Origin of the sequence: Nocardia sp. NPDC051052 (assembly GCF_044456045.1) — a bacterium.
Lineage (GTDB): Bacteria > Actinomycetota > Actinomycetes > Mycobacteriales > Mycobacteriaceae > Nocardia.
In genome coordinates, this window is sequence record NZ_JBITFL010000002.1 from 1 (window position 1) to 459,105 (window position 459,105).

Sequence of the window (459,105 nt, forward strand, 5' to 3'; positions counted from 1 at the left end):
TGGGCCGCCAACGACCCCTACCTGCACGCCGACCAACTCCACAACACCACCCTCTACATCTCCACCGGCACCGGACAACCAGGACCACTCGACACACCGGCCGCCCTGCACGGGGACCTCCTCCAGTCGACGTGGCAGCTCCTGTTCGGCGCGCCGCTCGAGGCCGTGATGAACCTGTGCACCCGGCAACTGCGAGACCGCTTCCAGCAGTTGGGGATTCCCGCGACCTTCGACTTCCATCCGGTCGGCACCCACTCCTGGGGTTACTGGGAACAGGACCTGCACAACTCCTGGCCGCTGTTCGAGGCCGCCCTCACCAAGCCCGCCCCCGGCTGAACCACAGATCGGCCTATCAGCGACGATCAGATCACTATGTGTCGACTCTTCGGGATGACAGCGGCCCCGCGACGGGTGAAGGCGACGTTCTGGCTGCTCGACGCCGCCGACAGTCTCGAACGGCAGAGCGTGACGAATCCTGACGGCACCGGGCTGGGCACCTTCACTCGCGACGGGTCGCCACGGGTGGAGAAGCAGCCGCTGGCCGCATTCGAGGATCGCCCGTTCGCCGCGGAAGCCAAGCACCGCGAATCGACGACGTTTCTCGCTCATGTGCGCCACGCGTCCACCGGCGCGCGGACCGTGCCGAACACCCACCCGTTCACGCAGTACGGGCGTATTTTCGCGCACAACGGTGTGATCGAGAACCTGCCGCGACTCGACGAACAATTGGGCTCGTACCGGGATTTGGTCTCCGGCGACACGGACTCCGAGCGCTTCTTCGCTTTGATCACCCAACAGATCGTCGCGCACGACGGCGATGTCACGGCCGGACTCACCAGCGCGGTGCGCTGGGTCGCCGACCAGTTGCCGATTTTCGCGATCAACCTGATCCTGACCACCGCCACCGAACTGTGGGCCCTGCGCTACCCGGGCGCACACGACCTGTTCGTGCTCGAACGTCCCGCGGGCCATCATCTCGAGCATGCGGGATCCGGCGGAACGGTACGGGTGCGGTCCGCCGATCTCACCGACGCCCCGACGGTGATCGTGGCCAGCGAACGGATGGACGACGACCCGCGCTGGCACAATCTCGCCCCCGGCGAACTGCTGCATGTCGATGCCGGTTTACGCACCGAGCGCACCGTAATCTTGACCCGGCCGCCGACCCATCCCCTCTCGCTGTCCGACCTCGACGCGGGCGCCGCCGCCTCGCAACAAAGTCACTAGGTCGCCTGGTAACCGGTTCGTGGACAACGCCTTTCGCCGCAGCAGTCCGACCACGGCGGCCGGTTCAGGCCTCCTGTGCGACGACGTCGAGGTAGCGCTGCAAGTAGTGCGGCCAACCGCCTTCGTTGCCGACGCCCGCCTTGACCGCTTCCCAACCGTCACCATGCCGGTCGAGGTGGCGATGTTCGAGTTCGACGCGGGTGCGATCCGGACCGTCCGCGGTGAAGCGGACCTCGACTTCGCTGGTCTTGTCGGGGTCGGTCTCGATCTCCCAGCGCCCGTTGATATCCCAGCTGAACACCACCCGGTTCGGCGGCTCGTAGGCCAGCACCCTGGCCCACTGGCAGACGCTGCCGTCCTCGCCCCGGTCGTAGATGTGTCCGCCGACTCTCGGTTCGAACACCGTCTCGGCGATCGGGACGGACAGCAGATTGTGTTCACGCGGTTTGATCGCATCGAAGCGCTCGGTGAACAGCGCGAAGGCGCGCTCCAGTGGCGCGTTGACGACGATCTGCTGCCGCACCGGTTCGGTTTGGGTGTTGGTCATGACTTCTCCTGAGTGTTGTTCGACTACTTGCTGATACGTGACGAGGGCGCGTCCCCAGAACCGATCGAGTTGGGCACGCAGCGCGCCCATCCCGTCCGGGTTCAACTGGTAGATCCGGCGTGTTCCGACGGCTCGATCCAGCACCAGCCCCGCGTCCTTGAGCACCTTCAGATGCTGCGAAACCGCGGGTCTGCTGATCGGCAACGCGCTCGCGAGTTCACCGACCGCCTGCGGCCGCTCGGCCAGGCGCTCCAGGATGGTGCGCCGCATCCGGTCCGCGAGCGCACCCCATTCGTCTCCTGCTTGGTAAGTGACTACGAACCGTAAGTGAACACTTACCGACCGGGGTTGTCAACCCGTCGTCATCGGGCATCTCGGATCAGGCAAGACGCCAAAAAATAGGTGGCGGTGCGGAAGTATGGAAGTGCGGCGGGTCTACGCCGCGATGTTTGTGAGTATGGTCCGCGATCTACTTCCGCTATGCAGGAGGACAAAGATCCATGGTGACTATTCGGAACTACCGACACTCCGCCCTTGTACTGGCTCTCCTCGGTGCGATGGGCCTGGCCATTACGTCGGCTGCCACGCCGACACTCGCCGACAATGCCATCGACATCCGCGATGTCAGTTCGGCCAATGTGGGGGTTGATTACAGCTGTGAGGCCTCGGCCGGGGTGGTCGGCATCAAAGCGATGGTGGGCGATCCCTATGCCGACCGTCCGTCGGCTACCGGTTCACAAAATGCCGTCATCTGCGACGGGACCGGCCAATCCACTGTGGTCAACCTGGACGCGCCGTTGTCGGCGGGCCAGGCGGTGCAGATTCGAGTCGCGCTGGTCGACCGCGACGACAACGTCGTTTCCGGGCAGGCCAAGGCGACACAGCTGGGTTAGCACGGGCGCGGGTGGGTTGCCGCGCAGTACGGCGCCGTAACCCACTGCGTTCCAACAGTTTTCAACTTATAACCAGCCGACCGGTACTGATTTGTCCGTCGAACGATGGATGGCAGCACCGGCGAGTCGAGCCGTAAACTTTCGACTCGTAAATCCTTCCCTACCATTCCATAAGGTTAGTCGAAATCCGCATCTCGGCGGCGCCGAGGCGAATTCGCGGTCCGGCATCAGCCGACCGCAATGCTCGAAGGAATACCTCCATGAATCTTTGTCGCATAGCCATATCTTTTGCCGCCTGTTCCGGAATTGCCGCGGCGGTCACCGTTACCGGACTCGCGCACGCTCCGGCCGCGCAGGCGGCCGTCCAGGGGATCAGCGTCGCGGACGCGTGTGTCGAGCAGGCGCCGAGCCCAGGGATTGTCAATATCCGCGCCTACGTCGACGGCAATCGCACCAAGGACGCTTCCGCATGGCGGTGCCAGGGCGAGCGCTTGAACGTGACCAACACGCAATTGGGAATTCACGACTGGGTCAACCCGTGGGGAGTCAATCTCGAGCGCTACTGCGGACGGCATTTCGCCGGAACGCACGCACATACGATCGCACCGCACGACGCCTTCTCCTGGCGTTGCGTGTAATCGACTGACGGCCGTGGCCCGCCCAGCCGGGCGGGCCACAGGGGCTTTACGTCACCGGCGCGGCGTGAGAGTCATCCAGATGTCGTCGGCGGCCCACAGCACGAAGCGCTCGATGGGCACCACCGCATGATCGGCAGTCAGCTCGAACCGGAATCGTCGCAGCAAAACCGCGAGGATGAGTTCGGCCTCGACCATGGCGAGTGACGCGCCTTCGCAGCTGCGCGGGCCCACCCCGAAGGGGATGTAGGCCAGTCGGGGACGGCCGGCGGATTCCGCCGCGGTGAACCGTTCCGGGCGGAAAACCTCTGGGCTCGGCCAGTATTCGGGGTTCAGGTGCACCGCCCAGATCGGGTAGAAGAGGGTGGTGCCCGCCGGGACTGCGTATTCGCCGATGCGAAGGTCTTCGGTGGCTTCGCGGGCGCCGTAGGGTCCCGGCGGGTACAGCCGCATCGATTCCTTCAGCACCATGGTCAGGTACGTCAGCTTCTTCAGATCCGCGTAGCCGGGAGCGGCACGGTCGCCGAGCACCCTGGTGAGTTCGTCCGCTACGCGTTCGGCTGTATCGGGGTGCTGCGCAAGTAGATACAAAGTCCAGGAGACGGCGACGCCGGTGGTGTGGTGCGCGGCCATCATCGTCATCAGCACGGTGTCCCGGATCCGCGCCGGGGACTGGCCCGCGACGGCCAGGGCGGCGATCAGGTCGCTCGCATTGTGCTGTGCGCCGTCAGCCCGGTGCGCCGCGAGCACGTCGTCCACGACAGACCGCAGATACGCCAGGGCCTGCCGCGCGCGGGCGCCGCGCTCCTCGTCGGTGCCCGGCATATCCACCTGATACAGCCGAGCCAGCTGCTCGGTGAGCACATCCTCGAACGCCGACACGACCCGATCGGCCTGTTCCGGGGCGGCCAGGCCGCTGCCGAGCGCGTACTCGCACATCATGCGCAGCGACAGCGCACTGAGGTCCTGCTGCACGGCAATTGGGCCGTGCGATGCCGCGTCGGCCCAGCGATCGGCGAGCCCGCGGGCCAATGTCACGAACTGCCCGAAATGTGCCTCGTGCGAACGGCGTCCGCCGAGCACCGACAGCAGTACCCGCCGCCACGGCGTGTGCTCGTGGGCCGGAATGGTTTGGAGGTTGCCCGACTCCTGCAGCGGCGCAAGGAATTCGAACAACTTGTCCGGCCGCTCATCGATCTTCGCGGTGGCCTCGAGCAGCACCGGGTCCGCGACCGACACCGCCGTCTCCGCGCCGGGCAGCGGAAACTGGACGACGGGGCCGTATTCGACGTGCAGTCGCAGCTGATAGTTGTGTAGCCCGCCGGCGGCGACGATGTCGGCGAGGCCGTCTCCGCCGCGACGAGGTCCGGGGATCGAGGTAGAACCGTCTGGTGTCATGACATCCCTCCGAGGCCATGCTCCACCGTCGTGGGGACGTCTCGCAACGTGTCGCGATAAGGACGGCGTAATCAGCGTTCGACTGCCTCCGCGGGCTCCGTCCGCTCAGGGAGAACTCCCGGCTCCTCGGTAAAAGGCTCGCGGACAACGACTTTCCGGTGCACGCGCAGCATCCAGCCGGGTGCCCACCAGCACAGGTCGCCGAGCAGTTTCATGGTGGCGGGGACCAGGAGTAGCCGCAGTACCGTCGCGTCGATGAACAGTGCGGTGACCATGCCGAGGGCGATGTATTGCATCATCACCAGATCGGAGAGGGCGAACACGCCGGTCACCACGATCAGGATCGCGGCCGCGGCGGTGATGATGCGACCGGTGCGGGCGACACCGGTGCGGACCGCCGCGGTGGTGGACGCGCCGGCCCGGCGCGCCTCGACGATGCGGGCGAGCAGGAACACCTCATAGTCGGTGGACAGGCCGTAGATCACCGAGACGATGAGCATCAGGATCAACGGCATGATCGGCTGGGGCGTGCACCCGAGCAGGGACGCCCCGTGCCCTTCGACGAATATCCAGGTCAGTACGCCGACGGTGGCGCCGAGTCCGAGCAAGTTCAATGCCGCCGCTTTGAGCGGCAAGATCAGCGAGCCGAAGGTGAGGAAGAGCAGCGCGGTCGTAGCGAGGAACACCACCGTGAGCATCAGCGGCAGCCGGTCGAGTAGCGCGTCGATGCTGTCGCGCTGCGCGGCGAGTTCACCGCCGACCAGCAGTGTCGTCCCGTTGGGCAGCGGCATGGATCGCAAGTAGTCGATGGCCGCGTCGGCCTGGCCCGAGCCGGTGAGCACGGTGTCGGTGGTGTAGACGAAGGGTTCGGCGGGGCCTTGGATCGGTGCGGGGAACGGCGTCGCCAGGCCGGGAGCCTGATTCGCGCGGGCCACCACCGTATCGATGTCCGAGCTGCGGTAGGTGGTCAGCACCAGCTGGATCGGGTCGATGCGACGCAGCGGGAAAATGTCGTCGAAGTGCTGCTGGGCCAATCGAGTCGGGTCGTCCGGCGGTAGGAAGCGCTCGGTGATGCCGCCGAATACCACGTTCTGTATCGGCGCGATGAGTAGCAGCAATATGGCACACACCGGGATCGCGACGGCCAGTGGCCTTTTCATCACCGCATCGGCGATACGTCCCCAAATATTATGCCGCACATCGTCGGCGGATCGGGTCTTGCGAAACCAGTCGAAGCCCAGCGCGTCCACCCGGTGGCCGAGCACCGCGAGCAGCGCGGGCAGCAGCGTGATCGAGGTCAGTGCGGCCAGCGCGACGGTAATCATCGCGCCGTAAGCGAACGACTTCAGGAAGCCTTGCGGGAACAGCAGAATGGCGCCCGCGGCGACGACCACGATGGTCGCCGAGAACACCACCGTCCGGCCGGCGGTCGTCACCGCTCGCCGCACCGCCATCGGCACCTCGTGGCCGTCGGCCAGTTCGTCGCGGAATCGGCTCACGATGAACAGCCCGTAGTCGATGGCCAACCCCAGGCCGATCATCGAAACCACCGGGGAAACAAACGAATTCACCTCGGTGACGAGGGTGATGGCCCGGATGGCTCCCCACGCGGCGAGCACGGTCAAGCCGCCGACGATCAGCGGGAGCGCCGCGGCGACAACGCCACCGAAGAGAAAGAACAGCAGTACCGCGACGACCGGGATGGCGATCAGCTCCAGCCGCCGCTGATCGCGCACCATGGTGTCGTTGAGTGCGCCCGCGACCGCCTGCCCGCCGGCGACCTGCATGTCGATGCCCGGAATGTCGATGCGGCCCGCGACTTTGCTGAAGTTACGCATCAGCTCGGTCTCGTTGCCACCCCGCACGGCGACGGACGCGAACGCGTGCCGGTGGTCCGCGGAGCCGAAAATATCCGGCAGCGTCAGCCCGGTCTCGGTGTCCCAGTAGGTCCCGTTGATCTTCGCGATCTCGTTCGGAAAGCGCCTCGGCAGGGTGTTCAGGCTGTCGACGATCGCACCGGCGAACGCCGGATCATCGATCGTTTTTCCCGGCGGCGCGGTGAACAGCAGGATCACGTCACCGCTGTGGTCGAACCCGAATACCTCGTCGCGTAATCGGGCCGCCTGTGCCGAATCCGAAGTCGGATCGTCCCACCCTCGCGAACTCAATTCGTCGCCGAGCCCGAGTCCATAGGCGCCGAGCGCGAGCATGGCGAACACGATCACACCGATCACCGCGAATCGCCGCCGGACGACGATATCTGCCCACTGCGTGAAATCGGCGAACAATCGTCGCCTCCCTTATACGTGCGTGAATTGCGCGAACGGCGCCGGGCCGGGAACTTACCAATCGATACCATGGTGTGAACGGCGGCGTTCGCCGATTCCGACAACGCACAAGTCGAGCGGCAGCCGGGCTGTGAGCTGTACCAATCCCCTTGCGGCGACCGCCGTATGACGGCTGAGTGCGATGTAAAGAACCCTGAATTAGGCTATCTCACAGTCGATCCGGCTCCGCGCTACGGCGATCTCCAAAATATCCTTGGCCGCATGCCCGCGTCGATATGATCAAGCCCGGTTTCTATTGTGTTGGGCTTTGTCATACTTATCGCCGATTCGCGCGGTGAAGGCGAACAGCCGCGTTCTGGAGGACCTACATGTCGGATATCGCTATCGTTGGTATCGGTTGTCGATATGCGGGCGGCATCGATTCGCCCGATACCTTCTGGGAATTCATCCTCGACAAGCGGGACGGCGTCGTCGAGATTCCGCCGGATCGGTGGGACTACCGCCGCTACTACGATCCGGAGCCGCGCACCCCGGGCCGCAGCTACACCAAGCACGGCGCGTTCATGACGATCGATCCGTGGGAGTTCGATCCGGACTTCTTCGGCATCTCCGCGCGCGAGGCGACCGTGCTCGATCCGCAGCAGCGCCTGCTGCTCGAGGTGACCTGGGAGGCGCTCGACGACGCGGGCATCGCGGGCCGCGCCTCCGGTGCGCCGGTCGGCGTGTACGTCGGCGGATTCGTGGTGGACCAGTCGGTGATCGGCGTGGTCGGCCCCGCGCTGTTCCACACCGACATGCATACGCCCGCCAGCGCGTCGTACACCATGCTGTCCAACCGAATCGCCTACGCGCTCAACCTGACCGGACCGGCGCTCACCGTGGACACGGCGTGCTCGTCGTCACTGGTCGCGTTCCATCTGGCCTGCCAGGCACTCGACAACGACGACTGCCGAGTCGCGGTGGCGGGCGGGGTGAACGTGATGCTGCAGCCGGAGACCTTCGTGCTGATGTGCAAGGGCAGCTTCCTGGCCGCCGATGGCCGGTGCAAATCCTTCGATGCCGCCGCCGACGGGTACGGCCGTGGCGAAGGCGCGGGCATGGTGGTGCTGAAGAAGCTCGACGACGCGGTGCGCGATGGCGATCGCATCTATGCCGTGGTCAAGGCGACGGGCGCCAATCAGGACGGGCGCACCACGGCGATCACCGTGCCGAGCGCGGAATCGCAAGAGGCACTGGCCCGCACGGTGTGCACCCGGGCCGGTTTGACACCGGACGAGATCACCTATGTGGAGGCGCACGGCACCGGGACCCTGGTCGGCGATCCGGTCGAATTGCGTGCGCTCGGACGGGCTTTCGGCGCGCCCGCCGGACGGACGCGTCCGCTCGGCGTCGGCTCGGTCAAGGCGACGATCGGCCATACCGAGGCCGCGGCCGGAATCGCGAGCGTGATCAAGGCGGCGATGGCGATTCGGCATCGCGTGATCCCGCCGCAGGGGTGGCTCGACAAGCCCAATCCCGATATCCCCCTTGATGAGCTGGGCCTGCGGATCCAGGTGGATGCCGAACCGCTGCCTCCGCACGCGGGCCCGATGACGATCGCGGTCAACGGTTTCGGCTACGGCGGCACCAACGCTCACGCGATCCTGCAGGAGTACCTCGCCCACCCGGCGGCGACCAGCGAACCGGCGCGGCACCTCGGCATCCTGCCCATCTCGGCGCGCAGCACCGGCGCCGCCCGTGCCATGGCCGGTCGCTTCGCCGACCTGATCGACGCGGGGGCCAGTCCGGACCGGCTGGCCGAGGCCGCGTGGACGCGGTTGGCCCATCATCAATTCCGCACCGGTGTCCTGCTGGGCGAAACCGACGACGTGTGCCACGAGCTGCGTCAGTTCGCGACGGGTGCGGGGCGCGACGCGGTGCGCACGGTCGCGTCCCGCTACGACGAGCCGGTCTTCGTCTTCTCCGGCATGGGGCCGCAGTGGTGGGGCATGGCCCGCGAATTGCTTTGCGCCGGTGGCGTCTTCGCCGAGACCGCGGCGACGATCGATGCCGAGTTCAGCAAGCTCGCGGAGTGGTCGATCATCGACGCGTTGCTGCGACCCGAGGCAGAGTCTCGGGTGACGAGCACCGAGGTCGCGCAGCCTGCCAACTTCCTCGTCCAGGTGGCGTTGGTGAGTGAGCTTGCCCAGCACGGGATTTCGCCTGCCGCAGTAGTTGGCCACAGTGTGGGCGAGGTCTCGGCGGCGTACGTCAGCGGGATGTTGTCGCTTCGGGAAGCGGTCCGCGTCGCCTACCACCGAGCCCGGCTGCAGGCGACCACCGCCGGATCGGGCGGCATGCTCGCCGTCGGACTACCCGTCGACCGGGCTCGCGAACTCGTCGCGGACGATCCGCGCGTCGACATCGCGGCGATCAACAGCGCCAGCTCCCTCACGTTGTCGGGCGATCCGGACCGACTGGACGAGATCGCCGAAACGCTCACCGAGGAGGGCGCTTTCGCCCGCCGACTGCGGGTAGAGGTGCCGTATCACAGTCGGCTGATGGATCCGATCCTCGACGAGCTGCGCAGCGAACTGAGCGAGTTGGCCCCGCAATCCCCGACGGTGCCGCTGTATTCGACCGTGACCGGCGAGCTCGTCACCGAGGGCGGCTGGGACGCCGAGTACTGGTGCGCGAATGTCCGTCAGCCGGTGCGCTTCTTCGACGCCGTGACCAGGGCGATCGGCGCGGGCAGCCGGGTCTTCCTGGAGATCGGCCCGCATCCGGTGTTGTCGGGCAACATTCGCGAGGCGCTGGTGGAGGCCGACGTGCACGGCACCACCGTGCCGACCCTCGACCGCAAGGAACCCGACTCCGCGAGCGTCCGGCGCACGCTCATCGGCCTCTACGGCGCGGGCGTACTCGATCCGGAACAGCTGTTCCCGGGCGGTGGCCCGGCGACCGCGCACGTGCCGCTGCCCCGCTACCCGTGGCAGCGGACACGTTTGCATTCCACCCTGCCGCTGTTCGAACAGGCCAGGCTCGGCACCCCGGATACCTACGCCATGCTCGGTGATCCGGATGTCGAGGGCAGAGCGGACTGGCTGCTGCAGGTCGGCACCGAACTGCTACCCTGGCTGGCCGATCACGTGGTCAACGGGGTCCGGATCATGCCGGGTGCCGCCTACCTGGACGCGGCGCTCAGCGCGACGGCGACCCGGCTCGGCGTCAAACGTGTGGCGCTGGAACAGATTCGCTTCGTCGCGCCGCTCATCATGGCCGCGCCGGATGTGCCACTCATGGCGTTGAGCATCGAGGAGTCCAGTGGCCGCTTCCTGATCAGATCCCGCAACGCGACCGGAACGGCGTGGACCGTGCACGCGTTCGGCCGCACCCTGACCGGCGGCTACCTGCCGTCGAAGGCGACTGTTCCCACCATCGATGTCGGTGTCGATATCGACCCGGAAATGTTCTACGCCGGGCTGGCCGCGGCAGGGCTGCGGTACGGTCCGGCCTTCCGGCGGGTGACCTCGGTGCGGGTCGGCCGGGATACCGCGGTGGCGACGGTGGACGGCACGATCGCCACGGGCTCCGGCCATCTCGCGCATCCGGCGGTGGTGGACGCGGCAATGCAGACCGCGGCAATGCTTTTCGCCGACGAACGAATCAACGAGGGTGTCATGGTGCCCGTCGGCGTCGCGGCGGTCCGGCTGCTCGCCCCGATTCCGGAACAGGCCACGGTGGTCGCGCGCCGCGATCCGAAGGCGCGGCTGCGCGCCGATGTCGAGGTGCTCGACGCCGAGCAGAACCTCGTGCTGCGGTTGACCGGGCTGCAGATCGGCGCGCTGAAACCCGGTGACGATCCACTGCATCGGATGGCCGAGTTCTACTACCGCGAGCAGCTGGAACAGCGCGACCCCATCGATCCGACCGCACTGCCGGACGCGGGGTCGGCCGCCACGGTCGTCGTGGCTCTCGGAAAAAGCAGTCGCGCCGCACAATTGGCGGACGCGATCCCGGGTGCGCGGCAGTACGTCGTCGACTCGCCTGGATCAGAACTGGAAGCGGAACTGGTCGAGCAGCTACGGCAGGCACAGACATCGGAGGCCGCCCGGCTCCATGTGTGCGTGGTGGCCGGAGCCGGTGCCGACGATCTGGCGGATCTCTGGGCACTGAAGCGGATCGCCGTCGCGGTACACGAATTCGCCAACCCGAGCACGGAGGAACAGACCCCGCAGACGGTCTTCGGTGACGGTTCCGTCCATGCCACCCTGATCACCGAGCAGGCGTTCACGCTGCCGGACAGCACATCTGCGCCGGACTCCCGGCAGTCCGCACTGGCCGGGGCCCGGCGCGTGCTGCTGAACGAGCAGACACCCTTGCGGTGGCGCCTGATCGATGTGGCAGCCGGCACCGACATCGCCGATCTGGTCACGGAATTGGCGGTGCCGGGCGCGTTCTCCTACGACAACACCGACGAGGTGCTCCTGCGCGACGGCAACCGCTGGGCGCCGGTGGTGACCAAGCCCCTCCCCGAGCGCTTGGCGGTGCACGACACCGCGGCGCCGTTGACCGACCCGGAGGCCAATTTCGAGCTCGAACTCCCCCGCACCCGTCTGCTCTCGGCGCTGGCTTGGCGCGAATGCCCGCGCCGGGAGCCCGGCCCGGGCCAGGTCGAGGTCCGCATGCAGGTGATCGGGCTGAACTACAAGGATCCGCTGAAGGTCATCGGCCTGCTCGGCGAACGAGAGCTGGCACCAACATATTTCGGCACCGTGCCGGGCATGGAGGGGGTCGGCACGGTGATGCGGGTCGGTGCGGGGATCGACGGTATCGCGGTCGGCGATCTGGTGGCGGTGGCGGCCAAGGGCATGATGCGGCGCTACGCCATCATCGATCGGCAGCTGGTGATTCCGCTGCCCGCCGACACCGATCCCGGATACTGCACCAGTGCCATCGCTTTCGCGACGGCCGAGTACGCGCTCCTCGAGCTGGCGCGGCTGGAGCCGGGCGAAACGGTGCTGATCCACGGTGCGGCAGGCGGTGTCGGCACGGCCGCCATCCAGGTCGCCAAGGCGCGCGGGGCGCGGATCATCGGCACGGCCAGTTCCGACGAGCGACGGCAACACATCCTGGCGCTCGGCGCGGACCACGCGGTGAACTCGCGTTCGCTCGACTTCGTCGACGACGTGCTCGCGCTCACCGATGGCCGCGGTGCCGAGGTCGTGCTCAGCAGCGCGCCCGGGGAGATCCTGCGCCAGAACTTCAACGCCGTCGCCGAATTCGGCCGCATCGTCGAGGTCGGCAAGGCCGACATCTACACCGGCGGGCTGCTGGAGCTGGCCAACTTCGACAAGAACGTGGCCTACTTCTCGATGGATCTGGACCGCCTGGTCGCGGTCCGCCCGGAGCGCCTGGCCAACCTGCTGCACCGAGTCTACGAACAGGTCGTGGCGGGCGTCTACCGACCGCTGCCGTACAAGATGTTCGAAACCCGGGACGTGGGAACCGCTTTCGAGGAGGTCATCCGGTCCTCCGGGCTGGCCAGAATAGCGCTGCGCATCGACGCACCGGAGCCACCGGTCCGGCCCTATCTGCCCGATATCGAGATCCACGGCGACGCAAGCTATCTCATCACCGGCGGGTTCGGCGGCTTCGGCATGGCCACCGGCCGCTGGCTGGTCCTGCGCGGCGCGCGCCGACTGGTACTGCTCGGCCGCGGCGGTGCGACCACCGAGGCGGCGAGGCGCCAGCTCGAGGCGTGGCGCACAGTCGGTGTCGAGGTGATCGAGGAGTTGGTCGACGTGACCGACATCGACGCCGTCGCCGCGGTGGTCAGCAGAGCGCACACCGCCGAACACCCACTGCGCGGCGTGTTCCACGCGGCGGGCTCGGTGTCCGACAACCGCGTCGAGCTCATGGCGCACGAGCAGCTGGCGAAGGTCTATCGGCCGAAGGTGCACGGCGCGCGGGCATTACACCGCGCGGTGACCGAGGCGGGCATCCGGCTGGACATGTTCGTGCTGTACTCCTCCGGCGGCTCGATGTACGGCATCTATGGCCAATACAACTACTGCGCGGCCAATGTCGCGGTCGAGGCGCTGGCCGAGGAGTGGGCCAGGGCGGGCGAGCGGGCGCTGTGCATCGGCTGGGGTCATCTCTCCGGCGCGACCGGCGGCATGGCCGCCGACGCGACGGCCACCAAATACCTCGACCTGGTCGGCTTCGGGCCGATCGACATGGCCGACGCCACCGCCTATTTGGAGCAGACGCTGCGCTTGGCCGACACCAGGGCCGCGATCATCCCCACCGACTGGGCCAAACTCGCAGGCACCTTTCCGCAGCTGGCGCGCACCGGCCGGACGATCGAGCTGGCCAAGGCCGCCGCGAAGGACACCTCCGAGCTGGCCCAGCTGCGCGCCGAACTGGTCGAACTGGACGACGGCAAGCGCGGGCCGTTCATCGCCCGCAAGATGGCCGCGGAACTGGCGGTCGTGATGGGTGTGCCGGTCGATTCGATCGATATGACGGTGCCGGTGCCCGAACTCGGACTGGATTCGCTGATGGCCGTGGAACTCGGGGCTCGGGTCACCAAGTCCCTCGGCATCGACCTGATGTCATTACAGATGGGCCGATCGTTCAGCCTGGAGCAGGCCGGTCCCAAGGTCGCCGAACTAGTACTCGCCGCCGAACCCGGTCGGCCGCAGCCCATTTCGGAGCCGGTGGCGGCGCTGTGATCGACCAGGGGCTGATCGATGAATGGCACCCGGCGCCGGGGCGGATGGTGACCTGGGTCGCCACTGCGGAATCGGTGGCGCGAGCCGCCGAGGCACCCACCCATCCCGCGCCGCCGTCGCATCAACAGGAGGAGTATCTACGGCTGGCAGATCGGCACGCGGCGGCCGACTTCCGCTACTCTGGCCTCTGCTTGGTCACCGTCGAGATACCGATCGGCGACCTCGATCGGGACGCGATGACCCGCAGCATCAACGCATTCCTGGTGCGGCACGACACGTTCCGGACCTGGTTCGCCATCGACGGCGGCGCGATCCGGCGGCACCTGGTGGACGCGGAGGTGGTCGATTTCGCGCCGATCGACTACGGCGAGCTCGACGACGCGGAAGCCATCCGGGCGCACGTGCAGAAGACGACTCCCGGTCCGTTCCAATGGGATTGCTTCTCCTTCGGCGCGATCGAACACGGCGACTCGACCACGGTCTACCTCGCGGTGGACCATCTGCACACCGACGGGCTCGGGCAATACCTGTCCTGCTCGGACCTGGCGTACCTGTACGCGCGCGAGGCCTGGCAAGTCCCCGACACGCTGACACCGGCCGCCAGCTACCTCGAATACTGCACCGCGGAACGCGAACACTCCGCCCGGTTCACCCTCGGATCGCCGGGTGTCCGGAAATGGCTGGAGTTGATCCGTGGCAACGACGGCGAATTGCCTTGCTTTCCTTTAGATCTCGGGAAACGCCGGGATGGCTACAACCGCAGCGCGCATCTGAGCATCACACTGCTCAGCGAGGCCGACGCGCGCCGATTCGAACGGGTCTGCCGCGCCAACGACGCCGAGTTCGTCGGCGGCATTTTCGCCGCCGCCGCGCTGGCCGAGGCCGAACTCACCGGCGGCGACTACTACTTCGGCATGACACCGATCAGCACCCGCACCACCGCGGCCGAACGCGCCTCGGTGGGCTGGTATGTCGCCCTCGTCCCGGTGGCCTTCCCGATCGCGGACGCGTCCTTCGCCCGCGCCGTGACCGTCGCTCAGCGGGCCTACGAGAACGGTATCCGCCTCGCGCCCACCTCCTTTCATCGCGTGCTCGAACTGTTGCCCGCCGACACCGACATCAAAGTCCGCCCCGGCTGGGCGACACCGATGATTTCCTACGTGGACGCCCGCGACTTCGACGGCCACGAGTTCTTCGACCTGGTACACGGCGGCATCTACGCCAACCGCGCCGCCTCCGAGGAGGCCCTCGTCTGGATCAACCGCATGCCCTCGGAAACGACCCTCAGCGTCATCTTCCCCGACACCCCGATAGCGCACGAATCCGTGCGCCGCTACATCCACGCGATACAGGCGGTGTTCCGGGCGGTCGCGGCAGACCGCGGCTAGGCGACCAACTCCATCAGCCCGCGCGGGGCGGCGGCGGGCTCGATCGGGAAACTGAAGCGCACCAGTCGATGTGGCGGGTCTGTCTCGAAGTGAGCGATGGCGGACGGAATGAAACCGCCGATCATCTTGTCCAGCATCGTGTTCACATGCGCGAAGCCGGGGCGCAGGTGTACCGGCCAAGTGGTGAGGAGTCCGGCGGGGACCTCTATGGTCGCCTGCTTGTGTACCCGGGCCGTCACCGGCCAATGCACCGAAAAGGCCAGCCACAGGTCCAGGGACGTCGCGGCGCCCTCGATGAAGTCCAGCCCGCGCAGCAATGTCAGACCGCCGATGAGTGGCATGACGTTCGACGGGAAAGGCGCTACGCCGCTGCCGAATTGGAGGTGGGTGGTGTCGAGGAAATGCGCTTCCTCGCGCGACACCACCACGTTCTGCGATCGGGTTTCGGCCCGGTAGTCCGCGGCCCGTAACCACCCGCCGGTCCGGCTGAATCGCTGCTCGATTGCGATCGTCGTATTCCCCTCGCTCGCACGAAGTTCCACCGTCGAGTGGTAGTCGTGTGCCGCGCGGCCTACCACGCTGGTCACCTCGAACGCCTGCGGCTGATCGGCGACACCCACGGTGTACACGGATTTCTCGCCATCGGGGATCACGGGATCGCGGAACGCACTGCGCACATTTCCTCCAGCTGACCGGATTCCTGGTTCGGGTTCGACGCTAGCGGTCACGTGGTGCGGTCAACGCGTCTTCGGCGTGGAACTGGATACCTCACAGCTATCGGGCCGGTCGCCTTGGCACAGTTGCCTATGCCGAATTCCGCACGCCACCCATCCGTGCGATCAATGCCGAACGCAGGTACCACAATCCATTGGCTCTGGCCGGATCGAAGCCGGTGAGCTCACCGATCCGGCGCAGCCGGTAGTCGACCGTATTCGGATGCACGCCAAGGTGTTCGGCCGAGCGCAGCCTGCTCAGGTCGGTGTCGATGTAGATCCGCAGGGTCTCGCACAGCTCGGGGTGCGCGTCCAGCGGCGTGAGATGGTTGCCGAGTAGCTCACGAGCGATCCCGGGGCGGCTCAGCTGGTGTACCAGCGCGAGTTCGGCGAACCGGTGCACACCGGGCTCGAGTCCCATCCGTTGTGCGGTATCGAGGAGTTCGTGGGCCTGCCGGGCCGCACCCGGCACCTCGTCCGGCCGTGCGGTGACCACCGTGGCCGTGATCGGTACGCGCGCCGCGTCCGCCAACGCCCGCACCAGCCCGTCGAGTTCGGCATCGGTCCGCGCGGTGCTCGGCACGAGCACCGTGCCCCCGTCGACGGAGAGCAGCGACAGCGCCTCGCCGCCGAGCTGCGTCGCGAGCGCGGATTGCAGGCGGCGCAGTTTGCGCCGGGCGACGACCTGCCGATCGAGCCCGGGGCGGCGTTCGTCGGGATGCTCGGGCAGCGCGATGGCAAGGACGAAATACTCTGCGGCGAACAGCAATTCCCGCGCGGCGGGCTGACCGCCGAGCAAGGCCGAGGTCAAGTTGTGTGTCGCGGTCTGATGTTCGGCGACGTCGGCCTTGTACTCCCGGACGTAAGCCTTGCTTACCGCGGCGGTGACCAGCTTGGACAGCTCGACCACCCGGCCGATGCCCGTGACGACGCCGAGCGTGTCCGCGGGCCGGGGATGTGCCATCAGGTCGAGGCCGACCTTGAACCCCTCGTTGACAGCGTGCAGCACCGTATCGATCGGGATTCCGGCACCGGCGCAGCCTGCCGCGGCGGCCTCGAGGCCCGCGGTGGCCGCATCGACCGGCTCGCCGTTCAACCGCTGGATCAGCCAGTCGAGGCAGATGCGCACCACGATGCGCACCTCGCCGTGCAGCGCGCCCCCGGACAACGGCCTGGCCGCCGCGACGTGGTCGATGGCGGTGCGCGCCAGCGCGTCGATCTCGCGCGCCGACAAGGCGATCTGTCGCCCGAGTACACCGAGCTCGGGTCGGTCGAGACTTTCGATCGTCACCGGTGGCCTCCTTATCTCCGTACACCGCAGCGACTGCGGCGTCGGCGGCAAGTAGCTGAGCCGCGGCCACGCCGAGAACATCGCTGTTACCGGTTTATTGCTCTTGGCAATAACGGTAAACCGAGTGGGAGCTCACCTTCTACTCCTCTTTGCCCGACCGATGGCGGCCGCGCTCGCGGCCGGTTACCAGGCAAATCAGCGGATCAGCGGCAGGGTCAAGTTGTGGCCCGCGCGGTAGTACATAGCGAGGTGCTCACTTTTTGACGGCCGCGAGTTCGGCGTCGACCCAGGCCGCCATCATCCGCGCCGTCATCCGGATGGACTCCGCGCGCTCCTTGCTGTCCACCTCCAGCGCCGAAGCACGGAGCACCGCCGCGAAACCGGTATTGATCAGCACGAACGTCATCACGTCGTACTCGTGATCGTCGCCGGGACCGAGCAATTGGATCACCAGCACCTTCACCAGCAGCCGCAGCCGCGGTTCGAACTCGGGGATACCGCTGTTGTAGAACTGCACCCCGGCGACCAGCGCACGCACCAGCAGCGCGTTTTCCACCAGTTCGTCGGCGATGACCTCCAGGATCCCGGTGATCACATCCTCACTCGGCTTCTCCCCGAGGCCGAATACCCGCTGGGAGAACCGGCGCTCGACGTTCTCGAGCAAGCGCCGGAGCAGTTCTTCGACCATGACCGAGCGGTCGGTGAAATATCGGTAGACGGTGCCGATGCTCACCCCGGCCGCCGTCGCGATCCGGTTCGTCGAGGTGTCGGCGATGCCGCGTTCACCGAACAGTTTCGCGGCGGTGTCCAGGATGTGTTCGCGGGTCGCCTTGGCCCGTTCCTGGGTCGGACGACGGCGCTCCCCCGCGGCTTTCGGCGGCATCGGCTACTCCTGCCTGCTCGTGCTCGAAAATGAGCTTTGCTCAGTTTAGTCCGGGTGTCGAGTATGCAAGAGTGGATGCCACCGCGTCATGCGGGCACGTTGGCCAATGGAGGTGCGACAGTGGGCGATCGAGTACCGAGGGGTCGCCTCGCGCGCGGCAGCAAGATCGGCCGCCTGGCCGCGGGGCAGGCGGTGCGCGGGGTCGGCACCCGGCTGTCGATGATCGGGCGCACCGAGCAGGCCAGGCAGCGACTGTCCGAACGGTCGACTTTGCAAGCGGCACAACAACTTGTCACCGTGCTCGGCGGACTCAAGGGCGCGGCGATGAAGCTGGGCCAGATGCTGTCGGTGCTCGACGTCGACCTGCTGCCCGAGGCACACCGGGAGATGTTCCGGGTCAAGCTCGCCGAGCTGCGCGATCAGGCGCCGGTCGTGGCGTTCCCGGCCATGCGAGCGGTGCTGGAGGACGACCTCGGGCCGATGGCACGCGTCTTCGCCGACTTCGACGAGACCGCGATCGCCGCGGCCTCGATCGGTCAGGTCTATCGGGCCAGGCTGCACGACGGGCGTGCGGTCGCGGTCAAGGTGAAGTACCCGGGCGTGGACGACGCCGTCGAAGCGGATATGCGGAACCTGGCGATGTTCAGCAGGCTGTGGAAGTCCATGCTGCCGAGCGCGGCCGACGCGGATGTGCTCGACGAGATCGCGCGCAATATCGGCAGCGAACTCGACTACGTGCGCGAAGCGCGCACCCAGCATCGGGTCGCCGCGCGCTATCGCGGTCATCCGTTCGTCACGGTGCCGGACAGCGTCGAAGAGCTGTGCGGGCCACACGTTCTGGTGACCGAGTTCCTCGAAGGTCAACCGTATCAACAGATCCGGGGGTTGCCGAGCGCGGATCGCAATCGGATCGGCGAGCTGATCTATCGCTTCTACATCAGTTCCCTGTTCACCGACTTCGAATTCTGCGGTGACCCGCACCCCGGCAACATCATCCTCGCCGGCGACGGCAGGCTCGGTTTCGTGGATTTCGGGCTTTACCACAGCATGGACCCGGTGCATGTCGAACTCGAGCGGGCCTGCCTGCAAGCCGCGAGCGAGTACCGCGCCGACGATCTGTACGAGATGTGGGTCCGGCACGAGATCATGGATCCCGATTCCGGCGTCGACGCGGCGGAATGCCTGGAATACGTCTGGGCCGCCGCGGGCTGGCACCTCGGCGACGAAGAGATCACCATCACCCCCGAATTGGCCACCGGCGCACTGATTCTCGCCATCGACCCGCGCACCGCCGAATTCCGTGGCATGCGCAAGCAGCGACTGCCCGCCGAGCACGTGTTCTCCCGCCGGGCCGACCTGTTCACCTTCGCCGCACTCGGCCAGCTGGACACCACCAACAACTGGCACCGGATCGCCAGGGAGTGGCTCTACCGTGAACCCCCGGCCACCGAGGTCGGGCAGGTGGTCGCGCGCTGGCGCGCCGGTGCTTGAGCCGTAATCCGTTGCGCCTCAGTCACCGAGCGCGGTACGGAACAGCGGCCAAGAGTTGTGCAGGTCCTGCTGCCAGTATCCCCAGGAATGGGTGCCGGCGATCCGTGGGCTGAAGGTCGCGGGAATGTTCAACTCCCGCAGCCGTTCTCGTAACTGCGCGGTGCAGGCCGCGGTGATGGCGTCCAACGCTCCCCCGACGGTCAGCTGATCGAGGAGTTTCAGCGGATTCGCGTTGATGCCGGGACCGTCCAGGGTGTCGAGCGGCCCGGCCTGCCCGGTGCCGGTGGAGACGTAGATGGTGGTGCCGCGCAACCGGTCGGCGTGCAGATAGGGGTCGTTGGCGGCCCAGGCCGGGTCGGTGGGCGGGCCCCACAGGTTCAGCGGATTGCCGCGCCGGCCGAGCACCATGGCGTCGACCATCGCCTGCCCGGCCGGGTCGCTGGTGCGCACGCAGCCGCTGTAGGAGCCGATCGCGCGATACCGCCGCGGTGCGGCGAGGGCTAGGCGGAACACCGCGGAGCTCGCCATCGACGGTCCCGCAATGGCATTCACGCCGGTGCCGCGAAAGGCAGCGTCGATGATCGCGGGGAGTTCGGCGGTGAGAAAGGTGGACCACCGTTGCCTGCCGAGCACCGGATCGTCGGCTCGCCAGTCGGCGAAGAGGGTGCCGCCACCACCTACCGGCATGACCACGGTGACCTGCTGATCGGCGAAGAAGCGCGCGGCGTCGGTCTTGGTGAACCAGTTGTCACCGGTGCGCCAGTCACCGGTGTCGGTACCGCCGTTGATCCCGTTGAGTAGGTACAGGGTCGGTGCTGGTCGCGAATCATCCGCCGCCGGCAGCACTTCGACCGATATCGTCCGCCCCATGGCCGCCGAGTACACCGCCAGATCGAGGACCCGTCCTGGTCCTTGCTCCGTGCTGACCAGCCGCGAACCATCCGGCGACGCAAGCGTTGCGGCGTCCGGGTCGGCGAAGGCGACCCCGCCGGAGCACACCAGTACCGCCGCACCGATCACCGCGGCCACCCGGGCACTCGTCCGTCTATCCCCGACGCTCACCCACACCTCCGAGCACGACCAGGGGTTTCGGCCGACCGTATGCCGCGAAGATCACAAAAGCTCGGCTCCGTGGCGAATTGGTCAGACTCACATCCAGGTCAGCCCGTCATTGGACAGCACACAATGTCGAGGTAAATGGTCAGCATCTCCGCCATCGCGCCCCATACTGGGGTCGATAGCAGGTTGCCGGTCCGCTGACGCATCGGCCACACGGGTGACCCGCGGATCAAGGGGCACCCGCCGGCCCCGAGCTGTTCGAACCGGCCGACGAGAAGTGCGTGAGTTGGTTACCGATGTCATCGATGTGAGTGCGGACTTCCCGGTCGCCCGTAAAGCGCTGTGGGATCTGCTCCTCGAACCGCAGACCTATCCGCGGTTGTTCGCCGGAATCGGCGGCTGCGAGCTCGTGGAGGCCGGGCCGGACAGCCGCATCGCGCATGTGCGCATCGGCACCGCCGAGTCCGGCATTCGCACCCACCAGCTTCGGCTCACCGTGCAGCGCTGGTACGAGAGCGTGGAGTTACAGTGCCCGGGGACCGGCAGTTTCGTGTTGGTGCGGCTGCGGGGTGACGAGGAGCGCACGAAGGTCGTGGTCACCGTGTTCGCGCCCGGCCGGTTGCATCCGGCGATCGCCGAGCAGTCCAACTCGGCCGTGGTGTCGTGGGTGAACCGAGGACTGCGGCGGGCGGTCGACGTTATCCGTGGCGCGCGAACCTCGACGGTGGTCAATGCCGAGAATTCGCCGCTGCGTCGGCAGGTCAGCGTGGCCAAACAGATGGTCACCGTCGGTGTCGGGCGGACCGCGAGCGTCGCGACCGGCGTCAAACAGGCTCGCTCCCTTGCTAAATGGGGATTCAGCCTGGCCGGCGGCTATGCGGCGGCGGCCGCGTACGCACCGGATCGGATCGCCGTCGTCGACGACTGCGGCACCCGGACCTTCGCCGAGATGCACGCTCGGACAAGCGCGCTGGCGGGCGCGCTGGCCGGGCTCGATCTCGGCTTCGGCGACACGGTGGGATTACTCTCCCGCAATCACGCAGGGATGGTCGAATGCATGGTCGCCGCAGGGAAACTCGGCGTCGATGTGGCACTGTTGAACGTGGGGCTGTCCGGACGGCAGATCGAGGACATCGTGCAGCGGCACCGGCTTGCCGCGCTGTTCGTCGACGGCGACCTCGAGCAGCTGGTCCACTACCTGCACGCCGATCTGCCGCGCTTCACCACCGACGGCCGCCCGCCGGTGCCGCACCGGCTCACCATCGATGATCTGATCGCGCAGGGCGAGCGCCACTTTCGGCGCCCGAACCGACCGGGCAGGCTGATCGTGTTGACCTCCGGCACCAGCGGCACACCGAAGGGCGCGCGCCGGCCGCAACCCAAGGGCTTCGGGACCATCGCGGCCCTGCTCTCCCGGATTCCGCTGCCGATGGAGCAAGCGATGCTCATCCCGGCCCCGCTGTTCCACACCTGGGGGCTGGCCGGTCTGCAGATCAGCACGCCGCTGCGCGCGACCGTGGTGCTGCCTGAGCGTTTCGACGCCGAGGAGTGCCTGCGGCTCGTCGCCGAGCATCGGGTGGCCAGCATGATCGTCGTGCCGACGATGGTGAACCGCATCCTCGATCTGCCCACCGCGGTGCGGGCTCGCTACGACACGTCGAGCCTGCGCGCGGTGGTCAGCTGCGGTGCGCCGCTGGCGGGGGCGACGGTGCTGCGTTTCCTGGATACCTATGGCGACATCCTTTACAACGTCTACGGTTCCACCGAGGTCTCCTGGGCCACCATCGCCACGCCCGACGATCTGCGGACCGCGCCGACCACCGCGGGCAGGCCGCCGCTCGGCACCAGAATCGCCGTGCTGGGCCCGGACCAGCGCCCGGTGCCGGTCGGCGTCACCGGGCACATTTTCGTCGGCAACCACATGCTGTTCGACGGGTATGTGAGCTCGGCACCGCCCGCGGAGTCCGACGGGATGCTCGACACCGGCGACCTCGGCTATCTCGACGTCGCGGGGCGGCTGTTCATCGCGGGACGGGACGACGAGATGATCATTTCCGGGGGTGAGAACGTCTTTCCGCGGCCGGTGGAGGAGGCGCTCGCGCACCTGCCGCAGGTCAGCGAGGTCGCCGTGGTCGGTGTGCCGGATCAGGAATTCGGCCAGCGGCTTGCCGCGTTCGTGGTGAAACGCGAAGGGGCGGGCCTGGATTCGGACATGATCCGGTCTTACATCCGTCATCGGTTGAGTCGCTTCTCGGTGCCGCGCGACGTCACCTTCCTGCCTTCGCTGCCGCGTGGGGAAACCGGCAAGATCATCAAGCAGCTGCTCATCGGACCGACCGCGGGCGAAACGATGCCGTCCGCGCTCGGTGGTGCGCATTTGATCACCTGAGCTGCTTCGCCGGGTCGGGCAGTGCGAGAGTCGGGACCGCCATGGCGATGGCGCAGATCGCGATGGCGAGGAACATGACGATGCTGCCGCCCAGGGTGTGCGCGCGGAAGAACACCACGCTCAACAGGGCCAGGCCGACCGCATTGCCGATCTGCTCGATGGTGGGCAATTGGCCCGAGGCCTCGGCCATCTGCCGCTCCCGCAGGCCCGCCAGCATCAGCGGTTGCAGTTGCACGCCGAACAGGCCGACCCCGAGGCCGGCGAAAAACACCGGCCCAAGGGCGAGTGCGAGATTCACCTGCCCGTTCGTCAGGTGCAGATACACCGCACCCACCGCCACCAATCCCCCATACAGTGCGATGCCGAACGCGAGTACCTTTACCCCCCAACGCTTTACCAGGAACAACGAGGCGATCGCGCCCGCACCCGCGCCGAGTGCGAACGGTGTCATAGCCACGCCGGTGCGCAGCGGAGAGAAATGCAGCTCGTCCTGCAGCGTGATCGATACGGTGAAGACGAATGCGGTGAATAGGCCGAAGAAGCTCGCCACCAGTCCGGCGCCCAGGGCGAATCCACGATTGGCGAACAGGTCCAGGCGCACCAGCGGGCTGCCACCGCGCCGGCCCAGCCTGCGCTCGTAACCGATGAACACCGCCCCCACCGCGAGCGCCGCGGCGATCACCCCGAAAGGCGCTGGCCGCCAGCCGTTCTGCTGGATGTCCGCGAGCGCGGCGAGCAGCGCGAACAAGCTCACGGTGGACAGCGCTACGCCGCCGAGATCAAGGCCGTCGCGTTGGGGCGGCTTGCCGAGGCGCAGGTATCGGACACCGAGGACGAACGCGAGGATGCCGACCGGCAGGTTCATCAGGAACACCGAATGCCAACCGAGACCGGCGATATCGGCCGTGACCAGTCCCCCGCCGACGATCGGGCCCAGCATGCCCGCGAAGCCCGCGGTCGCTCCGTACAGCGCGAACATCAGCTGATGGCGACTCGGCGGGAAACTCGCGATGAGGATGGCGATGGTCTGCGCGGCCATTCCCGCGCCTGCGGCTCCCTGAAAGATCCGGGCGATCACCAGTTCCGTTGCACTGGTCGATATTCCGCACCACACCGACATCGCGGTGAACGCGACCACCGAGACCAGGAACACGACGCGGCGGCCGAAGATCGCGCCGATTCTCGCCGCGGTGAGCAGCGTGCACGCGAACGCCAGCGAGTAACCGGACACCACCAGCAGCTGCTGCGATGGCGAAGCCGCCAGGTCCGCAGTGAGATTCGGCAATGCGGTGTTCACGATGGTCACATCGATCATCTGCATGAATACCGCGATGAGACATCCGGTGAACGCGAGCCACGCACCGAACCCGCCCTGCATCGATGCACCGGGCAGGCGGGTACCGATCTCCGTCATCTGGACTCTCCCAACTCATGTACCCGGTCAACCACATTCACCGATTCAGGGCCTCGCTGAAGATCGGCCAGGAGTTGTGCAGGTCCTGCTGCCAATACCCCCACGAATGGGTGCCGGTGTCGCGCAGGTCGACTGTCGCGGGAATGTTCAAGTCCCGTAACCGATCCCGCAGCTGCCGGGTGCAGACGCTCGCGATGGCCTCCAGCGGTGCGCCGAACAGCAGCTGATAGGCCAGCTGCGGTAGATCGCCGTGGACCCCGTCGACGGTGTCGAACGGTCCGGGCCGACCATTGCCGCTGGCAACGTATATCGCGGTGCCGCGCAGCTTTTCGGCGTGCAGATAGGGATCGTTGGCGGCCCACGCCGGGTCGCTCGGCGGGCCCCACATGTTCACCGGGTTGCCCTGCTGACTGACGACCACGGCGTTGACGACCGCCTGGCCGCGCGCGTCACTGGTGCGCACGCAGCCGCTGTACGAACCGATCGCGCGGTACACCCCGGGCGCGGACAACGCCAGTTGGAAGACCGCGGTTCCCGCCATCGAGATCCCCGCGATCGCATTGGCGCCGGTCGTTTTCAGCGTGGCGTCGATGATCGGGGGCAATTCGCGGGTGAGGAAGGTTGCCCAGCGTTGCTTGCCGAGGGCGGGATCGTCGGCGTGCCAATCGGTGAAGTAGCTGCCCTCACCGCCGAACGGGATGACGATGTTGACCTGCTTGTCGGCGAAGAACTCGGCGACATCGGTGGCGTCGGCCCAGTTGCGGTCGACGCCGCCGTCCGCGCCGTTGAGTAGATACAACGTGGGCGCGGGTTTCGAATCATTTAGTGCGCGAATCACTTTCACCACCACGGGTCTGCCCATCAGCGCGGAATAGACGGTCATGTCGATACCCGCCCTGCCTTCGGCGAAGGTGAGCACGTGTGAGCCGTCCGGGGCGGGTGCCGGCTCCGCTCGCGCGGTGCCCGTCAGCATCGTGCCGACCACAACCGCGATCGTGAATCGCGCGGCCGTCGCCACACCACGGGTAATGCGATCGCCCACGCGGCACCTCCGGCCCCTTCGTGACTCCTGCGATGTGGGCAGACGCTAACCCTCGGCCAGCACCCCGAACCACCCATCCGGCATTCCTTGGGACAGCTGACCGCTCGAACGTGTCGCGCCTGGTGCGTGTCACAACGTGGACGGGCTGCGCTGCGTCGGCGATAGAATTCGGGCTCGAACGAACCGAAAGGGCGACCCGTGGCAACGAATGAACCACAGCCGAATTCGTCTACGGACGACGCTTGGCGGGACAACGGGGTGCGCGTCATCAAGTCGGACCAGCTCGACTCGAACACCGCCCAGACGCCAGGGATGAGCCGCGCGGCCGCGATCAACGCGGCGCGCGTCGGCGCGCAGAAGATCTGGGCGGGAACCGTCACGATCCACCCGAACGCCAAAACCGGCGCGCACCATCACGGCGAGCTGGAAAGCGTGATCTACGTCCTGCGCGGCCGCGCGCGCATGCGCTGGGGCGAGCGACTCGAGTTCGTCGCCGAGGCGGAACCGGGCGATTTCATCTTCGTACCGCCCTACGTCCCGCACCAGGAAATCAACGCCAGCACCGACGAACCCCTCGAATGCGTGCTGGTACGCAGCGACAGCGAAGCCGTCGTCGTCAACCTCGATATCGAACCGGTGGAGAAACCCGACACCGTGCACTGGATCGACCCGATCCATCGGGCGCCAGAAACTCCCTGATCACCAGGACACGGGTTCACTCCGCGAGCAAACCCCTCCGCGCCGTCGACATGGCCGACCGCTTCCGCAAAGGCATGCTCACCCTTGCCGCAGCAACCAGCCGCGCGGACCGCGCCTGGCTGGCGGCCACGATCGCCGACCTCGAGCAGGAGCAGTAAGCGGCGCTGGGGTGGCGCGCTCGAGCACAGAGCGAGATCGACGGCGACGGAGGCGGCAAAACGGGTGGTGGGGGCTGGGATTCAGCCACCACCACCCGTTTGCGGGGATCAGTTGGTTGGGGTGTTCGGGGACTGTTTGTAGGGGGCGCCGGCGGCTTGGGCGGCGGCGGTGAAGGACTTCTTCATTTGGGGCCAGAGGGTGCTGTCTACGCAGGAGTAGCGGGGCATGAAGCCGCCGCAGGTGCCGCTGTTCGGGCCGATTTCGATGGTGAAGCTGGCCAGGCCGAGGGCGCCGTGGGCCTGGTCGTCGGTGGTGCCCCAGGTGGAGTAGCCGACGGTTTCCTCATCGGTGCCGACGGTGAATCCCCTCGGTACGACGTTGGTGATCAAGGTGCGCAACTGTTCCCGGTTCTTCGGTGTCGCGGCGGTCGGAATGATGCCGTAATTGCCGTAGGAATGCAGGTCGATCACTACGCCTTTCGCGGTATCGGGGACATCGGTGCTGCCCGCGGGGCGCTGGTTGGTGAACAGGCTCGAGTACAGCTTCTGGATGTTCTGGGTTTCCGGCTCGGAGGCGGCGCGCGGCCCCTGGAAGGTCTGCGAGCACTGGTTTCTGGAGTCGCCGCCCCAGCGGACGGTGAAGTTGCGGTTCAGGTCGATGCCGGGACCGTTGCCGGAGCCGTCGACGACGGAGCAGGACGAGGGGGTTCCGCTGTTGTCGACGTTCTTGCGCTGCATCTTGGGGCGGTTCCCGCCGCTGGCCACCACGTCGACGCCGTCGGGGTTGGTCACCGGGACGACCCAGACCTCGGTGGTGTCCAGGATCGAGGTCGCGGTGGCGTCGGTGCCGTAACCGTTGGCGAGGTAATCGATCCATTTCCAGGCTATTTCGCCGGTGGCCAGTTCGCGGGCGTGGATCTGCGCGGTCAACAGGAAGCGCGGCTTGGTCGAGGTGGGCGACAGCGCGCAGCCGCTCGGCGCGAGTGTTGTTTTCGCCGCGACCTTCTCCTGATCGGTCGCCTTCTTCGCGATTCCGGTCAGGCAGATGGCGTCCATGGTGTGGCCGCCGCTGCCCCTTCCGGCGAGCCAGGTCTTGCCGATATCGTGCGCCTGGGCGATGCCGGGATACTTGGTCGCGACGTCCTTGGCATGGGTGAGCATGTCCGCCGAGGTGTGGTAGCCGCCGTAGTACGTCGGGCCGAGGGATCGCTGCTCCGAGGGTAACGACTTGTAGACCGGTTCCCCCTTCTGCAGATTCAGTCCCTTATCCCGCAGTGCCTGGGCACCCGACTCGTCGACCGCGATTGTCACCTTGCCGGGACCGGCGGGCACCATTTCGATCCCGGCGCCGGCGATGATGTCGCGCTGCGCCTGCGACGGCACCGGAACGTCCCAGTAGTAGGGCGTGTCATCGGCGGCGTTCGCCATCATCGGACAGAAAACAAGCGTCGAAAAACCGCCGACAGCCACTGCGGAAATGGTTGCAAGAATATTGCGGAAACTGCTCATGGGCTTACCTGTCTCTCGCGCCACTTTCAGAGACCGCATTTGACGGCGTGGCGCCGTTGTTCGCGGATGAATTTCCGATGGTCGGAGATTAAGCCGCCGTGTCGGCTCAGTGAAACCCCAGTCGGCGAGTGGGGAAAAGGTGAGCCGGTCGGAAAGGGCGTTCGGCGCGTGCGCGGGCACGCCGCGGCCCTCCGCGGGCGATCACGAACCCACCGCGCTCGGGTCGAGCCGCGCGGTGACGTCGTCACGGAGCCGCGTCGATCGCCTGTCCGAGCACCCCAACGACGGGGTGCGCCACCAGCACTCACCTGGACGATGACCCGCTCCGCAAAGACAACTAACAAATATTGCAAACCAGACTTAAAAGTTCTGGAATTGCGCCGGATTAACGCCTGCCTGAAGGTTTGTTTTCAACAGTTAAGGCCGGACTTACACATTGTGCCGATTAACCGTTTCCGACGTACAGTCGACCCTGCCGAACCGCAAGCGCGAACCTCGCGCTTCATGAAAATCGACTGATAGCCCGCCGGCATCAGCCGCTATTCAGGCTCGGCATAAATCTCATCTATAGTCCCCACGGAGGTCTCCGCGCAATGCCGCCCGCTGCCAACAGTCGCAACTATCGCGGAAAACATCGAATCCAGAAGTCGCCAGCAAATGGCTCTCCCCGACTATTCGCCGCACTGGTCGCCGGCTCCCTGCTCGGGCCCGCCGCGCTCACCCTGACGTCCACCGCCACCGCGGCGGCACAGGCACCGAGCTTCGGCTTCCGCGCGAAGATCCAGGGCTACGACTCGGACGGCCGGGCGATCATTCATTACAACAATACGGTCAAAGACGCGGGCATCGAGAACGCGGTCAAACACCTGAACTCGACACCTGGCCTGAATGTCGTCTTCAAACCCGGAACGGGCAATGGCGCAATCAAAATCACCAACGAACAGTTCCCGGGTGATGTCGCGGGCATGGGTGGGTGGGACAACGGCCCGTTCGTCAAACTCGATCCCAAGACGCGCGGGTACGACAAGGACGACCGCACCGAGGTCGCCGGACACGAACTCCTGCACTCGATCGGCCTCGATCACAACGACAGCGGCTGCAGCATCATGGCCAGCTCGGTCAACCGGTGCAACGGCGGCCCGACTCCGCTGAGCAAAAATGAGGTCGGGCAGCTCAACGGCATGTACAAGAAAGGAAAGCCGGGTAATTCGGCCGACCCGAGCAAGCCGACGAAGCCGGGCGGCCAGACCAAACCGTCCGATAGCACCACGCAGCAGGGCGATCCGAAAGATCGCCCCGGGCAACCGAATAAACCGCAGGGTCAGCCGGACCAGGACTCCGGGGATGATCAGCAAAGCCAGCCCGGCGACGGCACCGACTCGTCCGGCGACGGCGAGGGCGATACCACCGACGGCACCGACATGTCCGGTGGCGACGACGACGGCGGCGATAGCAGCGACCCGTCCGGCGATGGCAACGGATTCGACTGGCCCGGCGACAGCGGCGGCGACGACTCTTCCGGCGACGGCGACATGTCCGGCGGCGACAGCAGTGACGGCGGCGACGGATTCGACTGGCTCGGCGACAACGGCGGCGATAGCGCCTCCGACTCCGGCGATCTGTTCGGCGGCGACAACGGTGACCTGTTCGGCGGCGACGACGGCGGCAACGGATTCGACTGGCCCGGCGACAGCGGCGGCAATAGCGCCTCCGACACCGGCGACCTCTTCGGCGGCGACAACGGCGACCTGTTCGGCGGCGGCGGCGACCTATTCGGCGGCGACAGCGGCGGCGACGGATTCGATTGGTTCGGCAAGGGCGGGGGCGACCAGTTCGGCGGCGGAGACCTGTTCGGCGGTGGCGGCGGATTCGGCGACCTCGCCGATATCGGCGGCGGCTTCAACACCGGCGGCCTCTTCTAACCCGGAATTCCAACCAGGAACGCCGAACTCCCTTGCAATACAAGAGAGTTCGGCGTTTTAGCATCTTCGACTAGGTCGCGTCCGTCAGGTGGGCCAGCGTCGTGATCATGCGATCGGCGATACCCGGCGGCCACCGGAAGGCGACCGTCGACGCGCGCTGGTGAGCAAGCCCGTGCAGCCCGAGCCACAGCGCCACGGCATCGACGGACAGATCGGTGCTGGTGGACTCGCCCGCACGGACGCACTCTTGCATGATCTCCGTGAGCATGCCCATGGTCGCGTCGCCGAGGGTGGCGACATCGGCCTCGGTCAGCGTGGTCTCGCCCAGCGCAGGCATCCAGAGCCCGCCGAACATGGTGCGATAGCGCTCGGGATGGAGTTCGGCGAAGTCCAGATACGCGCGGCAGAAGACGAACAGCCTGTCACGCGGCTCGTCGCCCGCCCCGGCCAATGCGGCACTCAAATGCTCCTCGAGCTCGGCGAATGCCCGCTGCACGACGGCAAGCATGATGGTCGGCTGGTCCGGGAAGTGCCGGTAGATCGAGGGCGCGGCGATGCCGACGCGGCGCGCGACGGACCGCAGGGTGACGGCCTTTTCGTCGCCGGTCTCGTCGAGCAGCTCGACGGCCGCGGCCACGATGTCGTCGCGCAGCCGGGCGCCTTCTCCTCGACGGTTGCGCACGCGAGCAGGAGACGAGGTGATGTTGTCTGCCATACCGTCAACTTACACCTGAAAACTTATCGGTGTAACCCCTTGAATCTTCGAAGCTAACGTGCGTATGGTTACAGGTGTAATCATCCACTGAGCGCGGAGAACGTCATGAACACCACCACTGTCACCACCGAAGTCGTGCTACCGGGCAAGGTCGAAGCGAACGGCCTGCTGATCCGCACCCGCGACCTCGCCGCGCCCAGCACGGGCCAGGCCGCCCTGCGGATGGACGCGACCGGCGTCTCCTTCGCCGAGCAGCAGATGCGCCGCGGCAAGTACTACGACCAGCCGCCCTTCCCGTTCGTCCCCGGCTACGACGTGGTCGGCACGGTGACCGCCGTCGGCCCCGGGGTGGATCCCGCGATGATCGGACGCCGGTACGCCGCGGTCGTCAAGGTCGGCGGCTGGGCCAGCCACCTGCTGATCGACGCCGCCGACCTGGTGCCCATCCCGGACAGCGTCAGCGCGGCCGCCGCGGAAACGGTGGTGGTCAACGGAATCACCGCATGGCAGATGCTGCACCGGATGGCCAAGGTGCCAAGCGGCGCCACGATCGCGGTGTTCGGCGCCAACGGCGGCGTCGGTTCCACCCTCGTGCAGCTGGCCAGGCACGCGGGCATCACGGTGATCGGCACGGCCTCGCCCCGCCATCACGAGTTGGTCCGCGAGCTCGGCGCGATCCCGGTCGACTACCGCGACCCGGACATGTATCAGCGCATCCGGGAGCTCGCCCCCGGCGGTGTCGACGCGGTGTTCGACCATGTCGGCGGCGCCGGCTTGGCGCAGTCCTGGGCGCTGCTGCGCAAGGGCGGGACGCTGGTCTCCTACGGCACCGCGGCGACGAAGGACGAGGACGGCAATTCCCAACTGCCGGTGCTGAAGTCGTTCGCGCGGTTGGCGCTGTGGAACTACCTGCCCAATGGCAAGAGCGCCCACTTCTACAACTTCTGGGCGGGCAAGCGCAGGCTGAACACCTTCCGGGGCCGTCTGCACGACGACCTGATCCAGGTGCTGCGGCTGCTGGCCGACGGCGTGCTCGCGCCGCAGATCGCCGCGCAGTTCCCGCTGGCCGATGCCGCGCAGGCGCTCGCGCTCGCCGAGTCCCGCACGGTGGCAGGCAAGGTCGTCATCACCGCGTAGCCGACCGGCACCGCCGCATCGTCAGTTCAGTTCTGTTCGCACCCCGAGGAATTCAGCCATGGCCACCATCGCCCTCTCCGCCCCGCCCCACTCCACCCGCCGCGCAGGCGACGTCGACAACCGCGCCACCTACCTCAGCTTCGCGCTCGCGTACGTGTTCGGACACGGCGCCGCCGCCCTGTCCAAAGGCCCCGATCCGCTGGTCAGCCTGCCCGGCTGGTTGCCGATGACGCTGCTCGGTATCGGCCTCGCGGTCGGCACCGTCTACGCGACGGTGGCCGCGCTGCGCGCGCAACGCGGCGCCGAAAGCTCGGACATCCTGTCCGGCAAGTTGCTCGGCATCTCCTGGGCCAGCGCCTTCGCCGCCCTCTTCCTCGCCATCACCGGAATCACCTCGCTGCTGGACAGATCCGACCTGCAGACCGTGCTCTGGCCCACCGGCGCCGGCCTCATCGTCGGCCTGCTCTACCTCGGCGAAGGCGCCGCGCGCCGCAACGTCCTGCACTACTGCCTCGGCACCTGGCTCGCCCTGGTCTCCACCGGCGCGCTGCTGCTCGGCAACCCCGGCCTCTTCTGGGTGCTCACCCTCGGTGGCGGTGGCGGCTATGCCGTCGCCACCGTCCTCGAGCGCCGCCGCCTCGCGACCCACCACTGAAAACCGTTCCACCACTGAAGGAGAAATCGATGATCTATCACGGCAACCGGATAAAGCTCCGCGCGGGCGTCACCGAGCAACAGGCCGAGGCAGCCTTGGTGAGCATGCACGAACAGGGCAGCATCCCCGAGGTGAAGTCGTTCATCGTCGGCCGCGAGTACGGCACCGGTTTCGACTGGGGCGCCACCTTCGTCCTCGAGGACCTCGACGCCTACTGGGCCTACCTGAGTCACCCCGCGCACACCGCGTCGGTACGACTCGGACTCCCCCTCGCCGAGAACTTCGAGTCCTACGATCTCACCGACGACCTCGACCCCGACTTCGAGTCGAAGGTCGCGCGGTTGCAGCAGCGCCACATCGACTCCGTCCCCGAGCTCGCGGAACTGCTGGCCGCCCTGTCGTCGCACACCGGAACCAGCGCCCTCCCGCACCCCGAATAGCCCACACCGACCCTTGTCCGGAGCCCGAAGTACCACGGGTTCCGGACATTTCGGTGTCACCGGCAGCGGCCGCTCTCGGGTGGCTTGTACCACAGCGGACCCCACGCATGGCGGTGCAAGCCGGACGCAAGCCCGGTGCAATGACCGGCCAGCAACCTCGTCAGCATGACCCCTTCAGTAACGATCATCGGCGCCGGACTCGGCGGACTCACCCTGGCTCGCGTTCTGCACGTGCACGGCATTCCTGCCGCGGTCTACGAGGCGGAACCGTCCCCGACGGCGCGTGCGCAGGGCGGGATGCTCGACATCCACGACTACAACGGACAACTCGCCGTCGAGGCGGCCGACCTGATGGACGAGTTCCGTGACCTCATCCTGGACGGCCGCCAGGCGATCCGGGTGCTCGACCCCGACGGCACCGTGCTGCTCGACAAGGCCGACGACGGCACCGGCGGACGCCCCGAGGTGCTGCGCGCCGAGCTGCGACAGCTACTGCTCGCCGCCCTCCCGGCCGGCACCGTCCGGTGGGGCTACAAGGCCACCGGTGTTCGCGCCCTCGACGACGGCCGCTACGAGGTGAGCTTCGCCGACGGCAGCACCGTCGTGACGAACCTGCTGGTCGGCGCCGACGGCGCGTGGTCGCGGGTCCGGCCGCTGCTGTCCACCGCCACACCCGAATACGCCGGCCAGTCGTTTGTCGAGACCTACCTGTACGACGCCGACACCCGCCACCCGGTCGCCGCGAGAACGGTCGGCGGCGGGTCGCTGATGACGCCGACCAAAGGCGCGCAGATCCACGCGCACCGGGAAAAGGGCGACACCCTGCACACCTATGTGGTGCTGCCCAAGCCGGTGGCGTGGTTCGAGGCCATCGATTTCACCGATGCCGCCGCGACCAAGGCGCGAGTCGCCGAGGTATTCGACGGCTGGGCTCCGGAACTCACCATGCTGATCACCGACGCCGACACCGCGCCGGTCTGGCGGCCACACTACGCGCTGCCGATCGGACAGCAATGGGACCGGGTGCCCGGGGTGACCTTGGTCGGCGACGCCGCCCACCTCACGGTGCCGAACGGGGAAGGCGCCAACCTGGCCATGCTCGACGGCGCCGAACTCGGCAAAGCCCTTGCCGCGCACCCCGATGACGTCGAGACGGCGATCACCGAATACGAGCTGGCCATGTTCGCGCGCAGCACCGAGATGGCCGTCGAAGCGGCCGAGTTCTTCGAAAACCTCGTCCTCGACGACGACCCGGCGCAAACCCTGCTCGCCACGCTCACCGCACCGGAGTAGATCGAACTACTAATTTACCCACCGGCTCGTCCCGGTCGAGCTGCCCGCCAACGGGATTGGCGCCCGGCGTCGCGGCCGCGGTCGTCGCTGACCGCAACGTCATACACGTATCGCGGCCCGCGGTGGGTCCGTTCGTGCGCGGACAGCGTGACCGTCCGCGGCTCGGTCGAGACCGGAAACGACCGCACCCGTTCGATTTTCGAGGGCAGCAGCGTCGCGTCGGGGACGCATACCTGGATGGTGCATGCAGGCGTCGCGCACCGCCAAGTCGGCCGGGACGAGCGGATTCGGCGGCAGCGGGGAGAACCAGCGCGCACCGCCGATCCGCAGCTGGGGCCGATATCTTCGGTCCGGATCCTGGCGCAGCTGTCCCTCGATCTCGCCGCGTCCGCAACGCACCGGGAGTACTATTCGCGCCATGCCAACCCCCTGGATCTTCCGGATCGTCATCCCGGTCGACGATATCGAGGCGGCGACCAAGTTCTACTCGGCAATTCTGAAAACTCCCGGCGAGCGGGTGTGGGTGAACCGGCATTACTTCCGGTGCGGCGAGGTCATCCTCGCCTGCGTCGAGCCCGGCCCGGAGTCTGGCGATTTTCATATCGACGACGACCCGCGCGTCATCTATCTCGGGGTGGACGACTTGGAAGAGACGATGGAGCTGGTTCGTCGCGCCGAACCAGCACACATCGACGCGTCCATCGAGGCACAGGCCTGGGGCGAGCGTTCGTTCTACGCCCAGGATCCGTTCGGTACCCGGCTCTGCTTTGTCCATGGCTCCACCATCTACGCGGGTGGCGATTTCGAGGAGTAGCGGCAAAAGGCAATTTCCGAGAAGTCGATGGCAATTTCCGAGAAGTCGGCAGGTCCTCGGCGCCGACTTACCCGCAGGAGCCGGGGTAAGGCTGCGGCGACGGGCAGAACGAGCCGGTGCCGGACGAACCGCTTGCCACCGGGCCGCCGACAGCGGGCTGAGAAGCGACCGGATCCGGCCCGGATACATACGGCTCCAACGGGATAGCGGCGGCCGATCCGGCACCGAGCCCGCAAGCCATCATCCCGGCGGCGCAGGCGGCGACAGTAAACATTCTAAACGACAAGGCATTTCCTTTCAGCGGCATCGAATACTGCTCTCCCACAATGGAAGACCGGGTTTGCCGATCGACCCGGCGCATTAATATTCGACGAGGTGGGCCGGGCAGAAAAGCCCTCACTTACTCTGCCCGAATATTATGGGCAAAGTTTCGGTGATTCAGCGGCCACCCTGGACCCGGGACTGCACGATCTGCAGCACCTGGATCAGGCTGCCCGCAAAGTCCTGAAGATCCCGCAGGTCCAGCAATCCGCCGTGCTGCGGGTCGGTCAGCGCGCTGAGGTCGAGAGCGGACGCGGTGAAGAAAATGGCATAGCCGCTACCGCGGAAGGTCGCGTCGAACTTGGGCCGGAAGATCCGGAACCGATCGAGCAGGATGCCGAGGTTGTCACCGGTCGCGGACAGCGCGTCCATCAACTTGTGGGTGTTGTCGAGCAAGCTGCCCAGTTGCTGGCCGGAGGTGTCGGCGTAGTCACCGAGCGCGGCGCTGGTGGTGGACACCTTGGTCAGCAGATCGGCGATGGCCCGGTTGTTTTCGGCGATGGTGCCGATCATCCGCGGCAGCGTGTCGGCCATCTGGCCGAGCTCGCCGCGCCGGGCCTCGATGGTGTTGGCCAGCGTGCTGAACTCGTTGAGCACGCCGTCGACCTTCGCGCTGTTGTCGTTCAAACTGCCTACTACGCCGGTCATTTCGGTGATCAAATGCGCGAGCGCACCGTCGCGACCACCGACGATGGCGTCCAGCTCCGAGGTCAGCTTGCTCAGACTGGCGACACCACCGCCGTTGAACAACAGGGAAACCGAGATCAGCAGCTGCTCGACCGTCGCGCCCGCCGACGTCTTGTCCAAACCCAGGGTGTCGCCGTCACGCAGCATGCTCGCGCCGGGTTCGGCCTGCGGTTTGGTCACCGCGACGAAGAGGTCACCGAGTGGCGTCGCCTGCCGCAATTGGGCCGTGCTGCCCGCGGGCAACTCGACGTCCTTGCTGATGGTCAGGTCGACGATCGCCTGAAAATTCTTGGTCTCGATGTTGGAGACCACGCCGACATCGGACCCGCCGATCTTCACCTTCGCCTGGTCCGGCAGGTTCACCACATTCTCGAAAATGGCGTGCACCGTGTAGGTTTCGCCGGAAACGCCGGGCTTGGGCAGTGGCAGTCGCTCGATGGTGAGACCGCACCCGGAGGTCATCGCGGCCACCATCGCGACAGCTACCACCGCCCGTCGCACCTTGCTGCCCGAGGCATTGATGATTCGCCGCGCCTCGATTTCGAGGTGTGCGTGCACGTCGACTCCCCCCGCCGTGGCCCGGACACTACCGGCGAGCCGAGAGCCGATAGGACGAAATCGACGGCCCCCACCCAGTTATCCGGCCGATCCCCTGATAGCTGTTCTAAGCAAACAGCATTCAGCGGCGTTGACGCCATGGGCGAGCGTGAGAAATCATCTGTGCACTATGTCGACCCGTGCGCGATCGACAGCGGTCGCTACCGGCGGCCGGGGTCGTACTCGTACGCGTTCGGCGGCAGGCTGGGCCGAGTCGGGGCCTGGGTGATCCGCACATCTGTCGCGATCCCGACCTGGCCGAGCGTGAGCGGCATCATGCAGTCCCGCGCAGGGCGGGAGACGCCATCGGCGTATCCCGTGACCGACTTGAAGTAGGGCCCGAATACCGGGCTGCCGCCTGCCAGATTCAGCCCGAAGCAATCCACTTCGAGGATGTAGGTGCCGTCGCCGCCGCAGTGTGCCGACGCGCTGGTGGGTCCTCGATCCAGGGCGCAGTCGCGCGGTTCGGCGGCCGCCGAACCGGACGCGACCGACACCATCGCGGCGGCACCAGCCACCAGGACCGTGGTACCGATAATGCTTCTGGTCATGCTCATAGTCAGGTTCTCCGCATCTGGTCGAACGTACGAATGGGCCGATCACCGCAATGCGACACCCCAGAGGTGACCACGCAAGACTTCCGCACATCTCCGGATCTGGGGAGACGTCAGAATTCGGGGGCGTGTCGCTTCTCGACCTTGCTGAACAGCCCGGAAACGAGTACCGTTCGGTATCGGATGCTGATCGGTATCCGATACCGATGTCCAGGAGGCCCGGTGCCCAAGTCGCCGACGAAGCGTCGGCCGTTGACGGTCGCGGCCTTGCTGGACGCCGCGCAGGAAGTGTTCGCGGAGAAGGGGTTCGGGGCTTCTTCCGTTCCTGATATCTGCGCACGCGCTGGGCTGACCAAGGGGGCGTTCTACTCGAACTTTCCCGATAAGGAGACGCTGTTCCTCGCGTTGTTCGATCGGCACAACGCGGCCACGCTCGAACGGCTGCGGGCAGTGTTGGCGGAGTCGGCGGGACAGTTGGTCGATTCGGATCCGCCTCGGCTGCCGGAACCGCATGGCGAGCAGCGGCGATGGTTCTTGATCTCGATGGAATTCACGTTGCACGCGATTCGGCATCCCCAGGTGGCTGCCGCGCTCGCCCAACACGAGACACGCAGTCGCGCGGCACTCGCCGACCTGCTGGCTGACGCGTTGGCGGCCATCGATCGGGTGCCCACGATCGAGGTCAGCGACCTGGTGCGGTTGGTGGTGGCGGCCTGCGAGGGTGGCGACGCACAGACACTGACCGAAATCGCGGCGACCGGATCGGCGCGCGAGAGCGTGCGCGCTCGCCTGGTTCCGCTGCTACTCCGGGAATATACGCGTCCCGGCACCAGGTCCGACCCCGTTTCCACTGGCTCCCAAGGAGATTCGTTGTGACCGCGGGCAACGCCGAACCGTTCGATCCGCTCGATCACCTCGACCGGCTGCTGGCCGACGTCGGTTTGTCGCACGCCGCGGCGGGCGGCCTGGTGAGTTTCGCGGGCAGCGATCCGATCGTCGCGTCTCGCCACCGGCTTGGCGCCTGCATCGGCATCCCGGTGATGGCCGGAGCCGTCGGCGCGGCGGCACTGTGGCGGCATCGCACCGGGCAGGCGCAGGATCTGCACCTGGATCTGCGTCAAGCCGTGCACGGCATCACGCCGAACGCGTTCTGGAACCCGACCCTGGCCGGTGAGATGGCACCCCACCCGCTGGTGGCCGACAACCCGTTCCTGCTCGATTCCTACCGCACCCGCGACGGACGGACGGTCATGGCATCGGGCGTCTACCCACACTTGGCCGCCCGCTGGTGCCGATTCCTGGACGTGCCACCGGATCCCGGCAAAGTCGCCGCGGCCATCGGGCAGTGGAACGCCTTCGAGCTCGAGGAAGCCGCGAACGTCGCCGGGCTCCCGTTGTGTGTGGCACGCACGCCGCGGGAATGGCTCGCCCACCCGCAAGGCGCGTTGCTGGCCGATCAGCCGGTGATCGGCTTGACCAGGATCGGCGGCGGCCCGCCGCGCCGATTCGACCCGTCAGATCGACCGCTGGGTGGGGTGCGAGTGCTGTCGTTCACCCATGCCATCGCCGGCCCGGTCGTCGGCAGGACGCTCGCTGAGCAAGGCGCGGACGTCTTGTGCGCGACCCGCCCCAACGACTACGAGCACGACTTCATCTACGACGAAGCCAACATCGGCTCGCGCAGCGCATACCTCGACATGAGCACCGAACGGGGCAGGGGGCGCGCGGCGGCGTTGCTCGCCGACGCCGACATCGTGGTCAACAACCATCGCGGCGGCACACTCGACAAGCTCGGCTTAGACCCACACGAGCTCGCCGAAAAATACCCGGGCATCATCCTCGTGTCGGTGACCTGCTACGGATCGACCGGCCCATGGGCCGACCGCGGCGGATTCGACATGAACGGTTCCGCCGCTTCAGGTTTGATGGCCCTGGAAGGCACACCCGGGCGGCCGAAGTTGCCGCCCACCGGCATGATCAACGACTTCATCACCGGCTATCTGGGTGCCGCCGGGGCCACCGCCGCGCTGCTGCGCCGTGCCACCGAGGGTGGTAGCTGGCACGTCACGGTCAACCTCACCCGCACCGCCATGTGGTACCAGACACTGGGCCTCGTCGACCCCGGCGACGCCAACAGCGATGAGCAGCACCAACTTCGAGAGCCGACCGCATACGACGCCGCCACCCCACTCGGCGCACTACACACCCTCGCCCCACCGGTCACCTTCAGCAAGACCCCACCGCGATGGACCGACCCCATCCTGGTCCCCCGAGGATCCAGCGACCCGCGCTGGACCTGACGCCGACCACGTGACCACTAGGCCGTCACGAAATCGACGAGGGCGCGGGCGATCTGGTCAGGCGCGTTCTCGGTGGGGATGTGCGCCGCCCGCGGGATGCGGCGCAAAGCGGTATGCGGGATCTCGGTGGCGAATTTCTCGGCGTATTCCACCTTCTCGAAGGGGTCGTCCTCGCCCCAGATCAACAACTTGGGCACGGTGGAAACGCGCAGTGCGGGAACAAGATCGAGGGTGTATCGGCTGTCGGCCGCCCGCACCATCGCGAGCCAGGAACGGCGAACTCTCGGGTCGGTCCACGGATCCAGATAGTCCGCGATTCGCTGCTCGGTGGCGGCCTCGGCCAAATCCCTTGTCACAGCCTGTCGTCGGGCGGCGAGTAGGTCGTCAGGGGTGGTGTCCGGGTGCTGGAACAGGGCTACGTGTGGCGCAGGCCAGGAGTCGTAGGCGACGGAGTTGACCAAGACCAGTCGCGACATTTCCAGGCGATCGTGCGCGAGGAGGTGCTGGGCGACGGCACCGCCGATGTCATGACCCGCCACGACGACCGGGCTGGAGATGTCCAGTGCCGAAAGGAATCGCACGACCCATGCCGCGAGGGCCGGGACGGTAGCCGTTTTCGGCGTGAGCTCGCCTCCCGAGTGGCCGAGCCCGGGAAAGTCGACCGCGACGGGTCGCAGTCCCGCCGTCGCGAGCTGGCCGAGCACGGGAAGCCACACGCGGCTCCAATATGTTCCGTGCAGCAGTAGAACTAACGGCCCGTCCTCCCGCACGGTCAGGTAGCTCGCCGTTTCACCGTCGACCTGAACCGCCGTCCGCAGCACACCAGTGGTTTCACTCGGTACAGGCTCCAGACCTCCCACGCTCGTCCGATTCAGCCGAGTGGCGGGCGTATCCCAGCTGGATGGGGGCTTCGCGCACGGTCCGGCGCGGCTACCGTCGAAGGCGGTGATCGTCTGACCCACCAGCCGCCGGACCGACGGGTTCGTCGGGCTCTCCCGGTCCCGCCGCGCTGGTCGATCGCCCGGTCTGCCGGTCTCGCTCCGCACCGCCAGGGGCCTTCACCCCTGCTCCCTGGTTTGCGAGACCGGCAGGCCATTCCCGTGATCAGTTGCGGGGCAATTGGATTCGTACCGTCCAGCCGCCGTCCGGTAGTGCCTGCGCGGTCACGGTTCCGCCCAGCAGCTGTGCGCGTTGCCGGAGGCCGCGGAGGCCGGATCCCGCACTGGGCAGCACTATTGGCGGTTGCGCCGAGGCGACGTTGGTAATCGACACTGCCACAGTGCGATCCGTGCATGCGGAGGCGATCGTCACGGCCGCGCCCGGCGCGTGCTTGCGGACATTGGTCAGCGCCTCCTGCACCGTCCGGTAGACCGCGCGCTCACCGGCCGGTGTCAGGTTCGCGGGCAGCGGGCCGACCAGTTCGACGGGTAAAGCGCTGGCCGACAGCAAGGCAGGCAGATGCTCGATGGTCGGTTGCGGACTGATCTCGGGAGTCGCCGCCGGGGCGCGCAGGACCTTCACCATGTGCCGCAGTTCATCGAGGGTATTGACACTGAGTTTGCGAATGACCGCCGCGGCCTCGCGGGCGTCCTGGTCGGCACTCACCATCTGTAAAGCCCCGGCCTGCACGGCGATCAGGCTCACCTGATGCGAAACCACGTCGTGCATTTCGCTGGCGAGTTCCGCGCGTTCGCGCTCGCGCGCGGCGGCGACCTGTAGTTCGCGTTCGTGGGCGTAGACGCGGTCGATCTCGGACATCTGCCCCGCCAGCCGCTGCCTGGTGGCCACCAGCCATCCCAAGGCCGCAGGCCCCGCCCCGGCCAGAATGGCGAAAATTATTTGGTGGAGCAAGAATTCGAGGTCGTCCAACCCGAAATCGTCATCGGGGGAAGTGAACAGGCAGGACAACCCGAGCACGATCGCGAACGCCACGACGACCCACCGCTTCGCCGAACTACGAGCCACCGAGTACAGCGCGGCCATCGGCGCCAACAGTGCCCCGATCACCATCACCGCGGGCAAGGTGAGCAGGAAGGTGACGATCGGTGCGTGCCTGCGGGCGAGCAATACCGCGCCGGTGACCACCGCGACGCCGATCTCCCACGGCGCGAACGGCAGATCGCGGCTGAACCACACATCGAACGCGCCGATCGCGGCGACCAGCAGGTCGACAGCGAGAGCCCGTCGAAAGTCGCGGTCGCTCACGGCAGATCGGCGGTGAGGATGCCGGCGCGCTCCGCGATCAAGGCGGCCTGCACGCGGGTGCCGATACGCAATTTGGTGAAGATGCTGCTGACCGAGTCTTTTACCGTTCCCATGCTCAGGTGCAGGCGCACGCCGATGTCCGCGTTGGACAGGCCCTCGGCGATGAGAACGACGATATCCCGTTCTCGATCCGTGAGTAGCCGCACCAGCTCGGGCGCCTCGGTGTCGACCGTGTCCAGATAGCCCTCGACCACCGCCTTCGTCACCTTGGGTGACAGCACCACCGCGCCGCCCGCGAGGGCCCGCACGATGGCGCTGAGGTGCTGCGGCTCGGTGTCCTTGAGAATGAAACCGGAAGCGCCCCTGCGCAAGGCGTCGGCTATGTACTCGTCGGCGGCAAACGTCGTCAGCATCGCCACGGTCGGCGGCTGCGGTGCTTCCAGCAACTTCGACAGAATCTGCAGGCCGTCGACATTCGGCATCCGAATATCGAGCAGCACGACTTCGGGATCCGCCGCGCGGATCGCCGCCAAGGCGCCCATGCCGTCGCTGGTGACGACGACTTCGATGTCCTCGGCGGCGCCGAGGATCAGTGTGAAACCCGATCGCACGAGCGCCTCATCGTCCACTATGGCCACGCGAATCATGAGCACACTTTCATCAAGGTTGCGCCGCGCGGGTAGCGGGGACCAGCGATACCGGCCGCCCGGCGCGGAAGGTCCAGCCGGTCGGCGGGGATCGTCATCCGATCGACTGGTGCACACCTGAGCGTGGCGGCTCGGTCGGCGCCGCACGCCACTGCTCGATCCTTGCTTCCCATGCCTCCAGCCTCGCGGTCGCACGGATCCGTCGCATCGGTAGTTTTCGCCTATTCGGTATCGGCGATCAGGGAACGATCGGGAGGTTGCCCGTCTGTCGCAGCACGTTGGTGCCGCAATGTATCTCGCCACCCGCCACGTGCAGGGTTTCCCACTCGTCCACGTAGTGCACCGAAACTCCGGCAGACCGATACGCCTCGGTCACCGCGGCCTCGAAGACGTCACGCCCATCGACCATCGGGCCCCACTGCCGCGGTGCGATGTAGTTCGACGCGTTGATCAGGACGCCGTTGATCGCCCCGGGGTAGAAGCTGACCAGCGCGTCCGGTTCGTCGTCTATGCCGGCGGACAGCTCGTAGAGGCCCGGGATGCGCACGAACTCTTCGGGTTTCGTCCCGGTCTCCTGGAACATCCGCTCGACGTTCTCGTCGATCTTCCGTGCCGCGAGTTCGTTGTCGGCGATGAAGTTCTGGTCTGCCAGGACGGCGTCGATGGTCCGGTCGGGTGCGTCGGGTCGGGAAAACGCGCGTTCGCTGCCATGACCGGATCGTTGTTGCTCGCGCAGGATCTCCAGACCTCGCCGGGGATCGGTCACGGCAGGCCGCCACCCGCGCCCGGCGGGTGTCGGGAGAAACTGGATGAATTCATCGACGTGGCCGACCACCAGCCAGGTGGTGTCCAGGATCAGCGGCGGCTGAACCCGTTGAGCGGCAAAGAATTTCTGTAGTTCGACGCTCGACACGGTGGCGTCGTTCCGATTGCCGGTGCCGATGACTACCCGGCCTGCCGGAAACTCCTTACCGTTATGGGTATACGGCGGTATCGTCTCGACATTTCCGAACGAATCCACGTGACGATCACCGGCCCCGCCGAGTTGAATCGCTCCCATACCGGGGCCTCTGAGATCGAAAACGGCTCGGCCGCCTTCGCGTTCGGGTTGCGGTGAACGGATCGCGATGCGCAGCGAGACATTTCGGCCGCCAGGGCCCGGCATCGATACATAGCCGAACTCTACGAAGTCCTGTGCCCAGGTGTCGGTGGTGTTCACCGTGATCAGCGGAGCGGTCAATCCGCTGGCCTGGGCGGCCGAGGTCAGGTCGCCGACGAAGCGCTCATACTCCGGGTCGCCGCCGCTCTCGGGAACCACCAACGCCTCCGCGCTCTGGTTGTGGCTGTGCAGCAGAACGGGAGCCACTCGGAGGGCGATATCGTCGGACACCGTTCGATCGCCGTCGTGGACGGTGAAGCGGACGGTCACGGAGCCATCCCAGATAGCCTTGTCGCGCACGACATCTCGCGAGTCGATGCCCAGTGTGGCACCGTTGCGGAGCTCGGTTTCGGTCAGCGACGCCTCGGGCCGCAGCCGTACCCACACATCTTGACGTTTGACGAATATCCGGATCTTGTCGGCACCCGGCCCCACCGGCTGCACTCGGCCGGTCGCTCCGTCGCCGACCCGCCCGGCCGGCATGGTCAGCAGTGGTGCCAGGTATTCGGGTGCGCGCGCCACGTCGTCGGCGGCATCGTGGCAGGCCGCGAGCTCGGCGTCGGACACCTGGCTTCGACTCGACGGGCAGCGCCGCGCCACATCCCCGATATTCGGTAGCACAATCGCGCCGTATCGGGCTGTCCAGCTACCTTTTTCGATGCCTGATCCGACATCATTTCCGTCGACGACACCATCCCGATTACTATCGGCACGAATATCCGCGACGATTCCGTCCTCGGCCTGTGCCGAACAACCGGCCAGGACCAAAGAAGCAATACCGACGAACAACCAAATCTTACGATATGGATTCACGGTGTCGACGCTACGCACGACCGAGGCACGCCACGACCTCCACAAGTCCGGTGTGCGGGGGCCGACCAGCTTCTCAATAGCAGCCGATCGGCTATTACCGCCGTAGCCGACCAGTCGCCGCGTCGGCCGGCCATCAGGCGGAAATATTCATCCGAGAGGCCGGTTCCCTTGGTGGGAAAGACATTCTATGTTCGAGGGGGAATCGGGCTAGGGGTCATCGATAGCGGGGAGTGTCCTTATGAATCGTTCCAAAATCGTCGTCATCACCGGTGCCAGCGATGGGATAGGCGCGGCGGCGGCCCGCAGGCTGCACCGCAAAGGACACCGCGTCGTCATCGTCGGCCGCTCCCCGCAAAAGACCGGGGCGGTCGCCCGGGAGATCGGCGCGGACCACTACCACGCCGACTTCGCCCGCCTCGACGATGTTCGCAAGCTCGCGGCCGAATTGAACACCGGTTACCCGCGCATCGACGTACTCGCCAACAATGCCGGCGGTGTCTTCGGTGATCCCGCCAAGACGGTCGACGGGTTCGAAAAGACCTTCCAGGTCAATCATTTAGCGCCGTTCCTGCTCACCCGGCTGCTGATCGACAAGCTGACCACCTCCAGGGCATCGGTGATCCAGACCTCGAGCATGGGCGCCCGCCTGGCCGGCCAACTGGACCTCGGCGACCTCGACCACGACCGCAATTTCGGTCCGATGCGGACCTACAACGCGTCCAAACTCGAAAACATCCTGTTCACCAGGGAATTGCACGCGCGATACCACGCGCAGGGCATCGCCGCGGCCGCGTTCCATCCCGGCAACGTCGCGACCAGCTTCGCCGCACATTCCGCCAGCCCAGTGCATAAATTCCTCACCACCAACCGCGTCACCCGTGCCATGCTGAGCACCCCGGAGAAAGGGGCCGACCAACTGGTCTGGCTCGCAGAGGGGCAACCCGGCGTCGACTGGCAATCCGGCAACTATTACGAGGCGCGCAGGCCCGCCAGACGCATGAACCGACAGGCCCAAGACACCGACCTGGCCCGTAAACTATGGGACCGAACCGAACAGCTGCTGAAAAAGGAGCCGTCATGAATTGGCAAACCTAGCCGCCCATCCCGGAGAGCCCGGGCACCGGCGGCAGGTTCCCAAGGAACGAAATGTCCCGTACCGACAAGACCAAACCACTGTGGGTCCGCTGCGCCGAACACCACCCCCGCCCCCTCCATGACCACCGTCACGCCCCCTGCGATCTCCCCGCCCACCTCACCCGCGACACCCCGAACTCCCACTGCCAGTGGGGATTCCCCCATTTCGGCACCACCTGCTGCTCCGGCCCCAACGGCCGCGCCGCCAAAAGGGAACGCGGAGACCTGAAAAAGGCCTGCAATCGCCGAGGCCGCTACGCCGCCCGCCGCTTCACCTGTGCACCGAACCCCGACTGATGCCCACTGACCTCGCGGATCACCGAGCGGACGCCGTTCGTGTTCGGGCGGGCGACAGAGCGCACCTCCCGCCCGTCATCGCGTTCGCTCGCGCGGGCTGAACTCGCCGCCCCCGAGCGGTGATCATTGCTGGTCGTGGCGAAGCTGGGGTTACGCGAGGACACTGAAGGGGTAGCCGAACTCGTCCCCCAGGAGCAGTGTGATGGCAGCCGATAGACCGTTTGGGATCGATCCGGAAGACTTCGAACGCGCGTTGCGGGATGCGGGGATCGATTTGCGTGACCTCATCGGGAAGGCCAGCGGGTACATCGACCGCACCGGCGCGAATACGCTGGCGTCGCTGCTCGGTCAGTTCGTTCAGCAGCCGGAGCGCACGCGTCCGCCGAAACCTGAGGCCGAGACCACCGGCGAGACCGGCAGCGGGGTGTGGGTCATCTACAGCATCGACGACGCGGGCGAGGCCAGGATCGAGCAGGTCTTCCCGAGCGAGCTGGAGGCCCTGCGCGCGCATCGCGACAATACCGACGAACGGCGCCGCGTCCGCTTCCTGCCCTATGGTGTCCCCGCCACCGCATTGGATACGCCCTGACGGCCGACTGCGCGGGCACGTTTCGCAATCCGTTGAATTCGGGGCCCGATCCGTTCCTGACCTACTACGCGGGGAACTATTACCTTTCCACCAGTCAGAATGACAGCTTGCGGATCTGGCAAGCGTCGTCGCTGGCCGATTTGGCTGCCGCGCAACCGAATACGGTGTGGGTCGATCAGGACCCCACGCGCAATCAGGATATGTGGGCGCCGTCTTTCCACCTGATCGACGGACAGTGGTACTTCTATTACACCGCCGGCGACGGTAGCAACGACGGGCATCGGCTTTATGTTTTGCAGTCGGTGGACTCGGATCCGCTGGGCCCGTACACCTTCGCGGGCCAGCTCGGCGCGCCGGACGCGTGGGCGATCGATCCGGAACTACTGCGGCTCGCCGATCAGTACTACCTGCTCTGGAGCGGTCCGAACAACCTGCTGTATATCGCGCCGATGAGTGACCCGGTCACGGTATCGGGACGCGCGGTGTTCCTGCCGTCGGCCGGCGGATGTACCGAGGTCCGCGAGGCGCCCGCGATAATCCAGCGCGACGGCACCACCTACCTGGTCTACTCCACCTGCGACACCGGCAAACCGGACTATCAGCTGTGGATGCATTCGCTCCCGCCGGGCGCGGACCCCCTGGTGCCTGCCAACTGGTACCAGCACCCGGCCGCGGTGTTCACCCGCAACGACCCGGCCAACGTCTTCGGGCCGGGTTCCAACGGGTTCTTCCAGAGTCCGGATGGCAGCGAGGACTGGCTCGTCTATCACGCCAAAGACACCAGCGTGTACACCTACGACGGGCGGACGACGCGGGCGCAGAAGTTCACCTGGAATGCCGACGGCACACCGGCTTTCGGTCAGCCGCTAGCGCTGGACACCGATATCGCGCTACCGTCCGGCGATCCCCAGGCGTTGGGCGCCATCGACTCGGATCGGGTGTGAACCGCGCCGGTCCGCTGGCCGACACGACCTATGTCGCCTGGTTCGGCACGGACGGGGAGAACAAACTCAATTTCGCCGACCTCGGGTCCATGCCGACCATCTACCGGGGCGGCAGCGGATAGCTACCCGTTGCCGTAAATGCGTTCCGGGACAACGAGAACGACCGCACGCCGATCGGCGGCCATCACCCGGTCGTACTCGTCCCAGTCGTCGTGCGTGCCACCGGCCGCGGTGAACACCTCTCGCAGCAACACCCGCAGCCGTTCGCCGTCGATGCCGGGCACCTGGTCGTCGGGACCCACGATCCACACCGAGCCCTCGACGGCCGCCCATGCCCACCCAGCGCGCGCGACCACCGTCATGCGGCCCCGAACCCGCAGGTTGTCCAACTTCCGCGTCCCACCACGAATCACCATGCCCACCACGTCCTCGCCCGTCTCCGGGTGCGCCAGCACACCCGCGTTGACGAGCGAGGACTGCACGGTGCCGTCGGCCCGGGAGGTCGAGACAACACAGAGCCCATGATCACCGGCACACAGCCGAGCAAAGTCCGCGATATCACTCACAGCCGAATGCTACCGATGCGCAAGTCGAATCCGCCGGTCATTCGGTCATGCCGGTGTTGCGGCCGGGACGGTCAGGACATCGGAAAGCCGGTGTAGTGCAGCGGGAATCGCCCAGTAGTAGACCCAGGTGCCGCGGCGCTCGCAGTCGATCAGACCGGCTTCGCGGAGCACTTTGAGGTGATGCGAGATGGTGGGCTGGGACAGCTCGAATTGCGGGGTCAGTTCGCAGACGCAGATCTGCTCGCCGGAGCGGGAGACGATCAACGACAGCAACCGCAGCCGGACGGGATCGGCCAACGCCTTGAACGCGCCCGCCAACTGCACGGCCGCCTCGACACCGAGCGGTGCGGCCAGGGTGGTGTCGCAGCAGTCGGTCGAGGCGAGTAGCGGCAGATCCTGTTTAGGCACACATCTATATTGACAGACTTCGATTCAATGGCGCAAGCTGTATCGACATTCATCGATACAAGCAGGTCGTATCCGTGGATGCCCGATATTCCAGCCAGTCAGGGACGTGATGTCATGACAGACCAGCAGCAGATCGAACTCCGCGAAACCGTCCGCACCCGATACGCGCAGGCAGCGCGGACGGTGACCGCGGGCGGGGTCGCCGAGGATTGTTGCGGGACCGACCCCATTGCCGTGGATCAAACCTTCGGCGCCAGCCTGTACGGAGCCGAGGACCGCGACCAACTCCCGATCCAAGCCGCCGCGGCATCATTGGGCTGCGGCAACCCGACCGCGGTCGCCGAACTGCGTGCGGGCGAACGGGTGCTGGACCTCGGCTCCGGCGGCGGGATCGACGTGCTGCTGTCCGCGCGCCGCGTCGGACCCACCGGCAAGGCGTACGGCCTCGATATGACCGAGGAAATGCTGGCGCTGGCATTGGCGAACAGCGCCGAGGCCGGCGTGCGTAACGTCGAGTTCCTCAAAGGAAACATCGAGGCGATCCCGTTGCCCGCCAACACTATCGACGTCGTGATCTCCAACTGTGTGATCAACCTGTCGGTCGACAAACCGGCCGTCTTCGCGGAAATGGCCCGAGTCCTCACCCCTGGCGGTCGCATCGGCATCGCCGATGTCGTCGCCGAGGACGACCTGACCCCGGATCAGCGCGCAGAACGCGGCGACTACGTCGGCTGCATCGCCGGTGCGTTGTCGTTCACCGAATACCGAGACCACCTCAGCGCCGCCGGATTCACCGACATCGACATCAGTTCCACTCACCCCGTCGCGGAAGGGATGCACTCCGCGATCATCAAGGCCACCAAGCCCGTTCCCGACTCGACCGGGTCCGCAGAACCAGCGGGTGCGTGCTGCGCACCGGGATGCTGCCCGCCCGAGTCGTCCACCGCCGGAACCACTTCGGACAGCCATTGATTCAGCAGCACTCCCCCGGCGTCAGGGCGCACACCACGACCCGGTCTGCTTGCGCCGCGGTGTTGACCGTCCGAGCTCAGTCGCGTCGTCTGTCCGTGCGCCGGTAGACCTCGGCGGCGATCCGCACGAACGAGCGGACCAGCGGAGCCAGGTGCAGGGCCGGCCACGCGAGCACCAAGGTGCTCGGTGGCCGGTCCAGCACGGGAACGGTGACCAGCCCGGCGGGTATCACCTGATCCAGTGGGGCGAGGGCGGACATGCCGTTCCACAGCACTGCCTGCAGGCACTCCTGAATGGTGCGCATCGGGGTGCCGGAGTCGGCGGCGGCCGGTGCGCCGGTCCAGTACGCGCGCCATGCCTGATCGGTATCGGGCGGCAGTTGCACCCATCGCCGGTCGGGCAGGTCGGCCAGGCGCACCGAGGGATGTCCGGCGAGCGGGTCGTCGGCGCGGACGACGATGCCGATCGGTTCCGCGTGCAGGGCGTGACTGCGTAAGCCGTTGTCCTCGAACGGCAATCGGGTCAGCGCGACATCGACCAGCCCGGCCCGCAAGCCCGCGCTGGGATCGCCGAGGTCGGCCTCGTGGATGCGCACCGACACGGTCGGGTGAAGTTCCCGGAACGCCGAGGCGATCCGTCCGCCCACGAGCTCCGCGGTGTCGGCCAAGGATCCGACGGTCAGGGTGGCGCGACCCGCGGTGGCGCGCACGCGTGCCGCCATGCGCTCGGCCTGCTGCAACAGCGGCCGAGCGTCCGCGTAGAGGAGATGGCCCGCTTCGGTCAGCTCAACCCCGGTCGCGGTGCGGGCGAACAGGGCAACGCCGAGGTCTGCCTCTAGGTGGTGCATGGCCCGGCTCAGTGGTGGCTGGGTCATCTGGAGCCGGGCTGCGGCCCTGCCGATGTGTCGTTCCTCGGCGACGGCGACGAAGTACCGGAGGCCACGCAAGTCCACGGCCTCACCATACCGATCCGGTATCGAGCGGACCACAACGGTGTTGGCCGCGCGCTCGCGTCGTGACGAGGATCGAAAGGGCAAGCCAGCCAAGGTAAGGAGCAGCACATGAAGGATCTGGACCTGACTATCGGGGGCTTCCGATACGACACGACCGCGGCCCTGTTCGACGGATCGGTCACGGTGCGGGGCGCCCGCAGCACCTCGATGTCGACCGCGGCGACCCTGCCCGAGATATTCCAGCGGGTGGTGGACGACGAGGTGGACGTGTCGGAATTCGGCCTGACGTTCCTGCTGCGGGCACTCGACCAGGGTGTGCCGCTGGTGGCCATTCCGGCCTTTCCCGTGCGGGTGTTCCGGCACTCGGCGGTCTTCGTCAATGTCGGCAGCGGTATCACCGGGCCCGCCGACCTCGTCGGCAAGACGATCGGCGAATTCGGTGTCTACGGCCAAGATCCCGGCGTGTGGATCAAGGGCATTCTCGCCGACGAGTACGGTTTTCGGCCCGAACGCAACCGCTGGGTGATCGGCGGGCTGGAGCATCCCGCGCCGCCGTTCACCTTCACCAGCCACCCGCACCCCGACGACCTCGACATCACCGCGACACCGGTGGGCAAGACACTGTCGGGCATGCTCGATTCCGGCGAGATCGACGCGCTGTTCACCGCCAATGTGCCGCAACCGTTCCTGGACGGCTCACCGCACATCGTCCGGCTGTTTCCCGACTACGAGCCGATCGAACGCGACTACTACCGGCGGACGGGGAACTTCCCGATCATGCACACGGTCGTGGCGCGACGGGAACTGCTCGAGCGGCACCCGGGCCTGGCGCGCGCCGTCTACACCGCCTTCCTCGACGCGAAACAGGCTGGCGCCGAGCACTACCGACGGTTCCGTCGGCTCTACCAAGCGCCGCTGATGGTGCCGTGGATCAACGCGCTGCTCGAAGAGAACGACCGACTGTTCGACGCGGACTGGTGGCCCTACGGCGTGTCCGCGAACTGGAAGACCCTCGACACCTTCCTGGGCTATCACTACGAGCAGGGGTTGTCGGCGCGCCGCTGGACGGTCGAGGAGATCATCGTCCCAGACCTGCTGGATACCTGAGCGTCCGGCCGAAACTGCTTACGGCCGCCCGCGGGGCCCTGATCAGGCCCGTAGCTCGTCCGCGAGATCCGGAGGGGTGCGCGGACACGGCCAATGCCTCGCCGGAATCGCAGCCGGTCACGAGTGCGCGTTATCGTCGATCTCGCAGTGGAAGGAGGACCGATGATGTCCATCGAGGTACTACCCGTGGCGGCGGCGGACGATGCCGCGCTCGTGGCGGAGCTGACGGAACTGATCAACCGCGTATACACGGTGGCCGAGGAGGGCATCTGGCGCGACAGTTACTGTCGCACAACCACTTCCGAGCTGGCGGCGTTGATCACAGCGGGCGAGATCGTCGCGGCTCGCGATATCGAGGGCCGGATCGCCGGGGCCGTGCGAGTGCAGCAACTCGACGGTGGCGTAGGCGAATTCGGCATGCTGGCGTGCGCACCCGAACGGCGAGGTAGCGGACTCGGCCGGGCGCTGGTGGATTACGCCGAACACCGGTGCGCCGCACAGGGTGCCGAGACCGTTCAGCTGGAACTGCTCGTTCCACGCGGGTGGGCGCACCCAGTCAAAGAGTTTCTGCGCACCTGGTACCTACGCCTCGGCTACGTGCTCGAGCGCAAAGGCGAACTGGAGCAGGACTATCCGCACCTGGTGCCACTCCTCGCCACCCCGTGCGACTTCCTCATCTTCCACAAGCCGCTCCGCTGAATCCCTCCGCTGCGGCCGCGGTGAGCCGCACGAACATCCAGGTGCACAACTCATTTCGAGGCGGGCGCGCGCTGACGCACGCCCCCGCCGACCGAAACCCGTTACGGCAGTACGACGCACGCGGGGCCGACGTTGATGCCGGTACCGACCGTGATGGGATCATCGTGGGAGTAGGCGTCGTAATCGTCGTCCGACCGGTACTCGACCACCCAGATGTTGTGCTGCCCCTTCTGCGAGGGGATCCACGTGCTGCGTGCCACGCCCGCGGCATCCGCGGTCACGACGGCCGGCCGGAAGACCCCGTGGGATACCTGCGCGTTGACCTCGTCGAGGAAGACCACCTCCTGGCCCGGATCCGTCTTCGCGGCGACCGCGTACGAGCAGCTGGTGCCCGTGGGCCCCGCCGAGCTACCGAAGCTCTGCCCGGTGTCGACCCCCAGGCTCGTGACGGTGGCCCCGGCCTGCGGCGCGGCGAACGCGACGACCGCGGCCAGTGCACCGAGCGCCGCGACAGTGGCGACCGGTCTGTTCGAATAATGCACGATAAACCCCTTCTGCAACAACGAATTTCCCCGAATTCGAGGGAACTCAGCGAACTGTTGCACAGCAATTTCACACCCTCAATACCCCTGTTTCATGGGCCTGCCGGATCACCGCGAAATGCACACCAGCGCTGCTCGAAATCTCCACAAATTCGCCACAAAAATACCGCCGCCACCCGCTATCGTCGACCCGGTGTTCGTTTCCGGTGAAACCCCTTGTTGTGCAAGCCCATAAAACGAGGATTTCACCAACCGTTGTGGCGAATCCACACTGCGTCAATTGCGGGAGCGGTGGATGTACTCGTCGCGCTGTCGATCATGTGATAGAGGTGGTGCTGGGCAGCGGTGGCGCAGGCATGGTTGGGCAGGATGCGCAGGCGAGTGCCGATGGGGAGGTCCGGGAGGTCGCCGGGGCTGCCTGGGCGGCGGGACAAGATGCCGTGTTCCTGGCTGGCCCCGGTCATGAGCAGGTCCGGGATCTGTTGGCCCGCAAGGTCGGTGACGAGACCATAGCCCTGGTCGATAGGCTGGCGCTGGGTGCCGCGGTCGCGCGAGGTGGCCATCCAGCCGCCGTCGGTGATGATCCAGTCTTTGCCGGGTTGATGGCCGATCACGGTGACGACCACCGACAGCGCGAGATCCTCGGGGGTGCAGACGCCGATGCCCGCCATGACGAGGTCGAAGAAGACGTAATTTCCGGCTCGGACCTCCGTTATCCCGGCGAGGCCGGTGGCGCCGTGCGCGGTGGGAGTCGATCCGACGCTGACAATCGGACAGGAAAGTCCGGCGGCGCGGAGAGCGCCCGCCGCGGCGACCGTGGCATCGCGTTCGTTGTCGGCGGATTTCGCCAAAGCGTCAGGCGTATAAGCGAAGTAGGACTCGCCCGCGTGACCGAGTACTCCGGCGAGATTGCCGACGAGGATCCGGCCGATCTCGACCAAGGCGGGGTCGGTGGGCAAGACACCGCCACGGTGACCGTCGCAGTCGATCTCGATCAAGGTCGGAATCCGAATACCGTGTTCGTCGGCGAACTCCGTGACGGCCCGCGCTTGGGCCGGACTGTCGAGCAGGGCGGTGAGGGCGACGCCGCGGCGAATGAGTGCGGCGACGCGCGGCAGTTTGTGCGGGTCGATACCCACGGCATAAAGGATGTCGTCGTAACCCCCATCGGCGAAATACTCGGCCTCGCTCAGGGTAGAAACGGTGATCGGCCCTGGTCCGGCGCCATGCACGCGCCGGGCCACGTCGATGGACTTGCTGGTTTTCACATGGAGGCGCAGCGGTACGCCGAGTGTGTCCAGGTGTTTATGCAGCCGTTGGATATTGCGGTCGAGTCGGTGGGTGTCGACGACGGCGAAGGGCGTGTCGGGAGTATTCAGAGTGATCACAAGAATTCCTGCGTGTTGTGCCTGCGCAGCAATGCGGCGGCGAGGGTGAGGTCTTGCAGAGCGAATCCGGAGCTGTCGAACACCGTGATGTCGTCGGGTAAACACCGGCCCTCGGCGGCACCGGTGAGCACGGCGCCCAGCGGGGTGGGCACGGCCGGGCCCGCGTGCTGGAACTCGCCGATGGCGCGGGACTGATCCGGCAGATCGCAGAACAAACGCGCACGGTCGTACAGCTCCGGCGGCAGTTCCTGCTTGCCGGGGCCGTCTGCACCCATCGCGGAAATGTGGGTGCCCGGTGCGACCCAGGCGGCCTCGAACAGCGGACCGCGGGCGGTGGTCGCGGTGACGACGATGTCGGCGGCGGCGACCGCAGTGCGTGTCTCGGCAGGTTCGGCGGGTAAACCCGTGTAGGCGTTGACATCTCGGGCGAAGTCGCGGGCGGCGTCGGCGCGGCGGCCGACCACGAAGACCTGCTCGATCGGTCGCACCCTGGTGACGGCACGCACCTCATACAGCGCCTGGTTGCCCGTGCCGATGACGGTCAAGGTACGTGCGTCGCGTCGAGCCAGCGTGTCGACGGCGAGCGCGTCCGCGGCAGCGGTGCGATAAGCGTTGGCGGTCCCCGCCTCGACCACGGCGGCAAGGCGGCCGGTCGCGGGGTCGAGCAGCACGATGGTCGAGTTGTGGCGCGGTGCCCCGACCTTGTCGTTGTCAGGCCAGAAGCTACCGACTTTGACGCCGACCAGCTCGCCCGCCGCGCCGGATTTCAGAGTGAACCGGTTGGCCGAAATCTGCCCGATCACCACGGGAAACGCCGTCCCCGTCGCGCTGGCCAGGAACGCCTCGCGCGCAGCCAGCAAGGCGAGTTCCTCGTCGATCAAGGACGCCGACTCGGACTCGGTGATCAACACCGGAGCGGCGGCGGGTGGGCGGTTTGCCCGAAAGACGGTGTCGGTCATGGCTGTTCGCTGTCCTTCTTCACGGTGGCCAGGTCGTTGTAGAGGCCGGTGCGGGAGATACCGAGGCGCTTGGCCACCCGCGCGGGCGCACCGCGCAGCGCGAACACGCCCGCGTCGTTCAGCGAACGGACGAGTTCCAGCCGTTGGTGGCGCCCCAGCGCCGAGGCGGGCACCGCGTTGGTCCGTTCGGCTCGCTCGATCAGCGACTCCAGCACTTGGTCGAGCTCACCGGAGAAATCCGTTGTCGGCACGGGCGTTTCGGCGACCACGGACAACCCGAGCAGATCCGACAGGACGCCCGTCGCCCGGTTGATCGCCGAGACGTCGATGTTGATGCACAAGGCGCCGATCAGCGTCCCGTCGACGTCGTGCAGCGGCAGCGTGGTGCATTTCAGCAGCCGCCCGTCCTGCGCGCGGGTGAGGTAGCCGACGTCGTTGCGCGCTTCCGCGCCCGCGGCCAGCACCCGCAACCCGATCTCGCTCATGGCATCGCCGACCTCGCGGCCGGTGACCGAACCGGCGACCGCGGCCACCGACCGTTCCGGGTCGCGATAGTCGTGCAGCACCACCTCGCAACTGCGCCCGAAGGTGGCGGCGATGCCATCGACCAAGGGCCGCAGCGCGCCGAACACCGCGTCCGCGGTGCTCATTTCGCACCCGCCACGACGATGCTCAGCCGTGCCGCCACCAGCAAGAGCGCCACAATCATCTCGATGACTCCTTAACAAAGTGTCCAGTTCTGAACAAAGTGTCACACACTAGGTACGACAAAGCCACCCGGCCGTTCGGCAAGGCAGGTGAGCAGCAACAGAACCGACCCGAGGGCAGCCACTCCCTTATTTCGCGCGGCTGCCCATGGTCACACTTACCGCGAACCCTTCGTCAAGTCAGCCTCCGCGGCGGCGAGCACCTTCCCGAAGATGTAGGCCACCCCCGGCTTCACCAGAACACGGCTCAGCGTCGCCGCGAATGGCAGCCGCACCTCCGCGCTCGTCGTCCACACCACCCGCGTCCCCCCGGGCACCTCGGTGAACGTCAGCTTCCCGCCTTCGTGACGAGACGGTGGAAAGCTGCGTTCGACCAGGTAGCCGAACTCACGCGGCGGGTCATAGGAGGTGATTCGCTCCCGAAACCAGCCCACCACCCAGAGCAGCCGACGCACCGCGTTGCGGCCGTAAGGCGCGCCTTCCCCCGGCACGGCAAGTTGTTGACGCAAGACGACCCACGTCGCACGTGGATAGTTGCTCGCGTCGGCCAGCCACTCGAAGACGTCCTCGGCCGGCGCCGCGATGATGCGTTCGACGGTGATGGTTTCCATGGCGACCCTCTCCCCAGTAGGTCCCCCGATACTACGCTCCGTAGTACTTCTGCCACAATCACCTTCGCCCACAACCGAACCCCCCGCCGGATGAGCAGCACGGCCGCCGCCCGGGTTCCGGCCCGGCACGCGTCAGCGAATCCCCATCGATCTGGGCGCGCACTCGACTCGAGGCTGCGGCGGGCGGGACACAGGTACCACGAGAAGCCCTAGACCTGCCAGGGCGAGGAGCAACGCCAACGGTTGCATGCCGATCAGTAGAGCGAGCGCCGCCAGGAACAGCGCTCGGCGGCCGAAGATCCGCAGTAGCCGCGTGAAATCGGCAGCGGGTTCATCGATGGCACCGGCTTTCCCGATCGGCAGCAGTTCATCAGAGTTCGTGGCAGGACGCGTCATCACCGCACCTCCCTCTCAGTGTTCACGGGGCCGCTGCATTCGAAATCAGCACGCCAGAAACAAGAGTCGCTGAACGGGCGACCTCCGCACAATGCGCAATCCGTGCACACAGCCTTAGGCACCAACATAGGCTGACGAGGTGCACTACGACCTGGTCGACCTGCGACTGTTTCTCGCCATCGTCACAGAGGGATCCATCACGGCGGGCGCGCGGCGGATGCATCTGAGCTTGCCTTCGGCCAGTGCCAGGGTGCGCGCGTTGGAGCATCAGGCGGGCCTGCCCCTGCTGATCCGCGGTCGGCGGGGCGTGCGCGCGACCCCGGCAGGCACCACCTTGGCTCGGCACGCGCGAGAAGTGTTGCGGCACACGGCCCGATTGGACAGCGCGCTCGCCGGATACACCCGTTCGCCCGAGGCCTCGCTGACCCTGCTCGGCGGCGGTGGTGCGATGCACCGGATCATCCCGCAAGCCTTGATCACCTTCCTACGCGCAGAGCCCGGCATCGATGTCGTTGTCGCCGAGCGCCGTACGCCCGAGATGGTGCGAATCCTCACCGACGGCGCCGCCGACCTCGGCGTCGTGATCGACAACGAGGCAGGCGACTGCGGCCTGGAGGTCGAGCCGCTATGCGACGGTTCGCTCGTGGTGATCGGCCAGGCGGGCGGGATCCTCACCGGGCGAACCACATTGACCTATCGGGAGGTCGCCGAACACCCGCTGGCCGGCCTGGACACCGGTTCCTCACTACAGCAGTGGATCGAGCAGAACGCCGGTGTGCACGGCGGCCCGCTCCCCCGCTATCGCACCCGCGTCGCGAACCTGACCACCGTGATCACCCTCGTATCCGCGGGCGTCGGCCTGGCCATCGTGCCGCGCAACGCGGTGGTCGCCGACCGATCCGTCGAGGTATGCGAGCTTTCCGACGCATGGTCGCGCCGCCATCACCTGCTGGCCTGGGGTGCCAAGGCGAGAACCTCGTCGACCGCGCTCGCCGCCCTCGCCGACCACATCCGCCGCGCCGCCGCCCACGCTCACTGAGCTGCCGAGAATCGAGTACCCGCCTACGCTGTTTCCGGCTCTTCGTACTACCTACGGTCGTGAAGGAGAACTCGGCTTGCCGAGGCGTGATCGCACGCTTCTCGATATCGCAAGGCCAGATAGGTGGATCGAAATGTCCGACGAATACGCACCGGGAAAGGTGGTCGTAGAGCTCAGCGCGGATGCGAATGCTCTTGTCTCAGAGTTCATCACCGACACCGTCGAGGGGGGCGCCTATATCGGTTTCGGGATCGAAACCGTCGACAACGTCCTGGCCTCGTTGCCCGTGGAATCGATCACCCGGCTCTATGCCGAGGTGGAGCCCTACGAGGTGGATCCCGACCTGCTGAGCAGCATGCTGGCCACCTATGTGATCCGGCTGTCCGAGGACACCGACATCGACGCCACCATCGACACGCTCATCGAGCTGGACGAGATCTCCTACGCCGAGCCCGCCGGCCTCTGCGACCTCGCGGCCATTCCCAACGACCCGAGCTACGGTGACCAGTGGGGCTTGGACATGATCAACGCACCACTTGCCTGGGATCGCCAAAAGGGTTCTGACACAGTAAAAATCACGATCGTCGACTCCGGTTGCGACAGCAATCACCCGGATCTCGCACCGCGACTCGGCACGTCGACGCGAGGCAAGGGCTGGGACTTCTGCGAGAACCCCGCCGTCGGCCCCGGCCAGCAGCGGGTCGGCGACTTCACCTCGCCGGACGGCGACCCCCAGGACGAGATCGGGCACGGCACAGCCATGGCGGGCATCATCGGCGCCGCCACCGATAACGGCATCGGCATCGCCGGGGTGACGTGGGGCTGCCGGCTTTTCGCGGCCAGGGCCGTCTGCCGAACCACCACCCCCGCCGGCGGCGTCGGCAGCGGTTGCAATACCGACGAGCTGGCGAAGGCGATCCAATGGGCAGGCGAGTACTCGCAGGTGGCCAATGTCAGCCTGGTCAGCCTGATCGGCGACACGAAGCACCTCAGGGACGCGGTCAACTATGCGCTGCAAGCGAATACGACCGTGGTCGCCGGCATGGGCAACGACAACTCCAATATCCTGCGCTATCCCGCCGCCTACGACGGCGTCATCGCCGTCGGCGCGGTCAACAAACTCCGATACCAGTGGATCGCTGGTCCGGGTAGCGGGTCGAACACCGGAAATCATATGAGTGTCAGCGCGCCAGGCTCGAAGATCAAGACCCTCGACCTGTATTCCACCTGGGGCTCGCCACAGTACGCGGAAGTCACCGGCACTTCCCCGGCCGCCGCCTTCGTGTCCGGCATCGCGGGCCTGCTCTACTCCTGCAATATCAACATCACGCCGCGTCAGGTCAAGCAGATCATCGAGCAAACGGCTAGTCACACCGTCGCCGACCCCGGCTGGAGCTGGCCGAACGCCGTATACGGCAACGGCATCGTCGACGCCAAAGCCGCGGTCGACCGGGCCATCGACGGCCCACTGCCCTGAGCAGGTGGACGAGTAGCCGGCTACGCGTGTGCCGGCCGCGACTCGGGCCTAGCGTCCGGGAAACAACCCAGTTCAATCAAGGAATCGCTATGACAATCAACGCCACTTACACCCTGACCGGAACCGATCTGCACCTGACCTACGCTGCCGAATCCGGCAGCCTGGACATCACGCTCGGCGACTCGTTTTCGCCGTTCAACGCCACCCACCAGCTGCAAAGCACACCGGCCGACCATGAGCCGGGCACCGGCATCGTGCTCACCGGCACCATCGAGCACCGCAGCGTCGGGCGCGGCGGGCCGATCGTGCGGACCGCACGGCTCACCGTTTTCCTACCGGATGCTCCCGAACCCGGCTCCGCGGCAGTGGAATTGGCCGCGACCGGCGCCGTGGTGACCAGCAACCCGGAGGCGGGCGGTGACGCGGCCCCGCAGTATCAGGCGGCGGGACTGACCGGCACCGTGACCGTTCCCGCGGCGGCGCCCGCCGGACGGTTCTGACCGCGGCCATGACGGCGGATCGACAGTCGTCGATCTCGGCGCTGTTTCGGGAAGCGATACTGCGCGAAGGCTTTCCGTGCGTCGGCGCGAGGTCCTCGGTTCGCCGTGAGCTCTGCCGGATCCGGGTCTACGACGAACTGGGCGCGGCGGACAGCGCTCGCGCGGGCTGCGGCGACCTGGCCGATTTCGCCCGCGATCTGCCCGAGGCCGGGTTCGCCGCGTTCGTCGCGGCGTTCACCGGTCCGCCGGTGACCTCCGAGGCGCATTTCGAAGACCTACTGTGGCGGCATCTGCAGCACCTGCACGACTTCGATATCCGTTCTTTCCCTTGGGATTCGGAAACCAGCCCCGATCCGATGGATCCGTGGTTCTCGTTCAGTATCGGCGGGCATGCCTACTATGTGGTCGGCTTGCATCCGCTCGCTTCCCGGATGGCCCGCCAATTCTTTTGGCCCACTCTTGTTTTCAATCCGCACACACAATTCACGCGGCTGCGCGAGCAGGGCCTGCTCGATTCGTTCAAACGCCGCATCCGGTCCCGTGACATCGCTGTACAAGGCTCGGTGAACCCCATGTTGCTCGATGCCGCGTCGGGATCCCAGGCCAGGCAGTATTCCGGTCGCGCGGTGGCCCCGGATTGGCAATGCCCGTTTCGCCCGAAAAGCGAGTAGTCGCTACTCGCGATAGTCCACCCGATCAGGATCACGCTGATTCGACAATCTCGCACCGGACATCGGGGCCGTGCGGAACCACTCGCAATACCACGGCAGGAATTTCGACATGGCAGACTTCGTCTCCGGAGTCGGACCGCTCTTCGGTCCGGACTTCGTCGTTGTGACGGTGAACGACGAGACCGGGAAAAGATACGATGTGCAGGTCTACCCCGACGCACACAATCCCGAATTACGACAGGCCGGACAGCCGACCCAATACTACTTCCAGCCTTCCCGAGTTTACTTGGCGCGCAAGCACGATACGCCCGACGAGTACGACTTCCAGATGACGTTGTTCAAGGGTCTGCTCGACGAGGAATCGAGTGTCACCCCGGAGGAACTGCGCGATGCGGTGACCGAGATCGGCGGCGGATTCTGCACGTTCTCCACCACATTCGCGATTCCGGACAGCGTGATCGAGGGCGTGCTGCAGAAGCTGAAGCAGCACGAGCACGGTATGCCCGGCCCGCGCCTCGCGCAGTACTTCAACTTTCAGGCCAACGACCCCGCCCCCGTTCTCGGTATCGTCCCGATCACCGACAGCGCCGTGGTGTGCGCGGTGCCCGACCCCGCCGCGGTCGGCCATCTGCTGAATATGACGGCCCAGTACAGCGGTAAGGGCAGCATCGAACAGCACGGCATCTCCACCTTCCTGATCAGCTGCAATCTGGTCGCGGCGGGTGCGATCGCCAGCGCGCTCAAAGCAGGTACCTCACCGCCGTTCACCGTCGCCAACACCTTGCAGGAAGCGTTCTACATCAACGGCGTAACGGTCGTGGTGAATATCGACGTGGACAAGGTGTACGACTCGTTCTCCGCCGCGGTGTCCTCGGGTTCATTTTTCGGGATCACCGACCTCGAGGCGGAATACGCCTACAGTTCCTGTGTCACCTCGGGCGGAGTCACGACCCATATCACCCAGAACGGCGCGATTCTCGACGAGCAGACCAAGAAATGGGTCACCGAGAACGTCGACATGATGAAGAAGACCGCGATGGATCTGGTCAAGCAGGAGATCTTCGACTGGGATCCGAGCAAGACCGACAGCAAGGCGGCGGCGAATCGCGGCTGGTTCAGCCAGGTCTTCGGCGGCACCTCGGTGTCGCTGAAGTCGACGCACGAGCGACGAGCCATCCATTTCAACCAGACGCTCATCCTGGACGAGACCATCGCGGTGAGCCAGACCGTCAGCGGCGATCTGAACGATCTGCTGCCCGCGGTGCGCGCCGACCTCAACAAGTACCTGTTCATCATCGATATCGGTGAGTTCTTCAAGAAGATTCAGGTGGCCGCCGCCTGCCAGGTCGATTTCAACGCGCCATCCGAGTTGCGTGATCCGCTGCGGGCCGTGCAGCTCGAGGTCGGCTACCCCGACTACTCTCGCCCGGTCGAAGACGGTCAACCCAATCTCCGGATGCTCGGCCAGGGCCAGCACTATATTCCGGGCCAGCTCGCGCCGAGCGGGCCGGTGCGGCCGGCGATCTGGACCGACGCCAACGAGGCCGACTACGTCAACGTTTCCTTTCTGCGCCTGGACAATCCGGTGCCGGGCTGGCCGACGGACCAGGTCAAGCTGCGTCGCAAGCTGGTTTTCGACGGTCGCGACCCCCGGGTGAGTCTCTCGTCCGCGATGGCACCGCACGATCCCGCGATCGCGGAGATCGAGGAGCTGACCACCAGCCACAGCCAGATTCTCACGGCCGCCGCCGTCGGCTATATCTTCGTGCGTTTCTACCTGCATCCGGCGAAACTGCCGCCGAACATCACAGTGTCGATCACGCCGACGATCGGCGCGGATACCTACCCGCCGATCTCGGTGCACCAGGGGAATCAGACCGACGCGCTGTGGGAGGTGTTCACCGACAAGTACGACGCCGAGAGCGAATTCAGCTACACCATGAAGGTGGTCGTCGACGGTGTGGACTTCCTCGACGAGACCATCATCTACTCCACCGCGACACCGGTGAAAGTTCCACTGCCGCTGGGTCGCATCAAGTATGTGCCGCTGTTGGACGCGCCGCTGCCCGCGGCACCACCCGACAAGGTCGCCACCATCAGGGACTACGTCAACAGGGCTGTCGCCAGCGCCTGATCGCTTGCGACACAACGGAACTACGGAGCAAACAATGCCCGACGCCATAATCGAGCCTGTCGGAGGCGGTCTGGGTGAGGGTGACCGTGACCTTTTGATAGACAATGCCTTCGACGATTTCGTCGCGAGCGGGGCGACGCCATGGCTGCTGGCCCGGATCGGTCCCGGCATCTACGACAACAGCATTTACCCGATGCCGTACCCGCAGGACGGTTGGGATATCCCGTGTTTGCGCTACGAGAGCGCCACTCCCGGCCTGCTGGACAGCGTCTCGGGTCCTAGTTGGTACCTGCCCGGGTTCGCGCTGGTCGCCGACGATCCGGCGTTCAGCTTCGCCGCGGTCCAGTCCGGTGTCGATCCGCACGGTGATCCGTTCAACCGCGCACGACTGACGTTCTCGGTGAGCATGCGGATGCCGGACAACATCGCCGCGCTCTACCGCGAATCCCCGGACCTGCCCCCGCGACTGGTCGCCGATCTGGAGGTGCGGCAGTTCACCCTGTCGCTACCGGTGACCGACTCCGACGGGAACCCGCAGATGCTCACCGCGACGAGCGGCGCGAGCTACACCGATGCCGGAACCATCAGCGCGACTTTCGATCTCATCGGCGATGCGGTCGAGGCCGCCTATGTGCACCTGACCCGGAGTGGCAACGCGGTATTGGGGATCGCTGTCAGCTACAGCGTCTACAAGATGGTCCTGGTCACCGCCCCCGACGTGGGCTTCCCGATACACAGGCCGATCTTCCACGGCTACCAGTTCCACGTCTTCGGCGACGGTGAACACGGCGAGTACGAACCCGCTGAGCCGGTCCTGGGATCGTACCGATTCATGCCGGTGACCGCGCGCGTCCAACGCTCGACCGCGCTGCGGCTGACGTTCGCGACGGATACCTACCGGAGCCGGTTCACGATCACCGCCGACGGCACCACCCGGCCCATCATCGACAGCGCCGATCTCAGCGAATTCGCGGGCGTCCGTTCGGAATACCGCGAGCTGACCACGCTCGGCAATGTGTCCGACCGCTACCCGACGCTGCGCAGACTCTACTTCGGTCAGGTCAGCGGGACGGTGGTCGCGGTGCCCGCGGCCTACGGCATTGTCCGGGGCGCCAAAGGCCTTGCCGCGGTCTGCGATTCCATCGTCGACGACTCTCCCGGCAGCCTCACCGGCTGCCGCTTCCACTTCACCTTCCTGCTCGCGCCGCTGGCCGATCCGATCGATCTCGCGCAGTTGGCCGCCGACCTGCCCGGTATTCCCGAGGCTGCCGGCCGGCGGCTGCGGCTCACCCTGCCAGTCGGGCTCGATCCACACCATCCCGGCACTCTGGACGGCTTCCCCGCCGCGACAGCGGTTTTCGCCGATGGTGTGGCGGCGCATACGGTGCAGGCCGGTGTCGACATCACCGATGACCGGTCCACTCCGGCCACCACCACGGTCAACCTGTTCCTCCAGCAGCTCGCCACCAGGGGGCCCGCGCCGTTGTTTGCCGCGCTCGCGCTCCGGCTCGACGATGCGTTCCCCGGGCTGGTGCGGACACAGGCCACGTTCAATCTGCACCAAACGGCGGACTCCGATGACCTGACCGCCGCGATTGTCTCGTCGGTAGTCCAGGTCGCCAACCGCGGGCCGCTCGACCTCGTGCTGCACCGATTGGGCCTGCTCGGTCCGGCCCAGCCGACCGTCATCGGGTTGGCCGACCGGGCGCTGCCCGCCGGACAATCGAGCGCGCTGCCCGGTGATGCCTCGCACGCGACCGGCGCGGTCGTGTCACGGACGCTCGATATCCCAGTGCCACTGCCGAAGTCGGGCCTGCGCAACTACGTCACCTTCAATACGACCGTCATCCAGCAGGTGCAGCATCCGCTCACCATCAATGCGGCGGGACTGAACTTCGACGCCACCGGCATCACCCGCATGGACGTCCAGATCTCGGTCGACGACGATCCCCGGATCGCGATACCCGCACTCAGCTTGAGCCCGGCGCATCCGATCGATTTCGTCCATGTCTTGATCCCGCTCGGCTCCGCCGTCACCGGCCTGGACTGCACCGTCGTGTTCACCCTCAGCACCACCGCCGGGACGCGCGCGGTGCGCCGCGGCCACGATTTCGTCGACGAACCGATCTTCGTCGTCACCGGCAACACGCTCGTTTGACCAAGGACGCCGCCATGCCAGCACCCGCCGGGCCCCTCTTCGGACCGGATGCCCTCGTACTCCCCTCCGGTGCGCCTACTTTCGATATCCGCGTCTTTCCCGACGCGCGCAATGCCGAACTCGCGGCCGCCGAGCAACCGACCCGGTACTACTTCCAGCCCGGCACGGTCCTCCTCGCCCATCGCGACGGCGCACCCGAGCTCGACTTCTCGATGAACGCACTCGCCAAGCGACCTCGCCCCGGCTCCCCCGCGGTCGAATACCTCGGCGGCACCTGCACCTTCGCTACCACGCTCGCCCTGCCCGTGTCCGTGCCGACCGACGTCCTCGACACGATCATGCGCCACCACCACCCCGACCCACCCGCGCGCATCGCGCATCTGTTCAACTACCGGCCCACCGCGCCGACCCCGCAACTGGTGCCGGTACCGATCACTCGCAATACCGTGTCGTGCGCGGCCGCGCACACCCGCGACATAGCACTCACCGCCCAATACAGTGCGGAGGGAAGTATCGAAATCCACGGCCACAACACGTTTCTCGTCTCGTGCGACGCGGCGGCGACCGAGGAGATCGTGCAGAGCATGCGTAACGCGACGCCGCCGCCGCTCGCGGTGACCAACACCCTCACCGAGCAATTCGACACCGGCGCAGCATCATTGACCATCGATTTGCAGATAGATCTCGACCGCCTGTACGCCGCATGCGTGGCGGACAGCAGCGTCACGGCGGCGGCCGTGTACCGGGCCGGACAGGCCGCTGACGCAATACGGCACCAGATCACCGACGCCGTCGGCCATCCCATCGATGCCACCCTGCGCGAATGGCTGGACCGCAGCGACGCCCTTCCGGCAACAGTTTTCGACATGGTCGCCGGCGAACTGTTCGACAGCGGACCGAACGGACCGGCCCTGAAGACCGACCGTGCCCCCTCGGGATCCGTGCTGCGACAGTCATCCACACTGTGCGGACAGATTTCGGCGCAGCACACCGTCACAGCCGAATTCGACGATCTGTGCGCCGCGGTGAAGCACGATATCGATCGCTACCTGACCGTTCTCGACATCGGGATTTAATTCGGCATCCTCGCCGACGGCACCGAAACCGAGTTGCGCGGCCCGGCGCCGGTGGGGTTGGCTGGCAGTCCCATGGCGCACATAGATATCGCGGATCTCGACTACTTTCTCCCCGATGGGCGACAGTTGCTCGACGGGGTCGGCTTCCGGATCGGCGAGGGCGTCAAGGCCGCGCTGATCGGGCCGAACGGCACCGGGAAGACGACGTTGCTCGGGCTCATCGCCGGCGATCTCACTCCCGACGGTGGCGCGGTGACCCGGTCCGGGAATCTCGGCGTCATGCGGCAGTTCGTCGGCCAGGTCGACGACGAGTCCACCGTACGTGACCTGCTCGTCGCGATCGCGCCACACCCGATCCGGGCCGCCGCGACAGCGCTCGACGCCGCCGAGAACACGTTGATCGAACGGGACGAGCAGTCGACCCAGCTCGCCTATGCGCACGCGCTCACGGACTGGGTCGATGTCGGCGGATACGAGACCGAGACGTTCTGGGACCGGGTGACCATCGCCGCCCTCGGCGTCCCGTTCGATCGGGCCAAGTGGCGGGCCGTGCGCACCCTCAGCGGCGGCGAGCAGAAACGTGTTGTGCTGGAGGCGTTGTTCGCGGGACCGGACGAGTTGCTGCTGCTCGACGAGCCGGACAATTACCTGGATGTGCCCGGCAAGCAGTGGCTGGAACGGACGATCGCCGAATCGGATAAGTCGGTGCTGTTCGTCAGCCACGACCGCGAGCTGATCGCGAATGCCGCCACCAGGATCGTCACCCTCGAACCCGGCGTCAGCGGCGCGACCGCGTGGATTCACGGCGGCGGCTTCGCCGGGTATCAGCAGGCGCGCGAGGACCGCAATTCCCGCCTGGCCGAACTGCGCAGGCGCTGGGACGAGGACCATGCCAAGTTGCGTGCGCTTGTCCTGCGGCTGCGGGAGAAGGCCAAGTTCAACGACGGTGTCGCGGCCCGCTATCACGCCGCGCAGACCAGGTTGGCCAAGTTCGAGGACGCGGGGCCGCCCGAGTCGGTTCCGTTGCGGCAGAACGTTTCCGTGCGGTTGCGTGGCGGCCGGACCGGACGGCGATCGCTGGTGTGCACCCAACTCGAGCTCACCGGATTGATGCGGCCGTTCGACGCCGAGATCTGGTACGGCGATCGCGTTGCGGTGTTGGGCGCCAACGGATCCGGCAAGTCCCACTTCCTGCGGTTGCTTGCGGCAGGCGGCTCCGATCCCGAGAGAGAGCACCGGCCCGTCCAGGACATCGATCTGGTGCCCGTGCCGCATACCGGCACCGCCGCGCTCGGCGCCCGGGTCCGTCCCGGCTATTTCGCGCAGACCCATTCCCGGCCTGATCTGTCCGGCCGAACGCTGGTGGAGATCCTGCATCTCGGCAACGAACACCGGGACGGGATGGGTCGGGAGGCCGCGAGCCGGGTGCTGGACCGCTACGGGCTGGCCCGCGCCGCCGAACAGCGCTACGACGACCTTTCCGGTGGGCAGCAGGCCAGGCTGCAGATCCTGCTGCTCGAACTGTCCGGGGTCACCATGCTGCTGCTCGATGAGCCGACCGACAACCTGGACCTGCACTCGGCCGACGCACTCGAGCAGGGCATCGCCGAGTTCGCGGGCACGGTCATCGCCGTCACCCACGACCGCTGGTTCGCCCGCGAGTTCGACCGCTTCCTGGTATTCGGTTCCGACGGGGCAGTCTACGAACGCGCCACACCGGTCTGGGACGAGACGCGGGTGCACCGATCGCGCTGAATCACGCGGTAACGCGTTGTGCCAGTGACGAACTCATGCGACGTTCGGCGTATCACCCGAGGTCAGCGCGTCGCGTATGTTGTCGAAGACCTCGAGCACCGCGTCGAGCCCGGTGACCTCGATCGGACGTCGAACCTGTGCCGAGGCGACCACCCGGAATCCACCCTTCGCGGACGCCTCTGCCGCCAACAGCAGCACGCTGAGCCCCGCGGATCCGAAGAACCGCACGCTGGACAGGTCGACCACGAGCAGCGCGGGTTTGTTGCCGAGCGCGTCCTCGATCCCCGACCGCAGCTGTGGCGCCGACGCCGCGTCGACCTCGCCATCGACGGTCAGCACCGCGGCCGAGCCGACCTGGTCCAGGTGGACATGCAACGCGCGAGACTCGGCGCTCATCGTCTTACCGCCGTAGCGGTCTTACTGCCTGTTGCGTGGAGTTCTGCAGGCCAAGCATCCATCGGCATCACCATCTCCGTTGTCAGATCAGATAACCTATGCCATCTGGAACAGATTTGTTCTAGCATTCTAGACATGTGAGCGCAAGTGCCTAGAATAGAAAACCTGCTGTGCCCCACAGATGAGGAGAGCGATGCCACCGGAGACCCAGCACGGATCACATCTACCCGACCCAGGCCAAGCGGTCTACGGGATCTCGGTGGCCGCCGACCTAGCCGGGATCGGCGTGCAAACGCTGCGACTCTACGAACGCCACGGCTTGCTCACCCCCGCGCGCAGCGACGGAGGCACCCGCCGATACAGCGGCGACGACATCGCCCGCCTGCGACGCATCGCCACCCTGGCCGCCACCGGCGTCAACCTCGCGGGCATCGCCCGCATCCTCGACCTCGAAGACGCCAACGCCACCCTGCACACCGACAACGACCGGCTGCGCGGCGACAACACCGCTTTACGCGAGACGCGCAGCGAGACAGCCGGATAACGAACACATCTGCGGCGTCCCGAGGTTCAGGGTTTGCGCAGAATTCCGCCGTATTCGTAGACGTTGCTGCGACGTTCGGTGGCCCCGACGTATCTGAGCAGCGGCTCGGGCACCGCTTCCAGCGGCGGCTGGGCCGGGTCGGGACGCCAGTCGACGAGATTGACCAGACCGGGGTCGACCGGTTCGAGGCCGTCGAACAGCGCGTCCACCTGCGCGGGCGTCCGGCTCTGCCACGGTATTCCGGAGCCGTCGATCTTCGAGGCGAACGACGCCCCCAGCGCGGCGTCGTCGCTGACGACCTGAGAGAAGACGAGGTGGCTGCCCGGCACCGCGACGGTATCGATGATGTGCCGCAACACCTGCCGCGCGCCCCGACCGACCTTGTCGACGTCTTTGAGGTGATGGCCGACCGACAGGTACAGCACGGCGACCGGCTGAGTGAAGTCGATCAGGCCCTCGACATCGGGATCGGCGAGAATCAGTTCCGGCAGGCGCATGTCGGCGGTGACGACAGTGGTGCTCGCTTTGGCGTCGGCCAGCAGTGCGCGGCCGTGCGCCAGCACGATGGGGTCGGCATCGACATAAACAACCCGCGCGTCCGGGTTGAATCGCTGGGCGACCTGATGGACGTTGTTGTCGGTCGGCAGCCCGCATCCCATGTCGAGAAACTGGCTGATGCCCGCTTCTTGCACCAGATATCGGACTGCGCGATAAAGGAATTGGCGATTCTGCCGGGCGATGTCGACGCACTCCGGAAATCGGCCCAACATATAGAGCAGGATGTCCTGGTCGGCCGGATAGATATCCTTCCCACCGAGCATCCACCCATACACCCGCGCCGAAGACGGCCGGCTGAACGAAACCGCCGGACCGCTCCTGTTTCCCGAGCCCATCAGACGTCCTCTCACCGTGCGCCATGCAGCTGAACGGCGGCTCTACCGTGGTGGCCTATGCCACATCGAGCACGACAACCGGATTCGAGTCATCAGCCGCTGCACGCGTTCAACGAATATATCCGCACGCCGCCGATTTGGACGCAGAGTGCGAACTTTGGGACGAATTGCGATAAACCGACGGGCGGGTGCCGGTGTGCCGTAAGAATGCGGTCGAGAGGGCGCCCGCGCTGGCGAAACCGCAGCGGCTCGCGACCTGGCCGACAGTCAGGCCGGTACGGCGCAGCAACTGTTTCGCCTCCTCGATCCGCAGGCGGGTGAGGTGCTGATAGGGCGTCTCTCCGGTCTCCTTTTTGAACACCCGGACGAGGTGGTAGACGCTCAGGTGCACCTCGGCGGCGATGTCGGCCAGGGTGATCGGATCGGCGAGCCGCTCGCGCATCATCGCGGCGGCCGATTGAACGCGCGCGTCCTCCTGTGGGGGCGTGCGATCGGCCACCCGACTCATCTGCGGGGTGAGGACAGAGAGATAGACCAGCCCGCCGATGAGTTCCGCCGCGAGTTCGGCCAGCTCGGTTGCGATTATCCAGCCCGCGCTGTGCCCGGCCGCTCGGGCGAGCGGACCGGGCGTGAGCGTGCTCAGCTGTTCAGTCATGAGGTATACCGAACCAGTGGCCGAGCGCTGATGCCAAGCCGTCGATGCTGTGGTCGGCGCCGGCGGCCCAGCACACGTAGCCGTCGGGTCGGATGAGCATCGGCTCGGTCTGGGCACCCTGGCCCGTGCGATCCACCCGATCCGACCACGGGTCGGCGATCTCGGCGAGGGTCCCGGACGGGTCGAGCAGAATGCCACGGCCGGAACGCAACAACTCGTGCAGCCGGGCCGAGCCGAGCTTCAGGTCCGGTGCGGGCAGGCCGACGAGCGTCTGGTCATCGGCGCCGGGCATCGGGTAGCGGATGCCCATCCCGGACAGCATGTCGTCGAGGTGGTACTGGACCTCGCGCAGTTGCGCCAGGGACGCGAACAACTCCTTGGCGGCGGCCACGTCCGGGTCGCGGGTGCCTTCCCGGTCCATCAGCAGGCTTTGCGCCTGGACGTTGCGCAACACGGCGGCCGCGACCGGATGCCGTTCGGTGTGGTAGGTGTCCAGCAGGCGGTCGAGGTCCGAATCACGCACCGCGGCACCGAGTTTCCAGCCGAGATTGAGCGCGTCCTGGATCCCGGTGTTCATCCCTTGCGCGCCGATCGGCAGATGGACGTGCGCGGCGTCGCCGGCCAAGAACACGCGCCCGTGCCGATATCGGGCGGCCTGCCGGGCCGCGTTGCTGATGCGGCGGGCGTAGCGCAGTTCGAGCAGCCGCACCTGCGCGCCGAATACGCTGCGCAGGCCGTCCCGGATCTCGGCCTCGGTGACCGGGACATCCCTGGCCAGGGACCGGTTGGGCCCGCTGAGGGCAAGACGGTGCAGCGGCCTGCCCTGCGGGTCGGTGCCCAGCGGAAACACCTGCGCCGAGTGGCCGTCCTCGCTCCACATCTGGGTCAGCATGGGAACGTCGCCGTCCAGCCGCACGTCCGCGGCGACCGCGGTCACAGTGCCTGCGCGGCCGGGGAATTCGGCGCGTAGCAGCGACCGCACCGTGCTGCGCCCACCGTCGGCGGCCACGACGTATCGGGCATTGATGGTGAGGTCACCGGCGAAGGTCGCCCTCGCCCCGTTGTCGTCCTGAACGAGGTCGATCAGTTCGTGACCGCGCCGGACGTGGATGCCGTGCGCGGCCAGGTGCGCTTCGAGCACACCCTCGATCACCACCTGCGGGATGGACCGCCACGGCAGCTGTCGCCTGCCCGTCGTGAGCGAGAGCGGGATACCGGCGAAGTGCGCGGTGCTGATCTGGTGATTTCCGGTGGCCAGCAACGGTTCCAGCAGACCTCGCTGATCGAAAGCCTCCTGGGTCCGCGACTGCACGCCGCCCGCCTTGGACAACCGGCTGCGCTCGGCGAGCTTGTCGACCAGCACGACCGGCACTCCCGCGATGCGCACTTCGTTGGCCAGCGTCATGCCGGTCGGCCCGGCGCCGACGACGAGAACTTCGGTATCCATTGGATCTCCCTCTGTGGCAATGCGTTTCGGTCTCTCCGACCGGACACGGGTAACGATGCGCCGGTCTGGACGGCCGAGCCAGCAACCGGCCGCATTGTGCGGACATCTGACCGTGGCTACCGTCTGTGTGGTGGAATCCGACATCGACGAGCTGGACCGACGCCTCGTGCACGCGTTGCATATCGACGGCAGAGCCGCTTTCAGCGCTATCGCCGAGGTGCTTTGCGTGTCGGATCGCACCATCGCCCGCCGCTACGCCCGGTTGCGATCGATGGGAGCGGTCCGGGTGATCGCCGCGGTGGACCCGGCGGCGCTGGGTGCGACGATGTGGTTTCTGCGGGTCCGCTGTGCACCGGGCGGGGCCGTCCCGATCGCCGAGGCGCTGGCCCGGCGACCGGATACCACCTGGGTGAGTCTGTACTCCGGCGGCACCGAAATCACCTGCGCGGTCCGCACCGAGAACGAGGCCGACAGCGAGACGCTGCTACTCGCCAAACTCCCGCACACCTCGCGGGTGGAGGGGGTGACCGCGCACGCGGTGCTGCACGCCTTCTATGGCGGCTCGGACAACCTGATCGACAAGCTCGGGGTGTTGAGCGAGGCGGACGTCGAGCGGCTGCGCCCGGCTGCGGTGGCGTATCGACCGGGACCGGTGCGGCTCGACGACGGCGACCGGAAACTGCTCGCCACCCTGGCCGACGACGGGCGGGCCAAAGTCGAGCGGTTGGCCGCGGTGACCGGCTGGTCAGCGACGACGGTACGGCGGCGGATGGCCGAGCTGCGCGAACGTGGAGTCCTGTACCCGGACATCGATGTCGATTGGCGGCTGTTCGGACTCGGCGTCCGCACGCTGCTGTGGCTCTCGGTCGCGCCCGCGCAGCTGGCGGAGGTGGGCGCGGCCATGGCGCGACATCCCGAAATCGCTTTCGCCGCAGCCACAACCGGGCCGACGAACCTGTACGCCACCGCGATCTGTGCCGATCAGCGGGAGCTGTATCGCTATCTGACCACGCGGGTCGCGTCGCTGCCCGGCATTCACCATATGGAGACCGCGCCGGTGGTCCGGACCGTCAAACAGGCCGCGAACCAGGCTTAGCCGCCGTCGGATCCACTGTTCGTCGCCCGATTCGCCGGAATTCTCCTGGGTACTCACCCCGTTGATCACTGAGGTACGGCTTGACCGAAAACCGCACGCACTGAACGGAGCATCCACGATGGACGTTTTCATCATCGGCATCACCGGCGGCATCGGTGGTCTGCTCGCTGGGAAACTGCACCAGCGCGCAGACACCGTCCGCGGGCTCGTGCGCCGAGATGAGCAACGGGCCGAGCTCGCGACGCGCGGCGTGGACGCACACGTCGGCGATCTCGCGAGCATGACCGAGGAAGAGCTGGCGGCCGCCTTCGGCACCGCCGACGTGATCGTCGTCAGCGCCGGATCCAATGGCGGCACAAAGGAAGTCACGAAGGCTATCGACGGCGACGGCGTGACGAAGGCGATCAACGCGGCCCGCCGCGCCGGTGTCGAGCGCTTCGCCCTGGTGTCGGTGCTCCCCGAATCATGGCGGGAGCGGGACAACGGCGAGGAGGTCGAGTACTACTTCACCGTCAAGAAGGCGGCCGACATCGCGCTCAGCCGCAGCGAGCTGAACTGGCTGATCCTGCGTCCCGCACTGCTTCTCGACGGCGAAGGAACAGGCGCCGTCTCCCTCGGCCCCGCGGAGTTCCACGGCGAGATCACTCGCGATGACGTCGCCGCCACCCTCGCCGAACTACTCCACGAACCCCGCATCGGCCGGCAGATCCTCGAACTCAACACTGGCACAACGCCGATCGACAAAGCGGTCCGCACGAATGTCCGCTGACGGTGTCGGCTAGTGGGCGATCACCCGATCCAATATTCGTTCCGCGATCCCGGCGATAGTCAGTGAGGGGTTGGCGGCCGCGCAGTTTCCCGGGATCAGTGAACCGTCGACGACATACATATTCGGGTAGCCGATTACGCGGCCATCGAGGTCGGCAGCGAGACCGATCGGGACGCCGCCGAGCGGGTGGGCGGTGAAGGACATGCCCGGGGCGAAGGGAAATCCGCGTGCCGGTGTGTTCGCCCATCCACCCGCCCGTTCGTGTACGCGGAGCGCGGCCGACAGCGAATCCTGCCAACCGGCCGGCGCGAACGACAGCCGCGGCTCGGTGCCATCAACCGTCCAAGAAGTGCGATTCTCCCAGTCCGCGGTGGTCGACAATTGGGCAAGAATCGGCGGCTCGCCGGGTGGCCCGGGCAGGCTCACGGCTTCGACACGGATCGGCGGATAGTCGGGTTCGTCGTCGACAACGGACGAGCTGACGATCGCGCTTGCCTGCGGGCCAGGGATATCCAGGGTGTCGGCGAATCGCCAGGTCATCTGATCGCCGTTGTCGCCGACATTTGTGCCGACGTGCTCGTTGAGGTCGGGCAGGCCGCCGCAGGCCCGCGATCGCAGGAGGAGCCGAGTGGTCCCGATAGCTCCGGCCGCGAGGAACAGTTGGTCGCAGGTGTAGGTTTCGGTGCCGCCTGCTTCGTTCATCACCTCGACATCGATGACGAATTTGCCGTTTTCGTAGGCGATATTCCGGACGTCGCGCAACGGCGACAGTCCCCAGTTGGGGAATTCCGCCGCCCAGCGGAGATAGCTTCGAGTGACGGATTTCTTGGCGGTATCCCGGTTCCAGGCCATCGCCGAGTCGACGGCGGCCGATGCTTTACCCGTGCGGTCGAATACCTTTCGCACGATGTCCCAGTCGAAAGTGGACAGCACCGGCGCGGTCGCCATCCCGGCGCGAGCCAGCTGGGCGCCAGACGACCGCAGGTGCGCGAAAGGTGCGCGGGCGAGGAGGTCGTCCGGGACCTGTGTCGCAGCCAATCGCGCGATGACACGCGGCCAATACACCGATTCCAGCTCGTCGTAGCTCAGTGCCGCCGGAAATATCTTCTCGAAATACCGGCGAACCGGCGCCACGGTGGCGCCCGCGTACACAATGGACCCGCCGCCGACACACGCCGCGGTCGCGACACCGACCGTGCCCGCGATATACGGCTGCACCAAGCCCGGTGTCCGGGTCACCGTCGGCTCCCAAAGCCATTGGGGGTCGCGATAATCCAGCGCGGAGTCGAACACAATCGCGTCGTCGGTTTGACTCCAGCCACGACCACGCTCGAGGGTGCGGACGTCGACTCCCGCCGCGGCCAACCGGTATGCGGCGATCGCCCCGCCGAACCCGCTGCCGATCACGATCGCCTGATGGTGCGTCCGGGTCTCCGCCCGCGCCCGCGCCGGGAGCAACAGCGGCGCATTCCACGCCGCGGCGGCCAGCGCCGCTCCGCGCACCAGCACCGTGCGACGGTTCACTGACGATCGGTGCATCGGGCGTTAATTCATGCCCGGCTTGTCGAAGCCGAGATTGTTGAAGGTGATGTATCCGCCAGGGAATATGCCACTGGGTAGCATTGCGCGCAGCTCATCACTACCTTCTGTTTTGACCGTGATGAGGGCGAGTTTCACCGTCGCCGATGTGCCACCGAGACGTAAACTGCGCATTTTCTTCGTGCCACACTCGGGAGAGGGTTGTTCAAAGGACAGTTGCTCGGGCATCTGCACATATCCGAGGAAATTGGGCAGGCTCATCGGAACGTCGAAAAGCAATGGGCGCGACGACACCGTGACCGACCAACCCGGGCCAGTGGCGGTGAGAGTTTCACCGATGCGCGGGGTGCCCGTGAAGTCGGCGAGCGATTTGGGAAAGCCCCAATTGTTCCGCCCGTTCTTCGCGGTCTCCGGGCTGTCCACCACCATGAACGGTGAATGCGCGAACATGCCCGGATTCTGCGCGCGGGCGTAGGTCAGCAGGCCGGAAATCTCGTTGTACGGACCGACCGGAGTCTGCGAATACCTGGTGGCGAAGCCATAACTCGCCAGCGGCAGGGCGCCCCCGGAGATCTCCTTCGGCAGCAGCGCGGGACCGCCGATTCTGGGTGCCATTGCCCAGATGAGCAGGCCGTCGGTCGAGGTCAGATCCCATGGCGAGGGAACGTCCGGACCCTTGCGGATCTTCTCTCGCATCTGATCGGTCAGCCTGGCCTCCGGGATGGTCGAGTTTATCGACTCCCAGGCGTTCGTATCACAATGATTCGGCGCGGCGACCGCGGCCGGACTCGTCATGATAAATCCGGCGACCAGCACCGCGGCCAGAATGCTGCCTGCCCCGCGATTTCGCTGCGACAGACCCCGACTACCGCTCGGCCGCATAATCGAATAAAGGGTCACCGAATCTCCTTTCCTTGGCAAACGAACCGTATCAGCCCCAATACAGACGTGCCGGACAGAAGTCCGATTCTGGAAACAGCCATTAGTTTTACTTAAGTCCAGTTAAATATAAGCCGAGAATCAGCCCGCGGGCAGGCCGACCTGGTCACGCTCGAGCGCACCACGCAGTTGCGAAAGGGCCTGCGCGACAACAGGCAACGAAGACCGAGTGAGCGTGGCACCGAGCAATTGGGTCAACTGCTCGTCGAAGGTTTCCTCCGCCGCCTCGACCAGGCGCACACCGTCATCGGTCAATGCCAACAGCGACGACCGGCGGTCCGACGGATTCGGTTGCCGCACAATCCATCCCTGCTTCTCCAGCCGATCGACCCCCTTGCTCATCGCGCCGACGCCCGCGGCGAACTCGGTCGCGAGGTCCGCCACCCGAGCCCCCGGATGAGCGCGCAGGAAGCGCAGCGACTCGAACTGCGAGGTGACGATCCCGTGCCGCTCTCGAAGACGATCGTTCAGCGCGTTGTAGAGCCGCGTCTCACACCGGACCAGATCGGCGAACAAGCCGGGCAGGTCGACAGCATCGCCCATCGATGTATATTCCATGGCATATACTGTACTGGAAGATACTGTCAGGGAAGGTGCATATGAGCATGCAACAACGCGCGACGATCGACGCGCTGCTACGGCAGCCGCGACCCGCGGGGAACGGCTCGGTCGCGGAGATCCGCGCGGGATTCCGAGCGCTGATGGCCCAGATGAACGTGCCGACCGAGATACGCACCCGGACCACGACGCTCGGCGACCGGCCTGCCGTACTGGTAGAACCGGTGGACGCCGCCCGCGCCGGCACGATCCTGTATTTCCACGGCGGCGGTTTCGTCTTCGGTTCACCCGAGACGGCCATGCCGCTCACCGCGAACCTGGTGACCCGCACCGGATTTCGCGCCTATTCCGTCGACTACCGGCTCGCGCCCGAATACCCGTTCCCGGCCGCGATCAACGACGCACTCAGCGCTTACCGAGCACTACTCGACCGTGGCGAACACCCCTCGACCATCGCGTTCGCGGGCGACTCCGCGGGCGGCGGCCTGACCGTCACCACCTGCCTCACCGCCCGCGACGCCGGCCTGCCCATGCCCGCCGCGATCGTGGCGTTCTCCCCCGGCCTGGATATGACCCGCACGGGCGAAAGCATGGACACCAAAGCGGGCATCGACCCGCTGTTCACCCGCGCGAGCCTGGAGCACACCGGTGCCATGTACCTCGACGGACAGGACCCGCACCAGCCGCTGCTCAGCCCGGCGACCCTCGCCGACCTGAACGGCTTCCCGCCGATGCTGCTGCAGGCGGGCGCCAACGACCTGATCCTCGACGACGCCACCCGCTTGGCTACCCGCGCGCGAGCAGCAGGGGTGGACGTCATCCTGGACATCGCCGCCGATCTGCCCCACGTGTACCAATCCTTCACCGGCGTCCTCGACGAAGCCGACGAGGCGCTGGACCGCGCGGCGCATTTCCTCGGCCAGCGCGTCCGTAGTGGAGACCTCGGACGCTGACCAGGCGTTGGCGCGGCGGATCAGGCGTGTCCGCCCAACCCCGGCTTGTGCAGCTGCGGCTGGGTGCCGAAGGTGGGCCGGGCGGTGGTGTCCACCGGTTCCGCCACTACCGCGTCCCGCTTGTCCGTCCGAATAGCCCTGGCATCGACCTCGCGTCGCGCGAAGGCGATATCGCGGGCGGTACGCACCGACAGTCGGCCGAGCGAGGTCGCGGCGAAGAACAGGATCAGCGCGCCGAGACCGTAGAAGAAGGTCAGTTGCAGGAGAGCGCGTTTCAGGTCGGAGCCCGCGACCGGCTCGCCGGCGGCGCCGATGTTCAGCAGATCCGCCAGGAACGGTCCGATGATGAACCACAGGCCCGCCGCCGCTGCCAGCCAACCACCGAAGCCGGCCACCAGGCGGTTGCGGCTGGTCAACATCAGCCACCCGCCGACGACCGCGACGGCGCCGGGCAGCACCTCGAGCCAGCCGCGCGCCGAGGTCCACACCCACGAGTCATCCGGCGTGAACGCGAAGTGGAAGTACGGCCCAACGAACGGGATCAATGCGCCCCAGATCCCCAGCAGGAACACCGCGAGCCCGCCGAGGGCTCCCCGACTGCGCGGAATTCTGAGCGCCGGGCCGCGGTCCGCGGAAACGTTGTCATCGACGGTCATCAGAGCCTCCATTTGTCGAAGTAGCTGCTCCTACCGCCTACCCTCGCCGCACAAACTTATGCACGAGCTGCATAAATGGGTCGATATGGGCCGCAGTGCCTCGACCTGCCAACCGGATCAGCGCGGCTGCCATTCGATGCGGCCGCCCTGGAAGTCCTGGGCGCGGCCGCCGTTGTAGTCGTATTCGTCGCTGATCGGGTAGCCGTAGCGGCCGTTCTCCCAGTTCTGACTCGCCCAGGTCTCTCTGATCGCCCCCGACACCACGCGCGCCCCGGTATCGGCCGACCAGTAGATCGAACCACCCTGGAAATGCTGTCCGGCCCCGTTGTTCTTGGCGTGGAACTCGTCGACGGCCGGGAAGCCGAGTGGTCCGTCCTCCCAGGAGAGGGTGGCCCACTTGTCGCGGATCGCGCCCCAGGTGTTGTGTGCGCCGGTCGCGGCCGACCAGTGGATCGTGCCGCCCTCGAACTGGTTGAAACGACCCGGCTTTCGGGTCGGCATCTCCCTGCTGGTCGGGTAGCGCAGCGCGCCGTTCTCCCAGCCGAGTTCGCCCCATTTGGCGCGGATCGCACCGCCGATCTCATTGGCGTGACCGTCGGATACCAGTGGGTGCCAATAGATCGAGCTGTTCTTCTCGAACTCTTGCCAGCGACCGCCGCGGGCGGCATCGGTCTCCGCGTTCAGCGCGTTGCCGAAGAAGGCGACCCCACCGGCCTCGTCGTATTCGACCCGGATCGCGCCGTAGATCGGATACGGCTGCGCGGACGCCTGGGTGGGAGTCAAGGTGAGCGTGCTGAGCACCGCGAGAACAGTGGCGGCTCGGACTGCCCGGGCGGCTCGACGCCGGCCGTGCTTCGAAAATCGCGGATCGGGTGACATTGCCCCTCCTTGCGCCCCCGTGGATTGCCTCCATTTTACTTGTGCCCGAGCACTTTCGACAGTGCCGCGGCGACGCCACGACGGCCGCGTCGAATAAAAGCCGCCGTGTCGATCACCCCGCGAAATATCGGCAACCCTACGATTCAACTACGCGGAGCAGAGAGTGGGCATGCATGGAGATCGAGGAAGGTCGCACGAGCACACCCGCACTCGTGGCGGTGGCACTGTGGGGACTGATCGTCGCCGTACTGGCCGCGCCGGTCGCGGCGGCCTTGATCGGGATCGTCTACCGGTTTCCGATCCCGTTCGGTGACGACGCACGCGGCGTCGACGAGGTCGGCAATGCGGCCATGGCCTCGGTGTTCTACCTGATCAAAGGCGAAGGATTCGTCCTGGCCGCACTCGGTGCCGTCGTCGGCTACCTCCTCGCGCGAGCCCTCGCACCGAGCCTGATTCGCGCACTGATACTTACCGTCCTGTCCGCTTTCGGCCTGGCCGTGCTCGGCGCCATCAGCCTGGCCTCGATGTAAGAAGCCCGGTATACCGCACCGAATTCAGTGCGCTGGAAACGTCCAGCACACCGAATGATCAGGATGCGCCGGTCAGTTCGTACGTCGCGAGGATGCCTTTGTGGTCGCTACACCACCGAGGCGGTGTGGCCGCGAAATTGTCCTCGGTGGTTTCCTGCTGACGAGTGCCGCGCACGATGGATCCGCGGGGACCGACGATGCCGACCGCGGACAGCGTCAGCCCCTGGGCGAAGATGTAGTCGACGCGGTCGCGTTCGTCGGCCTCCGGAGCCCAGGCGAGTTCGGCGACATCCACTTCGACGTTGTCCGAGGGCCAAGTGAGTCCGGGGTGGGTGGCCGGATCGGGGTACATCGTTCGGTAGGCATCGAGGAATCCGGCTTGGTGCAGGCGCCGAGTGGACTCCCACGGCACCGTGACACCGTGGTGGTCGAACATATTCGAGGTGGCGGAGGTCCAATCCAGCACGGACGGCTCGTTCAGATCGCCACCCATGATGACCGAAGATCCCTGGGCGATCTCGGTTTTCGCGTCGGCGAGGAAGGCGCTGATCACCTCGGGGCGCCCCGACGCCGCGTTGACGCGCTGGATCGCGGCGGGGTCCGTCACCGGGCCGCCCGGCAACTTCTCGAAGTTGTCCTCGGCGAACTCACCCGGCGCGGGGACGCCGGGCCCGTAGCCGCGGGGCAGGTTCGAGGCGTACCAGCGGAACTCCAGATGCGCGGAGTAGGCGGTAACCAGCTCGCCGTCAATGTTCAACCGCGCCTTGACCATCCACTGCAGATCCGCATGGTCCTCGATCGAAAACACCGTCAGAATTCCCGTGTCGTGCGAGGCGACGGAGTTGAATTCGTGACCCCGCCTGGCCAATTCGGTCGCGACGGCGGCAGTCGCGGTGGTCGCTTCCGACAGCAGCACGATCGCAGCCCGGGTCGAGACTATGAGATCGGCGATCAGCTGCGTCCCGTCCGAGACCTTGCTGCCGCTGTGCCACGTGTTCAACGCGAGCACCCGGATCCCCCGCGCCGCGGCGGGGACCTCTGGCGAACCCAACTCGTCATCGTTTCGCGTCATCACCCCATCATGGCCTCATAAGAACTTTCCAGGGTTCGCGGCCACCGCCCGTCGCAGTGTGGGTCGATCGGCCCGGTAGGCGGCCACCACCGAAGCCAGTTCGGGTGGGCTCGCGCCGTGCATGATCACCGAGTGACAGCCGAGGTCGTACTCGCGCGAGATCTTCCGCACGCACTGCTCCGGCGTACCGTACGCGGCCGAGGCGAGCCATTCGTCGGGGATCATGGCGTCGAACTGCTCGAGCACGTCGACGGAGGCGGACGCATCGATGGGTCCGGCCGCCGCGGCATCGAGGAACAGCTGGGTGCCGCGGATCCGCTCCCAGACCTGCGGGTCCCATCCGTTGGCGGCGATGAGGATGTCGGCGTACGCCTGCAGGTAGGTCACCAGGCGGCCGGTCCGCCTGCGCAGCTGATCCTCTGCGGAGAGCGCGTCGCTCGCGGTGGCCAGGCACGACCAGATTCGCACGCTGTCCGGGTCCTTGCCTGCCCGTTCGGCACCACGGCGCACCGCCGCAACGGATTTCGCGGTGGCCTCGTCGGAGAAGAAAGTGTGCAGCACCACGAAGTCGCCGATCTCACCGGCGAGCTCGAGGGTCTTCGGGCCGACGGCGACGAAGCCGATCGGCGGCGCATCATCGAGGCCATTCTGGTGATACAGCACGGGCCACGAACCGGCGGGTCCGTCGTGACCGACGATGGTCTCGCCGGCCCAGAGGCGGCGCAGGATGCCGACGAAGTCGCGGAGCTGGGCCTCGGTGACCGCGGGCAGGCCGATCGCCTTCCAGTTCGCCGCCATGCCGCGGCCGAATGCCATGGCGTATCGGCCCTCGGTGAGCGCCTGCATCGTCGACCCCATCGTCGCGGTGACCATCGGGTGGCGGGTGTGGTGGTTGGTGGCGGCCGCCGCGATCCCCAGTGCGGTCGTGCACACGGCGAGGCCACCGGACAGTACGGCGGAGTCCTTGACGGTCATGCGTTCACCGATCATGCACGAGCCGAGGCCGATCTCCTCCGCGGTGCGCGCCTCCGGGAGCAGGACACGAGCATCGGCGGGGTGGCGGGTGATGCAGTAGTAAGCCAGTTCGTTCAGTTGTTCGATCACGAGAGTTGTTTTCCCCAAGCACTTTTCGATTCGATGGACGGGTACTAGGCGCCGATCTCGGCGAGGAGTTCTTCGACGAGCGACTTGTGGTGGAAGAGCACCTCGATGTCATCGGGACGTGCCATCTCACCGAAGTGGACCTGACGGCCACCGGCGCGCATGAAGACGACGCAGTAGTTGAGGGCGGCGTACAGCGTGTACCAGGTGAGATCGCCGATCTGCACACCGGCGCACTCGGCGTAGGTCGCCTTCACGTCCGCCATGCGCAAGAAGTCCGGCATGCCGGGGCGGCCGAAGGTGTTGGCGATCGTCTGGAAGACGCGGTGCGCGAACACAAGCCAGGCCACGTCGAGTTCACGGGGGCCGATCGTCGCCAGTTCCCAATCGAGTACCGCGACCGGGATGAAGTCCCGATACATGCAGTTCCCGATGCGCGCGTCGCCCCACGACAGGACGGTCTCGCCGGCCGACGTCTCGGGCAGGTTCGCGGTGAGCCACACCAGGATTCGCTCCACCAGCGGCGACGGACCGCTGTCCCGGGCCGCGAATTCGTACCATGCCCTGGCCCGGTTCAGTGTTCGCTCGAGCGGGCTCGAACCCGGCTGCCGCGGCTCGAGGAAGGCGAACGTGGTCGGCGCGTCCGGGATGGCGTGCAGTGCGGCGAGTGCCTCGATAGTGCTGTGCTGCAACCGGTTTTGCTCCTCGGGGCTGGCGTCGAAGAGCCAGTTGTCACCGAAGGTGTAGGGCATGACATCGGGCGGGACCAAGCCGTCGACGCGGTCCATCAGGAGGAAGGGCGTGCCGAGCACCTCCCCGGTCGGCTCGATGAACCGGGCCCGTGGGACGGGGACGCTGCTCGATTCCGCGACGATGCGCATGGCGTCGAACTGATCCGGCAGGTTGTAGTCCGCCAGGATGGGGAAATCGCCTGGGGCGGGCACCATCCGGGCGATCAAGTCGGCGACCTGAGGCGCTCCCGCTTCGGTCCAGGTCGCGCTCAGCACCAGGGTCTCCGCCGACATGCCGTTGCTGTCGATGCCGGCCCGCAGGGCGACGCTCGGTTCCGCGTCCACCGGCAGTTGCGTGGCCAGCCATGCGGTGAGGCGCGGGATCAACGTGCTGGTATCGCGGCTGCTGCGCTGCAGCCGCATGCCGTTTTCAGCCCGGGGTTGAGACATGGTCACTCCTGACACGATGGCGAAAGCTGCGGGTAACCATCGACCCACCGCGCCGCAATTGTCAACGAGGGTTCTCAATGAATGGGAGTTACGGCAGATAGGCCGTGATCGCGTCGACCAAACCCAGGCGCGCGCTGGCGATCTCGGCGGCGGGAGTGAGGCGGCGCTCGCTGTTGATGCCGCGGATCGCGGGCGGAATCAGGCAGCGAATCCGGTGCACCTTGTCCGGATCGAGCGGCAGATCGGCCAGGGAGTACTCGAAGGCCCGGAGCCAGGCGTCCTCGTACCCGGCCATGGCCGCAGTGGTTTGCGGGAAGACCGAAAGACGTTCCGCCTGATCGTTCGGCAGTCCGGCGCGGAGTGTCTCGACCGCACGGCCCTCCGGCGTGCCGAGGATGGTCCAGATGGCGTCGATCATTTCACGCACCCGCTCGCGGATCGAACCGCTGAACTCGGGCCATCTCTCGGGACTGTTCGCGCCGCTGCGATCGGTCAACTCGGCCAGGACCGCCGCCCACAGGCCGTCGATGTCGCCGAACTGATGCTTCAAGGTGCCCCAGCTGACCCCGGCCGCGCGGGCCACCCGATTCGCCGACAGTGGCTCGCCGGATCCCTCCGCGAGACAGGTGATGGCGATGTCGAGCAGTCGCTGCCGGGTCTGCAGGCCCCGTCGATTGAGGCGAGTTCCGGCCGCGGATTGCGTCGTCGGGCCCACTGCGGCCATCAGTACTTCCCTGCCGATACTTGTCGCATCTCTCGACCGTAGCGGCTTCCGATCCGGGTACCTCGCGAGGCTGCGGCCGGGGTCGAGTACGTGGATCGCCGCCGTGCGCACCATGATTCGTTCGTTGACACATTGAACACTTCGACATACTTTGTTCAACATGACTACCGTCATGACATTCGGGGCCGCACGTCCTGTCGGAATCGTTGCCGCGCAGGGTAATTCCTGGCTGCCCAGCGGTTCGCCGGACACTCGCGGTGGTCGGCGATGACGCGCACCACCGCGCTCGAGGTCGTCGACGGTATCGACCTGCACGGCAAAACGTGCGTGATCACCGGCGCGTCGTCCGGATTGGGCCGAGAATCGGCGCTGGCGCTGGCCGCCGCGGGTGCCCGTGTCGTGCTCGCGGCCCGCGATGCCAAAGCCCTGGCCGCGACACAGCAGTGGATCGGCGCGGAGGTGCCCGGCGCGCGGACCACCGCCGTCGTGCTCGATCTGGCGTCGCTGGCCGATGTCCGGCTGGCCGCGGCCGCGATCGCCGACATCGCGCCGCGGATCCACGTGCTGATGAACAACGCCGGGGTGATGTTCACCCCGTTCAGCAAGACCGCCGACGACTTCGAGATCCAGTTCGGCACAAACCATCTCGGCCACTTCGAACTCACCCGCCTGCTCATCCCCCAGCTTTCCGCCGCAGCCGGTGCGCGAGTCGTGATTCTGTCGTCCGATGGGCACTACATGAGTGACGTCGATCTGAGCGACATCCATTGGCACGAGCGCGAATACGACAAGTTCCACGCCTACGGTGCCTCGAAGACCGCCAATATTCTGCACATGGTCGAGCTCGATCGGCGGCTACGCGACCGCGGCGTGCGGACGTACGCGGTGCATCCCGGCATGGTCGCGACGTCGCTCGGTCGGCATATGACCCCCGAGGACATCACCACGCTGCGCGGTTACCTGCCGCGGCGGGCCAAGCGCATCGACCAACCCGCGGGCCCGAAGGTCGCGACTCCCGATCAGGGGGCTGCGACCCAGGTGTGGGCGGCGGTTAGTCCTGAGCTCGCCGATGTGGGTTCGGTGTATCTCTCGAACTGCGGAATCCGCAGGGACACTGCGCCTTACGCCGTCGATGAGGAGCATGCGGCAGCGTTGTGGGGAGTCTCCGAGAAGCTCTGCGGCGGGGAAAGCTGACCTGTGCTTCGCCGATGTGCGGAGGGGATACATCGGCGCGGTACCCATTACCGCGCGAGGCCAGCGACGATGTGCTCCGCGACGAATCGACGGACCGCGCGGGGGTTGTCCAGATTCACCCGCATGGGCGGCACCAGTTCGAAGCTGAGCAGCATCCGCACGATCCACTCGCCGGCACCGGCCGCGGCCACGCCCTCGCGGACCTCGCCGCGCTGTTCGGCCGCGCGCACCAGTGGTTCCCACAGCTCGAGCGATCGCGTCATCAGGGCATCACCGCTATTACGCAGCAGCAACAGCAGTACCGATTCGTTGATCGAGGCAGCGGCGATCGCATCGGAGCGCTGCCGGTGCGCACAGATCAGCACCGCGGCGGCAGCCACCTGATCGGCGAGCATCTCGTGCCGGCTGACCTCGGTGGCCAGCGCTTCGATGAACACCGACGCCGCGTAGTCCAACGCCGCTTTGATCGCGGCATCCCGGTTACCCAGTGCGTTGTACACGGTGCCGCGGGACACACCGGCCGCCTCGGCAACCGCGGTAAGGCTGAACTGTCTCGGCCCCAACCGCTGCAGCGTCGCCGTAGTAGCGCGCATCAGCGCAGGTGACACCACTCGCCCCGATTGGTCTACCGCCTCACGCATTTCACCAACTCTAGGGGGTGTCCTCGTCCCACTCACCCGGGCCATAGACCAACCGTTGCAGGCCTCGCGGGAAATGCAGGATGGCTCGATTCCTTTGTGCGGTGACTCCGGTCTACATGGTGAAGAGGCGGCCAGCGGAAGGCGGCCTCGATTGTCTGAGCCGAGAAGAGAGTTGATTGCCTTGAGTCTCCCCGTCACAATGCGTGCCCTGCGGCAGATGTCCCTGGATGGTCCGCAGGACATGCGGTTGATTACCGATGCGCCGGTGCCGACGCCCGGCACGGACGAGATCCTGATCCGGGTTGCCGCTGCTGGTGTGAACTTTCGTGATATTTCGCTGAGTCGCGGTTTATCGTCGGGCGGTCCGCAGGCTCCGTATCTGGCTGGGTTCGAGGCGGCCGGTGAGATCGTCGCGGTGGGCGCGGCGGTGACCGGGTTGGCGGTCGGCGCCCGCGTAATCGGTGTCGGCTACGGCGCTTTCGCCGAGTACATGGTGTTGTCTGCGGTCGCGGCGGTGCCAGTGCCTGACGGTTGGACGGCGGAGCAGGCGCTGGGCCTGGTCGTCAACTGGCCGACCGCGCTGGCCGCGCTCAGGCCACTCGGGCAGATAGCCGCCGGGGAGACCGTGCTGATCCATGCGGCGGCGGGCGGGACGGGCCAAGCCGCCGTGCAGATGGCCAAGCACTACGGCGCGACGGTCATCGCTACTGCCTCGCCGGATAAGCATGAGACCGTGCGGTCCCTGGGGGCCGATCATGTTGTGGACTCTCGCAGTGCCGATCTCGCCGCCGAGGTGCTGCGGCTGACCGCCGGTGCTGGTGCCGATGTGGTGCTGGAGTCGGTGGGCGGGGCCACCTTCGGTGCGAGCTTGGCGGCGGCCAAGCGGGTCAGCGGTCGGGTCGTCGTCTTCGGCCTGGCGGGTGGCGAGGCCTCGATTACCAACTGGGAGTTGGTGTATGAGCACCAAGTCCATCTCATCGGCCTCAACATCGGGGTGCTGATTCAGGCGGCACCGCGGATCTTCGGCGAGCTCATGGGCGAGCTGTTCGCGCTCATCGCCGCCGGTGTGCTCTCGCCCGGGCAGCCGACCACCTACGAATTGGCCGACGGCGCAAAGGCACTCGCGGAACTGGAGAGCAGGGCGACCGTCGGCAAACTTGCCCTGCTGCCGTGAGTGTGCGGGCCGGGACGTCGGTGACCCTCTCGCGGGCGACCAACCCCGCGATCAGTCCGCGAGCCAGTCCGGGAAGCCGAAAGTGGTGGTGACCAACGCCGAATGATGGAACGCGATCACCCGGGACACGCCGGTGACGGTGGGCTCCAGCACCACCGCGCCGTACGCCCCGAGCTTGCCGTCCGCGCCCCGGCGATAGACGACCGCGGCGGGATGACCGTTGGCGGTGGTCGCGAGCATTCGCCAGTCACCGGGCGCGCCGAGCACGTACTCGTCGAGCATGCGAATGCACGTCGTCCGGCCGGACTGCCAGTCGCGGAACGGTGTCGCCTCCAACGTGGCGTCCGTGCGCAGCACCTGTTCCAGCAGGCCGGCATCGGACCGTTCGAACGCCGCGATGTACCCGTCCAACAGCGCACGCGCCCGATCGTCGGTCGGTTCGAGCAGTTCCGCGGCCTTCGGTTCGAGTTCGTCCAGCCGGGCGCGGGCCCGCTGCAGGCCGCTTTTGACCGCCGCGGTGGTGGTGCCGAGGATCGCCGCGGTTTCGGCCGCGGTGAATGCCAGCACCTCGCGCAGGATGAGGATCGCGCGCTGCCGGGCGGGCAGGTGCTGCAGGCTAGCGATGAGCGCCAGCCGCAGCGACTCGCGGGCGACCACCACCGCCGCCGGATCGTCGTCGGCCGGGGCGATCAGCGCGTCCGGCAACGGTTCCAGCCACGAAACACCGCCCTGCGCAACAAGACTCGGCGGCCGATCGGGGCCGTCGTACGGCCCCGCCAACCCCGAGGGCAGCACCCGAATCCGCCGCGGCCGCAACGCTGTCAGACAGACGTTGGTGGCGATCCGGTAGAGCCAGGACCGAATCGACGCCCGGCCCTCGAAGCCGGAGTAGGACCGCCACGCTCGCAGGTATGTCTCCTGCACCAGATCCTCGGCGTCGTGCGCCGAGCCCACCATCCGATAGCAGTGCGCGAACAACTCTCGCCGGAACCGCTCGGTCTCCGCGACGAACCCCTCATGGCTCGGTGCCGACGGCTTGTTCGCCATGCGCTCGCTCCTTGTCAGGATCGGTCCCGCTGATCGGAACCGTCGCCCATTACGACCGTTACACCGCGCGGAAGGAATCGAACCCCAGGTCAAGGTAATCGCTGCGGCGATCCGAACGGCTGCGTTCGGACGCGGTCAGCGCTCGCACCGAGCTACGACGCGCTAGGTGAAACGAACGTTCTTGTTTAAACTGCGACCATGCCGCGGATCAGCGAGGAGCTACGGGCGCAGCGGCGCCGCCACGTGCTGACCAGTGCATGGACTTGTTTCGCGCACAACGGTTTTCACGCGACCTCGATGGACCAGATCGTCGCGGCGACCGGACTGTCCACCAGCGCCGTCTACCGGTATTTCGCCAGCAAAGACGAGCTGATCGACGCCACCGCGGACGAGGCACTCGCCCTCATCAGCGGCCTGTTCGCCGAGTTGCTAGCCGCCGAGCCGACACCGACTCCCGACCAGACCGTCACCGCGCTGGTCGCCGTCCTGCACCGGCGGGGCGCGCAGGAAGACTACGACCTGTCCCAGCTCGCCATGCAGGCTTGGACCGAAGCCCTGCGCCGCCCGCACCTACGCGACCTGGTCCGCAACTATTACCGTGCGACCCAGGCGAATTTCGCCGAACTCGCCCAGCGGTGGCGGGCCGACGGCCATATCGCCGCCACCGCCGACACCGACGCGGTCGCCACCCTGTTGACCACCTTGCTGCCCGGACTCATCGTGGTCGAACATCTAGGCGACGGCACCTCCGCGGCCCAAATCATCGCAGGCATCAACGGGCTGACCGGCACCCGCTGAGCCCAATCCGGCTGCGCGACTACGGCTCCGGCTGCCGCGCGCAGTATGCGGCGGCCAGTCGGCCAAGCCGACGGCACGCTCCGCTGCCGGCCGGGCGAACCGGCGAACAGTAGTCCGATCACGAAAAGCTAACGCAAACGATCGTTGTCGTTTAATCTGGCATCGCGGATCGTTGAACCAGCAAGTTCGGCTGTGGCGGCATGACGTGCGGAAGGACAGGGGGACTTCAGTGGCTGATTTCGCGGAGCGCTTGAACAAACTGTTCGCCACCGTGCATCCACCTGGACGGCCCCCGCACACGAATGCCGAGGTCGCCGAGGCGCTGACGACTGCCGGTCATCCGCTCTCCAAACCCTATCTGTCTCAACTGCGCTCGGGGCGCCGCAGCAGACCCTCCGCCGAGACCGCCGCCGCGCTGGCCAAGTTCTTCAAGGTGAAACCCGACTACTTCACCGATGACGCCTACGCCGCCAAGATCGACCACGACCTGGCCCTGCTGTCCCAGGTCCAGGGCTACAAACTGCGCCGCCTGTCCAGCCGCGCCTTCGACCTGTCCGAAGAGTCACAAAACCTGCTCACCGCCATGGCCGAGAAGCTCCGCGCCAGCGAGGGTCTCCCCCAGGTCCCACCCGACCCCGCGGACTGACCTGCCGTCGCGCGACGGGCGCCGGATACTCCTGCGAGACAGCACTTCTGGGACACGTGCATGGTTCAGCCGATCAGACGGCAAGATCAGCCGGTTGGGGGCTGGGCCGAAATCTGCGCGGCCGATAGCGTTCGGTTTTCGTTTCGGTGTTCTAGGAGGTTTGGTGCTCACGATTCAGGAGATTTCGGATCGGTTGGAGATTCAGGATTTGCTGGTGGCGTACGCGACGGCGATCGACAGCCTGGATTTCGACGCCCTGGACGAGGTGTTCGTCGAGGATGCCGCAATCGACTTGAGCGCGTTCGGCGGCATCGCGGGCAAGCTCGGCGAAATGAAGGAGTGGCTCGCCCAGAGTCTGCCGCAGTTCCCCGCGTTCCAGCATCTGATGGCCAACTCGGACATCCGCATCGACGGTGACCGGGCAACGGGCCGGATCATGTGCCTGAACTCGATTGCGATGCCGGCCCAGAACGGCGAGCCACCGATCGCGCAGCTCGGCATGTGGTACCTCGACGAGTACATCCGGACAGCGCAGGGCTGGCGGATCTCCCGCCGCGGCCAGCAGCGCAGCTGGACCCAGGGACTCGGCGCCGCGCCCGCACAGTGACCACGCGCCGCGTTCTCAGTTCGACGGCGCGTACCTGAGGGGGTGAGTTCGGGTCATCGAGCCGCTCGAGGTCATCACTCATGACCACCACCGGCCGGTGACCAGCCCGCAACCACCTGATAAGACAGCAGCTTGAACCCGCCCTCTGGGGCAGTCCCGCGCGGCTTGATCAAGGTCGTCACCGTGGCCACCGCGTTGCCGTGACTGTCGTTGGTACGGAACAACACCTGCCACGCGTCGATGTTGAACGGCGTCACCGACAGCAGCGCGGGCGTGATCTGGCGAGCCTTGATGATGCCGCCCGGCTCGGTCGACGCGATCACATGCGCGGGCGCCTTGTAGAACGGATCCAACCGCGGCGGCAGCACCAGCACCGGCAGCGGCTGGATCGCGACGCCATTGTCCGGCGGCTAGAAATGGCCGCTTCCTAGACCTGAGCGCAAAAAGGTCCGTTCACCGGGGCTCTTCGCGCATCAGGCGGGCGAAAGCGCGCAGGCCTGCGAGGATCTCCTGCTGATCGGTGATGCCGTCGAGGGCGGCATCGAAGCGCGCCGCGATCGCGGTGACGCGTTGATCGACCGTGCCGACCCGCTCGACCACCTCGGCGTGGTCGCGGGCGACGACGTCGCGCGTGCCGCGCTGTTCCTCACGGACGCGCTGATCGAGGCGCCGCACGTCATCGCGTAGCTCATCGATCTGACGGGCGTCGGAGTCGGCCTGCGCGAGAGCGGTCGATCGACTGGCGTCGAGCCGCTCGGTCAGGAATCGCACCTGTTCGCGCAGGGTGCGCACGTCGTCCGGCGGATAGGCCGCCTCCTCGGAGATGGCCGCGATACGCGCCCGCAGGTACGCGAAATACGCTGCCGCAGGCCGAATCAGCACGGTCGCGACGAAGAATCCGGCTACGTAATAGCCGATCTGGTAGCCGGTGAACAAGGCGACCGCCGCGGCGATGATCGCCGACACCACATGCGTCCCGATTGCCACCAGCAGCAGCCGCTCGGCCAAGGTGCCGACTTCCCGGGCCCGCCCCTCCGGCACCGCGATCTCGCGCTCGCGCGCCGTCTCGAACCGGTGCGCCACCTGCCGCGCACCGAAATACAGATTCCACGGCACGGTCAACACCGCCACGAACCAGAAGAACGCAACAAATCCCAGCCCGGCACCGATCACCGTCGACGCCGCCAGATCGGCCCACATCGCCAGTGCGGCAACCACGATCACCAGTGCCGTCGCAGCCCAGAACAATCCCCAATATTTCTGCACCGATCCAGCGTCGGTGACCCACCGCGATGGCGACACCGTAGGACTACTCGAGCTCGCCCGGCTGTATCGATCTTCTCGCGTGCCGTCGCGCAGTGCGGTCGGCGCAGCTTGGAGGCGACATCGCTGGTAGCGATAGGTCGGCAACCAGTCGACCTATCGCCACCAGCAAGTCACGGTTCTACGTGTTGTCAGCGGTGGCAAAAGAAATCACAGTTCCGGAAATTCGGCATCCCCGCACGAATTTCCGATCACTCCAATTTCAGTTAAGCGAAATCTCAACGACGCGCGCGCCCAGCGGAGAGATTCGAGCTCTGCCCATTGGACGTACCGAAGTCCTGTGTCCAAAAAGGAGTGCCATTTCGACCTGTGGCAAATCCGACGCCGATATCACGAAGGCCGCAATTGAGAATGTTGGCACGGTGGCCAGCGCTGCGCATCCACGCCCCGACCACGGCGGAGGCCCTCGATTGCCCCGATGCGATATTTTCGGCCCAGCTGCTTGCGCGGTAGCCCGCCGCCTTGATCCGATCACCCGGGCTGCCCTTGGCCGAGTCGTGCGCCAGGACGCCGCGGGCGGCCATGTCTTCGGTATGCGCCTGCGCGGCCCGGGTTAGGTGACTTTCGGCTGCCAGGGCGGGGCATCCGGCCTTCGCGCGTTCCGCGTTGGTGAGACCGACCACCTCGGCGGCGACGGACTGGGCCTGGGGTGCCGCCGGGGCCGCGGGAGCCGAGGCGATTAGGCAGGCGGAAAAAGTTGATATGACGAGACAAGTAAGTGAGGAGCGGATCAGAGCGGGAGAAAGACGCATAATTCAGACTCCACGGTTCGTATTACGTTTAAATAACGGTAACATCTCGTTCGGTGCCCCGGCAAGATCCCAGCAGCATCTTGGTTAGCCTCTAGCGGCCCGGTGGCAATCGTGCCGGATTCGACTTCATAACGTAGCGGGGATGACGAACCGTCCGATACGATGCGTGGCATCCAAAATGGCCGCGCCTCAGGACACCGGACGCGTTCGATCTTCGCCTCACCCCATGCTCTGCCATGGGCGGACGTGCGCAAATATCGCAGCGCCACGTCCGTCGCCCCCGGTGACACCGACGTGCGGGCACAACTGAATCGGTCGATTCGTTACTAAGGACAACAACTGATGGGCAAACACAACGCAAGGCGAAACCCTCTCGGTTCGATGCGGTTGGCCATGCTCTCGATGACCGCACTGATCGCCACCGGAATCGCCACCGAGCACGGGCCCTCGCCCGCGAATCAAGCCGCGATCCTGACGGCCACCATGACCGAACTACCGCCGCAAGCGCCGGTCGCCGATCCCGCGGGCACGGCAACCGACACGCAACAGCCGGTCAGCCGAGCGGGGTGGCCGATACGACCATCCATCGACGCGGACACACTCGATCAGCCGTCCAGCGACAAGGTGGGTCCGACCGGACTCGGCCTGCCGCTCACGCCGTTCGAGCCGAAGACGCCGGTGCCCGGCCGGACGAACACGCCACGACCGCACCATCAGAGCGAGCCGGCAGGCGCCCGTCCCGGTGCCCAAATCGCCCTTCCGCCAGTCGATCTCACCGCACTCCTGACCAACATCAGCACGGCCCTCAATGCGGGCGCGGCATTCGCCCGAAGCCTGGAGACCGGCAGCGCCGCCCGCAACACCGAAACGAGCAAACCCGCCGCGACGAGCAGCACCGAAGACGACACTGCCGCCGCGACGAGTCCCGCGAGCACACCTGCCAAAAATACCCAAATAACCCCTCCGGCAACGGATCTCACTACAGTGCTGACCACCATCAGCAACGCACTCGAAGTAGGCGCGGCATTGGCACAGGGATTGGAGTCCGACAGTTCGGTCCTCAGCCCCGGCAGTTCGGTCCTCAGCCCCGGCAGCGCGGCCCTCGGCTCGGGCAGCGCAGGCCTCGATGGCGGTAGCTCGATCGCCGGAACCGGGAGCGCGGCACTCGGCCCCCTCGCCGCAGTGCTCGCTCCCCTGAGCGCCGCGGCCTTGGCCTCCGCTTGACGCCCACGCATCGCGGGTCACCTCGCCCGCCACCCGCCTGACGCCGCCACCATCGAACCCGACACCACGGCCGGACTGGAGCAGGTCACCGAGCAACCCGAGCAAGGTGCGCTCAACCTGCCCCGGTCCGGCCGGCAGATCGGCCCGATCCGGCCCGTCCAATACCGGCGAATGGCCGAATATCCCGGTGCGACACCTATATAGGACGAAAGAGCGAGGCCTCATCGAAAACCGCCAACCAGTCCGCGCCGACCGCCCGATAGCCGAATTGGGCACTCAACGCCTCGATCACCGCGGGCATATGCGCCGCGCCGTAGACGATCCCCACCACCTCGCGACGGTCCTGACGCTCCTGATGGATCTCCGCCAACGCCGACACCAGAGCCTTATCCCGGTCCCGAAGGAGGGTTTTGTTCATGAACCGAAGCCGCACCTCGGAGTTGTCGTACACCTCGAATCGCGTGCGCAACAACCAGTTACGACCACCCAAAGCCATCACCACCACATAGAACGGGGTGAGCAACAGTAGGTCGAGCAGCGACAGCACCGCCGTCCGTCTTCTGCGATTGTGACGCGAGAGCGCGTCCGGCCACACGATCGGTACACCGAGCGCCGCGTGGTCGATGTCCTGATGCACCAGGTCTCGTGCCGCACGTTGAAAGGTCAGTCGCATCGCGAGGACGATGGCGAGGCCGGTCGAGCTGGGGGTGTCGGTACCTTCGGAGACGACCAGGTCGCATGCACGCAGGCGGTCGGCCACCTCCAGGTAGTACCGGCGCTGACCGATGTGCACCATCGGAAAGAGCCGAAAGGTCAACGGGTTTCCGCGTACTCGGAGATCGATGACCGACGACCGCAGCCCGAAGACGCTGAACTCGGTGATCTGCACGGCCCACCTCCCCGATGGCCGGTCGCAGGAGTCACGTACTCGCTCCCGGTATAGCTACAGAATACGGTTGTACTGCCTGCGTAACACCGCCGCGCGTGCCCTCAATTCCTCCGGCACCCGACCGAATATGCCTGCCACCGGGCGCGGTGGCAGGACGAGACTCACCGCTCGACCGGGCCGTCGCGGAGTACGCCCCGTACCTGGTCCAGCGAGACTGTTTCCGGTGCGAACTCCACCAGCCACCAGGTGGCGCCCGCCTTGACATAGGGCACCGGGTCGGTGCCGGACGCGCCGGTGGCGGCGATGTCGTACGGAGCCATCTGCCCCTGGCGCAGACCGGTAATGGTGGTGACGATTTCCGCGAGCTGATCCGGGTGATCGAGATTGACCGGAACGAAGCCGTCATGGCGCGCGGCACGGCGCACCGGCTTGATATTGCCGGGAAACCCCGCGACCCACACCGGCACGCCAGGACGCTGAATCGGCTTGGGCAGGAAGGTGATTCCGTCGACGGTGTAGTGCTCACCGTGGTGATGCACCGGCTCACCGGACCACGCGGCGGTCAGAATCTCCAGCGACTCGTCGAGCATCTGCCCGCGCCGCCGATCGTCGAGTTCCTCACCGGTCGCACGCAACTCGCCGGCGAAACGATCGCTGCCGAGACCGACACCGAGCGTGAGCCGGCCGCCGCCGAGCCGGTCCAGCGTCGCGGTTTCCTTGGCCACCTTGGCAGGTCGGCGCCGGGGCAGCGGTGTGACCATGGGCCCGAATCGGAGGCGTTCGGTGGCGGTGGCGATCGCGGCGAGGGTGATCCACGGGTCGGCCGCCTGCCTGACCGGCGCCCGCCAGCGCAGGTGGTCCCAGACGAAAACGCCGTGCCAGCCTGCCTCTTCGGCTTCGGCGGCCAGGCGTGCGACCAGCACGGGGTCAGCGAGCTCGTCGAAGATCGGCAACCAGAGCGCCGACTGCAGCCGGGTCATGATCGACCGTCCGCGGTGTGCTGGAGCAGCGCCGGGACGAACACGTCCCACAGCGGCTTCGGCAGGTCGTGCCCGGCGCCCTCCAGGATCAACAGCGTCGCGCCGGGAATCGCGGCACGCACCGAATGTCCGTGCGGGAGTGGCAAAAGCGGGTCATGGTCGCCGTGCACAACCAGTGTCGGCGCCTTGACGGCGGCGAAGTCGCGGGACGCTCCGTCGAAGCTCACCGCGTAGTGGTTGCCGAGGGTGGCCGCGATGTCACGTGCGCGGGCCACGTCCCGCTCGACCAGCGTGCGCGTGGCGGCCTCGTCGAAATAGGGCGAGCCGCCCGAACACGCCTTTACCGACGCGACAATGTATTCCACCACCGCGCCGGAGTCGGCGAGGTCCGGTTCGGCGGGGATACTGCTGGCGAGCTCGCTGGATGACGACGGCAGTCCCTCCGCACCCGTGGAGGTGGAGACGAATGTCAGTGATGCCACCCGGTCTGGGTGGTCCACCCCGAGGAGAAGCCCGATGCCACCGGCCATGGACCGGCAAACAATATGTGCGCGTTCGGCATTCAAGGCATCCAGGATGCCGAGCGCGTCCCCGGCCAAGTCGGTCAACGCATAGCCCGGCTGCCCGGGCGGGTAGCTGGTGGATCTGCCGGTGTCCCGGTTGTCGTAGCGGATCACGTACCGGTCGCCGCGCGCGATCTGTTCACACAGCTCTGTTTCCCACCACAGCATCGAGGCAGTGGCGCCATCGATGAACAGGATCGCCGGGTTCGCGGGATTGCCGAAGGTCTCGACGCAAAGCTCGACATCGTTGAGGTGGACGAGCTTCTCGCCGTTGGAAAGGTTCATGAATGCCACGCTAGGCCAACGACTTCATCGTAAAAAGCGATAATTTGCGATCAACTCAATCGCGATCAACGATGTCAATCGCCCGCAGACAAGATCGCCGAGCGACCCGAACGAGTGCGCTCGACGACCTTGCTCGCGATGGCCTACTGAGCGAGCCGGGCCAAGGCGTGGAGATGCTCGGCGAGGAGCCGACTCTCTTCGGACGGCTGCGCCGTCGTGTCGATGGTGAGCTGGCCGGCGTAGGTCGTAATGACATGGGGCACAATGGATGCGATGGGGCTGCTCGGCACAATGGGGTAGAAGTCTTCGATGACGAGGTCGGCGGGAGCCGACAAGGGCGGGATGACTCCCCAGTTCGTCGACATCACGACCGTCGACAGCAGCGCTTCGAGGGTGGCGGCATCCGGCTGGCCGACGGTGGCGGCATCCGGTTGGTCGAGGGTCGGCATGAACGCGGAACTTCCGGCGAAGATCGCACCGGTGGCGATTTCTTCTCGAAGTCGGCCGGTGATCGCACGGGCCAGTGCGAGGAGGTCGTCTCCGGCACGCGGATCGGCCACGAAATGAGCCATGCTCAGCACATTGGTTCCCTCCGGGTACCCGACGCGCGGAGTGAGTCTAGCGCGCAGGTCGACGACGTACGTGTAGTTGAGGGTCTCGATGTCGACGCCGCGGCTTTGTGCAATGCCGGCCAGCAACGCGGCGGAGACCAGCCCATTGATCGTGGTCCCCGCGCCACGTCCGGTAGCGCGGAGTGCGGCGGTCTCGTTGGCGGACAAGCGAATACGACTACCCTCGGACGAGCCCGGAGAGGTTTTGACGTCGGCCAAGGCGCCGAACATCTCGTCGCCTGGCAGCGCGAGCGAACCCATGCCGATGCCACGCTCATCGAGTAGGTACTCGAGTGAATGCGGGTAGTCGTGGCGCTGCGGCGCGATCCGCACGTCGCCGACGCAGGCGGTGTAGAGGCTCCACAGCTCGGCGAGCAGGTACAGCGAGTGGTGACCATCCGCGATGGCGTGATGGGTCAGCAAAGTGACCGTGGCCGTGTCATCGCTCCCGCGCACCGTATGAATTGCCGCAGCATGATCATCCAGGTCTGGCAGTCCGAACAAGGGGTCGTCGATGCAACCGGCCACCTCATCGATCATCGCGGGGAGTTCCGGCGCGGCCTCGATAGACGGCTGGCTCGTGTCGTCGAGCACCAGCCGGGCGGACAGGATCGGGTAAACCTGGCGCAGAATGGCGAACGCCTGCACCAGCGCGGCCGAGTCGAGCGTGCCGCGAACCCGCGTGGCATACCCCACGTAGAGCCCGAACCGGAAATGCAGCACCTCGCTCGGCGCGAGCGGGCGAACCAACAGTTGTGACGCGGTCATGACTTGACTCCTTCGACTTCACCGGGATAGAGAAGCCTGAGACCGGCCCGTAACAGCGCTGGTAAGGGGAGGTCGGCTACCCCCAGGCTAAGCACAAATGGCAGACTCTGCCATAGTGGCAATGTCCGCCATGATGGTAATTTCTGCCACTTTGTTAGGCTGGAGTGATGCAGCACACAGACGCCTCCGAGCAGCGCCGCGGGCCGGATCTGCGGGCACGCCGACGACGGCAGACCAAGCTGGAGATCCATCTGGCCGCGGTGACGCTGGCCGCCGAGCGCGGCGCGGACCAGGTCACCGTCGACGACATCGCCGCGGGTGCCGGCGTCTCGGCGCGCACGTTCTTCCGATACTTCGCCACCAGGGACAGTGCGCTCGTCTACGACCGGTGGGGATTCAGCAACGCCCTCGAGGAGGTGTTCGCGCGAATGGATCCGCACAAGGTGCGCATGCGCGATGTAGAGCAGGCTTTCGGCAGCGTGCTGGCAACACTCGACGAGGACCCGAACGTCGGCACGTCCGTGCGCATGTACGAGACCATCACGTCATCGCCGCAGCTGATGGCGGTGGCAACCGCCGCGACAAACGCACAGACCGACGGATTGCTCGCGACGATTCCCGCCACGGAACGCTCACGGATACGGCTCCTGCTCGCCGTCGCCAGCGCGGTCCTGTTCACCACCTTCACCGAGTGGATCGAATCCGGTTCGCCCACCGGCGTTTCCAACGCTCCGTCGGCACTCTCCTGTTATCGGCGCCTCTGCGCCGAGCTCAAGACGCTCTGAGCGGACGGGCCCGCCGCAGAGTGTCTGCGACGGCCCCCCGATCACTCAGCCATGCACCGGGAAATTGGCACGGATGACACCGTGCGGATCCCGGTCCTGCTTGATACTCCGTAGCCGCGCAAGGGTTTCCGAGTCGAAGGCCGCGGCGGCCGACTCGCCGGGTGCGAGGAAGGTGTAGGGCTTGGCTCCGGTGATGTGCGGGCCGAGCGCGTCGAGGATCTCGCCGAATCGGGCCCGGACCGCATTGCCCGGGTCCGGCAGGCCGAGCAGGTAGAGCGCGTACGGTTCGCTGACCGAGCCGCGGGCGCCATCGCCGGGTCGGTCCTCGGCGAGGGCACCACCGAGACCGCGGAGCTGGATGTTCAGCAGCGGTGCGGTCGGCGCGTCGATGACCGTCTTCACCACCGCGTCACCGAGATCGGTGAGCAGCTCGCCACGCGAGAGCGACGGGCTCGGGTCGGTGGGCTCGGCGGTGATCTTGCCGATCTCCGCCGGGGTCAGCGCGCCTCTGGTATCGGCGAGGACACCGTCGATGGTGTCGAGCCGACGGGTCAGCTCGCGGCCTTCGCTCGGATCACCGAGGTAGGCGAAGTCGAGGGCGACGGTCGGCGCGAGGCCGGGAATCTGGTAGCGCTGCAACCAAACCGACAGCTCGGCGGGAGCATCGGCGGTGAGTTCGGTGAACAGGTCGAACGCCTCGCGAGTGCGTTCGGCGGACCACATCACCCGACCGCCGTACAGCTGCGGCAGCGGGAACAGGTCGAACTCGATGTCGGTGACGATCGCGAAATCGCCGCCGCCACCCCGCAGCGCCCAGAACAGCTCCGGATCGGTATCGGCGGTGACCCGGGCCCGCTGTCCGGCGGCGTCGACGATCTCGAAGGCGCGGACCGCGTTGGCGGCCCAGCCGTACTTGCGGGCGAACCAGCCGACGCCGCCGCCGAGGGTGTAGCCGGTCACGCCGACCACCGGATTGCTACCGGCTAGTCCAGTCAACCCATGCACGGCCGCCGCGGTCTGCACCGCGCCCCACTGCACACCGGTGCCGACCCGCGCCACCCGTCGCTCGGCATCGATCTCGAGGCGGTTCAGTGCGCCGGTACGAACCAGAATCGCGTTGTCGATATCGCCCGTCGCGCCATGCCCGGTCGGCTGCGTTACGACCTGACGGCCCGCTCGGCCCGCATACTGCAACACATCCGCGACGTCCTGCGCATCAGCGACCTCGACGACCGCCGCGACCGTTTGCGCCACAGCAACATTCCACGGCCGCGCCGCCTGCTCGAACCCGGCGTCGCCCGGCAGCAGCACGCTCGCGCGGATCGCGCTGCGTAGTTCCTCGATACCCATGTGCTTCTGTCCTCACTCAATGTTGCCCAAGTCGTTGCTGCATGTATGACGAAAGGCAGCAAGCAAGTGTGACATCGGGTCGGAAAGAGGCGGTCGCGATGATGCCCTCGGCCATGATCTGTACGGGCGGGCGTCCTCGATCAATTCCGGGTTGCCGAGCGGACGAGATTGCCCGCCGAATCCGTGCCTCCGTGGGCTGACCGCGCCGATCACGTCCACTCGGTGAGACGGACAATAAGCCCGTTCGGATCCCTCATCTGAAAGTACCGCTCGCCCGACGTCCCGCCCCATTTCGAGAATTCGAGTGGCGTCGCGATCTCGATGCCCGCTTGTTGTATTCGCGCATATTCGGTCTCGACGTCGTCGACGACCAGCACGATGATCATCCCTTTCCTCAGCGCACCCGCCACCGATTCCGGTCGGAAGTCCGGCAGACCGACGCGCAGAAACGCTATGTGCAAACCTGATTCGGCCGAGAAGACGACGGCAAGGCCATCATCGGAAATCGCGTCCGTGAAACCGAGATGGTGCACCAAGAAATCCGCCGAAGCGTCCGGATCAGGGACGTTGACCATTATCGCGCCGCCGAGGACGTTCAACCTATCGCCTTCCCTTCGGGTCAGCCCCCGCCTCTACCCATCGGCCGAAGCCCGTTCTAGCCTGTCGAGGTTGGAGCTGAAACTTTCCGGGCCGATGGGCCGTACATGCCGTTTCGAACGCAGTCTGTTTCTCGTTATACAGCATGCACCCGAAATTCAATGGACCAGCAGGGCCTTCAATTGGTCGTGTGGCAGGGCAGGCGAGTAGTGGCCGTCCCGGCCGGTCATCGAGGTATTGACGATAAGAGCATTCAACACGGCCTCTTCGACCGCTTCGACGACCGCGGCATACATCGAATCCATCCGGTTCCACGGCACGCGGGCGGCGGTCACCAGGTCGGCGGCGGTCGGCTCGCCGATCGGGAAACCGGTGTCGGAGGGCCGATCTGCCGCGGTGCTGAAGGTCAGGAACAGGTCGCCGGAGAAGAGGCTGCCGGTGGTGCCGGTGCGGGCCAGTCCGAAGGGGACGCGGCGGGCCATGGCGGTGCATTGCAACGGGTCCAGCGGGGCGTCGGTCGCGACGACGACGATGACCGAACCGGCGCCGCCGGGCGCGGCAGGCGTGCGGTCGGGTGCGGTGCCCCAGTCGGTGGATTCCATCGGGTTGCCCACCTCGAGCTGAGCGCCGACGCGCTGTCCGCGGATCGTCAGTTCGTGCCGGGAGCCGAAATTCGCCTGTAGGAACACTCCGACGGTGTAGGTGCGCGACCCGAACTCGACCAGTCGTGACGCGGTGCCGCTGCCACCCTTGAAGGCGTAGCAGTTCATCCCGGTGCCGCCACCGGCCGAGCCCTCGGCGAGAGGTCCGCTACCGGCCGAATCCAGTGCGGCGACAACGAGTTCCGGCGTGACATGGCCGCCGTTGATGTCGTTGAGGTACCCGTCCCAGGTTTCGGCACAGACCGGGAGCAGCCACTCCCTGGCGAGCACCGGATCGGTCTTGTTGATCCACTGGATGGCGCCGGTATGGCAGGCGCCGATGGCATGGGTGTTGGAGATCGTGACGGGCATCGACAGCTGACCGACCTCGTCGATCCATGCGGTGCCGGTCATTTCGCCGTTTCCGTTGAGCGAATAACGCCCCGCGGCGCACGGCCGCCCGACCCCGGATCGCCCGCGCGGCAGAATCGCCGTCACGCCGGTGCGCACCGGACCCGCGCCCACCCGCAACGGGCCATCCCCTGCGATCAGCGTCTGATATCCCACCTCGATGCCGGCCACATCGGTGATGGCGTTCCAAGGACCAGGCGTGCCGCCGGGCGCGATGCCGAGGGCTCGTGCCCGCGGACGTCCATCAGGGGAAAACGATCGGTGCTCCGGCATCGGGCTCATCCTTCGGGTGTCGTGATGTCGAGGCAGTGCGTGGCGGTCCGCGCATAGGCGCAGATCAATTCGGCGGCACGGGCTTTCGTGATCGACCGGTTCCGGCTGACGATGTGCAGGCCGTAGGCATCCTCCAGCGCAACGAGATTCGCGGCGACATCCAGGATCGGCGCGTCGACGGTGAAGTGTCCCTGGGCGATTCCCACTTCCAGTGCGCTCATATACACCGCGACCTGTTGCTCGAACAGCGCGGTGATCAGGTCACCGTGCTCGGCGCCGACGCTGCGATAGGCGGCCAGCCGATACAGCGCGACGACCAGTTCGTCGGCCGCCGAGGCGGGCAGTCCCGCCCAGATCAACGCGCCGATCTTCGCGCGGGCGTCGGTGATCGTGGCGACCATGGCCAGCCGGCCGCCGAAGAACCGGTCGCTGGCCTCGCGATGGACCTCGCGCATCAGGTTGTCGAGATCGTCGAAGTAGTAGTGCACCGTCGCGGGCGACACCCCCGCGAACTCGGCGACCTCACGGATCTTGAGCTTGCCGACGCCACGGTCGGACACCGCGCTCAGCGCCGCGTCGAGTATCACCCGGCGGGCCCGCTCCTGATCCTTCCGGCGTGCCATCCGCCCCTCCTGTTGCCTCATGTTGATGATGAATTAATCGACCGTAACGTGGAAAACCGAACCTTCACAGCAACTTTAGGCCATTCTTTGACTGTACATCAAAGAAAGGACCGGCCATGGCGACCCAGACCACCGGCCAGACTGCCGACGACGACCATCAACAACCCCGCTACCGCCAACAGCTCTCGCGAGCGCTCGGCATGGGGGAAAACATCCTCATCACGCTGTCGTCGGTGACGCCGGCCTCGAGCGTGTTCATCATCATTCCGTCGATTCTGTTGGCGGCGGGCGGCGCGTCGGTGCTCACGCTGGCCATCGCGGCGGTGGCATCGGTATTCATCGGACTCTGCTACGCCGAGCTCTCGGCGACCTTCCCGATCACCGGCGGCGAATACACCTGGGCCGCACGACTACTCGGCCGCCCGATCGGGTTCGCCCTCTTCGCACTGACGCTGGTGAACGGCGTGCTGATCATCTCGGTCATCGCCCTCGGCACCGGCGACTATCTCGGCGTGGCAATACCCCAGCTCGGCGGCAAATGGGTCGGCATCGCCGTCATCGTGGTGACGACCGGCATCGCGGTGCTCAACATCAAGGCCAACGCCTGGGTCACCGGGGTTTTCCTGTGTATCGAGATCGCGGCGATCGCGGTCTTGGTGTTCCTCGGATTCGCCAATGTCCAACGCGGACCGTCGGAATGGTTCCACGCGATCACGATGTCCGACAGCGGCTCGACCTCGGTCGGCGCCGGCGCGCTGGCCGCCCTCATCCCGGTGGCACTGTTCGGCTACAACGGCTACGGCGCCGCGGTCTACTACGCCGAGGAAACCAAGAACGCGACGCGCACCATCGGCCGCGTGATCATGGTCTGCCTGGCCGCCACCGTCGCCATCGAGATCCTGCCGCTGGCCGCCGTCGTCCTCGGCGCACCGTCGATGACCGACCTACTGACCAGCCCGGCACCGATGAACTACTTCCTGACCGCGCGCGGCGGATCCGCGGTGAACACCCTGGTCAGCGTCGGCATCGCGATCGCCATCGTCAACGCGGTGATCGCGATCATCCTGCAGATATCCCGGCTGCTGTTCGCCTCGGCCCGCGATCGCAGCTGGCCCGACCCGATCGATCGCGCGCTGGCCGGTGTGCACCCGCGCTGGCACACACCGGTGGTCGCCACCCTCGTGGTCGGCGCGCTGGCCGCCGTCGCGGCGACAGTATTGCCCCTGTCCTGGTTGATCACCGCGACCGGCGCGGGACTGGTCATGGTGTATCTGTTCGTCGCGCTGGCCGCGTTCCGGGTGCGGAGCCGTCCCTCCTCGGGCGGCTACCGAATGCCGCTGTGGCCGCTGCCGCCGATCATCGTCGTCGCCGCCATGGGCTACGCGGGGTACAGCGTTGTCGACGCCTCCTGGCAGCAGATGGTGGTCGCGATCGCCGCGATGCTCGTCGGCAGCGCCTACTACTTGATCTACCTCCGTCCACGCCCGGACCGCTGGAAGCTGCCCGATCCCATTCAGGAGTCGTGAGGCGAAGCCGAGACCGGTTGCGCGCGTTGCGCGCACCGGTACTCGTGCGGGCTGAGCCCGTAGGCGGCGCGGAAGGTCCGGCTGAAGTGCGCGGGATCGGGGAACCCCCAGCGCGCGGCAATGGCGGCGATGGACCGGTCGCGGCGCAGCGGGTCGCGCAGGTCGCGGCGGCAACGTTCCAGGCGTCGCTCCCGAATCCAGCCCGCGACGGTGATCGACTGCTCGTGAAAGAGCTTGTGCAAGTACCGAGTTGAGATGTAGTGCACGGTGGCGATGCGCTGCGGCGAAAGATCGCCGTCGCCGAGGTGTCCTTCGATGTACGACATAACCTGTGCGGTCAGCGGACGCCGCACCGCGGTCCGGGTCGAGGCGGGCAGGTCCAGACGTCCGGCCAGCACGGTGACGAGCAGATCAACGATGTTGTCGGCCAAGCGCGTTTCGGCCGGACCGGCCACCTCGTCGAGATGGCAGGCCAGTTCGCGCAACAGCATCGACAACAGCGCGCCCGCACCGTGATCGCCGGGCACCCGGCGCGCGGTGACAGCCGCGATCCGATCCTCGGGTAAGCACAGCAGCCGTCGCGGCAGCATCAGCACCAGCTGCCGGTAGGGTCCGTCGAACGCCATGGAGTAGGGGCGACTAGTGTCGTAGATCGCGAAATCTCCCTCAGCCAAACGAGTTTCGCGATCATCCTGGGTAAGCAGACAATGCCCGTGCAACTGCACGCCCAGCTTGTAACACTCCGGATCCGAACGCGCGATCAACGCGGGCGTCCGGTGCACCAGGTGCGGCGTAGCCCCCACCTCGGTCACCTGCAACGCCCCCAGTGCAACGCTACGCAACCGGCCGTCAAAGGGTTCGCCACCAACACGTTCCACCTGCAGCGGCACAAAGGTATGCGAGACCGCATCACGAAAGCTGTCGAACCGGTCCACCCGCGAGACCCGCGGCGGAATCGCCACCGCCATGTGCCCTCCTCGATGATGTGGCACCGTCAGTCAACGATCATATACGATTTCGTACCTGAGATTCTATAAACCCGCCCCCGGCAGACGAACCCGAACCCGCGAGCCGGTACCTACCAAAATCCGCACTCAGTCTCGGGATCCGCACTGAGAATCTGGCCTGAGAATCTGATCCTAAAGCCAGTGCGGGTCCCGAGAGAGAGTGCGGATTCTGCTGTCGCCGTGGCTGACTGCGCGCGTGGCGCGGTCAGGTGGTACCGGTGTTCATGGCGTGCAGCATCGTGTGGGGATCGAGGCACTCCCCTGCTAGGGTCGCGCACAACCGGCCTCGGTACATCACCAGCACCCGGTCGCAGAGTGCCGCGAGCTCCTCGAGGTCGGTCGAACACAACAGCACCACCGTGTTCGCGGCCGCGGCGCGCAACAGGGCGTGGATCTCGGCCTTGCCGCCGACATCCACGCCTCGGGTGGGGTCATCGAGGAGCAGCACGGTCGGCTCGGCGGCGAGCCATTTGGCGAGTACGACTTTCTGCTGGTTGCCGCCCGACAGGAGTCCGCAGGGTAGGTCTACGTCGGCGGTGCGGATGCGTAACCGAGACACCAGTTCGCGTGCGCGGGTTCGCAATCGGCCGGGTGTCAGTAGCGCACCGTCGCGAGCCAGTGCCACCGACCGGATTTGGGCCATGTTCTCCCACACCGGCTTGTCGAGCATCAGCCCGATGCGCCGGCGATCACCGGATACCAGTGCGACTCCGGCGGCGATCGCCGCTCGGAGACCGGATGGGCCGGATCGGCCGTCCGGCAGAATGATTCGGCCAGCGCTGGGTGAGCATAGACCGGCAATGACTTCGAGGATCGCGCTGTGTCCTGAGCCGACCAGTCCGGCGACGCCGACGATTTCCCCTGGCTCGGCGGTGAATTGGAGCCCGTGTAATCGGCCGGGCACCTCGATGTCCTGTACTCGCAGCCCGCCGGCGAGCCGATCGGATGGCCGCGCCACCGCGACGTCGGCTGTGGTGGTGGACCGCTCGCCGAGCATGGCGGTCACCACTCGATCCATGTCCAGCTCGGCGCGCGGCATCGCCGAGAGGACCGTGCGCCCGTCGCGCAGTACGGTGATCTCGTCACACAGCGCCATGGCCTCCTCCAGGATGTGCGAGACGAACACCACCGCGACGCGCCGTTCCCGCAGTACCCGAACGATATTCAGCAAGCGGCGGGTGCCGATCTCGTCCAGTGCCGAGGTCGGCTCGTCCAGGATCAGTACCCGCGGCTCGGTGATCAGTGCCTTGGCGATCTCCACCAGCTGACGTTGCGCCAGCGACAAGGTGCCGAGCTCACGGCGCACGTCGACGTCGAGACCCAATCGGGCCAGCACCGGCTCGGCGCGCGCGACCATGGCGGCCCGGTGCCGGAACGGCCCGCGGGTGGGTTCGCGCATCGGATACAGGTTGGCCAGCACATCGAGGTCGGGGAACAGGTTCAATTCCTGCGACACCACCGCCACACCATGCCGGGCGGCGTGGGCGGTCGAGCTGAACGACACCGGGTGACCGCCGAGCCGCAGGCTGCCGCGATCGGGGGCCACCGCGCCGGACACCACCTTGATCAAAGTGGACTTGCCGGCGCCGTTCTCGCCGAGCAGCGCGTGCACCGAGCCCTCGCGTACGGTCAGTTCGGCGTCGCGCAGGGCGGTCACGCCGCCGTAGGCTTTGCCGACGCCGCTGACCTCGAGCATTGGCGCACCGGTCATTTCGCGTCTGCCAATGGCCGCAGGTAACTCCCGGGGTCGGCGAGTTGCCGGGTGGCCGCGGCGGCGAACCACTGACGTCTGCTCTGGTCGTTCTGCTGGCGGGCGACGATGTCAGCGATATTGGCGGCGTTGATGATCAACCCGCCGGGGTTCCACCAGCCCTGGGTCAACGGTTTGCCGGTGCGGGCGTGCTCGGCGAGCAACCGAATCGCGATGTAGCCCTTGAGCCAATGCTCCGGCGAGGCGAGCGCGGCGACGTAACCGTCCTTTACCCCGAGCAACGCCTGCGCGTCGGGATCGCAGGACCCGACCAGCATCCGGCGGCCGGTGTTCTTCTGAATCAGGGCCAGCGACACCGCATCTGATGCGCCCGCACCGAGGTAGGCGACCGCGTCCGGATGCGCCTTCACCGTGTTGTTCCATTTGTTGTAGTTGTCGGTGGGTTCGGAGCCGGTGTCGAACGGCCCGATCACGGTCAATTGCGGACGTTGCTCTTGCAGAACGGCTTTCATGCCGTCCAAGCGCTGACTCAGCAGAGCCAGCCCGGGGATGTCGTTGCCGAGCACTACCTCTCCGGCGGTGCCGACCGGAATCTGTTTGATGATTTCGGTGGCGAGGCCGCGACCGAGTTCGGTGTTGTCGTTGCCGACATACAGTTCCACTTTCGCGCCCGCAGGCGGCACGGTGTCGACGGTGGCGAGCGGAACCCCGGCGGCGGCGGCCTGCTGGAGCGGGCGCACGAACAGATCCGGGGTCAGCGTCTCCATCGCGACCCCGTCACGCGCGGTGCGCACCGCGGCCTGGAACTGCGAAACCTCTTGCGGGCCATTGATCGACGGCGGCGCGGTTTCGTTCAGATCCACATCCCCGGCGTCGGCGGCACCGGCCGCGGCACCTAACGCCATCTCCTGGAAGGGATTCTGCGACGTGGTGGCGTAGACGAACGCCAGACGCAGCGTGCCGCTCTTCGGGCCACCACTACTGCCGGTGCCACCGCTGCCGCACGCGACCAGTACCAGCGCACAGCACGCGACCGCGCCACGCATCCACTTGTTCTGTCGATTCATCACGATGTCCTTCGAAAGATGTTCGCTAGAGCCCGAATTCGGAGCGTTTAGCGCGGCGGCGGCTACGGAGCAGACTGTCGATGGCCACCGCGATCAGTACGACGACACCACTCGCGAACGCGCTCCAGTTCACCGGAATGTCGAAATACACCAGCCCGCTGGACACCACGCTCAGCAGCACCGCGCCCGCGACCGCACCGACGACCGTCGCGCTGCCACCGCGCAGCGGCGTGCCGCCGATCACCGCGGCCGCGATGGCCTGCAACTCGAACCCGGTGCCGACATTGGGATCACCCGAGGTGAAGAACGCCAGCCCGAGCACCCCGGCCAGCCCGCACAGCGCACCGACACCCATCAGCACCAGCAGCCGCGTCCGGCCCGTCGAGATGCCCGAGAACCGGGCCGCTTCCGGGTTGGACCCGATGGATCGGACCCGATAGCCGAACGGTGTCAGGCGAAGCACGACGGTGAGCACCGCGGTGACCACGAGCAACACCCACACGCTCACCGGCAGTCCGAGCCGATCACCGCCGGTCACCGTGAAAAACGAACTCTCCAAAGGTAATCCGTTGACCTGCTGACCGTTGCTCCACGCCGCCGCAAGACCGCGATAGACCTGCATGGTCGCCAACGTCGCGACAATCGCCGGTATCGCGATCACCTGCACGACCAGCGCGTTGACCAGTCCGAGCAAGGCGCCGAACACGATCGCCGCACCCGCCGCCAGCCACGGGTTGAGCCCCGATCGCATCAGCACCGCCGCGGTGATCAGCGACAACGCGAACCCGGCCCCCACAGACAGGTCGATCTCCCGCATGGCCAGCAGAAACGCCATCCCGGCGGCGAGCAGCGCAACGTACACCGAACTCTGCAGGACGTCCCGAATCTGCCCGGCGCTCACGAAGTCTGGATGCAGCACCCCGATCAGCACCACCAGGGCAACCGTCGCCAGCAGGACACTGTTGGACTCGGCGTGCAACATCCGCCGCGCCAAAGGTGCCAAACCGGCGGGGGCGGTAGCGGGCCGGGCTGCCGGTTCACGCTGTTCGGTGTCATTGGCCGTCACGATCGCGTTCCTGTCGTCGAATGTGCGAACCAGCTTCCGGCACCGCGGCCCCAGATCCCTTGTCCCTGCGTGCACAGTCCTTGTCCGCCAGAACACCCGGCTGAGGCAGCGCTCGAATTCGCCGGTTCGCGCCGGATACCGTCGGCGCCACCACAGCGATGCGGAGATCCGGCATGGATATGACGAAACGATTGGCGGGCCAGGTCGCCCTGATCACCGGCGGCGGCACCGGTATCGGCGCGGCCGCCGCCCGGCGACTGGTCGCGGAGGGTGCGGCGGTGGTGCTGAGTGGCCGGCGGCGTGCACCGTTGGACGCGGTGGCCGCCGAGCTGGGCGACGCGGCCCTCGTCGCGGCGGGCGACGCCGCGAACACCGCCGATGTCGAGCGGATGGTGGCCGCCGCGATCGATCGCTACGACCGACTCGACATGGTGGTCGCCAACGCGGGCGGACACGGGCTCGGCACGGTAGGCGACACCGCCGACGATGACTGGCAGCTCGCCATGCAGACCAACGTGACCACCGCGTTCGTGACCGTGCGCACCGCGTTACCGCACCTGCGTGAGCGGGGTGGCTCGGTCGTCGTGGTGTCGTCGCTGGCCGGGTTGTTCGCCGGGCCGGCGGTGGCCGGTTACGTCACCGCCAAGCACGCGTTGATCGGACTGACCAAGTCACTGGCCCGCGACTACGGCCGCGACGGCATCCGAGTGAACGCGCTGTGCCCGGGCTGGGTGCGTACCGCCATGGCCGACGAGCAGATGGATGTCCTTGCCGCCCAACGCGGTATCGATCGCGACGCCGCCTACCGGTTGGTCACCCGCGACACGCCGTTGGGCAGGCCGGTGGAGCCGGCGGAGATCGCCACCATCATCGCCTTCCTGCTGTCCGCGGATTCCGCGGCGATGACGGGATCCGTGGTGACCGCCGATGCCGGCGCTTCCGCGGTCGACCTGCCCACGATCGCGTTCGCGCCCAACGATTGAGGAGACACCGATGGCCGAAGACCCCACCGCAGTACAGGATTGGGCCTCCCCCGCCGATTGGAAGGAGATGGACGACTTCGCCGCCGGCATCGACGGCAACCGGATACCGCCCACCGATCGGCTGAAAGACCAACGGTGGCTGCTGCGCCGGTCCGACGAGGTGGTGGCCGAATTGCGGTTCCAGTCCGCCGAGCAGGTGCACTGGACGCGCGGCGCGAGTTCCGGCACCGACTGGTATCAGGCGATCGAGGTCTCCCCCGACGTATTCTTTCTCGACCAGACCTTCGCCGACCGGCCGCGCGTCAGCGAGGTCACGGTGCTGCACCTGCCGACGGCGCGCACCGTGACGATCGAATCGACGATCGCCGAGCAACCGACCCCCGGTGTCCCCCAGGTGTCGCAGCGGTTCTTCGCCGGCGTCATCGACACCGGTCGCGCCCCGAGCGGCGAAATCCCCGGACCCACCCGCGACCTCATCGGCTGGCGCGCCCTCTACCGATACAGCCCGAATCATCTCTACGAGCACCTCTACCTGAGCTCCGAACGCTACTGCTGGCAATGCCTGGTCGGTGAGCAGCGCGGCCACGGCGACGTGGACCTGACCACCACCTGGAAACTCGCGGACGACTTCTACGTCTTCACCTTCCGCGAGTTCCTGATCCCGGTCGCCGCGACCTGGCTCTACGACCTCGGCGCATTGCGTTCCACCGGAAAGTTTTTCGGCATCGGCAAGGGCGGCGCGGTGCGCAACGCACCGGGCGGCGCCCACATCACCAGCCTCGGCCGCGTGCAGTATCCCCAAGACGGACAACCGATTTGAAGGAGACCAACGCCATGAACCGCGACCTCGAGGTGATCACGGCCCACTACGCGGCGTCCGACCGCGGCGATCTGCCCGGCATGCTCGCCCCGCTGGCCGCGGACGTGGCCTGGACCGAGATGGCCGGGTTCCCCTACGCGGGCACCTACATCGGTCCGGACGCGGTGCGCGACAACGTCTTCGCCCGCATCGCCGCCGAATGGGACGGCTACACCGCCGCGGTCGATGAGATCGCAGGCAGCGGGGCGGGCATCGTCATCGGTATCGGCAGCTATTCGGGCACCTTTCGAGCGACCGGCCACTGGATGACGGCCCGGTTCGTGCACGTGTGGCGGTTGTCGAACGGAACCGTCGTTCGCTTCGAACAATTCACCGATACCGCCGCGGTCCAGGCGGCCATGCGGCCCTAATGCCGGACGCGGACAACGAGTTTGCCGGTGGCACGGTTGTGCTCCATGTCGTCGTGGGCCTGCGGCACCTGCGCCAAACCGTCATAAACGCGATCCAGGGGAAAGACCAGCTCACCGCGCGCGACGGCGTCGAGGATCTCTTGGAAGGCTTCCTGCGGCAGGTCGGTGGCGTCGCCGAAATAACCCGCCAGACGCACACCCCTGGGCAGGTACTCGTTGGGTGCGAAGTCGCGCACTGTCCACTGATTGGACAGGCTGCCACTGAAGCAGGCCGTGCCGTGCACGCGCACCGCGCGCAAGGTGTCGGGCAGGGTCGGCGTGCCGACGAGATCGAGGGCGGCGTCGACGCCGTCGGGGTACAGCGCACGCACCGCGGGCGCGACCTCGCCGGTGTCGAGCAACGGATGGTCGATGCCGTGCTCCTTCAGCGAGGCGAGACGAGCGGCCTGCCGGGTGGTGGACAGCACCGTGGCGCCGCGCCAGTTGGCCAGCGCGGCGGCGGCCAGGCCCACCGAGGAGGTGCCGCCGCGGATCAGCACGGACTGTCCGGGCCGCAGGTCCAGGCCGACGGTGAGCGAGCCGTAGGCGGTCTGCACCATCTCCGGCAGTGCGCCGAGCACCTCCCACGGCAGATCGGTGTCGACGGGGATCACCTGGGACAGCGGCACCGAGGTGTATTCGGCATAGCCGCCGTCGAACGTGCGCCCCATGTCCCCCATCATGGTGACGACCTTCTGCCCCACGCTGAGGCCGCTGTCGGCCGGAGCCGCGTCGACAGTACCGGCCGCCTCGATACCCGGCACCCGGGGAAAACTCACGCCGACACTCACACCAAGCCGAAGCTTCAGCTCCGAGCGGTTGAGGCCGAACGCCTCGACGCGGATGCGCACCCAACCGTCGCGCTCGGGCGGCAGCGGCAGCGTGGTCAGCCGCAAATTCTCGATGGGGCCGGGGCCGGAGAGCTGGACGGCGCGCATAGTGGTCGGCGAGGGCGTCATGGTCTTCTTCCCGGAGAGCAGTGTCTGTCAGCGGTGGTCAACCTATGGCCGCCACTGCTTCATTCCCGCGTTGAGGATTCGGTATTCGCGGGGCGGCACGCCGTAGGTCAGTTTGAACAACCGGCTGAAGTGGGCCGCGTCGACGAATCCCCGCCGCGCCGCCACCGCGGCGACGGTGAGCCGATACAACCCGGGATCGGTCAGATCGGCGCGACAGCATTCCAGCCGTCGCTGCCTGATCCATCCGCACACCGTCGCGCCCTCGGCGCGAAACAGCTTGTGCAGGTAGCCGAGCGACAGATGTGCGGCCGCGGCCGCCATCGCCGGGGAGAGTTCCGGATCGTCTAGATGGTCCTCGAGGAATGTCTTGACCCGAGGCAGTACACCGTGGTCAATCGCCGCTCGATCCGCGCCCACGTGCGCGGTCAGCACGGTCGTCACCAGATCGACGAGGGTGTCGGCCAACCGTAACAACTCGACGGTGCCGAATTCGCCTGTCCTGGTAATCATTTCCGCCAGCATTACAGAAAGCAACGCCGCCGCGGGATGCCGCCGCGACAGCCTGGTGGCGGTGATCGCGCCGACTCCGGCCACCGGCAGTCGCAGCACCCGGCGCGGCAACACGATCACCCACAACCGGCAGGCAGTCTCGAACAGCACCGAGTAGGGCTGCGACAGGTCCAGCACCGCAACATCATTCGGCCCGAGCGGCACCTGACGCTCGGCCTGGCTCAACAGGCAGTGCCCCTGAACCGGCACCAGCACTTTGTAATAGGCCTCGGCGCCATTCCGCACCGTACCGGCGCCACGGTGCGGGACCACGAACATCTCCGCGAACACCAACTCCCCCGCAGCATGCCCACGGACGCGACCACGAAAGGTCGCCGGGTCGTCGACGACCATGTCCAGCGGGGCGCGCGTATGGTCACCGGATACGCCGTCGATGCGGGTCAGGATCGTCATCGCCCTATCGTGCGCGGCAGGCACCCGCACGACCTGCGGAATCGACAGGCCGTGCGGTACCGGACAACCCGCTGTGCCCTGCGGAACAAGCGGATTCTCGCTAACGCGGCACCATCAGGTCTGCGGCTCGTTCGGCAATGACCATGGTGGGCGCGTTGGTATTGCCGGTCGTGATCGTCGGCATCACCGAGGCATCGGCCACCCGAAGCCCGGTAACCGCACGCACCCGCAGCGCGGGGTCCACCACCGCCGCCGGCCCGGTGCCGAGCGCGCACGTCCCGCTCACATGGTGGTAGCTGATCACGGTGTGCCGGATGTAGTCCCGCAGATCTGTACCGGACCGCACCCCAGGCCCGGGATACTGCTCGACCGCGCCCCAGTCCCGCAGCGCGGGTGCGGCACCGATTCGTCTGCACAGCGTGACCGCATCCGCCAGCCGGTACAGATCCGCGGGTGCGGCAAGGACTTTCGGGTCGATCAGGGTCGGGCCATCGGCACCGGCCAGGGTGAGCCGTCCGACGCTGTCGGGGCGGATCAGTCCCGCCATGAGGGAGAATCCGTTGCCGGGTCCCGACATCCACGGCTCGTACAGCGGGACGCTGAAATGCAGTGGCTGCACGTCGGGCACGGCCAGCCCGGGCTCGCTCCGCCAGAACAGTTGCGTCTGCGCGTGCGGCAGCCCGGGTGTGTGCACGATGTCGCGCTCCGCGCTGAAGATCACCGGCACCAGCCAGTGGTCGCGCAGGTTCCGGCCGACGCCGGGCAGGTCGGCGATCGGCTCGATCCCCACGGCCCGTAGCTCCTCGGCCGGCCCGATGCCCGAGCGAAGCAGCAATGCGGCCGAATCGATCGCGCCTGCGGTCAGCACCACCTCGGCCTGCGCCGACGCCCGGAACGCGCGGCCGTCGATGCTACCGGCCACGCCGACGACCCGGCCCTGCCGCACCAGGACCTGATGCACGCGTGCGCCGGTCCGCACGCTCAACCGCGAATTACCCAGCGCCGGTTTCAGATAGGCATCGGCGGTGGTCCTGCGCAACCCGTCCCGGAGGGTGAAGTGGGCCCGTCCCGCACCGTCCTGCACCCCGCTGTTGTAGTCGGGATTGGCAGGCACCCCGGCCTGCTCGGCCGCCGCCAGAATGGCCTCCTGGATCGGATCGATCGCGTAATCACTGAGCACATCGAGCATTCCGGCGGTGCCTTTGACTCCCGAGTCGTCGCGGTCGTAGCGCTCGATCCGCCGGAACAGCGGTTCGATCTCCCGCCATGACCAGCCGGGATCGCCGCACTCGGCCCAGGAGTCGTAGTCCGCCGGATTGCCCCGCACGTAAATGGTCGCGTTGAGCGCGTGCGAACCACCGAGCACCCGCCCGCGCGGCAGGTGCAGGCGACGACCGACGGCGTGTGGCTGGGCGACGCTGAAATAGTCGTAATCCACTGCCGTATGCCATAGTTCGTGCATCCGTAGCGGATCGCGAATGGCCGGATGGGTATCGGCCTGGCCCGCTTCGAGGACCAGCACGGTGGCCTCGGTGCGGTCGAGCAGCCGCCGGGCCAGCACCGAACCGGCGGTGCCCGCGCCGACGACGATGTAGTCGGCGTGCAAGTCGTAGTGCGTCATCTGATGGATCGTCGCCGCCTGACCGCCCAGGCGCAGGCACGGCCGCGACAGTGTGCGCGTGAAGTCAACGGATGGACACCGGGGGCGCCATGCGGTGCGGCACAACGGCCGCAGAATCATGGGCATGGAAGGCACTGTGCCGCAACGCTCCCCCTCGACCGGGCCGGACGGTACCGGATCCAAACACGAGGCCGCGTACGAGCTCATCCGGTCCCGCATCGTCGCGGGTGAGTACGGACCGGGGTACCGTCTCGTACTCGAGCAGCTCGCCCGGGAATTCGGCGTCAGCGCGGTGCCGGTACGCGAGGCCGTGCGCCGGTTGGAGGCTGAAGGGTACGTCGAATTCATCCGGAATGTCGGTGCCCGCGTGGCACATCTGGAAACCGGCGAGTATCAGCAGGCCATGCAGACCTTGGCGGTGCTGGAGGGGTATGCGACCGCCGCCGCGGCCCCTCGGATGCGCAAGACCGACATCACCCGCGCGCGAGCCCTCAACCAGCAGATGTCGCAGGCACTGACCGCCTTCGATCCGGCCGCCTTCACCGAGCTCAACCACCGCTTCCACGACGTGATCCTGTTGCGCTGCCCGAACTCCCACATCCGAACGCTGGCCGGAGTCGAGTGGGCCCGGCTCGACCTCGTGCGCCGGACCTCGTTCGCGTTCGTGCCCGGCCGCGCGCACGGATCCATCGCCGAACACGAGCACCTCATCGACCTCATCGAGACCGGCGCCGACGTGCGCGAGATCGAATTCGCCGCCAGGGACCACAAACTCGGCACGCTGCGCGCTATCGCCGAACGCGCCCGTCGCGCGAAGCCCTGACCTCACCTCGGGTGCGCGGACAGCGCGAAACCGGGATCCCAGAGCTCATTCCGGGCTCCGGTGAGCAGATCGGCGGCGATCTCGCCGAAGACCGGCGCGAACTTGAAGCCGCGCCCAGAGAAGGCGGTGAGCAGCAGCATTCCGGTGTCCTCGTCCAGATCGACGAGGGGCAGATCACCCGGCGCAAAGAGGTCGTGATGCATCGAATAGCGGACCGGCTCCGGGTTGAGATCGGGGATGAAGTCCGTTGCCCACCTGCTGATTCGGCGCAGGTCGGCGCGGCTGAAAGCCGGAATGTCGTCGGGCGAGGGGATCGCGCCCCACAGCGGCTCCGTCGCCACCTTCACGCTGTAGGTGTCGTGGCTTGGCGTCCCGTACGCGTGCACTCCGTCCTCGTCGCGGATGAACACCGGAAAGCGGTCCGAGGTGAACCACTCGGGGTGGTGCGGCATGAACCAGGTGAGCGACAGCGGCAGGATCTGCAGAAATCCTTTGAGGTCGGGCCGGAGCCGGAGGGTCCACGATCCGGTGGCCACCACCACCTTGGCGCAGGTGACCCGGATGTCGGGCGTCACGATCTCCAGTCGGCCGCCGCGTTCGTCGAAGTCGGTGACCTCGGCGTTCGAAATGACCCGCGCGCCATGGGATCTGGCCGCCTCGACGGCCGCCAGCACGCTCGCCTCGGGATACAGGCTGCCCGCGCGCTGATCGAACACGGCGACGGTGTCGTCCTCGACGCGGTGCTGCGGATAACGCGCACGCAGGGCCGCCGCATCGAGCACCTCGTGGGGTAGCTCGAACTCCTCGGCCGACGCGATGGACTTGGCGATGCCACCCGAGCCCGCCGCACCGATCTGCAAGGCGCCACACTCGTCGTAGAGGCGCCTGCCGGTCTCCCGTTCCAACTCCAGCCACAACTCGCGCGCCCGTCGCAACCGTGGCACGTACCGAGGCCCCTCGTGCACGGCGGACCGGAACAGGCGGGAGTCGCCCGCGTACGAGCCGCGGGCGTGGGCGATGCCGAACTGTTCGATACCGATTGCGTCGAGTCCGCGTTTTGCCAACTGCCACAACGCCATCGAACCGGCGCTGCCCAAGCCGATGACGACTACATCCGCATCCATTGTTCGAGCCCTTTCCGCCGTCATGCCAGTGCGGGCGATTGCCACAGGTTCAAGGTGGTGCCGATCCCCCGCCGTACCGCGTTTCGATACACCACGGTCCCCCAGGCGACATCCTCGACGGGCATGCCGCCGACCGAGAAGAGCACGATCTCGTCATCGGTCCGGCGACCCGTCTGGGCACCGGCGGCGATAGCGCCGAGATCGACCAGGTCTTCCTTGCACATCACGCCGTTGTGGATCATGTCCATGAACTTGCACCCGATGATCGGGATCGAGCGGTGCGTCGGATAACCGGTTTCCTCGGCCCAGGCTTCGTAGAGGCGGACATTGTCGACGACCTTGCGGACATCCGGCGCCTGCATGGATGCGTCGATATCGCACATGGCAGGCATGCTCAGAAACGCGCCCGGCCGCACCCAATCACCCACGACCATCGGATAATTCGCCGGATCACCGACCACACCCGTGGTGCAGAACGTGACGATATCGCTGTCGCGCACCGCGGCCTCCATCGTGTCAACAACGACCGCTTCGAGCTGGGGATACTCCTCGGCAACCCACTTGATGAAACTGTCGATGCTGCCCTGGCCGCGGCCCTTGATCTTGACGGTGTCGATCTCCGGACATGCCGCGACGAAGGCCGCGAGCGAGGTCCGTGCCATCACACCGGGCCCGACGATGCCGACCACGCGCGAGTCCGGGCGAGCCAACAGCCGAGCACCGACTCCTGGTACCGCCCCGGTTCGGTAGGCGGACAACAGGTTCGCCGACATGAGCGCGAGCGGCGCACCGGTGTCGGTATCGCTGAGCAGGAACATCAGGATCGACCGCGGTAGTCCCTTGTCGCGGTTGGCGATATTCGATCCGTACCACTTCATCCCGCTGGTACCGAAGCGTCCGCCGAGGTAGGCGGGCATCGCCATGAACCGGCGTTCCGCGGTATTCGCGGGCATATTCGGGAACGGCGAGTCATCCGGAAAGGTGATCATCGCCCCGTGCGAGTCGCTGTTCGGGCCCGCCATGCGGTAGTCACCGTGATGCAGGAGCACGAAGGTTTCCTGCATGGCGTCCACGCAGGCGGGCATATCGGTGACCCCGGCCGCGATCATGTCGGGTTCGGACAGGTAGAGAAAGTCGATCGAGGGCGTATCCATGCTTCTTCCTTGCTGATACCGAATTCGAGGGGCGGACAGTGCCTTCGGCGGTCACGGTTCCTCGCCGTGCACCGGCCGTCCGGCGAACCAGGTCGCTACCGACTTGGCGTCGACCAGTTCGGTCGGATCGATCGCGAACGGATCTCGGTCCAAGACAGTGAAGTCGGCGGACTTACCCGGCGCGAGCGACCCCGCGACAGCGCCGAGGCCGCTCGCCCGCGCGACGCCGATGGTGTACGCGCGCAACGCCTCGGTCACCGTCAGCGCCTGCTCGGGCCCCAGGGTCCCGGCGAACACCCCCGTGGGGTCGGCCCGAGTCACCAAGCCCTGGATACCGATCCACGGATTCGGGCTCGGCGTCACCGGCCAGTCCGATCCACCTGCCAGCAGCACTCCCGAATCCAGGAGAGTTCTGTTGGGACACATCCGAATCGCTCGATCGCGCGGCAGGCAGTGGCAGTGCGCCTCGAAGATGACGCCCGGAAACCACAGCGGCGGCGACAGATCCGCGACAACGTTCAACTCGGCGACCCGGGGCAGATCCGCCGCCGCGATGTACTCGCCGTGCGCGAGCTGCACGATCGTGCCCGAGTAACCGGCGTCTCGAACCTCGGCCACCGCGTCGAGCAGCATCCGGACCGCACCGTCGCCGGTGCAATGCACCTTGGCACCCAGCCCCCGCCTGGCCACCTCGAGCAGCCAGCCCGTGAGTTCGGTGGCGGTCATCGCGCTCTCCCCGACCCACGTGTCCCCGTGCTCGGTGTCGGGCAGGTATGGCTCGAGGAACAAGGCGGTGCGTGAGGTGGGGACGCCGTCCAGGAAAATCTTGACGAAGTCAGGCCGGTGATGAGTCGTCCGAAACTGTCCGGCCGCGTCCAGCAGTTCGGCACCGACCGGCTCGGTGCCGAAGATTCTGTCGTTGATCTGCGCCGACGTCACGACCCAGGCATTCAGTTCGCCCCGCCGGTCGAGTTCGGCGAGCGCGCGCAGCATCGGCAACGACGCCGCGGCATCCTGAAAGTGCGTGATGCCGAAGCCGTGCAGCATCTCGATGGCTCTGCGACACCCAGCGGCATCGAGCGCGGTGCTGTCGCCCAGCGACGACGCGTACGCCCGCTCCACCGGAATGAGCGCCGATTCGATGAGCAGACCGACCGGCTCGCCGGTCACCCGGTCACGCACGATCTCGCCGCCCACGGGATCCGGACCACCGATACCCGCGAGTTCCATGGCGCGCGAGCTGACCCACCGGTTGTGGCAGCTGTCGTCGCGCAGCAACACCGGCCGTCCACCGGCGGCATGGTCGAGCAGGCGCAGCACGTCACGGCTCGAAATAGTCTGCGTGAGAGTGCTTCCCCACCCGCCGCCGACGATCCACGCGTCCTCCGCAAGGCCCGTCGCCCACTCCGCGACGGACGCGAGCACCGCGTCGAGCGAGGCGGTCGCGTCCAACGCCAACTCGAAGAGGTCGGCGCGGCCCGCCACCAGATGGTGCGTGTGAACATCACCCAGACCAGGCATTATGAACGCCCCGCCGTGATCAACCACGGTCTCGTGCCCGGTCACCTCGCTGGGATCCAGCGCGACAACGACGCCATCCCGGACCAGAAACGACGAGGCATGCGGTACCGACTCCTCGGCCGTCCACACCGCCGCGTTGGTGTGCAATGTGTCAGACATACTGACGTCCCATCTCCGCATACCGCTGCGGCGATCGTGCGCGAAGTAGCAGTGCGGCAACAACTCCGGCGGCGGCAGCGACCAGAAGCAGGCTCGGCAGCAGCCAGACGAGGACGCCACCGGCACTGATGAGCAGATCGAAGTTCCCGATCGCGTAGCCGAGGATGGCGACCAGGGCAGCGCCGGCCACCATCGGCGCGATGAGCGTTCGAACGAGGTTCTGATCCAGGTCACGATGCCGGTGAAAGAACGTGACGACGGCGAACGAGCACGCGGCCATCAGCGCGATGACCCCCAGCGTGCCGAGGTTGGTCAGCCAGGTGAAGAGCGCGCGCACGGGATCCTGCCCGGTCACCGCGAACACCCCGACCACCACCGACGCCAGCACCGACTGCGCGACCGAGCCGACGTGCGGGCTCCGGTGCACGACGTGCGTCCGGCCCGCGCGGCCGGGCAGCAGGCCCTCCCGCCCGAGTGCGTAGGTGTAGCGGGCCACCGCGTTGTGGAACGCGAGGACGGCCGCGAAGACGCTGGTACAGCACAGCAGCGCGATCGGCAGCGATCCGCTGGTCAGCGCGCTCGGCGTCAGCGGGGTGGCGCTCAGCGAGGTGGTCCCGAAATCGCCGCCCCGCACCGCGATCACCACGGCGAGCACGAGAACAACGAGAAACTCGGCGGCCACCAGGACCGAGAGCATCTTGACCGACAGATCGATGTGGCGGTAGCCGAGCACCGCGACGAGGGCGATACCGATCAAAACGTACACCCACCAGTCGACGGTGATGCCGAACTCGTCGGCAAAGAACCCACCGGTCGCCGCGCCGAAGAGGCCCCACAGCCCGATCTGCATGGCGTTGTAGCTCAACAGCGCGAGATATGCTGCGGCGCCGCCCAATTGCTGGCGCAGGCCACGAGCGACGTAAGAGTAGAACGCGCCGGTGCTGGTGTGATGACGGGCCATCGCGGTATAGCCGACGGAGAACAGGAGCAGGGTACCGACGGTCACGAGGTAGGCGCCCGGCACGCCTGGCCCGTTGCCGAGCAACATGGCAACTGGTGCGCCACCCGCCATGGCGGTCAGCGGTGCGGCCGCGGAGATGACGGAGAATGTCACGCCGAACACGCCGAGCGAACCTCGGCGCAACTGATGATCGTGGGCTACCGGTTCGTTCGTGGTCACGCCTTGTCCTTCGCGAGTTCCGCGGTGTGCGGTGAGAGCAGGATCTTGTCGAAGAACTCGGCTAGTTCGGCGGTCGCGGTGAGCGGAAGGACCGCTGCCACATACTGATCGGGTCGTACGACGACCACGGCCCCGCGACGGTCGATGCCGCGTTCGGCGAAAATGTCTATCAGGGGGTCGGTTGCGTACACCTTTTCGTAGTCGACGAGGCGGAACGGCCCGACTGTCGGCAGGAAAGTCGTTGGCACAGTGGCGAGATCGACACCGGTGTGGCCTTGTCGGTAGATCACTTTCACGTCGAAGACGCTGTCGACGTCGTCGTCCTTCGGCGTATACGCGACCAGCGGCGATTCGGGCGACGTGCCGAGCCACTCCGCCCACCGGTCGAGCACCGCGACATCCGCCCCGATCGCGGTCGGATCGGCGGCGAAAGCGTATATCCGCCAACGCCCGTCGGCCCGGTGGTGATGCCCGAGGTGGACCGGATTGGCGTCGGCGACCCGGACCACGGGCGCTGATTTGAAGCGCTTCCCGATCGGAAAGCCACTCGCGAGACTCTGCTGGGTAGGCGCACCGATGATCATCGACGGCTGGTACCTGGTCATGAACCCGGCCGGGAACTCCGCGGTCTTGACGTAGAAGTCCTCGAGATCCGAGGGCGAGTCGAACTCTTCCGGCCGCTTGGCCATCATGCTCGACCATTCCTTGTCGAAATCGATGAGATGCTGCGCGATAACTTGTCGCTCAGCCGAATACGTCGCCAGTAAGGACTCCGGGCTGCGACCGGCCAGCACGTGGCCGAGTTTCCAGCCGAGGTTGAATCCGTCCTGCATCGAGACATTCATGCCCTGCCCGGCCTTCGCGCTGTGCGTGTGGCACGCGTCGCCGGCGATGAACACCCGCGGTGTCCGGCTGCCCGCCGCCTCGACCGGTACGTCGTCGAAACGGTCGGTGACGCGGTGGCCGACTTCGTAGACGCTGTGCCAGGCGACATTACGAACGTCGAGGGTGTACGGATGCAGGATCTCGTTGGCCTGCTCGATGATCGCTTCGATGCCGGTGTCGCGCACCTTGCCGTTGTCGTCCTCGGCCACCTCGCCCAGATCGACATACATGCGGAACAGGTAACCGCCCTCCCGCGGAATGTGCAGAATGCTTCCGCCGGAACCGGACTGGATGGCGCACTTGGTGCGAATATCGGGGAAGTCCGTGACGGCCAGCGCGTCCATCACGCCCCATGCGTGGAAGGCTTTGTCACCCCGTGGAATACAGCCGATGGCGTCGCGTACGCGACTGTGCGCCCCGTCCGCGCCGACCACATACCTCGCACGCACCGTGCGCGACTGCCCTGCTCGTTCGCCGGCAGTGTGCACCAAGGTCACGGTCACCGGATAGTCGCCGTCGACGATCTCGAGGTCGCGGAACTCGAGTCCGTAGTCGGGCCGCATGCGGGTGGGGGCGTTGGCCATCACCTCGGCGAAGTAGTCGAGGACCCGAGCCTGGTTGACCAGGAGATGCGGGAACTCGCTGATTCCGGTCGGGTCATCCTTGGTCCGTGCCGCCCGGACAATTTTCGACGGGTCGTTGGGATCCGGCTTCCAGAACGCCATTTCGGTGATCTGGTATGCCTCGGCGATGATCCGTTCCGCGAACCCGAACGCCTGGAATGTCTCGACACTGCGTGCCTGGATGCCGTCGGCCTGTCCGATGGCCAGACGGCCGCGGCGGCGTTCGACGATGCGGGTGACGACGGTGGGGAACTGTGCCAGTTGGGCGGCGGTGATCATGCCCGCGGGGCCGGTGCCGACGATGAGAACGTCGACCTCGTCGGGGAGTTCGTCCGGTCGATCGATGCCGGCACCGGCGGGCGGTTGGACGCGCGGGTCCGTGGACACATAACCGTGGTGATGGAACTGCACTGTTCAGACCCTCGTCATTCCTCTGATCGGGCTTATCGCCTGTGCCGCTTCGTGATCGGGACCGAGCGGGATGCCGCGCCGGTCGCGCAGGGCCAGGGTTGCCACGAGGCTGACCAGGACGACTCCGCCGAGATAGCCCACGACCGATGCGGTTGTCCCACTGGCGCGGACGAGCGTCGCGGCGATGGTCGGGGCGAACGCACCGCCGAGAATCGCCCCGAGCGCGTACGAGACCGCGACGCCCGAGAATCGGACGGAGGCAGGGAAGAGTTCGGCGTAGAGCGCGGCTTGTGGGCCATAGGTGAACCCGAGGCCGACGGTCAGCAGCGCGAGTCCACACCACAACAGCACCGGATTCCCGGTGTTCACCAGTGGAAAGAGCGGGATCAACGCGGCGAGCAGGAGTACCCAGCCGATGAGATAGGTGGTGCGCCTGCCGATCCGGTCGCTGACCGCGCCGGCGATCCAGGTGAAGAGCAACCAGGTGACCGCGGAACCGGCGACCGCCCACAGCACCGGGCCGCGGTCGAGGCCGACCGGCCCGTTGGCATCGGTGGCGTAGTTCTGGATATAGCCACCGGTGGTCAGATAGCCAACGGCATTGTTGCCCGCGAAGACGAGCGCCGCGACCAGGACGAGCAGGCCGTGCCTGCGGAACAGCTCGAGGATCGGGGTCGTGGCCTGTTCACTCCGTTCGGCGATCTGCTGAAAGACCGGACTCTCCTCGACGCGCCTGCGGATGTAGTAGCCGATGAGGATGAGCACGATCGACAGCAAAAACGGGACGCGCCAACCCCATTCGAGAAAAGCGTCGCCGGGTGCGATCAGCGTCATCGAGGCCAGCACACCTGAGGCTGCCAGCAAACCGAGTGGCACACCCAGCTGTGGCGCCGCACCGAATGTCCCCCGTTTGCCGGGTGGTGCGTGTTCGACCGCCATCAGCACAGCGCCGCCCCATTCACCGCCTGCCGAGATCCCTTGCAGCACACGCAGCAGGATCAGCAGGATCGGCGCGGCGATGCCGACGGCGGAGTAGGTGGGGAGCAGGCCGATCAGCGTCGTCGCGGCACCCATGCCGATCAGCGTCACCATCAGGATGACTCGTCGTCCGTACCTGTCGCCGAAATGGCCTGCGAGGAACGCGCCCAGTGGGCGGAACAGGAAACTGATGCCCACCGTAAGGAAGGACAGGATGGTGGCGATCCCCTCCCCTGACGGCTGGAAGAAGAGCTTGCCGAAGACCAGTCCGGCGGCGCCCGCGTAGACGAAGAAGTCGTACCACTCGACGGTCGTCCCGACCACGGTGGCGAAAACGACACGGCGGCGGTCGGTTTCGCTGACGATCGGCGGCCCAGACCAGGGTGGCGCGCTCATCTGGGACTCCTTCGGGTTGATGCTCGTCGTCGGATGTGCCGGTACGAGATGCCGGAGGTCACGACGGCTTCTAAATGCGATCTGCGTCACTTGCGATGCGCGTGACTAATAATATACGATTTGAGATACGATGCAATAGCGGTTGAGGAGGTTCATGAAGATCGACAACGACGCTGGTGATCGTCGGTTTGCCGCCTTGCCGACCCGGCCGGGCAAGATCATCGCGGTCCATCTCAGCTACGCCTCCCGGGCGGCTCAGCGGGGCCGTCGGCCCGCGCACCCGTCCTACTTTTTGAAGCCGAGCAGTTCGGTCGCGGCCACCAGTGGCGTCATCGAACGGCCCGACGGCACAGAGCTTTTAGCGTTCGAAGGGGAGATCGCGCTGATCGTCGGGAGTCCCGCCCGCCGGGTGCCGATCGAATCCGCGTGGCAGCACGTCGTCGCGGTCACCGCGGGCAACGACTTCGGCCTATACGACCTGAGGGCTAATGACAAGGGATCCAACGCTCGCTCCAAAGGCGGCGACGGTTTCACGCCGTTGGGGCCCAACCTAATCGATGCGCGGGCCGTCGACCCCGCGGCGCTGCGAGTGCGCACCTGGGTCAACGGGGTTGTCGCCCAGGAAGATTCCTCGTCGGAGATGATCTTCTCTCTCCCCCAAATAATTTCGGACCTCTCGCAGCACTTCACGCTCGAACCGGGCGATGTGATCCTCACCGGAACTCCGGCTGGGTCGTCGGTAGTCGTGCCGGGCGACGTGGTCGAAGTAGAAGTCGACGCACCGCAGGCGGCAGGAGCACCCAGCTCCGGGCGGCTGGTCACCACGGTCGCTCGAGGCACGCACGAGTTCGACGCCACCCTCGGCTCGCTCCCGTCGGTCGATGACACGCAGCGGGCTGAAGCGTGGGGATCCCGTTCCGCCGCAGGCCTTCCCGCGGCGACGAAGTCCGGGCTCTCCGATGAGCTGCGCGACAAGCTCAGCCGGATACCGGTCGCGGCGTTGTCGCAGCAATTGCGCAAGCGCGGCCTCGACAACGTGTCCATCGGCGGCGTGCGGCCGGTGCGTCCCGGAATCAAGCTCATCGGCACCGCCAGGACACTGCGATTCGTGCCGAATCGGGAAGACCTGTTCAGCGCGCACGGCGGCGGCTACAACGCGCAGAAGCGGGTGTTCGACACCGTGGCACCGGGCGAGGTCATCGTCATCGAGGCACGCGGCGAGACCGAATCGGGCACGTTGGGCGACATTCTGGCTCTCCGGGCACAGGTGCGCGGGGCCGCGGGTGTGGTGACCGACGGCGGCATTCGTGACTACGACGCGGTTGCCGAGATCGGTATCGCCGTCTTCACCGCCGGTCCGCATCCGGCGGTACTCGGCCGCAGGCACGTGCCGTGGGACGCCGACCTCACCATTTCCTGCGGTGGCGCCACCGTCCAGCCCGGCGACATCATCGTCGGCGACGGCGATGGTGTGCTTGTCCTACCCCCGAGCATCGCCGAAGAAGTAGTCGACGATGCTCTCGAGCAGGAGGTCCAAGACGGTTGGATCGCCGAGCAGGTCGCCGCCGGTCACCCGGTGGACGGGCTGTTTCCCCCCGATGCGGAATGGAAGGCGAGGTACCGAAAGTGGCGCAAGAATCAGTGAATTCCATTGGAACGCAGAGCAAGTCGCAGATCGCCTATCACTGGATCAAGGAGCGGATCGCACGTCAGGAGTACACACCGGGGTACCGGCTGGTGCTCAGCACCATCGCCAAAGATCTCGACATGAGCGTGGTTCCGGTGCGTGAAGCCATCCGGCAGCTCGAGGCCGAGGGCCTGGTCACCTTCGAACGCAATGTCGGCGCGCAGGTTTCGATGGTGGACGATTCGCAGTATCGCCACAGCATGCAGGCGCTCAGCGTGCTCGAGGGCGCTGCGACGGCCCTCGCCGCGGGCCGGCTGACCGAGGACGACCTGCGCCGGGCGCGGGCGGTCAACGATCGAATGATCGAGTCCCTGGACGATTTCGACCCGAGCGCGTTCACCGCGCTCAACCACGAGTTCCATTCGATCCTGTTCACCAAGTGTGCGAATCCGCGCATCGTCGCACTGGTCGACGCGGAGTGGGCTCGTCTGGGGCACCTGCGTTCGTCGACGTTCTCCTTCGTGCCGGGGCGGGCGCACGAATCCGTGCGCGAACACGAGAACATCGTGCGCCTCATCGAGATCGGTGCACCGCTCGGCGAGATCGAGAAGGTCGCGCGCAGGCATCGCGCGGCCACCCTCGACGCCTACCTGGTCCACGAGCACCCCGACGAAACCTTCGGCCTGCCGGCCGTCTGACATCTGGAGTCGCATATGACGAACGCGGTGCGCACACCCGCCACCCCGCACAAGCCCTCGGACCTGCCGACGCGTATTCAGCACTACATCGACGGCGCGTTCGTCGACTCGGTCGACGGCGCCACCTTCGACGTTCTCGACCCCGTCACCAACGAGGTCTACGTGCAGGCCGCAGCGGGCAAGAAGGCGGACATCGACCTCGCGGTGGCCGCCGCGACCAAGGCGTTCACCGCGGGACCGTGGCCGCACCTGCGCGCCCGCGAGCGGTCTCGCATCCTGCACCGGATCGCGGACATCGTCGAATCCCGGGACGCGCGGCTGGCCGAACTCGAATCGTTCGACTCGGGGTTGCCCATCACTCAGGCGCTCGGCCAGGCGCGACGCGCCGCCGAGAACTTCCGGTTCTTCGCCGATCTCGTCGTCGCCCAGGTGGATGACGCATACAAGGTTCCGGGACAGCAGCTCAATTACGTCAACCGCAAGCCGATCGGCGTCGCCGGGTTGATCACCCCGTGGAACACCCCGTTCATGCTGGAGTCCTGGAAGCTGGCGCCCGCGCTGGCCACCGGAAACACCGTGGTGCTCAAGCCCGCCGAGTTCACGCCGCTGTCGGCGTCGCTGTGGGCCGGGATCTTCGAGGAAGCAGGACTGCCGCACGGTGTGTTCAACCTCGTCAACGGGCTCGGCGCGGAAGCCGGGGACGCGCTGGTGAAACATCCTGGCGTGCCGCTGATCTCGTTCACCGGCGAGAGCAGCACCGGCCGGCTCATCTTCGGGAACGCCGCCGCGGCGCTGAAGGGCTTGTCGATGGAGCTCGGCGGCAAGAGCCCCGCCGTCGTCTTCGCCGACGCCGACCTCGACGCCGCCATCGACGCGACCATCTTCGGGGTGTTCTCCCTCAACGGCGAGCGCTGCACGGCCGGTAGCCGGATCCTCGTCGAACGTTCGATCTACGACGAGTTCGTCGAACGCTATGCCGCACAGGCGAAGCGGGTTGTCGTCGGTTACCCGCACGACCCGGACACCGAGGTGGGTGCCCTGGTACATCCGGAGCACTACGACAAGGTGATGAGCTATGTCGAGATCGGAAAGTCCGAGGGCCGCCTGGTCGCAGGCGGTGGTCGCCCCGCAGGCTTCGAGACCGGAAACTTCGTGGCGCCCACGGTTTTCGCCGATGTGCGGCCGGAAGCCCGGATCTTTCAGGAGGAGATCTTCGGTCCGGTCGTCGCGATCACGCCGTTCGATACCGACGAGGAGGCCCTCGCCCTCGCCAACGGTGTCCGGTATGGCCTGGCTGCCTACGTCTGGACCACCGATCTGCGGCGCGCGCACACCTTCGCGCAGGCGATCGAGGCGGGCATGGTGTGGCTCAACTCCAACAATGTCCGTGACCTGCGGACCCCGTTCGGCGGCGTGAAAGCCTCCGGGCTCGGCCACGAGGGCGGCTACCGCTCCATCGACTTCTACACCGATCAGCAGGCCGTGCACATCACCCTCGGCACCGCGCACAACCCGACCTTCGGCAAGCAGGAACCATCGTGACCGTCTCCCCCGAACCCGTTGTCACTGTTACGGATCCGATCCACGCGACGAACCCCATCCGCACGCCGAAGGCCACTCCGCCGGATGTACTCCGGTGCGCGTACATGGAACTCGTCGTCACGGACCTGGCACGCGCCCGCCACTTCTACGTCGACATCCTCGGCCTCGTGGTGACCGAGGAAGACGAGAACGCGGTCTATCTACGGTCATTCGAGGAGTTCATCCACCACAATCTCGTGCTCCGGCAGGGCCCGATCGCCGCCGTAGCGGCGTTCGCCTACCGGGTGCGCGGCCCCGCCGAACTCGACCGGGCCGTCGAGTTCTTCACCGAGCTCGGCTGCCGCGTCGAGCGGCGCGCGACGGGCTTCACCAAGGGCATCGGGGACTCGGTGCGGATCGAGGACCCGCTCGGATTTCCGTACGAATTCTTCTACGACGTCGAACATGTCGAGCGTCTCGCCTGGCACTACGAGCTGTACACCCCGGGGGCGCTGGTCCGGCTCGATCACTTCAACCAGGTCACCCCCGACGTGCCGCGCGCGGTGAAGTACATGGAGGACTTGGGATTCCGGGTCACCGAGGACATCCAGGACGCCCACGGCACGGTGTACGCGGCGTGGCTGCGGCGCAAGTCCACGGTGCACGACACCGCGATGACCGGCGGCGACGGCCCGCGAATGCACCACGTGGCCTTCGCGACTCACGAGAAGCACAACATCATCGCCATCTGCGACAAGCTCGGCGCGCTGCGGATGTCCGACCTCATCGAACGCGGCCCAGGCCGCCACGGTGTCTCCAACGCCTTCTACCTGTACCTGCGCGATCCCGACGGGCACCGCGTCGAGATCTACACCCAGGACTACTACACCGGCGATCCCGACAACCCGGTGGTCACCTGGGATGTGCACGACAATCAGCGCCGCGACTGGTGGGGCAACGCGGTGGTGCCGAGCTGGTACACCGACGCCTCGCCGGTACTGGACCTGGACGGTAACCCGCAGCCGCTGAGCATGCGGACCGACGAGTCGGAGATGGCCGTGACGATCGGCGCCGACGGGTTCTCCTTCACCCGCAAGTCCGAACCCGGCCGGGCACCCGACGAGTACAAGCTCGGCGCGCAACTCTGAGAGGAGAACCGATGCTGCCCCCCGAGGCCATCGCGGCCATCGCCGACGAGTTGGCCGCCGCCGAGCGGGACCGTCGCACCATTCCGCTGCTGACGACTCGCTATCCCGAGATGACCGTGGCGGATTCGTATGCGGTACAGAACGAATGGCGGCGCCGCGGTATCGCGAGCGGACGCAAACCCGTCGGCCGGAAGATCGGGCTCACCAGCAAGGTGATGCAGGCGGCCACCGGCATCACCGAGCCGGACTACGGGGCCATCTTCGCCGACATGGTCTTCGAGAACGGGTCGGTCATCGAGCACGACCGCTTCGCCAACGTGCGGACCGAGGTCGAACTCGCCTTCGTGCTCGCCGCGCCGGTCGACGGTCCCGGCGCCACGATCTTCGATGTGCTGCGGGCCACCGAGTACGTGGTCCCGGCGTTGGAGATCCTGAGCTCGCGGATCGAGCTGCCCGGCCGGACCATCGTCGACACCATCAGCGACAACGCGGCGATGGGCGGTCTGGTCTATGGGGGAAACCCGGTGCGGCCCAACGACATCGATCTCCGCTGGGTTTCCGCGTTGCTGTACCGCAACGAGACGATCGAGGAATCGGGGGTCGCCGCCGCGGTACTCAACCATCCCGCGACCGGGGTCGCGTGGCTGGCGAACAAACTCGGCGAGCACGGCGACCGGCTCGACGCGGGCGAGATCGTGCTCGCCGGTTCGTTCACCCGCCCGCTGTGGGTCGAGAAGGGCGACACGATCCTCGCCGACTACGGGCCGATGGGAACGATCTCATGCCGCTTCGCCTGAACCGGACCCTGCGCGACGCGCTGGCCGACGCCGACCGACCGCTGTACGGCGGGTGGATCACCACCGGATCGCCGGTGGTCGCGGAGATCATGGCCGGGTCCGGACTCGACTGGGTGCTGATCGATATGGAGCACGCGCCGAACGGACTGGAATCCGTGCTGGCGCAACTCTATGCGGTGTCCGGCTATGCCGTGACGCCGGTCGTGCGGGTACCCGTCGGCGACACCGTCGTCATCAAGCAGGTCCTGGATCTGGGTGCCCAGAACATCCTGGTGCCGATGATCTGCACCGTCGGACAAGCGCGCGATGTCGCTGCGGCAGTGCGGTATCCGCCGCTCGGGCGGCGCGGAGTGGGCAGCGCATTGGCGCGATCGGCCCGCTGGAATCGGATCGACGACTACCTTCCCCATGCCGCCGACCATGTCTCGGTGTTCGTACAGGTAGAGAGCCCCGAGGGCGTCGCCAACGCCCGCGCTATCGCCGAAACGCCCGGCATCGACGGGGTTTTCGTCGGACCGAGCGACCTCGCGGCCGCCATGGGGTTGCTCGGCCAGCAAACTCATCCGGACGTCACGGCGCAGGTGCGAGAAGCGTTCGCAGGCGTCACTGCCGCCGGAAAACCGGTGGGCGTCAACGCTTTCGATCCGGAGCAAGCAGCGGTCTACGCACACCACGGGGCGGCGTTCCTGCTCGTCGGTGCGGACGCCGCCCTGCTCGCCCGTGGATCCGAAGCCCTCGTCCACCGCTTCATCGGCACGCAGCACGACGAAACACCGTACGGCAGCTACTGATCGCCCACACAGAAGGACCGGCAATGACGTCAATGGCAGTCAGCTACGACACCCTCCTCGCGACCATCACCGACCCCGACGGCCGGGCGATCCCGGACCCCGCGACCGGAGAGGTGGTCGGACGGGTCCGTTTCCAGCCCGTCGAGGAACTCGACGCGGCGATCGCCCGCGCCCGCGCCGCGCAACCCGCCTGGGCCGCACGCGGTGACGAGGAACGGGTCGAGTTCCTGCTGCGCGCGGCAGACGCCGTCGAGGCCGCGACCGAGCCGCTCGCCGAACTCCTGTCCCGAGAGCAGGGCAAGCCGCTCAACGGCCCCAATGCCCGTTTCGAGGTGGGCGCCTGCGTTGCGTGGTTACGGGCCACCGCGGCGACGACATTGCCGGGCGAGACGCTGATCGACGACGACACCGCCCACGCGGAACTGCGCTACCGGCCACTCGGCGTGGTCGGCGCCATCGGACCGTGGAACTGGCCGATGATGATCACCATCTGGCAGATCGCCCCCGCGCTGCGGATGGGCAACACCACCGTGGTCAAGCCCTCCGAGTACACACCGCTGAGTGTGCTCGCACTTGTCGAAGTGCTCAACAGCGTGCTGCCCCAAGACATCCTGCAAGCTATCGCCGGTGCGGGCGAGCTGGGTGCCCGCCTGGCCGGCCACCCCGATATCGACAAGCTGATGTTCACCGGATCCACCCGAACCGGGCAGGCGGTCATCAAGGGCTCGGCCGACACCGTGAAACGACTGACCCTCGAACTCGGCGGCAACGACGCGGGCATCGTCCTTCCCGACGTCGATCCGAAGACGATCGCCGAGGACCTGTTCTGGGGTGCGTTCATCAACACCGGCCAGACCTGTGCGGCCATGAAACGCCTCTACGTCCACACCGACGTCTACGACGCCGTCTGCGCGGCTCTCGTCGAGGTGGCCGCGAACACGCCGATGGGCCGCGGGCTGCACGAGTCCAATGTCCTTGGGCCACTGCAGAACCGCCAGCAGTTCGACATCGTCTCCCGCTTGGTCGAGGCGGCCCGTGCGTCGGGGGCCACTCTCCTCACCGGTGGTGATCCCGATCTCACCGCCCCCGGCAATTTCTATCCGCTCACCTTGGTCGCCGATATCGGCAACGACAACCCCCTCGTTGCGGAGGAACAGTTCGGCCCGGCCCTCCCGATCATCCGCTACCACGACGTCGAGGAGGCGGTCGCGATGGCCAACGCCCTCGACGTCGGCCTCGGCGCATCGGTCTGGAGCGCCGACAAAGCCACCGCCCGCGCGGTGGCCGTCCGCATCGAGGCGGGCACGGTTTGGATCAATTCACACGGCGGCGTCCATCCGATGATCCCGTTCGGCGGCGTCAAGCAATCGGGCTACGGACTCGAATTCGGCGTCGAAGGCCTCAAATCCGTGGCCGCGCCCCAGGTCATCAACGGCTGACATGCCACGAGTCGGATAGCGGTGGATTAGCCAACGAGACCGGCGGCGAAGTACCCTTTCTACGGTGTCCAACCCCCGCCCAGCACGGACGCTTCCGGCCGATGCGCGCGGCAAGCCGTCGGACCGGTCCGAGTCCATCGCCTATCGCGCTGACCTGGACGGACTCCGTGGGCTGGCGATCGCGTTGGTCGTGGTATTCCACGTGTGGTTCGGCCGGGTGTCCGGTGGCGTGGACGTTTTCCTCGTCCTGTCCGGCTTCTTCTTCACCGGATTGCTGGTGCGCCGCGCCGAGTCGACCGGATCGGTGGGCGTAGTTCCGACGCTGCGCCGCACGGCACGCAGACTGTTTCCGGCCATGGTGGTCGTGCTGGCCGCGATCGTGGCCGCGACGGTGATCCTGCGTCCCTATACCCAATGGTCGGATGTCGCCGCCCAGACATTGGCTTCGCTGTTCTACTACCAGAACTGGCAACTCGCGCTGACCTGGTCGGACTACCTGGCCGCGGACCCGTCGGTGAGCCCCTTGCAGCACCTGTGGTCGATGTCAGTACAGGGCCAGTTCTATCTCGTCGCGATCGCCGTGGTCGCCATTACCGCCTGGGCGTGCCGGCGCAGCGGCCGAACAACACAGCTGCGGCCCGTGCTCGGCGCGCTGATAGTGGTGGCGGCCGTCATGTCATTCGGTATCGCCACAAACGGAACGGCTACCCATCAGGGCTGGAACTACTACGACAGCTTTGCCAGAGCATGGGAGCTGCTCGTCGGCGCGGGCCTGGCCATCGCGTCTCCCTATCTGCGACTGCCGCACAAGCTTCGGGTTGCCTTGGCGGGGCTCGGTCTCGCCGGAGTCGTGCTGTGCGGGTGGTTGATCCTCGACGGAGCCAACCGATTCCCCGGCCCTTACGCCTTGCTTCCGGTCGGTGCCGCGGCGGCGCTGATCGTCTCGGGCAATAACCTCGCCGCCGATCAGCGGCCGCTGTTCAATCGGCTCTTGTCGACCCGAAGGGTGCGCTGGCTCGGCGACATCGCCTATCCCCTGTACCTGTGGCATTGGCCGATCCTCATCTTCTACCTCGCCGAACGCGGCCACCCCAGTGCTGGGCTGCTCGATGGTCTCGCCATCATCGCCGTCTCGGTGGTGCTGGCCTGGGTTACCCATCGAGTGGTCGAAGAGCCGTTGCGGATGCGCTCGCAGCGCGGTGACATCGCGGACGGTTCGGTACCGGGTAAGCGCTTCGCCACCGTGGCCGTGGCGGTGGCGGCCGTCCCGATGCTCGCCGCGACCACCTTGTGGCAGACCGCAGTGGGTGTCAGCCCGCCGCAGCCGGTCGGCGCGTTGAATCCGGTGCTGTATCCCGGGGCGGAAGCCCTGATATCCGGCGTGCCGACCCCGCACGCGCGCATGCGCCCCACGGTTTTCGAAGCGCCCGCCGACGCGCCGCCGCCCACCGGCGACGGATGCATCGCCGATTGGGACAACGCCGAGCTCATCACCTGCACCTACGGCGACCCGAACGCCGCGCGCACCCTCGCCGTGGTCGGCAGCTCGCACGCCGAGCACTGGATCCCGGCGCTGCAGGTGCTGGCGCAGCGACATCCCTTCCGCATCCAGGTCTATCTGAAGATGGGCTGTCCACTCACCCTGGCCGAGGACGCGACGTACAAGGGCGAGTTGATCCCCGATTGCCGCGAGTGGTCGCAGCAGGTGATCGAGCGGCTCGGCACCGACCGACCGGATTGGGTGTTCACCACCGGCACCCGGCCGCGCGACGACACCGGCGACGAAACACCACCCGAATACCTCGACGTCTGGTCGGCACTCGGCGACCGCGGCCTCAAGGTCATCGCGATCCGAGATACCCCGTGGCTACGCGGCAATGGGGTTCGCTACAAGGCCATCGACTGCTTGGCGAAGGGCGGCGATCGCGTCAGCTGCGGGATGAAACGTACCGACGCGCTCGACCCGATCAACCCGGAGCTGGCACCGACCTGGTCCTTCCCCAACGTATATCCGATCGACCTCACCGACGCGGTCTGCGATGATGCGGTGTGCCCGGTCGCCAATGGCAATATTCTCGTCTACCACGACGAACATCATCTGACGGCAAGTTACTCGCGCTCACTGGCCGACGAGCTGGGCCGTCAACTGCAGCCCTTGCTCGGCTGGTGGTAGGCCCCGGATCGTTGCTGTGAAATTTCAAGGCGCCCTTCGTCGAACCCAGATGCTCGCTGTGGCAACGGCACTCGCGATCGTCGCCGTCGTCGTCGGAAACACCACGGCCGAACGGGCTTTCACCGCCGCGATCACCGTCGATGCCGCACCGGCCGTGCCGGGCATTCCGCTGCGAATCAACTACGGCACGTCCCCCGACACCTTCGGCGACCTCTATCTCCCCACCACCGGAGCCGGGCCGTACCCCGTGGTCGTGCTGATCCACGGCGGTGGATGGTCCCAGAATCGCACGCTCGACCACTTCGGGCCGCTGGCATCATCGCTGGCCCAAGCGGGCGTCGCCGTGTGGAATATCGAGTACCGACGAGTCAACGGCGCCGGTGGCTGGCCGGTCACGCTCACCGACGTCGACGACGCCGTGCGGGCTCTCGCCACCGTCGTGAGCCTGCGATCCGGCAACCAACTCGATCTGCAACGGGTGCATCTCGTGGGGCACTCGGCGGGTGGGCAGCTCGCGGCGTGGGTGGCCGGGCGGCAGACCTGGCCCGCCGATGCGAAGCGAACGGTGACCGCGGTGCGCATCCGGAGTGTCACGCTGATGGCCGGGGTGCTGGATCTGGTGTTCGCGGTGAACAACGGACGAGATGGGTTCGTGCGCAACCTACTCGGCGGACGGCCTGCCGACGTCCCCGACCGCTATCAGATGGCGTCTCCGATCGCCCACCTGCCCACCGGGATCCGGATCAGCGCCCTGCACGGCAGCAGGGACCATGTCGTCTCCCCCGAGCAAAGCCGCCGCTACATAGCCGCGGCTCAACGGGCAGGTGAGGCTGCGGATTTGCAGATCCTCGACGGCGTCGGGCACGGCGAGTTCTCCGACGCGACCTCACCAGCATGGGACGCGGCCCGCACAACCATCCTCGACCACGTCGCCGCCCTCCGATAAACCGAGAGATAGCCGACCTGGGCTACGATCGGCGACGTCACAAACTTGGTAGATGTTTTTGCCTGGCTATATAGAGGTGATCTATGGGCGCGGAGTTCGATCTCAACCTGATCCGGACCTTCGTCCTGCTCTACGAGACCAGGAGCGTGACGGCGACGGCCGACGTCCTCGCGGTCACCCAGCCCACCGTCAGCTACGGATTGGGCAAGCTGCGCAGGCGGTTCGGCGACGACCTCTTCGTGCGCGGCCCAGGTGGCCTGAACCCCAGTTCCGAAGCCGAACGGCTGTACCCCGCCCTGCGCACCGCTATCGAGCAACTCGACGTAACCATCGGCGCGGCAACCCAATTCGACCCAGCCGGGCCGGTCAGCTTCTCGATCGGGCTGACCGACCTCGGCGAGGTCAACTCGCTGCCGCTGGTGATCGCGGAACTCTGCGCCCGCGCGCCCACCGCGACGCTGCAGGTGCACGCCTTCGACATCGACACCGCCGAGGATCAGCTCACCCGCGGCCGGGTCGACGCGATCGTGGCCAGCCCGGTGCTGGATTCGGTGCGGCTCAGCCGAGTTCCGCTGTTCACCGAGGGCTACTCCGGCATGGTCGCGACCGACCACCCTCGGCTGCGCGGCGCGTTCGTCACCGACGCCGAACTCCGCGCTGAACAGCACATCGTCGTCGAGGGCACCACCGGCCACCCCGCACCGCGGCACGCCTTACGCACCCACGGGCTGGAAGCGAAAATCGCGGTCCGCGTCACCCGCTTCGCCACCCTGCCCTACGTCGTGCAGCACACCCAGCACGTCGCCATCGTGCCGAATCGCATCGCGCACGCCATGGCCGAGACGCATCGGGTCCGCACCTTCGCGCTGCCATGGACCATCGAGCCCGCCGAGATCGCCGTCTACACTCGCCGCACCCCTGGCCGCAGCGCCGCGCAGACATGGTTTCTCGACGTCATTCGCACCGCATTGCAGGACTTGCCGTAATCGGCGCGCTACCGGTAGTAGACCTCGAGTTCCGCGATCGACGTGAAATATGAACTGCCGCCTGGCTTTCCGACAATGCGCAGCCCATCGCCGGATAAGGTGGCGAAGTTGAAGGTGTAGGTCTTGAACGCTCCGGCGGCGGAGGTATACGGATACCGGGGCTCGACTTTCGCGTTCTGCGCATCGACCCACCGGAAATTCTGCCGCACCTGCACACGCAACCCGGCCGCGAACCAGCCTCCGTCATCGAACATTTCGCCGGTCGTGTAGACGACCTGGTTCATCAGATACGGCTTCGCCCAGGTGAAGCCCCAGTAGTCCAGATCCTTGTTCTCCTGGTCGAAGCTGTTCTCGCTCTTGGTGAAATCGCCGTCGTTGTAGTACTCGGTGTGGCCGTAGTGCGCGGACTTCTCGATGGGCGTGACCGAAGCCCCGCTGTAGGCGAGGTTGTCCGTCGGGTCCGGCTGTTTCGCCGGCGACTGCGCGCCGAACGGTTGCAGCGCCAGTTTCCGCAGGTTGAAGCTGTACGCGGTGTCGCCGCCCGCACTACCCACCCACCAGTTCGACTGCACCCACATCGACGTGCCGTCCGGCGAGATGAACTTGGACGGAATCGTGGTGGCATAGCCGCCGTTCTTCGGACCCGGACAGCCGGACCCGCGACCGAACCACGGATAGCCGCCGAAATCCTTGGTAAGAAACAGTTTCCATGGCCCCCACGGCGTGGGCGCCTCATAGAACTCGAACGTGTACTCCGTCCACGACGTGTACAGGTACCGCTTCAGCGCTTTGACGTAGACCACGCCGCCCTGCGAGATCACCGAAAGGTTGTGCGGGCATTCACGATAGTTGCGCAGCGTCGCGTATTGCCGCCGGGTGTCGCGCAGCACCGTCCGCCGTTCCTCCAGGTGTTTACTCCAGCGCGGCTGCTCACCGTCGAGTCCGGCGAAGAACTCCCAGCGGTTCCGGTGCTCGACAGCGTCTTTCGGTGCCCGGGCCAGGTACAGGTCGAACGGGTCGGCCACCGTCGCGGTGAAGGATCCGCGCCAATTGCCGTCCAGGCCATAGGCATAGACGTAGCGCGCGACATCCGCCCCCAACGCCGCCGCGGTATCGCCAGAGTCCCGGCCGAAGTCGAGGAAGAAGACGGTGGTGAAGACTCCCCCGGTGAACATCGGCTGCTGCGTCTTGTGCCAGGTCCGCCCGTGATCGTCCGACCACGAAACACTGGCATTGGGCGCATCATTGAACGCGATGTCCCCTGGACCGGCCCGCAAGTCCTGAATCGCGAGATAGAGCCGCCCGTCCACGCAGACGATCCCGGTCGGCTTCCGGTTGTACCGCTCGGGATCGCCCCACACCGCCCCGACCTCGTCGGAGACGGCCAGCACCTCGCCGGTGAACCCGCTTTTCGGATCCCCGCTGATCCGATTCACCGCGATGTCGTGCCGCGGCCCGTCCCCGAACCCGCTGCCGTCCCCGTTGACCGAATACAGGTTGTCGTCATCGGCCCAGCAGGTCACCCACAGGTCCCCGTCGCTCTCGCTGTCGACCTCGAGCGCGTTACCCACCGACGTGGTGGCGAAGAACGTACTCAACTCGGACGCGGGAGTATCAGGCGCGCGGGGTGTTTCAGCGTTTCCGTGCTCGGGCTCCGCCGCGGGCGACCGCGACCCGGCCGACCCGGCTCCCCCGAGCCCGACGGCCAGCACACCCGCGGCCCCAGATACCCCGAACATGAACCGCCGCCGACCCAAACCACTCATCGACTCCCCGAACCCATAACGCTGTTCACGCACACCATCTTTCGAGCAACACCAGTTCCGGCCCCGACAGTAGCCGTTACCGCCGCCTCAGGAGATCTTGCGGCGGTACGTCATCATGGCGAAGAAGTACGCGACGACCAGAATGGCAACGCACCAGCCGAGGGCGATCCAGATGTCGGTGCCGACCGGTTGCCCGGTGAACAGGTCGCGGATGGCGTTCACGATGTAGGTCACCGGCTGGTTTTCGGCAAAGGCGCGCACCGGGGCAGGCATCGGATCGGTGGGCACGAAGGCCGAGCTGATGAACGGCAGGAAGATCAGCGGATAGGAGAAGGCGCTCGCGCCATCGATGGTCTTCGCCGAAAGACCGGGGATCACCGCGATCCAGGTCAACGCGAGGGTGAACAGAATCAGGATGCCCGCGATCGCGAGCCACGCCAGCACGCCCGCGCCCGAGCGGAAGCCCATCAGCAGGGCGACGAGCACGACGACCACGATCGAGATCAGATTGGCGACCAGCGACGTGAGCACGTGCGCCCACAGCACCGACGAGCGAGCGATCGGCATGGACTGGAATCGCTCGAAGATGCCGCTTTTCATATCCAGGAACAGCCGGAATGCGGTGTAGGAGATGCCCGAGGCGATGGTGATGACCAGAATGCCGGGCAGCAGGTAGTTCACGTAGGACCGCGATCCCGTGTTGATCGCGCCGCCGAGCACATAGACGAACAGCAGCATGAAAGCGATCGGCATGATCGTCGTGGTGATGATGGTGTCCATGCTGCGCGCGATATGGCGCAGCGATCGGCCGAGCAAGGTGGCGGTGTCGCCGAAAAAGTGCGTGGTCATTGTCATTCCTTACTTGTCGACTCGTCCGCACCGACGAGGGCGAGGAAGACGTCCTCGAGGGTCGGTTGCTTCTCGACGTATTCGACCTTCGCGGGCGGTAGCAGTTTCTTGAGCTCGGCGAGGGTGCCGTTCACGATGATTCGGCCCTGGTGCAGGATCGCGATCCGGTCGGCGAGTTGTTCTGCCTCGTCCAGATACTGCGTCGTGAGCAGCACCGTGGTGCCGTGCCCGGCGAGTTCCTTCACCGCACGCCACACCTCGAGGCGCGCCTGCGGATCGAGTCCGGTGGTCGGTTCGTCCAGGAAGATGATCGGCGGATTCCCGATGAGGCTCATGGCGATATCGAGGCGACGGCGCATGCCGCCCGAATACGTCGATACCTTCCGGGTGGCCGCGTCGGTCAGCGAGAACCGGGCGAGCAGGTCGTCCGCGATCGCGCGCGGGTTGTCCAGGTGCCGCAACTTGGCGACGAGCACGAGATTCTCACGGCCGCTGAGGATTTCATCGACGGCGGCGAATTGCCCGGTGAGGCTGAAGGATTCGCGCACGTCCGCCGGTTGCTTCGCGACGTCGAACCCGTTGACGATCGCCGTCCCCGCGTCGGCCTTCAGCAGTGTGCACAGAATGCGTATGACGGTGGTCTTGCCCGCCCCGTTCGAGCCGAGCAAGGCGAAAATGCTCCCCCGCTCCACCTCGAAGTCCACGCCACGCAGCACGTGCAGGTCTTTGTACGACTTCTCCAATCCCTGCACCTGGATCGGAGACGGTTGCCGTGCCGTCATCGAACGGCCCTCCCTTTGGATCTGGATGCATAAGTAGATGTATACGTAGAGACTATAGGTATAGATATACGTACACGCAAGAGGAACCGCGTGGCTACCAGCGGGTGTGCGGCAAACTCACCGAGCCGATGCCCAGTCGCGTCGCGGATCTACCGCTCGCTGGCCGCGCGGTCGATGTCGGCGATCAGCCCGTCGATGTTCGCGGCGATCCGCGAATCATGGTGATACCTCGGCACCTGCCGCGGCGGAGGATTTTCAGCAGGTCGCCAGTGAACAGACCTGGGCCGCGCACGCCAGAATGGGGCAGCCGTAGATTTCTTTCCCCCTTCTATTTTATACACGATCCCAGGTCCTCATGACGCTCCGATTTATGGTCCATAATCGCTCCCGAAATACGGAAGCACCAGGTGAGGAGTAGCGGGATGGCTTATGTGCTCGGCTTCGGGGAGATCGACCGGACGCAGGTCGCGATCGTCGGCGGCAAGGGTGCGAACCTCGGTGAGCTGTCGCGCGTCGATGGCGTCGAGGTGCCGGCGGGTTTCTGTGTGACGACCGATGCCTTCGCCCGGATCGTGGCGGGCGTGTCGTCGATCGAGGGTCGGCTCGACGAGCTGTCGCGCCTCGAGCCGGACGATCGGGCGGCGATCCGCGTGTTGAGCGCGCAGATCCGCAGCGCGGTCGAAGAATTCGTTATTCCCGAAGAGGTCGCGGCCGAGATCATCGGCGCGCACGCTCAGCTCGGCGTGGCGGGCGCCTACGCGGTGCGATCCAGTGCGACCGCCGAGGATCTGCCGACCGCGTCCTTCGCGGGCCAGCAGGACACCTATTTGAACGTCGTGGGATCCGCGGCGATCCTCGAGCACGTCCGCCGCTGCTGGGGCTCGCTGTTCACCGAGCGGGCCGTCACCTATCGGCAGCGAAACGGATTCGGCCACAAGGCCGTTCAGATGGCGGTGGTCGTGCAGCGGATGGTGTTCCCGCGCGCCTCCGGTATCCTGGTCACCGCCGACCCCCTCACCTCCGACCGGACGGTGGTGTCCATCGACGCGGGCTTCGGCCTCGGCGAGGCCCTCGTTTCCGGCCTCGTGAACGCCGACGTCTACCAGGTTCGCGACGGCAGCATCACCAGCAGGACGATCGCCACCAAGAAACTCGCCGTCGAGCCGATCCCGGCAGGCGGAACAGAGGTGCGGGAGATCGCCCAGGAGCGGCGCAACGAGCCAGTGCTCGCCGATGCCGAGGTGCTCCGGCTCGCCGAGCTCGGCCGCCACATCGAAGCGCATTTCGGCAGCCCGCAGGACATCGAATGGTGCCTCGACGGCGATCAGCCGCACATCGTGCAGAGCAGGCCGATCACCACGCTGTTCCCGATTCCCGTTGCGGCCGACGAGGAAAACCACGTCTACGTGTCGGTCGGCCATCAGCAGATGATGACCGACGCGATGAAGCCACTCGGCATCTCGATGTGGCAGCTCACCAGCCGCGCGCCCATGCGCGACGCGGGCGGCCGCTTGTTCGTCGATGTCACCAAGGCGCTGTCGTCGCCGAAAACCAGCGCCGGCCTGGTCGAGGCGCTAGGCAAGTCCGATCCCCTGATCGGGGACGCGCTGCGGGCCGTGCTCGACCGCGGCTTCGTTCGTCAAGTGCCGGAAGCGGATTCGGTCGGCGCACCGCCCGCCGCGCCCGAGCCGATCGAGACCGATCCCGCTATCGTCACCGAGCTGATCGCGGCGAGCGAGGCCTCCTTCGCCGCCTTGGCACGCGATATCCGGACCAAGTCCGGATCGGACCTGCTCGACTTCATCCAGGCCGACATCGAGGAGTTGCGGCGAGTCCTGTTCACGCCGAAGGGTTTACAGGTGATCAACGCCGGCATGGACGCCTCTTTCTGGCTCAACGATCGACTGTGCGAATGGCTGGGCGAAAAGAACGCCGCCGATGCGCTCACCCAGTCCGTCCCCGGGAACGTGACCTCGGAGATGGGCCTGGCACTGCTGGATGTCGCCGATGCGATCCGCCCCTACCCGGCGGTCGTGGGTTACCTGCAGCAGGTCGAGCAGACGGCGGACGACGACTTCCTGGATGACCTGGCCGAATACCCCGGCGGCCGCGAGGCACGGGCCGCGCTCGCGGACTTCCTCGACAAGTACGGCATGCGCTGCGCGGGCGAAATCGACATCACCAGACCACGCTGGAGCGACCGCCCCACCACGCTGGTGCCGACAATCCTCGGCAATATCAAGAACTTCGGGCCCGGCGCGGGCAAGCAGCGCTTCGAGGACGGCCTGCGCACCGCCGAACAGACGAAAGCGCAACTCCTGCAACGCTTGCGCGCTCTGCCGGACGGTGCGCGCAAGGCCGAGGAGACCGCGCGGATGATCGACCGCGTCCGCACCTTCTCCGGCTATCGGGAGTATCCGAAGTACCGCATGGTCAGCCGCTACTTCGTCTACAAGCAGGCGCTGCTGCGTGAGGCCGAAGCTCTGGTGGTGGCCGGCGTCCTTCGCGAGCCCGAAGACATCTTCTACCTGAGGTTCGATGAGCTGAGCGAGGTGGTCCGAACGCGCAGTGCGCGTGCGGAACTCATCGACGAACGCACGGACGCGTTCCGCACGTATCAGGCACTCACCGCGCCGCGGGTGCTCACCTCCGACGGCGAGGCGCTCACCGGCGCGTATCGACGCGAGGACCTGCCTGCGAGCGCGTTGCCCGGCATGGCGGTGTCGGGCGGGACGATCGAGGGGCGGGCCCGCGTCGTGTCCGACATCGCGCTGGCCGATCTCGAGGCGGGCGACATCCTGGTCACCGCCTACACCGATCCGAGCTGGACCCCGCTGTTCGTCGCGATCACCGGTTTGGTGACCGAAGTCGGCGGCCTGATGACGCACGGCGCGGTGATCGCCCGCGAGTACGGCCTGCCCGCCGTCGTCGGCGTGGAGCATGCCACTGAGCTGATCCGGGATGGGCAGCGCATTCGGGTGCACGGCACGGACGGCTACGTCGAGCTCCTGCCGGAGTGAAAGATCATGACAGCTCGGCGAATTCGTCGGCGTCGAAGCCGAGCCGGATGTCGTGGTCGACCTGGCTGCCGGTGATGGTCACCTGGCCGGTCACCAGCGGATAGCCGCGAGCGACGACGGTGTACTCCCCCTCCGGCAAATCGGTCACCAGGTAGCGTCCGTTCTCGTCGGTGCGGGCGGTGCCGACCGCCGCACCGGACCAGTCGAGCACGGTGACCAGGGCGTCGTGCACCGCGTGGCCGTCGGCGCGCACGGTGCCCCACAGCATTGCCATCGGCGCCAGCTCGATGTCGAAACGGAACCGGCCGCTGTCCGGCACGGTCAATGTCGTTGCGGCCGGCCGCATCCGGGCGGCCACCGTCACCAGCGTGTAGGTTCCCGCCAGCACACCCTTGCAGGCGTAAACGCCGTCCGCCGCCGTCACCGCGGCACCGACCACCTCGCCACGCAGGTCGGTCACGGTGACGGTGGCACCGGCCACCGGCTCGCGGGCGGCGGAGCGCACCACACCCGACAACTCGCCGGAGCCTTGCAGCGTGACGTCGACATGCTGCGCGCCGGCCGCGGCGGTGACGTTCACCGCTTCCGGTTGATGCCCGTTCGCCGAGACGATCAGGACATAGTTTCCCGGCGCGGGCGGCTCGATGGTGTAGGCGCCGTCGCCGCCGCCGGTCGCACGCGAAACCTGATGTCCGCGTTGGTCGATCAGTGTCAACACCGCGTCCAGCACCGGGCGCCCGTCGTCACGGCGAATCCAGCCACCGATCGTCCGGGTACCAGTCAAGGCGACGACCTGTCCGGTCGATTCTCCTGAAATAGGTTGCACCCCAATATTATTCGCGTCTGAGTGATCATCCGCGAACATCGGCTCCGGCTCGGAGAGTACGGGTTCGAGCTCAGACTGCCGAAGCCGTCGCAACTTCGAGCCTTCGACATCGATGTCCGGCAGGATGCGGTCGAGCCATTTCGGCATCCACCACGCCCCCTTACCCATGATCGCCAGCAGCGCCGGGACCAGCACCATGCGCACCACGAAGGCGTCGATGGCGACACCGCAGGCCAGCGCGAAGCCCATGGACTTGGCGGTGGCGTCGGATTCCAGCAGGAACGAGCCGAACACCGAGATCATGATGATCGCCGCCGAGGTGACCACCCTGGCACCGTGGTGGTAGCCGGAGATAATCGCGTCCTTCGGCGACTTGCCGTGCACGTATTCCTCGCGCATGCGGGTCACCAGGAACACCTGATAGTCCATCGCGAGACCGAATACCAAGCCGATCAACATGATCGGCAGGAAGCTGATGATCGGATGCGGGTCGGCGATGAGGCCGAAGGTGCCTTCCTGAAAGATCAGCACGGTGGCGCCGAAGGTGGCCGCCATCGAGAGCAGGAAGCCGAGCGCGGCGGTGAACGGGACCAGGATGGACCGGAACACCAAGATCAACAGCACGAAGGCCGCACCGGCCACGATCGCGAGGTATGGGACGATCTTGCCGAGCAGGACGTGGTCCATATCGGCGTAGATGGCGGTGGTGCCGGTGATGCCGTACTCGATGCCGAACCGCTGGGTCAGTTCGCCTTCGGCGGCGCGGGCGTCGCGCACCAGGTCCTTGGTGGCCTGATTGTTCGGTCCCGATCGCGGGACACCGTTGAGCATCGCGCCGAGCCCGTTCGCACTGAGCTGCGGCTTGGTGACGTAATCCATCTCCGGGAACGCGGCCAGCCGATCGCGCAGCGCGGTGACCGCGGCGGCGCGCTCGCCTTCCGGCACGTTCGCGAGGTCGGCGGCCACCGTCAGGACGCCGTTGCTGCCCTCACCGAAGCCCGCCGTCCGGATGTCGTAGGCCTGCCGTACCGTCGAGTCGGTCGGAAAGCTGTCCTGCCCAGGCAGACCCAACTGCAGGTTGAGCGCCGGAGTAGCCAGAACGCCCAGTGCGGCAACGGCGAGCACCAACGCGAACCATGGCCGCTTACCGATCAGACGACCCATCCGCATGCCGTTGGTGACGGAGGTGTCGTCCTCCGGGTCGTGCCGGGCGACCAGCGGCAGTTTCGGCTTGAACAGGAAGCGACCGAACGCGCCGAGCAGGGCAGGCATCAGCGTGATCGCGGTGAGTACCGCGAAGAAGGCCGCGACCGCGCCACCCAGGCCCATGAAGGTCAGGAAGTTCACCCCGACGATGCTCAGCGCGCTCAGGGCGACGATGACGGTGAGCCCGGCGAACACCACGGCGGATCCGGCGGTGCCGACCGAAATGCCCGCGGCCTCTTCGGGACTCGCCGCGACATGGAGTTCGTGCTTGTAGCGGGAGACGATGAACAGCGCGTAGTCGATGGACAGCGCGATGCCGATCATCGACGCCAGGAACGTCGTGAAGCTCGGTATCTCGATGATCGAGGTGCTCAGCGAAATCATCATCATCGCGGCACCGAGGCCGACGATGGCGGTGATGATCGGCACGAAAGCCGCCACGATGGCGCCGAAGGCGACCACCATGACGACCAATGCCACGCTCATGCCGATCATCTCGGCATGACCGCTCGGCTGCTCCTGCTTCTGCTCGATGGCCCCGCCGAGCTCGACGGTCAGTCCCTGCGCACGCGCGGGGGTGGCCACGTCGTAGGCGGCGCGGCGCTGCTCGTCGGTGATGTCCATCGACGAGGCGATATCGAACGGCACCGAGAGCACCGCGACGGTGGCCGAGGCGTCCTTGCTCAGCACATTGAGCGGCGCGCCGGCGCACACGGCCGGGTCGGTGGCGGCCAGGCAGCCCATCGCCTTGGTCACCTCGACCGGGTTCTTCAGTGTGGCAGCGGCCTTTTCGGTGATGAGCTTGCGCTTGCCGTCCTCGACCGATAGCGCCTTCAGGTCGGCGATCAGCGCGTCGATGGCGGCGCTGTTGCTCTTGTCGGTCAGCTTCGTGCCTTCGGGCGCCTTGATCACATAGGCACCGCTGACGGCATCGATACTGAACTGACCGGACATGCCGGGGAACTGCCGGTCCAGGATTTCGGTGGCGCGCTCCGACGGCAGCGACGGCATGCTGAACTCGGTGCTCATCGGTTTACTCAGCAAACTGCCTGCGGTGCCGAGCATTCCGAGGAAGACGAGCCACAGCGGCAGCACGATCCACTTGCGGCGGAAGGCGAATTTGCCCCACCGATACAGGTATACGGACACGAATAGGTTCTCCTGGAGGTAACCGGATAGTGCTGGTTCAGGGCCCGTATACAGCACCTTCGCGGCCCGCTACGCATGCGAACAGCTCCACCGGACGTCCTCTATCTACCTACCGCACGATAGGGCTGAGAGATCGATAGCAGGCCGTAAACGGAGGAGCAACCTCTAGTTGCGGGAGCATACCCGGAGCATCAATCGATAGCGGGCCTGACCCCATCGGTGGCAGCATAAGATCGCCGAGGGACACGGCTGGTGCAAATCAACATCAAGGCCCGGGACGACTCGGCGCTCGGCCAGTTCTGGGCGGACGCGCCCGGCTGGGGCGTTTCCAGCGAGGGGCCAGGCGTGACCAACGTTGAGCCCGTTGGCCTTACGTGGCCGGACCCCGCCGCGCTCTACATCGACGTCGTCACCGTCCCGGACCCCGAAACCGTGCGGTACCGGGTACACGTCGACCTCGCCACCACCTCGGCGGCCCACCAAGCGGAGTTGGTCACGCACCTCCAGGATCTCGGCGCGACCCCGCCGACGTCGGTCAGGGCGACGTCCCATGGACGGTCCTCGCCGACCCCGAGGGCAACGACTTCTGCGTCCTCGGCCCTGGGCGCGACTGAGCGCGACCTGTGACGAATGCCGCGCGAACGCACCGACAGATCACCGCTCGTCGTCGTCTAGTTCTCGGCAGTTGTTGTCATGCAGCACCTTTCGTGGCAACTGTATACCGATCGACGCCCCTTTCCACCTACCACGACAACTGCCGGACGATGGCGAGGGACTGTGGGTTCAACGGTGGTCCCGGCCCGACACGCTGAACGATGCTCAGCGCCGCTCCCGCGAAGGTCGGCCTGGTCAACCCGCCAACAAGTGCTCGCCGATGTAGCCACCGGGTTGGGTGCCGGGTGGGATGGCGAATACGGCGCTGGATTCGTGGCGGATGAATGGTGTCAGGGCGTCGAGCTCGGCGAGTCTGCGTTGGGCGGGGACGAAGGCGGTGTGCGGGTTGGCTTGGAAGGCTTGAAAGAATAGGCCGACGTCCTGCTGACCGGTGGGGTCGTAGCCGTCGTCGTAGGAGTAGCCGCGGCGGAGCATGCGGACTCCGCCGGTGAGGTCGGGGTGGGTGAGGCGGATGTGGGCGTTGGCGGGGATCAGGGCGTTGCCGGTGTTGTCGCGCCGAGTGAAGTCGGGTGGGGTGTGTTCGGTGCCGCCGGATAGGGGTGCGCCGGTGTCTTTGGTGCGTCCGATGATTCGTTCCTGGGTGTGAATGGATTGTTGTTCCCATCGGTCGAGCAGCATGCGGATGCGTCGGCAGACCAGGTAGGTGCCGCCGCACATCCAAGCCGGATCGCTTGCCCAGACGGCTTGTTCGAAGGCGCCGTCACCTGGGATCGGGTTGTCGGTGCCGTCGATCTGGCCCATCAGGTTGCGTGGTGTGGCATCGGGTTGGTCGGCCGCGGCGGCGGTGCGCAAGAACCCGCGCTGGGACCAGCGCGGCCGGGCTCCGAAAGTGCTTGCGGCCGTTGCGGTCATGGCGTGGGTGGCGGCGAAGGCGATGACCGGGTCTTCCGCGCAGACTTGCAGGCCCAGATCGCCTGCGCCGTGGGCGGGGTCGAGTGCGTCGCCGGGAAAGGCGGGTAACGGTTCGAGCGCCTGCGGGATATCGGTGTCGAGTCCGGCCTTGGCGAGGGCGGAGGCGCCGAGGCCGATGGTGATGACCAATCCGGCTGGGCCGAGGCCCGCCGCGAGATGGTGGTTGTCGGCGGAGTTTCCGGTCATCAGTGTGGTAGCGGTATCGCTCCAGGCACGTAACAGGCTGCGCAGTCCGTCGTGCGTGGCGACGGGGGTGTCGACAGGCAAGTCGAAGGCGGTGAACAGCAGGTGGGCCGGCGCACGGTCAGCGATGCCGGGCTGGTGCGCCCCGGCGAAGCCGCGCGCGGCCAGGGCGGCAGAGTGCTGTCGATCGATAGCACTCGGGGTGTGCGTCAGGGTCGCGGCCACTGCTCCGGCGGCGACGCCGAAGCCGAGTAAGCCTGCGCCGCCGAGTATTTGACGTCGGCCAACCCGGCTGGTCTGGTCGGCGGACTTTTCCGGTGCGGCACCGGTGTCGGGTTGATCAGGTCGCTGGTTCATGTGACGATCACAGCTCCGCGCATGCCGTTGTGGATATCGCAGTGGTATCGGTAGCTGCCGGGAGAGTTGAACCGCACCGTGTAGCTTTGCCCGGTATGCAGGAAGTAGGAGCCGAAGCTGTCGTCGTCGGCGGTCACGGTCTGCAGATGGTCGGGGTCGTGCTGCACCCAGGTCACCACGGTTCCGGCCGGGACGGTCACGGTCGCGGGATCGAAAACCCCGCCATTGCTGAGGGCGGCATCGATGCTGATCGTTACCGGCGCGGGGGTGCGGGCGCAACTGATGCCACCCGCACCGACAAGCGCGACGATGAGCACGGCCATCGAGTGGGTCAGCCGCTGCATGCCTGCGGCCAACTATGGGTAGCGCACGGGTCGGTGTCACGGATGACTGGATAGCCTGCTGTCTGCCAGCCGCCGATACCCTCCTGCAGCACCCGCATGTCGCCGTCGGTGAACCCGTGCTCTTTGAGGACTACCGATTCGTTGGCGGCCTCCTGCCAGGGGCAGTTGCAGTACAACACCAGCACGACGGTGCCCCGATACTGCTGCAACGTTTGCCAACCCGTCGTCGGCGCGTCGGCCAGCGGCACCCAGATATCGTCGGGGATGTGGCTTTGGGCTCGTGCTGCGGCTTCGCGCACATCGACAAGGACGTAATGGGGATCGTGGCGGTCGTAGGACGGTTTGTAGTCGGTCAGCGAGATGAACGGGGCATGCTGACCGCCTTGGAACTGGTGCAGCTGATCACCCGACGGCCCGCCCTGCACTGACACCGCAGGCTGGGCCGAGCGGTTGGCGACGAGGACACCGACGACGACGACAACCGCGATGACGACCAGCCCACCGGCGAGCAACCAGATTCGGCGGACCCGTTTCAGTGCCGAGAATCCGCGAGACAGCTTGTTTCCGAGTTTCGTGTTCATTACTTTTCCAATTTCAGGGGAGAGCGGACATCAGTCGTGGGCCTGCGGATACCTTGCCGAATCGCCGAATTCGCCGCGGTGACAACAGTTGCCGCGGCCAGTAGCCCGGCGAGCAGCAATGCGGTTGGCGCAGCTGCGAATTCGGCGAGCAGCAAGCCGATTATCAGCGGAGTAAACGTGATCGGGACGGCTGATACCAGGTCGATGGTGGCGCTGACTCGCCCGCGCATACCGTCTTCGACGAGGTCGAGCCAGCGGGTGCTGACCAGTATCGGCCAGGCTGGACGTACCAAAAGCACTGCTGCATAGGCAATTCCGGCGACCACCGGTTTCCCGGAGGCGATGGCCCCCACGGCCGGTGCACCGATGGCGGGCGAAAGGACCAGCAGGGCATGGGGGGAAATATGGCGCCGGGCGGATTTGAGTATCGCGGTTCCGGTCAGACCTGCGGCGTAGGCCGCGGCCAGGGTCACGCCCACCAGGTAAGCCGGTACACCGGCGCGGACCAGGACCACGACCACCACGAGACCGGAGCCGTTGACCACGAATTCGGTGAGCGCCGACAACAAGGCGGTGATACGAATGAACCGGTGGTGCCAGAAGAACCGCAGCCCCTCCCGGATCGCGGCCAGGGGAGGTTCGGCGAGCGGTGACTGGCCGCGTTCCGCGGCCGTTGCGCGCAGCGGCCGGCGCACCAACGCCGCGCAGAAGCCGGCTACAGCATAGGAGACGGCGTCGGTGAGGAACGGCAGCCATGCTCCGAAGCCGAAGGTGGCGGCAGCGACCGGTGGTCCGAGCACGCCGGTGGCATAACCCCGCGCCTCGCCGAGCGCGACGGCCGAGGGGAGTTCCTCGGTCGAAACCACGTGGGGCAGCGCGGTGTGCTCGGCGGTACCCCGGACCGCCCACCCGGCGCCGAGTACGGCCACTGCGGTCAGTACATGTGCCAACTGGAACAATCCGGTTGCCGCCGCGACGGCCAATGAGCCGGTCGCCAGTGCAGAGGCAGCGTCGGCGGTGCACATGATCAGTCGGCGATCCAACCGGTCGGCGAGCCACCCGCCGGGCAGGATGGCGACGGTGAAAGTCGCCAGTGTCACCGACGACACCAGGCCGAGCGTGCTGGGTGAATGACCGGAGCCGAGTACCCAGAGCATGATTGCTACGCCGTACCCTCGGCTACCGAACTGGGACACCGCCTGCCCGCACCACAGCAAGCGGAAGTCTTTGCGGCGCCGCAGGATTGGTTCTTGCTTCACCGTGATCATCGGTTCGCCGCCGGATCACGGGGAACGGCGACGGCGGTCACCGCCAATATCGGTTCGGTGACGGGATCACAGCCGAGTAGTCGCTCGAGCAGTTCGTCGCGTACCGCGGTGGCCGTGACCGCGCCGAGGCCCATCGCGGTCGCGGTCAGCAGGACCGTCTGGCTGGCATGGCCCAATTCGATGAGGATGTCTCGGTAGGCGCGGCGGCTCTGGTAGCGCCATCGGGTTCGGGCGGGCACGGCCGTATAGATCAGTAGGAACGCACAGTCGGCCAGCCACCGCTGCCCACCCACCGCGTCGAGCAGCTCCTGCGCCGATGCCGTGCGGCAGAGGTTTTCGAGACCGCCGGACAGGGGTGCGAAATGGTAGAGCCCCGGCGCGAGGCCCTGCACCCGATTCGCGTACACATACAGCTCGAGCGGCGTCCTGGCGCCAGCCGACGGACTGGTTTTGAACAGCACCTTGCCGATATCGGGGTGGTCCATTTCCTCGACCGCCCCGCCGCCGACCTGGACGACCGCACCCAATGCCGCCAGCGATACCGGGTCATCGGTGAACTGGCGCGTCGATCGGCGAGCGTAGAGCACGTCGAGCAGGTCGCGCCGTGGCCACCCGGCATCGTCTGGTCGGCCCTTGGGCAACAAGATAAGTGGTTGTCCCGGATAGGATTTGGCGGCCGGCGGCGGGGGCTCCTGTTTGGCCTTCTCCGCGAAATGTGCCTCGTCCTCCCACACCTCCAAGTATCGGGTGTCGGCCACGGTCCGTCCGGCGAAGTGGTGGTAGCGCGTGGCAGGTCCCCACGCCCGCCATTCCGTCAGCAGACGGTGCTCGGCCACGTGCTCGGCACTGTTCTCCTGGATCAGAACGCCGGTCTGCAGCAGACGATCAGCGATTGCACGATGGCGCGGACCCGACTGTTCGGCGGTGTCGAGTTCACGCCACTGCGCGAACCAACGCAGCACCGCCTCGCTGTTCTCGGTCAGCGCAAGCTGGCGTTGGTGCAGGTAGTCGTCCCACACCAGGGTGCCCTCATCCCAGAACAGCACTCCGCACGCCGCGACCCTGACTCTAGCCATCACGTGCTCCGTACAGCCCGGCGATGAATTCGCGCACCGCGGTCGAAGTGGTTATATCGCCTGCTGCCCGTTCGGCCCACGACCAGTCGCACTCCGGATTGACCTCGAGGAATACCGGTCCATCCGCTGTGTCGAGCAGGTCGTATGCGGCGACATCGAGGCCGAATAGCGCGGTCAGCTTGGCGAGCGCGGCCTCGAGTTCGGGTGGGAGCGCCGCCGGTTCGACTCGTATCGAGGTCGGGTCGGTCCACACGGCGTCCGGGCTGGGCCGGGCGACCCGGTAAGCGATGAGGCGTTGCGCCACGGCGTAGACCCGCAGCTCGCTCGCCGCGGGCACGAACTCCTGGACGAGCACGGGGGCCGGCTCGACACCGGATTCCGCCGCCATCCGCGCCCGGCTCACCCGCTGCGGGAACACTCCGCGCAGACTGCCCGGCCGGGTCTCGACCGCATGTCGCCCAAGGCTTTTCACCAGCAGATCCCCGTTGCCGGGGATGGCGTCCACGGTGTCGGCCAGCCTCGTGGCGACCACTGTCGCGGGAGTCAGCAGCCCGGCCGCCCGCGCGGCGGCGAGCTGACGGACACGATCGGGGTTGCCGGGCCGAATCGCGGCGTTGACGGCTCGAGTCGCGCCGCCGCAGAGCACCGAGGCCAGCACCGGCCACTGCTCGCGGCCGTAATGGGCGAGCAGCGCGTCATCGGGAAGCGGTATCGCCTCGGTGGCGAAGTAGCGTTGCCAGCACACTCTGGGGCGGAATCCATGCGATTCCCAGTGCAGCATCTCGACCGCCGGATCCCACACTATGCTCGACCCGACACAGTGGTCACTGTCGATGCGCAGCAACGGAATTCCCTGGGCGGCCAACCATAGCGACAGGTGGTCGGCCTCCCGGTCCGCCGCGCGGGTGAGCACCACGACACAGGGTGTTGCCCCATCAGGATCGGTTACCGACGGACGGCCGACCCGGCTTTGAAAGTCCTTGCACGAGTTGGGGGCCACCGCGGTGAACGGCCGTGCACGCAGCAAAATCGGCGTGCTGGCCTGATCCGAATTCATTGCGTTCCTTCGTCTTCGAGGTGGGAACGCGATGGCCTGCGCCCCCACCGATCCGCTAGGTCACAGCATTAGCTGGTGTGACATCCCTTGCATGGCGGCACGATCTCACCGAGGTACGCGCTTGCGTACGCGGTGAAGGTGGCGTCTTCGATCTCCGACCAGGTACGCAACGATTTCTCGTCTGCCTCGGTCAGGTCGATCAGCGCCTGTGCCATTTGTTCAATACTCATTTCCAATTCACCTCCTAACACTGGGTCTTGCCCAGCGTGGCCGACTTTCTGCCGGGAGGTGATAGTTCGGTCCATTCAGTGAACCGCCAAACCCATATCCTGCGTCACCACAACATCATTCACACCCGGCATAGTCTCGAGATCCCGACCCAAACTCGAGCCCCCACGCCGAACAACCCACAAAACCCCAGATCAAGCCCTAGTCAGGTGGATTCGGCTAGCGGAAGTATGGGTAGTTTTGGACCCAGTGGAATCCGCGGTTGCGCAAGGTGAAGGTGTTCAGGTTTACGCGATCCAGGGTGATGGTGACGGGGTGGTCATGTAGTTTTCCGCGTAGTAGCAGCTGGTTTTGGGTGGGGCGCTCGATGGACAGCGTTGCGAATGATGTTTGGGCGCTGGTCCTTTCGCTGGCGGTGTCCGTTGTGGTGAGTTCCAGCTGTCCGGTGGGGAGGAAGTCGGCGCGGACCGGTATCAGTTCGCCGTTCATTCGTTGGTAGGTTGCGACCCCTGGGTCGTCGAAAACGAGTCGTTGCCAACGGTTTTGGTCGGTGGTCAGCGGTGGTATCGGCTGTCCGTCGAGGGTGAAATCTCGCACGTCCCAGATGCCGTATAGCTCGGATTTGGGGCTACCGGCGCCGTACTGGCCTTGCCAGACCACCCAGCGGTCATAGCCGCAACCCAGTGCGACCCACAGGCCGAAGGCCACCTGAATCCACAGGGCGATGCGGTTCTTTCGGGCGTCCGTAAACAGAGAGGGTTGGGTCAGGGGCTCGCACGCGCGTTGTCGCACAAACACATTCACCAAGCGCTGGAGGTGGGGAGCGAGCAGGACCAGGCTCATCAGCAGCAGGTGCAGGGAGAGCAGCTTCTCCGGAATGTCGAACGTCATGTTCGTCAGGAGGACTTGAGCCATGCTCAGCAGACTCACCGCGGCGCCGAGCACCACGGTTCGTGGCACGAACAGCAGCAGGCCTGCCATGACTTCCACTGCGCCGAGCGCCATCTCGTACGGATAAGAGCTGCCGATCTGCAGCCACAGCACCGAGGCGGGGCTGAAATCGCCGTACGGCTGCAACAGCTGTGCCAGTGTGGGGCCGGGCATTTGGGTGGGGAACAGTTTGGCGAACCCGAACGACAGCATCATCCCGCCCAGGCACAGTCGCAGGAACAGCGTGAACCAGGCCAGCAGCCGGGGATAGGAGGTACGCCGGTCGAAGGCCGTCCACACCGCGGTGGCCACCACCGCGACGACCAGGAGGCAGAGAACGAGCACCCAGACGGCCGCCTGGTCGCCCGCTCCGGAGTCGTCGTGCAGCACCGCGTCGACCCCGAAGAACGTGCGGCCCACCCAACCGGTGACCGGGTCCGTCAGGGACATATCCCACGGTCCGACGTATTTGCGGACCCAGCGGCCGAGGATGCCGAGCAGCGCGAACGGGATGTAGGTGAGGAGCAGGCAGAACAGACCGAGATAGACGACGCAGAATCGGAACGCTATCTGCGCCAACGCGTTCCGGTCGACCGATCTGGTCTCGACAGTGCCGATCACTGCTGCATCCTCGGATCCTGGGTGGGGTCGGCATACCGAGCCGGGCAGCCGTGATCGATGGCTTCAGGGCGAAGTTCGTAATGCCAGGCTTCATTGGCGTAGATCTGGCACAGCCCGTACTCGGCGCCGTGCGTGGACAGCCACCTCGCGGCCTCGACGGGCCCGATATCGACCGCCTCCCCCGACACGTGCGCAGACGTATTGGGAGCGGCCACCCAACGGGCCGCTTCCTTCGCCGACCCGTACTTCGAGACCGCCTCGCGCAGTAGCTGTTTCTGGTACTCCGGGGAACGCCAGCCACTGTTGACGACGAACTCGAGCCCGTCATCCGAAGCATCCGTGGCGGCTCGGCGCAGGGCATCGAGCAAATCGGGGTCGAGGTTGGCCACGGACGGAACTCCGTCATCGAACACCGTCACGCCGGCCGGGACGGCGCCATCTTCGACCACTGGGCCGAACTTGTCGCCTGATCGCGCGGTCGAGGACAGGGACGGGAGCGCCTCGAAGACAACGACACCGGCCACCGCCGCGCTGACGACTACCACGGCGGCAAAGACGGTCGATCGGCGACGACGACGACGCGCTGGTTCACTGCGATTCATGCCTTCAGTCAAGGCAGTGCGATGTTGCCGGCGCGTATGCGATTTTCGATACGCCGACGATATGCCTGGGCTGCGAGAATCGAGGGTCTATGCGCGTGTTGATCGTCGAGGACGAACCCTATCTGGCCGAGGCCATCCGCGATGGCCTGCGCCTGGACGCGATCGCCGCCGACATCGCCGGTGACGGCGGCACCGCACTGGAACTGTTGAGCGTCAACGCCTACGACATCGCCGTCCTGGACCGCGATATCCCCGGCCCCTCCGGCGACGAGATCGCCGAACACATCGTCGCTACCGGCAGCGGCATGCCGATTCTGATGCTCACCGCCGCCGACCGCCTCGACGACAAGGCGTCCGGGTTCGGGCTCGGCGCCGACGACTACCTCACCAAGCCGTTCGACCTCCGAGAACTAGTGCTCAGGCTCAGAGCACTCGACCGAAGGCGGGCCAACACCAGACCACCGGTGCGGGAGATCGCCGGGCTGCGGCTGGATCCGTTCCGCCGCGAGGTCTACCGCGACGGCCGCTACGTCGCGCTCACCCGGAAACAGTTCGCCGTGCTCGAAGTCCTGGTCGGTGCGGAAGGCGGTGTGGTCAGCGCCGAAGAACTCCTGGAACGGGCGTGGGATGAGAACGCGGACCCGTTCACCAACGCCGTGCGCATCACCGTCTCGGCACTGCGCAAACGGCTCGGCGAACCCTGGGTCATCGCCACCGTGGCCGGGGCCGGGTACCGGATCGACACCGGACGTGCGGGCGCGGACCGTGCCTAGGCAGCCCGGGTTGAGTGTTCGCCTCAAACTCACCCTCAGCTACGCCGGTTTCATCATGGTCGTCGGTGCCTTGCTGTGCGGCGCCGTGTGCGTCTTCTACCTGTGGTTTCTGCCCGACGGTTTGATCAGCACCAGCGGCAACTTCTGGATCGACCGCGCGGCCCTGTTGCGTGCCTTCGTTCCGTTCGTGGCCGTCGTGATGGCTTTTCTGCTGACGGTCGGCCTGGTGGGCGGGTGGCTGCTCGCCGGCTGGATGCTCGCCCCGCTGACCCGCATCACGGCCGCCACCCGGATGGCCGCGAACGGGTCACTCGCGCACCGCATCCGGCTACCGGGCCGGGCCGACGAGTTCCGCGAGCTCGCCGACGCCTTCGACACGATGCTCACCCGGCTCGCGGCACACGTCGCCGAACAGCAGCGGTTCGCCGCCAACGCCTCACACGAACTGCGCACTCCGCTGGCGATCACGCAGGCACTTCTCGACGTGGCCCGCAACGATCCCACCCAGGACGCCGGCGACCTCGCCGACCGTCTGCACGCCGTCAACGCGCGAGCGATCGACCTCACCGAAGCATTGCTCGTGCTCAGCCGCGCAGACCAACGGTCCTTCACCCGCGAACCCGTCGACCTGTCCCTGCTCGTCGAAGAAGCCGCCGAAACCCTTCTCCCCCTGGCCGAAAGGCTCGGCGTCACCCTCTACATCTCCGGCGACGTCACCCCAACCATCGGCTCTCCCGCCCTGCTGCTGCACCTGACGATGAACCTCGTGCACAACGCGATCGTCCACAATGTGCCGGAGCACGGCACCGTGGCGGTCACGACCAGCTTTGTGCCGAACGGTGTGCTGCTCACGGTCGAGAACACCGGCGAAACGCTCACTCCCCCCTCGGTTTCCACCCTGGTCGAGCCGTTCCGGCGCGGCACGGAACGGATCCGCACGCACCACGCGGGCGTCGGCCTCGGCCTGGCCATCGTCAACAGCATCACCCGGGCTCACGCCGGAACCCTCACCCTCGTCCCCCGCCCCACCGGGGGACTGCGCGTTACGGTCCAACTGCCCGCGCGGTCCTGAGCGCTGACGGGCATCAACGGCAAGTAAGTGAATGCACATTCCGCTGCCGCAGGGCTGCTACCTGGATCTTGACGCCAATCGGCGGCGGACGTGATTAACTCGACCAACATGGGCGAAGGGGAGTTTCAGATGGAGCTGACGGTCGAGCAGCGGGCAGCGCTGAGCATGATCTGCGATACGTTCGTTCCCGGGGACGGGTTGACCTTGCCGCCGGCGAGCGAGCTCGGCGCGGTCGACACCGTGCTGCGGCTGTTGAGCCGCAGCCCGCGCGAGGCCGACCGCAAGCAGCTGGCAATGCTGTTGGGGTGGTGGGATTCCCGGCCGACCGGCGTCCTGCTCGGTGCGGGACCGCGTCGGTTCTCCACGCTGTCGCAGCAGGAGCGCGAGCAGGCGCTGCTCCGGCTCGGCGATTCGCGACTGGGGCCGGTGCGCGCGATCTTCCAGGCGCTCAAACAAGCAGCACTGCTGGCCTACAACGTGACTCCGGGACCAACGGGCACCAACCCGTTGTGGAAGGAGATCGGCTACCCCGGGCCGACCGGACCGCTCAGTTCCGCCCCGCAACCCGCGCTGACGCCGCTGCGGTGCACCGAGAACACCTCGCTCACGTGCGATGTGGTGATCGTCGGATCCGGTGCGGGCGGCGGTACCGCGGCGGCCGTACTGGCCGGCGCGGGCCTCGACGTGATCGTGCTGGAGCGCGGAAATTATTACGACGACCGGGATTTCGGCGCGGGCGAACTCGCCGCGCTGGAACAGCTCTACGCGCCAGGCGCCAGTTCCGCCGAGGGGCAGATCACCCTGGTCGCGGGTACCTGCCTCGGCGGCGGGACCGTCGTCAACTGGACCACCTCACTGCCCACCCCTGACTCCGTTCGCGCGGAATGGGCCGAACTGGGTGCGGCGCAGTTCGCCGAGGCCGAGTTCGACGAGGCCATCGCGGCGGTGCGAAGCCGACTCGCCGTCACCGACACCCGCTCCGCCCTCTCGGCTCGTGATGGTGTGCTGGAACGCGGCGCGCAGGCACTCGGCTGGGACGTGAGCGCGTTGCCGCGCAACGTCACCGACGCGTGCGACGCCGGAATCGAATGCGGCTCTTGCGGTTACGGCTGCCGCGTCGGCGCCAAACAGTCCGTGGCCAAGACGTGGCTCGCTGACGCCGCCGCGGCCGGTGCCCGGGTGGTCATCGACGCGAACGTCCGTCGCATCCACGTCACAAATGGCCGTGCCGAAGGCATTTCAGCAATAACCGCATCCGGCGCACAGATCGAGGTGCGGGCCCGCGCCGTCGTCGTCGCGGCGGGCGCGGTGCAGACGCCCGCATTGCTGCGCCGTTCCGGTTTGCGCAACGAGAACATCGGACGCCACTTGCGCCTGCATCCAGCCGCCGCGGTGTTCGGCGTCTTCGACGAGGAACTGCGAGGCTGGGAGGGCGCGCTGCAAGGGCGTATCTGCCGTGAGCACGCGGATCTCGATGGCAACGGCTACGGCGTCGTCTACGAGACGGGCCCGCTCCATCCAGGCCTGGCCCTCGGTTTCATGGGCTGGCGCGGTGCGGACGCGCACCGCCGGACCATGCTCGACTTCGCCCGCACCACTGCGATCGGCATCATCACCCGCGACCGCGACTCGGGCACGGTCACCGTCGACAAATCCGGCGAGCCGATCGTCAACTACCGCCTGTCCGGCTACGACGCGGCCCACCTGCACACCGGAATCGAAGGCGCCGCAAGCATTCTCGAGGCCGCCGGAGCACAACGCATCTTCTCCGGCCATCAAGCAGGCGTGGACTACGAACCCGGCCGCCGCGGCTCGCACGCCGAGTTCGCCGCCTCCTGCCGCGCTGCGGGCTACGGTCCGGGACACTGTGCGATGGGCGCCCTGCACATCATGGGCTCGGCCCGAATGGGCGGCTCCCCGCAGCTCTCGGCCACCAACCCCGACGGCGCCACCTGGGACGTCGCCAATATCGTTGTCGCCGACGGCTCCTGCTTTCCCACCGCATCGGGCGTCAACCCGATGATCTCCATCGAGGCGATCGCCTACATGAACGCGAAGCGGCTGGCAGCCCAGCTGACCTGAACGGATCACGTTGGTGTACTTAAACATTCCACCGGCCAGGCCCCGAGCGCGGGCCGACATCGCGGCGTGGATGACAGGCATAATCGTGAAATGACAGCCTCGGCGCGACTACACATCAGCGACGAATTCCCCGCGCTGCTCGAAAGAATCGACGCCCTCGGTGAGTCCGTCGAAGCAAACGCGGCGGCGGCCGACACACTCGGCAGGCTCACCGAGGACACCGCGCAGGCCTTGCTCGCCGCAGGGGTGGTCCGGGCAGGCCTGCCGGCGAACCTCGGTGGTTACGAATTCTGCCCGCGGCAGTTGATCCAGACGATCGAGCGGCTCAGCTATCACGACGCCGCGGCGGGCTGGACAATGATGGTGTTGCAGATGGTGACCGGCACCTCGGCGGCCTATCTCGGTGCGGTGGCGGCGGAGCTGTTCCCCGATGTCGCGGCGGGCGCGCACGCCTTGTTCGCCGGACAGGGCACCCGGCTCGGCCGCGCGGTCCCGGTCGACGGCGGCTACCTGGTGAGTGGCGAATGGCAGTTCGCCTCCGGTATGGCACTGGCCACCCACATCCACAGCGCGATCAGGGTCGAGGGAACCGACGAGGTGCGGATGCTGGCCATGCCCAAGTCGCAGGTGACACTCGTCGACAACTGGGACGTGCTCGGCCTCCGCGCGACAAGCAGTATCGACTATCACTGCACCGATGTGTATGTCCCGCATGCGAATACCTATCCCGCGACAACGAAAGTCCCGACCAATGGCGGCGCGATCTATCGCATCGGCGTCGCGAACATGTCCGCCATCGTGCACACCGGCTGGGCCCTCGGTGTCGGCCGGCGACTACTCGACGAATTGAAGCTCTACGCCGCGAACAAGTCCGGCACTCCCCACGCCGCCGTCGACACCGCACAGTTCCACGCCGACTACGCGACCGCCGAAGCCAAGCTGCGCGCGGCCCGCGCATGGGTGTTGCAAGCCTGGCAGGGTCATGAAGAAACGCTGGACGCCGGTGAGCCGCTGAGCACCGAACAGGAAACACTGATCCGCCTAGTGCTCAACCACACGACATGGACCGTGCACGACATCGGCCGGACGGTGCACCGATGGGCAGCGACAACGGCAATCCGGCGCGGCCCGATCGAACGATTCCTCCGCGATCTCACCACCGGCACCCAGCACATCACCTCGGGCCCGATAGTCCTGCAGAACTGCGGAAAGTGGCTCAGCGGCGCACAACCCAACGCGCACTGGCAATTCCTCGACCTGGTCGAATGATCGCCCGGTAGACCCGGCAAGCTTGCCCGCTGTGAGCTACGGACGATCGCGGCAGGTTGATTCCGGTCAAGCCCGGACAAGGTGTTCGACCGCGGCGACCACGCGCGCGGCGCCATTTTCCTCGGCGATTCGGGCGGCCAATTCTTCCGCCGCTTTTCGGTGGGCGGGTTCGGTGAGTGCGACGTCGACGGCGTCGGCGAGCCGTGCCGCGGTGAGCTTGGGCCGTGGCACGGTCGCTGAACTGACGCCGAGTTCGCGAAGACGTCGCGCCCAGAACGGTTGGTCACCGCCCGGTGAGGGCACCGCAACGGCGGGAAGGCCGGCGCGCAGACCGGCCGCCATGGTGCCCGCGCCGCACGAATGCGCCACCGCCGCAACCCTTCCGAACAGCCAGTCGTGCGGGACGGTGCCAACGGTCACCATGCTGTCGCCGACGACAGCGAGATCGGCCCCGCCCGACTGGATCACGCCGCGCATGCCGACTTTGTGCAGCGCGGCGGCGACCAGCTCCGAGACCCGGGACGCCTCGCTCCTACCGAGCATGAGGCTGCCCAGTCCGAAAAATACTGGTGCCGAGCCTGATTCGAGAAACGAGACGAGCTCGCTCGGTGGCGTCCAGTCGACCGGGCGCTGCGGCCACCAGTAGCCGACCACGTCGAGACCAGTACGCCAATCCGCCGGACGCGGCAGCACACTGGGCGAAAAGCCGTGCAGGATCGGCCATTCGGCGTCGGTCCGCCGTCGGCGCAGCGTACGCTGCGGCACTGCCGGCAAGCCCAGCTGGTCGCGGAAGCCTGCGACAATCTTGCTGTACATTCGGTCGAACATCGCGGTGGCGAACCACCCGGCGCCACGATTGAGCACCGCCCCCGCCGACCACGCTCCGAGCAACGACGGCGGGAAGGCCGCGGTCGTCGAGAGCGGCTGCAGGCGAACGCCGATGCTCGGGATGTCGCGCGCCTCGGCGAGCGGATGCCCGACGAGCTCGGCGAACGGGGAGAGCAACAGGACATCGGCCGGCACGTCGTGCAGCGCGGTACGCAGGTTCTCGCCGAGCTTGCGCATTCCCATGGGCAGCAACATTTCCTTGGCTGCCTTCAGCGGATTTTCCTCGTCCAGTTCGTGTTCGAGTTCGAAGTCGACCGGGACGGCCCGCAACCCGCAGCCGGCAATCTCGTCGATGAGGTCCGGCGTAGCGGTCAACACCACGTCGTGGCCCGCGTTCCGCAGTCGACAGCCGACGTCGGTGAACGGGACGATGTCTCCGCGTGATCCGAAGGCCGCGATCACAATTCGCGCCATCATTGCTTCTTTCGTTACAGGTGCCTGGTGGCCAAATCGAACGCGACGACCAAATCCTCGCCGTAGCCGACGACATCGAAGTCGGGATCCCCCGTCGATCGCAGCAGTGCCGCACCGATCGCGCCGCGCACGGCGGTGGCCATGGAAGTCGGTGACAGCGCACGGAACTCGCCGGTCTCGATACCGAGCGTGAATATCGTTTCGAGCTCCAGTTTCGCAAGATCGGCCAGCTGATCGGGTTCGAGAGGCACGCCGACTTCGTGCAGGCGTTGTCCGGTACCGCTGCAGTAGTTCGAGCCGATCTCCATCAACGCGATCTGCTGCGAGCGGTACGTCGCAAGGCATTTCAGGTGCGCCCTGATGTGGGCGGCCAGCTTGCCCCGCGCGGTCTGCTCCGCCTCGACCATGGGCAGCATGATCGCGAGCACCGTCCGATACAACTCCGCGACGATCGCCGCCACCATCTCGTCCTTGTTCCCGAAGTGGTACTGCACCACGCTCATCGCCACCCCGACCCGCTCGGCGATCTTGCGAACCGACGACTGGTGGTACCCGAGCTCAGCGATCGTCTCGATCGCGCACTCGACGATCTGCGCGCGACGCGCGGTCTCGGTGAACGTCGCGTCGTTAGGTCGCATGACCTAATTATAGGTCGTGTGACCTAACGGCGCCAGACCGTTCGACAACTCCTCGATCGACTCGCCGTTCGCAGCCGTCGGCATATAATTGCTATACGCAACAGTTGCTCATTGCATGGTTGATGGGGTGAGCGCAGCCACCCGCGGGTGCCCATCGGTGCCTTCGGAACAGGAGAGCACGATGGCCCAATTGGCTTGCCGCGGAATCATTGCCGTACCCATCGATTTCGCGTTCCAATATGGTGCCGATCTGCGTAATGCGGCCGAATGGGTGTTCGGGGTCAGCCGGGTCGATCTGGCCAGTGACACGCCGGTCGGCGTCGGGGCGGTTTACACCGGCAACCTGACCCTCGGCCCGATCACCACCCGATCGACGGTCCGGGTCACCGAGTGGGTGCCGAACTCGCACGTCAGCGTGACGTCGGTGTCCGCGCTCCCCTCGCAATCGACCTCGCGATTTCAGTCGCTCGGCGAGCACAAGACCGAGGTGACCGTCGATATCGATTACACTCTGCCAGGCGGGTTCGCGGGAAAGTGTTGGGACGCACCATCGAACCAGCCGTCCGGCTCGCGATGCAACGCTCCGACACCGCGCTACGGAAGACCATCGAACGACGCTAGCGGCAGAGCCAGGCCGCCTCGCACCCCGATGAATAGAGCGCAACCGTCACAGCGCCCGCTCGTGCACCACCCGCGCGACATCGAGTTCGTAGATCCGGCGCAGCGACGGAAGTTGAATCATCGCGGCCGCCACCAGCATCGCTATCACCACCACTATCGCTGTGCCCGGGCGCAATTCGAGCCGCAGGTGATACCCGAGCGTCTGATATGTGGACAGTAATCGGTCGGCGAGCAGCACGCCGAAGCCGACGCGGTGGCATCCGGCTGCACGGGGTCAGCAAGACCTACGGGACGGGCGAAGCCGCCGTGCACGCACTCACCGATATCGATCTCGATATTCCGCCGGGGGAACTGGTGGCGATACTGGGCGCGAGCGGGTCGGGCAAGACAACCATGCTCAATATCATCGGCGGTATCGAATCCGCCGACGAGGGATCGATAAGTGTTGCGGGCCAAGACATCTCGACCAAGCACCCGGCCCAGCTCGGTGCCTTCCGGCGCGACCACGTCGGATTCGTTTTCCAGTTCTTCAACCTGATTCCCAGCCTGACCGCGCGGGAAAACGTCGAGGTCATCGTCGAGCTGACCGGCCGAGGCGACCGGCGCCGAGTCGCCGGCCTGCTGGCCGCGGTCGGGCTGTCCGACCGTGCGGACCATTTTCCCGCCGAGCTGTCCGGCGGTCAGCAGCAGCGGGTGTCGATCGCCCGCGCGTTGGCGACCGACCCCGATCTGCTGCTCGCCGACGAACCCACCGGCGCACTGGATGTCGCCACCGGACGCGAGGTGCTCGAGCTACTGCAGCACACCAGTCGCGCGGGTCGCGGCGTGGTGATGGTGACCCACAACGAAGTAGTCGCCGAGATCGCCGACCGCGTGATCCGCATGCGCGACGGCACGGTCACCGCCGAGGACACCAACGCCAACCCGGTCGACGCGGCCACCCTCCGGTGGTGAGTGCCGTGCTCGCGCCGAATCGAGTGCTGCCCAGGAAAATTCTGCGCGATCTCCGCAGGCGCGTCGCACAGGTCGGCGCAATCACCGCGACCGTGCTCCTCGGGGTGCTGCTGTTCGTCGCCAGCTACGACTCCTTCCGCAACCTCGCGACGTCCTACGGGCAGACCTACGATCGGCTGCACTTCGCCGACTTGACCGCCGACGGCGGCGATCCCGGCGCGATCGCCGCGTCGGTGCGCGCGACGAGCGGTGTCGCGCAGGTCGCCGAGCGAACCCAAGCCGATGTTCCGTTCGCGATCGGCGACACCAAACTCCTCGGCCGGGTCATCGGTCTCTCGGCAACGGCGCCGCGCGTGAACGACATCCAGCTCACCGCGGGCCGGTTGCCAGATCCGGATCGCGCCGATCAGGTGGTGATCGAACATCACGCCGCCGACACCTTCGGCCTGCGCGTCGGCGGCGGATTCCAGGTATTCGACGGCACCGCCTGGCACGCCGTCACCATCTCCGGCATCGCTCGCTCCGCCGAATACCTGTGGCCCGCACGCAATCGCCAGGAAATACTGGCCGACCCACACGCCTTCGCGGTCGCCTTCGCCACCCAACCCGCGGCGCAAAGCCTGTCCGGACAGCCGAGGCCCAATCAGACCCTGGTCGAAATGAGCGGCACGGCAACATCATCCGACCGTGACCAGGTCGCGGATCGGCTGCGTTCAGCAGGCGCGACGGCCGTCACCACACAGGCCGAGCAGCCCTCGAACGCCGCGCTACACGAAGACCTCGACGGATTCACCCAACTCGCCCTCGGCTTCCCCGCCCTGTTCCTGACCGCCGCGGCCATCGCCGAATACGTGCTGATCACCCGATTCGTCCAGGCCGAACGACCGATCATCGGCACCCTGCTGGCGATGGGAGCGCGCCGCCGCACCGTGGTCGGCCACTACGTGAGCTACGGCGTCGGCATTGCCGCCGTCGGCGCCGTGCTCGGTGTCCTCGGCGGGTTCGTCGCCACCGCCGCCGTCACCGCCGCCTACACCTCCGCGATCGGCATCCCCGATACCGTCGTCGAACACCGAATACCCACGGCGCTGGTCGGTTTCGCGCTCGGCCTGTTCACCGGCGTCATCGCCGGGCTGGGCCCGGCCATCGCCGCGGCCCGCATCGCCCCCGCCGAGGCGATGCGCGGCGACACCGTTCGCGCGGCCCGCGTCGGGCCGCTCGCCCGGCTGTCCGCACGATGGCATCGGATGCCCGTGGTCATCCGGATGGCCGTGCGTTCGCTCTCGCGTGGGCGGCGCCGAACGGTGGCAACCATGATCGGCACGGTGCTCGCGCTGATCCTCATCCTGGCCTCGGTCGGCATGCTCACCAGCATGCGCACTGCGCTCGATATCCAGTTCCATCAGGTGCAACGCGAAGACGCCACGGTATACCTCGCGCCTGCGGCGGCCGATCCGGACGCCGCGCTGCGGGCGCTGCCCGGCGTCACCGCCGTCGAGCAGGCCACGTTCACGCCGGTGACGGTCGCCGCGAACGACAAGTCCTACTCGACCGTGCTCGACGGACTGGCTCCGGACACCACGATGCACGGCTTTCGCACTTCGGACGGCGACGCGGCAACGCTGCCCACCGACGGGACACTCGCGGGCGCACCGCTTGCCGACCGCCTCGGCATCCGCGTCGGCGATACCGTGACGGTGACCTCGCCCTTCGGCGCACCGACCCGGCAGCGCCTGGCCGGCTTCGTCGACGAACCGCTCGGCACCATCCTCTACGCCACCAACGCCACCGCCGGTCAGCTCGGCGGCGCGGGTCTACGGGGATATCTGCTCCGATTCGATGGCGACGCCGATCGAAACGCGCTGCGGGCCACCATTACCTCACTGCCCGGCGTGGTCGCGTACACCGACACCCACGCCCTGGAAGATCAGGCGAACGAATTTCTCGGCCTGTTCTGGATTTTCATCATCGTGATGCTGATTCTCGGCGCCGTGCTCGCCTTTACCGTCATCTACGTGACCATGACCGTCAACCTCGCCGAGCGCACCATCGAACTGGCTACGCTGCGCGCCACCGGGGTGCCGGTGCGCAGGCTCACCGCCGCGCTCGCCATCGAAAACCTCACCGCGACAATGCTTGCGGTGCCCTTCGGGATTGTCGCGGGCATCGCCGCCGCATGGGCGTTCCTGCACTCGTTCAGCAGCGACATGTTCACCCTCCAGCTGTCCATCGGCGTACTGCCGCCGGTACTCGCCGTCGTCGCGGTCCTCGCCGCGGCCGCCCTATCCCAGCTACCAGCGGCGCGCCTCGTCGACCGCATCGACATTGCTCGCGTGGTCCGCGAACGCGCCCGATAGTCGCGCGGGATGGTGGGACCGCATTCCGGCAACTACCTGGCGTGCACCAACCCATGGGACACCGGCGTATTCGACACGTAGCGATCGAATTCGACGGGGTCGTGGGCGCAGAAGATGTCGGCCTCGCCGGTGGTAGCGAGTTCACGGAGGCGTTCGACGTTGTGCAGCCGGTTGGACCTGTTGGACTGCATAGCGTATTGAAAGACTCTGAGGCCGAGTGGGCAGGTCGGGTCGAGGTCCAATTGACCGTGGTAGTCGTAGGAATCACCGGCGTGCAGCAACCAGCGCGGGCCCTCGGTGGCGCCGGTGTCGATCGCGACGCCGGCCTGGCCGCGGGTATGGCCGTCCAGTGGGATGAGCAGGATTTCGGCGGGCAGGCCGGGTAATTCGCGGACGGCACGGAATCCGAACCATTCGGCGCCCTCGACGCGATGCTCGGCCCATTTCGGGCCGTGCGCCCAGGACGCACCCGCATAGCGCCTGCGTTCCATGAACGTGAGCGGCCTGCGGGCCGCTTCCAGTTCGTCGGTGTTGACGTGCACGGTGGCGTGCGGGAAATCCGGGAGGCCGCCGGTGTGGTCGATATCGAGATGTGTCATCACGATGTGCCCGACGTCGCCCGCGGCATAGCCGAGTTCCTCGATCTGCCTGATCGCGGTTTCCTCGGGATCCAGCACCGGATGGACGCCCCAGACGAATTCGGCGCCAAGGGTTTTCGTCGGTTGCGCGATGTCGTTGGTGCCGATGCCGGTATCGACCAGCACGAGTTGGCTGTCGGTTTCGATCAGCAGGCAATGGCAGACGCATTTTCCGCGACCGAACAATGACCCGGTGCCGTTGACCAGCCGCGGCGAGGGTGGACGCAGTGTTCCGCAATTGAGGTGATGTATCCGCATTGATACTCCTGGCGTTATTGATACTCCTGGCGTTGACGCGTTCGTTTCCCCAGCATGCCCGACCCGCACAGCAAAGTCTAGAAATTCTTCCAGACAATGGCGTCCAGGTGGCTACCATCGACACCATGCCCGCTACAGATCCGAAACAACCCCCTGCCGCGCACGCCCGGCGTCATCGCGCCGCAGGCGTGGCGCGCCGTGACGCGCTGGTCCGGGCCACCGTCGAGGTGGTGGCCGAGCAGGGCATGGCCGGCGTTACCCACCGGGCGGTGACCGAGCGAGCCGAGGTGCCGCTGGCCACCATCAGCTACTTCTTCGAGTCGATCGACGCACTCGCCGCCGAGGCGTTGCGGGTATTCATCGCCGAACGGGTGCGGGTGCTGACCGCGCTCAACGACGCGCTCACCGCCGCCGACCACGACATCACCGACATGCCAACACTTTTCGCCGATGCTGTAGCCGCGGACCGCACGCAAACCATGGCCATGATCGAGGCGATGCTGCACGCAGGCCGTCACCCGGCACAGCGCGGCGCGGTAGCCGAGGCGCTGGCGGCGTTGCGGCGAGTGGCCGTCACCGCGCTCGGCGCGGCAGGAGCGAGCGACCCCGAGGGCGCGGCCGAATCCTTCGTCGCCCTGATCGACGGATTCGCGCTACACGCCCTCGCCGCGGAAACCCAGCAGGTCGACCGAAAAGCACTGTGCCGCGCCATCCAGTCACTGTTCCTCGGCGAACTCATCGGGGCAGGCCGGATCGAAGACGCCGTCCGCCTGGCCGCGCAGTCGCGTCAGCCAAGATGACCTCGACGCAGCCGTGGTTGCCACAGACCCCCCGTACCCCTCACAAGGCCCCAGGTACCTGTGAGAGGTATGGGGGTTCTGTGAATCTCCCCTTATACCAACAGGTTCAGCACGGCGGAGCTAGGTCGAGATCGGCGAGAGCGGCGGCTAGCGGCAGACTGTCGACGGCACGCAGTTCGCTGGCCGCGGGCGGGTGCAGGGCTGACTTGGCGCAGGCGTTCAGTATGCGGATGTGCACACCCCATGTCACTAGAGGTGGTTCGGATAGCAGGGGTAGCAGTGGGTCGAGGTGATCGCCCAGTTGGGATACCGCCTCGGCGCGGATGTCCTCCCGGAGATCGGTGCGCGCCAGTTCGATCAGCCGGTCGTCGAGCTCGCCTGGGGGCGTATGGGCAGCGCAGGTGGCCAGTGCCTCGTAGCCGCTGGTACTGGCGACCTTGCCAGAGGCGACCAAATCCCAAGTGAGCGTGGCTATCTCTCGAGACGGTGGCACGAACCGCAGGTAGTAGACCGCGGACTTTCGGACACCCAGTTCCGGATCGTGGGCGAGTGCGAGCAGCGGATCCACCTCCTGCCAGGTCGACAGGATGGAGCAGCACAGGGTTCGCACCTCCTGGTCCGGATGGCCGGACAGAAAGGCGGCGAGGCCGGGGCGATCCACGGTGGGCACACGGGTCCAGTCGTAGTGGTGCAACGCGTCCAGTTTCGCCGCCCACGGGCCGTCGAGGTCGGAGTACGCAGCGAATATCTCGGCTGCTGGTGGCGCGGACGGCTTGGGCCTGCCGGGTGTAGGCGGCAGCGGAGTCTCGGGTTCGGGCTGCCCGAGCAGGTCGGCGACGGGCGCGACCCAGTCTCGGATCCGTAGCTGCGCGCTCTCGAAATCGACGAGCATGTCATCCTTGGAATCCTGTGCGGCGCTGGCCCTTTCGCCAGTACCCTGGGCGATCTCATGGAGCAGCCGCAACGTGGCCCTGCTCTGGTAGTAGCGCAGCGTGTCGATGGCGGCGCGGGCCACGCCGGTGTCGTTGTCGGCGGCGGCGCGGCGCAGAGCCGGTTCGGCGGCCACCGGTTCGTCCCAGCACAGGACGTCGGCCGCCGTCCGCCGCACCTCCGGGTCGGGGTGGTCGAGAGCCTGGATCTTGTACTGCTGCCAGCGCGGTTCCTCGAAGCGGAATTCGATCCCGGTCAGCGCGTGCCGATGCAGCGGGTGGTGCGGATCGCGCGCCACCGGTTCGAGCAGATCGGCCTCGCCACGCTCGGCCTGCCGCAGTACACAGGCGCGAACGACGTCATCCCCGGTGTTCCACCAGGCGCGCAATTCAGCACCCTCCGGGCACATCCCCGCGTTCTCCAGGACCCGCAGCGCCGCCACCCGCACTTCGGCCGGACGCTCCCGGTCGCGGCCGATCCCGGTCAGCCGCGCCACCGCGCGTGGGTCGCCGAGCCGCGTCAGCACATACCCGATCCGCTCCCGTTCCGGGCCGCCGACGCTGGGATCGGCCAGCTTCCCGATCAACTCGAATGTCGCCGACCGATCCTGCTGCTCCGCGATTCGATCCAGTTCCCCGTCCAGCTCCATTCGGCCATCCTTGCCGAGCCGTCCCCGCTGGTCCAGCGAGAATCGCCACGGGCGACGCGCAGACCACCAAGTCGGGCAGCCGGTTTCGAACGATGGCGTCGGGTCGCTCAGGAGGTTGGGGGTAGAGATGCTGCTACGGCGGTCGTCACGCGAGTCAGCTCGTCGCACAGCTCGGTGGGGGAACGGTCCTCGGTCAACGAGGCCTCGAAGGTGAGTGTTTGACCGCCTGCGTCGGGAAGGTTTGCTTCCCGGGGCATTTCGAACGCCAGCACGCACCAATCCTGCGAATTGTCCCAGCGCACCTGGACCGCGTGGCGATCGCCGATGGTCACCGGCTTCGGGCGCACATAGGTGGAGTCCTCGTAGATCGACCATTCGAACGGTGCGAGGCTGTCGAACACCCGCAGCCGATACCAACCGCCGCGCCACATACACATCGCACTGCTGGATTCCTTCTCACCGCGGAATTGCGATTTCACATCGAGTCCCGCGGCGGACAGGCGGTCGGCCGGGATCCCGCAAGGATCCCAGAGGGCATCGGGTGCCTTCGTAGTCGTGGGCGTGCTGGTGCCGCTCGTCAACGAGGGCTGGGTAAGGATCGCCGTGGGCAGTGCCGACGGCGCCTGTTGCGCAATAGCTTTCGCGATCGCTTCGGTACCGGTGCGCAGATCCGCGCGCAGTTCCGGCGAGTCGACGACGGGGAAGGTCTCGGGAACCCCGGACCAGTCCTTGCCCCACGTCTCGACGGTCACGATCAGGTTGTTGATGCTGAACTTCACGCTGACCCGAGGCGGATCGCCCTTCGACTCCTTGACCCAGGTGATCGCGTCCTCACCGATACCGCCGATGAAGGTAGGTCGCGGGCTGCTGGGCAGAGTGGATCCAGCGACATAGTCCGCGAGGTTTCTGCGGGTGTCGGTTGCCTTGATGGGATACAGGGACAGGAAGTAGGAAATCGAAACATTTCGCCACATCGGCGTCCGGTACGGCTTGACCGGTTCACGCAGCACCGAGCCACCGAACTTCATCGCACAGGTCAAATTCTGGCTGGCGTCCCCGACTTCACGGTCGGCGTCCTGCGACTCGGCGGCAGAACTGTATGCCTCCCCCGCGAACGCCTTGATGGCCTGTTGGGCAGGTTTCAACGCGTCGGAGCAGCGAGCGGGTAGCTCCGAAAATCCGGCTTTGTACTCTCCCCCGCTACCCCGCGAACGGCCGGTCACCCCGGCGACGAGGAGAAGCGCAAGCACTACCGACATCGCGCGACGACGACGAACATCCATGAGCGAGGCCCTCCCCGAATACGGCCGCCCCCTGTGCGACACGATGTTCGAGTGTGTCGGCAGGGCCGGGGACTGTCAAACCGGTCGCCGAGAAGATCGGAAATGCACTGCATACTGCCTCCACTAGCTTCGCGCAGTCCTCATTGCTCCAATAGCCGCCACCCGCCGCGATATCCAGAAGGCCGGTCTCGGGCGGAGGTTGCCGTGCTCCTCTACCGTGCTGTCACCGCCTGGCCCTCGCAGAGGGGTGAAGTTGCCGGACGTGGCCTGCGCTCGCTCAGGTGACCCGCGCGGCCACCAAGGTCTCGAAGGTATAGGGCCGCAGGCCATCGGTACGGCCGGCGAAGTACCGCTGCTGAAGGTCTGCGCGTGCGGGATGGTCCACGACGTTCAGCCCGCACCGGCTGATCAGCCTCTCGATCTCGGATACCGGCCAGCCAGGTTGCAGAGGCTCGCCGACAGAAGCCGCGATCGGCGTGTAGATACGGGCGAATTCCGTCCCCACGTCGTCGAGCGCACAGTCCTCGGCCCGGTAGGAGAACACCACCTCAGACCCGGGAGCAGCCGCCGCGATCGTGCGCAACCCCGACTCGATCGCCTGTGCCGTCAGATAGGGTGCGACGCCCGTCCAGCAGAACATCGCCGGCTGCGCCCAGTCGAACCCGGCCGGGCCCAGCGCATCCTGAACCGGTCCGGCCTCGAAATCAGCCGGCACGAATACCTGCGAGTCGCTGAGCGGCAGGCCGAGCTCCCTGACCCGATCGAGCTTCCAGGCCTGGGAGGCAGGGTGATCAACCTCGAACACCTTCAGCGAGCCGAGCAGATCCGGCCTCCGCCACGCGAACGAGTCGAGTCCCGCGCCAAGAATCACGTACTGCGTGAAGGCGCCAGCAGCCAGCCGGTCCTCGGCGTACCGGCTGCGGGTGCAGACAGCCGCGCGGGATTCGAGACGGACCGGACCGGGGAACAGCGGATCGAACTGGTCTCGCAACTGCTGCCATACCGGGCCGACAAGCACAAGGGCCAGCACATCGTCGAGTACCCACGGCGACGCCGTCTCCAGGCGAAACAATCCGCGCGACACGGCCGCAAACATCGCCGTCCTGCTCGGCGCGCTTTCCATGCGTTCCTCCTCGCCGGCCAGAACCCAGCATGCCGACCACGCTCGCCCACTCTGTGCACTTCACAGGATGCGCCTGAAGCGCTCTGACGGCCATAGCCAGATCGCCTGGCCGCCACGATCTGCTCACCGTCGAGATACTCCACAACGGCCATGCCAACGGTGGCCACACTGCGCGAATCCCAACGCCGGTGAGCATCCGCCACTGGGCATTTTGGGATGTTCGAAGCAGTAGGTGGGTCAGGGTTGCGCCGGAGAAGGGCAAGTATTAGCGACGACGAATATCTATGAGCGAAGCCCTCCCCAATACGGCCGCCCCTTGTGCGACACGATGTTCGAGTGTGTCGGCAGGGTCGGGGACTGTCAGACCGGTCGCCGAGAAGAGGGCCGCCGAACCAACTTCAGTAGTGTGGATTCGTTCACCTGCGGGGACGGGTGTCGGGCCGGACGGGAGAACAACTACACATGAGCGACGAGCAACAAATCCTCACCCCCGGCGAAACCTGCTGGCAGATCGCCGGCGCCGACCGGCTGGCCTGCATTGTGGACGCGGCGGACTATTTCCGCCATGCCAAGTCCGCGATGTTGCAGGCCCGCAAGCGCATCGTGCTGATCGGCTGGGACTTCGATACCCGGATCAAATTCGAACCGCAGGACAAGACCCTCGACGGACCCAACCGGCTGGGCAAGTTCTTGTCCTGGCTGCCGAAACAGCGCCCGGATCTCGACATCTACCTGTTGAAATGGAACGTCGGCGCGTTCGCGGCGATCAGCCGTGGCATGACACCGATCTTCATCGCCAATTGGCTGACCGATCGACGGCTGCATTTCGAAATGGATGGCGCGCACCCGTTCGGTTCGGCGCACCATCAGAAGATCGTGGTGATCGACGACGCGCTCGCGTTCTGCGGCGGCATCGACATGACCGTCGACCGCTGGGACACCAGCGACCATCGCGACGACAACCACTACCGCACCAAGCCGAACGGCAACCGGTACGGACCGTGGCACGACGCGACCACCGCCGTCGACGGCGACGCGGCGAAGGCGATCGGCGAATTGGCCAGGGCCCGATGGAAGGCGGCGACGGGACAGCAATTGGCCGCGCTCGACGAGATCGCCGGGGAGACACCGTGGCCGGAAGGGCTGGCGCCGACGATGCGGTCGGTGGACGTCGGTATCGCGCGGACCTTCCCCGAGCTCGCCGATCGCACCGAAGTCCGGGAGATCGAAGCGCTGTATCTGGCGGCGATCGCGGGCGCCAAGCGGTCGTTGTACATCGAAAGCCAATACCTGGCTTCGCGCACCCTCGCCGAGGCGATCGCCGCGCGCCTGCGCGAACCGAACGGCCCGGAGATCGTGCTGGTGCTGCCGCGGCATGCCGACGGCTGGCTCGAGCAACAGGCGATGGACGGGGCCCGTCGTCGCCTACTGCATCTGTTGTGGCAGGCCGACACCGAGAACCGGTGCGCCGTCTACTATCCCGTCACCGCGGCCGGTGCGCCGATCTACGTGCACGCCAAGGTCCTGGTGATGGACGATCGGCTGCTGCGGGTCGGGTCGTCGAATCTCAACAACCGTTCGATGGGCTTCGACACCGAATGCGATCTGGCCGTGGAGGTTACCACCGCGACCGCGAACGGTGACCTGCTGCGGGAAACCATTCTCGGCATCCGGCGCCAGCTGATCTGCGAGCATCTCGATGCCGAACCCGCGACGTTCGACGCTACCCTCGCCGAGACCTCGTCTTTGCTGCGCACCGTCGAGACCTTGCGCGGCGACGGCCGGACCCTGGTGCGGTTCGATCCGGGGACCGTCGCGGACGAGGACAGCCCGCTGGCGGAGAACGAACTGATGGATCCCGAACACACCCCACCGAGCCTGTGGGACAACGCATTACTGAGCCGGGGCATCCGGAGATTGAAGGCTACCGGGGTGCGCTGATGGACGGGCCCGTTGCCGGGCCCGTCCGGAGGAAGAGCGCTGCGGTATTCGATAGCTTTCCGGGAGTCCGATCAGGCGTTGATCGCCTGCCGCCGATCGGCGTGTTCGATGTCGATCTTGCGCGGCTTGGCCTTCTCCGCGACCGGAATGGCAAGGCGCAGTACACCATCGGTGTAATCGGCGCGAATATGGTCGGTATCGAGGCCCTCGCCGAGGAACAACTGGCGGCTGAACACCCCGCGGGAACGTTCCGCAGCGATCATCGATCGCCCCGAATCCAGCTCCGGGCGTGCCGCTTTCACGGTCACCACGTTGCGTTCGATGTCCAGATCCAGCGATTTCGGGTCGATCCCCGGCAGGTCGAACTCGACCAGGAACTCATCGCCCTCGCGCCAGGCGTCCATCGGCATCACCGCGGGCCGAGCCGCCGTGCCGAACACCTGCTGCGTGAGACGGTCCAGATCACGGAACGGATCGGTACGCATCAGCATGGTCGCCACCTCCACACACTCCATTCTTCATCGAGTCAGATAATCTATGCCAACTGGCACACATTTGTTTTAGCACTCTAGCCATGAGAGTGCAAGTATCTGAAACAGAAAACCTGACCTGAATCCATAGATGAGGGGCGAGGCCACCCGAACCCAGAGTCAGCGGCCGATGCCCTCCGGTCGGCGGACACCGGCCCAGGCCGGTGAGGTCAGGTGGTGATGGTGGCTATGGTGTCGAGACCATAGTTCCGGGCGTAGCCGTTCTCGGTGCCGACCAGCAGGTCGACGATCTCGAAATAGCGGTCCCAGAACGGAGTTTCGCGCAGTGCCTCGATGAGAAGCTGATAGGCCTGGTGATCGTCGGCTTCCCATACCCAGACGTCGGTGACGCGGGCGGAGTAGAACTCGGTGTCGTAGAAGCGGGACCGGACGCCGGTGGTCTTGGCCTCGATGGTGGGCAGGACCTGGGTGGTGAAGGCGTCCACCCGTTCCTGGATGGTCAGCGCGAGCCACTCGGGTGTGGTCTTGACGAGGATGAACGCCGTGACCGGCGGTTCGGTTGTTGCAGCGGACATCAGGAGTGCCTCCAAAGGTGTAGGTGGTCTTGGGGATTCAGCCGCGGACAGCGGGCGCGAGCGTCTCGGCGCACCACTGCTCGAAGCTGGTGGGGGACGCGGTATCCGGGGTGCGAACGACGCTGGCATCGAGGCCCGCGTCCTTGGCCCGCTTCATGTCGACGACAGCCTGGACGAACTCCGCGTTGAGGCCATAGCCGGCGAGGGTGGCGTGCAGCTCCTCGAACGGCTGGCGTTCGTAGCGGACGGGACGGCCGAGCTGTTCGGTCATGATGCGCGCCAGGTCGTTCGGGGACAGATCCTGCGGGCCGAGCACGGGGACGCTGTCGATGCCGGTCCACGACCGGTCCAGCAGCAGGCCCGCGGCGACGGCCGCGATGTCGGCGACGGCGACCAGGGGTGCTTTGCGGTCGGCATCGACGACATCGACGAACACGCCCTCGTCGCGGATCGAGTCGCAGTCCTCCAGGAAGTTTTCGAAGAAGGACGGGTTGGCCAGCGCCCGGTAGGCGACGCCGGAGCCGGCGATGAGGTCGTCCATGGCGAGGGTGGCGGTGACCAGGCCGGCGCGGTCGGCGACCGGCGTACCACGGCCGAGCGCGGAGACCCCGACGACATGACCGACGCCGTGCGCGGCGAACGCCTTGGCGGCGGGCTGGGTGAAACCGCTGAAGCCGTCGTGCGGCGTCTGGGAGGCGTCCGGGGGAACGAGCCAGAAGACGGCGTCCGCGCCATCGAAGGCCCGGTCGAGGACGTCGGCGTCGCCGTGCGAGCCGGTGATCACGTCGACGCGGTCGCGCGCCGCGGCTGGGAGCCGCGCGGGATCACGCACGATCACCCGCAAGTCTTCGGCCGCTGACTCCAAGAGTGTGGCGAGCAGGGGACGGCCGATGTTCCCGGTCGGAGCAGTAATAACGATCATGAGAGCCTCGCAGTCGTGGTGGATCGGTACACCCGTCATCCTGCGAAGAATCGCGCATTGCCACAATGGGAACTTCGGCACTGAATTATTGACTGAAATGGAATGATGCTGGTGAACAGCCCGAAACCGGTGATCGACGCCAACCTCGCCCTAGCGCTGGACGCCCTGCTGGCCGAGCACAGCGTCACCCGCGCCGCCGAACGCCTGCACACCTCGCCCGCCGCGATGAGCCGCACCCTCGCCCGCCTGCGCCGCATCCTGCAAGACCCGCTGCTGGTCCGGGCCGGACAGACGATGGTGCCCACGCCGCGCGCCGAGGCTCTGCGCGACGAAGCCGCCGCGGTGGTCCGCAGCCTCGGCGCGCTGCTCAGTCCCGGCGCCGGCGTCGACCCCGCCGAGCTGACCAGCACCTTCACCCTCGAGGCCGCCGACCTGGTCGGCGCGGCACTGGTCCCCCGACTGCTGCAACTGGCTCAGCAGGAGGCGCCGGGTGTCTCGTTTCGGCTGCGGGCCGAAGAGCTGGAAGCCGGATCCGCACTCCGCGACGGCCGAATCGATCTGGAGATCGGATCCATCGACCATGTAGATCCGGAAACCCGGGTCGAAGAACTGGCCAGTCTGCGCATGGTGGCGGCCGTCCGGCGCGGCCACCCCCTCACCGAACAACCCTTGACCCCGGCTCGGTTCGCGGCCGCCCAGCACGTCGCGGTCAGCCGCCGTGGCCGGTTCACCGGCCCGCTCGACACCGCACTGGCCGAGCACAACCTGCGACGACGGGTCAGCATCGTGCTCCCCAGTCACCTGGCCGCCATGACCCTCGCCGCCCGCAGCGACTTCGTCTGCCTCGTCCCCGCCGCGCTCCCCGGCGCCGCCCCGTCGCCCCTCACCGACGACGCGACCGCCCTCGGACTGCACCTCCTCGACATCCCCCTGGCATTGCCGCCGTTGACCATGAGCATGGCCTGGCACCCCCGGCACACCGCCGACGGCGCCCACCACTGGCTCCGCAACGCCGTCCGCCGGGCCCTGAGCTCGCCGAGGACGTCATCCGACTAGAAGCGACCGAAGGCCCTTCAATCGGACTGAGGCGATGAAGGGCGCCTTCGGTCGGTATCGCGCCGACATTCTGGACGCGGCATTAGGTCAACCCAGGCGATGGGCAGCAGATGCCTAGCCATCGGCGATCGTCATGGATCGCCGCTGACCGGGTGCACCTCTCGTCACATCGTCGAGTCGCTTTCTCGGAGAAGGGTGTTCAGGAGCGGGCCGATTTCCGCGGCGGCTGTCGGGTTCATCATGCCGGTGTGCCATTCGTCGATCGGGATCTCGTGGATGGCGCCGGTGATGTGCCCCTGCCAGGTTTCGGCGATCTGGTCTCGGTACGGCTCGCGGGTGGCGACGAACAGCACGGCGTCGCCTTCGTAATAGTCCGGTGTGTGCGATACCGGTGCCATGAAGCTTTCGGTCACTCGCTCGACCTGTTGCGGGGTCAGGATGCCTTCGCTGCTGAGGCGCTCGGCGAGTAGCGGGAGCAGCTCGGCGGGGTCGTCGATCTGTTGATCGTCTGGCAGACCGAGGAATTCGCGCCAGCCGCGGAGGAATTCGACCAATGCCCGGTGGGCCCGGACGTCGCCGGGCTTGGTGGCGGGCAGCTGTTCGAGATTCTCCGCGATACCCGTGTCGACGAGGGCGAGAAGTCCGACGGGGTGGCCGAGCTGCTGCAGTCGTGCCGCCATGGCGTGCGCGATCTTTCCGCCGAGCGACCAACCGAGGAGGTGAAAGGTGGTGTCGGGGAATGCTTTCAGGATCTCTTCGACGTAACGCTCGGCGTACGCGTCCACCGATTCGAGGCGGAAACCGTTTTCGACGATGTAGGGATCTTGCAGGCCGTACACGGGTCGATCCGGGTCCAGGTGGCCCGCGAGGGCGCCGTACACCCATGCGAGACCACCGCCTGGATGGACGCAGAACAACGGCGCTTTGCCGCCCGTCGAACGCAGCGGCGACAGCACGCCGAGTGATACACCCATCTCGGATTGCGGCTGCGCCAAGTACCGCGCGAGTGATGCCGGTGTCGAATCGGCGAAGAGCAGCCGATACGGAACGGCCGTCCGGGTGCGGGCACGAAGCTGGGACACCAGCTTCATGGCGACCATCGAGGTTCCGCCCAGCGTGAAGAAGTCGTCGTCGACGCCAACTCGCGCTACTCCCAGCACTTCCGAGAACACCGAGACCACGATTTCCTCGAGCGGTGTCGAGGGCGCCCGATAGGTCGCACGCACCCATTCCGGCGCGGGCAGCGCACGCCGATCGACCTTCCCATGCGCGGTCAGCGGCAACGCGTCGAGCACGGTGACGGTGTCGGGGACCATGAACGACGGCAACCGTTGCGCCACCATCCGGCGGATCGCTGCCCCATCGAGAGTGGACGAGGCGGCGACATATGCGGCCAGTCGCGCACCGACGTCGGAGCCTTGGGTGTGGACGGTAACCACCGCCTGCTGTACCTCGTCCAAACCTGCCAGCGCGGCTTCGATTTCGCCGAGCTCCAGCCGTTGGCCTCGAATCTTGACCTGGAAATCGGCGCGCCCCACGAACATCAACACCGCGTCGTCGCCGCCGGTGGACAGCCACCGCACCAGATCTCCGGTGCGGTACATCCGCGTCCCCGCAGGCCCGAAGGGATCGGCCACGAACGACGTCGCGGACAGCCCCGCTCGATGCAGGTAGCCGCGCGCCACACCGGGACCGGCCGCGTACAGCTCGCCGACCGCGCCCGGCGGTACCGGCCGCAACGACGAATCCAGCACCACCAACCGAACTCCCGGAATCGGACCACCCACCGATACCGGATCACCGACGTCCACCTGGGTGCCGGCCATCCAGATCGTGCACTCGGTCGGCCCGTACAGGTTGTACAGCTTGCGGACACCCGCGGCGTCCGTGCCCGACCACCGCCGCACCAACTCCGGCGGACATGCCTCGGCACCGGTCAGCAGCACCCGCAGGTCGTCGAGCCCGCCGGGATCGACCGAGAGGCCGACCGCGGGCGACAGGAAGCCGTGCGTGACGCGCTCACGGCGCATCAACTCCGCCAACGGTTCTCCGGCGAAGACATCGCTCGGAGCGACGACCAATGCCGCACCGGCCGGTACCGCCATCAGCAGCTCCAACATCGCCGCGTCGAAAGTTCGTGCGGCGACCGCCAATACGCGGGATTCACTATTCGGCTGATAGCGCGACGACTGGGCGACGGCCACGGCTGCCAATCCCGCGTGGGTGACGGCCACGCCCTTCGGCGTACCGGTCGACCCCGAGGTGTAGACGACATAGGCGGTATTGGCCGACCGCACCGTCGCACCTCGGTCGATATCAGTGACCGGCGCGGCGCTGCACCGGGAAAGGTCCAGCCGGTCCAGGTCGATCACCCGAGTTCCGGCAGTGCCCAACTCGGCGGTGTCCGAACCGACGGCTTCCGATCCGATCGTGCCGTCGCCGCTGGTAAGCACAAGGGCAGCAGCACAATCGGTGAGAATGAACCGATTCCGCGCGACCGGATGGGTGGGATCGATGGAGGCGAACGCGGCACCGGTCTTGGCCACAGCCCACACCGCGCGCAACCACGCCGCAGATCGTGGAATCGACACCGCAACTACGGATTCCGGTCCAGCACCCGACTCGATCAGTACTCGCGCACACCGATTGGACCACTCATCCAGATCCCGATACGTCCACTCACACCCGGCGTCGACGACCGCGGGCCGATCCGCGTGCCCGATGGCGGCTCGACCCAGAATTTCGGCCAAGGTGACCCGCTCCGGCCCGTCGCCACCATCACCCCACTGCGACAACGACGTTCGCTCACTCGAATCGAGCACGTCGATGTCACGCAGACCCACCGTGGGATCCACGACCACCGCATCGATGACGCGCTGCAACCGCCGCGTCAACGCGACAATCGTAGCCCGATCGAAAAGATCGAGGGCATAGCTCACCCCGACCGTCAGGCCACCGTCGGTATCAGGACTGTCGGAAACGGTGACGGTGAGATCGAATCGTTCGACCCCGATTCCGAGATCCATTGGTGTGCAACGAATCCCCGGCAATTGCGCACCCGCCGGATCGAAGTCGAGGTTCTGGGAAGCCAGCATCACCTGAAACAGCGGATGATGCGCCTGGGTTCGTGGCGGCTCCACCGCTTCCACCACCCGCTCGAACGGAATATCGGCGTGCGCGAACGCTGCCAGGTCGACCCGGCGGCACTCATCCAGCAGATCGCCGAACGAGGCGGCTTCCTCGACCCGGGTCCGCAACACCAACGTGTTGACGAACATGCCGACCAGCCCGTCCAACGCCGCGGCACCTCGCCCCGCGATCGGCGTACCGACCGCGATATCGCTACTGCCCGACAACCGCGACAGCACCACCGCCAACGCCGCGTGCAGCACCATGAACACCGTCGCGTGCTGTGCGCGCGCGATTCGGCGCAGCCCGGCCGCCGTATCCGCTTCCACCGCAAACGAATACGTGTCACCGCGCTGCGAGGCTACCGCGGGCCGGGGCCGGTCGGCAGGCAACTCCAGCCGATCAGGCAAACCCGCCAACTGGCCCGTCCAGTACCCGATCTGACGCGCCGACACGCTCTCCGGCTCGGTCTCCTCCCCCAAAACCGCACGCTGCCACAGTGTGTAGTCCGCGTACTGCACCGCCAACGGCGCCCACTCCGGACCCTGCCCCGCCCGCCGCGCCGCATACGCCCGCGACAGATCCTGCGCCAACGGCGCCAAGGACCAACCATCCGCCGCGATGTGATGGATGACAAGCACCAGCACATACTCGCCGGAACCGTTGTCCAGCAAGGTAACCCGCAACGGCGGCGCGCTCGACAGATCGAACCCGCGCCGCATCAGCGGCAGCACCACATCCTTGATCTCGCCCGCATCGACGGTCCGCACCTCGACCGTCGCGGCGGCCTCGGCTACCGGCAGGATCCGCTGATACGGACTCCCGTCCCGGTCCGGGAACACCGTGCGCAGGGTTTCGTGGCGCGCCACCAGATCACCGATGGCAGCGATCATCGCCTCGATATCCAGCTCACCGGTCAACCGCAGCACGAGCGGAATGTTGTAGGCCGGCGAGTCCGGTTCGAGGCGGTTGATGAACCACATCCGCCACTGCGCGAACGACAGCGGCAGATATTCGGGTCGCTCGCGGACCACCAACGCCGACCACACCGGGTCTTCGGTCGAGCGTTCGGCGAGCATCCGCGCCAGCCCGGCCGCAGTCGGCGCGTCGAACACATCCCGCACGCCCACCGCGGTGCCTGTCGTCGCGGCCACCCGGGACGCCACCCGCGTGGCCGACAACGAATGCCCGCCGAGTGCGAAGAAATCATCGTCGACCCCGACCGGGTCCACGCCGAGCACCTCGGCGAACACCGAGACCACGATCTCCTCGAACGGCGTCGATGCTGCCCGATACGTCACCAGCACCCGCTCCGGGGCGGGCAACGCACGCCGGTCCACCTTGCCACTCGAGGTCAGCGGCAGGTCCGCCAGCACGGTGACGGTGTCGGGGACCATGAACGACGGCAGTCGTTGCGCGACTGCCCGCCGGACCGAGACGGAGTCGAGCAGGTAACCGGGCGCCGCGGTGACATAGGCGGCCAATCGTATTGTCCCGCTCGGCTCGTCGGTGTGCGTGCTGACCACCGCGTCCCGTACCTCGTCCAGCTGGGCCAACGCGCTTTCGATTTCGCCGAGTTCGAGGCGCTGGGCGCGGATCTTGACCTGACGGTCGGCGCGGCCGGCGAACATCAACGTCCGACGCTCCCCCGCCGGCATCCACCGCACCAGATCGCCCGTGCGATACATCCTCGACCCGGCGGGCCCGAAGGGATCGGCGACAAATGATCCGGCCGTCAACCCCGCCCGATCGAGATATCCGCGCGCCACACCGGGACCGGCGGTATACAACTCCCCCACCACGCCCGCCGGTACCGGACGCAGCCACGCGTCCAGCACCACCACCCGGACTCCTGGAATCGGCCCACCCAACGACACCGGTTCGTCCGACCGCAATTCGGCCGCGGTGACCCAAATCGTGGACTCGCTCGGCCCGTACAGGTTGAACAGCTCACGGACTCCTGCGGCGTCGGTACCCGACCATTGCCGTACCAGCGCAGGCGGACACGCTTCACCGGCGACCATCAGCACCCGCAGCCCGTCCAGCTGCCCGGCAGCCAACGTCGCCGCCACAGCCGGAGTCAAACAGGCATGCGTGACACCCTCGGCATCGATCAACTCCGCCAACGGCGCACCGGCGAAAACGTCACCGGCAGCCACAACCAACGCCGCACCGACTGAAACCACCGACAACAATTCGAACACTGCCGCGTCGAAAGTTCTTGCGGCGACCACCAATACACGCGAATCGACGCTCAGACCGAACAGCTGACACTGAGCCGCCGTAACAGCGGCCAACCCCGCGTTGGTGACAGCGACACCCTTCGGCCGACCGGTCGTCCCTGACGTGTACACGACGTAAGCGGTATTGCTCGACCGCACAGCACCGCGTCGATCACCCTCGGTCACCGGTGCTTCGCTGTATCCGAGCAGATCGAGCCGGTCCGGATCGATCACCGGAATTCCGGCCTCGTTCAACTCCGCCGTGTCCAATCCGGTTGTGTCGGGAACACTTCCAGCATCAGCAAGCACGACCGTCACGGCAACGTCAGTCAGGACGAACCGGTTCCGCTCCCACAGGTGCGTCGGATCGACGGACACGAAGGCGGCACCGGTCTTCGCGACCGCCCATACCGCCCGCACCCAGGCCGTCGAGCGCGGAAGGGCAATCGCCACTACAGTTTCCGGACCGGCCCCGCGCTCGATCAGCATCCGCGCGCATCGATTCGACCAACGATCCAGCTCCCGATAGGTCAGGCGGTCCCGCGTATCGACAACCGCGAGCTGGTCCGGGAAGTGCGCGGCCACGCGGGAAAGCATCTCGTTCAGCGTGCTCGGAGCAGGTCCGGCACCGCCATCACCCCACTCCCGCAACGACTCCCGTTCGCCCGAATCGAGCACATCCAGCTCACGCAGTCCGACAGCGGGATCGGTCACCACAGCGTGCAGGATGCGCTCCAGCCGACGAGCCAGCTGCGCGACGGTCGTTGGATCGAACAGTTCCGTGGCGTAACCGATGGTGACCGGGATGTCACCGTTCGGGTTCGGTATGTCGGCGACGGTGATGGAGAGATCGAATCGTTCGACGCTGGCACCGAGATTCATAGGCGTGACCTGAATCCCCGGCAGTTGCGCGGAGGCCGGGTCCAGGTCGAGATTCTGGAATGCCAGCATCACTTGGAACAGCGGATGATGTGCCTGGGTCCGGGGCAGGTCGATGGCTTCTACCACGCGCTCGAACGGAATGTCCGCGTTGGCAAAGGCATCGAGATCCACCTGTCGAACCTGACCGAGCAAGTCCGTGAACGAACCGGCCTCGTCGATCTGCGTCCGCAACACCAACGTGTTGACGAACATACCGACCAATTCGTCCAAAGCCGCCGCACCTCGCCCTGCGATCGGCGTTCCGACCGCGATGTCCCCGGCGCCGGACAACCAAGACAGCAGCAGCGCGAGCGACGAGTGGAAGACCATGAACACCGTCGCCCCATGGGCATTCGCCAGCTCGCCGATTCTGGCGAACAATCCGGCATCCAGCACGAACGAATAGCTCGCGCCGTCGTGCGAGGCGACCACCGGCCGCGACCGATCGGCGGGCAACTCCAGCCGATCCGGCAGCCCCGCCAAATGCGTTGTCCAATAGGCGAGCTGACGTGTCAAGGTCGATTCCGGATCGGACTCCGCACCCAAAGTCGCACGCTGCCACAGCGTGTAGTCCGCGTACTGGACCGGCAACGGAACCCATTCCGGGGCCTGCCCCGACCGGCGCGCCACGTACGCGGTGGACAAGTCCCGCGCCAGCGGCGCGATCGACCACCCGTCGGCGGCAATGTGATGAATCACCATCACCAGCACGTGCTCACCGGAACCGCTGTCCAGCAACGTGACTCGCATCGGCAGCTCAGTCGACAAGTCGAACCCATGCCGAGTCGACTCGGTGACGGCAGCGTCGAGCTGTGCCGGGTCCACCGACCGCACCTCGACGGTGACCGCGGCCTGGTCGGCGGGGAGCACCCGCTGGAACGGCGTCCCTTGCTCGTCGGGGAAGACCGTGCGCAGACTCTCGTGCCGCGCCACCACATCGTCGATCGCGGCGATCAAGGCATCGCTGTCCAGCGCACCGGTCAACCGCAACACCAACGGAATGGTGTACGACCCCGACGCTCCATGGAATCGGTTGATGAACCACATTCGCAGTTGCGCGAAAGACAACGGCACCCGCTCGGGTCGCTCCCGAACCACCAACGCAGGCTCCGCCGAGTCACCGGCACCGGCCGCCAATACCCGCGCCAACCGCGCGGGAGTCGGCGCCTCGAATACATCACGCACGCCGATACGGACACCCGCTACCGCGGCCACCCGCGACGTCACCCGCATCGCCGACAGCGAATGCCCGCCCAGCGCAAAGAAGTCGTCGTCCGCGCCGACCCGGTCGAGCCCGAGCACATCCGCGAACACGTCCGCCACCAGCTGCTCGGTCGGCGTCGACGGCGCGCGGTAGGCCAGGCTGAGCTGTTCCGGTTCCGGCAGAGCGGCACGATCCACTTTGCCGCTCACGGTGAGCGGCAGCTCGGGCAGCACCGTGCACGCATCGGGCACCATGTGCGCGGGCAGCCGATGCCTGGCGGCGGCCAGCATCCGCTGCGGGTCGAGATCGGCGCCGACGAGATAGCCGATGAGTCGATCGGATGTCGCGTGCCGCACCACGATCGCTCGGGTCACCCCCGGCTGCTCGGCGAGCACCGCCTCGATCTCACCCAGCTCGACCCGCTGCCCACGAACCTTGACCTGGAAGTCGTTGCGTCCCAGGAACTCCAAATCACCCCGCGCGTTCCAGCAGACGAGGTCGCCGGTTCGGTACAGCCGGGAACCGCTGCGACCGAACGGATTCGCCAGGAACGACGCGGCGGTCAGCCCCGGTCGGTTCGAGTAGCCTCGCGCCTGCTGGATGCCACCGAGATACAGCTCACCGCGCACACCGACCGGCACCGGTCGCAGCGACGCGTCCAGGACGACCGCCTCGATGCCGCGGATCGGCCCGCCGAGGGTCACTGGCGCGGCGGGATCCATCGGATCGCTGATTGTGGTGACAATGACCGTCTCGGTCGGCCCGTACGCGATGTACAGCTCCCGCCCCGGCGCCCAAGCCGCCACCAGCTCCGCGGGTACCCGCTCGCCACCGGTCACGAGCACCCGCAGCGACGCCAACCCGGCGGGCGACATGGTCGCCAGCACACTCGTCGTCACGAAGGCATGCGAAACATGCTGCTGCCGAATTATTTCCGCGAGGGACGCACCACCGAAGATCTCCGGTGGTGACACCACCAACGCGGCGCCGTTCGGGTGCGCCATCAGCAGCTCCATCATCACCGCGTCGAAACCCGGGGCCGATACCGCCAATACCCGCGCGCCCGCGTCCACGCCGTAACGCTCGCGCTGCTCGGCAGTGAAGTTCGCCAAGCCCTCATGGCTGACCACAACACCCTTCGGCGTGCCCGTCGACCCGGAGGTATAGATCACGTAAGCGGCGTGTCCCGGCCGGAGCGGGCGAACCCGGACCGCGTCGATCACCGCGGCCGCGGAAAACTCCTCGACGAGCGCGGGCAGATCCGGCCCGTCGAGCAGCACTCGATCGATCGTGCCCGGCACTGAGGCAACCGTGTCGGTCACCGACAAGGCAAGGCGCACCTCGGCATCGGCGATCATGCCGACGACCCGGTCCAGCGGATGACGCGGGTCGACCGGCACGAAGGCCGCGCCGGCCTTGGTCACCGCCCACAATCCGACGAGGAACTCGATACCCCGGGGCATCGCCAGCGCGACCGCGTCGCCCGGTCCGATACCGCGGCTGATCAGCAAGCGCGCCAACCGGTTCGAATAACTGTCCAGCTCACCGAAGCTCAGCGTCACCGCATCCGATATCACCGCAGGCGCGGCCGGATCGAGGGCGGCTCCCGCGACGAGCAGATCCGCCAGCAGTCGTGGCTGCTGCGCCGGGAGGCCGCGGACCGGCACCAGCCGAGCCCGCTCGGCCGCGGACAACATATCGATCGACTTCACCAAGACCGACGAGTCGATGGTCATCGCATCCAGCACCCGCGCGAGCCGATCGGCACCGGCCTGAACCCACTCACGAGCGAATACCTCAGGCTGGTACTGCAATTGCGCTCGGAACGGCTGTCCCTTGACGACGACCAACGCGAGCGGATAGTGCGCGGCATCGTTCGACCGCAGCTCCTCGACGCTCATGCCGTCGATCGCCGCGGCCTGTGCTGCGAGGGCTGCCTCGTCGACGGGATAGGACTCGAACACCACGACGGTGTCGAACATGGCCGAAACATCCAGTGCGGCATGGATATCGGACAGACCGATGTGATGATGCCCCAACAAGGCCGACTGTTCTGCCTGCACTCGGTTCAGCACCGCGGCGATCGGCTCGCCCGGGTGGCAGCGGACCCGCACCGGGATGGTGTTGATGAACAGGCCGACCGCGGTCTCGATGCCGGGCAGCTCCGCGGGCCGTCCGGATACCGTCGCACCGAACACGACATCGTCGCGCCCGGTGAGATACCCCGCGACCATCGCCCACGCCACTTGGAACAGGGTGTTCACCGTGACCCCGGCCGACGACGCCGTAGCGATCAGCCGGTCGGAGAGTCCGTGGTCGAAATCCAGTGCGACAGAGCTCATTCGCGCTGTCGATGCCGCGGACGCGGCGTGCGGCGCCAACAGCGTTGCTTCGGCGCCTTCGAGCGCCTGCCGCCAGACGCCCAGCGAAGCCGCTGGATCCTGTCGGCTCAGCCAGTCGAGGTAGGACCGATACGAACCCACCGGCTCGGCGATCGCGCCGTTCGGCGTCGCGTACACCGCCAGCAGCGTCTGCAGCAGCGACGGCATCGACCAGCCGTCGAACAGCACGTGATGGTACGAGAGCAACAGCGTGAACCGGTCCTCGGACACCGCGACCAACGTGAAACGCATCAGCGGCGCCGTCTCGATGTCGAACGGCTCGGCCTTGTCCCGCTCCATCACCTCCGCCAGCGCGGATTCGGGCTCCGCACGCAGGTCGACCTCGCGCCACGGCAGCACCACGTCATCGGCCACGATCTGCACGCCGTCACCTTCGGCGGTGGTACCGAACGCCACCCGCAGATTCGGATACCGCCGCAGCAGGGCGCCGGCCGCGTGGCGCAGTCGGTCGGCGTCTATCGCGCCGGACAGCGTGATCGCGAGCTGCACCGCGTATACGTCCACCATCGACTCGGCCAGTCGAGCGTGGAACAGGAGACCGGTTTGCAACGGCGACAACGGCCATACGTCGACCAGGCTCGGGTAGCGCGCCTCCCATGTCGCGATATCGGACTGTGTCGCCCGCACCAGCGGAAAGTCGGAGGGAGTATGCCCCCCGGCACGCGGCTGGCGCAGCCGGGCGACGACGGCGTGCAGTGCGTCGACCCACCACCGGGCCAACTCATCGACCTCCGCCTCGTCGAGCACGGCTTCGAGGTAGCCGAAGGTGGCCGACAAGCGCCCATCGGTGACCACCGCCGTGATGTCGACGACCGCCGTCGCCAGGACGTGCAGGTCCTCGTCGGTTATCGGTGCGCCGAGTTCGTCGGTAACGGCGAACTCGGAAGTGGTTGTGCCGCTCGATGATCGGTTCGTCGACAGTTGGCCGAGATAGTTGAAGGCGACCTGCGCGGGGGGCGCGGTGGGCAAGGCCTGCGCCGTCTCCGGGTTGAGGTAGCGCAACAGTCCATAGCCGATGCCGTGGTCCGGGATCGCGCGCAGCTCCTCTTTCGTACTCTTCACCGCCGTCTCGATCGCCGGCCCACCGGCGTAGGCGTCATCGAGATCGATTTCCGCCAAGGGGATCCGAACCGGATACACCGTCGTGAACCAACCGACCGTCGCGGTCAGGTCCGCACCCGCGAGGATCTGTGCTTCACGCCCGTGCGCCTCCAACCGCAGCAGTGTCGACGACTCCCGCACGCCGCGACCGGTCCGCCAGCGCTGTACGGCCACGGCCAGCGCGGCTACCAGCGCGTCTTGTACGTCACCGTGGAAAGCCGCGGGCACCCGAGTCAGCAATGCCTCGGTGATCTCCGGCGAAACCTGGACGCGCCGTGTGCGTATCGTGCCTGCATCGCGAGCGGGGTCGACGGTTCGCGCCCCGAGTAACGGGTCCGGCCCTTCGACGATCCGTTGCCACAGCGGCAGTTCCGCCACCCGACGCGGTGACCGTGCCTCCTCGATCATGCCGTAGGCCCAGCGCCGCATCGACGTACCCGTCGATGGCATCGACACGGCGTCGTCGGCGCGATACTGCTGCCACGCCGACATCAGATCGGGCAGCATGATTCGCCACGAAACTCCGTCTACCACAAGGTGATGCGCGAGGACGATGAGCTGCCCCGCTCGCGCCGGGTCAGTGGGCACAATCCAGAGCATTTGCAGCACAACGCCGTTGGCCGGATCCAGTCGATTCAGCGCGGCATCGACCTCCGCTGTCACGAGATGGTGGCGGCCTTCGGGATCGACGTCCGGCGCGATCACGATCGGACGCACCAACGACTCGACGTCTACCGTCCCGCTCGGCCGCGTCTCGAGCTGCCAGTCTCGGCCGTCGTGCCACAGCCGAGCCCGCAGCATGTCGTGCCGGTCGATCAACGCTGTCATGATCGCCGTCAAGCCCGCGCGGTCCAATCCGACCGGCGCCGTAAGCACCAGGGTCTGATTCAACCGCCGGAACTCGCCCTGCTCCACCATCCACCGAGCGATCGGTGTCAGCGGCAGCGCGCCCACGCCACCGCCGGGCAACTCTGCCAAAACCGTTGCCTGCTCCACCGATTCGGCCACCCGCGCCAGCCCGGCCACCGTCCGCGCCTCGAACACCTGCCGCGGCGTGAACACCACACCGCGGTCCTTCGCTCGGGCCACCAGCTGGATCGACACGATGCTGTCGCCGCCCAAGGCGAAGAAGTCGTCGTCGGCCCCCACCTGGTCGAGCCCGAGGACCTGGGCGAATACCTCGGCGACGACTTGCTCGGTGGCGGTGGCGGGGGTCCGGTACGTCGTGGTCGCCCACTCCGGTTCCGGCAGCGCTCGCCGGTCCACTTTCCCGCTCGTGGTCAGCGGCAGTTCGTCCAGGACAGTGACGGTGTCGGGGACCATGTACGACGGCAGTCGCCGCGCCGCGGCCGCCCGGATGGCGACCGGATCAGGGCGCTGGCCAGGAGCCGGGGTGAGGTAGGCGGCCAGTCGCGCGGTCGCACCGTCGGTGACGGGGATGACGACGGCGCGCAGCACTTCGTCGAGTTCGGCCAGTACGGTTTCGATTTCGCCGAGTTCCAGGCGTTGGCCGCGAATCTTGATCTGGGAATCGGCGCGGCCGACGACGATCAATGCCGCGCTCCCGGCGCCATCCGGCAGCCAGCGCACCAGATCTCCGGTGCGGTACATGCGGGATCCGGCAGGCCCGAACGGATCGGCTACGAACGCCACCGAGGTCGTGCCGACGCGGTTGAGGTATCCGCGTGCTACGCCGGGACCGGCTACGTACAGCTCGCCGACCACACCTGGCGGCACCACATTCAGCCAGGCATCCAATACCAGTGAACGGATACCGGGAATCGGCTTGCCTATCGACACCGGTGCTTCGGCAACCAGTTTCGCGCCGGTCACCCAGATCGTGGCCTCGCTGGGCCCGTACAGGTTGTGCACTGTCCGGACGTCGCCGCCCGACCATTGCTGAACCAGCGCGGGCGGACACGCTTCGCCGACCGCCATGAGCACGCGCAAACCATCAAGCTGCCGCGCGTCGAGCGTGGCCGCGACGGCCGGAGTCAAAGACGCATGTGTCACATCCTCGGCACGCATCAACTCCGTCAACGGTGGACCGGCGAAAACATCACTGGGAGCGACGATCAGCGCGGCACCGACGGGCACGGCGAGCAGCAGCTCGAAGATCGCCGCATCGAAAGTGCGTGCGGCGACGGCCAATACCCGCGACTCGGTGGTCGTCCGAAGGTCTTGGTGCTGTGCCGTGGCGATCGCGGCGAGCCCGGCATGGGTGAGTGCCACGCCTTTCGGTGTGCCGGTGGACCCCGAGGTGTAGACGATGTACGCGGCATTGTCCGGCCGGATCGGGCCGAGCCGATCACCGTCCTCGATCGGGGCGGCGTTCCATGCGGACAGGTCGAACCCGTCGAGATCGCACACGACGATCCCGGGCACTTCCCATTTCCCGGCTGTTTCCTTACCGACGGTGAGCAGCATGGCAGCAGCGCAATCGGCGAGGATGCCGCGATTGCGCTCCAGCGGCTGTGCCGGATCGATGGAGACGAAGGCGGCCCCGGCCTTCGCGACCGCCCACACCGCGCCCATCCAAGCCACCGACCGGGGAATCGCAATCGCGACAACGGTTTCCGTGCCGATCCGCTGCTCGATCAGCGCCCGCGCGCACCGATTCGACCACTCGTCGAGATCCCGATACGTCCACTCCTGCCCCGCGTCCACGACCGCGGGCCGCGCCGCGAATTCCGCTGCGGCGCCGGCGAGCATCTCGGGCAGCAGCTGCGGCTCCGGGCCCGCGCCGCCATCGCCCCACTGGCGCAACACCATTCGCTCGTCCGGCGTGAGCAGATCCAGCGCACGCAAGCTCATCGCCGGATCTGCCACCACCGCACGCACAGTGCGCTGCAGGCGGCGAGCGAACGCGACGATCGTCGATCGATCGAACAGGTCCAGCGCGAAGCTAAGGGTGATCGGTACATCAGCGGTAATGCCGTCCGGAATGTCGGCGACGGTAATGGTGAGATCGAATCGTTCGACCCCGATATCCAGACTCTGCAACGGCTCGACCTCGAGCCCTGCCAGCTGCGCCAACGCCGGGTCCAGGTCGAGATTCTGGAAGGCCAGCATCACCTGGAACAACGGATGATGCGCCTGGCTGCGGGGTGGGTCGATGGCCTCGACGACTCGTTCGAAGGGAATGTCGGCGTGCGCGAACGCGGCCAAGTCCACCCGGCGGCACTGATCGAGCAGGTCGGTGAACGAACCGCCGGCGTCGACCCGGGTTCGCAACACGAGGGTGTTGACGAACATGCCGATCACCCCGTCCAACGCCGACGCGCCGCGACCCGCGATCGGCGTACCCACCGCGATATCGGCGCTGCCCGACAATCGCGACAGCAGCACCGCCACCGCCGCGTGTACCACCATGAACACCGTCACCTGATGGGTTCGCGCCACCGCGCCCAACCCGGCCGCCGTCGCGGCATCCAGGGTGAACGAATATGTGCCGCCACGCTGCGAGGCGACCACCGGCCGCGGCCGATCGGCAGGCAACTCCAATCGATCCGGCAATCCCACCAAATGCTCTGTCCAATACGTGATCTGACGCGCGGCAAGGCTCTCCGGATCGGATTCCGTGCCGAGCACCTCGCGCTGCCACAACGTGTAGTCGGCGTATTGCACGGGCAATGGCACCCACTGCGGCGTCTGCCCCGCCCGACGGGCGGTGTAGGCCAGCGACAGATCACGCACCAACGGTGCTATCGACCACCCGTCGGCGACAATGTGATGCAGCACCACGACCAGCAGATGGTCATCGGATCCACTGCGCAGCACCGTAACTCGCCACGGCGGCCGCGCGGACACGTCGAATCCCTGCCGCACGATACTGGTAACCCGGTGGGGGAGCTCGGTCGAGTCGGCAGTCTCCAGCGCGACCGTCGCCGCACCATCGATCGGCACGATCCGCTGGCACGGTATCCCCTTCTCGTCGGGAAATATCGTGCGCAGGCTCTCGTGCCGTGCCACCACATCACCGATCGCTGCGGACAACGCCGCCGCATCCAGTTGCCCGCGCAAACGCAGCACCATGGCGATGTTGTACGCGGGTGAGTCCGGTTCGAATCGGTTGATGAACCACATACGAGACTGCGCGAACGACAACGGGATTCGGTCCGGCCGGGCGCGCGGTGCCAACACCACGCCCGGCTGCGCGACGGTCTCGGTGGACCGCACGGCCAACACTCCGGCCAATCGGGCGGCGGTGGGTGCGTCGAACACGTCGCGCACTTCGACCGCGATGCCCGTGGCCGTCGCCACGCGTGACGCCACCCGCGTCGCCGACAGGGAATGCCCGCCCAACTCGAAGAAATTGTCGTCGGCACCGACCCGGTCGACGCCCAGTACTTCCGCGAAGACCGAGACGACGATCTCTTCCAACGGTGTCGACGGAGCCCGATAGGTCGAGGTGATCAGCTGCGGGGCAGGCAGGGCGCGACGGTCTACCTTGCCGTTGGGCATCAGCGGCAGCTCGTCGAGGATGACTATGGCGGCCGGAATCATGAACTCCGGCAACCGATCTGCCGTGAACTGCCGGATCTCGGCGACCAGGTCGGCAATACCGGGATCGTTCACGTAGGCGCCCAGCGAACCCGCGCTCAGATAGATATCGTCGAACACCGTGGTCTCGTCGGCGTCGCGGACGAGGACCGCGTCCATCCGGCCTGCCTGCGGCGCCCAGGTGACAGCGACAGTAAAGCCCAATTCCGCACCGACCGCCCGGATCTCGTGCGGCAGCGCCGTCGTTGTGGTGCCGCCCAGGTCGAGATCGGCCACCCGCACGTGCTCGGGAGCGGCATCGACACTTCGGGTGGCCGTAACGTCCCGAATCGTTCCGGCCTGCGGTATTCCGATGATTCGCAGGCTGTCGGGCCGTTCGGCGACCAGCTGCGTGCGCAGTCCTCGCAGGTCACCGAATTCGGACCAGGGACGCTGTGGCAGTCCGGCAAGCGACCGAACCCGCGCGGGGGCCTTGTGCAGGACCACGTCGTAGCGATATCGAGTCAACTCGTTGTCGACCGGCGCGTACTTCAACTCGATAGCCACCGCTGCCACGCCGGAGACCTTGTCCCGCAACGCGAGGAAGAACTCGGGGGCGATCAGCAATTCCTGTTCGGCCGTCAGCGCGCGCCGCGCGCGCTCCCGTACCGCCGCTACGGTGTCCGCGTCCCCGCCGCCGAGCAGCTGCGTGCCGATCGCGAACTCCCGCAGCAAGGTCAGGTTGCGGACGTCGCCGATGAACATGGCACCGCCGGGCAGCAACAGCCCCACTGCCTTGTCGATCACGTCCATCAGGTAGGCGGCGTTCGGGAAGTACTGTGCGACCGAGTTCAGCACCACCACATCGAATCGGTCCGGCGGCAGGCCTGAGATGTCGTCGGCGGACTGCACTCGCAGACGCACCCGATCCGCCCAGTCCACCGCCGATTCGTTCAGCCGCGATCGGAGATTCGCGATGGTCGCTTCGGAGAAATCGGTGCACCAGTACTCGACGCACTGCGCTGCCAGTCGCGACATCAGCAATCCCGATCCGACACCGATTTCCAGTACCCGCGCGGGCCGCAGAGCGAGAACCCGTTCGACGACCGCGTCCCGCCACTCCCGCATCTGTGCGACGGGAATCGGCTCTCCGGTGTAACTACTGTTCCAGCCGCCGAAATCGGCGTCCAATGCCATCGGCTCGGCGAATTCACGGCCGTCGCCGAGGTAGCTTTCCTTGCCCGCGTACAGGTTGTCGTAGACCTGTCGCCAATGGCCGACCAGCTCGGCCGCCCGGTCGCTGTCGGCGACGACCGTCGTTTCGCGGTCGCGAACGACGTAGGCGACCAACTGCTTGTCGATCACAGCGGTCGTGTCGGCGGCGGCGAGAGCGCGGGCGACGACCACCGCGCGCGACACCGCCGGATGCGCCACCAATGCCGCCTCGACCTCGCCGGGCTCGATCCGATATCCGCGCACCTTGACCTGATCGTCGGCCCGGCCCGCGAATTCGAGGACGCCGCCGCGGGTCCACCGCACCACGTCGCCGGTCCGGTACATCCGCTCGGCCTCGCCGAAGGGGCACGCCACGAACCGCTGTGCGGTCAACCCGAGCCGCCCGGCGTAACCCCGCGCCAATTGCGTTCCGGCTACATACAATTCGCCCGCCACGCCCACCGGAACCGGGCGCAACCGCGAATCCAGCACGAACACCCGCACATTCGCCACCGGAGTGCCGATCGATACCCGTTCATCGGCAGACCACTGGTGTGAACCGAGGATCTCTTGGGTCGACACGCAGACCGTGTTCTCGGTCGGCCCATAGGCATTGGCGACGTCGACGCCCGGCCAGCGATCCCGGAATCGCGATACCGCGGCCGAGCTCAGGGCGTCGCCACCGGTGACGACCTGACGCACCGGTGCGGCGTCCAGCTCGGCACCCGCGGTCGCGAGCAGTTCGAAGAGCGCGGTGGCCACGAACATTGTCGTGACGCGATGACGGGCTATCGTGCGCATCAGCGCGGAAAGGTCGAGTCGATCGGGTGGCGCGAGGACGAGGGTCGACCCTGCCAGCAACGCGGGCCACAACTCATACGCCGACGCATCGAACGCCATCGACGAATGCAACAACACCCGCTCACCCGGACCACCAGGCCACCCATACACCGCCATATTCACCACCCCGCGATGCTCGACCACCACACCCTTCGGACGCCCCGTCGAACCCGACGTATAAATCACATACGCCGCATCAGCAGGCGACAACACCGGCAAACCGTCACCGAACGGCTCACCACCGCCCAATGATTCATCCCCACCACAATCAACGTCATCCAGGCACAATGACGCTCGCCGACCCAACGGCAGCTCCGCTTTCGCAGAAACCGTCGTCAGCACAAGCAACGGATCCGCGTCATCGAGAATGAACTCGATACGACCAGCCGGATACTCCGGATCAATCGGCAAATACGCACCACCAGCCACCACAACCGCCAACACCGCGGTCACCAAATCCACCGACCGCGGCAACGCCACCGCCACCACCGAACCCCGCACCACACCCCGACCCACCAACACCCGCGCCAAAACATCCACCCGCACAGCCAATTCGCGATAGGTGAGGTCGCCGTCGGCATGTGCGACAGCGACTGCGTCCGGTGTGGCCGCTACCTGTCGATCGAACAGGCGCGCAACGGAGGTCGCCTCCGGCAGCGGCGCCGCGGTGTCGTTCCAGGTCCGCAGCAACCGACCGCGTTCATCGGGCGCGAGAATATCTATCTGACCGAGGCGGATTTCTGGGTCTGTGGTGACAGCGCCCAGCAGCCGCAGGTAACGCGCGGCGAGGTCCATCACGGTATCGCGATCGAACAGGTCGGTAGCGTATTCGATCCGGCCCGACAGTGCGGGGGCAGCGTTGTCAGCAGGATTCACCCGTTCGACCACATCGACGTGCAGGTCGAATTTTGCGGTGCCGGTAATCGCCGGAATTATCTCGACATCCAGCTCCGGCAGCTGCAGATCGGGCAACAGGTTGTTCTGCAAGGCGAACGACACCTGAAACAGCGAGTGGTACGCGGGAGAACGCGCCGGTTGCAGCAACTCCACCAGCCGCTCGAAGGGCGCGTCCTGATTCTCGTAGGCGGTCAGGGCCTTTCTGCGGACCTGATCGAGCACCTGCTCGAAACGCGGGTTGCCGGAAAGATCCACCCGCAACACCCACGTATTGACGAAGAAACCGATCAAGTCGTGCGTCGCCTCTTGGTTACGCCCCGCGACGGGACCGCCGATGCAGATGTCCTCGCCCGCGCCGACCTGCGACAACAACACCGCAAGCGTCGACTGCAACAGCATCGACACCGTCACCTGGCGATCGTGTGCGAGGCGGTACAGCGTCTCGCACAGCGCAGGCTCGAAGACGAACTCGATCACGTCGCCGCGATTGCTGGCGATCGGCGGGCGCGGGCGGTCCGTCGGTAGCGTTATCGGCTGCGGGGTGTCCGCCAGTTCGGTTGCCCAATAACGAAATTGAGTCGCCAATACACTGCTCGGATCGGACTCCGCGCCCAACGTCGCACGCTGCCACAGCGTGAAGTCGGCGTATTGCACCGGCAATGGCGCCCACTGCGGTGCCTGCCCCTGTCGACGCGCGGTGTACGCGGCAGAAAGGTCCCGCACGAACGGCGCGATCGACCAACCGTCCGCGGCGATGTGATGCAGCACCAATACCACGATGTGGTCATTGAACCCGGTGCGCAACAACGTGACTCGCAACGGTGTCGCCGACGAGACATCGAATCCGCGCCGCACCAGACCGGCCAGGGTCGGCTCGAGCTCACCGGGATCGACCGTACTCGTCTCGATCCTCGGCGCGGCCAGGTCGACCGACAGGATCTGCTGGAACGCCACCCCGTCCTCATCCGGGAACACGGTGCGCAGGCTCTCGTGCCGCGCCACCACATCCGTCAACGCCGCGGACAACGCCTCCGGATCCAACGGCCCGCGCAACCGCAACACCATCGGAATGTTGTACGCCGGTGAGTCCAGTTCGAATCGATTGATGAACCACAGCCGGGATTGGGCGAACGACAACGGCATCCGCTCGGGACGCTCTCGCACCTCCAACGCCGGTCGTGCCGGGTCGAGGTCGGCTCGGCGTTCGGCAAGCGCCTGCGCCAGCCGGGCGGGAGTGGGGGCCTCGAACACATCCCGCACGCCCACCTCGATACCGAGCACCGCGGTCATCCGCGAGACCACCCGCATCGCGGACAACGAATGTCCGCCCAGCGCAAAGAAATCGGCGTCGACCCCGACGCGCTCCATCCCGAGCACCTCGGCGAACACGGTGACGACGATCTCCTCGGCCGGCGTCAACGCGGCGTGATGGTCCGCGACGGCGAAGGTCGGCGCGGGCAACGCGCGACGATCCACCTTGCCGTTAGGTGTCAACGGAAGGCTGTCGAGTACGACGATCGCCGACGGGACCATGTACTCCGGCAGCCGATCCGCGACGAAGCGCCGAATATCGTCGGCGCGAAAGGCCTCTTGCCGCAGCGCATCCGCTCGATCGAGCACGACGTACCCGATCAGCCGCTTGTCCATGACGCTCATCGAATCCACGGAATCGATCTCACGCGCGATCACTACTGACTGCGACACCAACGGGTGTGCGGTCAACGCCATCTCGATTTCACCGGGCTCGATCCGGTACCCGCGCACCTTCACCTGTTCGTCGGCGCGAGTGACGAATTCGAGCACACCGGCGCGGGTCCACCGGACCACGTCACCGGTTCGGTACATGCGCTCACCGGCGCCGAACGGACAGGCCGAGAAGCGCGCCGCGGTCAGGCCCGGTCGACGCCGATACCCACGCGCCAGTTGTACTCCGGCCACATACAATTCGCCCGCGACGCCCACCGGCACCGGCCGCAACCGCGAATCCAGCACGTATACCCGCATATTCCCCACGGGCGCGCCTATCGGCACGCTGGCCCCACTCGCCCACTCCGGCGAATCGGGGATCTCATAGGTCGATACGCACACCGTATTCTCGGTCGGCCCATAGGCATTGACCACACCGATCCCCGGCCACCTGTCACGGAAACGCGCGACCGCGACCGGACGCAACGCGTCACCCGCGGTGACGACTCGACATACCGAGTCGAGCGCCAGTTCCGGACCTGAGCTCGCCACTATCTCGAACAGCGGGGTCGTCACGTACAACGCGGTGACACGATGCCGGGATATGGCCCGGTTCAGCTCCGCGATATCCGCTCGGCCAGGCGGTGCGAGGACGAGGGTCGACCCTGCCAGCAACGCGGGCCACAACTCATACGCCGACGCATCGAACGCCATCGACGAATGCAACAACACCCGCTCACCCGGACCACCAGGCCACCCATACACCGCCATATTCACCACCCCGCGATGCTCGACCACCACACCCTTCGGACGCCCCGTCGAACCCGACGTATAAATCACATACGCCGCATCAGCAGGCGACAACACCGGCAAACCGACCGACTCATCCTCGAGATCCACAACATCCAGGCACAACGACGCCCGTCCACCCAACGGCAAACCCGCACCCACAGAGGCCGTCGTCAACAGCAACAACGGATCAGCATCACCCACAATGAACTCGATACGGCTGGCCGGATACTCCGGATCAACCGGCAAATACGCACCACCAGCCACCACAACCGCCAACACCGCGGTCACCAAATCCACCGACCGCGGCAACGCCACCGCCACCACCGAACCCCGCACCACACCCCGACCCACCAACACCCGCGCCAAAACATCCACCCGCACAGCCAATTCCGCGTAGGTCAGCGCCTCGTCGCCGAACCGCAGCGCGACCGCGGTCGGTGCCGATTCGACGCGCGCGCGGAACGCCGTCACGATCGTGGACTCCGACACCGTGCTCTCGGACCGCGAGTTCCACTGCGTCAGAAGCTGTTTGCGTTCGTAATCGGCCAAGAGACCGATATCGGCAATCGGTTCCGACGGGTCAGCGCTCACCGCGCGCAGCACCCTGAGGTAGCGGTCGGCGATACCGGTCACCGTGGCACGATCGAACAGGTCGGTGGCGTATTCGATCCGGCCGATCAGCACTGCGGGAGTTGCTGCGCTGCCCGGGATTTCGAGCAGGTCGAAATGCAGGTCGACCTTGGCGCTTCCGGTGGAGAAAGAAAGGAATTCGGCAACCAGGTCGGGCAGTTCGAGTGCGGGCAGGCCATCGTTCTGCATCTCGAGCGATACCTGGAACAGCGGGTTGTAGGCCGTCGACCTGGCTGGATTGATCAGTTCCACCAGCCGCTCGAAAGGCGCGTCCTGATTCTCGTAGGCGGTCAACGCCTTACGACGGACCTGGTCGAGCACCTCCTCGAAACGAGGGTTACCGGACAGATCCACCCGCAACACCCACGTATTGACGAAAAACCCGACCAACTCCCGCAGCGTCTCCTCGGTACGCCCGGCAACCGGACCGCCGATCGAGACATCCGCTCCGGCACCGAGCCGCGACAACAGCACCGCGAGCGCCGCCTGCAACACCATCGACGCGCTGACCCTGCGCTCACGAGCGAGCCGAGACAGCGCCTCGCGCAGCGGTGCGTCGACGATGAATTCGACGACGTCACCGCGGTTGCTCACCACCGGCGGGCGCGGCCGATCGGTCGGCAACGCTACCGGTTGCGGCGCGTCGGCCAATTCTCCTTCCCAGTAACGGTATTGCGCCGCGAGCGCACTCTCAGCGGCGGACTCCGAATCCAGGAGTTCGCGTTGCCACAATGCGTAATCCGGGTATTGCACCGGCAGCGGGCTCCAACCCGGCTCTTGTCCCGCCCGCCGTGCCGCATAGGCCGTCGACAGGTCTCGCAGCAACGGCGCCATCGACAAGCCGTCCGCGGCGATGTGATGCACTACCAACACCATGACATGCTCGGACTCTCCGCACCGAAACACGGTGGCGCGCAGCGGCATATCGACCCGTAGGTCGAATCCGCGTCGAACCCGCTGCGCGACCGCATCGGTCAACCCGCCCGGATCGACCGCGGTCACCTCGAGCACCGGAGCGCTCGCCACCACCTCCTGACATGGCACCCCGTCCAGCTCGGGATAGCGGGTCCGCAGCGCTTCATGGCGCTCGACCACCGCACCGAGCGCCGCGGTCAATGCCTCGGTATCCAGCGAGCCGACCAGACGGAATACCAACGGGATGTTGTAGGTCGGCGATGCGGGCTCGAACCGGTTGATGAACCACATGCGTAACTGAGCGAACGACAACGGAATTCGCGCCGGCCGCGGGGCTGCAACCAGCTTCAACCGCACCGGACCGGTCTCGCGTACGGTGAGCACCCGAGCCATTGCGGCGGCAGTGGGCGCGTCGAAGATGTCCCGCACGCCAACCGCACGGCCGGTCACCTCCGCCAGTCGCGCCGCGACCCGGGTCGCCGAGATCGAATGCCCGCCGCGCGCGAAGAAATCGTCGTCGACACCGACGCGGTCCACCCCGAGCGCCTCCGCGAATGCGGTGGCGACAATCTCCTCGAAGGGTGACGATGGCGCACGGTAAGTCGCGGCCAGTCGCCGCGGCGTCGGCAACGCGCGGCGATCCACCTTTCCGCTCGAGGTCATCGGCAGTGCGTCGAGAACCGTGATGGTCTCGGGAACCATGTATGGCGGCAGCCGTCGCGCCAGCGCCTGCCGGACCGTGCCGACATCGATGGCCCGTCCCGGTGTCGCGGTGAGATAGGCCGCCACCCACGCTGTTTCGGTATCGCCCACCTGTCCGCCGACGGTGGTGACGATGGCGTGCCGCACCTCGTCCAGACCGGTCAGCGCGGCCTCGATCTCGCCGAGTTCGAGGCGCTGGCCGCGAATCTTGATCTGGGCGTCGGCGCGGCCGACGAAAATCAGTGCCGCGCCGTCGGTACCGCTCAGCTCCCAGCGCACCACGTCTCCGGTGCGGTACATCCGCGCACCCGCCGGACCGTACGGGTCGGCCACGAACGCTGCCGCGCTCAACGCGATCCGGCCGAGGTAACCGCGGGCCACGCCGGGACCGGCCACATACAACTCCCCCGCCACCCCGGGTGGCGTCGGCCGCAGCCACGCGTCCAGCACCGCAAGCCGGACTCCCGGTATCGGCGCGCCCAGCGACACCGCGTCGCCTGGACGCAGCGCCGCGCTGGTGACCCAGATCGTGGTCTCGCTCGGGCCGTACAGGTTGTACAACAGGCGATCACCGGCGGCGTCGCTCCCCGACCATTGCCGCGCCAACGCGGGCGGGCACGCGTCGCCTGCCACCATGAGTACACGCAAATCATCGAGTTGCGTCGCATCGAGCGTGGCCGCGACGGCCGGAGTCAAACACGCATGTGTCACACCCTCGGCACGCAGCAACTCCGACAGCGGCGCACCGGCGAAAACATCACTGGGAGCGACGATCAGCGCCGCACCGACCGGTACCACCGACAACAGCTCGAACACTGCCGCGTCGAAAGTGCGGGCGGCAACGGCCAATACCCGAGAGTCACTGTCGAGCCGATACTGTCGGCCGAGGGTGTCCGAGACTCCGGTCAGTCCCGCATGGGTGACCGCAACACCTTTCGGCGTGCCTGTCGAACCCGAGGTGTACACGATGTAGGCGGTGTTGCCGATCCGCACCGCACCGCGTCGCTCCGCCTGCGCGATCGGGGCAGCGCTGCACTCACCCAGGTCGAGCCGGTCGATATCGACCACCCGGACCCCGTCTGATCCGATTGTCTCCGAAACAGTTTCGCCGCAGGTGAGCAGGATCGCCGCCGGGCAATCGGCGAGGATGAACCGGTTTCGTTCGACCGGATGGGCGGGATCCACGGCCACGAACGCGGCGCCGGTCTTGGCGATCGCCCATACCGCACGCACCCATGCCGCCGAGCGCGGAATCGCCACCGCCACCGTGGTTTCCGGCCCGGCACCGCAGTCGATCAATGTTCGCGCGCACCGATTCGACCACTCATCCAGCTCTCGGTACGTCCACGTGTGCCCGGCGTCGCGCAGTGCGAGTCGATCCGCGTGCGCCGCCGCGGCCCGAGACAGCATGTCGGGCAACGTGACCTGCGCGGGCCCCGAACCACCGGCACCCGACTCCCGCAGCAACCGCTGCTCGTCGGGCTCGAGCAATTCCACGGAGCGCACCGAGATCCCGGTGTCCGTGATCACGCTTCGCAAGAAGCTGTCGAGGAACCGTGCGAACCGCCGGTGGTGGTAGGCGACCTGGTCGGATGTGTACGCGCTGGGGTTGGCAAAGAAATCGACCCGGGTGCTCTCGCCGCCGACGGCCGGATAGACGTTCACCGAAAGGTCCGGCACCAAACCCGGGGTCAATACCCGCAACTGGCCGGTGATGTCGCCGAGGACGATCTTCGTATCGAGGATCATCAGGTCGATCATCGGCCCCGCCGCCTGCGGAAGATGGCGGGCGGCCACCGAGTCCGCGTCTTCGAGCATGTCCTCGTGCCGGTAGCGTTGTGCGCGAAGGACATCCATCAGCGTGCGCTGTGTCGCCGCGAGGAGCGACCCGAGGGTGCGGTCAGGGGTGACGGTGATTCGGAACGGCACAATGTTGGCGGTCATCCCGCCGGAGCGGCTCATCGCCGCCGTCACCCGCGCGGACACCGGCAAGCTCAGCACCACATCGTCGGAGCCGGTCATCCGCGCCAGGTACAAACCGAACGCGGCGAGGATGAATACGGCCGGTCCGACCGATCGGGTCGTGACGGCGGTACGGAGCGCGGTGTCGGTTTCGGTGGACAGCACAGCGCTCACCGAGAGGGGGTGCTCTTCGGCGAGCGCGACCCGATCGGTAAGGGTCACCGGCTCGGGGAGCTCTGCCACATACTTCGACCAGAACACCCGATCGTCGTCGAAGCGTTGCGAGGCACGATACTGCTCGTCCGCGGCGACGATCTCGCCGAGCGATCGAATCGCTTGTCCCCCAGGCTCCTTGTTGTCCAGCGCAGCCGTGTAGAGCAGCGCGCTTCGGGTGAGGATGTTCAGTGCGGCGATTCCGTCCAGCACGATGTGATGGGCACGCAAGTACCAGAACCACCGGCGCTCGGCGACCCGCACTATCGCGCCCAGCACCACCAGGCCCTGCGGCAGATCGATGGGTGCGCGGTAGTCGCCGTGCATCCAGTCCAGCGCCGCGGCAACAGGATCGGGCGCTGAGGTGCAATCCAGGTGCCGCACCGAGCTATTGGCGGTGTCGTCCACCACCTGCCGCGGCTGTCCGTCCACCTCGACCACCCGCACGCGACTGACCTCGAACTCGTCGAGCGCCCGCGCGAACGACGCGGTCAGCAGCGCGGTGTCGAGTTCACCGGCGAGCTCTACATACAACGCGTTCGACACCGGCGTGGCGCCGGCCAACTGCTGCAGCAACCGAATCGCCCGCTGTGCCGCGGTCAGCGGATAGGAGGGCGGGTGGCCGTCACGGGCATGCAGGGGTGAACGTTGGTCGGGCATCCCGCCTCCTGAAGATCCGAAGCTCAAAGAGAACGTGCTTTGTTCGCGAGGGTGGCCAGCGACGCGAGACCGTCGAGCACGGTCGACTCGGCGACGCCGAAGTCGATGAGGCAGGCGATCTCGTTCGCGCCAGCTCGATGCAGGCTTTCGACCATCGGCAGCGCCGAATCGGGGGTGCCGAACAGGCCGTTGGTTCGGTAGTAGCGCTCGAAGGCGAAGTCCAGCACCTTGTTTCGTGACCTGTCGTCCAAGGCGTCGAGCGCCTCCGCACCACGGCGCCACAGATCGACGGAATCGGCGAGGTAACTCCTGAACGGTCCCTGCACCGCCTGCCGCACCGCGGCGTCGTCGCCGCCGACGAAGGTGTGCAGCATGACCGTGACCTTGCCGCCATCGGCCTCGTGGCCGTGTCTGGCTCGCGCCTTGCGATAGGCGGTGATCTTATCCGCCAGTTCGTCGACGCTCTGAAAGAGCAAGGCGGTCAACACATTCGCACCGAGCTCGCCCGCCATCTCGAAGCGCTCTACTCCCCCGCTACAGGTCACCCAGGCCGCGAGGTCCGGCTGGATCGGGGTGGGAAAGATACGCACCGATCGCGATTCGCCCACGCCGTTCGGCAACGCGACCGACTCGCCGCGCCACAGCTGTTGAACGCTGCGCATACCGGCGCGTGTGACGTCGACCCTGGTGCGGTAATTGTGTTGCGCCAGTACGAAATCGTCGGGGTTCCAGCCGGTGGCGAACGCGACATCGACCCGGCCGTCCGACAGATTGTCGACCACCGACCAGTCCTCGGCGACCCGCACCGGGTTGTGCAGCGGCAGCACCACACTGCCCGCTCTGATCCGCACCCGCTCGGTGATCGCCGCCAGTGCCGCGCCGAGGACAGCGGGATTCGGGTACAGACCGCCGAACTTGTGGAAATGCCGTTCCGGCAACCAGATCGAGGTGAAACCGTGCGTATCGGCGAAGCGGGCGCTGTCGAACAACAGCCGGTAGCGCTGCGCACCGGAACGCTGTGCGTCGCTGGCGAAGAAGAACAGGCCGAACTCGACACCCGAGCCGATCGGGCAGGATCGCGCGATCGAGCTGCTCGGCGCGTTGACGACACCGGCGCTCGGATCACGGTGTCTGGCAACCTCGTCGACCAAATCGGCGACGCACAGGTCGGCGTAGATGTCTTCGGCGGACATCTCGATGCCGAATCGATCCTCGAGGATCGTCAACAGCTCGGCGGCCTTGACCGAATCCAAGCCCAGCGCGGTGAGCGGTGTCCGAGGGTCGACGAATTCGAGGCCGAGGCGCTGCCTCGCCCACTCCAGGAAAAACGTCGCGGTATCGCTGCGCTCACTCATATGGCCCTCGATTCGGACTCGTTGGCGTACAAGTGACGTAGGTGCGATCGACGGATCTTGCCGCTGGTCGTCTTCAGCACCTTGCCCTTGTCCACGAAGATCACTCGATGCAGCGCTACGGCGTGGTCGCGACTGACCGCGGACCTGATCGACGCCTCCAGGGCGGCGACACCGTCGTCCGCGATGTCGTCATCGAGCTCTTGCACGACGATCAGCCGCTCTTCGCCGTTTATCTCGGTCGACAACGCGGCGCAGCCACCACGGCGCAGTCTCGGATGCGTGGATTCGATACTCCATTCGATATCCTGCGGGAACAAGTTTCGCCCGTTGATGATCATGACCTCTTTGAGCCGTCCGCAGACAAAGAGATGCTCGTCGACCATGAATCCGAGATCGCCGGTACGCAGATAAGATGTTCCGCCCTCATCGGCGATCTCTGCCGAGAATGATTGCTCGCTCTCCTCGGGTTTGTTCCAGTAGCCCGAAGTGACACTCTCGCCGCGCAGCCAGATTTCGCCGACCCGCCCGGTCTGCGAACGTCGACGTGTCTCGGGATCGATCAGCGCCACGGTGCCCGCCCCTACCGGCCCCAGATCGACCAGTTCTCGACCGTTCGGCTTTTCCACGACGACACCCTTTTCCAGTTCGTCGCCCGCGAACGAACACGTGCGCAGCCCCGAGTCGACCGGTCCGCCGCTCACATACAACGTCGCCTCGGCGAGGCCGTAGCCGGGGAAGAAACTCTGCCTGCGAAATCCGCTCACGGCGAATTTATCGGCGAACTTTCGCAGCACGATCGGATTGACCGGTTCGGCTCCGACGAAGGCGACGTCCCACTGCGACAGATCCAGCTGCTCGGCCTCGGTAGGCGATACTCGCTCGGCGCAGATTCCATAGGCCAGATTCGGCCCGCCCGCAGTGGTATTCGTGTTTTCCGCTATCTCGTTCAACCAGATGAGCGGATTACGCAGAAACGTCAGCGGCGGCATGAGCGTCACGGGGTACCCGGCGAAGAGTGGCGAAAGAATGCCCAGAATCATGCCCATGTCGTGCGACGGCGGCAGCCAGTGCACGGCCGAGCTCGCCTCGGTGTGCCCGAAGGCGCGCCGTTGGCACTCGAGGTTGTGCATGAGGTTGCGGTGGCGTACCACCACACCCTTCGGGCTGCCGGTGGAACCCGAGGTGTACTGCAGGTGGGTTACGTCGTCTGCCGAGGGTGGCGGCGTGTCGAGCAGTTGCTGGGAGCTATTGCCCGCGGCGGCCGCGCTGTCGATGATCTTCTCGTCGGGCCAACCGAGCAGGTCACGAGCCACCGACGCGGCCGACTGCGGCGCGATGACGGCAACGGCGCCACTGTCGCGCGCGATCGCCGCCACGGTCTCGGAATGTCGTTGCGAGGTCGGCACATACAGCGGCACGGCGACGCGCCGGATCAGCAGGCAGGCGAAAAACGCGTGCACCATGTCGAGGCTCGGCGGGCAGAGCAGCAGGATTCGATCGCCCGGCGCACTGACTTCCCGCAACCGGGTCGCCAAGCCGATCACCCGGTCCAGTAGAAGTGCGTAATCCTCGACTTCGCGATTACCGCGACCGTCCAGAAAGGTGTAGCCGACTCGGGTGGGTTGTTCGACAGCGCGACGCACCAAGATGTCCGCCAGAGTCGACGGACGCTCCGATATGTGTTCGTAACTCATCGACCTTCGACCTCCCAAGTCAGCTCTAGCCACACCGGACGAACGACATTCAGGCCTGCGGAAAACACCCTTGCGGGTGCGGACACGCTCCGCGCGCAGCACATCCTCGCACAGATCCGATCGACCGAGCGCCGCTCGAAGTTCCCACGCCGTAGCGGGACTCGGACATCAGAACTTCGGCGCGAGGGTACGCATCTTCATCACCAAGCGACTGCTTCTGGCACTGGTCAGTTGTCTTGAAAGTCTCGGAAAACGTTGCGTCAGCGGCACGGTGGGACAGTTGGACGTATCGAATTGACGCGTGTCACTGTGCTCCTTTCCCAGTGAGGCGCAACGGCAGTGGTCGAGTGTTCCTCCTAGTTCGTCGCCGCGAGTGTCGCGGATGGGTCGAGGATTATGCCGACCCCGGAAAGCCGCGGTGGGCGGCCGCTGCTGCAGTGAGAATCGCCAACTCGGTCGCGAAGCACATGTCGGCGCCATAGTCCCGTTACCCGAGGGCGTGTCGTGGCCGCTGTTATCCGATCGTTGCCGAGAGGTCGACGCAATTTTGTAGGCGATGGAGAGAATAAATTAGCGCGGATATTTCACAATTCGCGATGTTCCAATGGATTTCGGACTTCGTGATGTCCAGTGAGTAATATCATCAGGCATATCAAATTTCGCATCGAACCGCATGACTGATTCCCCAAAGGATCGGCCTCAGCGGGCTACTCGGCTCTACCCGACGACTGGGGAGCCACCGGCGCCAGCCTGCGTGCCGCGCCAGTTTCCTTATGGCACAAGGTATCCCGCCTACCTACCGGCGTCGGAGCAACGCACCTACCGGACGCGAGGGCTCGGCCCCTTGCCCAGCCACCGCGCGCGGCCTATCGTCTTTGTTACTTCAGAGCTCGAAATGTCTTCGCTGACACTGTGTTTGACACAGCCCCGCGCGGCGACGAGCGTCGGCGCACGTCTGCGGCGAAGTCATCTACCACGCCGTCCGCTGCCCACCGGCACACGGCGCTAACGCCGGATGCGAACCCCGCACACCCCGGCGCACCCTGTTTCCCACGAGGAGATCACGATCATGACCACCCATCCCGCTCCGGATAATGACGCCGAACTCCCCCAGGCGATTACCCGAAAACGCTTGCTGCAACTCGGTTTACTGGCGGTGCCCGCCGCCGCGGCTCTGACCGCCGGTGCCGCGACCAGCAGTGGTAACCCCGGCGAAGGCCCGCGGGCGCTGCCGGACGATCTGCAGCCGACCCCCGCCTGCCACGACGGGGACGCAGCCACCGTCCCGCAGACCGAAGGCCCCTACTTCAAGCCGGACTCGCCGCTGCGCAGCGATCTGGTGATCCCCGGCGCCCCGGGCACTCGGCTGATGGTCAGCGGCTACGTGTTCTCTCGTTCCTGCCGACCGGTGGACAAGGCGTTGCTCGACTTCTGGCAGGCCGATGATGCTGGCGCCTATGACAATTCGGGCTTCAACTGGCGTGGACATCAGTACACCGATGCGAGTGGCCGATTCAGCCTGTCGACCATCGTGCCGGGTCTGTACCCGGGTCGTACCCGGCATATCCATGTCAAGGTGCAGGCACCCAACCAGCGGGTGCTCACCACTCAGCTGTATTTTCCCGGTGAGCCGCGCAACAACACCGATTCCATCTTCGACCGTCGGTTGCTGATGACGGTCCGCGCCGTTCCCACAGGGAAGGAAGGGACGTTCGACTTCATCCTGAACTTCCGCTGACGAGGGCGCGGACCGTGGTCGAACCACAAGGGCCTCAGATGATTTCGACGTTCATCGTGTAGGAGGCGTCGTCCTGCGGCGAGGTGAGCGTCACGTGGTACCTGCCCGTCTGCGGGAGCCGGAGCTGGCTCCAGGTGTTGTCCCGGCAGATCACCTGACCGTCGGGCGCCGCGATGACGAAGCGGGCGGTGCCGGACGCGGAGGTGTAATGCGAGATGAGGTCGGTGGTCATCTGCTGACCGGCGCGCGCGTCGAGTACCCAGACGTCGGTGTAGCCGCGATTGATGTAGCCGGTCACGGTGCCGTGGTCGGTATTCGGCGCGAACTTGATCTCGGTGTAGACCCCGCTGGCACCGGCGACGCCCGCGCCCGCGGAGACGGCGAAGAACGCCGCAGCGATCGTCGCCATGGCGAAGGCCACTTTGCGGAAGGTGGTGAGACTGGCAGTCATGGTGTTCCCGTTTCTCGATGCAGTGAAAGGTGGTACGCCACAAAGGTTGCCGCCCCACACTCATCACGATCTATCGGTCCACTAACGGCGAAGCGGGCTGCCGTTGGCGGACGCCATCGTCTCGCCTCGGCTGCTACAGTATCCTTTGTATACAACGGATGCGAAGGACGTGGTGTGGTTTACGAGGACATACGTGAGCTGATCGTGCTCGGGGTGATTCCAGCGGGGCAGGCGGTCGGCGAGCAGGAGTTGTGCGATCGGCTCGGTGTCAGCCGCACGCCAGTGCGGGAAGCGTTGCGGCGCTTGGAAAGTGACGGTTTGGTGCGTGCCGCGCGCCGAGGTGTCACGGTGGTCGACCTGGATGGCAAGGCGCTGCGTGACGCGTACCTGATGCGGGCCAGCCTGGAGGCGCTCACCGCGGAGCTGGCCGCACAGCGCCAGCAGGCGGGTGAGCTCTCGCCGGCGGCGCTGCGCAAGCTCACCGAGCGCGCCGATCTGGCTGACTCGGCAACCCGCGAGGGCGATCTCGCCGCCGGTGTCGAGCACAATCGAGCCTTCCATCGGCTGATCGCCGAACTCGCCGATATCCCGATGGCGCTGGAGGTCCTGGACCGGGTCTGGGATCGGATCATCGTGTCCACTCGGACATCGCTGAACGCGCCGCCGCGACCCGCGCGCGTGGACGATCAGCACCGCCACCTCATTGCCGCGATCACCGCGGGCGAGCCGAACGCGGCTGCCGCGCATGCCCGTGACCACGTCCTGGCCACGATGTCCGTCGTGGCCGAACTCGAGCAGGGAGCGACCAGTTGAGCAAGGAACACGGTTACCAGGTGACGGTACGGTGGACCGGGAACGCGGGAACCGGCACCTCCGGCTACCGCGATTACCGCCGCGATCACGACATCCTCGCCGACGGTAAGGATCCGGTGAAGGCCACTGCCGACCAGGCTTTCCTGGGCACCGCGGACCGGTGGAATCCCGAGGAGCTGCTGGTCGCCGCGCTGTCGCAGTGCCACATGCTCACCTATCTCGCCCTGTGCTCCCGCGCGGATGTGCTGGTCACCGACTACGCCGACTCGGCCAGTGGCGTGATGCGGGAGGACCTCGGCGGCGGCGGCCGCTTCACCGAGGTGGTGCTGCGGCCGGAGGTGGCGGTCGCCGACCCGGGTATGCGCGACCAGGCGATGGCGTTGCATGAGCAGGCGCACAAGTTGTGTTTCATCGCCAACTCGGTCAACTTTCCGGTCCGTCACGAGCCAGTGGTGCGCTGACTATCGCGAATCTTCTTATTGGGCGCGGGACTTCGACGTGCGCAGAGCTCAGTGTGCGGATGGGGATGCGGGCTCTTGCCGACCGGCAACCGAGCCTGCCCCTGGCAGTTGCGCCAGGACCTCGAGAATCCGCTGCCAGGCGTCATCGGACGCGCTCGCGTCGTAGCTCGCCGGGCGGTCTTCGCACAGGAAGCCGTGCTCTGCCTGCGGGTAGACGGTCAGTTCATGCCGCACTCCCCCTTGCTGGAGGCGCTTGCTCAAGCGCTGCCACTCGTCCGGGGAGATCAAGAAGTCCTGTCCGCCAACGAGGCCGACCAGCAGCGTGCCGTGCTCGGCAAGAGCCGCGGCGCCCGCGGGCGTCAGGGGCGGTTCGGGGTCGGCCAGTGGGATGCCACCGTCCAGGGTCCAACCGCCGTAGCAGCTGATGACGGTGTCGAGCGGCAAGCGGGTGGCGGCGAGGACGCCCAAGTGGCCGCCGAGCGAGAACCCGGTGAACGCGCGAGCGTGCCCGGCCCCCAATTCTTTACCCGCGGCAAACGCCGCTTCGGTATCGGCAGTGACTCCGTCACGCGTCAGGTGACCCAGCAGTCGGAAGCCTTCCTTGCGTCCGGCGTCGTCATAGCCGAGGTCGGCGCGGCGGGCCGTACGCCAGTAGAAATCTGGGGCAATCGCCGCGTAGCCGCACGCCGCAAGACGATCGCATACCTTCCGCACCCAGGCCGTGACACCGAACAGTTCCATGCCGACCACCACGGTCGCCGCAGGCGCCCCCGCCGCCGGCACGGCCGCATACACATCCAGCCCATCGGGCAGGCGCGTCCAACGAGCAGAAACCGGTAGAAGATTCGACACGGGGGCTCCCCGAACAAGCAGCAACAGGTATCCGAGGCGTGCCCCCGGACGATCCAGGCTAGCCCTCGGCACCCTCCCCGTGACCACGGCCACCTGTCTCCACCCGACCGGATTGAACACCGAGTCCTGGTTCGCTTACCCGGACAGCAGTTAGATGACCTGCTCGCGCATGCGGTTGTGATCGACTCCCAGTTTCACCAGCACCTGCGCGGCAATGCTCTCACCTTCGCGGAGGAGTCCGAGCAGAATATGCTCGGTCCCGATGTAGTCGTGACCGAGGTACTGTGCCTCGCGCGGGCTCAACTCCAAGACCTTTTTGGCTCGGGGTGTGAACGGGATATCACCCGGCGGCGCTTGCTGACCCTGCCCGATGATCCATCTCACCTGGCTGTGCACGTCTTTCAGCGAAAGGCCGAGCGACTCCAGTGACTTGGCCGCAGCACCCTCCTCTTCATCGATCAGCCCCAGCAGGATGTGCTCGGTACCGACGTAGTCGTAGTTGAGCATCCGAGCCTCTTTCTGAGCCCAGGCGACGACACGCCTTGCGTTGTCGGTGAATCTATCGAACATCCCTCTCCGATCGACCCCGTCAAGGCCCTCGCTTACCGGCCACGGTCCCGCCCTAGACGGTCCCACTGATCGCCGATCCAACTCCTCACCGACCGCGCCTCGTCGTTGATGGACTTGAATGGCATCGAACCATCCAGCGCGGCAAGTCGACTGATGCTAGCTCGGGAGCTCGGCGTTGCGGGCCCCGCAGCCCAATGCGCAACGACCTAGAACATATATCCATTAATAGCGTGGCAGCTGGGCGAACTCAGCCTTGAAAACGGTTGCCCGCCAATAGGAATCAATGGCCGCGGCGTACCCTCGGGTGGTATGACCGAACCAAAACGCAGGCGCGTCAGAGTCGAGACGAGTCAGAAGCGGGTACGGGTCTACCTCGGCGGGCACCTAGTGGCCGATTCGACCCGGCCGGTGCTGGTTTGGCAGACCCCGCACTATCCGATCTACTATCTGCCGGTCGCCGACCTGCGCACGAAACTGGAACCGAACGGTGAGACCACATACTGCCTCAGCCGCGGCGAGGCGACCTTGTACGACGTCGTGGTGGACGGCACCGTCGCGGCAGGCGCGGCGGCGCGCTACCTCGATTCACAGCTGCCCGAACTGAACGACCTCGTCCGGCTGCGATTCGACATGATGGACGAATGGTTCGAGGAGAACGAGCCGATCTACGTTCGCCCGCGCGATCCGTACACGCGCGTCGATATCCTCACCAGCTCCCGGCACGTGCGGATGGAAATCGACGGGGTCACAGTCGCCGATTCGCACACCCCGCACATCCTCTTCGAAACCGGGCGCCTCGTGCGGTACTACCTACCACCCACCGATGTCCGGATGGACCTGCTCACCCCAACCGACACGCACAGCTCGTCCCCGTACAAGGGCACCGCCGACTACTGGTCCGTGCGCATCGGCGACAACGAGCACCGGGAGATCGCCTGGGGCTACCGCACCCCACTCCCGGAAAGCCAGAAGATCGCCGGGCTGGTCTCGTTCTACAACGAGAGGGTCGATATCTATCTCGACGGCGAACTCCAGGAACGCCCGCATACACCGTTCGGTTGGACATCGCCCGATCTCTCGCGCCCGGCGAAACCGTCGGCCAGTTCCGTCGCATCGCCGTCACGGGCGGACGTCGAAGCACCCACGGTGTCGGAGTGAAATCCGTCGACAAGAATTCCGCAGCCCCCTGTCACGCTTGCGCGGTATTCAGCAGAAACGGACGTTCGCGAGATCAACTGTGGGCCACGGCTTGTTCTCGATCGAACGCACGCTCGGCGGGGCTATGGGCGGGTATTTTGACTTACTGCGATTGGGTCCTGTCGCGAGGCGATGGCGAGGTCTACCAGTGCTGCTGCTATGGGCTGTCTGTCTCCAGCATCAATACCGTCAGGTCCAGAAGTCTTTGGTAGTACTCGCGACCGTAGGCGTCCAGCTCGGGGATAACCCGAATGAGTCGCTGTTCGCATTCGGCGAGGAGGTTCCATCTCCAGTCATCCAGGAGACCTTGTTGCTTCAGCCAGACGGAGACACAACCGGCTGGGTCTGCATCAAGCATCACCATGTCGAAGCCTGCCACGTCGGCACCTCGCCACCGACTCGGGAACGGCGCCTTGTTGTGGGCCTCGAAAAGCGTCGTGACTGCTGCCAGCCGATCCGTGAGATCCAACAGCTTCCTCCTCCTAGGCCACGTAGCAATGGTACGGGCGCACGCTCATCGGCAGAAGAAGCGGACGTTCGCGAGATCAACTGTGGGCCACGGCTTGTTCTCGATCGAACGCACGCACGGCGGTCTGAGCGGATGTTCAGTCGACGGTTTCACGTTCTGCAAGGAATCGATCCAGCAGGTCGAACAGCACCTCGAGGATACGGATTTCCTGTTCGAGACTGAGATCTGTGACGAAGTCCCACTTGGGCAGCGCGATCTGCTTGATCAGACCAGGCCAAGTGAAGCTGCTCTGGCGGCGAAGGTGATTGGCGAGAAGCCAGTCGCGAAAGCCGTCCAGTCCTGGACCGCCCGACCGACGCGCGGCGTAGTCGTAACCGTCGAGGAAACACGTCACGCCACGAACACTTGTGAAGCCGATGAACATGCCGGGGCGCGCCGCGAACTGTCGGAGATATTCGCGTTCGGTAAGCATGTCCGGGTCGATCGGCTTCAGCTCGATTTCTCTTGCGCGCCGGCGTTGCGCACGAGCCTTGACCGCCAATATTCGAGACGGGCTAGTAGTTGGATCGGGCGGGATAGGCTGCGGCCGTGAGTGATCTCGAGAATCCGGTTGGGGCGGAAGCATTTCGGCTGGGGCCGGAGCGGAAGGAGCGGGGTCCGGAAGCGGATCGTGTGGATCAGCAGACCGAGGAGGCATTCACCGGCGACGCCGAGTTGCCGTCGGCGGGGCAGCGTGGCAGCTCGCAGAACCAGTTGTTGCCGCCGGCCGACTATGACGGCGCCGTGCGAATCGCCCTGCTGGCTGCCGGGTTCGACTGGACGTGGTACATCGACAAAGACCTGCAGCGTTTCTGCGACGCCGCTGGGTGGTCGATCACGGGGGCCACCAAATGCCGAGATGACCTGCGTACCGATCTCGGCATCCAATCGCAGTCAGCGACAGTCGGATTCGTGAAGCGAATGTTCGATGACATTCGGCTGCCCGTCACCGACCAGCTCGATAAGTCACTGCCGTGGGAGCGACGTCAGAAGGCCCTTGTCGCGACGTTCGCAGCGTTCGGTGATCGTTTGATCGAAGCTCTGGGCCCGCCGACCCGATGCGAACCAGGTGCGACCGGGACCCTGCTTTGGGACCGCTACCGCGTCTGGATCAGGCTCGAAGTCGGCCTGGGAGACATTCGCCTGCATCTCGTCAGCTGGGAATACCAGGCAACCGCCGACGCCGAGGCGAAACACGACGCGGGTGACTGGTGACCGCCACGAGCGACGACACGACCCTTTGATCGGTGTCCGAAATTGCCGAGCAGTTCCGGGCGGAAGCAGCCGCTTTTTCCAGGGCCCCGAGAACTCGGCCGGGTCAAGGCTTGTCCGCAGTGACCTGCCGGTGCTCGTACCAGATTCCCGGGACGACCGATCCGTTCGGCAACGGCTGCGCTCGCCGATCTTTTTCCGTCGCCCCGATCCTGTCACAGATGCGCTGCACCGCGAGATTCGACTCGGTCGTACCGATCTCGACGGTAGCGAAACCGGCGTCGTGGATCGCCTCGACCAGCGCGGCCACCGCTTCGCTCGCGTAGCCGGCGCGCCGGTGCCGTGGTCCGATCCACCACCCGAGAGTTCGCGACGATGCATCGCTACCACTCGGGTGCACGGTCGCGCCACCGACCAGTGCCCCGTCCGACCACGCCTCGAACACGAGAAGCCCAGGAGTCGGGTGCCCAGACCTGACGGCCTTCACCATTACCCGAGCATTGCGTTCCGTCCACCCGTTGCCGGCGAGCATCTCCGCATCGATCGCGGCGGCGAGCGCGACCGCGTCCTGCGGTGCCGGCGGGCGTAGCAGCAGCCGTGCAGACTCGACCTCTCGCAGCACGTCATAACGCGCCCTGATGTCCTTGTCGACGAGCCCACTGACTCGCCACATCCAGAGCCCGCCCGCGACAAGCACGACGCCTACCACGAGCACCACCCAGAAGGCGATAACGAGTCCCCTTGCGGCGGAGCCCGATACGACCGTCCACACGACCGTCATCACGACCCCGACAACCACCGCCGGAGCCCCGACCTTCGCGATCCAACTCGCCAGCCCGCGAACGGCGGCACGCCAGTGCCCTTGCTGAAGGGCCGCGCCGACATACGTGATTCGCCACATGGGAAACATGCGCGAACCATATTCGATGCTGTCGAACCGACGCGGATCTCGGCCCAGAAACCAAGAAAGCCGTAGGTCGGTGACCGACGCCGACGGCGAAATCAACACATGATCGGTATTGTGAGATGTCCTGAGCCACAAACGATCTCCCACACCGAGCGCGCGCTCAGCGGTATGCGAGTGCGTTCGCCGCCGTCAAACGATGGCAACGGCTGTGCGGTCAATGTATGGTAGGCGGCACCGCGGTGCCGATCGTCACGGTTTCTGACAGAGAGTCAACCAACTCGCCGCTGATCGTGATGTAAGCCATGAGCGTGTGGTCGCCCGGGCTGAGCGGTGTCCAGCCGGTTTGTCCCCACTCGCCAAAGTCACAACTATTGGTGGCAAACGAAGCGTAATCCTGTCCATCGATCCGGACACCGATGCGTTCGGCCGGTGGATAGCCAACGCAATCGCCCGTCAAGGTGATGGTGTCCGCTTGCCCTACCACATTAGGGCCCGTGATCGTCATCTGGAGGTGGTGCGGGGTATCCCCGGGCACCGCTATCGCATTGGTAGCCAAGATGAGTCCGGCAGTAAAAACTGCACCGGCGAGCGCCAACAAACCGGCTCCAACACGCGCGACAGGGTGGCCAACGGTAAGGCGATTCATTTGTTCCTCCCCAAGCCAGATGATACCGGCCCAACTTAGCAGGGCGAGTGCAAACTTCGGGGTTTCACACCGACTGGGGAACTGTGGGAATTATCGAGCAAGGCTACCTCGACTGGCTCGCAATCATCAACGCACACAACTGAACTCAGCACACCTCCGCGTCGGCTGACGCCACTGCGACTTTGAGGTCTACGACCCTCGAGAATCACGGAGGGGCCTCCACCTCTATCGCATGGTGGAGTCCGCTTTTGCCGTTGAGACGCAACGTCATTCGCAGGAGTCCACACCAACTCCGAACTGCGCCTGTACTTCTACTGGTGCAGTCACCACCAACTCACACAGTCGCGGTGCTGGGCGACCGACGTCCGTCTCGCGTGACCTGCTGCGCGTCAGTCCGGCAGCCAGTGCAGCTCGTGGGCCAGGGTTTTGGCGACGATGCGGACGCGGCGGTGTAGTGGTGACTGCACGCGCGGGAGGACCAGGTGGATCGTCAAGGGAGGTGCGCCTCGCAGCGGTCGCCACGTGAGACCTGCCGGTTGTGTGGTGACCGCGGCTTCACCGGCCGGGGCGAGGGTGAGCCCGTCGCGTAGGTCGCGCTGCGACATGTCGAAAGAGACCGGGGGCGTATGGAATCGGGGGTTCAGTCGGGTGTCGCGGAACAGTGCGGTCAGCTGATCGTGGATCACGGGGTTGGCCGTCCGGTCGGGCAGTCGCAGCGGATACGCGGCCGCATCGGCGATCTCGATCTCCGAATGTTCGGCCAGCGGGTGATGCTGTGCCAATTGGACCCCGACGCGCAAACGCCGCAGCAGGAACCGGCGCACGCCACGACCCGGCTGTTCACCGCGGGTGATCCCCGCATCGATGCGGCCGTCGGCGACCGCGGCAGAGATCTCCGGTGTCGCCATCGGGACCGCGCCGACCTCGAGTCCCGGGCTGTTGCGAATGAGCCTGTCCACCAGGGCCGGTGCCGTCTCGGCCCCCGCGCTGAGGCTGTATCCGATGCGCAGCGTACCCAGTTCACCGGCCCCCGCATTCCGGGCGGTGTCCCATGCCCGGTCCAGCGCCGCCAGCGCGGGCGGCGCGGACTCCGCCAAAGCCACACCGGCCGTGGTCAATACGACGCTACGCGTGTCACGAACCAGCAGGCTCGTACCGAGTTCGGCCTCCAACCGGCGCATCCGGGCACTGAGCGCGGGCTGCGCGATACCGATCCGTGCGGCCGCGCGGGTGAAGTTCAGCTCCTGCGCCAGCACCAGAAAGTACCGAAGACTCACCGTATCCGGCGCCACATGCCCTCCCTGCCGATTGATAACGATCCGTTCTGAGTCTATCCCGTCCCGGTCTTTCCCTAGACCACACATCAAGCCCTAACCTGCGCATATGACGATTCAACCGACCGCGGCACTGGACACCGCACTCACACCCGCCGGGAGGCAATCATGCACAAGTTGCTAGTCCTGTATCCCAAGCCCGCCGACCCTGACCACTTCCGCGACTACTACGTGACCAACCACCTGCCACTGGTCAGGAAATGGCCCGGCCTGCTTGCGTACCGCTACAGCTTCGACGTGGCGGCAGCCAAGGGAGAAGCGCCGTATTTCGCGGTCTTCGAAGCCGACTTCGCCGACGCCGCCGCCCTGGCCGCGGCGCAGTCGTCGCCGCAAGGCCAGCGGCTGTCCGCCGATGTCGTCAACTACGCCACCGGCGGTGTGGTCGTCATCGACTATCCGGTGCAAGACGGCACCGACTGAGGCAGGACGGCACGCTTCGTCGAGCGTCAAAGACAGCCCACGCGAAACTCCGTGTCCAACGTCGATGGACAACGTCGGTCACGGCTGCGCGTAACCGTCTGGGCAGCAATAACATTCGCCATCCGGACCGCTCTTCGGGGGACTCGAAACTACGCTGCCACGAAGTCCGTCGGCCCCGCCATGGCCGACGCCACCGTCGCCGCCGTCCGCGCGTGGCCCCGCACGAACTGTGGTGCGACGCTTGGACAGTCGGCCAGCCGCACGAACTAGTCGCCGTCCGATGCGGGCTGCGCGGTGATCGACCCGACCCGATCAAACGGCGACTGGATCAATAGGCCTGACCACTATCCGTTGACTCCCTCGACCCCGAGAACAGTTCCGCGCGGTTCGTTCAGGCACACACCTCGTTTGGTTGGTAAGGCGCGATTTCGGCCAGGCGCCCAGAGTGCCACCCCGAAAGCGACGCTCGCGACCGAGAACATGATGATCGGCGGAAGCGGAAGTAGTGCCGCCGCGTTTATCAGCAGTACCACCGAGCCGACCAGCCCGGTCAGCGCCGCGACTCGGGCTTGCCCGGCGGCCCGGCCGAGCAACAGAAACAGCACACCGACCAGGATCAGCAGGAGGCCGATGCCGAGACTGAATCCGTTGAGCAAGTCACTGTAGCTGCGCTTCAGTCCAGGAAGATCGAACGTGTGCGACCGCATCGCGTCCTGAATTTCGTTCTCCGCGAACGACTTTGGGAGACGATCCACGATGACATCCAGGGCGGTATGCACGGTGCCGGTCGCTATCCAGCACCACGCGCCGATGCGGTAAGCACGATTCGTTGACACGGAGACCTCCAACTTCTACTGCCACTACACTTGTAGCAATTACTACAAATGTAGCATCTGTTCGGTGAGTGCGATACAGCCCAGCCGCAAGGAGTCATTGACTGACGGCGCGATCAAAGTCATTGCGGATCAAGGTCTTCGCGGCCTGACCCATCGAGCAGTCGACAGCGCGGCCGGACTCCCTTCCGGCACCTGCAGTTATCACTTCCCAACCCGCCAGGCTCTGCTATCGGCCGTGCTCGACCGCATCGGCGCGCTGGAAACCGCCGACATCGAGACCGCGCTAGCGGGTCAGCGACTGACGGACCTGCCAGCCGATGAGATAGTCACCAGAACCACCGACCTACTCGCCCACTGGCTCGGGCCGGCGCGCGGCCGCAGCCGCGCCCGGCTGCTGCTCATGCTCGACACACCAAGCCGTCAGCTGGCCGCACAATCCGCCACAGCCATCACCGCCGGCTTTCACACGATGGCGGCTCGCGAACTAGCCGACCCCGACTTGGCCGGACTCATCATCGCGGTACTGGAAGGGCTGCTCCTCAGCGAACTGACCGAGGGGCACACTCCAGTCGACACAGATCGTCTGCGCAGCCGGATCGTCGCAATCACCACGGGTCTCCTGCCGCCGAGACCTGCACGACGCCAATCCTGACAAGCGTTATTCGCTGGCGGCGAGGTCGGCCCGGGTGTCGTTGACGGCGTTGGCGCGGTCGATCTCGGCCATGTGGTCCTCCGCCCAGGTCCGCAATGCCGCCAGCGGAATCTCCAGGGACAAGCCCAGTTCGGTGAGCCGGTAGTGCACGCGTGGTGGCACTGTCGGCTCCACTCGGCGGGTGACCAGACCGTCCCGGGCCAGGTTGTGCAGGGTCACCGACAGCATCTTCTGGGACACACCGGGCATTCGCCGTCGCAGCTCGGCGAACCGTACCTCACCAGGGGCAGCCTGTGCGAGGACCTTGACCGCCATCGACGTCCACTTTGTGCCGAGGCGGTCCAGCAACTGGCGTGTCGGGCATTGGTGATCGAACAGATCACCGCGGACCGTAACCTTCTCGTGCGCCGCTCGAGTAGTCACCTGGACCTCACCACCTGTAGTCAAAGTGCCGTCTTGGCAGCACAACCTAAGTTACCTACCGTTTGCTGGTAACTAATGGTAACTGACCAGGGAGATCTTATGTACTGCGCCCCGCCGCTACATGCCCCGTCGATCGAGCTGCGCCAGATCGAGACCAACGGCATCAGCGCCAATGTCGCCGTGACCGGCACCGGCCCCGCAGTCGTTCTGCTGCACGGCTTTCCGCACACCTGGCGGCTGTGGAGCGAGATCATCGGCCCGTTGTCCGCGCACTACCGCGTCATCGCCCCGGACCTACGCGGATTCGGCGCCACCAGCCGCGCGGCGGACGGCTACGACGCAGGCACGCTGGCCACCGATATAGCCGGGATCCTCGATGCCCTCGGCGAACCCACCGCTGCCGTGGTCGCGATCGATGCAGGCACCCCGGTCGCGGTGCTGCTCGCCCTGCGGCATCCCGACCGGGTTCGACAACTGGTGGTCATGGAAGCACTGCTGGGTACACTCCCCGGCGCCGAGGACTTCCTCGCCGCAGGTCCGCCGTGGTGGTTCGGATTCCATGCCGTCCCCGGCCTCGCCGAAACGGTTCTGATCGGCCAGGAGGCGCGGTACATCGACTGGTTTCTCACCACTGGCACCCGTGGCCGGGGCGTCCGGGCTGATATCCACGACGCGTTCATCGACGCCTTCACCGGAGATGACGCCCTGCGCTGCGCCTTTGCCTATTACCGCGCACTGCCGACCAGCGCTCGCCAGATCAACCACGCCGTGGCGGCCGACCGGCTCACCACCCCCACCTTGGCGATCGGCGCCCACCCGGTCGGCGACGCGCTGGAGCGCCAGCTACGCCCTTTCGCCGAAAACCTCACCGGACACCTCATTCCGGATTGCGGCCACATCATCCCGCTGGACCGGCCCCGGGAACTGCTCAGCCTGCTGCTGCCCTTCCTCGCCGCTGACCGACCCGCCTGATTACGCAATCGCAGAGCCCCATCCTGCAGCCGTCCTCTGGACATTCGGGGAGACGCCCCTCCGAGGATCCCGACTCATTCCGCCAATCGGCTGTTCCGCCCCGACAGTCGGCGGAGTTATTCAACCGGCTGACCGATTTCGTCGGTTGTCGCCGCTTGATGGAACCGGACGTGGAAGCCTTCGCGCCCGTGATCGGACTCCTGAAATAAGCGCAGGGTCGCGCCAGGCATGAACGCGCGCGGTCACCAGGACGCAGATCTCTGCACGCAGCGAGTCGGGCAGCGTCGCGGCACCGCGGCGATGCCGGTCGTCGCCGCGGGTGTGTCGAGACTACGACCGCGACTCGATGTCGAGCTCGAAACCCTCGTCGTCGCATAGGAAGCGCAGTCCGGGGCCGTCCGCGTCGAAGTACCGAAGGAAGTGCGTGCGAACGGAACTGGCATGCACCGGCAGCACCGATTCGTAGGTCCGGCGTCCCGTCTCGGTGAGCCAGACCGTCATGAGGCGGCCGCGCCCGGCGGGGGCCCGCTCGACGAAGCCTCGCGTCTGCATTCTCGCGAGTTGATGCGACAGCCGCGTTGTGGTCCAACCGACTAGCTCGCCGAGTTGTTTCTGGCCTATTCGCTGGTCCTCGGATTCGTGCAGGCGGGCAAGGATCTGAAAGTCGGCGCCGGAGAGTCCGGTCGCCGCGAACAGGTCACGCTCGACGGCGGAGATTGCGTTGCCGCTGAAACGGAGGAATCCCCGCCAGAGTTCTTTCTCACGCGTGGTGAGCGCGCTCTGGTAGCCGCTATGCGTTGTGTCAGAACCCATCTCGCTCCTGGCTTGGCTGATGTTGTGCGGTAGCATCGCATCAGTGAGTGGATGCGTCAAGTTGATGCATCAGGAAGGGCGATGATGGCGGCTGTGACGGTTCTGGGCACCGGTGATGCCGGATTCGCGATGGCACAGCGGCTGCTTGAGGTCGGGTTCACAGTCCGTGCCTGGAACAGAACCGAATCGCGGGCTCGGCCCCTCGAAGACGATGGCGCGGCGGTCTTCTCGACCGCGGCCGACGCGGTGCGAACGGCCGAGGTCGTCGTCATCACCGTGTTCGACACACCCGCGGTTCTCGGCGTCCTCGAGCAGATCGCCCCCGCCGTGCAGGCGAATACGGTGGTGCTGCAGAGCGCGACCGTCGGCTCGGGCATCGCCGAGATCGTCGAGGCGGGGACGCGCCTGGGCGTGCGCATCGTCGACGCACCGTTCCTCGGCAACCCAGGCCCGGCCCGGCGCGGTGAGCTGACGATCATGGTCGCCGGCACACCCGAACTCAAACAGGCGGCGGCACCAGTCCTCGGTGCACTCGCGTCGAGCATCGTCGATGTTGCGGATGAGCCCGGCGCGGCGAGTCTGCTCAAACTCGTGTGCAACACATGGCTATTCGGGATGAATGCGATGGCGGCGCAGTCAGCCGTGCTGGCCGAGTCGTTCGGTCTGGATCCCGCGCTGTTCCTTCGCGCGGTCGACGGGACGAACGCCGACAGCGCGTACCTGCACTACCGCGCCGCCCAACTGACCGGGCGCAGCGACGAGACGCTCAGCCCGGTCCGCGCCGCGGTCAAGGATCTCGGCCACATCCGTTCCGCCGCGACCGCCGCGGGTGTCCCGGACCTACTCCTCGCCACACTGCAGGCGATCTACGACCGTGCCGCGGCGGCCGGTCTCGCCGACCGGGACCTCGCCGCGGTCCGTGCGGTGCTCGCACGATAACCCCATCAACCGCCACTTCCCTTGTCGCCGAATGGAATAACGAGGAAACACACGCATGGCCGCGCTCACCGGATTCGACGGAATCCACCACCTGAAGGTCTTCGTCGCGGACCTGGCCGCCGACCTCGCCTGGTGGGAAGCTGTCGTCGGTGCCCAGCGTGATCCGCAGCTCGATCACCACACCCCCGACGGTGACGTCTTCGCCCACATCGTGCACATCCCCGGCATAGAAACACCCGTCGAACTGCGGTTGAACCCGGACGCCGCCGAGCGGACGGCCGCGCTGGACCCCGTGACCTTCGCAGTGCGCACGCGCGCCGATCTCGACGTCCTCGGTGACCGATTGAACACACTCGGCATCGAGCACTCACCGGTGCTGCGTGGGATCGTCGGCTGGCTGCTCGTGGTCCGCAGCCCGAGTGGACTTTCGGTCCGGTTCTACACACGCCAATCACACGACCGGAATCCCGCTATGGCGGATCTCGCTTCCCCTTGGCTCACAACGTAGTTCGGCAACGAGCCCTACGACACACTCGATTCAGCAGAAGACTGCGTCAGTCAACTGTTCGACGTGGCTGGACCGCTGCGGCGCACGGCCGGTCCGTGACCGTCAGCGGTGATCGACGCCGTCGCGGGATCAGAAAATCGCGAGGGGGTTGACCGTCACGCCGGTCAAGCCATGGATGCGTGGCGGGCCGACCGCGAGCAGGAAGCTGTAACGCTCGAGTTCCGCGCACAGCGTCGCGAGGTCGTCGAGCTGTGAGCCGTCGATAAGCGGCATCGCCATCCGGCCCAGCGCGACGCCGTGCAGTGGGGACGGTCCATCAGCGTCCAGTGGCGGGTAGGCGTCGCCCCGGTCACCCGTATAGAGGGCGACCCCGCGACGGTGCATCCAGCGCACCGCGTCGAGACTGATGCCAGGAGTCGGCCGACCTGGAATCAGCGGGTCGGCCGGCCAGCCGAACCGCACCACCAGCGCGTCACCCGACCGTATCTCGACGCCTTGCCGTTGCTCGGCGGCTTCGAGGTCGCTCGACGTCACCGCGTGACCAGACGGGAGCGGTTCTCCGACTGCCAGATCGAGCAAGATCCCCCGCGTCACGATTCCGGCGGCGAAGGCCGTTGTCGAGGCGAAGGTGACGCCCGCGGCCGTCACGATCTGGTCCCTCGGACGACCGGGGTAGACCTCGCTGCCGGTCGACCAGTGCGCCAGCGCATCAATGTGCGTCGATTTGGCGTGATGGTTCGTGACCAGCATCAGGTCAGCCGCCACGCCGATCCCGGTGTGGGACATCATCTGCTGCACGGGAGAAACCTCTACCGTCGTCGGCGCGAACGGACTGCTGATCATCGGATTGGGCGTAATCGGTTGCGCCAATGAGGCCCACCGGCCGGTGCGCACCTCCATGGCGGCCCGCGCGCGCACTTCGTCGTCGATGAGGTTGAGGGTGCCGAGTTCGTCGTCGGATCCCCACCGGCCCCAATTGTCAGGCAAATCAAGCTCATTCGGGTCGGCCATCTGATTCGATCCTTCTTGTCAAGTTCAACCGGAACGACGGGCAGCTACCGCCGTGGCGCGCTACCCGGTAGTGCGGGGCGCCGAATCGACGGTACTTCGACGAGCACGACCGCGCGCTCGTCGACAGTACAAGCGCATCAGGCCCGCCGGGGCGCGGTAGCTGCCTCGACCATCCAGTCGGCCGAGGTATTCAGCCAGCTGACGGGTTTCGTCGGCAGTAAGGACATTCTAGAGTTGAACGGTGCTCAAAACGCCTGACCCAGCGGGCATCTCAGAGTTGTCTCGCCCAAGACGACCCTGGGGTCGACAGCGTGCATGCGGAGGGCAACTGACATCCGCACGCTGACCTTCGGCGAATACGGCCCGCCGGACGTGCTCGAGGTAACCGACATCTCGGAACCGCTTGCGGCAGCAGGCCATATCCGGGTGTCCGTTCGGGCGTCGGGGCTTACCCCCTCCGACTGTCATCCCCGCGCCGGGCGGTTCCGCCAGATGCGACTGCGGGAGCAACTCGCGGACGCCGAGACCTGGGCGGAACGGTTCGCGCTGACGAAATCGTTTTTTGCACAGGCTCATCTGTGCCGGGATGTGTCGATCTTCGCGGACCGCACACCGGGGGCGCTGCACGCGGACAATCTGCCTGTCATCGCCCTGGAGCGATATCGGGCCTGGGGAACATTTTTCCAATCTCCGAGGCGACCGATCGGTCGATAGTGGTGTTCACCTCACCTTGATCGACGACGAGAGGACACGTGTCGTGACAGACACTCTCGGTCCTGCGAAGCCGCAGACCGCCCCCTCCGGACAAAGTACTGAGCAGTCAGCGGCGATGAGACCGCTGCTGGTTTGCGGTGTCATCGCCGCGCTGCTCAACATTGTTGTCATCCTCAGCCTCGGGGCCATACGCCCTGGCTACAACGCCTGGGTAGTCCCCGACAGCAACCTCGAACTGGGGCCAGGCGGGTGGATGCAAATCACCAACTACATCCTCACCGGAGCGCTCCTGCTCGCCTTTGCCATCGGGATGAGACTGCGTCTGCGTATTGGACGTGGTTCCACCTGGGGGCCCATCCTGCTCGGCATCTATGGTCTCACCTTCGTCGCCATCGGGCCGATCCTTCCCGACCCGTCGCTAGGTTATCCACCAGGAGCATCGAGCCCGCTGACCGTTCATGGCGCCGTTCATAGTCTCTGTGGTCTCGTTCAGTTCACATCGCTGATTGCGGCTTGCTTCGTGCTTACACGATGCGACGAGGCGCGCGAAAGGCGCGGCTGGTCCTGGTATTCGGTTGCCACTGGCCTGCTGGTCGCGAGCTCTTATGTCGCCTTCGTCCTCACCGCCAAATTGTCAGATGGGGGACCAGCAGGGCTCATTGAACGGATTGGGATCATCGTCGGCGGCCTTTGGATTGTCCTGTTGGCGATCCGCCTGATGAGCAGACCAGCCCCACGCGTGTCTGTCGAATAAGGCACCTCGTCAGCGCTGAAACGACCGCCGGTAGAGCATTGGGGTGGTGCCGACCTCGCGGGTGAAATGGTGTCGGAGGTTGCCCGCGGTGCCCATGCCGCAGAGTTGGCTGATGCGGTCCACCGGCAGATCCGTGGTCTCGAGCAGTTGGCGGGCCCGGGCCAGGCGTTCGGTGTGCAGCCAGCGCAGCGGGGTCGTGCCGGTGGCTTCGGCGAAGCGGCGGGCCAGGGTGCGGGTGCTGAGCCCGGCGGTGCGGGCCAGTTGCGTGACGGTGAGTTGCTGATCGAGATTCTTGCTGGCCCATTGCAATACCGGTCCGAGTCCATCGCCGTCGGATCGGGGCATCGGCTTCTCGATGTATTGCGCCTGCCCGCCAGCGCGGTGGGCTTGGACCACCATGCGGCGCGCCACCTGATTGGCGACGTCCGCGCCGAGATCGGTGCGGATGAGATGCAAGCACAGGTCGATTCCGGCGCTGACGCCCGCGCTGGTCAGTACGTCGCCTTCGTCGACATAGAGCACCGCCGGGTCGAGCCGCACGTCCGGATACCGGGTCCGCATGAGTTCGGTATAGCGCCAATGGGTGGTGGCCCGCCGCCCGTTCAGTAGCCCCGCCGCGGCCAAGGCGAACGCGCCGGTGCAGAACGAGACAACGCGGGCGCCACGCGCGTGCGCGGACAGGACGGCGGCCGTCAAGCGCGGATCAACGACGCCTGCGGATACGTCCGCGGGGTCGAGCCCGGGCACGATCACCGTGTCCGCGCTTTCGAGTCCGCGGAGATCGTGCGGAGTATCCAAGACGAAGCCGTGCGCGACACGCGTCTTGCCGGGATCGGCGGCGCACATTCGCAGCTGATACCACGGGTCGGCGATATCGCGGCGGTCGATGCCGAATACCTGTGTGGCGATGGCCAGCTCGAACATCGGCATGCCGTCGGTGACGGCGACCGCGACGACTCCAGGGTTACCCATGACACCAGACTACTGGCAGAATTTTCGTCAAGTTAGTCATTTCTGCCACTCGTCGGCGACCGTTCCCACGACGAGGCTGAATCTTGTGACTACGACTGATGTTTCGCGCCTGCCCCGGCTGCGTCATGAAACGGCGTTCGGCCTGGCCGCGGCGGTAATCGGGTTCTGCCTGGCGGCCTCCGCCCTGCCCTCGCCGCTCTACAAGCTCTATGCCGCGACCTGGCACCTGGACACCTCTACCGTGACGCTGATCTACGCCACCTATTGCTTCGGCGTCTTGACGACCCTGCTGGCGGTCGGGCGCATATCCGACAGCGTCGGCCGTCGCCCGGTCATCGCGGCCGGACTGGCCGGGCTGCTCGCGTCGATGGTGTTGTACGGCTACGCGTCCGACGTGATCTGGCTCTTCGCCGCCCGCGCCGTACAGGGGTTGTCGACCGGCGTCGCCATCAGCGCGGCCGGCGCGGCGTTGCTGGAACTGTACCGACACGACAATCCCGCCAAAACCGGTCTGTACAACGTCGTCGCGAGCACGCTCGGGGTCGGATCGGGTGGCATGGCCGGGTCACTGCTGGTGCAATACGTGGCCAATCCGCTTGTGACGCCTTACGTTCTGCTCGCGGTGTTGGTGACGCTCCTGCTGGTCGGCACCGTGCTGATGCCGGAAACCGTGGTGTCGCGCACCGCATTCCGGATCACCGCGCCCGGTGTGCCGCGGGCGATCCTCGCACCGTTCGTGCTGTCGGGTCTGGCCGTCGCGTGCGCGTGGTCGATCGTCGGCCTGTTCCTCGGCCTGGTCGGAGCGATCGTCCCGGCCCTGCTGCACACCAGCAGTTACCTGCCTACCGGTGGCTCCATCATGGCGATGGGTTGTGCCGGCGCGCTGGCCTCGGTGCTCACTCAGAAGACGGCACCGGCGTCCCAGATCGCGCGCGGCCTGGCGATCCAGTCGGCAGGCATTCTCGGGCTGGCCGGGTCGGTGACCGGCGACGGCACCGCCGTTGGCTTCCTCGCCGCCAGCGTCGTCATCGGATTCGGTATGGGCAGTGCGATGTTCGGTTCCTTGCGCACGATCGGCGCCGCGGCCCCGCCGGACCGGCGAGCCCAGGTGATGGCGGCGTTCTACATCATCGCCTACGCGGCCATCTCGCTCCCGGCCATCGGCGCCGGATACGCGGCTCGCCGCCTCGGCGCCGCGCCCACTATCCAGATCTTCGGCGCGGGCATCGTCGTCGTCTCGCTGGCGACCATGGTCCTTGCCCGCGCCCGGCACCGTGCAGCGGAAAGCTCTACCGCCACAGTGCAATTGGTTTCCTCTCGGACTTAGTCCACGGTCCGGGGAGACGGTCGTCGGGCAAATACTCAGAATCGGAACCGCACGATGCGGGTGGACCGTTTCATACCCGGCAGCATGTTCAAGAGGCGAAACACGCGGCGTGCGTTCGCGGGCGCCTTGGCCATCAACACCGGAGAGTCGTTCATCGGCGCCTCGTCAACGAATTCGAGCCGCGGGTGACAATCGGCCAGCGCGGCCGGATCGTCGAAGCCACAGTGGAACTGGGTGTCGTATCGGCGCAGCGTGGGGTCCCATTTCGACGTGCGCCATGCCCAAACCGCCACTGTGTCGAACTGTATTTGGCCGGTAGGGAAGGCATCCGCGACGCTGATCAGCAGCCGCCGGACGTCGGTCTCGGTCAAATAGGGCACAAGTCCCTCGGCGATCATCAGCACCGGCCGACCCCGGGGAATACGGTCCAACCATGTCGCGTCGGTGACGCTGGAGCCGATCAGGGTGTAGTGCTCGCGCGTCGGCAGGAATTGTTGCCGCAGTTCGATAATGGCGGGGTAGTCCAGGTCGTACCAGTCGACGGTGGCGGGCGGGTCGATCCGGTACACCCGGGCGTCGAGTCCGCAGCCCAGGTGCAGCACCACCGCATCGGGGTGATCGGCGAGGAAGCTTCGCGCCCAATCGTCGTGGGCCTTCGCGCGCACCACCGCGGCCAGGCCCAGCTGGCTGGTGCCGAATCTGCGGTTGTCATAGTCCGGGTCGAGACGGCGCATCGCCTGCTCGGCGTATTTGTCACCCAAGATCGGGTCGGGCAGCCGGTTGTCCAGTGCTTTGGCCCGGAGAACGGGGCTGAGGGTCTGCTGCGCTCCGACGAGTTCGGTGTTTTGCACACCAACGACGCTACTCACATATACGGAACTGCCTAGGGGTTCGCACGCGGAGGCCGCCAACGGCCCGAGATGATCTCGGGCCGTTGGTCTTCGGGCGAGCGTGCCCAGCCGCGTCGATCCACTACGGTGGCAGGGATCCGGTCGAATCCCCGCCCCCTGTCGAACCGCTGCGCGGGGCTCAGCCGAGGGTGAACGTGGTTCGGCCCGCCATGTGCTCCAGGTCCACATTCTGTGGATACACCTCGGAGTACGTGTCGATCCACGCCTCCACCTTTCCGGCGCCCGGCGCCATGCCCATACCGGTGATCACGTTGTCCGGCAGGCCGACCACTGCGGTTCCTTCGACGCGCTGGGACTGTCCGCTGCTCAAGCCGGTGTCGACGTTGCGCCAGTGCACGGTGAGGTAGTAGGCCCCGCAGAACTCCCCGGTCTGCGTGATCTTCACCCGAACACCGAACGCACCGGACTGCGCCTGCGGCACCGTCTCGGCATTGATGATCGCCGCACAATTGGGACCCGGCACCCGAGTGAGGGTCGGACTGAACTGGGCAACCGGATCGGCGGGGTTGGCGCCGGCGGCCCCGGCGAACCCGCTCAACGCGGCAACCGTCGCCGCGACGATCACCCCCGTGCGGAACATAAACTGTTGTAGGGAAACGTGTTTCAGACTCATACCCGTTTGTCGTCCCCCGTCCGGACAGCGTTATCGCTGCCCGTGCCCTCAAACTCAGGGGCTCAACAACGACCAACGGGCGGACCGTCCCGAAATCAGCGTGCCTACGCCGTCTGCCTACGGGCAGTCCGATGTGGTTGTCGCGCATATGCTCTGACAACGTCAGACCTCCGACATGGCCTACCGATCACGCTCAGGCGGTTCGGTTGGACCACTGGCCGCTGCGGTGTAGTCTTCGAACTCCCAGCCGCCATATCGGCTCAGTTCGGTAGCGATTTCCCGCCAGTTATCACCCCAGATTCTGGTGACGAGCCGCTCAAAGTAGTTCTGCAGCGTCGGCCAGTGGAAGTTGTTGACGATGACGTAATGACGGCCGTTGATTGGTCCGTCACGCTCGATTCGCTCGGACAACCATCCAGGAGTGCAGACCTCGAACTGGAACGATTCTTCTCCTTCGTCGCCCGCCGGTCCGGCCAACATCTGGACAAGGAAGCAGAACCGATCGGGATCGTCAGGAACGAAGGTGTCGGAATCGATATCGGGCGTGAGCAACTCGCGAATCTCGGCTCGCATCGTTCCTCCAGTGGGTGAGTCTGCTGATGATGTTAATGAACGCGCCTGAGGTCGACGGTCTCACGGAGGTGGCTGGTTGGGGGCGTACTGCTTCTCGATCCATCGGCAGATCGCTGCTACGACGTAAGATCGCTCGGCGTCGTTGAGGGGGTGCCCGGCGGGGATGTCGTGCCAGCGGGCGAGACAGGTGCGGCAGCAGGTGGCGGTGGCGTGCTGGGCGACGAAGACGGGATGTCCGCGATAGGGGGTCTGTCGGCCGTCGTTGGGCGGTTCGGCCGGGGCCAGCCTGCGGGCGATCAGGTCCGCTGCGTGTTTGCGGACGGTCGTGATGCCGCGCAGGTCGACCACCGCGCGGTCTCGTCCGCGTAGCCGGAACTTCGCGCGGAAATGGTGCTGGCCGATCCGGTCCAGCCTGTCGTCGAGTTCGTCGGTCATGGGTTCGGGATCGGTTCGAGTGCTGTCACCATGTGGACTCCGAAGACCTCCCGGTAGAACGCCGTTGCCTGCCGCGCGCGGCCCGTTTAATTCGACGTGCCGAAGCGGACGCTAGCAGCAGGGACCGACACAAACCTGAGCAGCACGCACCGGTTGCCACCAGCGACGTGACATCGGTACGTGCGCGCGTTCGTTGGGTCGACTTGGTGGCCGGTTCGAACCGCAGGTCGCGGCGGATTATCTCCGGAGTGCGACCCAACTTACACCTAACTTACGGCACGTTGAACAACGGTATGTACCGTCAAATGACGGCATATCAAGTGCCGTCCGAGGATCAGGTTGGGTGCTGTCCACCCAGGTCGCACCGGCTTTTTCGCGTTGGAGAGCGTGATGACTACATTCAGTACACCTCCCGTCAATGCCGGAACCATTGCGGTGGAGGAGCTATGCCGGGCCGCGCGGGCGCACCGGGAGTACGGGGAGACGCACGGGACGTTGCATCCGGAGGTGTGGCAGGAATTAGAGGAGTCCACCCTGCCTCGTGCCGCGCTGCCGATACAGTTCGGCGGCCTGGAGTGGTCTGTTCCGCAGTTGCTGGCGGCGGTGCGCACAATCTCGGCCGCCGATCCGGCCGCCGGGTGGGTGGCGGCGATCCACGGTCCGGCCGGAGCGTTTCTGTCCCGCCTCGATCCGTCGGTGACGCAGGACTTCGCCGATCGCCGTCTGGTGGTCGGCGGTTCCTCGGTGCCCGTCGGCACCGCCGTCCGGCACGGCGATCGGGTCCGGCTGCGGGGACGCTGGCCGCTGGTCACCGGTGCGCCGTCGATGACACTTGCGGCGCTCGCGGCTCCCACGACGGAAGCCGACGGGGACTCGGTCGTTCGCTGGTGGCTGGTCTCCCCCTCGGCGTTGAGCATCGAAAAAGATTGGGACGCACTCGGTTTGCGCGGTAGCGCGTCCTACACCCTCAGCTGCGACACCGAGGTGCCGCTCGCGCACGGCATCGATCTGACCGGACCGCCGGTTATCGATGCACCGATGTTCCGATACCCGCTCTACGCCCTGCTGGCCGGTTGCATCGCGGAAGTCGCGCGGGCGACCGCCGACCGCGCGCTCGCCGCCTTCACGGAATTGGCCGAAACCACCCGCACGCGCTACGGGTCGGGATCGCTGGCCTCGCAGCCCATCTCGCAGGCGGCATACGCCCGCGCCCACGGCCGGGTGCAGGCCGCGGTGGCCTTGCTCGACAGTGCGACGAACGCCGCGTGGACCAGCGCGACGTTGGGCGAAGTACCCGTCGAGCAGGTGGCGCTACTGCGCTCGGCCTGCTGTCAGATGGCCGATACCGCGGAACAGGTGTGCCGCGACCTGTTCGACGCGGCAGGCTCCGCGGCGATCCACCGCCGCAACGGCCTCGAGGGATGCTGGCGCGACGCGGTCGTGATCTCCCGCCACGCCCTGGTCGCCGCACGCGGACGGCAGCTCGTCGGTGCCCATCACCTCACCGGCACGGCGGCGAAGGATCTGTGACATTGCGGTACGAGCCTGCTCCGGCGGTGCTCATACCCGACACCGTTTCGTCCGGCCGCGCGCCGGTCCCCGCCACCCCCACCGCACCGCCGTCGGCGTGGATATTGGTCGCGCTGTGCCTCGGCTTCGCGATGGTGACCTTCGACAACACCATCGTCACGGTGGGGCTGCCGCGGATGCAGGAGCACCTCGGTATCGGCGCAGGCCTCGCGCCGTGGATCGTGGACTCCTACGTGCTGGCATGCACGGCATTGCTGCTGACCGGCGGCTCACTCGCCGATCGATGGGGCGCCCGGCGGGTGTATCTGAACGGGGCCGTGCTGATCGCCGTGGGTTCGGCGCTGTGCGCGGTCGCCGACTCGGGCGGACTGCTCATCGCGGGCCGGGCACTGCAGGGAGTCGGCGCGGCGGCGGTGATGCCCGGTTCTCTGTCGTTGCTCAAAGCCAGTTATGCGGATGATCGCCGTCGGGCTCGCGCGGTGGTCATCTGGGCGACGGTCGGGAGCACCGCAGCCGTCGTGGGGCTGGTTTTCAGCGGTGTGCTCGTCGCCGCCTTCGGCTGGCGAAGCTTGTTCTGGGCGAACCTGGCGCTGGCCCTCGGCACGCTGATCCTGGCCAGGCTATGCCTCCCCGAGACGCCAATCGTGCACAGCCGCCTGAATTTTCAGAGCCAGGGTGTGTTCCTGATGGCGCTGACGGCCTTCGTAGCCGGAGTGATCGAATGGGGCGCGGTGCCGGACTCGGCCGTGGGACCGGCGCTCATGGTGGTCGGCGTAATGCTCGCCGTGGGATTCGCGGCGGTCGAGCGTCGCTACCCCAACCCCGCATTGCAATTGTCCCTGCTGCGTCATCCGGATGCGCGCGCCGCCGCGGTGGTGGCGTTCGTGGTCAACTTCGGTTTCTACGGGCAGCTCTTTCTGATCGCCGGATTTCTTCGGCGGGTCGAGGGGCTGTCGCCACTGCAAACCAGTGTGGTCGTCACCGTGGAAGCCGCAGGGGCCGTGTTCGGTTCGCCGTGCGGAAGTTTGATCGCACAGCGATCGTCGAACAGCATCGCCATGTTGACCGGCCTGCTGGTGATCGCGGGCGCATTCCTCACCATGGCGGTCGGCGTTCGGTCCCATGCGCTCGGGGTGACAGTCGGGGCGGCGTTCTTCGTCGGTCTCGGTATCGACATCGCGATCACGTCGGCGACCGCCGACATGCTCCGTGTTGCCGCCGCCGGTCGTGCCGGGGCGGCGTCGGCGCTGCTGACCATGGCCCGGCAGGTCGGCAGTGTGATCGGCGTTGCCGTGCTCGGCGCGACGGCGGGCACATCGACGACCGGCTTCTTCCGCGCGCTGATCATCGCCGCGCTGGGCTGTGCCGGGGCCGCATACCTTGTCCGGCGCGCCCGAGGTGCGCGGGGCAGTCGGATCCCTTTGCCGTACATGACTTCTGGAAGCACAGGTGGGAAATGAAGACTTCGATCCGCGTCAACAACGACCTGTCCTACGATGAACTCCTGCGGCTGGTGTCGGCCGCCGAAGCGGCAGGCGTGGACCAACTCTGGATATCGCACGATCTGCTGCTGCGCTCGGCTCCCGTGCTGATCGGTGCCCTTGCCGCGCGTACCGAACGCATCCAGCTCGGCATCGGCATCATGAATCCGTACACGGTGCACACCACCGAGATCGCGATGGTGGCGGCCACCGCCCAGGAGGTCTCCGGCGGCCGGTTCGCCCTGGGGGTGAGCGCCGGGGCGACCGACTTTCTCGGCTGGGCCGGTCTGCGCCGGAGCAAGCCGATGACGACTGTGCGGCAATCGGTTACGGCCCTGCGGGCCCTGCTGGGGCACTCCGATATTGCCGAGGATGATCTGCCGGAATGGTGGGGAGAGTCGAGCTCGCTACGCTTTCCGCTGACCAGCCCGGTACCCGTGTACGTCGGGGCAACGGGACCACAGATGCGGCGGCTGGCCGGTCGGGTGGCCGACGGAGCGCTGCCGCTACTCCCCCGTCCGGATCTGTACGGCAAGATCAGCGACGATGTCCACGCCGGACTACGCGACGCCGGCCGCGACCCCGCAACCTTCGATCTACCGGCGTGCATCTGGGTATCCGTCGGGGCGCGCAACGCCGCGCGGCGGGCGCTGGCCGAGAAACTCGCCTATTACGGACAGTCCTTCTCACCGGATCACCTTGCTGCGGCCGGTCTGCAACCTTCCGACTTTTATGCGGCCGGAAAATACGCTCGCGCAGGGGATCTCGGAAAGGCCATCGAATTCATCGATGACCGCATGATGGGTCTGGCCGTCGTCGGGTCACCCGACGAGGTGATCGAGGGTTGTCTCCAGCTGCACGCGCTCGGTGCCCGGCACATCTCGTTCGGTCCCCCGCTCGGCCCCGATCCCCTTGCGGCCCTTGCGGAATTGGGGCGTTCCGTGATCCCCGCACTGCGTTCGGTTCATCAGGAGTAGGACTCGCGGATCCCGGCTGCTGCGAGGCACATCCAGCATCGCCCGCCACGCCATGCACGTTCTGCGTATTCCGTGCGCCCCGAAATAGAGCTTCTGCGCGCGTCGACGTCCTGTCATGGCGGAATCTTTCGACTGCTCGGTCATCGGACGACTGTTGGTCGTAACGCTTCCGATACTCAATGCCTGCTTACCTGTATTCGTGAGAGGACAACAACATTGAGTACTCCGACCGTCATCGAGGGGTTCGTTCCGGTAATCGACCTGTCGTCCAGGCACAGCGCTACCGGACGCCGGACGATCGCCGAGGCGATCGGTGCCGCCTGCGCCAGTTCGGGCTTCTTCACCATCGTCGGCCACGGCGTGCCGACTGAACTCATCGACCGGATGTGCGCGACGAACCGGGAGTTCTTCGTCCTGCCCGATGCGGCGAAAGACGCTGTCGCACATCGGCCGGGCATCTCCGGGTTCCGGCGGATGGCGGGATCTACCGCGCACAGCCTGGACAAGAAGACACCGCCCGATCTGTGCGAAGTCTTCTCGGCACACGTGACCGGCGATCTGAGCGACCGGGAACGCGCGGCGCTCGGCGACTATTGGGCCTCATGGAAATTGGCCAACGTCTGGCCGACCGCGCCCGCGAACTTCGCGGACACCTGGCACGAATACATGGCGACGCTCTCGAGGTTGGCGGGCGACCTGATGCGGTTGTTCGCGCTGGCATTGAAACTCGACGAGACCTTCTTCGACGACATCTTCGACCATCACGTCTCCTCGGTGGCCGTCAACTACTACTTCCCGCAACGAGAGGCGCCGCTGCCCGGCCAGCTGCGCCGCGGCGAACACACCGATTGGGGCAGCCTGACCATCCTCTATCAGGACACCGACATCGGCGGACTCCAGGTGCGCCACGGTGCGAGCGAATGGCGAGATGTCCCCACCATTCCCGGCGGTTTCATCGTCAATATCGGCGATCTGATGTCGCTGTGGACCGGGGGTCGATGGGTCTCGACCATGCATCGAGTGATCAACCCCGAACGCGGCAGCAGCTCGTCCCGCCTGTCGATCCCGTTCTTCTACCTCCCGAACCACGATGCGACGATCGACCCGATCGGGTCCTTCGCCGACCTGGACGCGCCGCAGCATTACGGCGCGAGCACCGCCGGGGAATGGATCTCGCGAAAGATGCTGAAGACCTTCGCGGCCGACCCGCTCGACTACCAACCGGCCGACTGAGCTCCGCTCAGGCGAGGAACTTGCCGAGGTCGTCGAGCACCCGCATCGCGCCGATCGGACCGAGTCCGAGGAACCACACCTCGTCGTCGACCGCGATCGCGTGCCCGGCTTTGACCGCGGTCGAGTTCCGCCAGATCGGGCCCTCGGTCACGGCTTTCTGGTCCGGTGAGACGTCCGCGCCGTAACTCGAGTAGAAGATCCAGTCGCCGGCGGCCTGGTCGATGTTCTCCTTCGAGACCTGCACCGCCAGTTCGTCGACGTTCTGGTTCGCCGGCCTGGGCAGGCCGACATCGGCGAGGATGACACCGATGAAGGATTTGTTGCCGTACAGGCGGATGTTGCCGCTCAAGAAGCGCACCAGCGAAATCGTCGGTGCGCCAGGCAGTTTGGCTTTCACCTGATTCGCCTTGGCTTGATAGTCGTTGAGCAGCTTGGTGGCCTGCTCCTCCGCGCCGAGTGCGGCACCGACCAGCAGAAAGTTCTCTTTCCACGGGAAGCCGGGCCGGATGGAGAATACGGTCGGCGCGATGGCCGACAGCTGTGGATACAGATCGTTGACGCGTAACTTGCTGCCCAGGATCAGATCCGGTTTCAAGGCGGCGATCTTCTCGAGATCCAGGGTGTTGGTCGGACCGACCGTCGCGATGTTCTGCACCCGGTCGGCGAGATAGGACGGCACCCCGTGCTGGCCGGCGGTGGTCGCCATGCCGACCGGCGTAACACCCAGTGCGAGAACGTCGTCCAGCTCGCCGGAGTCGAGAACGACTACCCGCGTCGGCTTTTTCTCGATGCGGGTCTGTCCCATGGCCTGGGTGATCGTGCGCGGAAACACCCCGGGCCCCACATCGGCTTTGAGTTTGGCGGTCTCGGCATCGGCGGTGGCGAACTGTGCCCCGCCGGTGGCGACATTCTTGTCGCCGTGACCGGTATCGCCCGCGCTCGCCGGGGTGGTGGTGGGATCGGCGGCGCATGCGGTGAGCAGCGCGAGGGCGGCAACCGCCACCACCGCCTTCGTCCATCGGACCATTGTGTGTTTCCTTTCCTAGGACCGGGTGGCGGGCGCGACGGCCCGGCCGGAGCGATGTCGTCCGATCGGAACGACCATCGGGGTGCCGGACACGGGATCCGAAATGATCTGCGCCGGCATGCCGAAGACGTCCTCGACCAATGTCGCGGTGAGAATGCCCGAAGGGGCACCCTCGCAAGCGATTTCGCCGTTCTTCATGGCGATGAGGTGATCGCCGTAGCGGGCGGCCAGATTGAGGTCGTGCATCACGATCACCACCGTGGTGCCGTCGACCTTGTTGAGATCCGCGAGCAGATCGAGCACCTCCACCTGATGGGCGATATCGAGGAAGGTGGTCGGCTCGTCCAGCAGCATGATCGGGGTGTGCTGGGCCAGCGCCATGGCGATCCACACCCGCTGCCGCTGGCCGCCGGAGAGTTCGTCGACCGAGCGCGACGCCAGCCCGACGGTGTCGGTGACCTGCAATGCGCGTGCCACCGCCGCGTCGTCCTCGGGCGTCCATCGGCGAAACATGCCCTGATGCGGATAGCGACCGCGACCGACCAGATCCGCGACCGTGATGCCCTCCGGCGCGACCGGGGACTGCGGCAACAGTCCAAGCACCCGCGCGACATCCTTGCTACGCAACGAGGAGATCGGCTCGCCGCCGAGATAGACCCCGCCGTGCGTGGGCGCGAGCAGCCGCGCCAAGCCGCGCAGCAAGGTCGATTTTCCGCACGCGTTGGTGCCGACGATCATCGTCACCAGGCCCTCGGGGATGCGCACGGTGAGGTCGTTGACAATCGTCACCGGCCCATAGCCGAGCCGCAGCTGCTCGGTGTGCAAAGTTGGTGTCACGCTATCCCTTTCAGACACGCACAGCCCTTTCAGAGTCGCCCGGCGCGGTTGGCCGCGGCGAGCAGCCACAGCAGATACGGCGCGCCGACCGCGCCGGTGACCACCCCGACCGGCAGCGTGGTGCCGAGCAGATGCTGTGCGACGAAATCGGCGATCAGCGTGACCAGCGCGCCGGTGAGCGCGGCCGGTACCAGTGCGGTACGGCCGCCGCCGGTCAGTCGAGTGGCGATGGGGTTCGCGACGAACGCGACGAAGGCGACGGGACCGGCCACCGCCGTCGCGAAAGCGACACTGGCCGTGGCGATCAGCAGCAACAGCAGCCGCGTGTACTCCACCCGCAGGCCGAGGCCGGCCGCGACGTCGTCACCGAGTTGCAGTCCGTTGAGCGCGGGGGCGAGCAGTGCGGCCGCGGGCACCAGCACCGCAAGCGCGATCGCCAGCGGCATCACATGATGCCAGCTCCGGCCATTGAGATTGCCGATCATCCAGACCAGCGCCTGCTGGGCGAGGGCGACATCGGCCCACGTCATCAAGTACGACACCACGCTGGTTAGCACCGCGCCGACACCCACCCCGACGAGCACGAGGCGAAAACCGTTCACCCCGCCGCGCCGGGCGAGACCGTAGATCGCCGCGCCCGTGGCGACCGCGCCGACGAAAGCGGCCAGCGACAACGCCGTGCCGGACAGTCCGAAGACGATCAGCCCGGCGACGGCGGCCGCGCTCGCGCCCTGGGAAATCCCGATCACATCCGGACTGGCCAGCGGGTTTCGCAGCAGTCGCTGAAACAGCGTGCCGCCGAGACCGAACGCGATACCGACCAGGATGGCCGCGACCGCTCGCGGCAACCGCAGCTGCCTGACCACGAACGCGTCCTGCCCCGCGCCGCCACCGAACAGAATGCCCGGAACTTCGCTCAGCGGAACCGAATACGAGCCGACGGTGAGCGTCAGCGCGAAAACCAGCAGCAGCGTCAGGAACAATGCGAGCGTTACCAGCCGTGCGCGCGTGCGGCCACCGCGGCGTGCCTGGGCGACGGCGGCCAGCGCGACCGCGTCGACGGCGGTCACGACGCCACCAACTTGCGGCGTCGCACCAGCACAACCAACAGCGGCCCGCCGATGACCGCGGTCAAGACGCCGACCTGCACTTCGGCCGGTCGAGCGATGACGCGGCCGAGCACATCCGCGACCAGCAGCAGGATCGAGGCGATCACCGCCGCGTACGGCAGCAGCCACCGATGGTCGGGGCCGGTGATCAGCCGGGCGGCGTGCGGGACCATCAGGCCGACGAAGGCGATGGGTCCGGCGATCGCCGTTGCCGCGCCGCACAGGATGACCACCGCGAGCGCCGCGACACCGCGGGCGACCGGCACGTTCTGGCCCAGTGCGCGGGCCACATCCGGGCCGAGCGCGAGCGCGTTCAACATGCGCGCCGACAGCACCGCGAGCAGGATGCCGACCGCGAGGAACGGCACTGCCTGCCCGACGGTCGGCAGGTCGCGCTCGGCGAGTGACCCGACCTGCCAGAACCGGTACTGGTCGAAAGTGGTGGTGTCGGTGAGCAGTAGCCCGCTGGTCACCGACTGCAACGCGGCGGTCACCGCGGCTCCGGCGAGCGCGAGCTTCATCGGCGTCGCACCGTCACGGCCGAGCGAACTGACGAAGTACACGACCCCGCCCGCGACCGCGGCGCCCGCGAAGCCGAACCACACGTAGCCGGTCACCGAGCTCAGGCCGAGCACACTGATCCCGAGCACGACGAACAGCGCCGCGCCCGCGTTGACGCCGAGCAGCCCGGGATCGGCGAGCGGGTTTCGAGTCGCGCCCTGAATGATCGATCCCGCCAGTCCCAGCGCGATACCGACCAGCACTCCGATCAGCGTGCGCGGCAACCGCAGATCGCGCACGACGGCATGATCGACGTCGGCGGGGTTGTAGCGGAGCAACGCGTCTAGCACGGTCGCGAACGTCAACTCGCGCGAGCCGACCGCGATGCTCAGCAGTACCGCGAACGCGAGCACTGCCAGTAGCAGCACCAGCCCCATTGCGAGCGGGAGCGTCCTGGTGCGGGCGCGATCCATCTGTGTCGTTCACCTTCGATAGAGATCAATACGGTTTGCCTACCCTAATTCATGGGTGGCTGGCCACCGACGGGCAGCACTATGGCTGCATCCCGGCGCGGCAATCAGATCGGCCGCCCGAGAACGAGCAGGAAGCCGATCGTATCGATGACTAGTCAGGACTCCCGGGGGTCGCGGCACGCGCCTCGAGGTATTCGGGCGCATCGATGAGGCGAAGGATTCGCTTGCTCGAACCAGCGGACCAGCTCAGCGTGGGGTCGTGGACGACGACCGGTTCGATCAACGCGATCCGCCGCCCTCCCGCCTCGATCTCGAACTCCCCCGCCGCCAAGACATTTCGCACCCAGTCAGCGTCACGGCCGTAGGTGAGCGCGACACAGTACCGGTCACCCATACGAAAGATGCTGACCGGCGTCTTGTATTCGCGACCGGACCTGCGGCCACGATGCACGACGAGCACCAGATCGCGGGCACGTCCGACCAGCAACCGAGCCGCACGATTGGTGACGGCTCGGTTGAATGTCGCCAGCATGCGTGGCAGCGGCATCCGCACTCCCCTGCTCGACTATCCGAGAAGACGCGATCTATGACTTTAGCCTGACCGTGGCGAAAGCGCGTCGCAGCGATTCCGGAACAACCGCAGCGCCCCGCTTCGCCGCCTGCCGACCACGGGGCCGCGACGAGCACTCCCCAGACGACGAGAGTTGATCTGCTGGATGGGCTCGCGATCGAAAACGGCTGGGAGCCAACCCATTCCCCAGTCAGATCCCCAGTCCGCTTACTTCTTCTGCACCATGCACTCTGCACATAATCGTTGTACCCAAATCAGAAGCATCCAAATTTCGGATGTTCGGTTTGTTATTCACCACTCGCTGTCACGGACGGCTCATTGCGGTCGTCCGTGCGCCCAATATTCACGAGGAACGGCGATGAAAACGCATTCGGCAAAATTTGTTCGCATATCCACAATCGCGGCTCTTGCCACACTTACACTCGCGCCCGCGCTGTTAGCGGGGCCCGCTTCGGCGGACGCGGTGACCGTCAATTTCAAGTGTCAGGCCAAGCCGCCGATCGGTGCCCCGCAAGAATCTACGATGACCATGCAGGTCACCGGCTCGGCACCGGCTACCGCGACTCCCGGTGCCGCAGTAGCCATTACATTGACCTCGGGCCAGGGTCAGATTCCCAGCGATCAGGGGGGATACAAGATTAATTACGTCCGTGACCTGAAACTGACCGCACCGTTCCCGACCAACTCCACTTATGTCTCTTCGTCCCTGTCCGGCGGTACCGTCAAAGCGACGATCGACACCAGCGGCGGCAAAGCCGCGATCAAGGTGACCGACCGGCTCCCCGGTGGTTCGACATTCACATTGCCCACACTCGCCGTGAACGTGACGGCAGGCAAGTCCGGCTCGATCACGACAACCCTGGCCGGCACCAGCTACGCCGATCCGGGCTTGACCATGGTCGTCAACGCTCAAGCGGGCCCATTCGCGGTGAACGTCCCGGTAGCGTGCTACCCCTCCCCGGCACCGATCTTCACCACCACCGTCATCGGCACCGGCAACGCGCCACAGGCCCCCCAACCCGCCGAACCGAGCGCGCCCGGCAATTACACCCTGCTCCCCAACCTCGGCCTAGGCCAGACGCAGTAAAAATCGCGGCCAGATAAAGTGCGGTATCGGTTGTCCACCAATCGATACCGCGCCTGGAGAATAGAAATAACCACGGGCGTTACCGGCCGCGCGGCGTTCGCGACGCACAGTCCGACACCGGGAGATGGCGGAAGGTGTCGAGGTTTTCGGTCAGGAACGACTCGAGGGTGCGCGGGGGTTTGCCGAGGATGTGGGCGACGGTATCGGTGGGATGTTCCGGTTGCGCGATGGCCAGCTGCTGGATCTCGATGATGTGGTTGGCCAGCCAGGTTGGTAGACCGGATTGTTCGGTGAGGTGTTGGTGGAAGTCGGTGGAGGACAGGTCGGTGTAGTGGATCGCAGTGTTGAGCATGGAACTCAGCCGGGCTGCCAGTTGCGGGTAGCTATAGGTGTGTGCGCCGGTGAGAAGGTATGTACCACCGGCGATCTCGGCTCGGGTGAGAGCTGCCGCCGCGACATCGGCGATGTCGCGGCAGTCGATGTAGTTGCAGGGAGACTCGCACATGGTTCCGAAGATGGTGCCCTGAGTAGCCACCTGGGGGCCGAGGAGGAGCAGTTTCTGCATGAATGCGTAGGGGCGCAGGATCGTGTGGGTCAGGTCGGTGGCGCGTAGGACTTCCTCGATGGCGTAGTGCCAGCGTGCGACGGTCACCGGTGAGTTCGAAGCGACTGCCGGTGCCGAGAGTTTGACGATGTGTTCGATACCGCACGCCGCGGCGGTTTCGATTGTGCGCGTTTCGAGTTCGACCTGGGCGGGGCTGTTGGTCATGGCGAGGAAGAGTTGCGTTGCGCCGTGGAACGCGGATCGCAGCGCGGCAAGGTTCGTGGCGTCGGCGTATCGTATTTCGGCTTCCGGCGGATATTCCATGGCGCGCAGGCGATCTGGAGTCCGGCTCAATGCCCGGCATGGCACTCCGAGGTCGAGCAGGCGGGTCAGCAGCGCGTTGCCGGTCGCGCCGGTGGCGCCCATGACGACGATCATGTGTCGGCCTTTCGTTGGACCGTGCACCAGCGCCACGTGATGATCGTGGCGGCCAGTGCGGCGGCGATCGGGAAGTCGATGCGAATGCGATCGGGGAACGACGTTGTGGTGGTGAGGACTTGGGCAGTCAGCGCCGCGAACGCGGCGGCGCCGAAACCGAATGTCGCGGCGGCGACGGACGCCGCTCGTAGCCACCGAGGGCGGCGGAATCCGCTGTACCGCAGCCACATTCCTAGCAGGAGGGCGACCAGCGCGGATGTCCCGGCGATCGACGTCACCGCGGCGCGCAGTAGATCCATCCGCCCGGTAGCCAATCCGCCCGCGCCCGCACACAGCGCGGGTGCCAGATAGGCGAACAGCACCTCTTGCCACAATACGAATCGAGGAGTCACGGCAGTTGTATTCATCTGATTAGGTCCCTAACTATATGGTCATGCTGAGCCGCGGACCGATGATCGGCGGTCAGTCCGCCGTGAGTGCGCCCATGCCGTGGCCGACGCGCTCGAGCAGGTCGAGGAATACCGCGCGTTCCGCGCAGGTCAATCCGCCGACCATCGACTGCAAGCGTCCGAAATGGTCGGCGGCCATATCGCGCAACTGCTGCGCGCCGCGGGCGGTGAGCACAACCACCACGGCGCGGCCGTCCTCGGCCGAAGCGCGCCTGCATACCAGACCCTGCTGCGCCAAGCCGTCGATCAGCCCGGTAACCGTTGCGCGCGTTACCCCGAGACTCCTCGCCAACTGCGAAGGCGACTTCTCGCCATCCGCGTCCTCGAGGTCGGCCAGCAATCGATACCGTCCGGTGGACAGCCCGAATCGCGCGAAGTGCGTCTCGGTCGCCTGCCCGAGCCGCGCCCCCACGGCGAGCAGTCGCACCGCGACGAGTACGGCCTGAGGATCGATCTCGGATTCCAGCCCGTAGCGCCGCAGCTGTGTCCGCGCCTGCCCCAGGGTGGGGGTTTCGGGAGCGACCGAGTCCGTCGTCATGAATGTAATATGGCACCTAACTACTGAGCCGTCAAAGTTACTCCGATCACATCCAATAAGGATCGATCACCATGCCTTCGGGTCTGACGCGTGTCCGTAGTTCGTTGCCCCGCCGAGCCCTCGGTAGTGAGTGCCCAAGTGTTCCAATCCAATTCGGCCGCAGCGATTCGACGAACCTGGCATCGCCCTGATTGGTCCACCCTATTCGGTTCCCGCGGCACGCCCGGCACGGCGAGACAGTTCGGCGAAGGCCGCACGCAGTTCGGGCGGACCGATCACCTCGATCTCCGTGTCGAAGCGGGCCAATGCGGCGGCGAGGGCGGCCCAGGACCAGGACCCTGTCGTCAGTTTGGTCCTGGCGGTGCCGAGTCCCTCGACGATGCCGTCGCCCGCGAACGGGGCCACCTCGGCCGCGGGCAGGTCGAGGATCACCGCACCGCGGCAGGGCCAGGCGTCCGCGCTCGCGGAGCCCTTGAACTGGGTCGATAGGAAAACGGCCACGTCGCCGCCCGGCACTTCGCGGGGTGGGAATCGCGGTCCGTTCGGCACACGCGGTGTCATCCGGTCGGCGCGGTAGATTCGCCAATCCGCGCGCTCGGTATCCCAGCCGACCAGGTACCAGCGGCCGGTCCGGACCACAAGGTGGTGTGGCTGCACCCGGCGGGGTGGTCGCGGCTCGGCGTCTTCGGGGCGTCCCGGCGAACGGTAGTCGAACCGCAGCTCCTCTCCAGCGCGGACGGCAGCGCTCAGCGCGAGCAGCACCTCGACGTCGACCTGGGGATCGCGCCCGGCCGCGCTGATCTCCAGTGCGTCGACGCGCTGCCGCAACCGGGACGGCAGGACCTGACGCACGGTGGTCAGCGCCCGCGCGGCCGCCTCCTCGATGCCCGCGCCCGTCCCGACGGCGATCCGCAGCGCCACCGCGAGCGCGACCGCTTGATCCTCGTCGAACAGCAAGGGCGGCAACTGATGACCCGCTTCGAGCCGGTAGCCACCGTCGGGTCCTTTGACCGACTGGACGGGGTAACCGAGTTCGCGCAGCCGGTCCACATCGCGGCGCACAGTCCGATCGCTGACGCCGAGGCGTCGGGCCAGCAGGCCTCCCGGCCAGTCGCGCCGGGCCTGCAACAGGGACAGCAGCGACAGGAGCCTGCTGGAGGTCGTCGCCGAGGAAGCGAGTGGCATGTGCGCAGACTGCCACAAATAGCGGACGTTCCCTGTCCGGTACTGGTGACATCGTGCATTCTGTCGCCGGAAGTCTCCGGCGGCGAACCCACTCGTGAAGGACTGGAACACCATGTCGCTCAACGCTGTCGCCCACCTGAACTTCCACGGCCAGGCCCGCGAAGCCCTCGAGTTCTACCGATCGGTGTTCGGCGGGCAACTCATCATCGCCACCTACGCCGACTTCGGGATGCCCGCGGAACTGCCTGGAGCGATGAACGTCGTGTTCGGCCAGGTCGTCGCCGACAACGGCTTCCAGGTGATGGCCTACGACGTGCCCGGCCACGACACACCCACCGGCCCGGCCGCGCCAACCACCCGCCGGGAAAACGGCACCACGATCACCGAAGAACCGTTCTTCCTCTCAGTCCGCGGCGCGAGCGTCGACGAGGTCACCTCCGTGTGGGAGGGCCTCGCCAAGGACGCGACCGTGATCGAGCCGTTCGGCCCCGCCCAGTGGGCGCCCGCCTTCGGCATGCTGGCCGACCGCTTCGGCGTCACTTGGATCATCGACGTCGCGGCTGAGTACACCGCGGCCTGATCTTCCCGTTGGGGCGCGGCCCCGGCCGCACCCCAAGCACAGGAGAAAACCGCGCTTTGTCGTCGACGGTGTTCGAGGGCCGCTATCGGGCAGATGATTCAATTGAAATCATCAGCAGATCGACCGGAGCGGTCCTCCGAACGAGGCGGTGGAGCATGGACAGGTCGAGAGACGAGCTGGACAGCATGGTCCTCCGAGAATTCGGCTCGGATATCGTCTTAACTTTTACCGAGTTTCCGTCGGGGGCGTTGGATCTCGAGCTGCGCTGGCAAGGGCATTTCGCAGTGATCCAAGGGAAGGGTGACGAATGGGGCTTGTCGGTTGACGTAGCCGACGGAGATGAATTCACCGGCTACGACCACATATTCAGCTCGTTCGACGATGCCCTTCGATCCGCCAAACCGCTGATGCCGGCGCCGGGAGCCCCTCGGGATGCGGGCAATGCCGAAGGTTGGCTTCGGAACCGGCTTACGGACACCACTGACAACCTGAGTCGCGGCACAGGCCCGTCATCGCGTTTCTGATTCGACCATCTCACCACGCGATCACAAACCGAGGATTGTGTGCGCTGCCCGCTCGTATAGCACCGCGACTGCCTGCCGCGCCGAATCTCGGGTCTCGTACGACTGGCTTTGTGCGATGATCTCACCCTTGCCAGACTTCAATCTCCACCGAAACTTACCCCCCTTGTCCTGAACGATCTCAAAGCGTGCTGCCGAGGGGCGCGATAGCACGTCACCGCTGCTGAGGGTGCCGAGCATCTCCGCTGAATCACGTGCCGCCTGCTGAGTCGCGTACGCCTCACTGGTGGCGAGAATCTCGCCACTGCCGGATTTGAGCCGCCAACGGAACCGATTCGCTTTATCCGTAAAAATCTCTAGCGTCGATGCCGCCGAAACACCCCGCTTCGAAACCGCGTTTTCTGGCCCTTGGTCTGCGGCGGCAACCTTCGTCAGCAGCGCATCGGTCAGGTCCGCGCCGTCCCAGCGCACAGCGGTAAGTTCCGCGCCAGTCAGATCCGCTCGGTTCAGTTTGGCGCCAGTTAGGTCGGCATCCGTGAGTTTCGTGCTGATCAGCTTGGCGTCGGTCAGGTCCGCATGAATCAGGCTGGCACCAGTCAGATCCGCACCGGACAGATTCGCCTGAATCAACTTGGCAGCAGCGAGATCCGCTCCGGCGAGGTCAGCTCGACTCAAGTCCGCACCAGTCAAGTCAGCACCTGCGAGGTGTCGGCCGGACAGCTGGATGCCGGTGAGATCGGCGAAGGCGAGGTTCGCACCCGGGCCGACAACCATCGCCGAATAATGGCGCCCAGCAGGCCCGGGCATCCGTGGCGGAGGCGTCGTAGCGCGCAGTCGCCCGCGACGCGAGTCGGGCTGAAATGCCGGCCAGTGACCTGCCAGCAGCGACACCAATCTGCGCCAGAACGAACCGCCCGTCGCCGAGGGGAGCCGAGACTGCAAAGTGGGCCAAGTACCGGCCAACAGCGATACCAGCCGCCGCCCAAAGGTTGAATCAGCCATGGCCACCACCGTCACCATCGCCGGCCGTGGGCAAGGCCGCCGACTCGACTGAGGCGAAAATCTTCTTGACGAGAACGGGCCAGCCGACGCCCGCCCCGAACGCGACAACCTCGTTGGTGATGAAATCAGTGTTTGCCAGCGTGAAAGTGACCACTCCGGCCACGACCAGATGGACGAGTATCCATGTCGAATAGACGCCGCCGCCTGGGCCGTTGCGATCCTTGGCCCATGGCCAACCGTTGACGCGCTGACTGTCCTCCAGGAACTTCACGCAGCAGTTGACGAGCGCGCCGGCGACCCCCCATAAGGCGTACTGCCACATGGCGCTGAAGATAGTCGCACCAACAGTTTCACAGGCCCGCAACGCCGAAGATCGTTATCAGGTCCGTCGGCCTCGTGTCGGTGCACCTGGACGCAACAGTCGCCGCGAATCCACCACCCTGACCTCACCAAGGCACCGATCGTCGGGCCCATCGGTGCCGGCATGACCGCGCTGATTGTCCGCGCCGCCGAGTTACTCACGCCAAACCTACCGGTTGATCGTGACACCAATTCCAGGGGCATTTCGCACGCCACATGCGTATTTACGCTGCCTCGGTCCGTTCAACGGTCCGGTGGGTTCGCTGACAGAACTCGGCACTGCCGAACGGTCGAGGCTGCCTGCATGATCGGTGCTATCGAGCAGGCCCGGGGCCGGCTCTCGGGGGCTCAATAGGCGGATACGTCAATTACTTCGGCGATGCGAACCGGCGAATAGGGAGGTGTGCACATGGGCGATCATGTCGACGCGGTGCTGCTGCAGATCGGCAACTCGGCTGGTGTCCACGACATTGTTTTTCCGTCCTCGGATTCCGGCCGTGCCCGCATCCGGACGTTGCTGTCCGCTGTCTATCAGCTGCCGTTCGCGATCGTGCGCGATGTCACCGCGGTAGATGTGGTGGCGGTGGAATGTGCGCGGCCGTTGTTCCCGGTGGTGCGCCGGACCGGGAACTGGACCCAGACCATGCCCGCGCATATGCGCACCGATGTCGACATCGTCGGTAGCGACGGCGCCGCACCGCGGTGGATCGACGTGGTGGCGGACCTGTCCGCAACGGTGCTGCTCGAGATCGATCCGGGTGAACTGGATTCGTTGCGTATCAGCGATATCGGTGACTTCGCGACGCTGGCGGAGTTCCGCGCGAAGTTCCGGTATCTCGATCTGGAAGCGTTCATGCGGGCGAACCGGCTGACCACGGTCGAGGATTTGCGCGGGGCGTTCCACTACCTGCTGGCCGAGGCGAAATTGAAACCCGCGCCGCCGTTCGACCCCACCGATCCGGCCGCCAGTCGCAGGCTGGCGGTGCGGATCGGCGTGCTGATCCGCGACGACATCGACCTCACCGACGCGCTGCGGGAGGTCCGTCAGATGCTGGCCGCGCAGGAGCCCGTGGTCGACGAGCATCGAGACCGGGATTTCGCCGAAATCTCTTCCCATATAGCGCCTTTGGTAGTTTTCCCTGCCTCGGCGGTGACCGGCAGCGGATTCACTCAGGAACAGATCATCGCGTTCTTCGCCGGCCAGCGCACTCTCGCAGTTTTCGTCTGAGCCGATCGTCGGAACACAGTCAAGGAGCAGAAATGGCACAGAGCCGAACTCGGGCCAAGGCCTCGGACGACGAACCGGTCGAGCAGCCGCCGGTCGCTCCGGATTCTCCGAACATCATGTCGCGCGCGGAAATCGAGGACTATCGCGCAAAGCTGCGGTCCAAATACCACGAGCCGTGACAAGCGTGCGTCGACTCGAATTCAATTCACTCCCTACTAGGAGAAGATCCTGATGTCACTCCACTACGTGCGGGTGTTCCCCGCATTCGACAATTTCTCACCCGCCGTCCGCCCGACCGGAAACATGGTCGTAATCGGTGATGCCACGGCGGGAACCGCGAACGAGGTGGTCGAGGTGACCTCGACGGCCGAGGCGGTCAGCCTGTTCAGCTCCAGCGCCACCGCGCCGTCCGCGCTGAGTAAGTCCTTGATCACCGCGATGTCGCAGGACCCGAGCCCGAGCCGGCTGTGGGGAATCAAGGTGGGGACCGCCGGGTCCCCCACCCCGGTCCCCGATCCGGCCAGCGCGCTCACCGCCGCCGCCGCGCTCAATGTCCAGTTCGTCGTGCTCGCCAATACTCCTTTGACCGCGACCTCCGGAGCGGCGGGCGGCGCGATCGAGGCGCTGCGCAACCACGTCGTCACCGTGTCCGCCGCCGGCGACGGCAAGGAGCGCATGGGCGTCGCGATGCTGACGAAAGGGGTCGCCAGCCCGGCTTTGGTGAGCGGAACGCTGGTCTCGGATCGCATGGTCTACGTGGCCCACCAGAGCGACGAGGACGCCGCGAGCGCGGTGGCGGGCACCATCGCCGGTTATCCGCCGTCCACCTCGATGATCCTCAAACAGGTTGCGATCAAGAACGTTTCGTTCACCGATGCGCAGATCGACACCATCAACGGTCAAGAGTCGGAGGAGCCGACGGTCCCTTCGGCGATCGAAGGTCAGGGCGTGGTGTGGCTGACGTCGCCGGTGCTCCTGCCCGGCGGGGGCGTCTACCTCGGTGAGGGCTACACCGGCAATCGGCAGAAGCTGAAGTTCATCGATGTGCAGCGCACCCTCGACGATGTCACCTTCCGGCTCAAGGCCCGCCTCATCGGCTCGATCGGCAATCTGCGGATCAGTCGTTCGGGATTGCGCGCCTTGATCCTGCAAATGGAGGCGGTGCTCAATCCCTTGGTCGCGGGCGGCGTGCTGGAGGGCTACCAGCTCACCGTTCCCGTGCTGAAGCTGCTCGACGCGGATCCGGCGACGCTCACCGACTCGCAAGTCGAGGCGGTCAAACGCGCGCACACCGACCGCGTGGCGCAGGTGCTGGCCAGCGTCGAGTACGCGGGCGCGATGCACCGCATCCACATCAACCTGAAGTTCAACTAGCGGCTGGTCCGCGGATCCGAGGACAGAGCAATGGCCAACTGGAACACCCGACTCGAAGTTCGACTGGGCAGCACGGTGATCAGCCCGATCTCCCAATTCACTCCCACCTTCAACGTGCCACACACGGTGGTACACAGTGTCGAAGCCGAAAACCTCGGCTACATCCGGCAACCACAGACCTTCACCTTCACCATGACCGTCCAGGCCTTCGCCGCAGTGGTCGCCGAGCTGACCCAGCTTGCCGTGAACGGCAAGGAGTTCGAGATCGCCGTCGCCGAAAAGGCCGGCACCGACTGGTCTTTCAAGTCGCTCAAGTTCGCAAGGTGCATGATCACCTCCGCCAACCCGAGCAATGTCGTCATCGACGGTGTCCCGCAGGCGACCTTCACCTGCATGTGCTTGCAGCCCGGTATCGAGGCGTAGCCGTGCCCGTCGAATCCCACCGGCCTGGCGAATGGGCGGACGAACCCGAACCTACCTACCACTTCCCGGTGGAAGTCGAAGTCGTCGGCGAACTGGGCGAAGAACATCTGCGCCAAGTCGCGAATTACGTCTTCGACCAACTGCATACGACCCTGCGCACCCGCGGCTGACCGCGGCGCAGCCTGCCCAGGTCCGTGAAACCGAAAGGAGGACAACACATGTCAACGCAGACACGGCCCAAGAATCCACTGCCGAGGACCGCCAGTGGTGCGGGCAAGACCGTATTACCCGTCAAGGTACGGCTGATCGGGACTCCTTCCGGTGCGGACCTGGACAAGCTGACGCAGGCGGTGGCACGCGGGGTCCTCAGGCAATTGCGTGCGGCGCGAGGTGCGGTGCCCGCCCGTCGGATTCGTCCGCAGACTTCGGCCGACAACCCGGTAGCGGCCGAACAGGCGATCCGCCAGCACCTCGCACGAGTCGAGCACGATCTGGGTACCGGAATCGGCGTCCGCTCGCCTGCGGCGCTGGCCGAGCTGAACGCGGAAAAGCGGCGTCTCACAACAGAACTCACCGTTGTTTTGGCGGCGCAACTCGAGCAGAATCGGAAGGCTCAGTCGACTGGCATCGGTGCCCGTTCACCAGAGGCCCTTACCAAGTTGGCGGACGATGAACGCAGGATCACCGGCGAACTGGCCGTCGCCCAACTACTCGCGCAACATGCACCGGCGCTGACCCCACAGCCTCAGTTCCTTCCGATCGACTGGTCAGCGGGTTTGCAGACGCGCGGTTTGACTGGCGAAAGACTTGTGGGCGCTAGGTACTACCCGGAAGCTACCGAATTGCCACGCAATTTCCCGGCGGCGGACTTCCTCGAGGGCGGGACGCGGACGCCGCTGACCGGAACCGCGAGGGTCAAGGCGGGGAAACTACCGCTGTCCGGTGAAAGTTTCCGTGCCGACGGCGGTCGCCTGATTCAAGTCAAAACGCTGGACAACGGTCCCGGTAAGTACGCCGAACCCGGGTCGATCGCTGACGAGTTGACGAAAGGTCTCGACAAGTTCGACAGGTTCGAGCGCGGGCTCGCGCGGAGTGAAACTCAGGGCGCGGAGGTATTTCGCGTCGAGCACAGTGGCAACGCCGCGGAAAAAGTCATCCATGTCGAACTATTCGAGGACCCGTCACCGACGCAGCTCATTGAGCTTGCGGGGTTCGAGGCGGCCGCGAATCAGCGGGGCGTCTCCGTCCGATTCAACTGGCCCAAGCTGTCTTCGAATACGGTAACCGGTCTCACCGGTGTCGCATTCGGTGTGGCAGGTGTCCTCGGCCGCGTGAACCGGCAAGCGGATCAGCAAAGGGAAGAGGGCTACGCGCCGGTCGGTGCCGCCGCCTACGCCGCGGAACCTTGGTATATCCAGCTGGGCAGCATCTTCCGCGGTGACCTGTTCGAGTCGAGCTCGACCACCCCCGAACCGGCTGATGTCCCGGTATTTCGCGAGAACGTCCGAAAAAAGGCCGGCGCCAAGCGGATCGGGGAAACGCTGGACTTCAACTGGCAGAAGCCGGACCGCAACAGCGCGTTGCCGCGCACCCTGAATATCTCCGTGACCTACAAGAAGGCGCCCGACGGCCGGTGGGTTGTCGAGGCGGTAGGTGACGCGCCGAGCGGATTCACCCCGCCCGACATCAACAGGATCATCGACCCGGCGGTCAGCGACAGCGCCGTCGACTCGATGCTGACCACCGGGGGGGCGTAGCTACCTATGGCGCCCAACAGTTTCGAGATACAGCCGCAGGCGTCGCCCAGCGCCCGATCGATTTCGGTTACCTTCACCGGATCGCTGACGCCAGCGAACCCACGCAGCGTCGAGGACGCCATTCGGCGTGGAATCCACCAGGCGGTAACGGATTTCGTGCGCGAACAGCGTCCGGATCCACTGTTGTCCGAGGCGGCGCCGCACCGGCAGCAGCTGTCGGTCCTCGGCGATATTCTCCGGATCGGCCCGACGCCGCGGACGACGGTGCTCGACCTGGGTCGGCATCGCCAGGAGCGGGTCGAGGCCGGTGGGCAGTTCGAGATCGAAACCGACGATCCGGTACGTGCGGTGCAATGGGGCGCCCTGCTGTTCGGTCAGCGCGGCTTCGTCGTGCTCACCAACCCGAACGCGCCGGGGCTGCTACAGGTTCGTCCGCTCGCACAACCGTTGCACGCCAGAGATTTCGGCGGCTTCACGCCGGCGATCAGCACGCAGCCAGGCCACGAGGGCACCGCGGCAAGCGCACCCGCCAGTGGCGCCACCTTCGTTACCGACGGGGCCAACGATCCGCTCATCGTCTCGACCGCCGAGGGCGTTCGGCTCTACCGCACCGCTGCCGCGAACGCACCGGCCGACTGGAACGGGCAGACCATCGAGCGCCGCCTCGCCGATCCGGCGACGCCGGGCCTATCGCAGCGGGCTCGGGCCGGCGCGCACGAGGCCAAGGGATCGGCCGACCACGACGGCAAGTTCGCTCCGCCGAGCACGCAGCATATGCGTGGGTTGCTACCGATAGTCCAGGCGAACGCGGCCGACCGGAAGCAGACTCCGGGAAGCGATCCGACGCTGTCGCCGGTGCTCGGCCCGGTCGGGGTCGGCAAACACGCGCAATGGCTGGACGAGGAGCAGCGTCGCGTCAACGGGCCGGACACTGTGATGAATCCGCGGTATCGCTGGCGGCCGATCGCCGAGCTGTTGGGGCGCATCGTGTCGGGAGCCGAAGCCGATCCGGCGACCTATCTGGCGACGGCCGATTGGGTGGCCGGTCTCTACCTCGGTTCGCGAGACCACATCGGTTCTCTCAGTTACCGAATCGACCAGGAGCTGTTGCTCGGGTTGGGTTTGACGGCCGAAGACGTCGCCGAGCTCGACCGTATCTTCACCTCGACTCTGCTTGCCCCACAAGACATCCCGGTTCAAGACTTCGCCGTCGACTACGGCAGTGGCGTGTTACGGCAGGTGACCGAGCGCCAAGCGAACCGGATCGTCCGTGGCCTGGAGGCACAGCGGCAAGCCGCGATCCACGCGCAGGCGAGGGAGCTGTTGTGGGGGTTGCTCTACGGTCTCGGCGGCGCCAAGCGCGGCAGTGCCTCGGCGAATATCGTGGTGCCCCGCGCGGGCGCCGCATACGGCCCGCCGCGGATCGCCACACCGCGGACCGGCGAGATCAAGGACGAGATCCCGCCGTTCGCGGGACTGGTCCCCCCACCACCGATACCGCCGGGCACGGTGGCCGACTATCGCGGAAAACAACGCGAGCTGTACGTCGCGCGGACCAACGGCGGCTGGCGGCTGGCGCGCTCCGGACGGATCGGCGAGGAAGGCCAGCTGACGGATTTGAAACTTCGGTACGGCGGCCCCGGTAGGCCTTCCGGTGCGATCGATGTCGACCTGCTCGGTCCGAACGGGGAGCTCGGCCTGGTCGGTGGCCCGGCGAAGGGCAAGAACGTGGGCGCAACGATCGAACGGGTCGTGGATCTGAAGCGGGCAGCGGCTGAGCGCGGTGTCGACGCGGTCGCGTTCTTCACTCGCGATACGCCCCAGCAGGTGCTCGACCTGGCGATCAAGCATCTGGGCGAGTCCAACGTCCGGTTGTTCGACGACCCGCCATATCGCGAGCCACCGCGCTCCTCGCTGGAGCCATCCCGATGAAACCCGATCCTGCGCTACCCCAAACGATTCCGGTCATCCTCGCCGGCCGCTGGCAGCCCTACTCGAACAGATTATGCAGAAGGAGCCGGAGAAATGACGGCACAACCAGTATTGATCGGCCCCGTCCCGCTGCTGTATGTGCAGAGCATTTCGATGACCGAGGGCTATCAGATCCAGCGGATCTCCGACAGCCGGTTCTCGCAGGCGATCGCACCGACCCGCAAGGCGATCGCGGTCGAGGCGACGCTGCTCGGCCCGGAGCGGCTGGTGCTGAAGAAGTCGCTGGAGGCGCTCGCCCTGACCTCCCGGCTGCTGGTCGCTACGGCGGCGAGAACCCTTGCGGTGACCGGCATTCCGGTGGTGTGCGGGTTGACGATCAGTCTGGACATGCAGATCACCGATCTGCGCTTCAATCAGAGCGTGCAGAAGCGAGACGCGATCGACGTCTCGATCAGCCTCGAGCATGTGCCGCGCAGCAATACGACGGCGTTGATCGGCGAGATCGCCGATCTCGCGCTCGCCGCGGGCACCGCGATCGTCGGAGGCCCGGCCGCGCCGTCGGCGGTGCCCACGGTCCCCTCGGTGCCGCTGTGAACCGCCATCCAGTTACGAATCACTCTGTGAGGCAACCGCGATGACCACGACGCTGCATTACCCGTACCTGCGACTCCCGATCGATGCCGACCAGGGGTTCCCGCAGGCCGTGCGGATCTCCCTCGGCGAGCGCGTCTACGTGCTGTCGATCTACGCGAACGTGACCGACGAGGCCCTACTGCGGGAGTCGGCTCCGCTCCAGCTGCCGTGCTCGGGAGCGTTCCTCGCACTGGAAGTCGCCACCGAAGAGGCAGAAGGAATCCGAATCCTGTTCCGCCGCAAGCTCGTACCCGATCTGGAGTACGAGGCAGACGAATTAGCGCTGGTATTCACCGAATTGGCCCTGCATCCGCTCAATCTCAACGGGTCGGGCGCACATGGCTCCGCGGTGGTCGGAGGGGTGGCGCTGCGATGGGCTTCGTAATCTGGTATCGACTCGAGTTCCGCACCGGCCTGAAGGCGCCGCCGTTGCTGCGGGTGTCCAATGACGTGCTACAGGGCGGGCTGGTGCTCGACACCGCGGTCAACACCAAGGCCACTCTTGGGCCGCATCCGTCCACCTTCGAGATCACGCTGTGGGACCTGCCATTGGACGAGGCCAAGGGTCTCGCCGAGCAGTCGCGCGCCCGAGTGGGTACGAAGGACCCGCTGCTTGTCGATATCGCCCTCGGCTATTTCGATGACCCGTCGACGCAGCGAACCTCGGTGATGCTCGGCGCGATCAACGAGATTCGCACCGACGTCGCCGATGACGGCACCCTGCTGACCCAGATCATGGGGATGGAGTGGGCCGGTTATCAGTTGCGGCTCAATCCCTTCCGGTATGACAAACCGGGGCGGTCGACCTTCGACGAGATCTTCGACAAGGTGCAGCAGGACACCACAGTGCCGGTCCGGCACGTTGGTGTGCGGGGCGAGGACAAGGACCGAACCCTGGAAAAGGGCACGGCGCTCAGCGCGCTCGGTGAGCTGGCCGGTCAAGCCGGTGTGCCACTGGCCGTGCGCGCCGGGCAGGCAGTCCTCGGCACCGCGGGCGACTCCGCACCACCGATCCGATTTCGGGCCGAGCACAACATCGTCAGCAGACGGCGCCGTGACAGTGGTTCACCGGACCCGCAGGGCGGACCCGGCACCACGACCCGCTACCGGCTGAAGGTGCTCGGGGATCCGGCATTGCAGATCGGCGCGAAGGCCGACCTGGAGGACAGCGGATCGGCCGACCTACGCGTGGAATCGGTCGAGCACGCATTCAGCCTGCGTGCCGGATACACCTGCGAGGTCGCGCTGCTCGACGCCCGATCGGCGAAACGGCAGGAGGCAGTGGACGGCGTGCACGCGGTCGCCGACGATCTGCATTCGCTGACCCGCTCCGTACTGGCTGACCATCCCGCTGTCGATATCGGTGATGTCGCCTCCTACAACAAAGCGGGCGACGGCGAAAACGGCGGGCACCGAACCACCTTCGACTACGGCAGGCAGCGATCGGCGTCCAGCGTGGACGATCCGGTGGACAACCGGCTGGTGCTGCACGACAAGCCGATGTCCTCGGTATTCGCCTGGGACCGTACGGGATTGATGGTCCCGGTGTATCCGGGCATGCGAGCGGTGCTGGTGCACAACGGCGCTCAGGTCAACGACGCTATCGGGGCCGGATTCCTCTGGTCGCGTCAAGCGAATCACCAACCGCCGAAGAATGAGCCGGGTGACTACTGGCTGTGCCTGCCCACCGAAGTGGCGAACGGACGGCCCGCCGGTAAGGGGGTCAACGACCTCACCGACGCGAGCGGCCACCGCATCATCCAGGCGGCCGGGCTCGACATACAGGTCGGTACCGAGACGCTGCCGGAGGTCGGCGAGCGTCCGGAGCCGCCGACCGGGCAGACGCTGATCATCAAGCACGGCAAAGGCACAACGATCACCGTCGCCGCGGACGGGTCGGTGGACATCAGCACCGACGGCAAGGACGTGAAGTTCGGCAACGGAAAGGCCTCGATCGCTATCAGCGGCGGCGAGATCACGCTGACCGCGGACACCATCAAGCTCGCGGCGTCCTCGGTGGAGGTGGGGTGATGTCGATAGCACTGACTACCAGTTCGGTGCTGACCTGCGGGCACGCGTCCATCAAGGTGCGCTCCAGTTCGGTTCTGAAGGTGAACGGCAGTCCGGTTCTTCTGCAGTCGGACTTCACCTCGGCGGTATTCCAATGCACGACCACGACCCCGACCGGCGGCCCCTGTAAGAAATTGGCGCCGTTCACCGCAGGTGTCTCAAAGGTGTTGACAGTAGGCGGCGAGGCGGTGGTGCTGGCCGACGCCGAGGCGCTCACCGACGCGTCGGCCGCCAACGGAGGCAAGTTCACGGTCGTCGATGCGGCCCAAACCATTCTCGACGCGAAGTAAGGGGGGAGCAACCATGACAAGGAACAACACCACCGGAATTCGGTTGGACCACGGCGATATCGTGCTGGATCACGGGCGGATCGCGCAGCTCGAGGGCATACCCAATCTGGCGCAGGCCCTGCAGATCCGACTGCTGACACCGCTGGGCGACGACCGGTACGACATCCGCTACGGACTGGACTACCGCTCCGTCTTCACCACGCCGACCACCGCGCATGAGATGCGAGACCTGCTGCGCCTCAACCTTGTTCGTACCTTGACCACCGATCCTCGGGTAGCGGAGATCCGCGATATCGAGGTCGTCGACGCGGAACTCGACGCGCACCACCGGGTATGGAATGTCGCGGTGTCGATCATCACCAGCGACGGCACCCCGGCGGTGCTGACGACGACTGTAGGAGCACCGGCATGACGCAATACGGCGTAACCGAGGACGGATTCGTCCTCAGGGGTTTCACCGAAATCTTGAAATCCGCGCAGCGCAGGGCCGTCGAGGTCTTCGGCCCCGATATCGATCTGGCAGGCACCAGCGTGCTGACGAAGCTGCTGCAGGCGACCTCCGACGAGGACGCCATGCTGTGGAAGCGGCTGGAAGACGTCTATTACAGCCAATTCGCCTCCACCGCATCGGGTACCGATCTCGACCTGATCGGTAAGGACATCGGGGTCGACCGCGACTATCTGTTCGCGCAGGGTCAGGCGGAATTGACGATCACCGGTGCGGAGCCGGGCCGCGGCTACGTGTTGCCGGAAGGCACGGTGGTGCTCGACGACCGTGCGGCCCCCGCGACGAACACCTATTTCCTCACGGCGCCGCTGACCCTCACCAAGGACGCGCCGACCGCGACGGTGCTCGTCCGTGCCTTCGTAGCGGGCGCGGAATCCAACATCGGCACACAGCACTTGAAACAGGTTGACCCTGACTATCTGCTGACCCAACTCCATTTTCCGGAGACGGTGCAGATCAAGGCTGTCAACCCCGGCGCGCTCACCGGCGGTGAGCGGACCGAGGGCGATACCGCCTATCGGGCAAGACAACTCGGCTTCCCGCGCGATATGTGGACGCTGCAGAGCGTGCGAGCGGCGGTACTGCGCGTTCGCGGCGTGGTCGACACGTTGCTGTCGGACACCCTCGGCGGCGCCGACGTCACGAAGAGCATCTTCGACGAGTTCAACTTCGGCGAGCGTGCTTTCAGCGGCGAGCGGAAGTTCGGCGAACCCTATTTCTTCGACGTCGTGGTCGCGCACGAATTCGCCAGGCCGTGGCGCACGACCGGCTCGGTCACCGGCATCTATGAACAGGTGAAGGCCGAAGTGGACCGGGTCCGCCCGGTCGGCATCTATCCGAACATCATCGAGGCCGACCATATCGAGATCGGCCTGCGCGCCACGGTGATCATCGAGCCGGGTTTGGAGTCCAATTCGCTGCGTGCCGCCCTGCTCGACCGCCTGTCGCGCAGCGTCGGCGCGTTACGTCTCGGCAGTGACGTGGTCTTCTCCCAGGTGATGAGCCTGCTGGTGGACCAGCCCGGCGTGCTGGACGTCCGCGAGCTGCGCTTGCGCCGGTTCCCGCCCGCGTTCGGTCGAATCACCTTCGGCTCAGAGCTTTTCCAGGCCGAGCCGATCGAGGTCGGCTTCGGCGAGAACCTGGCGCTCGGCGCGACCGAGATCGCGCAGTTCCGGCAGGACAGCCTCCTCCTCGACCTGCAGGTGGTCGGCCGATGACGAACTATCCCGCTGCCGTCGACCGGATGGCAGGCACCCTCACCACACCGTTCGCGGCCGGCGCGGACCGCATCGAGCTGGCCTTGGCCACCACGACACCGCTCCCGGATGCCGACTTCGCGCCGTACGACTTCGTGGAGCACCGGGCACGATTCGCTGCCGAGCCGCGGCCCAGATATCTGGTCACCGTGCTGAACGACCTGCGCACCGACCTCACGATGACGATTCGCTATGTGGCCCAGAATGTTTCGAAGACCATCAGCTTTGTCATCCCGGCTGGTACGCCCTCGGGCGCCTCGACGGTGATTCCACTCGGTCAGGATGTCGGATCCGCCGTGCTGAAGAGCGTCTCGGTGCGGCCGCCGCAGGGTGAGCCGGGACCGGGCGTGCTCGGCACCTTCCGGTTCACGGCGTTACTCGGTGACCTCGCCGCGCTGCTGTGGGTGCTCGGCGGCGAACGGGATCTGCTTGCCGCCCACCTGAATCGGGTGCGCCGCCAGCACACCGTCGAGCACGCCACCGGGCTGTCGTTGGATCTGATCGGCTCGGATCTGAGCATCCCCCGCTTCCCGCCGCGGCCCTATGGCTTCGCACCGGACACGATCGCGCTCTACCACCTGGAGGACAAGGCCGACACCGCCGCGGTGTTCGATGCGATGAAGCTGTACAGCAACGGCGCCGGTCATCCCGGTGTCCGCCGGAATGCCACGCCGGGCGTGGACGGCCGGTTCGGGTTCGGGATGGGATTCCTGCCGGACCATTCCGTCGTAGAGGTCGCGGATCACACCGACTTCGCGCTGCCCGCGACGGCGAGCTTCACCGCCGAATGCTTTGTGCGACCGGCCTCCGGTACCTGGCAGGGCGCGGCATTGTCCAAGCATGCCGATATGAGTGACGAGACGAAGCCGGGCTGGGGTCTGCAGATCGGCTCCTTCCGCGGGCTCGCCCGCAATGTCCGGCTGCTGCTGACCGACGGCGCGGCGAAGATCGAGTTGTACGCCGACGTCTCGCTCGACACCGACCGTTTCCACCACCTGGCCGCCGTGCTCGATCGGGACCGAGGGCTGGCGTACCTGTTCGTCGACGGTGTTCTGCGGGCCAGTCAACGGAAGAATCTCGGTGCGCTCACGAACAACGCGCCGGTACGCCTCGGGTTCGATGACACAACGGTCGGCCGCAGCTTCTACGGCACCCTGGACGAGGTCAGGATCTCTCGTCGCGCGCTGACCTCTTTCGATCCCGTGCTCGGCGAGGGCGATACGAGCTACCGGCAACGGCTCGGCCTGTTCCGGCGGTGGAACCTGCCGACGCCGGCGAATATCGCCGATGCGTTGAACGGCATCGTCGGCCGGATCAACGATGTCGAGCGTCCGATTACGGTGTCCGACGCCTTCGTCCGGTCGCCCGTGGGTTCGCGCAACGTGACGATCCGGCCGGTGGCGCTGCGGCCCGGGGAGACGATCGACGCGCGGGGGCGCAAGGACACCACGGAAGCCGAAATCTGCGGGACGGTCGCGGACGATCAATTCGATCCGCGGTGGTTGACCGCCCACAACGAACCTCGCTTCCAGTACGTCGGCGATGAACACCGGATCCGCCAGTCGATACGCCGATGCCTGGATGCACTGGTGTATCTCGTTATGCCACAAGACATTCCGAACGATCGAGTGCTGTCGTTGTCGCTGTACGACCCGTCGGCCGATGACCTACGGGCGGTCGGACGTGCTGTCGTCCTTCGGCATCCGGAGATTCCCCCGGGCACACTGGCGGCGCTCGCGCACCGGGCCGGGTTCTCCTGGGTGCAATATCGGGCGGGCAGCGACGATGTATACGCCTCGATCGCCGACACCTCGTCGGTGGAAATACCTGGCGGGACGGGAATCTGGTCCGGCAAGGACCTGGTAACCGAAAGCACGATTCCGGTCGTCCCGGCACCGACACCGCCGACGGACAGCATCTTGCGCTGGTCGCTATTGCAGGCCGGGCCCGGGCGGGCCGAGATCATCGGCGCCACCACCGGCAATCAGATCACGCTGCGCGGACTGCGGGCCGGCGAGGTGACGGTGAAACTGGAGGCCCGCCTCGACGGCAAGACCTTCTCGGCGACACAACGATTCACCATCGGGTTGCAGCGGCTTGGCACTGGAATGTCGATCGGAGCGGACGGCACCGTCGGTGTCGCCGAATCGGTGGCGGGCACCCCGGCCGATGGCGCCTACTCGCCGGAATATCTTGTCACCGTCGATAATCCGTCACTCGAGGTGGCCGTACCCGGCACCAACCGGATGCAGGCGAACGTCGCGGGGCGGCTCGGAGCGCTACTGTCCCATGCCATCTCATCCGTGGCAGCTCAGCTCCGGCTCGTCGAGGGCTGGACCGCCAACGGCGCCGGACTCTACGGCGTCGGCCGCGCGCTCACTCTCGCACCGGCCACTGGTTCGGCACTGACGCTGCCCGAACTCGCCGCGATGGCACACGGCTCCGGGTTCGACTACGTCGAGAACACCGGCACGGTGGTGCGGGTCATGCAGCGGGCGGGTGAGCACATCGAACTCGGCGGCCCGGACGAGATGGACGCGGGCAGCGTCGCCTCGTTCGCGGTCCCGCGCCACGACAACCCCGTCGACGCGGTACTGGCGGGCAAGGTGCTGTGCACGGCGATGCAGGACAGGTCGACGGTTGTGTTCTCGGACAGCACAACCGGCGCCTTGCTCGACACCGTGCCCGTTGGCACCTTGCCAGTCGGTATCGCCGCCGCCGTGGACCGCAAGACGGTGTACACCGCCAGCGGGCCCGACCGAACGATCACCGCGCTCACCGTCGCGGATCCCAGGAAAGGGCTTGTTACCAGCGCGGCGCTACCCGCGGTGCCGAAAGCCATTGCCGCCCATCCGAACAAACCGCTGCTGGTGGTACTGCTACCGACCCAGGTGGTCGCCATCGACACCGTCACACTGGCAATCGTCAAGCAGTGGACCATACCTGGCGGTTCCGCCGGAAAAGTACTGGCGCTCAACCCATCCGGAACCACCGCCTGGGTCGCCTGCGAGGATAAATCACTGCGGGCCGTGCGGATCGATACCGACACCTGGATTGCCGCGCCCGCACTGCCGGACACGCCGCTTGCCCTAGCGGCAGGTAGCACGAAAGTCTATGCGGCCACCGCCGATCGCCGTCTTTCCGTGCGGGATGCGGTGACCGGCGCGGTGACGAGAACGGTCGAGAACAACGACTTGTTGCCGGGCAGACTGAGTTTGGACGAAGCGGCCGGATACTTGTACCTCGGCGGCTGGTGGGGTCAGGGGGCCGTCTGTCGCTTCAGCCTGGCCGGCGACGTCGTAGGCGTCGTCGCTACTCCCGGCCTGCCCGTGGCGATCATTCCCTCCGGCGCTTCGGTTTTCGCGGTGCTGTCCGGTGCACTCCGCACCCGAGCCGCCGATGCGATCGCCACCGTGGAGTTCGGTCAGCAGCCGCGAGTCACCGCGGTGTGGCCGCTGGCCCCGGCGGGTGGCAGGCGGCTGGCGTGGTCGGTGCTGGCCGCAGATACGGCAGCCGCCCATTTCGACGGATCTACCGGTGAACTCGCCACATTGACCGCGGACAGCCCGGGTGCCGTGCAGGTCCGAGTCCGGGGATCGGTGCCGGGAAATCCGCCCTACACCGTTCAGGTCGGCCTCGATCAGCGGTTACTGGACGGGGAACCGACAACGCCGGTAGTGATCCGCCGCGACCAATACGAGCGAATCATGAACGTGCTCAACGAATTACACCCGATCGGCGTGGAATTCGACACCAGCGTGATCCGAAAGCGCGTACCGGAACTCAAAGCGGGACAGCTGGAATTCTTGTTCCCCGCTTACACCTACCCCACCTACCGCCTGCGTGGTCAGCACCTCGCACGCCCTGTTCGAAAGGACTGAACCATGCCGTTCAACATCAGCTTCACCAGGACCTTCAAACACCAGCCATGGACCGACTCCCGGGACCGGGTCACCGCCGACGGCGAAAACGGTTTCAACGTCCGGTTCAAGGCATTGGAGGCCGACCTCGACGCGCTGCACGACCGGTTCGTTCAGGTCAGCGCGGCACTGAATACGGTGGCCGCGGGCGGCGGGGCGGACCGGGTGATCTCGGTGTCACCGGTGTTGGTGACGACCGGCGAGAATGCCTGGGATCTCAGCACCGTCGGTTCGGCGCGTAAACCGCCCGCGAACGCACAGGCCAGCGGTTGGGTACAGGCGCCGATGCCGCCGGCCGGGGTGGTGACCTCGTTCACGGTCGGTGGCCGCTGCATAGGGACCGGAGCCCTGCAGGTGACGCTCTATCGCGTCGACCCTCGGGGCGTCAAGAGCCAGATTTCCACCGTCAAGGTGCCCGGCAAGCCTGCCGACACTCCGTTCTCCGTCACGCAGAGCACCAACGGTCACCGCATCGATCCGACGTCGTCCTACTTCTTCGACGCCAACGCGCAAAGCGATACGACCACCGACGTCATCCATATCTACAGCCTGCAGATCGCCTGCGCGGCTGCCTGAAATACCTAGAGAGAAGGAAGAATACAATGGAATGTTCACCAGCTGGCGGTAGCAATACCACGAAGGGCCTGCATATCGGCCTCAATGTGGATGCGGTCGACAACGGCGACCGACCCATCAAGAAGAACCCGGATGGAAATTTCACCTACGCGTTCTGGGTCAGCCCGAACATGCGGCTCGTCCCGGCGAACGAGGTCATCGACCCGGCGACCGGCAAAGAGGTCCCGGACAAGTGGCTCAAAGCTTCGTACTGGAACAACAAAGACCTGACTACCCAGCAGGTAGACACCGCGACCGACTATCGACTCGTGCTGCGGGTGCGCAACACCGACGTCACCTCCTCGCGCTTCAACCTCAAAATGGAGGCGTGCGTTTCGGATTTGAATGCATCAGCGCCGGGGATGGACTACGCGATCCTCCAGGACCCGGACAGTACCACCAACAAGAAAAAGGTGAGTTTCACACTCGACCTGCTGCACGGCAATAGTGAAGTGCCGTCGTACGATCCGGCAAATCCTGATGATCCGGGCAAGATGGCCGTTCTCGTCGGTAAGGAGATATGGCGGCCGATGGCGAGTCAGCTGAAATACAACAACGGCCATGTCTGCCTGGTCGCCAATGTGTGGGACGAGGGATCCAGCGGTAGCGAGCAGCAGCTGCTGGCCTCGGAACCGGACGGCGGCCAGTCCGGCGCATACATCCTGCCGTTTTGCGACCGGCGGCACGGGCAGCGCAATCTCAACATCGTCGCGCGGAAGGTCGGCGCCACCGAGACTCGCAATGTGCTGGTCGCCGTGCCCGCCAGCGACCGCTGCCCACTGGAGGGCGAGGTCGCGCTGAAGGCTGTCGAGCTCCAGCAGGACGAACCGCAATTGGTCGGGCTGGCAACACGTCTCGGCCTGAACAACCACCATTGCCCGCCGCACAAGAATCCGATGGAAGGGGTGACGATCGATGACCACGGCGACCCGAGCCATGAACTGGGCATCTGCCTACGGCCGGGCCAGCAGCTCCGGGTGCCGTTGACTGTCGCCCCGTACGACGGCGAAAAGCCCGGTGATGTCTACGCATTCGACATGATCACCAAGGAGGAGTCGAACAACAGCGTCTACGGCGCGGCCCGCTTCTACGTGATGGTCACCGCGTAGTTTCTCGAACCGGTGCGCGTCGGCCGACCCGGAGGGTATCGACCGACGCGCACCGCTCCCCTGTGTTCGGGTTACGCCAAAACCCGCCGGGTAGCGGCCATCCCGTCATTTTTTCTTCAAGCGATCCAGCGCCTGCGCGGCTTGGTTTCTGGCGATCGTGCCGAGCTCCTCCAGGTGTATCGGTGGCTCGCCGTGCTGGCGCAGAACAGGGATTCGCACGCGCAGCGAGACGTTGCTGTCCTGCACGCCCACAACGTAATCCATTCCAGTTGTGTAGCTGGCATCCGACACCACGGTGTGCCAGTAACCCTGGGTGCCGATTCCGGTGACGTCGCCGGAATCCGCTCCGGCACTGCCGGTGGTGTCCTTACGTTTCCACTCGTCATAGGCAGGCGCGGCTCCGGCGGCCGTGAACTCGACTTTGAGGTCTATGGCTGCTTGATTCCAATGCACGCCGTCGCTCGACGGGCTCTTGTAGCTGAATTGGCAGGACAGGCTGCCGGAATCGTAAATGCTCGGCGGATTTTCGTAATGGGCAGGCGGCTTGTCCGGTGTGGACGACCACTTCTGCAGTGCGGTCGGATCGACCAGGTCACACGCATCGACGATCCCGTTCATCGCATAGCTGCCAGGCGCAGGCTCGGGGCGTGAAGAGGTTGTCGCAGTAGTGGATTGCGTCGCCAGAGCACTAACGGACGCCACAACAGCTGCCGATCGCGTGCCGCTGTCATCACCGGCGATGCTGATCCCGATCACCACCCCGACACCCAACGCCACCACCATTCCGGCGACAACGGCAACGACCACACCTGGCTTGCCCCAACCGGCAGGGTCCGTCAATTCTCGCAGCCCTTCGATTCATCGACGTGCTCTCCGTCGACCCTGCAACTTCGCGCCGATCGTACGTCGCCGACGGCCGAGTAGTCACCGGTCGCGTCGCCGGCACGCACGCGGCGAGCCGCCGGTCTGGTCCGAAGGGGTCAGGATCCGACTGATGCGAGGATCGCGGCGAGGAGGATGCCGCGCGTTGCGGGCGGTACCCGATCCGAGGCCGTGATCGATGCGGCGGGGCCTACGGTATCAACCATTCGGGTGGCGTGTAGTGGTCAGCCCCGGTAAAGCTTCCCGGTGACGGGATATCGTTCTCCAGGTTACGGATTTGTTCGGATTCGTATTGATCGGCCGAGCCATAGGTTGTCGCTGCGCTGACGATCGCCGTTCCGGATTCGGCAATTTCGTCGCGAACCGAGGTGAGCAGTTCATGAAATGTCTCTGCGGCTTCGTTGAACGTTCTTACCGCGTTCGGAAACTGATTTTGCACACCGTCGATATGTGCGTCGGAGCAGATTCGTGCAGCACTGTCGTACTCTTGGGCGGCGGCCGGTAAAGCGCGAAATCCGGCGTAATACAGTTGGACGACATCGACGACGACGATGTCCTCTTTCTCCTCCGCAGGGTTACCGAGTCCCCTGCCTTTCAGCTGCCGATAGGCCGACGGCTGCAGGTGCGGGTTCTTGATGCTGGCGAAGGTACTGCCGAACGGTCCCGCCGAGCTGAGACCTCTGTCGAGTCCGCGGCCGATCGTCTCATCGAGCTCTTCGATATTCATGTTGAGCCGGTCCAGCGACAGCCCCGCGTTCATGACCGAGCTGCTCGCAGAGACGGAGGGGTCAACGCTGATGTGCTGCTCGTGTCCGGGAGTCTTCGATTCGGCGATCAGACCGCCACCCGTTCCGAGGGCGGCCAGGGCTATGTCGAGCGCCGCACTTTCGGGTGCGGTCAGCGCTCGGAACAACGCGACCGCGTCGGCGAGGATCGCAACGAATCCGGCGTGTTCTTTGAACCCCTCTTCTTTCTCGCCGGGGAGTGGTCCCGGACTGCCTCCACCGCCGAGGCGTGAGATCAGGTCTTTACAGATCCATACCACGGATTCCTTCGCTCGCTCGACCCCACCAGCGAGCGACTTCGCACCTATCGCCATTTCTCGCGAGCACCCACAGTGGGTGATCGCGGTGTTCTTGAACGGGTCCAAAAAGTTGTGATAGAACGAATCCGCTCCCCCGCCCTGCCAGTGGCCGAGGTGGATCAGCTTCTCTACCTCGTCCACCTCGCCTGCCGCTCGCGCGATCAAGGAGTACGTAGAGTTACCCGTCGGCGATTCCCATCGATCCGACTCACTGGCGACCCGATCGACGAGTGAGTCGATATCGTGTCCGTCCAGCGAGTAGTACTCGCGGAATCGAGTGATAAGACTCGAGAGATTCTGATTGAAATACTGCAGCCCCTCGCGCGCTTGTTGTACATAAGCCTCATTGGTTGGGTCGAGCAGGGCATCGTCCCAGTACTTGCTGTCGGCTACCTCCCACAGCTTGGTAAGCAACGGCTCCAACTCACTCTGCAGAGACATTCCCATCGCCGGCGATCCTTCGCGTATTATGAGCGAACGTGGCAGGAGAAGCTGAAAGTTGCAGCACCGCGCGGCGCATCACCATGCGTCACCCCCCGCTCGCATGTGCCAATCGATAACTTTCAAGGATATGCCTGAGGAGACGATTCAGCCTGCCCCCAAATACCCCGTCTTGCGAGCACAGCGCATATCATCCGTAGCACTGAAATCTCGAACCGGCCGACTCGACACCCCATCCACGGTATTGATGATCTAGAAATCCGCATCGGTCCGATGTTGACGGCCTGCGGCACAAGAAGAACTAACGCCTTGTGGATCGACTCCGAATTCGGTTGATGATCGGACCGCTTGACGCTATAGGCCGGCTCGATTGCGCAGAAGTCCAGCGGAAGCTCTCAGAAGCGCGACGCGCTAACGGCTATTAGCGATCAGCTCGGGTGGCTAGCCGCCCGCTGCTGGTGCGGCACCGGTGATCGGTTGGCCGACAAGCCCCTTCGAGAATTTCCAGTGTGCTCGAAGGGGTTGACAAAGGACTGTCGGCACGTCACCTTTGGTCGATGGTAACGTTACCAAGCCCGGAGCCGCAGGGTGAGCGGCGTCGGTGGCCGACGATGGCGGATGTGGCTCGGCGCTCCGGCGCCTCACTGATGACCGTGTCGCGCGTGGTGAGCGGCGAGCCCGGGGTCCGGGAGGAGACCGCGCAACGGGTTCGGTCGGCCATCGATGAGCTGGGTTTCCGTCGTAACGACGGGGCGCGAATTCTGCGGCAGGGCAACGCTACCGCGAGCATCGGCTTGGTGATGGAGGACCTGACCGGGCCCCTCTACAGCACCGTCATGGCCGCCGTCGAGCAGGTGGCACGGGAACGCGACTATCTGTTGCTGGCCGGGTCGGCGCAGGGTGACTCCGCGCGCGCGGCCAAACTCACCAGCGCGTTCCTCGCCCGCCGAGTGGACGGACTGATCGTCGCGGCCAGTCTCGCCGGTGAGGTGGCGCTCGAATCCGAGCTGGCCCCGGAAACCAAGTGTGTCTTCGTCGACCGGCCGAGTTCGAGTGCGAAATTCGACTCGGTGGTCAGCGACAACGAAGGCGGCGTGGGTCTGGCCGTGGCGCATCTCGTCGCATTGGGCCATCGCAGGATCGGCTACCTCGGCGACGACGAGCATTTCTGGACGGCGGGCCGTCGCCGGGACGGTTTTCTCGCCGCCATTCAAAAACACGGCCTGGACGCGACGGGCCTCGTCGGAATGGGTTTACACAAGCCGGACAGCCAAGCCGAGATCTGGCGGCGGTGGGCCAGTGGGCCCGACCCTGTCACGGCCGTGGTCACCGGAAACAACCGTGCCACCCTCGCCCTGATCCGTCATCTGCGCTGCGCTCCCGAATTGTCGGTCGCCTATGTCGGATTCGACGATTTCGACCTCGCCGATCTGCTGAGCCCGGCCGTCACCACGGTCGCCCAGGACGCCGAGCACATGGGGGCGCGCGCGGCCGAGATGCTCTTCGAGCGCATCGGCGGGCGGACCGACAGCCCGCGACACGTTGTCGTCCCGACTCGCCTGATCGTCAGGGAGTCGGGGCACATCGGGCGATGAGCCGCCCGGCGTGGCGGCGAATACCGCACATTCATCGTCGAACACAGATCAAAGGAGATCCCGTGACCCACCCAACGGCGCGCGTGCGCCGCTATTCAACCCTCGTCGTACTGGCCGGCCTGCTGCTGGTCGCGGGCTGCCGCGGCAGCGAGTCCACCGCGGGATCGGATCGGGATGGATCGGCGATCCCGGACAACGCCGCGATCGTGAACGCTGTGCAGAGCGATCAGACACTGGTCGGCGAGGTGCCCGCGGCGATCAAGGGCAAGGGCACGCTGTCGATCGGCTCGAATGTGCAGTCGCCACCGAATAACTTCTACGGCGCGGATGGCAAGAAGGCGGTCGGGTTCGAGGTCGACCTCATCACGGCCATCGCGAAAAAGCTCGGCCTCGACGTCGCCTACAGCGACATGTCCTTCGATTCGCTGATCACCAGTCTGCAGACCGGACGCATCGACGCAACGATCGCGGGCATGAACGATACGAAGGAACGCCAGCAGAAGATCGACTTCGTGGACTACTTCACCTCGGGCATCACCATGATGGTGGCCAAAGGCAATCCCGAGAAGATCCACACCGTGGATGATCTGTGCGGCAAGGCCATCGCGGTGGTGACCGGAACCAGCCAACAGGAGTTCGCCAAGTCGCAGAGCGCGACATGTGCGGCGGCGGGCAAACCGGCCCTCGCCATCACCGACACCAGCAGCGATTCGCAGAACCAGCAGCAATTGCGTTCCGGCCGAATCGCGGTGATCCTCAACGACCTGCCGTCCGCGGCGTACATCTCCCGGACCGCCGGTGACGGAAAATATTTCGAGACCGTCGATCAGGCGCCGCTCAACGGCGGCCCGTATGGGATCGGCCTGTCCAAGGACAACAAGGCGCTGACACAGGCACTGCAGAAAGCACTGCAGTCCCTCGTCGATGACGGGACATACACCAAGATCCTCGATTCCTGGCAGATCACCTCTGGCGCACTCCAGAAAGTAACCATCAATGCCGGCTGACACCCATACGGTGCAGGACGAAGCGCCCGCTGTCATCCTGCTACCCAAAGTCCCCCTTCGGCATTGGGGCCGATGGGTATCCGGCGTGCTGATCCTGGCCCTTCTCGGCGCGCTCGGCTATGCGATGTCGCAAGGTCAGATCGACTACCCGTCCATACCCGCGCTGCTGACCGAGCCCATCATCCTGGAGGGCTTGGTCAACACGATTCTCTTGGCGGTCGTCGCGCAGGCGGGGGCGATCGTTCTCGGCGTGGCTGTCGCGCTGATGCGGGCCTCGCGCAATCCGGTCGCGCGCTGGTTTGCCAGCGGCTATATCTGGTTGTTCCGCGGTTTGCCGGTGCTGCTGCAGATCCTGCTCTGGTTCAATCTCGCGTTCATCTTTCCGCGCATCACGATCATGATCCCGTTCATCGACATCACCGTGCTCGACCAGTCGGCGAATGTTCTGATGACGGTATTCGTCGCCGCGCTGCTCGGGCTCGGGCTGAACGAAAGCGCCTACATGGCCGAGATCGTGCGCGCCGGGCTGAACAGCGTCGACAAGGGGCAGGTCGAGGCGGCCCAGTCGATAGGTATGCCACCCACTTTGGTGCTGCGCCGGGTGATTCTGCCGCAGGCGATGCGCGTGATCATCCCGCCGACCGGAAACGACTTCATCAACATGCTCAAGGGAACCTCGATGGCATCGGTCATCGGGTACGTGGAACTGATCAAGGCCGCCCAAAACCTGACCTCGCACAGCTTGAATCCGATGGAGACGCTGTTGACGGTCGCGATCTGGTACATGGTGGTGGTCAGCGTGGCAAGCGTCGGCCAGTACTTCCTCGAACGCAGGTACTCGGCGTCCGACCGAACGGGTGGAACCCGGACACCGTGGCGGCTGATCGGGCGATCCCTCGGCACTCCTCCGATGGTCAGGACCAAATCATGAGCGAGCGAACAAGATACGCATCCACGCGGGATTCCGACGTGTTGGTCAGAGCCGTGTCCGTGCACAAGCGGTTCGGCAACGTCGACGTGCTCAAGGGTCTCGATCTCACCGTCCGCCGCGGTCAGGTTGTGGTGCTGTTGGGTCCCTCCGGCGCGGGCAAGAGCACCTTCCTGCGCTGCATCAACCATTTGGAGTCGGTGGATTCCGGGGAGATCTGGGTCGACGACGACCCGATCGGGTTTCGACTACGCGACGGCAGGCTGCACGAACTCCGCGAGCGGGAAATCGCCAAGCAACGCGCCCAGATCGCCATGGTGTTCCAACGTTTCAACCTGTTCCCGAATCGCACAGCGCTGCAAAACGTGATCGAGGGGCCCGTCAAGGTCAAGGGCATGCCGATGGCGCAGGCGCGGCAGCAGGGCAAAAAACTGCTCGACCGAGTGGGACTCGCCGACAAAGTCGACGAATACCCCGGCCGGCTCTCCGGTGGACAGCAGCAGCGGGTGGCGATCGCCAGAGCATTGGCCATGCAACCCAAGCTGATCCTTTTCGATGAGCCGACGAGCGCGCTCGATCCAGAACTTGTCGGCGAGGTGCTCACCGTGATGACCGAACTCGCCCGCGCGGGCATGACCATGATCGTGGTGACCCATGAGATGTCCTTCGCACGGGAGGTGGCCGATCAGGTGGTGTTCATAGACGAGGGAGTCGTCGTCGAGATGGGCCCGCCGGAGCAGGTCATCGGCAATCCGACGCACAGCCGTACCCGCCAATTCCTGGCCAGGGTGCATCAATGACCCAGCCGCAGTCCGACATTCGGGCCGCGTACCTGGCCCAATTCTCCGAAACAACCGGCTATCTCGATTTCGCGCGGTACGGTCCCCCGTCGCGGGCCGTGGTTGCCGCGAGCGCCGCGGCGATGCACTCGAGTGCGACGGCAGGCCCGGAAACGGTCGATGATCTGATGGGCGCGACCGACCGAGCGATCCGTGCCGTTGCGCGGTTGTCCGGCTTCGCGACATCGTCAGTGGTGCTGATTCCGAACACCTCGACCGGGCTGTTCCAGGCCGCCTTCGCCATCCCGCCCGGAGAAGTTCTGGTGAGCGGCAACGACTTTCCGGCCAACCACTACCCCTTGGCACGCGCCGCCCAGGCCGGCCGGATCCGGCTACGGGTGCTCGCCCCACCCGGCGGCCGGATGACGCCGGAATTGATCGCCGAGGAATTGGGCCCCGGCACCACGGCGGTGTCGGTCAGCGCCGTCGACTTCGCCACCGGCTATCGAGCCGACCTCGCCGGCATTCGGGACGTGATCGGCGAGCGGCTATTGATCGTCGACGGAATTCAGGGCTTCGGGGTGACGACCCAGCCGTGGGAAGTGTGCGACATTCTCGTGGTCGGTGGACAGAAATGGTTGCGCGCTGGATGGGGCACCGGATTTCTCGCGCTCTCGGATCGGGCGTTGGAACGAGTTGATCCATTGTTGTCAGGATGGACCGGCGCAGTAGATCCCACACACTATGACGGGCTGATCCACCCGCATGCGCACGGTGCCGGGCGATTTTCCATCACCAATCTCAGTCCCGTCGATCATGCCGCGTTCGCCGCCGCGCTCGAGCTGGTCGAATCCGTCGGCACAGCATGGATCGCCCACCGAATCGGCGAGCGCCTCGACGCGCTACACGAAGCGCTACTCCCCCTCGACCCGACGATCGGCTCCTCACTCGATCCCGTTGACCGTGCCGGAATCTTCTCCTTCGCCTTGCCCGATCTCCAGCCTGCACAACTGGGCAAGCGGCTGGCCGAGGCGGGCGTAACCGCCACTGTTCACGCCAGTGCATTACGTCTGTCGGTCCACGCGACCACCACCGACTCAGCCATCGACGCGGTCGCCTCCACGATTCAGGAGGCATTGCCCTAGGCCATATCTCCCGATGTCTCTGACTTCCTCCAGTCGGCTCGGTGTAGCTCGTATTCGACCTCGCCGTGCTCGGTGCCGGGGACTGGGTCATCGAAATGCAGGTAGAAGCTCCGAACATGGGTGAGGCCGGATTTTTTCAGCACGCGCCGAGAGGCGATGTTGACCGCCATGGTCTCGGCCCACACCCGCTCGACACCGAATTCGGTGAATCCCTTGCGGATCAACGCCCGCGGCGCCTCGGTGGCGTATCCGCGGCCCCAGACCGACGCGGCGAACCGGTAGCCGAGTTCCACGTCGGTGCGGCTGCCGTCCTGCGGTGGCTGCAGGGCCAGCCAGCCCACGAACGTTGCGGTGGATCGCTCGATGGCGGCAAAACGTCCCACCGGACCCAACCGGTAGTCGCGCAGGATCTGGGGCAGCACCTCATGCTCGATCTCGCCTCGCGGTGTGGGCGCACCGGTCAGGTACCGCATCACCGCAGGATCGCTGTCCAACCAGACCAGATCGTCGACGTCGGCGGCGGTGAACCGACGCAGAATGAGCCGATCCGTCTCCAGCAACACATCCACCGGCGAACCTCCCAACACGCTATGACAGCCATCCTGTCCGGAATCGGCCATAGGGTCCAACGCTTTTCGGCGACACGACCTTCATGCTGATGCATCGGCGCCGTGGTTTCGGCGAATGGCGATCGGTATCAAATATTGACTCAGTGGGAGACGCCCATGCCGAAATCCGAAGGCCGCCTGGGCAGCCAACAATCGCGGATGATAGCGAGTCGTTCGATTCCAGACTCGGGCAACGGTTTCGACATCGCGGCCGATTGGCGAACTGGTGTTCGTCGGATAGCGTCCACGAAATGGATAGCGAGAAAACGGATGCACCGGTCACCTTGATCACCGGCGGGGGAACCGGGATCGGGGCCACTACCACGCGGCGGCTGCTGGCGCGTGGGCATCGGGTGGCGATCACCGGACGGCGTAAGGAGCGGCTCGAACAGCTGGCGTCCGAAATCGGCGCGGGGCGAGAACTATTGACGGTGGTAGGAGATGCCGCGGACTACGAATCCGTGCGGGCCGCGGTGGCGGCAACGATCGAGGAGTTCGGGCGGCTGGATAACGTCGTGGCCAATGCGGGGCTTTCCACGCACGACGACCTGGTCGATGGTGATCCAGCACAGTGGCGAGAGATGTTGCTGACCAATGTGCTCGGGCCTGCCGTGCTCATCAAGGCCGCCCTGCCCGCCCTGCGCGCCACCCGGGGACGAATCATCTTGGTAGGCAGCACCGCTGGGGTAAAGAACACTCCGGGGAATATGTACTCCGTCTCCAAATGGGCGGTGTCGGCGTTGGCGGAGAACGCTCGCGTCCTGGCCACCGGCTCCGGGGTGGGCGTCACCTTGGTCGCACCCGGTCGAGTGGAGACCTCATTCTGGGACTCGCGGGAAGACGGCGTCCCCGACGGCCCGATCCTGACGCCGGACAATGTCGCGGAGTCGATCGAATTCGCACTGTTCCAGCCCGCGGGAATCGAGATCAACTCGGTGGTTATCCGGCCCGTCGGCCAAGTCCACTAACCGGCAGCATCGTTGCAGCACAACGCTTTCGAAGGGTCGATAGTCTGGAAGCGGTGCGCACGTTCGCGAACTACGCGGCGCGGATGAGGCCGGTTTCGATCAACCGAAGCCCGCCTCACGGTCGGCATCCGCGATTTGGTCGAAGAATCGTCGGTGGACCCAGTGCCGTTCGCCGAGCAGACTCAATTGCCCCCACCGTCCGGAGACCGGGCCGAGTCGGGTATTGCGGGGCATCGTGCCCAGCAAGCGCCGCGGCTTGGCACCGCCGGACGGTTTGCTGCTCGCCAGCACGTAGATGGCGTCCGAAGTGACTGCTACGCAGCGGTATTCGATCCACAACATCGTGAGGCCGGTGAGATATGCGAATACGAAGAAGAGGAAGCTCGGCGCGGCCTGACAGATGAACGCCTGCCGGATCTGGCTGCCAGCGGGCAGGAAGGGAGCCGAATGCTCCACGAGGTCCTTGCGCGGCTCGGGGTTACGGCGCGGACACCCGCCCGGTTGAACAGTCATGAACGAGTCCCATCCACGCTTCCATGCTATTGGTCGGCACGTACCCGCTGAACCCACTGACAAGCTGCGGCGCGAACCGACCGAAGTTCGCCGGCCTGCACAAGAAGGACACCATCGCAGTCGAAATCGGTTCTCGGATCGCTTCGGTGTCATCCTTCATGCATCGAATTGTGAAACCTGAACTATGATCAAGGTCAAGCCAGTAGACGAACTCATCGGCAACCGGGATGCAAACATCCGGGAATGGCACGACCGGCCCGCGAGCCTGCTCACCCACGGCGACCGCGGCGACAACAGGGCCGCCGAACAGTTCATCAGCGTCCTACCCGGACCGCACATGCGGCTGCTCGACACACGTCGAAGCCGTTATCACCGAACAGGATGTGGACGAGGACTGGCAGCTGCGCGACCTCGACGCCACGCTCCACCCGAACCGTGGACTGCTGCGCGAGATCGACCAGGAGTTGGCCCACTCCACGACAACCTATAACCGCAGTCCTTGCGGAGGACGGAGAAACGATCATGACAACTCGCCAGGTGGGCTTCATCGGACTCGGGAAGATGGGCGGCGTCATGGCGGGCCGGCTGCTCGATGCCGGTTACGGCGTCACCGTGTGGAGCCGGACTGCCGCCAAGGCGGACGACCTGCTGGCGCGGGGCGCGACGCTCGCCGACCGCCCCGAGGATGCGATCGCGACCGGGACGGTCTTCTCGATGCTGAGCAACGAAGCGGCGGTGCGGCAAGTGTTTACGGCGGAGCGGATCCGCTCCGCGCCGGAGGGTTTCGTGCACGTCAACCACGCGACGATCAGTCCGGCCGCGGCTCGCGAGTTCGCCGCGAACGGCGGGGGTTACCTCAGTGCCCCGGTGGTCGGCCGACCCGAGGCGGTGGTGGCCGGGAAGCTGACCCTGCTGGTTTCCGGCGACGCGGAGGTCCGAGCCGCAGCGGCACCGATGCTCGCCGCGCTCGGCCGACGGGTGTGGGACTTCGGCGACGCTGTGGACGCCGCACCGACGGGGAAGATCGCGGTCAACTACCTGATCCTCCACGCGTTGCAGGCACTGTCCGAATCGATCACCCTGCTCGAGCACGCCGGGCTGAACGCCGGGCAGTTCGTCGAGATGATCAACGATTCCATCTTTCCCGGCGCGGTGTACAGCGGCTACGGCAACGCCATCGCGACGGGCACCTACACGCCGCCAGGGTTCACCACCACGCTGGGGTTGAAGGATCTGAACCTCGCGCTGGGCGCCGCCGATGAGCTCGGCGTCGAACTACCGACGGCGCCGGTCCTGCACGACGTGTTCGCCACCGCGGTCGAGCAGATCGGCGCGGATCTCGACTGGGCGAGCGTCGCCGAAGTCACCCGGCAACGGTCCACCGGTCGGCCACACTGAGCACACCCGGCCCCGCCACGATGTGACGCGCGTGCCGAGCACCACACTGACGGAGCATCCGGCTACCAGCCATCGCCCAGAACGAAATGCTCCGCAGAGCGCGCGCAACTCGAACATCCGGTAATGGCGCGTCCCGATCGGATGGTGGCCAACCGCGGGATCGGTTGGCCACCAATGCCTCTGGAACGTCGAGTTGGGGAGGTTGATGCGGCGAGGTCTCGGCCAGGCCAGCGAACGAACTCGAGGGTAAAGGGGATTTGCTAGGTCACCGCCGGACTTGGTGGCCAGCCGCTGCCAGTACCTCGCAAGCCTCATCCAGACGATCGGCCGGTACTAGGACGAGGTCGCCGTCGTAGCTCGAAGCCACCCAGACCGGCAGGCCGCCGGCCGCCAGCGGTGCCACGATCGCGCTCAACATCCCAGTCGCCTGCACGTCGTGCGCCGCGTCACCGTTCCACAGTGCCGACCATCCATCCGCACCAGTGTCGTTGCGCCGCATCACGGTCGACCCGTCCGGACCGAACACCATGGCGAGGACGTCCGCGCGCGGAACGTCGGTGACGTCTGCCGCACGTTCAAGGACATAAGAACCCTCGAGCACCCGCAACGTCTGATGGCTGACCATGGACATCGTCAGTTCCTCCAACTTGCTGCATTGTGTCGCACTCCGGTCGCCAGCCAGGCGCGCTCGCTTCTCCATGCGAGGCGCCGAGCTTGCCAATTGTGCACCCGCTCAACCACTCCCAGACGAGACCCAACCGATAGGCCGACCCGCGCGAACCAGCCTACTTACTCGCATCTCGAGTCGAGAATAGCGTCGTTCCAGCCTGAGGCACACGATCAGTGTGGTCCCGCCGGCCGCGAGCGCGGCGGTCGATCAGAGGCTGCGGGCTTCTGCGATCTCGGCGGCGATGTCAAGGGCATGGCGGGTTCGGGGCAGATTCGCGAAAGCGATTGCAGCATCGAGGATAACGACGACCGTAAGGTGAACGAGTCGGCTGCTCGCGGCAGTCATGCGCAGACCGAGATCGGCCTCCCGCGACGACTGGCGCGGTGGCTCGGTCGACAACGGAAAGTGTTGTTGGATCACAGGAGCTGGCCCTATCGACTGGCTGGATCGAAGCCACCGACTTGACTTTCTCCGGAGTGCGGACAGCTGGCATCCCTGTTGTCACCTGTCTTGGCGTGGTTGACATGCGGAGGGGACTCAGTACCGGAAAGGTTGTCGTGCACGCTGTCTCGCTTGCGATGCTGGTGATCGCCTCTATCCTCCATGCTGGCTGGAATTTCGCGGCCAAGCGGGTCGGCGCCGGCGGCGCGGTATTCGTCTGGTGCTACTACACGATCTCGGCGGTACTGTGTGTGCCCGTCGCGATCGGTGATCTACTGGTCGAGAGCGTGCGGCCGCAGTGGTGGTGGGCCGTTGCCTCGGTCGGCACCGCAGTGCTACATGTCGGGTATGGCGTAGTTCTGCAACGCGGCTATGCCGTGGGTGACATGTCGGTGGTGTATCCGTTGGCGAGAGGTACCGGGCCGCTGCTGTCGGTGCTCGTGGCCGTCCTGCTGTTCGGAGAGCATCCAGGGGCGGTCGGGCTGATAGGAGCCGTCGCAGTGGTTGTCGGCGTGGGCGTGATCAGCGCCGGTCCGGCGATCGATGGCAAGCCCAGAATCGCCAGCGTGGCCTACGGCCTGCTGACGGGTGTGGCCATTGCGGGATATACGTTATGGGATGCCCACGCGGTCAACGCTTTAGGAATGCCGCCGATTCTGTATTTCACGGCCGGTTGCCTGGCGCAGAGTGCGATGCTTACTCCGCACACGCTTGCCCACAGGCGCGACATCGCTTGTCTGTGGCGCGATCACCGCCGCGAGATACTGATCGTCGCGGTGCTCTCACCGCTGGGGTATCTCTTGGTGTTGTTCGCGATGCAGACGACGCCGGTCAGCGTGGTCGCTCCGGTCCGCGAACTGAGCATTGTGATCGGCGGACTCGTCGCCTGGCGCGTGCTCGGTGAGCCGAATCCGGTGCGCCGCATCGTGGGAGCGGTAATCGTCCTGTGCGGAATCGCGGGTATCGCCGTTGCCGCTCAATGAACCCACACCACACCAATCAAGCCGACTATGCCGCCGCGCAGGCGATCGGTGACCACCGGAGCGATCGGCCGAGCGGGCGAGTCAGTGGGTGGCTCGGGCTACCGCAGTTGGCTATCCGACTGTCTCAGTTGACATTCGCCGCTCCAGGTACCAAAGGCGTCCGCGGCTCCACGGCAAGGACCGCCGGAAGCGATCCCGGTCAGGATGCGCTGCCAGGTAGTCGCGTAATTCTCGGCCGTAGCCGAGACAGACCGCGACGCGATCGGCGACGATCGCGCTGTACAGGCCCAGGAACTCCTTTCCGTAGGAGTCCAGCGCGCACGCCACCGTGACCACCACGGCACCCGGCAGACCGAGCACGGGCAGCAGCACCCCAGCGGTGGTCCCGTACGCCACGATCTGCGCACCCACATAGACGAAGTTGGACATGTCGCCCTTGAAGTCGGTCTTGCCGCGCGCTGTCATGAACACGGCCGTGCCCACGATGATCACCACCGTGACAACCGCCGCGGCAATCCCCGTCGCGAGCAAGGCGGGCCTGCGGTACAGGGCCGTCAGCCGACGGGCGTACGACGGGCCGATCAGGTGCAGGCCCAGTCCCCAGGCGCACTGGGCGGACAGGTCACGCTGCGCCGCTTCGGTCAAGCCCGCACTGTGCACAACGATCATCGCCCGCGGGCGGAAAATCAGACCCCTTCTCAACGGTTTGCCCTGCACCACCAACGGATACTTCGCGGTGTCTACCCCAGCCGCGCGTGCGACCGTCTCCCATGCCGGAACAAGCAGCGCGGCTTCGTCGGACGTCGGTGAGCGCATCCGCGATACGAACCGGACCCGGACGGGCCGGTAACGGACGGTGACGCACCAGATCAGCCAGGCTGCCGGAAGGATCCATTGCGGCCACCCCAACTTTCGATCGAGCCACCCGAGCAGCAGTATCGTCACCACCACAAACGGGAGACTGACCAGCAGTTGCGCCACGAAGAGCACGCTGCGCGGTCGCCGCAGCCACGACAGGTCCGCCAGCGCGGCGGCCTCTCCCTCTGTTATCACCACCTGATCATCCGACGAACCCGCCGGTCCCGCAACATGATTCGCTGATCACCAGCCTGTCGCCGCGTGACGGGTCGTCCGAAGCTGTCAGCGCGGTTGGCCGGAGGTCATCCGGTTCAGCCGCGTGGCAGCACGCCCAGGAGTGTCGAGGTGAAGGAGTCCCGCAGAGCGTCACGCAAGTCCAGGCGAAGCACGCCGAGGGCGGGCTCGTCCGCGTAGGCGGCGAGGAGGCTGGGCGGCGGCGGGACGTACGCCGACAGGGCACCCGCCGAGACCAGGCTCATCAGGCAGAACAGCTGCGCCTGGTCGCCGAGTTCGGGCAGGTGGCGGCGCATCAGTTCGGTCATGGCCGCGAGCCTGGTGAGGGAGGAACGCTTGTGCCGCTTGACCACCTCGACCGAGACGTTGTGCTCGAGGACGCCGCCCTGCGCGCCGAAGAGGTCGCACAGCACCCCCCGGCCCGCCAGCGACCGGCTGAGGATCTCGGCCAGCTGGCCTGCCCGAACTTCCGGTGCTGCCTGCGCCTCGATGCCCGCGGTCAGTTCGTCGGCCAGCTCGGCGAGCCAGGTCTCCAGAGAAGCATCCAGCAGCTCGAGCAGCACCGCCTCGCGCGACTCGAAATACCGCAGGACGTTCGACTTGGCCAGGCCCACCCGGCGGCTGAGCTCGTTGAGGCTCACCTCGGCCACGGGCATCTCGTCGAGCATCTCCGCGGCCGTGTCCAGGATCGCCCGGCGGCGAATTTCCCGCTGCTCGTCGCTGCGCGCTCGCTGAAATGTCACGCCGTCATCCTAACTTAAAGACCGTCGGTCCCTTGACAAGAGACCACAGGTCTTTTATCGTCAGACCATAACAGACCGATGGTTCCTTAGGAGAGACATGAACAACAACTGGACCGAGCAAGACATCCCCGATCAGCACGGCCGGGTGGCGATCGTGACCGGTGCCAACACCGGGCTGGGCTTCGATACCGCCCGGATGCTCGCCGCCCGCGGCGCGACGGTAGTCCTGGCCGTCCGCGACGTCGACAAGGGCAAGCAGGCAGCCGCCCGCATCACCGGCGACGTCACCGTCCAGGCCCTCGACCTGACCTCCCTGGACTCGATCCGGTCCGCGGCGGCCGACCTGCGCGCCGCGCACCCACGCATCGACCTGCTGATCAACAACGCGGGCGTGATGTACACCCCGCGACAGACCACCGTCGACGGCTTCGAGCTGCAGTTCGGCACCAACCACCTCGGCCACTTCGCCCTCACCGGCCTGCTGCTGGATCGGCTCCTGCCCGTCCCCGGCTCCCGCGTCGTGACGGTCAGCAGCACCGGCCACCGCATCCGGGCCGCCATCCACTTCGACGACCTGCAATGGGAGCGCTCATACAGCCGCGTCGGCGCCTACGGCCAGGCCAAACTCGCCAACCTGACGTTCACCTACGAACTGCAGCGTCGGCTCGCACCGCACGGCACCACCATCGCGGTCGCCGCCCATCCCGGCGTGTCCAACACCGAACTCACCCGCAACACACCCGCCGCGTTGCGCCTGCCCATCACCTGGCTCGCGCCGCTGCTCACCCAGACGGCCGACATGGGCGCCCTGCCCACCCTGCGCGCCGCCACCGACCCGGCCGTCGTCGGCGGCCAGTACTACGGGCCCGGCAACCGGGGCGAGATCCGCGGCTACCCGAAGCTGGTCACCTCCAGCCCCGACTCGCACGACCAGGCCGTCCAGCAGCGCCTGTGGACCGTCTCGGAGGAGCTCACCGGGGTGACATTCGCAGCGGTGACTCCACAGCGGAGCGATTCCTGAGTGCAATGGATCTGACGAACATCCGCTACTAGCTGCTGGGAACGCGTTGGTCCGGTTCGGCTGAGCCGGGGCTACAGCGCCGGACGGCGGTCCTGCCACGGCACCGCGATTTCCAATTGCGTGGCTACCCGCAGCAGTAGGTCCTCGCGGCCGGGGGCGGCCACCAGTTGCACACCGATCGGCAGACCGTCGGCATCGACGTGCAGGGGCAGCGTGATCGCGGGCTGGCCGGTGAAATTGACGAACGGGGTGAACGGCGCGAACTGCTGGCTGCGGCGCAGTGGGGCCAGCGGGTCCGCCGGGTCGGAGCCGAGCGTGCCGGACGGCAGCGGCGGTTCGGCCTGGGTCGGAGTGAGCATCAGGTCGTAGTCGTCCCACCAGCTCACGACCGACCGGGCGAACCCGGCGACACCGTCGCGCGCGGCCTGCCGATCCCCGGCGCTCACCTCGGCGCCCAGCGCGCCGAGAGTCCAATTGAGCGACTCCACGTCCGCCTCGGTGATCTCGCGGCCCAACTGACGGGCGAGGTCACCGAGGACCTCGGCCATGCCCGAGGTCCAGAACGCCGCGAACAGGCTGTCCAGTGTCGAGTCGCTCAGCACGGCCGGGAAGCCGGGCTCGACGTGATGGCCGAGCGACTCCAACAACTGGGCCGTCGAACGCGCCGCATCGGCACAATCCGGGTGTACCGGTGAACCGTCGAACCGGGTATCGAGCAGACCGATCCGCAGCCGTCCCGGATCCGCGCCCAGCTCGGCGAGGTAACCGTCGGCGGGTGTCACGCCCTCGACATCGCGCGCGATGTTCAGCAGCAGCGCGGTGTCGCGCACCGACCGCGTCACGACCGACTCGACGATCAGATCGAACACGGAGTTGACGGTTTGCCCGGCTGCCCGCGAGGGCTTGAGGCCGACCAGTCCACAGCAGGATGCCGGAATACGGATCGAACCGGCGGCATCGGTGCCGTGCGCGGCCGAAACCATTCCGGCGGCCACCGCGGCCGCGGCGCCACCGCTGGAACCGCCCGAGGAGAGCGCGGTGTTCCACGGGTTGCGGGTGGCTCCCCACGCCGCGGATTCGGCGGCGGGCACGGTGCCGAACTCCGAGCTCGCCGTCCGTCCGGCGAAGATCAGCCCGGCAGCGCGGTAGCGCGCGACCAGCGGACTATCCGCCTCCGCTGGCCTGGCCTGCGCCTTCAGCGCGACATTGGCGTTGGTGCAGACCTGCCCCGCGACGTCGGTGAAAAGGTCCTTGATCAGGAACGGAACACCGGCCAGTTGCCCGGTCGGCGCCGCCGCCGCGGCAGCGCGCGCCTGGTCGAAGTAACGCAGGGTGACCGCGCCGAGGACCAGGTCGAGTCCCTCGATCCGCTCGATGGCGGCCTCGACGAGCTCGCTGGGCTTCACCTCCCCCGACGCGACGAGTGCGGCCTGAGCGGTCGCGTCCAACCAACGGGTCTGTTCGGCAAGCAAACTCACCCCAACGTTTTAGCATCGCTCTCGGTCACGACAGACACTTCCGTGTCACTCGCGCGTAAGTGCCCGTGATCAGCCAGTTGATCGGTTGACCGCCAACGTCTCTCGAACATACAGATCTAGCTGTATCGACCTGGCTGACCACTCGATAACCATCCTGACGCACCCGTGCCGGTATCCGTCGTTCCGGTCGTGCCGCCGAGTCATCTCCCGAACATCCCTCGTTCGGAAACGAATCGTTCAACCGTGGCGAACCGACTCAGGCCGCGCACCCGGACTGAGTTGGCCGAATCGGACGACCGTCCTGGGTTCAGCCTTGCGGCTTCACGAAAGCAGCCGCACCGATCCGCTGTGCCAGGGCTGGCGCGTCGCCGTTGTCGTCGGCGATCCGGGAGACGGCATACACGCCGAGCCGCGATAGGTCACGCGTGGCGAAAACACCGCTCGCGTAGCCGATGTCGTGCCCGGTCTTGCCCCACAGCACCGTGCCGTCGGGCATCCGGGTGCTCATCAGCCCGCCATCGCTGAAGCACTGGACGCGCAGGCCGGTGGAGATATCGCACAACGGTGCGCCGTCGGGGCCCACTGGAATGGTGAAGAGCAGCTGCTGCTGTGCCGGCGGCAGCAGGTCGCCGTCGAGCACGGCGACCAGGAACCGGTCGACGTCGGCCGGGGTCGAGATGATCGTCGAGGGAAGTCCGGCCTGCTCGCTCACATCGACCACCGAGCCATTGCTCGCGGTGTAGTAGCCGTGCAGATACGGCGTCGGGATGCGCGGGTCGCGTTCGGGCACTGAGGTTTCCCGCAGCCCCAGCGGCCCGGTGATCCGATCCCCGACCTCCTGGGCGAACGAGTTCCCGGTGACCCGCTCGATCAGCAGCCCTGCCACCCGGTAGGCGAAACTGCTGTACTCCTGCTTGGTGCCTGCCACGAAGTGCGGTCCCGGTGCGGTCCTGACGGCAGGGTCGGGGTACAGCGTGTCGTGGACGTCCTGGGCGAAGGTCCGGTAGTCGAATCGACCCGCGATCAGCTGGTCCGGCGTCAGCGGCGGCGCGCCCTCGTCCTCGGCGGGCAGCCCGCTGGTGTGATTCAGCAGTTCTTGGACGGTAACGGTGTCGAACGCGGCAGGCAGCGCCTCTGGCAGGTATCGACGCACCCGCGCGTGCAGGTCGAGATGCCCTTCCGCGGCCAGTTGCAGTATGACGATCGACTCGAAAACCTTTGAGACACTGCCGATCCGGTAGTGCGAGTCGCGGGACACCGGCTGCCCGGTGATCCTGTCCCCGTCCGCACCCTGCCAGATCTGCCCGTCGCCCGCGACCAGCGCGAGATCTCCGGCGGCGTTGTCGCCGTCGATGATCTTGACCGCCGAATCGAGCGCGGCGATGTTCAACCCGCCGCCGGCCAACGCCGGAGCCGCCAGCGCGACCAGCGCCGCAGCGGACACGACCGCGGCGCGATACAAGGTGTGCTTCATCGACGTTGCCCCCATAGGTATCGGATCATGCTGTAGTGACCCCCGCGATGACCACGCTAGCCAACATCCACCCCCGGGTGCATCAGGGAAGTCCCTGACTCCCCCGCGCGATGGGCGGTGACGTGGGCGATGATGAACCCGGCACGAACATAGTTCACCGAATAGGCGAGGACAGCATGGCTACACCCGGATTTCCGCCCAATTCCCTTGACTCCGAGGGTTTTCCGCTGTGGATCAGCGGGCTGGCGAGCGACGATCCCAATCACTGCGTGCACGTGGTCCGCGGACTCGAACCCGCCGCGGCACTCGAAGCACTGGGAGCCAAGGCGCCGCTGTTCCGGCCGTGCGAACTTCCAGCAGACAAGCCGGACGAGCGGACCTCCCTGCCCGCGGCGGCGCTCGGCACCGGGCGAGGCGATACCGCGACACTGCTGGCGGGGCGGATCGGCGAATGGACATTCATCTACGACGATTTCGGCGCCACCGACGACGCGGCGGCCCTATCGGCCGACGGTCGGGTAGCCGCGACGAGCTACTTCTCCATCAATGCCGACGCGAGCCTGACCTACTACGCCGACGGGAGCGAAGTCGCCTGGATCAACGTCGACGACCTCGAACTCGACACCGACCTGGCCGACCTGCCCGACGAACTGCGCGCGGCGTTCGAAGCGGCCGGCACCGTCGACCACGACTACCTCGAACCGGGCGAGGCCGATTTCGCCATCGCCCTGCGCGCGATCAGCGCACTCGCAGGCATCCACCACACCATCGACGACCTACGCCAAATCCCATTGCTGGTCACACCTTTCGGCTGAATCGGCCGCCCGGCTCCTCCCGCGGTTGCCGCACAGGTTCAACTGGACTTGATCACTCGGGTCCGGTAGACCTTGTCGCGCCGGGTTGCACGGTGCCGCTCGGCCAAGCGGTGCGGAAGCGGCCTTGGCGGTCGCTGTGCCAAAGCCGTGGTAGACCGGATTTCCAGGAGGATCTGTGCCGCTGATCGCAGCCGCCATCTGCCCGCATCCACCGACGTTGATACCCGCGGTAGCAGGCGCTGCCGCCGCGGAATTGGATGAGTTACGGGCAGCATGTGTCGAATCGATCCGCCGACTGCGAATCCCCAAGTTCGGTGACGCAACTGAAGGTTGGGCTATCGGCAGGTCCAGGGAATTCGTGTCCGATCCGACTTTGCCCAACCTGTTGGTGATCGTTGGAGGCGACGACACGACACTTGCGTATGACTCCGCCACCACATTCGGAAGTCTTCGGCGATACGGAATCGTCTGGGACTGGGATTTCGCCTGGTGCCAGGGCGAGCAAGGGGCGCTGCCGCTCCCCCTGTCACTGTCGGTTGGGCTATGGCTCGCGACCGCGCACGGCCCGCCTGGCCCCTTCTTCAAACGCTTTGCATATCAGTCGGTTTCGTTCGACGCACCGCCTGAGGAGTGTGCGGCACTGGGTAAGGATTTGGCCGCACAGGATGCCAACGTCGCAATGCTCGTCATCGGAGAAGCCGCACCCACCGAGCAGTTGCCCACGAGCACAGCGCACCGCGCGGCGCTCTACAACCGAACACTCGCGCAGGCATTCGCGCACGCCGACACCACCACTCTCAGCAAACTCGATCCGGTGGCATCAAGCACGCTGAAAGCATCCGGACGTGCGTCGTGGCAGGTCCTGGCCGGCGCGGCCGAAGGTCAAAAACTCGAGGGGCGGCTGATATCCGACCCGAGGTCTCATGAGTCAGGATTCTTCGTGGCCAGTTGGACCCAGACTGCCTCGGCACCACTCGACGCTGCATAGCAAATATAAGGCAAATGTGCCTGTGGCCATATCGACACGGCCTCGTCCAGCGTTTCCGTACCGGCCCTGGCTCGCAGCGGTATCGAAACCTCGAGGTAGAGACGCTGATGAGTACCGAGTTGGCGTTCTACGCCGGGCGTCTTTGGTGAAGTGACCATGTCGCCTCCCTTATATAGGGCGGGATCGGTACACTCTTGGTTACCGATTTTTGGTGCCCATTTCCCGAACCCGAAATCGAACTTCTGGTTTCGGTATAGCTCGACCCGAGTTCTGGCCGCGATCGTGTTGACCCGGATGCGCTGCGGTGGTGCTGATCGATCTTCGTGGCCGATCCGGTCGAACAGACCGAGAGAAGGGGCGTGCGGATGGAATTCACCGAACTTACCGAATGTCCGCTGCGCGACGGTCGGATCGTGGAGTGGCTGCCTACCGCGGCGACGAAATGGTCCGACTGGCCGCGAGATCCGCGCGCGATCTCGTTCAACCAGGAGCAGCACCTGAAAAACATGCTGGAGCGCAGGCGACAGTGCGTGCCTACGCAGAGCTGGTTAGGACAGGTGTTCCGGTTCGATCTCGCGCTCGACGAGCGGGCATGGGCGGAAGCCGTCGATGCCTGGATCGATCGCCATGAAGTATTGCGAACGCACGTGGCCATCGAGAGTGACCGATGCACCCGCTATACGCTGCCTCGCGGGGGCGTCCGAACTCGTCGCCGCGAGCCGGGAACACGGATGGCCACGAGGTCACCTCGTCAGTACATACAGCGAGTGCTCGATAATTCGACCTCGCCGCGGCACTGGCCTGCCTACCTGTTCATCACCATCGATCACGGGGACGCCTTCACCGTTGTTTTCGGCGGAGACCACGGCCTGATGGACGGGTACTCGGTCGTGCAGGTCGCGGCTGAACTGCATGTCCTCTACAGCGCCGCGAACGGGTCGGGCGCCGCGTTGCCCGCGGTCGGCAGCTATCTCGATTTCGGTGAACGAGAACGGCTCGCCGCCTTAGCGGCGACGGCGGCAGACCCCGCGGTCGGCGTGTGGCGTGAGTTCTTCGCCACGGCGACCGGCGAACCGTCGACTGGTGCTCCCGGAGCGAAGACGTTGGGGACGATAGCCACTGTCTTTCCACTCGATGCCGGCCCCGCAGCGGCCGCGCAGGTGGCGCAGCGAACCCTCGCCGTACACCTGCTCGACGAGCACCAGGCCGAGCGGGTGTCGCTATTCACCCACGAACTGGGACAAGGATTCAACGCCGCGCTACTTGCCGCGTTCGCTGCGGCCGCCAACGAACTCGCGCAGACGCACGACTTTCGCACGGTGCTGCCCGTGCACACGCGAATGCATCCGGAATGGGCGCATGCCTTCGGATGGTTCGTCGGACTTCGCCCGTTTCACCTCAACAGCGAGGGGGTGACCGGTCTTCGTCGGCTGATCGAGCTGGCCGGTCAGGATCTGAGACGGTGCCGCGACGGCGCGGACATTCCGTTTCCCCGGGTATGCGAACTGCTCGGTCGCCGGCCCCGCACCTCGTTTCTGTTGTCCTACATGGACATTCGTTCGCTTCCCGCAGCTGATCGCTGGGCGGCCTGGGATGCTCGGTGCCTACGTAGCCGCAGCTACTCGACCGACGAGTGCTATTTCTGGCTGGTGCGTGGGCCGCTGGGGGTCACGCTGAGTGCGCGCTTTCCCGGAACGGCTAGCGCTGCCCGAGAAGTTCAGCAGATCGTGGCGCGGTTGCGCGCGCTGCTCGGCGAGTTCGCCGAGCACGGCGACGCCCACCTGCCAGCAGTGACCAGGGCCGAAGCGGCGAAGGGAGCCGAACTCGTATGGTGACAACCCGCGTCAACGACCTGAGCATGATCACGATGGGCGAGTGGATGCCACGAGGTGGTGAGCTGCTCGAGTACGTCCCGGTCACCCAGAGCCGGGAAGCCGCGCGGCGCGCACCCGCCAGCTCCGCGCCGGTGTCGTTGTTGCAGCAGTCGCACATCGCCGGCAAGCTCGCGGCCGAGCGAGCCGGCGGCACGCCCGCGTCGTCGCTCGGGGGCACCTTCACGGTGACCGGTCGACTGGACCGGTCTGCCGCGCAACAGGCGGTTACGGCGTTCGTGCTTCGCCATGAAACGCTGCGTTGCTGGTTCTCCGCCGAGGAGTCCGATGGCAGGTTGTCGCTCACGCGTCACCTTGTCGCGGCGGCCGACATCGGTTTCACCACGGTATCTGCCGGAATGTTCGACTCCAGCGCGGACATTCGTGCGGTGACCGGTCGACGATTCCAGACCGAAACGAATCCGGTGCGGTGGCCTGCGTTCGTTTTCGGGGCGATCGACCACGGCGACGAGTTCACGCTGTTCTTTTCGATGGACCACTCGCATACCGATGGTTATTCGATCCTGCTCGCCTTCAGCGAACTGCACACGCTATACCGGGCCTTCCAGACCGGCACCGCCCCTGATCTGCCCGTGACCGGAAGCCACCTCGAATTCTGCCGGGACGAAAGCCGGCTGCTCGAACATTTCGACCTTAAAGCCCCCGCGGTCGAAGAACTCCTGGCGATGCTGCGCAATAGCCAGTTCGATCAGCTCCCCGTTGATTTCGGTCTCGCACCAGGTCAGACGGCCGCGCGCATGGACACTCGGAGCGAGATACTCGATGGCGACGAGGCCGATGCTTTCGCGGTGGTCTGCCGGGCCAATGACGCGTCCTTCAGCGCGGGTCTCTTCGCCGCACTCGCCGTCACCGATCTCGAATTCGCCGGTCGGACCAGTCATCACAGTTTCAATGTGGTCAGTGCTCGCGATGATTCGAGATACCTTGCCGCGCAAGGCTGGTTCGTCAATTATCTGCCGGTCGGCCTGACGCTCGGGGAAAACGCGCTGTTCACCCACACGGCGAAGGCGGCGGCGGGAGCGTTCGACCGGCTGAAAACCTTGATCGGGGTACCGATCCTCGGGCTGCTCGATGCCGCGGGCGCACCGCTGCCGGCGTTCGCGGCCCCACCGATGGTGTCTTACCTGGATTTTCGCAGGTTCGCCGCCGCGTCCTTGCCTGCCGTCCACTCGATGCACTCGCTCACCACCGATAGCATGCTCGGCCCCGTTTCCCAGATCTGGTTCTGCCGCGAGGCCCATCGCACGGTGATGCTGGTGAAGCATCCCGACACCGCGGCCGCGCGCGAATCGGTCGATCGTTACGTGCGGCAGTTGCGAACAATCGTGCACAGCGTGGCGCATACCGGCGACTTTCGCGCCACCGCTGCGGCGACCAAAGTCTGATGCGACTGCTCTATCTGGACCAGTGGTGCGCTGCGCCCGCCACGGTGCTCGAATGGACCGTGCTGGCCGCATCGGAGCTGGTCGACTCGCCGGTGCCGCCGACCGGTAATCAGCTGGTACATCTCGCCGCGGCGCAAACATCCTGGATCGCAGTGCTATTTGATGTCCCCGGCCTGATCGATCGCGGCGCGCTCGAGATCGCTTTCGACGTCTGGACTACCCGCCACGATGCGTTGCGTTGCTGCTTTGTGCACCCGGACGGTCCGCGGCCGGTGTCGATGCGAGTCACCACCGGCATCCGGCTAGCGGCCCGGCCCGACGTGCCGGTCGCCACTGCCGACGAGCTGCGTGCCGTGCTCGGCACCCGTTTCGACGAAGCCTGCGATCCGTTCCGGTTCGCCCCGTACACGCTCGCGGCGATCAACCGACCCGACCGTTCGACGATAATCTGTGCCTTCGACCATGGCGTCTGCGATGCCTGGTCGATGACTATCGCCGCGACGGAGCTCGACCAGCTCTATCGCGCCGCCCGTGACCGCGGCAGGCCTGGAGCGGCGGCGGCGGCGGCGAAGCTGCCCGCGGCGGGCAGCTTCCTGTCGTACTGCGCAACCGAATCCGAGGTGGCACGGGTATCGCGCGACGATCCGAGGCTACGGCGCTGGCGTGAGTTTCTGGGTGAGTCCGGCCACGACTTGCCGCATTTCCCTGGCGATCTCGGCCTTGCGCCAGGGACGACCGCGCCGATGGCCGGGGACGTCCGACGGGTGCTCGACGCGGACGATGCCGATTCGTTCGAGCTGCGTTGTCGGGACGAGGAACATTCGGTCTTCGCCGCATTGCTGGCCGCGGTCGGGCATGCCGTTGCCGCGCAATTCGGCTGCCCGAGAACGCTGTTGATCGCGCCTGTGCACATGCGGCGGGAACCATTGCTGCGCAATACTTTCGGATGGCTGGTCGGTAATGCGCCTGCCGTCGTGGCTACCGATATCGCCGATTTCGCCGCAACGGCGCGCGCGGCCGACGATTCGATCCGCGCCGGCCTACTGCTCGCGGGGGTCCCGCCCGCCCGATTACTCGCGGAGATGTCCTCGGAGCTGCGCCTGACTCGGACGAATCTGTTCACCGTCTCGTTCGTCGACTACCGGAGGTTGCCCGGCGGATCCCACTCTCCCGGCCCGGCGCCCTGGAACTGTGTCCAGTTGAGTCGCGAAGGTCGGGCCGATGACGTGCAAATGTGGTTCAGCCGCACCGACGATGGCGTCGCGTTGCGGACTAGATTCCCTGATACGACAGTCGCGCAAGCCAGGGTCGGCGAGTTTCTCGACCGGCTCACCGCGGCTCTCGCGCGGTGAGCCGAGCCGAGGTCAGGCGGGCGGCGGTAGCGCATCCGCGAGGGTGTTGCGGAAGGCGTACTCGACCCGGGGGTCGCCGGGCAGCGACCACTGTGGCCCGACGAAGTACCTGGCCGCTTCCTGGTCGCCCTTGGCGAGGTATTGCGCCCAGCCCAACGTGAGCGGCGCGAACGCGTTATACGCCGGGCCGTCCATCGGGGTGTTGTGGTTGGCTCCCCGGACACACGCCAGATAGGCGGGGGCCCGCAAGGCTGTCTGATACCCCAGCCACCTGATGAGATACCAGTGCCAGACGATGGCGTCCGCGCAGCCGGTGAGGTAGAGGGTGGGGACATCGAAGACGAAGCCCGCCGCGACGGGGGACGACTCGGTGGGGACCGCCCCGATGATTCGGAATGCCGGATCGATCTGGCGATAGACGTCGGGCGGGAGCACCGCGCCCATCGCGACCGCGCCGCCGCCCCCGGAGTGCCCGGCCATGACGACGCGACCGAGGTCGACCTTGCCGTGCAGCGGGCTGTTCGGATCGTTGTTGGCGCCCGCCAGGGTCTGCGCCCCCATCAGCGGCAGTTCCACCGTCGAGTTCCACAGGTCGTACGGCATTACGACGACGTATCCGTAGCTGGCCCAGTACCGCGCGCTGGCGGCGTACCACGCTGGTTCGGCCATGAAGCCGGGCATGTAGAAGATCGCAGGCACTCGGTCCAGCGTCGCGATGTCCGATGGGTAGAACAGGCCTACCCCGCCGACCGACTCGGTACCCGAGGGAAACGCGTTGCTACAAGATAACTTTTCATGGTTTCCAAGATTTAGGAACAGATTGCTCCAAAACTGTCCCCACACAGAAGAATCACAATCGTGCATGGACAACGTTTCGGCAGTCGCATGCGGGCCGGGTTCTCCGATGTCGCTCAATGGTCGACCATCGGAGGTGAAACCGTCGTCGGCCGAGGCGATATCCGGCATCATGCCGAACGAAACAAGGCATAGCACGGCAACAGCCGTGGGGAACATGGCAAGAGCTCGGTGTCGCATTCGCGATGAGCGCACGGTATGTCCTCTCGGTGCCTGAGCCATTGAAATGAAGATCGTCGTCGGAATATCGCTTACGCGACAAGTGTGCCGAACACAACAATAGAGGGGATTGCGGCAAGCGCCGCCACCTTTGGTAGTCTCGTGTCGGACGAATAGCTGCTCATTTGCACAATATAGCCAATGCCCTCTGTGGATGGAGCTTCGGTGAATGAAGTGTGCTCGCCCTCCCGTACCAGGCGTCAGCTGCCACGTCGCGTGGTCGCCGGGGTCGCCACGACGCTGGCGATCGTGGCGTCGGGAACGTTGCCGGCCATTGCCGATCCCCCACCGGGGGCAGCGACATTCGTAGCGGACGGCGATCCCTGGTACGACGACCCGCCGAATCTGGCGGAGTTGAACAACGGTGATGTGATCCGAACTCGGGTCGTGCAGTCCAGATGGACCGTCATACCGGTGCCGATCCAGACCACGCAGATCCTGTTCCGTAGCACCGACTCGCACGGTAACCCCATCGCGACCGCCACCTCGGTGCTGGTTCCCGGGGTGCCCGCGCTCGGTGCGCGTCCGGTGATTTCGTACCAGCCATTCATCGATGGCCTTGCCCCACAGTGCAATCCGTCCCAGGAGCTGCAGCTGGGCACGCTGAATGAGATGTACATCATGTCGCCATTGCTCGCGTCCGGCACGGCCCTGGTGGTGACCGACTTCAACGGAAAGTACAGTGCGGTCGGCGCGCCGAGCGAAGGCCGGATGGTGCTCGACGGGATCCGTGCTACCCAGCGCGCGGGGCTGGGGCTGGAGCATTCGCCGATCGGGCTCTACGGGTATTCCGGTGGTGGCAATGCCTCGTTGTCCGCGGCGGAACAGCACCGAGACTATGCGCCGGAGCTGGCGATCCGTGGCGTCGCCGCGGGCGGTGTTCCCGGTGACAAGGTCGCCCTCGCCCCGTACGCTGCCAGCCCGGCCGGCGGCCTGTACAGCGGATGGCTGTGGGTCAGCCTGCTGGGCCTGGCGCGCGAATACCCGCAGGTGCTCGATGGTTTGGATCGGCAGCTCAACGCGGAGGGCAAGCAGACGGCGGCGCAGCTGAACGGTACCTGCACCTATTCCTCCAACGACATCGTGCTGCGCCACCCGATCGGCGCCAGCCTGATCGATCCCGGCGCGGCCTTCGCCGATCCGGATATCCGTGGCCCGTTGACCGAGGCGAGTTTCGGCAGGCCGGGCAATACTCCGGATCTGCCGCTGTTCCTCTGGCATTCCATGAGCGACCAGGTGGTGCCCGCCGACCTGGGCATGGACTCGGTGGTGCGGAACTACTGCGGCAGTGGCGGGAACGTGCGGTACTACCGGGTCGCGGTACTCGAGCACTTCCTCTTGACCGTGTTCGGCGCGGGTGGCGCGATGCCGTGGCTGCTGGGAGTGGTGAACGGTGCCGATCCCGGGCCTGCGAACTGCTGATGTCCGGTCCAAACCATCAATCCGTCGGAAGGTCCTCGATGCTGACACCGATAACAGCTGATCTTCGACCGAAGGTGAAACCAGCGGTTCGATCCGCGGTGATCCTGAGCGCTTTCGCGATTGCGTTGGCCGCCACGCCCGGTGCCGGTCCCGCGGGGGCGCAGGACTTCACTGAACTACGCAAGCCCGCCGCCGGTTCGGTAGGTCATGCCGGCAAATGGATGGTCGACGGCGCCGGTCGCGTCGTGATCCTGCACGGTGAGAATGTCGCGGTCAAACGTGCGCCCTATCGCCCGTCCGCGGCCGGTTTCGGCGACCCGGACGCCGATCTGCTGGCTCGCGAGGGCTTCAACGCCGCCAGGATCGCGGTGTTCTGGGCAGCGGTGGAGCCGGAACCGGGGCAGTACGACGACGGGTATCTCGCCGACATCGCCGGGACCGTGGCCATGCTCAACAGCCGCGGGATCAGCACTGTACTCGAGCTGCACCAGGATCTCTGGTCGGCCAAGTACGGCGGTTCCGGTGCGCCGGACTGGGCCTCGATCGAGGACGGATTCCCTACTGTCCCAGGCAATCCCGCCACCGGTGCGATCACCAATCCCGCCTACTGGCAGGCGAGTGAGAACTTCTACAACAATCGTCAGGGACCCGGCGGTGTGGGTATTCGTGATCGATTCCTCGCGATGTGGCGGCATATGGCGGGGTATTTCTCCGGCGTCGGTGGAGTCATCGGGTACGGCCCGCTCAACCAGCCGCCTGCCGGCTCCGCGTTCCTGCCTTGCTTGGCCAATGCGTGTCCGCCGGTCGCCGCCGACCGTATCCAGGCGCTAGGACGTGACGTCAGTTCGGCCATTCGAGACAACGACCCGGCCACCCCGATCTGGCTGGGCGGGTTGATTACCTCCAGCTTCGGCGCGAGCCCGCAACTTGGTCCGCCGCCGGATCCGAACACTGTCTATGGTTTCAATTCCTACTGTGTCGTGGCGGCTTTCGCCGGCGGCACAGGTGTCGGTTGCGGTCCGCAGTGGGAGTCGGGTGCGGCGCAGGCGCAGGGATACTCCGACGCCACCCAGACCCCGGCGGTCGTGACGGAGTTCGGCGCGACCGGTGCGCACGACGCGCTGAACGAGAACATAGCGATCTTCGACAATCGGCAGGTCGGCTGGTTCCACTGGACCTATCTCGGCGGAGACCCGGCCACGGTGTCGGCGGACCCCGATGCGCAGGCCGTGTCGGTCAATCCGAGTCTGCTCGACGTACTGGCGCGGCCGTACCCGCAACTGACCTCGGGTACGCCGGGGCCGTGGCGATTCGATCCGGGGACAAAGCAATTCGATTACTCCTGGAGCACCGCACGGGCCACCGGAGACGGCGGGTTTCCGGCCGGCGCGCAGACGCTGATCGCGACACCGGACCGTCAGTACCCCGGCGGCTATCACGTCCAGGTCGCCGGTGGTCGCCGGGTGTCGGAACCCGGTGGGCAGCTGCGGATCGAGTCGTGTCCGGGCGCAGGGCAGGTCTCCGTGACGGTGCAGGCGGGCACGGGTCCCGACAACCAGGGCTGCTGACGGCCACTCCGTCGTGAGTCGAGGAAGGAAGACGACGATGAACTTCTCGCGTATCCGGCTCGGTGTCGTGGCCGCCTTGGCGGCGAGTGGCATTGTCGCTGTCTCCGCGCCGATGCCGACCGCCGCGGCCGACGGCCCTGGCGTGCGGTATATCTCGTTCGGCGACAGCCAGACCGCTGCGGTATACGCCGGGGGCGGCGGTCCACTCGGTCTGCCGGAATTGCAGCAACAGCCGAAAACTGTTCCCCCGCCCAATCCGGTGGCGTGCGGCCGGACGAACTACGGCTGGCCGTCGACCCTGGCGGGCGAATGGGGCCTCGGCGCACCGCAATTGGGCGATTGGGCCGACTACGCGTGCCAGTCCGCGACGACCGATATCGAGCCTGTCAACAACCTGCGCACCCAGGTCGATCAGTCGATCAAGGACGGAATGCTCGGCCCCGCAACCAAACTGGTGACCATTCAGATCGGTGGCAACGACACCTGGTACCCGGGACAGCAGTCCAGCTTCGTCTACACGCTGGTGCTGTGCATGGTGGACATCCTGCGCGGCTGTGACGATCGGGTCGATCCCAACCTCTATCTCGACGCGAACGCCGTCACCGGCGCCAGCCTGGCCCAACGGCTCACCGCGGGACTGCGCGGCGACATCATCGGCGCGATCCGCGCCGCAGCGCCCAACGTCGCCATCAAGCTGGTCGGCTACCCCGACCCGCTGCCGCCGGTCGGCGTCCCGTTCGTCTGCACTCATGTGGTCGGCATACCGGTCCCGTGGCCGCAGGCCCGTTCCGCTTACGCGCACAAGCTCTCCGATGCCGTCGAGTCCGCCCAACGCGACGCGGCCGAGCAGCTTGGCCTCGGGTTCTGGTCACTGCGCCCGCCCACCGCCGGCCACGATGCGTGCGCTGCTGATTCCTATTGGACCGGGGTGGCCGATCCGGGCCAGTCCTTCTTTCCGTTCCACCAGACGCTGCAGGGACATGCCGTTGAGGGCACGTACCTCAATGGCGCGCGAATCGCCGAGGGGATCGGCTGACCGGAGGATGACATGAACACCGACATCACTCCAGTGCAATTGGCGGATTTATCCTTCGGCGAACGCTACTTCCTCGCCGGAGACGCCCGAGTGGTGATCGCCGCGACCGTCGACGGTGAGCTCGACGTCGCGCGGATGCTCGCGGCGTACGACGCGCTGGCGCTGGAATACCCGGTGGTGTCATGCCGATCCGTCGACGCGGGCGCGGACAGCGACCGGTTGCTGGCCGGTGATGGGACCGCGAAGTCGGTGTCGGCCGATGATCGCGACGGTTACTGGGATCAGGTGGTGCCACCGGTCGACAAGTCGCGCAACATGGTTCGTCTCGACATCGTCGGCTCCGGCAAGCGGTATCTCGTCGCCATGGTCGCCCATCATGCGATCTGGGACGGGCGACTGTGCGTCGAGGTCTTCGCCAGGCTGTGGTCTCGCTACGCCGATCCGTCCGCCGGGATTCGTGCCCCGCGCCTGCAGGACAGCGATCGAACAGTGTTGCGAGAGCACGGATTCGCCACGCCGGCGCAGGCGGACATCGACGATGCGCTGCGGCGCCGGACCCTGCCGTACGCGACTCTGCCGCTCGAGTCCGGTACTGCGCCAGGGCGGCGCCGGATCCGAATGAGCGAGGCCGTGACCGGGCGCGTGCTCGCGGCAGCGGAACAAGCGCGCACCTCGGTGCACGGGATACTATGCGCCGCCGTGCTCGTTGCCGAGCGCCGGTTTCTGGGCGGAATCGACTTGCGGCCCATGGCGATTCGAAGCTATGTCGACCTGCGTGAAGTCCTGATCCCGCCGGTCGCGGCGGCCGGCGTGCGCAATCTGGTCGGATCTTCCTGGTCAGCCGCGATGGTCGCGCCCGACAGCACGGTTGTCGCGATGGGGGTCGCGCTGCAGGAGCAACTCACCCACGATCTCACCAGCGGTGTGCTCGGATACGAGGCGAGCAACCCTGGTACCCAGTGGAACCCGGTCATCGATGTCTCCGGTGTCTCCAACATGGGTGTGCTCCCGAACATGTCGACCGGCGATCTCACCGTGACCGATGTGCGGGGGTTCACCGAGGACGGTGGCGTGCCGCCTCGGTGCTATTTCGTCACCACCTATGCCAACAGGCTGTCCATCGAACTGGTCTGGTTTCCCGACACCATGTCGACCGAGACCGCGGCGCGGATTCTCGAGGAAGTGGCGGCACAGCTGGAGTCGGCGCGATGATCAAGCCGTCGGCGCACATCGGTTTCGCGGTGCCGTCCCGGTCAGGTCACTTCATCACGTCGCTGGCGTTGGCCCGCGCGCTGATCTCGCGTGGGCATCGCGTCACCTATATCGGCACCAACGATTTCGCGGACCCGATCACCGCGGCCGGCGCGGCCCTGATCAGATCCTCCAGCTACGGCAGGGTATTCACCGATCCCTACGAGCGCGGCGGACAGGTCGGTGCCTTCGGTGCGGCCACCGCCGAAGCGAACTTCGAACTCGGCAACGACCTCGACCGCCTGACCGAACATTTCCGGGCCGATCCGCTGGACGTGCTGTGCGTCAACTTCATCTCCCACCTCGGCTACGGCCTGGCGGAGACGCTGAGCATCCCGCGGGTCGGGCTGTACCCGACCTTCGCGGTCGACGATCAGCTCTTCGCCCCGGTGTACGGCTCGTTCGAGCCGGAGCCAGGCGAGCGCGCCGATCGAGCCGCCGCCTGGCGTCGAGCCGGGATTTCACCGCCGGAAATCATGTGGATCGTGCCGCCCGCGGATCGGCTGAACCTCGTATCCATCCCGCGTAGTTTTCAGATCGGAAGCGAACGCCTGGACGACACTTTTCAGTTCATCGGTCCCAGCCTTGCCGGACACACCGAAACCGATACCTGGCAGCCGCCGGGTACGGACCGGCCGAACGTGTACATCTCGTTGGGCACCGTATTCAACGACAACGCGCAGTTCTTCCGGCGCTGTCTTCGCGAACTCGGCGACCGCGATCTCTCTGTGGCAATGTCCATCGGATCCACCGTCGATATCACGAAACTCGGGCCGATACCCTCGAATTTCGATGTGCGGCCGCGGTTTCCGCAGATCGCGGTGCTGCGTGGCAGCGACGTGTTCGTCAGCCATGTCGGTACGGGCTCGATGATGGAGGCCATCTTGACAGGCGTGCCGATCATTGGTTTCCCGCAGAATCACGAGCAGTCGCTGTATGCGGCCAAACTCACCGAATTGGGGCTCGGCCGGTACCCGCGTGACACCGAATGCTCGCTGTCCGAACTCGTTGCGCAAACCCTCGAGTCGACGCAGTACCGGACCAATCTCGGCGAACTGCGTAGGCAACTGGAAGCCGACGACGGAATCGCCCGGGGCGCTGGGAGCGTCGAGGCGTTGATCGCGCATACCTCGCTGGCCAGGCGCGGCGGATGAGGATACTGGTCGTGGGCGCGGGTGGCGTCGGTGGTTGTCTCGCAGGTATTTTCGCGGCCGAGCCGGAGAACTCGGTGGCGATTCTCGCGCGCGGCGCGACGAAGCAAGCGATCGAGGACCACGGATTGATCCTGGTCGACGACGCGGACCGGCAGTGCGTGCACCGAATCGATGTCATCGGACCCACCGGGACTGCCGATGTGTTCGATGTCGTGGTGCTGTGCGTCAAAACCTGGCAGCTCGACTCCGTCATGCCCCTCGTGCTGGCGGCGATCGGACCGAACACGGTCGTCGTCACCACCGAAAACGGCTTGGCCACCGGTGATCACGTGGCCGAGACGATTGATCCGGCAGCCATCGTCGTCGGCGCCTGCGTGATGATCGCCGAGCGGCGCGCGCCGGGGGTTTTCCACTGTTCCAGTCACCCACCGCACCTCGAACTGGCACCGTACGCTCTGGTCGACGCGGCGCCGACCAGCCGATTCCATGCCGTCGTAGCAGCCTTCCGCCGAGCCGGTATCGACGCGATCGTGTCAGCGAATCTCGAGCTGACCCTCTGGCGCAAGCTCATGCTCACCGGATCGTTCGCCGGTGTCGGCGCGCTGACCGGCAGGACCGCCGGCGAAATCCGCGCGCATGCGCCGACCTTGCGGTTGTTGCGTGCGGCGATGCGGGAGGCCGCGCTGATCGCCCGCGGATCGGGTGTTGCCGTCACCGACGAAGATGTCGACTTGGCGCTCGGACAATTCGATCGCTTCCCGCCGCTCGGCGTCGCCTCCATGCAACGGGATATAGCGGCAGGCCGGCCGTCGGAACTGTTCGATCTCAGCGGCGCGATCGTGTCCGCCGGGCTACGAATCCAGGCCCCGGCGCCGATCCACTCACATATCCTCGAGTCGTTGCTGCCGGGAGAATTGCGTGCCCGGGCAGGCACGGATGCGCCGCCGCTGCCCGCCGAGTTGGCTGTCGCGGTCAACGCGGCCAAAACGGTTCGCTGACAACTGCTTCGAGCTACGTATCGTCGGCGTTCAACGCGGCACGGTCACTGGGTCGGTGCAGCTGTCGGGCAGGTCGACGAATGAGCAGATGGCTGGTGGTCGGGTAGGTCGATAATCGCTCGGTAGTCCGCTGGACGCGGTGATGGTGCGGTAGGCGGCGACAGCGTCGGTGGGCACGCGGGTGAGGGTGGGGTCGGTGACGACATCGACGGTGTAGAGGCCGAAACGCAGTGCGTAGCTGCCCCGCGCGAAGCCGTCGGTGAGTGCCGAGTAGGTGTAGCCGATCACGTCGATGCCGTCGGCGTGCGCGCGCTGCAACCAGTAGACGGTGTCGCGCAGGTGGTCGGCGCGGCTATACCCGTCGTCTCGCAGGCCGTTCCGCGTCACCATCCCGTTTTCCACCACATACACCGGTTTGCCGGGGAATCTGTGTGCGCAATAGTGCAGCGCGTAATACATCGACTCCGGCTGTATCGCGTGCGTCAGCGGGTTGCTCAGGTCCTGCGGGGCGATGATCGCGTGCGCTGCCAGCTGCGGCAGAGTGTCCAGCGAGAAGCTGAGGGAGGTACCGAGCCCGACGAAATCCAAGCGGTCGATGATCTGATCCAGGATCAGACTCTCTGTGGCATCCGCGATCGTGCCTGCCGCGAGATTGATCGACATCGTCACCTGCGCACCTGGTTGTACCTGGTGGATGTGGTCGTAGATGGCGTTGTGCGCGTCGGCCAGCAGCAACGCCATCGCCGGGATGCCGGTGGCAGGCACAGTGTCGCGCGACTCGAACTTTATGTATGCGCCGGGGTTGGCCACCGTTATCCACAGTGGGTCTCGGGGTGCGTAGCGGTCCACCACTGTGCGGGCATTGCTGAGCCACGCCTCGACAATGCTCGGATCGGCCCAACCGCCACGGTCGGCGATCCACACCGGATACACCCAGTGGTCGAGGGTGAGCATCGGGCGAATCCCCTTGGCGCTCATGGCGTCCAGCACACGGTCGTAGAATTCGAAACCGGCCTCGTCCCATTCGCCGGGCCTTGGCTGCAGCCGCGCCCATTCGATGCTGATGCCATACACCCTGACCCCGAGGCCGGCGGCCAGCGCGATATCAGCTGGGTACCGAGTGTAGAAGTCCACGCAATCGGGGAATTGGGCGAGCACGGTGTGTTCGGTGAACAGCCGCCGCTGGTGACTGTCAGGTGTGTGACCTTCATTGTCGAATCCGGAACCCGCAACGCCCCAAAGGAATTCGCGACCCAGCGATGGCAGATCGACAGGCGGCGCGGGCCGCCCGGCAGCAGGTGCGGGTCGGCCGATGACGGTGCCGGCGAGACTGGCTGCCGCGAGACCGAAGGCGGTTCGCCGGGTGAATCGTCGCATGATGTCTTCACCTTTCACAGAGAGTTCTGAAGCCATCGCGGCCGAACTCACGACGTTGCCGGACCGGGCTCAACCATCCGCTGATCGCGCCGCACCGCTTCGACCGGGTGGCGCGAGGCTGGTACAAGCCGTCGAGCAAGCGATCACGGACATAGTGGCGGCAGCTTCCGTCCCGGCAAGTAGGTGCCGAGGTCGGTGGTGATGGTGTTGGCGGTGAGGGAGCAGATGCGGCGTGCGGCGTGATCGGGTTCGAGGTCCCAAAGTCGTAGTGCGCCTTGGCCGCCGGTGCCGATGAGGTAGTTGGCTTTCGGGTGAAAGGCGACATGCCAGCGGCCCGAGCCCGGTGGGGTGAGGGACGGACCGTACGGGCTGGGGTGTGTGGGGTCGGTGAAGGTCCAAAGCCGGACGGTGGAGTCGGTGCCTGCGGTGGCCAGGCGGCGGCCATCGGGACTGATGTCCACCGAGGAGACAGCACTTCTGCTGGCCGCCAGCGGGTCTCCTTGTGGCCGAATGGTTCCCGGGTCGGCGATGTCGAAGACGCGGACTGTCCCCGCGTCCCATCCGGCGACGACGGTGCGGTGGTCGGGGCTGACCGCGAGACCGCCGCCCTTGCCGAGCCAGTCGGCGACGGTGGTGCCGACCGGCCCAGTGGAGCGCTTCAGCGACACCGGCGTGTCCCATACGTTGAGTTTGTCGGCGAGGGTGGCACCGACCTTGCCGTCGCGGCTGGCGGCGAATTGAAATCCCGTGCGCGACAGTCCACCCGACGACGGCACAACGAGCGCTGCGCTGCGCTGCACCGGCCGGTCCGGGTCGACATAGTCCCAGACGATCAACTCCGCGACCGGCCCTCGGGAGAGGGTGACCAAGACCTGCTGGTCGAGGGCGAACGCGACACCGGCAGCTTCCGGGAAACTGTGTGTCGCACGGGGTCTGGCCGGATCGGCGATGTCGAGGAGCGTGACCACTCCGTTGATTGTCAGTGCCGCGAACCGGCCGTCGAAACTCACGACGGGATAGCTGGTGCCGGACACGCCGGTGATTCCGGTGACGTTGTCGACGGTGCCGAGTAGCTGCGGTGCCGCGGGGTCGTGGATATCCCAGATGCGGGCGGCGGCGCCGTGGGCTGTGGTGATCATCCGGGTACCGTCGGCGCTGACCGCCGGGGGCTGGATCTGTCCGGCTTGGCCCGCCGGCGTAGTGCTCGGCAGCGACCATTGCTGCACCGTGCCGCCGACGGTGGCAATCGTGAAGTAGCGTCCGTCGGGGCTGAAGGCCGCGACCGCAGGCAGGGCGGAGCATCGCCGGGTGTCGGATGCGCCCGGGCAGGTCGCCGCAGCGGTGAGCGGCGGCCCCAAGAGTGCAGGGTGAGCGAGGTCGGCCAGGTTCCACAGTGTGGTGCCGAAGGTAGTGACGGTCGCGAGAGTCCGGCTGTCGGGGCTGAGAATGATGCTGATCAGGTCGTAGGCGGACGGCACGGAGAAGCTCGCGGCGGCCGGGTTGGGATGGCGGGGGTCTTCGATGTTCAGGAACTGAATTTCAGCGTCGCTGCCGGGTGACTGCGACGACCGTCGGCCTGCGGCGGCCAGCAGCGGCGTGCCGGCGGAGAAAGCCAGGAGCATTGATCCGTCGACGACTTGCGCGACTTGTGTTCCGGTACGGGCGCTCGATGGTGAGTCGAGGTCCCACATCCGGGCGGTGAGCGTCTTGCCGAACGAGCCTTGCACCATACTGCTTCCCGTCACCAGCGCTTTGTCGCCACTGGTGAATCTCACCGCGAAGACGGTTTCACCGACGGTGAGAGAGGGCAAGAGCGGTTTCGCTGTCTGCGGGTCGGTGATATCCCACAGCGTGACCTGGTCGTCGTGGGCGACAGCGACAGTGCGGCCGTCGTGCGAGAGCGCCAGGCGGGTAATCGGAGTCCCGGTGTCGACGACGTGTAGCAAGCGGGGCTGTTCGGAAGTGGACAGGTCGTAGATTCGCGCGGTGTGGTCTGCGCTGCCCGCAATCAGCGTCGATCCATGCCCGGCGATACTGGTCAGTTGGCTGGTGTGGTCGGTGATCGTTGCCGTCGGGGCGGTGGTGGCCGGGTCGCGCACGTTCCAGATACGGATGGCGTGATCGTCACCCGCGGTGACCAGCAGGCCGTTGTCGAGGTAAACGAGCCCGATGAAGTCTCCGTCGTGATCGTTGAAGGTGTGCGCCACCGGCAGGTTCTGGCTCGCGATCAGACGTGCGGCGGCATCAGGATCGCCAGGGCGCAGTCGCTGTGCGAGGAGGCCGAGCTGGGCGGACAAGGTCGGTTCACTGTTCTGCAGGCGGTCGGCCTCGCTCAGCACGGTGGTGAAGAAGACCTCGTCGCGTTCCCTGCTAGTGATGTCGGCACGGACGACGCTGGTCAGCGCGGCGACCAGCAGCACGACCACCGCCGCCGCGAGCCCGGCCTGGGTGGCGATGCGCCGTCGATGTTGCCGGATGCCCGCGGTGAGGAATTCGCCGGTCTGCCCGATCGGTCTCGGCGAATGTTCGCGGGCCTGCGCCAGGCGCGTGCTGCGGTACAGCAGGGCTCGGTTGCGTTGCGAGGCGGCCCATTCCGCGGCGTCGGCGGCGACCCGCTGACGCACTAGGTGGCCTTCGCGATCGGCCTCGATCCATTTCCACAACTCCGGCCAGGCGTCGATCACCACCTCGTGGGTGAGGATCGCGGTATGGGTGTCGAGGGTGATCAGTCGCGCCCAGGCAAGGGTTTCCAGCGCCGTCGCCGCGGCGTCAGGGTCGCTGGTATGCGCGAGCAGATCAGCGCGGGCAACCCGGCGCCGGGTATCGCGGGTGTCGCGGCCGATGGTGACCATCTGCAGCAGAATGTCTTTGGCCGCTGCCTGCTGGGAGTTATCCAGTTTCTGCCACGCGGTGTCGGCGGTGCGGGCCACGGACCCGGCGACACCGCCCGCGGCCCGGTATCCGGCGACGGACAGCTTGCGTCCCTTGCGCCGATGCCAGACTTCCTCCATCACGTGAGACAGCAGCGGCAGCGCACCCGAACTATCACCATCGGCGACCTCCCCGAGCCCGCCGAATTCGGTCAGGATCAGGTCCACCAGGCCCGGTTCCAGCTTGAATTCCGCCCTGGCCGCCGGTTGGGTGATCGCATCGGTCAGTTCTTCGCGGCTCATCGCGGACAGTAGGAAAGGGCGCTGCGTGATGGCGTTGGCCAGCACCGGATAGTCCAGGCAGGGTGCAAAGAAGTCGGCGCGCACCGCGACCACCACCGTGGCACCCCGATCCGTGCAGCGCGGCAACCCGTCGATGAACGCCCTGCGGGCGTCGTCATCGATTGCCGCGGTGAACAGTTCCTCGAACTGGTCGACGACCATCAGGCGCCGACCGCCACAATCCGACGGGATCTCGATCGCGGCGGGGTCCGGGCCCGGCGTGCTGGTGGTGATCGTCCATTCGGGTCCGAGAGCAGGGGTCAGCCCCGCGGCGAGCAGCGACGACTTGCCCGCGCCGGAGGCGCCGAACACAACAACGATCCCGCCGCCGGCACGGTCGGTCGATCGGACCAGCGCAGCCAGGTCGTCGGTCGCGCGTTCGCGGCCGAAAAACCGCTCGGCGTCGCCGGGTAAGTACGGTGCCAGGCCTTGATACGGGCAATCGGCGTCCTCCGGCGGTTTCCACCCATTGGCCGCAGCCCACAGGCGTTGCCAATCCCGCAGGGTGAGAAGTCCTGCGGGAGGCTGCTTTCGGGACTGTTTTGCCAGATCGATCAGCGTCAGCAGCGCCGGTCGAAGCACATCCCACCGGGCCGGGATGGCGCCGGCGCGCCAATCGCTGAGCCGCTGGGCGGTGACCGTCGCGGTGGTATGCCCCTTGGCTGCTTCCTCACGTTGATTGGCCGTGCGCGCAACACGATCCAGGACGGGGTTTCCCGCGCGCTCCCACAGGCTGTTGAACTGCCGGGTGAAGACCTTACGAGGTGAACTACCGACTTCCCGGTCCCCTGACGTCTCAACCATCTGCCGCGCATCGACTTTGCCTGCACCATAGGTGATTTCCAGATATCAACGTCACCACTCCCCTGGTTTCTTCCGCTGCGGCACAACCGCTTCCCCTGCAGTACAACCACTTCGACGATACCCTCGGCAGGCTCCGATGATCACCGCCTTGCATGGAATCCCCTGCGCGTCAGGAGATCCGGGCGAGTCGCATGCCGAACGACACCACTCACACGGCGAGGACATGCCGCGTCACGCCTGATTTCTCTCCGCTCAGGAAAGCTTGTGCGCTTGCCTGACAAGCGTTTTCACGCCCGATGGTGATGCGTCGGTGGTGCAACTACACCAGTCGGTGCCGATGCTTGAAAAGCAAACCATAACGGACACTGCAGGTTCGCCCCCGAGCTCGTGCCACTGCTGCGCCTAGGTCGGGGCCGGCCTGTCCCAGCTTTGGCAGCAACCCTGCCGTGCCCGGAATGACAGCTGAGGAAGCAATTGGAGGGGTACTTGATGCCACAGGAAATCGGCGCCCGCATCTGCCGGATGCAGACCAGCCGTACCCACACCCAGGTCCGCGTGCACAGTCCGGAAGCGGCCGCGCTAGTCGCCCACGACGTTACCGGCATGTGGCTCACGGATCAGCATCGGATCGTTTCGCTGTCCCGCAAGCGGAATCGCGCAGCATGATCACCCCCAGCGCGCGCCAGCCCGGGGCGACGCGACGAACTCCCGGCACGAACCAACCGCGGGCCGCTCGCCTGACGCGACGAATGCGCACAACCGCGGCCGCCGCCTTCGTTGCGGCGACACTTCTCGGCACAACCCCCGCACACGCCGACGAGCAGGGAACCGTCACCGAGGCCGAGTACAGCAACGCCGCTGGCACCCGCCACTACTACATCTACACCCCGCCCGGTGATATCGCCGGGCGACCGTTGCTGGTGTGGCTGCACGGCTGCATGCGCTACGGCGCCACCGACGAAGAGCAACTGGCCGCACTACGCCCCGATCCCGCCGATGGCCGTCTCATCGCACTGGCACGGGAGCAAAAGTTGGTGATGGTGTTTCCCGTCCAGCTGCCGTCGGCGAATCCCCTCGGCTGCTGGAACTTCATGAACGACGCCGATCAGCACCGTGATGCCGGTGAACCCTCCATCATCGCCGGCATCACCGAGGCTGTGCGCGCACAGTTCAGCTTGGATCCCGACCGCACCTACCTTGCAGGGCACTCCGCCGGCGCGCTGATGACCACAACTATGGGCGCGGCTTACCCCGATCTCTATGCCGCGATCAGCCCCTGGTGCGGCGGCGCCTACCGCTTCGGCACCGACCTCACCGGCCAGGCAGCCTTCCACGAAATGGGCCCGCGAGCCCGCCCGATGCCGGTCTTCCTCATCGAAGACGCCACCGACCCGAAAAGTTCCCCCCTGATCGGCCGATTGGCACTCGGACAATGGCTCGGCACCGACCAACTCGCCCTCGACAACACCCCATCACCACCCAACCTGATATCGATCCAACACCAGAATGCCGATCCCGACTCCGAATTCACCGATGGACGCACTCTCGAGGTCTATCAATTCGGCCCCGCGCAGGTGCAGCTGCTCACTATCGAGGGCGGCGGCCACGAACTCATCGGCAACGCAACAGGAGCCGCTCGCCAGACGATCGATTTCTTACTGCAATACCACCTTTCGCCACAGTGAGTCCGGCGTTTCACCGACGCCCGTAAGCCGCGCTTTGCGGATACCGAAAGCTTGGGAATGGCGGCGATGCGGTATTGCACCGCATCGCCGCCCGAATGTCGCTGACCTACAGAAAGATCGGGTCTCCATACACCGCTTGGGTGCCGGTGACCGCTGCCGATTTCGCCTCGATGATCGAGTAGGAGACGATGGTCAGCGGGCCGCCGCAGTTCTTGACAAGGACATGGAAGTCGCGGCTGATCAGGTATCCGGTGTGACCCGGTGCGATGTCCTTCGTTCCGGCCGGGATGTCCTTGATCTCACCGGGTGCGATCGCGAGCTTGATGCCGGCTCCGACGTGGAAGCTCGGCCCGATACTCGCGCTCGCGGACGGTGAGCTGGAATCGCCGTCACCACTGACGCCCACCTTGATCGAGGCATCGAGGCCGGCTGTGGCACCGAGTTCGATGCCGGCGGTCACGTCGACCGCACAGGCGACGAGATAGCCCGCCTTGAGTGTGCCCGTCGAGCGCGGGTCGACCCGGCCGTAGAAGGTGTCGTCGAGAAACACCTCCCGGTTGGCCGGCATGCCGTTCTGTGGCGCGATCGGATTGAACGCCTCATCGGTATGACCGACCGTGAATTCGACGCCCTCCGGGCCGTTGTAGGTCTTCTCGTGCGGCGCCATCAGGCCCGCGCTGGCAAACGGTGCGGCCGCCAGGCCGATCCCGGCGATGCTGGCGGCAGTAGCGAGTGCCGATGCGATTCTCATACGTTCCTCCCGAACCTTCGTGCTTCGCGCTGTCGAGCGAATCGCTGACGACTGCTCCGGTCGCGGTGTCTCTCGGGACGTTTTCGACCCGGCAGAAACGTAGGACGGCGCCCTATCGCCAGCCGAGGTCCTTGATCCTCGAGCTACTGCGAAACCACTGGTACCGGGGTCGCGGTGAGTTGTCCGGTCCGGCGGCAGCGTTGAACGAGACGGTTCGGCCGCTGTCCGGCCCGGTTTATCTACTCGCCGTGCGATTTTCGGCATCGGACCAGTTCAGTGCATGTTTCTCATCCGGACCGGACAGGACATGCGGCGAAACGCTCCAGGCGGCTCCGAAGACCAGGGCACTCTCAATCAACGAGCATCACAGGACATTTGGGCGCGATGCAGACTCGGCCGATAGACACTCGATCAGCCGAAATCACCCCGTTCCGCGCCGACGGGCGCACCCTGTCCCATGCTCCCGCCGAAATGCGTGGTCAGGCTGTCCGGTCCGGACAAGAACAGCGCTCAACAGGCAACAGCGCAGAGCACGCGGCACCTCATCAAACGGCGGCGGGCCGCCGGACCGGAGAACTACGAAAGGCTGCTCTACCAGCGCTTTCTACTCCTTCGGCGCGGCAGGCAGCTCGCCCGGCAGCCGTCGCCGCTTCTACCTTTATGTCGGGCCACACCGGAGGAACACAACAGTCCGAAGGAGATTCGCAACGAATGTCCGGGGCGCGGTTGACCGGTTCGGTGCCACAGGAGATTTCGCGATTACCGCGGACCGCTCAACCCGAAAGGGCGCGGCCCGCAGTCTCGAAGTAGCCGACTCGCCAGACGAGGACCAGCTACCCCATCTCCCCGGCCCACCACCACAACGACGTGGTGACGGACGGCAACGATGCCGATCCACGGCGTTCGGGCCGCCAGGAGGGGACAGCCCGAACGCCACCCTAAACGACCGAGTATCGCTGGTTCTGCACCGCAGATCGGGCCATCCAGAGACCCGGCCCGCGAATGATCCGCCCAGGGATTCCAAGATCCTCGTCGAGGTGCACTCACCCGAAAGTGGGGCCAGGATGTGAATTAGGGCGTCGGGTTGGCGGCTGTCGATTCTTGGAAGTCGACCAGTGCTTCTCCGTGCGCCTGCGCCCACTCTGTCAGGATCGCTATCGGTTCTTGGAGCGTGCGGCCGAGCGGGGTCAGGCTGTATTCCACCCGTGGGGGCACTTCGGCGTACTGCTGTCGATCGATGAGGCCGTTGCTCTGCAAGCGGCGCAGGGTCTGGGTCAGCACTTTTCGGGAGATTCCGCCGGACAGAGCGACAAGTTCGCTGTGCCGCTTGGGCCCGTCTGTCAGCGCGTACAGGGTGACTACGGACCACTTGTTCGCGATGATCTCGATTGCGGTGCGGGCGGGACAGTCGGACATGAACATGGTCCCGGCAGGAGGGCTCACGGTCCGAAGGTTACCAAAGGGTACCTATAGGGTTCCTAGCGTTGCCATCATGCACATCGCAGCTCTGATCCTGTCCGTCCTGCTCGCTGTCGCGATGCTTCAGTCCGGCGTGATGAAGTTCGTCCGCCCAGCGTGGATACGCCAATTCGCGGAAGCGGTCCACCTCACTACTTCTCAGCTCACCGTGCTCGGGAGCCTGCAGATCGCCGCGACGGCCGGTCTTCTCGGCGGCATCTGGTTCCCGCCCTTCGCAATCGCTGCCGCGATCGGTCTGGTGCTCTACTTCGGCGGCGCGATCGTCGCCCACATCCGCAGCGGTGACCGGAACATGCTGGGAGCCGTGGTCTTCCTCGCGTTCTCGATCGCGACGTCAATCGTGCTCGGTCTCAATATTCTCCGCGCCTGAGCTCACGTTCGAACTCGACGGCTGGGCGAAGTCGCGCAAAAGTCCCGCACGCGAGGACGACCAGGCCCTGGATTTACGAATCCCCCCGCGAACCATAGGCATAGAGCTAAGAGAAAGTCTCACAAATAATCACGACACAAGGTGTCGTGATTATTTGGCAAGGTGACCGGGGTGACATCGGGCAGGCCGACGGTCACGCTATAGAGGAGCGATCTGATGGGATCTCAGGCCAACCCGTGCATCACGTTCAAGGGCAACGCGCGGCAGGCGATGGAGTTCTACCGAGAGGTTTTCGGTGGCGATCTCGAGGTGGGAACGGTCGCGGACTTCGGCTCACCGGGCTCGGCCGACAATGACAAGGTCATGCACGCTCGGCTGGACACTGCCGCCGGGTACACGCTGATGGCATGGGACTTTCCGGAAAACCGGCCGGGTCACCCGGCGTACCGACCGGGCAACAACGTCGCGGTCTTCCTCGGTGGCGACGACCACGAACTCCGCGACTACTTCGAGCAGCTGTCGGTCGGCGGCACCGTAACGTTGCCTCTGGCAAAACAAGTGTGGGGCGACGAAGCGGGCTCGCTGGTCGACCGATTCGGCATCAGCTGGATATTCAACATCACCAACTGACCAACCGCGCCCACGAAGATCACGGGCAACGGCTTTGCCCAGTACGACGAACACATCCTGACCCTGTCGCCGCTGGGGCCGCCGAATTCCGGGGCTCTTCCCGCTTCGAGATGGCGATCAACACCGCGCGCTGTGGCGACTCTGGAGTCGCCACAGCGCGCGGTGTCGCTCAGGCGATCAGCTGTTTGATCGCGTCGGGCAGATCGTCTGAGTCGTAGGAGAAGCTGTCGCCGGGTACCGCACCCTCGATTTGGGCGATCTTGTTCTGCATCAACGACATCTGCTCGGCGGTGAGCTCGCTGATCGGCGTGGACACGTCGACACCCGACGCCGCGGCGACATCATCGGCATAGGTGTCCGGATCGTTGCCGTCCGAGGCGGGGGCGTACTTGCGGAAGGCCGCCTGGATGGACAGATTCACGTACGCCGGACCCTGCAGGAACAGGCCGATGGCCAGGAATCCGGTGCTGTAGTCCGGGAAGATCAAGAAGTTGTGCCAGTTGAACTTTCCCGGATACTGGCCGTAATCGGCGCCGCCCACCACCCCGGTCAGGTTGCCCGGGTTGTTGTTCAGCCAGGCGAAGCTGCCTGCACCGCGACGCAGGTGCGGCTGTCCGCGCAGGATTACGTCGTTATCGTGGAAAACATAGTTGTAGATATCGACGCCGTTACCCTGATAGTCGGTCGGATCGTTCGGGTTGCTGCCCGGAAACCATTCCGCCCGAGGGATTTTCTTGTTGGTCGAGACCATATCGTTCCAGTACCAGGCGTGGTCGCCGAATTCGACAGTCATCACCAGTACCTCCTTATCTGTTGGATGGCAATGGATTTCGTTATGCCGCCGGATCGTCCTCGGGTGGCAGGTCGGGTAGCACGTCGGCGAGCAGAGCGATCGCCTGCATGCCCTGCCAGCCGATCGCGACCGAATCGCCGCCTCCGGTGGCCGAGACCCGCAGTGGCCCAACGCGGGTGGTGTTCTGCTGGTTTTCCCAGGTACCGGTCACGACGGCGTTCTTGGCGAGCAGCAGGGCATAGGGCAGGACGGGTACCGCGCCGCCCGACCCCCTGCCCAGCAGGGTGCCTGCCTCGTAACCGGGCAAATACCAGGCGGGATCGTTCAGCAGCACGTCGTCCCACCACTCGGTGCCCGCCGCACGCCGAGTCAGGTAGACCAGCGCGTAGTCGAACTGGATGGTGATATCGGTGGATGTCGTTGTGGTGGTGTCGGTTCCGCTACCGACATTCTGAAGATCCCACCGCTCGTCGTCGCCTCGGCCGCCCCATTCGGGCGGGATGATCGGGGTGCCGTCGATCGGGCGGAACATGAGCATCGCACTGTTATCGCCCGGTCCCCCGCTCGCGGCGGAATCGGCCGCGGTACGGATCGCCCAATCACTACCGGCAACCAGCGCCTTGTTCGGTGCCGCCGTCGACGTCGCGGTGTGCGATGCGGAACTCCAGCTCTGCCAGTAGGGCGCATCCGGTATCGGCCAGTCCGGCGGCTCACAGGTCAGCGGCTGATCGATGTTCACCTCTGCGAGCAAGGCGCGATCGTTGTTCAGCCGTTTCGATAGCTGTTGGCCCGCAAGACTATTCGCGTCGACAGGTTGCGCGTCGGCGACGATCGCCCGATACCAGCCGGTGGCGCTCGCGCCGCCCGGCGGCGGCGTGATGGCCGCTGTGGCCGGGGTCAGGATCAGCGTGGTGTCGAATCCGGCCAACCACAACCCCAACCGTAACTGGTTGAGTTTGCCGTTCTGGACGATCTTGTCGTCCACCGGAACGCCCTGGAAGAAGGCCATAGCCTTATCGGGAGCCGTGGCGATGCCGTACGCCGTGGCCAGATCCGACACCAGCAACTGGCCGATTTCGTTGATGCTGTGGCCCATCAGCTGCTCGCTTTAGGCGGGGACGCAGGAACCACGCGCACCAGCCAGCCGATGATCTGGGTGCCGTGCATGACAAGCCTGCCGCCCTTCTCGTCCTTGTGGTAGCTCCAGCTCTGATGGCCGTCGTCGTCGGTGAAGAACTGGCCGTCGGCATGCCAGTCGTTGTGGTTATAGGTGCCGCCGAGGCCGAAGATGCCGACGGAGCCGCCGAAGCTCGTCGAATCCGTGTGACTACTGCTGCTCGACGACGCCGCGTAGTTGGCGAAGTGGGTGCCGGCGTCGCCCCAATCGTCGCAGTAGACAACGAGATTGCGGGCCACCAGCATCTGGACCACCACCGAAGGCAGCCAGTTGTCGTTGTTGGCCACGGTGTTGGTGCCGTCGCTGATGTAGTTCACCGGCTTGTCCTTGACCGACCAGCCGCTCTTGATCCGGAAGATTTCCTCGAACATCCACGGCCGCTGGACGTTCACCACGAAGTACTCACCGGTAATCGATGCGGACTGCGAATGGTCCCAGCGCCCGTCGCTGGACGCGCTCGCGGCCGACTGTGAGTTGAAGTAGTCCGCACTCGTGCTGTCCACGCCGCCGGTCGCGCTGAACGGCCCCCACACCAGGCCGACGCCGCCACCGTTGGAGGACCCGGAGTCGTTGTAGTACGAGGTCGAGGAGTCGCTGAACCCGCTGGCCGAGGCGCTGTCGTAGCTGGAGTTGCTGACCGATATCTCCAGCGCGCCGAAACTGTCGTCGGTCACATCGCACCACGACGGTGGGTCGAGGACGGTCAACGGGAATTTGCCGATCGGGAGGGAGAGCTCGCCGTAGGTGGACCAGCGGTCCTTGACGCCGGTGACCGCGGCGTCGACGATGCTTGTGCCCTGCGAGTACAGGAAGTCGCTCGCCTCCGAATACGCCATCCCGGCATCTGTGTGGTCGGCGCCTGCGACATCGGTTTCGGCCTGATGGATCGCATCGTCGAAGGATCCGCCGTCGATTGCCCACGCCTGACCGAGCGCTGGGTCGGCCATGGCTTTGTAGAACGCGTCGGCCTTGTTCCGGCGTGCGGTCCGCAGTGCACTCACCGCATTGAGGTAGCCCTGATAGCCGGGGGTGTACTTGCCGTAGATGCCGCTCACGTACAGCAGCTGCTTTGCCTGATTGATCTTGTCCTGGACCTCCTTCGACGGCGGCGTCGGCACATCGCCAGTGATGGCCTGCTGCACGAGCTTCCAAGCGTCGGAGGCCTTGCCGAGCGATTTCGCCGCGAAGTTCGAGCCGAGCGCGAGATGGTCATCGACCAGCTCCGCGGTGGCCGCGGCGGCGGCGTAGGACGCCGCCAGTCTCGGGTCCGGTGTTCCCGGTTTGCCGGGGGTGGCGCCGGTGCCCGTTTCGATGTGGCCGGTATCGTCCATCAGCGTGTAGATGTCGCCCTCCGGCGTCCACGGGTTCAGGTACCGCCGCGGATCGACGGTGAGACCGGGCTTTTGATACAGAAACACTGTTCCCGGATTATTTTGCAGGGCTTCTGAAACGACCGACCCCACCTGATCTATCGCGGACAGCAATGCTTTCTGCAGCGCGCCAAGTCCCTCGATATCTGCCATGATTTCCCTCCTTCGTCACGAGCCCCCCTGGTCGGCGGCTCGATGGATAACAGTCGCCTGGTATATCCACCGAGGCGTGCGTAGCCGTTTACCCGAGTGTTTGCGCTGGTCCGGTGAGTGAAACAGGTATGGAGGACCGACTACGCGGTCGCGCGGCACACGGCTGCGTACCGAATACATTTCGGTACGCAAGTACCAAATTGAGATCCCTGTTCGCGTTCGTCGAGCGGCGCTCCACCCACCCGCTGGTCCCGCTCGGGGTCTTCCGCCAGAAGCCGGTCGGTCGCATTCACTGGGGACGGGCCACTGGAACCCGCAGTGCGGATTTCGACTAACTCGGCACGAATTCGTAGGTGTAGAACACCAGGCCGTTGCCTAGCTTGCGGGTTTCGACCAGGTGCAGCGGCTTCTTGTCGCCGGACTCGTCGAAGATACGCAGGCCCGATCCCAGGACGACCGGGAAAATTACCAGCCGCAGTTCATCGGCCAGGTGCTGTTCTATCAGTGTCCGCACGAGCTGATAGCTGCCGTAGACCAGGATCTCCCCGTCCACTTTCCGCTTCAGCTCCGAAACCTCTTGCGCCACATCGCCGCCCAAGACGGTGACGTTGCTCCATTGAGGACCTTTCAGAGTCGACGACACGACGTATTTGGGGAGGCTTCGCACGCTGTCCGCCCACTCGGGGCTCACGCGGCCTTCCGCTACATTGCGCGCTGTCATCCGGTCCGCGAACCACTCATTGGTCCGCCGGCCCAGCAGAAGTGCTTCGGCGCCGAGGACTTCCCGCGTCTCGCGGGCGACCCAGTCTTCGAGATCCTTGGCCCCCACGTACTGGTGGAACCAGCCGCCGCGCGCGAAACCCTCTGCGCCGTCCGGGTCTTGGACCACTCCATCGAGTGTGACATTCGAGGTGATGACGATCTTTCCCATTTCCGTGCTCCTTTGACGATGGTGTCGGCTGTCACGGGTATGGACACCGCATCATCGGAAAACGGGGCGCTGTGCGGCCGCCCCGTTCGCGCCTTGGCCGGCGTCCATACAGGATGGAATTGCGGACAAGGAATGAGGTAGCGAGAGTGGAGTTGGCGAGAACAGACCTGATGTCGAGGGCGCGGGCCGGTGACGGCGAGGCGTTCCGAGCGCTGACCGAGCCACACCGTCGCGAGCTACAGGTGCACTGCTACCGGATGCTCGGATCGTTTCAGGATGCCGAGGACGCTCTGCAGGACACGATGCTCGCCGCGTGGCGTGGTCTCGAACGATTCGACGGGCGCGCCTCACTTCGCACCTGGCTGTACCGCATCGCCACCAACCGGTGTCTCGACGCGCTGCGCTCTGCTCGCCGACGTCCCGCAAAGCAGTGGGACATCCCGGGCATCGAACCACCGCAACCCACTGGACGCGGCGAAATCCATTGGCTCGAGCCCTATCCCGACGCCCTTCTGGACGGTGCGATCAGTGTGCCGCTCGGTCCGGAGGCACGCTACGAGCAGACCGAATCCATTTCCCTGGCTTTTGTGACCGCACTGCAGATCTTGCCGCCTCGCCAGCTCACCGTCCTCATCCTGCGCGACGTCCTCGGATTCCACGCGAACGAAGTAGCCGAGATGCTGGACACGACCGTCGAATCGGTCAAAAGCGCCCTCAAACGCGCACGTGCGGGAATGCGGCGCGGGCTGTCGGTGACTACTGCCCGAGAACAGCCGCCTGCCGGCGACTCACCTGCCGAGAACGCGATCGTCGCAAAGTTCGTCAGCGCCTACGAATCTGCCGACGTCGACGCGTTGGTGGCGCTGTTGACCGACGACGTCTTCATGTCGATGCCACCGGTGCCGCTGGAATACCAGGGCCGAGACAACGTGGCCCGCTTCTGTGCGTTCATTTTCGGCTCGGTGCCGAGATTCGAACTGGTGCCGACGCGAGCCAACGGTCAGCCGGCATTCGGGGTGTACCGGCACACCCCCACCGGCATTCACGGCGTCGGCCTCTTCGTTCTCACCCTCGCCGGCACCCGAATCGGCGCGATGACCCGCTTCGAAAACACTGTCCTCTCCGCTTTCGGCCTGCCGCCATCCCTCCCGAGCGCACAGTAGGCGGTGCGGCATGACTACCGACAGCGAAACCGGCACACCCAAAGATTTGACCATCGGGGCAGGCGCTACGCGGAAGGTGATCGAGTACGTCCTGGTTTCGGCGGACGGTGTTTTCGAAGACCCGGTGGGCATGGGGGTCCGCGAATACCAGGACGAGGCATACCTGCGCGACGGCTTGGGCTTGCTGACCGCATGCGACGCGATCCTGTTCGGCCGCAACACCTATGAGGCGTTCGCCAAGCTTTACGGCGGCGGCAACCACAAGCCGATGTGGGCCGACCGGCTCAACGCAATCCCGAAATACGTATTCAGCTCCACGCTGGAAAAGGGCGACTGGGGTAATCCGATCATCGTTCGAGGCGATGTCGTCGCCGAGGTGACCCGACTCAAGCAGCAGGACGGGGGGAACCTGCTGGTCCTAGGCCACGGTCTGTTCGGTCGAACGCTGCTGCGGGAGCGGCTGATAGACGTAATAGACCTCACGATCTACCCCCTGCTACTGGGACGCGGCAAGCAGTACTTCCAAGAAGGTCAAAGCGCCGAACTGAGGCTCACAGCCGTGAAGACCTTTTCGAAGGTCGTGAAACTGACCTACGAGACCACGCGCTGAAATCCTCGAAAGGTACCGCGCGGAATCGACCGCGAAGATCCTGAAGACCGTCGCTGCCTCGGCCTCGGCGGGCGCACGACTGCTCGTTGCCGAGCTGGTCGTGCCCGCCAGCGATGCCCCGCACCCGTCGAAGGATATGGACCTCGTGATGCTGAGCCTTGCTCGGCGGCAAGGAACGCACCGCGGACGAGTACCGAATACTGTTGAACGACAACGGCTTCGACCTCGACCGAGTTCGTTCCCACACCGAGTCCCGTCATGATCCTCGAGGCGACCCGTAGGTGACCGGCGACTCACCGGAGTCGGCACTCCGAATCTTTTATCGTGCGTCGCCGGGTCGAATCTGGCTGCTCACGTCCCGGGCAGGGTCGTGTTCGGCGATGAATCCGAGGAGTCGGGGCATCACCTTCTGCGGAAGTGCCCACAGCAGTTCGTGTCCGACGCCTGGATAGACCTCGACGTCGGCGGCGGGCAGCTGTTCACCCAGGCGCCGCAGTCCGATTTCGGGATCGTTGGCGACCGTGGTCTCGCCGAACAACACCAGCAGCGGGGCGGTTACGGCTGCGAGTTGTTCGTCGGTGAACGGCTTGGGCCACGGAAAGGCCAGCCGGAACTTCAACCCCGGCACCATCATTGCCCATTCCTTGTCGGTGAGCACGACACCGGGCGTCAAGAACTGGACGAATTTCTCCATGCGCTCGCGGGTGGGCCGCATACCCGCGAGGATCATTTTCAGCAGCAAGCTCCATCGCGGCTTGGCGAAGGTGGCCCCGCCCGGTTCCAGCATGGACACACTCGCCAGACGATCGGACCGGTGAACTCCGAACAGGCATGCGGTCCAAGCGCCGTCGGAATACCCGGCCAGATGCACGCGATCCTCGCCGAGCCCGTCGATGACCGCAACCAGCCACTCGACGATCTCGCCATGGTCGCGCACCGGCGCGCTCTGCTCGCTCCGACCGGCCCAACCGATGATGTCGGGGGTGTAGATGACGCGTTCACGCGCCAGCTCCTCGATGAACGGCAGCCAGAACAGACTGTTGCCGGGCATGCCTGGCAACAGCATCAGGGGCCGGCCAGATCCGGTCCCCGACTTGCGAACTCGGGTAGTCCCGAATCTCGTCTCGACGTCGATCTCTGTCGACGGCACCGGCCAGTCGGCGGCAAGTGCGTCGTAAGCACGTAGATAAGCCGTCTTAGCCTCGTCGCTGGTGAAACGCCCAATCTTCGACATGACCTCGCCATCCTCCTTTTACGGTATGCCCATACCACGTATGGTGGCATGACCATACCATTTAAATGGTATGGGCGTACCATCGAGCAGTTGTCGGACGACGGAAGGCGGCGGACCCGTGCCACGATTGGTCGACCATGATGTGCGGCGCAAGCAGATCACCGATGCCGTGCGCCGGGTCATCGTCGGCGGCGGGCTCGAAAGTGTCACCTTCCAGACGGTCGCCGTCGAGGCCGAGATGTCGATACGGCTGGTGCAGTACTACTTCGGATCCAAGCGAGAATTCCTGCTGGCGACCCACCGCTCGGTGATGGAGGATGCCGGCGCCCGTTTCATGCGCCGATGGACCACAATGGGTCAGGACGCGGCGCCGCGCGCAATGATCCATGCCATCCTCGCCGAATTGTTGCCCCTCGACGCCCAGCGCCGGGAGGAAACAATCGTTCTCGGCAGCTTCGGGTGGGCAGCGGTGACCGGCCAAGCCATTACCGCTGAAGAAACGTTCGCCGCCCCACGCACTCTGGTCACGGTTATCGCCAACCAGATCGCACGACTCGGACGCGCAGAGGCCAGGGCACAGCGCGACGCCGCACTGATCACAGCGGCAATCGGCGGACTGGCCCAAGGCCTGTTGCAGGGATACGACACCGCGCCGTCAGCACTCGATCTGATCGACCATCTTCTGGACTGCGTACTGGGTGTGACAACGCAAAGCTCCGCCGATCAGTCCGATCTCCTCTGAACACCCTTCCACAGGACGTTTGCTGATCCATCATCGGTTCGCTAGCTAGCGAGTTCTGTTCCAGGCGTAATCAATTCGTAGTAACAAGAAACAGTAGCGGTCTACGGTTTCTAATGCCATACTCGACAGCATGGCGAACACGCGAACCCGGCGGACGCAGGCCGAGCGGACTGCCCAGACACGTCGCGCGGTGCTCGACGCCACCATCGACGCGCTGGTCGAAGTCGGCTTCCGCGCAGTAACGACCACGGACGTGGCGCATCGAGCTCGGGTCTCCATCGGCGCACTGCTGCATCACTTTCCGACGAAATCGGATCTGCTCTGTGCCGCGGTCGCGCATTCGTTCGACCGTAGCGTCGAGGAGTACCGCGAGGTCATGCCCCGGCCCGATCCCTCGGCGGACCAGGTCGACATCGCGATCGAGCTGCTGTGGTCGATGTACCAGCGCCCCACCTACACCGCCTGGCAGGAGCTGTGGACAGCGGCCCGCACCGACGCGGAGTTGGCTGCCGCGGTCGTCGACATCGACCGGAAGGTGATGGCTGCCATCGAGCGGGGCTACACCGAGATGTTTCCGGCCGAAGGCGATTCGCGCAGCGCTCCCGTCGTGCTGCACCTGCTGTTCGCGCTGTTCGATGGGCTGGCCATGTCGCGGTCGATACCCGGCTATGAGCCGTATCCCACCGCCGCTGTCATAGCCGCTGTCAAAGGTATTGTCCGCCCGCTGGTTACGCACAGCAGGGAAGATCGCGAGAGAAATCGAGAAAATCATGAGCTGTTCATCCGGTAGTCCCCAACGGCCCATTCGAGTCCGCCGCATCCGATTCAGCTATCCCACCGGGTCACTGCGACAGCACTATGTCGACGGGGATCTGGTCATGAGCCACGCGATGGCCTACCTGTCATCAGTCTTTCCGGAGGGCGAGGACTTCTTCGTGCGCTCCGTCCGGCGGCACGCCGACCAGCTGACCGAGCCCGAACTCCAGTCGCGGGTCCGCGGTTTCATCGGCCAGGAAGTCACCCACGGCCGCGAGCATCAGCAGCTGAACGAACGACTGCACCAGATGGGCTATCCCACTCGTTTGGGCGACCGCACCACCCGCGAGTTCTTCGTACTATGCGAGCGCACGCTGTCACCGCTGACCTGCCTGGGGATCACGGCCGCGCTCGAGCATTACACGGCGGTATTCGCGGAAACCCTGCTCAGTGATGAGCGGGCGCAGGCCTTGCTGGGACAGACCGAAGTGCGCTCGATGCTGCTGTGGCATGCGGTCGAGGAGTCCGAGCACAAGTCGGTGGCCTTCGATGTCTACCGTGCCGCCGGTGGCACCGAACGCCGCCGCGTTGCCGCAATGTGGTTCACCATGGCCTTTTTCGGCATCGGCGTGATCGCACACACCGCAGCCTCTCTGGTCCGGGACCGCGCCACCTACAACCCCGTCACACTGGTGCGCAGCCTGGCCGCCCTGCGGTATTCGCCATTCCTGACCGGGAGCGTCTTCGCTCGGTTCGGCGAATACTTCGAATCCGGCTTCCATCCCGACCACACCGACAACGCCGCCCTGCTCGAACGCTGGACCGAGGAATTGTTCGGCGAGCAGGGCACGCTCGCCGACCATTTACACTGAGCCCCCCACTTTCTGGGGCATGGTCCGCACAGCCTGGCGTTAACACTTTGACCGAAGGTGCCCGGATCAGGGAGTTTCGGGCAACGAAGCGGCGAACTGCGTTGATTTGCAGCCGACTACACAAATCCGCACCGACGCGGAACGTAACGGCGACCGGCACACCTCGATGTGCAGCTTGCATACCGAACGGTTGCAGTACCGAACTCGAGGGGATCTCATGCGGATCACATCACTGCTCGTCGCCGGCTTCGCAGCGGGCGTCGCCATCACCGCCAGCGGTTGCGACTCGTCCACAACCACCCAGGCGACCCGAACACCGTTGCCTTCAGCACAAACCGAGCAGCCCACCCAACCAACGCACGCGAGTGAGCCCGGCGGCGGCGTCCCTGAGACCACCGCAGTGCCCGCGACCAAACCGCTGTCGCAGACCCGACTACTCCCGCCGAAACGGTTCCACCGAAATGCGTGACCGCGCAACTTCGCCTGGACAAGGGAGTCGGCGGCCAGGTGGGTGGGACCTGGTTCCTGAGGTTCATCAACTCCAGCTCGCGAACCTGTGTCCTGCAAGGGTTTCCGGGCGTCTCGCAAACCAACGGCCCCGCCGGTGAACCGGTAGGCGAGCCCGCGGTTCGGGACCAGGGTCCGCAGGCGCCCCAACCCGCACCGGTCACGCTCGCACCCAACGGTGCGGCGCAATTCGAGTTCATCTCCTACCCCAAGCAGATCAACGAGTGCGCAGCCCTGCGCACCAACACCCTGCGCGTCTACCCGCCCGACAACACCGAATCGCTGTGGCTGCCTTGGGATAACCTGATCTGCCCGAGCCCACAGCGCATGCTCGTCGTCCGGGCGATCACACCGATGTAGGCGCATCATTGCGGGCGCGCATCAGCGCAATGTGTAGTTGTTTCTGGAGAGGTTGGAGCCGTGTTCGGAGTTCACACATTGGATTCCCGGCTCCTTGGGCAATCCGGTGCATGAGATCCCGTTGTTGTTGCTGATGATCTTGCGGAAGGGCAGCGGATTACGATTATCGAGGATCACCAGACAGGTGTAGCCCACCCCGACGCGTACGTCCTGGCCGCGGATTTCTCGAAATACGCTGGCGGGTAACGGTTCAGGGAGTCCGGTGTGACGAAGATATCGACGAAGAACAGGCTGGTGTCCCCCCGAATTCGGTACCCGTTCCCTGCGGCCCAGGCGATCACGGCGTTCCGAATCGCTGTTTCGTTCTCGTCATGCCGCAGGGCGTCGAAGAACTGGTACTCCGCGAGCGCGCCGGTGAGCGAGACGAAACCGAACAGGCTCGCCAGGGAGACGCGATAGTAGCGGGTACGCGGCGCACGAATCTTGCTCTCGCACTGGCGAGAGCGCGGAGACCGGCCGGGCGGCCGGCCACAACATGCCGCTCGGTACTACGTGTTCGTACACGATGTTCAGCAAGGATTTCGCGGCGGACAGCTCACCCTTACGCAGCAGAACATCAGCCAAATCAATGTCTGCCGTGCTGATTTCGTGGCTGAGGTAGGACTGCGCTACCCGGCAATGGGTTTCCGCGTTGTCGAGTCCGCCTGCTGCGAGTGCGACTGCGGCACGGACCAATTCGTTGAGTGAGATAACCTTGCGGAAGTCGCACTCGCTCTGCTGGAACACATGCACCAGCAGTTCGACCTGTCCGAGGAATACGACGCGGAGAACGGGCACACCCGCCTGGACGACATCGCCGTTCGGCCTGCACGCTTGCGCGCGCCGCGAGACAAAGTGCACCCCATGCCCTTTCCGGCCTCAACATCGACAACCTGCCCTTCTTCGCCCTCATCGCGGCGATGGCCGAGGGCAAGACCCGCGTTCACGACTGGGTCTACGAAAATCGCGCCATCTACCTGACCGAACTCACCAAACTCGGCGCATCGATCACCCTGCTCGACCCCCGCCGCGTCTACGTCGAAGGCCCGACCCGCTGGTCCGCCGCAGAGGTCATCTGCCCGCCCGCTCTCCGGCCCGCAGTGGTCATCCTGCTCGCCGTGCTCACGGCAAAGGGAATCTCGGTCCTGCGCAACATCTACGTGATCAACCGCGGCTACGAACAACTCGCCGAACGTCTTGGACGGCTCAGCGCGCAAATCGAGACCTTCCGCGACTACTGAACAGCCTGCGCTTCCGGTGGGCGCGGCAGGCCAGGATGGCGCGGCGCTCGTCGTCGTCGACCACGCCTTGACACGAGAGGGGAGCCCAGTAGCGGACGTTCTCTAGATCAACTGTGCGCCTTGGCCTGTGCTCGATCGAACACCCGCGCGGCGGCATGTGCGGATGTTCGTTTCGGTCGGGCGGGCGGCAGTCCGCAAGAGGTCCTGGCCCTATGACAAGAGCAATCTGCCATCGGTGACGGTCGACTGCGACGCCTAGAGCAGCAAGACTACGACAGCTACACCGCCCTCCCGAATGCCTCGACGACCAGACTCCGTATGACCGACCCGAATAACGCGCGGAAGCCGAGCTCCTGGCCCGTCTCGCCCAGGAACAGGTCGATCGGGAGCGGGTGGTTCAGGCTGCGTTAGTCTTGGGGCGTTCGACCCGGTGACCGCGTTCGAAGCGGGCTGCGTGGTTCGGCGCCGAACGGGAGCAGCGGTCCGTCGACATCGAGGAAGAGCCGGTACAGCATCATCTCCACCACCAACCGGTCGTTTAGAGAAGTTACGACCTACGCGCCCTTCGGATTTCGGCAACAGCAACTCCAGCAACTCCCACTCCTTGTCCGTCATACCCGATACTGTCTATCGCCTGACGGGGTAAAATTAAGATCAAAATCACGGCTACTGTCGGCAGGATTGCCGCCCGGGGTTTGATGTCGCCGACTGGAGGCGCGCTGGACGTGGGCCGGTACACCGGATCGGAAATCAACGCAAGCGTCACGAAATCTGTTGGAGCCGTGACGATCTCCGGGCCTGAGTCATGACTGCCCTTGAGGCGGCGCGGTTCTTCGCGGCATTGACGACGGTGCCCGATGACGTCGGCGGGCCGGAACGGCTGTGCCAGGCATGCCTGCGGGTGCTGGCGTTCGAGCGGGCGGCGATCGCGGTGGACGTCGAGAGCACCGGGCGGGAACTGTTGTGCGCCAGCGACTCTGTCGCCGAACGGATCGAAGGGCTGCAAGCGACGGTGGGTGAAGGCCCCGGCATCGAGGCGGCGATCACCGGCATGCCGGTGATCTTGGATGACTTCGCGACCATCCACCGGCGGTGGCCGTTACTCGGTGCGGCGCTGGATCTTTCGGACTGCGGCGCGATGTATGCGTTGCCGTTGCAGGTCGGTGCGGTGCGGGTGGGGGTGCTAGATCTGTATCGCGTCAGACCGGGGCGGCTGGAACGCGCGGATTGGGTAGCGGCGACTTCGGTGGCGAGGATGGTCACGATGATCCTGCTCGGGGACGGTCGAGCCGACGGGAACGGCTCGAATGTGGTTTTGGGTTCGTGGTGGGATTCGGCGCCGCGCGCTCAGGAGATCCATCAGGCCAGCGGGATGATCGCCGTCCAGCTCACGGTTTCGGTGCGGCAAGCGTATGCGCGGTTGCAGGCACACGCGTTCGCCGGCGACCGCACGCTGGGCGATGTCGCTCACGATGTGGTGACGCGTCAGTTGCGGTTCGATCCTGCTGCCGAGCAGGCAGGATAAGACGCATCGTGCAGCGCGGCACGCCGACTCGACTATCTGCAGGAATTCTCGCAGGACCACACCACGGTGAACAGGGAGGATCTGATGACGGAGCGAGAAGGTCCGTTGGTGAAGGCATTCGTGGAACTGGCGGACACTCTGGTCGCGGACTACGACGTGATCGAACTGGCACAGCGGCTGGTCGACGATTGCGTGCGACTGTTGACCGTCGATGCCGCAGGCATCCTGCTCCGCGCGCCGGAGGGTGGATTGCAGGTGCTGGCCTCGACCAGCGAGCAAACCAGGCTACTAGAACTGTTTCAGGTCCAATCCGAAGCCGGACCATGTCTACAGGCCTACGGCACCGGCGAAGTCGTTGTCGTCGATGATCTTTCGGAGCAGGTGGACCGATGGCCCGCGTTCGCACGGCGGGCGCTCGCTGAGGGGTTTCATGCGGTGTGCGCGATACCGATGCGGTTGCGCGACGAGCGAATCGGCGCGATAAATGTGTTCTCCACCGCCACCGGGGCGCTGTCGGCGCCAGACTTGACGGTCGGGCAGGCGTTGGCCGATGTGGCCACGATCGGAATCCTGCACCAGCGTATGGCGACCCGCACCGAAGTGGTCAATCGGCAACTCCAGGTGGCGTTGAACACCAGAATCATCATCGAGCAGGCCAAAGGCGTGCTCTCCGAACGTGGCGGACTGAACATGGACGACGCCTTCAAGCAGTTGCGAACCTACGCACGCAGCAACAATCTGCGCCTTTCTGACTTCGCTCGAGACATTGTCGATGGCACCGCCGATGCGGGCGTATTGATTGACCGACCGGCACGATAGCTCCCGCCCCAGCGCGAATCATATTGGTTCGCAGCGACTATGACCCGATGGTGGGTGTGCGGCAGAAGATGTCCACGTGGCCCGCGGCTTCAGCTGTTGCGCCGGTCGCGTGGTATCTCATACAGTCCGGCCACACCGCGCAATCGCGGTGTGGCCGGGTTCGGTTGTCTATCTAGGCCGTATCAGCAGGAACCGCTGCCGCTTCCTGCGATACCCGGAGCGCCAGGGTTCAAGCCGGTACCGCCCGCCCCGCCCGACCCGCAATGCCCGAGGGTGCCCGTGCCGGTTTTGGCTCCGCCGTTGCCGCCGCCCCCGCCTGCGCCGCCGGTCCCCTGGGGACTAGCTCCGCCGTGACCGCCGTTCGCAGCGTTACCGCCGTTGTTGTTGACGCCGGAGGCACTGCCGCCATCGCCGCCACGGCCGCCTTGACCGCCGGTATCGGGCTTTTGGGCGTCGCCGCCGATCCCGCCGGCACCGCCAGCAGCGCCGCCGCTGCCTGCGACAGCGCCCGCGCCGCCTGCGCCGCCGTCACCGCCCGCGCCGCCGGATCCCGCAGTGGGCCCGCCGATCCCGCCGTTGCCGCCGAGTCCGCCGCTGCCCATCAACCCGAGTCCACCGACGCCGCCGTTGCCACCCGCGCCGCCAGCTCCGCCGCCGTAGCCGTTGCCGCCGTTACCGCCGTTGCCGCCTGGACAGTTGTCGGTGCCGGGGCTGCCGTTGAGCCCGGAGTTGCCGGCTGGATGGGAAGCCGTGCCCGGCGCGCCGTTGGCGCCGTTGATGGGTGAGCAGGTGGCGAATGCCGGTGGGGCTATTGCGATCATGGCGCCTGCGCTGAGTACCAGACCGCCCAGGAGGGCGGCGACGCGTGTTCGGGTGGTGCGAGGTGTGGTCATGATGGTGCTCCCTTGCTGATGCGCTGATGTCGGCGTACCGGCACCGGCTGGGTATGCGCTCTTTATCAATGCCGCAACGAAATTTCCGGCATTTCGGGGAATCCTCTGATTCGATATCAAGAATTATGCGACTACACCGTGCTACAGCGTATTCACCTGCTCGTCTCATTTCGTCCGACGAGCTGCTTTCACGTCGAGCCGCCTGCTTCTTTGCTGGCAGGAGAACGTAATTCGGCACGGGATGTCGTTCGCTGATGTTCAGCACTGTCCTGCCGGATGATATTGCCGAGGCCACCCCGGACGGCCGAGTGCAGCCTCGCCACACCTTCGATGGCGACCTCTTCGAGGCGGAACGCCACAATTCCGGCGAAAATGAAGTACTGGTATTTGCGAACTAGCCACCCATGCTCGAACTCCTCTGACAGCAGCGAAAACAAGCCTGATATGGCCGAGGTCTGGGGCGGTGAACTCAGCATACGCTACTCCAGAGGTGATTACTATGAAGTCGACGCCCGCACACCAACTTCCGTGCCTCATTTCGCGAATTCCATGTGGAAGCAAATATTTTCATACCAGCCGATGCGCGCCGGACATGTTTCGCCGATATATAAGTGCGTTTCTCGCGGCCTTGATTTGAAGAAACCTGGTGTCATGTAAGCATGTTTTGTAGTAGGCAAGCGAGCCACACGGCGCTATCGCGTGGTGTGGCTCGCTGTATTTCAGTTGCGAGAACCTGCCTCAGCAGGAGCCGCTGCCGCTACCTCCGGTGCCGGGGGCGCCAGCGACCAGGCCCGCGCCGCCGTTGCCGCCGTTGCCGCAAGCACCGAGCGTGCCGGTGCCGGTCTTGGCACCACCGTTGCCGCCGTTGCCGCCCGCGCCGCCGGTCCCGAGGACTCCGCTGCCGCCGTTGCCGCCGCGTGCGCCCGCGCCACCGTTGTTGTTGGCGCCGGTGGCGTTGCCGCCGTTGCCCGCACGCCCGCCGCGTCCGCCGGTATCGACGGCGAGGGCGTTACCGCCGAGGCCGCCCGCACCGCCGGCAGCACCCGCACTGCCTGCGCCGCCGCTCGCGCCCGCGCCACCGTTGCCGCCAGCGCCGCCCGCACCGCCAGAGCCCCCGACCGGTCCGCCGACCCCGCCGATGCCACCAGCGCCGCCTACGCCCGAGGCGCCGAGTCCGCCGCTTGCGCCGCTGCCGCCCGCGCCACCGGCGCCACCGCCGTAACCGTTGCCGCCGTTGCCACCGCTACCACCGGGACAGTTCGGGGCACCGGGGCTCCCGTTGCCGCCCGCACCACCTGCAGGGACGGTTGGGGTACCCGGGGCACCGTTGGCGCCATTGACCGTGACACACGCGGCCGCGAATACCGGTGGCGCCACAGCGATCATCGTGCCGGTACTCAGGACCAGGCCGCCGAGCAGAGCGGCGATACGTGTGCGTGTGGTGCGAGTTGTATTCATGGTCGTACTCCATTTTGCTGAAGCGCTGATGCGCTGAGGCCGATGTATCGGCACCGGCCGAGATGATGCGCTGCTATGCCTCCACTTCGATACGGAGGAATGTGAGTACGCCTCGCACCACGGCGCAGTCACCGACTCATCAGCAAACCGATAAGTCAATTACTTCGCCGTTTTCGTCAGCGATAAAGATTGAGATTCAGCGTCGAGCGCTGTTGCCAGTGGTGTCCAGACTCCCTGGAAATCCGTTGCTACCGAGTAGCTTACGGCAGATCGCTACGGTGGAAATCGCGAAACGGCCTCGATACGAGTATCGAAACACTGACATTTGTAAACAGTCACCCATGCTTTGACTCATCTGCCGGCAACGGAAACACCGATAATGTCGCCTAGGGCTCGAGCAGTGAACTCAGACTACGCCCTCCGAGCGCTGATTACTATGCAACCAATAACAAACCAGCGAATTCAGTATGCTGTGTAACATTTCTCGACGGACCGCGATATTGGTCCATCAGGGCGGCATCACCGAGGTCGGCGCGGCCGGATGCTCTCAGCCGGGCGAGCCGGACGCGCACGCCCTTTGCTCCCCCGCGCTTCGAAGCCGGTGAGCGTGATCCCGAGATCTCGCGCGTACTGCGCCGCGAGGCTGAACGTCTACGTTGAGCCAGTCGTGCGCTGAGCCCAGCACGGCATCCCGGCAGTGAGGACTTCCCCTCTGCCATCGCCGGTACGGACAGCCGCGCCCACAACGCGCCCACTGTCCACCGCCGCGACTGCCGGGCAGCTCGAGTCGAACTCGAATCATCCTCTCGCTCAGACAATTCAGCGACAAAGCTTGCAAGGCAACTGGAACCACGACAAAGCCCACTACCGCTGCCGCTTCCCCGCCGAATACGCCCTCGCCAACAAGATCGACCACCCAACAGTGGTCTACCTCCGCGAAGAGCGAATCATCGACCCGATCGACTCCTGGCTCGCCCAAGTCTTCCGCCGCGACCAGATCGAACACACCCTCGCCACGCTCGAACAAGCCCAACCAGACAGCAGCGCCGCAGTTGCCGCCATGCGCACCTCCGGCAATCACTGGCCGACTATGACCGCAAGCTCAACAGCTACCGCGCCGCGTTGGAAGCCGGCACCGACCCCCTACCGATCGCGACCTGGACCCGGCAAACCCAAGCCGAACGCGAAGCCACTGCCGCACAGCTCCTAGCCATGAAAGCTACAACCGAAGCACGTCCTACATTGAGCCGCAACGAGATTCGCCAACTCGTCAAGTCCTTCGGCGGACTCATCAAGATCCTGGGAGCAGCCGACCCTACCGACAAGCTCGAGGTCTACCGACAACTGGGCCTCAAGATGACCTATAACCACGAAACACGGGTGGTGGTGGCTGAAGTTCAGCCACCACCACCCGTGTGCGTATTGGTCGTGTCCGGAGGGGACACACGCGCTGAGCACACAACTCGACCTGCGGAAACGCTGACAAGCCCAGCACCGCGGCTGCGCCCCCGGTTGTGCGAAATCACGATTCTGCGCGATCTGCTGTTCGTGATCGATCGCTATCGGGTCAGTCATCGAGCTCAGGCCATTCGCCACGAAACGCTAATGACGCAGGATGAGAGCATAGAACGCCCCAGCAAAAAGGAACGTGCCGATCGGCAGAGACCAGGCGAAGACACGAAATCGCGGTAGTGCGTATCCGAATATGATCGATACGAGCACCGACGCGACAATCGGTACAACGAATACATCCAGGAATTCGTTGTCGATCACAGGTGTCAGTTGCTGAACTGCCGCCCATAACAGTGCACCGACTATGATCCCAGCTACAAACATCAGGACGGAAGGCAAGGCGGGCACACCACTGTTCCGTTGCGTTCCATCTACCCTATTCATACAAGCCCCCTTCGCGATAGCAAGGTGTCCTCTAAACATTTACAGTGCAGTACTGAGATTCGTCGATTCGCGCGAGATCAGGTTCATGCCAAGCATTTCATCGCCTTCTGCACCAGTGGATCACCATCCTGGATGGGGATATCTCGATTCGGCCAATTCGTCCACCGACCTGCCGCCGAGGTGATCGCGGCGAGCGAACTGGCACGTCCATCGACCGGCGCACCTTGCGATAATGCCTGTCCGCGTTCTGGTTTCGGCGAATTGGTGCCCAATCCCCACACCCCGTCGATGGTGGCTCCGTCCGGTATCTGGAAGCGCATCACGATGATGTAGTAATTCTGATAGGGAACCGATTGCCGGGACCTTGCGAAGGGGTTTTCCACAGCAAATGCGGCCCGAGGTTCGATGGGGCCCTCTGATGGTCGAGCCGCGATCATCGTTGTCACGCTGTCATCGACACGAAGGCAATCATCGGCATCGCGGGCATTGGTGACGACAGCTACCACCAGGGCTGCGGCCGCAACTCCCGCCGCGAGAAGTGCCATCACCGCATAGAACGAGGTCCTCTTGGGCCTCTTCAACCCGCATCCACCTCATCATGTCGCTGGAGCCGAAAACCCTTGCTCTGCCTACACCGCCGCCGATCGGCGGCCAACGCAATGTTACGGGTTCGCCGCCGATCTGGTAGCACTCGTCAGCTTACGGATCTCGAAGCACCACCAGGGCATCGGCCTTCTTGTTGTCCACGGGGTTCGGCGGGTCGGGAGTAACGGGAGCGACTCGCGCGTACTGGATGCACGCTTCGTCGATCTTGCCAGGATTGCCCTCGTTGCGTAGCCCGACACCACGACCGGTGATGTTGTTCCATTGGTCCATCTTTCCGGCCGCGGCCGAACCTGGCCAATCGATCTCGTGCGCGTTGCCCATCTGCGTCGCGAAGTCGGCATTTGCGCCCTCGGTCGTTCTTCCCATCCAGATGCAATGTCTCGCTGCGTCGACCCGATTGTCTTCTGCGCCGGCCGCGTCGGGAAATGGAGCGAGTGAGGCGTCAATAGCGATGTGGCTCACCTTCCGTGTCCGATAGCAGTCGAACGGGTTTCTCTCGCACGTGTCGCGTTCGTTTACACCGAGATCCCAGAACTCCTTCGATTGTTCGCTTGCCGAGTCGATGAAGGACAAGACTGGAAGTGCTGTCGTCGGACCGAACTGGTAGCTCAGCTGGTTTCCGGTCAACGAGGCTGTCACTGGTACCAACCTCTTGTTCGTATCGACCGCCAACGGAACGCCGACAGCGGCGACAACAGCACCGTCGGGGGCGATGATCTTGACCCTTCCTCTGGTTTGTTGAAGCGTGTGGCCCGGTGGGAGTCCGAGCATCAGGCTGAACGCCCGAGGCGCCTCGACACCGATCAGATCAATGCCAACCTGCACCGCATGGTCGGGCATCAACTCGAACCTCAGATCGAACCCGCTGCCATGGAATACGACACCATTCGGAACCAGTTCCGCCGGAAAGGGCGCGTTTGACGGGATGCCGAAGTTCACCAACTGTCCAGACCCACCGATCCGTATCTCGACGCCGGGTGTAGAGATCCATCCGTGTTCGAACTGCTGCTGGGTAACCGCGCCTGCAATCACCACCTGGTCGGCGATCGGATACCCCTGACTACTCCGCTCATACCCCGCACGCGACCACTGACTGAGAATCGCGCCGGATACCGGCCGTGCGCCAAAGGCCGGATGCCAGTAGATTACTCCGTTTTCGAAGCGGTTCATCCGTCCCTGGCCGTCGGGGAGTACCGTCTCGTCCGAGGTCGGGTAGCCGAGATGGCCGCCTTCCCAACCGGTTTCGCCCCACTTGTCGCGGATCGCGCCCGCAATGTAGTACGCCTCGTTGAGTTTCCAGTAGACGGTGCCGCCCTGGAAATACTGGCGACGCCCGAGGTTGTCAGGGTTCACGAGCTCATCAGAGGTCGGATAGCCGAGAACACCGCCTTCCCAGCCGTTGCGCTGCCACGCAGCAAAGAAATGGTTCACCACCGGGTGCGCGCCACCGGCCGGGGACCAGTAGATCGGGCCGTTCTGGAAGGTGGAGCGTTTGCCGACACCATCGGGGTTGCTCAGCTCGTTGGAGGTCGGAAACAGCAGGAAGCTGTTCGGTCCCCCCAGATCGTTGTATTTGTCCCGGATTGCGCCGCAAACCTCGTATGGCGCAGGCCAATACACCTGGCACCCGTCCGCAGCCGTGCGCTGCTGCGTGCGGGCCGCCACCGCGGCTTCCATCGTCTCGGCCTTATCGGCCTGCTCCTTAGTGAACCCGCCCGGGATCTCCTGGCAGTCCGATCGCATCCGGCCCGGTGCCACGCTCGACTGAGGATTACGAGTCGCCTCCCACTTCTCCGGAGCTTTCGAACGAGCACCCGGAACACACGCGGGACCGGGCGGCGCAGTGGCCGATGTCGAGGACGTGGCCGGTTTCGGCGGCATCGACGTGGTGGGCGAAGACGGTTGCGGCACAGGGGTTGTCGGCGATGTCGTCTTGCTAGGCTTCGCCGGCGCCGAACCCGGGGGCGACGCCGGCGGGGTGCTCGGTGCCGATGTCGTCGACGTAGGTGGCGGTGAACTCGATGCCGGGTCCGCGGCCGCGAATTGCGCCCCCGCCACGATCAACAGCGCCGCGGCACCAGTCACACCCGCACGCAACGGAATTCGCCGATCTACCCGACACCACCAAAGCACAGATAGTAATGAGCGCCTCATCCCTGCCCCCTGCACATCAGATTGCCAGTTCATTGCTGACGTGGATCAGGGTCCCACACGATCCCATTGCTGTCATCGTTGACGAACTGGGGAAACCAACTGGGCCAACATGTTCGGAATGGTGTCGGCGCGGGCGCGATACTCGTGCACAAAGCCCGAACTCGCAGCACCGCCCGAGGCATGCGCGAACGCCATGCGCAACAAGAGATTCCGAACTGCCTGATCGCATCGCCGTGCACCGCCTGGCATCAACGGACCAAACGAGGACGTAGGAAGCGGTTCACTTACGGTGGGTCCGCGGCGCTCACGATGCCTGCTCGGCCACGTTCATCATGGCGATCCAGCTGTGGGGCGCGCCGTCGCCGAGCATGATGTCGTAAATGTCCTCGCCTCCCGCTTCGGCGGCAGCACGCGAGAACATGGCCTGCTCGTACTCGGCCATCGCGGCCTCGACGTCATCGGGGTGCGCGGCGATGGCCTGGCCGAGTTCGGCTCCGTCCTGCATGGCCGTGTTCGCGCCTTCGCCGTTCGGGGGCGCGAGGTGGGCGGCGTCGCCGATCAGGGTCACTCCAGGCATCAGAGCCCAGCGGTGCCCGACCGGCAGTGAGTAGAGGGGGCGGATGGCCGGTTCGGTGTCGCTGTCGGTGATCAGCGCGGTGAGCTCGGGCGCCCACCCGTCGAACTCGGCAACGATCCGTGCCGACACGGCTGCGCCATCGGCCACATCGGTGTCTGCGAGCCAGTCCTGTGGCGCCGCTAGCTGTACGTACGTGTGCAGAGTGCCTCCTCTTTCCCGATAAACAAGGAAACCCTTGCCCGGCGCGAGCGCGAACAACGATCCGGAGCCGACCACCTCGGCCGTGGCGCGATGACGGGCGTCGGCGTGGAACATGAAGTACTCGACGGAAGTGACGCCCACATACTGCGGGGTGACGTCAGATAACACCGGCCGGACCCGCGACCACGCCCCGTCCGCCCCGACCAGCACGCTTGTGCCGACGGTGGCACCGTCGGTGAAGCGCAGCTCGTGGCGGCCCTCACCGAGGGCCCGCACGCCGCTGACCTTGCGCCCCCATTGCACGATGCCGTCCGGAAGCGAGTCCAACAGCATCTGGCGCAGCTCGCCGCGCGACACCTCGGGGCGCTCACCCGTGCCGTCGTCGGGTCGCTCGAGCAAAACAGTCCCTGCCCGGTCCAGAACGCGATAGGACTCGCGGCCGGGCAGGACCAGGCCGCGGAACTTCTCGATCAAGCCGGCCGCCTCGAGCGCCGGCTGGCCGTTCCAGGGGTGGATGTCGAGCAGCCCGCCCTGGGTGCGCGCGGCGGCCGAGGCCTCCGCTTCATAGACCGTGACCGGGATGCCATGCAGGTGCAGGACGCGGGCCAGGACGAGACCGCCGAGGCCGGCTCCGACAACGGTAATCGGGGTTTTCATCGTGCTCCTCCGAGATGTTTGGATTGCCACTCCAATGACGCTAGCAGAGGTTTGGAGCGGCGATCCATACGTGGCAGAATGGATCCCATGGCGACCAAGCCTCGACGAGCCCCCCGACGTACGGAGGCGCTGTCCAGGGACGTGATAGTCCAGGCCGCTACCGAAATACTCGACGCCGAGGGCGAGGACGCGCTGACCCTGCGAGCGCTCACCGTGCGGCTGTCCACCGGATACGGGGCGATATATCACCACGTCGCGGACCGGAACGATCTGCTCGCCGCGGCCACCGACCACGTCATCACGCCCATCGTGACCGGCCTCGTCGCCGACGCCGAGCCCCGACAAGTGCTGCGTACCATCGCGCTCGGCCTGTTCGATGCGATCGTCGCCCACCCCTGGGTCGGTGGCCAACTCACCCGAGAGCCTTGGCGACCGGCACTGTTGGACATCTACGAGAGCATCAGCGAGCAACTGCAGGCACTCGACGTGCCCGAACAAGGGTTGTCCGACTCCGCCGGGGTGCTCGTGAACTACATTCTCGGCGTCGCCGGGCAGAACGCCGCGAATGCCCGCGCGCTCGCCAACAGCAAGATGGACCGCTCAACTTTCCTCGCCGCCATCGCCGCGCAGTGGACGCAGCTCGACCCCGCTAGATACCCATCCGTGCACAAAGCCAGGACGCAACTGCGCGACCACGACGACCGCGAGCAGTTCCTCAACGGCATCGATCTCATCCTCGCTGGTATCGAGACCGTGCACCGTGCGGGCAAGAACAGCCCTGCCCGGTAGGAGCCAAAGTCGCACCGCAAGCTGGCCCATCTGCGGCGCCCCACGACCACATCGGTAGAGGCAGTGGAGATCAGACCGAACGCACGGTGATGCTGCGTATCGGTCGATCCGAGTGCGAGATCGCTTGCCGCGCTGAACATCCTGTAATGGCCGACTACCGGATGCTCGGGGCCCGTGGTGATGCGCGCCCGGAGGCGTTGCCCTTCACCAGACGTTCTGTCGCTAGCCTGACGCAGGTTGATCGTTCCATCGGTTGCCCGGGGGGTAGGTCGTGGGTGCAGTCACTACTCGAGCAGTCGTTTTCGATTGGCGCGGAACGCTGGGAGCGCTTCCACCCATCACAAGCTGGGCGGGCGAGGCACTGCGGCGGGTCGGCCGCGCGCACGACGACCCCGCCGCCAGCGCTGTGCTCCAAGCGATCCGTACCGCGGCTGGGCAACCGAACCGGCTCAACGGCCCCGACATCGACACAAACGTCGAACTACACAGACAAACCTACTTCAGCGTATTCGCAGACGCCGGTCTCGACGCAGAGCTCGCCAACTCACTCTATGCGGTCGAATCCGACCCGACTCATAATCCGTTCGCCGACGACGTCACACCTACGTTCACGGTCTTAGCCGAAAACGGCTGCAAGATAGGCGTTCTCAGCGACATTCACTTCGACCTGCGGCCCGCCTTCGCTGATGCCGGACTGCTCAGCCTGGTCGATACATTCGTTCTGTCCTACGAGCACGGCGTCCAGAAACCCGACCTCGCGATCTTCCGGCTCGCTCTGAACCAACTTGAAGCCCAGCCCGAAAACACTCTCATGGTCGGTGATCGCGCCTCCCACGACGGAGCCGCCGTCGACCTCGGCATACCAACACTGCTCGTCCCCACCCTCACCGATCCCCGACAACGACGACTCCACCTGGTCACCGGTATCGCCACAGCCCAGTGACCGCCACCCATGCCCGTCGCGCGCGAGTCCACCCAGATCAAATCCATCATGCCAGGCGGCTTCCTGGCACCCCTCCGACGTAGCGCCAGCTCAGAGCCCACGAGTCGGGCTGAGCCGCTGGTACTAACGTCTTATATTGCCGCGTGCCGCGCGTTCTGAACGGATGGCGGCCAGCCACTCCGCAGGCACGCCAACGACCCTCGGTTCAACCGACCGTCTACCACCGTCGAAGCTTCTGCCCTAGGCGGAATAAACGTCCTCTACTGCCGCTTATGGGTCGGTTCCGGTGGCGGACCCCGGCCGACCGAACGCACGCTCATGCCGAATTCAGGTCGTTCAACTCGTTCCTAGGAGGCAGGCTCCCAGCAGCGTTCGTCAAGGTTGTCCGCAGGGTGGTGTTTGTCGATCAATCGCCGAACTCGGTGGTGTCGCCGTGCGCGACGAGGCGCAGGACGCTGGTGCGTAGGGCCCTCTCCGCGTCGGGCAAGGGCATGCGATGAGCCCGGACCTCTTCGCCGGCGGCGTGACCGAGTCCGACGATGGCGGCGGCCAGCCACTCCGGTGTCGCGGCGGGATCGAATTCACCGGCATGCTGGCCGCGGCGGATGAGTCGGACGAGGTGGTCGTTCACCGGGACATGCCGCCGCCGGTCCGCCTCGGCGGTGGCGGTCACCTGTTGCAGCGCGGGCAGTTCCTCGAAGGTCCGCCAGCTGACCTCGAGCATCCGCAGCAGCGCCATGGTCGCCGAATCGCTGTCCAGATCGGCCGCCTGAATAGCCTCCAGCGCCTTGCCGGTGACGTGATCGGTGACCGCGGCGAGCAGCTCGTCACGAGAGGCGAAGTGTGCGTACACGGTTTGGCGGGTCACACCGGCGTCGGCGGCAATAGCGGCCAAACCCGCGTCCGGCCGCACGGCGAGCAGACGCGCGGCCGCATCGAGGATCGCCCGACGGCTGCGCCTGGCATCCGCCCGGCGGCGAGGGGAAGGAGAACCAGTCAATTCTTACACCCTTGTCAAAGTTATCGAGGAGGGCTTAACCTTTACATTGTTGTCAGAATTCTACGGTACGGAGACTCATGAACCTGCCATCCTTGCCACCACCGGAACAGTTCATCGGCGACTTCTACGCCGCCTTCACGACGGCCGCCCTCACCGACGACGACCCGGTCGAGGTCATCGACCGCTTCCACACCCCGGATATCGTGCAGATCGCCGACGGCATCCGCCTGGACCGCGACCGCCTCGTCGCCCACCTGCGGCCGTTGCGAAAGAACCTGCGCGAGTGCCGATTCGAGGTCCACGAAGCCGTCTTCGACGGGCAACGCATTGCCGCGCGTATGACTATTCACGCCCGCATGCGCGGCGATGAAAACGTCGTCACCGAGGTGTTCCTCTTCGCTCACTTCACTCCCGATGGTCGTATGTGCCGTGCCGAGCAGCTCACCCGAACCCGCAGCCCCACAGCCTGATTCAGGAGTATCACCGCGTGTTCCCGTCTCACCCAGGCCGTTACCCTGCTCGCCACCGGATTCCTCACCGGCGCGTTCGGCTACGGCGCGGTCAACCTCGCCCCACCTGCCACCGCGTCCCGCTTCAGATGCGGCTCGAGTTCCACACCGAGTTGATGAAGAACAACAGTGTCAGCATGCAGATCGCCATGGCCACAGCCACTGTGAGCTGCCGCGCCCTGGCCCTGCTCACCAGGGGGACGATCCCGGATCTTCGCCGCATCGGCCACCGGCCTGGTGATCGCGTCCTTCCTGATCACACGGTTGGGCAACGTGCCGATCAACCACAAGATCAACCGGTGGGCCGTCGAGGGCGCACCCGCCGACTACGCAGCCATCCTCACCCGCTGGGACTACTTCCACGACCTGCGCACCACCACCGCACTGATCGCCTTCGCATTGATGATCGCCCTTGCCATCCGGCCCCCACGAACCCCCGCCCCGGCCGGTCCCGCCACGCCCGAACGCCCCGAGGGCACCGCCACCTACTCCCGAAACCTGATCGGACACAACCGATGACGACACCCTCACCACTGCGCCGGGCCCGCACCCGCCTCGTCATCTGCCTGCACCGGCTGGGCGTACCGGCAGGACCGACCTATCTGCTGACCATCCCCGGCCGCCGAACCGGGCGACCGCGGACCACCCCCGTGGCACCGGTCGATATCGACGGAACTCATTACCTCGTCCAGGCATATCCGAACGCGAACTGGGTCGCCAACGCCCGCGCCGCCGGGTACGCGAAGCTCACCCGCAGCCGCCGAACCCAAACCGTCGATCTGACCGAAATCCCCGCAGCCGAACACGAACCGATCCGGCACGAATTCGCCCGGAATCGACGAGGCGTTGCCGCGCTCGCCAGAAAAGGCAACTCCACCGCATCGAACAACGTCGCTGTCACCACGACCTACACCATATTTCGAGCCACGCCCCACGACCAGCCACACCCAGCACACGGTCGAGTCCCGACAACCGGATACCGGGCAACGCACTCTATTGCCGCGACCCGAGCGGTTCGAAGCGTCGGCTTCATGCGGTTCCGTCTTCGGCCATGCCGGCCCAGCGGTGTGCCAGGCGTTGGCACGCGTGGATGAGTTCGGGCGGGTGGACATCGGTGAGTTCGGTGTCGAACGTCGCAAGGAGCCCGGCGAGGCCGGGCCAGGACCAGGCACCGAGGGTAAGCCGGCAGTGGTCGATGTCGAGGTATTCGACGACGGAACCGCCTGGCGCCCAGCGGGCTACGACGTGAGCGGGCAAGCTGAGTCGTGCGGTTCCGGTGCATTGCCAAGCTTCTGCGGTATCGCCTCGGTCGTGGGTGCCCATGACGAAGCGGGCGAGGCCGCCGTCGGGAAGTTCACGGGTGCTGAACCGTTGAGTGGTGGGGCGTGAGCGAAGCCGGTCGATTCGATGCACCCGCCACTGAGTGTCGGCGAGGTCGTAGGCGACCAGATACCAGCGGGCGGCCCAGACGACAAGGTGGTGTGGCTCGATGTGGCGGGCGGGTTGGAAGTCGGGGTCGCGGGGTTCGCGGCGAGTGCCGTCGGGGCGCCGGGTCTCGATGACGATCACCTGGCGGTGGCGTACTGCTTTGCCGACCGTGGTGAGAGCGGCAGGGTCGATAGGCGACGCGGGGAACTCCCAGTAATTCGGCAGGCGAGTCAGGCGAAGGTCTTCCATCGCCGCGCGCAGTGCGGGAGGCATGACCTGAAGAAGTGCGACGAGTGCTCGCTGCGCCTCGTCGCCGAGGCCGAATGTCGTACTGGGGGCAGTTTGCAGGGCAACCGCGACTGCCAGGGCCTGGTCGTGATCGAAACGCAGCGGCGGCAGTGTGTGCCCGGCGCCGAGGCGATAGCCGCCGTCGGGGCCGTGCATGGTGGTGATCGGGAAGTCGAGGCGGCGAAGGGTTTCGATGTCACGACGGACCGTGCGCTCGCTGGCTTCGAGTCGGGTAGCGAGATCGCGGAGCGACCATCGCCGGCCTGACCCGAGCAAGGACAACAGCCGCAGCGCCCGGTGAGAGGTATTGGCCACCGCCACATCTTGCCCGCAGTAGTGGCCGTTCCATGGCCACTACTGATGCAAAGGTCGTCCGGTCAGGCAGGCAGCGCTGGAGAGGATCGTGGATATGCGGATTGTCGTAGCAGGAGGCGGGATCGGCGGGCTTGCGCTGGGGGCAGGCTTGCGCCGCCGGGGGTTCGAGGTGTCGGTGTTCGATCGCGACACCGATGTGACCGAAACCGGCGGCTATCACATCACGTTGGACGGGCGGGCGTTGTCGGCGTTGAGCGAGCTGGTGGAGCCACAGATCATGCGGCGTCTGCTTGCGTCGGGTTCGGCGCTGCGGCTGCGCGAGCGGGACGCGTTCTGGGATCGCCGTGGCCGGTTGCTCGGTCACGGAACGGATCTCAGCAACAGTTCCAGTGTCGATGTCGACCGGATCACCCTTCGAATGCTGCTGGCCGAATCGGTGGGTGACGACCTGCATCTGGGGTGCCACGTGACCGGTGTCGAGGGCGGCGTGGCTGATGACCCCCGACTGTTGTTCGCCGATCGTGCGCCTGTCGCCGCGGATCTGGTGGTGGGCGCGGACGGCACGCACTCTGTCATTGCCCGGCACCTGGCGGGCGGCGCGACCAATCGGCCGGCGGGCATCATCGGGTTCTCCGGCCGTACGCTGCGTGCCGACCTGAGCGTCGGCGAGCAGAAGCGCCTGGGCCCACGCTCGGGGTTCGCGGCCGGCCCGCGTGGGGCCGCGCTGTATATCGGCTTTCTCGACCCGGTCGGCAACGCCGCACTCGACGCTCCGGAGTTGCGGATGTCGGTCACCACTGGACCTACCTACATCTGGGGTGCGATGTTTCCTGAGTCCGCAGCGACAGATGCTCTGCGTGAGCTTCGGGGGGAGAAATCGCGCTCCGCGTTGGTGGCGCGGTTCCGCGAACGAGGTTGGGCCGAGCGGAGTCTCGAAGTCCTCACTCGTGCCGACACACACAGTGTGGCCGGGTTCCGCTTCAACGCTGCCTCCACCCGCGCCGCCGATCTCGCGCCTTGGGCCGGAGGCCGAATCACTGCGCTCGGCGACGCCGTACATGCCACTCCGCCGACCGCTGGTATGGGTGCCGGCGCGGCCATCCGTGACGCCGCCGACCTAGTCGACCACCTCACCGTATCGGCTTCGGGAGCCATAACCCTCACCGCGGCGATCCAGCAGTTCGAGTCCGGCATGCGTGAGCGCGGTAGCGAGGTTCTCACCTCGGCCATGAAGACTGTCCGGTGGATCCTGGCCACCGACACCACGCTCGGCGCGACTGCTACCGCGATCAGCACGCCGATCCTGGCCGCAGCCACCCGGCTCCGGGCGAACCGCCGAGCATTCTGAGTTTGTGGGGAAAGGTGCTGCCGCTCAGCGGGTGAGCTCGCTGCGCGGACGGCACCGGCGGGCTCTGTTCAGGTGCCAAGCGCGGGTCGTGCCCTTATGAATCAACGCCCTGCCGCTTCCGGCTCAGTTCGAAGCGGGGCGCCTGCCGGCCGAACGAACACAGAAGCCTGGCCGTTCAGCAGGCGGCGGATCTCCTCGTCCGGATATGGGGTGCTCCGGCTCGTCTGCTGGAACTCGCGCATGAACGTGGACATCGCCGCGGCGATCGGTGCGTGCCGGGTGAGGACCGCGGCGGTTCCCTCGGGGATGCCCTCCGGCGGCTTGCCCTCAGCGATGGCGCGCACCATCGCGGCGCGTGTCTCCCGGCTTTCCAGCCCGTACAAGGCGGTGAGCAGCCAGTTCATCAGGTAGGTGGCGGTGAAGCCGCGGTCGTAGCTGTGGTGCTGGTCGAAGAACGCGGACTCGGTCGGCGAGAGGTCGAACCTGCGGGAGAGCGCGAGGCCGTAGTCGGCGAAGTAGAGGCGTCGACCGTCGGTCAGGATGTTCTGGAAGTGCGCGTCGATGTGTAGCAGCCCACGGCCGTTCATGAATGCGGTGCTGGCGGCCAGTTCCCGCTCCACCATGGCGCAAGCCCGATCGGCGGCCTCGCCACCCGCCTCGATCTGAACGTTCAGCCACTGATGCAGGGTCTGCGGGATGTACTCCAGAAACAGCGTGATGCTCGCCGAAGAGTCCCGGAGGGCCTCGATCCGGTGGCGTACCTGGGGTCGGCCGTCCCAGTAGGCGACGGCGCGATCGATGTCGGCGAGCTCGTCGGGCAGCGGCGTCGTGTCCGGCAACACCCGCCAGTGGTACATCAGCGGGAAGCTCTCGTGTTCGGCGGCGAGTACCCAATTCGTCGTCATGGTGTGCACGGCGAGCTCGCGCCAGGCCCCGAAGCCCGCCCCGCCGATGAGGCCGACGCCGTAATGGAAGAACGGCGGTAAGTCGAAAAGGTTCGCCGTGGACCGGACGTGCTCGGGCTGTCGTTCCAGGTCGGTGAGGGGTACTCGCTTCACGAAGATCTGGGTTCCGGCGACCTCGAGCACCGCCGTCTTCCCGCCGATACCGGTGCCGATCGGCGTGGCCGCGTCCACGAGCTCGCGTAACGTGTGATCGCTGTGCAGCGCCAAGGTTGTGGAGACGGCGCTGTGGGTGTGTAGGCGCGCCGGGCGCGGCATGTCGCGGGTCGCCGCCGCGAAGCGGGATATCGCCTCGCTGTCGCGCATCACCACGATCAACCTCCCAGTTGCACTGGCGATTCCGGCGCAATCAACAGTCAGCCTATCGCGATCTTTGGCCTGCCAAACATCCGCACATGCCGCTGGGCGCGCGTTCCCAAAGCGGTCAATGGGTTCCCGAAAAATCAAGGGGCGGAGATCATCGCGGCCACGGAAACGCACGCTATGCCGAAGTCAGTGCGACGAAGCGTGTACGAGACAGACTGACACCAAGATCATCCGGAACTGGTGGCGGACCGCACTCGCCCGATGCCACCCTCAGTTCCGGATGATCATGATCGCGCAGCGTGCGGATTGCTCACCACTGGGTGAACGCACTGGATTGCCGATGGTCGCGTATTTGCACAACTCTTACCGTGGGCGCGACGGGTCGGGACGAGCGGCATTACGTTGCAGGTAATCGACGCCGGTTGCCCGCTCGTGCATTGTGGCCGGTGTGAACAACATCGAGACGAACGCCACTCGCACTCTCGTGGACGAGCTGCTGCGTCGAATCGGCGCGGGTGACCAGGACGCTGCCGCTGCGCTCTACGCCCCGGTCAGCGACTGGAAGCTGGATTGGCCCGAAGATGCGCACGGCCGCGCTGCAACGCCGTGGATTCGGCACCGAGCAACGCGCGCCGACGCGGCCGAGCACTATCGCGAGATCGTCCGCTGCCACGTGCCAGAGGAGGTCGGCACCGTGATCGAACGCATTCTGGTTGACGGCCCAGATGCGGTGGTGTTGGGGGAGATCCGCCAGACAGCCCGGTCTACCGGCCGCGCCTATCGATCCCGCTTCGCACTGCACGTCACCGTCGACAACGGTCTCATCACCCGCCATCACGTCTACGAAGACAGCCTCGCGGTTGCTCAGGCATTCGACCCATCAGCAGCCGAGCACGATCGAAGTGACTCGAACGCACAATAATCTATGCCGCGACTCGCGCGGTTCGAAGGAGCCACCCGACGCTCCGGAAGATCAACTGGCCGAGACCATCTCGGCCAGCCAAACGTCCGCAACTGCCGAGTGCAGGACGCTGAAACATCATGTGGCTGAGGCCATGTAGGCGAGAGTATGTAGATGGGCAGTTGTGGTTGCTTCGGGCTCGGTCGTAGCAGACAGCGACACCGTGCCGAGTGTCGTGTTTCGAAATTAATTGGGGGCCAGTGCTATTAATGGTCCGTGTGCATCCAGACGAGCTCGGTGCACTCGCCCCCGCTGGGGCCGACATCGATTGCGATGGTCCGCTCAACGCCGACCTGCACGGCGTGCAGTGTATGCAAACCAGGAGTGTGCGGCGTCCACGTGACGAGGACATCACCGGTGCCGCTCGGTGGATCGAACTCGCCGTCCTGGCTGTCGTAGAAACTGATGTGGGAGCCGGGCTCGGTGCTCGCCCGCGTGATGTAGGCGCAGTCGGTGACGAAGGCCGAATCCAGCAGCTTCACAGTGAAATCGGTGATCGCGGCAGGCGCGGCGGGCGCAGTAAGCACCAGCGTGGCCAGCAGAGCGCCCATCGTTGACATCGCGGCCGCGGCGGACCTGTGTGAGCGGAGCATGAGAGGCCTTTCGAGTCATCGTGCATTGCGCCGAGACGAGCCTAACGGTCGGACCGTACTCCGGGCAGCGCCATTTCTGGGGCTACCCGAGGATCTCGCCGGCCTCGGCCATGTTGCGTGCGAACCGGTCGAACTTCGTGGTGGTCAACACCACCTGGCGGTCGGTGACGGCCGCGACCGCCGATGTGACGGCGGTGAGCGCGTTGTCCAGCCCTGCGCGGTTCTTGCGGGTGGTGCCCGAGAATCCTTTGTCGGTGAAGATCCTCTCGCGCGGGACTGCGAGGGCGCCACGGCTGACCGAGGACGATGTTGTTCACTGCCGCAACGGCACCGAACCCGAAGCTGGCGAGCGCGAACACTTTCGGATGCCCCCGTACAGTGCGAATCACCCAGTTCACAGCTCGGACGACCTGATCGGGATGAGTCACGCACCAGTGCACAACCAGAAATAGCAAAAAGCCAAATCCCTTGCGATGCAAGGCATTTCGGCCCTTCCAGTGTCTGGAGGGAGACTGGAACCCGCAGCGAAAGACGAGACGTTCAATGCGTCGGTCGACCGAAAGCTAGTTCAGCGTTGGGCGAGATAGCGGCGGCCGACGTCACACAGCCGCTGATGCACCCCGTCGTAGGGACGCTTGGCGCCGAGGATCGAGGTGGGAAGTTTGGCGATCATCGTGTAGTTGGTGTCGACCACATTGCCGGCCGGAGCTAATCCCGCCTGACTCACCAGCTGCAGTGCATCGAGTGGATCGAGGTCGAGCAATTCCGCCGTCCAGCCGATGAGGTCGTGCTGACTGACCCGGAACGCATCCTCCAACGGCCGAACGGAACCGGTGGAGATGATGAAGTCGTCGCTCTGAATTCTGGGCCACGCCGGCGCCGCGCCTCGAACGACGTCGACAACGATGGTGGTCTGCATAGCGGCCTCCACCGCCGTGCCGCAGACTTCCCCCTCCCCCTGGCGGCAATGACCGTCGCCGATGGCGAGCATTCCACCCGCCACATTGACCGGCAGGTACACGGTCGTGCCGACCCGAAGTTCGGGCGTGTCCATGTTTCCACCGTGCGCGCCCGGAGTGATCGACATGACGACCTCGTCGGCTGCCGGAGCGACACCGACCGTGCCGTGCATGGGATCGAGCGGAAGTTCAACGGTGAGGTCGCTGCGGCGCGCGTGGTAGCGCACTACACCGCGGTCGACGTCGACGTCGTATTTCCACACGACCTCCTCGAGCGGTGGATGCAGCATGGCCGTGCTGTGGGTCGTGGTCAGCGCGCCGAAATGGGGGAAGGTGGATGAGACCGCCCAATCGCGCCTCGGTCGAATATCGATGAAGTGCACCGCGAGCAGGTCTCCTGGGCGTGCGCCCGCAACGTGAATGGGCCCGGTGACCGGATTGAGTTTGGGAAAGTCGCAGACTCGGCTGGGGAGATCGTGGATTCCCCGGACTCGTCCGCCGTAACAGTCCTCGGTGGTGAGTTCGATGACGGTGCCCGGCGCCACGCTCACCAGTGGCTCGTGGCCGCCGAAGGTGTAGACGAGCCGGTCGGGGGCCGGGTCGACCCGCACGACGTCGAAGTCGTTCATACCGTTTCGCTTTCGGAGATGTCGGCCGGTGCGAGCTTATGTCCGGTCAGATTGGAGATGATGAGTATGACCATGCCGATGGCAAGCCACACGAAGCCGAGCACCTGGGCCGCGATATTGGCGTTGACGACGACGTAGAGCAGGATGGCGAAGCCGATGATCGGGAAGAGGAGGTGCCGGAACCAATCGCGGCTGCGCTTGCGAACCACATAATGCGTGACCACCGATACATGCAACACCAGGAATGCGGCCAGTGCGCCGAAATTGACCAGTGAGGTCATGACGCGGATACCGTCGTCCCTCAGGCTCATGAAGATCCCGAGGACCAGCGAGACGCCGGCGACCAGGAAGGTGGCGTTGACGGGCACCTTGCGGGTGGGATGGATACGGGCGAGGAACGAGGGCAGTTTCCGATCGCGAGCCATGGCGTACAGCAGTCGGGCGGTCGCGGCCTGCGCCACAAGGGAATTGGCGAATCCCCAGGCGACGGCGGTGGACACTGCGGTGAGGACGGCCAGCCACCCGCCACCCGCCGTGCGGGCGGTGTCATAGAACGCGGTCCCGTCGGGGTCACCGTGCGCGACGAGCCCGCCCGGGTCGGACACCAGCAGGGCGGCCACCCAGGTCTGAACGACGAACAGTGTGCCGGCCAGCAGTAGCGCGGCCACCATCGACCGGCCGATGGAACGGATCGAGTCCTTGTTCTCCTCGGCCAGCATGGAGATTCCGTCGAAGCCGAGGAACGACAGCACGGCAATAGAGACTGCGCCGAATACCAACCCCCACGAGAACATGGCACTGTCATAGAGCGGAGTCAGGTTGAACCCGTGCCCTTTACCGTGGGCCAGCGCGATGACGCCGACGATGAGGTAGATCGCCAACACGATCAGCTCACCGACAAGCATTAGTTTGTTGATCCGGGCGGTCATTTCGATGCCGAGGTAGTTGACCACGGTGTTCAGCGCGACGAAAGCGATCAGCCACGCCCAGACCGGTATAGCCGGCACCAGCGAATTCGTGGCCACGCTGGCGATCAGATAGAGCAGCCCCGGGACCAGGACGTAATCGAGGATGATCACCCAGCCCGCCAGGAATCCGACCGGCGCGGCGATCCCACGACTCGCGTAGGTATACACCGATCCGGCCATGGGGAACGCCCGTGACATCTGGGCGTAGGAGTTCGCGGTGAACATCATCGCGATCATGCCGATGATGTAGGCGAGGGCCACCATGCCGCCCGAGCCCTGGAACACACTGCCGAAGATGCCGAATGGCGCGATCGGCACCATGAAGATCAACCCATACACCAGCAGATCCCCGAATCGCAGGGATCGCTCGAGCTCCTGTTTATACCCGAACCGCTCGAGATCTTCGCTCACGTACCACTCCAGCATTCCGGCCCTGCCTGGTCACCGGAGACTACGAGAATATCGTCCCGTTTGGAAGCGGATCCGCCAAGTGCGTTCACTCGGCCGCGATGGACTCCGCCGGCTGATCTTCCGGGAGCGCCGCGGGCCGAGCCGGACCGCGTGCTGTGCGGCTACTCGTGGCCAATCAGCGGGTGCGCCGGTCGAATCGAGTTTCCTGGTGGGCGTCGGGAACAGCCGTTGCACGGCGGCAACGATGCGGCGCGACGCTCGGAAAGGACACAGTGTACCAACTTGTTCCACGTTGAAGTCGCATAGAACCTCAGCGGCAGTGGCACATTGGGCCGCGTTGCTTGATGTTCACTTCGATACTGCGGGAACGTAGTACGTCATCAAGATGAGGCGCGATACCGAACCTGTCCGATTCCAGTGCGGGTGCCGTGATGGCAGCGACGATCGGGTATGTATCGTCACCGGGCCGACCGTCGTTGCGATGTATCGCAGCGATGTATCGCGAAACACCTTGTACCGCAGGGTATCCGGACGCGGCCATAGTGCCAGAACCGGCCGACGATCGCGTTCTGCGGGAGGGATGATGAGCGACCCTGCTGCGAGAGTATGCCGACGCGACCTCGTAAATAATTGTCCGGCAACGGGTCTCGCCCGCACCGCTTAAGGGTAATATCGGCAGCGTTTCGCCTTGGCGCTACAAGGCGTGGCTTATGTCGACAGCGAAGAGCGTCGGTTGAGGCGAAGGAATGTATCGGCAAGCGCATTCACCGCAGTCGGTGGGTTCGTCCTCGACCGAGGTGTGGCTTGAACCTAGTGTGCCCGAGGATGACGCATGGATGAGATCGTGCACGGAGCGAGCGCGCCGTCATGGACCTAGACCCTGTGAGCTCGATCGGGCGTGGCCCGTTGAGTCGGCGCAGAGCCTTGAGGTTGATCGGTGCTGCGGCGACCGGACTGGCAGCCGGGTGTTCGGAGGCTGCTCGACAGAACGCGCCCGCCGAGCGAGTGCTCATCGACAACGTCCGCGGGTACACGATCACCAGTGATGGGCGATTACGCGAATTCGGCAGTCTACTCATCGGCGCGGATGCGAGGGTGGAGGCGCTCGATCTCGCCGGGGCAGCGGGAGCGCGGCGAATCGATGGGCGCGGGCGGGTCTGTCTGACCGGAATGCACGACGCGCACGGTCACGTCTGGGCATTCGGTGCCAAAGCGACGGAGGTGGACCTATCCGGTACCCGGTCATTGGGCGAAGCACTTCGGGCCGTCGAGACCTACGCGCGTGAGCACCCCGACAGGTCGTGGGTGCTGGGTCAAGGATGGAACGAGGTCGCCTGGGGGCTCGGCCGGTTGCCGACCGCAGTCGACATCGATCCGGTGACCGGCGACCGACCGGTCTGGCTGGAGCGTGTGGACGGACATGCGGGCCTGGCCAACTCCGCTGCCCTGCGTGCCGCCGGTATCGTCGCGTCGACTCCTGACCCGGCGGGCGGTCGGATCGTTCGCGATCCGGATGGCCGACCCAGTGGGGTACTGGTCGATGCCGCGGTGGATCTGGTGGGCAGCAAGGTGCCCGCGCCGACGCGACACGATCACGAAGAGCGCCTTGCGGCCGCCCAGCGCATCCTCAACCAGAGCGGACTCACGTCGGTCAGCGATCCGCACAGTGATGTCGATCAGCTTGGCGCACTGCATGATTGGGCCCGCAGTGGCCGATTGTCGATGCGGATCAACGCCTTCCTCGGCTGGGATACCTTCACCGACCGCGGCAGGGACGTCCGGACCGATTCGGTCGCCGACGACATGCTTCGGGTACGGACGGTCAAGCTCTATATCGACGGTGCCCTCGGCAGCCACGGCGCCGCGATGCTCGAACCGTATACCGACCAGCCGGACAGCCGGGGACTACCACAGATGTCGCAGCAGGAGCTGACTTCCCGTATGCGGCGGGTAGTCGACGCGGGCTATCAGGTGGCGGTGCACGCGATCGGTGACGACGGCAATCGAATAGTGCTGAACGCTTACGACGAAGTGCTGGGGGCGACGCGAGAACCGCGACTACGACACCGAATCGAACATGCCCAGGTCGTCGCTCCCCCGGATTTTCCACGGTTCACCCAGCTCGGTCTGATCGCGTCGATGCAACCGACGCACGCCACCGACGATATGAATATGGCCGAAACACGTGTCGGCGCAACGCGTATCGCCGGTGCCTACGCCTGGCGGACGTTCCTCGATCAAGGCACGATAATCGCGGCCGGGTCGGACTTTCCGTACTCGGCGCACAAACCATTCGATGGTATGCACGCAGCGGTGACCCGCACCGACCGCGACGGCCAGCCCCCGGGCGGCTGGCGCCACGACCAAGCGATGACGGTGACCGAAGCATTCCGGGCGTACACGCTGCACGCCGCCTACGCCGCTCATCAAGAGCAGGTTCTCGGCTCCCTCGAGCCCGGAAAGCACGCCGACTTCATCCTTGTCGATCAGAACCCGTTCGCCCTCGAACCGGGCCGTGCCCTGTGGGAGACGGGCGTGCTCCAGACCTGGGTCGGCGGCCGATGCGTCGGTGAGTACGGCCAACTCTGATCAGAGAATCGGTCGGATGCTGCACAACGAAAACGTCGCATTCTGCTTGGTGGCGATCGAGTCGAGAATGCTTGTCGGACAAAGGATGGCCCGATAGCCGGGATCGGACTCATCCGACACCAACAGTCGCATTCCTTGCATTGCAAGGGAATTCGGTTTCTAGCTGGACGATTACCGTGCCGGAGAGCGCGTCGCGAATCAGCCGCTCGCGCAACGACCTCGTCTGCTCGGGATAAAGAAATTCGATCGGATCTGCCTGCGGGTCAGATCGGCAAGGAGAACACGTCCCCGTCGCGGGCGATACTGAGACGCCCCCGATAGTTCCACCCGATGTGCTCGGCCCAACGCGTATCGTCCGCCGGTGCACCGTAATAGTGGCTCAGCACGAGATGCCGCGCCCCGGCCGCTGCGGCCACCTTACCCACGTCCTCGGCGCTGGTGTGCGAGGTCCGGCTGTAGTCGTCCTCATGCTCGAGAATGGCTTCGTGCACGAGAATATCTGTGCCGGAAGCCAGTTCGATGAGGTTGTCGGATTTCACGGTGTCGCCCGAGAACGTCACCGATCCGCCGCCTGCTAGGTCGAACCGGAAAGCGAACGACGGATACACGTTGTGATGCGGTACCAACGTCGCAGTGACGGACACCGTTTCGTCGGCGTACACCGGAAACGGCGACATACGCGGCGCGGTGTTGGTGAAATCCGACCCGGGCGGGACCGCGATCTCGTGAGCCTGGATCAACTGCCGGATATCGCCGCGGTGCAGGGATCGGATGTGCACGTTCACGCCGTAGGCGTAACCGGCGAGGATGTGATCGGTGAGCGCCGCAAGCCCAGGCTCGCCTGCGACGTCGACACCGGCCACACTGCCGACAACGGGCGCGAGGGGATCGTGACCCGGCTGCAGCCCGCCCGCCGACCCCGGCCCGTACACCCGCAACGGCCGATCGATGCTCCCGTCCCACCAGTAGGCGAGCAAGAAACTCGGATAGTCGACGATATGGTCGACATGCAGGTGCGTGACAAACATCGCCCGCAGTCGGCGGATATCCAACCCGGCATGTTTGAACAGCGGCGCCGTACCCCTGCCGCAGTCGACCACATAAACCTGCGCGTCGGCGCCGTCACCGATCTTCAGCGCGGTAGCGAATCCGGCCCGATCCGCGAGCGGCGGGCCCGCCGCGGTCCCGAGGGTGATCAACGAATTGGCCGGAGCCGAACCGGATGCGACCTGCGCGGGCTCCGCACTCGCGACCGGACTGCCCGGCACCGATAGACCAGCGGAACCCACCACCGCAGCGGCCGCGCCCATCAGCGACCGACGAGAGACCAGGCCCGCGGAAGCATCATGATCTTGACACATGAGCGACAAGCTAGCCGCCGTTCCGAGGCCCGGACAAGAGTAACCGTCACAGTGATTCTGCGGCACATGACCCGAGCAGACGCCCAGTGGCCGGACACAACGCCGCGCGGGCGGTCACGGTCGCCGCCACGGGCGATCGCCAAATGCAGCGCAAGCTGTTGGAGTGGAAGAATTTCCACTCCTGCTATGGCGGTCAGCGACCGGTTGCCGGGGACCCGATATAGCCGCAGGTTCAGGGTCTGCAGGGGTCCAAATTGCCGACAGAGACGAAAAGGCAGAATTCCCTTGCACTGCACGCCAATTCGGCTATTCCAGTGTCCGGAGGGGGACACACGCGCTAAACACACGAATCGACCTGCGGAAACACTGAAGCCGGTGTCGACTTAACAACATGGATGACAGTTTGCGGATTACTATATTGGATGCCCTCCTTCGCCCAGATCTCGGGACTACGATGATCCAGCAACCTAGATCCGTTTGCAGCCAGAGTTGACGGCTGACCAATCTCGAATGGACTGTGACGGTGCGTATCAACAGCATCGAGCCCAGAGTCGGACCGACTCCACATCCGCATCCTGTCAGGGACGACGATGTCTGCACGTACCGCGTAATCGAATCCACAATGGCACACCGCTGCTGCATTTGCAGCTAATATCTGGCAGCGGGAAGTCCAGCTTTCGGTCCAGTTCGACCGATAGTCGGCTGGGCGGCTGGTCGAAATATTCAGCGATGCCGATGTGCTCAGCCAGCTGACGCTGGACTGGCAGCGCATCGACGCCGATGGGTTTGAACGCCTGATCGTGCAAGCCAAGCACTGGCCCGGAAGAGGGGCCAGCGCCTCCGACATCGCCGACTTGGTTCACACCGAAATGCCGCTGTGGGAGGGTGAGCCGGTACGACGCTCGACTATCGCCACGTCAGGATTCGTTCACCCGTGTCGTCCCGTTGGCGATCCGCCCGTTGGTGGCGCTCGTTGATGAGCGAGCCGAATCGGTTCGTCGCAGTGAGCACCGCCTCTGGGACGAACTGCAGCGACGCGTTCGCCACACTGGCCGGAGACTTCGGCGCGGTTGTCACGCCGACATCATTCGCCCAGAACTCATTCTCTCGCAAGAACATTCGCGATGGGCGTGCTCGACAGGGCCCCGGCCCCGGTGGTCGAAGGGAATACACAACAGAACGGGCCGGCCGGGACCAGCGACGGATCCGGCCGGGCCACGCCACACCCCCACCTGCGGGCATCGAACGCACACGGGAAGGACCTGCCCATGAAATGGAGCCTGCGCCTCGTCGCGGCCCAACGCGGCATCTAGCGAGCCATCGACCTACACCAACTATGAACTCCGCACCCCCGAACCGGCCATCGTCGCCCCACCCCAACCCGCGGCCGTTACCGAGGACTCCGACTCGATCGGCCCGGAACTGCCGCGGCGAAAGCAGTAGTAATTCCGGATCGGCCGTGGACTCGTCGCCAGATGCGCGAGAGCTCGACGAGCTGATTCAGCTCGGCTTCGAGATCGCGGCGCTGTGCGGGGTGCGCGGAATACTCGGTGCGGCCGGGCGGCGGCGGAAGTTGTCCGCTGCGTTTCGCGGCGACCGCAGCGGAGATTCGACGCGCGTAGTCGCACAGTTCGTCGTGTTCGGATCCGGCGGCTCGATGGGGTGGCGCGCCCGGTGCGTAGCGGTTCAGGCGGACAAGACAGTCCCGAATTTCCATTGTCATGCGGTGCAGTTGGCTGATCGAATCTGCTGCGGTGCCGGTTGCCGGACGTTCGAGGACCACTTCCGGATAGGAGTCGGTCAGATCGCGCCACAGCGGTCTAATGCGGCGACAATAGCGTCCCGGTCTATCCCACCCGGTGCGGACGAGCAGGACTCCGATGAGCGGGACGGTGAGGATGGCGGTACCGACGACAAGTGCCACGAACGCGGTGAACGCCCTGGACTGCATCGACGGGTCCTGCGCCGCGGTGTGGGCGACAACCGCGGTCACCGTCTCGGCGGGTACGTAGATCGACTCGATGGTGAGATAACCGAAGTAGCCGAGAACGACCAGGTAGATGGCGATTTCGCGGGTGGTGTTGTCGCCGCTGCGCAGTTCCGCGACCATCATCTTGATGATCGATACGGAACTCGCCGCGAGCACGGAATAGTAAGCGATCCATACGACGGCCGCACCCCAGCCCTGGTATTCGTCGATCAGCATGTTGTGCGCACGAGCGGGGGTTCCAGCCGCGAGGATCACTGCGGCGGCGGTAAGTGCCACGGCATCGTAGCGTCGCTGGCGACGAGCCACGGTTGACCAGTCGTCGTCGGGCGAGGCGGCGAACCGGGCCATCCCGTAGATGCACATGATCGAAAGCAGCAGCGGGCCAAAGGATATCTGCCGGACGACGTTGATCACGTACGCGTCGTCGAACATCCAGCAGACGCGGGTAATGGCATGTTGGACGCTGGCGTTGCGCATCATGTCGCAGACGAGCCCGAACAACAGTGCGCGAGTGCCCAATCGGTCCATCGGCGTTTGAGCGACCAGGAGGTAGCGGCCCACGATCACGATGGCGACGACAACGAATGCGGTCCACTGGATGATGCCCGGCAGCTCTGATGTCATCGGTGTCGCGTCCGGAAGAGCGTGCGGCGCGCGACCGAGGGCCGCCTACGCGGCAAAGTGGCCTCGACCATCAGTAGATCCGCGAAAGTCTCTGCAGCCGTTTCTCGTTTGCTGCTGTAATCATTTCGGCCGAGGACGCTTTTGATCGCGTCGGGCGACAGCGAGGGCATGAGTTCGTGCAACGGCAGCCGGTCCGCGGGGCCGCCGTCGGCGGCGCCTTCTTCGTCGTGACCTAACAGCATGTGCCCTATCTCGTGGGAGATCACATGATCGGCATGCCATTCCGTATCGGCGAAGTACAAGACGATGTCAGCGTGCGTTGTCTTGATCCATAGGCCACTGGTAGTTGTTCCGCATCCGACACCGGACAGCAGTGCGGGATCCTCGACCGGCTGTAGCCGGATCGGTCGCCCGCGATGGCGCCCCACCGCGGAAACAAAGGTGTCGCGCTCCCACGGATAGGGAATCTCGATGTCGCGCAGCAAATCCGCGAACCGGCCTGTCACATCGGACACCGCGCCTGCCCCCTCGAAACAAGTCTTACCGCAACGCATTACCGGCACGGCGGCGGCGGACGATGCCCAGGAGGGCACATCCAGCGCCCCCGGTCGGCGCGGCTACCGCGCCCGGTGCCGCCGCACATGGCTGCAAGGTTCTCAGACCGAGCGGCGGGAGGCAATAGTTATAGACTTTCAAGAAGCCGGAAGCTGATTCCGGGAACGCATCCGCATCCTGAGCCCAGCTGGTTTCAGCGTGACGAGCTCGTCGACCGCGAGTTGATACTTCGGATCCGGCTCCAAGTCGAATGCGTACAGCACGTGCGCGAGGGTCAGCACGATTTCATGGATCGCGAACTGACGCCCGATACATGAACGCACTCCGATGCCGAACGGCTTGTACGCCCCCGCCGCGCGCCGCGGGGTGGCGTCCGGGGCGAATCGATCCGGGTCGAACTGGTCGGCGTCGGGTCCCCACGCGCGCTTGTCACGATGGACGGCAAGGAGATTCACATACACCCATGCGCCGCGACCGATGCGATGCTCCCCCAGGTGTGTGTCCTGTTTGGGGCGCCGGAAGTACCCGCCCGCCACCGGCCACAGTCGCAGGATCTCGTCGACAACTCGACGCAGATACTGCAGCTTCGCCACCTGCTCATAGGTGAGCGTCGCGGGGTCGCCGCCGGCGACCGTGTCGATCTCCTCACGCACCCGCTCGACGATGTCCGGCCGGTCCCCCAGCGCGTGCAGCGCGAAAGTCAAGGTGTTCGCGCTGGTTTCGTGGCCGGCGATCAGAAAGGTGAGTACCTGGTCCCGCACGACCGTCCGCGACAGCCGTTGCCCGGTGTCCGGGTCCGGCGTTTCCATCATGTGCTGCAACAGATTTGGTGCCTCGTCGGCCACCGGCGGGCAATTGTCGATCAGGCTGCCAGCGATTCGCTGCAGCTCGGTGACGTTGTGCCGGTGGCGCCGCAGGGCGAATCGACCGATCGTCGCATCGACGAGCTTTGCCGAAACCGGGCGACTGGCATACCGGAGCACGTCGACCATCAGTTTCACAACCGGCAGACTGTTGCCCGCGGGCGGCTCGTCGAGCGTCGTGAAGCTGTGCCCGAATCCCGCGCGTGCGATGACTTCCAGTGCCATGGAGTTCATTTCGCCCGCGACGTCGACGGGATCGCTGCCATGCTCCCACTTACGTATCAGCTCAGCGACCACCTGAACCATCGTCGGGTGGTAACCGCGCATCGCCTCGCGGCTGAACCCGGGCATGAGGACGCGGTGCGCGGCCCCCCACTGCGGATCCTCGGTCGCCGCGGCTATCAACCCGGTGCGGACCACCTTTCGAAGGCGCCGGATCGGCGGCCCGAACTCCTTCTCCCACAAGGCTTCCGATTGCACCTCGTCGACGAGTTCCGCGCTGTTGACGATCACCATCCGCATCGGACCGAAACGCAACTCATAGACCGGACCGAGCTTGTCCGCAAGCTTAGCCATCGACTGAACCGGCTTACCGGGGTTGAGCGACAACACGTCACCGAGCACGGGAAGTCTGTTAGGCGGGTACGGAAACTCGTTCACAGCGCGATAATTCCCTTCGACGTTCGATCCACCGTAGACGGTCGACCCCGGGCCCCCGGTGGTTACATGGCGCTCCGCCAGGCCGGACAGCTAGTCGACGCGTCGGTCCCGGTGTCATGAGGATCGAATCGACGATCAATCGTCGACCTATAGACAATCATGTTCGCAGAACACTCGCATGCTACCCAACCGAGGGATGGGCAACAAGCCCGGCTACCGCATCACATGTCGACTTCATACACGTGCTCGGCTGCATTCGAGCACCATGTCCATGAAGGCGGGTGGCACACGCCGAGCAGTTCCGTGCGCAGATATCCGTACGCGAGTGGCAGAACAGCCAGCAAGAGACCATTTCGTGTGCGCGACAATCGAATTCCGTTCGGGCGGTGCGAGAGTTCCGGATGTGAATCGACCCGCCGGCGAGGTGTCGAAGCATAGCCGCGATCAAGGCGCAGGCGGTCGAACGGCGCCGACGGGGGCGGTTGTCGTCGAGCTGACCAGCGGCGCCGTTCGACCACGGTATCTCCGACCCACCCCAAGCATGACGGCACTACCGGCGCCGACGAACCCAAGGACCGCATCGACTACCTCGGCCCCGCCACCCCCACTAGTTCCCGCGCCGAAGTCCGCAGCCCACCCCAGCCCTACCCAGCCACGCCGACAACCGATGGCCCACGCCCGGCACCCACACCCCTGCAGTTCCAGTGGACGTGGAGACTATACGACAGCATGCCGAGCTGAATGGGCTTGAATACTCAGGCCCACTCACTAACCCATCACTGCCGGATGACCCCCACCAAACACGATGCAAAACCTGCGGGAAAATCCAAGCCGAACGGGCAGGAGACTTGGGCTGGGGCTGCAGCACATGCCGCCGTAACCCAAAGCGTCAAACACCTGTCAGCGCGAGCACAAAACCTCCTACGCGACTCCGACAGCGAAGCAGTTCTATGGTGGGATCACGACGCCAACCCTGAATCCCTTTGGCAAACTGCCAAACTCCGGCCGCCGAAGGCTCACCCACACCCGGGCAAAGCTGCCGACGGCAATCGCTTGCACGTTCTCGAACCCGACCCCGTCACTGCCGCAGTTGTCCAGCGCATCTTCGCTGAGTACCTCACCGGGCTCGGCTTTTTCGCAATCGCTCAACGCCTCACCGCTGAAGACATCCCCTGTCCCTCGGCCTATGACCGCAAACGCAACAACCACCGCTGCGGGATCGCCTGGTCCAAAGACCATCCGCCATCGGTCTACCTTCGAGAAGACCAACTCGCCCGCCCCTTGGACTGATGGCTCGCGCAAGTCTTCCGAGCCGATCAGATCGAGCAATCACTCGCCATGCTCGAGTCTGCCCAGCCCCACCCCAGGACAGCGTTCTCCTCGATGGACGCGATCCAGCGGTCCCTGGCCGACTATGGCCGAAAGCTCAACAGCTACAGGGCAGCGCTGGAAGCTGGCACCGACCCCCAACTGATCGCGACCTGGACCAGATTAGGTCCAATCCGAACGAGAAGTCGCTGTCACACAACTCGCCTCAGCACAGGCCGCAATGGAAACACGCCCTACGTTGAGCCGCAACGCGATTCGTCAGCTCATCGAATCCGTGGGCGGCCTTGTGCACATCTTGCAACGCGCCGACGGCACAGCCAAGCTCAAGATCTATCGCCAACTCGGGCTCAAGATGACCTACAACCATGAAAAACGGGTTGTGCTAGCCGAAGTTCAGCCAACACAACCCGTGGACGTACTGTACGTGTCCGGAGGGGGACACAACCAATACGCACACCTTCTTCATCACCGGGCAGCGCTGGAACTGGAGTCCTAGAGGCCCAATCCACCCAGCCAACCCGCGTTGCAACCGGCCGCCCACAGACACTCAGCGGCCGACACGCGATGCAGACGACGCTTGCCAACTGTGCCGTACCGACTCCAGAGCACCCGTGGCTACCATTGAACGGAATTGGCAGACGTGTCAGATTCAACCCCCAATGTCCCAGGACGTAGGGGCGCAGGTCCCCTCTCGCGCATTACTTGTGTCATATGTGTCGCGTTCAGGGGTTCAAGAGCCCCCGAACGCGACACATATGCCCCGACCAGGGCTCTTCCGACGCTTCCCCGCTATCGAAGCCAGCTACCGTGTTCAAGACACCTCGAACACGCGCCCGCGGCACACGCGAGAAGTTTGCTCGGACCGGTCAGGAATCCGTCGAGCACCCGACCGACTGGCCTCTTCTAGATAACAGGGTGGTCGCTGGTCCAACACCGACGAAGGCCGAACGTGTCGGCGTGTCTCATCGAGCACGTTTTCCCGAACGCATGCGAAGCCAGCAACCAAGGTGTATTGGTCCGACAACCGCTTCTACCGCGAAGCAAAACCGGTCGAACACTCCCGAACCGGACACCGCAACACGGCAGCTAGCCCTCCCGCGGCCCGAGGAGCGGAATCACCGCCCGAGCCTGCGGATCCCGCACCGGCGCCAGCATCGGCGACAGGGCGCGGCCCAGCACCTGTGGACCCAGAACCACGACAAGGCCCTCCTCGGGCATCGCGACCAACAGCACCGGATCCCCCGCCTCGATTCCAGCATCGCGGCGCATCTCGGCCGGCAACCGGACATGACCCCGACGATCGATCACCGAACGACCCCACTCCACCGCTCCGATCGTGATCACGTCCCCGACGCACACGAACCCGACCACCGTCCCCGCCAGCCACCCCATCGCCTCGAACACCCGCGGCCCACACACCCGCGACCGATCATTGATGATCGACACCGCGAACTGCGGCAACCACAACCGATCCGACGGACCAGGACTCTCCGGCTCGAGCAAGCACTCCGCCGCGTCCAGACAACGGTCCATAAGAGCATGGAACTGTTTACGATCGAATGTGGACATAGGTCATCGGCTCCTGGCCCAGCCGCTGATCCTCGTCAAATTCCATCAAAGCCGAACTTCACCAAGCGCGCCACCCAAGGCTCGACTACATGCAGACTTGCGTGCCGACCGATGCCGACGAGAGTACCCCGGATCAGGATCGAATCTCGTTGACATCCAGCGTATTTCGCGAAGCGAGCGAATATCAATCGGCAACGAGCTCCGACATCGCCGCGAGGACAAGCGGCAAGACCCGCTGTGGCTCAACATATCCGCGAAGGGGGTAAGACGTTCCGAATCGCATTCACCGAAAGCTGACTACAGCCAACAAAAGTCACCCGTAAGTGCCCGCGTCAGCCCAGCAATCGCCAATGGTCCGTGATCACCGACGAAGCCCTGGTCACTCCGATCGAGTGCAGGTGAGCGCGTGGTGGGTGTCGTCCAGGTAGCGCGTGGGTCATATTCAGATCCGAACCGCCCACCTCGGTCAAGACGTTGCCGCCGGCCTCATCTCCTTTGACCACGGTGTCGAACGTCGGGTTATCACCTCTTTCTCGCTGACCCACCCAACTCATGCCGTCAGGCCAAGGCGGGCTCCTCTTCCGCGTCCTCGAAGTTGAAGTAGACGGCCAGCATGAACGGCTCCGGCTCACCGTATGCCCAGGTCCACGAGACGTCGATCAGGAAGACATTGTGCTGGCTGATCCACTGCTGTGCCTTCCCGAACACTTCTGCGGCGGTCTCGGCAGAGAACTGTCGGCAGGCTATGGGGTGAACCTGGGAGTCTTCGTTGGAGTCGTCGAAGCCGCGCGGGACATCGATGCAGTAGTCAGGATTCATGTTCTGCATTGTGTCGCGGGGAGAGCCGGATTGAGCGGAAAATTCCTTCCCCTATCGACACGAAAAGACGTGAGCGGTGACCCATCCTGACGCGCGGGGTCACCGATTCAGCTGTCACGCCCGATCAGAGAAGCTCAGCCGACAGATGACCTAATCCGCGCCCGACAACCCTGCGCCGCATCGCCCAACTTGACTGTGCCTCAGCGGCATGGACTGGACTGCCAGGCGCCCGGCACTCACGTGCCGTGACGCACCAAACACTGCGTCCGGCGCACCGAAACCGGAGAAGCGCGCGAACGCGATTCCGATCATAGAGGAAGAGATTCATGAAATCCATTGCAGGAGAGCTCATCATCGGCTTATGCGCTATCGCCGTATGCCTGCTCGCCGCGCCTGTCGCAAGCGCCACACCGACCACCGGGGTCGAAGCGACGACACTGGCCGAAACCACCGTCGCCGGCACGCACTACATCCTGCGCGAGCTGACACTGCAGCCCGGCGCGACCACCGGATGGCACTATCACGACGGCCCGCTGTACGCCATCGTGCGCAACGGCATACTGAGCCATTACGATTCGAGCTGCGCCGTCGACGGATCCCACGGGCCAGGCCACACGATCATCGAGCCCAGCGGACCGGGGTACATCCACATCGGCAGGAATCAAGGCAGCCAACCGGTCGTACTCGACGTCCTGTACATGTTGCCGGTCGGCGCTCCGCCGTCCGAAGATGTCCCGAATCCGGGCTGCCCATTCAAGTGATGCTCTAAGACCATGTCTCACATGGATGTAGTTCATTCCGATCTCACTGAGATCGGTTGTGTTGCATGATGTTCGACCGTGATGGACGAACTGTCGAAACGCCTTGCGCCGGAAGGGCTTTGGGAGCTGGTCGAGCCGTTGCTGCCGGAGTTCGCGCCGCGGACCCAGGGTGGAGGCCGGGCGCCGGTGGATCAGCGGGCGGTGTTCACGGCGGTGGTGTACGTGCTGGCCAGCGGCTGTGCGTGGCGGATGCTGCCGCCGACGTTCGGTGTCAGCGTACCCACCGCGCACCGGCGGTTCACCGCGTGGACGAAGACCGGTGTATGGCGGCGGCTGCACCGGGCGGTGCTCGACGAACTCGGCTCCCAGGGCCTTATCGACTGGTCACGGGCGGTGGTCGATGCAGCGAGCATCCGGGCGAAAAAGGGGGCGATATGACCGGCCCCAGCCCGGTCGATCGCGGCAAAGCCGGCTCGAAGCTGCACGTGCTGTCCGATCGCGCGGGAATCCCGCTGGCCGTGGCCATTTCGGCGGCCAATACCAACGACGCCGAGGCGCTGCGGCCGCTGGTGCGGGCGATCCCGCCGGTACGGTCGCGGCGCGGACCACGACGCCGCCGACCGGGGAAACTACACGCCGACAAGGCCTACGACACCGCAGAGCTGCGGCTGTGGGTACGTCGGCGCGGCATGGTGGTGCGCATCGCCCGCAAGGGCATCGAGTCCTCCGAACGCCTCGGCCGCCACCGCTGGGTGATCGAGCGGTCGATTTCGTGGCTGACGGGCTACCACCGGCTCAACATCCGCTACGAGCGCAAAGGAATCCACTTCTGCGCCTTCCTGACACTGGCCGCCGCGCTCATCTGCTACAAGAAGCTGGCGAAAGCCCGAGTGTGACGAGGCACGATAACTATCACTGATCAGCCGCAGCGTACTGGCGGCTTCCGAAGGCGGAGCACCGTTTCCGTCACTGGATCGGCAGATTGGTCTCCACCGAACTCCTCGGACTGGCACAGCAATTGGGGCACGATGGGAGCATGGTCGAATCCTGGATCACTCCGAAGGCCGCCAAGGGCGTGGACAGCACCATCGCCGGCCGGGGTCTCGTCGCCACCGCGCCGATCGCCGCGGATGAGACCGTCGCGGTCAAGGGCGGCCACATCGTCACCACCGACGAGCTGCACGAGCTGTCGGAATACTTGCAGAATTCGGAGATCCAGATCGACGACAACCTGCACCTCGTCGCACAGACCGACGACGAGTACGAACACGTGATGCTGTTCATCAACCACTCCTGCGAGCCCAACGTCGGGTTCGCAGGAAACATTCTGCTCGTCGCCATGCGCGACATCGCCGAGGGCGAGGAGCTGACCACGGACTATGCGCTATTCGACGACTACGACGGTTCGATGGATTGCTCCTGCGGACGTTCGACGTGCCGCCGGGTGATCGACGGCCATGACTGGCAGCGCCCGGACCTGCAGGCCAAGTACAGCGGTTACTTCTCCCAGTACCTCACCCGCCACATCAGCTCTTCGTCACCTGCGTGACGGCGAATCTGCCGTACCGAAGCGACGGATAACGGTGCTCGGTCCCAAAGAGCTTCCAAATGAGACACCGTTTAAGCGGCATGGCGCTGCTGCCGCTGTATTGGCAACTAATGCGAGGCGCGAGTGCACTCCGCGCCGGCCTGCTGGTCGCGCCCCTGGGCCTCGGCGCGCTCCTGAGCCGCCGCTGGCCGGTGGTCTCCGTGACAAGATCGGAGTCCGATGGGTCGCGACCCTCGGCTTCGGGATCGTGAAACTGGCCACGGTACCTTTCGCACTCGCCGCCGAGTCCACCATTCAGTGGTACTTGATGGCGGCGTTGGTGATACGCGGATTCGGCATCGCTACGGTAGCGATTCCGCTACGAGCGGCCGCCTTCGTTGGTCTTCGACGGGAGGAGATCCCGCACCCCGCCAGAAATCATCGAATCCGCCGCGGCTGATCGCGACTACGAGGTCTCGGCTCGTTGGCCAACGCCAGTTACTCCAGTGAACAATGCGTCGTTGACCGTGTGCGCGGCTACCTTTTGAGCAAGGATCGTTGCCATATGCTGCAGGAGAGCCGTTTCCTGCCAGATGGATGGCCACACCCTGAGGGCGCTCGCATGTTCCGTCGGGCGGGCGCTGAGAGCAGCTGTTCTGCCGTCCCAACCTGCCGGCTGTTGCGCATCGTCCAGGCGGCAGCTGGCGCGATCGGTCAGGCTGCTCCGGTATCGCCGACGACCCCGCACGTGTCGGGCTATTCGGGTCAGCGTTCTACAGAGCGCGCCAACGCGGTCAGGGTCTGTCTCATCGTCTGCCGGTTGCGCACCGAGCGGCGGCCATGGACGGTGGTGAGCACCGAGAACATTTTAAGGAACAAGCTGCGCTCGTCGACGGTCCGCTCGATGACCTCACAACCATCGGGCTGCGCCTTGATCTCGTACTCCCACGTCGCGACCGGCCGACCGGAGGCCCGGACGGCGAAGGCGAAGCGTTCTCCGGGGTCTGCGGCCGTGACCGTGCAGATCGTGCTCCACCTGATCCACGGACGCCGATTGTCCCCGCGGAATGTCGATCCGACGGCGCCCGGCTCGCCGCTGAGCCACTGTGCTCCCGCAGACTCCGGACTCCACTCGTTCATCCGAGTCACGTCGGTGATCAGCTCATACACTTTGTGCGGGTCGCCGGCCATCACGCGCCGGAGCTCGACTGCTACCACGAAAAGACCTACCTAACAGTGTCGTTCGATTGGATCCGAGGAAACACCGTGCCGTGACGGCACGGTCAACACCAGATTCGGATTCAGCCAGCGACATCGACTGCGGCGCAGACTATTCAGCAATTTCGATTGCCGGATTTTCGGGACGACCAAGCCCCCACCTCGCACAAGGCCGCTGAATATCGTGCGGAGCGCCTGCTGCCTGACGACGCCATTGATCGGCCGTGAACCTCGAACACGTTCCGGGGCAAGCCTTCCGCGGGCCGGGTGTTCGGGTGTTGGCCAGGCACCGCTGATCCTGATTCTGGCCCGGTCCGGGGCTACAGCACCGGATGGCGATCCCGCCAGGGCGCCGCAGTCTCCAGTTGCGTGGCTACTCGCAGCAACAGGTCCTCGCGGCCGGGCGCGGCCACCAGTTGCACACCGATTGGCAGACCGTCGGCGTCGACATGTAAGGGCAGGGAGATCGCGGGCTGGCCGGCGAAGTTGACGAACGGGGTGAAGGGTGCAAACTGTTGGCCGCGGCGCAGTGAGGCCAGCGGGTCGGCCGAGTCGGAGGCAAGCGTGCCTGACAGTAGCGGCGGCTCGGCCAGCGTCGGGGTGAGCAGCAGATCGTGGTCGTCCCACCAGCTCGCCACCGACCGAGCGAACCCGGCAACGCCGTCGACTGCGGCCTGCCCATCCGCGGCGGTCACTTCCGCCCCGAGCATGCCGAGAGTCCAGTTGAGCGGCTCCACATCCGCCTCGGTGACCTCGCGACCCAACCGGCGGGCGAGGTCACCGAGGACATCGGCCATGCCCGTGGCCCAGAACGCCGGGAGCAGCCGGTCCAGCGTCGAGTCGCTCAGCACAGCCGGGAAGCCGGGCTCGACGTGATGCCCCAGCGACTCCAGCAGACTGGCCGCCGATCGTGCAGCTTCGGCGCAATCCGGGTGCACCGGGGAACCGTCGAACCGGGTGTCGAGCAAGCCGACCCGCAACCGGCCGGGATCTGCCCCCAGCTCGGCGAGGTAACCGCAAGCGTGGCCCGCGCCCGTGGCGTCGCGCCCAATGTTCAGCAGCAACGCGGTGTCACGCACCGACCGCGTCACGGCGTGCTCACCCATCAGATCCTGCACGGAGCCGACAGCGCGCTGCCCGGCCGCTCGCGAAGGCTTCAGGCCGACCAATCCGCAGCAGGATGCCGGGATACGGATCGAACCGGCGCCGTCGTTGCCGTGGGCGGCCGGCACCATCCCCGCGGCCACCGCGGCAGCGGCGCCACCGCTGGACCCGCCGGAGCACAGTACGGTGTTCCACGGGTTACGGGTGGCGCCCCAGGCCACGGAGTCAGAGGAGGGCACGGTGCCGAACTCACTGCTCGCCGTCCGCCCGGCGAAGATCAGCCCGGCCGCGCGCAAGCGCGCCACCAGTGCACTGTCCGCCTCGGCCGCCCGGGCCTGCACCTTCAACGCCACATTGCCGTCGGTGCAGACCTGCCCCGCGACAGCGGTCATCACGTCCTTGATCAGGAACGGAACACCGGCCAGCGGCCCGGTCGGCTCCGCCGCCGCGGCAGCACGGGCTTGGTCGAAGTAGCGCAGGGTGACCGCGCCGAGAGCGGGGTCGTAGCGCTCGATCCGCTCGATCGCGGCCTCGACGAGCTCGCCGGGCGTCACCTCCCCCGCCACGACGAGTGCGGCCTGATCGGTCGCATCCAGCCAACGGGTCTGATCGGAAAGCTTCTGGTATTGCATATTCACTTCCTCCGCGATTGATACCGGCGATTCCGCGAACGGTGATGCCGCACCCCGACAGTCAGCACACACCTCGCCACAACGGCACAGTCAAGATCAGCCCTGGGAGATCCCCGTCACATCCAGTGATGACACGCAAACGCGCGCAACCGATTCCGAGACCACACAACCTCGGTAGGCGCGGCGTAGAGCACAGGATCTATTCGTTTCAAGCTGCTGGGGACCGCGTCTCGAGCGAATGGGAACAGCAACGGCCGTGCGGAGGGTTGGTCTCAGTGGGCCGCGGTGTCGTGATCGAGGCGCGGCAGGCTCTCCGCACGAGCCCCCGACAGCAACCGCCCCAAGCGTTGCTATGGCCGCCTGAACCCGCACCGATGTGCGGATGGTGCGGCGGGCCGTCCGCCCTGACGACCGAAGGCAGACGGCAAGGCCGCAGGCAGCGAACGCAAAGTAGCGCCGAGCGACTCGGCTGACCGAATACTGGTCGGATGCACGAGTCGAACGGGCTGAGCCCGCTCGCGCCAACACAAGAGTTGAGTGTGCCGTCGCGGCACGGTGTCTGCTGGCAGGTGCCAGTGCGGCTCACCGACAGTCGCGGGCTGTGGCATCTCGCGCAGTCGCAGCCGGAAGAGGTAGCGGCCGCAGGCCGAGCGGAACGGAGCGATGATGACAGTTGACGACGGGCGTGGGCGGGAGGTGCTCGAAAGCGGTTTTCGCATACTCCGCGCACTGCCGGATGCGGACGAGCACCGCCAAATGTCGAGCCTCGCCGACCTCACCTCGATCCCCCGCTCGACCGTCCACCGCCTGCTACACCAACTACGCCGCAACAAGGCAGTCGACATCCGTCCCGACGGCCGATGGATAGTCTCGCCGCACCTACTCGAAATCACCGGACACGCACAGCCACTCGCGACTCACCGCACCGACCTCAACCGAATCATCCAGACACTGCGGGACCAGACCGGCGCCACCGTCTCCCTCGTCGTCCCGACCCAGACCTCACTGGTGGCGATCGAAATGGTCCCCGGCCGTGAGACCCTGCCCATCGACGCCTACGCAGGCATCGAAATGCCCGACCGCACCGCCGCAGCCCTGGTCCTCGATCCGAAACATCAACAGCTACACCGCCTCCGGCCGTTCGACGCCGCCGTGGACGACGAAGACCTGCTCGAGGGACTCAGCTGTTACGCACGGCGACTGACCCTGCCCCACGGACAGCGAGCCGCACTGCAGATCGCGACTTCCACCCGGGTACGGGCGGAAAACTTCGCCGCACACGTCCAGCGAGCAGCCAACATGATCGAGGGACTCACCGCACGCAGTACCCGCACCGGCGAATCCTCCAGTGGCCGTTGAGTGGACACCTTGTGGCACGCACGCAGCAGCCCGCACACGATACAGCTGTGAACCATTCGAAGATCGCCCTGATCACCGGGGCAAGCCGAGGATTCGGCCGCAGCATGACAACCCACCTGACCCAAGCCGGGATATCGGTCATCGGCACGTACCACCGCAGCGCAGACGAGGCGACGAAGTTGACGGCCGAGGTCGAGGGAAACGGCGGCGCGCTCACTTTTCTACATTTCGATGCCGCGCGCCACGACCTCATTCCCGCCTTCGCACAGAGCGTTTCAGGCGTGCTGTCCGATTGGGGCGCCCATCGGTTCGACTATCTGATCAACAACGCAGGCATCGGATATTTCACGCCGTTCACTGCGACGACCGAGGAGCAATTCGACGAACTGGTGGCGGTGAACCTGAAGGCGCCCTACTTCCTCACCCAGCACTTGTTGCCGCTACTCAACGACGGCGGCCGCATCTTGAACCTGTCCACCGCCCTGACAAAACGCGTCGTCCCCACCGGATCCGCCTACACGGCAACCAAAGCGGCGGTGGAGGTGCTCACCAGATATCTGGCGGTGGAACTGGCCGTGCGCGGAATCCGCGTGAACACCCTCCAGGGAGGCGCCACCGACGGTGATTTCGGCGGCGGCATCATGCGCACCGAGCACGTACGGGAACTGGCCGTCCAAACCATCGCGCTCGGCAGGATGGGAACCGCGAACGACCTCGCCGCGGCCGTGCCTGCCCTGCTCTCCACCGAATTCGGCTGGGCGACCGGAAGTCTGATCGAGCTCAACGGCGGCCAGAGTCTCTAACGCACCGTGCGCGCCGACACCATCGGGCAAGGCCGGATCATTGTCGGCGCGCGGGTGCGTGGCTACACCGAGACGTGCACGTCGAACTCGGTGGCCGTCTCCGCCCACGGCACCCGCCCGTCGAACACCTCGGCGCGCTGCTCGCGATAGGTCAGCAGCGCGTCACGGCAGATGCACCACCACGCCATCAGCGGCACCGCAGCACCCGCACAGCCCCACCCGGCCGTTCACGATCCGAAACCCCTGTCGGCTAAAACATTGCCGCATTCCGGGCGTTCACGCACGCGTCGACCTGCCTCCGACCGGGTATTGGCTCGATGCCACTGTGCGCACTCGTTCGTTCAGTCGTTGGTCTTGCCACTGAGGCACGGCCGAGTTTGTGGGCTTCGAGTCGGCCACTGTGGCCTCTTCATATTTGTCGCGCGAAGAGCCGCAGTAGTAGCCGGGCCTTACCTGCATCTATGCATAGCAGGCATAGTCGATCCGTGATCGGCATTTCACAAGCCAATTTAAGTCCTCGTACTCTCGTGGCAGGAAGAAACGTCCGCCCACGCCAAAAACCGGCTATTCCGGAAAAGGCCGAGGGCCTGTAAAGGAGTGGAAAAGACAATGCCTTTGGTGCGCATCGACCTTATTCGCGGCCGGACCCGCGACCAGATCAACATCATCGCGGATGGCATCCACCACGCGATCGTGGACGTACTGGGGATCCCCGAACGCGATCGGTTCCAAATCATCACCCAACATGACGCCGATGACGTGATCGCCCAGGACGCCGGCCTCGGATTCGGCCGCACCCCGGCCTTGGTCATGGTGCAGATCTTCACCCAGACCGGACGTACTGCCGAGGTCAAACAGAAGCTGTTCCACGCCATCGCCCGGTCCCTCGGTCACCTGGGAATCGACGGCCACGACGTGTTCATCAGCATCATGGAGAACACCGCACAGGATTGGTCCTTCGCACACGGACGCGCCCAGTACCTCGAAGGTGACCTGCCCATCCCCGCCTGAGCCCTCCGCACCCCGGATCATTCTTCGCTGAGGAGTCCCGCACCATGTCCGTGAACACACCGCTGACCACCCGCCTGACCACCGCGCTCGAACTCACCTCTCCCGTAGTTCTCGCGCCTATGGACCTCGTCTCCGGTGGCCGGCTCGCAGCCGCCGTCACCCGCGCCGGCGGCCTGGGCATGATAGGCGGCGGCTACGGGGACCGAGACTGGTTGATCCGCGAGTTCGCCAACGCCGGACAAGCCCGGGTGGGATGCGGTTTCATCACCTGGAGCCTCGCTCGCCAGCCCCGCCTGCTCGATGTCGCACTCGACCACAACCCGGTGGCGATCATGCTGTCCTTCGGTGACCCTGCGCCGTTCGTCGACCGCATCCACACCGCGGGCGCGAAGGTCATCTGCCAAATCCACAGTCTCGACGACGCACGTCGAGCCTTATCCGCAGGGGCCGACATTCTCGTCGCCCAAGGCGGTGAAGCCGGCGGCCACGGCACCGCCACACGCTCCACCTTCACCCTGGTCCCGGAGATCGCCGACCTCGCGGCCGCCACCGCACCGGGCACCCTCGTCCTCGCGGCCGGCGGCATCGCCGACGGGCGCGGCCTGGCCGCCGCACTCATGCTGGGCGCGGACGGAGCCTTGATCGGCACCCGCCTCTGGGCCAGCAGCGAGGCCCTGGTGCCGGGCCCGGCCCAGCGACACGCGCTCGAGGCCACCGGTGACGACACCATCCGCACCAGCGTCTACGACCTCGTCCGAGAAAACCCCTGGCCTGGCCACTACACCGGACGCGTGCTGTGTAACGCCTTCACTGCCCGCTGGCACGGACACGAATCTCGCCTCGTCGAGGCCCTCCCCGATGCCCAAACCACCTACCGGCAGGCACACGCACACCACGACCTCGACAACCTCAACATCATCGTCGGCGAAGCCGTCGGTCAGGTCCACGACGTCACCCCCGCAGCCGAGCTGCTCCACACGATCACCAACCAAGCCCACCGCCTCCTGACCGTCTGACACCGCCGACGCCGCTCGCCGGACGGCTTTCCAACGCACACAGCCGATTATGTGGTGTTGGGCGCACGGGTCTCTCTGACTCTGTAACGTCGCGTCGTTCGCTTGGCCGACATCGCAGCTGAGGACCTATCGGCTGCCCCGGCGATCCTATCGGCGGAGTTATTCGGCCAACTGGCCGGTTTCGCCGGTCGTCGCCGCATTCTAGGTTCGACCCGTGCACGCATGGTGGATACCGATCTCGACCAACCCCGGCCAGCGGCCGTTGTAATACACAGATTTTTAACCTGGAGTTCAAGATTAGGAATCCCATGGATCTCGAATTGACCGGCAAGACCGCCGTCGTCACCGGCGCCAGCCGTGGCATCGGGCTTGCCATCGCGCAGGCGCTGACCGATGAGGGCGTCCTCGTGGTCGGAAGTGCTCGAACGATCACGCCGGAACTCGAAAAGGCCACCGTCGCAGCAGTTTCCGCCGACCTTGCCACACCGGAGGGCGTGACCGCCCTGATGGACGCGGCGCTCATCGAACTGGGCGGGATCGACATCCTGATCAACAATGTCGGCAGCCTGGACGCGTCCACGTCGCCGGTGGCCATGGCATGTGGGGCATCACCCTCGGCCCGGTCACGGGAAGCTGCTCGCCCAACAGATCATGACCGGCACGCAACTCCCCGAACTGGCCCCGTTCCACCCACTGCGTTCGCCGTACGGCAACTGGCGCGTCGGTGACCCATCACGCGGGATGCCCTTCATCCGTGGATGAGAGCCTGCCCCGAGTGCCCGTGGTCGGCTCATCGCCAAGGAAAACAGAACTGTGATCGACAATCGCCCTTCGGACTCACCGAATGAACAATCCTCCGGTACCACTGGGAGCCGCATACAGACCACCATGCTCGGAATCGCCCTGACCGCGGCGATAAGCGGCCTGCCACCGTCCTGCAAACCCCGCCGATGGCCCGTCGGCGAGAGTGAAGCCGATGATGTGCCGATAACGAACACAGCCCGGTGAATCCGATCACCGAGGTTGTGCGGTGCCGTCATAGCTTTCCCGGCCTCCTCGTACGACGCAGCCGTCTGATTGCGACTTGACCGTGCCGTGACGGCATGGGCTGGACTGTCGAGTATCCGGCGCGCGAGTGCGGTGACCCGGTTACTGCTCATGTAAGGACGCTGCATCGATGCAGCACGATCCGATAGTCCTGGACCCGTCAGGCGCGACGGCTTCCACCTCCCCACTTCCACCACGCCGATCGAACTAGAGGTCAACAATGACATTCCTCGTAACGGGCGCCTCCAGCGGCATCGGTCGAGCGGTCGCCGTCAGGCTCGCTGAGGGCGGCCACGAGGTTGTGGCTGGCGTGCGGCGAATTGCCGACGCGCCAATCCACTCGCGCATCCGGCCGGTAGCGCTGGACGTCACCGACGCTGCGCAGCTGGCTGCGGCGGCGAAGGACGTCGGGCCACTGAGCGGCTTGATCAACAACGCTGGAGTCACCTTTTCCGGACCCATGGAACACATACCCCTGGATCGCTTTCGTGAGCAACTGGAGATCAACGTTGTCGGGGTCCTAGCCGTGACCCAGGCGTTCTTGCCCGCGATCAGGGCTGGACGCGGACGCATCGTCATGATCAGTTCGACCGCCGGTCTCGTCGCGGCACCCCTCCTCGGCGCCTATAGCGCCTCGAAGTTCGCCGTTGAAGCGATCGCGGACGTGTTGCGTCAGGAACTGGCGCCATGGGGTGTGCCCGTCGTCGTGGTCAACCCCGGTAGCTTCAAATCGCGGAACCGGGCCAAAACCGAGGCAACCGTGCAGACAGACCGCGCGATCATGGGAGAGGCGGCAGAGCGCCGGTACGGCCGGGCCATGGATGCCGCCACTCAGTTCAACAAAAAGGTAGAGGCCGGGGCCGGCGCGCCAGAGCGGGTCGCCGCCGTCGTCGAGCGAGTGCTCACCGCGCGCCGTCCCCGACCGCGCTACCTCATCGGTACCGACGCACGAATAGCTGTCGCGCTAAAGCGACTGCTCCCGGCCCGAACCATGGACACGCTGCTGACCAGAACCATGGGCCTACCACGGAACTCCCCGGACTGAGACTGAACCACTTATCGCCGACGCCAGCGCGGCGACGAAAGCGCACTCGCTATTTCTTGACGCCTCCAACGGCCGAGAAGCCAACTGACCCAGAGCCCGTCCCGTACGCCGACCGACGGAACTTCCAGGTCAACGCCGCCAGGTGATTGTCGAGAACCAGACGCTCGCGGAGAAGATGACCGCCTTCGGCGCGGTGACCACCTACCTGGCCGAACTGGTTACGCGCAAACGCGTCGCTCCAGGCGAAGACATACTGTCCGACCTGACTCGCGACCGGCTCAAAGACCTCATCACGACCGTACCCAACCCGCGCCGCGCCCGACTTGCGCTCAATGACCTTGAAGAGCGCGGCGGCCAAAGCCTCCCGGTTTCACGTCGACACGACAGCACTGACCGATCCCGTCCAGGCAACGAAGATGGCGATACGCAGCGTCGGCCGCCGCATCGCGGCGCTGACTGATGAGATCGACACAGCGGCATCATAATTGACCGGCCTGCTGGAAGCGCTGGCATCAACGACGATGGCACTGTTCGGCGTGTCCACCGAACATGCGGGGCAACTGCGCTCGGAATCCGCGTTCGCCGCGCTGTGCGCCGCCAATCCGATCCCGGCCAGCAGCGGCAAGACCCACCGCCACCGGCTCAACCCGTACTGCGACCGCGACGCCAACGCTGCTCTGCACATGATCGCGGTCGTGCGGATGGGCCACGACCCGGCCACCCGCGCCTACGTCGCCAGACGCCACACCGACGGCTGGTCGCGTTGCGGCACCGCGATTGCGCTCATGGTGACCAACCGCGACCTCCGAGCCGGCTCGCGTCTCGACGATTGGATGCTGCTGGATCACGGTGTGTTCTGATCGAGCGGCTCGATCGGATTGAGCATGACAACAATACGGGGTGCCGCGTAGGCGTTCTCGCTGAGCTTCAAGTACTGCTGGAAGTAGTCGCGCTGGAGGACTTCGTTGACGTATTCGTCCAAGTCTCGCCAGCGCTCGTGCAAGACGATCGTTCCGGGTTCATCGACAGATTCGTTGGCGTACAAGAAGACGCATCCCGGCTCTGATCGCGCGGGAACCAGAACCGCACGCAATGACGCGAGGTACTCCGTACGCGACTCTGGCTTGATGGTCAACGTCACATGCATGCTAACGGCTTGTCCCACAGTCGGATTCCATTCTGTTCTACGACAACTATCGTGCTGCAACCGATCACGTTGTTCGGCTGTTGATACTCGAAGGTGCGCAACCTATTCCGTGATCACTCGGGCTCGGTCGGCGCGGCGGGGTTTGGTAACTCTTCTCCACGCCGCGTTCCCGGATCCGGCCTGTCGCGCGTCGGATACTCGACAGTCAAGACCGTGCCGCCAGGGCACGGTCAAATCGCCATCAGACGCTGCGACTCGGCAGGAGTCCAGCAAAGCCGTAAGCGTGGTCAGCGTCGTCGCCACCATCCACCGAGTCATCGGACCATCGCACTACTGCGCCGCTTCCCCGCGCTCGCGCTGGCTGTCCCCGCCGACGACGTGAGACTCCGTACCGATATGAACCATCTACGGCGTCCGCGAACTACCCGTTACCTGGATTGAAATGCCCCGGTAAAGCGCGTTCAAAGACTGTCGGGGTAGTCGACGTGATCCAGTGCGCGTCTTGACCGTGCCCCCACGGCATACCAGACAGTGTCGTTCGGGGACAGGTTATCCGGGAGTGAAATTTCATGCACGATCATCCATCGAGAGGAGCCGCCGTATGACACGCCACGTTGAATTCCTGACAGCGGAACATATTTCGGGCGACCTTCCAGATGAGGTGGATATCGTGGTCGTCGGTGCGGGTGCGGCCGGCTGCGTCATCGCCGCGCGCCTCAGTACGGACCCGGATTGCCGGGTTCTGCTGCTGGAGGCGGGCAGCACGACCGGGCTCGAGCCGGAAGCCCGGACTCCTGGTGCGGCCATGCGGCTGTGGGGTGGCGAAACGTCCTGGGGCGACAGTTCGATTCCGCAGCCGTCGCTGTGCGGCCGCCGAATCGTGCTCCCGCAGGGGCGTGGCCTCGGCGGTGGCAGCACCATGAACGGAATGGCCTGGTTCCATGGCCATCCCGCCGACTACGACGGCTGGCACGCGGGCGGGGCCACCGGGTGGGCGTGGCAGGACGTGCAACCGATCTTCCGGGCCATCGAGCACAGTGAACTCGGCACGGACGAATGGCACGGGTCCGATGGCCAGATACGGGTGACGCGGACCAGGGACGTCACGGCACTGCCGCGCGGCTTCGTCGCCGCAGGCGCCGAACTCGGGCTCCCGGTGGTCGAAGACTTCAACGGCGCCGAGCGCGAGGGCATCGGTCTGCTTCAGTCCAACATCGACGACGGTCGGCGCCACAGTGTCGTGGACGGATATCTGGTGCCGGCCCTCGACCGAGCGAACCTCACCGTCCGGGCCGGGACCTTGGTGACGTCGATCGTCGTCGAACGAGGCCGAGCCGGTGCCGTGCTGTGCGTCGATGCCCGCGGAGCAGTGCGACGTATCGCCGCCCGGCGCTCGATCGTCCTGGCGGCGGGGGCATTACGAACCCCGCAGCTGCTCATGCTGTCCGGCATCGGTCCGGCTGACCACCTGCGCGAACACGGTATCGACGTCGTCTACGACCTGCCTGGGGTGGGTGCCAACCTGCAGGACCACCCGGCGGTCTCGACCACCTGGCCGGTTCTCGACGGGAGTCCGCTGTGGAGCACTGTCACCGGCGCGGACCTGCGCGCCTACCAACTGCTGCGCCGCGGGCTGCTGGCGTCGTTCACGCAGGCCGCAGCGAAAGTTCGGACCCGAGAGGATCTCCCGGGTCCCAACATCCAGCTCACGCTCGCACTGATCGGCATCGACCCCGACGGGCAGGTATACGGTCAACCGGCGGCGACCTGCTCGGTGTGCCTGCTGACCCCTGCAAGCCAGGGTGAGGTCCGGCTCGCCTCGGCCGATCCCACCGTGGCCCCGCTGGTCGACCCGAAATACCTTGACGTTCAGGCCGATCGCGACGGGCTGGTCGAAGGTCTGCGCTTGGCGCAGCGATTGTTCCAGGCACCCTCATTGAAGGCCGCGACCGGGGGCACGGCCCTCGGTCCCCACGCCTGGGACGACCGGACGCTCGACACCTGGATCCAGGAGCAAGGAGCCAGCGAATGGCACCCAGTCGGCACGTGCCGCATGGGTACCGACCCGGCGGCCGTCGTCGACTCGGCCACCATGCAGGTCAACGGAATTCAGGGACTCTACGTCGGTGATGCCTCGGTAATGCCCACAATCCCACGCGCGAACACCCACGCTCCCACCATCATGACCGCCGAACGCGCCGTGCAGCTGATGCGAAAGGTGAGGCCGGTGTAGGTCAACCAGGGCAGGCAACGCCGGTGCAGCGATTCGGTTGACCATGCCGCTGCGGCACACTCCAAACTGTCGTCCGAGCATCGGATCTCGGGATCGCTCGACACGACCGGAGTGCTGGTCACACGCAAAGGAGACAGGGCATGTCGATGAATACCGGTGATATGAGCTGGGGCATCGAGTACGAAGCAGTCATTGTCGGAGCAGGGTTCGCCGGACTCTATGCGCTGCATCGTCTTCGGGACACGCTCGGTCTCACGGTCAAAGTCTTCGATATCGCCGGCGACGTCGGTGGTACCCGGTATTGGAATCGGTACCCCGGTGCCCGCTGTGATATCGAAAGCTGGCACTACTCTTACTCTTTCTCCGAGGAACTGCAGCAGGAGTGGACCTGGAGCGAGCGATTCGCGGGGCAATCGGAGATCCTGCGGTACCTACAGCACGTGGCCGACCGGTTCGATCTGCGCCGAGATATCCAGTTCGACACCGCGGTCACCGCCGCAACCTATGACGAGGCGACCGATCGGTGGGATATCGAGACCAATGACGGCGAGAGAACACGGGCGCGCTACCTCATCTCGGCCGTGGGTAACCTGTCAGCGATCAAGGAACCGGATTTCGCAGGCGTGGAACAGTTTTCGGGCCCGATATACTCCACCACCCGATGGCCCCACGAGCAGATCGACTTCACCGGACTGCGAGTCGGCGTGATCGGGACGGGATCCAGTGGTATTCAGATCATTCCGGAGATCGCCGAACAGGCAGCACATCTCACGGTCTTCCAACGGACGGCGAACTACGCCACGCCGCTGCGCAATATTCCGTTGGCGCGGGCCAGAAGTGACCGCATCAAGGCTTCCTACCGGGAACTCAGAGCGCCTTCGCGGGACTCATTCGGCGGCCTCCCGTACGCCCGCGCGCACGGCGACGCGCTCGCGGCCACCGCCGAACAGCGCCAGCGCATCTACGAAGAATGTTGGAACGAAGGCGGATTCGCCTTTTTCGTCGGCTCCTTCTCCGACATCCTGAGCGACCGCGAAGCGAACGAGACCGCCGCCGAGTTCATCCGGGCCAAGATTCGCGAGCGGGTCACCGACCCGAACACCGCCGAACTCCTCGTTCCGCGCGGATACGCCTATGGCACCAAACGCCCGCCCTTGGAGACGAACTACTACGAGACATTCAACCTCGACCACGTCGACCTCATCGACGTCGGTAAGGAGCCCATCGCCGAAATCACGGCGCGGGGCATCCAGATCGGGAACACCGAATACTCGATGGACACAATGATTTTCGCGCTCGGTTTTGACGCGATGACCGGTCCGCTGCTCCGAATGGGCATCACCGGCCGCGTCGGACTCACCCTCAACGAGGCATGGTCGGCGGGCCCCCAGACCTACCTCGGTCTCATGACCCACGACTTCCCCAATCTGTTCATGATCACCGGGCCACAGTGTCCGGCCGCGTTCTCGGTCACGCCGATCGCGATCGAGAACCATGTCCACTGGATCAGCGACTGCATCGCGTATCTGCGCGACCACGATGCCGTATCGATCGAGCCGACACGCCACGCGCAGGACCGATTGGTCGCCCACACAAACAAGCTGGCCGAACGCACACTCCTACCGAGCACCAACTCGTGGTACACCGGCGCCAATATTCCTGGTAAACCCCGGGTTTGCATGGTCTACACCGGATCGGGTTCCGGCTACCAGGCAGCCTGTCGTGAGGCCGCCGGCGAGGGATATACGGGGTTCCATCTCCGGCTACTTTCATCGGCCCCCGCATCGAGGCAGCAGCCGACGCCAGCTGCTGACACGGCTTGACCATGCCGTGGCGGCGTGGTTTGAACTTGTTCCCCGAGACGGTGAACGTGGCCGACGCTCGGGTTATAGAAACGTGAGATAGCAGGTGTGCTCAGACGCACCCGCATATGTGGAGGTACCGTGGTTCGCATCGATATGCTTCCGAGCGCAGCAGCTTCGGACGACCAGCTGGTCGCCGAACTGACCGCGCTGATCAATCAGGTGTACGAGGTCGCCGAGGCAGGGATATGGGTGGACGGCGCCGCCCGCAGCACGCACGCGGAGGTGGCCGATCTCGTCGCGGCGGGTGAGATCGCGGTGGCCCGCGATTCGGATGGGGAGCTCGTGGGCTCGGTGCGGATTCAGCGGCTGGGCGACGGGATCGGTGAGTTCGGCATGCTGGTCGCCGCACCCGGTCGGCGTGGTACCGGTATCGGACGCGAGCTGGTCCGGTTCACGGAACGGCGCAGCGCCGAAAACGGTGCTCACACCATGCAATTGGAACTTCTCGTCCCGCGAGATTGGACCCATCCGGAGAAGAAGTTCCTTGCCGAGTGGTACACCCGCATCGGCTATCGCGTCGTCCGCCGCGGTGCTCTCGAAGACGACTATCCGCACCTTGCCCCGCTGTTGGCCACACCCTGCGCCTTCATGATCTACCACAAGCCGCTGCCATGAAACATGGGGCTCACACACCCGATGAGCCTCGCCGATAGTTCGGCGCGCCGACTACAGTGTGCCGCGGCAGAGGCGTTGAACGAGTTGGTCGGACGACGCGATGTATTGCGGCACGAGTTACCGACTGGCACTAACGGCCGAATTGCAGTCCGCGAAAAGAGCGGATCGTGCTGCCGAACATGCTCGCCAGACACCCCTATTTGGAATCGCGGCGTGCACGACGGGCCGTCGAACCACTCCAAGATGATGCGTGCGAACTCGACGGAGCTGGTCCAGGTGCATGAAATGCCCGGCCTAGGAGAGGGTTTCGACGCGAGGGCCCGCGGCCAAGCTGACCGCCGATACGAATCCACCTCGTCACGGCCCTACTTCCCGCAGGCGGGTCATGCAGCGGGAAGGTGCTCCTCGGCGAAGGCGACGGCGGCGGCGATCGCCTTGTCCGCAGCCGGGAGATGGCCGGCGAGCAGATGCCACACGTGCCCCATCTGCGGTTCGATGTCCAGACGGGTGGGGACAGCGTCGGTCGCCAACCTAGTAGCCAGCCTGATGGCGTCGCTGAGCATGACTTCATGACCGCCGATCTGGATCAGGACCGGAGGCAGTCCACGGGTGTCGGCGAATACAGGCGAGGCCAGCGGATTGTTCCGCGCAGTGCCGCCCAGAACGAGGTCCGCGGCGCTGTGCAGCCCCGCACGACTGACGGAAGGGTCGATGCCGTCCAGTGTGCGCATCGTGGCCCCGGTGTGTTCGAGGTTCGCCCAAGGAGAGATGGCAATCGACGCGGCCGGCATCGCAAGCCCACGGTCACGAGCCGCGACCAGAACGCTGATCGCCATCGCGCCACCGGCGGAGTCACCGGCGAACACGACGTTCCCCGGCGCGACGCCCTGGTCCAGCAGCCAGCGGTAGGCCGCGACCGCGTCATCGACGGCGGCGGGGAACACGGCCTCGGGCGCGAGCCGGTAATCCGGCACCAGAACACGGGCCCGCAGACGCTCGGCGAGAGTGCCGACCAAACCGCGGTAGCCCTGCGGGTCCCCCACTAGGTAGGCGCCACCATGCAGATAGACCAGGTGACGGCTGGTGACCGCATTCGCGGGGGTCGCATACTCGGCGGGCACCCCATCAGCGTCCACCGGGACGAAACTGACCCAGTTCGGTGCAGGAAAGCTGTCCTGGAAGAACTTCCGGTACGCGAGCCGGATGTCGTCCAGAGTGTCGGGCCCCTGCCCGGCGGCTGCAGCGAAGACACCACCGCTGCGTGCCGCCCATTCCTGATAGAAGGTCGGGACATCGATCGAAACCATGGCAGGTTCTCCTTGATTCGCAGGTGCAGGCGGCTGGGTTCGAGCCGCTGGGCGAAGTCTGCGACCTTCACATCAATGTGAAGGTCAAGTCGAACGGGCCGGACACGTCGTCGTAGGCTCGACCCCATGAGAATCGGAGAGCTGGCAGAACGCACCGGCATCTCCCGGCGGTTGCTTCGCTACTACGAGGAGCAGCAGCTGATCGCGCCCGGGCGTTCCTTCAACGGTTACCGCGAGTACGAGGAAGGCCACGTGGGCCGCGTGCTGCAGATCAAAGGGCTGCTCGACGCCGGGCTGCCGACCCGGATCATCCGCCAGATCCTGCCCTGCCTGGACAAGCCCCACAGCATCTACTTCGACGACCTGACACCGGAGATGCTCTCCATTCTGGAGCGCGAGCACGACCACCTGACCCAGCGCATCGACTGCCTCACCCACAATCGAGACGCGATCGCCGACTACCTGCGAACGGTCCGCAGCAGAGGGACCGCCACCGCTTCCCCCGAGCAGGTGGCCTGACCGCACACGCGAACCGGACGGTGGGACGACTCCACCAACCCACCGTTTCCGAACGGCTCGACCGCTGGTGGGTCGGGCAGGTCGCGGAACAGCCGTGGCTACACCACGCACACAGCGACTCCTATGTCCACGAAGCGGCGGAGCAGATTTGCAGGTGCGCCACGGTCGGTGATGAGATCGTGGACTGCACTCGCCGGGCAGATCAACGCCTCAGCTTCGGCGACGAGTTTGGGGCTGTCGGCGACGATGACGACTCGGCGAGCCCGAGTCGTCATCAGCCTCCCGATGCTGGATTCGGCTGCACAGCGCGTTCGCGCCCCGATATCGACGCCGAACGCATCGACTCCGAGTATCGCCAGGTCGAGGTCGACGTGGCGCAGGGTGTCGCCGGTGACCGATCCGGTCAACTCCATCGAGTCCGGCAGTGCCATCCCGCCGGTCACCACAAGTTTCACTCCCCCGCAGACCGTCGGGTCTCCGGCGACGGCGATGGCGTTGGTGACGATAGTGACGCGACGACGGTCCTCGGGCATCCGCGACGCCCTGCTCGCGATCGCGCGGGCAACTTCGAGGGTCGTGGTACCGCCGTTGAGACCCACGGTGGCACCGGCCGCGACCATGTCCGCGGCTGCCTGAGCAATGCGCTGCTTACTCGAACTCTGGCCGCTGCCTGCAGCCTGGAGTGCGCCCGAACGGTCGACCGCCCCACCGTGCGTGCGCCACACGAGTCCGCGTTCGTGCAGGCGATTGAGGTCCCGACGGATCGTGACACTGGAGACACCCAGCCTTTTGGCGGTGTCGTCGACATCGGCATGCCCTTGCGAGGTGATGAGCTCGAGCAGTGTGATCAGGCGCGCGTGCCGGTTCATTTGTGGGACCGCCTTTCCGAAGCCTGCGGAATAGTCCGAGTTCAGGGCGCCAATGTGCCGCGCAACGAGGGTTGCAGCAGACCGGAGTGAGCCTGGACCATCTCATCGCACAGGGCCCAGATCTGCTCCACCGTCAACGTCGCCGCGGTGGCTGGATCCACCATCGCCGCGTGCCGGATGTGGCGGGGTTCGTTGTCAACCGCGGCGGACACGACCAGTCCCGTCACGCTCAGGTAGGCCCGGTTCAAGGCCGCCAATTGCGGCGGAAGTGCGCCTATCGGTTGGGGGTGAACGCCTGACCCGTCGACGACGCAGGGAACTTCGACGACGCCGTTGGGCAGGTTGGTGATCAGGCCGCGGTTCGGGACATTGCCGTACACGGTTCGAGGTGTGTCGCTGACGATGCTGTGGATGATCTGGGGTGCGTATTCCATCGTGTTCTGCACCTCCAGCGGGTTTCCTTCGGCCAGCAAACGCCGGGTGAGTTCGTATACCGCGACGTTCTCGGCCACGATGCCGAGGTACTCACCGACAGGTATCCGCAGCCGCTGCACTTCACTGCCATGGTGCAGGTACCAGGGCACATATTCAGCCGAGTGCTCACTGGTCTCGGTCGGGTAGTAACCCAGCCGCCGGTACATGTCGACGCGCACGCGGCGCCGCAGTTCTGGATCATTCTCGATCAATGCATCGAGGCGGTCGTACAGGTCCTCCCCGGCACGGGTGAATTCCAGCACCCAAGCCTGATGGTTCACTCCGGCCGCACGGTAGGACACCTCCTCGAACGGCACATCGACCAGCTCCGCGAGTCCCCGCATGGTCCAGTACACCGAATGGCACACCCCGATAACGCGGGTCAGGCCGGTGACCTCGCGCAGGTACTGCACGTTCATCACCATCGGGTTGGTGTAGTTCAGCAACCACGCTTCCGGGCACACCTGCGCGATGTCCGCGCCGAGCGCCTTCAGGAAAGGAAACGTACGCAGGCCACGGAAGATGCCGCCGATCCCGAGGGTGTCGCCGATCGTCTGGCGCAAGCCGTAGCGGGCCGGGATGTCGAAGTCGATCTCGGTGGCCGCGCCCATCCCGATCTGGACAGTGTTGATGACGAAATCGGCGCCGTCCAGCGCGGTACGCCGGTTGGTATGCGCGGTGATGTTCGGGGCGGCGCCGCGGGCCTCGGCGATGAATTTCGCGGCCGCCTCGGCAGTTTCCAGCCGTTCCTGGTCGATGTCGTGCAACGCGATATGCGCTTGCTGTAGCTCGGGAAACGCCAGCAGATCCGCTAGCAATCCCTGAGTGAACTCGACGCTGCCCGCGCCGACGAATGCAATCTTAGTCATGGATTCTTTCCATTCCGTGGAACGTCGCCATCGCTTCGCTCCAGGTCGGTTGGGCGGTCGTGCCGCCGATGCCGCGCGTGGACAGTGCCCCGCAGATCGCCGCGATCTCGAGCGCCCGCTGTGCCGTGCTGCCCGCGAGGGTTGCGGCGACGAAGCCCGCGTCGAAGCTGTCGCCGGCGCCGACACTGTCCACTGCAATCACAGGTATTCCTTTGGTTCTCAACAGATTCCGGCCGTCGTAGGACAGCGCTCCGGCGGCACCGTCCTTCACCACCACGGTCGGGCCGTGCCCGGCAAGCGCGATGGCCGCGGCTTCGACGGTGTCCGCGTCGGCCAAATGCATAGCTTCGGCGGCATTGGGCAAAAGAAAATCGACCTCGGAGTACATTCCTGGCACCTGCCACCGCCCGGCCGGATCGTCGTTGGTGTCGAGGGACGTGGTGTGTCCCAGCGACCGGACTTCGGCGAACAGAGCCGGAAGCTGGGCAGCCAGTGCGGGCATCAGGAAGTACGATGCGGCATGGACGTGCCGGCAGCTCCGCAGCAGCGCGCGCGGCACATCGGCCGTGGTGGTCGCCGACAGCGTCCCAGGCGCGGTGACGATCGCCCGGTCGTCGTCACGGGTGACCACCACCGTGAGCGGAGTGGCCAGCTCGGGGTCGGTGATCAGGCCCGAGGTGTCCACCCCGTGCGCATCGAGGGAATCTCGCACAAATCGCCCGCTCTCGTCGGCCCCTACGCGGCCGGCGAAAGCGACGGTCAGTCCGAGGCGAGCGGCGCCGCAGGCCATGATCGCCCCGGAACCGCCCAGCGTGAGCACTCCGGAGGACGCGAGCTGTTCTCGCTGACCGAATTCCAGCGGTCCGGCCAGCGGTCCGACGATCACGTCGGGGTTGGCGTCCCCGATGACCAGCAGGTCGATCATGGTCATCCTTTCAGCCCACTATTGGCTATGGACTGGATGAACGCCTTCTGCGCGCCGAGGAACGCCAGCAGCACGGGCGCCACGGTGATCACGTTGCCCGCCATCACCGCAGACCAGTGCGTCTGATGCTGTCCGTGGAAGGTCGTCATGCCCAGCTGCAGGGTGTAGGTGCTGTCGTGGTTGAGGGCGATCAATGGCCAGGTCAGGTCGTTCCACGTGGTCAGGAAGGTCAGCACGGCGACGGTGCTCAGCGCCGGGCGCGAGAGTGGCAGCACGATTTGCCACAACACGCGCAACGTCGAACAGCCGTCGATCCACGCTGCCTCTTCCAGCTCGCGGGGCAGCGACAGGAAGAACTGCCGCATCAAGAACACCGCGAACGGCGTGACCAGGGCCGGCACGATCAGCGCGCCGAGGGTGTCGATGAGGCCAAGCCATTTCATCACGATGAATGTCGGAATCATCGTGAGCTGGAACGGTACGACCAGCGTCGCCAGCATCAGCACCAACATCGTTCGTGACCCGAGGAACCGCATCCGAGCGAACGCATATCCGCCCAGCGTTCCGAAGGCGAGATTCGAGACGACCGCGGTACCCGAGACGATCAGCGAGTTGACGAACCAGGTCGGGAACTTGGCGTTCGACAACACGTACCGGTAGCCATCGAGATGAATGCCCGAGGGCCACATCGTGGGCGGGAACTTGTTGATTTCCGCGTCGGTCATCACCGAGCTGAGCGTCAACCAGATCAGCGGCACCGCGAAGAGCAGCGCTAACGGAGCCAGCAGCAAGTGCCACGCACTGAACGGCAGCCGGAGCCGACGAGCAGCAGCGGCGGCACCGTTGGACGGCAGTCGAATACGACTGTGCGCGTGGGCGATCACCGCAAATTCCCTTCCGTCGAGCGGCGGCGCGCCATGAGCCGTCGGGCCAGGCCTAGTCCCAACAGGACAACCGCGAGGACATAGGCCGCCGCGGCGCCGTAGCCCGCGGTGAAGTTGCGGAAAGCCTGCTGCCAGATGAAGAAGACGATCAAGGTCGTCGAGCCGAGCGGGCCGCCTTTGGTCGATACATACACCAGGTCGAACACCTGCAGCGCGGTGATCGCCTGCCACACCAGAAGGAACATCGTCACCGGCATTACCGTGGGAAACACAATGTGCCGCAACAGATTCCAGCGACCGGCGCCATCGAGACGCGCGGCCTCGAGCAATGTCTGTGGCACATCCTGCAGCGCGGCCAGATACACCACGACGCAAAACCCGGACCCGCTCCACAAGGTGATCGCGATCAGGACGAACAGGGCTTGTGCGGGGTCGGTGAGAAATCCCTGCGGAGACAGCCCCACGCGGTGTAGCAACGAATTCACCATACCGACCTGCGGGTCGAGCATGAAGGAGAACAACACGCCCTGAGCGGTCGCCGACACCACGAACGGCACGAAGAACAGCGTCCGATACAGGCTTACGAACCGCAGGCGTCGATTGAGCGCCAGCGCCAGCGCCAGCCCGAAGGCGATGCTCAGCGGCACGAACAACACCGTATAGATCAGCGTATTCCGCACAGCCTGACCGAAATTCGGATCCTGGAACAGAGCGCTGTAGTTGTCCATCCCGACCCAGCGACTGGGGGTGACCAAGTCGTTGGCTTGGAACGACAACAACAGCGACCAGATCACCGGAATCAAGCTCAAGCCGAGAATGACCAGAACAGACGGCGAGATGAACAGCCATGCGGTCCTCGACTCGCGCCGACGTCGGCGCATATCCCGCGGCAGCGGTGTCAGGGCAATAGGAACGGGAGACACGGGACTCCTCAACGGGGAATATGCAAAGCGGCATCGGCCTCGCGGCGACAACGCCGCAATGCCTCCGCTGGACTACGTCGGCCGTACAGAACTGACACGATCGCCTGGCCCAATGCCTGAGAGACCTGCGGATAGGCCGGATGCACCGGACGGGCTCGCGAATAGGCCAAGGCGCGGGTGAACACATCGAGGCCCTTGATGTCTTCGACCTGATGCTGCCATTCGGGCAGTGCCTGCGCCGGCCGACTGAGCGGCAGGCTGCCTGCCCCGATATCCCAGCGCACGTCCTGCTGAGGATCGTTGAGCCAGTTGACGAATGTCCGTGCCGCGTGGACCCGGGCCGTGCCGTTGTCGAACAGTGTCCAGGTGTCCGGACCCGAAATCGTTATCGGTTCACCGCTGAAGCTGGGCATCGGCACAACGGTGTAGTCCACCTTCGCGTCGATGATCTCGGCCAGCTGCCACTGTCCGGTGATCACCATGCCCATCAGCCCGGACTTGAACACCTGATACATCTGTTCGGTACCCGGTTTGGCGTCGACATAGACGCTCTTGTCCCCGGCGAGATCGGCAACCACCTGTAGAGCGCGCTCGCCGACGTCGGCGAACCCGACGGTCTTGCCGTCGGCAGCGATCACATCGCCGCCCAGATCCCACACCATCGGCCAGAGGCGCCACGTAGTGTCCTCGTCGCCCACGCCGGGCCAGCCGGTCCCGAAGGTCCCGCGGTCAGCATCGGTCAGCTTGCGGGCGGTATCGGTGAACTCTTTCCACGACCACGCCGTAACCGGCAGCGCGACAACAGCCTTGGCGAATACCGCATTGTTGCAGACCACCGCAAGGGAGTCGGTCAAAGCGGGAGCGGCACGCACCCGGCCATTGAGGGTCACCGCGGTCTGCACCGGCTTCCAGAGGTCGTTCCATACAGGCAATGCGTCGGTGAGGTCGACGACGTTCGGGCTGCGAGCGATGCTGGCCAGGTCCGAACCGAAGATATACGCGATGTCCGGGAAGGATCCGGAAGCCAAGGCCGCCAGCACCTTTTGCAGCATCTCGTCGGCGACCACGCCGCCGCCGCCCAGGTCGACCCGAATGTTCGGATATGCCCGCTCGAAATCAGCGACCAGTTCTTCGACCACCACCCGGTTTCGTTCGTTCTGCCCGTGCCAGAGCTGGATCGTCACCCGACCGTCCGGCCCGACACCGCCTTTGGATCCGCCATTACACGCCGCCGAAACCAGGCCCAGCGCAATCGCGGCGCCGCCGCGAAGTGCGGTACGGCGAGTCAGCGTGGTCACCGAATTCACTTACGGCAGGTTTCGCGGACATATTCGCCGCTATTGGGCGCGGTCACCATCTTGTCGCGCCGCACAATACTCAGTCGGTCCTTAAAATCCCCGCACGCATTCGCCAAACCTTTGGCAGTATATTCGATGACGACCACATGATCATTGAAAGTCGCTGCATATTTGTCGCATTCACTGTGCTGCCCACATTCTTCGGCGACAGCGAAGTCGAGGCCGTTCTTTCGGGCGGCGCCGAGTAGATCGGAGGTGTTCTTCTGTGCGATCGCCAGGCCCTTATCGTGTGCGTGCGCCGACAGTATCTGAATGAACAGCTGCGCCTCGTTCGTGGAGAACAGGCCTTGCGACCGTTCGTAGCTGTCGTAATTATCGGGTTCGACCCCCTGGAAACCCTTTGCGGCGCATGTGTCGATCCAGCCGTTGACCTTCGCGGCGATGCGCTTACGCTTGCCGTCCTCGCGCAGATCCAGGATCGCCTCGCCGGGCCATCCCTCGTCCTCGATGACCTCACCGTTCTCGTTGCGCAGCAGGAGGTCTGGATCCCACTGCCCCTGGGCGCCTGGTTGGGTTTGGAATGCGTTCACATAGCATATGTTGTAAACGCCGGGCACCGGCTCCTTGGTGTAGTCACGCGAAATCACACTGACGCCGGTAGGCGGGGTGTACGGCGCGCCGATTTGGTAATCGAATTCGGCATGCGGCGGCGGAGGAACCACGGGTGGCGCAGCGGATGCCGGCCCGGCCGAAGCGAGGAGGACGATCGATACGCAAGCGATAGCCAAGGCAGTTGCGGCAGCCACCCGAATACGATTGATGCTCATCTTGATTCCCATTGACTACTGCGGGTGGCGACCCCGCCTCGGACGGAATCAGAATCCGTCCTGGCGACTGGGGCCGGGCTCAGGTTATTCACCGATTACCGGCTGGGCGCACCTCGGGCGTCGAATACAACTCGACGCCCCTTGGAGTCAAACAAAGATTTCCGCTTACGTCAAGAAGCTACAGAATCGGATTCGAAGATCGATCGAAACCGATCATCCAACCACCCTGCACGATCAGGACTTCACGCCGTCCTCGTTGTCGATCAGACCTGTTGCGCGGCGGCGACCAGCGCACTCAGCAGTCGCAGGTGGTCGGCCAACGCGGGCTGTCGTGGCTGGCGCCGTGCGCAGCGCCCGGGCGGCAGCCGACGCAATCGGTAAGGCTGCTCCCGATCGCTGCTGTGACGTCGATTTGCGCAATTTTGTGCATCGCCCGCGTCGGAGTTTCGTCCTAGTGTCGCGGTCGTGACTGAGATCGAACCCTTTCCGATAAGCGTTCCCGAACGTGACCTGGAGGACCTGCGAGAGCGTCTCGACCGTGTTCGGCTTCCCGAAGTGGAGACGGTTCAGGACGGTACGCAGGGCATCGGCTTGGAACGTCTGCAGAGCCTGCTGGCCGCCTGGCGGCAGCACGAGTGGCGAGCTCTGGAGAAGCGATGGAATGCGTTGCCGCACTACCGCACTCGTCTGGATGGCCTGAACATCGCGTTCTGGCATGTGCGCTCGCCCGAGCCCGACGCGCTTCCTCTGGTGTTGACCCACGGCTGGCCCGGCTCGGTGCTGGAGTTCGAAAGCGTCATCGGACCACTGACCGACCCGGTCGCGCACGGCGGCTCCGCCGGCGACGCCTTCCACGTGGTCATACCCGCCCTGCCCGGTTTCGGGTTCAGCGAGCGGCCCCAGGAACCCGGCTGGAACCCTAGCCGTACCGCACGGGCCTGGGCAGATCTCATGACCAGGCTCGGGTACGAACGCTTCGTCGCGCACGGCGGTGACTGGGGCGCGCACGTAAGCACCGAGCTGGCTCGCCTGGCACCCGAGCGTGTTGCTGCCCTGCATCTGACCATGCCGCTTGCCTCTCCCCTGCCCGAGGATGTGGCGACAGCCGGCGACGCGGAACAAGCCATGCTCGCCAAACGTGACAGATTCATGCGGACCGGCCCCACCCATGTGATTGTCCAGGGCATGCTCCCGCAGACGCTCGGCTACTCCCTGCTCGACTCTCCGGCCGGGCTCGCCGCGTGGCTGAGCGAGGCGCTGGTCGCCTTTTCCGACACCCGCCCCGAAGCGGGTGGTGGTGTCAGTGTGGCGCAGCAGGTGGACGACATTGCCTTGTATTGGTTCACCGGCACTGGCGCCTCCACCGCTCGCTGGTACTGGGAGGCGGTGCGATGGACGCCGCGCAGCGCGGAGGCGCAGAACGCGCAGACGGTGACGGTGCCTACTGCCTGCACATTGTTTCCGGCCGAACCGTTCCCAGTCGCCCGGAGCTGGGCGCAACGGCGCTATCGCAATCTCATCAGCTGGAACGAGATGGAGTTCGGCGGCCACTATCCAGGTTGGGAAAATCCCAGTGTGCTGGTCGGTGAGCTCAGAAACGCCTTCCGCCAGGTCCGCGATCGCTAGAGCCGTGCTGGCTTACCTGACGGTTGCCAGCGTGACGGGCGGACACCGGTCTCGCGGACGAAGACCGCGGAAAGGTGTGCAGCGCTGTAGAACCCGCACAGTTGCGCTGCCCGGACGACCGTGACGCCCCGTTCCAGCAGTCGTTTGACCTCAGCGATGCGGAGCAGGGTGAGATAGCGGTGCGGCGTGTGGCCAGTGGCTCGCTTGAACATTCGCAAGAAGTGGTAGGGACTGAATCGCGCCACACCGGCCAGCTCCGCGAGAGTCACGGTCCGCTCCATCTGATCCTGCATGTACACCACCGCCCGCAGCACAGGGCTTCCGCCTTCTCCGGGGACGAGTTCGAGGTCACTGCTAAGCAGCTCGACGAGTGCGCTGCCGTCGGATCCACCGCTCAGCGCGTACTGCCTTGAATTAGCTGACCTGCACATCCGATTCCTTCCTGCTTCTTCCTGTCTTGCGGCCGCCACTCCGCTTCCGCCGCTCCGACCGGTGACGATTACGGCGTGACCAGCACAATCCCTGTGCGCAAATACGTCGTCGATCCACCGAGCCCACGCATGCCGATGCGTCCAGGTGCGCCTGTCCATTTCACATATCGACAACCCGGCATCAGCCACGCTCACCGCCTCGCGTGACAGTCAAAACCATGCCGCCGCGACATGGTCAAATCGCGTCAGCAGCTGACAGCCACCAGAGATCCAAGATCAGAGCGGCCCCAAATTCGTAAACCTGCCACGCCAACGCTCTTGCTCATAGTGGCCGGTAAGGCCGGTCGAGCCGGACACCGTACCGATCGTTGCCCGCAGCGATGGAGGCTAGGGACAACAACGGGGTCCGATACCCTCGCCCAGTTTGAGATGCTTGTGCCACCGCCGACCACCCGGGCGTTGTCGTGGCCGAGGTCCCGGATCGAGAACGGCACCACGCCGAGGGCGTGATAGGCGTCGACGACCAACTCAACCCGTGGTGTCGTCGTCGGCCGCAGCCACTGGCCTGCTCGCGCAGCGTGCCCACTGCCAAGACTTGCAACAGTCGCCGCGACCTGCCTTCGCCCACCGGTCTCGTCACCGCGTTCGACCGGGACGAGCGACTCCAGCAGTACTGCCTGTCAAACGGGTTCGGTCGCGAGCAGGTCCGAAGTTCGGCGGAGAATCTCGAGCTGAGCGGGGGTGTAGAGCTCGGTCAAGGCCAGGCCGATCGTTTCCAGGGCGACCCTGGCACCTCGCGGTGCCCCGACGGTGATGTCCGCCAGGTCCGGGTGGCTGTCGCGGATTGTGCCGACGAGTTGGGCGAGCCGTTGGGCCAGGTCGTGCCGGGCATGTTCGTCGAGGTCGGCGGGCAACCGGTCGAATTCGGTCACCTCCGGATGCGCGAAGTAGGTCCACAGCAGGTCGGCGCAGGCGTCGAGAATCGCGGGGCTGAGCACGCGGGTCAGCACGACGGCCAGGGCGCGGTCGGCGTCGGAGAGGTCCACCGCGACGGCGGCTACGGCCAGTCGCGGTGGGAGGTCGGTGGGTGAGGCTTGACGCAGCGACAGTGCCAGTTCGGCGCGGATGCGTTGGAGTCGGTCGATGGTCGCGGCGAGTTCGGTGTCCAGGGCACGTAGTGCTTGCGCGGGGTGTTCGGTGGCCTCGCCCATTTCGGCGATCTGGGCCAGTGAGAATCCCAGGTCCACAAGGCGTTTTATTCGGTGCAGGCGCACCAGGTGGGTGACGCCGTAACGTTTGTAACCGTTGGCTCGTCGCTCGGGCTCGTCCAGCAGTCCGATTTCGTGGTAGTGCCGTACCGCCCGCACACTGGTGCCAGCGAGTTCGGCGAGTTCGCGTGTGCTCCAAGCCATAACCATCCCTCCTCGCGAGCGAGATTCACCGATCTGAAACGCATCGGCGGAACAAGTCGAAAACCGCACCGTCACCGCACGATTGAGCGCGCACGGTGCTCGGCGGATTGCGCCCGGTAACGGATCGTCGGCGAGAACCTGTGGGTAGGCGGGATACTGCTCATCGCAGCGGTCAGGACGATTCCGAGCAGCGTGGTCCGCAGATGCCGGCTGGCAGCATCGGGGACTGACCGCGCACTCGGATCAGGCCAGTCGTGACCGCAGATGGGGACGGCGAAGCACTCGAAGTCAGACACCGTGGCCTCGCCCGAAATGGATGTGGTCCATCAAATGAACCGTAGGCGCCAGCTATCCCCTGGCCAATGCTCCAGATTCCGGTCTTCGGGTCAATAAGTACGGAAGGCGGAGGGTCGCGCCCCGGTGTGCCGCAGGAAGGCCGTCGACAGCGCACTGGCGTCGGCAAAGCCACACCTCGCCGCGATCTGGCCAAGTGTCAGATCGGTATCGCGCAACAGCCGTTTCGCCTCGTCGATGCGTAACCGGCTGAGGTGCCGGTACGGTGTCGTCCCAGTCACCTCCTTGAAGACCTGCAGGAAGTGGCGGGCGCTGAGGTGCACTTCATCGGCGATATCGGCCAAGGTGATCGAATCGGCCAGCCGCTCACGCATCATCGCCATGGCCGCACGCACGCGTGCATCCTCACGCATCGGCGATCGATCGACTGGCAATCGCGTATGGCGGGTAAGCAAGTGCACGGTCAACAAGGCGGCAGCCGCCTCGGCATACAGGTCGTCAACCCCGCCCGTGCCGCCGAGCGCCAGGACGGTCTCCTCGATCAGCGGGTCCCCTGCGGACAACGACGCGGCCATGGCGTCGAAATCCACCGCGCGGCCACCCAGTTGCGCCGCAACCGAATCGATGGTGCGCCGCGGAATATGAACCACCACACTGCGCATCGCCCCTTCCCCCCGATAACGACGAAATACGGGCCGATCCGGGATCCCCAACTCCAGCCGACCCGGCGCCCACACGCAGCGCCTCCCCCGGCCAGTACTGTGCGTCTCTATCACGGCCCGCCCCGCGACCGGCACCACCAGATGCAAATCCGCCGTCCCCGGCCATTCCATATCCTCGACCACGGGGACATGCTCGAGCCGCTGCACGAGCAGCGATCGCCAGCCGGAATCCTCCCAACTGCAATACGTCTGCCGAACGTAGCGAGTCATATCGAAATCGGCCACCGGCCGCGTATCGAAACGCGCGGAGTCGAACACCATGAGAGCGAGATTATCGACAGCAACAAAACATCACAGACCCCCCGTCAGCAGCTCGCGCTGAACACGGTCGTTTCACCAGTCCGTGAATCGTCAGGACGAGCACCGGTCGGACCGGCTCGGCGTGCTTGGAACGTCGTCACCCTCGGCCGCTGTGCCGCTTCGCGACCGGATTGATCGGCAACTCCGATCACGCCGACGATATCGTCCTGGAAACCCCTGCTCCGCTGTGGCAACGTCGGTCGCTGCTCGACGAGCCGGTGACCGCCCTGCGCGCGTGGCTGTCCACCGTCACCCGCACCCCGCGAGATCCTCCTCGCGACCGGGATGCTTGACCATGCCGCTACGTCACGGCCGACACTGTCGGTCGAGTCGACGGAGACCGTGCTGAGTGCGACAGCACAAGGCACCGATCTTGCCGCAGCTCGACCAGGCACTGGCTGCCGTCGCAAAATTCGTCTCCCGGTAACGGTCCTCAGGAGCACATCATGACCACCTCCCCAGCGTCACCCACTGCCGCCGGGTCCGGCGCGAACGCCACCGCCGCCTTCCGCGCCAGCGTCACCCGGCGCGGTCCTGCCCACGCCGAACGGACGACCGCTCAGAGTCGACGCCCCCGCCGCATTGTCTATCCGCACCACTGATTAGGAACCGCTCATGGCCGCACAGTCGCCGAACCAGATAGATCTACCCCGCGACGCCCTATCGAACGTGCTCCCTGACTCCACACTGTCCCTCTTCACAGCAGACGATCTCGCCGAACTCGTTGTCTTGCAACGATGCTGCTGGGTCCCGGAGGCAGTGCTCAACGACATGCCGGGCCTCCCCCCACTGCACGAGACCCACGACGAGGTACTGGCGTGGGCGACCACATCGACGACTCTGGTCGTGCGTCAACGCGGACGTCTTACTGCCGCGGTACGCGGCCAGGTGGAAGGCAGCGACTGGCACGTCGGCAGGCTCATGGTCGCTCCCGACCTGACCGGCCGGGGAATCGGTCGCCATCTGCTGCACCTGATCGAAACTCTCGCTCCCCCGCACATCGAACAATTCATCCTGTTCACCGGCGCCCGCAGTGAACGCAACATCCGCATGTATCAGAACGCGGGCTACCGACTCCTCCCCACACCGGACCCCCTCCCGCCCACCCACATCAGCGGTGCGGTCCACATGGTGAAACCGCGGCTATGAGACGCCGGGACGGGATTATGCGGCGGCGGTCAACAACAACCTCGTGGCGACGGTGGCGGCGTTCCCGCGGAACATCCATGCCCCAGCGGCCCACGGGCTGACCAACCACAGCCGAGTCACTATCGACGACCCTAGCTACACAGAGGCGTCCGGGATCGGCTGGCAGCTGGAGCCGCCCGGCAGCCCTCCAGCTGGCGAGAGTGCTGGTCAGGATGCGCGGCGGTGGGCCGCCGAGGAGGGCATACGAGACGGTCGCGTGCCGCTCATGGCGGCGGTCAGGAGGACTCCGAGCAGGGTTGTCCGCCTGCCGCGGCCAGCGGCACCGGGGGCAGACTGCGCGTCCGGCGTATCGGAAGGGTGGTTGTCGGTCACTGTTGTTCATTCCTTGTCACTGAGCCGACCAGGCTTGATAATAGCTGGTTACTTAAGTTATAGACTATAATAACAGTTGCTTTTAGGCAAGCATCGAAGTGATAGCCTCTAACCTTCATAGTGGACAGCGAGGCAAAGGGGGCAGTCGTGACGAACACGCCGGTGAAGAGTCCACGCGAGCGCTATCGCGTGCAGATGCAGGCAGAGATCAAGCAATTCGCCTGGGAACAGATAGCTACCGACGGTCCGTCCGCGCTGTCGCTCAAGGCGATCGCCAAGCGTATGAGCATGAGCGGACCCGCCCTGTACCGGTACTACGCCAGCCGCGACGAGTTGATCACCGCGCTCATTCGGGATTCCTATCGGAGCCTGGCCGACGCCCTGCGCGCGGCCCGAGACTCCGGCGCTGACGTGATCGGGCTCGCCGGCGCCGCGCGGGAATGGGCGCTGGCCGACCCTCAGCGATACTTTCTCATCTACGGCACGCCGATCCCCGGCTATCGTGCCCCCGATGACACCGTTTCGATTGCCCAGGAGATCATGGCGGTGTTGATCGAGGCCGTCGCGGCGCAGCCCATCGACGAGCAGGCGACACCGTTCGACGCCAACCTCGAACACCATCGCCATTGGGCCCCAGACGATTCCGTTCCGACCACCACCGTGCACCGTGCCCTGTCGTTCTGGACCCGAACCCACGGCGTTCTGTCCCTCGAGCTCGCCGGCCACTTCACCGGAATGGAGTTCGACTCCGCTCTCCTGTACGCCGACGAATTGAACAGCCTTGCGCCACGCTGAATTCAGCACCCTTTGAATCGGTTGTCGCCGGACCAACCCGTGTTGGCCCAGGTCTGCGGTGACGCGGGGGTGAAACCGGGGAACAGCCTGGCGAGTTCGTGAAGCAGCCAGCTGGCAAAGCGGGCGGCGCCCTGCGGGCAGGTGTGGATTCCATCGCTGCTGCGGTCCGGCTTGCCGTCACGGATTTGCTGGTAGCTGCTGCCCCATACGCTGTCGGCGTCGAGCATGGCGGCTTGCGCCGGCGATTGCGCCGCGACCGTTCGGGCCGCGCTCGGAGCCTGGTCCAGCTCGGCCATGTGGGGCTGGTAGAACTCGTCGGGCTTGATCGGTGGCATGGTGACGAAGACCAGTCTCGCACCAACGGTGGTGGCCGTCCCCAGAAGCTTGCCGTAGGCGGCCTGCTGTTCCTGCCGGCTGCCCCAGTCGAAGGTGGTGAGCTGGTAGATGATCACAGTGGGCTTGGCCGCGGCGATCTGGTCGGGTAGCTTCTTCCAGTTCTCCTCGGAGAACGGGCCCACCACATTTCCACCGCCCTCGGCGGCAAGGGATTGGAATTCGGTCTTGCCCGCCTCGAACGCGGCGCGCAGCGCAAGCGCCTCCCCTGCGGCGACCGAGTCGCCGAGAAACAGCACCTTCGACACGCCGGGGGCGGCGGGTGCGCCGGGAGAGGTTGCGCTGGTGGTGCTTTGGTTGGAGCACGCGGCGGTCAGCAGGAGCGTCGCGGTCACGCAGGCGACGCGGGATGCGTTGATCATGGCTTCGACGGTGCCGCCGTTTCGTTCCGACCCCGTCGCCGTCGTGTCGCGAGTTTGTCGCAGAGTTCACCAGAACTTGCGGACTGCCCAATACTGAAGCGGTGGCTGCGATTCTGCTCATCGAAGACGATCCCATGGTGCGGCGGGGCCTGCAGCTCGCGCTGCGCAGGCACGGCCACGATGTGCACACCGCCGACACCGGCGAGGACGGGTTGAGCGAATTGCGGGCAGGTGTCACGGATTTGGTTGTCCTCGACGTGATGCTGCCAGGCATCGACGGCTTCGAGGTATGCCGTCGTATCCGGGCCGACAGCGAGGTAGCGGTGATCATGCTCACCGCGCTCGGCGATGATTTCGATATCGTCGGCGGTCTGGAGGCGGGCGCGGACGACTACGTGATCAAGCCGGTGCAGCCGACCGTGCTCGACGCGCGGATCCGTGCCGTGTTACGCCGCAGCGTGGGTGCCTCCGACGAAGTACGAACGCACGGCGAATTGCGCATCGACACCATCGCATTGACGGTGACGGTGCGCGGGCAGCCGGTGATGTTGACATCCACCGAGTTGCGGCTGCTGATGACTCTGTCCCGCGCTCCGGGACGGGTGTTCAGTCGGCAGCAGCTCTTGGAAGAGGTGTGGGAGCACGACTACCTCGGTGATTCCCGGTTGGTCGACAACTGTGTGCAGCGTTTGCGGGCGAAGATCGAGACCGATTCGGCGGCGCCGGATTATGTGCAAACAGTGCGTGGGTTCGGTTATCGGTTCCGGTCGGCATGATCCGAAGATTGTGGCCGGGTGGGTTGCGCTCCCGGTTGTTGATCGCCTTTGTGCTGGTGACGGTGGTCGGTGCCGCCGCGGCGGCCTGGGCAAGCGCCGCACGGGCGAGTGGCGCGCTGGTCGCCGGCACCCAGCAGCGTTTCATCGAGACTGTCGCCGGTCGAATAGCTGCGCTGGCGCCACAACTGACCTACCCACCGGACCAGGACACGGTGAATAGACTGCGTGCTGCCGTCGGCTCGGACACACTGGTGATCTACCGGGATCTGCGATCCACCGACAGCGCGAACACCGCGCTGGTCACCGACGCCCTGCGCAGCGCAGTGCGGACCCGAAATCGGCTTGTCGCACAGCGTGTCTCCGCCGATGGCACGAGCTGGCTGCTGGTCGGCACGCCGGTCATGATCACCGGACCGGATGGCGCCCGCACCGGCTCCGGCATCGAGGTGTATGCGATGCGCGACCTCACCGACGTCGAACGGCAGGTCGACGCACTCACCCGGTCCGCGGTCGCTACCGCCGCGGCGGCGCTGCCGTTATCGACGTTGCTCGCGCTGTCGGCCGCGGGCAGTGTGCTGCGGCCGGTGCGCCGACTGCGCGACACCGCGCAGCGACTGGCCGCCGGTGACCTGAGCGCGCGATCGCCTCCGCGCGGGGCCGACGAGTTGGCCGAGCTGACTGTCGCGATCAACGAGATGGCCGAATCGGTTCAGACATCGGTGGCCGCGATGCAGCGGATGCAGGCCGACGCACGCAGATTCGTGGCCGATGTCTCCCATGAGCTACGTACCCCACTGACCACCTTGACGGCGGTGGTGGAGGTATGGGCGGCCGCGGCCGAGGGGATGGCGCCCGATGCTCGTGAGTCCGCGCAGATGGCGGTTGCGGCTACTCATCGGCTGGTCCGGCTCGTGGAGGATCTGATGGAGGTGTCCCGGTTCGATGCTGGCACAGCGCATTTGCGGGTGGAGCAGACCGACGTGGGCGAGGCCGTGCGCGACTGTCTGCGTGCCCGGGGTTGGCTGAATCGAGTGCAGTTAGTGGCCGAGAATCCGATTCGATTACCCCTGGATCGACGTCGGCTCGACGTGATCGTGGCCAATCTGGTCGGTAACGCGCTCGAACACGGCGAACCCCCTGTGCGACTACGCATCACAGGGTCGCCACATCAGGTGTGGATCGAGGTCACCGACCACGGACCGGGCCTGCCCGAGCAGGTGTTGCCACACGTGTTCGACCGCTTCTACAAAGCCGACGCCGCCCGCACCCGCACCCTGGGCAGCGGGCTCGGGCTGGCGATCGCCCGCGAGAACGCCCGGTTGCACGGCGGCGACCTCACCGCGGGCAATCTCACCGGCGGTGGTGCGCGGTTCCTCCTGCACCTGCCACGAAACCTGGAGAACGCGTGAGGCGAATCTGCTTGGCAGTTTTGGCTTTGCTGGCCGCAGGTTGTGGAGTGCAGCCCTCCGAGGTGTTGGATGCGGGACAGGCGCCGACGGGTGTGGCGCCCGGGGTGACGCTGTATTTCCTCGACGACCACGGTCGACTTCGGCCGCAGCTGCGGCAGTCGGGGCAGCTGGGCACAATCGCCGAGGCGATGTCACTGCTGTTGACCGGACCCGGCCCCACCGATCTGCACACCGACCTTCCCACCGACACCGAGACCAGGGTCCCCGTGCAAACCACGCCCGAGCTGGTCCGGTTGTGGGTGCCATGGACCATCGACGACCTCACTCCGCTGGGCATCGATCAGATCGTCTGCACCGCATTGGGAGTGCAGGTGCAGGCAGGCGGGTCCACAAGCACTCGCGTGCAGGTGCGGTTCACCCTGCCCACTCCGGAATCGGACAAACAACGAACCTGCCCGCCGATCGGATGATCATCCCAGCTCGGTGATATCGATGGTGACCGGAGCGGGATCAGGGACCGTCAACCACAACACCGCAAGGCCGATCATGAGCAGTGCGAACGCCATCAGCCCACCGCGCCCCCGAGCCCAGCGTGCGCGGAATCGAATGGGGTCCTCCACCAGGTACTTCGACAATGCCGCCACCACGACCGACACGGCACAGACAGCAATCGTCTCGCTCCACGCCATCGGTGCGGGCCGATGCGGGAACAACAGTACGAGAATCGGCCAGTGCCATAGATACAAGCTGTAGGAAATCAAGCCCAGCCACCGCAGTGGTTGCCAGGCCAGAATTTTGGCGACCACTGTGTTCGACTCCCGAACACACGACCCGATCAGCACGGCACAAGCGAGGGAATGTATGAAGAGCCCGCCGGTATACAGCCACAACGAGTTCACCCCATCAGCGAGCGACCACATAGCGCCGATCCCGATGGCCCCAAACGCAAGAATCGCACCCGCCCACTCACCCGACATTCGGGCCAGCGCGGCGCGCACCGGTTCCGTGGCTACCAACGCGCCGAGCAACAGTGAGAACGCGCGCGTGTCGGTGCCGGTATAGACCCGCGTCGGATCCGCCGGATCGGCCAGCCAGATCATCAGGGCCAGTGCGGCGGCCGAGCCGAGCGCCGCGGCGACCGCAACCGCTCGGTGCGGCCGCCGTATCCAGCGAGCCGATATCAGCACCAGGACCGGCCACACGAGGTAGAACTGCTCCTCGATCGCGATACTCCACAGATGCTCGAACACTCGCACGGATCCGAACCGATCCCAGTAACCAGCCGACTCCGCGAGCAGATGCCAGTTGATCAGGTTCAGCTGTACCCACGGACCGTCCGAGAGCGTCGTCCGCAATGTATCCACCGGACCCACCGCCCACACCAGCAGCGTGACGACCACCAACATCGTCGCCAGCGCGGGCAGCAGTCGGCGAATCCGCCTGCCCCAGAACGCGATCAGCGACACCGTGCCACTGACCGCGATCTCCCGCAACAGCAGATCTGTTATCAGGTAACCGGACAACACGAAGAACAGATCCACTCCGAGGAAACCTCCGGAAAGGTGACCGGTATGGAACAACAACACCCCGAGAATCGCAAGACCCCGCAAGCCGTCCAACGCAGGCAGATGTGATCCTCGCGCGCTCTCCCGCACATCCCGCGACGGCTGAACTCGCGTCATGACACGCACTCTGCCGCACCAGTGTCGAGACGGCGTCCCCATCATGTCGCAGCCGTGTCCCAGCCGATCATGACTGCGGCGGCCGCTACTCACCGCTCGGATGCACCGACGCTTGGCCCTCGGCCGTGTCCATCAGTACCGCTGCACGCCGGGCCCGTTCGGCGGCAGTGAACACGCCACCGCGCGCGTACCTGCTCATCCTATAGGGACCACCTCCGAACCAGCAGTCGCGCAGCAAGATTCATCATCCTCGACACACACTCTCAACCGCCTGAACACCGATAAGCCGTCCCTACGAGCGGGAACAACAGTGGAAAGGCTAAGCAGACCAGCGGCTACCCAAACTCTGCATCCATGGATCCATGGTTTAGTCGGCGGTGCGCGTGGCTTACCGGTTTTATGAGCTGATCCGTTGAGCTGACACTGTCATGTCGTCGACCCGTCCCATCCGGCGAACTCGGCCACATGCCGAGCCGACGACATCGCGGCAATGATTGCCTCGGTCCGGGCCGTGAGAGCTGGCGCGACGGAATCGTCGGTGGGGATGTAGAGGCGCTCCTCGCGGATCGCGTCGAGGGCCAGCTGCCCGACATCGTCGTTGGTTACATTGCTGTTGTTCAGGACCGCGTGGGCCTTTTCGAGTGTCTCGGCGTGCTGCTGTGACTGGGCGGGCGCGTGCTCCGGTCGCAGCCGCTGGGCGTTGCGGAGAATGTCGGTGGCGACCGCGCCGGGGCACAGGAGGCTGACGCCGATGCCGAATCCGGCCAGTTCCGCGCGCATCGACTCAGTCAGGCCGACGATTCCGAATTTCGATGTTTCATACAGGAACCCAGTTCCGGCGAGTACCAATCCCGCTGCCGACGCGGAATTGACGATGTAGGAATCACCGCCCCGATTGATCATGCGTGGCACGAAGGTCTGCATGCCGTTGTAGACGCCGCCGAGGTTGACGCCGATCACCCAGTCCCAGAGGGCGTAGTTCATCTGGGTGGGCGAGACGAATTCGTGCACACCGGCGTTGTTGAACAGCAGCGACACGGGGCCGAGATCGGATTCGACTTGGTCGGCAACGCGTTCGTAGGCCTCGCGGTCGCGGACGTCGAGGAGGTATGTCTCGGTTCTGGTCAGGTCCGACAGTTCGGTCCTTGCCTGAGCGAGTGCGTTCTCGTCGACGTCGACGAGGGCCAGGGTGATACCGGCCTTGGCGCAGGCACGTGCTATGCCGAGCCCGATGCCCCGCGCACCGCCGGTGATGAAGGCCGTCCGGCCTTTGAAGTTGTCCACTTTGTTCCTGCTTTCCGGTGTTGGTGCCTCTGGTGAGTGAATGCTGACGATCAGAGAGAACGCGGGTCTCTTTCGTTGGTCACGTCGAATTTGCGCACCTCATTGCGCATATGGGGGCTCCATTCGGTGAAGAGCGCCTTGACCTCTGGTGTGGCGAGGTGTCGGTCGAGGGCTTCCTGCGATGACCATTGCTCGAGCACCGTGACGGTCCCGGACGCCGCGTCGTGCAGGGTGAAAGAGATCAGTACGTTTCCGGCATTCGCCGCGGCGATCGGGTAGGTCGACTGGGCTTCGGCGACGAACGTTTCGACGTCGCGCGTGGGCACGAAGACCCGGTCGGCGACAATGATGGTCGTCCGGGCGTGGTGCTCGTCCGCCTCGTCGTGGTGCGGATTCACTGTTACGACTCATCCTTCGTATTCGGGCGCGGCGCGGTCCGTCTCCGCGCGAGCAGTGAACCGCCGGAGTTGCACCCCCATTTCGCTGCGTCGTGCAGGAAGCTGACCGCAGTCCATCGAGGTGCCGGTACCGCGATCGAACCGGAGCGTAGCCAGGCGGGCAGGCGGCCAGACACCCGCTGAACGGCTGGAACAGTCAGCCTTTCGGTGGAGGCCGCCACCGCGCATTCGCTGTTGAGCCGACCACAGGACCGCCGCGTTCACTGTTGCCGACAGTTGTTCACGTGGATTGCTCGACCCTCCCCCAGCATGCGACCAGTCGTGACTGTGCGATGGCGATCAGTCCATTGGAGGTCACGGCGGCGACCTCGCGCATCAAGGCGCGGAATTCTTCGGACGTGATGACGCCCGAACCGACGATGTGCTGCTGTACTGCGTGAAACGTTCGCTCCCACAAGGCCTTCCGCTCGCTGCCGAGGTAGAGAGGGTGGATCTGATCCATACCCGTGACGTCTAAGCCGGCGGTACGGAACAGGGTGTGCAAACGTGCGCCGATTTCGTAATCGATGCCGTGCGCGTGTCCGGCGGCCAGCACTACCTCACACAACCGCCGATAGGCGGCGGTTTCGGGACGGCTGGCGAGGCCGCTCACATCGACCTCGAAACAGACGACGTGGCCACCCGGCCCGGCCAGCCGGGCGGCTTCGCGCAGAACAGAAACCGGATCGCGCAGGTGGCTCAGGACGAACCGGCAGTAGACCAGGTCGAACGTGGCACCGGGAAGACCGGTATCGGACACATCTGCCTGCACTGTCCGCACATTGTCCAGACCGGCGTCGTGCGCACGCTGCTCGGTCAGTCGCAGTTGATCGGATGCGAGGTCCACACCGGTCACCGACCCGCCGGAGCCGACCTGCTCGGCCAACCAGGTGGACACCGTGCCGCTGCCGCACCCAAGATCCACCACGTGCAGGTCCGGGCCTGCGCCGATCTGTTGCAGAATTCTGCGGGTCGCATCACCGTAGACGTCGTCGAGCAGGTCCAGCCGTTCGGAGTCGGCAGCTCCGGTGGGCAGTGGATAGTTCATCGAGATCCCTTCTGATCCAGGGGCGTTTCCCGGCACGTCAACCGCGGCCCCATCGACAGTCTCGGCACCTCAGTCCAGATAGACCGGCAATGTCGCGTGCCCGTTGGTGATGTAGCTGCTGGGGTGTGCCAATTCCGTTGGTTCGACGGCGAATCGCAGGTTGGCGAACGCGCTTCGAGCATGTACGGCAGAAAGGCCTTGGTACCGTTGACACTCCCTAATAGTCGGCGCGCATGACAGCCTCGAAATCGTCGTCCGAAGTCGAAGCAACCGTTCCGGAATGCGCGATTCCGGCACAGTTGATCAAGATGTCGACTCCGCTGAAATGCTCAACGGCCGACTTCGCGAACTTTGCCACGGCATTTCGGTCCCCGACATCGACGTCGGATAGCACAACGTCCCCAGGCACGGCGCGACGGTGTCGAGTTTCGGTGAGGTCCCCGCGAGCGCGAGGCGCGCCCCCCGACGGTCGAGTTCCACGCCAATTCCCGCCCGGTGCCGGACGCCGCGCCCGTCACAGCAACCACAGATCCTGTATAGATATTGGATTTCATTGTCCACCAGCGTTTCTCGACCACATTGACTGCTGCCCTGATTTCCCGATCACATCAACAACTTTCGATCGGATTCGGGCGGCCAGTTCCGCGAGCAGGGCGCGTGTGCGTGCGGCGGATTCGCCTCCGGTGAACAATGTGCCGACGAATTCCGTTGCGCCCGCGGTGAATATCTCACGGATCCGAGTCACCACCTGCTCCTCGGTACCGATGATGGCTACATCGGCGGGCCCCTCGGCTCCCTCCCGGTCCAACACGGCGCGGTAGTTCGGCAATGTGCCGTAGAGCTCGAATATCTTGGCGGCCGCCGCACGTGCCTCGTCGGCGTGGTCGGTGACGCACACCGGTAACAAGCACACCACGCGTGGCGCGGGCCGCCCGGCTGCGGTGGCCGCGGCGGACAGGGCCGGCACGATATGCGAGCGGATGGTCGCCGGTCCGGTCAGCCAGAGCATTGCGCCGTCGGTGTGGCGACCGGCCAGCTCGAGCATCTGCGGGCCCAGCGCACCAGCACGGGTATCCGCTCCTCCCCCATCGCATCCAGCGTAAGGTTGGCACGGATCGTTTCGCCGGTGTAAGACACCGACTGTCCGTCCAACAGCGGCGACAGCACCGACAGGTACTCCCGCAGGTGCCTCACCGGTCTGGCGTAGTCGTAGCCGTACATCTGCTCGACAACGAACTTGCCCGACACCCCTATACCTAGACTCAGCCGCCCCGGCCCGACCGCGAGCGCGGTGGTGCGCGCCTGCTGCGCGAGTACGCCGGGATGGCGCGGATAGGTGGGTACGACCCCGACGCCCAGCCGGATTCCCGGAACTTGGCTGCCGCCCACCGCGAGTGCGGTCAGCGCGTCCATGCCGAACATCTGTGGCAGCCAAGCGGATTCGAAACCTTCCTCGACGGCTTGACGCAGGTCGTCGAGAAGCCGCGACATTCCGTCCGGCCCGGTCTGTTGATAGTCGAGCGTGATGCCGATGCGCATGGCAGATTCCTCCTAGCAGGATTCGGTGGGAAACAGACGATCGGCGCCGGGCGTGCCCGCCGCGTCGTAGAGCGCCTGCAGATTGTCGCGGGCGAAGAATTCGGAGCTTTTCATACCGCCGCCGACCATGGTGAAGTATCGATTCCGCCCCAGCGCGCTGCCGCTGGCGGCCTCGACTACGGCCTGGTGCAGGGGGGAGAGCGGCTTCATCTCGGCGCGCGTGCAGGTGAAATCGAAGGTGTCGGCGGTGCGTTCGTCGCGTAGTCGCTCGTACTCGCGCACTGCCTCGTCGACGGGTTGCTCGCCGGACAGGCCCGCATGCAGCTTGTCCGCGAGCAGCTCACCATAGACCAGCGCGTCGGAGATGCCCCACCCCGTCACTGGATCCTTGTGGTAGCCGGCGTCGCCGACCAGCGCCCAGCCGGGGCCTGCGGAGCGACGATAGTAGTTGTCCGGATAGCGAAGCGTGCGGAACGGTTCGGCACGCTCGGCGTCGCGAAGCTGGGCGCCGTACTCGGGCAGGACCTGATCGACCACCTGCTGGAAATTGCCTGCCACATTCGCGCGGAATTCCGAGTACCGGTCGAGCTGGCGCATGACAGCGACCAGGTGCCGGCCGTCGTTGGTGGGCCAACTGCCGAACACCTGAGGATCGGATCCGAACATGAGTTGCGGCTCCCAGTCCAGTCCGTCGTAATAGGTATAGGAGGCGAAGCTGAAGGCCGGGACCACCCGGTGATATTCGGCGTCCACCAGTGTGGCGACCGTGGAATTGCGGCCGTCCGCGCCGACGACCAAGGTCGCACGGAATTCCTGCTCGCCGGTGACCGAAGAAGAGCCTCGGACACCGGCGACCCGCCCATCATCCCAGATCAGTTCGGTGACGGTGAACCTCTCGATCACCGCGGCGCCGGCGGCGCGCGCGGCATCGACCAACAGCGCGTCCAGCAGGGTCCGGCGCGGGGCGTAGGTCTCGGTGATGCCCTCGACCTCGGCGAATCCGCGCAGTGTCGGCGAGGCGTGCCATCGACGCAGCGGCGGTACACCGGTGGCAATTAGTTTGTCCAGCAGACCCCAGTCTCGCAGCCGGGCTATGCCCGGCTGATGGATGTAGTGCGTGGAGAGGGTGTCGCTGGGAAAAGGATTCCGGTCGACCACCAGTACCCGGTGCCCGCGGCGGGCAAGCAGCATGGCCAATGGTGAACCAGCGCAGCGCGCGCCGACCACGATGACGTCGTACATGAAAATTCGACTCCTAGATGTCCTGTCCCCGAACGACACTGTCGGGCATGCCGTGGGGGCACGGTCAAGACGCGCACTGGATCACATCGACTTGATGGGTTCCCCTGGATCGATGCGGTGGCAACTGCACGAACAGGCACTTGCTGTGTTCGTCATCGACACTTCGGCTGCACCCTCGCCACGGGCCATCCGCGAGGCTTGCAGGACGGTGGCGGGCCGCTTATCGCCGCGGTCAAGGCGATTCCGAGCACGGTGGTCTGTATGCGGCTCAGAGTGGTGCCGGAGGATTGCTCATTCGGTGGCGCGCTCACCGGAGACGACCGGATCTGCACGGAAGCACGTGAAGCATTTCCCGGTGTCCGGACGGTGGAAACGAAGAAGTCGATCGGGTGGTCGGCGACGGACTCGCTCCAGCCCGCGACCGCATGCGCCGCAATCGAGGACGTCGTGGCCCAGACGACTGCCGGGGCTTCCGATCTGCTCGTGCGGCGCGTTCCGGAGCGACTGGATCTCGCAGTCGATTTCGCGTCTGCGCTGGGCGCCGACCTCGCCGCGGTCACGCCGGGCACCCAGCGAATCGACGCCCACACCCTCTGGTACCGACCTCGAGTGTCGACGAACTGCTCCGCGCGATCATGGCCTGGTACTACCTCGCCGCCCTGGCAGCGCAGCAAACCGCCACGCTCGCGTTGCGGCCATGATCGGTGCACTCGGTCCGGTCGGGCCGAGGAACCCCAGTCCCGTCCGACGCTCGAACGACAGTTTCGGGTGCCCCACAGCGGAGCGGTCAGTTGGCGCAAATGCGCACTAGCACATGCGAAGTCGAGTTGCGTGTGCCGCTGCGGCTGGGTGTGTTCTGAACTGTGACCGGGTTCGGTGAGCATCCGGTGTTGTCGGCGGATATTTCCCGTGGAGAGGACGTGGCAGTGCACGAAAACGTTGGACAGACAGAAGATGTGGACAGGATCCAGGCCGGACTGGCGGCAAAAGCCGCTATGAAGAGCTGGGCCGAGGGTATGGAACTGCTCGAGCTCATTCGATCCGCCCACGAGGCGGGTTGGCTCGACCAGCTGCGCACAGCGACCACCTCTGCGGAACTAGCCGCCGCACAGGGCGTTGCGGTCGAGCAGGCTTTGAATGTCCAGGCAGTGTTCACTGTGGCGGGAATAGTGGAGGCCGACGAGGCCTCGTTTCGGCTGACCCCCACCTTCGATGCTCTTGTTGCGGGCGTGTCCGGCATCGAGATGTCGGCCGTGCTCGATGCGCTGGACCTGGCACGGCACCAGGTCGGGCGGGCGGTGCGGCCGATCGCCGACCCGCCCGGCCTCGCCGGGGAGCAGGCACTGGTCCTCGCCCGCGACTGGGGCGTGCGGCCCGACGACGGGGCACAGCAGCTGTACCAGCTCCTGTTCCAGTCGCTACCGGAATTTCGGGACCGACTCGACCAGGGCGGTCCCGTGCTCGACGTCGGCAGCGGAGTGGGGGGCGGGCTCCTGACGACGCTGTCGCTGTTCGACACACTGCGCGCCGTCGGAGTCGAAGTCGTCCCGGAGGTCGCTGCCGAGCTTCGCCGCCGCGCCGAAGACGCCGATGTCGCCGACCGCGTGGAGATCCGAACCGTCGACGCCCGTGTCCTGACCTACGAAGCCGTCTTCCCCGTGTGCTATTGGGCGCAAGCCTTTTTCACCACCGACGCACGCGCCGCCACCCTCGCGGTCATCCTGCGCGCACTGCGCCCGGGCGGCCTGCTGCTGATGCAGGAGGACTTCCCACCGCTGCCGTTGGCCGAGCCCACTCTGCGCGCTGTGCTCGATCGGCTCTTCTTCCGACAGCAGGACGCCGCCTTCGGGCTGTCCGCGCAAGCCCTCGCCGCCGAGGCAACTACATCCGGGTTCGAACGCCCCGAGATCATCGACAATCCACTGGGACGACTCGTCCTCGTCCGCAAACCCGACCTCTGACTCTTCGAATGATCACGGGTGAAGCTGGAGTTTCACCCGTGATTCGCCTACTCGACGTCGGAGTCCCTTGACCTTGCCGCAGCGGCATACCCGACAGTGTCACCCGAGCATCGGACCGGTCGAGGTGCTTCGACACGGCCGGAGCACATCGATCGCGGAAGGCTGTACACACATGACTGGAAATTCGTCGACGTTCGTGCTGGTTCCCGGAGCTTGGCAGGGCGGCTGGTCCTGGCAGCCGGTAGCTCGGCGCCTGCGTGCCGCCGGACAGCAGGCGCTGACACTGACCCTGCCCGGCCTCGCCGATGGAGACTCGCCGACCGGGCTGCATTTGTCCGACGCGGTGGCCCACGTGGTGAGCGAGATCGAGAAGCGCGGCTTGGAGCAGGTGACCCTGGTGGCACACAGTAGGGGTGGGTATGTCGTTACCGGTGCCGCACACGAGCTCGCCGGGCGCGTTACGAAGGTGATCTATTACAACGCGTTGGTGCCGGAGCGCGGTGTGCCGCTTGTCGACGAGAACGAGGATTACTCGGTGATGATCAAGACTGCGATCGCGGCGTCGCCGGACGGGAGCATGTCCGTGGTACCGGAGCAGGTGCCGCTACTGCTACCCGACCAGACCGCAGACGCGCAGAGACTGTTCTTCGAGTTGCTCGTGGCGCAGCCCGGCGCGTACTTCCTCGAAGCGCTCGACGTCCCGGCGGTCACCACGCTGGGTATTCCAGCCGCTTACATCCTCAGCGAGGACGACCGCGCGCTAGCCCGTCCCGGGGCCGAGTTCGCTGCACGAGTGGGGTTGACACCAGTGATCATCCCGGGCGGTCACGAGTCGATGCTTACCCACCCGGACGACGTCACGCGGGCACTTCTGGCGGCCTGACGGGCCCTGTTGTCACCAGCCGATTCGAATCGGGCGCCCGTATCGATCACGTCGAGCAGACGGTACTCACCATTCGCAAGCTCTACTCCGACTCCGACTCCGGGTACCAGCCAGGCCTCGCGCGAAGCCGCCGGACGATGATTCTTCCTGCGACAGAAGATGTTTCACAGCCCTGATGGCGATGCTCGACCCGAACAACTTCGGCCACGTCGGGTGCAGTTCGAGCATGTCCGTTCGTGACCGAATCCACCACGAAGCAAGGGCAGTTCGTTGCTTCTGGCTTGACCGTGCCACGGCGGCATGGAACGACTGCCGAGTGTCCGGCGCCCTATCGGTTGCTCGAACAGCTCGAGGTCAACCTCATCCCGGCTCGTGGCGGCGACGCAACCCTACTTGCATACCGTCGGAATCTGTTGGAGGTAAAGAGAATTGAAGTGGCCCCTCACCGTGGCGGCAGTCCTTGTGCTGGCCGTCCCCGCCGCGATCGGCGCGTGTGCCGACGGCGACATACCGAAATCCCCCACCCGTCTGCAAGCGCTGCTGGATCAGCTCCTGCGCGACGCCGGTGTTCCCGGAGCGCAATTGGTGCTCACCCGCGACGGACATGATGTCCAACTCACCAGCGGCGTGGCCGACACAACCACCGGAGCCGTCTTCCCCGACGCCGCACGCGCGCGGATCGCGAGCAACACCAAGACATTCGTCGCCTCGGTCGTGCTGCAGCTGGTCGCGGAGAACCGCGTGGAACTCGACGCTCCCGTGGCACGCTATCTCCCCGGCATCGTCACCGGCCCCGGCGGCGACGGCAATCGGGTAACCGTGCGAAATCTGTTGCAGCACAACAGCGGAATCCCGGACTATCTCTCCCGAATGGATCTCGACTCCGTCGAAGCACTCACGCAATCCCACTCGATCAGCGACCTGATCCGGCTCGGTCTGGTTCAGCCCGCCCCGTTCTCCCCCGGCACCAGTTTCGAGTACTCCAACACCAACTACCTGCTGGCCGGACAACTGATCGAACGGGTGACCGGCGTGGCGGTCGATGTCGAAGTGGCCCAACGTATCATCGGCCCGTTGGGACTGCGCGACACGTATTGGCCTCGGTACCCGATCGACAGTGTCATCCGCGGCCCGCACCCGCGGGCCTACCTCGAGTCCGACGGCGGGCGCGTCGACATCACCGATATCGACCCCAACGGCGGTCTGCCGGACGGCGCCATGGTTTCCACCGGCCACGATTTGAACCATTTCTTCATCGCCTTGTTGTCGGGCACGGTGGTGCCACCGGCACAACTGGCCGAGATGCAGCGCACCATCCCCGACCCGTACTCATCGCATCGGATCGGATTAGGGCTGTTCGGCGGGACCACCGCGTCCGGTGTCGAAACGTGGGGTCACGGTGGGAGCGTCCCCGGCTTCTACACCGCCGGCGGCGCTACCCGCGACCGCGCGGTGACGATCATCCTGAATCAGGTTCCCGCCGAGTCAGGTCCGGGCATCGACGATCTCATCGACGCCCTCGTCGACCAGGCCATCCGTCCGTAACTCGAAGAAGATCCAGTAGCGCTGCAGCCCCTGTGGTATTTCCGTCTGCGGGTAGGGCGGCCGTTCGACGAATCCGCGTGAGCGATACAACCGTTGGGCATCGACCATGAACCGGGCGGTGTCGAGCCGCACGGTGGACATTCCTCGTTGCGCGGCCTCGCTGAGCAGGTAGTCGAGCAAACGCGAACCGACGTGCTGGCCACGGACGTCGGGAACGACGTACATCCGCTTCACCTCGGCGACGCCGGGGCCGAGGATCCGCAGCCCGGCCACCCCGACCAGTCCACGATTGGAATCCTGCGCTACCACTACGATATTCGGCGAGTGGGCGTACTCCTGCAGAGACGCGCGCACGCGGGATACATCGGTGAGTGCATCCTGGATGCCGAATGTCTCGAGGAGTTGTCGCTGCGCCGTCGTCATGTAATCCACCAGCAGTGCGGTGATCTCCTCGGTCTCGACAGCAAGGTCGGCATGTCGAACGACGATGGAGCCGTTGGTTGCCGCGTGGTCCACGGACGTGCTCACGGTGCTGGTGGATGCGGCCCCGAGCACGGCGATCCGAGGCGTGAAGTTGGCCGGAAAGCCTGCCCCGTCGAGCACCTGGATACGTTCGGGTTCCAGACGCAGCACTGTGAATTGCTCACTGTCCGGGCCGGGTGAGAATTGCCGCAGATCGTAGCCGAGAGGCGGCGGGGTCGTCATGAACAGGTTCCATACGCGGTGTTTCACCGCCGCGTCCGCTACCCATGTCGCGACGGCTTCGCCCTGCACGACATGCTGGGCGGGGCTCCAATACGAGAACGCCACAACAGGATTCGCGGCCAAGTGACGAACCTTCACCGGCGTCTTACCGGTTGCGATGAACCCCACCGGTCGGTCGTCGTCCATCTCCCACAACGGATGCAGAATCCGTGAACGCGGTCGGCCGCCACTGCCCACCGAAGTGACAGTGGACCAGACGATCTCCCGGGTGAACCGAAAGAAATCGTCTTTGATCGCATCGAATGTCACTGTCATACGGGTACTTCCTCGTCTTGATTGGGTGTTGGCTGAAATTCACGGTGCGGTCAGTGCTCCCCACTGGAACTCGCGGCCAGCAGCTCGGCGAGGCGGCGGAGCACATCGAGCTGAACGGGGGTGTATAGCTCGTTCAGAGCCAGGCCGATCGTTTCCGTGGCGACCCGTGCCCCACGTGGCGCCCCGACGGTGAGGTCCTTCAGGTCCGGATGACTACCGAACAGCTGACGCACGAGCCGGGCCAGTCGCTCCGCGCATTCATGCCGGACACACTCGTCGGCATCGGCGGGCAACCGGCCGAATTCGGTGACCGCAGGGTGTGCGAAGTAAGACTGCAGCATGTCGGCGTAAGCATCCAGCGTCGCGGGGCTCAGCACGCGGGTCAGCACAACAGCCAGTGCGCGATCGGCGTCGGACAGGTCCACTTCGACGGCGGCTGTAGCCAATGGGGTCGGCAGGTCGGTCGGTGTGGCCTGGCTCAGGCTCAGTGCCAGTTCGGTGCGGATCCGTTGCAGCCGTTCGACGGTCGCCGCGAGCTCGGCATCCAATGTGCGCAGCGCCTGTTCGGGATGGTGGGTCATATCACCCATCTCCGCGATCCGGGCCAGCGAGAAACCCAGATCGACAAGGCGTTTTATCCGCAGCAGGCGCACCAGGTGCGGCACACCGTAGAGCTTGTAACCGTTGGACCGCCGCTCGGGCTCGGCCAGCAAGCCGATCTCGTGATAGTGCCGCACCGCCCGCACACTGGTGCCGGCAAGATCGGCGATCTCACGCGTACTCCAAGCCATCACAATCCCTCCTTCGGAACCCGATCCACCCGCCGCGAACACACCGCACCAGCAGACACTGTGTCGCTGCGGCACAGTCAAACCAGCAACTCATAGCGTCTTCCAGCCAGCGGAACATCCCGACCGTGCTGACCGAGCCGCCCCGGCCGAGATCAACCTGCCGCACCCGGATATCGGACCGCACCGGAAACACGGAGCCACCGATCACACTCATGAAACAGTCTCTACCTTCAGAAGATGGCGAGCGGATTGACCGGCACGCCGCTCGCGGCACCGAGCCTCGGAGGCGCGGCAACGAACAGGAAGGTCGACCGGCCCTCCTCGACACAAGCGGCCGCCAGCTCGGCGGGGGCGGCGACGTCGATCAAGGGCATCCCCAAGCGAGCCAGAGCCACTCGGTGCAACGGACCCGGAACGCGGGGATCGACCGGCGGGCGCCCGTCGCCGATGTCACCGGCATAGACAGCCACGTCGTACCGGTGCATCCACGCGACCGCGTCGAGAGTCAGACCCGGAATACGTCGGTGCCGACTGGCCGCATAGTCCCAGCCGCCACGCACCACCAACGCGTCCCCACTACGCACCTGCACCCCGGCTCGCACACATGCCTGCTCGAGCTCCGCGCCGGTCACCCCGTGGCCGTCGGGCAATGGGCCATCGGCGGCCAGATCGACCAGGACGCCGCGGGTTACCACACCGTGGGCGAATATCGCGGTGGACCCGTGCCGGTAGCCCTCCGCACCACCGGCCTGCTCCAACGCGATCCCCGGGTACACCTTGCCATCCACGACCTGATGCACCAGGGAGTCGAAGTGTGTCACTTCGGGATGGTGCGTCATCATGATGACCAGTTCGGCCGTGGCCAGCGGGGCGGTACCGGTGAACAGCCCCGCCTGCATCACCCCGATCGAGTGCGCGCCCAGAGGCGCGCCGGGCCCGGCGACCAAGGGTGACGTCGGCATGGGCCGCGAGATCGACACGGTCCGCCCGCTGCGTGCCTCGGCGACTGCGGCGGCCTGCACCTCGGCGGTGATCAGGTTCAGGGTGCCCCGCTCGTCGTGCTCGCCCCATCTCCCCCAATTGGTCGGCAGGTCTTCACTCTCGGTCACCGGAGTCCCCATATCAATTCATTGCTCCCAGAAATGTTTCAGCGCGGTCCCGCTGTCGCACGAGAACGCTCGCTGGTAGGGAGTGCACACCCTGCCGCCACGGCAGGGTCAAGTCGACCTGACCGGATGAACTCGGTCACGGCGGTGAGGGCCCACCCGAATTGCCGATCGACCACGCTGTCGGATCACGGTGTCCTCTCGGATCCGAGGGCCGACGGGCACGTTTGCGCCGATTTCTGATTTGACCGTGCCGCCGCAGCGCGGTCGAGATTGTCGAGCGCCCGGTGTCCATGTCGGCCGCCAACGTGGTAGCCAGCCCATTGCGTCGCTGAGCATGATTTCATGACGGCCTGGAACTGACACCGACGGTGCGCGGACCCGTTATTGACGCGCCGTCGAATCCAGCTCGGCCGGGGTCATTCCGGGCGGGCCAAGGATAACGTCGCCGAATTCGTCGGTCACCGCTTGGAACAATGCCATATCCCATTCGGTCTCCGGCGTCGCCAAGTGCGCAGGTGTTCCAGTCCGGCTGATGAGTTCAGCGAACTTACCGGGATTGGTCAGATTGAGCGCACGTGCACCATCCGGGCTGGCGTTGATGGTGTGCGGAGTGTTCTTCGCAATCGCGTAGAAGTCGCCCGGTCCCAGGGTGAACGTGTCCGGTCCCGACCACACGGTCAAAGCACCGGAGACCACCCACAGCCGCTCCTCATAACGTGTATGCAGATGCAACGGAGTCCACGCCCCGCCGGGCAACGTGACCTCGCTCAGGTCGAATTGGCCACCGGTTTCATGGGCCGAGATGAGGATGGACAAGCGAAGGTGCTGACCGAGGTCGAATTGACGGTCCTGCGATACCGGGGGTGGAGCGGGGTACTGATTCATGATGCCTCCTAAATCGTCGCGTAAATTGGCCGGACAACAGTTTTGACCGTGCCGCAACGGCAAGGTCAAGAGGTCCGATATTCAATCGGCGTGAAATGCGCCCTGGCGCATGCGAAGTCAGGGTTTGAGTATGCCGCTACGGCACGGTGTTTCCTGGTCTGCGGCAGGGCCTCGGCAGGTGAATCCGGTGGTTATCGGTGGATAGTTCGCTGCCTAGGAGCGGAAGAGCCGGTGAAGCGGAACAACTGGAGCAAAGAATGAACGGCGCTGAAGTAATCATCGAAACGATGCTCGACAGCGATGTCGGAGTATGTTTCGGTAACCCGGGCACATCGGAGATGCACTTCATCGCCGCGCTGGACCGATACCCGGAAATGCGCGGCATCCTCTGCCTGTTCGAGGGGGTCGCGACCGGCGCGGCGGACGGATACGGCCGCATGACGCGACGGCCCGCGGCGACATTGCTGCACCTGGGCCCCGGCCTCGGAAACGGACTGGCCAATCTCCACAACGCCCGCCGCGCCGGCACCCCCGTGCTCAATATTGTCGGGGACCACTCGCGCGACCACAAACCCCTCGATTCCCCGCTCGACTCCGACATCGACGCGGTCGCCGGATCGGTCTCCGCCTGGCTGTACCGTCCGGCCGACAGCGCTGGACTCGGCCGCAACATCGCCGCCGCGATCGCCGCCACGAGAGGATTCGAGGATTCGGTCGCGCAGCGCACCGGTACCTCCGGATCCATAGCGACGGTGGTGGTACCCGCCGACCTGTCGTGGTCGACGGGTAAGCGTGGCAGCGCCCGCACTGCGGAACCGGCCTGCCCTAGATGCCGTCGTCGCCTCCGACGCCGCGGAGAAGATCCTGCGTTCCGGCGAAAAGACCGCCCTGCTGCTCGACGGCGACGCCCTCACCGAGGACGGGCTCAACGCGGCCGACCGCATCGCCCAGGCCACCGGAACACTCCTGTTCTGTCCGACCTGGCCCGCAACGCTGCGTCGAGGAGCGGGAATACCGACGGTGACTCCGCTCGCCTACCGCAGCGAAGACGTGCGCGCCCAGATGGCGGGAGTGCGTCATCTGATACTCGCCGGAGCCCGTTCGCCCGTAGCGTCTTTCGGCTATCCCGGCCAGGACGGAAACCTCGTTCCCGCGGGAATCAATCTGCACGTCCTCGCTGACGAGTTCACCCCGGTTCTCTCCGGCCTGACCAGTATCGCCGACCGGATCGCACCGGAGCTGAAACCCTGCCCCGCACCCGCAACTCTCACCGCCCTGCCCAAAGGTGTACTCACCCAAGCCAACTGGGCGTGGGTCATCGGCGGACTGCTGCCACAGGACGCGATCGTCTGCGACGAATCGATCACCGCGGGCATGCAGACGTTGGCGGCGGCCACCGCGGGCGCACCTGCCCACGACGGACTCGGGCTGGTCGGATTGGCTGTCGGCCAAGGCCTTCCACTCTCGGTCGGTGCCGCGGTGGCCTGTCCCGATCGACCGGTCGTGTGCCTGGAGGCCGACGGCAGCGCCATGTACACCATTTCCGCCCTATGGACCCAAGCCCGGGAAAACCTGGACATCACCACCGTCGTGCTCAACAACAAGTCCTACGCTATCCTGCGCTCGGAACTCGATCGCGTCGGCGCACAAGCCAATGGCAGCGCTTCCACCCGAATGCTCGACCTCTCCCATCCGGATCTCGACTTCGTCGCCCTCAGCCACGGCATGGGCGTGCCCGCGACCCGCGCCACCACAGCCGAACAACTCGCCGACCAGTTCGCCGCCGCGACCCGAGAACCAGGACCGCACCTGATCGAAGCCGTGCTGTCCTGACCCCGAAATTGCCGTTCCGCGTAAGGGTTTCGCCCACTCACTGCTGCGTCGTGGCCAAAGAGGCGTGCCCGAGGATCCATTGGACGTCGGTGATGTTCATCTGTGGGTCGTCGACCAATCCGCGAAGAAATCGAAACCCGCGTACGACACCTACTCGCCGAGCTCGGCATCCCGACCAGCTGCAATAATCCTGCCGCACCAGTCGATCGCGGTGTGGCCCGGCACGAGCCATTCTGCGCCCGGCATGATCATCAGCGCGGCCGTCCAACGCCGGAGTGGTCCGGAGGAACGGCATCGGGACGTGGCGCGCCGCGCAGGGATTTCCGAGGGACAGTGTTTACCGGACTGGTGAAGACCGGAGGAGGTCCGGGGCGCGGCCCACCGTGCAGGCCGCCGGGGCCGCAGCACCACAGCACACGACAAGAGTAGAACCTCCCCAGCCGCGGCGCCGCTACCTCACCGACCTGGCCGCTGGCGGCGGCGCCCAGCAGACCGCGACGTTGACCGACGCACCTAGCAGCACGGCCATGGCGATCAGGAACACGGTCGACGAGGGGGTTGGCGTAGCAGCGAGGCCAGGATCGCGGTACCGGTAAGGATGGGCAGGGCTGGCGAGACGCCTAGGGCGGCGAGGATAGTCAGGCACCCGAACAAGCGTGGTCGAATGCCCTCCGTCATCGTTCGCGCACCCGGCGGTGCGGCTGACCGCACCCCAGGCCGTGCGGTCGAGTGCCTCACCCCTGGAGGCAGCATTTAGCGCACCCCGTCACACCACAACACCAGCACACACCCACAACCGAACACGAGCAATACATCCCACCGCAGCGCCACCACCGTAAGAAGGTGCGCGCCGTGCTGGTCCCACCGGCCATCCCACCCCTGACACCGATAGACGAATTGATCGAAACCCTGCGTACCGCACCACCACCGGTCACGCAACCGATCGACCGCGACATCGTCTACGGCATGTGCACCGTCGGTGATGCCGGACGCATCCACGACAAACACCTACTCACCGCAATGGATTGGCCCGCCGGCACCCGACTCGATATCAGCTGCTGCCCTGACGGTGCCGTGCTCGTCCACCCCAGCGAGTACGGCGAGACGCACGTGAGCGCGAACCACCATTTCCGTGTCCCCTACCGGCAACGCCGCATCGCCGACCTCAACGTCGGCGACAAAGTCCTGCTCGTCGCCCACCCCACCGATCAGCAACTCGCGATATACCCACCACCAGCACTACACGCCACCTTCGGGCAGCCGCGAAACCAGGCGATATAGGAGATGACCACACCCGTCCGCAGCGTCGCGGACCCCGCCGCCATCGCCACCACCCGAATCCTGCTCTCGCAGATCGGCATCACACCCGCCGACCTCCTCACCGACACCCACCCAGCACCCACCTTCAGCCAAGCGATCCCGCAACTGCGCACCACCCTCACCCCAGGAACCCTGCGCACCTACAACACCCACCTGCGCTGGCTCGAAAACCTCTGGCACGACCGACAATTGGACCAAGTCACCAAAGCTGAACTCGACCAACGAGCACGACACGTCCAAGCCAACGTCAAGACCAGCCGTGGTACCCGCAACGGCGCCAGCGCCCGCGAACACTTCATCAGCACCGTGCGCTGCCTCTACCGCTATGCCGAAGACAACAACTGGATCCATCCAGCGCACAACCCCGCCCGCGCCTTGACCATGCCTGCCCGGCCACCGTCGCACCGCCAAGCGATTCCTTCACCGCGGCTGGCCGAGATCTGCCAAGTCGCCTCTCACCGGCAGCGACCGCGAACTCGATACCCTGCTCCTGCGCTTACACACCGAAACGGCCTGCCGCCGCAGTGGCGCATTGAACCTGCGCCCGTGTGACCTCGACCCGCACCAATGCCTGATCCTGCTGCGCGAGAAGGAAGGCATCGACCGCTGGCAACCGGTCTCCCCCACCCTCATGCACCATCTGTTCCGCCAGAACAACGCGGCAGCCCACCCAACAGTCAGCTCCTGCGCTACCGCAACGGCAAACCTATCGCCCGCCGACGCTACGAACACCTCTGGAAACGCACCGGCACCCACCTGCCCTGGTCACCAGCCCAACACATCACCACCCACTGGCTCCGACACACCACCCTCACCTGGGTCGAACGCACCCTCGGCAACAAGAACTTTGGTGCCAGCGAAGGTTCTGATGGAACCGGTGTTGAAGCCGAATGATGGTGGGTGAGCACCGCCACTAGCGGCCTCGCCGAAGATCGGGTTTGATGGTCTAAGGGTTTGACGGGACGATCGGCGGAAGGCCGATCTCCCATGCTCTCGATCGATCACGACTGGCCAGTCCCGCTCTTGCCAACGCCGCTCCTGACTCCACGTACAAATCGGCACTTCCCCCCGAACGACTGCAAGCACCTACGTCAGAGCAGTCATGACCCGCGGTGAAGGGCACGACACCGCAGATAGTCGCAACCAGGACAACGACGAGTTCACAGTCATCTGCCCGGACAACCCGCCCGTGCTCGACTCAACGGCAGCCAAAGCACTGCTGCAGCTCATCCTCCGTCACGCCGCCGACCATCGCGGTAAAGCGAATAGGCTCAATCGAGCTCAACGCGTCAATCTCGAGTAGATGCCCAACACTGCAGCCTTGTGCGAACAGGGTATGGCACGCACCTAGACACCGCCCGGCCAAACGCACCCGGGTGCGTCCCTGAGAACCGGAAGGCGGCTCAACCATGATCAGATTCGCGTTCGCAGGACGGGTATCAACCGAAGACCAACAAGACCCCGTCGCCTCCCGCAACTGGCAACGCGGGCGAGCGCAGGCTCTCATCGAACCACACGGCCACATCGTCACCGAGTTCTTCGACGTCGCACAGTCCAGATCGATCCCGTGGAAACGCCGCCCACAAGCCTCACGGCTGCTCGACATGCTCGCCCGCCCCGACCGCGGGTTCGATGCAGTCGTCATCGGCGAGCCCCAACGCGCCTTCTACGGCAACCAGTTCGGGCTGACATTCCCCGTCTTCGTCCACTACGGAGTGCAACTGTGGGTCCCCGAGGTCGGCGGCCCCATAGACCCCGAATCCGAGGCACACGATCTCATCATGTCGGTCTTCGGCGGCATGTCCAAAGGTGAACGCAACAGGATCAAGATCCGCGTGCGGGCCGCCATGGCCGCCCAAGCGCAAGTCGAAGGCCGGTACCTCGGCGGCCGACCTCCCTACGGCTACCGCCTCGCCGACGCTGGCCCGCACCCCAACCCCGCCAAAGCCGCTGACGGTAAACGCCTCCACATCCTCGAACCCGACCCGACCACAGCTCCAGTCGTCCAGCGGATCTTCCGAGACTATCTCGCCGGCTTCGGCATCTTCGCGATCGCCCAACGCCTCACAGCACAAGATATCCCTTGCCCATCGGCCTACGACCGCAAACGCAACCAACATCGCTCCGGGATCGCCTGGTCGAAAAGCGCTGTGCGCGTGATACTTACCAACCCCCGCTACACCGGCCACGAGGTATGGAACAAGCAGCACAAACATGAATCCCTGATCGACGTCAACGACGTCGCCCTCGGCCATCAAACCCGTCTGAAATGGAACCCCATCAAGGACTGGGTCCACTCCGACCAACCATCACACGAAGCACTCATCAGCCCCGAGATCTTCGAACAAACCCAGCTGCGTCTCGCCGCCCGGAACCAACGATCAGTCCGCAGCAAAGTGCGCCTTCAACACCCCTACGCCTTCAAAGGACTCCTGTTCCACGAGACGTGCAAACGCCGGATGCAAGGCAACTGGAACCACGACCAAGCCCACTACCGCTGCCGCTTCCCAGCCGAATACGCCATCGCCAACAAGATCGACCACCCCACAGTCGTTTACCTACGCGAAGACCAAATCATCGGCCCGATCGACTCCTGGCTCGCGCAGGTCTTCCGGCGCGATCAGATCGAACATTCCCTCGCCATGCTCCAACACGCCCAACCAGACAGCAACGCAGCAATCGCGGCCGCACGCGAGATTCAGCAATCACTCGCCCACTACGACCGAAAACTCAACAGCCACCGGGCAGCACTGGAAGCAGGCACCGACCCCCAACTGATCGCGACCTGGACCCGACAAGTCCAATCCGAACGAGAAGCCGCTGCCGCACAACTCACCGCGATCGAAGCTTCGGCCAAAGCACGTCCCACGTTGAACAGCAACGAGATTCGTCAACTCGTCAAGTCCTTCGGTGGACTCATGAAGATTCTGCGAGCCGCCGACCCCGCAGACAAGCTCGAGGTCTACCGACAACTCGGCCTAAAAATGACCTACAACCACGAAACACGGGTGGTGGTGGCCGAAGTTCAGCCACCACCACCCGTGTGCGTAAATATCGTGTCCGGAGGGGGACTTGAACCCCCACGCCCGTTAAAGGGCACTAGCACCTCAAGCTAGCGCGTCTGCCATTCCGCCACCCGGACCGGTGGTGCTCAGCAAGATTATAGGATCTCGCGGCGTGGACCAAATCGCCGGTTGACCACGTGTTTTGTGGAGAGTCAGGTGGTGCGGGGGTGGCGGGGGGCGCCTGATAGGTTCGCGCGCATGTCTCGCGGCGAGGATAAGAGCGTCGGCCTCATTCTGGTGACGTATCAGAGTGCGGAGGATCTGCCGCCATTTCTGGAGTCACTAGGGACCGCGGTGGCACCGTTCGCGCTGGATGTGGTCGGTGTCGACAATGTTTCCGCTGATCGAAGCGTGGAACTGGTCGAGGCGTTCGGTGGTCGGGTGATCCGTAACCGGGAGAACGTGGGTCTTGCTGCGGCGATCAACCAGGGTGCCGCGGCGACCAATGCGGAATGGATATTGGTCGCCAATCCCGACACCAGGCTCGCGCCGGGGTCGATAGCTGGGCTGGTCGAGACGGCGATGAGCGACGACGGTATCGGGATGATCGGGCCGCGGGTGGCCCGGCTCGATGGGACGCCGTACCCGACCGGGCGCCGGTTTCCGTCGCTGGCGGTGGGGATCGTGCACGCATTGCTCGGTGGGGTTTGGCCGGGCAATCCTGCGACGCGCCGGTATTTCGGTGAGCCTGTCACCGCGGTCAGCGATGTCGACTGGATCTCTGGTTGCTGTATGTTGTTCCGCCGCAGTGCGTTCGATTCGATCGGCGGGTTCGATACTCGGTACTTTCTGTACTTCGAGGAGACCAAAGCAGCGTTGGACATGCGCCGTGCCGGATGGCGAGTTGTTCTCGATCCGAATGTCGAGATCCGCCACCGCGAAGGCGGCAGCATGCGGTCGGCGCCGTTTCGCAAGATCCGCTGCCACCACCGCAGCGCGTTGCGGTTCTACTGCGACTATCACCGACGGTCGCCATGGTTGATATTCGCGCCGGTGGTAGCAGTGGGGCTGGTGGTTCGCGGTGCGATATCAGGACTACGCACCGCGATCACTCGACGCACTGCTAGGCAATAGCCTTCAGGACCAGACTGAATTGACCTAGCGATGTCCGTTAACCGTGGCCATTACGTATACACGCCAGCGGCGGGCCGACAATTTCTACCGCAGCCACTTCGCCGCTAACCGGCGACCAACGCCCCCTGCCAGGCAGGCACCGACTCCTACCTGAACGACTTCGCCGCAGAAAGCAACATGCCGACCGCATGACGTACCGACCGGGCGACGACCTCTTCCGGCTCACCGTCGTAATGCCGATGTTCCGCGTCGACTCCCGCACGCGTGGCCACGGCGAACCAGACCGAGCCGGCCGGTTCGCCGTCCTGTGGGTCCGGACCGCCGACGCCGGTGGTGGCCACGGCGATGTCAGTATCCATCAGTGCCCGAACGCTTTCGGCCATCGCCCTGGCCGCCGCCTCGGAGACAACGGGTACGTCGGGAACGTCGAGCACGCGGTACTTGACCATCGTGGAATAGGCGACAACTCCCCCACGGAACCACTGGGCCGAATCCGGCGCGGCGCCGAGCGTCGCGGCGAGGTTTCCGGCGGTCAGCGATTCGGCGACGGCGATCGTCAGGCCGTCACGCTTGGCGAGCTCGGCAAGCTTCACCGCAGACTTCATTGCGGTACCTCCTGCTAGTTGTCATGGGTGCCTTCAGCACATAACCGGATATGCCCGAGACAAACCCCTCATCTCCGAATTCAGTAGAAGCCGAACTCCCGTGCGATGCATGAGAGTTCGGCTTTGATAGAGGTCCGTCAGACCAGTTCTTCGATAGTTCGCGCAAACTCTTGGGAACCGTGGCCGTCAGCCACCTGACGATCGATGAGGTTTTTGATGGGGGCGACGAAGTCGACGGTGACGCCTGCGTCGCGGGTGGCTCGGTTGATGGCGTCTAGGGCGGCTTTGTGGAAGGCGAGGGATTGGATAGGTTGGGTGTAGTCGCCGCCGTCGATGATCCGGCCGTAGGCGGGCAGCCTCTGGGCCATGGCGGCGACCCATGGGGTGGCACGCTCGGCGAAGGCGCTGGCTGAGACGCCTACCGAGCGCATCATGGCCGCGCCGTGCATGAAGCCGGTGAACATGGCGTACATGATGGCGAGCAAAGCGAAGTCGTAGGTCGAGGCCAGTCCGGCGTCGTCGCCGAAATATTCTGCGGCCGCTAGCAATTCGAGGGTTTCGCGGTGTTGTTCGAAGACGGCGCCCGATCCGCTGTACAGGATGGACGCGCCGGGCTGTCCGATCATCGGCGGGACGGCCATGATGCCGCCGTCGAGGTAGTCGACGCCGTGCCGGGCGGCCCAGGTGGCGAGTTCGCGGGCCTCGTTGGGGGCGGTGCTGGTCAGGTTGATGACCTGCCTGCCGGACAGTTCGCCGGCCACCGGGTCGAGGGTGGCGTGCACAGAAGCGTGGTCGAACAGGACGACGATGATCGGCCCGGCGGCTTGGATGGCCTGGGCAACCGACGCGGCACCGTCAGCACCGGCGGCGACGAGGTCGGCATCCTTGCCGGGGGTGCGGTTCCACACCGTTGTCGGGTGGCCGCCCTTCAGCAGGGTCGCGGCCAGCGCCTGGCCCATCGCGCCTAGCCCGAGGATCGTCACCGGGGTGTTCTTGGTTTCCGCCATTGTGGGGTCAACTCCTTGGAAAGTCAGTGAACAGGGTGGTCAGCGCGCTGAAACCAACCTTGCTCTTTGCCAGCGATGACGACAAGTACCTACTATTTGGTCGGGTACTTACCAATGGGTGTGTGAACAGGTAGCGAGGTCGGGCGATGGGCGAAAAGAGATCCGGACCATACTTTTGCGGCATCGACGCGGCGATGGACGTGGTCGGCGGCAAGTGGAAGGTGCTGATCCTGTGGGAGCTGGAGACGCACGGCGTCCGCCGGTTCGGTGAACTCCGCCGCGGCCTGCCCGGTGTCTCGGAGAAGATGCTCATCCAGCAGCTGCGGGAGCTGGAGGAGGACGGGATCGTGTCCCGCGAGGTCTATCGCGAGGTGCCGCCGCGCGTCGAGTACCGGCTCACCGAATCGGGCGCCGCCCTCAACCGCGCACTGGAACCGCTCGGCGCCTGGGGGCGCGACCGCATCGATCGGATCGGCGCGGGCCGCGTCCACCCGGCAACGACATAGCGTTACTCCCGACCCGGCGTGGGCTTATCGATTGTGACGGAAGGCATTTGGTCGACGGTTGTCGTCGAGGGGGTCGAGATGTACGGCAATGTCCGCACCTGCTGATCGTTCGCGGGCATCGGGGGCTCGTTCTCGGGCATCAGGAACAGGGCCATGATGATGAGCAGCAGAGCTGCCAACCCGCCAAGAATCGGTCGGCAGTAAACGCGCACATGCAGATGATCGGATCCCATGCCCGATCCGTTACCTACCACCGCGCATAAGTCGCCGTCAGCGCAGCGGTGAAGTCGACGGCGATACGAGTATCGCATTTCGCCAATACCATTCCGACACAATCCGTTTCGATGCCTGCGTCAGCCCTGCGGATCAACCCGAGCCGACCGTCGGACGCCGCCATCACCGCAACGGACGCCAGGCCCAGGCCAGCAGGCGATCTCGTCGAGCCCCGCCATGGGCACCCACACGCATCTGCGACCCGCATCACATTTGCCTATTGAATGTGACCCCACTTGATGCTAAACATTGTGGCACGCAACGCAATACACGTTGCATTATATGCAATGAATGGGACCTGAGAACCTTGATGCTGCACCGTGAATTCCGGCCGGGCGGGGCCGTGCGACGCGCACTCACACTCGGAGCCGCACTGTTCCTGCTCGCCGGGTGCGCGCCGGTGCAGTCCGGTCCGGCCGGATCGGGTGGCGACGAGAAGACCGGCACCGTCCGGATCTGGCTTTTCGACGAGGCGACTCGCGCCCCGAAGGAAGCGGTGATCAACGAGGCGATCGCGGAGTTCAAGGCGTCCCGGCCGAATGTCGACGTGGACGTGCAGTGGGTGCCGGTCGCCGCACGAGCGGAGAAGTTCGCCGGCGCCTTCAACGACCCGGCCAGCGCGCCCGATCTCGCCGAGTTCGGCAACACCGACCTCGCGGGTTACGCCGTCACGGGCGCGTTCGCCGACCTGGGAGCCGACCTCGCGGCCTGGCCGGAGGGCAAGGACATCGACCCGTCAGTCCTGGAAACCGCGAAATCTGGTGGCAAGGTCTACGGGCTGCCCTGGTACACGGGCATCCGCGCGCTCTACTACCGCACCGACGTCTTCACGGAACTGGGCCTGCGGCCACCGGCCACCCTGGCCGAACTCACCGACACCGCCCGCCGCATCCACGCGAAAAAGCCGGACCTGTACGGGATTTCGGTCGGCGGCAAGTACACCTACGCGATGCTGCCGTTCCTGTGGGCCTACCGCGGCGAGCTCGCCGAGAACGACGGCACGATGTGGAACTCCACGGTCAACTCGGACCGGGCGAAGGAGGGGATCACCCGCTACTCGGAGCTGATCCACGACGACATCTGCCCGCCCGCGCAGTGCGCCGACTTCACCGGAACCCAGAGCGTGCAGGCCTTCGCGGGCGGCAAGGCCGCGATGACGATCGGTGGCGACTTCAGTCGTAAGGCCATGGACCAGGGTGCCTCCAAGGGCAAATACGCGGTGATCCCGCTGCCCGGCACCGAAACGGGCTCCGTCGCACCGGCTTTCGCGGGCGGCAACCTGCTCGGCGTCTTCCGCGCGAGCCAGCGGCGCGGCCTGGCCGTCGACTTCGTCGAATTGCTCGGCAGCGCAAAGTATCAGGAAAAGATGTACGTGGCGATGGGGAACCTGCCGACGCTGTCCAGCGTGCAGCACAACCTCGCGGCGAACGACGCGTTCCTGACGCCGTTCGTCGAATCGCTCCGGGCCGGGACGAAGTTCGTGCCGAGTACACCGGCGTGGTCGAAGATCGACAGCCAGAACCTGCTGCCGACCGCGGTGCAGCAGATCGCCACCGGCGCCAAGGAGCCCTCGGCGGCGTTGAACGCGGCAGCTGCCGCGATGAACAAGGCATTCAGGTAGGCGCACATGGCAATTCGAGAACTACCGGTCACCACCGCAGCCCCGCGGCCGTCGCCGAAACCGCGGCGCCTGAGCCGAGACACGATCACCGCGTGGCTCTACCTGGCCCCGGCGGGGATCCTGCTGGCCGCCGTGCTGATCTATCCGATCTATCAGATCGTGCTGATCTCGTTCTACGACTACGGCCAGGCGCAGGCGACCGGCGCGGCGCCGTTGGAGTTCATCGGCCTGGGCAATTATCGAGAACTCCTGTCGGACAGCCAGTTCTGGACGGTGCTCGCGAACACCTTCGTGTTCGGCGCGGTCTGCGTGGTGGGCGGGCTGGTGGTCGGCACGGCGCTGGCCGTGCTCGCCACGCGAGTCCGCGCAGTCCCCCGAATGTTGTTGTTCCTCGCGGCACTCGGCGCATGGGCGACACCGGCCATGGCGGGTTCGTACGTCTGGCTTTTCCTGTTCGACACCGACTTCGGTGTGGTGAACGAGGCGCTGTCGGGCCTCGGGTTCCGTTCGATGGACGGGCACTCGTGGACCTTCGGCACCCTCAGCGCGTTCGGACTGGTTGCCGCCGAGGTGATCTGGTGTTCGTTCCCGTTCGTCATGGTGACCATGTACGCGGGTATCAAAGCGATCCCCGAAGAGGTGCTGGAGGCCGCCGCGCTGGACGGCGCCTCGGTGTGGCGGTCGGCCCGCTCGGTGATCCTGCCAATGTTGCGGCCGCTGCTGCTGATCGCGACGATCCAGTCGATCATCTGGGACTTCAAGGTGTTCACCCAGATCTACGTCATGACCAATGGTGGCGGCGTCGCCGGGCGCAACCTGGTGCTCAATGTCTACGCCTACCAAAAGGCCTTCGCCGGGCAGGAATACGGGCTCGGCTCAGCGATCGGAGTCCTGATGACGCTGTTGCTGTTGTCGATCACCGGCCTCTACGTCCGGTCCCAGCGCAGGAGCACGCCATGGCAGTGAAACCGATGCCGCGCGCCCCACGCAAGCCCGGCCGGCTGCTCGCCGAGGCGGTGACGGTGGTGATCGCCGGATTAGTGGCGTTCCCGCTGTACTGGATGGTGCTCTCGGCGCTCAAGCCGCCGGGCGAGATTCAGTCGGCCGACCAGAAACCGTGGACTTTGGCGCCCAGTCTGGACAGTTTCACCCGGGTGCTGTCGATGAACGGTTTCGGCCGGTTCTTTCTCAACAGCCTGCTGATCGCCGTTGTGGTCGTGCTGTTTTCGCTGCTGCTCTCTTTCCTGTCCGCGGTGGCGTTGACCCGCTTCCGGTTCCGCGGCCGGACCGTGCTGCTGGTGATGATTCTGGTAGCGCAGATGGTTCCCGTTGAAGCGCTGACCATTCCGCTGTTCTTCCTGATGCGCTCGATCGGCGGCACCGTTCCGGCGTTGGGGCTCAACGAACTCGGTTCGATCATGCTGGTAGATCTGGTGTTCAGCCTGCCACTGGCCATCTGGCTACTGCGCGGCTTCGTCGCGGCGGTGCCCATCGAGTTGGAAGAGGCGGCGAAACTCGATGGGGCGAGCCGACTTCGGTTCGCGTGGCAGATCCTGCTGCCGCTGGTGGCGCCAGGGCTGGTGTCGGTCAGTGTGCTGTCGTTTATCCACGCCTGGAACGACTTCCTGTTCGCGAAAACGTTCATCATCTCCAAGACCGAGAATCAGACACTGCCGCAGGCGATCCTGGTGTTCTTCAAACCAGAAGACACCGATTGGGGCGCGGTGATGGCGGCCTCGACGTTGATGACCATTCCGGCGCTCGTGCTGTTCGTGCTCGTGCAACGCAAGCTCGTCTCCGGCCTCGGTGGCGCGGTGAAAGGCTGACATGCCAGGTTTCGATAACCTGCTCCCCCGGCCCGTTTCGGCGACTCCGGCGCCCGGCGTTTGCGCATGGCCCACCGAACTCGACGTCCGCATCGACCCGGACCTGCCGTCCGAGGGGTACCGGTTGGAGATCACACCGAACGGGATCACGCTCACCGCGGCGGATCTGGCCGGGCAGACCCACGCGCAGCAGACGCTGCGCCAACTCGCCGGTCCGAACGCGTTGCGCGCCGCGATCATCGACACTCACCAGCTTGTCGTGCCGTGTGGTGTCATCGAGGACAGCCCCCGATTCGGTTGGCGCGGTTGCCTGCTCGACGTGGCGCGGAACTTTCGCACCAAAGCGGAGGTGCTGCGGTTCATCGATCTCCTGTCGGCACACAAACTCAACGTGCTGCACCTGCACCTGACCGACGATCAGGGCTGGCGCATCGAAGTCCCCGGCTTCCCGAAGCTGACCGAAATCGCTTCGTGGCGAACCGGATCGATGGTCGGACGACATGATGGCCCCGAACGCGACGGACGACCGCACGGCGGCTTCTACACCACCGACGACCTTCGGGAGATCGTCGCGTACGCGGGCGATCGGTCTATCACCGTAGTGCCGGAGATCGATGTCCCCGGCCATGCTCGCGCCGCGATCACGGCCTACCCCGAACTCGGCCCCGAGTCCGAAAGCCCTTGGGAGGTATGGACGTCCTGGGGCATCAGCACCGCACTGCTGAATCCCACACCCGACACACTCGACTTCTTCCGCCGAGTCTTCGACCATGTGCTGACCGTCTTCCCGTCGGCGGTCATCGGTATCGGCGGCGACGAAGTCCCCGGCGTGACACCAGAACACGGCCGACTCGTCGCCGACCTCGCCGCATATCTCGCCACCCGGGGACGCCGAGCCTTGGGGTGGGACGAGGTGCTCGACGCGGGCCCGCTCCCGCCCATGGTGATCGCCGCATGGCGCGACGCGACCGCCGCCAGCCGAGCGGCGGCGGCAGGCCACGACGTGGTGCTGTGCCCGGAAGACCACTTCTACCTGGACCACCGTCAATCCGATCACCCCGACGAACCGATCCCCGTCGGCTACCTGCGCACCCTCGAAGACGTATACCGATACGAGCCCACCTTCGACGGCCCACGAGTCATCGGTCTCCAAGCCCAACTCTGGAGCGAGCACCTGGATTCGGTGCGCCGAGTCGACTACGCCGCCTTCCCACGCCTGTGCGCCATCGCCGAACTCGCTTGGAGCCCAGCCGATCGCGACTACGCCGAGTTTTTCCCCCGGCTACGCGACCACCACCTTCCCCGCCTGGATGCCCTAGGCGTCGAATACCGCCCGCTGGACGGCCCGCACCCCTGGCAAACTCGGCCCGACGTCCCACCGACCGCACACCGCCCGAACCAATTGCCAGTGGCGTCAGGGTCCTAACGGTCGGCCAGCACACGGTCGAGTGCCGCCCGACCCGCTTTTCCCCAAGTCGGCTGACCACCGGGAAGCCCGCGTTCCCAGGCCAGGCCGATGCTCATCAGCCCAATGGCACGCAGCACGGCCCATCCTCGCGCGCGCTGGATCGTCGCGGCGTCCGCGTTCGCGTAGGTGTCGAAGAATCGCGTGGCCGCGCCAGTGGGCAGCACCAGCCATGCGGCCGAAAGATCCGTGGCCGGGTCGCCCGCGCAGAGCTCACCGAAGTCGATCACGCCCGCGAGCGTGCCGTTCGAGACCACGACATTCGCCGGATGCAGGTCACCGTGCAGCCACACCGGCGGTCCGTCCCACTGGGGAGCCGAAACGGCTGCGTCCCATACCCGTTGGACGTCGTCAGCGATTCCTTCCGGGACAACAGCGTCGAACTGCGCGCCTACACCGCACGTCTCGAGCGCAGCCCCCCGACTCGGATTCACTGGCGCATCGGCGGGTGCTTCCTGGTGCAGCACACCGAGGAAGCCCGCCAAAGCATCCGCCGAGTGGTCACCGCGGCTGATCGTCGCCCGGTCACTCGGCTCTCCGGGAACCCATCGCGCAATGGTCCACGGCCGCGGAAAGCGTTCCGACGCTTCGCCGAACCGCAACGGTGTCGGGACCGGAAGCGGAAGGCGCGCGGCCAGCATCGGCAGCCATCGCCGTTCCTTATCCAGTAAGCCCGGGGCCCGCTCCGTACGCGGCAGCCGAACCGCCAATTCCGCACCGAGCCGCCACATTTGATTGTCCCACCCGCCGTCCACCGGTCGCAGGTCGAGCTCGGCCAGGTCCGGGTGCTGCTCGATCAGGAGGGAGCGCACCAGGACATCGTCAACCTTGTTCATGTCGCGATTCAATTCCCCGTTGTCCAGCCGCTCTCCTGCGCCCACGCTTCTGCCCGTCCGGTGATCTCGATGATCAACGGCCCCTTGGCAGCTGCGTAAGCGTTCATGTCGGGCCAGTCCCGCTGCGCTAGTTGCTGTTTCAGCCGCCCATAGGCCGCTCGGTCCCCGGCGTCGTGCCGAAGCCAGTCGCGGAACAGCAGGTGGCGACGTTCCCAATCGCTGCCGACCGTGGAAATGTGCACGTGCACATCACGTTCCGGTGTTCGCACCATTCGATGCCCCGGCTCACGCACGCGAAGTCGATAACCTACGGTCAGTAGCGGTGGGAGGTAAGCGCCCTCATCCTCGACATCGGGCACGCTGAGGTCGATATCGATGATCGGCTTTGCCGCAAGGCCGGGCACCGAGGTCGAGCCGATGTGGTCGATGCGACGGGCGACAGCGCCGAGCGCGGTGCCGATGCGGCTACGCTCCTCGTCGAACCGCTCCGGCCAGGTGGGGCAGTAACCGACAAGGCGGATCTCCCGCTTCTCGATGCCGCCGATCAACTCCATCCGAGCATGCATACCGCCCATCCTTGCGCGCCGACAGTCCACCATGCCACCCGACGCTGGAACGGACGGCGAAGACCGCTATCCGGAGATACCTCTGCGGATAGCGGTCGAATTCGCGTCGGCCTGGTGATCGCCCACCGATCACCACGCTGATTCAGGAATTGTCACCCTCAGGCGTATTTCACTAAGGGCAAGACTTCCATGCGAAGTGATAAGTGGTGGTGATGCTTCCGTCCGTGGAGTCCATCGTGATGAAGCTGGTGGTCTTTTTCGGGTCGGACGTGCCGGCGTCGACGCGCAATTGAGTATTGATGTTGAAATTGCGGAACTCGCCGCACGGCTGGTAAACGATCGCCCCGACCTCGGTGGAGTCGGTATTCTGCCAATCGTCACCGAACGGACCCTTGAGCGTGTGATCGGCGAAGTCGGTCGGCGAATTGCCCTGGAAGTAGTACCTGGCCCGCTCCAGCGAAGTCGCACCCTTCGCCAATGACGCGAATCCGCGGTAATCCGCCGACGCGATTCCATAGGTGAAGCCCTGTGGGACATGCACTTTCAGGTTGAGCTGGCAGTTCATTCGGAAGTCGGTCGGACCGGCTCCGATGCCCACCTTCGCGGTGTACTGGCTGTAGGTGACCGTGAAGGCCGTGTTGTCGGGCGAGACCGCGACGGCCGCGGTTCCTGCTGGGCAACCGGTGCCATTGACGGTCGCGACGTCGATGACAATCTTGTCCGGCGGAACGGGCCCGTTCCAATCGGGCAACGGCACTCCAGATGCCGGCGAGCCGGCCATCGGAATAGCAAGCGCGAATAGGGCAGCACTGAAAGTGGCTAATTTCTTGTACATGGGATGCCTCACAATGGGCGGATCGGACAGATCTCACTGTAAGACGTCTATACCCACACGAAGCTCCCCAGCAGAAGTGGGGAAAATCCGGAAACTCTTACCGCCCCTACATAATTGGCGGTCGGTTCTCCGGATACTTCGATAACCGTTGAATGTTGGAATTGTGGCTGCTCCGCGACGCGTTCACGGCCGGAGCAGGCGGAAGGTGTCCATCCGCTGTCGATGGTACGCCAGGTCGTCCGCGTCGTGCTGCACGCCACGGCCGACGGCGATGCCGAAATACACTGCCTCCCTACGCAACCGGTGCCGCATCAGCTGCGCGAGCGCGATATCGTCCAGGCGCCCGGCCGTGCCGCCTTCGGCGTGATAGGCGTCGGCGAACTGTCGGGCGCCGGTCAGATCACGCCCCAGCACGTCGGCGAATTCCAATGCGGCGGAGGCCAGTTCGACTTCAGGCGGGCCGATCAGTGCCTCGTCCCAATCGAGCACGGCGGTGACGTGTCCGTCCCAGGCCAGCAGATTGCCCTCGTAGTAGTCACCATGCAGCGGTTGCGGGCGCGCGGACTTGCTGAACTCGGCCAGCCAACGGTCCAAGTCGGGGTCGGGCAATTCCGCCGACGGCGCACCGTCGAGCCCGATCTCCAGGAACGACTTCTCGGGTCGCGGGGGCGGCCGATAGTCGGCCAATGCACGGTGTACCCGCGCCAGCAGCCCGGCCGCCTCGGCAACCTGCACCGGATCCGCACTACTTGCCCACTGTCCCTCGATCAGCGGCCACACGGTGATCGGACGACCCGCCACCACCTCGACCGTCGCCCCATTCGCACGCGGCAGCGGCGCCACGGCCTCCGGCACCGTACGGGCAGCGGCAACGGCAATCCCGTTGCACCACTCCACTTCCGCCGGGTCACGATCCACCGCCCCGATCCGCACGACCACCTCGCCGACCCGATACGCGGCGGACTCCTCACCGCCATACAAGCGCACACCGTCGCCCTTGCATCCCCATTCAGCCGCAACAGCAGCCCGAATATCCTCGGTCAGCGGAACGTCGACATAGATCACGCATCCACTTGTACCAGCGCAATCGACCGGAACGCAGCAGCAGGGTTTTCCGGCGGCCACCTATAGCCACCAGGCGTAATACGCGCGTATTATGGCCGGTGTGGGTTTCGAGTGGCCTGATTGGGCGTTGGACATGCTCATCGGGATCTCTCCGAACGAGGTGATGCAGGTGCTGACCAAGCAGCGACGATGGCCACGGCGTGGACGCGGCACTGCGGGCATGGAGCTGCTGACGATCTGGGGTCGCACGGCCGCGGGTCGCCCGCTGATCGTCGGCCTGCGCCAGGCTGAGCCCTGGCAATGGCAGATCGTCGCCGCCCGAACGATGAGCCCGGAGCAGGTAACCGAGTTCGAAAAGTGGGAACAGGAGAACCAGTGATGGGCGACAACGACTTCCCCGCCACCCCTCGAGGTGTGGACGAGTTGATGAACAGCCTCGTCTTCGACGACGCACCGGTGCGCGAGGCCGACGTACCGCCCCCGCTGGCGCCCGGCGAGGACATCATGGTGGTGCGATCCCTGCGCATCCCCCTCGACATGGACCAATCCATCAAAGCCGAAGCCCAGTCTCGCGGCATCACCATGAGCGAACTCATCCGCGACTGGCTCGCCGTCGAACTCGCCGCCCTGGCCGACGACCAACCCATCTCCCGCGCCGACGCCTTACGCGCCCTCGCCGGCGTCCGCCCAATCCACCACCGCGCCAGCTGACCCCTACGCCCCGCGGCACCCCTTTGCCCGCTCGGGACAGAATCCACACTGTTTCTCGGGACCCACACTCGCTGTAGGGCACTATTCCGAGTGCAGGTCCCGAGAGACAGTGCGGATCCCCGGCAACAGCCGCGAGGGCGGCGCGACCACCGACACCGCCATCACCGCGACCGGCGGGCGTCGCTGAGCAGCCCGCAATCCTGCAACCGCGTGGCTAGCGGCAGGATCCGCCCCCTGACTCGGGGCGCACTGGCTTTAGGGCCCTATTTCGAGTGCGGATCCCGAGTTGGGGTGCAGACCTTTGGGGGTGGCGTCGGGGGCGGAGGGGTGCGCAACGAGGTGCGTTCGACAGTGCTGAACTGGTGGAACGTTGGGTGAACTGTTGGTTAGGTGCGGGTTGGTGGGGCGTGGGGATTTGCATGTCGACCGGCTGTGGGGTGCCGGGGGCGCGGGGCGGGCGGAGCGGCGTGAAAGTGGTCACGGCTAATTTCTAGCGAATTGGACCTAGTCTTCGTTCAACTGGTCGTACGACCAGTTTCTATTCACCTCCACACGCCTGTGCCCAAAGCACCATCTTCCTAGGAATCAGCAAATGAGAAGCATCCTCCGTTCGTCGCGCTCGGTCGCGGCGATCATGGCAGCCGCGATTGTCGGATTAGGGCTCAATGCCGCGGTGGCCGTTGGGGATCCAGGTCCGGTTTCGGAAACGCATTCGGCCGACACCGTCGGATACGGTCCGGTGCTGACGGACGAGGCCGCGGCCTTCGCCTATGGACTCGTCAATCCGGACGTCGCACCGCAGGGGTCCAACGACTGGGCGTGCAAGCCCGATGACGCGCACCCGCGCCCGGTCGTACTGGTGCACGGGACCTGGGCCAGCGCCTTCGGCGCCTACTCGTACATGTCCCCGCAACTCGCCAAGGCGGGCTACTGCGTCTTTACCTTCAATTACGGCCGCGCCAACGTCGCGGGCGCCGGACTCAACCTGCCGACCATCGGCGCCACCGGCTACATCGAGGACTCCGCGAAACAGCTCGCCGCCTTCGTCGATCGGGTCCTCGCGGTCACCGGCACCGGACAGGTCGACATGATCGGCCACTCCCAGGGCGGCGTAGTGGCACGTCAGTACCTGAAATTCGAGGGCGGCGCGAACGCCGGCGACCCCACCGCGAACAAGGTGAAGAAGCTCATCACCTTCGGCGCCACCAACCACGGCACCACGCTCAGCGGCCTCGGCAGTCTCCTCGATGTGTTCAAAAATACGATGGGACTTGACCTTTCGACCCCGACCGAAGCGCTCATCGGTCACGCGGGCATCCAGCAGCTCATCGGATCGCCGGTGCTCACCAGGCTCAACGAGGGCGGCGACACGATGTCCGGCGTCGAGTACACCATCGTCGCCGACCGCTACGACGAGGTGTCCAGCCCGTTCACCCGCACCTACCTCGCGGCGGGCCCCGGCGCGATAGTCGACGATGTCCTGCTGCAGGACGGGTGCGTGCAGGACATCTCCGACCACAACTCGATGCTCTACTCCCCTCGCGCGGTCTCCCTGGCACTGCGCGCGCTCAATCCGGCCACCCATCCCGCGCCGGTCTGCTCGATGAATCCGTGGCTGCTCTGATCAGTCGCGGCTGAGCCAGTTCCTGATCTCATCGGTCAGCGGAATCGGGGCGTCGTAGTGCATCAGATGCCCCGAATCCCCGATCAACCGGAGCGTCGCGCCGGGAATGAGATCGGTCAGTCTGCGGGCTTGGGCAGCGGGGATCCAGGTGTCCTCGCTGCCCCACAGCACCCGGACCGGGATGTCTATCCGGCCGAGTCGCTGCTCGTTCTCCCGCAGGAAACGTTCGTCGTAGTCGGCAATCTGGTGATAGAAGGCGGGCTGCCCGTCCTCTCCTGTCCACGGCGCGACCAGTGTGTCGAGATCGTCCGAGCGCAGACCGCGATGACTCGCTCCCTGGATATAGGCCCGCACGATCGCGGTGTGAATGTAAGCGGGGAGCTGCCCGAGCAGATCGGGATGTTCCTGCACGAACCGGAAGAACGGTGATCCACTCGGCGGGATGGCGACGACGTCGATGAGCATCAGCGATCGATACGGCACGCCCTCGACCAGATGCGTCCGCAACGACACCGCCCCACCGAAGTCGTGCGCGATGACGTGCGGACGGTCGAGTCGCCAGTGCTCGAGTAACGCGGCGAACGCCGCCGCCTGGCTACCGAAGTCGACGGCATCCTCGGGCCGCTTGGACGATCGGCCGTATCCAGGCATGTCCCACACATAAACAGTAAAATCGCCGCTCAAAGCCTCCGCGAACGGATGCCACAGCACCGACGAGAACGGCGTCCCGTGGCAGAGCACGACCGCCGGTCCTTTCCCGACGCTCCCCCACGCGATCCGCCGACCCTGCCATTCGAAACATTCCGAAAGGTCCATACAACAGCGCTACCCTCGATCGCACCCACGAAAACCAGCAGACAGGGCCCCATTTCCGCCGGGGCTTCAGTAGGGTGGCAGTGCGCACCCAGGACGCGGATGTCCTTGCGGTGCAGCTATATCCGGAGGGGTCCCGATGAATGTGCTGGTGTTGGGAGGATATGGAGCGGTCGGCGGGCACGCCGTGCGATTGCTCCGGGCGGACGGACTGCCGGTACTGGCCGCTGGGCGGGACCGGGCGCGTGCGGACCTGCTGCTCGACCTGTCCGAGGTGGGCAGTTTCGAGTCCGCGTTGGACGGCGTCGCCGCGGTGCTCAATTGCTCGGGCGCCGAAGACATTCGGTTGGCCGAGGCATGCGCCGGGCGCGGGATCCCGTTCCTCGACATCTCCGCCACCAGCGAATACGTACGAAGTTTGGAAAACGTCGCGGGGCCGGTTGTGCTCGGCGTCGGGCTGGCACCTGGCCTGACCACACTGCTCGCCGTCGACGCCTGGTCCAGTCACCGCAGCCCGATCGACATCATGATCGGCTTGGGATCCGGCGAACGCCACGGCGCCGCCGCGGCCGCGTGGACCTACGGCCTACTCGGAAAACACTTTTCCGATCCCGACGGCACCGCCGTCCGAAACTTCACCAGCCCAAGGCGTTTCGAGGTGCCGAAGGAGTCCGGCTATCAATCGGCCTCGGCCGTGCGCGCCGATTTCGCCGACCAGCACCGACTCACCCGCGAATTCGGTGTCCCGGTCCGTACGTATCTCCGCATGGACACACGCCTCGCCACGCTCGGACTCAGCATGCTCACCAGAGCACCCGCGCTGCGGGCACTGGCACCGAAACGGATGCCGGGCAGCGATAAATGGGTCGTGCTCGCACGCGCGACGAACGGCTCGGCACGCTGGGCCGCCGGGCGCGGCCAGTCCAAAGCAACCGCCGTAGTTGCCGCGGCAGCCGTGCGCGCGGCGATACTGCGCCAACCCACCGGACCGACGTGGATCCACCAAATCCTCAGGATCGACGACCTGCGAGATACTTTGCGCGACAACGAGATCAGTCTCGGCCAGTGATCCTCAAGCGAGCGCGATACCCGCGATGGAACCCGCCGCGAGAACGAGCCCGAATACCTGAGCGCGCGAAACACGTTCGCGTAACACGGTGAGCCCGAGCACAACTGGAATCACAGGGTAGAGCGCGGCCAGCACCACGGCGATCGCGAGCAACTGTTGCCAGGTTGCCAAGGTGTAGAGCGCGATGGCCACCGTACCGAGCGCACCGGTGCCGAACGCACCGAGCAATAGTCGGGGACGCAGCCGCAGTGACGCGTGCGCACCCAACGCGAGCGGCAGGATCGCGACCACCGAGGCGAACCGGCTGGCGACCAGCGGCCAGAGCCCCGCCGCCGAATCCACCCTGGCCAGCGCGATGAACTGCAAAGCGAATCCGACCCCCGCGATCAGCCCGTCGACGCTGCCGTTGCCGAAACGCCCCTCGCCGTCCGCGTCACCGGGCGACCGGGAGACCGGCCAGAGCGCGGGTATGGCGACGGCGATGCCGGCCCAGCTCAGCAGCGCCGGCCGTTCGCCGAGCAGCGCGACGCCGACCAGCACCGGCAGCATCAGCGCGCCGACGTCGCTCAGCGGAACCACCACGCTCAGCCGGCCACCACTGACCCCGCGATACAAAAAGGTGACGCCGAGCCCGGTCCCGATGCCGGACAACACACCCCAGGCCAACGCGGAGGCGGTGACGGCGTGCGCCGGCACCAGCGGCGCGGCCGCCAGAATCAGCACACACCCGCCGACCTGCGCGTACAACGCCACGGCGGTGGCGTCGGCGCGGCGGGCGAGCAGTGCGCTGAGAAAGTGCGTCGTACCGAAGAACACCGCCGAGGCCAACGCCAGTAACTCTCCCGCACCCATGATCGATACCTCCCGCCGTCGCCCGGCGGGATCCAGTCCCCGGGCCCGATCGTGTACTGCTGCTGCATAACCGGCCGCACGCCCGCGAAACCAGGCAGGACCGGGAGGCGCGGCCCGCTTGTCCGTGGATAACCACAAACGTGCTGATCAGCGGCGTGTCGGAGGGTCGAGGCACGCCGCGGGCTGCCAGGATGGGCAGGCACAGAGGCAACGTTGTCGCCATCGCTCGTCGAGGAGAGGTATGTCGCGTCGCCGGCTTGTCGGCATCGTTGTGCCATTGTTGCTTCCCTTGATTCCCGTTGTGGCGCACGCTGAGACGGTGGGCGATTCCAGTAGGTATGTGAACCCGTTCGTCGGAACGCAGGACGGTGGGCCCGATTTCGGGCACGGCGGCGGGGCGGGGATGACGTTTCCCGGCGCGGTCGCGCCATTCGGGATGCTGCAGTGGAGCCCGGATACGGTGCGCACCGCGGGCGGCGGTTACAAGTACGAGGACAACCGGCTCTACGGGTTCTCGATGACGCACATCTCCGGCCCCGGTTGCACTGGCGCACAGGACTTTCCGGTGCTCCCGATCTCCGGGATCATCGGCCGGTCACCGGCCGTCGACGGCGCGGGCTACCTGCAGACCTTCGATCACGCGAACGAGCAGGCCAACCCGGGCTACTACCGCGTCACCACCGACTCCGGCGTGCAGACCGAACTGACCACGTCGACCAGGGCAGGCGTCGCCCGCTTCACCTTCCCGCAGAGCAAGCCGGGCACGCTGCTGCTCGATGTCACCGGCTCGGTGAACGGGGTCGACGACGCCGAGATCACCATCGACGGCAACACCGTGTCCGGCTGGGCGCTCACCGGCGGATTCTGTGGCGCACGCACCCGATACCGCGTCTACTTCCACGCCGCGTTCGACCGCCCGATCACGGCGTCGGGCATCTGGAAGGACGACGTCATCAAGCCGGGCACGACCACCACCCGCGGCGCGGCACCGACGCGACGCACGAACTCCGGCGATATCGCGAGCAACGGCCTCGGCACCGGCGCGTTCCTGCAATTCGACTCGGCGCAGCCGGTACAGATGCGCACCGGCCTGTCCTATGTCAGCATCGACGGCGCCCGCCGCAATCTCGCCGCCGAGATCGGCGCGAAGGATTTCGACACTGTCCGGGTGGACGCGCGCGACGCGTGGCGGCGCAGGCTCGATCAGGTCCAGGTGACCGGCGGCGATCAGGATCGGTTGCGCACCTTCTATTCCGCGCTCTACCACGTCTTCCTACAGCCGTACATCTTCGACGACGTCGACGGCAGCTACACCGGATTCGACGGCCAGACCCACCAGGTGCGTCCCGCAACCCCCGGGCAACCCGCACACCACTACTACGCCACCTTCTCCGGCTGGGACATCTACCGCAGCGAGGCCCAGCTGCTCGCCTGGCTGGCACCCGACGTGGCCTCCGACATCGCCCAGTCGATGTACGACAACGCGCACGTCCTCGGCGACGTGTGGGACCGCTGGTCGCATCAGAACACCATCACCGGAGTGATGAACGGCGACCCGTACCACTCGGTCGTGGCCACCGCGTACGCGTTCGGGGCCGACGACTTCGACGCCGGGGGCGCGCTCGATTCGATGGTCGCGGGCGCCGAACGCGTCGGCGAGAAGGCCGGTTATACCGAACGGCCGGCAAACGACGAATATCAGCGGCTCGGCTGGGTTCCCGGCCAGGTGTCCGACACGCTCGAGTACAACATCGCCGACTTCGGCATCTCCCAGTTGGCGCAGCGGCTCGGTAACCGCGCGGTCAGCGACAAGTTCCTGCGCAGCGCACACGGCTGGCAACATCTGTACAACCCGCTCACCGGCTGGCTGCAACCGCGCTCCGCCGAGGGCTTCTTCGCCCTGCTGTACGACCCGGCGGGCACCGACGGATACGTGGAAGGCAATGGCGCGCAATACCATTGGATGACCTTCCAGGACGTCCGCGGCCTCTTCGACCTGATGGGTGGCCGGGCCAAGGCGGCCGGGCGGCTGGACACCTTCTTCACCCAGTTGAACGCCGGCCCGCATGCGCCCTTCGCCTACCTCGGCAACGAACCGTCGCTGCAAACGCCGTGGCTCTACGCCTGGGCGGGACTGCCCTCCCGCACCCAGGACGTGGTCCGCCGCGCCCGCACCGAACTGTTTGGCCCGACGCCGAACGGTCTGGTCGGCAACGACGATCTCGGCACCATGTCGGCCTGGTATGTCTGGGCTTCACTCGGCATCTATCCTGTAATCCCCGGCCGCGCTGAGCTTTTCGTGCATAGCCCGGCATTCACCAAGGCGGAGATCCGGCGTTCGTCCGGCGAGCAGTTCACCATCAGCGCCCCCGAGCTCTGCGATGCCGCCCCGTACATTCAGTCGTTGCAGGTGAACGGCGAGAACACCACCAAGGCGTGGCTGCCCGAATCCTTCGCGCTGTCCGGCGGCCGCCTCGACTTCACCATGGGCGCCCAGCCCGGCCTGGAGTTCGGCACCGCCGAAGCGGACGCGCCACCCTCGTTCGGCGTCCCCCGCTAGTACTCCGGGCGTCAGGGCTTGATTACCGTCAGCACAAGGCACTGGCCGCTTGCACTTCGCTGAGTGCTCGCCGGGTGAGTTCGCCGAACTCGTCATCGTTGGCCGGGTCGCGCCAGCGCTCGAAGGCGATCTGCCAGGCGAGCGCGCCGAGTTCCGCGGCCACGCGGGAGGTCAAGGCGGGTACACCGCGGCGTTCGAGCGCGTCGATGATCAACGCGGTGAGCCGAATCCCCTTCAGCGCCTCGCGTTCCCGCAGTTCCGGGCTGGCGGCGATCACCGCCGACCGCCGCGCGCTGAACTCGCGACGATCGAGGGGAAAGGCCTCCCGCCCGATGAAGTCCAAAGCATGCGCCACCGCTTCGAGCGGGCCCGCCTCGGCCGGCGCCGCAGCGATCCCGTCGACGACCAGTCCGTCCATCGTGCCCCCGCCGAAGAGCACCTCTCGCTTGTCCGGGAAATGCCGGAAGAAGGTGCTCTTGGTGAGCCCGGCCCGCTCGGCGATCTCGATCACCGTCGTGTCCTCATAGCCGCGCTCCTCGAACAGATCGAGGGCGGCGACAACAAGTCGCTCCGATGCGTTGGGCTGCCAGCGGGCCATGCGAACAGCCTACGGCACTTAGTGCCGTCACTGCGTGTATGGTGACAGGACCAAGTCCCATCACTTATCGGAGGCCACCATGAGAGCTGTTATCTACGAGACGTTCGGCGGTCCCGAAGTACTGGAGGTGCGTGACGTACCGGAACCGCACGCGGGCCCCGGTGAGGTCCGCGTCCGCGTGACGGTCGCCGGGCTGAATCCCATGGACTGGGGTATTGCCGCGCGACCCGAGTTGGCGGCGCAGTTCGGCATTGCCGTGCCCGCCGGCTTCGGTTACGACTTCGCCGGCGTGGTGGACGAGGTCGACGGCGGCGTCACGGGTTTCGCGGTGGGCGACCGCGTATACGGCGGAGCGCTCGGCAGAGCCGCCGCGGATTTCGTGGTGCTCGAGACGCCCGGCGGGGCGACCGAGGCGCTCTGGCATACGCCGGAGGGCATCAGTGACCAGCTGGCGGCCACCCTTCCGGTGGCCGGCATGACCGCCGCCGCCGCGGTGGCCGCGATCGACCTGCGACCCGGCGACACCGTCCTGGTCGGCGGTGCCGCGGGCGGCGTGGGGGTGCTCGTCGTACAGCTCGCGAAGCTCGCGGGCGCCAGGGTGATCGGGACCGCAGGGGCGAGCACGTTCGAGTTCCTGCGGCAGTTCGGTGCCGAGCCCGTGGCATACGGCCCGGGGCTGGCGGACCGCGTGCGGACCCTGGCGCCCGGCGGCGTGACCGCGGCAACCGACCTGTTCGGCACCGAGACGGCGGAGACCGCGCTCGCGCTCGGCGTACCTCCCGAGCGGATCTGCACGATCGCCGCGGGCCCCAACCCGCCCGGTGGAGTGCGCGCGACCGGCGGCTTCGACGCGAGCCCTGATGCGCAGCAAGGGATCACCGCCGCGATCCTGGCCGGCGGGATCACCGTGCCGATCGCCGCGACCTTTCCGATCGAGCAGATCCGCGATGCCGTGACACTGCAGGCCGGGCGCCATGTGCACGGCAAAGTCGTGGTCACGCTGTAACCCACCAGCCCGTCACCGGCCCTGCCGATAATTGGTTCGGTCATCGGATGTTAGGAGGTGTGCCAATCTTGCGGGATCCCTTCTGCCGGGCCCAAACTGGCCCGTAGGCCACGCGCCGCGCCCACTATTGATGAGGGCGGAGGATGAAGGTTGCGGTGGCGGATCAGGTGAACAAGATCGTCGGTGTTGTCGAGCGGATCGACTCGTTTCCCACGGTGGACGAATTGAGTGAGTTCGTCGACAAGTTGGCCGAGGCGGTGCCGGATCGGGTGACGGTCGCCGAGATCGGCAGGTCACGCGGGGGTGATCCGATTCGCGAGGTGCGGGTCGGTTCGGGGGCACGGCAGGTGGTCGTCATCGGAAATCCGCATCCGAACGAACCGATCGGGATGGCGACGATCCGCCACCTGCTCGGCAGGCTGACCGCGGACGACGCGCAAACCTTGGGCGCCACCTGGCATTTCGTGCTCTGCATCGATCCCGACGGAACGCGCCTCAACGAGGGATGGTTCGCCGAGGCGCGGACCAGGACCGGCGTCGCGCGCAATTTCTATCGCCCGCCCGCGGCCGAGCAGCCGGAGTGGTGCTTCCCGACCCGTTGGCGAGGCAACGATGTCGGCACGCCCCTGCCGGAAACTCGGGCACTGATGGGCTTGATCGATCGCACCCGTCCGGCGCTGATCGTGTCGCTGCACAACGCCGATTTCGGCGGCGGTTTCTTCTACACCACCGGCGGCGATCGCGACTACTGGACCGGACTCACCGACCAGCTGACCGCCGCGGGCGTGCCGATCTACGAAGGGGAACCCGACGTGCCCGGCGCCAGAACTTGGGCGCCAGGGGTTTTCGAACTTCCGACGTTCCAGCGGATAGCCGAAACCCTGACCGCCGACGGTGTCGAACCACTGGCGATGATGTACGGCGCAGGCATCCGCGACTACGCGGCCGCCCACGAAACCGCCCTGCTGGTCTGCGAATTGCCGATGTGGGTCGACGCACGGGTTACCGACGACACCCCTAGCGGACACTCCCTGGCGAGTGTCTTATGTTCCACCGCAACCGCTTACGAGGAAATCGCCGACATCGTGCACGGCGTCCTCGACCGACTGGCCGATCGCCTGACCGGCCGCAGTCCCTTCGAACGTGCACTCATCGACACGGTCCGGGCCCTACGCGGAAACGCCACCGCCAAACGCGCCGCCACCGACTCGCGCACCGCGACACTCGGCGAAATCTTCATCGAAAACTACGTCTGGGTCGGCGTCGCCCGGCTCCGGGCAGGCGGCATGCTCCTACGCCTCTTGGACGAGGCGGCCCGCCACCACCCCACCACCCAAATAGCCACCGAGCGCACCCAATTCGCCGCCATCTTCGAAAAATGGTGCACCGACATCGAAACCAACGCCCCTGGCCACCCCATTCCCATCCACCGCCTGGTCACCATCCAATCCGCGGCGATCCTCACCGCCGTCACCCGCCTGACAACCAACCTCCCGCTCTGAGGACACCGAATTCCGTCATCTGGCTGCCATTGGTGACGGAATCGGCCGAACATAGTCAGCTAGCTGGTGACCGACTGGCCGGTCGGGTGAGCTGAGGTCATGATTCTCGACTTCGATGACCTGTATACGACCTCTACCGTGCCGTGGGATCTCGGCGAGCCGCAACCGGCTGTTGTCGCATTGGAGCGGGCGGGACGACTGTCCGGTTCGGTGCTCGATGTCGGCTGTGGTCTTGGGGACAACGCGATCTATCTGGCTCGACTGGGTTATCGGGTAACCGCGATCGACGCCGCCGCGCGAGCTGTCGAGCTGGCTCGTAGACGGGCTGCGGCGGGTGGGGTGGACGTCGAGTTCGCGGTGGCCGATGCCACTCGACTCGACGGGTTCGACGGCCGGTTCGACACGGTGCTGGACAGCGCGCTCTATCACTGTCTGACCGATGGGCAGCGCGTGCGTTTCGTCGCGGCCTTGCATCGCGCCACGAAACCCGGCGCGTTGTTGAGCATGTTGTGCTTCTCGGACGGGACGGTCGGTGGCGTACCCGCGCCGCTTCCGGTGCCGGAGCGGAATATTCGCGACACGCTGGCCGCTGGCGGCTGGGACGTCACCGACCTGACGTCCGGTGAGCTGCTTGCGCTGACCGGGTCCTCACACGAGTTCTTGACGCAGTACCCGGACGCGGTGGCGGATGCTCAGGGGCGGATTCCGATGCCGATCTGGATCGTGCGGGCGCTTCGCGGGTAGGTGGTGAAATCACCTGGCACGGCGGGGTGGTTGGTGATGTGGCTCCCCACCATACGGTGGCTTCGGGATGTCGACACCGCGCTGTCCACCGCCTCCGCCGATCTGACCAGCCGGGTCGCCCGTGGCGGCAAGCTGGCCATCGTCTTCGACATCGACAACACCACCGGCGTACCGCGCCCAGATCGAGGACGACGGCTACACGATCATCCAGAACGTCGGCAACAACTGGACCGACCTCAACGGTGGCCACGCCGAACGCACCTACAAACTCCCGACTACGACGGCGCCCTCTCGTAGGTGCGTGATCGGTGCACGGACGAGCCGCTGACGTTGCGATTCAACAGTCACGGTTTCGTAACGGCGCCGAGTGGGTACTGAGAGAAGTATGACATCGACGGATCACCGACCAGCCCGGATCGCCGGCGTGGAGCCGGGGACCGCGGTTCTGGCATTTGCTACGTGCCTTGCCTTTTCGATCGGCATCGCCGCTATTACGCAGTCTGCTACCACCACGGTCCTCGCGTTCGCCAGCATCGCGGCCGGACTCGCTCTCGTACTGACCATCTTGCCGCACAAGGCATAACCCCCTCCCGCCTCCGCCACCGCTGCGACACTGAGCTTTCGGCTATTGATTCCCGGGCTCGAGCCTGGTGGCATAGCGCCAAGGAGATCGGCGCGACTCGGAGGCAAACATGCTGTCCCTACAGGAGATTTCGGACCGCCTGGAGATCCAGGACCTCATAGTCCGGTATTCCCACGCGGTCGACACCGGACAGTGGGACCTGCTCGACGACATCTTCACCGATGACGCGCACATCGATTACACCGCGATGGGCGGCTCGGCAGGCGATGTAGCGGCGACGAAGAAATTCCTTGCCGCCATGTTGCCGAACTTCCCCGCGTTCCAACACTTGATCAGCAATTCCGCGATCACCGTCGACGGCGACACCGCCACCGGACGGACCATGTGTCACAACCCGATGATGCTGGCCGGCGGTGACGGCCCGCCGAGTCTGATGCTGTGCGGGCTGTGGTACCTGGACACCTTCGCCCGCGTCGACGGCCAATGGCGGATCGCGCGGCGGGTCGAGGAGAAGAGCTACATGTTCGTCGCACAGGCCCTACCCGGCACGAGCTGAACACTGCCCGGCGCTGAATCGGCTGCTCATCAGCCGACGATGGGCAGCCCGCGCTCGTCCGCGAGGCCGCTCAGTGCCTCCTGCATGACGCCGGTGACGTGCTCGTAAGCCGCTTCCAGATCAAGCTCCGGTCCCAGCTCGGCACGCAGATCGATCGGCTCGAGGAACTCGACGGTGACCTTGCTCGGCAACGGAATGTGCCCGGCGAGATCGCCCACATTGAGCCCCCACGGCAGGGCGAGCGAGATGGGAAACACCTTCAGCCGCAACATCTGATCCAACCGCAGCAGCCGGGCCAGCCGGTCCCCGCGCGACAGCATCAACGCGGTCTGCTGGGCACCCATGTTGACCATCGGCACGATGGGAACGTTTTCATCCCAGGCCAATTGGAGAAACCCGGTGCGCCCGGCGAAGTCAATCTCGTCCTCTTTCCAGGTGGGGCGGTGCACCTCCCAGTCACCACCGGGATACACCAGCACCACCGCCCCGTCCCGGAGCACCTGACGAGCGCTGTCCGGGTCCGCACCGACCGTGCCGAAGCGGCGCAACAACGTGCCGATGACCGGATAGGCCATCACCATGTCGTGCGCCAACTGGAAGAACGGGCGGTGCGGACCGAACCGGCGCACGAATGCCAACGTGGCGACCATGACCTCCGGTGAGACGTTGCCCCCGGAATGATTGCCGACCAACAGGACCGGGCCCTCGACCGGGATCCGGTCGAGACCCCTGACCTCCGCGCGGAAGTACAGCCGCGCGAACAACCAGCCGGGACCCACGGTGTCGATGATGAATTCGGGATCCCGCTCGGCCGGGTCGGCCGCGGGGACCCGCGCGTTCACCTGCTTGGACACCCAGTCGGCCACCTGGTCGATCCGGTCGGTCGGCAATCGAAACAAGTTCATGGACAACGCCTTCCGCTAGGGCCGCTTACGACTCGATCGACAGCAACCGGTGGAAGAAGCCCCGATAGCCGCGTAGCGCCTGGCGCAGATCCTCGGTATCCGCGTCCTGCACACCGGAAGTCCGCTCCTCGAGCACCCGCTTGCGCTCCGCGATGGCGGTGGTCAACTGATAGATGATGTCGGTGACGATCTGGTCCGCCTGGGTGACCGCGTCCCGGGGGTTGTCGACGAAGGTGCCCTGCACCTCACGCCACTTGGTGCGCAGTTGGTCGAGATCGGTGTCGGCGAACAGTGGAGTGTCGACGTCGTCGAGCGAAGTCTGTTGCCGTTCAGCACTATTGCCCGTGGTGGTCGACTGTTCCGGCGCTGCGGGCGTGACCTGATCCGGCGCGACGGTCTGGTCCGCTTCGGTCGCGGCGGAGACACCACCCTCGTCGGCATCGCTGGCCGCGGTCGGTTGGGCGTCGTAGTCGTAGTCGGCGGTGCTCGTCGCCGCGGGTTGCGCGTCGAAGTCCGCCTTGGTGGCCCCCTCCCCGCCCGCGTTCGCCGTGGTCGCGCGCTCCGACTCCGCGCCGTACTCCGTCGCGCTCGCGCCCGCCGGCTCGACATCCGAATCCGTCGTGCTCGCCCGCTGGGATTCGGTGTCCGCCGCTGTCGTGTTCGCGTCATGCTCGGCGAGTCCGGTCTCCGATTCGCTTGCCACCCGGTCACTCTCGGTGTCGTCGCGGTCACCATGCCAGGACGACGAACTCGCCTCCTGCTCACTCAGCGGGATACTTTCGGTGGACTTATCGGAATGCACGGTGCGCTCGTATTCGGTACTCATGACAGTGCTTTCTTGTCGTGCTCGGAATTCTTGTCAGCTGTCTTCTTGTCGTCACCCGCACCATTGAGCAAGTCCTGGAACAGCTCTCGGTAGTGCACGATGGCGGTGCGCCGGTCCTCGGTGGACACCTCGGTGCCGGTCGCCCTGGTCGCGATCTCGTGGGCGGCGCGGTAGTGGCCGAGCGGCGCCGCGTGTTCCACGGACAGATCGGCGACCTGCTGGTCGAAATTCTCGGTGGGATAACCGCGTTGGCCCATCACCGTCGTCAGCAACCGATCGGCGGCCTGCAGCGCCTCGGCCGGATCGTCGATGAACCGCTCCTGCACCTCGACCCACTCCGCGGTGTAGAGCTGCTTCTGCTCCGGGGTCAGCGCACGCAGTTCCAGTTCGGCGTGGCGCTTTTCCCGTTCGGCCAGTTCACGTTCGGCCGCCCGGCGGTCGTCGTGTTCCTCGACCGTCCGGTCGTACTCGGGTCCGAACTTGCCGCGCAGCCGCTGCCTGCGCACCATGGGCCACACCAATAACGCGACGACCAACGCCGCGACGACGACCAGAACGATCACAATGATCAACACTCCAGACGACATCTGTACCTCCTTGCCGAGCCTGTCGTATTCGGACAGGGAATGCCTCGCCGCCAAGGTTCCAAACTCTTGATCTCGCCCGGATCTCCGCAAATACGAAGCCATCTCCCGCGCACCGCGGCTCGGGAATCAGGTCAGGCGGAGGGCCTCGACCGGGCAGCTGTCCACGGCAAGTCGGAGGAGGTCGTGGTTACTTTCGTCGCTGTCGGCGGTGGACGGCTCGACGATGCCGTCGTCTCCGACACGGAACAGGTTGGGGGCCAAGGCTTCACACATACCGTGGCCTTCGCAGCGGGTGCGGTCGGCGGTGATCCTCATGCGGGCAGTCGTTCCAGGCGGATGGGCAGGCCGTCGGCGGGCATGGGGCCGGTGCCCGATACCAGCGGGACCTCGTAGCCCGGCTGGACGGACCAGCTGTATTGCAACAACATTTGATGCAGAAGGGCTTTGACGGTCATGCCGCCGAAGTACAAGCCGATGCACTTGTGCGCGCCGCCGCCGAACGGCGCCCAGGCGAGCCGGTGGGATTTGTCCTCGCGACGGTCGGCGGCGAATCGCTCCGGATCGAAAACGTCGGGGTGGTGCCAGTAGTCCTCGGTGCGCATCATCGGGTACGCGCCGATCATGACCAGCGTGCCCTTCGGCACGTAGTAGCCGAGAATGTCGGTGTCCCTGGTGGTTTCGCGCACCTGCTGCGCCACCGGCGAGTACATGCGCAGCGTCTCTTTGAAGGCCAGGTCCAGGCCGGGCAGCTGATCGAGGTCGCCGTAGTCGAGGGCGGGCTTGCCGAGGGCGCGGGATTCCGCGCGCAACCGATCCTGCCATTCCGGGTGGCGAGCGAGTTCGTAAACGAGCATGGACGCGGCGATCGTGCTGGTGTCGTGCGCGGCCATCATCACGAAGATCATGTGCTCGATCACCTCCGCATCCGAGAAGGCATGCCCCTCTTCGGTTTCGGCATGACACAGCACGCTGAACAGGTCGGTGCCGTCGCCCGCACGCTTGGCGGGCAGCTCGCGGCGGAAATAGTCGCCGAGAATCCGCCGTCCGCGAATGCCGCGCGACCATGCCCCGCCTGGCACGTTGGTGCGGATGAGCGCGGTCGCGCCGTGCACGGCATCCTCGAAAGCCCGTTCCAACACCACACTTTCGGGACCCAACTCGGCGCCGGCGAACACCTCGGTGGCCTGCGCGAGCAGGATCTGCTTGATCGCGTCGAAGACCAGGAAGTGCTCGCCCGGCCGCCACCCGGCGACGTCGCGGGTGATCCGCGGGGTCGTCAGGTCCAGGTAGCCGACCAGCCGGGGCCGGGTGAATGCCTGCTGCATGATCCGGCGATGGAACAGATGCTCGTCGAAATCCCGCAGCAGCAACCCGCCGCGAAAGAACGGGCCGATCAAGAACTCCCAGCCGCGTTGCGCCGAGAAGACCTTGTCGCGATCCATGAGCACAGCCTCGATGGCCGCGGGACTACCGACGCCGACCGTCTTGCGGCCGAGGATACCCATCCAGTTCACCGGCCCGTAGCGCTGAAAGCGCTTGCGTGTCAGGCCGATCGGATCACTCAGCGCGTGCAGGGTGTAGCCGATTCCCGGTGCGCCGAAATCGCCGGGCACCGGCCGCAATCCACTGCCCGGCGGCGGCTCGGCCAGCGCGAGCGCGGCGGACGGGTACCGACTGGCGACGCGAGCACCCCACGTTTGCGCACGTTTGGCGACTCGCGCACGTAAGCGACGGACATCCCCTTGGACATCGGTGACTTTCGGGGGAACCAGAAGACTCATGACGGCCGTCCCTTCGCGACGCTGCGATCCCTTCAGACCATATCGGAAACACACGTTTCCGTAAACATTTGTTTCCCGACTCCTCTTGTGCAAGGCTGCTCGGGTGACCCGAGCATTCAGCGGCACCTACCGCGGCACCTCGACCGCCGAACGCCGGGAGGATCGGCGCAGGCGGCTACTGGACACCGCCCTCGATATCGTCGGCACCCAGGGCCTTTCCGCGCTCACCGTGCGCGGGCTCTGCGAACAGGCCAAGGTCGGGCCCCGTTTCTTCTACGAGGCGTTCCCCGATCTGGACACGCTCGCGTCGGAGCTACTGCTGGAGATCCAGGACGCCGCGCTCGACACCGCGCGCGCGGCCGTCGCGGGCACCGATGGCGCGCCATCGGACAAGATCCGTGCCGGTGTCGCCGCCCTCATCATCGAACTCACCGACGACCCGCGCCGGGCCCAGGTCGTGTTCGCCCAGGCCTACGGCAGCGAAGCCTTGATGCGCAGCCGCTTCGACGGCATGCGCCGGGTCGCCGACGTCATCATCGAGCAGACCCGCCTGGTGCTCGACCTCCCCGCGGGCCACGACACCGCCGTCGCCGCGACCTCGCAGCTGATCACCGGCGGCGCCGCGGAACTGGTGCTGGTCTGGCTCGACGGCGGACTCGACGTCGACCGCGACGGTCTCATCGATCTACTGGTCGAGTTCACCATCTCGATGGTCGGCAGGCTCCCCGACGTCGCCCAGCGCTTGTCGGCGGGCCACGGGCGTTGATCCGGAACCCGTTACCCCTGGCGCCGACTACCGCACCAGGCATCGATCCCTTACGCTTTTGTTCGTGAACACGCGCACACGATTTCCGCACCCCGGGCCGTCAGTCGGCCGCGGGGTTCGCTGCGTGCGCCTGAACACGTAGTTCCTGTGGCCGTCGCCGGTTCGGGGGTTTCACCGAATCCGACTGGCTACCAAAGGAATTACTCATGCCTACCTATCTCACTCCGCTGGATCTGTCGCGCGCGCTGACCGTGCGAGACCTGAGCGACGCCGCGCAGGGATCACACGCCATGCAGGCACTGCTCGACGGGACCGTCGACGCGCTCGTCCGCGCGTGGGCGTCGACGGTGCGCGTGGTGCGCAATTCGCCGCTCGTCGCCGTCGTGGACAACTACGACAAGCTGGGCTACGACCCGGCCGACGTCACCCGCGATACGCGCTACACCCGCTACGTCAGCCCAACCACCATGTTGCGCAGCCACACCAGCGCCGACATCCCCGAAACCCTGCGGTGCTATACGGAGGTGACCACCGAGGTCGACGACCTCATCGTCATCCCGGGCCTGGTCTACCGCAGGGACGTCGTCGATCGAATCCACGTGGGCGAACCCCATCAGGTCGACCTCTGGCGGCTACGGTCGCGCCCGGACACCGGCGACGGCGACGTGCAGGCCATGGTCGCCCACCTGGTCGAGGCCGTACTCCCCGGTGCCGAATGGCGTACGACGCCCGCCCGGCACCCCTACACCGCGCTCGGACGGCAAGTAGACGTGCGCCTCGGCGACGAGTGGCTGGAACTCGCCGAATGCGGTCTCATCGCCGACCATGTCCTCGCGGGCGCCGGGCTCGATCCCACGCAGTGGTCCGGCACCGCGCTCGGCATGGGCCTGGACCGAGCGCTGATGCTGCGCAAGGGAATTCCCGATATCCGCTATCTGCGGTCCACCAACCCGCGCATCGCCGATCAGCTGCTGGATCTGTCGCCATGGCGCCCGGTTTCGATGCTGCCGCCGATCCGCCGCGATCTGTCGGTGGTGACCGCCGACGACACCGACGACGAAACCCTCGGCGACACCGTGCGAAAGGTGCTGCACGATCGGGTCGACGACATCGAGTCGGTACTCGTCACGGCACGGACGCCGTGGGCCGAGCTTTCCGAAAAGGCAAGGGAACGACTCGAAATCGTCCCCGGCCAGACGAATGCCGTTGTCCGACTGATCCTCCGGCCGCTGTCCCGTACCCTCACCGACGAGGAAGCCAACGCGCTGCGCAATCAGGTGTATCTCGCGATACACATCGGCCCGCGGCTGGAGCTGGCATGAACTACGCCGCGGCACCGAACCAACGGACCAGCGCCGCTTCCAGTCCGTCCCGGCTGCCGGAGTCAGCGGCCCACGCCACGAATCCGTCGGGACGAACCAGCATCGCCGTCAGAGCGCCAGGTTTCACCGTCTTGGCGGTGACCACCCGCACCTCAGGCGCCCAACGTGCCGCCACCGCACGCAATTTCGCCGAATCGGCCAAATCGAACAGCACCGCCCCACCGCCTTCGAAGTGGTTCCCGATCCTGGTCCCGTCCGACAACTCGAAGTCCGGCACCGCGGCACCGGCACGTTCATGCCCGCCGCCGAGGTCGTAGCGGTGCAGCACACCGGAAATCTTCTGGAACACCGTAGTCGCGGCTTCGCGGGCGCCGAGCAGTTCGGTCAGCACCGCGCGAAGTGCCCTGCTGCGCTGGTCGGTTCGCATCAGGGCAACCTGCGCCCTGGTCCATTCCAGCACCCAGGCACCGATCGGATGCCGCTCGGTGGTGTAGGTGTCGAGCAGGCCCAGCTGCGCCCGGCCGTGCACCACCGCGGCCAGCTTCCAGCCGAGGTTCACCGCGTCACCGACGCCCAGGTTCAGTCCCTGCCCGCCGAACGGCGAATGCACATGTGCCGCATCGCCGGCCAGCAACACCCGGCCCTTGCGATACTCGGTGACCTGACGGGTGTTGTCGGTGAACCGGGTGGCCGAACGCACGGCGGTGATCTCCACCGGAACACCGGACACCGCACGCAGACTCGCCTGTAGCTCCGCGATGGTGATCCGCGCGTCCCGGTCGGCGGGCGGCCCGTCCATCTCCACGGTGAGGATGCGCCCCGTCGGCGGGTTGTAGACGTACATGCCGGTTTCGGTCGTCGCCCACCCTGGCGTCAGAGCTTCGGCCCCGGTCATCTCGACGATGGCTTGATGCCCGGTCAGTTCCGGGTCGACGCCCGGAAAGTCGAATCCGGTCAGCTTGCGCACGGTGCTGCGGCCGCCGTCGCAGCCGATCAGCCAGCCTGCCCGAATAGTGTTGTCGCCGAGCCGGATCGTGACGCCGTCGCCATCGTCGGTGAAATCGGCGAGCTCGACACCGCGCCGCACGGTGACGCCCAACTCGGCGGCGCGCCGCCCGAGGGTGGCCTCGATGTACTGCTGCGGCACCAGGAACACCTCGCCGGCGGGGCCCAAGTCAGCGAAGGCAGGATTGCCGAAGTCGACAACGCCGACGTCGAGCATGACGCCCGCGAAATGCCCCGCGAACACCGGCTTGGGCCGCTCGGTACGGGCCGACTCGGTGCGATCCCGCACGAACAATCCCATCCGCTCCCGCGCCCGCTCCTGGTCGGCGATCAATTCCGGCAGCAGCCCACGCCGGTAGAACGCTTGCGCGGTAGGCACATTGATCCCCGCGGCCTTGAGCGTCTGATCGATCTCGTCGAGCCGCTCGACCACGAGAACATGCACCCCGGCGAGCCCCAATTCGCATGCCAGCATCAGCCCGATAGGCCCGGCCCCGGCTACCACCACATCAAATGTCTCATTCATGAATCCGACTGTGCCGTCGGACCATTGCGGCACCCTTGCACCGCCCTTGCGCGCGCCTTACCGCCCAGTCAGCGGGTCACTTCGTCTTGCGAAGCAGCCGGATCACCGCCTGGTCGACCAGCTCTCGGCGGGCGTCATCGGAGTCGGCCCGCCGCGCGCGACGCAGTGCCGCGGCGATCGTCGACCCGTTCTCGAAAGCCGTCACCACGCGCGGATCGACATACGAGTTACGCGCGACTGTCGGCGTGTTGCCCAGTGCCGTCGCGACGTCTTCCATGACCTTCTTCACCACCGCTTTGCGGCCCCGTATCGACGCCGGGCGTTCGACCGACGCGAAGTCCGCCGCCGCCAAAACCGTTGCCTGCCAAGTGCGCAGGTCTTTGGCGCTGCACTCGCAACACGCCAGTTCCTTGAAGCGCAGGTTGATGTCGTCGGCGTGCAATTCGCGATAGCCGCTGCCGTTGCGATAGACGAGCAGCCGTGGCGAGTCGGATCCGCAACGCTGCAGCGCCCGAATAGTCTTGGCCACCAACGGTTCCCGGATACTCACCCGCCGCCGAATGCCGCCCTTGGCCGGATAGTCGAACAGCATCTCGTCACCGGAGAGCCGCACCTGCGTACGCAGCAGGGTGGCGACGCCGCGCGTGCCGTGTTCCTCCGCGTATGCCTCACCGCCGACCCGGAAAACGCCACGGTCCAGCAGTTCGATCGCCACCGCCTCGGCGCGCCGCCTGCTCAACCCCTTGGACGACAGGTCGGCCCTGACCTGCCGTCGCACCTCGGGTAATCGGGCGGCCAGCTCGAGCACCCGGTCGAACTTCTCCTCGTCCCGTTCCCTGCGCCATTGCTCGTGATACAGGTACTGCCGCCGACCGGCCGCATCCGTACCCACCGCCTGCACGTGGCCGTTGGGGTGTGGGGAAATCCACACCTTGCGCCACGCGGGCGGGATCACCAAAGCTTTGATGCGGTCGAGGGTTTCGTCGTCGGTTACCGCGGCACCGTCGGTGGTCGTATAGGAAAACCCGCGGCCACGCCTGACCCGGGTCAGGCCGGAGCCGTTGATCGTGCTGCGGCGCAAGCGCATCGGGCTACCATCCCCTCGGGACGGAGGATGGGCGAGGCAGCTGCCTCGCCCATCGACTGTTTTCGACTATCGGTTCAGGTGGCTGCGTTCGCCGCCGAGGCGCTTGGCCGCGGTCGGCTGCGCCGCCGCGCCCTTTTTGCCTGCCTCGCTCGCGCGTTTCGGGTCGTTGTCGAAGCTGCCGCTACTCGCCTTGCCACCTTGGCTGGCGATCTTGCGCTGCTGCTCCGCGTCCATGGCGGCAAAGCCACGTCGGGCGGCCATGAATCCCTCCTTGCCTCGAGTAATTCTGTCGGCGACGGCAGGGTGCCGTCACTGACGGCCCTACCCGGGGATCACGGCAGCAAACACTAAGTGGTCAGAATCAGTGCTGCGGGACGAGCGCGGGCACGGGTTCCGGCACCCGTGCCGCGCGGCGGCCCGCGACGAAATACAGCGCGACGAGCAGGACGCTGAACCACACGTAGGTGTTACCGATGATGTGTTGCCATGGCGTCCACTGGGTTTCGCGATGCTCGCCGTCGGGCAGCCAGTTTTGCGGGCCATACACGAAGACCGCGGTCATCACGGCGATGGTGATCCACCAGCCGATGGCCTGCCTGCGCGGCAACAGCGTGGCGTAGCCGATCGCGCCGGCCAGCGCCGGGGCGATCCAGACCCAGTGGTGCGACCAGGAAATCGGGGACAGCAGCAGGGTGAAGACCGCGTTGATGGCGAGCGCGAGCGGCGGGAAGTCGGCGGCCCGCCGCATGGCGGCGACCACCAGCACCAACAGCGCGGCACCGAGCACCAGCCACACGATGGTGAACAGCGGCTTGGGCACCTGCAACCGGGACAGCACCGCCTGGATCGACTGGTTCGTGTGGAACGCCGATCCGCTCAAGCCGGACACATTGCCCATGCCGCCGAACCAGTACTTCGCGGACTCGTGCGGCAGCACGGCGAAGCCGAGCGCGGTAGCCGCCGCGCCGGTCGCCGCCGCCGTTGCCGCCGACTTGTAGTCGCGGCGCACCAGGAAATACAGCACGAACGCGGCGGGCGTCAGCTTGATGGCCGCGGCGACGCCGATCAGCATGCCGCGCCGCCAGCGCGGTTTTATCGCCAAGCAGTCGGCCGCGACCAGCGCCATCAGCAGCAGGTTCACCTGACCGAAGTCCAGCGTCGAATGCACCGGTTCGAGCAGCAGCGCCAGCGGTGTCGCGCACGCGGTCGCCACCAGGACCAGCCTGCGCTGATCCTCGCCGGGCCAGACCCGCCGGGCGACCAGGTACATGGTGAGCGCCAGCGCGAGCACCGACGACACGAAGAAGGTGAACGCGGCCGCGTGCCAGGGCAGCAGCGCGAACGGGCTCAGCGCCAGCGCGGCGAACGGCGGATAGATGAACGGCAGCCCGGCGCCGATGGTGGTCTGCGGCAGCTGTCCGTACATGTCGTGGCCATGCCGTAGCGCGTCCACCCCGAGGCGATACACCTGTAGGTCGATGAACCCACCGGTGATCTTGTGGAAGGGCCAGGTCGGCAGCAGCAGGCAGAACGCGGCGAACGCGATACAGAGGACCGGTGCCAGCCACCCAACGACGCCGAGTCGACGGTTCTTGGCTTCCGGCTCAACGCGGGTGGTCACACTACTCATCCGCGGCGACTATACCGACCTATCCCGTCCGGTACACCAGGTGGGAGGGCCCTTCGGTGGCTTGCCGAGTGATCCCTCGCAAAACGGGTACCTCGCCAGCACGCTCCCACCCGAAGGAGGTCGACCCGATGACCGCGTTGACGGCTGTAGCGCTGGTGTGCAGTTTGAAGAAGTCGCCCGAACCGTCGAGCAGTGAACTGCTGGCCGGGCAGGTGCTCGACGAGCTCGAACGCCATGGTGTGGACGGCCGGGTGGTCCGGGTGGTCGACTACGACGTGCGGCCCGGGGTGAGCGCCGACGAGGGCGACGGGGATGCCTGGCCGATGCTGCGCGAGATGATCGCCGCCGCCGATATCGTCCTCATCGCGACACCGACCTGGGTCGGGCACATGTCGTCGGTGGCGCAGCGCGTGCTCGAACGGCTGGACGCGGAACTGTCGGAGACCGACGACGAGGGCAGGCCGAGCATGGTCGGCAAGGTCGCGATCGCCGCGGTGGTCGGCAACGAGGACGGCGCGCACAAGATCGTCGCGGATCTGTTCCAAGCGCTCAACGACATCGGGTTCACCATCCCCGCGCAGGGCGGCACCTACTGGAACGGGCAGGCGATGGGTTCGGTCGACTACAAGGATCTGTACCAGGTCCCCGACGCCGTCCAGCACGCCACGGAAGCGGTGGCCCGCAACGCCGCGCACCTGGCCGGGTTGCTGCGCGCCGAGGTCTATCCGGCCTACGCGCGCGAAACCCAGGAGGCGTGATGAAGGCCCCGGGCGCGGACGAGTTCGTCCCCGACACCCGGGATCTGGCGACGTTGCGCACCGCGTCCTGCGAGTGCCGGGGCTGCGACCTATACCGGCACGCGACGCAAACCGTCTTCGGGGAGGGTCCGGCGGACGCGGCGGTCGTGCTGGTCGGCGAGCAGCCCGGCGATCAGGAGGATCAACAGGGGCATCCCTTCGTCGGACCCGCCGGGCACCTGCTCGACCGTGCGCTGGCCGACGCCGGACTCGATCGCGAGACGCTCTATCTGACCAACGCCGTCAAGCACTTCAAGTTCGTCGAGCGCGGCAAGCGGCGGATCCACAAGCCACCGGGGCGCACCGAGATCGTCGCCTGCTCGGCCTGGATGACCGCCGAATTGGCGCTGATCCGGCCCAAGCTGGTCGTCTGCCTCGGCGCGATCGCGGCGCAGGCGGTGATCGACCCCGCCTTCAAGGTGAGTAAGCAACGCGGACACGTCATTTCGATGTCGGACTACCGGGCGATCGCCACGGTGCATCCGTCGGCGGTGCTGCGCGCGCCCGATCGGGCGGAGGCCTATGCGGCCTTCGTCGACGACCTGAAGAAGGTGCGCGCCGAGATGAGCAAGCGCGCGACCTCGCGCTGAGTGTCTTCGGGGCATGGTAGGAATGGGCCAATGGGCGCTGACATGGATCCGGAAATCATCGAGCTGGCCACCAAGCTGTTCGGCTTCGCGCGGCAGGGGGACGCCGCCTCGCTGGCCAGCTACGTGGATGCCGGGGTCTCCCCTGACCTGGCCAACGACTCGGGCGACACGCTGCTCATGCTGGCCGCCTACCACGGCCATCGCGATGCCGTCGCGGCGCTGCTCGATCGTGACGCCGACCCGAACCGGGCCAACGACAAGGGCCAAACCCCGTTGGCCGGTGCGGTTTTCAAGGGCGAGAACGAGATCGCCCGGCTGCTCATCGAATCGGGCGCCGACCCGGACGGGGGCACCCCGTCCGCCCGCGAGGCTGCCGTCATGTTCGGCAAGGCGGAGCTGCTGGAGCTGATGGCCGACTACTGAGCGCTACTCGCGCTCACGCACCGCGGTGACCGCCTTGCGCGCGGCCACCAGGATCGGATCCCACACCGGGGAGAACGGCGGCGCGTAGCCGAGATCGAGGGCGGTCATCTGCTCGACCGTCATGCGCGCGGTGAGCGCGACGGCGGCGATGTCCACCCGTTTGCCCGCGCCCTCGCGGCCGACGATCTGCGCGCCGAGCAGGCGACCGGTGCGGCGCTCGGCGAGCATCTTCACGGTCATCGTCGCGGCGTCGGGGTAATAGCCCGCGCGGCTGGTGGATTCGATGGTGACGGTGACGAACTGCAGACCCGCGGCTTGGGCGTCCTTCTCGCGCAAGCCGGTTCGCGCTACCTCGAGGTCGCAGACCTTGCTGACCGCGGTGCCGACGACACCCGGGAAGGTCGCGTAGCCGCCACCGACACCGGTGCCGATGATCTGGCCGTGCTTGTTGGCGTGGGTGCCAAGAGCGATATGGCGTTCACGCCCGGACACCAGGTCGAGCACCTCGACGCAATCGCCACCCGCCCAGATGTTTTCGTGGCCGCGCACCCGCATCGCCAGATCGGTGAGCAGTCCGCCGTGCTCCCCCAGCGGCAGGCCCGCCGCGCGGGCCAGTTCCGTGTCCGGGCGCACGCCGATGCCGAGCACCACAACATCCGCGCCGTATTCGGCACCGTCGGCGACCACCGCGCGGACCAGACCCTGTGCGTCGGTGCGAATCTCGCTGACCTCGGCATTGCCGACCACCTTGATCCCCATGCCGCACATGGCATCCCGGACCAGCGCACCCATGTCCGGGTCCATCGTCGACATCGGCTCGGGGCCGCGGTGCACCATCGTGACGTCGTAACCGCGCTGAATCAGCGCCTCCGCCATCTCGACCCCGATGTAGCCCGCGCCGACCACCACCGCGCGCTTGCCCTCGGTGCGTTCGAGGGTGTCGATCAGCGCTTGCCCGTCGTCGAGAGTCTGCACGCCGTGCACGCCCGGTGCGTCGATGCCGGGCAGCGGCGGACGGATCGGGCGGGCGCCGGTGGCGATGACGAGTTTGTCGTAGTCCGTCCATGATTCGGTGCTGGACTCGAGGTCACGGGCGCGTACCCGGCGGCCCGCGACATCGATCTCGGTCGCCTCGGTGCGCAGCCGCAGGTCGATGTCGTGGGATCGATGCTCCTCGGGCGTGCGGGCGATCAGCGCGTCCCGTTCGAGCACCTCGCCGCCCACCCAGTAGGGGATGCCGCACGCGGAGAACGAGGTGAACCGGCCCCGCTCGAACACCACGATCTCCAGCTCGCTCGCGCCCCGCAACCTGCGTGCCTGCGAGGCCGCCGACATGCCTGCCGCGTCACCACCGATGACCACCAGTCGCTCCATACGTCTCACGCTACGGCCGACGGCCGACGGGCCGTGGCAGGGGGTCGCCGCGATTTGCCGCGGTATTCCTGGTTGCCGTGCGGTCGACCCGGGATTACCTCAGACTGATCTTCTGGCAAACGCTGTGTGAGGGCAGCGTTTACACCCGGGAGCTGTATATGAGTGATACCCCGTCTCCGTCCGACGATGAACGTCGGCTCGCCGAACTCGGCTACAAGCAAGAATTGGCCCGATCCTGGTCCGGATTCTCGAACTTCGCCATCAGTTTCACCATCGTCTCCATCCTGACCGGCGGATTGGCCAGTTACGGAATCGGTTTGGCCAATGGCGGCCCGATTACCATGGCCTGGGGCTGGCCGCTCGTCTCGATCATGGTGCTGTTCATCGGCATGGCGATGGCCGAATTGGCGTCCGCGTATCCCACCTCCGGCGGCCTGTATTGGTGGGCGTCGCAGCTCGGCGGGCCGGTCTGGGGTTGGTTCACCGGGTGGTTCAACCTGATCGGCCAGATCGCGGTGACCGCGGCCATCGATTACGGGGCCGCGATCTTCACCACCGTGGTCTTGAATGTGATCGGCATCGATATCGGCACCGACCGCACCGCGATCTTCCTGGTTTTCCTGGTGATCCTGGTGCTGCACGCGGTGCTGAACGCGATCGGACCGCATCTGTCCGCGGTGATCAACAACATTTCCGCGTGGTGGCACGTCGGCGGTGTGGCGATATTCGTGCTGGTGCTCGCGTTCGGCGCGAATCATCATCAGAGCGTCGAGTTCGTGTTCACCAAGACCGTCGACAACGCCGGGGTCGGATTCGGCGGCGTCGCCTTCAGCTTCCTGCTCGGCCTGCTGCACGCGCAATACACCTTCACCGGCTACGACGCGTCCGCGCACATGTCCGAGGAAACCCACGACGCCTCGCGGATGGCGGCAAAAGGCATCATCAACACCATCGTGGTGTCGGCGATCGCCGGATATCTGCTCATCATGGCGGTGACCTTCGCGATTCCGAATCTCGACGACGCCCTCGATCCGACGAAGAACAGCGGCTATCCGGTGATCTACATCCTGGAGAACTCGCTCACGTCGTTCTGGTCCGGGCTGCTGCTGGTCATCGCCGCGATCGCGCAGTTGTTCTGCGGATACGCCTCGGTCACCTCGGCCTCGCGCATGCTGTTCGCGTTCGCCCGCGACGGCGCGGTGCCGGGATCGTCGCTCTGGTCGAAACTTTCGGCGAAGCGGGTGCCGGTGAACGCGGTGTTGTTCATCTCGGTCTTCGCGTTCGTGCTGTTGATTCCGTCGATGCTGGTGCCGGCCGAGAACGCGCCGACCGCCTACGCGGCCGCCACCTCGGTGGCCACCATCGGTCTCTACATCGCCTACGGAATACCCATCCTGCTGCGGCAGCTGCACGGGACCCGATTCCGCACCGGCCCTTGGCAACTCGGCCGCTGGTATCGCCCGATCGGCGTCGTCGCGCTGATCTGGATCGTCCTGATCAGCGTCTTGTTCATCCTGCCCACCGACGACCGCGGTTATCCGTGGAACAGCGAGTTCACCTGGAACACCGTCAACTACGCGCCGATCGCGCTGGTCGGCGTGGTCGGCGCGATCGGCATCTGGTGGCTGGTATCGGCGCGCACCTGGTTCACCGGGCCGAAGCGCACGGTCGAGCAGGCCCCCGACGCCGGTGACGAGACGACGGTCAACGCCTGAGTGGACGGCACCGAACGACTACTGGTTCGCGGTGTGTCGGTGCCGGTCGCTAGGTTCGTCACATGGAAAGGATCGACCTGGAAGACAATCCGACCATCGGTTGGATTGTTTTTCCGGGAAACCCGTGGCCGGACGGACATGCGATCGAGGAGTTCGCGTGGACCGGGCGGATCGACGAGAACGGCAATTTATGGTTCGACTTGCACCTGCGGTCGGCGGAGTATGTGGCCGCGGGAGAGCCGGAAAGTGGCATGGGGGCCGGGGATTGGTCGTCGCCTGACGTGTGGCAGAACTACCGGAGTTGCACGTTGTCGTCCACCTACTGGGGCGAGGACGACGGCACCGGATTGCTCGCCGCCACGCCCGGTAATCCATTCCAGCTGAAAGAGTTGACGCCACAACGATTGACGGCCGATCCGCTGCCGCTCATCGAGCTCGATCAGCTCGAATATCTCGCCTTCAACATCTACCTGCTCGGCCACGATTCGGTGGCCGACCAGGAGGTGGTTTTCACGCGCCGCGCCGACGGCACCCACGCCATCGACTGGCGGGGCCGCATCGCGCTGACCTATGTCGGCGACAATGACTTTCGCCATGAATTCGAGGCCCGCATCGCCGCGTCACTCGAATACATCCGATATCCGGCCAGCCTTTCCCTCGAGGAGGCGCACGACCATCTCCAGGCCGTCGTCGACGCGCCCGAGTTGTTCGAGACCGGGCTGGTAGACGGCCAACCGGCCTGGGTGCCGAAGCGGTAGCGACCGGACAGCGATAATCGTTTGTCAGGCGGCCGAATGGCCGGGCAGCATACAGGCGGTGTCGAGGCCGAGCACGCGATTCAGCCGGCCGAAAGCCAGCCAGGAACCGATGCTCATGCTGAGTTCCACGAGTTCGACCTGGGAGTACTCGGTGAGCATCCGAGCCAAGAACTCGTCATCGATGCCGTGATGATCGAGGGCATAGCGTTCGGCGTATTCGGCGGCGAGCCTGGTGCGTTCGTCGAAAGCTTCGGTCAGGCGCCAGTCGGTAACGGCGTCGGCGAACTCCGGCTCCACCTTCTTGCCGTCGCGTTCGGTGCGCCAGTCCTGGCAGAAGATGCAGCCGTTGATTTGCGCGATGCGCAGCCGAGCCGCCTCGAATTCGCGCAGCCCGAGGGTGCTGTGCGAATACACCGACATCGAGAACTGTGCCGCGGCAACGCCGATACCGGGCACCATTTCGCCCCAGACGTAACCGATCGGATCCTTGCCCTCGGGGATATCGATGATCATGGATTTTTCCTTCCGAGTTTGCCGACTGCCGGACGCAGCGGAATATCGAGCGCGTCATAGAGTCCGGGTTCGGCGTCGGCGAGCCAATCGATGGCGCTCACCAAACGGCCTACGGCAGTGGCGTTTCCGCCCGCGGCGCGGTTGCCGTTCTCGTCCGACGCCTCGATGCTGACCTCGATGCGCGGGCGGCCCTCGATGATCACCCGGTGCGCGCCGTCGCCGTCGGCGGGCGCGGGCCAGTCCGGCGCGCAGGACGCGTGGATGCGGGTGATGTGTTCGACGATGATGCGCGGCTCGCCCGCGACGATGCCCTGCACCTCGAACCGCACCGCGCCCTGGGTGCCCGCCGCGAACTCCCCCATCGACGGGGTGGTGATCGTGGTGTCGAGGTGGCGCCGCTCCAGCGTTTCGCGGATCTCGTCCAGTTCGACGCCGAGCGCCCGCGCCATCAGTCGAATCTGGCCGCCCCACACCATGGTCGGCACCGTCGGCGCGAGCATGGGCGGTTGATAGTCCATCGGCTGACCCATACCGACCAGGTAGCGGACCGAGTCCGGCTGGTCGTAGGTGGCGTAGTCGAAGATCTCCTGGCAGCGGATCACGTCGACGGTGCCGCCGAGTCCGCTGATCAGCAGCGGCAGCACGTCGTTGCCCCAGCCGGGGTCGACGCCGGAGACGAACAGCGAACCGCCGCCTTCGGCGATCGCGGCGAGCACCGGGTCGCGGATCTCCGCCGGGGCGTTGCGCGGGTCGTAGAGCGCGTACAGCGCGGGCGTGACGACTATCGCGCCCGCGCGCAGGGCACGAACGATGTCGGCGAGCGCGTCGTCGGGGCGGATATCGCCGGATGCCGCGTAGACGATCGCGCGCGGTTTCGTCGCGAGCACCGCGTCGATGTCCGCGACGGCCGCGACGCCGACCCGGTAGTCGAGACCGCTCAACTCCCCGGCGTCGCGCCCGACCTTGTCGGGATTGTGCACGAGCACACTGGTGAGCTGCAGCGCCGGATGTGCCTCGACGGCTCGAATGGCCGCCCGGCCGACATTGCCGGTGCCCCACACCGTCGTGGAGATCATGCGGCGAGCGTAGCAAGCGCTTGGTCGGTTTCACGGGGTTATCGCAAAGCCAGGGTCCGGTGGCGGCCATGCGCGGCAGCGGGTACGCTGACTACATCTCGGGGGGCCGCGTGACCGATCCGCGACCAGAAATTCACCCCAGAATCCTCCCGAAGTTATCTGTAACCGACGGTTACAGATAACTTCCGTAGGTGCGATCGGTAGCCGGACGGTTACCAGTTTCGGCCACTGCCCCGCAGGTACCGGTGGGAGACTGGGTTCATGATTCCCACGGATCAGCTGACCGACCCTGCCGTGCGCGCCTTCGTGACCGCCGTCAACAGCAACGACCCCAGCGCGTTCCGCGGCACCCTCACCCCGGATGCCACCATGTCCGACGACGGCAGCGCCGAAGACCTAGACCAGTGGGCCGAGAAGGAAATCTTCGCCGCCAACGGCCGGATGGAAGTCGAGAGCGAAGCCGACGACGGACACTCGCTGATCGCCAATTTCCACAACGACACCTGGGGCGATATGCGCACCAAGTGGCGCTTCACCGTGGACGGCGGGCAGGTCGCGCGCTTCGACACCGGGCAGGCTTGACCGGCCGATCGACCCCGTAATCGACTGCCGCACAACACATCACAACAGCCAATCGCACGCCCGGAACTGCGCATCCAGCACCCTTCCCGCCGGAGGGTTCCCCAGTCGAGGGTTCCAGTACCCGAAACCGGTGCTCTCCATGGCAAGAGCGAGTTAGGTTTAGGAGGCTCGGGGGCGGGCTACAGGGTGGCGTGATGCGCGTCAGGTCAACTTCTTACGGCGAGAAGGGGTGGTGATGATGACAGAAAGGGCGACCGCACTCGGTTACCTGCGGCGTGACGTCTCTGGCGCGCAGCAAACCTGGGATGAAACCCAGATCCGAAGCCTCGCAAAGCGACTCGGCTACGATCTCGTCAAAACCATTATCTTCGACGCGGACACCCAATACCGCCTCGACCAACTGGAGACCGCGGTCCAGCTCAACCAGGCCGAGGCGGTGATAACACCGACGCTCGACCATCTCGACGGCGCCGCGGACCCCCTCGTCAAATTCTGCGACGTCATCACCGTGCGCCCCGAGAACACCTACGCCCGCTGGGCCTTCCCCAAAGCCCATGGCGACGGGTAAGTCCCTAAGCGCTGGCCGGCGGGTTCCCCAGTAGGAGATCCGCTGCGCGGAAGGCCACTTCGTCGCGCGTCAGGTTGTTGTGGTCGGCGGCGAGGAAGTGCTTGCCGACCGCCAGGCAGAAGGCGAGCAAGCTGCGCGCCTCGACCTCGATCGGATCCGAGTAGAGGGTGCCGAACAGTTCACGCGCGTAATCCATCCGGTAGTTGTCGACGCGACGCAGCCGTTCGGCGACCGCGTCATCGCGTCGGGCCCAGTCGCGGATCGCCAGGTCGATCGGCAGCATCCGATCATCGGAGAAGGTGAGCAGACCGGCGCGGCGAATCTTGGTCCGCGCATCGCCGCCCTCGCGTTCGACCTGCGCGCGGACCACGTCGGTACTCCCCCGCTCCCAGGCGTCGAGCATCTCGTCGAGCAGCGCGTTCCGATCCGCGAAGTGCCCATAGAAGCCGCCCTTCGTGACACCGAGCGTCTGGGCGAGGCTCTCGACGCGGACGGCATCCGGACCGCCGGTCGACAGTGCCAGCAGGCCCTGCTCGATCCAACTGTCCCGTGGTGTGCGAGTGACGGCGACCATACCCCCCAGTATTGCCGACGGTGTTGACACTCCCGCACCGAGCGCTACGATCGAAATATACGGCGCCGTATATTTGAAAACCGTTGGGAAGTAACCGGATTGCGTGATCAACGTGGCCCACGCCGATGTCAGGGGCACGCCATGACCGTCGGTTTCGTAGCCTGTCACTTCATCCGAGCTTCGTAATCAATCGGCACAACCTGGATCGAGGCCGACGAATGCCGCTCCCGAAAACTGCCCACACCTCCCTGCCATGGCGCATCCACGAACTCACCGACGATTTCGAGCTCGAGGACGTCTGGGCCCTACCGACACCGGGCGGCCCCGACGACTTGCCGCGCCTCGTACAGCTCATCGCCGCTCACAACGATCCGAGCCAGTTCTCCCCGTCCTATCGGATCCTTTTCGCGATCCGCTGGAAGCTCGGAGCATTACTCGGCTGGGACAAGCAAGACACCGGCATCGCGGGCCGCGTGCCCTCGCTGCGCGACCGGCTACCCGCGGATCTCCGCGACGCACCGCCCGGCCCGGAATTTCAGAGCCTCCCGTTCCACTCCGTCTACCAGACGCACGACGAATGGGCCGCCGAGATCGCCAACAGCACCGTGCACTCGATAATGCATATCGGTTGGGTCCCGAACGAAACCGGCGGTTACCGCGGCCAAATGGCTGTGCTGGTCAAGCCGAACGGCCTGTTCGGACGGCTGTACATGGCCGCTATCCTGCCGCTGCGCCGCCTCCTGGTCTACCCGGCCCTGATGCGCGCAATGGCACGCACCTGGCAGACCCTGCCCACCTAGCCGCCGCGAACGTCCGGTTTCCGGCGGGTGCCGGGGCTACGATGCGCAGATGGCGCACCCTGCCCCGGCGGTTTCGGGGGCGACGGTCGCATCGGATCGTTCGCCCGGCGGATCGCGCGGGGGTGGGGTCGCCGAGGTGGTCGAACGATTTGCCGAGGCGTGGCGCGCGGGTGCGGAGCCGCCGGATCTGCTGGCTTACCTGCCGGAATCGCCCGGCATTCGACGGGTCTCGTTGATCGAGTTGATCAAGGTCGACCTGGCCCATCGCTGGGGACGCGGCGTGGCGCCGAAACGGCTCGCGGAGTACGTGGCGGAGCTGCCCGAATTGCGAACCTGGCCGTTGCCGCCGGATCTCATCTACGAGGAGTTCCACGTCCGGCGGCGGGCGGGCACGCCGGTGCGGGTCGCGGAGTACACCGCGGCGTATCCCGAACAGGCCGAACACCTTTCGGAGATGCTGGCGACCGACGACTATCACAGCACGATGATGTCGGCCGCCGAGCCGGTGAATCTCGACGATATCGAGGTCGGTCAGAAGATCGACGACTTCGATCTGATGACCGGACTCGGGCGCGGCGCGTTCGCGCGGGTGTTCCTGGCGCGGCAACGGTCGATGCAGCGGCTGGTCGCGGTGAAGATCTCCCGCGACAAGGGCACCGAGCCGCAGACATTGGCACAGCTGGACCACGACTACATCGTTCGGGTCTTCGATCAGCGCGTGCTGGCGAGCCGTGGGCTGCGGCTGCTGTACATGCAGTATGTGCCGGGCGGGACGCTGTTCACCGTGCTCGAACGGGTTCGGGCGACACCGCCGGAACAGCGCGACGGCACGTTGCTGCTCGACGTGATCGACACAGTGCTGGCCGACAAAGGCGAGATCAGGCCGAGCGAATCTGCGTTGCGCGCGGAACTGGCCAACCTGTCCTGGCCGGAAACCATTGCCTGGCTCGGACGCAGGCTGGCCGAGGCACTCGATTACGCGGGCAATGTCGGCGTGCTGCACCGCGATATCAAGCCGGCGAATGTATTGCTCACCGCCGACGGCATTCCCAAGCTCGCCGACTTCAATATCAGCTTCAGCGGCAATGTCTCGGGCGACAGCCCGGTCGCCTATTTCGGCGGCTCGCTTGCCTATATGTCGCCCGAACAGCTGGCTGCGGTGCATCCGGATCGAACGGGCACGGCCGCGGATCTCGACACCCGAAGCGACCTCTACGCGCTCGCCGTGGTGCTGTGGGAATTACTCACCGGCCGCAAGCCTTTCGACGACGACTCGGTGACCGGCGGCGACCGCACGGCGCTGGACGGCATGCTGGAGCGCCGCTCCGGCAGCCCGGAAGCATTGCCGTATCAAGACCTTCCGGCGGACTGTCCGGCCGCGCTGGAACGCGCGCTGGTGCGCGCGCTCGACCCGGAACCCGGCAACCGCTGGCCGCGCGGCACGGACATGGCGCAGCAACTGGAGGTCTGCCTCGACGCCCGAGCCCGCGACCTGGTCGACCCGCCGCCGACCAGCTGGCGGCTGCGGGCTCGCCGGCTGATGCACCCGATCATGGCGCTCGCCATCGCGGTGCCGAACGCGCTGGCGATCTGGTACAGCTACAACCACAATCGGACACTGATCATCAGCAAGCTGGACGCACCGGCGCAGCACCAGTTCGACCAGATCGCGGTGACCACCTATGGGCTGTGCTTCCTGATCGGCTTCTTGGTCACGAATGTGCTGCTCGCGAACCTGTGGTCGATTTCGCGCGGGCTGCGCAAAGGAAAGTCTTATGACGCGGCCACGCTCGCCCGCGCACGCGGCGACACCTTGCAGCTCGGCAAGCGAAATGTGCTGACCTGCTTCGCGCTGTGGGTTATCGCGGGCGTGGTCGTCCCGGTTTCGGTGCAGGCATCCGGTAACCAGATCACGTCGGCGTCCTACGTGCACTTCTTCATCACGCAGATCGTGTGCGGTGCCATCGCCATGGCGTACCCGTATTTCATGGTCAACTTTTACGCGGTGCGCTCGCTGTATCCGATGTTTCTGCGGCACGGCGGGCTCGGGGCGCAGGACGCGCGCCGACTGCGCCAGCTCGATCGCCGCAGCACCTATTTTTTGGCGATCGCCGCCGCCGTTCCGCTGCTCGGTGTCGCGGGTGCGACGTTCATTCCGCCCGAGGACATTCCGGCGGTTATCGTGGCGCTGCGCGTGCTGTGTGTGGGTAGCGCGCTCGCGTTCGTCGGGGTGTATTGGCTGTTCCGCATGTTGGAGCAGGATCTGGCCGCGTTGGAACGCATTGTCGCCCGCTCGGTGTGATCACCGAACACGCTGTGCCTGACGCTGATGCGCCAGCACGCCAATTCGGACAAAACAACGTTTTTGCCACTGGGCGAATAATTTCTACGGCACGAACCCTGGCCTTGGGAGGAACGCCACCCTAGCATTGGGGGCCGTCGGATTGCTGCGCCTTTCCCGGCTATGGCAGGTACGGTATACCCCGCCGCACAGCGCAAGGACGGCACGACGCATTCGGCGGAAAGGCGGGCATCGATGAACGAGCCCTATTCGTCATGGGTGGCTCGGAATTCGCCCGACGACCGGCCGCTTTCCGCCCGGTATCAGAGCGCGGAACCCATCGTCCTGCGTGGCAGCAAGGTCTATCCGATGTACACCGAGCAGGTCGGGCCCGAGCCCACGACCCTCACGGTGACGCTGCTGTCCGCCGCTCCCCCGGCGGGGCTGCGCGGGCTCGGCATGGGCCTGTCGGTCGTCGACGGCTACGTCGCCCTGAACGGTCGCCGCCTGGCCGGGGTCGACGTGTGGTCCGACGCCCTGGTCGGCGGCATCAGCTTCGACATCATCGGCACCGCACCCGGCACCCTGGTGACGCTGACGCCCGTCTGGGTCGACGGATTCGGCGAGCAGAAGTCCTGGATCGGCAATTACGGCATCGTCATCGAGAACACACCGGATGGCCGAATCGTCCTGTGGTGCAGCATCGGTGAGGGCCCCGCCAACTTCGCCAACCTCGTCGTCGAGGTGCAGTCCACCCCGGCGGAACCGCAGGCGGAACCGCAACCCGCGCCGGACGCCCAGCACACTCATCCGCTGCGCTCGATGCCGAACCTGCCGACGAATCCGAGCGGCGCTTACCCGTCGACCACGCAGCACAGCACGCACCACCCGACCATGCAGTCGGCGCAGACCAAACCCGGCGGGCCGGGCCCGAATGCCAATGCACCGCAGCCCGCACCGAATCCACCGCCGGTGCCGAACCCGGCGCCCGCGGCGAACCCCCAGTCCGCACCGAATCAGCACAAGGCACCGAATCCACATAACGGAGCGAGCCAACGACCCGCACCGAACCCACCTGAGGCACCGAGCCAACAGCCAGCACCGAGCTCACAGAGCGCGCCAAACCCGCAGCCGGCACCAAACCCGCAACCCGCACCGAACTTACCCAGCGAAGCGCCACCCGCCCCGACGCCACATCTCGGCTCCGACGCCAAGTACGGCCCCGGCGTGCAGTCCGCGCCGACCCGTCCCATGCAGACGAGACCGGCGGTCGAGGCGGAGCCCGCACAGGACACCAGCTACCGGACCG

417 protein-coding genes, 1 tRNA gene and 10 pseudogenes (1 of these 428 only partly in view) are annotated in these 459,105 nt (G+C 65.8%); 216 read left to right on the forward strand and 212 right to left on the reverse strand.

Annotated elements, in window-relative coordinates:
- Both ACIBCN_RS05045 and ACIBCN_RS05050 read left to right on the forward strand, forming a co-directional pair.
- Positions 1–336, forward strand: a pseudogene (locus tag ACIBCN_RS05045) (esterase family protein); the annotation flags it as partial.
- A 36-nt stretch (positions 337–372) separates the two neighbouring features.
- On the forward strand, positions 373–1,227 hold the full coding sequence (locus ACIBCN_RS05050; protein ID WP_396990203.1) for a class II glutamine amidotransferase: 855 nt from the start codon (positions 373–375) through the stop codon (positions 1,225–1,227).
- A gap of 64 nt (positions 1,228–1,291) precedes the next feature.
- On the opposite strand, the gene ACIBCN_RS05055 is transcribed toward ACIBCN_RS05050, so the two are convergent.
- Positions 1,292–1,774 (reverse strand): SRPBCC family protein, encoded by a 483-nt coding sequence (locus ACIBCN_RS05055; protein ID WP_396991135.1) that lies wholly within the window; start codon positions 1,772–1,774, stop codon positions 1,292–1,294.
- Between the two features lie 3 nt (positions 1,775–1,777).
- Positions 1,778–2,086, reverse strand: a pseudogene (locus ACIBCN_RS05060) (ArsR/SmtB family transcription factor); the annotation flags it as partial.
- A 188-nt stretch (positions 2,087–2,274) separates the two neighbouring features.
- Between ACIBCN_RS05060 and ACIBCN_RS05065 the strand changes: the two are divergent.
- Positions 2,275–2,667, forward strand: coding sequence for a hypothetical protein (locus tag ACIBCN_RS05065; protein WP_396990204.1), 393 nt, complete (start codon positions 2,275–2,277; stop codon positions 2,665–2,667).
- Positions 2,668–2,927: 260 nt separating this feature from the next.
- Positions 2,928–3,305, forward strand: coding sequence for a hypothetical protein (locus ACIBCN_RS05070; RefSeq protein ID WP_396990205.1), 378 nt, complete (start codon positions 2,928–2,930; stop codon positions 3,303–3,305).
- A gap of 51 nt (positions 3,306–3,356) precedes the next feature.
- Here ACIBCN_RS05070 and ACIBCN_RS05075 read toward each other — a convergent pair whose 3' ends face one another.
- Both ACIBCN_RS05075 and ACIBCN_RS05080 read right to left on the reverse strand, forming a co-directional pair.
- Positions 3,357–4,700 carry a cytochrome P450 gene (locus ACIBCN_RS05075; RefSeq protein WP_396990206.1) on the reverse strand — a complete coding sequence of 448 codons (1,344 nt, stop codon included), beginning with the start codon at positions 4,698–4,700 and terminating at the stop codon, positions 3,357–3,359.
- Positions 4,701–4,771: 71 nt separating this feature from the next.
- Entirely contained in the window at positions 4,772–6,988 is a 2,217-nt protein-coding gene (locus ACIBCN_RS05080; RefSeq protein ID WP_396990207.1) for an MMPL family transporter, read from the reverse strand.
- 368 nt (positions 6,989–7,356) lie between these two features.
- Between ACIBCN_RS05080 and ACIBCN_RS05085 the strand changes: the two genes are divergently transcribed.
- Positions 7,357–13,704 carry a type I polyketide synthase gene (locus ACIBCN_RS05085; protein WP_396990208.1) on the forward strand — a complete coding sequence of 2,116 codons (6,348 nt, stop codon included), beginning with the start codon at positions 7,357–7,359 and terminating at the stop codon, positions 13,702–13,704.
- A complete protein-coding gene (locus ACIBCN_RS05090) occupies positions 13,701–15,092 on the forward strand; it encodes a condensation domain-containing protein (RefSeq protein ID WP_396990209.1) in 1,392 nt (463 codons plus the stop codon). The genes ACIBCN_RS05085 and ACIBCN_RS05090 overlap by 4 nt, the downstream gene beginning before the upstream one ends.
- On the opposite strand, the gene ACIBCN_RS05095 is transcribed toward ACIBCN_RS05090, so the two are convergent.
- The 3 genes from ACIBCN_RS05095 to ACIBCN_RS05105 all read right to left on the reverse strand — a co-directional run bounded on the left by ACIBCN_RS05095 (position 15,089) and on the right by ACIBCN_RS05105 (position 17,979).
- A complete protein-coding gene (locus tag ACIBCN_RS05095) occupies positions 15,089–15,769 on the reverse strand; it encodes a hypothetical protein (RefSeq protein ID WP_396990210.1) in 681 nt (226 codons plus the stop codon). The genes ACIBCN_RS05090 and ACIBCN_RS05095 overlap by 4 nt on opposite strands.
- Before the next feature lie 127 nt (positions 15,770–15,896).
- Complete coding sequence (locus tag ACIBCN_RS05100; protein WP_396990211.1) at positions 15,897–17,096, reverse strand: PucR family transcriptional regulator; 1,200 nt, start codon at positions 17,094–17,096, stop codon at positions 15,897–15,899.
- A gap of 253 nt (positions 17,097–17,349) precedes the next feature.
- Positions 17,350–17,979 carry a TetR/AcrR family transcriptional regulator gene (locus ACIBCN_RS05105; RefSeq protein WP_396990212.1) on the reverse strand — a complete coding sequence of 210 codons (630 nt, stop codon included), beginning with the start codon at positions 17,977–17,979 and terminating at the stop codon, positions 17,350–17,352.
- A 120-nt stretch (positions 17,980–18,099) separates the two neighbouring features.
- Between ACIBCN_RS05105 and ACIBCN_RS05110 the strand changes: the two genes are divergently transcribed.
- Positions 18,100–19,470 carry an ABC1 kinase family protein gene (locus tag ACIBCN_RS05110; RefSeq protein ID WP_396990213.1) on the forward strand — a complete coding sequence of 457 codons (1,371 nt, stop codon included), beginning with the start codon at positions 18,100–18,102 and terminating at the stop codon, positions 19,468–19,470.
- An 18-nt stretch (positions 19,471–19,488) separates the two neighbouring features.
- Here ACIBCN_RS05110 and ACIBCN_RS05115 read toward each other — a convergent pair whose 3' ends face one another.
- Positions 19,489–20,532 carry an alpha/beta hydrolase gene (locus ACIBCN_RS05115; protein WP_396990214.1) on the reverse strand — a complete coding sequence of 348 codons (1,044 nt, stop codon included), beginning with the start codon at positions 20,530–20,532 and terminating at the stop codon, positions 19,489–19,491.
- Between the two features lie 283 nt (positions 20,533–20,815).
- Between ACIBCN_RS05115 and ACIBCN_RS05120 the strand changes: the two genes are divergently transcribed.
- Entirely contained in the window at positions 20,816–22,918 is a 2,103-nt protein-coding gene (locus ACIBCN_RS05120) for an AMP-binding protein (protein WP_396991136.1), read from the forward strand.
- Here ACIBCN_RS05120 and ACIBCN_RS05125 read toward each other — a convergent pair.
- Both ACIBCN_RS05125 and ACIBCN_RS05130 read right to left on the reverse strand, forming a co-directional pair.
- The gene (locus ACIBCN_RS05125) at positions 22,911–24,332 is read right to left on the reverse strand and encodes an MFS transporter (RefSeq protein WP_396990215.1); all 1,422 of its coding nucleotides are present in this window, start codon (positions 24,330–24,332) and stop codon (positions 22,911–22,913) included. The genes ACIBCN_RS05120 and ACIBCN_RS05125 overlap by 8 nt on opposite strands.
- Before the next feature lie 37 nt (positions 24,333–24,369).
- Positions 24,370–25,374, reverse strand: a complete 1,005-nt coding sequence (locus ACIBCN_RS05130; RefSeq protein WP_396990216.1) for an alpha/beta hydrolase — start codon at positions 25,372–25,374, stop codon at positions 24,370–24,372.
- Between the two features lie 198 nt (positions 25,375–25,572).
- On the opposite strand from ACIBCN_RS05130, the gene ACIBCN_RS05135 reads away from it, so the two are divergent.
- Positions 25,573–26,073 (forward strand): cupin domain-containing protein, encoded by a 501-nt coding sequence (locus tag ACIBCN_RS05135; protein ID WP_396990217.1) that lies wholly within the window; start codon positions 25,573–25,575, stop codon positions 26,071–26,073.
- A gap of 266 nt (positions 26,074–26,339) precedes the next feature.
- Here the strand turns inward: ACIBCN_RS05135 and ACIBCN_RS05140 are convergent, their stop codons facing one another.
- Positions 26,340–27,662: a M14 family zinc carboxypeptidase gene (locus ACIBCN_RS05140; protein ID WP_396990218.1), complete on the reverse strand. Its 1,323-nt coding sequence runs from the start codon at positions 27,660–27,662 to the stop codon at positions 26,340–26,342.
- A gap of 671 nt (positions 27,663–28,333) precedes the next feature.
- On the opposite strand from ACIBCN_RS05140, the gene ACIBCN_RS05145 reads away from it, so the two are divergent.
- Positions 28,334–29,662: a hypothetical protein gene (locus ACIBCN_RS05145; RefSeq protein WP_396990219.1), complete on the forward strand. Its 1,329-nt coding sequence runs from the start codon at positions 28,334–28,336 to the stop codon at positions 29,660–29,662.
- A 70-nt stretch (positions 29,663–29,732) separates the two neighbouring features.
- Here the strand turns inward: ACIBCN_RS05145 and ACIBCN_RS05150 are convergent, their stop codons facing one another.
- Positions 29,733–30,377 (reverse strand): TetR/AcrR family transcriptional regulator, encoded by a 645-nt coding sequence (locus ACIBCN_RS05150; protein ID WP_396990220.1) that lies wholly within the window; start codon positions 30,375–30,377, stop codon positions 29,733–29,735.
- Between the two features lie 105 nt (positions 30,378–30,482).
- On the opposite strand from ACIBCN_RS05150, the gene ACIBCN_RS05155 reads away from it, so the two are divergent.
- The 5 genes from ACIBCN_RS05155 to ACIBCN_RS05175 all read left to right on the forward strand — a co-directional run bounded on the left by ACIBCN_RS05155 (position 30,483) and on the right by ACIBCN_RS05175 (position 34,716).
- Positions 30,483–31,514, forward strand: a complete 1,032-nt coding sequence (locus tag ACIBCN_RS05155) for a medium chain dehydrogenase/reductase family protein (protein ID WP_396990221.1) — start codon at positions 30,483–30,485, stop codon at positions 31,512–31,514.
- A 58-nt stretch (positions 31,515–31,572) separates the two neighbouring features.
- Positions 31,573–32,169, forward strand: a complete 597-nt coding sequence (locus tag ACIBCN_RS05160; RefSeq protein WP_396990222.1) for an ABC transporter permease — start codon at positions 31,573–31,575, stop codon at positions 32,167–32,169.
- Positions 32,170–32,198: 29 nt separating this feature from the next.
- The gene (locus tag ACIBCN_RS05165; RefSeq protein WP_396990223.1) at positions 32,199–32,609 is read left to right on the forward strand and encodes a Dabb family protein; all 411 of its coding nucleotides are present in this window, start codon (positions 32,199–32,201) and stop codon (positions 32,607–32,609) included.
- Between the two features lie 165 nt (positions 32,610–32,774).
- Positions 32,775–33,902: an FAD-dependent oxidoreductase gene (locus ACIBCN_RS05170; protein WP_396990224.1), complete on the forward strand. Its 1,128-nt coding sequence runs from the start codon at positions 32,775–32,777 to the stop codon at positions 33,900–33,902.
- 418 nt (positions 33,903–34,320) lie between these two features.
- Positions 34,321–34,716, forward strand: a complete 396-nt coding sequence (locus ACIBCN_RS05175) for a VOC family protein (protein WP_396990225.1) — start codon at positions 34,321–34,323, stop codon at positions 34,714–34,716.
- Positions 34,717–35,154: 438 nt separating this feature from the next.
- Here the strand turns inward: ACIBCN_RS05175 and ACIBCN_RS05180 are convergent, their stop codons facing one another.
- Positions 35,155–36,282, reverse strand: coding sequence for an MCE family protein (locus tag ACIBCN_RS05180; RefSeq protein ID WP_396990226.1), 1,128 nt, complete (start codon positions 36,280–36,282; stop codon positions 35,155–35,157).
- 200 nt (positions 36,283–36,482) lie between these two features.
- On the reverse strand, positions 36,483–36,872 hold the full coding sequence (locus tag ACIBCN_RS05185; RefSeq protein ID WP_396990227.1) for a hypothetical protein: 390 nt from the start codon (positions 36,870–36,872) through the stop codon (positions 36,483–36,485).
- A gap of 225 nt (positions 36,873–37,097) precedes the next feature.
- Between ACIBCN_RS05185 and ACIBCN_RS05190 the strand changes: the two genes are divergently transcribed.
- Positions 37,098–37,751 (forward strand): TetR/AcrR family transcriptional regulator, encoded by a 654-nt coding sequence (locus ACIBCN_RS05190; RefSeq protein WP_396990228.1) that lies wholly within the window; start codon positions 37,098–37,100, stop codon positions 37,749–37,751.
- Positions 37,748–39,175: a CoA transferase gene (locus ACIBCN_RS05195; protein ID WP_396990229.1), complete on the forward strand. Its 1,428-nt coding sequence runs from the start codon at positions 37,748–37,750 to the stop codon at positions 39,173–39,175. Before ACIBCN_RS05190 ends, ACIBCN_RS05195 begins: the two co-directional genes overlap by 4 nt.
- A 17-nt stretch (positions 39,176–39,192) precedes the next feature.
- Here the strand turns inward: ACIBCN_RS05195 and ACIBCN_RS05200 are convergent, their stop codons facing one another.
- The 4 genes from ACIBCN_RS05200 to ACIBCN_RS05215 form a co-directional block, all read right to left on the reverse strand.
- Positions 39,193–39,996 (reverse strand): alpha/beta fold hydrolase, encoded by an 804-nt coding sequence (locus tag ACIBCN_RS05200; RefSeq protein ID WP_396990230.1) that lies wholly within the window; start codon positions 39,994–39,996, stop codon positions 39,193–39,195.
- A 283-nt stretch (positions 39,997–40,279) separates the two neighbouring features.
- Positions 40,280–41,380 carry a sensor histidine kinase gene (locus ACIBCN_RS05205; RefSeq protein ID WP_396990231.1) on the reverse strand — a complete coding sequence of 367 codons (1,101 nt, stop codon included), beginning with the start codon at positions 41,378–41,380 and terminating at the stop codon, positions 40,280–40,282.
- Complete coding sequence (locus ACIBCN_RS05210) at positions 41,377–42,027, reverse strand: response regulator (protein ID WP_396990232.1); 651 nt, start codon at positions 42,025–42,027, stop codon at positions 41,377–41,379. The genes ACIBCN_RS05205 and ACIBCN_RS05210 overlap by 4 nt, the downstream gene beginning before the upstream one ends.
- 238 nt (positions 42,028–42,265) lie before the next feature.
- Positions 42,266–43,999, reverse strand: coding sequence for a protein-arginine deiminase domain-containing protein (locus ACIBCN_RS05215; RefSeq protein WP_396990233.1), 1,734 nt, complete (start codon positions 43,997–43,999; stop codon positions 42,266–42,268).
- 238 nt (positions 44,000–44,237) lie between these two features.
- Here ACIBCN_RS05215 and ACIBCN_RS05220 point away from each other — a divergent pair, with 238 nt between their 5' ends.
- The 5 genes from ACIBCN_RS05220 to ACIBCN_RS05240 all read left to right on the forward strand — a co-directional run bounded on the left by ACIBCN_RS05220 (position 44,238) and on the right by ACIBCN_RS05240 (position 47,085).
- Complete coding sequence (locus tag ACIBCN_RS05220; protein ID WP_396990234.1) at positions 44,238–45,080, forward strand: SDR family NAD(P)-dependent oxidoreductase; 843 nt, start codon at positions 44,238–44,240, stop codon at positions 45,078–45,080.
- A gap of 65 nt (positions 45,081–45,145) precedes the next feature.
- Complete coding sequence (locus tag ACIBCN_RS05225; protein ID WP_396990235.1) at positions 45,146–45,430, forward strand: hypothetical protein; 285 nt, start codon at positions 45,146–45,148, stop codon at positions 45,428–45,430.
- 202 nt (positions 45,431–45,632) lie between these two features.
- Positions 45,633–46,019, forward strand: coding sequence for a hypothetical protein (locus ACIBCN_RS05230; RefSeq protein WP_396990236.1), 387 nt, complete (start codon positions 45,633–45,635; stop codon positions 46,017–46,019).
- A gap of 32 nt (positions 46,020–46,051) precedes the next feature.
- The gene (locus ACIBCN_RS05235) at positions 46,052–46,963 is read left to right on the forward strand and encodes a family 43 glycosylhydrolase (protein WP_396990237.1); all 912 of its coding nucleotides are present in this window, start codon (positions 46,052–46,054) and stop codon (positions 46,961–46,963) included.
- Positions 46,960–47,085, forward strand: a complete 126-nt coding sequence (locus ACIBCN_RS05240; RefSeq protein WP_396990238.1) for a hypothetical protein — start codon at positions 46,960–46,962, stop codon at positions 47,083–47,085. Before ACIBCN_RS05235 ends, ACIBCN_RS05240 begins: the two co-directional genes overlap by 4 nt.
- Here ACIBCN_RS05240 and ACIBCN_RS05245 read toward each other — a convergent pair whose 3' ends face one another.
- A complete protein-coding gene (locus ACIBCN_RS05245; protein WP_396990239.1) occupies positions 47,086–47,529 on the reverse strand; it encodes a pyridoxamine 5'-phosphate oxidase in 444 nt (147 codons plus the stop codon).
- 45 nt (positions 47,530–47,574) lie between these two features.
- Positions 47,575–47,937 (reverse strand): metalloregulator ArsR/SmtB family transcription factor, encoded by a 363-nt coding sequence (locus ACIBCN_RS05250; protein WP_396990240.1) that lies wholly within the window; start codon positions 47,935–47,937, stop codon positions 47,575–47,577.
- A 114-nt stretch (positions 47,938–48,051) separates the two neighbouring features.
- Here ACIBCN_RS05250 and arsM point away from each other — a divergent pair, with 114 nt between their 5' ends.
- A complete protein-coding gene (gene arsM, locus ACIBCN_RS05255) occupies positions 48,052–48,909 on the forward strand; it encodes an arsenite methyltransferase (protein WP_396990241.1) in 858 nt (285 codons plus the stop codon).
- Between the two features lie 76 nt (positions 48,910–48,985).
- On the opposite strand, the gene ACIBCN_RS05260 is transcribed toward arsM, so the two are convergent.
- Positions 48,986–49,861, reverse strand: coding sequence for a LysR family transcriptional regulator (locus ACIBCN_RS05260; RefSeq protein WP_396990242.1), 876 nt, complete (start codon positions 49,859–49,861; stop codon positions 48,986–48,988).
- A 108-nt stretch (positions 49,862–49,969) separates the two neighbouring features.
- Here ACIBCN_RS05260 and ACIBCN_RS05265 point away from each other — a divergent pair, with 108 nt between their 5' ends.
- Together ACIBCN_RS05265 and ACIBCN_RS05270 are read left to right on the forward strand one after the other, a co-directional pair.
- A complete protein-coding gene (locus tag ACIBCN_RS05265) occupies positions 49,970–50,968 on the forward strand; it encodes an ABC transporter substrate-binding protein (protein WP_396990243.1) in 999 nt (332 codons plus the stop codon).
- Positions 50,969–51,130: 162 nt separating this feature from the next.
- The gene (locus ACIBCN_RS05270) at positions 51,131–51,667 is read left to right on the forward strand and encodes a GNAT family N-acetyltransferase (RefSeq protein ID WP_396990244.1); all 537 of its coding nucleotides are present in this window, start codon (positions 51,131–51,133) and stop codon (positions 51,665–51,667) included.
- A 101-nt stretch (positions 51,668–51,768) separates the two neighbouring features.
- On the opposite strand, the gene ACIBCN_RS05275 is transcribed toward ACIBCN_RS05270, so the two are convergent.
- The 6 genes from ACIBCN_RS05275 to ACIBCN_RS05300 form a co-directional block, all read right to left on the reverse strand.
- Positions 51,769–52,209 carry a hypothetical protein gene (locus tag ACIBCN_RS05275; RefSeq protein WP_396990245.1) on the reverse strand — a complete coding sequence of 147 codons (441 nt, stop codon included), beginning with the start codon at positions 52,207–52,209 and terminating at the stop codon, positions 51,769–51,771.
- Positions 52,210–52,454: 245 nt separating this feature from the next.
- Positions 52,455–53,597, reverse strand: coding sequence for a DSD1 family PLP-dependent enzyme (locus ACIBCN_RS05280; RefSeq protein WP_396990246.1), 1,143 nt, complete (start codon positions 53,595–53,597; stop codon positions 52,455–52,457).
- Complete coding sequence (locus tag ACIBCN_RS05285) at positions 53,594–54,556, reverse strand: ornithine cyclodeaminase family protein (protein ID WP_396990247.1); 963 nt, start codon at positions 54,554–54,556, stop codon at positions 53,594–53,596. Before ACIBCN_RS05285 ends, ACIBCN_RS05280 begins: the two co-directional genes overlap by 4 nt.
- Entirely contained in the window at positions 54,553–55,206 is a 654-nt protein-coding gene (locus tag ACIBCN_RS05290) for a transcriptional regulator (protein ID WP_396990248.1), read from the reverse strand. The genes ACIBCN_RS05285 and ACIBCN_RS05290 overlap by 4 nt, the downstream gene beginning before the upstream one ends.
- 215 nt (positions 55,207–55,421) lie before the next feature.
- A complete protein-coding gene (locus ACIBCN_RS05295) occupies positions 55,422–55,874 on the reverse strand; it encodes an SRPBCC family protein (protein ID WP_396990249.1) in 453 nt (150 codons plus the stop codon).
- Positions 55,875–56,006: 132 nt separating this feature from the next.
- On the reverse strand, positions 56,007–56,270 hold the full coding sequence (locus ACIBCN_RS05300; protein ID WP_396990250.1) for a hypothetical protein: 264 nt from the start codon (positions 56,268–56,270) through the stop codon (positions 56,007–56,009).
- A gap of 139 nt (positions 56,271–56,409) precedes the next feature.
- Between ACIBCN_RS05300 and ACIBCN_RS05305 the strand changes: the two genes are divergently transcribed.
- From ACIBCN_RS05305 to ACIBCN_RS05340, 8 genes are all read left to right on the forward strand, one after another.
- Entirely contained in the window at positions 56,410–57,309 is a 900-nt protein-coding gene (locus tag ACIBCN_RS05305; RefSeq protein ID WP_396990251.1) for a LysR family transcriptional regulator, read from the forward strand.
- A gap of 133 nt (positions 57,310–57,442) precedes the next feature.
- Positions 57,443–58,786 carry a S8 family serine peptidase gene (locus ACIBCN_RS05310; protein WP_396990252.1) on the forward strand — a complete coding sequence of 448 codons (1,344 nt, stop codon included), beginning with the start codon at positions 57,443–57,445 and terminating at the stop codon, positions 58,784–58,786.
- Positions 58,787–58,875: 89 nt separating this feature from the next.
- Positions 58,876–59,286 carry a hypothetical protein gene (locus ACIBCN_RS05315; protein WP_396990253.1) on the forward strand — a complete coding sequence of 137 codons (411 nt, stop codon included), beginning with the start codon at positions 58,876–58,878 and terminating at the stop codon, positions 59,284–59,286.
- An 8-nt stretch (positions 59,287–59,294) separates the two neighbouring features.
- Positions 59,295–59,957 (forward strand): guanitoxin biosynthesis heme-dependent pre-guanitoxin N-hydroxylase GntA, encoded by a 663-nt coding sequence (gene gntA, locus ACIBCN_RS05320; protein WP_396990254.1) that lies wholly within the window; start codon positions 59,295–59,297, stop codon positions 59,955–59,957.
- A gap of 109 nt (positions 59,958–60,066) precedes the next feature.
- On the forward strand, positions 60,067–62,091 hold the full coding sequence (locus ACIBCN_RS05325; RefSeq protein ID WP_396990255.1) for a hypothetical protein: 2,025 nt from the start codon (positions 60,067–60,069) through the stop codon (positions 62,089–62,091).
- A 34-nt stretch (positions 62,092–62,125) separates the two neighbouring features.
- Positions 62,126–64,249, forward strand: coding sequence for a hypothetical protein (locus ACIBCN_RS05330; protein WP_396990256.1), 2,124 nt, complete (start codon positions 62,126–62,128; stop codon positions 64,247–64,249).
- A 14-nt stretch (positions 64,250–64,263) separates the two neighbouring features.
- Positions 64,264–65,325 (forward strand): hypothetical protein, encoded by a 1,062-nt coding sequence (locus ACIBCN_RS05335; RefSeq protein WP_396990257.1) that lies wholly within the window; start codon positions 64,264–64,266, stop codon positions 65,323–65,325.
- A 72-nt stretch (positions 65,326–65,397) separates the two neighbouring features.
- Positions 65,398–67,080 (forward strand): ABC-F family ATP-binding cassette domain-containing protein, encoded by a 1,683-nt coding sequence (locus tag ACIBCN_RS05340; protein ID WP_396990258.1) that lies wholly within the window; start codon positions 65,398–65,400, stop codon positions 67,078–67,080.
- Between the two features lie 33 nt (positions 67,081–67,113).
- Here ACIBCN_RS05340 and ACIBCN_RS05345 read toward each other — a convergent pair whose 3' ends face one another.
- Positions 67,114–67,476, reverse strand: coding sequence for an STAS domain-containing protein (locus tag ACIBCN_RS05345; protein ID WP_396990259.1), 363 nt, complete (start codon positions 67,474–67,476; stop codon positions 67,114–67,116).
- Positions 67,477–67,669: 193 nt separating this feature from the next.
- Between ACIBCN_RS05345 and ACIBCN_RS05350 the strand changes: the two genes are divergently transcribed.
- On the forward strand, positions 67,670–68,020 hold the full coding sequence (locus ACIBCN_RS05350) for a helix-turn-helix transcriptional regulator (RefSeq protein ID WP_396990260.1): 351 nt from the start codon (positions 67,670–67,672) through the stop codon (positions 68,018–68,020).
- A gap of 26 nt (positions 68,021–68,046) precedes the next feature.
- Here ACIBCN_RS05350 and ACIBCN_RS05355 read toward each other — a convergent pair whose 3' ends face one another.
- The 3 genes from ACIBCN_RS05355 to ACIBCN_RS05365 form a co-directional block, all read right to left on the reverse strand.
- Positions 68,047–68,913 (reverse strand): SAM-dependent methyltransferase, encoded by an 867-nt coding sequence (locus ACIBCN_RS05355; RefSeq protein ID WP_396990261.1) that lies wholly within the window; start codon positions 68,911–68,913, stop codon positions 68,047–68,049.
- Positions 68,914–69,022: 109 nt separating this feature from the next.
- A complete protein-coding gene (locus ACIBCN_RS05360; protein ID WP_396990263.1) occupies positions 69,023–69,568 on the reverse strand; it encodes a helix-turn-helix domain-containing protein in 546 nt (181 codons plus the stop codon).
- The gene (locus tag ACIBCN_RS05365) at positions 69,561–71,015 is read right to left on the reverse strand and encodes an FAD-dependent monooxygenase (RefSeq protein ID WP_396990264.1); all 1,455 of its coding nucleotides are present in this window, start codon (positions 71,013–71,015) and stop codon (positions 69,561–69,563) included. The genes ACIBCN_RS05360 and ACIBCN_RS05365 overlap by 8 nt, the downstream gene beginning before the upstream one ends.
- A 130-nt stretch (positions 71,016–71,145) precedes the next feature.
- Between ACIBCN_RS05365 and ACIBCN_RS05370 the strand changes: the two genes are divergently transcribed.
- Together ACIBCN_RS05370 and ACIBCN_RS05375 are read left to right on the forward strand one after the other, a co-directional pair.
- Complete coding sequence (locus ACIBCN_RS05370; RefSeq protein ID WP_396990265.1) at positions 71,146–72,111, forward strand: Lrp/AsnC family transcriptional regulator; 966 nt, start codon at positions 71,146–71,148, stop codon at positions 72,109–72,111.
- Positions 72,112–72,229: 118 nt separating this feature from the next.
- A complete protein-coding gene (locus tag ACIBCN_RS05375) occupies positions 72,230–72,880 on the forward strand; it encodes an NAD(P)H-binding protein (RefSeq protein WP_396990266.1) in 651 nt (216 codons plus the stop codon).
- A 9-nt stretch (positions 72,881–72,889) separates the two neighbouring features.
- On the opposite strand, the gene ACIBCN_RS05380 is transcribed toward ACIBCN_RS05375, so the two are convergent.
- The 3 genes from ACIBCN_RS05380 to ACIBCN_RS05390 all read right to left on the reverse strand — a co-directional run bounded on the left by ACIBCN_RS05380 (position 72,890) and on the right by ACIBCN_RS05390 (position 75,916).
- Entirely contained in the window at positions 72,890–74,404 is a 1,515-nt protein-coding gene (locus ACIBCN_RS05380) for a GMC oxidoreductase (protein ID WP_396990267.1), read from the reverse strand.
- Positions 74,405–74,425: 21 nt separating this feature from the next.
- Positions 74,426–75,235, reverse strand: a complete 810-nt coding sequence (locus tag ACIBCN_RS05385) for an acetoacetate decarboxylase family protein (protein ID WP_396990268.1) — start codon at positions 75,233–75,235, stop codon at positions 74,426–74,428.
- A gap of 204 nt (positions 75,236–75,439) precedes the next feature.
- Positions 75,440–75,916 carry a MarR family winged helix-turn-helix transcriptional regulator gene (locus ACIBCN_RS05390; RefSeq protein ID WP_396990269.1) on the reverse strand — a complete coding sequence of 159 codons (477 nt, stop codon included), beginning with the start codon at positions 75,914–75,916 and terminating at the stop codon, positions 75,440–75,442.
- A gap of 41 nt (positions 75,917–75,957) precedes the next feature.
- On the opposite strand from ACIBCN_RS05390, the gene ACIBCN_RS05395 reads away from it, so the two are divergent.
- Complete coding sequence (locus ACIBCN_RS05395; protein WP_396990270.1) at positions 75,958–76,869, forward strand: alpha/beta hydrolase; 912 nt, start codon at positions 75,958–75,960, stop codon at positions 76,867–76,869.
- 20 nt (positions 76,870–76,889) lie between these two features.
- On the opposite strand, the gene ACIBCN_RS05400 is transcribed toward ACIBCN_RS05395, so the two are convergent.
- Both ACIBCN_RS05400 and ACIBCN_RS05405 read right to left on the reverse strand, forming a co-directional pair.
- A complete protein-coding gene (locus ACIBCN_RS05400; protein ID WP_396990271.1) occupies positions 76,890–77,525 on the reverse strand; it encodes a hypothetical protein in 636 nt (211 codons plus the stop codon).
- A 117-nt stretch (positions 77,526–77,642) separates the two neighbouring features.
- Complete coding sequence (locus tag ACIBCN_RS05405; RefSeq protein ID WP_396990272.1) at positions 77,643–78,326, reverse strand: LGFP repeat-containing protein; 684 nt, start codon at positions 78,324–78,326, stop codon at positions 77,643–77,645.
- A gap of 251 nt (positions 78,327–78,577) precedes the next feature.
- Between ACIBCN_RS05405 and ACIBCN_RS05410 the strand changes: the two genes are divergently transcribed.
- Positions 78,578–78,934 (forward strand): hypothetical protein, encoded by a 357-nt coding sequence (locus ACIBCN_RS05410; RefSeq protein WP_396990273.1) that lies wholly within the window; start codon positions 78,578–78,580, stop codon positions 78,932–78,934.
- A gap of 58 nt (positions 78,935–78,992) precedes the next feature.
- Here ACIBCN_RS05410 and ACIBCN_RS05415 read toward each other — a convergent pair whose 3' ends face one another.
- The 4 genes from ACIBCN_RS05415 to ACIBCN_RS05430 form a co-directional block, all read right to left on the reverse strand.
- Positions 78,993–80,006, reverse strand: coding sequence for an endonuclease/exonuclease/phosphatase family protein (locus ACIBCN_RS05415; protein ID WP_396990274.1), 1,014 nt, complete (start codon positions 80,004–80,006; stop codon positions 78,993–78,995).
- Between the two features lie 15 nt (positions 80,007–80,021).
- Positions 80,022–81,107, reverse strand: a complete 1,086-nt coding sequence (locus tag ACIBCN_RS05420; protein ID WP_396991137.1) for a TIGR03857 family LLM class F420-dependent oxidoreductase — start codon at positions 81,105–81,107, stop codon at positions 80,022–80,024.
- Positions 81,108–81,154: 47 nt separating this feature from the next.
- Positions 81,155–82,288 carry a phosphotransferase family protein gene (locus tag ACIBCN_RS05425; RefSeq protein ID WP_396990275.1) on the reverse strand — a complete coding sequence of 378 codons (1,134 nt, stop codon included), beginning with the start codon at positions 82,286–82,288 and terminating at the stop codon, positions 81,155–81,157.
- Positions 82,289–82,376: 88 nt separating this feature from the next.
- A complete protein-coding gene (locus ACIBCN_RS05430) occupies positions 82,377–83,012 on the reverse strand; it encodes a TetR/AcrR family transcriptional regulator (RefSeq protein WP_396990276.1) in 636 nt (211 codons plus the stop codon).
- Between the two features lie 267 nt (positions 83,013–83,279).
- Between ACIBCN_RS05430 and ACIBCN_RS05435 the strand changes: the two genes are divergently transcribed.
- A complete protein-coding gene (locus tag ACIBCN_RS05435; protein ID WP_396990277.1) occupies positions 83,280–84,206 on the forward strand; it encodes an SDR family NAD(P)-dependent oxidoreductase in 927 nt (308 codons plus the stop codon).
- Positions 84,207–84,253: 47 nt separating this feature from the next.
- Here ACIBCN_RS05435 and ACIBCN_RS05440 read toward each other — a convergent pair whose 3' ends face one another.
- Entirely contained in the window at positions 84,254–84,847 is a 594-nt protein-coding gene (locus tag ACIBCN_RS05440) for a TetR/AcrR family transcriptional regulator (protein WP_396990278.1), read from the reverse strand.
- 217 nt (positions 84,848–85,064) lie between these two features.
- On the opposite strand from ACIBCN_RS05440, the gene ACIBCN_RS05445 reads away from it, so the two are divergent.
- Positions 85,065–86,021 (forward strand): NADPH:quinone oxidoreductase family protein, encoded by a 957-nt coding sequence (locus tag ACIBCN_RS05445; RefSeq protein WP_396990279.1) that lies wholly within the window; start codon positions 85,065–85,067, stop codon positions 86,019–86,021.
- A 51-nt stretch (positions 86,022–86,072) separates the two neighbouring features.
- On the opposite strand, the gene ACIBCN_RS05450 is transcribed toward ACIBCN_RS05445, so the two are convergent.
- The gene (locus ACIBCN_RS05450) at positions 86,073–87,068 is read right to left on the reverse strand and encodes an RNA polymerase subunit sigma-70 (RefSeq protein WP_396990280.1); all 996 of its coding nucleotides are present in this window, start codon (positions 87,066–87,068) and stop codon (positions 86,073–86,075) included.
- Positions 87,069–87,266: 198 nt separating this feature from the next.
- Here ACIBCN_RS05450 and ACIBCN_RS05455 point away from each other — a divergent pair, with 198 nt between their 5' ends.
- The 3 genes from ACIBCN_RS05455 to ACIBCN_RS05465 all read left to right on the forward strand — a co-directional run bounded on the left by ACIBCN_RS05455 (position 87,267) and on the right by ACIBCN_RS05465 (position 89,119).
- The gene (locus ACIBCN_RS05455; RefSeq protein ID WP_396990281.1) at positions 87,267–87,866 is read left to right on the forward strand and encodes a TetR/AcrR family transcriptional regulator; all 600 of its coding nucleotides are present in this window, start codon (positions 87,267–87,269) and stop codon (positions 87,864–87,866) included.
- Positions 87,867–88,095: 229 nt separating this feature from the next.
- Positions 88,096–88,512, forward strand: coding sequence for a helix-turn-helix domain-containing protein (locus tag ACIBCN_RS05460; RefSeq protein ID WP_396990282.1), 417 nt, complete (start codon positions 88,096–88,098; stop codon positions 88,510–88,512).
- Between the two features lie 163 nt (positions 88,513–88,675).
- Complete coding sequence (locus ACIBCN_RS05465; protein WP_396990283.1) at positions 88,676–89,119, forward strand: nuclear transport factor 2 family protein; 444 nt, start codon at positions 88,676–88,678, stop codon at positions 89,117–89,119.
- Between the two features lie 74 nt (positions 89,120–89,193).
- On the opposite strand, the gene ACIBCN_RS05470 is transcribed toward ACIBCN_RS05465, so the two are convergent.
- The 3 genes from ACIBCN_RS05470 to ACIBCN_RS05480 all read right to left on the reverse strand — a co-directional run bounded on the left by ACIBCN_RS05470 (position 89,194) and on the right by ACIBCN_RS05480 (position 91,194).
- Positions 89,194–89,493, reverse strand: coding sequence for a hypothetical protein (locus ACIBCN_RS05470; protein ID WP_396990284.1), 300 nt, complete (start codon positions 89,491–89,493; stop codon positions 89,194–89,196).
- A 79-nt stretch (positions 89,494–89,572) separates the two neighbouring features.
- Positions 89,573–90,385: a hypothetical protein gene (locus tag ACIBCN_RS05475; RefSeq protein WP_396990285.1), complete on the reverse strand. Its 813-nt coding sequence runs from the start codon at positions 90,383–90,385 to the stop codon at positions 89,573–89,575.
- A gap of 275 nt (positions 90,386–90,660) precedes the next feature.
- The gene (locus ACIBCN_RS05480) at positions 90,661–91,194 is read right to left on the reverse strand and encodes a CAP domain-containing protein (RefSeq protein WP_396990286.1); all 534 of its coding nucleotides are present in this window, start codon (positions 91,192–91,194) and stop codon (positions 90,661–90,663) included.
- Between the two features lie 342 nt (positions 91,195–91,536).
- On the opposite strand from ACIBCN_RS05480, the gene ACIBCN_RS05485 reads away from it, so the two are divergent.
- Complete coding sequence (locus ACIBCN_RS05485; protein WP_396990287.1) at positions 91,537–92,418, forward strand: hypothetical protein; 882 nt, start codon at positions 91,537–91,539, stop codon at positions 92,416–92,418.
- 196 nt (positions 92,419–92,614) lie between these two features.
- Here the strand turns inward: ACIBCN_RS05485 and ACIBCN_RS05490 are convergent, their stop codons facing one another.
- The 4 genes from ACIBCN_RS05490 to ACIBCN_RS05505 all read right to left on the reverse strand — a co-directional run bounded on the left by ACIBCN_RS05490 (position 92,615) and on the right by ACIBCN_RS05505 (position 96,514).
- Positions 92,615–93,307: a hypothetical protein gene (locus ACIBCN_RS05490; RefSeq protein ID WP_396990288.1), complete on the reverse strand. Its 693-nt coding sequence runs from the start codon at positions 93,305–93,307 to the stop codon at positions 92,615–92,617.
- Between the two features lie 161 nt (positions 93,308–93,468).
- A complete protein-coding gene (locus ACIBCN_RS05495; RefSeq protein WP_396990289.1) occupies positions 93,469–94,287 on the reverse strand; it encodes an LLM class flavin-dependent oxidoreductase in 819 nt (272 codons plus the stop codon).
- Complete coding sequence (locus ACIBCN_RS05500) at positions 94,284–95,135, reverse strand: alpha/beta fold hydrolase (RefSeq protein WP_396990290.1); 852 nt, start codon at positions 95,133–95,135, stop codon at positions 94,284–94,286. Before ACIBCN_RS05500 ends, ACIBCN_RS05495 begins: the two co-directional genes overlap by 4 nt.
- Positions 95,136–95,278: 143 nt before the next feature.
- A complete protein-coding gene (locus tag ACIBCN_RS05505) occupies positions 95,279–96,514 on the reverse strand; it encodes a hypothetical protein (protein ID WP_396990291.1) in 1,236 nt (411 codons plus the stop codon).
- A gap of 167 nt (positions 96,515–96,681) precedes the next feature.
- Between ACIBCN_RS05505 and ACIBCN_RS05510 the strand changes: the two genes are divergently transcribed.
- A complete protein-coding gene (locus ACIBCN_RS05510; protein WP_396990292.1) occupies positions 96,682–97,299 on the forward strand; it encodes a TetR family transcriptional regulator in 618 nt (205 codons plus the stop codon).
- A 45-nt stretch (positions 97,300–97,344) separates the two neighbouring features.
- Here the strand turns inward: ACIBCN_RS05510 and ACIBCN_RS05515 are convergent, their stop codons facing one another.
- The 4 genes from ACIBCN_RS05515 to ACIBCN_RS05530 all read right to left on the reverse strand — a co-directional run bounded on the left by ACIBCN_RS05515 (position 97,345) and on the right by ACIBCN_RS05530 (position 101,194).
- Complete coding sequence (locus ACIBCN_RS05515) at positions 97,345–98,649, reverse strand: FAD-binding oxidoreductase (RefSeq protein ID WP_396990293.1); 1,305 nt, start codon at positions 98,647–98,649, stop codon at positions 97,345–97,347.
- 209 nt (positions 98,650–98,858) lie between these two features.
- The gene (locus tag ACIBCN_RS05520) at positions 98,859–99,248 is read right to left on the reverse strand and encodes a VOC family protein (protein WP_396990294.1); all 390 of its coding nucleotides are present in this window, start codon (positions 99,246–99,248) and stop codon (positions 98,859–98,861) included.
- Between the two features lie 156 nt (positions 99,249–99,404).
- Positions 99,405–100,571, reverse strand: a complete 1,167-nt coding sequence (locus ACIBCN_RS05525) for a P1 family peptidase (protein ID WP_396990295.1) — start codon at positions 100,569–100,571, stop codon at positions 99,405–99,407.
- A gap of 5 nt (positions 100,572–100,576) precedes the next feature.
- A complete protein-coding gene (locus tag ACIBCN_RS05530) occupies positions 100,577–101,194 on the reverse strand; it encodes a TetR/AcrR family transcriptional regulator (RefSeq protein ID WP_396990296.1) in 618 nt (205 codons plus the stop codon).
- Positions 101,195–101,310: 116 nt separating this feature from the next.
- Between ACIBCN_RS05530 and ACIBCN_RS05535 the strand changes: the two genes are divergently transcribed.
- Complete coding sequence (locus ACIBCN_RS05535) at positions 101,311–102,720, forward strand: APC family permease (RefSeq protein WP_396990297.1); 1,410 nt, start codon at positions 101,311–101,313, stop codon at positions 102,718–102,720.
- Here ACIBCN_RS05535 and ACIBCN_RS05540 read toward each other — a convergent pair.
- The 4 genes from ACIBCN_RS05540 to ACIBCN_RS05555 form a co-directional block, all read right to left on the reverse strand.
- Positions 102,708–103,688, reverse strand: a complete 981-nt coding sequence (locus ACIBCN_RS05540) for a helix-turn-helix domain-containing protein (protein WP_396990298.1) — start codon at positions 103,686–103,688, stop codon at positions 102,708–102,710. The two genes, ACIBCN_RS05535 and ACIBCN_RS05540, sit on opposite strands and share 13 nt — an antisense overlap.
- Before the next feature lie 244 nt (positions 103,689–103,932).
- The gene (locus tag ACIBCN_RS05545) at positions 103,933–105,438 is read right to left on the reverse strand and encodes a sugar ABC transporter ATP-binding protein (RefSeq protein ID WP_396990299.1); all 1,506 of its coding nucleotides are present in this window, start codon (positions 105,436–105,438) and stop codon (positions 103,933–103,935) included.
- Positions 105,435–106,505, reverse strand: a complete 1,071-nt coding sequence (locus tag ACIBCN_RS05550; protein ID WP_396990300.1) for a sugar ABC transporter substrate-binding protein — start codon at positions 106,503–106,505, stop codon at positions 105,435–105,437. Before ACIBCN_RS05550 ends, ACIBCN_RS05545 begins: the two co-directional genes overlap by 4 nt.
- A 25-nt stretch (positions 106,506–106,530) precedes the next feature.
- Positions 106,531–107,571, reverse strand: a complete 1,041-nt coding sequence (locus ACIBCN_RS05555; RefSeq protein ID WP_396990301.1) for an ABC transporter permease — start codon at positions 107,569–107,571, stop codon at positions 106,531–106,533.
- Between the two features lie 173 nt (positions 107,572–107,744).
- Here ACIBCN_RS05555 and ACIBCN_RS05560 point away from each other — a divergent pair, with 173 nt between their 5' ends.
- From ACIBCN_RS05560 to ACIBCN_RS05570, 3 genes are read left to right on the forward strand one after another with little or no spacing between them, the layout of a single operon-like run.
- Positions 107,745–108,554 carry an SDR family NAD(P)-dependent oxidoreductase gene (locus tag ACIBCN_RS05560; protein WP_396990302.1) on the forward strand — a complete coding sequence of 270 codons (810 nt, stop codon included), beginning with the start codon at positions 107,745–107,747 and terminating at the stop codon, positions 108,552–108,554.
- A gap of 10 nt (positions 108,555–108,564) precedes the next feature.
- Positions 108,565–109,374 (forward strand): MoaF C-terminal domain-containing protein, encoded by an 810-nt coding sequence (locus ACIBCN_RS05565; protein WP_396990303.1) that lies wholly within the window; start codon positions 108,565–108,567, stop codon positions 109,372–109,374.
- Positions 109,375–109,388: 14 nt separating this feature from the next.
- Positions 109,389–109,784 carry a nuclear transport factor 2 family protein gene (locus ACIBCN_RS05570; protein ID WP_396990304.1) on the forward strand — a complete coding sequence of 132 codons (396 nt, stop codon included), beginning with the start codon at positions 109,389–109,391 and terminating at the stop codon, positions 109,782–109,784.
- Here the strand turns inward: ACIBCN_RS05570 and ACIBCN_RS05575 are convergent.
- The 3 genes from ACIBCN_RS05575 to ACIBCN_RS05585 all read right to left on the reverse strand — a co-directional run bounded on the left by ACIBCN_RS05575 (position 109,781) and on the right by ACIBCN_RS05585 (position 113,366).
- On the reverse strand, positions 109,781–110,782 hold the full coding sequence (locus ACIBCN_RS05575; protein WP_396990305.1) for a zinc-binding dehydrogenase: 1,002 nt from the start codon (positions 110,780–110,782) through the stop codon (positions 109,781–109,783). The two genes, ACIBCN_RS05570 and ACIBCN_RS05575, sit on opposite strands and share 4 nt — an antisense overlap.
- Positions 110,783–110,824: 42 nt before the next feature.
- Entirely contained in the window at positions 110,825–111,745 is a 921-nt protein-coding gene (locus ACIBCN_RS05580; protein WP_396990306.1) for a helix-turn-helix domain-containing protein, read from the reverse strand.
- Between the two features lie 100 nt (positions 111,746–111,845).
- Entirely contained in the window at positions 111,846–113,366 is a 1,521-nt protein-coding gene (locus tag ACIBCN_RS05585; RefSeq protein WP_396990307.1) for a GMC family oxidoreductase, read from the reverse strand.
- A 124-nt stretch (positions 113,367–113,490) separates the two neighbouring features.
- On the opposite strand from ACIBCN_RS05585, the gene ACIBCN_RS05590 reads away from it, so the two are divergent.
- The gene (locus ACIBCN_RS05590; RefSeq protein ID WP_396990308.1) at positions 113,491–114,189 is read left to right on the forward strand and encodes a GntR family transcriptional regulator; all 699 of its coding nucleotides are present in this window, start codon (positions 113,491–113,493) and stop codon (positions 114,187–114,189) included.
- Between the two features lie 2 nt (positions 114,190–114,191).
- On the opposite strand, the gene solA is transcribed toward ACIBCN_RS05590, so the two are convergent.
- Genes solA through ACIBCN_RS05620 form a run of 6 tightly spaced genes read right to left on the reverse strand, consistent with a single transcriptional unit; the run spans position 114,192 to position 122,620 of the window.
- The gene (gene solA, locus ACIBCN_RS05595; RefSeq protein ID WP_396990309.1) at positions 114,192–115,313 is read right to left on the reverse strand and encodes an N-methyl-L-tryptophan oxidase; all 1,122 of its coding nucleotides are present in this window, start codon (positions 115,311–115,313) and stop codon (positions 114,192–114,194) included.
- 20 nt (positions 115,314–115,333) lie between these two features.
- Positions 115,334–116,467: a tyramine oxidase subunit B gene (locus ACIBCN_RS05600; protein ID WP_396990310.1), complete on the reverse strand. Its 1,134-nt coding sequence runs from the start codon at positions 116,465–116,467 to the stop codon at positions 115,334–115,336.
- 51 nt (positions 116,468–116,518) lie between these two features.
- Positions 116,519–118,147, reverse strand: coding sequence for an amidohydrolase (locus ACIBCN_RS05605; RefSeq protein WP_396990311.1), 1,629 nt, complete (start codon positions 118,145–118,147; stop codon positions 116,519–116,521).
- The gene (locus tag ACIBCN_RS05610; RefSeq protein WP_396990312.1) at positions 118,140–119,327 is read right to left on the reverse strand and encodes an APC family permease; all 1,188 of its coding nucleotides are present in this window, start codon (positions 119,325–119,327) and stop codon (positions 118,140–118,142) included. The genes ACIBCN_RS05605 and ACIBCN_RS05610 overlap by 8 nt, the downstream gene beginning before the upstream one ends.
- Positions 119,324–121,246 (reverse strand): FAD-binding monooxygenase, encoded by a 1,923-nt coding sequence (locus ACIBCN_RS05615; RefSeq protein WP_396990313.1) that lies wholly within the window; start codon positions 121,244–121,246, stop codon positions 119,324–119,326. Before ACIBCN_RS05615 ends, ACIBCN_RS05610 begins: the two co-directional genes overlap by 4 nt.
- 3 nt (positions 121,247–121,249) lie before the next feature.
- Positions 121,250–122,620: an MFS transporter gene (locus tag ACIBCN_RS05620; protein WP_396990314.1), complete on the reverse strand. Its 1,371-nt coding sequence runs from the start codon at positions 122,618–122,620 to the stop codon at positions 121,250–121,252.
- A gap of 154 nt (positions 122,621–122,774) precedes the next feature.
- Between ACIBCN_RS05620 and ACIBCN_RS05625 the strand changes: the two genes are divergently transcribed.
- From ACIBCN_RS05625 to ACIBCN_RS05670, 10 genes are all read left to right on the forward strand, one after another.
- A complete protein-coding gene (locus ACIBCN_RS05625) occupies positions 122,775–124,265 on the forward strand; it encodes a fumarylacetoacetate hydrolase family protein (protein WP_396990315.1) in 1,491 nt (496 codons plus the stop codon).
- Positions 124,226–124,945: a GntR family transcriptional regulator gene (locus ACIBCN_RS05630; protein ID WP_396990316.1), complete on the forward strand. Its 720-nt coding sequence runs from the start codon at positions 124,226–124,228 to the stop codon at positions 124,943–124,945. The genes ACIBCN_RS05625 and ACIBCN_RS05630 overlap by 40 nt, the downstream gene beginning before the upstream one ends.
- A 15-nt stretch (positions 124,946–124,960) precedes the next feature.
- Positions 124,961–126,487: a 5-carboxymethyl-2-hydroxymuconate semialdehyde dehydrogenase gene (gene hpaE, locus ACIBCN_RS05635; RefSeq protein WP_396990317.1), complete on the forward strand. Its 1,527-nt coding sequence runs from the start codon at positions 124,961–124,963 to the stop codon at positions 126,485–126,487.
- A 38-nt stretch (positions 126,488–126,525) separates the two neighbouring features.
- Complete coding sequence (gene hpaD, locus ACIBCN_RS05640) at positions 126,526–127,614, forward strand: 3,4-dihydroxyphenylacetate 2,3-dioxygenase (RefSeq protein ID WP_396991138.1); 1,089 nt, start codon at positions 126,526–126,528, stop codon at positions 127,612–127,614.
- 11 nt (positions 127,615–127,625) lie between these two features.
- Positions 127,626–128,411: a 2-oxo-hept-4-ene-1,7-dioate hydratase gene (hpaH, locus tag ACIBCN_RS05645; RefSeq protein ID WP_396990318.1), complete on the forward strand. Its 786-nt coding sequence runs from the start codon at positions 127,626–127,628 to the stop codon at positions 128,409–128,411.
- Positions 128,396–129,202 (forward strand): HpcH/HpaI aldolase/citrate lyase family protein, encoded by an 807-nt coding sequence (locus tag ACIBCN_RS05650; protein WP_396990319.1) that lies wholly within the window; start codon positions 128,396–128,398, stop codon positions 129,200–129,202. Before hpaH ends, ACIBCN_RS05650 begins: the two co-directional genes overlap by 16 nt.
- A 32-nt stretch (positions 129,203–129,234) precedes the next feature.
- Entirely contained in the window at positions 129,235–130,641 is a 1,407-nt protein-coding gene (locus tag ACIBCN_RS05655; protein WP_396991139.1) for an aldehyde dehydrogenase family protein, read from the forward strand.
- 64 nt (positions 130,642–130,705) lie between these two features.
- Positions 130,706–132,814: an acyltransferase family protein gene (locus ACIBCN_RS05660; protein WP_396990320.1), complete on the forward strand. Its 2,109-nt coding sequence runs from the start codon at positions 130,706–130,708 to the stop codon at positions 132,812–132,814.
- A gap of 49 nt (positions 132,815–132,863) precedes the next feature.
- Positions 132,864–133,760: an alpha/beta hydrolase family protein gene (locus ACIBCN_RS05665; RefSeq protein WP_396990321.1), complete on the forward strand. Its 897-nt coding sequence runs from the start codon at positions 132,864–132,866 to the stop codon at positions 133,758–133,760.
- 83 nt (positions 133,761–133,843) lie between these two features.
- A complete protein-coding gene (locus ACIBCN_RS05670; RefSeq protein WP_396990322.1) occupies positions 133,844–134,746 on the forward strand; it encodes a LysR family transcriptional regulator in 903 nt (300 codons plus the stop codon).
- Positions 134,747–134,754: 8 nt separating this feature from the next.
- Here ACIBCN_RS05670 and ACIBCN_RS05675 read toward each other — a convergent pair whose 3' ends face one another.
- The 3 genes from ACIBCN_RS05675 to ACIBCN_RS05685 form a co-directional block, all read right to left on the reverse strand.
- Entirely contained in the window at positions 134,755–136,512 is a 1,758-nt protein-coding gene (locus ACIBCN_RS05675) for a hypothetical protein (RefSeq protein WP_396990323.1), read from the reverse strand.
- 87 nt (positions 136,513–136,599) lie between these two features.
- On the reverse strand, positions 136,600–137,361 hold the full coding sequence (locus ACIBCN_RS05680; protein ID WP_396990324.1) for an ABC transporter permease: 762 nt from the start codon (positions 137,359–137,361) through the stop codon (positions 136,600–136,602).
- A 2-nt stretch (positions 137,362–137,363) separates the two neighbouring features.
- Entirely contained in the window at positions 137,364–138,143 is a 780-nt protein-coding gene (locus ACIBCN_RS05685) for an ABC transporter ATP-binding protein (protein ID WP_396990325.1), read from the reverse strand.
- 422 nt (positions 138,144–138,565) lie between these two features.
- On the opposite strand from ACIBCN_RS05685, the gene rph reads away from it, so the two are divergent.
- Positions 138,566–141,163 (forward strand): rifamycin-inactivating phosphotransferase, encoded by a 2,598-nt coding sequence (rph, locus tag ACIBCN_RS05690; RefSeq protein WP_396990326.1) that lies wholly within the window; start codon positions 138,566–138,568, stop codon positions 141,161–141,163.
- Positions 141,164–141,167: 4 nt separating this feature from the next.
- Here the strand turns inward: rph and ACIBCN_RS05695 are convergent, their stop codons facing one another.
- Together ACIBCN_RS05695 and ACIBCN_RS05700 are read right to left on the reverse strand one after the other, a co-directional pair.
- Positions 141,168–142,028, reverse strand: a complete 861-nt coding sequence (locus ACIBCN_RS05695; RefSeq protein ID WP_396991140.1) for a collagen binding domain-containing protein — start codon at positions 142,026–142,028, stop codon at positions 141,168–141,170.
- A gap of 21 nt (positions 142,029–142,049) precedes the next feature.
- Positions 142,050–144,344, reverse strand: a pseudogene (locus ACIBCN_RS05700) (MMPL family transporter); the annotation flags it as partial.
- 252 nt (positions 144,345–144,596) lie between these two features.
- Between ACIBCN_RS05700 and ACIBCN_RS05705 the strand changes: the two are divergent.
- Positions 144,597–144,971 (forward strand): VOC family protein, encoded by a 375-nt coding sequence (locus tag ACIBCN_RS05705; protein ID WP_396990327.1) that lies wholly within the window; start codon positions 144,597–144,599, stop codon positions 144,969–144,971.
- Between the two features lie 222 nt (positions 144,972–145,193).
- On the opposite strand, the gene ACIBCN_RS05710 is transcribed toward ACIBCN_RS05705, so the two are convergent.
- From ACIBCN_RS05710 to ACIBCN_RS05750, 9 genes are all read right to left on the reverse strand, one after another.
- Positions 145,194–146,471, reverse strand: a complete 1,278-nt coding sequence (locus ACIBCN_RS05710; protein ID WP_396990328.1) for a Dyp-type peroxidase — start codon at positions 146,469–146,471, stop codon at positions 145,194–145,196.
- Positions 146,468–146,815, reverse strand: a complete 348-nt coding sequence (locus ACIBCN_RS05715) for a plastocyanin/azurin family copper-binding protein (protein ID WP_396990329.1) — start codon at positions 146,813–146,815, stop codon at positions 146,468–146,470. Before ACIBCN_RS05715 ends, ACIBCN_RS05710 begins: the two co-directional genes overlap by 4 nt.
- On the reverse strand, positions 146,803–147,396 hold the full coding sequence (locus ACIBCN_RS05720; RefSeq protein WP_396990330.1) for a rhodanese-like domain-containing protein: 594 nt from the start codon (positions 147,394–147,396) through the stop codon (positions 146,803–146,805). Before ACIBCN_RS05720 ends, ACIBCN_RS05715 begins: the two co-directional genes overlap by 13 nt.
- Positions 147,396–148,655: an MFS transporter gene (locus ACIBCN_RS05725; protein WP_396990331.1), complete on the reverse strand. Its 1,260-nt coding sequence runs from the start codon at positions 148,653–148,655 to the stop codon at positions 147,396–147,398. Before ACIBCN_RS05725 ends, ACIBCN_RS05720 begins: the two co-directional genes overlap by 1 nt.
- 5 nt (positions 148,656–148,660) lie before the next feature.
- Complete coding sequence (locus tag ACIBCN_RS05730) at positions 148,661–149,740, reverse strand: SagB/ThcOx family dehydrogenase (RefSeq protein ID WP_396990332.1); 1,080 nt, start codon at positions 149,738–149,740, stop codon at positions 148,661–148,663.
- Entirely contained in the window at positions 149,733–150,797 is a 1,065-nt protein-coding gene (locus ACIBCN_RS05735) for a RimK family alpha-L-glutamate ligase (protein ID WP_396990333.1), read from the reverse strand. The genes ACIBCN_RS05730 and ACIBCN_RS05735 overlap by 8 nt, the downstream gene beginning before the upstream one ends.
- 68 nt (positions 150,798–150,865) lie before the next feature.
- Positions 150,866–151,027, reverse strand: a complete 162-nt coding sequence (locus ACIBCN_RS05740; RefSeq protein WP_396990334.1) for a hypothetical protein — start codon at positions 151,025–151,027, stop codon at positions 150,866–150,868.
- Positions 151,028–151,244: 217 nt separating this feature from the next.
- A complete protein-coding gene (locus ACIBCN_RS05745) occupies positions 151,245–152,573 on the reverse strand; it encodes a DoxX family protein (protein WP_396991141.1) in 1,329 nt (442 codons plus the stop codon).
- Positions 152,573–153,178, reverse strand: coding sequence for a M15 family metallopeptidase (locus ACIBCN_RS05750; protein WP_396990335.1), 606 nt, complete (start codon positions 153,176–153,178; stop codon positions 152,573–152,575). The genes ACIBCN_RS05745 and ACIBCN_RS05750 overlap by 1 nt, the downstream gene beginning before the upstream one ends.
- Before the next feature lie 89 nt (positions 153,179–153,267).
- On the opposite strand from ACIBCN_RS05750, the gene ACIBCN_RS05755 reads away from it, so the two are divergent.
- The 4 genes from ACIBCN_RS05755 (at position 153,268) to ACIBCN_RS05770 (ending at position 158,374) form a co-directional block, all read left to right on the forward strand.
- The gene (locus ACIBCN_RS05755; protein ID WP_396990336.1) at positions 153,268–153,951 is read left to right on the forward strand and encodes a response regulator transcription factor; all 684 of its coding nucleotides are present in this window, start codon (positions 153,268–153,270) and stop codon (positions 153,949–153,951) included.
- 10 nt (positions 153,952–153,961) lie between these two features.
- The gene (locus ACIBCN_RS05760; RefSeq protein WP_396990337.1) at positions 153,962–155,023 is read left to right on the forward strand and encodes a sensor histidine kinase; all 1,062 of its coding nucleotides are present in this window, start codon (positions 153,962–153,964) and stop codon (positions 155,021–155,023) included.
- A gap of 129 nt (positions 155,024–155,152) precedes the next feature.
- Entirely contained in the window at positions 155,153–157,105 is a 1,953-nt protein-coding gene (locus ACIBCN_RS05765; protein WP_396990338.1) for an FAD-dependent oxidoreductase, read from the forward strand.
- Positions 157,106–157,195: 90 nt separating this feature from the next.
- On the forward strand, positions 157,196–158,374 hold the full coding sequence (locus ACIBCN_RS05770; RefSeq protein WP_396990339.1) for an acyl-CoA dehydrogenase family protein: 1,179 nt from the start codon (positions 157,196–157,198) through the stop codon (positions 158,372–158,374).
- 66 nt (positions 158,375–158,440) lie between these two features.
- Here ACIBCN_RS05770 and ACIBCN_RS05775 read toward each other — a convergent pair whose 3' ends face one another.
- Together ACIBCN_RS05775 and ACIBCN_RS05780 are read right to left on the reverse strand one after the other, a co-directional pair.
- The gene (locus ACIBCN_RS05775) at positions 158,441–159,676 is read right to left on the reverse strand and encodes a glycosyltransferase (protein ID WP_396991142.1); all 1,236 of its coding nucleotides are present in this window, start codon (positions 159,674–159,676) and stop codon (positions 158,441–158,443) included.
- 14 nt (positions 159,677–159,690) lie between these two features.
- A complete protein-coding gene (locus ACIBCN_RS05780; protein ID WP_396990340.1) occupies positions 159,691–160,314 on the reverse strand; it encodes a TetR/AcrR family transcriptional regulator in 624 nt (207 codons plus the stop codon).
- Positions 160,315–160,495: 181 nt separating this feature from the next.
- On the opposite strand from ACIBCN_RS05780, the pseudogene ACIBCN_RS05785 reads away from it, so the two are divergent.
- Positions 160,496–160,828, forward strand: a pseudogene (locus ACIBCN_RS05785) (SRPBCC family protein); the annotation flags it as partial.
- 153 nt (positions 160,829–160,981) lie between these two features.
- On the opposite strand, the gene ACIBCN_RS05790 reads toward ACIBCN_RS05785, so the two are convergent.
- A complete protein-coding gene (locus ACIBCN_RS05790; RefSeq protein ID WP_396991187.1) occupies positions 160,982–161,173 on the reverse strand; it encodes a hypothetical protein in 192 nt (63 codons plus the stop codon).
- Between ACIBCN_RS05790 and ACIBCN_RS05795 the strand changes: the two genes are divergently transcribed.
- Together ACIBCN_RS05795 and ACIBCN_RS05800 are read left to right on the forward strand one after the other, a co-directional pair.
- Positions 161,155–161,889, forward strand: coding sequence for an ABC transporter ATP-binding protein (locus ACIBCN_RS05795; RefSeq protein ID WP_396991143.1), 735 nt, complete (start codon positions 161,155–161,157; stop codon positions 161,887–161,889). The two genes, ACIBCN_RS05790 and ACIBCN_RS05795, sit on opposite strands and share 19 nt — an antisense overlap.
- Positions 161,886–164,246: an ABC transporter permease gene (locus tag ACIBCN_RS05800; RefSeq protein WP_396990341.1), complete on the forward strand. Its 2,361-nt coding sequence runs from the start codon at positions 161,886–161,888 to the stop codon at positions 164,244–164,246. Before ACIBCN_RS05795 ends, ACIBCN_RS05800 begins: the two co-directional genes overlap by 4 nt.
- 32 nt (positions 164,247–164,278) lie before the next feature.
- Here ACIBCN_RS05800 and ACIBCN_RS05805 read toward each other — a convergent pair whose 3' ends face one another.
- Complete coding sequence (locus tag ACIBCN_RS05805) at positions 164,279–165,142, reverse strand: MBL fold metallo-hydrolase (protein ID WP_396990342.1); 864 nt, start codon at positions 165,140–165,142, stop codon at positions 164,279–164,281.
- 125 nt (positions 165,143–165,267) lie between these two features.
- On the opposite strand from ACIBCN_RS05805, the gene ACIBCN_RS05810 reads away from it, so the two are divergent.
- The gene (locus ACIBCN_RS05810) at positions 165,268–165,942 is read left to right on the forward strand and encodes a TetR/AcrR family transcriptional regulator (RefSeq protein WP_396990343.1); all 675 of its coding nucleotides are present in this window, start codon (positions 165,268–165,270) and stop codon (positions 165,940–165,942) included.
- Positions 165,943–166,048: 106 nt separating this feature from the next.
- Here ACIBCN_RS05810 and ACIBCN_RS05815 read toward each other — a convergent pair whose 3' ends face one another.
- The 3 genes from ACIBCN_RS05815 to ACIBCN_RS05825 form a co-directional block, all read right to left on the reverse strand.
- Positions 166,049–167,521 (reverse strand): HEAT repeat domain-containing protein, encoded by a 1,473-nt coding sequence (locus tag ACIBCN_RS05815; RefSeq protein WP_396990344.1) that lies wholly within the window; start codon positions 167,519–167,521, stop codon positions 166,049–166,051.
- Between the two features lie 107 nt (positions 167,522–167,628).
- Positions 167,629–168,804: a DUF3558 family protein gene (locus ACIBCN_RS05820; protein ID WP_396990345.1), complete on the reverse strand. Its 1,176-nt coding sequence runs from the start codon at positions 168,802–168,804 to the stop codon at positions 167,629–167,631.
- A gap of 277 nt (positions 168,805–169,081) precedes the next feature.
- A complete protein-coding gene (locus tag ACIBCN_RS05825) occupies positions 169,082–169,927 on the reverse strand; it encodes a class I SAM-dependent methyltransferase (RefSeq protein ID WP_396990346.1) in 846 nt (281 codons plus the stop codon).
- A 462-nt stretch (positions 169,928–170,389) separates the two neighbouring features.
- Between ACIBCN_RS05825 and ACIBCN_RS05830 the strand changes: the two genes are divergently transcribed.
- Complete coding sequence (locus tag ACIBCN_RS05830) at positions 170,390–171,868, forward strand: phospholipase D-like domain-containing protein (RefSeq protein ID WP_396990347.1); 1,479 nt, start codon at positions 170,390–170,392, stop codon at positions 171,866–171,868.
- 71 nt (positions 171,869–171,939) lie between these two features.
- Here ACIBCN_RS05830 and ACIBCN_RS05835 read toward each other — a convergent pair whose 3' ends face one another.
- The 3 genes from ACIBCN_RS05835 to ACIBCN_RS05845 form a co-directional block, all read right to left on the reverse strand.
- The gene (locus ACIBCN_RS05835) at positions 171,940–172,359 is read right to left on the reverse strand and encodes an Hsp20/alpha crystallin family protein (protein ID WP_396990348.1); all 420 of its coding nucleotides are present in this window, start codon (positions 172,357–172,359) and stop codon (positions 171,940–171,942) included.
- A gap of 209 nt (positions 172,360–172,568) precedes the next feature.
- A complete protein-coding gene (locus ACIBCN_RS05840) occupies positions 172,569–172,934 on the reverse strand; it encodes a darcynin family protein (RefSeq protein ID WP_396990349.1) in 366 nt (121 codons plus the stop codon).
- A gap of 37 nt (positions 172,935–172,971) precedes the next feature.
- On the reverse strand, positions 172,972–173,895 hold the full coding sequence (locus tag ACIBCN_RS05845; RefSeq protein WP_396990350.1) for an NAD(P)H-binding protein: 924 nt from the start codon (positions 173,893–173,895) through the stop codon (positions 172,972–172,974).
- A 93-nt stretch (positions 173,896–173,988) separates the two neighbouring features.
- Here ACIBCN_RS05845 and ACIBCN_RS05850 point away from each other — a divergent pair, with 93 nt between their 5' ends.
- The gene (locus ACIBCN_RS05850; protein WP_396991144.1) at positions 173,989–174,912 is read left to right on the forward strand and encodes a LysR family transcriptional regulator; all 924 of its coding nucleotides are present in this window, start codon (positions 173,989–173,991) and stop codon (positions 174,910–174,912) included.
- A 164-nt stretch (positions 174,913–175,076) separates the two neighbouring features.
- Here ACIBCN_RS05850 and ACIBCN_RS05855 read toward each other — a convergent pair whose 3' ends face one another.
- The 3 genes from ACIBCN_RS05855 to ACIBCN_RS05865 are packed head-to-tail and all read right to left on the reverse strand — an operon-like array spanning position 175,077 to position 203,934.
- The gene (locus ACIBCN_RS05855; RefSeq protein WP_396990351.1) at positions 175,077–200,885 is read right to left on the reverse strand and encodes a non-ribosomal peptide synthase/polyketide synthase; all 25,809 of its coding nucleotides are present in this window, start codon (positions 200,883–200,885) and stop codon (positions 175,077–175,079) included.
- Positions 200,886–200,908: 23 nt separating this feature from the next.
- Positions 200,909–202,240 (reverse strand): MupA/Atu3671 family FMN-dependent luciferase-like monooxygenase, encoded by a 1,332-nt coding sequence (locus ACIBCN_RS05860; RefSeq protein WP_396990352.1) that lies wholly within the window; start codon positions 202,238–202,240, stop codon positions 200,909–200,911.
- Positions 202,237–203,934: a fatty acyl-AMP ligase gene (locus tag ACIBCN_RS05865; RefSeq protein ID WP_396990353.1), complete on the reverse strand. Its 1,698-nt coding sequence runs from the start codon at positions 203,932–203,934 to the stop codon at positions 202,237–202,239. Before ACIBCN_RS05865 ends, ACIBCN_RS05860 begins: the two co-directional genes overlap by 4 nt.
- 1,069 nt (positions 203,935–205,003) lie before the next feature.
- Between ACIBCN_RS05865 and ACIBCN_RS05870 the strand changes: the two genes are divergently transcribed.
- Complete coding sequence (locus tag ACIBCN_RS05870) at positions 205,004–205,672, forward strand: dioxygenase (protein WP_396990354.1); 669 nt, start codon at positions 205,004–205,006, stop codon at positions 205,670–205,672.
- A gap of 34 nt (positions 205,673–205,706) precedes the next feature.
- Here ACIBCN_RS05870 and ACIBCN_RS05875 read toward each other — a convergent pair whose 3' ends face one another.
- Positions 205,707–206,123: a hypothetical protein gene (locus ACIBCN_RS05875; protein WP_396990355.1), complete on the reverse strand. Its 417-nt coding sequence runs from the start codon at positions 206,121–206,123 to the stop codon at positions 205,707–205,709.
- Between the two features lie 174 nt (positions 206,124–206,297).
- Here ACIBCN_RS05875 and ACIBCN_RS05880 point away from each other — a divergent pair, with 174 nt between their 5' ends.
- Both ACIBCN_RS05880 and ACIBCN_RS05885 read left to right on the forward strand, forming a co-directional pair.
- Entirely contained in the window at positions 206,298–206,936 is a 639-nt protein-coding gene (locus ACIBCN_RS05880; RefSeq protein WP_396990356.1) for a GntR family transcriptional regulator, read from the forward strand.
- A complete protein-coding gene (locus tag ACIBCN_RS05885; RefSeq protein ID WP_396990357.1) occupies positions 206,933–207,397 on the forward strand; it encodes an OsmC family protein in 465 nt (154 codons plus the stop codon). The genes ACIBCN_RS05880 and ACIBCN_RS05885 overlap by 4 nt, the downstream gene beginning before the upstream one ends.
- A gap of 48 nt (positions 207,398–207,445) precedes the next feature.
- On the opposite strand, the gene ACIBCN_RS05890 is transcribed toward ACIBCN_RS05885, so the two are convergent.
- Positions 207,446–208,249 (reverse strand): dienelactone hydrolase family protein, encoded by an 804-nt coding sequence (locus tag ACIBCN_RS05890; RefSeq protein ID WP_396990358.1) that lies wholly within the window; start codon positions 208,247–208,249, stop codon positions 207,446–207,448.
- Positions 208,250–208,402: 153 nt separating this feature from the next.
- Positions 208,403–208,819: pseudogene (locus ACIBCN_RS05895) on the reverse strand (Clp protease N-terminal domain-containing protein); the annotation flags it as partial.
- A 309-nt stretch (positions 208,820–209,128) separates the two neighbouring features.
- On the opposite strand from ACIBCN_RS05895, the gene ACIBCN_RS05900 reads away from it, so the two are divergent.
- Positions 209,129–209,977 carry a DUF427 domain-containing protein gene (locus tag ACIBCN_RS05900; protein WP_396990359.1) on the forward strand — a complete coding sequence of 283 codons (849 nt, stop codon included), beginning with the start codon at positions 209,129–209,131 and terminating at the stop codon, positions 209,975–209,977.
- A 196-nt stretch (positions 209,978–210,173) separates the two neighbouring features.
- Here the strand turns inward: ACIBCN_RS05900 and ACIBCN_RS05905 are convergent, their stop codons facing one another.
- Positions 210,174–210,485 (reverse strand): hypothetical protein, encoded by a 312-nt coding sequence (locus ACIBCN_RS05905; RefSeq protein ID WP_396990360.1) that lies wholly within the window; start codon positions 210,483–210,485, stop codon positions 210,174–210,176.
- A gap of 136 nt (positions 210,486–210,621) precedes the next feature.
- Entirely contained in the window at positions 210,622–211,026 is a 405-nt protein-coding gene (locus tag ACIBCN_RS05910) for a hypothetical protein (RefSeq protein ID WP_396990361.1), read from the reverse strand.
- Positions 211,027–211,073: 47 nt separating this feature from the next.
- Between ACIBCN_RS05910 and ACIBCN_RS05915 the strand changes: the two genes are divergently transcribed.
- Complete coding sequence (locus ACIBCN_RS05915; RefSeq protein WP_396990362.1) at positions 211,074–211,739, forward strand: DUF6301 family protein; 666 nt, start codon at positions 211,074–211,076, stop codon at positions 211,737–211,739.
- 103 nt (positions 211,740–211,842) lie between these two features.
- Here ACIBCN_RS05915 and ACIBCN_RS05920 read toward each other — a convergent pair whose 3' ends face one another.
- From ACIBCN_RS05920 to ACIBCN_RS05930, 3 genes are all read right to left on the reverse strand, one after another.
- Positions 211,843–212,646, reverse strand: a complete 804-nt coding sequence (locus tag ACIBCN_RS05920) for a GNAT family N-acetyltransferase (RefSeq protein ID WP_396990363.1) — start codon at positions 212,644–212,646, stop codon at positions 211,843–211,845.
- A 211-nt stretch (positions 212,647–212,857) separates the two neighbouring features.
- Positions 212,858–213,289: a hypothetical protein gene (locus tag ACIBCN_RS05925; RefSeq protein ID WP_396990364.1), complete on the reverse strand. Its 432-nt coding sequence runs from the start codon at positions 213,287–213,289 to the stop codon at positions 212,858–212,860.
- Positions 213,290–213,678: 389 nt separating this feature from the next.
- The gene (locus tag ACIBCN_RS05930) at positions 213,679–214,581 is read right to left on the reverse strand and encodes a LysR family transcriptional regulator (protein WP_396990365.1); all 903 of its coding nucleotides are present in this window, start codon (positions 214,579–214,581) and stop codon (positions 213,679–213,681) included.
- A gap of 150 nt (positions 214,582–214,731) precedes the next feature.
- Between ACIBCN_RS05930 and ACIBCN_RS05935 the strand changes: the two genes are divergently transcribed.
- Complete coding sequence (locus tag ACIBCN_RS05935) at positions 214,732–215,043, forward strand: EthD family reductase (protein WP_396990366.1); 312 nt, start codon at positions 214,732–214,734, stop codon at positions 215,041–215,043.
- Between the two features lie 344 nt (positions 215,044–215,387).
- On the opposite strand, the gene ACIBCN_RS05940 is transcribed toward ACIBCN_RS05935, so the two are convergent.
- Positions 215,388–215,879, reverse strand: coding sequence for a hypothetical protein (locus ACIBCN_RS05940; RefSeq protein WP_396990367.1), 492 nt, complete (start codon positions 215,877–215,879; stop codon positions 215,388–215,390).
- 64 nt (positions 215,880–215,943) lie between these two features.
- Between ACIBCN_RS05940 and ACIBCN_RS05945 the strand changes: the two genes are divergently transcribed.
- Positions 215,944–216,531, forward strand: a complete 588-nt coding sequence (locus ACIBCN_RS05945) for a TetR/AcrR family transcriptional regulator (protein WP_396990368.1) — start codon at positions 215,944–215,946, stop codon at positions 216,529–216,531.
- A gap of 6 nt (positions 216,532–216,537) precedes the next feature.
- On the opposite strand, the gene ACIBCN_RS05950 is transcribed toward ACIBCN_RS05945, so the two are convergent.
- Positions 216,538–216,954 carry a winged helix-turn-helix transcriptional regulator gene (locus ACIBCN_RS05950; protein WP_396990369.1) on the reverse strand — a complete coding sequence of 139 codons (417 nt, stop codon included), beginning with the start codon at positions 216,952–216,954 and terminating at the stop codon, positions 216,538–216,540.
- Positions 216,955–217,053: 99 nt separating this feature from the next.
- Between ACIBCN_RS05950 and ACIBCN_RS05955 the strand changes: the two genes are divergently transcribed.
- Positions 217,054–217,926, forward strand: coding sequence for an alpha/beta fold hydrolase (locus ACIBCN_RS05955; protein WP_396990370.1), 873 nt, complete (start codon positions 217,054–217,056; stop codon positions 217,924–217,926).
- Between the two features lie 330 nt (positions 217,927–218,256).
- On the opposite strand, the gene ACIBCN_RS05960 is transcribed toward ACIBCN_RS05955, so the two are convergent.
- The gene (locus ACIBCN_RS05960) at positions 218,257–218,739 is read right to left on the reverse strand and encodes a MarR family winged helix-turn-helix transcriptional regulator (RefSeq protein WP_396990371.1); all 483 of its coding nucleotides are present in this window, start codon (positions 218,737–218,739) and stop codon (positions 218,257–218,259) included.
- A 51-nt stretch (positions 218,740–218,790) separates the two neighbouring features.
- Between ACIBCN_RS05960 and ACIBCN_RS05965 the strand changes: the two genes are divergently transcribed.
- Together ACIBCN_RS05965 and ACIBCN_RS05970 are read left to right on the forward strand one after the other, a co-directional pair.
- Complete coding sequence (locus ACIBCN_RS05965) at positions 218,791–219,678, forward strand: NAD(P)-dependent oxidoreductase (RefSeq protein ID WP_396990372.1); 888 nt, start codon at positions 218,791–218,793, stop codon at positions 219,676–219,678.
- 55 nt (positions 219,679–219,733) lie between these two features.
- Positions 219,734–220,186, forward strand: a complete 453-nt coding sequence (locus tag ACIBCN_RS05970) for a VOC family protein (RefSeq protein ID WP_396990373.1) — start codon at positions 219,734–219,736, stop codon at positions 220,184–220,186.
- 129 nt (positions 220,187–220,315) lie between these two features.
- Here the strand turns inward: ACIBCN_RS05970 and ACIBCN_RS05975 are convergent, their stop codons facing one another.
- A complete protein-coding gene (locus tag ACIBCN_RS05975; protein ID WP_396990374.1) occupies positions 220,316–221,173 on the reverse strand; it encodes a cyclase family protein in 858 nt (285 codons plus the stop codon).
- Between the two features lie 339 nt (positions 221,174–221,512).
- Here ACIBCN_RS05975 and ACIBCN_RS05980 point away from each other — a divergent pair, with 339 nt between their 5' ends.
- Positions 221,513–221,911, forward strand: a complete 399-nt coding sequence (locus ACIBCN_RS05980) for a hypothetical protein (RefSeq protein WP_396990375.1) — start codon at positions 221,513–221,515, stop codon at positions 221,909–221,911.
- Positions 221,912–221,954: 43 nt separating this feature from the next.
- Positions 221,955–222,665 carry a DUF998 domain-containing protein gene (locus tag ACIBCN_RS05985; RefSeq protein ID WP_396990376.1) on the forward strand — a complete coding sequence of 237 codons (711 nt, stop codon included), beginning with the start codon at positions 221,955–221,957 and terminating at the stop codon, positions 222,663–222,665.
- A gap of 9 nt (positions 222,666–222,674) precedes the next feature.
- On the opposite strand, the gene ACIBCN_RS05990 is transcribed toward ACIBCN_RS05985, so the two are convergent.
- Positions 222,675–223,637: a helix-turn-helix domain-containing protein gene (locus ACIBCN_RS05990; protein WP_396990377.1), complete on the reverse strand. Its 963-nt coding sequence runs from the start codon at positions 223,635–223,637 to the stop codon at positions 222,675–222,677.
- Positions 223,638–223,722: 85 nt separating this feature from the next.
- Here ACIBCN_RS05990 and ACIBCN_RS05995 point away from each other — a divergent pair, with 85 nt between their 5' ends.
- Positions 223,723–224,964, forward strand: a complete 1,242-nt coding sequence (locus tag ACIBCN_RS05995) for an MFS transporter (RefSeq protein WP_396990378.1) — start codon at positions 223,723–223,725, stop codon at positions 224,962–224,964.
- Between the two features lie 35 nt (positions 224,965–224,999).
- Here ACIBCN_RS05995 and ACIBCN_RS06000 read toward each other — a convergent pair whose 3' ends face one another.
- From ACIBCN_RS06000 to ACIBCN_RS06015, 4 genes are all read right to left on the reverse strand, one after another.
- A complete protein-coding gene (locus tag ACIBCN_RS06000) occupies positions 225,000–225,815 on the reverse strand; it encodes a class I SAM-dependent methyltransferase (RefSeq protein WP_396990379.1) in 816 nt (271 codons plus the stop codon).
- Positions 225,816–225,993: 178 nt separating this feature from the next.
- On the reverse strand, positions 225,994–226,455 hold the full coding sequence (locus ACIBCN_RS06005) for a hypothetical protein (protein ID WP_396990380.1): 462 nt from the start codon (positions 226,453–226,455) through the stop codon (positions 225,994–225,996).
- 213 nt (positions 226,456–226,668) lie between these two features.
- Positions 226,669–227,061 (reverse strand): Imm8 family immunity protein, encoded by a 393-nt coding sequence (locus tag ACIBCN_RS06010; protein WP_396990381.1) that lies wholly within the window; start codon positions 227,059–227,061, stop codon positions 226,669–226,671.
- Positions 227,062–227,121: 60 nt separating this feature from the next.
- Positions 227,122–227,496, reverse strand: a complete 375-nt coding sequence (locus tag ACIBCN_RS06015) for a DUF4186 domain-containing protein (RefSeq protein WP_396990382.1) — start codon at positions 227,494–227,496, stop codon at positions 227,122–227,124.
- Between the two features lie 390 nt (positions 227,497–227,886).
- On the opposite strand from ACIBCN_RS06015, the gene ACIBCN_RS06020 reads away from it, so the two are divergent.
- From ACIBCN_RS06020 to ACIBCN_RS06035, 4 genes are all read left to right on the forward strand, one after another.
- On the forward strand, positions 227,887–229,026 hold the full coding sequence (locus tag ACIBCN_RS06020; protein WP_396990383.1) for a hypothetical protein: 1,140 nt from the start codon (positions 227,887–227,889) through the stop codon (positions 229,024–229,026).
- A complete protein-coding gene (locus tag ACIBCN_RS06025; RefSeq protein WP_396990384.1) occupies positions 229,023–230,486 on the forward strand; it encodes an MFS transporter in 1,464 nt (487 codons plus the stop codon). Before ACIBCN_RS06020 ends, ACIBCN_RS06025 begins: the two co-directional genes overlap by 4 nt.
- Positions 230,483–231,484, forward strand: a complete 1,002-nt coding sequence (locus ACIBCN_RS06030) for an LLM class flavin-dependent oxidoreductase (RefSeq protein ID WP_396990385.1) — start codon at positions 230,483–230,485, stop codon at positions 231,482–231,484. The genes ACIBCN_RS06025 and ACIBCN_RS06030 overlap by 4 nt, the downstream gene beginning before the upstream one ends.
- A 216-nt stretch (positions 231,485–231,700) precedes the next feature.
- Positions 231,701–232,717, forward strand: coding sequence for an isopenicillin N synthase family dioxygenase (locus ACIBCN_RS06035; protein ID WP_396990386.1), 1,017 nt, complete (start codon positions 231,701–231,703; stop codon positions 232,715–232,717).
- A gap of 7 nt (positions 232,718–232,724) precedes the next feature.
- Here the strand turns inward: ACIBCN_RS06035 and ACIBCN_RS06040 are convergent, their stop codons facing one another.
- The 5 genes from ACIBCN_RS06040 to ACIBCN_RS06060 form a co-directional block, all read right to left on the reverse strand.
- Positions 232,725–233,744, reverse strand: a complete 1,020-nt coding sequence (locus ACIBCN_RS06040; RefSeq protein ID WP_396990387.1) for an ABC transporter substrate-binding protein — start codon at positions 233,742–233,744, stop codon at positions 232,725–232,727.
- 15 nt (positions 233,745–233,759) lie between these two features.
- Positions 233,760–234,581: an ABC transporter ATP-binding protein gene (locus ACIBCN_RS06045; RefSeq protein WP_396990388.1), complete on the reverse strand. Its 822-nt coding sequence runs from the start codon at positions 234,579–234,581 to the stop codon at positions 233,760–233,762.
- 29 nt (positions 234,582–234,610) lie between these two features.
- A complete protein-coding gene (locus tag ACIBCN_RS06050; protein WP_396990389.1) occupies positions 234,611–235,651 on the reverse strand; it encodes a FecCD family ABC transporter permease in 1,041 nt (346 codons plus the stop codon).
- Entirely contained in the window at positions 235,648–236,664 is a 1,017-nt protein-coding gene (locus tag ACIBCN_RS06055) for a FecCD family ABC transporter permease (protein ID WP_396990390.1), read from the reverse strand. The genes ACIBCN_RS06050 and ACIBCN_RS06055 overlap by 4 nt, the downstream gene beginning before the upstream one ends.
- 151 nt (positions 236,665–236,815) lie before the next feature.
- Positions 236,816–237,211, reverse strand: a complete 396-nt coding sequence (locus ACIBCN_RS06060) for a nitroreductase family deazaflavin-dependent oxidoreductase (RefSeq protein WP_396990391.1) — start codon at positions 237,209–237,211, stop codon at positions 236,816–236,818.
- A 547-nt stretch (positions 237,212–237,758) separates the two neighbouring features.
- Between ACIBCN_RS06060 and ACIBCN_RS06065 the strand changes: the two genes are divergently transcribed.
- Positions 237,759–238,322, forward strand: a complete 564-nt coding sequence (locus ACIBCN_RS06065) for a hypothetical protein (RefSeq protein ID WP_396990392.1) — start codon at positions 237,759–237,761, stop codon at positions 238,320–238,322.
- A gap of 79 nt (positions 238,323–238,401) precedes the next feature.
- Here the strand turns inward: ACIBCN_RS06065 and ACIBCN_RS06070 are convergent, their stop codons facing one another.
- From ACIBCN_RS06070 to ACIBCN_RS06085, 4 genes are all read right to left on the reverse strand, one after another.
- A complete protein-coding gene (locus tag ACIBCN_RS06070; protein WP_396990393.1) occupies positions 238,402–239,304 on the reverse strand; it encodes an NAD(P)H-binding protein in 903 nt (300 codons plus the stop codon).
- The gene (locus ACIBCN_RS06075) at positions 239,301–239,711 is read right to left on the reverse strand and encodes a hypothetical protein (RefSeq protein ID WP_396990394.1); all 411 of its coding nucleotides are present in this window, start codon (positions 239,709–239,711) and stop codon (positions 239,301–239,303) included. Before ACIBCN_RS06075 ends, ACIBCN_RS06070 begins: the two co-directional genes overlap by 4 nt.
- 55 nt (positions 239,712–239,766) lie before the next feature.
- Positions 239,767–240,291 carry a MarR family winged helix-turn-helix transcriptional regulator gene (locus tag ACIBCN_RS06080; RefSeq protein WP_396990395.1) on the reverse strand — a complete coding sequence of 175 codons (525 nt, stop codon included), beginning with the start codon at positions 240,289–240,291 and terminating at the stop codon, positions 239,767–239,769.
- A gap of 201 nt (positions 240,292–240,492) precedes the next feature.
- A complete protein-coding gene (locus tag ACIBCN_RS06085; protein WP_396990396.1) occupies positions 240,493–241,476 on the reverse strand; it encodes a helix-turn-helix transcriptional regulator in 984 nt (327 codons plus the stop codon).
- A 112-nt stretch (positions 241,477–241,588) separates the two neighbouring features.
- On the opposite strand from ACIBCN_RS06085, the gene ACIBCN_RS06090 reads away from it, so the two are divergent.
- Together ACIBCN_RS06090 and ACIBCN_RS06095 are read left to right on the forward strand one after the other, a co-directional pair.
- Positions 241,589–242,056 carry a VOC family protein gene (locus tag ACIBCN_RS06090; RefSeq protein ID WP_396990397.1) on the forward strand — a complete coding sequence of 156 codons (468 nt, stop codon included), beginning with the start codon at positions 241,589–241,591 and terminating at the stop codon, positions 242,054–242,056.
- A gap of 155 nt (positions 242,057–242,211) precedes the next feature.
- Positions 242,212–242,580, forward strand: coding sequence for a hypothetical protein (locus ACIBCN_RS06095; RefSeq protein WP_396990398.1), 369 nt, complete (start codon positions 242,212–242,214; stop codon positions 242,578–242,580).
- A 21-nt stretch (positions 242,581–242,601) separates the two neighbouring features.
- Here the strand turns inward: ACIBCN_RS06095 and ACIBCN_RS06100 are convergent, their stop codons facing one another.
- On the reverse strand, positions 242,602–243,351 hold the full coding sequence (locus ACIBCN_RS06100) for a pentapeptide repeat-containing protein (RefSeq protein ID WP_396990399.1): 750 nt from the start codon (positions 243,349–243,351) through the stop codon (positions 242,602–242,604).
- Positions 243,352–243,571: 220 nt separating this feature from the next.
- Positions 243,572–243,901 carry a hypothetical protein gene (locus ACIBCN_RS06105; RefSeq protein ID WP_396990400.1) on the reverse strand — a complete coding sequence of 110 codons (330 nt, stop codon included), beginning with the start codon at positions 243,899–243,901 and terminating at the stop codon, positions 243,572–243,574.
- Positions 243,902–244,348: 447 nt separating this feature from the next.
- Between ACIBCN_RS06105 and ACIBCN_RS06110 the strand changes: the two genes are divergently transcribed.
- The 16 genes from ACIBCN_RS06110 to ACIBCN_RS06185 all read left to right on the forward strand — a co-directional run bounded on the left by ACIBCN_RS06110 (position 244,349) and on the right by ACIBCN_RS06185 (position 261,054).
- Entirely contained in the window at positions 244,349–245,167 is an 819-nt protein-coding gene (locus tag ACIBCN_RS06110) for a hypothetical protein (RefSeq protein ID WP_396990401.1), read from the forward strand.
- Positions 245,168–245,199: 32 nt separating this feature from the next.
- Positions 245,200–245,346 (forward strand): hypothetical protein, encoded by a 147-nt coding sequence (locus ACIBCN_RS06115; protein ID WP_396990402.1) that lies wholly within the window; start codon positions 245,200–245,202, stop codon positions 245,344–245,346.
- A gap of 52 nt (positions 245,347–245,398) precedes the next feature.
- Positions 245,399–246,541: a hypothetical protein gene (locus ACIBCN_RS06120; protein WP_396990403.1), complete on the forward strand. Its 1,143-nt coding sequence runs from the start codon at positions 245,399–245,401 to the stop codon at positions 246,539–246,541.
- A gap of 30 nt (positions 246,542–246,571) precedes the next feature.
- The gene (locus tag ACIBCN_RS06125; RefSeq protein ID WP_396990404.1) at positions 246,572–246,964 is read left to right on the forward strand and encodes a hypothetical protein; all 393 of its coding nucleotides are present in this window, start codon (positions 246,572–246,574) and stop codon (positions 246,962–246,964) included.
- Positions 246,965–246,966: 2 nt separating this feature from the next.
- The gene (locus ACIBCN_RS06130; RefSeq protein WP_396990405.1) at positions 246,967–247,134 is read left to right on the forward strand and encodes a hypothetical protein; all 168 of its coding nucleotides are present in this window, start codon (positions 246,967–246,969) and stop codon (positions 247,132–247,134) included.
- 48 nt (positions 247,135–247,182) lie between these two features.
- Positions 247,183–248,721, forward strand: coding sequence for a hypothetical protein (locus ACIBCN_RS06135; protein ID WP_396990406.1), 1,539 nt, complete (start codon positions 247,183–247,185; stop codon positions 248,719–248,721).
- 6 nt (positions 248,722–248,727) lie between these two features.
- Positions 248,728–250,653 (forward strand): hypothetical protein, encoded by a 1,926-nt coding sequence (locus ACIBCN_RS06140; protein WP_396990407.1) that lies wholly within the window; start codon positions 248,728–248,730, stop codon positions 250,651–250,653.
- 93 nt (positions 250,654–250,746) lie between these two features.
- The gene (locus tag ACIBCN_RS06145) at positions 250,747–251,247 is read left to right on the forward strand and encodes a hypothetical protein (RefSeq protein ID WP_396990408.1); all 501 of its coding nucleotides are present in this window, start codon (positions 250,747–250,749) and stop codon (positions 251,245–251,247) included.
- A gap of 40 nt (positions 251,248–251,287) precedes the next feature.
- Positions 251,288–251,671: a hypothetical protein gene (locus tag ACIBCN_RS06150; protein ID WP_396990409.1), complete on the forward strand. Its 384-nt coding sequence runs from the start codon at positions 251,288–251,290 to the stop codon at positions 251,669–251,671.
- Positions 251,659–253,317 carry a hypothetical protein gene (locus ACIBCN_RS06155; protein WP_396990410.1) on the forward strand — a complete coding sequence of 553 codons (1,659 nt, stop codon included), beginning with the start codon at positions 251,659–251,661 and terminating at the stop codon, positions 253,315–253,317. Before ACIBCN_RS06150 ends, ACIBCN_RS06155 begins: the two co-directional genes overlap by 13 nt.
- Complete coding sequence (locus ACIBCN_RS06160; protein ID WP_396990411.1) at positions 253,317–253,646, forward strand: hypothetical protein; 330 nt, start codon at positions 253,317–253,319, stop codon at positions 253,644–253,646. The genes ACIBCN_RS06155 and ACIBCN_RS06160 overlap by 1 nt, the downstream gene beginning before the upstream one ends.
- Before the next feature lie 13 nt (positions 253,647–253,659).
- On the forward strand, positions 253,660–254,058 hold the full coding sequence (locus ACIBCN_RS06165; RefSeq protein WP_396990412.1) for a hypothetical protein: 399 nt from the start codon (positions 253,660–253,662) through the stop codon (positions 254,056–254,058).
- On the forward strand, positions 254,055–255,371 hold the full coding sequence (locus tag ACIBCN_RS06170) for a baseplate J/gp47 family protein (protein ID WP_396990413.1): 1,317 nt from the start codon (positions 254,055–254,057) through the stop codon (positions 255,369–255,371). The genes ACIBCN_RS06165 and ACIBCN_RS06170 overlap by 4 nt, the downstream gene beginning before the upstream one ends.
- Positions 255,368–259,291, forward strand: a complete 3,924-nt coding sequence (locus ACIBCN_RS06175) for a LamG-like jellyroll fold domain-containing protein (protein ID WP_396990414.1) — start codon at positions 255,368–255,370, stop codon at positions 259,289–259,291. The genes ACIBCN_RS06170 and ACIBCN_RS06175 overlap by 4 nt, the downstream gene beginning before the upstream one ends.
- A 3-nt stretch (positions 259,292–259,294) precedes the next feature.
- Positions 259,295–259,906 carry a hypothetical protein gene (locus ACIBCN_RS06180; protein ID WP_396990415.1) on the forward strand — a complete coding sequence of 204 codons (612 nt, stop codon included), beginning with the start codon at positions 259,295–259,297 and terminating at the stop codon, positions 259,904–259,906.
- 26 nt (positions 259,907–259,932) lie between these two features.
- Entirely contained in the window at positions 259,933–261,054 is a 1,122-nt protein-coding gene (locus ACIBCN_RS06185) for a hypothetical protein (protein WP_396990416.1), read from the forward strand.
- Positions 261,055–261,159: 105 nt separating this feature from the next.
- Here ACIBCN_RS06185 and ACIBCN_RS06190 read toward each other — a convergent pair whose 3' ends face one another.
- Positions 261,160–261,894, reverse strand: a complete 735-nt coding sequence (locus ACIBCN_RS06190) for a hypothetical protein (RefSeq protein ID WP_396990417.1) — start codon at positions 261,892–261,894, stop codon at positions 261,160–261,162.
- 232 nt (positions 261,895–262,126) lie between these two features.
- Complete coding sequence (locus tag ACIBCN_RS06195; protein WP_396990418.1) at positions 262,127–263,467, reverse strand: hypothetical protein; 1,341 nt, start codon at positions 263,465–263,467, stop codon at positions 262,127–262,129.
- A 605-nt stretch (positions 263,468–264,072) separates the two neighbouring features.
- On the opposite strand from ACIBCN_RS06195, the gene ACIBCN_RS06200 reads away from it, so the two are divergent.
- From ACIBCN_RS06200 to ACIBCN_RS06220, 5 genes are all read left to right on the forward strand, one after another.
- Positions 264,073–265,056, forward strand: a complete 984-nt coding sequence (locus ACIBCN_RS06200) for a LacI family DNA-binding transcriptional regulator (RefSeq protein WP_396990419.1) — start codon at positions 264,073–264,075, stop codon at positions 265,054–265,056.
- 62 nt (positions 265,057–265,118) lie between these two features.
- The gene (locus tag ACIBCN_RS06205) at positions 265,119–266,063 is read left to right on the forward strand and encodes an ABC transporter substrate-binding protein (RefSeq protein WP_396990420.1); all 945 of its coding nucleotides are present in this window, start codon (positions 265,119–265,121) and stop codon (positions 266,061–266,063) included.
- Positions 266,053–266,994 carry an amino acid ABC transporter permease gene (locus ACIBCN_RS06210; protein WP_396990421.1) on the forward strand — a complete coding sequence of 314 codons (942 nt, stop codon included), beginning with the start codon at positions 266,053–266,055 and terminating at the stop codon, positions 266,992–266,994. Before ACIBCN_RS06205 ends, ACIBCN_RS06210 begins: the two co-directional genes overlap by 11 nt.
- A complete protein-coding gene (locus ACIBCN_RS06215; protein WP_396990422.1) occupies positions 266,991–267,791 on the forward strand; it encodes an amino acid ABC transporter ATP-binding protein in 801 nt (266 codons plus the stop codon). Before ACIBCN_RS06210 ends, ACIBCN_RS06215 begins: the two co-directional genes overlap by 4 nt.
- Positions 267,788–268,915 carry an aminotransferase class V-fold PLP-dependent enzyme gene (locus ACIBCN_RS06220; RefSeq protein WP_396990423.1) on the forward strand — a complete coding sequence of 376 codons (1,128 nt, stop codon included), beginning with the start codon at positions 267,788–267,790 and terminating at the stop codon, positions 268,913–268,915. Before ACIBCN_RS06215 ends, ACIBCN_RS06220 begins: the two co-directional genes overlap by 4 nt.
- Here ACIBCN_RS06220 and ACIBCN_RS06225 read toward each other — a convergent pair.
- Positions 268,912–269,484: a GNAT family N-acetyltransferase gene (locus ACIBCN_RS06225; protein ID WP_396990424.1), complete on the reverse strand. Its 573-nt coding sequence runs from the start codon at positions 269,482–269,484 to the stop codon at positions 268,912–268,914. The genes ACIBCN_RS06220 and ACIBCN_RS06225 overlap by 4 nt on opposite strands.
- 290 nt (positions 269,485–269,774) lie before the next feature.
- Here ACIBCN_RS06225 and ACIBCN_RS06230 point away from each other — a divergent pair, with 290 nt between their 5' ends.
- Positions 269,775–270,491, forward strand: coding sequence for an SDR family oxidoreductase (locus ACIBCN_RS06230; protein WP_396990425.1), 717 nt, complete (start codon positions 269,775–269,777; stop codon positions 270,489–270,491).
- A 99-nt stretch (positions 270,492–270,590) separates the two neighbouring features.
- On the opposite strand, the gene ACIBCN_RS06235 is transcribed toward ACIBCN_RS06230, so the two are convergent.
- Positions 270,591–271,004, reverse strand: coding sequence for a hypothetical protein (locus ACIBCN_RS06235; protein WP_396990426.1), 414 nt, complete (start codon positions 271,002–271,004; stop codon positions 270,591–270,593).
- Positions 271,005–271,526: 522 nt separating this feature from the next.
- Between ACIBCN_RS06235 and ACIBCN_RS06240 the strand changes: the two genes are divergently transcribed.
- Positions 271,527–272,402, forward strand: coding sequence for an NAD(P)-dependent oxidoreductase (locus tag ACIBCN_RS06240; RefSeq protein ID WP_396990427.1), 876 nt, complete (start codon positions 271,527–271,529; stop codon positions 272,400–272,402).
- A gap of 265 nt (positions 272,403–272,667) precedes the next feature.
- Here the strand turns inward: ACIBCN_RS06240 and ACIBCN_RS06245 are convergent, their stop codons facing one another.
- Positions 272,668–273,033: an ACT domain-containing protein gene (locus ACIBCN_RS06245; RefSeq protein ID WP_396990428.1), complete on the reverse strand. Its 366-nt coding sequence runs from the start codon at positions 273,031–273,033 to the stop codon at positions 272,668–272,670.
- 617 nt (positions 273,034–273,650) lie between these two features.
- On the opposite strand from ACIBCN_RS06245, the gene ACIBCN_RS06250 reads away from it, so the two are divergent.
- Positions 273,651–274,496, forward strand: coding sequence for an EamA family transporter (locus ACIBCN_RS06250; RefSeq protein WP_396990429.1), 846 nt, complete (start codon positions 273,651–273,653; stop codon positions 274,494–274,496).
- Between the two features lie 111 nt (positions 274,497–274,607).
- Here ACIBCN_RS06250 and ACIBCN_RS06255 read toward each other — a convergent pair whose 3' ends face one another.
- On the reverse strand, positions 274,608–275,549 hold the full coding sequence (locus tag ACIBCN_RS06255; protein ID WP_396990430.1) for a hypothetical protein: 942 nt from the start codon (positions 275,547–275,549) through the stop codon (positions 274,608–274,610).
- A 116-nt stretch (positions 275,550–275,665) separates the two neighbouring features.
- On the reverse strand, positions 275,666–276,331 hold the full coding sequence (locus tag ACIBCN_RS06260) for a TetR family transcriptional regulator (RefSeq protein WP_396990431.1): 666 nt from the start codon (positions 276,329–276,331) through the stop codon (positions 275,666–275,668).
- A gap of 97 nt (positions 276,332–276,428) precedes the next feature.
- Here ACIBCN_RS06260 and ACIBCN_RS06265 point away from each other — a divergent pair, with 97 nt between their 5' ends.
- Entirely contained in the window at positions 276,429–277,352 is a 924-nt protein-coding gene (locus ACIBCN_RS06265) for an SDR family NAD(P)-dependent oxidoreductase (RefSeq protein WP_396990432.1), read from the forward strand.
- Positions 277,353–277,423: 71 nt separating this feature from the next.
- Here ACIBCN_RS06265 and ACIBCN_RS06270 read toward each other — a convergent pair whose 3' ends face one another.
- Positions 277,424–278,830 (reverse strand): amidase, encoded by a 1,407-nt coding sequence (locus tag ACIBCN_RS06270; protein WP_396990433.1) that lies wholly within the window; start codon positions 278,828–278,830, stop codon positions 277,424–277,426.
- Between the two features lie 307 nt (positions 278,831–279,137).
- On the reverse strand, positions 279,138–280,304 hold the full coding sequence (locus ACIBCN_RS06275) for a serine hydrolase domain-containing protein (RefSeq protein WP_396990434.1): 1,167 nt from the start codon (positions 280,302–280,304) through the stop codon (positions 279,138–279,140).
- Between the two features lie 176 nt (positions 280,305–280,480).
- On the opposite strand from ACIBCN_RS06275, the gene ACIBCN_RS06280 reads away from it, so the two are divergent.
- The 5 genes from ACIBCN_RS06280 to ACIBCN_RS06300 all read left to right on the forward strand — a co-directional run bounded on the left by ACIBCN_RS06280 (position 280,481) and on the right by ACIBCN_RS06300 (position 286,736).
- Positions 280,481–281,119: a DUF6461 domain-containing protein gene (locus ACIBCN_RS06280; protein WP_396990435.1), complete on the forward strand. Its 639-nt coding sequence runs from the start codon at positions 280,481–280,483 to the stop codon at positions 281,117–281,119.
- Positions 281,120–281,294: 175 nt separating this feature from the next.
- The gene (locus ACIBCN_RS06285; RefSeq protein ID WP_396990436.1) at positions 281,295–282,107 is read left to right on the forward strand and encodes a hypothetical protein; all 813 of its coding nucleotides are present in this window, start codon (positions 281,295–281,297) and stop codon (positions 282,105–282,107) included.
- Positions 282,108–282,472: 365 nt separating this feature from the next.
- Positions 282,473–283,942 (forward strand): condensation domain-containing protein, encoded by a 1,470-nt coding sequence (locus ACIBCN_RS06290; protein ID WP_396990437.1) that lies wholly within the window; start codon positions 282,473–282,475, stop codon positions 283,940–283,942.
- Complete coding sequence (locus ACIBCN_RS06295) at positions 283,936–285,384, forward strand: condensation domain-containing protein (RefSeq protein ID WP_396990438.1); 1,449 nt, start codon at positions 283,936–283,938, stop codon at positions 285,382–285,384. Before ACIBCN_RS06290 ends, ACIBCN_RS06295 begins: the two co-directional genes overlap by 7 nt.
- Positions 285,384–286,736 (forward strand): condensation domain-containing protein, encoded by a 1,353-nt coding sequence (locus ACIBCN_RS06300; protein WP_396990439.1) that lies wholly within the window; start codon positions 285,384–285,386, stop codon positions 286,734–286,736. The genes ACIBCN_RS06295 and ACIBCN_RS06300 overlap by 1 nt, the downstream gene beginning before the upstream one ends.
- 12 nt (positions 286,737–286,748) lie before the next feature.
- Here ACIBCN_RS06300 and ACIBCN_RS06305 read toward each other — a convergent pair whose 3' ends face one another.
- A complete protein-coding gene (locus ACIBCN_RS06305) occupies positions 286,749–287,435 on the reverse strand; it encodes a hypothetical protein (RefSeq protein WP_396990440.1) in 687 nt (228 codons plus the stop codon).
- Positions 287,436–287,975: 540 nt separating this feature from the next.
- On the opposite strand from ACIBCN_RS06305, the gene ACIBCN_RS06310 reads away from it, so the two are divergent.
- The 6 genes from ACIBCN_RS06310 (at position 287,976) to ACIBCN_RS06335 (ending at position 295,239) form a co-directional block, all read left to right on the forward strand.
- Positions 287,976–289,232, forward strand: a complete 1,257-nt coding sequence (locus ACIBCN_RS06310) for a lipase family protein (RefSeq protein WP_396990441.1) — start codon at positions 287,976–287,978, stop codon at positions 289,230–289,232.
- 74 nt (positions 289,233–289,306) lie between these two features.
- On the forward strand, positions 289,307–290,800 hold the full coding sequence (locus tag ACIBCN_RS06315) for a cellulase family glycosylhydrolase (protein WP_396990442.1): 1,494 nt from the start codon (positions 289,307–289,309) through the stop codon (positions 290,798–290,800).
- A gap of 37 nt (positions 290,801–290,837) precedes the next feature.
- Positions 290,838–291,836 carry an SGNH/GDSL hydrolase family protein gene (locus ACIBCN_RS06320; protein ID WP_396990443.1) on the forward strand — a complete coding sequence of 333 codons (999 nt, stop codon included), beginning with the start codon at positions 290,838–290,840 and terminating at the stop codon, positions 291,834–291,836.
- Positions 291,837–291,848: 12 nt separating this feature from the next.
- Positions 291,849–293,048, forward strand: coding sequence for a hypothetical protein (locus tag ACIBCN_RS06325; protein ID WP_396990444.1), 1,200 nt, complete (start codon positions 291,849–291,851; stop codon positions 293,046–293,048).
- Entirely contained in the window at positions 293,045–294,241 is a 1,197-nt protein-coding gene (locus ACIBCN_RS06330; RefSeq protein ID WP_396990445.1) for a nucleotide disphospho-sugar-binding domain-containing protein, read from the forward strand. The genes ACIBCN_RS06325 and ACIBCN_RS06330 overlap by 4 nt, the downstream gene beginning before the upstream one ends.
- Positions 294,238–295,239, forward strand: coding sequence for a ketopantoate reductase family protein (locus tag ACIBCN_RS06335; protein ID WP_396990446.1), 1,002 nt, complete (start codon positions 294,238–294,240; stop codon positions 295,237–295,239). The genes ACIBCN_RS06330 and ACIBCN_RS06335 overlap by 4 nt, the downstream gene beginning before the upstream one ends.
- A 30-nt stretch (positions 295,240–295,269) precedes the next feature.
- Here ACIBCN_RS06335 and ACIBCN_RS06340 read toward each other — a convergent pair whose 3' ends face one another.
- Together ACIBCN_RS06340 and ACIBCN_RS06345 are read right to left on the reverse strand one after the other, a co-directional pair.
- The gene (locus ACIBCN_RS06340) at positions 295,270–296,616 is read right to left on the reverse strand and encodes a family 1 glycosylhydrolase (RefSeq protein WP_396990447.1); all 1,347 of its coding nucleotides are present in this window, start codon (positions 296,614–296,616) and stop codon (positions 295,270–295,272) included.
- Positions 296,617–296,759: 143 nt separating this feature from the next.
- Positions 296,760–300,632, reverse strand: a complete 3,873-nt coding sequence (locus ACIBCN_RS06345; protein ID WP_396990448.1) for an AAA family ATPase — start codon at positions 300,630–300,632, stop codon at positions 296,760–296,762.
- Positions 300,633–301,121: 489 nt separating this feature from the next.
- On the opposite strand from ACIBCN_RS06345, the gene ACIBCN_RS06350 reads away from it, so the two are divergent.
- The gene (locus ACIBCN_RS06350; protein ID WP_396990449.1) at positions 301,122–301,298 is read left to right on the forward strand and encodes a hypothetical protein; all 177 of its coding nucleotides are present in this window, start codon (positions 301,122–301,124) and stop codon (positions 301,296–301,298) included.
- Positions 301,299–301,381: 83 nt separating this feature from the next.
- Complete coding sequence (locus ACIBCN_RS06355) at positions 301,382–302,317, forward strand: alpha/beta hydrolase family esterase (protein WP_396990450.1); 936 nt, start codon at positions 301,382–301,384, stop codon at positions 302,315–302,317.
- Between the two features lie 106 nt (positions 302,318–302,423).
- Here ACIBCN_RS06355 and ACIBCN_RS06360 read toward each other — a convergent pair whose 3' ends face one another.
- Together ACIBCN_RS06360 and ACIBCN_RS06365 are read right to left on the reverse strand one after the other, a co-directional pair.
- Positions 302,424–303,068: an MspA family porin gene (locus ACIBCN_RS06360; protein ID WP_396990451.1), complete on the reverse strand. Its 645-nt coding sequence runs from the start codon at positions 303,066–303,068 to the stop codon at positions 302,424–302,426.
- Positions 303,069–304,139: 1,071 nt separating this feature from the next.
- Complete coding sequence (locus ACIBCN_RS06365) at positions 304,140–304,511, reverse strand: winged helix-turn-helix transcriptional regulator (RefSeq protein ID WP_396990452.1); 372 nt, start codon at positions 304,509–304,511, stop codon at positions 304,140–304,142.
- A 49-nt stretch (positions 304,512–304,560) separates the two neighbouring features.
- Here ACIBCN_RS06365 and ACIBCN_RS06370 point away from each other — a divergent pair, with 49 nt between their 5' ends.
- Both ACIBCN_RS06370 and ACIBCN_RS06375 read left to right on the forward strand, forming a co-directional pair.
- Positions 304,561–304,917 carry a DoxX family protein gene (locus tag ACIBCN_RS06370; RefSeq protein ID WP_396990453.1) on the forward strand — a complete coding sequence of 119 codons (357 nt, stop codon included), beginning with the start codon at positions 304,561–304,563 and terminating at the stop codon, positions 304,915–304,917.
- A 216-nt stretch (positions 304,918–305,133) separates the two neighbouring features.
- Positions 305,134–305,547 carry a VOC family protein gene (locus ACIBCN_RS06375; RefSeq protein WP_396990454.1) on the forward strand — a complete coding sequence of 138 codons (414 nt, stop codon included), beginning with the start codon at positions 305,134–305,136 and terminating at the stop codon, positions 305,545–305,547.
- Between the two features lie 169 nt (positions 305,548–305,716).
- On the opposite strand, the gene ACIBCN_RS06380 is transcribed toward ACIBCN_RS06375, so the two are convergent.
- From ACIBCN_RS06380 to ACIBCN_RS06395, 4 genes are all read right to left on the reverse strand, one after another.
- On the reverse strand, positions 305,717–306,343 hold the full coding sequence (locus ACIBCN_RS06380; RefSeq protein WP_396990455.1) for a hypothetical protein: 627 nt from the start codon (positions 306,341–306,343) through the stop codon (positions 305,717–305,719).
- Positions 306,344–306,380: 37 nt separating this feature from the next.
- Positions 306,381–307,436, reverse strand: a complete 1,056-nt coding sequence (locus ACIBCN_RS06385) for a hypothetical protein (RefSeq protein ID WP_396990456.1) — start codon at positions 307,434–307,436, stop codon at positions 306,381–306,383.
- A complete protein-coding gene (locus ACIBCN_RS06390) occupies positions 307,436–309,040 on the reverse strand; it encodes a hypothetical protein (protein ID WP_396990457.1) in 1,605 nt (534 codons plus the stop codon). The genes ACIBCN_RS06385 and ACIBCN_RS06390 overlap by 1 nt, the downstream gene beginning before the upstream one ends.
- 331 nt (positions 309,041–309,371) lie before the next feature.
- Positions 309,372–309,971 carry a dihydrofolate reductase family protein gene (locus ACIBCN_RS06395; RefSeq protein WP_396990458.1) on the reverse strand — a complete coding sequence of 200 codons (600 nt, stop codon included), beginning with the start codon at positions 309,969–309,971 and terminating at the stop codon, positions 309,372–309,374.
- 113 nt (positions 309,972–310,084) lie between these two features.
- On the opposite strand from ACIBCN_RS06395, the gene ACIBCN_RS06400 reads away from it, so the two are divergent.
- Both ACIBCN_RS06400 and ACIBCN_RS06405 read left to right on the forward strand, forming a co-directional pair.
- Entirely contained in the window at positions 310,085–311,134 is a 1,050-nt protein-coding gene (locus ACIBCN_RS06400; protein ID WP_396990459.1) for a sigma-70 family RNA polymerase sigma factor, read from the forward strand.
- A gap of 10 nt (positions 311,135–311,144) precedes the next feature.
- Entirely contained in the window at positions 311,145–311,744 is a 600-nt protein-coding gene (locus ACIBCN_RS06405) for a dihydrofolate reductase family protein (protein WP_396990460.1), read from the forward strand.
- A gap of 319 nt (positions 311,745–312,063) precedes the next feature.
- Here the strand turns inward: ACIBCN_RS06405 and ACIBCN_RS06410 are convergent, their stop codons facing one another.
- Positions 312,064–312,978: an alpha/beta fold hydrolase gene (locus ACIBCN_RS06410; RefSeq protein ID WP_396990461.1), complete on the reverse strand. Its 915-nt coding sequence runs from the start codon at positions 312,976–312,978 to the stop codon at positions 312,064–312,066.
- Between the two features lie 118 nt (positions 312,979–313,096).
- Between ACIBCN_RS06410 and ACIBCN_RS06415 the strand changes: the two genes are divergently transcribed.
- The 5 genes from ACIBCN_RS06415 (at position 313,097) to ACIBCN_RS06435 (ending at position 316,215) form a co-directional block, all read left to right on the forward strand.
- Positions 313,097–313,720 (forward strand): TetR/AcrR family transcriptional regulator, encoded by a 624-nt coding sequence (locus tag ACIBCN_RS06415; protein ID WP_396990462.1) that lies wholly within the window; start codon positions 313,097–313,099, stop codon positions 313,718–313,720.
- A gap of 130 nt (positions 313,721–313,850) precedes the next feature.
- Positions 313,851–314,510, forward strand: coding sequence for a TetR/AcrR family transcriptional regulator (locus tag ACIBCN_RS06420; RefSeq protein ID WP_396990463.1), 660 nt, complete (start codon positions 313,851–313,853; stop codon positions 314,508–314,510).
- Positions 314,491–315,348 carry a metal-dependent hydrolase gene (locus tag ACIBCN_RS06425; RefSeq protein ID WP_396990464.1) on the forward strand — a complete coding sequence of 286 codons (858 nt, stop codon included), beginning with the start codon at positions 314,491–314,493 and terminating at the stop codon, positions 315,346–315,348. Before ACIBCN_RS06420 ends, ACIBCN_RS06425 begins: the two co-directional genes overlap by 20 nt.
- A 217-nt stretch (positions 315,349–315,565) precedes the next feature.
- On the forward strand, positions 315,566–315,817 hold the full coding sequence (locus tag ACIBCN_RS06430; RefSeq protein ID WP_396990465.1) for a hypothetical protein: 252 nt from the start codon (positions 315,566–315,568) through the stop codon (positions 315,815–315,817).
- Complete coding sequence (locus tag ACIBCN_RS06435) at positions 315,814–316,215, forward strand: DUF4232 domain-containing protein (RefSeq protein ID WP_396990466.1); 402 nt, start codon at positions 315,814–315,816, stop codon at positions 316,213–316,215. The genes ACIBCN_RS06430 and ACIBCN_RS06435 overlap by 4 nt, the downstream gene beginning before the upstream one ends.
- A gap of 21 nt (positions 316,216–316,236) precedes the next feature.
- Here ACIBCN_RS06435 and ACIBCN_RS06440 read toward each other — a convergent pair whose 3' ends face one another.
- Complete coding sequence (locus tag ACIBCN_RS06440; RefSeq protein WP_396990467.1) at positions 316,237–316,392, reverse strand: hypothetical protein; 156 nt, start codon at positions 316,390–316,392, stop codon at positions 316,237–316,239.
- Positions 316,393–317,147: 755 nt separating this feature from the next.
- Here ACIBCN_RS06440 and ACIBCN_RS06445 point away from each other — a divergent pair.
- The 3 genes from ACIBCN_RS06445 (at position 317,148) to ACIBCN_RS06455 (ending at position 319,839) form a co-directional block, all read left to right on the forward strand.
- Complete coding sequence (locus ACIBCN_RS06445; RefSeq protein WP_396991145.1) at positions 317,148–317,495, forward strand: hypothetical protein; 348 nt, start codon at positions 317,148–317,150, stop codon at positions 317,493–317,495.
- Positions 317,496–318,300: 805 nt separating this feature from the next.
- Positions 318,301–319,020 carry a GAF and ANTAR domain-containing protein gene (locus ACIBCN_RS06450; RefSeq protein WP_396990468.1) on the forward strand — a complete coding sequence of 240 codons (720 nt, stop codon included), beginning with the start codon at positions 318,301–318,303 and terminating at the stop codon, positions 319,018–319,020.
- An 84-nt stretch (positions 319,021–319,104) separates the two neighbouring features.
- Positions 319,105–319,839 carry a GAF and ANTAR domain-containing protein gene (locus ACIBCN_RS06455; protein WP_396990469.1) on the forward strand — a complete coding sequence of 245 codons (735 nt, stop codon included), beginning with the start codon at positions 319,105–319,107 and terminating at the stop codon, positions 319,837–319,839.
- Positions 319,840–320,021: 182 nt separating this feature from the next.
- Here ACIBCN_RS06455 and ACIBCN_RS06460 read toward each other — a convergent pair whose 3' ends face one another.
- The 3 genes from ACIBCN_RS06460 to ACIBCN_RS06470 all read right to left on the reverse strand — a co-directional run bounded on the left by ACIBCN_RS06460 (position 320,022) and on the right by ACIBCN_RS06470 (position 322,190).
- Complete coding sequence (locus tag ACIBCN_RS06460; RefSeq protein ID WP_396990470.1) at positions 320,022–320,732, reverse strand: hypothetical protein; 711 nt, start codon at positions 320,730–320,732, stop codon at positions 320,022–320,024.
- A gap of 188 nt (positions 320,733–320,920) precedes the next feature.
- Positions 320,921–321,208 carry a hypothetical protein gene (locus tag ACIBCN_RS06465; protein WP_396990471.1) on the reverse strand — a complete coding sequence of 96 codons (288 nt, stop codon included), beginning with the start codon at positions 321,206–321,208 and terminating at the stop codon, positions 320,921–320,923.
- Between the two features lie 262 nt (positions 321,209–321,470).
- Complete coding sequence (locus ACIBCN_RS06470) at positions 321,471–322,190, reverse strand: hypothetical protein (protein ID WP_396990472.1); 720 nt, start codon at positions 322,188–322,190, stop codon at positions 321,471–321,473.
- A gap of 832 nt (positions 322,191–323,022) precedes the next feature.
- Here ACIBCN_RS06470 and ACIBCN_RS06475 point away from each other — a divergent pair.
- Together ACIBCN_RS06475 and ACIBCN_RS06480 are read left to right on the forward strand one after the other, a co-directional pair.
- Positions 323,023–323,400, forward strand: a complete 378-nt coding sequence (locus tag ACIBCN_RS06475; RefSeq protein WP_396990473.1) for a hypothetical protein — start codon at positions 323,023–323,025, stop codon at positions 323,398–323,400.
- Positions 323,401–323,402: 2 nt separating this feature from the next.
- Positions 323,403–323,882 (forward strand): hypothetical protein, encoded by a 480-nt coding sequence (locus tag ACIBCN_RS06480; RefSeq protein WP_396990474.1) that lies wholly within the window; start codon positions 323,403–323,405, stop codon positions 323,880–323,882.
- Between the two features lie 287 nt (positions 323,883–324,169).
- On the opposite strand, the gene ACIBCN_RS06485 is transcribed toward ACIBCN_RS06480, so the two are convergent.
- The 3 genes from ACIBCN_RS06485 to ACIBCN_RS06495 all read right to left on the reverse strand — a co-directional run bounded on the left by ACIBCN_RS06485 (position 324,170) and on the right by ACIBCN_RS06495 (position 328,281).
- Positions 324,170–324,631 carry a hypothetical protein gene (locus tag ACIBCN_RS06485; protein WP_396990475.1) on the reverse strand — a complete coding sequence of 154 codons (462 nt, stop codon included), beginning with the start codon at positions 324,629–324,631 and terminating at the stop codon, positions 324,170–324,172.
- 154 nt (positions 324,632–324,785) lie between these two features.
- Positions 324,786–326,369, reverse strand: a complete 1,584-nt coding sequence (locus ACIBCN_RS06490; protein ID WP_396990476.1) for an LGFP repeat-containing protein — start codon at positions 326,367–326,369, stop codon at positions 324,786–324,788.
- A 781-nt stretch (positions 326,370–327,150) separates the two neighbouring features.
- On the reverse strand, positions 327,151–328,281 hold the full coding sequence (locus tag ACIBCN_RS06495) for an FAD-dependent oxidoreductase (protein ID WP_396990477.1): 1,131 nt from the start codon (positions 328,279–328,281) through the stop codon (positions 327,151–327,153).
- Positions 328,282–328,368: 87 nt separating this feature from the next.
- Between ACIBCN_RS06495 and ACIBCN_RS06500 the strand changes: the two genes are divergently transcribed.
- Together ACIBCN_RS06500 and ACIBCN_RS06505 are read left to right on the forward strand one after the other, a co-directional pair.
- A complete protein-coding gene (locus ACIBCN_RS06500) occupies positions 328,369–329,070 on the forward strand; it encodes a TetR/AcrR family transcriptional regulator (protein WP_396990478.1) in 702 nt (233 codons plus the stop codon).
- A 271-nt stretch (positions 329,071–329,341) separates the two neighbouring features.
- A complete protein-coding gene (locus tag ACIBCN_RS06505) occupies positions 329,342–330,013 on the forward strand; it encodes an HAD family hydrolase (RefSeq protein ID WP_396990479.1) in 672 nt (223 codons plus the stop codon).
- Positions 330,014–330,419: 406 nt separating this feature from the next.
- Here the strand turns inward: ACIBCN_RS06505 and ACIBCN_RS06510 are convergent, their stop codons facing one another.
- Positions 330,420–331,013, reverse strand: a complete 594-nt coding sequence (locus ACIBCN_RS06510) for a TetR/AcrR family transcriptional regulator (RefSeq protein WP_396990480.1) — start codon at positions 331,011–331,013, stop codon at positions 330,420–330,422.
- A gap of 77 nt (positions 331,014–331,090) precedes the next feature.
- Between ACIBCN_RS06510 and ACIBCN_RS06515 the strand changes: the two genes are divergently transcribed.
- From ACIBCN_RS06515 to ACIBCN_RS06525, 3 genes are all read left to right on the forward strand, one after another.
- Positions 331,091–331,483, forward strand: coding sequence for a nuclear transport factor 2 family protein (locus ACIBCN_RS06515; protein ID WP_396990481.1), 393 nt, complete (start codon positions 331,091–331,093; stop codon positions 331,481–331,483).
- A gap of 276 nt (positions 331,484–331,759) precedes the next feature.
- On the forward strand, positions 331,760–332,041 hold the full coding sequence (locus ACIBCN_RS06520) for an anthrone oxygenase family protein (protein ID WP_396990482.1): 282 nt from the start codon (positions 331,760–331,762) through the stop codon (positions 332,039–332,041).
- Positions 332,038–332,616, forward strand: coding sequence for a nitroreductase/quinone reductase family protein (locus ACIBCN_RS06525; protein WP_396990483.1), 579 nt, complete (start codon positions 332,038–332,040; stop codon positions 332,614–332,616). The genes ACIBCN_RS06520 and ACIBCN_RS06525 overlap by 4 nt, the downstream gene beginning before the upstream one ends.
- Here ACIBCN_RS06525 and ACIBCN_RS06530 read toward each other — a convergent pair.
- Positions 332,552–333,553, reverse strand: a complete 1,002-nt coding sequence (locus ACIBCN_RS06530; protein ID WP_396990484.1) for a helix-turn-helix transcriptional regulator — start codon at positions 333,551–333,553, stop codon at positions 332,552–332,554. The genes ACIBCN_RS06525 and ACIBCN_RS06530 overlap by 65 nt on opposite strands.
- 94 nt (positions 333,554–333,647) lie before the next feature.
- Here ACIBCN_RS06530 and ACIBCN_RS06535 point away from each other — a divergent pair, with 94 nt between their 5' ends.
- Positions 333,648–334,901: an FAD-dependent oxidoreductase gene (locus tag ACIBCN_RS06535; protein ID WP_396990485.1), complete on the forward strand. Its 1,254-nt coding sequence runs from the start codon at positions 333,648–333,650 to the stop codon at positions 334,899–334,901.
- 101 nt (positions 334,902–335,002) lie between these two features.
- Here the strand turns inward: ACIBCN_RS06535 and ACIBCN_RS06540 are convergent, their stop codons facing one another.
- Complete coding sequence (locus tag ACIBCN_RS06540; protein WP_396991146.1) at positions 335,003–336,169, reverse strand: protein kinase family protein; 1,167 nt, start codon at positions 336,167–336,169, stop codon at positions 335,003–335,005.
- Between the two features lie 484 nt (positions 336,170–336,653).
- Here ACIBCN_RS06540 and ACIBCN_RS06545 point away from each other — a divergent pair, with 484 nt between their 5' ends.
- On the forward strand, positions 336,654–337,091 hold the full coding sequence (locus ACIBCN_RS06545; RefSeq protein WP_396990486.1) for a nuclear transport factor 2 family protein: 438 nt from the start codon (positions 336,654–336,656) through the stop codon (positions 337,089–337,091).
- A 245-nt stretch (positions 337,092–337,336) separates the two neighbouring features.
- Here ACIBCN_RS06545 and ACIBCN_RS06550 read toward each other — a convergent pair whose 3' ends face one another.
- The 4 genes from ACIBCN_RS06550 to ACIBCN_RS06565 form a co-directional block, all read right to left on the reverse strand.
- Complete coding sequence (locus tag ACIBCN_RS06550; protein WP_396990487.1) at positions 337,337–337,681, reverse strand: hypothetical protein; 345 nt, start codon at positions 337,679–337,681, stop codon at positions 337,337–337,339.
- A 124-nt stretch (positions 337,682–337,805) separates the two neighbouring features.
- Positions 337,806–337,985, reverse strand: a complete 180-nt coding sequence (locus tag ACIBCN_RS06555) for a recombinase family protein (RefSeq protein WP_396991147.1) — start codon at positions 337,983–337,985, stop codon at positions 337,806–337,808.
- A 306-nt stretch (positions 337,986–338,291) separates the two neighbouring features.
- Positions 338,292–339,311 (reverse strand): acetamidase/formamidase family protein, encoded by a 1,020-nt coding sequence (locus ACIBCN_RS06560; protein ID WP_396990488.1) that lies wholly within the window; start codon positions 339,309–339,311, stop codon positions 338,292–338,294.
- Positions 339,308–340,690: an APC family permease gene (locus ACIBCN_RS06565; protein WP_396990489.1), complete on the reverse strand. Its 1,383-nt coding sequence runs from the start codon at positions 340,688–340,690 to the stop codon at positions 339,308–339,310. Before ACIBCN_RS06565 ends, ACIBCN_RS06560 begins: the two co-directional genes overlap by 4 nt.
- A 924-nt stretch (positions 340,691–341,614) precedes the next feature.
- Here ACIBCN_RS06565 and ACIBCN_RS06570 point away from each other — a divergent pair.
- On the forward strand, positions 341,615–343,279 hold the full coding sequence (locus tag ACIBCN_RS06570) for an amidohydrolase (RefSeq protein WP_396990490.1): 1,665 nt from the start codon (positions 341,615–341,617) through the stop codon (positions 343,277–343,279).
- Positions 343,280–343,542: 263 nt separating this feature from the next.
- Here the strand turns inward: ACIBCN_RS06570 and ACIBCN_RS06575 are convergent, their stop codons facing one another.
- From ACIBCN_RS06575 to ACIBCN_RS06590, 4 genes are all read right to left on the reverse strand, one after another.
- On the reverse strand, positions 343,543–344,640 hold the full coding sequence (locus tag ACIBCN_RS06575) for an MBL fold metallo-hydrolase (RefSeq protein ID WP_396990491.1): 1,098 nt from the start codon (positions 344,638–344,640) through the stop codon (positions 343,543–343,545).
- Between the two features lie 1,390 nt (positions 344,641–346,030).
- Entirely contained in the window at positions 346,031–347,254 is a 1,224-nt protein-coding gene (locus ACIBCN_RS06580) for an MAB_1171c family putative transporter (RefSeq protein WP_396990492.1), read from the reverse strand.
- Positions 347,251–347,739 (reverse strand): hypothetical protein, encoded by a 489-nt coding sequence (locus ACIBCN_RS06585; RefSeq protein WP_396990493.1) that lies wholly within the window; start codon positions 347,737–347,739, stop codon positions 347,251–347,253. The genes ACIBCN_RS06580 and ACIBCN_RS06585 overlap by 4 nt, the downstream gene beginning before the upstream one ends.
- 207 nt (positions 347,740–347,946) lie before the next feature.
- Positions 347,947–349,332 carry a cytochrome P450 gene (locus tag ACIBCN_RS06590; RefSeq protein WP_396990494.1) on the reverse strand — a complete coding sequence of 462 codons (1,386 nt, stop codon included), beginning with the start codon at positions 349,330–349,332 and terminating at the stop codon, positions 347,947–347,949.
- Between the two features lie 786 nt (positions 349,333–350,118).
- On the opposite strand from ACIBCN_RS06590, the gene ACIBCN_RS06595 reads away from it, so the two are divergent.
- Together ACIBCN_RS06595 and ACIBCN_RS06600 are read left to right on the forward strand one after the other, a co-directional pair.
- Positions 350,119–350,622, forward strand: a complete 504-nt coding sequence (locus ACIBCN_RS06595; RefSeq protein WP_396990495.1) for a recombinase family protein — start codon at positions 350,119–350,121, stop codon at positions 350,620–350,622.
- 277 nt (positions 350,623–350,899) lie between these two features.
- Positions 350,900–351,157, forward strand: a complete 258-nt coding sequence (locus tag ACIBCN_RS06600) for a hypothetical protein (protein WP_396990496.1) — start codon at positions 350,900–350,902, stop codon at positions 351,155–351,157.
- Between the two features lie 590 nt (positions 351,158–351,747).
- Here the strand turns inward: ACIBCN_RS06600 and ACIBCN_RS06605 are convergent.
- Both ACIBCN_RS06605 and ACIBCN_RS06610 read right to left on the reverse strand, forming a co-directional pair.
- On the reverse strand, positions 351,748–352,230 hold the full coding sequence (locus ACIBCN_RS06605) for an AbrB/MazE/SpoVT family DNA-binding domain-containing protein (protein ID WP_396990498.1): 483 nt from the start codon (positions 352,228–352,230) through the stop codon (positions 351,748–351,750).
- Positions 352,231–352,788: 558 nt separating this feature from the next.
- A complete protein-coding gene (locus ACIBCN_RS06610; protein ID WP_396990499.1) occupies positions 352,789–353,049 on the reverse strand; it encodes a hypothetical protein in 261 nt (86 codons plus the stop codon).
- 326 nt (positions 353,050–353,375) lie between these two features.
- Between ACIBCN_RS06610 and ACIBCN_RS06615 the strand changes: the two genes are divergently transcribed.
- The 3 genes from ACIBCN_RS06615 (at position 353,376) to ACIBCN_RS06625 (ending at position 355,359) form a co-directional block, all read left to right on the forward strand.
- On the forward strand, positions 353,376–353,810 hold the full coding sequence (locus ACIBCN_RS06615) for a cupin (protein WP_396990500.1): 435 nt from the start codon (positions 353,376–353,378) through the stop codon (positions 353,808–353,810).
- Between the two features lie 90 nt (positions 353,811–353,900).
- Positions 353,901–354,706 (forward strand): IS5 family transposase gene (locus tag ACIBCN_RS06620; protein ID WP_396991148.1). Its coding sequence is split into 2 segments (ribosomal slippage): positions 353,901–354,237 and positions 354,237–354,706, totalling 807 coding nucleotides; the frame shifts between segments, so codons are not numbered across the junction.
- 140 nt (positions 354,707–354,846) lie between these two features.
- Positions 354,847–355,359 carry an SET domain-containing protein gene (locus ACIBCN_RS06625; protein WP_396990501.1) on the forward strand — a complete coding sequence of 171 codons (513 nt, stop codon included), beginning with the start codon at positions 354,847–354,849 and terminating at the stop codon, positions 355,357–355,359.
- A 744-nt stretch (positions 355,360–356,103) separates the two neighbouring features.
- Here ACIBCN_RS06625 and ACIBCN_RS06630 read toward each other — a convergent pair.
- Both ACIBCN_RS06630 and ACIBCN_RS06635 read right to left on the reverse strand, forming a co-directional pair.
- The gene (locus ACIBCN_RS06630) at positions 356,104–356,556 is read right to left on the reverse strand and encodes an SRPBCC family protein (protein ID WP_396990502.1); all 453 of its coding nucleotides are present in this window, start codon (positions 356,554–356,556) and stop codon (positions 356,104–356,106) included.
- Positions 356,557–356,876: 320 nt separating this feature from the next.
- A complete protein-coding gene (locus ACIBCN_RS06635; protein WP_396990503.1) occupies positions 356,877–358,292 on the reverse strand; it encodes an amidase in 1,416 nt (471 codons plus the stop codon).
- Between the two features lie 488 nt (positions 358,293–358,780).
- Between ACIBCN_RS06635 and ACIBCN_RS06640 the strand changes: the two genes are divergently transcribed.
- The 3 genes from ACIBCN_RS06640 to ACIBCN_RS06650 are packed head-to-tail and all read left to right on the forward strand — an operon-like array spanning position 358,781 to position 360,454.
- Positions 358,781–358,969 carry a hypothetical protein gene (locus ACIBCN_RS06640; protein WP_396990504.1) on the forward strand — a complete coding sequence of 63 codons (189 nt, stop codon included), beginning with the start codon at positions 358,781–358,783 and terminating at the stop codon, positions 358,967–358,969.
- Complete coding sequence (locus ACIBCN_RS06645) at positions 358,959–359,651, forward strand: helix-turn-helix domain-containing protein (RefSeq protein ID WP_396990505.1); 693 nt, start codon at positions 358,959–358,961, stop codon at positions 359,649–359,651. The genes ACIBCN_RS06640 and ACIBCN_RS06645 overlap by 11 nt, the downstream gene beginning before the upstream one ends.
- A 47-nt stretch (positions 359,652–359,698) precedes the next feature.
- Positions 359,699–360,454, forward strand: coding sequence for an SDR family NAD(P)-dependent oxidoreductase (locus tag ACIBCN_RS06650; protein ID WP_396990506.1), 756 nt, complete (start codon positions 359,699–359,701; stop codon positions 360,452–360,454).
- A gap of 62 nt (positions 360,455–360,516) precedes the next feature.
- Here ACIBCN_RS06650 and ACIBCN_RS06655 read toward each other — a convergent pair whose 3' ends face one another.
- Positions 360,517–360,642 (reverse strand): hypothetical protein, encoded by a 126-nt coding sequence (locus tag ACIBCN_RS06655; protein WP_396990507.1) that lies wholly within the window; start codon positions 360,640–360,642, stop codon positions 360,517–360,519.
- 421 nt (positions 360,643–361,063) lie between these two features.
- Between ACIBCN_RS06655 and ACIBCN_RS06660 the strand changes: the two genes are divergently transcribed.
- From ACIBCN_RS06660 to ACIBCN_RS06690, 7 genes and pseudogenes are all read left to right on the forward strand, one after another.
- The gene (locus tag ACIBCN_RS06660) at positions 361,064–361,465 is read left to right on the forward strand and encodes a tautomerase family protein (protein WP_396990508.1); all 402 of its coding nucleotides are present in this window, start codon (positions 361,064–361,066) and stop codon (positions 361,463–361,465) included.
- Positions 361,462–362,481 carry a nitronate monooxygenase gene (locus ACIBCN_RS06665; RefSeq protein ID WP_396991149.1) on the forward strand — a complete coding sequence of 340 codons (1,020 nt, stop codon included), beginning with the start codon at positions 361,462–361,464 and terminating at the stop codon, positions 362,479–362,481. Before ACIBCN_RS06660 ends, ACIBCN_RS06665 begins: the two co-directional genes overlap by 4 nt.
- 308 nt (positions 362,482–362,789) lie before the next feature.
- Positions 362,790–362,996, forward strand: a pseudogene (locus ACIBCN_RS06670) (SDR family NAD(P)-dependent oxidoreductase); the annotation flags it as partial.
- Positions 362,997–363,052: 56 nt separating this feature from the next.
- Positions 363,053–363,180, forward strand: a pseudogene (locus ACIBCN_RS06675) (amino acid dehydrogenase); the annotation flags it as partial.
- 568 nt (positions 363,181–363,748) lie between these two features.
- Complete coding sequence (locus ACIBCN_RS06680; RefSeq protein ID WP_396990509.1) at positions 363,749–364,573, forward strand: SDR family NAD(P)-dependent oxidoreductase; 825 nt, start codon at positions 363,749–363,751, stop codon at positions 364,571–364,573.
- A gap of 98 nt (positions 364,574–364,671) precedes the next feature.
- Positions 364,672–364,847: pseudogene (locus ACIBCN_RS06685) on the forward strand (cytochrome P450); the annotation flags it as partial.
- Positions 364,848–365,094: 247 nt separating this feature from the next.
- Positions 365,095–365,433 (forward strand): transposase, encoded by a 339-nt coding sequence (locus ACIBCN_RS06690; RefSeq protein ID WP_396990510.1) that lies wholly within the window; start codon positions 365,095–365,097, stop codon positions 365,431–365,433.
- Here the strand turns inward: ACIBCN_RS06690 and ACIBCN_RS06695 are convergent.
- Entirely contained in the window at positions 365,418–365,714 is a 297-nt protein-coding gene (locus ACIBCN_RS06695; RefSeq protein ID WP_396990511.1) for a putative quinol monooxygenase, read from the reverse strand. The two genes, ACIBCN_RS06690 and ACIBCN_RS06695, sit on opposite strands and share 16 nt — an antisense overlap.
- 607 nt (positions 365,715–366,321) lie before the next feature.
- On the opposite strand from ACIBCN_RS06695, the gene ACIBCN_RS06700 reads away from it, so the two are divergent.
- The 3 genes from ACIBCN_RS06700 to ACIBCN_RS06710 all read left to right on the forward strand — a co-directional run bounded on the left by ACIBCN_RS06700 (position 366,322) and on the right by ACIBCN_RS06710 (position 370,433).
- Entirely contained in the window at positions 366,322–367,953 is a 1,632-nt protein-coding gene (locus tag ACIBCN_RS06700) for a GMC family oxidoreductase (RefSeq protein ID WP_396990512.1), read from the forward strand.
- A 140-nt stretch (positions 367,954–368,093) separates the two neighbouring features.
- Positions 368,094–369,776 (forward strand): flavin-containing monooxygenase, encoded by a 1,683-nt coding sequence (locus ACIBCN_RS06705; protein ID WP_396990514.1) that lies wholly within the window; start codon positions 368,094–368,096, stop codon positions 369,774–369,776.
- A 120-nt stretch (positions 369,777–369,896) separates the two neighbouring features.
- A complete protein-coding gene (locus tag ACIBCN_RS06710) occupies positions 369,897–370,433 on the forward strand; it encodes a GNAT family N-acetyltransferase (protein ID WP_396990515.1) in 537 nt (178 codons plus the stop codon).
- Between the two features lie 383 nt (positions 370,434–370,816).
- Here the strand turns inward: ACIBCN_RS06710 and ACIBCN_RS06715 are convergent, their stop codons facing one another.
- Positions 370,817–371,740, reverse strand: a complete 924-nt coding sequence (locus ACIBCN_RS06715) for an alpha/beta hydrolase (protein ID WP_396990516.1) — start codon at positions 371,738–371,740, stop codon at positions 370,817–370,819.
- Positions 371,741–371,866: 126 nt separating this feature from the next.
- Between ACIBCN_RS06715 and ACIBCN_RS06720 the strand changes: the two genes are divergently transcribed.
- Positions 371,867–372,259: a MerR family transcriptional regulator gene (locus ACIBCN_RS06720; RefSeq protein ID WP_396990517.1), complete on the forward strand. Its 393-nt coding sequence runs from the start codon at positions 371,867–371,869 to the stop codon at positions 372,257–372,259.
- A gap of 98 nt (positions 372,260–372,357) precedes the next feature.
- Here ACIBCN_RS06720 and ACIBCN_RS06725 read toward each other — a convergent pair whose 3' ends face one another.
- The 7 genes from ACIBCN_RS06725 to ACIBCN_RS06755 are packed head-to-tail and all read right to left on the reverse strand — an operon-like array spanning position 372,358 to position 379,328.
- Positions 372,358–373,128: a DeoR/GlpR family DNA-binding transcription regulator gene (locus ACIBCN_RS06725; RefSeq protein WP_396990518.1), complete on the reverse strand. Its 771-nt coding sequence runs from the start codon at positions 373,126–373,128 to the stop codon at positions 372,358–372,360.
- A 41-nt stretch (positions 373,129–373,169) separates the two neighbouring features.
- Positions 373,170–374,471: an alpha-glucosidase/alpha-galactosidase gene (locus ACIBCN_RS06730; RefSeq protein WP_396990519.1), complete on the reverse strand. Its 1,302-nt coding sequence runs from the start codon at positions 374,469–374,471 to the stop codon at positions 373,170–373,172.
- Positions 374,464–375,402 carry a carbohydrate kinase family protein gene (locus tag ACIBCN_RS06735; protein ID WP_396990520.1) on the reverse strand — a complete coding sequence of 313 codons (939 nt, stop codon included), beginning with the start codon at positions 375,400–375,402 and terminating at the stop codon, positions 374,464–374,466. The genes ACIBCN_RS06730 and ACIBCN_RS06735 overlap by 8 nt, the downstream gene beginning before the upstream one ends.
- On the reverse strand, positions 375,399–376,280 hold the full coding sequence (locus tag ACIBCN_RS06740) for a carbohydrate ABC transporter permease (RefSeq protein ID WP_396990521.1): 882 nt from the start codon (positions 376,278–376,280) through the stop codon (positions 375,399–375,401). The genes ACIBCN_RS06735 and ACIBCN_RS06740 overlap by 4 nt, the downstream gene beginning before the upstream one ends.
- On the reverse strand, positions 376,277–377,203 hold the full coding sequence (locus ACIBCN_RS06745) for a carbohydrate ABC transporter permease (RefSeq protein WP_396990522.1): 927 nt from the start codon (positions 377,201–377,203) through the stop codon (positions 376,277–376,279). Before ACIBCN_RS06745 ends, ACIBCN_RS06740 begins: the two co-directional genes overlap by 4 nt.
- 8 nt (positions 377,204–377,211) lie before the next feature.
- A complete protein-coding gene (locus ACIBCN_RS06750; protein ID WP_396990523.1) occupies positions 377,212–378,510 on the reverse strand; it encodes an extracellular solute-binding protein in 1,299 nt (432 codons plus the stop codon).
- Positions 378,507–379,328, reverse strand: coding sequence for an endo alpha-1,4 polygalactosaminidase (locus ACIBCN_RS06755; RefSeq protein WP_396990524.1), 822 nt, complete (start codon positions 379,326–379,328; stop codon positions 378,507–378,509). The genes ACIBCN_RS06750 and ACIBCN_RS06755 overlap by 4 nt, the downstream gene beginning before the upstream one ends.
- A gap of 465 nt (positions 379,329–379,793) precedes the next feature.
- Between ACIBCN_RS06755 and ACIBCN_RS06760 the strand changes: the two genes are divergently transcribed.
- Positions 379,794–380,954, forward strand: coding sequence for an epoxide hydrolase family protein (locus tag ACIBCN_RS06760; RefSeq protein WP_396990525.1), 1,161 nt, complete (start codon positions 379,794–379,796; stop codon positions 380,952–380,954).
- On the opposite strand, the gene ACIBCN_RS06765 is transcribed toward ACIBCN_RS06760, so the two are convergent.
- The 3 genes from ACIBCN_RS06765 to ACIBCN_RS06775 all read right to left on the reverse strand — a co-directional run bounded on the left by ACIBCN_RS06765 (position 380,951) and on the right by ACIBCN_RS06775 (position 384,074).
- Positions 380,951–381,385, reverse strand: coding sequence for a helix-turn-helix domain-containing protein (locus ACIBCN_RS06765; protein ID WP_396990526.1), 435 nt, complete (start codon positions 381,383–381,385; stop codon positions 380,951–380,953). The two genes, ACIBCN_RS06760 and ACIBCN_RS06765, sit on opposite strands and share 4 nt — an antisense overlap.
- Before the next feature lie 680 nt (positions 381,386–382,065).
- Positions 382,066–382,803 (reverse strand): MerR family transcriptional regulator, encoded by a 738-nt coding sequence (locus ACIBCN_RS06770; protein ID WP_396990527.1) that lies wholly within the window; start codon positions 382,801–382,803, stop codon positions 382,066–382,068.
- Between the two features lie 380 nt (positions 382,804–383,183).
- On the reverse strand, positions 383,184–384,074 hold the full coding sequence (locus ACIBCN_RS06775) for a helix-turn-helix domain-containing protein (RefSeq protein WP_396990528.1): 891 nt from the start codon (positions 384,072–384,074) through the stop codon (positions 383,184–383,186).
- Positions 384,075–384,199: 125 nt separating this feature from the next.
- Between ACIBCN_RS06775 and ACIBCN_RS06780 the strand changes: the two genes are divergently transcribed.
- The 4 genes from ACIBCN_RS06780 to ACIBCN_RS06795 all read left to right on the forward strand — a co-directional run bounded on the left by ACIBCN_RS06780 (position 384,200) and on the right by ACIBCN_RS06795 (position 386,429).
- Positions 384,200–384,406, forward strand: coding sequence for a sigma factor (locus ACIBCN_RS06780; RefSeq protein ID WP_396990529.1), 207 nt, complete (start codon positions 384,200–384,202; stop codon positions 384,404–384,406).
- 153 nt (positions 384,407–384,559) lie between these two features.
- Entirely contained in the window at positions 384,560–384,715 is a 156-nt protein-coding gene (locus ACIBCN_RS06785) for a hypothetical protein (RefSeq protein WP_396990530.1), read from the forward strand.
- Between the two features lie 13 nt (positions 384,716–384,728).
- Entirely contained in the window at positions 384,729–385,262 is a 534-nt protein-coding gene (locus tag ACIBCN_RS06790) for a GNAT family N-acetyltransferase (RefSeq protein WP_396990531.1), read from the forward strand.
- A gap of 519 nt (positions 385,263–385,781) precedes the next feature.
- A complete protein-coding gene (locus ACIBCN_RS06795) occupies positions 385,782–386,429 on the forward strand; it encodes a TetR/AcrR family transcriptional regulator (protein WP_396990532.1) in 648 nt (215 codons plus the stop codon).
- Positions 386,430–386,431: 2 nt separating this feature from the next.
- On the opposite strand, the gene ACIBCN_RS06800 is transcribed toward ACIBCN_RS06795, so the two are convergent.
- Positions 386,432–387,184, reverse strand: a complete 753-nt coding sequence (locus ACIBCN_RS06800) for an SGNH/GDSL hydrolase family protein (RefSeq protein ID WP_396990533.1) — start codon at positions 387,182–387,184, stop codon at positions 386,432–386,434.
- A gap of 101 nt (positions 387,185–387,285) precedes the next feature.
- Between ACIBCN_RS06800 and ACIBCN_RS06805 the strand changes: the two genes are divergently transcribed.
- Genes ACIBCN_RS06805 through ACIBCN_RS06815 form a run of 3 tightly spaced genes read left to right on the forward strand, consistent with a single transcriptional unit; the run spans position 387,286 to position 389,839 of the window.
- Positions 387,286–387,960 (forward strand): response regulator, encoded by a 675-nt coding sequence (locus ACIBCN_RS06805; protein ID WP_396990534.1) that lies wholly within the window; start codon positions 387,286–387,288, stop codon positions 387,958–387,960.
- Positions 387,957–389,369 (forward strand): ATP-binding protein, encoded by a 1,413-nt coding sequence (locus ACIBCN_RS06810; protein WP_396990535.1) that lies wholly within the window; start codon positions 387,957–387,959, stop codon positions 389,367–389,369. The genes ACIBCN_RS06805 and ACIBCN_RS06810 overlap by 4 nt, the downstream gene beginning before the upstream one ends.
- Before the next feature lie 47 nt (positions 389,370–389,416).
- Positions 389,417–389,839, forward strand: a complete 423-nt coding sequence (locus tag ACIBCN_RS06815; protein WP_396990537.1) for a hypothetical protein — start codon at positions 389,417–389,419, stop codon at positions 389,837–389,839.
- Here ACIBCN_RS06815 and ACIBCN_RS06820 read toward each other — a convergent pair whose 3' ends face one another.
- From ACIBCN_RS06820 to ACIBCN_RS06855, 8 genes are all read right to left on the reverse strand, one after another.
- Positions 389,840–391,051, reverse strand: a complete 1,212-nt coding sequence (locus tag ACIBCN_RS06820) for an acyltransferase family protein (protein ID WP_396990538.1) — start codon at positions 391,049–391,051, stop codon at positions 389,840–389,842. It abuts the gene before it with no gap.
- Positions 391,052–391,477: 426 nt separating this feature from the next.
- Positions 391,478–392,335: an SDR family oxidoreductase gene (locus ACIBCN_RS06825; RefSeq protein ID WP_396990539.1), complete on the reverse strand. Its 858-nt coding sequence runs from the start codon at positions 392,333–392,335 to the stop codon at positions 391,478–391,480.
- A gap of 50 nt (positions 392,336–392,385) precedes the next feature.
- On the reverse strand, positions 392,386–392,733 hold the full coding sequence (locus ACIBCN_RS06830; RefSeq protein WP_396990541.1) for a putative quinol monooxygenase: 348 nt from the start codon (positions 392,731–392,733) through the stop codon (positions 392,386–392,388).
- Positions 392,734–393,013: 280 nt separating this feature from the next.
- On the reverse strand, positions 393,014–393,820 hold the full coding sequence (locus ACIBCN_RS06835) for a class I SAM-dependent methyltransferase (protein WP_396990542.1): 807 nt from the start codon (positions 393,818–393,820) through the stop codon (positions 393,014–393,016).
- Positions 393,821–394,037: 217 nt separating this feature from the next.
- Complete coding sequence (locus tag ACIBCN_RS06840; RefSeq protein WP_396990543.1) at positions 394,038–394,229, reverse strand: SDR family NAD(P)-dependent oxidoreductase; 192 nt, start codon at positions 394,227–394,229, stop codon at positions 394,038–394,040.
- 141 nt (positions 394,230–394,370) lie between these two features.
- Positions 394,371–394,829, reverse strand: a complete 459-nt coding sequence (locus ACIBCN_RS06845) for an LLM class flavin-dependent oxidoreductase (protein ID WP_396990544.1) — start codon at positions 394,827–394,829, stop codon at positions 394,371–394,373.
- Positions 394,817–395,359, reverse strand: a complete 543-nt coding sequence (locus ACIBCN_RS06850) for an LLM class flavin-dependent oxidoreductase (protein ID WP_396990545.1) — start codon at positions 395,357–395,359, stop codon at positions 394,817–394,819. Before ACIBCN_RS06850 ends, ACIBCN_RS06845 begins: the two co-directional genes overlap by 13 nt.
- A 12-nt stretch (positions 395,360–395,371) precedes the next feature.
- Positions 395,372–396,601 (reverse strand): NAD(P)/FAD-dependent oxidoreductase, encoded by a 1,230-nt coding sequence (locus ACIBCN_RS06855; protein ID WP_396990546.1) that lies wholly within the window; start codon positions 396,599–396,601, stop codon positions 395,372–395,374.
- A gap of 261 nt (positions 396,602–396,862) precedes the next feature.
- Between ACIBCN_RS06855 and ACIBCN_RS06860 the strand changes: the two genes are divergently transcribed.
- From ACIBCN_RS06860 to ACIBCN_RS06875, 4 genes are all read left to right on the forward strand, one after another.
- A complete protein-coding gene (locus ACIBCN_RS06860; protein WP_396990547.1) occupies positions 396,863–397,468 on the forward strand; it encodes a M55 family metallopeptidase in 606 nt (201 codons plus the stop codon).
- Between the two features lie 53 nt (positions 397,469–397,521).
- Positions 397,522–398,562 (forward strand): SAM-dependent methyltransferase, encoded by a 1,041-nt coding sequence (locus ACIBCN_RS06865; RefSeq protein ID WP_396990548.1) that lies wholly within the window; start codon positions 397,522–397,524, stop codon positions 398,560–398,562.
- Between the two features lie 172 nt (positions 398,563–398,734).
- Positions 398,735–399,445: an alpha/beta fold hydrolase gene (locus ACIBCN_RS06870; RefSeq protein WP_396990549.1), complete on the forward strand. Its 711-nt coding sequence runs from the start codon at positions 398,735–398,737 to the stop codon at positions 399,443–399,445.
- 429 nt (positions 399,446–399,874) lie between these two features.
- The gene (locus tag ACIBCN_RS06875; RefSeq protein WP_396990550.1) at positions 399,875–400,990 is read left to right on the forward strand and encodes a serine hydrolase domain-containing protein; all 1,116 of its coding nucleotides are present in this window, start codon (positions 399,875–399,877) and stop codon (positions 400,988–400,990) included.
- Here the strand turns inward: ACIBCN_RS06875 and ACIBCN_RS06880 are convergent.
- The 4 genes from ACIBCN_RS06880 to ACIBCN_RS06895 all read right to left on the reverse strand — a co-directional run bounded on the left by ACIBCN_RS06880 (position 400,931) and on the right by ACIBCN_RS06895 (position 404,864).
- Positions 400,931–402,010 carry a GNAT family N-acetyltransferase gene (locus tag ACIBCN_RS06880; RefSeq protein WP_396990551.1) on the reverse strand — a complete coding sequence of 360 codons (1,080 nt, stop codon included), beginning with the start codon at positions 402,008–402,010 and terminating at the stop codon, positions 400,931–400,933. The genes ACIBCN_RS06875 and ACIBCN_RS06880 overlap by 60 nt on opposite strands.
- Positions 402,011–402,060: 50 nt before the next feature.
- Complete coding sequence (locus ACIBCN_RS06885; RefSeq protein WP_396990552.1) at positions 402,061–402,801, reverse strand: MerR family transcriptional regulator; 741 nt, start codon at positions 402,799–402,801, stop codon at positions 402,061–402,063.
- Between the two features lie 230 nt (positions 402,802–403,031).
- A complete protein-coding gene (locus tag ACIBCN_RS06890) occupies positions 403,032–403,910 on the reverse strand; it encodes a cyclase family protein (protein WP_396990553.1) in 879 nt (292 codons plus the stop codon).
- Positions 403,911–404,291: 381 nt separating this feature from the next.
- The gene (locus ACIBCN_RS06895; protein WP_396990554.1) at positions 404,292–404,864 is read right to left on the reverse strand and encodes a cupin domain-containing protein; all 573 of its coding nucleotides are present in this window, start codon (positions 404,862–404,864) and stop codon (positions 404,292–404,294) included.
- Between the two features lie 188 nt (positions 404,865–405,052).
- On the opposite strand from ACIBCN_RS06895, the pseudogene ACIBCN_RS06900 reads away from it, so the two are divergent.
- The 5 genes and pseudogenes from ACIBCN_RS06900 to ACIBCN_RS06920 form a co-directional block, all read left to right on the forward strand.
- A pseudogene (locus ACIBCN_RS06900) lies at positions 405,053–406,628 on the forward strand (acetolactate synthase large subunit).
- 852 nt (positions 406,629–407,480) lie between these two features.
- A complete protein-coding gene (locus ACIBCN_RS06905; protein WP_396990555.1) occupies positions 407,481–407,909 on the forward strand; it encodes a hypothetical protein in 429 nt (142 codons plus the stop codon).
- Positions 407,910–407,912: 3 nt separating this feature from the next.
- Positions 407,913–408,500 carry a hypothetical protein gene (locus ACIBCN_RS06910; RefSeq protein WP_396990556.1) on the forward strand — a complete coding sequence of 196 codons (588 nt, stop codon included), beginning with the start codon at positions 407,913–407,915 and terminating at the stop codon, positions 408,498–408,500.
- Positions 408,501–409,050: 550 nt separating this feature from the next.
- A complete protein-coding gene (locus ACIBCN_RS06915; RefSeq protein WP_396990557.1) occupies positions 409,051–409,251 on the forward strand; it encodes a hypothetical protein in 201 nt (66 codons plus the stop codon).
- 106 nt (positions 409,252–409,357) lie between these two features.
- Positions 409,358–410,257: pseudogene (locus ACIBCN_RS06920) on the forward strand (recombinase family protein); the annotation flags it as partial.
- Between the two features lie 748 nt (positions 410,258–411,005).
- Here ACIBCN_RS06920 and ACIBCN_RS06925 read toward each other — a convergent pair.
- Positions 411,006–411,090, reverse strand: a tRNA-Leu gene (locus ACIBCN_RS06925).
- Between the two features lie 121 nt (positions 411,091–411,211).
- Here ACIBCN_RS06925 and ACIBCN_RS06930 point away from each other — a divergent pair.
- Positions 411,212–412,087, forward strand: coding sequence for a glycosyltransferase family 2 protein (locus ACIBCN_RS06930; RefSeq protein ID WP_396990558.1), 876 nt, complete (start codon positions 411,212–411,214; stop codon positions 412,085–412,087).
- A 146-nt stretch (positions 412,088–412,233) separates the two neighbouring features.
- Here the strand turns inward: ACIBCN_RS06930 and ACIBCN_RS06935 are convergent, their stop codons facing one another.
- Together ACIBCN_RS06935 and ACIBCN_RS06940 are read right to left on the reverse strand one after the other, a co-directional pair.
- Positions 412,234–412,692 (reverse strand): CinA family protein, encoded by a 459-nt coding sequence (locus tag ACIBCN_RS06935; RefSeq protein WP_396990559.1) that lies wholly within the window; start codon positions 412,690–412,692, stop codon positions 412,234–412,236.
- Between the two features lie 137 nt (positions 412,693–412,829).
- Entirely contained in the window at positions 412,830–413,699 is an 870-nt protein-coding gene (locus ACIBCN_RS06940) for an NAD(P)-dependent oxidoreductase (protein WP_396990560.1), read from the reverse strand.
- 146 nt (positions 413,700–413,845) lie between these two features.
- Here ACIBCN_RS06940 and ACIBCN_RS06945 point away from each other — a divergent pair, with 146 nt between their 5' ends.
- Entirely contained in the window at positions 413,846–414,205 is a 360-nt protein-coding gene (locus ACIBCN_RS06945; protein WP_396990561.1) for a winged helix-turn-helix transcriptional regulator, read from the forward strand.
- 2 nt (positions 414,206–414,207) lie between these two features.
- On the opposite strand, the gene ACIBCN_RS06950 is transcribed toward ACIBCN_RS06945, so the two are convergent.
- Positions 414,208–414,438 (reverse strand): hypothetical protein, encoded by a 231-nt coding sequence (locus ACIBCN_RS06950; protein ID WP_396990562.1) that lies wholly within the window; start codon positions 414,436–414,438, stop codon positions 414,208–414,210.
- Positions 414,439–414,821: 383 nt separating this feature from the next.
- Between ACIBCN_RS06950 and ACIBCN_RS06955 the strand changes: the two genes are divergently transcribed.
- The 4 genes from ACIBCN_RS06955 to ACIBCN_RS06970 are packed head-to-tail and all read left to right on the forward strand — an operon-like array spanning position 414,822 to position 419,351.
- Positions 414,822–416,099, forward strand: a complete 1,278-nt coding sequence (locus tag ACIBCN_RS06955) for an extracellular solute-binding protein (RefSeq protein ID WP_396990563.1) — start codon at positions 414,822–414,824, stop codon at positions 416,097–416,099.
- A 6-nt stretch (positions 416,100–416,105) separates the two neighbouring features.
- The gene (locus ACIBCN_RS06960) at positions 416,106–417,065 is read left to right on the forward strand and encodes a carbohydrate ABC transporter permease (RefSeq protein ID WP_396990564.1); all 960 of its coding nucleotides are present in this window, start codon (positions 416,106–416,108) and stop codon (positions 417,063–417,065) included.
- Entirely contained in the window at positions 417,056–417,925 is an 870-nt protein-coding gene (locus ACIBCN_RS06965) for a carbohydrate ABC transporter permease (protein ID WP_396990565.1), read from the forward strand. The genes ACIBCN_RS06960 and ACIBCN_RS06965 overlap by 10 nt, the downstream gene beginning before the upstream one ends.
- Before the next feature lies 1 nt (position 417,926).
- A complete protein-coding gene (locus ACIBCN_RS06970) occupies positions 417,927–419,351 on the forward strand; it encodes a beta-N-acetylhexosaminidase (RefSeq protein ID WP_396990566.1) in 1,425 nt (474 codons plus the stop codon).
- Here ACIBCN_RS06970 and ACIBCN_RS06975 read toward each other — a convergent pair.
- The 4 genes from ACIBCN_RS06975 to ACIBCN_RS06990 form a co-directional block, all read right to left on the reverse strand.
- Complete coding sequence (locus tag ACIBCN_RS06975) at positions 419,348–420,226, reverse strand: aminoglycoside phosphotransferase family protein (RefSeq protein ID WP_396990567.1); 879 nt, start codon at positions 420,224–420,226, stop codon at positions 419,348–419,350. The genes ACIBCN_RS06970 and ACIBCN_RS06975 overlap by 4 nt on opposite strands.
- Before the next feature lie 8 nt (positions 420,227–420,234).
- Entirely contained in the window at positions 420,235–420,792 is a 558-nt protein-coding gene (locus ACIBCN_RS06980) for a GrpB family protein (protein ID WP_396990568.1), read from the reverse strand.
- Between the two features lie 172 nt (positions 420,793–420,964).
- Positions 420,965–421,627 (reverse strand): DUF4360 domain-containing protein, encoded by a 663-nt coding sequence (locus tag ACIBCN_RS06985; protein ID WP_396990569.1) that lies wholly within the window; start codon positions 421,625–421,627, stop codon positions 420,965–420,967.
- Positions 421,628–421,810: 183 nt separating this feature from the next.
- Positions 421,811–422,692 (reverse strand): phosphotransferase enzyme family protein, encoded by an 882-nt coding sequence (locus tag ACIBCN_RS06990; RefSeq protein WP_396990570.1) that lies wholly within the window; start codon positions 422,690–422,692, stop codon positions 421,811–421,813.
- A 91-nt stretch (positions 422,693–422,783) separates the two neighbouring features.
- On the opposite strand from ACIBCN_RS06990, the gene ACIBCN_RS06995 reads away from it, so the two are divergent.
- From ACIBCN_RS06995 to ACIBCN_RS07005, 3 genes are all read left to right on the forward strand, one after another.
- Complete coding sequence (locus ACIBCN_RS06995; RefSeq protein ID WP_396990571.1) at positions 422,784–423,071, forward strand: hypothetical protein; 288 nt, start codon at positions 422,784–422,786, stop codon at positions 423,069–423,071.
- On the forward strand, positions 423,071–423,403 hold the full coding sequence (locus ACIBCN_RS07000) for a hypothetical protein (RefSeq protein ID WP_396990572.1): 333 nt from the start codon (positions 423,071–423,073) through the stop codon (positions 423,401–423,403). Before ACIBCN_RS06995 ends, ACIBCN_RS07000 begins: the two co-directional genes overlap by 1 nt.
- 592 nt (positions 423,404–423,995) lie before the next feature.
- Positions 423,996–425,027, forward strand: coding sequence for an esterase/lipase family protein (locus tag ACIBCN_RS07005; RefSeq protein WP_396990573.1), 1,032 nt, complete (start codon positions 423,996–423,998; stop codon positions 425,025–425,027).
- Here the strand turns inward: ACIBCN_RS07005 and ACIBCN_RS07010 are convergent, their stop codons facing one another.
- On the reverse strand, positions 425,028–425,843 hold the full coding sequence (locus ACIBCN_RS07010; protein WP_396990575.1) for an alpha/beta fold hydrolase: 816 nt from the start codon (positions 425,841–425,843) through the stop codon (positions 425,028–425,030).
- Positions 425,844–425,979: 136 nt separating this feature from the next.
- On the opposite strand from ACIBCN_RS07010, the gene ACIBCN_RS07015 reads away from it, so the two are divergent.
- Entirely contained in the window at positions 425,980–426,909 is a 930-nt protein-coding gene (locus tag ACIBCN_RS07015; RefSeq protein ID WP_396990577.1) for a hypothetical protein, read from the forward strand.
- 3 nt (positions 426,910–426,912) lie between these two features.
- Here the strand turns inward: ACIBCN_RS07015 and ACIBCN_RS07020 are convergent, their stop codons facing one another.
- Positions 426,913–427,761 (reverse strand): EamA family transporter, encoded by an 849-nt coding sequence (locus tag ACIBCN_RS07020; RefSeq protein WP_396990578.1) that lies wholly within the window; start codon positions 427,759–427,761, stop codon positions 426,913–426,915.
- 241 nt (positions 427,762–428,002) lie between these two features.
- Between ACIBCN_RS07020 and ACIBCN_RS07025 the strand changes: the two genes are divergently transcribed.
- Positions 428,003–430,321: a GH92 family glycosyl hydrolase gene (locus ACIBCN_RS07025; RefSeq protein ID WP_396990579.1), complete on the forward strand. Its 2,319-nt coding sequence runs from the start codon at positions 428,003–428,005 to the stop codon at positions 430,319–430,321.
- Between the two features lie 28 nt (positions 430,322–430,349).
- Here the strand turns inward: ACIBCN_RS07025 and ACIBCN_RS07030 are convergent, their stop codons facing one another.
- Positions 430,350–430,919 carry a TetR/AcrR family transcriptional regulator gene (locus tag ACIBCN_RS07030; RefSeq protein WP_396990580.1) on the reverse strand — a complete coding sequence of 190 codons (570 nt, stop codon included), beginning with the start codon at positions 430,917–430,919 and terminating at the stop codon, positions 430,350–430,352.
- Between the two features lie 79 nt (positions 430,920–430,998).
- On the opposite strand from ACIBCN_RS07030, the gene ACIBCN_RS07035 reads away from it, so the two are divergent.
- The 5 genes from ACIBCN_RS07035 to ACIBCN_RS07055 all read left to right on the forward strand — a co-directional run bounded on the left by ACIBCN_RS07035 (position 430,999) and on the right by ACIBCN_RS07055 (position 435,310).
- Positions 430,999–431,925 (forward strand): NADP-dependent oxidoreductase, encoded by a 927-nt coding sequence (locus ACIBCN_RS07035; RefSeq protein ID WP_396990581.1) that lies wholly within the window; start codon positions 430,999–431,001, stop codon positions 431,923–431,925.
- A gap of 143 nt (positions 431,926–432,068) precedes the next feature.
- The gene (locus ACIBCN_RS07040) at positions 432,069–433,427 is read left to right on the forward strand and encodes a M14 family zinc carboxypeptidase (protein ID WP_396990582.1); all 1,359 of its coding nucleotides are present in this window, start codon (positions 432,069–432,071) and stop codon (positions 433,425–433,427) included.
- Positions 433,428–433,526: 99 nt separating this feature from the next.
- On the forward strand, positions 433,527–434,171 hold the full coding sequence (locus ACIBCN_RS07045) for a class I SAM-dependent methyltransferase (RefSeq protein WP_396990583.1): 645 nt from the start codon (positions 433,527–433,529) through the stop codon (positions 434,169–434,171).
- 121 nt (positions 434,172–434,292) lie between these two features.
- Complete coding sequence (locus ACIBCN_RS07050; RefSeq protein ID WP_396990585.1) at positions 434,293–434,499, forward strand: HAD family acid phosphatase; 207 nt, start codon at positions 434,293–434,295, stop codon at positions 434,497–434,499.
- Between the two features lie 364 nt (positions 434,500–434,863).
- Positions 434,864–435,310, forward strand: a complete 447-nt coding sequence (locus ACIBCN_RS07055) for a nuclear transport factor 2 family protein (protein ID WP_396990586.1) — start codon at positions 434,864–434,866, stop codon at positions 435,308–435,310.
- A 29-nt stretch (positions 435,311–435,339) separates the two neighbouring features.
- Here ACIBCN_RS07055 and ACIBCN_RS07060 read toward each other — a convergent pair whose 3' ends face one another.
- From ACIBCN_RS07060 to ACIBCN_RS07080, 5 genes are all read right to left on the reverse strand, one after another.
- Positions 435,340–436,215 carry a lysophospholipid acyltransferase family protein gene (locus tag ACIBCN_RS07060; protein ID WP_396990587.1) on the reverse strand — a complete coding sequence of 292 codons (876 nt, stop codon included), beginning with the start codon at positions 436,213–436,215 and terminating at the stop codon, positions 435,340–435,342.
- Positions 436,216–436,240: 25 nt separating this feature from the next.
- A complete protein-coding gene (locus tag ACIBCN_RS07065; protein WP_396990588.1) occupies positions 436,241–437,041 on the reverse strand; it encodes a hypothetical protein in 801 nt (266 codons plus the stop codon).
- The gene (locus ACIBCN_RS07070; RefSeq protein WP_396990589.1) at positions 437,038–437,628 is read right to left on the reverse strand and encodes a hypothetical protein; all 591 of its coding nucleotides are present in this window, start codon (positions 437,626–437,628) and stop codon (positions 437,038–437,040) included. The genes ACIBCN_RS07065 and ACIBCN_RS07070 overlap by 4 nt, the downstream gene beginning before the upstream one ends.
- 126 nt (positions 437,629–437,754) lie before the next feature.
- Positions 437,755–437,943 carry a ferredoxin gene (locus tag ACIBCN_RS07075; protein WP_396990590.1) on the reverse strand — a complete coding sequence of 63 codons (189 nt, stop codon included), beginning with the start codon at positions 437,941–437,943 and terminating at the stop codon, positions 437,755–437,757.
- On the reverse strand, positions 437,940–439,409 hold the full coding sequence (locus ACIBCN_RS07080) for a cytochrome P450 (protein WP_396990591.1): 1,470 nt from the start codon (positions 439,407–439,409) through the stop codon (positions 437,940–437,942). The genes ACIBCN_RS07075 and ACIBCN_RS07080 overlap by 4 nt, the downstream gene beginning before the upstream one ends.
- A gap of 103 nt (positions 439,410–439,512) precedes the next feature.
- On the opposite strand from ACIBCN_RS07080, the gene ACIBCN_RS07085 reads away from it, so the two are divergent.
- Together ACIBCN_RS07085 and ACIBCN_RS07090 are read left to right on the forward strand one after the other, a co-directional pair.
- Positions 439,513–440,175 (forward strand): TetR/AcrR family transcriptional regulator, encoded by a 663-nt coding sequence (locus ACIBCN_RS07085; RefSeq protein ID WP_396990592.1) that lies wholly within the window; start codon positions 439,513–439,515, stop codon positions 440,173–440,175.
- 206 nt (positions 440,176–440,381) lie between these two features.
- The gene (locus tag ACIBCN_RS07090; protein ID WP_396990593.1) at positions 440,382–441,497 is read left to right on the forward strand and encodes a hypothetical protein; all 1,116 of its coding nucleotides are present in this window, start codon (positions 440,382–440,384) and stop codon (positions 441,495–441,497) included.
- 1 nt (position 441,498) lies between these two features.
- Here the strand turns inward: ACIBCN_RS07090 and ACIBCN_RS07095 are convergent, their stop codons facing one another.
- The 4 genes from ACIBCN_RS07095 to ACIBCN_RS07110 all read right to left on the reverse strand — a co-directional run bounded on the left by ACIBCN_RS07095 (position 441,499) and on the right by ACIBCN_RS07110 (position 445,745).
- On the reverse strand, positions 441,499–443,028 hold the full coding sequence (locus ACIBCN_RS07095) for an FAD-dependent monooxygenase (protein ID WP_396990594.1): 1,530 nt from the start codon (positions 443,026–443,028) through the stop codon (positions 441,499–441,501).
- 76 nt (positions 443,029–443,104) lie between these two features.
- Positions 443,105–444,115: a DNA topoisomerase IB gene (locus tag ACIBCN_RS07100; protein ID WP_396990595.1), complete on the reverse strand. Its 1,011-nt coding sequence runs from the start codon at positions 444,113–444,115 to the stop codon at positions 443,105–443,107.
- Positions 444,116–444,181: 66 nt separating this feature from the next.
- Positions 444,182–444,376: a general stress protein gene (locus ACIBCN_RS07105; protein WP_378725710.1), complete on the reverse strand. Its 195-nt coding sequence runs from the start codon at positions 444,374–444,376 to the stop codon at positions 444,182–444,184.
- Positions 444,377–444,476: 100 nt separating this feature from the next.
- Positions 444,477–445,745 carry a glycosyltransferase 87 family protein gene (locus tag ACIBCN_RS07110; protein ID WP_396990596.1) on the reverse strand — a complete coding sequence of 423 codons (1,269 nt, stop codon included), beginning with the start codon at positions 445,743–445,745 and terminating at the stop codon, positions 444,477–444,479.
- A gap of 128 nt (positions 445,746–445,873) precedes the next feature.
- Between ACIBCN_RS07110 and ACIBCN_RS07115 the strand changes: the two genes are divergently transcribed.
- Genes ACIBCN_RS07115 through ACIBCN_RS07125 form a run of 3 tightly spaced genes read left to right on the forward strand, consistent with a single transcriptional unit; the run spans position 445,874 to position 447,555 of the window.
- Positions 445,874–446,503 carry a flavodoxin family protein gene (locus tag ACIBCN_RS07115; RefSeq protein ID WP_396990597.1) on the forward strand — a complete coding sequence of 210 codons (630 nt, stop codon included), beginning with the start codon at positions 445,874–445,876 and terminating at the stop codon, positions 446,501–446,503.
- Positions 446,503–447,132, forward strand: coding sequence for a UdgX family uracil-DNA binding protein (locus tag ACIBCN_RS07120; protein WP_396990598.1), 630 nt, complete (start codon positions 446,503–446,505; stop codon positions 447,130–447,132). Before ACIBCN_RS07115 ends, ACIBCN_RS07120 begins: the two co-directional genes overlap by 1 nt.
- 30 nt (positions 447,133–447,162) lie before the next feature.
- Positions 447,163–447,555, forward strand: coding sequence for an ankyrin repeat domain-containing protein (locus ACIBCN_RS07125; protein WP_396990599.1), 393 nt, complete (start codon positions 447,163–447,165; stop codon positions 447,553–447,555).
- A gap of 3 nt (positions 447,556–447,558) precedes the next feature.
- On the opposite strand, the gene ACIBCN_RS07130 is transcribed toward ACIBCN_RS07125, so the two are convergent.
- On the reverse strand, positions 447,559–448,929 hold the full coding sequence (locus tag ACIBCN_RS07130) for an FAD-dependent oxidoreductase (RefSeq protein ID WP_396990600.1): 1,371 nt from the start codon (positions 448,927–448,929) through the stop codon (positions 447,559–447,561).
- Positions 448,930–449,087: 158 nt separating this feature from the next.
- Between ACIBCN_RS07130 and ACIBCN_RS07135 the strand changes: the two genes are divergently transcribed.
- Both ACIBCN_RS07135 and ACIBCN_RS07140 read left to right on the forward strand, forming a co-directional pair.
- Positions 449,088–450,644 (forward strand): amino acid permease, encoded by a 1,557-nt coding sequence (locus tag ACIBCN_RS07135; protein WP_396990601.1) that lies wholly within the window; start codon positions 449,088–449,090, stop codon positions 450,642–450,644.
- Positions 450,645–450,706: 62 nt separating this feature from the next.
- A complete protein-coding gene (locus tag ACIBCN_RS07140) occupies positions 450,707–451,402 on the forward strand; it encodes a hypothetical protein (RefSeq protein ID WP_396990602.1) in 696 nt (231 codons plus the stop codon).
- 24 nt (positions 451,403–451,426) lie between these two features.
- Here the strand turns inward: ACIBCN_RS07140 and ACIBCN_RS07145 are convergent, their stop codons facing one another.
- Positions 451,427–451,915, reverse strand: coding sequence for a carboxymuconolactone decarboxylase family protein (locus ACIBCN_RS07145; protein WP_396990603.1), 489 nt, complete (start codon positions 451,913–451,915; stop codon positions 451,427–451,429).
- The gene (locus ACIBCN_RS07150) at positions 451,912–452,991 is read right to left on the reverse strand and encodes a dihydrodipicolinate reductase (protein ID WP_396990604.1); all 1,080 of its coding nucleotides are present in this window, start codon (positions 452,989–452,991) and stop codon (positions 451,912–451,914) included. Before ACIBCN_RS07150 ends, ACIBCN_RS07145 begins: the two co-directional genes overlap by 4 nt.
- A gap of 261 nt (positions 452,992–453,252) precedes the next feature.
- On the opposite strand from ACIBCN_RS07150, the gene ACIBCN_RS07155 reads away from it, so the two are divergent.
- Both ACIBCN_RS07155 and ACIBCN_RS07160 read left to right on the forward strand, forming a co-directional pair.
- Positions 453,253–453,573, forward strand: coding sequence for a nuclear transport factor 2 family protein (locus tag ACIBCN_RS07155; protein WP_396990605.1), 321 nt, complete (start codon positions 453,253–453,255; stop codon positions 453,571–453,573).
- A 235-nt stretch (positions 453,574–453,808) separates the two neighbouring features.
- Positions 453,809–454,141: a hypothetical protein gene (locus ACIBCN_RS07160; RefSeq protein ID WP_396990606.1), complete on the forward strand. Its 333-nt coding sequence runs from the start codon at positions 453,809–453,811 to the stop codon at positions 454,139–454,141.
- Positions 454,142–454,145: 4 nt separating this feature from the next.
- Here the strand turns inward: ACIBCN_RS07160 and ACIBCN_RS07165 are convergent, their stop codons facing one another.
- Positions 454,146–454,715: a TetR/AcrR family transcriptional regulator gene (locus ACIBCN_RS07165; protein ID WP_396990607.1), complete on the reverse strand. Its 570-nt coding sequence runs from the start codon at positions 454,713–454,715 to the stop codon at positions 454,146–454,148.
- 218 nt (positions 454,716–454,933) lie between these two features.
- Between ACIBCN_RS07165 and ACIBCN_RS07170 the strand changes: the two genes are divergently transcribed.
- From ACIBCN_RS07170 to ACIBCN_RS07180, 3 genes are all read left to right on the forward strand, one after another.
- On the forward strand, positions 454,934–455,515 hold the full coding sequence (locus tag ACIBCN_RS07170) for a DUF2867 domain-containing protein (protein WP_396990608.1): 582 nt from the start codon (positions 454,934–454,936) through the stop codon (positions 455,513–455,515).
- Between the two features lie 49 nt (positions 455,516–455,564).
- The gene (locus ACIBCN_RS07175) at positions 455,565–457,817 is read left to right on the forward strand and encodes a serine/threonine-protein kinase (protein WP_396990609.1); all 2,253 of its coding nucleotides are present in this window, start codon (positions 455,565–455,567) and stop codon (positions 457,815–457,817) included.
- Positions 457,818–458,051: 234 nt separating this feature from the next.
- Positions 458,052–459,105 carry the 5' portion of a hypothetical protein gene (locus tag ACIBCN_RS07180; RefSeq protein WP_396990610.1) on the forward strand. The gene runs 308 nt beyond the window's last position, so 1,054 of the gene's 1,362 nt are visible here — the first part of the coding sequence; its start codon is at positions 458,052–458,054; its stop codon lies off the right edge, out of view.

Excerpts from the sequence above, each read along its gene's own strand:
- ACIBCN_RS05990 (WP_396990377.1), bottom strand. The coding sequence starts at position 223,637 with ATGGGTAACCCTGGAGTCGTCGCGGTCGCCGTCACCGACGGCATGCCG.
- ACIBCN_RS06280 (WP_396990435.1), top strand. The coding sequence starts at position 280,481 with ATGGCTACACCCGGATTTCCGCCCAATTCCCTTGACTCCGAGGGTTTT.
- ACIBCN_RS06790 (WP_396990531.1), top strand. The coding sequence starts at position 384,729 with ATGGCCGCACAGTCGCCGAACCAGATAGATCTACCCCGCGACGCCCTA.
- ACIBCN_RS07125 (WP_396990599.1), top strand. The coding sequence starts at position 447,163 with ATGGGCGCTGACATGGATCCGGAAATCATCGAGCTGGCCACCAAGCTG.
- ACIBCN_RS06720 (WP_396990517.1), top strand. The coding sequence starts at position 371,867 with ATGAGAATCGGAGAGCTGGCAGAACGCACCGGCATCTCCCGGCGGTTG.
- ACIBCN_RS07005 (WP_396990573.1), top strand. The coding sequence starts at position 423,996 with ATGAGAAGCATCCTCCGTTCGTCGCGCTCGGTCGCGGCGATCATGGCA.
- ACIBCN_RS06110 (WP_396990401.1), top strand. The coding sequence starts at position 244,349 with ATGGGCGATCATGTCGACGCGGTGCTGCTGCAGATCGGCAACTCGGCT.
- ACIBCN_RS05575 (WP_396990305.1), bottom strand. The coding sequence starts at position 110,782 with ATGACGCCCTCGCCGACCACTATGCGCGCCGTCCAGCTCTCCGGCCCC.
- hpaE (WP_396990317.1), top strand. The coding sequence starts at position 124,961 with ATGACGAACGCGGTGCGCACACCCGCCACCCCGCACAAGCCCTCGGAC.
- ACIBCN_RS06055 (WP_396990390.1), bottom strand. The coding sequence starts at position 236,664 with ATGGATCGCGCCCGCACCAGGACGCTCCCGCTCGCAATGGGGCTGGTG.
- ACIBCN_RS05210 (WP_396990232.1), bottom strand. The coding sequence starts at position 42,027 with ATGATTCGCGTGGCCATAGTGGACGATGAGGCGCTCGTGCGATCGGGT.
- ACIBCN_RS05165 (WP_396990223.1), top strand. The coding sequence starts at position 32,199 with ATGATCTATCACGGCAACCGGATAAAGCTCCGCGCGGGCGTCACCGAG.
- ACIBCN_RS05560 (WP_396990302.1), top strand. The coding sequence starts at position 107,745 with ATGGATATGACGAAACGATTGGCGGGCCAGGTCGCCCTGATCACCGGC.
- ACIBCN_RS06360 (WP_396990451.1), bottom strand. The coding sequence starts at position 303,068 with ATGAGAATCGCATCGGCACTCGCTACTGCCGCCAGCATCGCCGGGATC.
- ACIBCN_RS05650 (WP_396990319.1), top strand. The coding sequence starts at position 128,396 with ATGCCGCTTCGCCTGAACCGGACCCTGCGCGACGCGCTGGCCGACGCC.
- ACIBCN_RS05160 (WP_396990222.1), top strand. The coding sequence starts at position 31,573 with ATGGCCACCATCGCCCTCTCCGCCCCGCCCCACTCCACCCGCCGCGCA.
- ACIBCN_RS05865 (WP_396990353.1), bottom strand. The coding sequence starts at position 203,934 with ATGAGTTACGAACACATATCGGAGCGTCCGTCGACTCTGGCGGACATC.
- ACIBCN_RS06940 (WP_396990560.1), bottom strand. The coding sequence starts at position 413,699 with ATGGCGGAAACCAAGAACACCCCGGTGACGATCCTCGGGCTAGGCGCG.
- ACIBCN_RS06160 (WP_396990411.1), top strand. The coding sequence starts at position 253,317 with ATGTCGATAGCACTGACTACCAGTTCGGTGCTGACCTGCGGGCACGCG.
- ACIBCN_RS06115 (WP_396990402.1), top strand. The coding sequence starts at position 245,200 with ATGGCACAGAGCCGAACTCGGGCCAAGGCCTCGGACGACGAACCGGTC.
- ACIBCN_RS06320 (WP_396990443.1), top strand. The coding sequence starts at position 290,838 with ATGAACTTCTCGCGTATCCGGCTCGGTGTCGTGGCCGCCTTGGCGGCG.
- ACIBCN_RS07020 (WP_396990578.1), bottom strand. The coding sequence starts at position 427,761 with ATGGGTGCGGGAGAGTTACTGGCGTTGGCCTCGGCGGTGTTCTTCGGT.
- ACIBCN_RS06885 (WP_396990552.1), bottom strand. The coding sequence starts at position 402,801 with ATGGCTTGGAGTACGCGTGAGATCGCCGATCTTGCCGGCACCAGTGTG.
- ACIBCN_RS05780 (WP_396990340.1), bottom strand. The coding sequence starts at position 160,314 with ATGCGACCTAACGACGCGACGTTCACCGAGACCGCGCGTCGCGCGCAG.
- ACIBCN_RS06880 (WP_396990551.1), bottom strand. The coding sequence starts at position 402,010 with ATGACAGTGACATTCGATGCGATCAAAGACGATTTCTTTCGGTTCACC.
- ACIBCN_RS06525 (WP_396990483.1), top strand. The coding sequence starts at position 332,038 with ATGACGACACCCTCACCACTGCGCCGGGCCCGCACCCGCCTCGTCATC.
- ACIBCN_RS06240 (WP_396990427.1), top strand. The coding sequence starts at position 271,527 with ATGACAACTCGCCAGGTGGGCTTCATCGGACTCGGGAAGATGGGCGGC.
- ACIBCN_RS05685 (WP_396990325.1), bottom strand. The coding sequence starts at position 138,143 with ATGACGGCACGGCAACCGTCTCCGATCCAGGTGCAGGGATTGGAGAAG.
- ACIBCN_RS06070 (WP_396990393.1), bottom strand. The coding sequence starts at position 239,304 with ATGATCGTCGTCATGGGCGCCACCGGCGCGACCGGCAACGCGCTGCTG.
- ACIBCN_RS05810 (WP_396990343.1), top strand. The coding sequence starts at position 165,268 with ATGCCCGCTACAGATCCGAAACAACCCCCTGCCGCGCACGCCCGGCGT.
- ACIBCN_RS07120 (WP_396990598.1), top strand. The coding sequence starts at position 446,503 with ATGAAGGCCCCGGGCGCGGACGAGTTCGTCCCCGACACCCGGGATCTG.
- ACIBCN_RS06395 (WP_396990458.1), bottom strand. The coding sequence starts at position 309,971 with ATGGGAAAGATCGTCATCACCTCGAATGTCACACTCGATGGAGTGGTC.
- ACIBCN_RS06235 (WP_396990426.1), bottom strand. The coding sequence starts at position 271,004 with ATGACTGTTCAACCGGGCGGGTGTCCGCGCCGTAACCCCGAGCCGCGC.
- ACIBCN_RS06770 (WP_396990527.1), bottom strand. The coding sequence starts at position 382,803 with ATGGTTATGGCTTGGAGCACACGCGAACTCGCCGAACTCGCTGGCACC.
- ACIBCN_RS07175 (WP_396990609.1), top strand. The coding sequence starts at position 455,565 with ATGGCGCACCCTGCCCCGGCGGTTTCGGGGGCGACGGTCGCATCGGAT.
- ACIBCN_RS06355 (WP_396990450.1), top strand. The coding sequence starts at position 301,382 with ATGCGCACAACCGCGGCCGCCGCCTTCGTTGCGGCGACACTTCTCGGC.
- ACIBCN_RS06015 (WP_396990382.1), bottom strand. The coding sequence starts at position 227,496 with ATGACCGACGAACTCGACGACAGGCTGGACCGGATCGGCCAGCACCAT.
- gntA (WP_396990254.1), top strand. The coding sequence starts at position 59,295 with ATGACGGCGGATCGACAGTCGTCGATCTCGGCGCTGTTTCGGGAAGCG.
- ACIBCN_RS05495 (WP_396990289.1), bottom strand. The coding sequence starts at position 94,287 with ATGACCCGGCTGCAGTCGGCGCTCTGGTTGCCGATCTTCGACGAGCTC.
- ACIBCN_RS06485 (WP_396990475.1), bottom strand. The coding sequence starts at position 324,631 with ATGGCACTTCTCGCGGCGGGAGTTGCGGCCGCAGCCCTGGTGGTAGCT.
- ACIBCN_RS05335 (WP_396990257.1), top strand. The coding sequence starts at position 64,264 with ATGCCAGCACCCGCCGGGCCCCTCTTCGGACCGGATGCCCTCGTACTC.
- ACIBCN_RS06535 (WP_396990485.1), top strand. The coding sequence starts at position 333,648 with ATGCGGATTGTCGTAGCAGGAGGCGGGATCGGCGGGCTTGCGCTGGGG.
- ACIBCN_RS06480 (WP_396990474.1), top strand. The coding sequence starts at position 323,403 with ATGAAAGCTACAACCGAAGCACGTCCTACATTGAGCCGCAACGAGATT.
- ACIBCN_RS05825 (WP_396990346.1), bottom strand. The coding sequence starts at position 169,927 with ATGGAAAGCGCGCCGAGCAGGACGGCGATGTTTGCGGCCGTGTCGCGC.
- ACIBCN_RS05920 (WP_396990363.1), bottom strand. The coding sequence starts at position 212,646 with ATGTTTCCCATGTGGCGAATCACGTATGTCGGCGCGGCCCTTCAGCAA.
- ACIBCN_RS06430 (WP_396990465.1), top strand. The coding sequence starts at position 315,566 with ATGCGGATCACATCACTGCTCGTCGCCGGCTTCGCAGCGGGCGTCGCC.
- ACIBCN_RS05290 (WP_396990248.1), bottom strand. The coding sequence starts at position 55,206 with ATGAGCACCGCGGACGCGGTGTTCGGCGCGCTGCGGCCCTTGGTCGAT.
- ACIBCN_RS06495 (WP_396990477.1), bottom strand. The coding sequence starts at position 328,281 with ATGAAAACCCCGATTACCGTTGTCGGAGCCGGCCTCGGCGGTCTCGTC.
- ACIBCN_RS05630 (WP_396990316.1), top strand. The coding sequence starts at position 124,226 with ATGGAAGGCGAGGTACCGAAAGTGGCGCAAGAATCAGTGAATTCCATT.
- ACIBCN_RS06855 (WP_396990546.1), bottom strand. The coding sequence starts at position 396,601 with ATGTACGACGTCATCGTGGTCGGCGCGCGCTGCGCTGGTTCACCATTG.
- ACIBCN_RS06460 (WP_396990470.1), bottom strand. The coding sequence starts at position 320,732 with ATGACCACACCTCGCACCACCCGAACACGCGTCGCCGCCCTCCTGGGC.
- ACIBCN_RS05070 (WP_396990205.1), top strand. The coding sequence starts at position 2,928 with ATGAATCTTTGTCGCATAGCCATATCTTTTGCCGCCTGTTCCGGAATT.
- ACIBCN_RS06680 (WP_396990509.1), top strand. The coding sequence starts at position 363,749 with ATGACATTCCTCGTAACGGGCGCCTCCAGCGGCATCGGTCGAGCGGTC.
- ACIBCN_RS06350 (WP_396990449.1), top strand. The coding sequence starts at position 301,122 with ATGCCACAGGAAATCGGCGCCCGCATCTGCCGGATGCAGACCAGCCGT.
- ACIBCN_RS06465 (WP_396990471.1), bottom strand. The coding sequence starts at position 321,208 with ATGCTGAGTTCACCGCCCCAGACCTCGGCCATATCAGGCTTGTTTTCG.
- ACIBCN_RS05835 (WP_396990348.1), bottom strand. The coding sequence starts at position 172,359 with ATGCTGATGCGTACCGATCCGTTCCGTGATCTGGACCGTCTCACGCAG.
- ACIBCN_RS06080 (WP_396990395.1), bottom strand. The coding sequence starts at position 240,291 with ATGACGACGGACTCGGTCGCTCCCGAAACCCCCACCCTGGGGCAGGCG.
- ACIBCN_RS06170 (WP_396990413.1), top strand. The coding sequence starts at position 254,055 with ATGACGCAATACGGCGTAACCGAGGACGGATTCGTCCTCAGGGGTTTC.
- ACIBCN_RS06935 (WP_396990559.1), bottom strand. The coding sequence starts at position 412,692 with ATGAAGTCTGCGGTGAAGCTTGCCGAGCTCGCCAAGCGTGACGGCCTG.
- ACIBCN_RS06775 (WP_396990528.1), bottom strand. The coding sequence starts at position 384,074 with ATGGTGTTCGACTCCGCGCGTTTCGATACGCGGCCGGTGGCCGATTTC.
- ACIBCN_RS05345 (WP_396990259.1), bottom strand. The coding sequence starts at position 67,476 with ATGAGCGCCGAGTCTCGCGCGTTGCATGTCCACCTGGACCAGGTCGGC.
- ACIBCN_RS05840 (WP_396990349.1), bottom strand. The coding sequence starts at position 172,934 with ATGTCCGCTGCAACAACCGAACCGCCGGTCACGGCGTTCATCCTCGTC.
- ACIBCN_RS07015 (WP_396990577.1), top strand. The coding sequence starts at position 425,980 with ATGAATGTGCTGGTGTTGGGAGGATATGGAGCGGTCGGCGGGCACGCC.
- ACIBCN_RS05815 (WP_396990344.1), bottom strand. The coding sequence starts at position 167,521 with ATGGAGCTGGACGGGGAACTGGATCGAATCGCGGAGCAGCAGGATCGG.
- ACIBCN_RS05300 (WP_396990250.1), bottom strand. The coding sequence starts at position 56,270 with ATGACGCGTCCTGCCACGAACTCTGATGAACTGCTGCCGATCGGGAAA.
- ACIBCN_RS05770 (WP_396990339.1), top strand. The coding sequence starts at position 157,196 with ATGACAGCCTCGGCGCGACTACACATCAGCGACGAATTCCCCGCGCTG.
- ACIBCN_RS06345 (WP_396990448.1), bottom strand. The coding sequence starts at position 300,632 with ATGGTTGAGACGTCAGGGGACCGGGAAGTCGGTAGTTCACCTCGTAAG.
- ACIBCN_RS06300 (WP_396990439.1), top strand. The coding sequence starts at position 285,384 with ATGCGACTGCTCTATCTGGACCAGTGGTGCGCTGCGCCCGCCACGGTG.
- ACIBCN_RS06290 (WP_396990437.1), top strand. The coding sequence starts at position 282,473 with ATGGAATTCACCGAACTTACCGAATGTCCGCTGCGCGACGGTCGGATC.
- ACIBCN_RS05755 (WP_396990336.1), top strand. The coding sequence starts at position 153,268 with ATGCGCGTGTTGATCGTCGAGGACGAACCCTATCTGGCCGAGGCCATC.
- rph (WP_396990326.1), top strand. The coding sequence starts at position 138,566 with ATGGCTTATGTGCTCGGCTTCGGGGAGATCGACCGGACGCAGGTCGCG.
- ACIBCN_RS07030 (WP_396990580.1), bottom strand. The coding sequence starts at position 430,919 with ATGGCCCGCTGGCAGCCCAACGCATCGGAGCGACTTGTTGTCGCCGCC.
- ACIBCN_RS07155 (WP_396990605.1), top strand. The coding sequence starts at position 453,253 with ATGATTCCCACGGATCAGCTGACCGACCCTGCCGTGCGCGCCTTCGTG.
- ACIBCN_RS05805 (WP_396990342.1), bottom strand. The coding sequence starts at position 165,142 with ATGCGGATACATCACCTCAATTGCGGAACACTGCGTCCACCCTCGCCG.
- ACIBCN_RS06550 (WP_396990487.1), bottom strand. The coding sequence starts at position 337,681 with ATGGGCGCTCTGCTGGCCACGCTGGTGCTTACTGCGCCCGCCGCGCCT.
- ACIBCN_RS05425 (WP_396990275.1), bottom strand. The coding sequence starts at position 82,288 with ATGTCTCAACCCCGGGCTGAAAACGGCATGCGGCTGCAGCGCAGCAGC.
- ACIBCN_RS06095 (WP_396990398.1), top strand. The coding sequence starts at position 242,212 with ATGGACAGGTCGAGAGACGAGCTGGACAGCATGGTCCTCCGAGAATTC.
- ACIBCN_RS05550 (WP_396990300.1), bottom strand. The coding sequence starts at position 106,505 with ATGAATCGACAGAACAAGTGGATGCGTGGCGCGGTCGCGTGCTGTGCG.
- ACIBCN_RS05145 (WP_396990219.1), top strand. The coding sequence starts at position 28,334 with ATGCCGCCCGCTGCCAACAGTCGCAACTATCGCGGAAAACATCGAATC.
- ACIBCN_RS05580 (WP_396990306.1), bottom strand. The coding sequence starts at position 111,745 with ATGACGATCCTGACCCGCATCGACGGCGTATCCGGTGACCATACGCGC.
- ACIBCN_RS06185 (WP_396990416.1), top strand. The coding sequence starts at position 259,933 with ATGGAATGTTCACCAGCTGGCGGTAGCAATACCACGAAGGGCCTGCAT.
- ACIBCN_RS05140 (WP_396990218.1), bottom strand. The coding sequence starts at position 27,662 with ATGATGGCGAACGCCGCCGATGACACGCCCTACTACTGGGACGTTCCG.
- ACIBCN_RS05670 (WP_396990322.1), top strand. The coding sequence starts at position 133,844 with ATGGGCGCGGAGTTCGATCTCAACCTGATCCGGACCTTCGTCCTGCTC.
- ACIBCN_RS05440 (WP_396990278.1), bottom strand. The coding sequence starts at position 84,847 with ATGCGTGAGGCGGTAGACCAATCGGGGCGAGTGGTGTCACCTGCGCTG.
- ACIBCN_RS07000 (WP_396990572.1), top strand. The coding sequence starts at position 423,071 with ATGGGCGACAACGACTTCCCCGCCACCCCTCGAGGTGTGGACGAGTTG.
- ACIBCN_RS05965 (WP_396990372.1), top strand. The coding sequence starts at position 218,791 with ATGCGTCAAGTTGATGCATCAGGAAGGGCGATGATGGCGGCTGTGACG.
- ACIBCN_RS07075 (WP_396990590.1), bottom strand. The coding sequence starts at position 437,943 with ATGAGGATCACCGCCGACCGCACCCGCTGCGAAGGCCACGGTATGTGT.
- ACIBCN_RS05860 (WP_396990352.1), bottom strand. The coding sequence starts at position 202,240 with ATGAGTGAGCGCAGCGATACCGCGACGTTTTTCCTGGAGTGGGCGAGG.
- ACIBCN_RS06175 (WP_396990414.1), top strand. The coding sequence starts at position 255,368 with ATGACGAACTATCCCGCTGCCGTCGACCGGATGGCAGGCACCCTCACC.
- ACIBCN_RS06245 (WP_396990428.1), bottom strand. The coding sequence starts at position 273,033 with ATGTCCATGGTCAGCCATCAGACGTTGCGGGTGCTCGAGGGTTCTTAT.
- ACIBCN_RS07135 (WP_396990601.1), top strand. The coding sequence starts at position 449,088 with ATGAGTGATACCCCGTCTCCGTCCGACGATGAACGTCGGCTCGCCGAA.
- ACIBCN_RS07080 (WP_396990591.1), bottom strand. The coding sequence starts at position 439,409 with ATGAGTCTTCTGGTTCCCCCGAAAGTCACCGATGTCCAAGGGGATGTC.
- ACIBCN_RS06820 (WP_396990538.1), bottom strand. The coding sequence starts at position 391,051 with ATGACGCGAGTTCAGCCGTCGCGGGATGTGCGGGAGAGCGCGCGAGGA.
- ACIBCN_RS06470 (WP_396990472.1), bottom strand. The coding sequence starts at position 322,190 with ATGAATACAACTCGCACCACACGCACACGTATCGCCGCTCTGCTCGGC.
- ACIBCN_RS05935 (WP_396990366.1), top strand. The coding sequence starts at position 214,732 with ATGCACAAGTTGCTAGTCCTGTATCCCAAGCCCGCCGACCCTGACCAC.
- ACIBCN_RS06450 (WP_396990468.1), top strand. The coding sequence starts at position 318,301 with ATGACTGCCCTTGAGGCGGCGCGGTTCTTCGCGGCATTGACGACGGTG.
- ACIBCN_RS06410 (WP_396990461.1), bottom strand. The coding sequence starts at position 312,978 with ATGTCGAAGATTGGGCGTTTCACCAGCGACGAGGCTAAGACGGCTTAT.
- ACIBCN_RS06145 (WP_396990408.1), top strand. The coding sequence starts at position 250,747 with ATGACGGCACAACCAGTATTGATCGGCCCCGTCCCGCTGCTGTATGTG.
- ACIBCN_RS06810 (WP_396990535.1), top strand. The coding sequence starts at position 387,957 with ATGATCCGAAGATTGTGGCCGGGTGGGTTGCGCTCCCGGTTGTTGATC.
- ACIBCN_RS06200 (WP_396990419.1), top strand. The coding sequence starts at position 264,073 with ATGGCGGATGTGGCTCGGCGCTCCGGCGCCTCACTGATGACCGTGTCG.
- ACIBCN_RS05775 (WP_396991142.1), bottom strand. The coding sequence starts at position 159,676 with ATGGCGCGAATTGTGATCGCGGCCTTCGGATCACGCGGAGACATCGTC.
- ACIBCN_RS05365 (WP_396990264.1), bottom strand. The coding sequence starts at position 71,015 with ATGGATACCGAAGTTCTCGTCGTCGGCGCCGGGCCGACCGGCATGACG.
- ACIBCN_RS06390 (WP_396990457.1), bottom strand. The coding sequence starts at position 309,040 with ATGGCAGATATCGAGGGACTTGGCGCGCTGCAGAAAGCATTGCTGTCC.
- ACIBCN_RS07045 (WP_396990583.1), top strand. The coding sequence starts at position 433,527 with ATGATTCTCGACTTCGATGACCTGTATACGACCTCTACCGTGCCGTGG.
- ACIBCN_RS06120 (WP_396990403.1), top strand. The coding sequence starts at position 245,399 with ATGTCACTCCACTACGTGCGGGTGTTCCCCGCATTCGACAATTTCTCA.
- ACIBCN_RS06275 (WP_396990434.1), bottom strand. The coding sequence starts at position 280,304 with ATGAAGCACACCTTGTATCGCGCCGCGGTCGTGTCCGCTGCGGCGCTG.
- ACIBCN_RS05105 (WP_396990212.1), bottom strand. The coding sequence starts at position 17,979 with ATGCCGCCGAAAGCCGCGGGGGAGCGCCGTCGTCCGACCCAGGAACGG.
- ACIBCN_RS05730 (WP_396990332.1), bottom strand. The coding sequence starts at position 149,740 with ATGGCTAGAGTCAGGGTCGCGGCGTGCGGAGTGCTGTTCTGGGATGAG.
- ACIBCN_RS06515 (WP_396990481.1), top strand. The coding sequence starts at position 331,091 with ATGAACCTGCCATCCTTGCCACCACCGGAACAGTTCATCGGCGACTTC.
- ACIBCN_RS06700 (WP_396990512.1), top strand. The coding sequence starts at position 366,322 with ATGACACGCCACGTTGAATTCCTGACAGCGGAACATATTTCGGGCGAC.
- ACIBCN_RS06385 (WP_396990456.1), bottom strand. The coding sequence starts at position 307,436 with ATGGGCCACAGCATCAACGAAATCGGCCAGTTGCTGGTGTCGGATCTG.
- ACIBCN_RS05620 (WP_396990314.1), bottom strand. The coding sequence starts at position 122,620 with ATGAGCGCGCCACCCTGGTCTGGGCCGCCGATCGTCAGCGAAACCGAC.
- ACIBCN_RS06735 (WP_396990520.1), bottom strand. The coding sequence starts at position 375,402 with ATGACCATGATCGACCTGCTGGTCATCGGGGACGCCAACCCCGACGTG.
- ACIBCN_RS06060 (WP_396990391.1), bottom strand. The coding sequence starts at position 237,211 with ATGCCGCTGCCACGCATGCTGGCGACATTCAACCGAGCCGTCACCAAT.
- ACIBCN_RS05230 (WP_396990236.1), top strand. The coding sequence starts at position 45,633 with ATGGCAGCCGATAGACCGTTTGGGATCGATCCGGAAGACTTCGAACGC.
- ACIBCN_RS06970 (WP_396990566.1), top strand. The coding sequence starts at position 417,927 with ATGCCAGGTTTCGATAACCTGCTCCCCCGGCCCGTTTCGGCGACTCCG.
- ACIBCN_RS06155 (WP_396990410.1), top strand. The coding sequence starts at position 251,659 with ATGGGCTTCGTAATCTGGTATCGACTCGAGTTCCGCACCGGCCTGAAG.
- ACIBCN_RS06960 (WP_396990564.1), top strand. The coding sequence starts at position 416,106 with ATGGCAATTCGAGAACTACCGGTCACCACCGCAGCCCCGCGGCCGTCG.
- ACIBCN_RS06850 (WP_396990545.1), bottom strand. The coding sequence starts at position 395,359 with ATGCGCATCGGCATCACGCTCGACTATCAACAGACCGGGCCGGACGGA.
- ACIBCN_RS05285 (WP_396990247.1), bottom strand. The coding sequence starts at position 54,556 with ATGACCGACACCGTCTTTCGGGCAAACCGCCCACCCGCCGCCGCTCCG.
- ACIBCN_RS06690 (WP_396990510.1), top strand. The coding sequence starts at position 365,095 with ATGGCACTGTTCGGCGTGTCCACCGAACATGCGGGGCAACTGCGCTCG.
- ACIBCN_RS05605 (WP_396990311.1), bottom strand. The coding sequence starts at position 118,147 with ATGTCTGACACATTGCACACCAACGCGGCGGTGTGGACGGCCGAGGAG.
- ACIBCN_RS05125 (WP_396990215.1), bottom strand. The coding sequence starts at position 24,332 with ATGACGGAGATCGGTACCCGCCTGCCCGGTGCATCGATGCAGGGCGGG.
- ACIBCN_RS05765 (WP_396990338.1), top strand. The coding sequence starts at position 155,153 with ATGGAGCTGACGGTCGAGCAGCGGGCAGCGCTGAGCATGATCTGCGAT.
- ACIBCN_RS06135 (WP_396990406.1), top strand. The coding sequence starts at position 247,183 with ATGTCAACGCAGACACGGCCCAAGAATCCACTGCCGAGGACCGCCAGT.
- ACIBCN_RS06575 (WP_396990491.1), bottom strand. The coding sequence starts at position 344,640 with ATGTGTCAAGATCATGATGCTTCCGCGGGCCTGGTCTCTCGTCGGTCG.
- ACIBCN_RS06755 (WP_396990524.1), bottom strand. The coding sequence starts at position 379,328 with ATGAGCATCAATCGTATTCGGGTGGCTGCCGCAACTGCCTTGGCTATC.
- ACIBCN_RS06030 (WP_396990385.1), top strand. The coding sequence starts at position 230,483 with ATGAAGACTTCGATCCGCGTCAACAACGACCTGTCCTACGATGAACTC.
- ACIBCN_RS05480 (WP_396990286.1), bottom strand. The coding sequence starts at position 91,194 with ATGCGTCTTTCTCCCGCTCTGATCCGCTCCTCACTTACTTGTCTCGTC.
- arsM (WP_396990241.1), top strand. The coding sequence starts at position 48,052 with ATGACAGACCAGCAGCAGATCGAACTCCGCGAAACCGTCCGCACCCGA.
- ACIBCN_RS06705 (WP_396990514.1), top strand. The coding sequence starts at position 368,094 with ATGTCGATGAATACCGGTGATATGAGCTGGGGCATCGAGTACGAAGCA.
- ACIBCN_RS06215 (WP_396990422.1), top strand. The coding sequence starts at position 266,991 with ATGAGCGAGCGAACAAGATACGCATCCACGCGGGATTCCGACGTGTTG.
- ACIBCN_RS06835 (WP_396990542.1), bottom strand. The coding sequence starts at position 393,820 with ATGAACTATCCACTGCCCACCGGAGCTGCCGACTCCGAACGGCTGGAC.
- ACIBCN_RS05585 (WP_396990307.1), bottom strand. The coding sequence starts at position 113,366 with ATGACGCACTACGACTTGCACGCCGACTACATCGTCGTCGGCGCGGGC.
- ACIBCN_RS05505 (WP_396990291.1), bottom strand. The coding sequence starts at position 96,514 with ATGACCGCGTCACAACTGTTGGTTCGCCCGCTCGCGCCGAGCGAGGTG.
- ACIBCN_RS06180 (WP_396990415.1), top strand. The coding sequence starts at position 259,295 with ATGCCGTTCAACATCAGCTTCACCAGGACCTTCAAACACCAGCCATGG.
- ACIBCN_RS05315 (WP_396990253.1), top strand. The coding sequence starts at position 58,876 with ATGACAATCAACGCCACTTACACCCTGACCGGAACCGATCTGCACCTG.
- ACIBCN_RS06605 (WP_396990498.1), bottom strand. The coding sequence starts at position 352,230 with ATGTCCACATTCGATCGTAAACAGTTCCATGCTCTTATGGACCGTTGT.
- ACIBCN_RS06500 (WP_396990478.1), top strand. The coding sequence starts at position 328,369 with ATGGCGACCAAGCCTCGACGAGCCCCCCGACGTACGGAGGCGCTGTCC.
- ACIBCN_RS06400 (WP_396990459.1), top strand. The coding sequence starts at position 310,085 with ATGGAATTGCGGACAAGGAATGAGGTAGCGAGAGTGGAGTTGGCGAGA.
- ACIBCN_RS05340 (WP_396990258.1), top strand. The coding sequence starts at position 65,398 with ATGGCGCACATAGATATCGCGGATCTCGACTACTTTCTCCCCGATGGG.
- ACIBCN_RS06635 (WP_396990503.1), bottom strand. The coding sequence starts at position 358,292 with ATGCAATACCAGAAGCTTTCCGATCAGACCCGTTGGCTGGATGCGACC.
- ACIBCN_RS05675 (WP_396990323.1), bottom strand. The coding sequence starts at position 136,512 with ATGAGTGGTTTGGGTCGGCGGCGGTTCATGTTCGGGGTATCTGGGGCC.
- ACIBCN_RS05400 (WP_396990271.1), bottom strand. The coding sequence starts at position 77,525 with ATGACCGTCGATGACAACGTTTCCGCGGACCGCGGCCCGGCGCTCAGA.
- ACIBCN_RS05710 (WP_396990328.1), bottom strand. The coding sequence starts at position 146,471 with ATGAACCAGCGACCTGATCAACCCGACACCGGTGCCGCACCGGAAAAG.
- ACIBCN_RS05430 (WP_396990276.1), bottom strand. The coding sequence starts at position 83,012 with ATGGCCGCAGTGGGCCCGACGACGCAATCCGCGGCCGGAACTCGCCTC.
- ACIBCN_RS05980 (WP_396990375.1), top strand. The coding sequence starts at position 221,513 with ATGCGGAGGGCAACTGACATCCGCACGCTGACCTTCGGCGAATACGGC.
- ACIBCN_RS05735 (WP_396990333.1), bottom strand. The coding sequence starts at position 150,797 with ATGAATTCGGATCAGGCCAGCACGCCGATTTTGCTGCGTGCACGGCCG.
- ACIBCN_RS05525 (WP_396990295.1), bottom strand. The coding sequence starts at position 100,571 with ATGCCGGAGCACCGATCGTTTTCCCCTGATGGACGTCCGCGGGCACGA.
- ACIBCN_RS06625 (WP_396990501.1), top strand. The coding sequence starts at position 354,847 with ATGGTCGAATCCTGGATCACTCCGAAGGCCGCCAAGGGCGTGGACAGC.
- hpaH (WP_396990318.1), top strand. The coding sequence starts at position 127,626 with ATGCTGCCCCCCGAGGCCATCGCGGCCATCGCCGACGAGTTGGCCGCC.
- ACIBCN_RS05955 (WP_396990370.1), top strand. The coding sequence starts at position 217,054 with ATGTACTGCGCCCCGCCGCTACATGCCCCGTCGATCGAGCTGCGCCAG.
- ACIBCN_RS05530 (WP_396990296.1), bottom strand. The coding sequence starts at position 101,194 with ATGGCACGCCGGAAGGATCAGGAGCGGGCCCGCCGGGTGATACTCGAC.
- ACIBCN_RS05820 (WP_396990345.1), bottom strand. The coding sequence starts at position 168,804 with ATGGATGTTCGTCGTCGTCGCGCGATGTCGGTAGTGCTTGCGCTTCTC.
- ACIBCN_RS06105 (WP_396990400.1), bottom strand. The coding sequence starts at position 243,901 with ATGTGGCAGTACGCCTTATGGGGGGTCGCCGGCGCGCTCGTCAACTGC.
- ACIBCN_RS05510 (WP_396990292.1), top strand. The coding sequence starts at position 96,682 with ATGCAGCACACAGACGCCTCCGAGCAGCGCCGCGGGCCGGATCTGCGG.
- ACIBCN_RS05375 (WP_396990266.1), top strand. The coding sequence starts at position 72,230 with ATGGACGTTTTCATCATCGGCATCACCGGCGGCATCGGTGGTCTGCTC.
- ACIBCN_RS05360 (WP_396990263.1), bottom strand. The coding sequence starts at position 69,568 with ATGACTGAACAGCTGAGCACGCTCACGCCCGGTCCGCTCGCCCGAGCG.
- ACIBCN_RS05680 (WP_396990324.1), bottom strand. The coding sequence starts at position 137,361 with ATGACCACGCACTTTTTCGGCGACACCGCCACCTTGCTCGGCCGATCG.
- ACIBCN_RS05170 (WP_396990224.1), top strand. The coding sequence starts at position 32,775 with ATGACCCCTTCAGTAACGATCATCGGCGCCGGACTCGGCGGACTCACC.
- ACIBCN_RS06335 (WP_396990446.1), top strand. The coding sequence starts at position 294,238 with ATGAGGATACTGGTCGTGGGCGCGGGTGGCGTCGGTGGTTGTCTCGCA.
- ACIBCN_RS07140 (WP_396990602.1), top strand. The coding sequence starts at position 450,707 with ATGGAAAGGATCGACCTGGAAGACAATCCGACCATCGGTTGGATTGTT.
- ACIBCN_RS07090 (WP_396990593.1), top strand. The coding sequence starts at position 440,382 with ATGCCTACCTATCTCACTCCGCTGGATCTGTCGCGCGCGCTGACCGTG.
- ACIBCN_RS07165 (WP_396990607.1), bottom strand. The coding sequence starts at position 454,715 with ATGGTCGCCGTCACTCGCACACCACGGGACAGTTGGATCGAGCAGGGC.
- ACIBCN_RS06540 (WP_396991146.1), bottom strand. The coding sequence starts at position 336,169 with ATGCGCGACAGCGAGGCGATATCCCGCTTCGCGGCGGCGACCCGCGAC.
- ACIBCN_RS05155 (WP_396990221.1), top strand. The coding sequence starts at position 30,483 with ATGAACACCACCACTGTCACCACCGAAGTCGTGCTACCGGGCAAGGTC.
- ACIBCN_RS05150 (WP_396990220.1), bottom strand. The coding sequence starts at position 30,377 with ATGGCAGACAACATCACCTCGTCTCCTGCTCGCGTGCGCAACCGTCGA.
- ACIBCN_RS07070 (WP_396990589.1), bottom strand. The coding sequence starts at position 437,628 with ATGTCGTCTGGAGTGTTGATCATTGTGATCGTTCTGGTCGTCGTCGCG.
- ACIBCN_RS05830 (WP_396990347.1), top strand. The coding sequence starts at position 170,390 with ATGAGCGACGAGCAACAAATCCTCACCCCCGGCGAAACCTGCTGGCAG.
- ACIBCN_RS07100 (WP_396990595.1), bottom strand. The coding sequence starts at position 444,115 with ATGCGCTTGCGCCGCAGCACGATCAACGGCTCCGGCCTGACCCGGGTC.
- ACIBCN_RS05065 (WP_396990204.1), top strand. The coding sequence starts at position 2,275 with ATGGTGACTATTCGGAACTACCGACACTCCGCCCTTGTACTGGCTCTC.
- ACIBCN_RS05590 (WP_396990308.1), top strand. The coding sequence starts at position 113,491 with ATGGAAGGCACTGTGCCGCAACGCTCCCCCTCGACCGGGCCGGACGGT.
- ACIBCN_RS05390 (WP_396990269.1), bottom strand. The coding sequence starts at position 75,916 with ATGGAATATACATCGATGGGCGATGCTGTCGACCTGCCCGGCTTGTTC.
- ACIBCN_RS07115 (WP_396990597.1), top strand. The coding sequence starts at position 445,874 with ATGACCGCGTTGACGGCTGTAGCGCTGGTGTGCAGTTTGAAGAAGTCG.
- ACIBCN_RS06915 (WP_396990557.1), top strand. The coding sequence starts at position 409,051 with ATGACCCGCGGTGAAGGGCACGACACCGCAGATAGTCGCAACCAGGAC.
- ACIBCN_RS06125 (WP_396990404.1), top strand. The coding sequence starts at position 246,572 with ATGGCCAACTGGAACACCCGACTCGAAGTTCGACTGGGCAGCACGGTG.
- ACIBCN_RS05875 (WP_396990355.1), bottom strand. The coding sequence starts at position 206,123 with ATGACTGCCAGTCTCACCACCTTCCGCAAAGTGGCCTTCGCCATGGCG.
- ACIBCN_RS05330 (WP_396990256.1), top strand. The coding sequence starts at position 62,126 with ATGCCCGACGCCATAATCGAGCCTGTCGGAGGCGGTCTGGGTGAGGGT.
- ACIBCN_RS06085 (WP_396990396.1), bottom strand. The coding sequence starts at position 241,476 with ATGCCACTCGCTTCCTCGGCGACGACCTCCAGCAGGCTCCTGTCGCTG.
- ACIBCN_RS06845 (WP_396990544.1), bottom strand. The coding sequence starts at position 394,829 with ATGCTCTGGCTGACCGGACCGGCGACCATCCGCTCGCATATCGTGCCG.
- ACIBCN_RS05515 (WP_396990293.1), bottom strand. The coding sequence starts at position 98,649 with ATGGGTATCGAGGAACTACGCAGCGCGATCCGCGCGAGCGTGCTGCTG.
- ACIBCN_RS05185 (WP_396990227.1), bottom strand. The coding sequence starts at position 36,872 with ATGACCAGAAGCATTATCGGTACCACGGTCCTGGTGGCTGGTGCCGCC.
- ACIBCN_RS07110 (WP_396990596.1), bottom strand. The coding sequence starts at position 445,745 with ATGAGTAGTGTGACCACCCGCGTTGAGCCGGAAGCCAAGAACCGTCGA.
- ACIBCN_RS05655 (WP_396991139.1), top strand. The coding sequence starts at position 129,235 with ATGGCAGTCAGCTACGACACCCTCCTCGCGACCATCACCGACCCCGAC.
- ACIBCN_RS06195 (WP_396990418.1), bottom strand. The coding sequence starts at position 263,467 with ATGGGAATGTCTCTGCAGAGTGAGTTGGAGCCGTTGCTTACCAAGCTG.
- ACIBCN_RS06140 (WP_396990407.1), top strand. The coding sequence starts at position 248,728 with ATGGCGCCCAACAGTTTCGAGATACAGCCGCAGGCGTCGCCCAGCGCC.
- ACIBCN_RS06295 (WP_396990438.1), top strand. The coding sequence starts at position 283,936 with ATGGTGACAACCCGCGTCAACGACCTGAGCATGATCACGATGGGCGAG.
- ACIBCN_RS05625 (WP_396990315.1), top strand. The coding sequence starts at position 122,775 with ATGAAGATCGACAACGACGCTGGTGATCGTCGGTTTGCCGCCTTGCCG.
- ACIBCN_RS06980 (WP_396990568.1), bottom strand. The coding sequence starts at position 420,792 with ATGCATGCTCGGATGGAGTTGATCGGCGGCATCGAGAAGCGGGAGATC.
- ACIBCN_RS06340 (WP_396990447.1), bottom strand. The coding sequence starts at position 296,616 with ATGCGACGATTCACCCGGCGAACCGCCTTCGGTCTCGCGGCAGCCAGT.
- ACIBCN_RS07095 (WP_396990594.1), bottom strand. The coding sequence starts at position 443,028 with ATGAATGAGACATTTGATGTGGTGGTAGCCGGGGCCGGGCCTATCGGG.
- ACIBCN_RS05220 (WP_396990234.1), top strand. The coding sequence starts at position 44,238 with ATGAATCGTTCCAAAATCGTCGTCATCACCGGTGCCAGCGATGGGATA.
- ACIBCN_RS05450 (WP_396990280.1), bottom strand. The coding sequence starts at position 87,068 with ATGGCGAACAAGCCGTCGGCACCGAGCCATGAGGGGTTCGTCGCGGAG.
- ACIBCN_RS05270 (WP_396990244.1), top strand. The coding sequence starts at position 51,131 with ATGATGTCCATCGAGGTACTACCCGTGGCGGCGGCGGACGATGCCGCG.
- ACIBCN_RS06405 (WP_396990460.1), top strand. The coding sequence starts at position 311,145 with ATGACTACCGACAGCGAAACCGGCACACCCAAAGATTTGACCATCGGG.
- solA (WP_396990309.1), bottom strand. The coding sequence starts at position 115,313 with ATGGATGCGGATGTAGTCGTCATCGGCTTGGGCAGCGCCGGTTCGATG.
- ACIBCN_RS06005 (WP_396990380.1), bottom strand. The coding sequence starts at position 226,455 with ATGTTCCGCACGGGGGTGATCGTCGCGGCGACGGTTGCCGCGTTGAGC.
- ACIBCN_RS05750 (WP_396990335.1), bottom strand. The coding sequence starts at position 153,178 with ATGAATCGCAGTGAACCAGCGCGTCGTCGTCGTCGCCGATCGACCGTC.
- ACIBCN_RS06945 (WP_396990561.1), top strand. The coding sequence starts at position 413,846 with ATGGGCGAAAAGAGATCCGGACCATACTTTTGCGGCATCGACGCGGCG.
- ACIBCN_RS06040 (WP_396990387.1), bottom strand. The coding sequence starts at position 233,744 with ATGGTCCGATGGACGAAGGCGGTGGTGGCGGTTGCCGCCCTCGCGCTG.
- ACIBCN_RS06910 (WP_396990556.1), top strand. The coding sequence starts at position 407,913 with ATGACCACACCCGTCCGCAGCGTCGCGGACCCCGCCGCCATCGCCACC.
- ACIBCN_RS06995 (WP_396990571.1), top strand. The coding sequence starts at position 422,784 with ATGGCCGGTGTGGGTTTCGAGTGGCCTGATTGGGCGTTGGACATGCTC.
- ACIBCN_RS06010 (WP_396990381.1), bottom strand. The coding sequence starts at position 227,061 with ATGCGAGCCGAGATTCGCGAGTTGCTCACGCCCGATATCGATTCCGAC.
- ACIBCN_RS05545 (WP_396990299.1), bottom strand. The coding sequence starts at position 105,438 with ATGACCGGTGCGCCAATGCTCGAGGTCAGCGGCGTCGGCAAAGCCTAC.
- ACIBCN_RS05265 (WP_396990243.1), top strand. The coding sequence starts at position 49,970 with ATGAAGGATCTGGACCTGACTATCGGGGGCTTCCGATACGACACGACC.
- ACIBCN_RS07010 (WP_396990575.1), bottom strand. The coding sequence starts at position 425,843 with ATGGACCTTTCGGAATGTTTCGAATGGCAGGGTCGGCGGATCGCGTGG.
- ACIBCN_RS06075 (WP_396990394.1), bottom strand. The coding sequence starts at position 239,711 with ATGAATACAACTGCCGTGACTCCTCGATTCGTATTGTGGCAAGAGGTG.
- ACIBCN_RS05925 (WP_396990364.1), bottom strand. The coding sequence starts at position 213,289 with ATGAATCGCCTTACCGTTGGCCACCCTGTCGCGCGTGTTGGAGCCGGT.
- ACIBCN_RS06455 (WP_396990469.1), top strand. The coding sequence starts at position 319,105 with ATGACGGAGCGAGAAGGTCCGTTGGTGAAGGCATTCGTGGAACTGGCG.
- ACIBCN_RS05455 (WP_396990281.1), top strand. The coding sequence starts at position 87,267 with ATGCCGCGGATCAGCGAGGAGCTACGGGCGCAGCGGCGCCGCCACGTG.
- ACIBCN_RS05410 (WP_396990273.1), top strand. The coding sequence starts at position 78,578 with ATGGAGATCGAGGAAGGTCGCACGAGCACACCCGCACTCGTGGCGGTG.
- ACIBCN_RS06330 (WP_396990445.1), top strand. The coding sequence starts at position 293,045 with ATGATCAAGCCGTCGGCGCACATCGGTTTCGCGGTGCCGTCCCGGTCA.
- ACIBCN_RS05350 (WP_396990260.1), top strand. The coding sequence starts at position 67,670 with ATGCCACCGGAGACCCAGCACGGATCACATCTACCCGACCCAGGCCAA.
- ACIBCN_RS06765 (WP_396990526.1), bottom strand. The coding sequence starts at position 381,385 with ATGTGCAGGTCAGCTAATTCAAGGCAGTACGCGCTGAGCGGTGGATCC.
- ACIBCN_RS06645 (WP_396990505.1), top strand. The coding sequence starts at position 358,959 with ATGACAGTTGACGACGGGCGTGGGCGGGAGGTGCTCGAAAGCGGTTTT.
- ACIBCN_RS05050 (WP_396990203.1), top strand. The coding sequence starts at position 373 with ATGTGTCGACTCTTCGGGATGACAGCGGCCCCGCGACGGGTGAAGGCG.
- ACIBCN_RS06615 (WP_396990500.1), top strand. The coding sequence starts at position 353,376 with ATGAAATCCATTGCAGGAGAGCTCATCATCGGCTTATGCGCTATCGCC.
- ACIBCN_RS05310 (WP_396990252.1), top strand. The coding sequence starts at position 57,443 with ATGTCCGACGAATACGCACCGGGAAAGGTGGTCGTAGAGCTCAGCGCG.
- ACIBCN_RS07055 (WP_396990586.1), top strand. The coding sequence starts at position 434,864 with ATGCTGTCCCTACAGGAGATTTCGGACCGCCTGGAGATCCAGGACCTC.
- ACIBCN_RS05175 (WP_396990225.1), top strand. The coding sequence starts at position 34,321 with ATGCCAACCCCCTGGATCTTCCGGATCGTCATCCCGGTCGACGATATC.
- ACIBCN_RS06985 (WP_396990569.1), bottom strand. The coding sequence starts at position 421,627 with ATGTACAAGAAATTAGCCACTTTCAGTGCTGCCCTATTCGCGCTTGCT.
- ACIBCN_RS05970 (WP_396990373.1), top strand. The coding sequence starts at position 219,734 with ATGGCCGCGCTCACCGGATTCGACGGAATCCACCACCTGAAGGTCTTC.
- ACIBCN_RS05715 (WP_396990329.1), bottom strand. The coding sequence starts at position 146,815 with ATGCAGCGGCTGACCCACTCGATGGCCGTGCTCATCGTCGCGCTTGTC.
- ACIBCN_RS05445 (WP_396990279.1), top strand. The coding sequence starts at position 85,065 with ATGTCCCTGGATGGTCCGCAGGACATGCGGTTGATTACCGATGCGCCG.
- ACIBCN_RS06425 (WP_396990464.1), top strand. The coding sequence starts at position 314,491 with ATGAGCTGTTCATCCGGTAGTCCCCAACGGCCCATTCGAGTCCGCCGC.
- ACIBCN_RS06090 (WP_396990397.1), top strand. The coding sequence starts at position 241,589 with ATGTCGCTCAACGCTGTCGCCCACCTGAACTTCCACGGCCAGGCCCGC.
- ACIBCN_RS06370 (WP_396990453.1), top strand. The coding sequence starts at position 304,561 with ATGCACATCGCAGCTCTGATCCTGTCCGTCCTGCTCGCTGTCGCGATG.
- ACIBCN_RS05960 (WP_396990371.1), bottom strand. The coding sequence starts at position 218,739 with ATGGGTTCTGACACAACGCATAGCGGCTACCAGAGCGCGCTCACCACG.
- ACIBCN_RS05845 (WP_396990350.1), bottom strand. The coding sequence starts at position 173,895 with ATGACGGGTGTACCGATCCACCACGACTGCGAGGCTCTCATGATCGTT.
- ACIBCN_RS07160 (WP_396990606.1), top strand. The coding sequence starts at position 453,809 with ATGATGACAGAAAGGGCGACCGCACTCGGTTACCTGCGGCGTGACGTC.
- ACIBCN_RS06020 (WP_396990383.1), top strand. The coding sequence starts at position 227,887 with ATGACTACATTCAGTACACCTCCCGTCAATGCCGGAACCATTGCGGTG.
- ACIBCN_RS07040 (WP_396990582.1), top strand. The coding sequence starts at position 432,069 with ATGAAGGTTGCGGTGGCGGATCAGGTGAACAAGATCGTCGGTGTTGTC.
- ACIBCN_RS05665 (WP_396990321.1), top strand. The coding sequence starts at position 132,864 with ATGCTCGCTGTGGCAACGGCACTCGCGATCGTCGCCGTCGTCGTCGGA.
- ACIBCN_RS05085 (WP_396990208.1), top strand. The coding sequence starts at position 7,357 with ATGTCGGATATCGCTATCGTTGGTATCGGTTGTCGATATGCGGGCGGC.
- ACIBCN_RS05395 (WP_396990270.1), top strand. The coding sequence starts at position 75,958 with ATGAGCATGCAACAACGCGCGACGATCGACGCGCTGCTACGGCAGCCG.
- ACIBCN_RS05695 (WP_396991140.1), bottom strand. The coding sequence starts at position 142,028 with ATGTTCGCGGATGATCACTCAGACGCGAATAATATTGGGGTGCAACCT.
- ACIBCN_RS06965 (WP_396990565.1), top strand. The coding sequence starts at position 417,056 with ATGGCAGTGAAACCGATGCCGCGCGCCCCACGCAAGCCCGGCCGGCTG.
- ACIBCN_RS06950 (WP_396990562.1), bottom strand. The coding sequence starts at position 414,438 with ATGGGATCCGATCATCTGCATGTGCGCGTTTACTGCCGACCGATTCTT.
- ACIBCN_RS05870 (WP_396990354.1), top strand. The coding sequence starts at position 205,004 with ATGACCACCCATCCCGCTCCGGATAATGACGCCGAACTCCCCCAGGCG.
- ACIBCN_RS06220 (WP_396990423.1), top strand. The coding sequence starts at position 267,788 with ATGACCCAGCCGCAGTCCGACATTCGGGCCGCGTACCTGGCCCAATTC.
- ACIBCN_RS05415 (WP_396990274.1), bottom strand. The coding sequence starts at position 80,006 with ATGACGCGAAACGATGACGAGTTGGGTTCGCCAGAGGTCCCCGCCGCG.
- ACIBCN_RS06655 (WP_396990507.1), bottom strand. The coding sequence starts at position 360,642 with ATGGCGTGGTGGTGCATCTGCCGTGACGCGCTGCTGACCTATCGCGAG.
- ACIBCN_RS06265 (WP_396990432.1), top strand. The coding sequence starts at position 276,429 with ATGAACAACAACTGGACCGAGCAAGACATCCCCGATCAGCACGGCCGG.
- ACIBCN_RS06715 (WP_396990516.1), bottom strand. The coding sequence starts at position 371,740 with ATGGTTTCGATCGATGTCCCGACCTTCTATCAGGAATGGGCGGCACGC.
- ACIBCN_RS06375 (WP_396990454.1), top strand. The coding sequence starts at position 305,134 with ATGGGATCTCAGGCCAACCCGTGCATCACGTTCAAGGGCAACGCGCGG.
- ACIBCN_RS07170 (WP_396990608.1), top strand. The coding sequence starts at position 454,934 with ATGCCGCTCCCGAAAACTGCCCACACCTCCCTGCCATGGCGCATCCAC.
- ACIBCN_RS05500 (WP_396990290.1), bottom strand. The coding sequence starts at position 95,135 with ATGAACCTTTCCAACGGCGAGAAGCTCGTCCACCTCAACGATGTCGAG.
- ACIBCN_RS06870 (WP_396990549.1), top strand. The coding sequence starts at position 398,735 with ATGACTGGAAATTCGTCGACGTTCGTGCTGGTTCCCGGAGCTTGGCAG.
- ACIBCN_RS05055 (WP_396991135.1), bottom strand. The coding sequence starts at position 1,774 with ATGACCAACACCCAAACCGAACCGGTGCGGCAGCAGATCGTCGTCAAC.
- ACIBCN_RS06640 (WP_396990504.1), top strand. The coding sequence starts at position 358,781 with ATGCACGAGTCGAACGGGCTGAGCCCGCTCGCGCCAACACAAGAGTTG.
- ACIBCN_RS06150 (WP_396990409.1), top strand. The coding sequence starts at position 251,288 with ATGACCACGACGCTGCATTACCCGTACCTGCGACTCCCGATCGATGCC.
- ACIBCN_RS07025 (WP_396990579.1), top strand. The coding sequence starts at position 428,003 with ATGTCGCGTCGCCGGCTTGTCGGCATCGTTGTGCCATTGTTGCTTCCC.
- ACIBCN_RS05855 (WP_396990351.1), bottom strand. The coding sequence starts at position 200,885 with ATGCCCGACCAACGTTCACCCCTGCATGCCCGTGACGGCCACCCGCCC.
- ACIBCN_RS05740 (WP_396990334.1), bottom strand. The coding sequence starts at position 151,027 with ATGAGTATTGAACAAATGGCACAGGCGCTGATCGACCTGACCGAGGCA.
- ACIBCN_RS05485 (WP_396990287.1), top strand. The coding sequence starts at position 91,537 with ATGGGCAAACACAACGCAAGGCGAAACCCTCTCGGTTCGATGCGGTTG.
- ACIBCN_RS06725 (WP_396990518.1), bottom strand. The coding sequence starts at position 373,128 with ATGAACCGGCACGCGCGCCTGATCACACTGCTCGAGCTCATCACCTCG.
- ACIBCN_RS07035 (WP_396990581.1), top strand. The coding sequence starts at position 430,999 with ATGAGAGCTGTTATCTACGAGACGTTCGGCGGTCCCGAAGTACTGGAG.
- ACIBCN_RS06800 (WP_396990533.1), bottom strand. The coding sequence starts at position 387,184 with ATGATCAACGCATCCCGCGTCGCCTGCGTGACCGCGACGCTCCTGCTG.
- ACIBCN_RS05900 (WP_396990359.1), top strand. The coding sequence starts at position 209,129 with ATGACCGAACCAAAACGCAGGCGCGTCAGAGTCGAGACGAGTCAGAAG.
- ACIBCN_RS06660 (WP_396990508.1), top strand. The coding sequence starts at position 361,064 with ATGCCTTTGGTGCGCATCGACCTTATTCGCGGCCGGACCCGCGACCAG.
- ACIBCN_RS06065 (WP_396990392.1), top strand. The coding sequence starts at position 237,759 with ATGACCATGCAGGTCACCGGCTCGGCACCGGCTACCGCGACTCCCGGT.
- ACIBCN_RS06730 (WP_396990519.1), bottom strand. The coding sequence starts at position 374,471 with ATGACTAAGATTGCATTCGTCGGCGCGGGCAGCGTCGAGTTCACTCAG.
- ACIBCN_RS06560 (WP_396990488.1), bottom strand. The coding sequence starts at position 339,311 with ATGAACGACTTCGACGTCGTGCGGGTCGACCCGGCCCCCGACCGGCTC.
- ACIBCN_RS06490 (WP_396990476.1), bottom strand. The coding sequence starts at position 326,369 with ATGGAAGCCGCGGTGGCGGCCCGCACGCAGCAGCGCACGGCTGCGGAC.
- ACIBCN_RS07065 (WP_396990588.1), bottom strand. The coding sequence starts at position 437,041 with ATGAGTACCGAATACGAGCGCACCGTGCATTCCGATAAGTCCACCGAA.
- ACIBCN_RS06230 (WP_396990425.1), top strand. The coding sequence starts at position 269,775 with ATGGATAGCGAGAAAACGGATGCACCGGTCACCTTGATCACCGGCGGG.
- ACIBCN_RS05540 (WP_396990298.1), bottom strand. The coding sequence starts at position 103,688 with ATGGCGGTGGCGATTCCGCCGCGGGTCTCGCGGGTGGACCGGTTCGAC.
- ACIBCN_RS06100 (WP_396990399.1), bottom strand. The coding sequence starts at position 243,351 with ATGGTTGTCGGCCCGGGTGCGAACCTCGCCTTCGCCGATCTCACCGGC.
- ACIBCN_RS05225 (WP_396990235.1), top strand. The coding sequence starts at position 45,146 with ATGTCCCGTACCGACAAGACCAAACCACTGTGGGTCCGCTGCGCCGAA.
- ACIBCN_RS06250 (WP_396990429.1), top strand. The coding sequence starts at position 273,651 with ATGCTGGTGATCGCCTCTATCCTCCATGCTGGCTGGAATTTCGCGGCC.
- ACIBCN_RS05075 (WP_396990206.1), bottom strand. The coding sequence starts at position 4,700 with ATGACACCAGACGGTTCTACCTCGATCCCCGGACCTCGTCGCGGCGGA.
- ACIBCN_RS05720 (WP_396990330.1), bottom strand. The coding sequence starts at position 147,396 with ATGAACACGAAACTCGGAAACAAGCTGTCTCGCGGATTCTCGGCACTG.
- ACIBCN_RS06580 (WP_396990492.1), bottom strand. The coding sequence starts at position 347,254 with ATGACATCAGAGCTGCCGGGCATCATCCAGTGGACCGCATTCGTTGTC.
- ACIBCN_RS05600 (WP_396990310.1), bottom strand. The coding sequence starts at position 116,467 with ATGGATACGCCCTCGATCGACTTTCTCTACCTGTCCGAACCCGACATG.
- ACIBCN_RS05295 (WP_396990249.1), bottom strand. The coding sequence starts at position 55,874 with ATGGAAACCATCACCGTCGAACGCATCATCGCGGCGCCGGCCGAGGAC.
- ACIBCN_RS06210 (WP_396990421.1), top strand. The coding sequence starts at position 266,053 with ATGCCGGCTGACACCCATACGGTGCAGGACGAAGCGCCCGCTGTCATC.
- ACIBCN_RS05325 (WP_396990255.1), top strand. The coding sequence starts at position 60,067 with ATGGCAGACTTCGTCTCCGGAGTCGGACCGCTCTTCGGTCCGGACTTC.
- ACIBCN_RS05355 (WP_396990261.1), bottom strand. The coding sequence starts at position 68,913 with ATGGGCTCGGGAAACAGGAGCGGTCCGGCGGTTTCGTTCAGCCGGCCG.
- ACIBCN_RS07150 (WP_396990604.1), bottom strand. The coding sequence starts at position 452,991 with ATGATCTCCACGACGGTGTGGGGCACCGGCAATGTCGGCCGGGCGGCC.
- ACIBCN_RS07105 (WP_378725710.1), bottom strand. The coding sequence starts at position 444,376 with ATGGCCGCCCGACGTGGCTTTGCCGCCATGGACGCGGAGCAGCAGCGC.
- ACIBCN_RS06975 (WP_396990567.1), bottom strand. The coding sequence starts at position 420,226 with ATGAACAAGGTTGACGATGTCCTGGTGCGCTCCCTCCTGATCGAGCAG.
- ACIBCN_RS06595 (WP_396990495.1), top strand. The coding sequence starts at position 350,119 with ATGACCCCCACCAAACACGATGCAAAACCTGCGGGAAAATCCAAGCCG.
- ACIBCN_RS07130 (WP_396990600.1), bottom strand. The coding sequence starts at position 448,929 with ATGGAGCGACTGGTGGTCATCGGTGGTGACGCGGCAGGCATGTCGGCG.
- ACIBCN_RS05435 (WP_396990277.1), top strand. The coding sequence starts at position 83,280 with ATGACGCGCACCACCGCGCTCGAGGTCGTCGACGGTATCGACCTGCAC.
- ACIBCN_RS05565 (WP_396990303.1), top strand. The coding sequence starts at position 108,565 with ATGGCCGAAGACCCCACCGCAGTACAGGATTGGGCCTCCCCCGCCGAT.
- ACIBCN_RS05570 (WP_396990304.1), top strand. The coding sequence starts at position 109,389 with ATGAACCGCGACCTCGAGGTGATCACGGCCCACTACGCGGCGTCCGAC.
- ACIBCN_RS06785 (WP_396990530.1), top strand. The coding sequence starts at position 384,560 with ATGACCACCTCCCCAGCGTCACCCACTGCCGCCGGGTCCGGCGCGAAC.
- ACIBCN_RS06610 (WP_396990499.1), bottom strand. The coding sequence starts at position 353,049 with ATGAATCCTGACTACTGCATCGATGTCCCGCGCGGCTTCGACGACTCC.
- ACIBCN_RS06420 (WP_396990463.1), top strand. The coding sequence starts at position 313,851 with ATGGCGAACACGCGAACCCGGCGGACGCAGGCCGAGCGGACTGCCCAG.
- ACIBCN_RS06860 (WP_396990547.1), top strand. The coding sequence starts at position 396,863 with ATGCGGCTCAGAGTGGTGCCGGAGGATTGCTCATTCGGTGGCGCGCTC.
- ACIBCN_RS05535 (WP_396990297.1), top strand. The coding sequence starts at position 101,311 with ATGGCGACCCAGACCACCGGCCAGACTGCCGACGACGACCATCAACAA.
- ACIBCN_RS06930 (WP_396990558.1), top strand. The coding sequence starts at position 411,212 with ATGTCTCGCGGCGAGGATAAGAGCGTCGGCCTCATTCTGGTGACGTAT.
- ACIBCN_RS07060 (WP_396990587.1), bottom strand. The coding sequence starts at position 436,215 with ATGAACTTGTTTCGATTGCCGACCGACCGGATCGACCAGGTGGCCGAC.
- ACIBCN_RS07145 (WP_396990603.1), bottom strand. The coding sequence starts at position 451,915 with ATGATCATCGATATCCCCGAGGGCAAGGATCCGATCGGTTACGTCTGG.
- ACIBCN_RS06325 (WP_396990444.1), top strand. The coding sequence starts at position 291,849 with ATGAACACCGACATCACTCCAGTGCAATTGGCGGATTTATCCTTCGGC.
- ACIBCN_RS06165 (WP_396990412.1), top strand. The coding sequence starts at position 253,660 with ATGACAAGGAACAACACCACCGGAATTCGGTTGGACCACGGCGATATC.